We start from the raw sequence: 403,270 nt of genomic DNA, 5'->3' as shown, positions 1-403,270 counted from the left end.
CGAACAAGTAGACAAATCAGACGATGCTTCGCATTCTGAAAATGATAAAAATAGTTCTAAGAAAAAAGGTGCTGATGTAGCTGGAGGTGCCGCTGCTGCAACTGGTGCAGGTGCTTATGCTGCTGGCAAACACAACGATAATAAGAGTTCAGAAAATGACTTAAATGATAATGAACAAAATATCAACAAATCAGATAGCGAACAAGTAGACAAATCAGACGATGCTTCGCATTCTGAAAATGATAAAAATAGTTCTAAGAAAAAAGGTGCTGCTGTAGCTGGAGGTGCCGCTGCTGCAACTGGTGCAACTGGTGCAGGTGCTTATGCTGCTGGCAAACACAAAGACAACAAAGATAATCACAGCGAAAACGAAGCAGAAAATAAAGATAAAAATAAAAATGATAAAAATAGTTCTAAGAAAAAAGGTGCCGCTGTAGCTGGAGGCGCTGCTGCAACTGGTGCAGGTGCTGCCGCAGCGGCACATTCTAAAGCTGGCGGTGGAAATGGCAACGGCGGTAATGGTGGCAACGGTAAGAACGACGATGATAATGACGACGATAATAAGAAAAAGAAAAAAGGCGGTTTATTAGGTAAATTATTACCAATATTAGCTGCGATATTAATATTAGCTGCAATTGCTATTTTCGGTGGAATGGCTTTAACTGGCGATAACGATGATGACAAAAAAAGCGATGACAAAAAAGTAGCTGATAACAAAGATAGTAAGTCTGATTCTGAAAAAGATAAAGACGAAGATAAAAAATCAGAAGATGATAAAGCTAATAAAGATGACTCTTCTGCAAACTCAGAAGACAGCAATAGTGGTTCAGATTCTGCCACTTCTGATAGCGAAAATTCTGACCAAGCAAATAGTGACGCTAATTCTGATAGCGAAAATTCTGATCAAGCAGATAATGACGCTAATTCTGATCAAGCAACTAGCGATGCTAATTCTGATTCAGCTAGCAATGGTTCACAAGATACAACAAATAGTGCACAAAACAGTCAAGGTCAAAGCGACCAAAGCAGTCAAAGTGGTCAAGATCAACAAAATGACCAATCTAACGCTCAAAGTAATTCATCTTCAGATCAATCTCAAGCAACTAACAACCAAGATAGCGAACAAGCAAATAGTAACTCTGGCCAACAATCGCATGTAGTCAATGGCCAAAACCTATATAGAATTGCTATTCAATATTATGGTAGTGGTTCACCAGAAAACGTTGAAAAAATCAGACAAGCAAATAATCTACAAGGAAATGAAATCCATAATGGACAACGCCTTGTTATTCCACAATAGTTTATTACCTCATAAGTAAAAACTAATTAAACGACCAAACTCCTTAAATTAGTGAGTTTGGTCGTTTTTGTATTAGATTTTTAATATTAATAAAGCGTCAATCTATTTTGTGCAAAAATATTTGATTTCTATCATTTGGTTTTTCCTAAACTATTGGTATAATATATTGGTGGTATAAGGAGGACAAATAAACTATGAAAACAGTTGAAAGTATAATTATTGGTGGCGGTCCTTGTGGATTAAGTGCTGCTATTGAACAAAAGAAAAAAGGTATTGATACTTTAGTTATTGAAAAAGGAAATGTTGTAGATGCGATCTATAATTATCCAACGCATCAAACTTTCTTTTCATCAAGTGATAAATTAAGTATTGGGGATATTCCATTTATTGTTGAAGAAAGCAAACCACATAGAAATCAAGCTCTAGTATATTACAGAGCAGTGGTTAAGCATCATCAATTGCGCGTTAATGCTTTTGAAGAAGTCCTCACAGTGAAAAAAATTAATAACCGTTTTACGATTACAACAACTAAAGATGTCTATCAGTGTAGATTCCTTACTGTAGCAACTGGCTATTATGGTCATCACAATCATCTTGAAGTAGATGGAGCAGAGCTTCCAAAAGTAATGCATTATTTTAAAGAAGCACATCCTTATTTTGACCAAAACGTTGTAATTGTCGGAGGTAAAAACTCAGCTGTAGATGCAGCTCTAGAGTTAGAAAAAGCTGGGGCAAACGTAACAGTTATTTATCGTGGAGAAGATTATCCAAAAGCAATTAAACCATGGATTTTACCGAACTTTGAATCTCTAGTACGTCATGAAAAAATTAACATGGCATTTAATTCAAATGTTACTAAAATAACAGAAGATAGTGTATTTTATGAGCAAGGAAATCAAACAATTGAAATTTTTAATGATTATGTCTTCGCTATGATTGGTTATCATCCAGACTATGATTTTCTACAATCTATTGGTATAGATATCAACAGTAATGAATTTGGTACTGCGCCAGTTTATAACAAAGAAACTTATGAAACAAATGTCGAAAATTGCTATATTGCTGGTGTCATTGCGGCAGGTAATGATGCAAATACAATATTTATAGAAAACGGCAAATACCATGGCGGTATTATCACTCAAAGTATTTTATCTAAAAAACAAACACCACTAGAATCCTAAAATTAAAAACTAGAGGCTGGGACATGTATTTATGTCTCAGCCTCTAGTTTTTAATAATATTATACATGAATTTCTCATAATAAAAGCATTGGTTTTTATAAACATTTTCCCTTGATAAAATCTTTGTTCATAAATTCTATTATTTGTAATTTTCTTGTGAGTGGAGGTAATCTTTTTTGCTAACTTAGCTATATATTCATTTTATTTGAGTTTGCCTTTGTATAGGTTCAATCAATGAATGATGGTGAATGATACAACGTTATTTGAAAAATGGCAGTACTTTGAGCCGACTCCTACGAGAATAGTACTAACCAAATCATAAAATCTGCGGCTGTGACCACAAAAACGTAAACAAAAACAATTCCTTTCTAGTTTGAGAAGACATAAACATGTTTTTCTCTTTAATTATTAAAAATCATTATAACTGTGATTCGAAATATTTTTTTAACTGCTTAGCGTTTAATTGATTACTTAAACCAACTAAAAGTTTAAGTCTTGCTTTTGGTCCATTTAATCCGTTTGAAAAAATAACGCCTTTTTCAGCTAAGGTAGCACCGCCGCCTTCATAGGCATAAATTGGGCCAACAATACCATTAAAAGAACGTGAGACAAGTACAATAGGTATTACTTTGTCCAAACACTTATCTAGGCCTTCTAAACAAGTAGGTGGAAGATTGCCTTGGCCTAGGCCTTCGATAATGATCCCATCAACTTGATGTTCACTATAAAAGTTTAAAACATCATTATTCATACCCATATAAGCTTTCACTAAAGGAATGTTTAAATCATGGTCAATATTATTTAAAACTAAATGTTCGTATGGTTTATGGTGAAATTGAACATTGTTTTTTGTCACTACACCCAATGGACCATGATTGGGACTCTGAAATGTATTCGTATTGGAGGTATGTGTTTTAGTCACATTTCTTGCAGTATGAATTTCATCGTTAAATACAACCATAACACCCATATCTGCTGCATTATCACTTGAAGCTACTCTAATAGCTGAGATAAAATTATACAAACCATCTGAACCAATTTCATTTGAAGAACGCATAGCACCTGTAATTGTTATCGGTTTCGAAACATTTATAGTAAGATCTAATAAGTATGCTGTTTCTTCTAACGTATCTGTACCATGAGTAATAACAAAACCATCATAATTTTCATTTCTACTAGCATCTTCAATAATATGCTTTAATGTTTCTACATATTTTATATTCATATGTGGGGATGGAACGTTAAATGGTGTAATTTCTGTTACATCAGCATATTGTTCAATAATGTCTCGATGGTTGGATATTGGATTGTCTGAATTTGTTACTACTTTATTAGCTTCATCTTGTGACATGCTAATCGTCCCACCAGTATGTATGAGAAGAAGTTTTTTCATATGGGCATTCCTCCTATTTATAACTTACATATTTATGATAAAATATTATACATAAAACAACAAGGAAGGTTTACTAAAATGAAATTAATTAATATCGCACTTGATGGACCTGCTGCTGCAGGGAAAAGTACAATAGCTAAACGCGTTGCTGCACAACTATCTATGATTTATATAGATACTGGCGCAATGTATCGCGCTATAACTTATAAATATTTAAAACAAAATAAGACTGAAGATTTCACACAATTGATAAAATCATCTGAATTATCATTAACTTATGATGAAGAAAAAGGTCAGAGAGTCATTTTAGATAACCATGATGTTACTGACTTTTTAAGAGAAAATGATGTAACAAACAACGTTTCCTTTGTAGCATCTAAAGAAGCTGTGCGTACCTTTGCAGTTAAAAAGCAACAAGAATTAGCAGCTCAAAAGGGTATTGTTATGGATGGTAGAGACATTGGAACAGTTGTATTGCCAGATGCAGATTTAAAAGTTTATATGATTGCCTCTGTTGAAGAACGTGCAATGCGTAGACAAAAAGATAATGAACAAAGAGGCATCGACTCTAATGTTGAACAATTAAAACAAGAAATTGCCAATCGAGATAATTATGACATGATGCGTGATATTTCACCTTTGAAAAAAGCGGATGATGCAATTACAGTAGATACTACAGGTAAAAGTATTGAAAAAGTAACTGAAGAGATTTTATCATTAGTTACTCAAATTAAATAAAATAATAGCTCTTTTTATAAATACAGCGTATTATAATGCCATTTCTTTTTAAATTGTGTAAAAAGGTTATATAATAACTAACATAGGGTATATAAATAAGGTACATTTTTATATCAATTAGATCTGCATATATATTAATAAATGTAAATTTTAGGTAAAAATTTCAAAGCTTTAGTTAGCTAGAAAGCCTGATTTTACAACTTTTTAACAAATAGAATTTGAATTCCTATAATAAAGGGGAATTTCTTGACAATTCTGTCAGTTTATAAGATGTTATAATTATGTAGTGTAATAAGGAGGCAGACAAGATGACTGAAGAATTCAACGAATCAATGATCAAAGAGATTAAAGAAGGGGATACAGTTACTGGTGAGATTCAAGAAATTGATGAAAAACAGGTGATTGTAAACATTAACGGTGCTAAATTTAATGGTATCATCCCTATTAGTCAACTTTCTACGCATCATATAGACAATCCAGGTGATGCTGTCAAAGTTGGTGATGAAATTGGTGCATATGTTACAAAAGTAGAGTATGACGAAGAAAATGAGTCAGGTGCTTATATACTTTCTAAACGTCAACTTGAAACAGAAAAATCATATGAATTTTTACAAGAACAATTAGACAACAATAAAACTATTGAAGCTAAAGTCACTGAAGTAGTAAAAGGCGGTTTAGTAGTCGATGTTGGCCAAAGAGGGTTTGTTCCAGCTTCATTAATTTCAACAGACTTCATTGAAGATTTCTCTGATTTCGAAGGACAAGTTCTTAAACTAAAAGTGGAAGAATTGGATCCTGCTAATAATCGTGTCATTCTTAGTCGTAAAGCTGTAGAGGCATTAGAAAATGCAGAGAAAAAAGACGATTTATTAAGTTCACTTAATGAAGGCGATGTTATCGAAGGGAAAGTTGCACGCTTAACTAACTTTGGCGCTTTTGTAGATATTGGTGGCGTAGATGGACTTGTTCACGTTTCTGAATTATCTCATGAACACGTTAAATCTCCAGAAGACGTCGTATCCATTGGAGATACAGTTAATGTAAAAGTAAAATCAGTTGATAGAGATTCTGAGCGTATCTCATTATCAATTAAAGATACTTTACCAAGTCCATTTGAATCAATAAAAGGTGAGTTTAACGAAGGTGATGTCATCGAAGGAACAGTTGTTAGATTAACTAACTTCGGTGCCTTTGTTGAAATCAAACCGGGCGTTCAGGGTTTAGTACACATTTCTGAAATAAGACATACTCACATTGGTTCATCAAGCGAAGTATTAGAACCTGGGGAAGTAGTAAGTGTCAAAGTACTAGGTGTCGACGTAGAAAAAGAGCGCATTTCATTATCTATTAAAGCAACATTAGAAACGGAAAATGTCGTTGAAAGTGATAGCGCCACTACGAAATCATACTTGGAAAGTGGTTCTGACGATGATGACAATCCTACTTTAGGTGATGTTTTCGGAGATAAATTGAAAGACATCAAGTTTTAACGTATAAATTTAACACTAATTTTAAATCTTGTCCTAACTTCTTTTTAGGACAAGATTTATTTTTATGTAATCTTTAAAAACAATTTTTTTATACTAGCCTAAACCCAATAATATTAGTGCAGATTAAATATTTCTTTTGATTTGCTTACCCCTTATGATAGAATTATAGAGATTAAAAAAGAGAGGAAGTTAGTTATGACTAAACCTATAGTAGCAATTGTGGGCAGACCTAATGTAGGTAAATCTACAATTTTCAATAGAGTCGTAGGTGAGCGTGTATCTATCGTAGAAGATACACCCGGCGTGACTCGAGACAGAATTTATTCATCAGGCGAATGGTTAACACATGATTTTAACGTCATCGATACAGGTGGTATTGAAATTGGTGACGCACCATTCCAAACACAAATAAGAGCACAAGCAGAAATTGCAATAGATGAATCTGATGTCATTATTTTTATGGTCAACGTAAGAGAGGGTTTAACACAAAGCGATCAAATTGTTGCTCAAATGTTGTATAAATCAAAAAAAACTGTTGTTTTAGCAGTAAATAAAGTAGATAATCCAGAAATGAGAAATGAGATTTATGATTTCTATGCGCTTGGTTTTGGCGATCCTTATCCAATTTCTGGTTCACATGGTTTAGGTCTAGGTGATCTTTTAGATGAAGTTGTCAAACACTTTAAAGAAGAAGAACCTGATCCATACGATGATGACACAATTCGCTTATCAATTATTGGACGACCAAATGTTGGTAAATCTAGCTTAGTCAATGCAATATTAGGTGAAGAACGTGTTATCGTTTCTAACGTAGCAGGCACAACACGTGATGCGGTCGATACCGAATATACTTATGACGATCAAGACTATGTCCTAATCGATACAGCAGGTATGCGTAAAAAAGGAAAAGTATATGAAAACACAGAAAAATATTCTGTATTACGTGCCCTGAAAGCAATCGAGCGTTCAAACGTTATTTTAGTTGTTATTGATGCTGATCAAGGTATCATCGAACAAGATAAACGTGTGGCAGGATATGCTCATGAAGAAGGTAAAGCTATTGTAATCGTAGTAAATAAATGGGATACAGTTGATAAAGAAACTAATACTATGAAAAAATTTAAAGATGAAGTTCGTAAAGAATTCCAATTCTTAGATTATGCTGAAGTTGCATTTGTTTCTGCAAAAGAAAGTCAAAGACTTAGAACGTTATTCCCATATATTACACAAGCCAGCGAAAACCATAAAAAACGCGTGAAGAGTTCAACTTTAAATGAGGTAATCACTGACGCTCTTTCTATGAACCCAACTCCGACTGATAAAGGTCGCAGATTGAACGTATTCTATACTACGCAAGTAGCAATCGAACCACCAACCTTTATCGTATTTGTAAATGATGTAGAATTAATGCACTTTTCTTATAAACGTTATTTGGAAAATCAAATCAGAGCAGCATTCGGTTTTGAAGGTACACCTGTGCATATTATACCTAGAAAAAGAAATTAATTATCGGAGGAGATATTCATGTCTAAAGTAACAGTCTTTGGTACAGGAAGTTTCGGTACAGCTTTAGCAAATGTTTTAGCTGAAAATGGACACCAAGTATTGATGTGGGGTAAAAATGAACAAACAATCAATGAAATTAATGAACAACACATCAATAGTAAATATCTAAAAACAGCTAAGATCAATGATTCAATCAAAGCAACATTAGAGATTAAAACTGCTATAAATTTTTCTGAAGTCTTTTTAATGGCATTGCCTACAAAAGCTATGAGAGCAGTAGCAAGCAAAATTGATTCACTTTTATCAACTCCAAAAACATTTATACATGTAGCAAAAGGAATAGAAAATGATACTTATAAACGAGTTTCTGAAATGTTAGAGGATTCTATTTCAGCAGAACATAATGCAGGTATCGGTGTATTATCAGGACCAAGTCATGCAGAAGAAGTTGTCATCAAACAGCCAACAACAGTTGCTGCATCTTCCAAGTCATCTGAAGTAAGTAAATTAACACAGGACTTATTTATGAATGATTACTTACGTGTTTACACAAATGACGATCTTGTAGGGGTTGAATTAGGTGGTGCTTTAAAAAATATCATCGCTGTAGCAAGTGGTGTAATCTCAGGCATGGGCTTCGGCGACAATGCTAAAGCTGCACTCATGACTAGAGGTTTAGCTGAAATTAGTCGTTTAGGTGAAAAGCTAGGTGCTGACCCTATTACTTTCTTAGGTCTAGGTGGCATTGGTGACTTAATCGTTACATGCACATCTACGCATTCTAGAAACTATACTTTAGGATTTAAATTGGGCGAAGGAAAATCATTAGACACAGCATTAGATGAGATGGATATGGTTGTCGAAGGTGTATATACCACAAAATCAGTTTATCATTTAGCAAAAACGCAAAATGTTGACATGCCAATAACTAATGCACTTTATAGTGTTTTATTTGAAAATAGACCTGTAGATGAAAGTGTTAAAGATCTTATGGGACGTGGAAAAAAATCAGAATAAAGAAGCAGTATTACACTTTTTAACAAATATATAGCAATTTGTTGTTAAAATCCTATTATTTCAACGTTTTCTGCGCATAAATCATTGCAGTTGCAGTATTCGTTGTGTTAAAGTCATACCATAATGATATTAAGTATCATTATAAACCCTAGGGGAGGTGAATTCATAATGAACAAGACAGACTTAATCAATGCTGTTGCAGAACAAGCTGATTTAACTAAAAAAGAGGCTGGTTTAGCTGTAGATGCAGTATTCGAATCAATTCAATCATCACTTTCTAAAGGTGAAAAAGTACAATTAATTGGATTCGGTAACTTCGAAGTACGCGAACGTGCTGCTCGTAAAGGCCGTAACCCACAAACAGGTAAAGAAATTGATATCCCTGCAAGCAAAGTTCCAGCATTCAAAGCTGGTAAAGCATTAAAAGACGCAGTTAAATAATTCTTTACTAAAACTAAAGCCCTTTTAAAAGGGGCTTTTTCTTTTTTTATACACTTTTAATCTAAGAACATTAAACAATCTGCATTTATTTATACTTAATATGATATCATTCGATGTAATGATGATATAAATTAAATGTTGTAATTGTCACAATGCTTAATATAAATTTAATGATACATACATAAATCAAAAACAAACGCTTCATACACTAGAAATGTATTTATACAAATACATCATATATAAATATTTACCGCTTTAACTATCGTTTATTTTATTTTTCTCTATATAATGTTAATATGTATATGGATAATAACGTGAGGTGTGAACATGGAAACGACATTAAGCATATTAGAAAAACAAATTGTACATCGACTTAAAGGTATACATCATTATGAATCTATAGACATTGATGAAAACTTAGCTCAAATTCTTGATTCATATGATATTCCTGAAGAAGCTAGATTAGCTTGCCTCACAATAGATACTGCGATGCATCATTTAGACGAAGTTTCTACAACGTTATCGTCTAAAAAGTCTATTTTAATTGGTGACTTATTGAGCGCACATTTTTATACATTACTAGCAAAGTTAAACGCTCCAACTTATCAAAAAAAAATTAGTGCAGCAATCGTTGAAGTGAATGAAATGAAGTCGTCAATACATCACGATGCACTTACTAAAGAGCACATCAGTCAATATATATTAAAAGTTGAAAACCTATTTCCATGTATTACAATTCAACATTTTGCTCCTGATGCCAATCTTGAATCAATCAATGATAAATTATTAGCGAACATAACTAAAAAGCATCCTTCTTATTTAAGTAAATTTTCTAAAGATGAATTAATTACATTTTTAGATGAAATAAAGTCTGAAATACATTCAAAAAGAGGTAATTAACTATGGCAGATAATAAAGCAAAAAAAGAACAAGTACATGACGTTTTTCAAAATATTTCTGGAAAATACGATCGCCTAAATAATATTATTAGCTTTGAGCAACATAAGACATGGAGAAAACGTGTTATGAAAGAAATGAACGTTGAACCTGGTAGTAAAGCTTTAGATGTATGTTGTGGTACTGCTGATTGGTCTATCTCACTTAGTAAGGCTGTAGGACCAACAGGTGAAGTCATTGGTGTGGACTTTAGTGAAAACATGCTCGAAGTCGGCAAAGGTAAAACACAAGATATGAATAATATACAACTTGTACATGGTGATGCAATGAACCTACCATTTGAAGACAATGAATTTGATTATGTAACTATTGGGTTTGGTTTACGTAATGTACCTGACTATCTAGCTACACTCAAAGAATTACATAGAGTGCTTAAACCAGGTGGTATGGTTGTCTGTCTAGAAACTAGCCAACCTACAACACCAGTATTCAAACAAGGTTATAAACTTTATTTTAAATTTGTAATGCCTATTTTCGGTAAAGTTTTTGCAAAATCCAAAGATGAGTATGAATGGTTACAACAATCTACTTTTGACTTTCCAGATAAAGAAAAGCTAAAACGTCTGTTTGGTCAAGCAGGTTTCAGTAACATAAAAATACGTAGCTTTACAGGTGGCGTTGCAGCGATGCACCTTGGCTATAAATAAAAATGAATCAACCAAAGGTGATTAACGTGTCAAAGTTAAACATGAATAGTGAAATAAAGAAAATCGAAAAGCGATTAGAACAATCTCTTATAAGCAATGATAAAGTACTAGAAGATGCTTCGTATCATTTGTTTTCTTCAGGTGGCAAACGCGTTAGACCTGCCTTTGTAATTTTAAGCAGCCAGTTTGGTAAAGAAATGAATGAGGATGTTTATCGTGTAGCTGTTGCACTTGAATTAATTCATATGGCAACTTTAGTTCACGATGATGTCGTAGATAAGAGTGATAAACGCCGAGGAAGCTTAACTATAGCTAAAAAATGGGATCAAAATACTGCTATTCTTGTCGGTAACTTTTTACTCGCATCAGCGCTTGAACATATTTCAAATATTGAAGATAACCGTATTCATTCGGCGATTTCAAATGCAATCGTTGAAGTATGTATGGGTGAGCTATTTCAATTCCAAGATCAATTCAATGGTTATCAAACCATCACGAGTTATTTGCGTAGAATTAATCGTAAAACAGCATTACTGATACAATTATCTACTGAAGTAGGTGCGATTGCTTCTGGTGCCGATTTGAAAACAGTTCACAATTTAAAAATGATTGGCCATTATATTGGCATGAGTTTTCAAATTGTTGATGATATCCTCGATTTTACAAGTACAGAAAAAAAAATAGGGAAACCAGTTGGTAGTGACTTGATGAATGGTCATATCACTTTACCTGTATTATTAGAAATGAGAAAGCATCCAGAATTCAAAACGCAGATACAACAACTTACTCCGGACACAGATCAAGAGACGTTTGACTATTGTATTCAACGCATTCAATCATCTGATGTTATACAACAATCACAAGTAATCAGTGATAAATATTTAGATAAAGCGTTAAATCTACTTGATCAATTGGAAAGCGTAGCTGCTAAACCCTTGTTTAAGAAATTAATTAAAAAAGTTGGAAAAAGGAATTTATAAGTTACATGAAAAGCATTGAAAGCGCTTTAATAACCTGTTAAAATATTAATGTATCTCAAAACATAATATTTTATTGATATGTACTTATGTACATTATTACTGTACAATTGATACATAACAAACAGGGGGATTCACACATTATGGAAAGAACATTTCTAATGATTAAACCAGACGCGGTACAACGCAATTTGGTAGGAGAAATCATTTCTCGTATTGAACGTAAAGGGCTAAAACTTGTAGGCGGTAAATTTATGACTGTACCACAGCCACTTGCAGAAGAACATTATGCAGAACACACAGATAAACCATTCTATAACAAATTAATTGACTTCATTACTTCTGCACCAGTATTCGCTATAGTAGTTGAAGGTGAAGATGCAGTAAATGTTTCGCGTCATATTATTGGTAAAACTAATCCATCTGAAGCTACACCAGGCACAATTAGAGGAGACTTAGGTTTAACTGTAGGTAGAAACATTATTCATGGTTCAGACTCGGTAGAATCAGCTAAAAAAGAAATTAACCTTTGGTTTAAAGCTGAAGAATTAAGTGATTATACTGGATCACGTGAAGCGTGGTTATACGAATAATATCAACTTCAATAAATAATATGCTTTATGATGATGAATTTTTATAATATAAAAAGCTAACTGAAATTTAATTAATTCAGTTAGCTTTTTTATTTTACGTGCAACGTCTATTGAAATACTAAAGTGGTTTTGAATGAGGCTAAGGCATAAATACGTGTTTCATCCTCATCCTTTATTTGGCAGTAGCTGACTGAATTGAAAATCCTCATATATTAAACTTTTAAATAGACTACTATTTCATTTATGAAGAAAAGCAGTTCTTATGCAATAACTTCAGCGTTTGTATTTTACTTTCTATTTAACTTTGCTTGGGTGTGACAACGAAATCGCATTAGAAAAATTAGTTTTATAACTCACCCCTAAAATATAGAGTGTAAAATAGCCTTCTGATATCTAAAAAACTTTGTAGAGGCGATAGTACGAAATCAAATTTTAACTGTTGTTTACTTTTCCGTCTCAATTAATAGATAATATTGGAAAATGATAATGTTTCTATATAAAATCTAAAGTTCTTACTATAAAAAATATTCAAATGTTACACTTAAAACATGGAAGTTTTCATAAGATTCAATATTTGTAAATTTTTCTGTTAATTTGAACAATTGAATGTGATAAGATATAGAGAATATTATAATTTAAAGTACTAAAGGAACGGAGTGGGAAAAGTATGAGATATTTAACTTCTGGTGAATCACATGGACCACAGTTAACTGTAATTATTGAAGGTGTACCAGCCAATCTAGAAATCAATGTGGCAGATATTAATGAAGAAATGTTTAAACGACAAGGTGGATACGGCAGAGGTCGTCGCATGCAAATTGAAAAGGATGCAGTTGAAATTGTTTCAGGAGTGCGTAATGGATATACTTTAGGTAGTCCAATCACATTGATTGTTACAAATGATGACTTTACACATTGGAAGAAAATCATGGGTGCTGATCCTATTAGTGAAGAAGATCAAGACAATATGAAACGTGTAATTACCAAACCGCGTCCTGGCCACGCTGATTTAATTGGTGGTATGAAATATAATCATAGAGATTTAAGAAACGTATTAGAACGTTCTTCAGCAAGAGAAACAGCTGCACGTGTTGCAGTAGGTGCAGTTTCTAAAATTTTATTAAAACAATTAGATATTAATTTTTATAGTAGAGTTGTTGAAATTGGTGGCATCAAAGACGATATCGAATATGATCTTGAAACAATTAAAGCTAATATTGATAAAAATGATGTTCGCGTTGTAAATGATGAGATAGCTCAAGAAATTCGCGATAAAATTGACGCAGCTAAAAAAGCAGGTGATACAATCGGCGGTGTAGTGCAAACAATTGTTGAAGGCTTACCAGTAGGTATTGGTAGCTATGTGCATTACGATCGTAAACTTGATGGTAGAATTGCCCAAGGCGTTGTAAGTATTAATGCGTTTAAAGGTGTAAGCTTTGGTGAAGGTTTCAAAGCAGCTGAAAAACCAGGTAGTGAAATTCAAGATGAAATCTTGTATGATACTACGAATGGTTACTACAGAGGTTCAAATCACTTAGGTGGCTTTGAAGGTGGTATGTCTAATGGTATGCCTATCATCGTTAATGGTATAATGAAACCAATCCCAACACTTTACAAACCGCTAAACTCCGTGGATATTAATACAAAAGAATCATTTAAAGCTTCTATTGAGCGTTCTGACAGCTGTGCTGTCCCTGCAGCAAGTGTTGTAGTAGAGAATGTCGTAGCATTTGAAATTGCAAAAGCATTACTTGAAGAATTCCAAAGTAATCATATAGAACAATTAAAATCACAAATAGATGAACGTCGTTTATTAAATATAGAATACTAAGTAGCAATTTAAAATTTATGAAGTAACTAGGTGAGCATATGATATTAGAAACTACTTATACATCCAATAACTATCCAATTCTTGTAGAACATCATGCGTTAGATCAACTGCATCAATATATAAACGATTATAAAGATGTTGTGTTGGTTGTTGATGAAAAGGTAAATGATAATTGGAATGAAACGATAGATTTTATAACTTCTGAATATGGTGCACATAGACTTATCATTCCTTCTGGTGAAGCGACGAAATCGTTATCCTTTTATGAAGAAACGATAGAAGTTTTACTCAGTAAACAATTAACGCGTGATACTTGTTTAATCGCAGTAGGCGGAGGCGCTACTGGTGATTTCACAGGATTCCTTGCTGCAACCTTATTAAGAGGTGTTGATTTTATTCAAATACCAACGACAATCCTTGCACATGATTCAAGTGTAGGTGGCAAGGTAGGTATTAATTCTAAATATGGTAAAAATTTAATAGGTGCCTTCTATAGACCTAATGCTGTAATTTATGATTTGAATTTTTTAACTACTTTACCTTATGGAGAAATTTTAAGTGGTTATGCAGAAGTTTATAAACATGCTTTATTGAGTGACATGCAAGCTGTGCAAAATATAGAATCACAATACCCTGATCAGCCAGCACTCGCTTCGTTAAATGAAATTGAATATTATTTATTTAAAGGTATCGAAACGAAATTAAATATTATCGTCAAAGATGAAAAAGAATCCAATGTTCGTAAATTTTTAAATTTAGGTCACACATTTGGACATGCAGTTGAATATACCTTTAAAATTCCACATGGCCATGCAGTCATGATAGGCATTATTTATCAATTTATCGTTGCTAATAAAGTCTTAAGTAGAGATTTTGATATATCTCATTATATCAATTATTTAGCCTCATTAAATTATCCATTAGACATCGTTAATGAATTTGAGTTTGAAGCGTTATATCAGCTCATGTTAAAAGATAAGAAAAATAATCAACAAGGAGTTCAAATGGTATTATTGGATGGCATTGGCAATCCTGTAGTAAATCACATAGATAAGCCAACACTTCAACATGCATTCACAGATTTTCTAACATATTTTAAAAAGTAGGTGTTTTTTTGACAAACAGTAAAACAATTGACATTAACGGACCATTGATTGGGGAAATTGAAGTACCCGGAGATAAATCTATGACACATAGAGCCATTATGTTAGGTTCTCTTGCATCTGGTGCCTCCACAATATATAAACCGCTTCTTGGTGAAGATTGTTTGAATACAGTTGAGATTTTTCAACAATTAGGTGTTGAAATCACTGTTGGCAAAGATAAAATAGAAATCAATTCGCCTGGGTATAAACACTTCAAAACGCCCCATCAAGTACTGTATACAGGTAATTCTGGTACAACGACACGTTTGGTGGCTGGTCTGTTAAGTGGTTTAGGTATTGACACTGTCATATCGGGTGATGAATCTATTGGTAAAAGACCGATGGACAGAATTATGAAACCTTTATGCTTAATGAACGCTAATATAACAGGTGTAGATAATAATTACACACCGCTAATCATTAAATCTGCACAAATTAAGGGAATGTCTTATCAAATGGAAGTTGCGAGTGCGCAAGTGAAAAGCGCAATTTTATTCGCAAGTTTGTTTGCAGAAGAGGTGACAACTGTTAAAGAAATAGGTACAACACGCAATCATACAGAAACGATGTTCCAACATTTCCATATTCCTGTTACTACTGATGGGAAAATGATAGAAATGCCAAAACGAGGAATCGAACACATTCAACCCGTAGATTTTCATGTGCCAGGTGATATTTCTTCAGCAGCATATTTTATAGTGGCGGGCTTGATAACAAAAGGCAGTGATATTACAATTCACAATGTTGGCATAAACCCAACACGTTCAGGTATTATAGATATCGTGAAACAAATGGAAGGGAACATTACGCTATTCAATCATACAGATGGTCCTGAACCAACTGCTTCAATTCGCATACAATATTCCCCTGATATGAAGCCAATTCAAATTGATGGTGATTTAGTGCCAAGAGCAATTGACGAAATTCCAATTGTAGCATTATTATGTTCACAAGCTGAAGGTACAAGTATTGTAAAAGATGCAGAAGAATTGAAAGTTAAAGAAACAAATCGTATTGATACGACTGCGAATATGCTAAATTTATTAGGATTTATGTTACAACCAACAAACGATGGTATGATTATTCATCCTTCTACTTTGAAGCAAACAGCAACAGTCGATAGTTTTACTGATCATCGTATAGGTATGATGCTTGCAATTTCATCATTATTAACAGATGAATCGATAACTATTAATCAATTTGATGCTGTAAATGTTTCTTTCCCAGGTTTCTTAACGAAGTTAAAACAATTAGAAAAAGAGGGATAAAAGTATGGAAGATATCTATAAACTCATAGACGATATCAACTTACAAAAATTAGATAACTTAGACACTCGTGTGAATGAAGCATTAAGCTCTCCAAAGGACGATGCACTTTTTATACTTGGTGAAACGTTATATAATTACGGTTTAATGCCCCAAGGGCTTGAAGTATTCCGTACGTTATACCATAAATATCCTGATGAAAGTGAATTACTTATCTATTTCATCGAAGGTTTAATGTCTGAGAATCAAACTGATGAAGCTTTAGAATATTTAAGCCAAGTTGAATTATCAACGGAACGTTTAATGCTAGAAGCTGATTTATATCAACAATTAAATATGTTAGAAGTTGCGATAGATAAATTAGTTGCCGCCATAGATATAGAACCAAATGATCCAATAATTCACTATGCACTTGCTGAATTATTGTATTTTGACGGACAATACTTACGCGCAGTTTCTGAATATGAAACTGTGCTTGAAACAGGCGAATATGAAGTGAATGGCACAAATTTATTTTCTCGCTTAGCAGATTGTAGTTTACAAAGTGGAAACTACAGTGATGCGATTAAAATGTTCGATGAAATTAATGAAGAAGAAATGGTGTCTGAAGATTATTTTAAAAAGGCGATTGCTTATGAAAAAAATGAACTCTCTCAAGAAGCGATTAATTTAGTTCAAACTCTATTATCTAAAGACCCAGACTTCTTACAAGGCTATTTTTATCTGCAACAACTTTATGAAAATGAACATAACCATGCAGAAGCCATTGAAATTGGTAAAGAAGGCTTGAGATTAAGTCAATTTTATAAAGAGTTGATGGTATCAACAGGCAGTATAGCAATTGAGCATGGCGATGCTAATGAGGGTGTACAATTATTACTACAAGCCTTAGAAGTTGATAATGCATACCAAGAGCCACTTTTAATTCTAAGTGATTTATATAGACACGAAGAAGATTATGAGGCAGTTATAGCATTATTGAAATATGTTGATGAAGAAGATTTAGATCCTGTCTTTATGTGGCATTTAGCATTTGCATTAGGACAAGAGGAACGTGACAAAGAAGCGCAACATTTCTTTGAATTAGCGTATCCAACATTGCACACGCAATCTGCGTTTCTAAGTGACTATTATTTCTATCTAGTTGAAATCGGAGAAATTAAACAAGCAAAAACAATTCTAAATCAATTACTTGAATTAGATCCAAGCAACGAAACATGGCATGATGAAGCAGAAAGATTATTATCTTTCTAGTCAAGGAAGGTGAGTAAGATGAACAATACCCTACAACAAGTGAAAGCTAATTTCATTGAATATCTGCTTTTTCAATATCAATTTAAATCTAGGATTAGTGTGTGGGTATTAAACTTAGTTAAGTCATCACCTGAGTTACTTCAACAAATTCATTTTGTGGATGAACTCATTTTCGATCATCATATTTTGGAAATTGCTATGGAAGATACTGATCAACAAGGTATCATATTTACACTTAAAAACCAGCAGTTGATTAATAGTGATGAAATCTTTAATTATATAGCAAATGATGCTGTGTCTTTTGATATCAAACTGCATTTCAGTGAAGCACTATCTAGAGAGACTCGTTTAGATGAATTATTATTAATGCAATTGTTACATTCACCATACTATGCTATGTATATGCAAGACATCTATAGTATCCCACTATCCAAACAAAGTGAGTCCTCTATTATCACGCATTTACAAGATAATATTGATTTAAGTTTACAATTGCATGATAAAGCACTGTTTTATCAATTAACTCAAATCCTTAATACTTTTGAGTTAAGAAATGTAAATAAAACAATGAAGGATTGACCTTATGAATATAAAAGCGCTATGGCAGTTACTCATTTATAATAAAGGTGTACTTTACTTTCTGCTTATTTGTAATTTATTAGGCACGATATACGGTTATATATGGTATGGCAGTCAACTGAGTGTATCAAGTTGGCAGTTCATACCATTTGTACCAGATAGTCCAACCGCTTCATTATTTTTATGTATTGCAATAATCGGACTCATCATAGGTAAGAATTTACCAATTATAGAAGCTTTAGCTTTTGTATCGTTGATAAAATACGGAGTGTGGGCAGTTATTATGAATATTATTATGTTTATACAATATGACTCGGTTACAATCATTGGCTGTATGCTTATCTTATCTCACGGTATAATGGCTATAGAGGCATTTTTCTTTTACCCAAGATTTAAAATCACTATACTTGCTTTTACTATTGCTGTGATATGGGTCTTCCATAATGACATTATTGATTATGTATTTATGCAATATCCTTACTATGATTTTATTGCTAGCCATGTTGAAGGTATTGCTTATCTCTCGTTTTGGTTAAGTGTCATACCTTTAATGCTATATTTAAATTTAACTCGATTTAAAAAGGATAAAATATTTGACCATCATTAACGTTCACAGTAAAATGTTTATAAAGGAGTGAGGATTTTTGTCTTTTATCTATATGATTATATACTTTGTTATTCTAATGGTATTGCCTCTATGGGCTCAGCACAAAGTTAAGTCTAATTATGAAAAGTATTCACAAGTAAGATCCACAAGTGGTAAGACTGGTCAAGAAGTTGCTATAGAAATCCTTCATGCGAATGGCATTTATGATGTTGATGTCGTCGAAGGAAAAGGGTTCTTAACAGATCATTATGATCCTAAAAAGAAAGTGCTTGTGTTATCACCAGCTAACTTTAGTAGACCTTCAGTTGCTGGTACAGCTATCGCAGCTCACGAAGTTGGACATGCGATACAACATGCAGAAGGTTATTTCTTCTTAAGATTCAGAACATCTTTAGTACCACTAGCTAACGTAGGTAGTTCGATTGGTTACTTAGCAGTATTTGCAGGTATTATTTTAACTTCGCTACAAAGTACTTTAGGTTCTACAGCATTATGGATTGGTATTGCATTTATGTCTCTTGCAGTCTTATTCTCAATCGTTACGCTACCAGTTGAATTTAACGCAAGTAGTAGAGCGATGAAACAAATAAAAAGCTTAGACATCGTTAATGAAAAAGAACACCGTCATGCTAAAAAAGTACTTACAGCAGCAGCAATGACTTACGTTGCTTCAACTGCAGTTGCATTAGCAGAACTTGCAAGATTTATTCTTATTGCCAGATCAAGTGAATAATAATATAAACACCCTAACATTGTTATAATGCTAGGGTGTTTTTTGTTTAAAATGGCATTCTTATCATTTCAAATTTAAATCTCACATTAAAAACACTTCAAAGCCAAATATTAATTTACTCAATTTTAAAAAAGAAGAATGCACTATTTAATTACATGTAATAATGCAATAAACAAATTAAAACGATCACAGTCAAATAGTAAATAATATAACGATTAACTATTGCAGGAATAATGCATGAAGCCTAAAATTAGTCTATACTATATAAGAAACCGTTAGAATGTGAGGCGTATATGATGAAGAGTATGAAAAATATGCAAACTGAAGTGGATGACTATATTGGTCAATTTAAAACAGGGTATTTCTCTCCCTTAGCTAATCTTGCGCGACTAACTGAAGAGGTTGGTGAACTGGCAAGAGAAATAAATCACTACCACGGTGAAAAAAAGAAAAAAGAGACAGAAACAGAAAATACAATTAAAGCAGAACTAGGCGATAATTTATTTGTTTTATTATGTATTGCCAATTCTTTAGATATTGATATGACAGAAAGTTTTGATGAAACGATGAATAAATTTAATACACGTGATAAAGATCGTTTTGAACGAAAATAACTTAATTTAAAGTAGAAAGGGTGTCCCACCTTATGAAAATAGGCATTACTTGTTACCCATCTATGGGTGGTTCTGGAATCATCGCCACTGAATTAGGCATAAAACTTGCTGAACGTGGGCATGACATCCATTTTATTACATCTAATATACCTTTTAGAATACGAAAACCATTACCAAATATCACGTTTCACCAAGTTGAAGTCAATCAATATGCTGTTTTTCAATATGCTCCTTATGACATAACCTTAAGTACTAAAATTGCTGAGGTTATCAATGAGTATGATTTAGACTTGTTACATATGCACTATGCAGTACCTCATGCAGTTTGTGGTATTTTAGCAAAACACATGTCCAAAAAAGACATTAAAATTATGACTACATTGCATGGGACTGATATAACTGTACTAGGTTATGATCATTCTTTAAAAAATGCAATTAAGTTTGGTATAGAAGAAAGTGATATTGTAACGAGTGTAAGTCAATCACTCGCGAAACAAACTAATGATATCATTGAGACAGATAAAGAAATTGTTCCAATATATAATTTTGTTCGAGAAAATGAATTTCCAACAAAACCTGATGTACAAACTGAAGAAGATGAACGATTAAAAGCTTGTTATGGTATTAAACCAGAAGAAAAGGTTTTAATTCATGTTTCAAACTTCAGAAGTGTAAAACGTATCGACACTATTATCGATACATTTGCAAAAGTACATAAAGCTATGCCGTCAAAATTATTATTATTAGGCGATGGGCCAGAATTAATGGATATGAAACAAAAAGCACGTGATCTAAATATTGAAGATGAAGTTCTTTTTTTAGGAAAACAAAATTGGGTTAGTGAATTCTATCAAATTTCAGACTTAGTCTTACTACTAAGTGAAAAAGAAAGTTTTGGCCTAACATTACTTGAAGCAATGAAATCTGGAGTAGTGCCAATCGGGTCTACTGCTGGTGGGATTAAAGAAGTCATTAAACATGAAGATACCGGTTTCTTGGTTGATGTAGGTGATAGTACAAGCGCAAGCGAATACGCCTTGAAATTACTCACAGATGCAAAGCTTTATAAAACAATGCAAACACGAATGCTAGCAGATGTCTCAGAACGGTTTTCGTCTGACTTAATTGCAGATCAATATGAGTATTACTACAAAAAAATGTTAGAGGGTAACAATGACTAAAACATTATTCGAAGCGGCAAAGCCGATTTTAGAAACTTTACAAAAACATCACTACCAAGCATTTTATGTTGGTGGTGCAGTTAGAGATTACTTAATGCAAAAACCAATTCATGATATCGATATTACGACTAGTGCCACACCCGATGAAATTGAAGCGGTATTTGATAAGACCATTCCTATCGGTAGGGAGCATGGAACGATTAATGTCGTCTATAATGGGGATCAATATGAAGTGACAACCTTTCGTGCGGAAGGGGAATATGACGATCATCGTAGACCTAATGAAGTGTTTTTTGTAAGAGATTTATACGAAGACGTAAAACGTAGAGATTTTACAATGAATGCCATTGCTATGGATGTGAATTATCAAATTCATGATTACTTTGATGGTTTAAAAGATATAAAACAACGATTAATCAAGACAGTTGGAGAGCCAGCCGAACGATTTAACGAAGATGCGTTACGGATTATTAGAGGTTTGCGCTTTCAATCACAACTTGGCTTTACTTTAGAAGCAGCCACATTTAATGGTATGCATGCCCATATAGCAGATATTGCGCATTTATCTATTGAACGTATCGTAATTGAACTTAAAAAATTAACATTAGGTCAATATGTGACGCAAAGCTTCAATAATTTAAAGTATTTTAATGCATTTAATTATATACCATTTTTTAATCGTTTTGACTTATCAAAATTTATATTAGAAGATTCAATATCATTATCAATGTTAATTGTATTCTTAAAAGCACAACAACCAGATGTTGACACACAGCTGTCAGATTTGAAAATTAGCAACAATGAAAAGAAATACATCACTAGACTCGAACGTATGTTACAACAGATGCCAGAGGTCCAAAGCAAACAAAGTTTGAACTTATTTGTTTATGATTACGGAAAAGAAGATATACTACAAGTATTAAGTTATGAACGCATGCTCAATGACAACAATATTATGAAGGTATCTCCATTTATTTTTAACGCTGATTCCATCAATGAAGTTAGCCAGAAATTACTGATTTCATCAAGAAAAGAAATGGATATAAATGGCAATGATATATTACAAGCATTAAATAAACCGAGTGGCGCATGGCTTAAATCCATATTACGTCAAGTTGAATGTGCCATCATATCAGGTGAGGTCAAAAACTTTAAACCAGAACTATTAAAGTGGGTGAAAACACATGTCGAAGTATAGTAAAGATGTTGTTCAAATATTGTATCAACACCAATCTGATTATATATCGGGTCAATATATAGCAGAACAGTTAAGTATTTCTCGTACAGCCGTAAAAAAAGTAATAGATCAACTTAAATTAGAAGGATGTCTAATTGAATCAGTGAATCATAAAGGACATCGCCTAATCCAATTACCTGATAAATGGTATAGTGGGATTGTTCTACCTATGCTTAAAGCACAAAACGTATTTGATCATGTTGAAATATTGGAAAGCATTAATTCAACTCAACTACTGGCTAAACAAAAATTAGTAGGTAATACAAATACGTTTCTTATTTTAAGTGATGAACAAACACAAGGTAAAGGTCGATTCAATAGACCTTGGTCATCCTCCAAAGGAAAAGGCTTGTGGATGTCAATTGTTTTACGACCTGATGTACCTTTTGAAATGATAACAAAATTCAATTTATTTATGGCGTTGGGAATAAGAGATGCGATACAACAGTTCAGTGTCGATCCGGTTACCATTAAATGGCCAAATGACATTTATATAAATAAACAAAAGGTTTGTGGCTTTTTAACAGAAATGGTTGCGAATAGTGATGGTATTGAAGCAGTGATTTGTGGCATTGGTATTAACATGAATCACTTACAAGAAGATTTTAGTGATGAACTACAACAAAAAGCTACAAGTGTCCGCATTCATGCTGACGAAAAAATTAACCGCTACTACTTTTTAAAATCACTTGTAAGTAATATTGAATATCGATATAAACAATTTCTTATAGAACCATTTTTAACTATTCGAGAAGAATACATAGCAGCCTCGAATATTTGGAATAAAACATTAAGATTTACAGAGAACGGTAGACAATTCCACGGAGAAGCACTTGATATTGATGAAGATGGGTTTTTACTTGTTTTGGATGAAGAGAACAATCAACATCGTTTAATCAGTGCAGATATAGAATTTTAGCCTCGTTGAAAGGAGGAATGAGAATGACAAAACCGTGTTATGCCGTTATGGATTTAGAAACAACAGGAAACCAATTAGACTATGATGAAATCATTCAAATAGGTATTACTTTTGTTCGTGAAAATAAAATAATTGGCACGTACCATTCAATGATTAAAACAGATTTAGAAATTCCTCCTTTTATACAAGCATTAACATCAATAGAAGAAGCAATGTTAAATCAAGCACCATATTTCCATGAAATAGCTGAAGATATTTATAAACAAATAGATGGGTGTATCTTTGTGGCACACAACGTTGCTTTTGATTTGAATTTTATAAAAAAATCTTTTGAAAATTGTGATATTAAATATCGTCCAAAAAAAGTAATGGATACGTTAGAATTATTTAAAGTTGCTTTTCCAACAGATAAAAGTTACCAGTTAAGTGAACTAGCAGAAGCACATGGCATTGTTCTAAATAATGCACACCGCGCTGACGAAGATGCCGCTACAACAGCGCAACTTATGATAATCGCATTTGAGAAATTCGAAACGTTACCTTTAGATACTTTAAAACAACTATATTATTTAAGTAAAAATTTAAAATATGATTTACATGATATTTTATTTGAAATGGTACGTAATCATAAAGATAAACCACTAGAGGATATTTATGACCAATTCGAACAAATTATTTATAAAAAACAAAAAGATTTCAAGGCACCTACAGTAGATTTTGATGGTACTTTGAAAGATTTATATACCTTGATTACTAAGGAACTTAATTTGACGTATCGACCACAACAATTATATCTAGCTGAGATTATTTTAGAACAATTAATGAATAGTGAAAAGGCAATGATTGAAGCACCACTTGGAAGCGGCAAGTCATTTGCATACTTACTCGCATCGTTAATGTATAATATTGAAACTGGTAAACACGTAATGATTTCAACTAATACTAAATTATTACAGAACCAATTGTTGGAAAAAGATATACCTGCGCTTAAACAAGCTTTAGATTTCAAAATAAATGCTACTTTAATAAAAAGTAAGCGTGATTATATTTCATTAGGCTTAATCAGCCAAATTTTAAAAGAAGAAGCCAGTAATTATGAAGTCGGTATATTAAAAATGCAATTATTGATTTGGATTACCGAAACAGACACAGGTGATATTCAAGAACTAGATTTAAAAGGCGGACAAAAAATGTATTTCGAACAAAAACTAGAGACTTATGTGCCTGTTCGCAACGATATACATTACTTCAATTTCATTAAACGAAATGCTCAAAATATTCAAATTGGTATTACAAATCATGCACACTTAATACATGCTGCACATGATAATTCTATTTATCAATTATTTGATGATTGTATTATCGATGAAGCACATCGTTTGCCTGACTATGCTTTAAGCCAAGTAACTAATGAATTGAGTTATTTCGATATTAAATATCAACTCGGCTTAATTGGTAAGACAGAAAATGAAAAGTTGCTTAAATCTATCGATCATTTAGAACAACAAAGAATTCTTGAAAAATTAGATATACCGCCTATAGATGTTTTCGGGTTAAAAACAACAGTCAATGAGATACATGATCTAAATGAGCAGTTATTTACTACCATTTTTGATATCATTCAAAGTTCTGAAGTGCATGATGATGAAGTACACAAGCTCCATTTTGTCTATCATTTTGACGTTGCACCAATTTTGAACGATTTACATTCAATTATTCATAAACTCAATATGACATTAGAATTCTTCAATGGTATGAGTCATAAAACAATCAAGTCTGTGCGCAAACAAATACTTTACATTAATGATCGTTTTAAAGAAATAGAGCACAGTTTAAAAAATAATCACACTAGTTATTTATCAATTAAAAATATAAATCAAAAATCAACAATTCGACTGAATGTTAAAGATTATGATGTTAAAGAAATATTGACGTCACAAGTATTGGATAAATTTAAATCACTTACATTTATTTCAGGTACATTAACGTTTAACCATTCATTTGAAAACTTCAAACATTGGTTTAATAAAGACATCGTGTTTAACACGTATGAAATTGATTCGAAAGTGATGTCACCAAACCAAACTACCGTATTCATACCTAATGATGTGGCTTCATATAATTATAAAAGTATTGATGATTATGTGAGTTCTATCGTTAATTACGTAATTGAGTATATTAACATAGTAGAGTCTAAATGTTTAATACTATTTACAAGTTATAAAATGATGCATATGGTTCAAGAGTTATTAAATGAATTGCCGGAATTTGAAGACTATGTCGTTTTGACACAACAGCAAAATCAAAACTATAAAATTGTTCAACAATTTAATAGTTTTAATAAAGCAATTTTATTAGGTACAGGTACATTTTTTGAAGGCTTTGATTTTCAATCTAATGGCATTAAATGTGTAATGATTGCTAAGCTGCCTTTTATGAATCAAAACAATACAAAATATTGGCTAATGGAATCTGAGTTTACATCTACTTTTAAAGATTATGTATTACCTGATGCTGTAACGCGTTTTAGACAGGGGCTTGGTAGATTGATACGTAGCGAAAATGACAAAGGGATTATCGTATCCTTTGATGATCGCTTAATTCGCAGTAATTACAAACAATTTTTTGAACAATCTCTAGAGAGTTATCGTCAAAATAAAGGTGATATCAAACAATTTTCAACCATACTCAAAAAATTAAAAAAAGAAGACAAACGTAATCAATAAACCCAGCACGCGCAACTAGAACTTATACATTGATTTTGTTAAAATATATAAGGATAAAGAAAAGAAGACTACAATATTATTAGGAGACTGGCTATGAAGACAACGATTAAAGAAGCTAAACAATATCTTAACCAAGAAGTGACTATTGGCGCTTGGTTAACTAATAAACGTTCAAGTGGGAAAATAGCATTCCTACAATTAAGAGATGGGACAGGCTTTATGCAAGGTGTCGTAGCAAAAGCAGAAGTAACTGAGGAAATATTTAAATTAGCTAAAGAATTAACACAAGAATCATCCATTTATATTACTGGCATTATTTCTGAAGATAATCGTTCAGATATTGGTTACGAAATGCAAGTGAAATCAATAGAAATAATTTCAGAAGCTCATGATTACCCAATCACACCTAAAGACCATGGCACAGAATTTTTAATGGACCATCGTCATTTATGGTTACGTTCTAAAAAACAACATGCTGTTATGAAAATTAGAAATGAGATTATTCGTGCAACTTATGCATTCTTTAATGACAATGGTTTCACAAAAATTGACCCGCCTATTTTAACAGCAAGTGCACCTGAAGGCACAAGTGAGTTATTCCATACAAAATACTTTGATGAAGACGCATTCTTATCACAAAGTGGACAGCTTTATATGGAAGCTGCTGCAATGGCTCACGGTAGAGTATTCTCATTTGGCCCAACATTCCGTGCTGAAAAATCCAAAACACGTCGTCATTTAATTGAATTCTGGATGATTGAACCTGAAATGGCTTTTTGTGAACATGCGCAAAGTTTAGAAGTTCAAGAGCAATATGTGACACATGTAATTCAATCTGTATTAAATAACTGTAAACTTGAACTTAACATATTAGAACGTGATACATCTAAACTTGAAAAAGTAACTACTCCATTCCCACGTATCACATACGATGATGCTGTAGTATTCTTAAAAGAACAAGGTTTTGAAGATATAGAATGGGGCGAGGATTTCGGTTCTCCACATGAAACGGCTATCGCTAATCATTATGATTTACCAGTCTTTATCACTAACTATCCAACAAAAATCAAACCTTTCTATATGCAACCAAATCCAGAAAACGAAGATACTGTACTGTGTGCAGATTTAATTGCACCTGAAGGCTATGGCGAAATTATAGGCGGGTCTGAACGTATAAATGATCTTGACTTACTAGAACAACGTATTAACGAATATGGCTTAGACGCTGAGAGTTATAGTTATTATTTAGATTTACGTCGTTATGGCAGTGTACCTCATAGTGGTTTCGGTTTAGGTTTAGAAAGAACTGTAGCTTGGTTATCAGGCGTGGACCATGTTCGTGAAACTGCACCATTCCCACGTTTACTTAATCGATTATATCCATAATATTTTAAATAAGATTCACAATAAGCGTCCAGTCCACAAATAATGGCTGGACGTTTTTATAGCAATATCAAAGGTGGGAGGCGTTAATTTGGACAGAGAACAATTAAAAACAAGACCAGTTGTAATTCGAAAAGAACTACTTGATCATTACAATGAATTAGGTTTAAACGAAACAGAATTAGTTATTTTAATCAAATTATTACATGCATCTGAAACATCGAATAAACAACCTTCAATTGAATCTTTACAGCAAGGCTCTGCATTAGATTCAAGAGAAATCACTTCAATCATTCAAACTTTAATACAACATGATTTACTAGAGCTTAATGTCAATAAGGACGAAGAAGGCAAGTTTACTGAATATATGAACCTTAACCAGTTCTATGATAGATTAAGTGAAATTATGCAACAAATGAATGTAAAACAAGACGAACATGAATCTGAACTAGAATTCAATACACTATTTCAAAAAATTGAACAAGCGTTTGGCAGACCATTATCTCCATACGAGATAGAAACATTAAATCAATGGTTAGATATAGATAAACATGATTTAAGTGTCATTCAAGCTGCATTAAACGAAGCAGAGAGCCAAAATAAAATGAGCTTTAAGTATATTGACCGCATTTTACTGAATTGGAAAAAGAATAATGTGAAAACAATTGAAGATTCGAAGAAAATTAGCCGTCAATTTAACCAACCTAAAATGAAACATACAGTTAGTAATGTTCCTAAATTTGATTGGCTGAATGGGGAGAATCCAAATGGTAAGTAATAAAAAAGCACTTGAAATGGTTGATGTCATAGCTGAAATGTTTCCAAATGCTGAATGCGAACTTATCCATAACAACGCATTTGAACTTACAATTGCTGTACTTTTATCTGCACAAACAACTGATATTTCAGTAAATAAACTCACAAAACCTTTATTTGCAAAATATAAAACACCAGAAGATTATTTAAGTGTGGATATTTCAGAATTAGAAAATGATATACGTACTATTGGTTTATATAGAAATAAAGCCAAAAACATTCAAAAATTATGTCAATCACTTTTAGATAAATTTGATGGTAAGATTCCTCGAACACACGATGAGTTAGAAAGCCTAGCAGGTGTGGGTAGAAAAACAGCGAACGTTGTTATGAGTGTAGCTTTTGGAGAACCTTCATTAGCTGTAGATACACATGTAGAACGCATCTCAAAACGTTTGGGTATATGCCGATGGAAAGATAATGTACGTCAAGTAGAGGATAAATTGTGTAAAGTAGTTCCTAGAGAAAGATGGAACAAAACACATCATCAACTCATATTTTTCGGCCGCTATCATTGCTTAGCCCGTAAACCGAAATGTGATATTTGTCCATTATTCGAAGAATGCAGAGAAGGTCAAAAGCGTTATAAAGCAAGTTTGAAAGAGGCATGAACAAAATGATTACAAAAGAAGATTTTACAAACTTAGAACTGCAATTGGATCCATATGCGAAAGTAAAAAAACTAAAATCACCAGAAGCAAAACATTTGTTAGATCAATACTTTAATCTGATTCAACATTACTTTAAACAAATTAATAGTATTGAAATTATTGATTTTAAATACTTAAATGAATATGCTGTCGTTCCAATGAACTTCGAAGAAAGATATAATTATATGATTGCACGTAAATATCATTTTATGGGTTATAGTCAAATGAAAACACTAAAATCAGAACTTATTAAAATGAATGCATCCTATCAAATTCGTTTTAATAATAAACCTTAAACAATAAAAACAGCGTAAGCTCCCAAAATTAGGAGTCTTGTGCTGTTTTTTAATTCTTGATTGTATATGTTTGATGAATGAGTATATATAAATATACTTTAATAATAACGAAGACCCGACTTCCAATTAATATGGAAACCGGGTCTTTTAAAACTGCAATCTTGTTATTGTGTACTATTTGAAGTAGCTGTTCCACTACTATTTGCATTGGTAGTGTTTGTACCACTTGTATTATTGGTATTTGTACTACCAGTATTGCTACTGTTTGAGCTATTACTTTCTGAGTCACTATCTGAATCACTGTTACTGCCTTGACCTTTAGGATCATTATCAGTTGTATTGTCATCAGGTTTATCTTTAACTGATAAATTATCTTTACTATCTCCGCTAACAGAATCTGGTTTAGTGAAGTCTTTACCATCACGTGGTGAAACAGTAGACATTACATCTTCTAATAGGAATTGAGGATATTTTTGTTCATCACTTCCTATAAATGAGTTTGTTCCGCCTTGTTTAACTTCATTGAATCCCATCCATACAGACATACTGTATTTAGGTGTAAAACCATTAACCCAAACATCTTTAGCAGCATCATCAGGTAAATTATATTGTTGGTAAGTTTGTTGTCCATACGTACCTGTACCTGTTTTAGCGGCTATGTTCACTCCAGAGATGCCGTGTCCATATGCAGAGCCATATGCCTCAAATGTACCTTTAAGTACTTCAGCTAGCATGTAAGAAGTAGAATCCTTCATAGCTTTTTTACTTGTATGCTCATATTCAATAACTTCGCCATTTTGTTTTTCAACTTTTTCAATTGAATGCGCATTGTTGTACTCGCCACCATTTGCAATTACTGCAAATGCTGATGCTAATTGTGTAGGAGAGAACTCAGATGCAGAACCACCTAGTACTTCAGAAGGTCCAATATCTCCTTCATAATCTAATCCTACTTTTTTAGCGAATTTCTTCGGTGCATCTTTTCCAGCATTTTGCTTCGTTGATTCCCAAGCTTTTAAGGCAGGAATGTTGAAACTTTGACGTAACGCATCATAAAGTTTAACTGTTCCATGACTTTTCGTGTCATAGTTTCTGAATGTAACACCATCAACTTGGTATTCTTCTTCATCTTTCATAGCATGGTCGGTTGCCCAAGACATGTTTTCCATTGCTGGACCATAAGATAAGAATGGTTTTAATGACGATCCCGTAGGGTGTGCGTCTGTTGCTAAGTTTCTATCAACGAGGTCTTTATAATCTCTACCACCTGATATTGCAACAAGCCCGCCAGTTTCACTATCTACGATAGATGAACCAACTTGTTGATTCTCATTTTTGTAATAGCTACCATTATTAATACGTTCTTGCAATGTTTCTTGAACATTTTTTTCCATATTTGTATGAATCTTAATGCCACTATTTAATACGGAACCTAAATCTTTATCTTTGAACTCTTTATTGTTCATGAGCTCTGATTTTACAAAGTTAATATATGAATCATATTCTTTTTTAGAATCATCTTGGCTAACTTGTCGATCTTCAGGAGTTCGTTTAACGAGCGTATCTTGTATTTTAGTCTCTTGCGCTTTTTCTTTCTCTTCTTTAGAAATCCTGTCATGATATTCCATTAGATAAAGCACAGTGTTTTTACGCGATTCCGCTTCTTTAGGATTATCATAAGCATTATACGTGTTTGGTACTTGTGGTAAACCAGCAAGATATGCTTCCTCAGTTAAAGTTAAATCTTTCAAGTTTTTATCAAAGTAATATTTAGCTGCCGCCTTCACACCATAAACACCATCTGAATAATAAATCTTATTCAAGTACATTTCGAATATTTCATCTTTACTGTACTCTTGTTCTAATCTGTATGACAAGTATGCTTCCTGTGCCTTACGTGCAATAGATTTTTTATCTGTCAAGAATGATCGTTTAACAACTTGTTGTGTTAGAGTCGACGCACCTTGAGAACCAAATCCACCAGTAACATTTTTAGCAACAGCGCCGAACAAACGTTTATAGTCGAGTGCACCATGACTGTAGAAGCGATTATCTTCTGTAGCCAATACAGCATCCTTCATTGCTTTAGGCACTTCATCTAAGTCAGCATGTTCACGTCGTTGTCCATTATCAATTGTTTTCACCAATTCTCCATTTTTATCATAAATCTTAGCTGGGATTGGGTCTTGTAATTTTGCTTCAGTAAATGCTGGAGCTTTCCAAGCATAATAAGCAAATAACAAGATTCCTATTAACGCTAAGACAATGAAAGCAATGATAAGAAAGCCAATCACCTTGATTATCGTTCGTTTAATATTCCTATTCTCTTTTTGCTCGGACTTACCTTTCTTGTTAGAGTGGGAAGTCCTTTTTTTCTCCGTCATACGCGGTCCTCACTTTCATCTAATATCAACTTATCAACAGCTTTGAGGTAGTTCAATCGTGGTTGATACTGATAAGGAATATAGTAACCATTTTTTCTTACTTCTTCAACCGTTATCGACTTTTTAATGTTATTCGTATGTCTTTCCCAAAAATATTCAAACTTAGAATAGGGAAGAAGATATACTTCATCAAGCGTTTTAAAACGAATTAATAGAAATACAATACCATTCTGTTTGAAACAAGACGCCATATGTGAAACTTGGTGTTCATGCATATTAATCAATGGAAAAGAAGTTTTATTTTTCGTTTCTTTCGCTTCAAAGTCTAGGTAATGTCCATTATAAATACCATTATAATCAGTTGTAGACGGCGTTCGGAAATAAGCCTCATTAATAACAGCCTTACTTCTCATAGGATAATGAACATTTACGATTTGAACAGGCGTTGGTTTTTTATGTATAACCGCCATTTCATGGTTCAAATAGTACGTGTTCGACAGTTCGATATCATTTTCAAGAGACATACCTCTGCCACCATAGTCTATTTTACCCTTTTGACCCTTATGAGTTCGTCCGACTTGAGACTTATTTCTATTAAATGGTTTCCCATTAGGGTAATTCATTGTTTTTCACCACTTTAGTTTGGAAATCAAAAACTTTTTCTATTATACCCGACTTTGGCAAATTTTTCCAAACCTTGAAATATGAATCAATGTATTTACAAATACATCAAGTACATTTTAACGTGCTTTGCATAATTAAACAATATTTGGAACTAATTAAGCCGTTATTATAACATAAATGTAAGTCGACGCTTCAGAAATGACGCACATTATCTTTTATGGTAAATTTATTGTGTAGGAGGAAACTTCATGCAACAGTTAATTACGCAATTATTAGATGATGTACAGCTTATGCAAGATAAATATGAATCCGTAAAAGCATCTGGCGAAGATTATGATTTTTATTCTGTTGTCGTCCCATTTACTAACAATATTGATGAATTGCTCGCATCCTTTATTCAATATGAAACTCAAATACTTCATTTGCAATATATGAACAAACAAAAATTTGATTTATTAGTTTCTAATATCGAAGAATTATCTGTGGAGTGCCACTTCAAACGCTCAAGCAGAAAACTATTCACAGAAAAAATAAAGGCTGTTCAATATGATTTAAGCTATATTCAAAGAAGTGAGTCGTATCTATGATAAAAACAATTTATGTCACAGGTTATAAATCTTATGAACTTAATATTTTCAAAGATGATGCTCCAGAAGTTTCCTATTTAAAAAAATTTATAGCACATAAATTAAATCGATTGATTGAAGAAGGCTTAGAATGGGTATTAATACAAGGACAGATGGGTATAGAATTATGGACAGCAGAAGTAGTACTTGATTTGAAAGCAACATATCCAAATCTTAAATTAGGTATTATAACGCCGTTTTATGGTCACAGTGATAGATGGAACGAACAAAATCAAGCTAAATATCAAAATATCACACAAAAGGCTGATTTTGTAGATAGTGTATTTCATTCACCATATGAAGGACCTCATCAATTTAAACAGACGGATCAGTTCATGTTAGATCACACAGATCAAACATTATTAATATATGATGAGGAGCAAGAAGCAAGTCCAAAATTCTTCAAGCAAATGTTAGTTGATTTTATGGAAAAAACAAATTATACTTGTGACATTGTGACGTTCGATGAATTAACTGATTTCATCAATGATTTACAGTGGTCTCAAGAACAAAGTTTCGAATGAGGTGGGAAAAAATGGCAGATATTTCATTGAAATTATCAGCAAAGGATATTTATGAAAAAGATTTTGAAAAAACTATGACACGTGGTTATAGAAGGGAAGAAGTCGATGCCTTCTTAGACGACATCATAGCGGATTATCAAAAAATGTCAGACTTAGATAGTGAAGTTGTTAAGCTTTCCGAAGAAAACAATAAACTTAAAAAAGAACTTGAAGAACTTAGATTACGTGTAGCAACGTCAAGACCACAAGAAAACAAAAATTTCTCTTCCAATAGTAGTGCTGCAACTAAGAGTAATAGCAACAATAATAATGTTGATATTCTAAAAAGAATTTCTAATTTAGAAAAAGCAGTATTTGGAAAATAGCACGCTATTGAATGATTATAGCGTGTGCGAATCGTAGATATAGCTTCATCTACATAGAACCAAGTTTTGATTTCATTCAAAACTTGGTTTATTTTGTTTGTTTAGCCGTCTAAAGCATGGTATACTTTCAGAGATGGTGTTTTGGGTGATCGCTATAGCAATATAGAGGAAAGTCCATGCTCACACAATCTGAGATGATTGTAGTGTTCGTGCTTGATGAAAAAATAAGTCAAGGCATTAAATTGACGGCAATGAAATAACCTAAGTCTTTTAGATACGGTTAAAATAGTTTGAAAGTGCCACAGTGACGTAGCTTTTATAGAAATATAAAAGGTGGAACGCGGTAAACCCCTCGAGTGAGCAATCCAAATTAGGTAGGAGCACTTATTTAACGGAATTCAACGTATAAATAGGACATGCTTTTAAAAGCATGTAGACAGATGGTTACCACCAGCGTACGAGTGTATCTAGTACACGATGGCAGTACAACGGTACAAAACATGGCTTACAGAAATATCATCACTAGACCCAAGCTCTCCCATATAGGAGAGCTTTTTTAATTTCTAAAGTTATAGAAAATATTCATTAAACTCAGTAGCATTTATAACTTAGTACAATGTCATATCTATTTAAAAAAAATTTTGATAAAATATAAGTAAATCTTTATTTAAGAAGGAGCAAACTAATGTATCAATTATTAGCCGTATGTCCTATGGGATTAGAAGCAGTTGTGGCAAAAGAAGTTCAAGAATTAGGTTATGAAACAACTGTCGAAAATGGCAGAATATTTTTTGAAGGGGACGAATCTGCAATTGTTAAGTGTAATTTATGGTTACGCACAGCAGACAGAATTAAAATTGTAGTAGGTCAATTTAAAGCCACTACATTTGATGAGTTATTTGAAAAAACAAAGGCTTTACCCTGGGAGGCAATTGTTGAACAAGATGGTAACTTCCCAGTACAAGGCCGTAGTGTGAAATCAACGTTGTTTAGTGTTCCTGATTGCCAAGCAATTGTAAAAAAAGCAATTGTTGAACGTTTAAGACGTGCGTATCAAGAACGTGGTTGGTTAAATGAAACGGGTGCAAAATACCCAGTAGAAGTTTCAATATTAAAAGATAATGCACTTCTTACGATTGACACTTCTGGTTCAGGATTGAATAAACGTGGTTACCGTTTAGCTCAGGGTGAAGCGCCAATTAAAGAAACACTTGCAGCAAGTTTAATTCGATTAGCGAATTGGACAGGTGACACGCCGTTAATAGATCCATTCTGTGGTTCAGGCACAATAGCGATAGAAGCTTGCTTAATCGCGCAAAACATTGCTCCTGGATTTAATCGTGATTTTGTTTCTGAAAAATGGGACATGATGCCTGACAATTTATATGATGAAATGAGAGACGAAGCAGACCAACAAGCTAATTACGATAGAAAACTTGAAATTTATGCTTCGGATATCGATCCAGAAATGATAGATATTGCACGCAGAAACGCTGAAGAAGTTGGATTAGCTGATATTATTCAATTTAGCGTGAAAGATGTTAATACACTTACAATAGATGCAGACGAGCCAATCTCACTTATAGGCAACCCGCCATATGGTGAACGTATTGGTGATCGTAACGAAGTAGAAGTTATGTATCGCTATATAGGTGAACTAATGCAACAACATCCTCATTTATCTACTTACATTTTGACAAGTAGTACAGAATTTGAACATTTAGTTAACCAAAAGGCAACTAAGCGTAGAAAGTTATTTAATGGCTACATTGAATGTACGTATTATCAGTATTGGGGTAAAAGAAAACCTCAAAATTAAAATTTAATAGATTGAAAAAGTAGAAAGGGGTGTATCTTTTGAACACTGAATTTAAAAAAGGTATCGTATTCGCTTTCGGTGCTTATATATTATGGGGTGTTCTACCCATATATTGGGATTTAATTAGAGAATTAGGCGCATTTGAAATTTTAGCATATAGAATTGTACTTTCTATGATATTTATGCTATTTGTTGTAGTGTTCACTAAAAATACTGGACCCTTTAAACGAGATGTTCATCAACTCTTTACAAATCCAATCCAACTCATTGCTATTATTGCAGCTGGTTATGTAATTACAATTAACTGGGGCACATTCATATGGGCTGTAGCAAATGGTCATGTACTGCAAACTAGTTTAGGATATTATATTAATCCTCTTGTAAGTATAATACTCGCACTTATCTTCTTGAAAGAACGTTTTAATAAATTAGAGTGGATTGCAATTGCCTTAGCAGTTGTAGGTGTGCTCTATATGACATTGAAAATGGGCGTATTCCCAGGCATCTCATTATTATTAGCAAGTTCTTTTGGCTTATACGGATTAATTAAAAAACTAGTGCCGATAGATGCCATTAGTAGTATCACTATAGAATGTATCGCTACTGCTCCAGCAGGCTTTATATATCTATGGTATATATGGCAACAAGGGAGTTCTTCCCTAGGAGTCAATAGTTCATCATTTTGGCTATTATTCTCAGGAGCGATTACAGCGATTCCGCTAATCCTATTTTCAGCAGGCGCACGTAGAATTCCATTGTCATTAACCGGTTTCATACAATACGTCGCTCCAACATTGATGTTTATATTAGGGATATTCTTATTTAAAGAACCATTTAATGTTGACCAGTTAGTAACGTTCATATTTATATGGATTGGTATTATCGTCTATAGCATTTCACAGTACTTTAAAATTAAGAAAGATAAAAACCCTTTAATTCGTTAACAATTAAAGTTTATCATTAAAATTAAATCTCTAGATATTGAAAAGTGTATTAAGCTGATACTTAATAACTGTTTAACGTATCTAGGGATTTTTCAATTCAATACATTAATGATATATGTGCTATGGTCCATATTGCCAATACAGTTACGGTGGTTAAACATAAATACATTATAGTAATCGAATATGTTTTAAGTTTAATATGAGTATAAAGAGGTTAACTATAGTACTGTGAGTATAAACTGATTATATGTAACAATCGTATTTCAGACTTTGGAGATGAAAAGAGACGTAAAAAAGATTTTTTAGTATATAGCAACATGGTTGGAACGATAAAATGATATTGGAGTGATTGGATGACAAGAGTATTAATTCTAGGGGCAAATGGTGCAATTTCTAAAGCAGCTATTAATTCTTTTTTAGAAAACACATCCTATACCTTAAGATTATTTTTAAGAGATGCGAATAGATTACCTGACTTTGCATCAGATAGAATTCGTGTGCGAGAAGGTGACGCTACTGACTTTAATGATGTTAATAGTGCAATGGACGATGTAGATATCGTCATAGCTTCTTTATCAGGTGACCTTGATAAAGAAGCAACGACTATTGTAAAAGCAATGCAAACAAATGACGTGAAACGTTTAATCTTCGTAACTTCTTTAGGTATATATAATGAGGTGCCAGGAGATTTTGGGAAATGGGTTCAACAACAAATAGGTGATAGACTACCTGTATATAAAGAAGCAGCTGACATTATTGAAAATTCAGGGCTAGACTATACTATTTTCAGACCAGCATGGTTGACACATACAAACGAGATTGATTATGAAATTACTCAAAAAAGCGAGTCATTTAAAGGTACAGAAGTATCTAGAAAAAGTATAGCCGCTGTCATTGTTAAAATCGCTAAAGACCCAAGCCTTTATTTAAAAGAAAACATTGGTATCAATAAGCCAAATACAGATTATAGTAAACCTAAAGGAAGTTAATAATAAGTGAGTATATATAAATGCTGTAAGTAAAATAATAGACAGATTATCAATACAAAAGCATATATAGATTAGTTCATTATAAACTATCTTATACTGTTGTCATTCCAATTTTATTTGGAGTGACTTTTTTATTACGCTCGTTTTATATCTTAACAACATTTTTCAATAATCAGTTTAAGTCATCAGATTACACTATGTGCATAATATAATTTACATTTATACGTGACTAAAAGAAATTTAATTTCACTTACTACCTTTAGCCAAACAATAATTTATTATACAATAAGATTAATTACATACAAGTAATCAAAGGGGATACATATAATGTCTAATACTGAGCAACTCGATATTTTATATAAACTAAAAAAAGAAGTTGAAAAATCAAATAATGGACGACTTGTCCACATCATCAATCAAGTTATTAAAAAGGTATACTTAGAACAATACACTGCAACTTTTGTAGGTCACTTTTCAGCAGGTAAATCTACATTAATTAATTTACTCTTAGAAGAAAGTATTTTGCCAAGTTCACCTGTACCAACAACAAGTAATACAGCTATTGTTTCTGTGACAGATGAGCCAGGAATTATTGCAAACTTGAGTAATCAACAATATACATTATTAAATAATTACGATGAAGTTAAACAAATGAATCGTGAAAACATAGATGTAGAATCTGTTGAAATTAAATTTCCATCAGACAAATTTAAAAAAGGTTTCACGTTACAAGATACACCTGGTGTAGACTCTAATGTTGCAACACATCAATCAAGCACAGAGGAGTTTATGTATACGAGTAATGTACTTTTTTATACAGTAGATTATAACCACGTGCAGTCAGCTTTAAATTTCCAATTTATGAAACAATTAAATGCAGCAAGTGTTCCCGTGGTATTTGTAATTAATCAAATAGATAAACATAGCGAAGAAGAAATTACTTTCGAGACATTTAAAAATCGCGTAGAGAAATCAATCGATGAGTGGGAAATTGAATTAGATCAAATATTTTATGTTTCAAAATATGATCATGAATATAATCAAATTGACGCGCTTTCTAATTATTTGATTGAAAAAGATACCCATAGAGAATCTATCGAGGATTACGTGGAACGAATTGTTAAATTTATTACTGATGAACAATTATCTTATGTTCAATATGAAATTCAAGATATTTTAGAACAACTTGATATTTTCGAAGCGGATTTTGATCAAGCTTATCTCAATTTCCAACAAAATCAAGAGGTCAGTGAAGAAGCCAAGTTATTAAATAACCCTGAGGAATTACATGACTTTTTAAAGCAAAAACGTAAAGACATTTTAGATAATGCATATATCATGACGCATGATACTAGAGAAAAAATTAAAATTTATTTAGAAAGCCGTACGAAAGACTTTAAAGTCGGCGGTTTATTTAATAAAAAACAAAAAACATTCGAAGAACAGCAAAAGAGACTGGCAGCAGTTGTTGAACAACTCCAAGATAAAATTAATCAAGAAGTCAGACAACCATTAAGAGAAGATATGTCATTTTTAACACGATTTATAAATTCTTCAGAGGTAAATGATGACATTCTTAATCAGCATTATACAATACCCCCAGAACTCATAACTGATTTGTATCAAATGCAAATAACCATTAGTAATCAATATGTTTTAACATTCGCAGATGATTTGATGGCTTCACTCAAAAAATTCATTGCAAAAGAATCTGACCCATTATTTAAAAAAGCTATTAACCATTCACAAGCAAATGATATTGGTACAGAACAAGAAGACGATTATAATGATTATGGAAGATTTATGGAAATGCGTAATTTGAGAGAGTCTCTGGAAACACAAAACTATATGCATTACTACATACATATGGATGATTCCTTAGATAAATTAATAGATAGAACAGAAATCAAATACACAGCGCAAGACAATAATGATACTGTGAGAATAAGTAAAAGAAATACAGTTGCAACACATTACGATAATCAAGATAATACACAAACAATCAAAAATGCACTTGAATTAATTCAAGATATACCTTTATTCGAACAAACGAAACAAGACATTGAAGATACGTTAACTCGATTAGAAAATAAAGTTGTGAAAATAGGGGTCTTTGGCACATTTAGTGCAGGTAAGAGTAGTTTGATTAATGCACTATTAGGCGGTTCACACTTAGTCAGTTCACCTAATCCAACCACTGCAGCAATGACTGAATTAACTTATGGACATGAAAGTCAGATTACACTTAAATCATCTGAGCAACTTTTAGATGAGTTAAATCAAGTTTTCGAAATTGAAAATAAAACTTTTGATAGTATTGATACGTTTTTAAGTAAAAATACAGATAAAATCAAAGCAACTTTGGAAAAAAATAAATTAGCTTTTGTGAACGCAGTTGAAAAACATTACAGTATGTATAAACATATGTTAGAAAAAGGGCAAACACACACTATTTTGCAAGATGACATTAAAAAGTGGAGTGCAGAAGATGAGTATGCAACGTTTGTAAATACAGTACATTTTAAACTACCAATAGAATGGTTAAAAGATAAAATCATCGTTGATTCTTTAGGTTTACATTCTAACAATCAACGTCATACGAACGAAACCGAAAAAATATTGACATCTTCAGATTTAATCTTATATGTTAGTTATTTTAATCATTCGTTTACAAATAATGACAAACGCTTTATTGAACATATGAAAAAAATGAATCAGTTAAATGAAAATCAAGCTTTCAAAATGATTATAAATGCGACCGACTTAGCTGAAACTGACGAAGATTTAAATGCTGTGATAGAATATGTTGGTGATGCTTTAACTCAAGTCAACATGGATTCAGACATTTTTGCTGTTTCTAGTAGAGAGGCGCTTAAGTCTAGCGATAAAGGTATCGATAAACTACAGGAGAGTATTCAACATTTCACTCAAGTTGAATCTAAATATATACTTCAACAACAATTGTTAAAACAACTCGCACATATTTCTGAAGCATTTGAGCAAATGATTGAAGAAACAATGAACAATAAAGCTCAAATTGAACAACGTAAACAAAAACTAAAAAATTATGAACAGTCAACAGTGTTAAGTTATAATATATTGCAAACTGCAGAACAACGTGCTTCAAACGAAGTAGAGGACCAAATCTATCATTTAAATGAACGCTTGAAATTACAATTACAAGATGAAGTCAAATCTATTTATAATGGACAAATGACAAAAAACAGTAATTTCAACGAAGAAAAACGACTATCTACGAAAATTTATTTAGATCAAATTCATCAACGCCTTTACTTGGAGCAGTCCTTACTTGTTGAACGTGTCAAAAAATATTTCCACGAACAATTGCATAATGAAATTGCACCATTGAAACAAAAACTTGAACAATTGCACGTATTTATTGAACCAGAATTTGATAAAAATAATATTGAATTAGATGAACCTTATTTAAAAGTTGAGCTAAGTCTTATGATTGATGCATTACCTAAGGGACTTTCTAAAAAGAATATCCTACAATCTAAAACACAAGGTGAATTACAAGAACAAATCACACAAGAAACAATCAAATTGCTTGCTCCTTGTATTGCCGATCTTAGAAAAGCCCTCAATGAAATCGTCTTAGTTATGGACGAAAATGCTGAGACAAAATTCAAACAATTTGAAAGTGATATTCATCGTCAAATCAAAGAATTATTATCATTTGAAATCGATGATGCATTAATTCAACAATTGCAAGAAACGAACGCAAAATTAAAAGAGTTATTGTAAATAAGAAAGAGGTACACAAAATGTCTAATAAAATATTACTGATAGATGGCATGGCTTTATTATTCCGCCATTTTTATGCTACAAGTCTTCACAAACAATTTATGCGCAATTCTTCGGGTACTCCTACAAATGGTATACAAGGATTTGTGCGTCACGTGTTTAGTGCAATCAATGACATACAGCCAACACATGTAGCTGTATGTTGGGATATGGGGAAATCCACTTTCAGAAATGATATGTTTGACGGATATAAACAAAATAGACCAGCGCCACCTGAAGAACTTATTCCTCAATTTGATTATGTGAAAGAGGTCTCCAATCAATTTGGTTTTGTTAATATTGGCGTTCAGAACTATGAAGCTGATGATGTTATTGGAACGCTAGCACATCAATATTCTGACGAAAATCAAATTTATGTAGTAACTGGTGATAAAGATATACTACAATGTATCAATCCCAATGTAGAAATTTGGTTAACTAAAAAAGGATTCAGCATTTATAATCGCTATACACTTGATAGATTTCAAAGTGAATATGGTCTGAATCCTCTACAACTCATTGATGTAAAAGCATTTATGGGGGATAGTGCAGATGGTTATCCTGGCGTAAAAGGCATAGGAGAAAAAACGGCAATTAAACTTATTCAAAATTATGGTTCTGTAGACTCTGTCGTTGATGCAATAGATGAATTAACACCTGGCCAACAGAATAAAATAAATAATAATATGCAAAACTTAAAGGTTTCCAAGTCTTTAGCTAAAATTCATACTGAAGTACCTTTAGATACAACAACGTTATTACAAGATATGAAATTTGGTGCAGATATCACTAAGATATTAAATATCTGTAACGAACATGAGCTCTATGTTTCAGGAAAATACTTGTCTACGCATTTCAGTTAAACTTACAAATAAAAGTGGTTATTAGCAATCCATCTGGAAAGCTAGCAACCACTTTTTTATATTATTTGCCTTTTTTATATTGAGTAATTTTATATAGCGCATTTTTAGCATGGTGATTGGCTTCCTTATTTTGATTTCTAGGAATCCATCTTACAAAAAGTAAATCAAACTGTTGTTCTAATTTTAACATTTCACTGTAATAAGGTTTAAATTTATTATTTTTTACGCGTCCCTTATTCAAACTATCTTCTATTAATTTTGAGTCTGTATAAACTATCGCCGTCGTCACTTCGTGTTTCACAGCACTTTCTAAAGCAAACACCAACGAGGCCCATTCAGCACTATGATTATCCATTATACCCAAACTAGCATCATACTGAATCCGTTCATTATCTGTTACTATGACAACTGCACAAGCACTTTCACCTGGATTACCGGCAGTAGCCGCATCAAAATATATTTTAGCCATAAATTCACCTACATTATTTAAGTTAATCTAATCTTATCAAAACTATTTCTTTTATACTATATATACGCTAATCATATCAGTTGGAAATTCAATATATTTTTCGTATCCTATATATATTGAATTTATACTTAATTAGTCGGAATTGATCAAGAAAGGTCTGATACTTTGAAAAATATGTTTATTATACATGGTTACCAAGCACATACTGATAGTCATTGGTTTCAATGGTTAGCTGCTAAAATGAAATCTTCTGATTATGAAGTTGAAGTTATACATTTACCAGATTCAAATGATCCAGATATAAATCAATGGTATACAGCATTACACAATAGTATGGCAGATAAATTAAATCCCGAAACGATTATTGTCGCTCATAGCCTTGGGGTAGTATCTGTGCTTAATTATTTATCTCAGCTTTCTCAATGCCCACATATAAAAGGTCTATTTTTAATTTCGGGCTTTATTGAAACATTAGAGAATTTACCAGAATTAGATTGTTATATCAATCAAACTAATGTTCAGCTTAATCGCATTAATGTTCAACATATTATCACTATCGGTAGTAATCATGACCCTGTTGTTGATATTAGCGCAACAGATCGCTTGTCTAAAGCTTTAGGAACTCAAACAATTCATATTCCTCACCAAGGACATTTTCTAGCTAGCGACGGTTATGAAACATTTAAATTTTTAAGAGAGCAAATTACTATTGTTTTAAATCAAAAAAACTCTGAAATCGGTATATAACCAATTTCAGAGTTTTTTAGTAACCTTCATCTAATTTCTGTATTTTACCTTTTCGATACATAGATTTCGCCCAATAACCGAACGGCACGTTAAATATTGTAGAAATAATTTTTAACAAGTAAGTTGTTATAAAAATTTCAAATACTGCTTCATTTGGCATTGTGCCTAAAAACGCAATAGCTACGAATAATGCTGTATCTATAATATTACTGATTATCGTACTTCCATACGTCCTAATAATAAATGTTCTATCTGAACTGAATACCTTTTTAATCAATGAAAATAACAGTACATCTAAATGCTGTCCAATGATATATGCTATAACAGAACCTAATGCAATTCTAGGCACAAGATTAAATATTGTATCTAATGCACCTTGAGTAGTGTCCACGGAAGATGGGTTGAAGTGTAACGATAGTTGCATGACAATAATCATGACTAACGTTGAACTAAAACCTAACCAAACCGCACGCTTTGCAATTTTCCTACCATATATCTCATTCAAAATGTCAGTAGCTAAATATATCGATGCAAACATTACATTACCTAACGTTGCAGAAATAGTAAAAATATCTACTGTTTTTATTACTTGTATATTAGCGATAATTGTACCAATTGCAATCCATGCAATTAATCCTTGTTTTCCAAAAAGACGATACATTGCGACTAATAATAAAAATGTGATTAAAAACGTTAACACACCAAAAAATTCATTAAACAATTTAAATTCCTCCTAAATTTTGATGATGCGGGTGTTTAGAAACCGCATATTTAACAACTGAATTATCTTATCAGATAAATTAAAAATTGCAAGTATACTTTAAAAATTAATACACTTTATTTCTACATTAATCTTAATTGCAAATTTAATATTAAACAATCGTAGTTACAAATGATATAATACCTTCAAGCATCAAATCTTAATATAATTAAATACTTTTATTTACAGAAACACAGGAGAGTGAAGATTATTCTAACTTATTCTGAAAAAGAAGCAATTGATGCGATAGATCATTTAATGAGTACATACTGCAAAGATTGCTTGCTTAAAAACCATATCAGAAAGACTGAAGGAAAAACACAAGCACATCACTTTTGTATAAATGAGTGTTCAATTGGAAAACAAATCAAACAAATAGGAAATGAGTTACAATAATAAGGAGGATTTATAATGGAAATTTTAAATGTAGAAGCAACCCCAAATCCAAGTACAATGAAATTTGTATATAGCTTAGAAGGTGGTGACACAAAACCCAATACGTATACTAAAATAAAAGAGGGACAACCTCATTTTATTAATGCAGTATTAGAAGTAGAGGGCGTTAAATCTATATTCCAAGCTATGGATTTTATTTCAGTGGATAAAAAAGCTGATGTTGAGTGGGATGATGTATTGCCGAATATATTAGCCACGTTAGAAAGAATATAAATATAACAAGGAGGTTCCTTGATGAAAATTGTTCGCGTTGAACCTACACCAAGTCCAAATACAATGAAAATTGTATTGAGTGAGAAAAGAGAAGATAATAAATCAAATACGTATACTGCAGTTGCAGAGGGACAACCTCATTTTATTAATGCAGTATTAGAAGTAGAGGGCGTTAAGTCTATATTCTATGTTATGGACTTTTTAGCAGTAGATAAAAAGCCGAAATTTGATTGGGAAGATGTTTTACCTAACGTAACTGCAACGTTAAATGACGACCAAGAAGAAATAAGTGATCCTCTACCAGATGAACACTATGGAGAGGTTAAGGCTGAAATATTAAAATTTAAAGGGATTCCTTATCAAATTAAACTTACTACAACCTCTGAAGAAAAACGCAAACAATTACCAGAAATTTATATAGATAGCATGCTAGCAGCACAAAAAGATAATGATAATATCGTCTTTCTTCGTAAATGGGATGATTTAGGTGTGCGCTACGGTGATTTAGACGAGATTATGTCTGAAGTATTTGAAGAAACCACTGCTATTTATCCTGAAGAACGATTAAAAATACTTGTGCAAGAAGCATTAGCTACAGATATTGTTGTTCCAGAAAAACAATATCATCATGTTTCTCTGGAAACTTATCAAGCTACTGATAACTGGAAAGAACGATTAAGAATGTTAAAATCCTTTCCAACACCAACAGTTCAAGATTTTCCACTATTAGGGGAAGCAGTGAGTGATGAGCAAAAAATACCCTTGAGACGTGAAGCAATTGTGCTACTTGGAATGGTTGAAGATAAAGCTGTACTACCTTATCTGTTTAAAGGCTTAAATGACAAAAGTCCTGCAGTTAGACGTACATCAGGAGATTGTTTAAGCGATTTAGGTTTTAAACAAGCGTTGCCAGAAATGGAAAAAGCGTTAAACGACCCGCAAAAAATTGTAAGATGGAGAGCTGCAATGTTTATCTTTGACGAAGGTGGCCCTGAACAACTCGAATCATTAAGAGCACATGCAGATGATTCTGCATACGAAGTAAAACTGCAAATAGAAATGGCTATTTCTAGAATAGAAAATGGCGATGAAGCTTTAGGATCCGTTTGGAAACAAATTGCTAACAGAAACAAGTGATTTCAAGAAAAAATGAATTTTAGGAGTGTTATCAATGAATGCATATGAAGCTTATATGAATGAATTATCTACACAAATGCGTAGTGAATTAACAGAACATGATTTTGAAAGTTTAGAATCTGCTGAAGCAGTTTCTAATTATATGAATAATGTCGCAGAAGAAGACACAACTTTTGTAGTTATTAACTCTACATGTGGTTGCGCAGCTGGGTTAGCAAGACCTGCAGCAGTAACTGTAGTTGAACAAAATGATAAAAAACCTAGTAATAAAGTCACAGTTTTTGCAGGACAAGACAAGGATGCTACTGATGAGATGAGATCACTAATTCAGCAAGTACCATCAAGTCCATCATACGCTTTATTTCAAGGTCAAGAATTAAAACATTTTATTCCACGTGAACATATTGAAGGCAGAGATATTCAAGATATTTGTATGGATATCAAAGATGCTTTCGATGAATATTGCTAATTACTTAATTTAATATAATCTGTTATTTTATATTAAATGATAATAGTAATTGAAACTAGATAAGTGTTTCTCTAAACCAACTTAGTATATCTAAATTATTATTTAAGATGTGCTAAGTTGGTTTTTTTAAATTTATAAAGTATACATTTTAAACGTTTTCAACGAAATAATGTATACTCTATATAATGTGAATTATTTTTTACACAATTAATAGTAAACACTTTTAATCGTCAGTAATTTCCAATAAGATAAATATAAATAATAGAAAGGAGTGTGATTGTTATGCTCAATAATTTTGACCAATCATATCACAATCTATGCGAAGAAATTTTAGACATCGGTAAACAAAAAAATGATCGCACAAATACAGGCACAATTTCAAAATTCGGACATCAGTTAAGGTTTGATCTTTTGAAAGGATTTCCTTTATTAACAACTAAGAAAGTATCCTTTAAATTAATTGCAACAGAGTTACTTTGGTTTATTAAGGGTGATACGAACATTAAATATTTACTCCAATATAATAACAATATTTGGAATGAATGGGCGTTTGAGAATTATGTGAAATCAACAGATTTTAAAGGACCAGATATGACCAATTTTGGACATAGAGCTCAAACAGATGAATCTTTTAGTAAAATATATAAGGAAGAAATGCAAAAGTTCAAACAACAAATTTTAAATGATGATGCATTTGCCAAAAAATTTGGGGACTTAGGAAATGTGTATGGTAAACAATGGCGCGACTGGGAAGATAAAGATGGTAACCATTTTGATCAACTTAAAAATGTTATAGAACAAATCAAAAATAATCCCAATTCTCGACGTCATATTGTATCAGCTTGGAATCCAACTGAAATAGATACCATGGCATTGCCACCATGTCATACAATGTTTCAATTCTATGTACAAGAGGGTAAATTAAGCTGTCAGCTTTATCAAAGAAGTGCAGATATATTTCTAGGTGTGCCTTTTAATATTGCTAGTTATAGTTTGTTAACACATTTAATTGCTAAAGAATGCGAACTAGAGGTTGGAGAATTTGTGCATACATTTGGTGATGCACACATTTACGCTAATCATATTGACGCTATAGAAACACAATTATCACGTGATGGTTTTGAACCACCTCAATTAAAAATTAACAGTGATGCTTCTATTTTCGATATCAATTACGAGGATTTGGAAATTATAGGTTATGACTCTCATCCAGCAATAAAAGCACCGATAGCAGTGTAATCTACAAATGATAAAAATTGATTAAATCATATAAATTATTAAAAAATTCAAGTTAACAGCTTACTATATTAGCATTAAGGAGGAAAAATATGACACTATCAATACTTGTGGCGCATGATCAACAACGTGTTATCGGCGTAGATAACAACTTACCATGGCATTTACCAAATGACCTTAAGCACGTTAAAAAATTAAGTACTAACAATACCCTTGTTATGGGGCGTGCAACATTCGATTCTATAGGAAAACCACTTCCTAACAGACGAAACGTTGTATTAACTAGAAATAAATCTTTTCAACACGAGGGCGTTGATGTAATTCATTCCATGGAGGATATATTTGATTTACCTGGACATGTTTTCATATTTGGTGGCCAATCATTATTTGAAGAAATGATTGATAAAGTTGACGATATGTATATCACTGTAATTGAAGATAAATTTGATGGGGATACATTTTTCCCACCTTATACATTTGAAGATTGGGAAGTCGAATCATCAGTTAAAGGGGAATTAGATGAAAAAAATACAATTCCTCATACTTTTTTACATTTAATACGTAAGAAAAATTCATAGGAGGACATTATGATTAAAAAGAAAATCGTAACCGATTCAACTTCAGACTTATCAAATGACTATTTAGTTGAAAATAATATCCATGTTATACCACTTAACTTAACAATTGATGGAAAATCATATGTAGATCAAGTCGATATCACTTCTGAAGCATATATACAAAAAATTCAGGATGATGCAGATGTTAAAACAAGTCAACCAGCTATTGGCAAATTCATTGAGATGTATGATGAATTAGGCGCTGATGGTTCTGAAATCATTAGTATTCATATCACTTCTGGATTAAGTGGTACTTATCAAACTGCATTGCAGGCCAGTCAAATTACTGATAGCAATGTAACGGTTATAGACTCTAAATCAATTTCTTTTGGTTTAGGTTATCAAATTCAGCACGTTGTAGATTGGAATAATGAAGGTATTGCAACTGAAAAAATGGTTGAAAAATTGAATGAATTACAAAAAAACATTAAGCTTTATGTCGTTATAGGCCAACTTAATCAACTTATTAAGGGCGGCCGTATTAGTAAAACAAAAGGTTTAATTGGGAATATGATGAAAATTAAACCAGTTGGTACACTTGTTGATGGGAAACTTGAAATGTTACACAATTCACGTACGCAAAATGCAAGTGTTCAATTTTTAAAGAAAGAAATAAGTCACTTTATAGGTGATAAAAATATAAAATCTATTGGTATTGCTCATGCCAATGTCATCGAATTTGTAGATAAGGTTAAAAAACAATTTTCTGAAGAATTTAATTTCAATCATTTTGATACAAATGTAACAACACCTGTTATCTCAACACATACAGGTCAAGGCGCAATCGGATTAATTGTTTTGAAATCTTAATATAATTTTGCCCCATATACGTTGTTACTATTATTAAGAAAATTTACAGCCTTTATATTATTTATAAACAATTTGATAGCATATCTCTTAAAATAATGGTAACTTTATGACAAAATAGATATAGGAGGTATATTATGGCTTATGCGACATTAGCTGGTGGTTGTTTCTGGTGTTTAGTTAAACCTTTTACTGCTTATCCAGGCATCGAAAATGTTATTTCTGGTTATAGTGGTGGCCGTTTGGATAGTCCTACTTATGAAAGTGTAAGTACGAATCAAACTGGTCATGTAGAAGCCGTACAAATCACATATAACTCTGAAATCACTTCCTTCGAAAATATTTTAGATGTTTATTTCAAAACATTTGATCCAACTGATAATGGTGGCCAATTTTTTGATCGTGGTGAACATTACGAGCCAGTTATTTTTTATCACAATGAAGAACAAAAAAAAGCTGCAGAAGCAAAAATACAACAATTAAATGAACAGGCTATTTTTAATAATCCTGTAATTACACCCATTAAACCGTATAAAAACTTTTATCCTGCTGAATCTCAACACCAAGATTATTATAAGAAAAATCCATTGCATTATGAGCAATATCAACGCGGATCAGGACGTAAAGCATTTATAGAAAAACATTGGGGGAAACAAAATGATTAAAAAAAGCAAAGATAGTTTAAACGAAATGGAATACTTAGTTACTCAAGAAAATGGAACAGAACCTCCATTCCAAAATGAGTACTGGAACCATTATGAAAAAGGCATTTATGTCGATAAAATTTCAGGAAAACCTTTATTCACCTCAGAAGAAAAATTTGAATCAGATTGTGGTTGGCCTAGTTTTTCTAAAGCTCTGGATGATGAAGAAGTTGTTGAACTTGTAGATAAAACTTTTGGCATGGTGCGTACAGAAGTACGCTCAGATGATGCAAACAGTCATCTAGGTCATGTATTTAATGATGGACCGAAAGAAAGTGGCGGTTTAAGATATTGCATTAATTCCGCAGCAGTTCAATTTATTCCTTTCGAAAAGCTTGAAGAATTAGGCTATGAAGACTTAATATCACATTTTGAAAAATAAGGAGCGAACAAGATATGTTTAAAAAATTATTCGGCAAAGGTAAAGAAGTTAATAAGGATAGCGTTATTTATGCGCCAATTACAGGGGAATTTGTGAAAATTGAAGATATTCCAGATCCAGTTTTCGCACAAAAAATGATGGGCGAAGGTTTTGGTGTAAATCCAACAGAAGGCGAAGTCGTATCTCCAATCGATGGTAAAGTAGATAATGTATTTCCAACTAAACATGCTATCGGCTTAAAAGCTGACAATGGTTTAGAATTACTCGTCCATATCGGTTTAGACACAGTTCAATTGGATGGTAAGGGATTTGAAGTTTTAGTTGAAAGTGGAGATACAGTAAGCGTTGGAGATTCATTATTACGTTTCGACTTAGATTATATTAAAGAAAATGCGAAATCTGTAATATCACCAATCATTATCACAAATTCTGATAATACATCAGCGCTTAATGTTGCAGATGTAAACGCTATTACTAAAGGCGAAACAAAAATCGTTGATGTGACAATGAACTAATGAAAGATCATTCATTTTATCAATTTGTGCTAACAGTAAGAGGTCGTAAAAGTGAAAAAGGTGACTTAGCAGAAGAAATTTTTGATGATTTATCTTTTCCAAGACAAGAGAAAGATTTTCATATTATATCTGATTATATAGAGACACAAGGCAATTATCCCATTTCAATGGCTGTGTTCGATGATTTATATGAAGAATATACAGAATGGCTAAAATTTTGAATCACTTAATATTTGTGTATATAGATTCAAATATATTAAAATATTATAGTGTCACATAAGTAGCTGGGATTAATCGAATATGGTTCAATCCTAGCTTTTTTATTTTAGTTGAACTTTAATAGGAATTTTTACATATGTAGTAGGAAGTGATTAAATGTCAGATCATAAAGACTTTCATGAGGAAAATAATAACAACAATAATAACGATAATAATCACCAAAATAAATCTAAATTCTTAAATTTCAAACGTAGCCATTTTATTTTTTTAATAATAGCTACTGTGATTATCACAGCACTCATTGCAGTATTTGCAACAATTGGCGTTAGTAATTGGAAAAGCGGATTAAATAGTAATCAACGAACAGAAATGCAAAAGGTGCAAAAAGTTTATAAAACTTTAAATAATGAATATTATAAAGAAACAAATTCCGAAAAATTATCTGAAGCTGCTATTGATGGCATGGTAAAAGAGTTAGATGACCCATATTCTGACTATATGACTAAAAAAGAAACGAAATCTTTTAATGAAGATGTTTCTGGAGACTTTGTAGGCATCGGAGCAGAAATGCAAAAAAAAGGAAATAAAATTGAAATCACAAGTCCAATGAAAGGTTCACCAGCTGAAAAAGCAGGTATACAACCGAAAGACGTTGTGACTAAAGTTAATGGTAAATCTATCAAAGGGCAACCATTAGAAGCAATTGTAAATAAAGTGCGTGGTAAAAAAGGATCGAATGTAACTTTAACAATTAAAAGAGCTAATCAAGCGCACGATATTATAATTAAGCGTGATAAAATACATGTAAAAAGCGTTGAATATGAAAAACAAAACAACATAGGTGTCTTTACTATCAACAAATTCCAAGATAGTACTGCAGGAGAACTAAAATCTGCAATTATTAAAGCACATAAAGATGGCGTCCGTAAAATTGTTTTAGACTTACGTAATAACCCAGGTGGTCTATTAGATGAAGCGATTAAAATGGCTAATATTTTTATAGATAAAGGTGAAACTGTCGTACAACTTCAAAAAGGCGAGCACAAAGAAGCAATTAAAGCTTCTAATGACGCTTCAAAAGAAGCTAAGGACATGGAAGTATCAATTCTTGTTAATAAAGGATCTGCAAGTGCTTCTGAGGTATTTACAGGGGCTATGAAAGACTATGATAAGGCCAAGGTTTATGGTTCTAAAACTTTTGGTAAAGGAATCGTTCAAACAACAAATGAATTCGATGATGGTTCATTATTAAAATTCACCAATATGAAATGGCTAACACCAAATTCGCATTACATTCATGGTAAGGGAATTAAGCCGGATGTAAAAATTAGTGAACCAAAATATCAAACATTAAATGTTATACCTAATGATAAAACCTATGCGTTTGGTGATAGCGATAAAAATGTTAAAACAATGAAGATAGGATTATCTGCTTTAGGCTATAAAGTAAATAATAACTCTAATGAATTTGATAATGCTTTGCAATCTGCTATTGAATCATTCCAAAAAGAAAATACTTTAGAAGTAAATGGCACATTCGACAAAAAAACAAATGAAAAGTTCACCCAAGAGCTTGTCAATAAAGCAAATAAAGAGGACACTGTTTTACAAAAACTTCTTAAAAAATTAAATTAACTATAGAGAGGTACTATTTCTATGATTAGAATTGCCAATAAAAATGATTTATCAAGTATACTAAAAATTGTAAAAGAAGCTAAAGCAATCATGAAAAAAGATAATAATAATCAATGGGATGAACATTATCCTTTGGAACAGCATTTCAAAGAAGACATACAAAAAGGAACACTCTATGTACTAGAAGAAAATTCTATAATTTATGCTTTTATAGTTGTCGACCAACAACAATCAGAGTGGTATGATGAATTAGAATGGCCAATTGACAGAAGTGGTGCATATGTAATCCACAGACTTGCTGGATCAGCAGCATATAAAGGTGCTGCCACTCAGTTGTTTGACTTTGTCGTTAACCTTGCACTTGACCATAATATTCATGTTATGGTGACAGACACATATGCATTAAACAAACGTGCCCAAGGTCTGTTTAATAAATTTGGCTTTAATAAAGTAGGCGAGGCAGAAATTGATTATCCTCCTTTTAATAAAGGGAAACCATTTTTTGCCTATTATAAAAAATTAGAAGAATAGAGGTTATAATATGACGAAAATCGCATTTACTGGGGGAGGCACTGTTGGACATGTCTCAGTCAATTTAAGTTTAATACCCACTGCCTTGGAAGAAGGTTATGAAACCTTTTATATTGGTTCAAAAAAAGGTATTGAACGCGAGATGATTGAATCTCAATTATCTGAAATCAAATATCATTCGATTTCTAGTGGTAAATTAAGACGTTATATTTCTTGGGACAATTTAAAAGACGTCTTCAAAGTACTAAAAGGTATATTAGATGCAAGAAAAGTATTAAAGAAAGAGAAACCTGACTTATTATTTTCAAAAGGTGGTTTTGTATCTGTACCAGTAGTAATAGCTGCAAAATCTTTGAAAATTCCAACAATAATTCATGAATCAGATTTAACACCTGGCTTAGCTAATAAGATTTCACTCAAATTTTCTAAAAAAATCTACACTACTTTTGACGATACATTGCAGTATCTCCCTAAAGATAAAGCAGATTTCGTCGGTGCAACAGTACGTGAAGATCTGAAAACTGGAGATAAAAGCAGGGGTTATCAACTTACTAAATTCATTAAGGATAAAAAAGTTCTGCTCGTTATGGGCGGGAGTCTAGGCAGTAAAAAATTAAATGAAATCATACGACACAATTTAGACGCACTTAATGAAAACTATCAAGTTGTACATTTAACTGGTAAAGGATTGTTAGAAAAACAATATTCCAATAAAAAGGATTATATTCAATTTGAATTTGTGAAAGATGATTTAACAGACCTTTTAGCAATTACTGATACGGTTATTAGTCGTGCTGGCTCAAACGCGATTTATGAATTTTTAGCACTTAGAATTCCTATGTTATTAATTCCACTTGGTCGAGATCAGTCACGTGGTGATCAAATTGATAATGCTAAGAATTTTGAAGCTAAAGGTTTTGGTAAAACATTACCAGAAGATACGTTAACTGAAACACAATTAATCACACAGCTCAATGAAATTGAAGCGAATCGTGAATCGATAGTTAAACAAATGCAAACATATAAAGAAAGCTATACGCGTCAAGATTTATTCAATAAAATTATTAGTGACGCGCTAAACTAATGGGGGGGCATATGCAATGAGTCGATGGAAACGAATATCATTACTAATCATTTTCACTTTAATATTTGGCATCATTGCATTCTTTCATGAATCTAGATTAGGAAAATGGATTGATAATGAAGTATACGAATTTATCTATTCTTCTGAAAGTTTTATTACGACTACCTTCTTCTTAGGCGTAACTAAGATTGGTGAAGTATGGGCAATGGTCTGCTTATCACTATTATTAATAGCTTATTTAATGCTAAAACGATTAAATATTGAGGCTTTATTTTTTGCTATCGCAATGAGTTTATCAGGCACTTTAAATCCTTTGCTAAAAAACCTCTTTGATAGAGAACGCCCAACTTTACTAAGACTCATTGATATTTCTGGATTTAGTTTCCCAAGTGGTCATGCTATGGGCTCTGCCACATTATTTGGTAGTACAATGTATATCGCTAATCGAGTGCTACAAGGCAAATCCAGAGCATTTATGATAGGATTATCTGCATTATTTGTCATTTTAATATCATCTTCTCGTGTATACCTTGGTGTACACTATCCAACTGATATCATTGCTGGTGTTATTGGTGGAGCATTTTGTGTGGTATTACCAACGCTTATTTTAAGACATAAACTACAAGTTTAGTATTTACTGATAATTTATAAACAACAAGCCAGCTAGATATAAGTTGTGTTTAGCTGGCTAGGCTGTCGACAAAGTCATTGACTTTTCGGCAGTTTTTTATGTATGATTTTTGTAAATATTTTGCTTGAATTTTTAATCGCAACAAACAAGCCAAACATCATTATTAACGTTTGGCTCGTCCTCATTTTGAGCAACTAGATATATAACGTATCTTGTTGCCTTTTTGTGTCAAAATTTATTATAAAAACCGATTTTACAAAGTAAAACCGGTTTTTATATTCACGTTGTCTCGCAACGTTAGTCTTTTACGGGCATATAAAAGGGGATATTTCTGAAAATGATCAATCCAATAAGATCGAAATTCGTGTGGGGGGAATGTCTTATATTTGGAATTGATAATCATTTTCAATTACATTATACAACAATGAGAATTATTGTCAATTAGAATCAAGAAATTTTTATATATTCTTATATTTGTTAAAGTTTAATAACCTTCAAAATGTAACGCGACGGTATTTAGTATGATTTACTAGTTAAATAAATCTCGTGTATGAGCAACAATTATTATACAATTGTTAGTAATAACTTCCTACATTGTGTATTTTCATTTAAAATATAATTTGAGGTGCAACTTATGACAAAAATATTAATAGTAGAAGACGAACAAAATCTTGCTCGCTTTATAGAACTTGAACTTGAACACGAAAATTACTCTGTAGATATAGAATACGATGGACGTTTTGGTTTAGAAAAAGCACTGTCAAATAACTATGATCTTATACTTTTAGATTTGATGTTGCCAAATATCAATGGCTTAGAGATTTGCCGTCAAATTCGTCAAAAGCAAACAACGCCAATAATTATTATTACTGCTAAAAGTGATACCTATGATAAAGTCGCAGGTTTAGATTATGGTGCTGATGATTATATTGTTAAACCCTTTGATATAGAAGAATTATTAGCTAGAATACGTGCTATGCTACGTAGACAGCCACAAAAAAACATCATTGATATCAAGGGTATCATTATAGATAAAGACGCTTTTAAAGTCACTATAGAAGGCGAATCCTTAGATTTAACGAAAACAGAATATGACTTATTATATTTACTTGTTGTTAATAAAAATCATGTTTTGCAGAGAGAACAAATTATCACTGAAGTTTGGGGATATGATACTGAGGTCGAAACAAATGTTGTTGATGTTTATATTCGTTATTTAAGAAACAAACTCAAACCCTACGGTAAAGATAAATACATCGAAACAGTACGTGGCGTTGGCTATGTGGTTAGACAATGAAGCAAAGAAAATTAAAAACAAAATGGATGATGATAACAACAACAATAACGTTTTCAACGATATTTATTTTTAGTTTGATTATTATATTCTTCTTAAGCAATAGTTTACGTCACAATGAATTTGCTGAGGCAGAACGGAGTTCATCAGATATCGTAAACCTTTTTGAAACTAAACAAATTAAAGATATAACACCCTTAGATTTAAATGCTTCCTTAGGTAACTTTCAGAAAGTGATACTTTACAGTGACCACGGCAATAAATTAATGGAAACTTCAAATGATGATACGATAGGTTACACACCAAATTTTGCGACTAAAGATGCTAATGAAGCTTCAATTAAAAACCATCACAATACAGAATACCTGACTATAACACAACGTATCGATTCTCAAAGTTTCAAAGGGTATAGTGTCATCGTTCATTCATTAGAAGACTATAATACACTCGTAAACTCTCTATATTTTATTGCGCTTATTTTCGGTATCATTGCAACTTTTATCACTGCGATTATAAGTTACTTTTTCTCATCACAAATTACAAAACCATTGATATTAATGTCTAACAAAATGCAACAAATACGTAGGGATGGTTTCCAAGAACAAGTAGAGTTAACTACAAACTATGAAGAAACAGATAATTTAATCGTTACATTTAATGAAATGATGTTCCAATTAGAAGAATCTTTTAATCAACAAAGACAATTTGTGGAAGACGCTTCTCACGAATTACGTACACCATTGCAAATTATCCAAGGTCACTTAAATTTAATTCAACGTTGGGGAAAAAAAGATGCAGCAATACTCGAAGAATCATTAGACATTTCCTTAGAAGAAATGATGAGAATTACGAAATTAGTAGAAGAGCTCCTCTTACTCACTAAAGATAATAATAATAGTCGAGATGGAGAAATCGAAAATGTAGATATTAATCAGGAAATCACAGCTCGTATAAAATCTTTAAAACAATTACATCAGGACTATAAATTTGAATTTGAAGCTTATCCGAAACCACTTAATATTAAAATAAACCGTTACCAATTAGAGCAAATATTAATCATTTTCATAGATAATGCTATGAAATATGATCAGCATAACAAACATATTCATATTCAAACCAACCTTAGAAATAAACAAATTTCTATTGAGATAACAGACCATGGGGTTGGTATTCCAAAAGAAGACATTGAATTTATCTTTGACCGTTTCTATAGAGTCGATAAATCACGTTCTCGTAAATTAGGTGGAAATGGACTTGGCCTATCTATTGCTAAAAAAATAATTGAATTGAATCAAGGCACCATTCAAGTTGAAAGTGAGATAGGTGAATATACAACTTTTAAAATCACTTTTTAACATGTAAAATCTAGCATTTAAAAAGTTTGAATTCAGCAAAATATGCGTTACATTATTATATGTATTACAAAAGTAACAGAATCTATTTAATTTAGGTTCTGTTTTTTCATATAAGTAGGTTATTGGTACTTTAATTTGCGCCTGTTTAATGCTATTATTGATTTGTAAGCGTTTCAACTATTTTGTGGAGGGTGTAATATGAGCAACGAAAGACAGGTTTCCGAGGCTCCTGTAAATTTCGGGGCAAATCTTGGATATGTTTTAGATTTATATGACGTATATCTAAATGATCCGACTTCAGTCCCAGAAGATTTGCAAGTCCTATTTAGTACTATTAAAAACGGTGAAGCTAACATCGTAACAAATACTGAAGGTCAAAGTAATGTGACTAAAGGAGATAGCACAATCAAACGTGTTATGCGCTTAATAGATAATATCCGCCAATACGGGCATTTATTAGCAGATATTTATCCAGTCAATAGACCTGTAAGAGAAAATGTTCCAAAGTTAAACTTTGAAGATTTCAATTTAGACAAAGAAACACTTGAATCTATTTCTGCAGGTATTGTATCAGAGCATTTCAAAGATATATATGACAATGCTTATGAAGCTATTGTACGTATGGAAAAACGTTACAAAGGACCAATCGCCTTTGAGTACACGCATATCAACAACAATAGAGAACGTGTATGGTTAAAACGCAGAATTGAAACACCATACAAAGCAACTTTAAATGATAATAAAAAAATAGAACTTTTTAAAAATTTAGCCCATGTTGAAGGTTTTGAAAAATATTTACACAAAAACTTTGTAGGTGCAAAGCGCTTTTCAATTGAAGGTGTAGATACATTAGTCCCAATGTTACAGCAAACTTTAAAACTTGCGAGTGACGAGGGTATTCAAAACATTCAAATTGGTATGGCTCACCGTGGGAGATTAAACGTACTCACACATGTTTTAGAAAAGCCATATGAAATGATGATTTCTGAATTTATGCATACAGATCCAATGAAGTTTTTACCAGAAGATGGAAGCTTAAAATTAACTTCTGGTTGGTCTGGTGATGTTAAATACCACCTTGGTGGCGTGAAAACGACGCGTTCATACGGTAGTGAACAACGTATTTCATTAGCTAATAACCCAAGTCATTTAGAAATCGTAGCACCTGTTGTTTTAGGTAAAACACGTGCAACACAAGACAATACAGATAAACCTGGTGCTGTAACAACTGAATTTGAAAAATCTATGCCAATATTAATTCATGGTGATGCAGCTTATCCTGGTCAAGGCATCAACTTTGAAGCAATGAACTTAGGTAGCCTTGATGGTTATTCTACTGGCGGCACACTACACGTTATTACAAATAATCGTATTGGCTTTACAACAGAACCTGAAGAAGGTCGTTCTACAACATATTCTTCAGATGTTGCTAAAGGATATGATGTGCCAATTATGCATGTTAACGCAGACAATGTTGAAGCAACAATTGAAGCAATTGAAATTGCTATGGCTTTCAGAAAAGAATTCCATAAAGATGTCGTTATTGACTTAGTTGGTTACCGTCGATATGGTCATAATGAGATGGATGAACCATCAATCACAAACCCACTACAATATCATGAAATACGTAAACATGAATCTGTTGAACTTTTATACGGAAGACAACTCGTAGATGAAAATATTATTACAGAAGATCAAATGAATAATATTATGGATGAAGTACAAAAATCATTACGAGCATCTCATGACAAAATTGATAAAAATGATAAAATGGATAACCCAAATATGCAAAAACCAGATGATTTAGCAGAACCAATTCAAAGCGAAGATACAGAATTAAGCTTTGAACATCTAAAAGAAATTAATGACGCGATGCTTACGTATCCTTCAAATTTCAATGTATTGAAGAAACTTAATAAAGTATTAGACAAACGTAGAGAGCCATTTGAAAAAGAGGATGGATTAGTTGACTGGGCTCAAGCAGAACAATTAGCTTTTGCGACAATCACTCAAAATGGCAATCCAATACGCTTAACAGGACAAGATAGCGAACGTGGTACTTTCAGTCATCGTCACGCAGTATTACATGACCCAGAGACTGGTGAGAAGTATACACCATTACATCATGTACCTAATCAAAAAGCAACGTTTGAAGTACGTAATTCACCATTATCAGAAGCTGCAGTAGTTGGATTTGAATATGGTTATAACGTTCAAAATAAATCATGTATGACAATTTGGGAAGCGCAATATGGTGATTTTTCAAATATGTCTCAAATGATTTTTGATAACTTCTTATTTAGTTCAAGAGCTAAGTGGGGCGAACGTTCTGCTTTAACATTATTGTTACCTCATTCATTTGAAGGACAAGGACCAGAACATTCATCTGCACGTTTAGAAAGATTCTTGCAACTTGCAGGAGAAAATAATGCGACAATCGTTAATTTATCTAGTTCAAGTAACTATTTCCATTTATTACGCGCACAAGCTGCTACATTAGGCACAGAATCTATGAGACCTTTAGTAGTAATGTCGCCGAAAAGCTTATTACGTAATAAAACAGTAGCAGATCCTATTAGTAAATTTACTACGGGCAAATTTGAAGCGATTTTACCGGAAGAACATCAAAAAGATGCTGTAAGAAAAGTTATTTTAGCTTCAGGAAAAATGTTTATCGATTTAAAAGAATATTTGGCTAAAAATCCAAATGATTCTATATTAATTGTTGCAGTAGAAAGACTTTACCCATTCCCTGTAACTGAAATCGAAGCATTGTTAAATGAATTGCCGAATTTAGAAAACGTAGCTTGGGTACAAGAAGAACCGAAAAACCAAGGTGCATGGTCATTTGTTTATCCATGTCTAAAAGAATTAACTACAGATAGATACGATTTAAGTTATCATGGTCGTATACAACGTTCGGCACCAGCTGAAGGTGATGGTGAAATCCACAAACTCGTTCAAAATATGATACTCGAACAAAGTACAAAAATTAACTAGGGGGAAGTCAAGCATGCCAGAGGTAAAAGTTCCAGAATTAGCAGAATCCATAACAGAAGGTACCATTGCAGAATGGTTAAAACAAGTAGGCGATAACGTAGATAAAGGTGAAGCTATCGTTGAACTAGAAACAGATAAAGTAAACGTTGAAGTTGTCTCAGAAGAAGCAGGCGTTCTTCAAGAATTACTTGCAAACGAAGGCGATACAGTTGAAGTAGGTCAATCTATCGCTGTCGTTGGAGAAGGTAGCGGAAACAAATCTTCTGAAGCACCAGCTAAACAAGATGACGCTAAAAACGATTCATCATCAGAAAAAGCTCAACCACTAAAATCTGAAACGCAAAATGATAAATCAGAAGAAAAGAATCAGGATAACGGACAACGTGTTAATGCCACACCGTCAGCACGAAAATATGCTCGTGAAAAAGGTGTCGACTTATCTGAAGTAGCAGCACAATCGAATGATGTTGTAAGAAAAGAACACGTTGATCAAAGTCAAAATCAAAATCAAGTAACACCGGCCGCTAAAGAAGAAGCGAAAAAACCGGCACAACAAAATCCATCAAAACCAGTAGTTAGAGAAAAAATGTCTCGTCGTAAGAAAACAGCTGCTAAAAAATTATTAGAAGTTTCTAATAATACAGCTATGTTAACTACATTTAATGAAATCGATATGACGAACGTAATGAACTTACGTAAACGTAAAAAAGAACAATTCATTAAAGACCATGATGGTACTAAACTTGGATTCATGTCATTCTTCACAAAAGCAGCTGTTGCAGCACTGAAAAAATTCCCGGGTGTGAATGCTGAGATAGACGGCGACGATATGATTACTAAACAATTCTATGATATCGGCGTTGCAGTGTCTACTGATGATGGTTTACTTGTTCCTTTCGTAAGAGACTGTGACAAGAAAAACTTTGCTGAAATCGAAGAAGAAATTGGTAATTTAGCTAAAAAAGCACGTGATAAAAAACTCGGTCTAGACGATATGGTAAATGGTTCATTCACAATTACTAATGGCGGCATCTTTGGTTCAATGATGTCTACGCCAATCATCAATGGTAGCCAAGCTGCTATTTTAGGTATGCACTCAATCATTACACGTCCAATTGCTGTAGATACAGATACAATTGAAAACCGTCCAATGATGTACATTGCATTAAGCTATGATCACAGAATTATTGATGGTAAAGAAGCAGTAGGATTCTTAAAAATGATTAAAGATTTAATTGAAAATCCAGAAGATTTATTATTAGAATCATAATCCACAACACAAAATAGTTTATTAATCCCAATACAACGGCGTTTAACGTCGTTGTATTTTTATGTTTTTTAAAAATTGTAAAAAAGCATCTTATATTTAATAAAAATAAATGTAAGTATAAATTGTAGATTTTAGATAACTTAATACGCTTTTTTATATTTTAATTATTTAGCTAGCCTTGTGTGGGATGAGAATATGTAATAGGTACGTATAGTCTAATTTAATTCATAGATGGTCTCTGAAGATAAAGATAAATGATTGTGCATTAATAATGCACAATCATATTAAATCGAACTTGTGAATTATTTTCATTAGAGTAAAAATGGAACATATTAGCGTTAAATTTGATAGATTCGTCTTTATGGACCATATAGGTATCTCCATCCAATTTAAGCGTTAGTGTACCTTCATAAACCGTTATGTACTCTATAGACCCAGAACCATGAGGTGAATCTTTCATAAGCCCTTCAGGCTCAATAACAACCATATGACTCTCAAACTTTTTCTCAATATCAAACCTAAAAAATGGATATGCATTATATTTATTGTCTTCTGAAGTTAATGGCTTTAACTCATTTAAAGATATTTTTTTAATGTTTTCAATATTTTCTTGTGTAAGTTCTGAGAACGAAACTTTTAAACCGTTAGAAATTTTCCACAATATTGTAATCGATGGAATAGATTCTTTACGTTCAATTTGTCCAAGCATCGTTTTACTTACTTCAGTCAAAATGGATAAATGTTCCAGTGAATAACCATTTTGTTTTCTAAATAACTTAAGATTTTCGGCAATAATATCATTAATTTCTTTCATAGGTCATTCCACCTTTATTTTACAATCTAACGCAAGAATTATGTATTTCAAGACAATAAACGTTATAACGTCATTATACATGTTATAACGTTTATTGAAAGAGGGGAGGTAGTAGAGACGTTGTTATAAAAGATATAAACCCATTAACAGCAATGCTTACAACATCATTAATCAACTCGAACATACCACTTAATACAGTAGATTTCTTGTTTAAAATATACATTAGCCACGGTTTTCTATTTATTCAAATGACTACTGCTCATTATTTTGTTTCAATAACTATCTTATTATATTAAAATTTTGCTCATTCAAATCATTATTTTCAACACCTAAATATTGATTGAGTAAGAACTTGATTTTTGTATTTTCAAAATAATAAAGTGCATTTTTATCAAGTTAAGTACTTTTTTCATGATTGGTTTTTCCATTAAAGATCCCCATCAAGAAGACGCTTCTTATTTAGTGCGTCTTCTTGATGAGGATGCTCTATTATATAAACATTTTAATTTTGGGTATGTCGTTGGTAATAATCACGTGGACTACATCCGTAAGACATTTTGAATTTCCGATAAAAGTTAGAATAATCGCTAAAGCCACATAGATTGGCAACTTGTTGTGGACTTTCTCCATTTTTCAACATACGTTGCGCATTTTGCAATCGTTTTCGTAATAAATAACGATAAGGTGGGTAACCTACAAGTCGAGTAAAGAGCTGAGTAATTTTATAGCGACTTACATAGAATTTCTTTTCAAGATCTTCTAAAGAAATAGGATCTGCGTAATGTAACTCCATGTAATCTAATACTTGTCTTACTAACTCAGCTTCCGGATCATCTATTGCTGATACCTGTTCATTAGCAATAAATACTCTATTTAAAAGTATAAAAAATTGGGTGAGCAATGCTTCTTCTGCTAATTGCTTCCCAAACTTTTGACTGTTTTGTTCATTAATTAATCCCTGAAGTAAATAATAAAGTTCTCTTTTTTGTGATTCAGACAATTGCAGTAAATTTTTAAAGTTTGGTGCTTTTGTGTCAAAGCATGCACTTAAATCACATTTGTCTGTAGACAAAGATTCTAATAAATGTGCATCAAACCTTAATCCAATACGTTCGGCATGTCCATCCATTTGTTCATTTAATTGATGAAACTCATATGGTGTAATAAGCAATAAAGAACCTACATCTAGCTGATATTTTCTACCTTCAATGGTATATAGCATGTTGCCTGACAGTGAGAAGAATATTTCATAGTGGTCGTGATAATGTAATTCATTACCAACGTGACCATCACTTATCCTATGCCATGCTGCATACTCTCCATCAAAAGGTAACGAAATAGAATCAAATTTAAACTTAATATCCCCATTATCTTTCATTTAAATACCTCCCACTCAAAAAACAATCTTTTTCCCTTTATTTACAATGTTGTTAATTTTCACTCAATATATAATTAAATTATAACACTAAAGCAATATTAAATTGAAAGGATGATTTATATGACTGAACCACAAATTGGAGTTCAAATGATGATGCTTAAGGATAAGGTAGCTGAAGATGGGATATACAACGTTTTAAATAAAGTAAACGAACTTGGATATCATGCTGTTGAAGTATCTCAAATTGAAATGACAGAACAGAACATTGCTGAAATGCAACGTGCAATTAAAGATTTTGGTATGAATATCGCAGCAATGTCTTGTGGTGTTGAAGATATTTCTGAAGAACAAAAATATCCAGGTGATACATTACAAAATGATTTCGATAAAATTGTAGCAGATTGTAAAGCTGTCGATTGTACGATTCTACGTATTGGTATGCTTCCCATGAATTATATGGGCTCTAAAGAAAGTACACTTAAATTTGCTGAAATATGTGAGGACTATGCTAAACGTTTAAAAGAACATGGCATCGATCTTTACTATCATGCGCATAATTTAGAATTCGTTCGTTATAATGGAGAAATCATGTTAGATTTAATGCGTGATAACACTGAACATTTAGGATTTGAATTAGATATACATTGGATTTGGCGCGCTGGGATAGATCCAACTAAGTTCATACCAACATATGCAAATCGCATTCGTGCCATTCACTTAAAAGATTATCGCATTGGAGAAATTGACTGGGACCAATACCCTGGAGAAGGTGTTGAGAAGGTATATTATATGCTACATATGATTACACAATTTGCTGAGCTTGGTGAAGGGACTTTACCATTAAGAGAGATTATAGAAGCTGGCCTTGAAAGCGGCAGTGAATATTTCTTTGTTGAGCAAGATGAATTATACGGTGCCGACCCATATGATTGCTTAATCACAAGTCGTGACCACTTAATTGATTTAGGTTATAAAACATGGTTCTAATTTAATTGATAGTCTATTTACACCTTGATAGGTGCTTTTTTATAGTAAATATATGTAAGCGGTTGCAAATAATTAATTTATAAAACTTAAGTTATATTTATTAAAAATGGAGGTGTTTTTATAATGAAAAATATCGCAATATCAGGATTTTCTGATGAAATATCATCAGAATTAGATGCCCAGTTAAAAACTGTCAGTGAATTAGGTATGCGCTATATCTCATTGCGAGGCGTTGATGGTGAAAACATTAGTAAATATTCTGATGAAAGCATACAAGAAGATGTCTTACCAAGGTTAAAAAAGTGGAACATTGGTGTTTCATCCATTGGATCCCCAATAGGCAAAATTTATATAAATGATGATGTCGCTTTTGAAGCACAATTAGAAACATTAAAAACATTATGTCAAATATCAAATACTTTAGATTGTAAATACATTAGAATATTTAGTTTTTATATACCTAAAGAAGATGATTTTGATGATTATGAAAAAGAAGTCATTGCTAAATTAAAGCAATTTGCTGAAATTGCTGAACAATATAATGTGATTTTACTGCATGAAAATGAAAAAGATATCTTTGGGGATATTGCTCGGCGTTGCAATATTATTTTAAATGAAGTTGGTTCAGAACATTTTAAAGCAATCTTTGATTTTGCAAATTTTGTTCAGTGTGGCGAAGATCCACAAGTATGTTATGAATTATTGACTTCACATATAGAATATATTCACGTTAAGGATGCTATTTATGAAGATAGCGTCAATGTCTTGTGCGGCACAGGCGATGGTCAAATTGAATCGATACTTAAACAAGCAATTAATAGTGGCTACGAAGGATTTTTAACACTAGAACCTCATCTCGTTGTATTTGATTCGCTGAAAGATTTAGAACTTGAACATTCCACAGAAACAATCCAAAACACAGTAGCTAAAGACGGCGCTGAAGGATATAAAATGCAATATGAAGCTTTACTAAAAATACTATCTAATATTTAACAAGAGGAGAATGCATAATGGAAAAAGTTCGTTTAGGAATTATTGGTTTAGGTGCACAAGGTGGTACTTATGCAAGTTTTATTAATAGTGGAGAAGTAGATAAACTAGAAATCGGCGCAATATGTGACATTGATCCTAAGAAAAAAGCGTTAAGTGCTGAAAAATATCCAGATGTGCCTTTCTACGAAAACTATATTGATATGTTAGAAAGTGGCGATGTAGATGCAGTCGTTACTACAGTGCCTCATTACCTCCATACAGAAATAGGCAAAGAAGCATTGTCTAGAGATATTCATGCACTTTTGGAAAAGCCTGCAGATATCTATGCTGATAAAGTTAAAGAAATCAGTGATTTAGCAGCTTCTAAACCAGAATTAACGTTTGGTATTTTCTTTAATCAAAGAACCAACCCTTTATACCAAAAAGTTAAAGCATTAATTGACGATGGTGAAATTGGTAATATTCGTCGTACAAATTGGATTATCACTACTTGGTGGCGTCCTCAAGCATATTATGATCAAAGTTCTTGGAGAGCAACTTGGAATGGAGAAGGCGGTGGTGTTTTAGTAAACCAAGCGCCACACCAAATTGATTTACTCCAATGGTTATGTGGATTACCTAAAAAAGTATTTTCTAATGTTAAATATGGTTACCAAAGAGATTTAAACGTCGATGATGATGTAACAACTATATTAGATTACGGCAACGGTGCAACAGGTCTATTCATTACATGTACACATGACATTATTGGAACAGACCGCTTAGAAATCACTGGAGACAAAGGTAAAATATTAGTAGAAGATAGTAACAAAATCACACTGACTCGCTTAAAAGAATCTGAAACAGATATGAACCGCAATATGTCTTGGGAAGATGCTACCAAAATTTTCACCGGCAAGGGTTTTGACAATATCTATGATCAAGAAACGTTTGAATTTGAAAGTGTGTGGGGCCAACAGCACATCAGCGTATTAGAAAACTTTGCAGCTAATATTATCGATGAAACACCATTGATTGCTCCAGGCAGTGACGGTATTAATGGTGTTAACTTTGTAAATGCCATTTATCTTTCAAGTTGGTTAGGCACAGAAGTATCACTACCAGTAGATCCAACAGAATTTAAAAACGCATTACAAGAAAAAATTCAATTAGAACAATAAATTAACTTATAAAAGCATAAATAAACGGAGATGGTCATATGCTTAAAATTGGAATTGTTGGACTAGGTGATATCGCTCAAGTACATATTCAAGCGATTGAAGATAATCCAGATGCTCAATTAGTAGCAGTTTGTGATGAAAATGAATTATTTAAAAATAAAGTACCTCATACTCATTTTTATAAAGATTTAATTGAAATGTTAGATTCAGAAGCGCTAGATTGTGTTCATATTTGTTTACCACACTATTTACACCTATCAGCAACATCAACTTGTGTCGAAAAAGGCGTTCATGTGCTTCAAGAAAAACCGCTTGCAATTAATGCCAAAGAAGGTCTTGAATTAGTGAAGTTAGCGCGCAAATACCCAAAAACAAAAATTGGTATTTGTTTTCAAAATCGCTATAATGATACCTTTCAAACACTACAACAAATCGTTCAAAATCGTAAATATGGTGACGTGGTTGGTGTAAAAGGACTAGTAACTTGGTTTAGACCTGAAGCTTATTATACAGAAAAACCTTGGCGTGGTAAGATGGACACTGCTGGTAGTGGCGTGTTAATCAATCAAGCCATTCACACACTAGATTTAATGCAATTACTTTGTGGGAAAATCGCTTCTATTAAAGGCAATGTCTCACAACTATTAGCTTACGATATCGAAGTAGAGGACACCGCAGCAGCACATATAGCGTTTGAAAATAAAGCGAATGGCATGTTTTTCGCTACAAATGCTAGTATTAGTAATTCTAGTGTTGAGCTTCAAGTCATCTTTGAAAATGAAAAATTCACAATTAAAGATAATATCCTTACACGTGTAAATGAAGACGGTTATAAAATACAAGTTATAGAAGACGCTAAAGCACCTAAAACGAAATCTTATTATGGACCAAGTCATGGTAAACTGATTAATCAATTTTATGACTGCATTCATAACGATACGCAAAATTATATACATGCTCAAGATGCACTCGCATCCATAGCTATGATAGATGCAATTCAAATGTCTTCTGAATCAAATCATACCGTACAATTTACCAGTAATTAAATCTTCTCTTTCATAAAGACAAATTAAGTGCAAAGTACATAAATACAACATGTTATTTTGTAAATGTAAATTAGATATTGCACTGTAATTGACTCATATATACTCAGCTATGTGGAGCAGGACAAGAAATCAAATATTGATTTCTTATCCTGCTCCTTTTTTTATTCGAAAATTCTAATTTTGAAAGTGCATTTTTGCTTGCGATATTGTTTGAGTTCGTTGTATCTCGCTCATACTCACTGGACGTTAGCCTTTTAAAACATTTGTACAAGTACATATAAATACTAAAATAATTTATATGGTTTCTACTTTATTAGGGATGTTTATGACTTATACTCTTTTTTTTACAATTTTTTAAATAAATAAAATAATGTTATCAATCAATACAATATTCTATCCATTATTAATTCATGTTTTTAATAAACAATAAAATAAATAAAAGATTGTTAGTACAAAAGATTTAGACGTACGGAGACAAGTAGGCACTTTACTATCATTGAATTTTAAATAGAAAGCCCCAATCCATTAGAAAAACTAATAGATTGGGGCTTTCTAATAGAGAATGAGATAATTTTGTCCCAGACCCTTTTAAATTTTACTACGAAGTTATTATTCAAGTATAATGAATTAAAGTTCTTTTCAATTATGACTCTAATAATCTCGGTTAAATATACATACCTTGAAAATGTAAATTTATTAAGCTATATACACGAAAAGTTCAATAATAGCAATAATTAAAAACACTAAGAAAACTACTCCATAGATATTATTTTTCTTAACACTTTTAGCATCAGCATTTTTTTGCTTTGCTTTATTATTTATATTCGAAAAGAAAGTAATTCCAGAATACACTGCTATAAGCACAGTGATAGCAAATACAAGCCATACAGTTAACATTTTAAAACCTCCTTCTAATTCAATAAATTTATTTTCAAATTTGTCATGAAAAATAATAAATCACGATATATATATACATTTTAATACATTTTCTTAATTCGTCCAATGTATAATCGTTATAATTTTGTAAAACCATTATTCATCATACAAATAATACTTAAAGTAAGTTATAATTAGTTGAAAAGATATGAATAGAGGGGTTAATATAATGAATGGTCTTAGAAGTGTTACTACAGGGACAAATGATTTAGAAAAAACTAAAACTTTATTTAAAGATATACTCGGGCTCAATGTAACAAACAAAGAGCAAGCGCTACGTTTTGGAGATGCTGAACTTAATTCTGGCACACGTATACATTTTGTAGAAATACCTAACTATATTAACAATAATAATCATATAGATAACATCGGCTTGCGGGTGCCTAGTGATGAAGGTCTGGATGAGTATAAATCAGTATTAGATAATCACCACATTAACCATGGTGGTGTAACTGATTTAAATGGTCATAAATATTTTGATTTTAAAGACCCAAATAATCAATCTTTTAACATTTACTCAAATGAACATAATACTGGAGCGCCACTAGGTATGCCATCATTTGAAAATACTGTAAACCCATTACATCAAATACAGGGATTGGGGCCTGTCCTCTTGAAAGTTAATGAACTCATGTTAACGCAATCTATTTTAACTAAGGTTTTTGGGCTCATACATTTTGCCGAATATGCACCAACAGACGATGCCGATTATAAAGTACAAGTATTTCGTATAGGAGATGGCGGGCTAGGTGGCGAGCTGCATATCTATGCTGCAAAAGATGAAATAAAAATGCCTGAACATGGTATAGTTGAACAAATTGAATTGGCTACTGAATCAAAACCACATTTTCAAAATGCATTGCAACAACTTGAAGTTATTGGGATTCCCTATCAAACATTAGATCAAGATGGCGAACGTTCTTTAAGAATTAGTGAAAAAAGCGGCATCACATTTATATTAACTTTAGAAACAAAACAATAAAGAGAGGTTTTTACAATTATGTTACATGAAACTTGGAAAACAAACACACCTATTAAAAAAGTCGAAGTCGAACATGCAGAAGCGAAAAAATTCACAGTATCTGATATGCTAACAGTAGGTAAACAATATGACGTTATCAATGAAACTGAGGAGTATTATCAAATCGTCGATAACTCTGGTCTAGTTGGCGGATATTATAAAGACTATTTTAAAGAAGTATAAGATTTTAAATATATCGTATTGAACCATGAAAGTAATAAACAATTTCTCACAAACTATTGTGAGTTTATAAATTTTCTTATTAAAATAGGACTAGGGCAAAATATGATAATGTATTCTTGCCCCAGTCTATTTTTAATGATTTCTAATAATTATTAGACAAACATGTACATGTCAAAGGAGACATTAAAAAAATGACAAATGCACAATATATTAATAGAGATGAAACTGTCTTTAATGATGCCAAATCATTAATGAAATTAAATAAAAATATCCTATTAAAAGGGCCAACGGGTTCTGGGAAAACAAAACTCGCTGAAACGTTAAGTGAAACTTTAAATAGACCGATGCACCAAATTAACTGTTCAGTTGATTTAGATGCAGAAAGTTTATTAGGATTTAAAACAATACAAACAACTGACAACGGATCACAGGAAATTGTCTTTATAGATGGGCCTGTCATACAAGCTATGAAAGAAGGGAATATTCTTTATATCGATGAGATTAACATGGCGAAACCAGAAACGCTTCCCATACTGAATGGTGTATTAGACTATCGTAGAAAATTAACAAATCCATTTACCGGAGAAGTTGTCAGTGCAGCACCAGGTTTTAATGTCATTGCAGCTATAAACGTAGGATACATTGGTACATTACCTATGAATGAAGCACTAAAAAACCGTTTCGTTGTTATTGAAGTAGATTATATTGATGGTGATATTTTAAAAGATGTTATTAAAAATCAAAGCCAGTTAAAAAACGATGCTGTTATCCAAAGCATTATAAAGTTCAATGAAGATTTGAGAACAATGACAAAACAAGGTCAAATTTCTGAAGAAGCAGCCAGTATTCGAGCACTAATTGACTTGAGTGATTTAGCAACAATCATGCCAATAGAACGTGCGATACAGCGCACGATTATAGATAAATTAGAAGATGAACGTGAACAACAAGCAATTAAAAACGCAGTAGAATTAAACTTTTAGTGAGGGATAATCATGAGTGATCGTTTTATAAAATTTAATGACGAACAGCTTGATGCAAAGCAAGTCATGATGCTACAAGATTTAGCTCGTCTTTTACTGAAAAATGAACAAGCACACGTTAAAATCCAAAAATTCCCATATTATGATCCAATCCATCATACATTAATTACAAGCTCATTTTGGTCACATAGAAGTAAAGAAATAGAATCCACAGGATTAAAATCAGATGTATTACTTGCTACTTATGGTTATCATATGATGGATGAAAAGACTGTAAACGAAATCATTCATAATCGTGAGTTTCAACACCCTAAATTCTTCCAGCAACTTTTCAAATTATTAGAGGACAAACGTGTATTAAATACCATAGTACAATTACGTCCTTCGACAAAGCCTATAATTCAAATGCGTAATGAGGTCAGATTAAATTATACACAGACACAAATTAAAGTTTATAAAACCAAAACAACTTTTACAGACTTACTATTTTTATATTTAGAAGCATCTTTTTTAACAGAAAATTTTTATGATGTACCGCAAATCCATCCTCAAATTGATGATATTTTAAATCATATGTATCAATATTTGCCTGATTTCTTCTATAATGAAACGTCTGAAGATAATATGTATTTAGCAGAACGTATCATGTATCAAATTGACAATATTTTAAAAGAAGATATGTTGAACGAGTATTATCATATACCGAAAAAGGTTTATGAAGCAATACAAGAACTTAATTTTGAGGATTTAACGAGAACTGACTCAAGTAACTTAGATGGACAGTCTGAAGAACAAAATGATAAAGAAGTTGTAAGTGAAGATATGGAATCTAATAACCAAGATAGTGCGTCAGAAGGTGGCGCTTATTTAGAAATGGAATTACATGAAGGCGAGAATAGTGATGTCATGGGTGATAACGACACTGCACGCGAAGGGGATGCGAGCGATGATATGACTGATATGCAAACTAAGAAGGGTAAAGGATCTACTGATAATGTTGAAGATGACGAAGGGGGTTCTGTCGGTCACAATCAAGCATTTGCACTCAAAGGTATCAATCAAAATGTAGAGATTAAATGGAATATTCCAGACATCGAACCACAATATATCAATGATTATCATGACGTTGAATCTGAAGTTCAGTTTGAGACAAAAGATTTAATTCAAATCATAAAGAAAACAATTGATAGAGAATACCAGGATGAACGCCGTAATTTAACTAAAGGAAGACTTCAGAAGAATCTACTTAATTGGTTTATTGATGATCAATATAAGCTGTTTTATAAGAAACAAGATTTAAGCCAATCCTTTGATGCTACTTTTACATTGTTAGTTGATGCATCTGCAAGTATGCATGATAAGATGGAAGAAACCATCAAGGGTGTTGTACTATTCCATGAAACTTTAAAATCATTAAATGTTAAACATGAGATACTTGCATTTAATGAAGACGCGTTTGATGCTGATGAGGCTAATCAACCCAATATTATTGACGAAATTATTTCATACGATCGCTCAATTTTAGAAAAAGATGGGCCAAGAATTATGGCCCTAGAGCCTCAAGATGATAATAGAGATGGTGTAGCAATTAGAATAGGAAGTGAACGATTAATACGTCGTTCGCATAATCAGCGTTTTCTAATTGTATTTTCAGATGGTGAACCTTCGGCATATAATTATAGTCAAGATGGTATTTTAGACACTTATGAAGCCGTTGAAACTGCTAGGAAAATGGGGATTGAAGTATTTAATGTATTTTTAAGTCAAGACTCTATTACAGAAGATATCGAACAAACGATTCATAATATTTATGGTCAGTATGCAATTTTTGTAGAAGGTGTAGAAAATTTGCCTAGTCATTTGTCACCGTTATTGAAAAAACTTTTATTAAAATCATTTTAGCTAGACTAATTTTTATAAATAATCTATATATATTTAAATATTCTGAAATTTATATAGACGGCATCTAATTAAACGTGATAGAATAGATAATATTATTTTATGGATTAAAAGGAGAACGTCATATGAATAAAAATACATGGATTATAGGCTTCACATTGTTTGCAATGTTCTTTGGCGCTGGTAACCTTATTTTCCCACCGAATTTAGGTTTAGATAGCGGAGAATATTTCTGGCCATCCATTTTAGCATTTGTATTAACTGGAATTGGATTACCGTTGTTAGGCGTTGTTGTGGGTGCATTAGATAAACAAGGCTACATCGGGTCACTAAATAAAATATCACCTAAGTTTTCAGTAGTATTCTTAGTAATTATATACTTAACAATAGGTCCGTTATTTGCGATTCCACGTACAGCGTCAACATCATTTGAGATGACTGTTACACCGATTGCACAAACAAACAGTAGTTTAGCATTATTTATATTTACAGTTATTTATTTCTTAATTGTATTATATTTATGTATCAATCCTAGTAAAATGGTTGATCGTATCGGTTCATTGCTAACACCATTACTACTTATCACTATATTAGCGATGATTATTAAAGGATTTATAGATTTTGGTGGTAATGCACCAAGTCAATCTGCAGAAGCGTTTACTTCTGGATTTGTTGGATTTTCACAAGGGTTTACGAATGGTTACTTGACGATGGACGCAATTGCAGCAATTGCCTTTTCAATGATTGTAGTTAACGCTGTGAAAGCAACAGGCGTTACAAATGCGAATAAGATCTTTAAGCAAACATTGCTAGCTGGCTTAATCGCTGCAGTTGCCTTAATGTTTATCTATATTTCTCTAGGTTTTATCGGTAACCATATGGATGTATCACAAGAAAAAATTGCTAGTTTAACAGCAAAAGATCAAAACATAGGCACGTACTTATTAACTACAATGGCAGACGTAGGTTTTGGAACTTTTGGTAAATATTTATTAGGCATCATTGTTGCACTTGCGTGTTTAACTACTGCTTGTGGTTTAATCGTTTCAGTGTCAGAATATTTCCATAGAATTTTACCGAAAGTTTCTTATAAAGTGTATGTAATTGGATTTACATTAATCAGTTTTATATTAGCAAACCAAGGTCTAAATTCTGTGATTACAATGTCTGTACCGGTACTTAGTATTGTATACCCAGTAGCAATTACATCAGTATTACTGATATTGGTTGCACGTTTTGTACCAACTAAACCAATTGCACAACAAATTCCAGTTGCGATTGTTGCGATTGTTTCAGTATTAAGTGTAGTACATACACAAGGCTGGATAAAAATGAGCTTTATTGATAACTTACCTTTAAAAGGCTATTCATTAGAGTGGTTCCCAATTGCCATAGTAGCTACAATCATAGGTTATATTGTAGCTACTATGGTTAAAAACCAAAAACCTATCGTTTATGAAAAAGATTAAAAATTTATTTAAGTAGATTCTGCTCAATATTTAAACGCATCGTTTTTGTAATGATACAATCCCTTCAAAGTAGTCACTTTGAAGGGATTTTTATGTATAAAAATTTTGTTTTGCTGTTGAAAAATCTTTATTCAAATAAAAAACGTTTTTTTAAGATATAGCATTTTCCAAGTGCATTGTTAATATATAATAATTTAATCTTAAAAATCATAACTATTTTGCAAAGTCCAATTGATTACTAAGAAAAAGTGGGCTATAATCTTAACTTCAAGTGTTTCGTCAGTGACAATAGTAAGTCTCTTGTCACTATCATAAATAGACTTACATATTTTTCACTAAAGATAGTAAGTACGCGTTTTCATGTTCACAAAAACATCATTTGCTATAGTCTAAGGCTTTGTTTTCATACTTATAATCTTGAAATCTAAAACAATATTCAATGATATTCGTAAGCAATTCGATAAGTACTGAGAAAGCTAAACTATTTATTATAAAAGACTTAATATAGAGAAAAATAGAGAGAACTTTAAAAAGAGGAGTAGAATAACATTAAATTTTCTTATTGGAAAGATAAACTAGATTGGCCTGTGTTTCTTATTAGTGGTGGTGTACTCGTATTATTTGTAATTATGTCATCACTATTTACTACAGCAACTTCGGATTTCGTGCAAAAAGGCTTTGAACTTTCAATCACATATTTCGGTGCATTTTGGCAAGTTTTATTACTCGCAACATTTGCGGTAGGTGCTGTTTTAGCTTTTTCAAAGTATGGTCGTGTAAGGCTCGGAAATGCTTCTAAGCCTGAAATGAGTTACTTCAGATGGGCAGCAATTGTAATTACGTCAGGATTAGGCGCAGGTGCTATATTTTGGGCTGCTGCTGAACCTATGTATTATTTTATTGATGTGCCACCAACTATGGATTCAAGTATCAAAGATGGTAGTGCAGCTGCTATCCCCGCTGCAATGGCTCAAAGTTTCACATCATGGGGCTTCACAGCCTGGGCTGTTTATGGTGCTGTAAGTGGAATTATTATCATGTATGCACATTATAATAAAGGCATGAAAATGCGCCCAAGAACAATTTTATATCCAATATTTGGTGAAAAAATCGAACATACTAAGTCAGGCTCTTTGATAGATGTCTTTTGTATCTTAGGCGCTGTAGCTGGAACAATTGGAACAATTGGATTTTTCGGTTTTCAATTTAGTTACTGGTTACATAGTATTTTTGGTATTCCAGATAATATCATTACTCAAGTCTTATCTGTTGCGGGACTTATGGTCATTGTATCTATATCTGCGACTACAGGTATAGATAAAGGTATACAATTTCTTAGCAAACTAAATATATGGTTAGCAATCGCGCTTGCTGTTTTTATATTATTAATAGGCCCTGGTGGTTTTATTATTGATACTTTTATATCTTCTTATGGAACATATATCACTAATTTCTTAGAAATCAGTACCTTTAGAGGTGATAATCAATGGGCCGGTGCATGGATGCTTTTCTTTTTTGGTTGGTTTATAGGTTATGGTCCATTAATGGCTATGTTAGTTGCCCGTGTATCAAAAGGGCGAACGATTAGAGAAATTTTCATCCTAGTCTCAGTCGTATCAGCTGTGGTTTCTCATTTTTGGTTTTCTATTTTAGGTGGAAGTGGATTGTTTTATGAATCTAAAAATAATGGTTCAATTAGTGATCCTTTATCTGAAAATGGGTTACCTGCAGCAGTTATCTCAATTGCTACACAATTACCTTTAGGCAATGTATTAGTTATAGCTTTACTCATTTTGACGCTTATATTTGTAATAACAACTGCAGATACAATGTCATATTCAATTTCTATGTCAGTTACAGGCGAGGGAGATCCACCTAAAATCATCAGACTATTCTGGGTTGCCATTATGGGTATAATCTCAATTATTCTTATTAATATTGGCGAGGGTAGTATTAGTGCAATACAGTCCTTTATAATCGTAACAGCAGTACCTATATCGATCATCATGCTACCTGTCGTTTGGACAGCGCCGAAAATTGCGCATAAACTTGCTGTTGAACAAAATATAGTAACTACTCAATCCACAGACACAGCCGAAGATACAGAGAATTTAATTAAAAAATCAACAAATCAACATACAGAAGATACTAAACTTTAAATAGAGCGAATAGAACCAAACCTCTAATCTCAAAATCAAAATGGGAGTGAGACAGAAATCTAATTTTTCTAACAAAGTTTCGTCGTCCCACCCCGGCAAAGTTGACTGGAAAATTGAAAATAAGGCTGAGACATGTATTTATGTCTCAGCCTTATTTTTTAATTTATATAGAACAATGAGATGGGACAAGGATAAAAAATGATATTTTGATTTTCTATCTCGACTCCACATTCCTTATTTGTTCATAAAAAATTTATTTATTATCTTTCATATCTAGCAATTGGTTTTGTAATTCTGATTCAAGTTGATTTAATTCTGTTTCTGCTTGTTTACGTTTAGTACGGCCTTGTTCTTGGATTTGAAGTGTCTGTTCAATTGTTTCGATTATATCATTTTGTGTAGTCTTTAATGTCTCAATATCAACGACACCACGCTCATTTTCAGTAGCTGTTTCTAATGCATTTTGTTTTAATAATTCAGAGTTCTTTAATAGTAAATCATTCGTAGTATCTGTAACAGCCTTTTGAGCTGATACAGCATTACGTTGCCTCATCAACGTTAACGCAATAGACATTTGGTTTTTCCATAACGGAATACTCGTTAAAATTGAACTTTGAATTTTCTCAGCAAGTGCTTGGTTGACGTTTTGAATCATACGTATTTGAGGTGCTGTTTGAATTGCAATTTGTCTTGATAACTGCAAATCATAAATACGTTTGTCTAAACGATCTATAAATTGTTCCATATCAGATGCTGCTTGTACATCCATTTGATTACCAGTCGATTTTGCTTGTGTTCTTAGTTTTGGCACTTCAGTCTGTTGAAGAGCATGCTGTTTCTTTTTAGCTGCTTCAATATATAAAGACAATTCTTCAAAATAATCTTTATTCATATTGTATAATTCATCTAACATGTCTATATCTTTTTTTAAGTTATTTTTATGCTTATCTAACTCAATCGAAATACGATCAATCTGTGAACCTACAGATTGCATTTTAGAAAAGATTTCATTAATAGATGCTTTCGTACGTTTAAATATGCGTTTCAACTTAGATTGGTTTTCTGGATTAAGTTCTTCAGGATTAACTGACTTTAATTTGCTCATTAAACCATTCAGAGATTCACCCACAGGCCCCACGTCCGTGGTGTTAACTTCATTTAAAATACGGTGTGAGAACTGCGACATATTTGCTTGTGCTTGCGTACCATAATTCAGTAAACCATCATTATCCATTGGTTTTATTTGTTCGCTCAACTTTTCGATTTTTTGTTGTTCCTCTTGAGTATATTGCGTTTTATTATTGATTATTTCATTTTGATTAGCTGACTGCTCATCAATATATTTATCCAATGGATGTGAACTTAAAAAGTCTTGTTCTTTAGCCATTCAATTTCTCTCCATTCTTAATTCTATGTTATTTATGTCGTTTCTGTTCCATTTTGTTTAATTCCATCTCTATATCCAACTTGCTATAGTCTTCGTTATTAATTCTCTTCAAGTCAGCAACTAAAGTTCTTTTCACTTCGTCTAAAGTAATTCTTGTTTGTTCTAATTTTTGTTTTTCTTCTTTAGATTTTTTAGGTGACTTTGATAATCTTGTATATGCTTCAATTAAATTCAATGCATTATCAATATGTGAATAGAAAAAACCTTCTACTTTGAAAAATGAACCTGGTTGTTGTTTCACTGCAAAATAAATTGCACGAGAAATTCGGTATATTTCATTCACTTGTCTAAAATCTTTAATCGATCTCACATTTACAAATGTTTTCAAAATTCTTCTAATCTTATCTTGTGCATTGTTTAACTGACTATTTACAAAATGATAATCACGACGTGATAGACCAATTTCATTTAAATATTTTCTAGAAGTTAAACGTTGAGTAGGGAAGTAAATTACCAAAAACGTTACCGCAGAAATAAGAAAATCAAATATAACATAAATATCTAAAGCAAAAACACTAGTAAACCATGCGATAACTGCTACTGGGAAAGCTATGATTGTCCCAAAAATACGTGAAATAGTATATCTCAAACTTCATCTTCCTTTATATAGTTTTAAAATCCTTTAATGATTCATTAATATTTAATTCTTCTATAGTATAATCTTCAACATGCGAGGCAGGTGACGCACCGTCTATAACTGCATTTAAAAATGAAGTTAATGCTTTTTCGTTTCCTTGCGCATATATATCAACATAATTATCAATATTTTCAACTGAGCCCACAATATTATACTTTCTAGCTATCTTCTGTGTATAATATCGGAAACCTACACCTTGCACCATTCCAAATACTTTAACGTGTTTGCACTGCATATTATCACCTCTTAATAGTATTATACGAAATTTTAGACTACAAAACTAATATTTACGTTTGAGCAACGTATGTAAATAGGCCAAAAGTATGAGTCAGATAACTTGAATTTGTATATTTTCTAGTTAAAATATTACACATAGACAAATTGTGCGACTCTAATTAAAGTATATAACTAGTTCTATTCATATCTATTTATAAACGTGGGGGGAATTTTATTTAGAGTGAATGTATGAAGACCATACATAAGTATAATCAACTTGTTCGATTAAGCTTAAAATTTAGAACACGATGTTTAAATGTTTTGAAATTATTTTTGAGCTGACTATGAAAGGGTGAAATAAAATGTGGACAGTTGCAAAAATTAGAGCTGACTATGAAGGCTGGTGGTTATTTAGTGACTGGACTGATCATATCTTGGAACAACATAATTTTGAGACTTATAACGAGATGTTAAGCCATTATCAGTCAATCATTTTAAAATGTAAAAACGATTATGATAATTATTTAGTTGGTAAATATAATATTCATGCGTTTTATAATAATTGCGATTTAGGATTTTGTGAAGATTGCGATGAAGATTTACAAATATTCTATAGTTTTATTGTTTTAAATAATAATGAAATATATTATAAATTACCTATTGTTGAATAAACAGTTTATTCAGATTTGTATTGCAATTTTAATTAAATTGCTTTATACTATTAGTCAAGCAATAGTTTTATTCCATATTGCAAAGAATATTGTAATAACAGATTTAAACTGTGAAAATTGTATTTTTTGTAATATGCGAATAACGCATATTGAATGAATATTAGTCTTGGAGGTTTCACAGTTATGAAACAAGGTACAGTAAAATGGTTTAACGCCGAAAAAGGTTTTGGTTTTATCGAAGTTGATGGAGAAAACGACGTGTTCGTACACTTCTCAGCAATTAACCAAGAAGGATACAAATCATTAGAAGAAGGTCAATCAGTTGAATTTGAAGTAGTTGAAGGCGACCGCGGTCCTCAAGCTGCAAACGTTGCTAAACTATAATATAGATTTCTATATTGACTTTATGTAAAAAGAACCTTGTCAAAGGTTCTTTTTTTTATATAAAGCCCCTTACTTTTAAGATTGGGGGCTCTTAATGCATGCGACAAGCATGTAATCTTTTATTTCCATTGCTTGCTAAAATCGAGTCAGCCTTTCGTAATAAGTGCAATATACATCTATTCATTCAAAACAGGCATTTAAAGAGCTTTCAATCCTAATCATGACCAAATAATCCAGAACCTTATATTGTTTGTTTAACGTGCTTAAAACTCCATTTCAAAACAATATAAAAGGTTGTTAGTACTCCCGGTAGGGAGCGTCTAACAACCTTTTTCTTATATGTTCATTTATTTTGTATCATTAATGATTAATTGACGTAATGATTGACGTTTAATAACTTCTCTTGCCTTTCCATCTTTTAAGAAAAATACGGATGGTTTCTGCATTTGGTTATAATTTGATGCCATTGAATAATGATAAGCACCAGTTGATAAAACCGCTAAATAATCGCCACGTTTAACTGTACTAGGCAAATGTGCATCTTTGATAATAATATCTCCAGATTCACATAATTTACCTGCAAGCGTTACAGTTTCATCCTTCGGATCATTTCTATTGACCAGTAGCGCTTCATACTTGGCATCATATAGAGAGGTGCGAATATGATCACTCATGCCACCATCAATTGACACATACTTATTCACATTAGGAATGTTTTTGATTGTACCTACTTCATATAAAGTAATACCAGCTTCACCAACAATTGAACGTCCAGGTTCAATACCAATTTCTGGAATAGGGTAATCAGCTTCTTGTGCTATCGTTTTAATTGCATCAGTTATTTCTGCAATGCCATCTTCGATAGGGAAGCTCACATCACCTTCAACATACTTAATACTAAAGCCACCACCTAAATTAATCAATTCTATTTGAATATCATTTTCTTTCAGCCATTGAATAACTAATTTAGTAGTTTCAGTCATCGCTTCAGTACCTTCAATTTGCGAACCCACATGGAAGTGAACACCTTTAAGATTTAAGCGCTTAGCATCTTTAACTTTTTTGACGCCTTCAATCGCCAAACCGTGTTTGATAGACAAGCCAAATTTACTATCTTCTTGTCCAGTTTGGATGAATTCATGTGTATGTGCTTCAACTCCAGGATTTAACCTTAACACTACATTCACTTCTTCACTTGCATAACGATCAATAAGATCAATTTCTTCTAGAGAATCGATAACGATATAACCCACTTTACTTTCTAAGGCATATTGTATCTCACGTTTTGTCTTATTATTACCATGAAAATGTATGTGTTGTGCATCAAAACCGGCAGCTAATGCTGTGTATAATTCACCTTCAGATACCACATCTAATTCGAGTCCTTCTTCTTCTACTAATTTAACCATTTGTAAACAAGTAAATGCTTTAGAAGCATATGAAATATTATAGTTTAATCCGCTCTTTTGAAAAGCTTCATGAAAACGCCTCATTTGTGTTCTGATTTGCGTTTCATCATAAACAATCGTAGGGGTCCCAAAACTTTGTGCTATCGTTTTAAGACTTGTACCTCCAATTGTAAGCTCTCCTTTATCATTGTATTCTACTACCATAATTTATCTATACTCCTTTATTAGTGAGTCATGATTCATCGCGCTTAATTGTTCAGAATTCGCGCCGACACCCTTAAATGTGAACTCATCTACGCGTATATCGTTATTATATAGTATCACTTCATCTTGTGCACGAACATTGCTATCTACTTCTACAAACATATGACTCATCATTAACGCACGTATAGGGTAGCGTTTACCATTAATCAATGCTTCATGTTGTGCTCTTGATTTAAGTATACCATCGCCATAACCAACATCTACGACTGCTAATCTTGTCTCATCTTGTGTAGCTTCATAAGCAAAACTATACCCACAATAATCTCCTTGATTAACTTCACGTACTTGAATAACATTACCTTTAACAGTCAACGATTGTTTAATTTCTGTTTCGTCTACATCACTATATGGTCTTGAACCATACAATGCAATACCAACACGCGCGTGTGTGTGACCCGGAAAGATACCATCTTCTCGATAATAACTCGCACTATTTTGCGCATGAATTAAATCAAACTGATAGCCCTCAGTTAATAGTGTATCTACAACTTCTAACCATGCTTTTCGCTCAATTTCATAATCCAGCACATCAAATTCGTCTGCATATCCAAAGTGTGTCCATAAGCCAGTTATTATCATACGCTGTTCACTTTTATTTTGCGCATGATGTTTAAGCACTTCTCTCATTTCTGCAATTGATTTTAGTCCTGAACGATGTAATAAATTTTCATATTCTAAATGAACCTGAATATCATATAAATCTTCTACATGTTCATAATAGAAGGTTAGAGAAGGTAAAGTCATCTGAATATCATACGCACGTACTTTATCAAATTCATAAACTGCATTCATTAAAAATATCGTAGCGTCGGGTATAAGTTTACGAATTCGGATTGCTTCTCTCAAAGAAGTTGTACTAAAAGTTTGAATACCAGCTTTTTTGAATTGTTGAAGAGCAAATTCCAAACCGTAATGGTAAGCATTATTTTTAACTACTGCCATGAGTTGGTTGTCTTGCGCTACATTTACTGCATTTTCATAAAATTTCTCTGTGTCTACTGACCAAATTGCTGTCATTGTACACGCACCTCACTGTAAGATTTTAGAAGTTGTTCATAATAATCTGCAATACGTATGAGCATATGTTCATTAAAATTTAAATGCGCAGTGTGCAAGCCAGTTACATAACCCTTCGCTTCATCGCGTACACCCACAAATATAAAATAACTCGGCGCAAGTTGACTATAAAAACTAAAATCTTCACCAAATAAATAAGGTGTAAGTTTATTTATAATTTCAAAATCTGCATTTTCCAATCCATGTTCAACATGTTTACGTAGTAATGGATCATTGTAAGTAGGCGGGTAACCTTCTTCAAACTTCACTTCACATTCTACATTAAATAATAAGCTTACACTTTCAGCAATTTTAGCCATTTGTTGTTTTACGATTTCTAGGTCAAGCGTATCATATGTTCTGATTGTACCTTCGAGATAACCATGACTAGGGACGGTATTGATCGCTTCTCCGGCTTCAAAATGACCCATATGGACAATATTTCGTTTTAAACCATTCAAATGATATTGTTGAATTTGTCCTACTTGGCTTAAAACATGTTGTAACGCTTCTCCACAAGAATGTCCTTGTTCTTTATCAGCAACATGACTAGAAAGGCCATTTAAATAAAATCTATATTCAGTAGCACTTGCTGTTATTTCTTCATCTCGGATAACAACTTTCCCTTCATTTTCAAAGGGCATAACATGAATGCCAAATACTGCTTCAATATCATAATTTTTAAAGGCACCAGCACGAATTAATCGATTTGCGCCGCCACCTGTTTCTTCAGCAGGCTGAAAAATAAAAACGATATTTTGCGGTAACGTTCCTTGATCAGCCATTGATTTACATCGTTTAACAAACAACATTAGCGCAGTAGTATGTCCATCGTGTCCGCAAGCATGCATCACATTATCTGTTAAACTTTTGTAAGTTACATCATTTTCTTCAAAAATAGGTAATGCATCAATATCTGCACGATAAGCTATCGTGTGCTCACCATTCCCAGGTAGGTAAGCAACTAATCCTGTATCAAGAGGGCGTTCATAACTTATACCTAATTCATCTAAGAAAGTAGCAATATAGGTAGTAGTTTCATATTCATGTAGACTTAACTCTGGTTTTTGATGCAAATGACGTCTATGTGTTGTGACGAATTCTAATTCATTCATTTTAAATCAAATCCTTCTAGTTTTATTAATTAACTTCAGGCTTTATTCTAAAGTACTTCGTTTATATGTATAGAAAAAGCTCAAAAATCTAATATAAAAATGAGGAGGTAAGTCGGACTCATCAATGTATAATACATCTTGTCTCGGCTTAAACCTCCTACATTAATATTTATGAGTGTTCTTACTAAGAAGCATTATTATTATTATTATGGAACTTTAACTAACTTAGTAAAAGTGAAAATTGCATGGAATTAAGCTTTAGTCATTCAATTTTCTTAAAGCTGAAACGATTTCACGTTTTGAGTCTTCAACTTCACTTGTTTGTTTAATCACTTTAGCAGGTGTACCTGCAACAACTGTTCCAGCTGGCACATCTTGCGTTACGATTGCACCAGCAGCTACAATAGAACCTTTACCAACACGAACACCTTCAAGAATAACTGCATTCGCACCAATAAGCACATCATCTTCGATTACTACTGGTGAAGCACTAGGTGGTTCAATGACACCAGCTAATACCGAGCCTGCACCAACATGTACATTTTTACCAGTAGTTGCACGACCGCCAAGTGTTGCATTCATATCTACCATTGTACCTTCACCAACTACAGCGCCAATATTAATTGTGGCACCCATCATGATCACTGCACCATCTTCAATGATAGCTTGTTCACGAATGAAAGCACCTGGTTCAATACGTGCATTTGTGTTAGTTAAATCTTTTAATGGAACGGCCGAATTACGACGATCCATTTCAACTTCTATAGCTTCAATACTTGATTGATTTGTTTCATAAAATGTTTTCCATTCATCCGCTTCACAAAAAACAACTTTTGAATCAGCTGAACCAAACACTTTAAAACTATCAGGGAAGGTTACATTTTCAAAATCCCCATTAATATAAACCTTTAGGGGTGTAGATTTCTTTGCATCACTTATATATTTAATAATTTCTTCTGCCGTTAAATGTTGTACCATAATTTAATACGCTCCTTAGTTTTTATAGGTTATCAAATGTATAAAAGTCATTTGCTTTATTGATTAATTTTTCTGCTGCACCGATTGCACCATTTGCAAAAATATCTTTTGACTGTGCTCGATGCGTAACCTCTATTGTCTCATCAGTACCAGCAAATAGCACGTCATGTTCTCCTACAATCGTGCCACCACGAATGGAGTGAATACCGATTTCATCTTGTGTGCGTTTTTCAGTATTCTCATGTCTGTCATATACCGGAGTAGATTTTTCTCGCAAGTCATCAATTACATCATATAATTTTACTAATGTACCACTTGGTGCATCCACTTTTTTATTGTGATGCGCTTCCGTCAGCTCAATGTCGAAATCTTGTAATAGGGGTACTGCTGCTTCTAAAATCTTAGTTAAAGCATGTACACCATAACTCATATTCGCACTGAAAAAGACTGGCATTTGATCACTTAACGCTTGAAGTTTATTGATTATTTCTTCTTTTTCACCTGTCGTTGCAATCACTAATGGTAAATTGAAGTCTTCATCCAATAATGGTAATAACAATTCTGGGTTAGAGAAATCAATTGCAACATCTGCTTCTTTAGCATCTGCAATACGTTCGAAAGTAGGGTATGGGTATACTTTTGTAGCATCTCGTACAATAAGACCAATTATTTCATGTCCTTTTGCTTCAGCTAATCTTGCGACACGTTGGTTCATCGCGCCATAGCCTATTAATACTATCTTCATGCTTTGTCACCTGCTTTAAATTGTTCGTACGCTTTTTCTAACGTTTGGCGATCTTCATCTTCTAAAGGTACAAGTGGTAAACGCACCTCATAATTTCCAAAACCTTCTACCGCTGTTAGTGCCTTCACTGGAATAGGGTTCACATCCACTGCTAATGCATCTAACAATGTTTGAATCGGTTGGAATTGTTTTTCAATATCTTCTCCATTTTGTTTAGCATCGTATAACGCTTGAAAAGACTTTGGAATCACGTTAGCTACTACTGAGATAACGCCATGTCCACCTTTATTAAAATACTCAACTACATTGTCGTCATTGCCACTATAAAGTGTAAAGTCATTTAAGTTGATACGTGCTTTTATTTCTTCTAAATAATCAAAATCGTTGGTCGCATCTTTTAATGCAATAATATATTCATTCTTGCTTAGAGTTTCAACTGTATCTGGTTCTATAGTCATATTTGTACGAGAAGGCACATTGTATAACACAACTGGTAATTTAATTGCATCTGCTATTTTCGTAAAATGGGCAATTAAACCACGTTGATTCGTCTTATTGTAGTAGGGCGTAATCAGCATAATTGCATCTGCACCAATTTCTTTAGCACGAACTGAAGCTTGAATTGATTTTTGTGTATTATTCGTACCTGTGCCAGCAATTACAGGAATGCGTCCATCTACATAATTTACGACAGCTTCTAATATTTGATCTTTTTCGTCATCTGTTAATGTCGGATTCTCAGCTGTAGTACCATTTACAACAATCGATTTCACATCATTTTCAATTAAATATTTCAAATGTCTTCTAAGTGCATCATAATCTACTTCATTGTGTGTAAAAGGTGTTGTTAAAGCGACACCTACGCCTTCAAAAATATGTCCCATATTATTTTACTCCTTTCAAGCTCATAACTTGTTCAAGTATTTGCACTGCATTCAATGCCGCACCTTTCAATAAGTTGTCAGAAGTACACCATACGTGGAATGTATTATCTAATGTTTCATCACGGCGAATACGTCCTACAAAGATTTCATCTCTATCTGTAGAATTAATAGCCAATGGATATACATTATTTTGTGGATCATCTTCAAGTACCACACGGTCATCATTTTCAAATAATTCTTGAATTGCACTCACTGTAGCTTCTTTTTCTAACGTTACACTCATGTGAACACTGTGACTGTCTTGGACTGGCACACGTACACAAGTAGCTGTAACTTTCAATTCATCATCTTTTAAGATTTTACGTGTCTCGTCTATCATTTTTTGTTCTTCTTTTGTATACCCATTTTCAAGGAAAGTATCAATATGTGGTAATACGTTATTATAAATAGGGTGTGGGTATGCTTCAGGTGCTTTACCATTTGCTCCCTCTGCTAAATCTTGTTTACCTTTGACCCCAGAACCTGAAACTGCTTGGTATGTCGTATATGCAACACGCTTCAAACCAAATTGTTCTTGTAATGGTTTAAGTGGTACGACTGATTGTATTGTTGAGCAATTTGGATTTGCAATAATCTTTCTATCTAATGCAGGCTCATTAACTTCTGGAACGATTAAGTCAACGCCTTCAGTCATTCTCCATTGACTTGAATTATCAATGACAATTGCCCCCGCTTGTTCAAAAATAGGGGAGAAGTGTTCACTTGTGCTTCCACCAGCACTCATTAACACATAATCATATGATGCTTTAGCTGCTTCTTCTGTTAATTCTTTAACAGTATAGTTTTTACCTTGAAACTCAATATTTTTACCTGCTGAGCGAGCTGAAGAGAACAACACTAACTCATCAAATGCAATTCCTTTTCGATCTATTGTTTCCAACATTTTTCTTCCTACTAAACCTGTTGCGCCTGCCAATGCTAATTTTGTCATATACCATACACTCCATTTTATTATTTTAATAAACCTTAATTATATTCCGAAAATTCAGATATCAAAAGCTTGATAGAGGGTTCGAACAGCTCGTTCGCCATTCTCAGCATCTATCACACATGAAATGCTTATTTCTGATGTTGTAGTTTGATAAAATGAAATATCGTTTTCAATTAAAGTAATGAATGCTTTTGATGCTACACCAGAAATATCCCGCATACCAGAACCAATTAAAGAGATTTTAACGTATTCTTCATTAATCTTGAAATCTAATGCACTAAACTGTTCTTTTAAAGTTTCCAATATGGTTGAAATCTGAAAAGCATCTGTATCTTTAATAGTAAAGGACATTTGTAAACCTTCCAAGTTAATAATCTGAGAAATCATATCAACATTTACTGAACCTTCTTCCAATTGAGTGAAGAGCTCAGTAAGTAATCTATTATCTGGTAGAGGATAACTAATTGTAACGTGCATCATATGTGTATCTAACGCCACACCTGTGACTGCTTTTTTTTCTAATAATTCTGCTTGTGACATAATCCATGTTCCTTTCACATTTGATAAAGTTCTTCCTAAATAAAGCGGGATATTATAGTTGTTTGCTAATTCGACGCTTCTTGTTTCTAACACGCCTGCACCTAATGCACTCATCTCCATCATCTCTTCATAAGAAACGTATTCAAGTCGTTTTGCATCTTTATATAATCTTGGGTCTGTAGCATAGACACCATCGACATCGGTATAAATCTCACATGCCGTGTCATTGCTTGCTGCTAAAGCAACAGCAGTAGTATCAGAACCACCTCGACCTAACGTCGTCACTTCTAGTGATTCATTAACACCTTGGAAGCCAGCAACTACTAAAATATCATTTTCTGTAAACGCGATTTCGAACGTATCAGGATTAATTTCTGCTATTCTACTTTTTAAATGATGTCCAACCGTCTTAATACCAGCTTGATATCCGGTCATCGCTTTGGCATTCACCCCAATATCATTTAAAACCATAGATAAGTAAGAAACTGTCTGCTGTTCACCTGTTGTTAATAATAGTGCAAGTTCTTGATCTTTTGGGTTTGTAGTCAATGCAGAAACATTAGCCATAAGCTCATCTGTCGTCTTGCCCATGGCACTAACAACAACAATAAGCTGTTCACCTTGATCAACTCTCATTTTTAACATTTCCGCTATATTTTTTATTTTTGTAAAATCACTTACTGAAGAACCTCCAAATTTCAAAACACTTCTGTTCAATTCTATATCCTCCTCAATCAATAGGGGAGAATCACAGTATTAAAAAAAGAACAAGTTCGGAATGCGAACTTGTTCTATAATTTATATACAAGTGATGCACTCCATTATCTTACAATAATGACAGACTCTTAGCTCTTAACCATAAAGTCCAACGTGTTATAAGCTGCTATTATAACTATTTCGGCATCTCACCCTTTCAAAATTAGCTGCTAGCAGGCAGGTTCTTCTAATATTTACTAATGATTGATGCGCCTCATCAAAACCATATTTAATTTTTGTTTGTTTATGATTCATATTATACATATGCTTATATGTACTGTAAACCGCTTTTATGAAGTTTTTTAAATTTACTGAAAAATACAACATTTCATTTATACATTTTACGTTATAAGTGTAAAAATAAATAAAACTGTTTAATAACAATTAATTTTTAAAATTCTTCATATGTTGCAGGATCTTGACCTTTTAATCTACCATCTTTTTGAGATAAGTTATTTATCTTTTCTATGTCTTCAACGTCTAAGTTAAAATCAAAAACATTTAGATTCTGAATTTGTCTCGTGATAGAAGTGGATTTTGGAATTGGCACTACACCTAATTGAATGTGCCATCTTAATATAATTTGAGGTATTGTTTTATTATATTTTTCAGCAATTACAGCGATATTTTTATCTTTTATTACTTCAGATGCACGACCTAATGGACTCCATGCTTCTGTAATAATTCCATTTGTATTATTATACTCAACCATATCTTGTTGATTAAAGTAAGGATGTAATTCAATCTGATTCACAGTAGGTAAGACACCAGTTTCTTTTTCTAATTTTTCTATATGTTCTGGTAAGAAATTACAAACACCAATAGATTTAATAAGTCCCGCTTTTTGAGCATCAATCATCGCTTGCCAAGCTTCAACATATTTATTATTCTTTGGGTTTGGCCAATGAATTAAATATAAATCAATATACTCAACATTTAATCGATAAATTGATTCTTGGATAGCTGTTAATGCTGCATCATAGTCTTGATAACGACCTGGTAATTTCGAAGTTACAATGATTTGATCTCTAGAAACATGACTTCGTTCAATTGCTTTACCCACTGTACCTTCATTTTCATAGTTATAGGCTGTATCTAATATTCTGTATCCTTGATTTAATGCATTAACAATTGCATGTACACCTTGTGCACCATTTAATTTATATGTCCCGAAGCCGATTTGTGGTAAAAGTTGACCATCAATCATATTTAAATTTTCCATAAAAAAATTCCTCCGTTCATTTGAATTAATTATGATTATATAATTCAAAAATTCATTTTGAAAGTAATCAGCCTAAAAAGTGGGGGCTTCACCCTAAATCAGATGAATAAAGTGGGGGACATCCTTAACTTGTGGTCTTCGTGTTGTGCCTTATTAATTCGTCAGGGATCAGCTTCAAATTACTACAATTTTAAATAATAATAACTTGATTCAGCCAATCTAATATATAAATTCAGCTCATATAAAGATAAGCGCAAATAAAAAAGACACCTCTAATGCCTTTACAACATTGGGGTGTCTATATTTTAAAAGGAGCATCCTATAAATTAAGTAGGATACTCCTTTTAATTATTGCGTTATATTTAAATCAATAACACAAGTTTATTATTTTAATACACCAGTTTCTTCTAAATAAGCTCTATAAGTCGTTTCTTTAGAAAGACCACCAGTTGGATTTAAATCAATAACACGGTTTGCAATCGTATTGATGAATTCAAAATCATAAGATGTAAAGATAATAGAGCCTTTGAATGATTTCAAGCCATCATTGACTGCAGTAATACTTTCTAAGTCTAAATGGTTTGTAGGTTCATCTAGTAGTAACACATTAGAACTAGATAACATCATTTTACTTAGCATACAACGTACTTTCTCTCCACCAGATAAGACACTTGCTTTTTTCTTAACTTCTTCACCGCTAAATAACATACGTCCTAAGAAGCCTCGTAAAAATGTCTCTGTTTGTTCGTCCTCAGGTGCATATTGACGTAACCAGTCAACTAAGTTCGTATCTACACCTTCGAAGTAGAATGAGTTATCTTTAGGTAAGAAGCTTTGAGAAGTTGTTACTCCCCATCTTACTGTACCTTCATCTGGTTCGAGTTCACCAGCTAAGATTTTAAGTAATGTTGATTTAGCGAATTCACTATCACCAACTAATACAGCTTTATCATTAGGATCCATAGAGAATGAAATATTATCTAATATTTTTACGCCGTCGATTGTTTTAGAAACATTGTCGACATGTAATAAATCATTACCAATTTCACGTTCAGGTGTGAATTTCACAAAAGGATAACGACGAGAAGATGGTTGAATATCATCAATCTCGATTTTTTCTAATTGTTTCTTACGACTTGTTGCTTGTTTTGATTTAGAGGCGTTTGCAGAGAAACGTGCCACGAAATCTTGTAATTCTTTAACTTTTTCTTCTTTTTTCTTGTTTTGATCTTGAGCCATTTTCATAGCAAGTTGACTTGATTGGTACCAGAAATCATAGTTACCAACGAACAATTTAATTTTCCCGTAATCTAAGTCAGCAATATGCGTACAAACATTATTTAAAAAGTGTCTATCATGAGACACAACAATAAGTGTGTTTTCAAAATTAATCAAGAAATCTTCTAACCAGCTTATTGCAGGGATATCTAAACCGTTAGTAGGCTCATCTAGTAATAATACGTCAGGTTTACCAAAAAGACTTTGTGCTAATAGCACTTTAACTTTTTGATTATTTTCTAATTCTGACATTGTTTTATCTTGTAGATTTGCTTTGATACCTAGACCAGAAAGTAATGTACCCGCATCTGCTTCAGCATTCCAGCCATCCATTTCAGCAAATTCGCCCTCTAGTTCTGCAGCTCTAATACCATCTTCATCACTGAAGTCTGGTTTCATATAGATTTCATCTTTTTCTTTCATTACTTCATATAAACGTTCGTGTCCTTTAACAACAACATCAATTACACGTTCATCTTCAAATGCAAAGTGATCCTGTTTTAATACTGCTAAACGTTCGTCTTTCCCCATAGAAACATGACCAGTTTGAGCATCTAATTCACCCGATAAAATCTTTAAGAACGTTGATTTACCTGCGCCATTAGCTCCTATTAATCCATAACAATTGCCATCTGTAAATTTAATATTTACATCTTCAAATAGTTTACGATCACCAAATCGTAAACTTACATCAGTAACTTGTAACATGCATTTACTCCTTTTCGTTATCCTTTTCGTTAATCTACCGGACAAATTATAACACACTTATTAACTTGTTTCGACCATTCTCGATGTAGTGATGCTAGTTTCTTCATAGCATGTTATAATAAATAAGAATAAATCTGTATGTACGAAGGAGAAAAGTATGGCCCAAGATGAAAAAGATATTGTAGGTTCTATAGAATTTCTTAAAGTTGTTGGATTAGAAGGCTCAACATATAAGTTAAAAGGACCAAACGGAGAAGAAGTTAAACTCAATCAATCCGAAATTAAAGATGAAGACGAATTAAATATAGGGGAAGAATATAGTTTCTTTATTTACCCAAATAGATCAGGCGCATTATTTGCTACGCAAAATATGCCTGACGTAACAACTGATAAATATGATTTTGTAAAAGTATTAAAAGTTGATCGTGATGGTGCACATGTCGATGTAGGTTTACCAAGAGAAGTATTAATACCTTGGGAAGATTTACCAAAAGTTAAATCAGTATGGCCAGTACAAGGTGATGAATTATTCGTTACGTTACGTATTGATAGAGATAATAATATGTTCGCACGTTTAGCAACAGAAACAATAGTAGAACAAACGTATAAGTCTGTTTTCGACAATGAATTGAAAAATAAAATCATCGAAGCAAGACCATATCGTTTATTACGAATTGGCAGCTTCTTACTTTCAAAAGAGGGTTATAAAATTTTTGTTCACGAAACAGAACGTAAAGAGGAACCACGTCTCGGTGAAAATGTAAAAGTGCGTATCATTGGTCAAAACGATAAAGGTGAATTGAATGGTTCATTTTTACCACTTGCACACGAAAGACTTGATGATGATGGTCAAAAAATCTTTGATTTACTTGTAGAGTACGATGGGGAACTACCTTTCTCAGATAAATCGAGTCCAGAAGCTATCAAAGAAATTTTTAATATGAGCAAAGGTTCATTCAAAAGAGCAATTGGACACTTATATAAAAATAAAATTATCACGATAGACTCTGGTAAAATTGCTTTAACTAAAAAAGGTTGGGAAAGAATAGAAAAATAATTCCTTCTATTATAAAGTGATTTTTTTTAACTTGTTTAATAACAATAATGTACGCAATTTTATAGAATGAATTGGACTTCAAAATACAGTTCTCAACAAATCAATCCTGAAACCACTATTTTTATATAGTAGTTTCAGGATTTTTTCTTTTTTATATTACAATTCCATACTTGTTTGTAATATAAAATTTCAACAAAACCTTATAATATCAGTATTTACAAGTCATTTCTTTATTGATTCATAGTGTTTATAAACTTTGTAAATAGAAGCCATCTTAACTTAACAAAACATTTACATTATCTATATTTGTATTTAATAAATTGTGTGTAATATAGAAACTGTAAGAAATACATATAACTTTTAAGGGTTATTTATCTATTAGGAGGATGTTTCAATGAAAAAATGGCAAGTATTTGGAACTGCAGTAATTGGCTCTTCACTTTTATTAGGCGCTTGTGGCGGCGGAAATGCTGGTTCTGGTGGCGGCGAAGGCGAAGTTAAAGGCGATGGTTCATCAACAGTAGGTCCAATCATTGAAAAATTAAACGAAAAATTTGCTAAAGAAAATTCAGATGTTACAGTTTCATCTGGTACATCTGGTACAGGTGGCGGATTCGAAAAATTCATTTCGGGAAACACTGATTTTTCAAACGCATCTAGACCAATAAAAGATGAAGAGAAGAAAAAATTAGAAGATAAAGGCATTAAATATAATGAATTCGAAGTTGCAAAAGATGGCGTAACAATTGCAATTAATAAAGAAAATGACTTTGTAGACGAATTAACTAAAGATCAATTAAAAGATATTTATTCTGGCGAAGCAAAATCATGGAAAGATGTTAATTCTGAATGGCCAGATAAAGAAATCAAATCATTTTCTCCAGACCAATCACATGGTACGTATGATTTCTTCACAGAAGAAGTTATGGATGAGGGAGATATCAAAGCAGAGAAAAACGCTGATACAAACGTCATCGTTCAATCAGTTCAAAAAAATGAACAAGGTATTGGTTACTTCGGTTATAATTTCTTCGAAGAAAATAAAGATAAATTAAAAGCAGTTAAAATCAAAGATGATAGTGGCGAAGTTACTAAACCAACTAAGAAATCAATTCAAGATGGTTCATATGCTCTAAGTAGACCATTGTTCATTTATACAAACGAGAAAAAATTAAAAGAAAATGAAGGATTCCAAGATTTCATGAAATTTATCTTTAAAGACAAAGGTAAATCAGCTGAAGAAGCAGGATTTGTTGCTCTACCAGAAAAAGATTATAAAAAACAACTAGATGAATTAAAAGAGATCTCTGGTAAAGAAAGCAAAGACAAAGAAGATAAATAAAACATAGCTATAAATCTTAAAGGTCGGGATTCTGTATTAGAAAACAAAGTGGCAATGGGAATAACGTCCACTTTGTTTCTCTATTTCTAAATATCCCAATCTTTTTTTACAATTTCGGAGTCTATATGAAGGAAGGATATTAACATGGCGAATAAAAACCGCTCCGTAAGCGAAATGATTGAAAAAAACAACGCCAATAAGAATGGTGCAAGCGATAAAATCGTTCCTATTATTTTAGGTACGATAGCAATTTTTTCCATTTTAGCGACAATCGGTATTGTAGTTACATTATTAACAGAAACCATTACGTTCTTCACACGTATTCCTATTACTGAATTTCTCTTTTCGATGGAATGGAGACCATTCTCATCTGATCCTAAATTTGGAATTTGGCCGTTAATATTAGGTACATTGAAAATAACTGTAATTGCTACAATCGTAGCAGTACCATTAGGTCTGGGTGCAGCACTTTACTTAAGTGAATATGCTTCGCCACGTGCTAAAAGTATTATCAAACCGATATTAGAAATATTATCTGGTATTCCAACAATCGTATTCGGTTTCTTTGCTCTAACATTTGTTACACCGTTAATACGTCAAATTTTTCCAGAAATAGGTAGTTTCAACTCTATTAGTCCGGGTCTTGTAGTTGGTGTAATGATCATTCCATTAATATCAAGTATGAGTGAAGATGCAATGTCATCTGTACCAAACAAAATGCGCGAAGGTGCATTAGGTTTAGGTGCTACTAAATTCGAAGTAGCAACGAAAGTTATTTTACCAGCTGCGACATCAGGTATTATGGCATCAATTGTATTAGCAATTTCACGTGCAATTGGCGAAACTATGATTGTATCTCTTGCTGCAGGTAGTACACCGAGTGCATCAATTGATATAACAGGGTCTATCCAAACAATGACAGGTTATATCGTTCAAGTAGCAACAGGTGATGCAACATTTGGTACTGATACTTACTATAGTATTTATGCAGTAGGATTTACTTTATTCTTATTCACGTTAGTAATGAACTTAATTGCTCAATGGATTACGAAACGTTTCAGAGAGGAGTATTAATATGACTGAAACAAATAAACAAATACTTGTAGATCAACAAACAGTTGAAAAGAAACTCTCTGGAAGGTTAACGACAAATAAAATTAACAAGTGGGCTTTCTTCGGCTGTACAATGATTGGCCTACTCGTATTAGCTGCATTACTCATTGATACACTTATAAAAGGTGCTGGACACTTAACTCCATCATTTTTCACTAATTTTTCATCATCAACACCCTCTATGGCAGGGATTAAAGGTGCGTTTATCGGTACAGCATGGTTAATGGTTACTATTATCCCGATAACAATTACTTTAGGTGTTGGTACTGCAATTTATTTAGAAGAATATGCTAAAGAAAATGCACTTACAAACTTTATTAAGGTCAGTATCTCAAACTTAGCTGGCGTACCTTCAGTCGTATTCGGTTTACTCGGTCTTACAATTTTCGTAAGAGGTATGGGTATCGATTCAATTGCACTCGGCAACTCCATTTTAGCAGCCGCATTAACAATGTCATTACTTATCTTACCGGTAATCATTGTGGCTAGCCAAGAAGCAATCAGATCTGTACCTAGTTCTGTAAAAGAAGCTTCATACGGACTTGGTGCCAATAAATGGCAAACAATACGCCGTGTTGTATTACCAGCTGCAATTCCTGGTATTTTGACAGGTTTCATCTTAGCACTATCTCGTGCCTTAGGTGAGACAGCACCATTAATTTTAATCGGTATACCAACGATTTTATTACAGTTACCATCTACAATATTCGATCAATTCCAAGCGTTACCAATGTCAATTTATAGTTGGACAAAATTACCACAGGAAGAATTCCAAAACGTTGCATCGGCAGGAATTATCGTATTACTCGTTATATTATTATTAATGAATGCAGTAGCGATATTCTTAAGAAATAAATATAGTAAAAAATACTAAATTTAATACACGATAAACATCATTTAAATAAGGCTAGTAAATGGGAATGTGCTAGGATTTCAGTAAAATCTTAACATCTAGCCTAAAAAAGGAGTTTTAATTATGAATAAACAGATTGTAAATAATAACGATACATTAAAATCACATACCGACCGTAATAATTCACCAATAGCTACTATTGAGCCAAATCATACAGACAATAAAATTCCAGATAGCCAAAAGAAAATTGTCTATTCCACTAAAAATCTTGATTTATGGTATGGCGAAAATCATGCATTAAAAAACATCAACTTAGATATCTTAGAAAATAATGTAACAGCAATTATTGGACCATCAGGTTGTGGTAAATCAACATACATTAAAGCATTAAATCGTATGGTTGAACTTGTACCATCTGTTAAAACTGCTGGTAAAATTATGTACCGTGATAAAAACATTTTCGATAATAAATATTCAGTTGAAAAATTGAGAACAAATGTAGGAATGGTATTCCAACAACCCAATCCATTTCCTAAATCAATTTATGATAATATCACTTATGGTCCTAAAATCCACGGTATTAAAAACAAAAAAGTCTTAGATGAAATTGTTGAAAAATCTTTACGTGGTGCTGCAATTTGGGATGAATTAAAAGATGACTTAGACAAAAATGCTTATAGTTTGTCAGGTGGACAACAGCAACGTGTTTGTATTGCACGTACATTAGCTATTGAACCAGATGTTATATTAATGGATGAGCCAACGTCAGCTTTAGATCCAATATCAACATTAAAAATAGAAGAACTTGTTCAAGAGCTTAAAAAACAATATTCAATCATCATTGTTACTCATAATATGCAACAAGCTGCTCGTGTTTCTGATAAAACCTCTTTCTTCCTTAACGGCTATGTTAATGAATACGACGATACTGATAAGATCTTCTCTAATCCTGCAGATAAACAAACTGAAGATTATATCTCAGGTCGCTTCGGTTAATCTATGGCGACAATTAGACATAAATATGAAGGTCAATTAGACGGACTTATCAAAGATTTACGTCGACTTGGTCTTTATGTATATCGTAATATAGAATTTGGACTAACGTCGTTAAGTGAAGAAGATCGTAATTATGCCAGAAAAACAATAGCTAAAGATAAAGAAATCAATGAGCAAGAAACTGCCATTAATGAAAAAGTAATCCTGCTTATCACTAAGCAACAGCCAATTGCTACAGATTTACGTTTAATGATGGCTGCTTTAAAAATCGCTACTGATTTTGAACGTATAGGCGACAATGCAGCAAGTATAGCGAAAATCAGATTACGTGCAAAAATTATTGATGAATATGTACTAACGAGACTCAACACTATGGGTAAACTTGCGCTCTTAATGTTAAAAGACTTAGATGATGCAGTAAAAGACAATGATATTACCTTAATAAAAGAAATCATTGAGCGTGATAAAGATATTGATGATATTTATAAAAACATTGTTAACACAACTTATTTAATAGATAATGATCCTTTCGTTGCAGGTCAAGCACATTTAGCTGCAAGACATTTGGAACGTATTGGAGACCATATTTGCAACATAGCAGAGAACATTTATTTCTTTATTACAGGTGAACGCTATGAATCCTATAATAAATAAAAATATTGCACATAATAAAAGCACAATGGCTTTATAAAGCCATTGTGCTTTTTGTTTTAAATTTAATTATAGGTTATTTCTTTTCAATTTCATCAGTTAATGTTTCTAGTTCATCAACAAGTTGGCCAATATATCCAATTGTTGATTTTAGTGGTTGTTCAGTGCGGATATCAATACCTGCAATTTCGGCTAAATCTACTGGTGATTTACTACCTCCAGCTTTCAATGTATCTAACCAAGCATCAACAGCTGGTTGTCCTTCATTTTGAATACGTTGAGACATCACAGTACCAATCGTTAAGCCCGCTGAATACGTATATGAATATAAACCCATATAATAATGTGGTTGTCTCATCCAAGTTAGCTCTGTGCCTTCAGTAAGTTTCACGCTGTCTCCAAAGAATTGGCTATAGACATGAAGCATAATGTCATTAAGTACTGGTGCAGTTAATGATTCACCTTGATCGACTTTATTATAAACCTCACGTTGAAAAGCAGCTTCAAGTAAATGCGTAACCATATTATGATAATACGTTCTTGAAATGATAGAACCTGTCACCCAACGTTTAAATTTAGCATCATTACTATTTTCAAATAAGTAGTTCGCCATAAGCATTTCATTCATAGTAGAAGGTGCTTCTACAAAATACATCGAAGCTTCTGATTCTAAATAATTTTGATGTTCCTGTGCTAAAGTAAAGTGACCAGCATGACCTAATTCATGCGCTAAAACGAAGGTTTCAGTCATTTTACCAGTCCATGATATAAAGACATATGAGTGTGAAGTATATGGACTCGCACAATAGGCACCCGTTTCTTTACCTTTGTTTTGTGCAAAATCTATCCATCTATCTTTATAAGCAGCTTCAACCATTTTCAAATAATCTTCACCAAGTATATTTAAAGCACCATAAATATATTGCTTAGAATCTTCTATTGAAATTTCCGGCTCGTAATTTGGATCAATAGAAACTTTTAAATCTTCAAAATGCATCACATCTAAGCCATGGACACGTTTGACTAACTTCGCATATTTTTGCATGATAGGTGCTAAATCACTCATTATTACATCAATTTGTCTGTTAAACATGTCTCGAGTCACTTCTTGATCTTGTAGTAAATAATCAATAACAGAATCATATCCTCTTAAATCTGCTTCAATTTTCTCTTGTTGTACTTGCATATTATAAGTCGCTGCTGTCGTATGCTGATATTTACTTAAAGCATTACTAAAATGTTTGAAACTTATTCTTCTAAACGTTTCATTTGGATTATCTTCATATTCATTCTCAAAAGTAGCATAATCTAAAGAATATGTTTGATGATTATATTCGAATGATTCAAAATCAATATCCAACATTTTTGTAGTTCCATAAAGTTCAAAAGCGCTCTCAAAAGTAGGGGACAAGCTTGCTAATACTTTTTCAACTTCTGGAGATAATTGATGCGCCTTATTAGCTTTTAATTTCGTTAAAAAATGTGGATACTTCGATATTTTAATAAGTTGTTCTAGTGTTTGATCAGATAGCTTTAAAATTTCTGAAACTACAAATGAAAGTTCACTAGCGATTTTTCCATAAGATGTAGATAATTTTGCGCTTAATGTCTGTGCATGTTCATTAGCTGTATCAACGCTCAATCTTAACTCAGCATAATTTGCCATTCGATCTAATTGAATTAATAGTTCAGAATATGCATCCAGTGCATCTTCAACAATATCCACTTCATATAAGTGCTCTGTATATTGTTGATTAAATGCCTTGGCTTGTTCTAATGTATCATTCAACGTGTTATAAAATGCATCGTCAGAACTAAATAAGTCAGTTACGTCCCATGTTTCTTCAATTGGAACATTATTTCTAAATGGTAGTGTTTCAGCCATATAATCTACTCCTCTACATTTATATTGTATTCACAGTTAATTATACATGAATGACCCGCATAAATGATAACCGAAAGTTTATCTATGTTAAAAGTGGGGAACAATAGAGCAAATTAGATTGACACATATTTTATATTAATTTAATATAAAATTATACTGCTCAAGACCGAATGTGTATATATAGAAAATATAGTATAATATATATAATGTAAGTAAAGTATAAATATTAAATAAAAAGGAGAGGAATAAATGACGATTTTTGATATGCCTAATTTTTTATGGATTACTGTAGTTGCTGTCATATTAGTAACGCTATTTTGTAATCTTGTATTAAATAAATGGTTTACTGCACCAATCTTAACATTAGTAGTATTAGCAATAGCAGCATTTTTAATACCGAATTTCCAAGACATTACATATGAACCTTTATTAGGTTTTGCTGCGTTTATGACTATTTTAAGTTTAATCCTAAGCTTTATCATATGGTACATGACACGTAACTGGAGACGTAAACGCCGCGAAAAGAAAGCTAGAAAAGAAATACGCAAACGTGGTGGCATCGCAAAAGATGAATTAGAAGATTATAAACAAAATTAAAAAATAAACTGTAGCTATATCCTAAGTTACAGTTTATTTTTTAATTTTATACTTAAATTCAAGCTGATGTTTTTAATAACATCATTAAGTGATTTTAAGTAAATTTTTGAATATGATTTAACAAATCGTTATATGAAAATTTAAATCATAGCATTTATGAAGTTTAAGCCAATATAATAAAGTCGATAATTTGATATTATCAGTAAAGTAAAATATTAGAGTATTAAATCTATAAACATATCACTCAATACACACACAATGGACTATAAGAAATTACATCAAAGTAATTGAAAGAATGATTACATTAACAAACTTATATAACGTAATAGGTAGTGATTTAACAATTAGGGTATTTTATTTCAAGTATTAATAACTTCCTATAATATATATTATGTAAACTAAAAATGAATTTTAAAAGTTACATATCTTATATAGCATTTATTAACATATTTACTATGAATTAGTTATTTACTAATTTTAATCCTATTTTAGTTTTTACATACATAACATTATGCCACTTAACGTTTCTAGACCTCATACGCAGCTCAAAACATGTTTGAGCTATACGGAGTTTAGAATATTGTTTTACTTTATTAGTTATTGTATATATCAAATATAAACTCACAATTACACGTGTGCATATATGGATATAGACCAACAAACGCATATTTAAATGCTCAGAAATCGACTTCTCAGCACCATATTTTTAATGGTCTTAGACTTTTAAGATTAAATAATACCTAATGTTTTAATCTTGCTATTTTTTGACTCATCCTTCGTTACTATAGCAATCCTTAGAAAAAAGGTCTTTTATTAAAACTATACATTTATAGGGTTACATAACATAAATATAGGAACCTATTAAAAACGTGTTCTTTTCTGTCATTTGGGTATATAATATTTAGAGATTCATTTAGGAGTGAAATTTTATGCAAGAACGTTCCCGTATCAAATGGTCGAGTTTAGTGATTGGCGTCATTTTTCTAATTATTGGCGTGTTTATTTTAAGTTTTCCTGAAGAAAACTTATTCGCTATTACATGGCTCATAGGCCTACTATTTATTATTAACGGTTTTTTAGAAATTTTCGTTCGTCGTGTAATGAAAAAATCAAATAAGAATGCCTCAATCATGGTACTTATACTTGGGATGATTAATATTATTTTGGGGTTATTGATTTTATTTAATATCGTTACAAGTACGACATTTATTGTTTATTTATTTGCTGTTTGGTTTATTATAAATGCGTTGTTTAATATGTTTACGGTAACGCCACTTGAAAAATTAAATAAAGGTTTTCATATTGTATCCGTTATTTTAAATATTATTACAATTGTTTTCGGTATTATTTTACTGTTTAATCCACTTATGGCGGCAATTATAGTTGCTATCTTTATGAGTGCAGTGTTCTTTATTATTGGTATAACTTATATCTTTGGAGCATTATCTTAAAGATCCATAACTTGCAAATAATTCATTAAAAATAGGCCGTATTTTTGATGAATTATGCCAAAAAGGCACACTACAAGTCGACTTGTAGTGTGCCTTTTGCACTTTTATAACCATTATATATATTACTTTAAATATGTTATAAAAATAATTTTTACTATAAAATTATTATAGTGTAAGGTTCTTGCATTGCTAAAATCCTATGCTATACTAAAAAATGTGGAAAACAACAAGAATTAACATCTCAGACTTTCCCACATTTAGTTCATTGTTATATTGGAATTGCCATCCTAATATAACTAACTTCAGAACGAAAGAAAGCATACTGATTAGGGCTTCATAGCAGTATGCTTTCTTTTTTATGTTATTTTTTAACTTTTTTTCTAACGTTATTCAACGTATTAAATAACCAATATTTTGTTTTCTTAATTGGTTTATAAAAGTCGCCGATTAATTCTTCAATTTGCACATTAAATCCACGTTTAAAGCGATATACGCCGTAATCTTCACTATTTTCAGTGAAGTCGCCTGATAAACCATAGAAATTATAACGACCATAACCATTGTCAAAACAATAGTTCAACATGTACCAGTGCATCATATAAGGTCCCATATATTGATTGTATTTTTCTGATGAGCCACCAGAGAAGTAGTTCACCTCATATGCATTTGCAAAATAAACACCAGCAGCTAAATTTAATATAGCACCATCTGTTAATCTTAATTCACTTGCATGCATTAACTCTTTTTTATCGTGCTCTATTTGTTTATCCAGTTCTGTAATTTTCTTCAACTGCTTATCTGATTTATTTTCATTCTGCATGATTTGATCTCTACGTGTTTCTTTATCATTAATACTCTCTTGTGTATTTTCAATATATTCATTCAAGTCTATATATGCTAAAGGTATTAATGCTTTATCACCATAATTATCAATGAAATTATAGAAATATTCATTTGTTTTAGATACGAAGCCAGCACGTTTTTCAGTTTCTCGATAAAGATCTAAGAAAAGACCGAATTCATCCCTATTTAACAATCTAACTTTAATGCCAAAATTAATTGCTTTATTGATATTCCGTTTTCTTTGGCTATCAAATTGTTTTTTTAGAGAAGCTGGTGTTTGACCATCTAAGTTCAATACACCCATCCATCTTACTTGGCTAGATGTATCATATTTAGTCGTAAAGCCATGATGTGTATATCCATGAGATTTAAATAAATTAACTAATGCATCGTTCTTATCTGGTTCTGGCAATGGATTGATATCTTTATCGTATATTTTATAAATCCAGTACGGGTCCATTTTGACATATAGACAATTATGATGTTGAAGATAATTGTCTAATTCACGTAAATAGAAATCTACTAAACCTAAATCATTGTAATCCATAACTGGACCCCGATTAGAATAATAAACATAGCTCCCCATTGTAGGAATTTTAGAGAAAAGACTAGCAGCAATAACCTGATTGTCGTCATCTTTTAAGCCTAATAGTACAACTTGAAATCCATCTTCTTCTCTTGTCGCAATATTTTCTTTTACTTGAAAGTAATGGCTCTCTAATGCCGGGTTTTGTACAAAATTGTCATACTCTTTGACGGTTAACTCTGTAAATTTCATTCTAGCTTAGTTCCCTTCTATAATTTATATCTACTTCTTAATATCTTTTAATTTTTTTAATGTCGTATAAATTTTGTACATTGGCTTATTAATAGGTTTTACAAAATCCCCAACATATTCAACTACTTCAGCATTAAATCCTTTCTTGAATTTCACTACCCCTGCATCTTCCGCATCTTCTGTGAAATTACCGCTGATACCGTAGAAGTTATATCTATCAATATTGTGATCAATAGCGTAATTAATCATCGCCCACTGAATCGCATAGCTACCAGCAAAGTGTCTAAATTCATTTGAAGTGCCACCTGCATAGTAAACCACTTCATAAGGATTAATAATAAAGTAAGCTGCAGAAATTGGTAATTCATTACCATGTTCAGCCTGTAGCGATTGCGCTTCTTCAATTTTTTGTTGGTTTGCAATAAGCTGTTGCTCTAAATTATCTCTCTTATTATAAGCTTTTTTATTTTCAGGTCTTTTTTCTATATCTTTAATTGCCTTGTTAATATCTTTACTTAAGACTTCACGCTCTGATTGTAATTCTTCGATATATTCATCAAAGTCCATATAAGCTAATGGTACCAAGATACGATTCTTATAATATCTCATTCTATTATAATAAAAGCTATCTTCCCTATCATCAAATTCTTTTGATTCAGATGTATCTTCCATAAATGAACGGAAGATTGGCAATTCTTTTTCTTCTAAGAATCTTACTTTAACACCATTCTTTTGAACTTTTTTCGTATTACGTTTACGCAAACTGTCCATACCATTCAGTACATCTTTAGCTGTTTTATCTGCTAAATCTAATACGGAATGAAATCTGATCTGAAGAATTGGATCAAAACCAGTTAAAAATCCTTGGTGTTTGTACCCTAATTGTTTCATTTTGTCGAAAAACCAATCATGACCAGCATTTTCTAGCACTTCTCCATCATGGTTACGATATTGATAAGCTAAATAAGGATCCACTCTTAAATGTAAACCTTTATATTTTTTAACGTATTTAGTTAATTCATTAAAGAAGTAATGAACAAGTTCTTTATTTTCAAAATCTATAACAGGTCCTCTGTTTGTGTAAAAATACTTGAAAAACTTCATTACGGGTACTGCAGTAAGTAAACACGCTGCAATGACTTCATTTTCATTATTTTTAATACCAACTAAGTGTGTTTCTGTACTTTCTGCGATTTTCAATTCATAGTTTCCTACCATTTGTGTAAAGTGGCTATTTGGCATATTATCTGTAAATGTGCCGAACTCTTTAGCAGTTAAATTCGTAAATTTCATTTAGTATACTCCTATTTGTTTATAATTCTATTTTTATTCGAGTTTAATCTTCAATCTTAGTTATTATACAATATCCATTTATAAAACTAAATCAATAGCCTAAAAATTCATTATACATGAACTTTATGTATGACTTATTATATCACTACTTTTATTTTAACAAAGAATAAGCAATTAAACACTTTTGCCCATAATTATAACAACAAAAACTGGAAAACTTAATAAGTTTTCCAGTTTTCTTTATAATTAGAGACATGATGGTTAACCATCATGTCTCTATGATACGATTGTTCTAATTTAAAACGTCTCGTAATGTTTTACCTATTGCTACGCTTGATTGTGGATTTTGCCCAGTAATAAATTGATTATCTGTTTCCACGTGTTCAGTAAAGTTGTCCTGAGTTACAAATTTAACGCCCTGGTTTTCTAATTCTGTCTGAGTTAAGAAAGGTACTTTTTCCTCAAAACCCATAGCACGTTCTTCTTCATCTGTAAATGCAGTTAATGTCACGCCCTTCACAAGGAAGTTACCTTTCTTATCTTTAGCACCGACAAAAGCACTCGGTCCATGACATACAGATGCAATGATTTTATCATCTGCTTTAAAGTCAGCAAGTACTGAAGCTAACTTCTGATTATGTGCAAAATCAAATACAGTGCCATGGCCTCCTGGTAAATATACGGCGTCGTATTGACTCACATCTATATCTTCTATACTCGATGTTGATTTTGTTTGATCAACAAATGATTTATATTTATTAAGCTCACCATTCTGTGTTGAATTAGGATCTAATGGGACTTCGCCACCATTTATTGTAGCGATATCTACATTAATATTTGCTTCCGTTAATATATCATAAGGTTCACTTGCTTCTTCTAACCATAATCCTGTTGGTGTACCATCTTCAAATTGATTTACACTTGTTATGATAAATAAGACTTTTTTACTCAAATTATGTCACCTCTTTTTAAAAATAAGAGAATAGTTATATTAATTTCTTTGAAATTGCATGACTTTAAATTACATGCTGTTCACCTCAAAAATATATTCTCTTTTGTTAGCATACCCGTAATTACAAACTCTTACACACGCAATGCTTTATTCACTTTTTTTATCAAGTGCACTTCTAATAGAGTTAAAATAACTAACTGTGTCTGCTTTTGTATCTTGTCCTAATCGTTTAACAATTTCACTACCTATAACAACGCCATCTGAAGCTTCTATGATATCTGATACATGCTCTGGTGTACGAATACCAAATCCTGCAACCACGGGTACAGTAGAAATTGATTTTATATGCTTAATCCTATCTTTAAGTTCAGGATGGAACTTACCATTTTCTCCTGTTGTCCCATTCATTGTTACTGTATAAATAAATCCTTCTGCATCTTTAGCAATTTGATTACTACGTTCTTCAGACGTTGTCATAGCTATTAGAGGAATAATATTCACTTTTCTGTCAGGATGACGTTCTTTTAATTGTTGAACAAGTTCATGCGGCAAATCAGGAATGATTAAACCGTAGACGCCTGCTTTTTCACAAGCTTTAAAAAATGCATCTTCTCCATAAAAATTAATAATATTATAATAAGTCATTAATACATATTTACTTGATATTGAGTCACGATGTTCAGTAAGTTGATCTAAAATATACTGAATATTGACGCCCTCTTCTATGGCTTTGCTACCAGCGTCCATAATAACCGGTCCATCAGCCACTGGGTCTGAAAATGGTACACCTACTTCAACAATATCAGCACCTGCATCACTGACTGTCTTAAGATTTTCAATAAAAGATTTATTACCCATAATATATGGAATAAATAGTTTACGCATTAGAATCACCGCCTTCTTTCATATAATTTCTAATTGTTTCCATATCTTTATCGCCACGTCCTGAAACTGTAACAACAAGAATGTCATCTTTGCCCATCGCTGGTGCTAACGTTTCTACATAGCTTAATGCGTGCGCACTTTCTATAGCTGGAATAATACCTTCAGCTTTTGTAAATCTAACTAAAGCATCCATCGCTTGTTTATCACTTGCAGTAGCAAACTTCACTCTGCCTATATCGTGATAATAAGAATGTTCAGGTCCAACACCAGGATAATCTAAGCCTGCAGATATAGAATGTGCTTGTTGAATTTGACCATTTTCGTCTTGAATGAGATACATTTTAGTACCGTGTAATACGCCTTCTTTACCTTTATTAATCGCTAGTGCATGTCTATTTGTATCATAACCTTCACCTGCAGCTTCTACGCCATATAATTTCACATCATCTTGAATGAATGGATAGAATGTACCAATGGCATTAGATCCACCACCAACACAAGCTACAATTGCATCTGGTAAACGCCCTTCTTTTTCTTGAATTTGAGCTTTGATTTCTGTACCTATAATTTTTTGGAAATCTCTTACAATAGTTGGAAATGGATCTGGTCCTAAAGCTGAACCTAATAAATAATGCGTATCATCTACATGACTTACCCAGTATTGTAATGCTTTATTCACCGCATCTGATAATGTACCTTGTCCTTCAGTTACAGATTCAACTTTCGCACCTAACAATTCCATTCTAAATACGTTTAACGATTGTCTTTTAATATCTTCTTCACCCATAAATACTACGAGTTCCATATCAAATAATGCAGCAACCGTCGCACTCGCAACGCCATGTTGACCTGCGCCTGTTTCAGCAACAAGTTTATTTTTACCCATTCTTTTGGCTAATAGCGCTTGACCTAACGCGTTGTTTATTTTGTGTGCACCAGTGTGATTTAAATCTTCACGTTTTAAATAAATTTTTGCGCCACCAAGCGCTTCTGTATATGAGTTAGCATATGTCAATGGCGTTTCACGACCTACGTAATCTTTTAGGTAACCATCTAATTCTTCTTGAAATTTCGGGTCTGCTTTTGCTTCTTGATAAGCTTTTTTTAATTCTTGGATTGCTGGCATTAACGTTTCTGGTACGTATTGACCACCGTAAGTACCGAAGAAACCAAATTCATCTGCTTCTGTTTGTATGTCTTTATTCATAATTAATTTGCTCCTTTTACGAGTTTAATAATTGCTGTCATTTTTTCCATATCTTTTTCATTATTTGTTTCTATTCCACTAGCGATATCATAGCCTTGATGTGCTAAATCTAAAGATGCTACAGCTTGTATATTGTCATAGTTCATACCGCCTGCGATTAGATAGTTAACATTTTTAATCGTTTTTAAAATTTCCCAATCATATACAATACCTGTGCCACCATAAGACTTCGATGGTGTATCAATAATAAACATATCAACAGCATCTTTATAGTAATTAATGGCTGTCGTTAATGTTTGCTGATCTGTTGCGGGTAAGGCTTTGATAATTTTAATATTTGGATTAGTTTTCTTGATAAAATGTACTATTTCTAACGGTTCATTACCATGAAGCTGGATGGTTGAAATCTGCGTCTGCTCTATCAAATTGGTAATCGTATCATAATCTGGATCGACAACGATGACTACTTTTTCTTTTTCATCAGGTATAACTTCAGTCAATTGTTTAATGGTTGCAATATCCACATATCTTTTACTCTTTGGAAAATGAATAAATCCCATTGCATCAATATTTAAGTCCTTTGCTTTGTTTACATCGGCTAATGTGCAAAAGCCACAAAACTTTAACTTCATCGTTGTACCTTGTCTAACTTTAGACCTGGTAAAAATTGACTTAAGTCATCACATTTCATTAATGATTCACCGATTAATAAACCGTCTATACCCGAATTAACGATATTTTGAACATCTTGCTCATCTTTGATACCACTTTCTGAAATATAGTAATAACCCGTTTTTTTATCTTCTAAAATCTCATTTGTATGCAAAACATCTGTAATGAAACGTTTTAAGTCTCTATTATTCACACCAATAATTTTCGGGTCTAGTTTATATGCACGTGCCAATTCTTCTTTATCATGAACTTCTACAAGCACTTCTAAATTTTGAGAAATAGCGTATTTATATAGTTTTCTTAATTCTGTGTCTGTCAAAACGTTAACGATGAGTAATATAATCGAAGCGCCTGCTTTTTTAGCAACATCAATTTGAATAGGATCTACCACAAAATCTTTACATAATACTGGTAATGATGTTTCTGTTGTCAATACTTGTAAACGTTCGTAGCTACCACCAAAATAGTGCTCATCAGTTAATATAGAAACTGCATTCGCACCATGTGCTTCGTAATCTTTCACCTGTTGCGCTAAGTCTCTTGCTGGCAACCCATCAAGCGTCGGACTTTTAGATTTAATTTCAGCAATCACCCCAAGTTGATTTGAATCGTCTAATTGTGATTGGAATGTTTTTTTATACGAAATATCCACTGCTTCTAATGTTGATAATTTATCTTCATAATATCCTTGTTCTAGTAAACCTCTTTTATATGTTACAATCTCATCCAATATAGTCATACGTTTTGCCTCCCATTTTATTATATTGCTCTAAAGCTTTACCACTTTCTATTAGTTCTTGTGCTGTTTTCACACCATCTTCTATTGTTTCAGCTTTTTCTGCTACGTAAAGTGCGATGCCTGCATTCAAGATAACAACATCTCTCTTAGCACTACGATTTGTTCCATTTAATATATGCTTCGTAATTTCTAAGTTATCTTGTGGCGTGCCTCCAACTAGTGCTTCGTTTGACGCATAATCTAAGCCAACATCTGTTGCATTTAGCGTATATTGTTTAATTTCTTCATTTGCTGTTACTTCATAAATAATATTGTCACCAGATAATGTAGCTTCATCCATACCATTTGCACCATATACAACGATTGCTTTTTTGCGTCCTAAGTCTGCTAACGTTTGTGCAATTTTTTCTAATTTTGATGTTTCGTAAACGCCCATTACTTGATAATCCAATTTAAAAGGATTAATGATTGGGCCAGTAATATTAAATATTGTTGGGTTGCTGATAGCTTTTCTGATAGGTTGAATGTTTTTCATTATAGGATATGTTTCAGTAGCATTTAAAAAGACCAATCCATTGTTGTCTAATTGTTTGGGTGTTTCTTCAACAGTGCTTGTCTTAATATCCATTGCATTTAACAAATCCGTGCTCCCTGATGATGAAGTGACACTCTTATTACCATGCTTAATTACGGGTACACTTGCACTAGCAATAACAAAAGATACGGTTGTAGATATATTAAAACTATTTGATTTATCTCCACCTGTGCCACAAACACACATACCATTAGGATAGTATGGTTGTTCATAATACATAGAATGAATTAAGCTATTTGAAATGTAGGTTAACTCCTCTTGCGTTGTTTCTTTTTCAGAAAACTTTTCGAGTAACTCTATTTTTACGCTGTCATCTAAATTTTTAGAAATAAGTAATTCTATAAATTCATTCATTTGTGCTTGGTTGAGTGGTTTATATTGTTTTAATTGTGTTTGTAGCTCCATCTTCTGTTACCTCCTTCATTATGTTTAAAAAGTTATTAATGATTTGCTTACCATGTTCCGTAGCAAATGACTCTGGATGATATTGAATACCATAATGTAAAAATTGTGTATGTTCAAATGACTGTATACAATCTTCTGTTTGTGCCGTTATTGTCAATGTTTCAGGTAGTGTTTGAGGATTACTCATCAATGAATGATACCTCATAATTTCTGAATATTCTGGAATATCAGTATATAACAAAGTTTCTTTTGTGATACGCATTTGGTCTTTTTTACCATGTTTTATATAATCACATTGGATGACATCGCCACCATGATAACAAGTTAATGCTTGTGACCCTAGGCAAACGCCTAAAATTGGTTTATTTTTATAATGATCAATGATTTGCATTAAATCATCTGTATCTAATGGATGACCTGGACCAGGTGAAATAATTACACCATCAATATTCAGATTATATATAGATGGGTCATCCGGATATTTAATCATCACTTCTTCTTTCTGTGCAATCATATCTACTAAGTTATAAGTAAATGAATCATAATTATCAACTATAAGTATCATGGTGAAACCTCCAATAAGCTTTTAGCTTTTAATTTTGTCTCTTCAAGTTCCTTTTCTGGAATTGAATCATAAACCACACCACACCCTGCTTCTACATTAATGTGCGTATCATCAATCATCATTGTACGGATCGCTAATGCGAAATCTAAATCGTGATTACAATTAATATAGCCAATACCGCCACTGTAAACGCCACGTTTTTGTGGTTGTACTTCATAAATACGTTGAATTGCTCTCAGTTTTGGTGCACCTGATACAGTACCTGTGGGTAATAAACTTGCAATCACTGTCATCGGCGAATAATTATCATTAAGTTTTCCAGTAACTTCACTGACGATGTGCATCACATGTTCGTAACGTTCAATTGTCATTAATTTACCGATTATCGAAGTGCCTGTTTCACTTACACGATGAATATCATTTCTACCTAAATCAACGAGCATACTATGTTCACTTAATTCTTTTTCATCGTTTTTTAAACTTGCTTCATTTGCTTGGTCCTCTTCTTCAGTAACGCCTCGTTTTATCGTTCCGGCTATCGGATTAGTCACTACGGTTTGCCCTTTTACTTTCACAAAACTTTCCGGTGAACTACCAACGACAATCGGCTGATCCATATTCAAGTAATACATATATGGACTTGGATTTTGACGTTTTAAATTTTGGTAAAGTTGATAAGACATGGCTTGTAATTGTTGACCAAAATGATGTTCGTAACTATAAACGATAGATGGTACAACTTGGAACATATCTCCTTGTTGAATAAGTGACTTCATTTTACTAATTGTATTAATAAAATGTTCTGGTGCTATATTTGATTTGATCTCTTTTTCTGTAGCTGTATGTTCAAGCTCAGATGGATAAATAGTAATTTGTTTTAATTCTTCTACACGTTTAGCCACACGTGCTTTTAATTGTTCGTCATTTTCTTTTGAAAATAAGTTTGTTGCAATAACATATAAATGCTCTTTGTAATGATCAAATATATATGCATCTTCAACCATGTGAAACTTAGCATCATGTTGTGGATGATCTTCAAGATTGATTTGTTTTAGTACTGGGAATTCATGTCTTACTAAATCAAAACTACATGATCCTACAAAACCAGAAACAAAAGGTAATAATGCTAATGCTTCGTCTTCAATTTCTGCTTTATATTGATCAATTAAGTCTTTCATTTTTTTATAAGGTTGATCATGTTCTACTTTGTTTTCTTCTGGTGTACATACAGTCATTGTTTCATTATCCAACGTGATTGAACCATACGTATCGAAAATCACTATAGAATAACGTCCTTTTAATTTCGATTGTTCTGAACTCTCTAATACGATTTTATTTACTTTTAATCTTGCTAACGCTTCTGGTGTTACTTCTGCATTTAATCTTTGATATTGCACTTTCATTTTATTTTCCTCCTCATAAAAAAATCAGCATCCTTAAACATGTTAAGGACGCTGACGCGCGGTACCACCTAAATTAGTAGATATATGCTTGCTTTGATCTACTCTCTCATTGATTTATTCATTTGTTATCCAACAAAACCCAATTTCAGTATATGTAGGTGTTAGTTTCCATCAACCACTAACTTTCTGCTTGCTACCTTTACATCACTTACTTCATTTTGCTTTCTTATTTTTTGTATATAAAAACACCACACTAACGCATATCTGTAAGGACGCGTTACCGTGGTGCCACCTTAGTTAACAAATTATTTGTTCACTTTATATATTATAAATTTTAATTACATCTAAAAGCCCAATTCACATTATATGCAGTGCTAATTTCCATCAACCATTAGCTTTCTTCGTGCTACATGTCATATATGCTACGTTATCTTCCAAACGGCAACCTAAGTTGCGAAAAGTAATTACCTAGTATGCTACAAGGATATTTTCAATTTGTCAACATTTGAATTTATATTAATCACTATTTTACTTTAAGCGATGATTATTATTGAAATCATTTTGGTTATACTTTTTGAAGTTGATTATAAACACATAACCCCCAATTGCTAGCATTAAAATCGGCACAATAACAATGCCATATATCGTCAGACTGCCAAAAATGTTAGTGAAAAAACCTAAAGTAAAAATGATTAATAATATTAAAATCAAAAGGTTTAAGCCTAGTGTTTTTCTCATTAGATATCTCCCTTTCTTAAAAATAAAGATAACATTTAAGATTATTTTGGCAACAATAACCACACCAAAGAAACCCTCGCTACCACTAATAGCTAAGGGTTTGGTACATAAAATGCAGATATCTTTATTATTGCTATTATAACATTGTATATAATAGCATTACAAAATCAAGTAGATAAACTAGGTTTCAATATATTTATGATTGAATCGGTGCTAAACAATAAGCATGTAACAATGCTTGTGTTGCTTTTAATGAATCAATATGCGTACGTTCTAGTGCATGTGATGATTCGATACCTGCACCGAATAAGCCATGTTTTATATCTGCGCCTGCTTTTAATGCAGCTGAAGCGTCAGAACTATAATATGGATAAATATCAACTTTGTATGGAATTTTATTTGTATTACATAGATTTACGAGTTGTTCACGTAATCCCTTATGATATGGACCTGACGCATCTTTAGCACAGATAGAAACCGTATATTCATCTGAAGCTTGACCATCACCTAAAGCGCCCATATCGAACGCGATAAATTCAACAATATTTGATGAAATTGAAGCATTAGCACCATAGCCTATTTCTTCATTATTTGAAATATAAAATTGTATCGTATGTGGCAATTTGAGATTTTCTTTTTTAACTGTTTTTAAAAACTCTATGATCATTGCAACACTTGCTTTGTCATCTAAATGGCGTGATTTTATAAAACCAGAAGATGTGACTTGTGTTCTAGGATCAAAACTTATAAAATCTCCTACCTCGATACCTAATTGTTCTGTATCTTCTTTTATATTTACCTTTTCATCTAATCTTACTTCCATATGTTCTAGGTTTCTAGGCACATTATCATTATTACGATATACATGTACACTTGTTTCATGTAGACATATTGTACCTGTGTAAGTTTGTCCTGCAGAAGTTTCAATTTCGCAATATTCCCCTTCTATTGCGTTATAACTAAAGCCACCAATTAAATCTAATGCTAAGCGACCATCATCTTTAATTTCTTTCACCATTGCACCTAATGTATCCACATGGGCTGTAATACATTTATGGTCTTGATTATTCTCACCTTCTACAGTAATAATCAACGCACCTTTGTTAGTAATATGAGTCGCATAACCTAACTTTTCAACTTCATCTTCAACGTATTTAACTGCCTTTTCTGCATGCCCCGAAGGACTATTAATATTCGTTAATGCTTGAATTGTCGAAAAAATGGATTCTGTGATACTATCCCCTCCTTATATGTATATCTTTAGTTTAACTGTTATTTTCTAAAATTGGTAAAATTCCGAATAGAAATTTCTGTTTGATAGTAGGAAAATTAAATGGATAAATAAAACACGATATTCATGCCAAAGGTAACTAATCTCAATTTAGTTCATCCCTATTATCGCCATACCTTACATTCAAAGTATTATTCGTATTTATAGGGAGTGGAGAAAATAAGGTCTATGTTTGTTCAAATAATGGCTGCATATAAAAATTTATAAACTTGGTATGACTTTGTTGTACAGGATATGAAACTTTATTGCGATCAAGAGACACTAAAAAAATCATACTTTGTACATTAAAAACACAAATAACTTATATTTTTTATTACAGTTTAATAGCCTTTACTGAAGTCTACTTGATTTGATAACGTTTCATCTCTTTCTATATTCTCTAATGTGTTACAGAAGCATGAAATAGCATCATCTAAATCTGTTAATGCTGAAATATGTGGTGTTATCGTAACATCCCCCCTGTGCCATAACTCTGATGATTTTGGTAATGGTTCTGACTCAAAGACATCTAATACTGCATGTCTGACTTTTCCAGAATCTAGTGCATTTATAAGATGGTTTGTATCAACAACCTGTCCCCTACCAACATTTATAAAATAAGTGTGATTTAAATATCTAAAGATTTGTTCGTTAAATAGTTTTTTAGTTTGTTGTGTTAACGGTAAAGTACTAATAATATAATCCGATTGTTCAATTAATGTTTTCGATGATTCTAATGTATTTACTTGCTTAAAGTATTGTTTATTTTCGCCACTATTTGAAACACCATACACAGTTGTACCAAATGACGATAAAACTTTTGCTATTACTCTTCCAATTTCACCAGTACCGAATATCGATATCGTTTGATTTTTCAAGGCAGCTGGTATTTTGGGGATCCAGAGTCTATCTTTTTGTTGTGACTGAAGTAATATGTGATGTTGCAAGTCTTTTAATATATAACTCAAACAATATTCACTCATCTTTTCACCAAAGTCACTGACAGTTCTAGTTAACATTGTATTTGATTTTTCCCAACCACCTATTGCTAGAAAATTATTTACACCGGCATTAAATGCATGAACCCACCTTACCTTAGAAGGATGAAATGCTTTACTAGGAGCAAAGCCTACATAAGCATCTGCCCATTCCATATCCTCTTTTGAAATCATATCAATTGATTGAAAATGCAAATGATACTTTTCTAAATCCAGTAAATATTGCTGAAAAGCAGATTCATATTGACCAGCAATCAAAATGTTTTGTATATTCAATTTCATCACTCCTATATAATTTAAATCATTTTCACTTCGATTTTCTTCTTTCATATATAAAGCCTTATTGAATTATCTCATATCATTTCATCATACAAAGTATATCTCAATTCATTAAATTAGAGTTTGCTTTGTAAGTTAAATCTTTATTTTCAGAGTTTATGCATATTGCGAAATAACATTTGCTGCTTTACAATGTTACTATTCTGAAATTTTTGATAGAGGTGATTCGCATAATGAAACAAATACTTTTCGTTGGCTTAGGTCTTATTGGCGGAAGTCTAGCGAGTAATTTAAGATATTATCATGATGATATAGAAATCACAGCTTATGATGCAGATACCTCTCAATTAGATAAAGCTTTATCTATTGGTATTATTGATTTTCAATCGACAGATTATGAATCGAGCGTTGAAAGTGCAGATATCATCATTTACGCAACACCCGTACAACAAACGATAAAATACGTACAAGAGTTACCAAAATATCATATGAAAAAGAATGTGATTATTACAGATACTGGCAGTACAAAGTCAACCATCCAACAATATGAACAACATCTTTTATCTTACGATATCCATCTGGTTGGTGGGCACCCTATGGTAGGTAGTCATAAGTCAGGTGTGTTAAATGCTAAAAAACATTTATTTGAAAATGCATTTTATATACTCGTTCATGATGAATCAGCTAATGACGCGGCTTTTGAAGAAATTCAAAGTTTACTGAAAACTACAGATGCGAAGTTTATTTCTATAACTCCAAAAGAACATGATTTCGTGACAGGTGTTGTAAGTCATGTCCCACACATCATCGCTTCGAGCTTAGTGCATTTAAATGCCAAACATGCTGATGAATCTACGCTTATAAAAACACTTGCAGCTGGTGGCTTTAGAGATATCACAAGAATTGCGAGTGGTAGCCCTGTTATGTGGCGAGACATTACGATTGAAAATAAAAATACGATTTTAACCCTTTTAAATGACTGGAAAACTCAAATGGAAGATGTTATTTCTCTCATTGAGGATGATAGCCCTGATGGCTTATATGATTTTTATAACGATGCTAAAATATATCGTGATGAACTCCCCCTTAAATCACAAGGTGCGCTATCTATTGAGTATGATTTGTATGTGGACATTCCGGATAAATCGGGTATGATAAGCAAAGTTACAAATATCTTAAGTTTACATAATATTTCTATAAGCAACCTAAGAATTTTAGAAGTACGCGAAGATATTTATGGTGCATTACGTATTAGTTTTAAAAACCCAGAAGACCGCAAGAAAGGCGCTAAAGCATTAAGCGATTTCGATACTTATATAGCTTAGTAAATAACAGCCCATGACCTTCTTAATACTGTGCATGAATCATAAAAAGAATAAATAATTAGATTTAAGTCAATTATTATAAACTGAAATTTTATCTTGAAATGCTTAAGAGACTCCTCGTCGACGAGGAGTCTCTTTTAAATATGTGTGTTGATAAGCATGAATCATGTTAATCACTTTGCTCTAAAAACCTAACCTGATATGCACTTTCAGCAATAGGTAATTCTAGTTTTTCTGTTAATTTATATATTTTAAACACTCAATAATTCGCTTATAGTTATTTTCCAACGTTTGAGCACCTCTTCAGATTCATGTATTTCAACAGTTATACCTGAAGTAATATCTGCATATTTTGCTCTATCTTCTTTTATATTTTTGGCAAATGCTTCAAAACGTATTCTTGAGAATTTTTCATTAGATATAGTTGGTAATAATTTTGTATCAAGTTCAAAATAAAAAGCCTTTTTATTTTGAACAATTACTAAACTCGCCTTACCACTATCAGATAAACTATTTGCAGTTTGTGTGTTTGGCCATAAAGCAATTCTAATATGCTCACTGTCTGTAGCAACAACTTCACCAACACTTACCATTGCTGTATGAGGATATCCCTCATTAGTAATAGATTGCAGCATCATAGCAATATCCTTTTTTTTATCTAACTGTTTACCATCTAACAAACTTTTAATTTCTTCAGGTAGTTTCATTACGCACACTCCTTTCTGATTTATTTATTTGTTAAATCAGGAATTGGTGGAATTTGAGCTAAGTTATCAAATTCAGTTGGTTTTAATTTAAAACGAGGATCATATTTCTCAGGGTTTGTAATATTTTCACCTTCAGTGTTTCTCCATGAAAAAGTACATGTGTTACAAATATATACTTCCCAAGCGTTATCTTTAGGTGCTTTAGTCAATAATTCTACTTCTTTTGAATCACATCTAGGACAAATCATCTTAATCTTCCTTTCCATTTACTAGTTTACCTAATTTTTCAATCCATTCATCTGCTTTTTCTGGTGTACCAAGCAATTCAGTATCACGACCAATATCAGCGCCTACTGGTGTCGTAGCATCTATAACAAGTTTTGTATGCATACCTTCAGGCTCTGAAGATGGGTCTAACGGCATACCTGGCGCATATGGTATCTTAAACACATCTTTATCTGGTCTAACTCTTGTTGTTAAAGCCCACATAACTTGTTCAAGATTAAACGGATCTACAAATTCATCCACTATAATTGCTATTTTAGTATATGGCATACCATGTGGTGTAGAGAGTAAACGCATCGCTACAGCTTTGCCATAGCCACCAAGTCTAGATTTAGTAGAAACAATCGTACCAATACCATGTGTATACATTGCATTAACTGCTTCTACCTCAGGGAAATCTCTTTTTAATTGTTTATACAATGGTAAACTTGTGTTCAATGCAATCAAATAATCAATTTCTGTCCAAGGCATACCTAAGTATAGATTTTCAAATATTGGATTATTTCTATGTGTTATTTTTGTTATTTTTACTGTTGGTTGTTTTCTTGAACTTGAATAACTACCAGGAAATTCACCAAATGGCCCTTCTATTTCGCGTTTACGCGGCTCAATATAGCCTTCCAATACAATTTCACTTCGTGCAGGAATATCTAAATCTCCATATTCACTCTTGGTTAATTCTATTGGTTCACCTTTTAAAGCGCCTGCAAAGTCATATTCAGACTGTACATACTCTATAGGCGTACTAGCCATAAAACTGAGCACAGGGTCATTACCTAAACAGATTGCAATAGGTAGAGGTTCATTTTTTTCTTCTGCATGTTGTAAATGTACAGCGATATCATGGAAAGGTAGTGGTTGAATACCTACTTTATCTTTTCCTTTTACTTGGACACGATATGTTCCAGCATTTTGTTCTCCATAACTATCTGGTTTATTTGGATCTTTACTGACGATTAATGCTTTTGACAAATAATATCCAGCATCAAATTCATTTATTCTAAATAATGGTAATACATCAAATAAGTTAATTCCGTCTTCTTCAGAAATTATATTTTCTTTTATTGGTGCATTTTTTTTGTCTATCCATTCGGGTTTAATTGGATATTGATCCCACTTTTCTTTTAATGCAAAAAATTGGTCTTTTGTGGAAGTGTTTTTAGGTAAACCAAGCATTAATGCATGATTTTGCCAACTTCCATGCACATTTAGTACTAAGGGTGTGTGATATCCTTTAATATTTTCTACTAAAACTGCCGGACCATTTTCCATGTCAGGGGCTGTACGACCGATTGCACTTAAATCAGGTTCAGGCATAACTTCATCTTTCACTCTTATTAATTGTTTCTCTGACTCTAACAAGTCTAGAAAACCTCTTAAATCTTTGTAAGCCATTCGTCTCGCTTCCTTTCTTAATAACTAACATTTTTTTGTTCTTTCTTAGTAAATCCTGTCCAAACTTTTTCTTGTGGTAATTTATCTATTCCAAATTGTGAAATAAGACGATAAACAATATGATTCACCATATCGTTTAAATCTTTTGGATGATTATAGAAAGCAGGCATAGGAGGGAAAATCGTTACTCCCATTTGTGACAATTTGAGCATATTTTCTAAATGTATATTATTTAGAGGCGTTTCTCGGGTCATTAATACGAGTGGTTTTCTTTCTTTTAACATAACATCTGCAGCTCGAGCGATAAGATTATCCGCCAAACCCATACTTATAGAAGCTAATGATTTCATACTACATGGAGCTATAATCATGCCATCAACATTAAATGAACCACTTGAAATAGCTGCCCCTAAATTTTTAGGAGAATAATAATAATCTGCAAGTTCACGAACTTCGCTTATACTATAATTAGTTTCTTCTGTAATAGTAGTTATTGCCCACTGTGACATGACTAAGTGTGTTTCCACATCTTTTGTATCACGTAAAATTTCTAAAAGACGAACACCAAAAATAGCTCCTGTCGCCCCAGAAATACCGATAATTAATTTCATTACTTACCCCCTCCTCTCAACTATTAGTATAAAGATGATTGATATAATACAATAAATATATATTAAATATTATTTTAATACTTAGAAGGTATATAAGGAGAGGAATATATGGAGTTACGACATTTACGTTATTTCTTAGCGATTGCTGACGCTGGTAGTATCACAATGGCTGCTGAGTCATTACATATTGCTCAACCACCGTTAAGCAGACAACTTAAGGATTTAGAAAATGAGTTAGGGTTTAATTTATTTGAAAGGAACAAAAAGAAAAAGGTAAATCTTACTGCACAAGGAGAATTTTTCCGAGAAAAAACAAAGCATATTTTAAATACTATTAATGATGCAGTGATTGAAACACAGGAATTCAATGAGCAAGTGAACCTTAAACTTGCTATAGGTACAACAATTTATGGCTCACAGACAATGTTTAAACAAATTGAATTGTTTAAACAGAAAAATGATAATATGCGTTTTAATATATGGGAATCTGATAGCATTAGTTTAATTCAATTGTTAAAAGAAAGAAAAATAGATGTTGCCTATATCAATGAAGCATTGTCTGATAATGCCATTGTGACAAAAACGATTATTAATGATTATTGCGTTTGTATTCTACCTAATAATATCTTTGAACATATCGCAGTTACAGAAATTTCTATAAAAGAACTATCACAATTACCATTAATTTTATTAACTTCAAATACCTTTTCAGGACTATATGGTCAAATTATAAACACTTTTAATGAACAACAGTTAAACGTTAATATTTTATGTGACTGCCATGATTCCTCAATGCTAATTCAATTATTATCTAGAGGGTTTGGGGGGACGATTCTTCCAGCATCTTCAATAACTGAAGAAATCTACAGAGAATATACAATTTTACCCATAATAGATAATCCATGGACTTTTCAAACAAAACTTGCTTGGCGTAAAGAAGGATACACCCCAAAAATCGCTAATAATTTTATTGAAAATGCCTTAATTACTTAAAATACTAATACACTTATTTATTAGTGTTTTTTGACAAAAAATTTAATTTTGAAATCATGTTAAACTCATTTTATTATACGAAAGTGTATTGTTTTGTAACGTTCTGACGTCCGATGAAATAGTATGAGTGAGAGACTGCATAATCAATCATATCTCTTAGGCACATTATGCACTTTCAAAAGGTTACATTTTATGACCTGCCATGAGTCCAAGGCGGCCATGTTTTGTACCTGCATCAGTATAAGATACAGCTTTAGATACGATGCCTCGACCAAACTTCTGATGTAATGTATCAATGGTTTTTGCTAATTTTTCATTTCTTTTTCTTTCATATTCATCTATAAACAGGTTTAACTGTCTGTCTTTTTCATCTATAAATTTCGTTAATGAGACACTTACAGTTCGAAATAACATGGTATGATTACACAGTTCATCTGAGAAGTGTTCGACGACTTTATAAATTTGATCTTCCAAATTCGTCGGATCCTGTAAGGTGTATTGTTTATTAACGCTACCTTCATCACTATAGCCAAATGAAAAATGAATCGTTTTTGCTAATTGGTTTCTTGCCCTAACACGACCAGCAATGTCTTCAATCAACTCACGCATGACAACTTTAGCTTCTTCATAACGATAATCGCGCATCAGTATTTGGCTCTTACAAATCGATGGATTCATTACTTCATATTTATCTCTTACTCTACTTTGGTCTATGCCATTCGCATGTAAATGTAAATCTACGCCTACTATCCCTAAATCTTTCTTTAAATATTGGTAAGGATAATTGGCTAAATCGCCTATAGTAAAAATGCCTCGCTTATTTAATTTCGTTTCTGTTTTCCTACTAATTCCCCAAAACTCACTTAACGGTTGTATAGGCCAAAGCTTATTGGGTACATCTTGATAACGCCACTCGGCAACTAAACTAGAAGTATGCTTCGCTTCTACATCCATTGCAATTTTACTTAAAAGCATATTTGATCCAATACCAATAGAACAGTTAATCCCGGTTTCTTCTTCGATTTCACATTGCAACTTTTCACAAAATGAATGGATCGTAGTACTAAAACGGTGATAACTATCCGTAACATCCATAAAAAATTCATCGATACTATATTGATGTAGATCTTCCGGCACTACGTACCGTAAAGCAATTTTTGATATTGCTACGGATACTTCCAAATATTTTCTCATACTCGGATTAATAATATATATGTCACTTCTATGTGGTATTTCGAATAGTCTCGACCCAGTTTTAATACCTAGCGCTTTTAAAGGTCCTGTGGCAGCTAAAACAACTGATCCTTGTCTCTTCGTATCGGCAACAACAGCTAATTTCTCTTTCATTGGATCTAAGCCTTTTTGAATACAAGACACACTTGCAAAAAAACTTTTTTGGTCTATACACAATACATCTCTCTCTTCCACTAGATTATAATCATACATATCAAATAACCTCCCTCAATTAATTCTATTTTATACGAACATTAGTTCTATTTCAATAACAAAAAGAACAAAGGTTCTGTTATAATTATTTTTAGAATTTTTAGAATTTTCGTGATATAATAAGTTTACATCGTTCTAGGGGGAAATATATATGCCAATCGTTAATGTAAAATTATTAGAAGGTCGTTCAGACGATCAGCTTAAAGATTTAGTATCTGAGGTAACAAAAGCTGTAGAAAAAACTACAGGTGCTGATAAAGAAGCCATAAAAGTTGTTATCGAAGAAATGAAAGCATCACACTATGGTGTTGCTGGCGTTAGAAAATCCGATCAATAATACCATGCTATCTTTATACGTATAGAGAACGTAAACAAACATTAATAAATAACATTTGGTTTGTTTTTATATTTAACATCAACTTTTTAATAATGTTAATTTCCTATAATATTAGAAATATCTCAACTATTTAATTCATTTATGCTATTTCTTAAAACCAAGTCAGCACAAAAAACTGCCAACAAAACTTTTACTAACAAAACAAAAGGTAGACAATCATAAAATTGACTGTCTACCTTTTTATCATCACCACATATGGTAACTGACTTATATTATTCATTTAAAAACTTCTGAACTTCTTCTTTATTTTTCGCATTATCGATTTCTAATGCACTACCATCACCAAATGTTTGAATATCTTGGTAACTTCCCTCGACGGGCAACGTTAGAGAATCTACGTTTTTATCGCCTCGAATACCAAAGTTTAAGCCTGATTGCATAATTGCAGAATCTGGCATATTCGTATTCAAGTAACCTCTTAAAATACCGGCTACACGCGGCAATTTAGGAAGTGTATCGATACTTGCAAGTTCTCCTTTAAGTGCCTGCATCACTTGTTGTTGTCTACGAACACGACCAAAGTCGCCTTCAGCATCATGTCTAAATCTAGCATAACCTAAAAGTTCTTTACCATTTAATCGATGGCGGCCTTCATTCAGTGATACGCCAATATTTTTTGACATATCTTTTTCAACATCTATAGGTACACCGTTAGGTTCTAATTCATCAATCATTTTTTCAAAACCAGTAAAGTCTAAAATAGCATAATACTCAGGATCTACACCTAAGTTTTTCTTCAGCGTTTTTCTCATTAATTCTGGACCGCCTATAGAATATGCAGAGTTAATCTTATGCTGACCATTTCCAGGAATATCAGCATATATGTCACGCATGACAGACATCATTTTCAGCTTTTTGTGCACAAAATCATATTGAGCAATCATAATAGAGTCAGTTCTGGAAATACCGCCTTGCTCCTTATCTGCACCTAACACCATGACTGTAATCTTACCGTCATTTTTTTGAGTACCATTAAATTTATGCTGTTTCAGTGTTTTACCATGGTCTTTAGCATAGTCAATACCTGAATTATAACCATGGATCGCATAACCAATCACTATCGCCAATAGGATAATGATAATTAAAATAAAGAAGGGTAGCTTTCTAATCCGCTTCTTTTTCACTCTTCGTAAAGGGCCTTGTGTTGTTTCTTCGTTCGCATCTGATGTACTTCTTTTTTTGTACTTATTCATTATTATCAACCTTATATCTTCAAAATTGCACTTCTATGTACTATAATTAACATATATTAAAGTTATATAAAAAGAGTATAAAAATCAAGTAAAATCTTAATATATGGTACTAAGGTCTAATACAGAAAGGATGTTAAAACATGAATATAAACAAAGCATACTTCGCTGGAGGTTGCTTTTGGTGTATGGTCAAGCCTTTTGACACGTATGAAGGTATTGAACAAGTAACTTCTGGTTATATGGGAGGAACAGTTGATAACCCTTCATATGAACAAGTCAAAACTGGCAACACTGGGCATTATGAAACTGTCGAAATCGAATATGATGTCGCACTGTTTTCATATAATAAATTATTAGAAATTTTCTTTTCTGTAATAGATCCAACTGATGAAGGCGGACAATTCCAGGATAGAGGCTCACAGTATAAGACAGCTATTTTCTATTCTAATGACAATCAAAAAGAAGTAGCTGAAATGTATATTGAAAAATTAAAACACACGATTGATAGAGACAAGGCAATTGCAACTCAAATCTTGCCCGCTTCTACATTCTATAAAGCTGAAGCAGAACATCAGGATTTTTATAAAAAGAATCCAGAACGTTATGCTGAAGAACAAAATGATCGTCAAAATTATAAAGAATAACGAGTCAATCATAAAAGCCGGAGCATATCTTCTATGCATCCGGCTTTTTTATACTATATGAACGAGCTCACTTATTAATCCGCTATAGCGCTATAAGCTATTTTTTTACTACTACTCTTGTTTTTTCATTTCCAATGGAATCTTATTCTTCTTCTCTATTGCCTTGCCATTGTGTAAATCTATTACTGTTCTCAAACTTTCTTCACCCATTAAATCAGGTTGTTGTGCGACTGTAGCATATAACTTACCTCTGTCTACTGATTTAATTGCATCTTCATTACCATCGAAACCAATAACTTTAATATCTTTGCTACCAACCGCTTCTATTGCGCCTAATGCCATTTCATCATTTTGTGCAAATATCGCTTTAATATCTGGATGTGCTTGAATAATATTTTGAGTTACGTTCAATCCTTCTGTTCTATTAAATTTCGCACTTTGTTTGGATACGACGTCAAGTGAGCCATCTGCTACGTTATGAAACCCTTTACCACGTTCTCTTGTAGCACTTGCACCAGGTATACCTTCTAACTCTGCAACTTTAGTACCTTCACCAAATTTATCAACGATTAAGTTTGCAGCCATTTCCCCACCTTTAACGTTATCTGAAGCAATAAATGAAGCGACTTGCCCTTTAGCAACTTCTCTATCTAAAGTTACTACTGGTATATTCTGATCATTAGCTATTTGTATACTACCAGAAATTGCATCTGAGTCTGTAGGATTCACAATAAGATAATCTACATTTTGTTGCATTAAATCATCAATATCGTTTGCTTGTTTGGCTGCATCATCTTGCGCATCTGCAAACTTTACTTTAACACCTTGTTTTTTTGCCTCGTCTTCAATACCATCTTTAATTTTCACAAAAAATGGATTGTTTAATGTTGAGATACTGACACCGATAACAATATCAGATTTTTTCTTATCTGACTTACCGCCATCATCATTTTCCAAAGGAGACTCAAGTGAACATCCTGTTAAAAATAATAAAATTGCAATCGCACTGATTAATAGTTTTTTCATCTTGCTAACCCCCCACACTATTTATTCTTTCTATCAATTAATACAGCTATGATAATCACTACACCTTTAACAACTTGTTGATAGAATGATGAAACACCTAATAAGTTCAAACCATTGTTTAACACACCTATAATAAGTACACCTATTAAGGTGCCGAGTATACGTCCCTTACCACCCGTAAGTGATGTACCACCCAGTACAACTGCTGCGATCGCATCTAACTCATATGACATTCCTGCTGTTGGTTGTGCAGAGTTTAAACGTGATGTTAATATTGCTCCAGCCATTGCTGACATTAAGCCAGCCAAACTATAAATCATGATTTTTAATTTATTTACTTTAATACCTGAAATAAATGCTGCTTTCTCGTTACCGCCCATAGCATAAGTTTGTCTACCAAACACTGTTTTATGTAGTAAAATATATAAAATGATAAATGTAACAAACATTGTAACTGCTGGAACAGGTATGCCTAGAAAGTAACCACGTCCAAATAATTGGAAAGCATAGCTCCCATTTAAGTTTGTAATTGGGTTACCATCCGTAATCACCAATGTTAAACCCCTAAAGACGGTCATAGTAGCCAACGTTGCGATAAATGGTGCCATCTTACCTAAAGTGATTAACAAACCGTTAATCGCCCCTAGAACTGCACCAAAGATACAACCAAGTAATAAGGTAATCATTGAATCTACACCTGATACCATTAAAATAGCTATCATCGCACTTGATAACGCCAATGTAGAACCAACTGATAAATCAATCCCGCCCGTTAAAATAACAAATGTCATACCAAATGCAATAAGGCCATTAATCGATACTTGTCTAAGTAAATTAAATAAGTTAGATGGTTCTAAAAATGCGCTGTTTAATACACTAATGATAATAACTAACAATATTAACCCAATAAATGGAATTATTTTTTCTAAATATGAAAATGATAGTTTAGACTGTGTCATGTACTTCCCCTCCAGTAGCTAATGTCATAATACGTTCTTCTGTTAATAATGCTTTCTCTAACACGCCTGCAATATTCCCTTCATGCACAACCGCTACTCTGTCACTCATACCTATGATTTCAGGTAATTCTGATGAAATCATAATGATAGACATCCCACGTTCGGTCAATTCATTCATCAATTGATAAATCTCTCTTTTCGCACCTACATCAATACCACGTGTAGGCTCGTCTAAGATTAAGACATGTGGTGCGGTTGCTATCCATTTTGCAATAACAACTTTTTGTTGATTACCACCTGATAAATCAACACACACATCATTTTTCTTACCTTTAATATTCAATCGTTGAATCATTTGCTCTGCATATTGCTCCATAGAACCTCGTGTTAAAAATCCAGATTTCGAAAAACTTTTCAACGCAGGTAATGAAACATTCTCTAATATTGAATCTTGAAGCACCAAGCCTTCTTCTTTTCTATTCTCTGTGATAAATGCTAAGCCTTGTTTGATAGATTGATTAGGATTATTTATCTGTAGTTGTTTATCATTCAATTTTACTTGCATATGCCCCTTATCTAAACCAAACAATATACGCATAATTTCAGAACGTCCTGCACCCATCAATCCACTAAATCCTAAAATTTCACCTTTATGTAGATTAAAGTGAATATCATTCAATTTATGTTCAGTAGAACTGAGTTTTTTTATAGAAAGAACAACTTCCTCATCTTGAGTGTAATGTCTATCTGGGTATTGGTTATCTAAATCTCTACCAATCATTGCCTTAACAATTTTCTCATTTGTCGTATCTTTTGTTGCAGAAGTTAAGATAGAACGTCCGTCTCGCATTACCGTAATACGATCTGAAATACTGAAAATTTCTTCCATTCTATGAGAAATATATACAAATGATACACCTGCACTTTTCAATTTTCGAATTTGTTCAAATAAAATATCAATCTCGTTATTTGTTAATGCTGCAGTAGGCTCATCCATAATAATGACTTTTGAATCTTGCATTAAAGCTTTACTAATTTCTAACATTTGCTGCATGCCTACAGATAGTGCGCCTGCCTCTTTATTTAAGTCGATATTAATATTTAATTTTTTGAAAATAGATTTTGCCTGTTTTTTTATCGCCTTATTATCGACAATACCTAAAAACTTTGTTTCCTCTTTACCGAGAAATAAATTTTCTAACACCGTTAAATTAGGCCATATATTTAACTCTTGTTGTATGAACGACACACCATTAAGTTCCGCGTCTTTGGTATTTTTAAATTGAATAGTTTCACCGTTTGCTTCAATGAAACCACTATCCGACTTATATACACCAGTAAGTATTTTCATCAATGTACTTTTTCCAGCACCATTTTCTCCCATTAAGGCATGTATCTCACCATCACCGATTTCAAAATCCACACCTCTTAATACGTCATTTTGACCAAATGATTTATATATTTGTTCCATCTTCATCATTTTATTCACCCCTTAAAATAAAACACCGCTTGTTATTACAACATTAGCAAAAGGTTTAGCTTCACCCGTGCGAATGATGGCTTTAACTGTTTTACTTTGAACTTTAAATTGCTCATGTGATGTCATTTGGATTTCAATATTTTCAGCTGATAATGTCTGATACAATGCATTATTTTGCGTTATCATTTCTTCAGCTAATATCATTTGTTCAATTTCCATATGCGCTTTTATAAGATTAAATACTTCTATAAAAGAGGGCTTTCCAAATTCCAATGCAAGATCAATCTTTTTCACACCTTCTGGAACTGGAAGTCCACAATCTGCAATGATAATTTGATCAGTATGTCCTAAATCACTTAACAATTTTGAAATTCCGCTATTTAATATACCTGTCTTATACATTCAATCCCTCCTATTTTTTATGTAACCCGTTACACATTGTGCATTAAAATCTTGTACTTTCCCTCCGCTTCACTGTAATCGCTACTTGGTCAACATGATTCTCGTCTCTCTCATCATATAAATTAAGGAGTTTCGACACAGCAAGTTCACCTATACGATATGCCGATTGATCTATAGTTGTAATTTGAGGAAATGTCATTTTTGAAAATGGTATATCATCATAACCAACAAGCTGTATTTCTTTTGGCACTTTAAATCCATGTTGTTGAATCACACCCGATATTTTAATCGCAATCAAATCATTACTACATATAATGCTATCGATATGATTTTGACGTATTTGTTTAATGAATTGTACTTCGTCATCTATTTGATCTTCTTCACAACGACAAAATGCCACATTATATTGATTAAGTACTGCTTCTACGCCATTTACGCGTAATTGGAATGCAGCTACATTTAAATCAGAATGCACGATTAATACGTGCTGTGCTTGTCCTTCAATGATTACGTGTGCTTGGAGTTGACCGCCTTCAAAATGATTTGTAGAAATCCCTTTATTACCATCATTGGTACGATCAACAAATACAAAAGGAATACCATATGAATTGAGTGTATTTTCAATTAAATTTTCATTTAGTGCTGTGGAAATCATACCCGTACAATTGTGTGCTACAAATGTAGAAAGATAATTTTTCGCTTTATCAGTATCGTTATCGCTATTACCTATCAATACTTGGTAGCCGTGTGCCAAAGCGACATCTTCTACACCACGAGCAATAAGTGTAAAAAACGGATTACTAATATCTGGAAGCAATAATCCTATCATTTTAGATTTCCTTTTATATAACGTACGTGCCGCTTCATTCGGTTGATAATTCAGCTGAGTAATCGCACTTTCAATTTGTGTTCTTGTTCGGGCTTTTACGTAACCATTATTATTGATTGCTCTAGAGACAGTTGCTACAGAGCAACCTGCCAATTGAGCCACTTCTTTAATTGTTGCCAATAAAATCACCTCAATTAATGTAATCGCTTTCATATTACCACAACTTTTTTTAATTTAATAGAACAATCGTATGTTTTATTTATTAGATTAATTTTCTGTAGATATATTTGCAGTTTTAAAAATCTCTTTTCAAAAAATAAAAAGCGGTATTCTTTTAACTTTAAAATACCGCTCTAGCATATCAATATCTTTATCCAACGAGATGTAATGTCGCTCAACACTATGACTATTTATCTTTGTGCATCCCCTTTGCTACATTATGATAACCATGTCTTGTATCACGATTCATGAAATCTGTGCTAAATTGCTGCGCTAACACATCTATTTTAGGTGGATGGCCGTTACTTATTTCTTTGTTGAGATCATTAATTTGAGAAACTTTTTTGTCCCTTTAAAATTAGAATTAAGGGATTGGTATAAAAACGTGCCCGCAACGATTAATGCAATGACTAATAAGGCTAAAATAGTACCAATTATGATTTTCTTCATTTTAATACGCTCCAATATTTTTAATTTATTCTATATCTTACTACAAATGATAGACTCATTGAATCTATTTTTAATATCAAAATAATTATAATGCGCACTTATTTTTCATCGAGCGCTCCCCTTATAAAATAGTAATAATACAATTTAATTTCAAAAAGAAATTATGTAGATAAAATGTCATTTTTTATTTGAATAATCTTACTCCCTACCATTGAAAGCGTTTTCTAATGGTGATATATTATGATTATACCTTAACAAAGGGGTAACGAGAAATTCATATATAGTTAGAGTCAAATGATATTTAGAGCAGTTCTACCAGTTAGTTTATTTAAAGTAGTTAATAACTTCTCCAGATATTAACTATAGAAACCATTAAACACTTTTAAACTCCTTAAAAAAAGCAACCAGCACATAAAACTTGTGTTGGTTGCTTTTATATTTATTACTTCTTTATTTATGCTTTCTAATTACACGCATCACCTTTAACATACTAAGCCATAATGAATGATGTTTCCTATAAACTAAAAATCTCGGTTCCCAAATAGGATTGAATTTCTCTTTGTATCTTCTGAGACCTTGAAATCTATACAAATCATTAAAATGTTCAAACACTCTACCTGCGATTTTCTCTCCATAAAATGAGAACGGCACTTGCCCTACATTAGATAATGTAGCCATACCCATATTAAAATGTTCATAATTATGCGCTTTTGCCCATAACAACATATTCAAATATAAGCCATCCATTAAAGGTAACTCAATGCCTGGCTTCCAACGAATTAAATCTACAGAAATTGTTGCTTTGTAATACGTAGGCATTAAAGTACAAAATGCGATGATAGATTGATCTTTATCTTTAATGACCGCTATAGGCGCTTGCGATAAATAATTTTCATTAAAGCTACCTACAGAAAAATGCATTTCATTTTTTTCTGCTAGCCAATCATCGCTAATTTTTTTCAAATCCTCAAGTAATCTGGGTGAAAATGGTGGGTCTAACACTTCAAAAGTTAGATTAAGATCATCAAACTTATTTAATGTTGCACGTAAGCCACGCTTCTTTTTACCTGATGTAGTAAATGTAGTTAAATCTATAACCGCTTCTTCACCTAACTTAAAAAATTGATTGCCAAAATTATGATAAAGTGACATATATTTATCAGTTACTTGATAAAATATCACATCGTAACCTAAGTATTGTGCTTCGCGATAAAACATTTCTAATAATTCATGAAATGATTCTGGATTTCCTACTGGATCACCCAATACAATATACGCACTGTATTTATAACGATACATAATAAATGCATCTTCTTTTTCATTGATAAAACAATGCTTGTCTCCACTATACATTAAATGGCTTAAGTAATTACCACCATATTGCACTATGATTGCTTCGCACAATTCAATATTGTTACTTTTGTTCTTTACTCTATAACGATACTCAAACCACCAGACGATTGCGCCCACAATAATAGCAACGAGTAAAATCGTGAACCAAAAATGATACCTTAATATTGAACTGTCCATTTCCAAATGATAAATATCTAATGTATAAAATGTCCCATCTATAACAATATGATTGATATACAAAATAAGCGCACCAACAGCGACACTTAACCACAACCTAGTATATCTAAATGGTCTTTTAATCGTATTCGAGCGTCTATAAAATACCAAGAGTAGGACAAACATAGCTGCAAGCCAACTCAGTAGTAAAAAAGAAGCATAAGTATAAGCTGTAGCAATAAATATTAAACTAATCGAAATCATTGAAAATAAAATAGCCCGTTTAGAAAGATAATATACACCAATTATATTCAATAATAAAAGTAAACATGCAGATGTATGCACTGATACGATAATGTAATAAATATAATGATTCGGATCATATAAGCCATCATATATAATGGCCATATTATTTAAAAAACATATTAATCCTGTATACATCAGCAATATTGCAATTGAAAATGATGGCACTCTTACAATAATATCTTTTTGATACGATGCTAAAAGTGATGTCATATCTTTCACTGGTAACATAAGCTTTGAATCTTCCCAATAGCGTTTTGCAGTACTCCTGAACTCAAATGTAGAAAGCATCAACGCGATTAACACTGGAAATAAATAATATGCGAAACGATAAAGTAGTAATGATAAAACGATTTCTTCTTCCGGTACGTTTAGACTTTTCAAACCTAATAATACGACTAAATCAAAAGTGCCAAAACCGCCGGGGATAAAACTAATCAAACCTGATAGTGACGCTATAATAAATATGCCCATAAATATAGAGAATGGTATTTGTATGCCTACAATGACTAAAGCCATGTATAAGACGAATGACGCTATAATCCATTCAATACCAGAAACAACTGTGCAATAAAAGCCAAGTAATTTATGTGATTGTTGTACTGGTTTTACATAAGTTACTATAATAAATAGTGGTAAAAATAGCGCCACAATATACAATAACCAGTGAATCCATGGAAACGGACTAAATATATGCGCCACGTCAAATACGTGAATCACTACAAGGATAGACAGTAAACTTAATCCTGTTAACATAGATATTAAAACTATAGAGATTGTATGCACTAATGCCTTTTTATCATCGGATGCGTTCTTATACAATAGAAAACGTACACTTGCACCAATAAAACCTCCAAAGCCTAAGACAGCATTAAGCGAATTAACAATATAACCAATACGAATGGTTTTTAATAAAGAGAGCTTCAACTTTAAAGTTTTTACTAAGAGAACGTCATAGAGTGATAATACAATAATAGATAGACCACCGCTTAAAAATAATGCAACTAACCATACTCTATTAATTTGTCCAAATGATTTTACTGTTTCTTTAAGATTAATATGCGAAAGCTCTTTATAAAATGTGAAAATAACAAAAATAAATAACGTAACTGCAAATACTATTTTTAATATAAAAAATAATTTATTTCTTAATTCTTTAGTCATATCTTCACTTCTCTTTTCAATGTTTCTATAGTGTCATAAAAAATATAGCACAACAATAAAATATAATAAATAATTCTTTAATGACATCTACATAACATAATTGTTAGGTGGATATTCATTTAAATCCTTTATACGATATACAGTGAAGTTGTTATGAAATTCAGAGCATATAAAAACGACAAAGCTTCCGTTTTCATTAATATTTTACACCTTAATATTAATATTACTCATTTATTTTATCACATTTATTGTATTGTAGGATAAAATAATAAGGTTAAGTAAAGTTTAAATAGCTTCTCAATTTATTATTCTAGGAAGTTATGTATATCGACTGTTTAGATATTAATAGCCGTCGTCTCACATTATTGCGTCTGTGACTTTGTAAGAGACTTTATAACACAAACAATCAGAATGTGTTCAATTACCTACTTAAATATTTGAATCAACTGATATTATTGTACAAATTTTGTAAAGGGCTGACACCTAGGGGAATAGCATGAGTGAGATATTACAGGCTCGATCTATACCTCAGGCAAGCATACACTTTCAAAATTGGAAATTTTCTAATAAAAAAGGAGCGGGGATACGAAATCAAATTCTGATTTCGTATCCCCGCTCTACAAGGTTGGCTAGAAAAAGTAATACAAGAGCTTGAAACAAATTCATTTAGATATCAGACAGCTACTGTGCAATCCATTAGAAAAACTAATATGTTGGTATTTTTAAATTGAGAATAAGATATTTATACCTAGATTCTTATTTGTATCTATGCACTAACTAATTGTATTGAAGATACGCCTATATTAACGAACTTCTTCTTCTGATGAGGTTTGATACTCACCTGCATCTTGACCATAATATTTATTATATCTACGTTTATACATAGAATATAAGTGTGAAATGAGTACTTTTAAAATGGCGTAAGCAGGGATACCTAAAATAACGCCAACTACACCGAGTAAGTTACCCGCACTTAACAAGATAAAAATAATTGTTAGTGGATGTATTTTCAGTGTTTTACCCATTACATTCGGTGAAATAAGATGACCTTCGATAAATTGTACAGCTGTCCACACGAGAATTAATTTTAATAACATAATTGGAGAAGTAATTAACGCAATAATAATTGCTGGTGAAATCGCAATCGTAGGACCAATATATGGTACTACACTCGTTACAGCTGCAATTGACGCTAAGATTAAACTGTAATCTAATCCGATAATGCTATAACCAATAAATAATAAAATTCCAATACATAACGAGACAACAATTTGTCCTTGAATATAAGAACCTACTTGAACACCCATTTTATCTAATAAATCATGAAAATCTTTTCTGAATTTTGGTGGCATTAATTTTGTAGAGAAATCTTTAAAGCGATAGCCATCTTTTAACATAAAGAATAATATAAATGGTGTTGTAGCTATTACTACGCCGACATTCACTAATGCTTCAGCGAAGTTCTTGATTTTTGATCCAAAACCATTGAAATAATCAGAAACCATAGATGGCAATTTTTTGGCTAAAGTATCAAGTTGATCTTGAATCTGTGTGTAAAAATTAGATATCACAGAAAATTTAGTGAGACTATCAATAAATTGATTCACTTTATCGACATAATATGGGAAATTATTACCAAAACTTTTAAATTGGGAACCAATCACTGGGATAAGTAAATTAATTGCCAATGATATTACACCAACGATGAGTAAGAATAATATGATAACGCCCCAAACTCTCGATATATTATATCTTTCCATTAAATTGACTAATGGATTTAATAAGTAATACAGAATAATCGAAACAATGATTGGTGCTACAAGTGTATTAAATACAATAATAAATGGTTTGAAAATGTAAGAAACTTGATCAAATATAAAAATTGCAAAACCAACTAATATTAAAATCAACAAACCAAAAAGCAAATCTTTACCGCCTAGAAACTTCATGAAGCGGGTCTCTGGAAAACTCAGTTTTAATTTATCTTTTCCACTCTTTTTTTCTTGTCTGATATTATCTTCATTCGACATAAACTCACCATACCTTAATTTAATTCTTAAAATGATGCGAAACGTAGTACAAAACTACGAACATAAAAATGCATTGTCGCTTTATTTACTAATATTAACACATTCGTCATCTTCCAAACATATATTTTACCACATTATATATCGTAAGAATCTTTTTGAGAAATTATACACATAAATAATGATACAACAATACTTCCATTATTTTGTACTACTATCTCTTTAAAAAAGTAGTTGAACTGAAGATTAAATAAAAAAGAACAAACCAAACGTGATGATTTGCTTGGTTTGCCTAAATGATAGTAGATTCCACAATAATGTGAAAGTACTAAATTATTAATTTAAAGTGGGTTCATTTTCACGAACTGGTTCCTCAGCGATAACTGTATTTTTATTAGTCTTCTTTTTAGGAATCGGAACGATATAATTGCCATAAGGTAATTTTCCAATTAAGTATACCAATAATACAGATAGTGCAACTGCTGCAATAAAGACGCTCATGAATTTACTTTGTGGTGCTATGTTTTCTACGATTGGTAATCTTTTTACGAATTGTATGGCAACATAATGAACTAAGTATATTCCCATTGAATAGTTACCAATTACAGTCAACGTATTTAATACAACTTTATTTTTCTTAACATGCTCATACATGTAATTAAGAAAAACAATAAAGAAAGGAATATAAATAATATTCGAAATTGTGATTGAACTATTGAGATTATCTAAATCAATACTTATGAGTAAGTCTATAAATAATATCGCAATAATTATAGTAAGAAACGTTTTATACTTAAATATCAATTCTTTTATTTCATTATAAAATTTAGCATATACAATGCCTAGCATAAAGAATGAAATCCAATTCAAAACAAACAATTTATCATTAACAAAGCGTTCGATTCCTCCGCCCCCCAATGAAATTGGCTGAATTACGATCCAAACAACGTTGACAATGGTCGCTAAAATGAAAGCCAATATAATTGGCCAACCTTTTTTGAATTTATGTACAAATGGAAAAAGAAAATAAAATTGAATGACAGTCAAAATAAAGTATAAATGAAAATTAGCTTTACCATAAACGAAATAGTTAATTAAGTTACCATCTTCTTCAAGGTTATGTAAAAAATATTCCCTATATAATAAATAAAAAATCGTCCAAATTATATAAGGAATAAAGATTTTACTAAATCTAGATTTCATAAAGTAATTTAAACTAAATCCCCTGTTAATTACTGATATAGTCAATAAAAAAGCACTAATAACAGCAAATACAGGCGTGCCTAATCTTGCAATTTGATTGATATAACCTAAAGCGTCAGAAGTAAATTCGCCAGTTGAAGCTGAATAACTAATACTATTGACTGTATGAATTGCTACAACTAACATAGCAGCTACTGCTCTTATAATAGGAACTTCATCATAATACTTCACGCAACTGTAGCCTCCTTACTCATAATTAACCTGAAGATTAAGTCTATAATGTTCATCATAAGCTGTAAACCTTGTTTGCGTTGAAATAACCAATCTTAATACATTATTATATGTTATTTAATATTGGCTATATACTCTTTACATTTCAACCTTTTAAAAAGTAAAATTAATTTTTATTTAAATTAAATAACGTTTTTAAATATCATCTTTAATATTCAAAAATAGAGACTGAGACTTAAGCTTTTCAGATAACTAAAAAAATGATGGTTTCTACATAAATAAAGTAGAAACCATCATTTTAAGATGATAACATGACGCACCATTAAAGAGATTGAATGCTTAGAATTATGTTTTTGGAATGCTTTCAACAATTTGAATAACTGTATGAGCGAGAGACTACGGGCTCGAGCCATGCCCCAGGCAAGCATGCGCTCTCAAAATCAGAAGATTTTAAAAAAGAAATTTTTATTATTTTTGATTTTGTAATAAATTAAATTATATTTGATCTGACGTTTTATCAGCCATAAAATGATAAACATGTAATGTTAAATAAATGACCTCTGCCTCATATATAGTAACATTTAGTTCTTGTTGCAACATTCTCATTATTTTCATAGCGATATTAAAACACAAAGGGTATTGCGTTTTTAATAATTCTTCAAACGCACTTGTTTTTTGCAGTACTTCCCCTTTATTTAATCTTCTTATTAAAAATTGAATGTGCCTAATAAACCGTTGATATTGAACCGTTTCTTTATCTATTGTATGTTTCAAATCATGCTCTAAAATAAAAATACTTTTATTAATTAACTCATTTATAGTTTCCATCTCACGTATGGACACTGTTTCAGTATTAGAAGCAATATGTAATGCGATAAAACCAATTTCATCTTCTGGAAAGTTTACCTCTAAAACATGATTTAATCGTTCAATTACTTTTTCTGCTATTTCATATGCTTCACTATATAATTGCTTTGTTTCCACGACAAATGGATTATTAATTAATTGGTTTTGTTTCATACGCTTATATGCAAAAATAATATGATCTGTTAGCGAAACAACCAATTTTTGATTATCTATTTTCATTACCGAATTGGTAATAATATTTACTGCATCGATCACGGCTTGTATCAAGTTATCATCAGCTAATTCGACCAATGTTTTATAGTGGTCCTGTTGTGATTTTTGATCTAATATATATACTTTTTCAATAGATTGGCTTTCATGTAATGTCATTCCAATCTTTTTATTAAAACCAATGCCTTTTGCAATTAATACATATTCTTGCTTTTCATTAGTACAAATAATTACATTGTTATTTAAAACCTTTGTAATAAGGTAAGCACTCATGTCATTCATCCTTCTTATTATGTCAATAAGCATTATATAGTGAAAATTATAAAATTGAAAGTAGTAAAGCGCTTTTCTATTAATTTTATAGTATGATTCCATTAAAAAACTATGCATTTCCATTTTATAGAAAATACATAGTTACTCACTTTATATAATTATTTCTTTTTCATGCCCCAGCTTTCAATGCCAAACAAATTAATTTCTAATTCTTCCGGTTTAAAGATAGGTTTTTTACCTGCTTTACGTTGACGTTGGTAATCATTCATAACTGCAAATGCAATATTAGATAGTCCTATAATTGCGACTAAGTTGACGATTGCCATTAAGCCCATAAATACATCAGCCGTGCCCCAAACAGTTTCCGTTTTAATTACCGCACCTACAAATACGAGTACAACAACTAAACATCTAAAAATAAATAATAAGGCTTTATTTTTAGATAAAAATTCAATGTTTGATTGTCCATAGTAATAGTTCCCTACTACAGATGAAAACGCAAATAAGGTTATTGCTACTGTTAAGAAAATACCACCCGCATTACCTAAATGTTCATTAAGTGCAGATTGTGTTACTGCAACACCTTGCGCCGCATTTTCACCAAATTCTAATCCTGTATATAATAAAATCATAATCGCAGTTGCTGTACAAACAAGCATTGTATCAAAGAATACACCTAACGATTGAATTAAACCTTGTTTTACTGGGTGAGGAACGGCTGCTGTTGCAGCAGCATTAGGTGCTGAACCCATACCAGCTTCATTGGAGAACAAACCACGTTTAACCCCTTGTAAAATTGCTGCACCAACAGCACCACCAGTCGCCTGTTCAAATCCAAAAGCGCTCTTAACAATCATAGTAATCATTGGAATAATTTGGTCATAATTGATAAACAAAATAATAACTACAAGACCAATATATATGATTGCCATAAATGGTACGATAATTGATGATATTTTAGCAATACTGCGTACACCACCAAAAATGATAATGCCTGTTAGTACCGCTAAAATAATACCCGTTACAGTAGGGCTTACATTATATTGTGTTTTTAATGATTCAGCAATTGTATTAGATTGCACAGTATTAAAAACAAATGCAAATGTCACTGTAATTAATATGGCAAATAAAACACCTAACCATTTTTGATTTAAACCTTTTGTTATGTAATAAGCTGGTCCACCACGGAAACCACCATCTTCATCAGGCACTTTATATACCTGTGCTAAAGTTGCTTCTATAAAAGCACTCGCTGCACCAATCAATGCAATAACCCACATCCAAAAAACTGCACCTGGGCCACCGAGTACAATTGCGGTTGCAACACCTGCAATGTTACCAGTACCTACACGAGACCCAGCACTTATTGCAAATGCTTGGAAAGGCGAGATCCCTTTCTTACCATTATCTAATGTTTCAGGTTTTTCGCCAATGGCACGAAACATTTCTGGAATCCATCTTAATTGAACAAATTTAGAACTAATAGTAAAGTATAAACCTGCTGTTATTAGTAGCCCAATTAAATATTGCGACCAGATTAAATCATTCCCGACTTGAACAAAAGTTTTGAACCAATCTGGAATTAAACTATCAAAATTACTCAATTTAATCCCTCTCAATCTATATAATTTAAATTTCATAGAAAAATCAAGAGATTTATAGTTATTTCATGTACATATTAATAATCAAAATGCATATGTGGACATGAAAGTGAGCGAAGATTTAATAGTGCTTAGCTAAAAGCCTTGCACTATTATATTTTGCTCCACTATAAATCTCTTGGCTTTGTTTTTCTTTCACCTAAAAGGTATTTTATCACTATATAGTTGTATTTACTAACAGTTTTTTCAATTCATATTATTTAACAACTAAACTTTCCACTTCTCCAAAGTCGTTAATATCTACGATAAAACTACCATTTGTGTATTGTTCTGATAGATGAATGTCTTTAATATTTCCTGTTTCTTGTTGTTTATTTGAATAGATTGTATATTGCTTTTGTCCTGGCTGGACAACTTCGGCAGCTACAATACGATGAGGTGTTTTCTTAAGTTCTTTCAATAATGTAAGTCCACGTTGTGCACGTTTTGCTGTTTGTAATACTTTAAATCCTATACGTTTTAATGAACCTCTTTGCGTCGCCATTAAAATTGAATCCTTTTCAGATATCAATTGTGTAAGCACTGCATAATCTTCATCTTTTAAGTTAATAGATTTAACACCAGCTGCCCTTAAACCAGTATCAGAAAGTTCATCACTACTATATGTTAATGACATACCTTTATGTGTAAGTACTGTAATCAGTTGTGGATCCTCTATACGCATGACATTAATTATTTCATCATCAGTTTTTAATTTCATTGATACTAATGGTTTATTAAAGCGTGAAGTTTTGAACATAGAAACATTACTTTTCTTAATCATACCATTACGTGTTGCAAGAACATAAAATGCTTCAGGTTTAAAGTCACGTTCGCAAAAGACGTCTATGACATGTTCACCTTCATCTATAGGTACGATTTGTGATACGTGTTGACCCAAATCTTTCCATTTGATTTCTGATAGTTTATGCACTGGAATATACAAGTAACGTCCTTTATTAGTAAATACAAGTGCTGTATCTAAAGTATTAACTTCTTGATATTTCAGCAGCTCATCGCCTTCTTTAACACCAACTTCTTCGGCGCCACTTGCATTAAAACTACGTAAAGAAGTTCGTTTTATATAACCATGTTTTGTGACACTCATAATTACAGTTTCACTTGGTATCATAACTTCTTTATCAATTTTAATTTCCGTAATTTCCGCTTCAATTGAAGACAAACGTTTTTGTTTATAGCGATTTCTTATTTCAGTTAATTCTTCTTTAATAACATTTAATAAGGCATCATGATTATCTAGGATGTTTCTTAAAGCTTCGATAGTCTTTTTCAATTCATCCTGTTCATTTTGTAATTCAACAATATCTGTATTTGTAAGACGGTACAATTGCAACGTCACAATTGCTTCAGCCTGAACATCACTAAAATCATATTCAGCTACTAAGTTATTTTTAGCATCTTTTTTATTTTTAGAACTTCTAATGAGTTTTATGACCTCATCCAAAATAGAAAGTGCCTTCATTAAACCTTCAACAATATGCATTCTACTTTCAGCATGATTTAATTCATAACGCGTACGTTTTGTCACAACGTCAATTTGGTGATTGATATAGCTGTCAATAAATTGGCGTATGCCCATAAGTATAGGACGTCCATCACTAATCGCAACCATATTAAAGTTATATGCAACTTGTAAATCGGTATTCTTGTATAAGAAGTTCGCCACCGCTTCACTATTTACATCTTTCTTCAATTCAATTGCTATACGCAAACCAGTTCGGTCTGTTTCATCACGTACTTCAATAATACCGTCTACTTTTTTATCTGCGCGTAACTCATCCATTTTTTTAACTAGTGAACTTTTATTCACTTCATATGGTACTTCAGTAACGATAAGCTCTTTTCTACCATTTCGTAGTTCTTCTAATTCTACTTTAGAACGGACAATGATTTTACCTTTACCTGTTTCATAAGCTTTCTTAATACCATCAATACCTTGGATAATACCACCAGTAGGAAAATCTGGTCCTTTAATATATTTCATCAATTGACTCACTGTAATATCAGGGTTATCAATATATTTAAGTGTGGCTTGTATTACTTCTGCCAAGTTATGAGGTGGTATATCTGTTGCATAACCTGCAGATATACCGGTACTACCATTAATCAATAAATGAGGTAATCTTGCTGGTAAGACCATAGGTTCCATTGTTGTGTCATCATAGTTCGGCATAAATGGTACTGTTTCTTTATTAATATCTCTTAATAGTTCTTCTGAGATACGACTTAATTTAGCTTCCGTATAACGCATAGCTGCCGCTGGATCATTATCAATACTACCATTGTTACCTTGCATTTCGATTAATACATGGCGTAATTTCCATTCTTGACTCAGTCGAACCATTGCATCATATACAGAGGAGTCACCATGTGGATGATATTGTCCAATGACATCACCGACAGTTTTAGCACTTTTACGGAAATTTCTATCATACGTGTTTCCACTTGAATACATTGCATATAGAATACGTCTTTGAACAGGTTTGAGCCCATCACGAACGTCTGGCAATGCACGCTCTTGAATGATGTATTTACTGTATCTACCGAATCGATCGCCAATAACATCTTCTAGCGATAAATCTTGAATTATTTCACTCAATTTATTTCCTCCTCATCGGGGTTTTCCTGTTCTAAAATTTGAATTTCATTATTATCCAAAATACTTTGTTCTTGTTGTAAGCCAAATTCAACATTTTTTTCAATCCATTCACGTCGTGGTGCAACTTTATCACCCATTAATGTGGTCACACGTTTAGAAGAACGCAATTCATCTTCAATTTGTACTCTAATTAACGTTCGAGTTTCAGGATTCATTGTTGTTTCCCACAATTGATCGGCGTTCATTTCACCAAGACCTTTGTAACGTTGTAGCGTAAAACCTTTACCTAATTTATTTTGTAATTGCTCTAATTCTTCGTCAGTCCAAGCATACTCAATTTTTCTCGAAGCACCTTTACCTTTTTCTAATTTGTATAAAGGAGGTAGCGCAATGAATATTCTCCCAGCTTCTACTAAAGGTTTCATATACTTAAAGAAGAATGTTAATAACAATACTTGGATATGTGCACCATCGGTATCTGCATCTGTCATGATGATGATTCTATTATAATTGCTATCTTCAATTTTAAATTCGTTACCAACACCTGCACCAATTGTATGGATAATTGTGTTGATTTCTTCATTTTTGAATATATCATCAAGTTTAGCTTTCTCTGTGTTTATCACTTTACCTCTTAGTGGTAATATAGCTTGATACTTACGATCTCTTCCTAATTTAGCAGAACCACCTGCAGAGTCACCCTCTACTAAGTATATTTCTTTCTTCTCAGTATTTTTACTTTGTGCAGGTGTTAACTTCCCAGAGAGTAATGTATCTTTTCGTTTATTTTTTTTGCCTGAGCGTGCATCTTCTCTTGCTTTACGTGCTGCTTCTCTCGCTTGTTGGGCTTTTAGTGCTTTTTTTACTAGAGATTTAGATAATTGCCCTTTTTCTTCTAAATAATACGGTAATTTGTCAGACACAACAGAATCAACCGCACTTCTAGCTTCCGGAGTACCCAATTTAGACTTGGTTTGTCCTTCGAATTGAAGTAATTCTTCCGGAACACGTAATGATATAATTGCTGTAAGCCCTTCTCTTATATCGTTACCATCTAGATTTTTGTCTTTCTCTTTTAATTCGTTAATACGTCGCGCATAATCATTAAATACACGTGTCATAGCTGATTTAAAACCAACTTCATGCGTGCCTCCATCTTTAGTACGTACGTTATTAACAAAACTCAAGATACCTTCTGAGTATTGATCATTATATTGAAATGCTACTTCTACTTCAATTTTATTCGCTTCACCAGAAAAATTAGCGACTTCGTGTATCACTTCTTTGCCTTCATTAACATAACTCACAAATTCTTTAATGCCATCTTCATAGTGGTAGACATCTTCACGTTCTTTACCAGCTCTTAAATCTCTAAGCGTGATTTTTAGGCTTTTAAGTAAAAAAGCCGACTCTTGCAATCGTTCACTTAACATATCGTAATTAAATGATGTTGCTGTTTTGAAAATTTCAGGATCCGGTTTAAACGTTACTTTTGTACCTGTTCTTTTTGTTTTACCATGTTTTTCGAGTCCTGATGATGGTTTACCACCATTTTTAAAACTTTGGGTATATATCGTGCCATCTCTACAGATTTCAACCTCTAACCATTCACTCAGCGCATTGACAACTGATGCACCTACGCCGTGTAACCCACCTGAAGTCTTATATCCGCCTTGTCCAAACTTACCGCCTGCATGAAGTATCGTGAAAATGACCTGAACAGTAGGTTTTCCTGATGCGTGGATACCTGTTGGCATTCCACGTCCATTATCTTCTATTGTAATACTTTCATCTTTATTGATAGTTACTATGATTTCACTACCAAAACCGTTTAATACTTCATCGACGGAATTATCGACAACTTCATACACTAGATGATGTAATCCACGTTTATCGGTAGAACCAACATACATACCAGGTCTTTTTCTTACGGCCTCTAATCCCTCAAGAACCTGTATGGAATCATCCGAATAGTTATTTTGTTTATTCATTGCCAATCGTTTCGCCCTCCTACAAACATACGTTCGTTTTTAAAACTATACATTAGTTATTCTTATATAAATCCGGATAAATTGCAAGCACCAAATCATTTTTCGAAAAATAATTCATTCCTTTAGGAAAATTTTTATTCGTCTTATTATGCTCTTGTATGGTAAAATAATTTTAATGTCATTAAAGGATGTGGATTATATATAATGATTATAATCATGTTGATACTAAGTTACCTCATTGGTGCTTTTCCAAGTGGCTATGTAATAGGAAAATTATTTTATAAAAAAGATATTAGACAATTTGGTAGTGGCAACACTGGCGCGACAAATAGCTTTAGAGTATTAGGTAAGCCAGCAGGATTCCTAGTTACTTTTTCAGACATATTTAAAGGGTTCATTGTTGTCTTTTTACCACTATGGTTACCTGTCAGTGCAGAAGGTCCAATTAGTTCATTTTTCACAAATGGATTAATCGTTGGTGCTTTCGCAATTTTAGGTCATGTATATCCAGTTTACCTCGGATTCAAAGGTGGTAAAGCCGTTGCAACAAGTGCTGGCGTTATACTCGGTATGAATCCTATCTTATTAATTATATTAGTTGCTATTTTCTTTATAATATTGAAATTAACAAAATATGTTTCGCTTTCAAGTATTGTTGCGTCAATTTGTTGTCTTATTGGTGCTGTATTAATTCGAGACGTCATCTTGTTTATCGTTAGCGTCGGTGTGGTTGTATTACTAATCCTTAGACACCGTTCTAATATTGTAAGAATATTCAAAGGTGAAGAACCTAAAATAAAATGGATGTAACTATTACACAAGTCACTATGTAAATAATCAAGTAATTAAAATAAAAAGCTAGGGGACTTCATTGCCTCCAGCTTTTTATTTTAGCTTAAGCCCCCTAACATCCACGTACGAAGAATTAATTTCTCCGATTACTTTAAAACATCATTACTTCTATTATACTACTAATGTAGCGCTTTAACATAGATTTTCGCTATTTCATTTATGTCTAAATTGATTTTAAATAATCTTTTAATAATTTATGCTATAATGTCTTTAGTATTACTCAAAACGGGTAATGTATATAATACTAATTTTTAGATTAGTGACTAACTATCATAAGTTAAGCACTTGTGAACCGAAAGGAGACTTTTATTATGGAAATAGAACTTTCAAATAATGCAGTGTCTTGGTTTAAAGAGGAACTTGAATTACCTGAAGGTGATAAAGTGTTACAATTTTTCGTTCGTTATGGTGGAGAATTTCAGTTAAAACAAGGATTTAGCCCTGCCTTTAGCGTAGACAGAAAAAATGAAGTTGAAATTGGTTACGAAAACAATTACGAAGGTTTAGACGTTGTAATCGCGGAAAAAGATTTGTGGTATTTTAAAGATGATAATTTATTCATCGATATAAATGATGGCGTTGACGAAATTTCATATACTACTAAATAATATATAGTTAAATTATTTTGAGCTTAAGTTAATGTACAATCGTGTTGGTTATTATCTTCCTTCTATATAATATTGCTTATGCACTTGTATTTAAACTTTTAGTTTCAAATGATTTATCGTTAGTATCATTAAAGAAGGTTTCGAGATAAAAAAATTAAAGACAAAAAAGAAAAAGGATGATTTCTATTAAATACTTTAGAAATCATCCTTTTTCTTTTTTGTCTTGTCATGTATCATTCCATCAATACTTAATGAAAAGCATTGTTAAGTTAAATACGCTTCACAAGCTCTAATGTTTCGTCCGCTTTATTTCTTTGATCAATATCAAGATAAGCTGCGTGCCACTCTGGAAAATATTTATCTAGCCTAATAGGTTTAAAGTCCTCCTTTTTGATACAAGTTAAAGTTGTAGATCCTGTAGTCGCTAACTCGCCTGCTTCATTAAAAATCTCATAACAATATACATATCTCAATCTTGAGTATTTATCTACCCACGTCTTAATTGTTACCTTTTCAGGATAAGTGATGGATTTAATATATTTAATATCTATCTCCGTTACTGGTGAGATAATACCCGCATCTTCCATTTTTTTATAACTGAAGCCTAATTTAGAGATATAATCTGTACGTGCGACTTCGAACCAAGTAGGATAATTACCATGATAAATTACACCCATTTGGTCTGTCTCTTGGTAACGTGATTCTATTTTTGTCATACTGTAAATCATTCTACGTCCTCTTTTCAAATACACATAATCATTATTACACATTAAATATTAACATAAAAAAGGGAGCAGGACAGAAATCAACGTTTGATTTCATCTTCCCGCCCCACAAGGCTGATTAGATAAAGAAATATTAATACTTAAGCTCTTGCATAAGAACTTAAAACAAGTAAATTTAAATATCAGTCAGCGACTGTGTAATTTTTAAGTTATTATTTATTAGCTAATTTTTTTCTCAATACAAGTTTCAAAATACCACCATGACGGTAATAGTCCATTTCCACATTTGAATCAAAACGTGCAACTGCTTCAAATTCAATGACTTCACCATTTTCTTTTTTAGCTTGTACTTTAATTAAATCATGAGGTTTAACATTTTCATCAATATCAACTGAAATAACTTCAGTTCCATCGATGCCTAAACTTTCTGAAGACTCTCCGTCTTTAAATTGTAAAGGTAATACACCCATCATAACTAGGTTTGAACGGTGAATACGTTCGTAACTTTGGGCAATAACTGTTTTAACACCTAAAAGGTTTGTACCTTTAGCTGCCCAGTCACGTGAAGAGCCCATGCCGTAGTCATTCCCTGCTAATACTACTAAGCCAGTGCCATCTTCTTTATATTTCATTGCTGCATCGTATATTGGCATTTGTTCACCTGTTGGCCAATACGTTGTGAATCCGCCTTCTGTACCTGGAGCTAATTCATTTTTAATACGAATATTAGCAAAAGTACCACGAACCATAACTTCATGGTTACCACGACGTGAACCATATGAGTTAAATTGACGAATTGGAACATCGTGATCCAATAAGTATTTACCTGCTGGTGTATCTTTACCAATAGCACCTGCTGGCGAAATATGGTCAGTTGTTACTGAATCTCCAAATTTACCCATAACGCGTAAATTTTTAAGTGATTCAATTGTTCCTGGCTCTTTAGATAAGTCTTGGAAGAATGAAGGATTTTGAATGTAAGTAGATTCAGAATCGAAGTCATATAATGGTTTATCTGTAACATCGATTTCGTTCCACATTTCATTATTATTGTATACCGTTGCATATTCTTCTTTGAACAATTCAGGTGTAACAACATTATCTACAGTATCAGAAACTTCTTTAATTGTAGGCCAAATGTCTTTAAGATATACATCTTCGCCATCTTTGCCTTTACCTAGAGGTTCATTTTGTAAATCGATATTTACAGTGCCTGCTAAAGCATATGCAACAACTAATTGTGGTGAAGCTAAGTAGTTACCTTTAACTAAAGGATGGATACGCCCTTCAAAGTTACGGTTACCTGATAATACAGATGTAACTAATAAATCTTCTTCTGCTACAGCTTTTTCAATTTCTTCTAGTAATGGGCCTGAGTTACCAATACAAGTTGTACAACCATAACCTACAAGGTTGAATCCAAGTTTATCAAGATAATTGTTTAAACCTGAATCATTTAAATAACCTGTAACAACTTTTGAACCTGGCGCTAATGAAGTTTTAACATATTCTGGAACTTCTAATCCTTTTTCAACTGCTTTCTTAGCAACAAGTCCAGCACCTAGCATTACATATGGATTAGATGTATTAGTACATGATGTAATCGCAGCAATAGCTAAGTCACCAGTTTTCATTGTTGTACTTGAACCGTCTTTAAATTCAATATCAACAGTTTTATTAAACTCGCTCTCATCAAATCCGTGACCTTGGTTACCTGCTGGTGCAGTAACTGATTTTTGGAATTCAGATTTCATATCACTTAAGAAAATTAAATCTTGAGGACGTTTTGGTCCTGCTAATGAAGCTTCAACAGTTGATAAATTTAATTCAACAACTTTAGTATATTCTGGTTCATCTTCTTCTACTGTGAAGAACATGCTGTTTTCTTGTAAGTATTTTTTCACAAGTTGGATTTGATCCTCAGAACGACCTGTTAAGCGCATATATTTTAATGCTTCTTCGTCGACTGGGAAGAAACCACAAGTTGCGCCATATTCTGGAGCCATGTTTGCAATTGTTGCACGGTCGGCCAATGGTAGATGCTGTACACCTGGGCCAAAGAATTCAACGAACTTGCCAACCACGCCTTGTTTACGTAATTCTTGAGTCACACGTAAAGCTAAGTCTGTAGCTGTTGCACCTTGTGGTAATGCGTTAGATAATCTAACGCCAATCACTTCAGGAATTGGGAAGTAAGAAGGTTGACCAAGCATTCCGGCTTCAGCTTCGATACCACCTACGCCCCAACCTAATACACCAAGACCATTAATCATTGTCGTATGTGAGTCAGTACCAACTAATGTGTCAGGAAACGCTACAGTTTCACCGTCTACTTCACGAGCATGAACAACATTTGCTAAATACTCTAAGTTAACTTGGTGAACGATACCAGTTGCTGGTGGCACTGCACTATAGTTGTTAAATGCTTTAGTAGCCCAATTTAAAAATTGATAACGCTCGTAGTTTCTTTCAAATTCTAATTTCATATTACGTTCTAATGCATCTGGATTTGCATAGCTATCAACTTGAACTGAGTGGTCAATAACTAAATCTACAGGTACTTCTGGATTGATTTTATCCAAATCTCCGCCAACATCATTCATTGCTTTACGTAATGATGCTAAGTCTACAACAGCAGGAACCCCTGTGAAATCTTGTAGAATAACACGTGAAGGTTTAAATGGTACTTCGCCTTCTGCACCTTTGTTAAAGTCAGATAATGCTTTGATGTGTTCGTCAGTAATTACAAACCCATCTTCTTGTCTTAAAACTGACTCTAGTAATACTCTTATTGAATATGGTAATTTTGATAATTTCGTTAAACCTTGTTCTTCTAACGTGTTTAAATCATAAAACGTATACGATTTTCCGTTAAGCTCAAACGATTTTTTCGCTTGTTGTTTAATATTAGAAGCCATAAAAATCCCCCTTGAAATTTATATTGATTATATGCCGTTATCTGAATTGTATAATTAAATGCAACTTAAAACAACTACATAATACTAGAAAACTATATAATTTAGATTTGATTTTTCAATCAGTATATATAAGTATAACTTATCACAGGTTGATTGTGTAATAAGTTAATGTTATCAATTGAGAATCATTATCAGCTATTTCTTAATTACATTTTAATTCTTTTACATTCTATTACTTGCATTTATATTAAATGCTTTAACAAAAGCCACTCCTACTTAATATATAATCATTTTACATACAAAAAAACTGGGGACCCATTAGGATGCCCCAGTTAATTCACATTATTTTTCGGTTTTTTCAGAGTCTCTTAGTGGTTTACGTCTTTCAATAATGTCATCTTCATATTCATCTTCTTGATGTTGTACATAATCTTGCAATCTATGTTTATTAGGTGTCAGTGTTAAGCCTAAGAACTTACGCTCTTTGTTCGCATCTTTGTAGAATGAAATCATCATCATTATAACTACAAAAGAGAACGGCAAGGCACTTATAATGGCAGCACTCTGAATCGCGTTCAGTGCTTGTGCACCATCACCACCACCAGCAAATAATAATACAAAAGCAATTAATGACTGTGCAATACCCCAAGTGACTTTGATGTAATTCGAAGGATTTAACGAACCATATGTCGTTTGCATACCTAAAACGAATGTAGCTGAGTCAGCTGAAGTAATAAAGAATGATGCAATTAGTATTAATGCAATAATTGATAATATTAAACCTAAAGGTATTTCGTTAAACACAGCAAAGAGTTGTGTTTCTACGGTCATATCGAATATTTCAGGATTTTTCTTACCAGTTTCAATACCTAGTACACCAAATACACTGAACCAAACGAAACTTACTAACGCAGGTACTAAAAGTACGCCTGAAATAAATTCACGGATAGAACGGCCTTTAGATACACGTGCAATAAATATACCTACGAATGGACTCCAACTTAACCACCAACCCCAATAGTAAAGTGTCCAACTAGACATCCATTCCCTTTTTTGAGGGTTTAAAGCTGCTGTATCAAACGAATTAAATAGGAATGAATTCAATAGACTACCTGTTGAACTTGTCATCATATTTAAAATTAATACAGTTGGGCCAATAATAAGTACAGCTACCATCAATATTAAACCTAAACTGATATTTAGATTACTTAAATATTGGATACCTTTACTTAATCCAGACCAAGCACTCATGATAAATAATATAGTTACAATTAATATGATAATTGCTTGTACCCATATATTATTTGGAACACCGAATAAGTAATTCAAGCCACCATTAATTTGTAGTGCGCCCATACCAAGTGATACGGCAACACCAACAACAGTAGCAAATACTGCTAATACGTCGATTATAGTTCCGATAGGCCCTTCTACTTTATCACCTAAGATAGGTCGTAAAGTTCTAGAAATAAGGCCCGGTTCGCCTTTTCTAAACTGAGCATACGCAAGCGCTAATGCTACTACGCCATAAATTGCCCATGCATGGAAGCCCCAATGGAAGAATGTTGCGCGTAAACCTTCAGTATACGCTTCAGTTGTTTTTGGATCTGCAGTTGGTGGCGCAGCAAAGTTAGCCATCGGTTCAGCAGCACCATAAAACACAAGTCCAATTCCCATACCGGCACTAAATAACATCGCAAACCATGAAATTGTATTAAATTCAGGTTTATCATTCGGTTTACCAAGTTTCAGTTTACCGATTGGACTGAATATTAGGAAAACACAGAAGAAAACGATGAAAGTTGTAAGTATTAAATAATACCATCCGAGTTTGTCCGTTATCCATAGTTTAATTGTATTTGTTACAGTATCAAACTGTTCCGGCAAGAATGCACCAATGAGCACTACAATCGCTACGAGAATCGCACTATAGATAAAAACTGGAGATATCTTCTTACCACTAAGTTTATCGTTAGAAGAATTCATTAATAATAACTCCCTTTCTCATCTTATTTAATTTTTTAAATCCTAAATAGAAAAATTACAACAAATTCTATTTTTATCTTTCGCCACGTCTTAGAATAACAAACCCTAGTGTTAATATCAAATTTAGTTAAAAAAACTATTCTCTTTATTTAAAACTTATTGTATAATAAAATTTATATTTAATTAAGAGGTGTCATAAAATGTTAAAGGAATTTAAAGAATTTGCATTAAAGGGTAATGTTTTAGATTTAGCAGTAGCTGTAGTTATGGGTGCAGCTTTCAACAAGATTGTTACAGCACTAGTTGCATACATTATCATGCCTTTAATTGGATTGATTTTCGGAACTGTTGACTTTGCAAAAAGTTGGACGTTCATGGGCATCGAATATGGTATGTTCGTACAATCAATCATAGATTTCATTATCATCGCTTTTGCATTATTCATCTTTGTTAAAATTGCAAATACCTTAATGAAGCCTGAAGAAGATGAAATTGAAGAAAACACTGTATTATTAACAGAAATTCGTGATTTACTACGTGAAAAAAATCAATAAATATTTGATGTTCATTGCTTCTGACTATCAACTCAATCTATCGATTTTGTTGGTATTTTTTATGCATATTTTTAAGTATCTTCTTAAATTTGTGAGCTTAATTTCACTTATCATTATAAAATAATTTGTACATGCCTACCGCGCACTACCATTATTAAACATACAATAAGTCATTCATATTCATTGATTAACTTATATTGAGGCATACACAAATAAAAAATAATATATATCTGAATTAACAAATATTTTTCCTTCCTTTTCAATCAAGTATTAAATAATAAAATAAATGAAAATATTTGTTCAAGGTAAAACATCTATAAATAAACCAACCAAACGCTTTTATAGCAATTGGTTGGTTTATTTAATTATTGCCTTTTAAATTGTGTAGTACTTTGATATTGCTCTGTACTAACTTCAAGTATTAATGGAATTCTTTGCTTAAGTTCACTTACGTGAGAAATAATACCTACCATTCTTCCTGTAGATTTCAAACTCAATAATGTATCTAGTGCTGTTTCTAATGTTTCTTGATCTAATGTTCCGAAACCTTCATCTACAAACATTGAATCTAAAGCAATACCTCCAGACTCTTGTTGAACTACTTCACTAAGTCCTAATGCTAATGCTAATGATGCTTGGAAAGTCTCTCCACCAGATAATGATGAAATGTGTCGAGCTTGATTCGAATGCGAATCAAAGACGTCTATTTCAAGTCCACTGTATCCTTGTGATATTTGTTCTCTTCTTGTTAATTGATAGCGTTGCCCTGTCATTAATGCTAAGCGTTGATTGGCTTGAGCAAGAATTCGTTCTAAATAGTAAATTAATACATAGTTTTCTAATGTTAACTTTTGATCATTTTTACCTGACAAGATTTCGGCTAATTGAAATACTTCTTGCTGTGCTTTCAATTCCTTTTCTAATTTTTGTATAATTGTATTAATTTCATTGATTTTTTTCTGATTAAAATCAATCTTATATTCATGTTGGCTTAATGACGTAGCTATTTCTTCTAATACTTGTTGCTTTTGTTGATGCATTTCTTTTAAATGTTGGCTATCTTGAAGTTTTTTGTTTTTCGTTTCCTCACTGAGTTGGGAAATAACTAATTCCAATGATTGTTTCTCTTTATTATAAGTATTGACCTCTGCTTCAATTTTATCTTTATCTGCTACTTTAACTATCGTTTCTTTTACTTGCTCAAATTGAGTGAAACCAATTCTATCCATTTCTTCATCAATCTTCAAATCCATATTTTTCAATTCATTATTTAATTCTTTTAAGTTATATTCTAAAAATGATTTACTATTTTCTTCAATAGACAGTTGCTGATTACTATTTAGAATATTTTGTTCTAATTTATAAATAACATCATCATATTCTTTTATCTTTTCTAAATTACTTTCATAAACTTTCATAAACTTAGTAACATTATCAAATTCAGTGTTATGTTCGAAGTCATTTATAGTAATATCATTTTCTCTTAAAGTATGTTGCTTGTTTTTCATATCTAATTCAAGCGTGTGATAACTTTGTTCCTTTTTTTGTAATTTCTCTTTTAATTGATTAATCTCTTCATTTTCTTTTTCTAGATTCTCTTTCTCAGCATGTTTATGATCAATACGCTTTTCAAGTTCATGGTAATTCGTATTGTTAAGTTCCTCTTGAGAAAATTTTTCTATTTGTTCATTTAAATGGTTCAATTCACTTTCGATTTTTATCTTTTTTTCTTTCATGTCTCTATGTTGTTCTTCTATTGCAGTTAACTCTTGATGTCTTTCCATAAGTTCATCAAAGTCTAGGTGTTGCTCAATTGAATGTACTTCATTTCCGCAAACCGGGCATGTATCTCCTGAATTTAATACTGACTGAACTTTTGCAATAATATCCTTTTTATTGTTTAAATCTATATTCGATTTATCTATATTAGAATGTTTGTCATCTAATTGTTGAAGCTGCATATGAAATTCTTCTATATCTGCTAGTCTCTGTTTTTTTCTTTCCTGTAAACTTTCAAACTCATTTTTTTTGCGTTCATTCTGTTTTAATTCTTTAATCTCATTATTTAAATTGAAAATTTGTGAATTAAGCAATTCGACTTTTTTATAATCAGTCTTACGATGATTTAACTTCTCAGCGATATCATCCAGTAATTGCTTTTGTATTTTCATCTTTTCTTCAAGTGTTTTATAAGCGTTATTTATTGTTTCACGTTGATGGTAGGCATCTTGATATTTAGTTGCTTTATCATAAAACAACTTACATTTTTCTACATACTTTCTAAAACCTTCTAATGTATCTGAAGTCTGTAAATATTTTTTGAGTTGCTTTTTATTTTCATGTGCTTTATTTTTGAGGATATTAATCGCTTCTTCTTTTTCTTCGATATCTTTTATTGCCTTCCCCTTTTTTAAAGATAGCGTTTCTTTAGACTCTAACAAATTGGCTAACGGTCTTACTTCATAAATTTCATTTAATAGTTTTATTTTCTTTTGGATTTCGTCATCATCTAAAAGCAGCTGTTCATATTGCTGTTGTTTCTCTTTGAGTTGAGTTAATGCTTCTTCAAGTTTTAAATTAAGATTTAAATTATATTCTGCCAAGGTTACTTCATCTTTATATTTATTCTTTTTTTCCTTAATTTCTTGTTGTATTTTTCGAGCTTTTTCTTTAAATTCAGGCAATAACTCCATAATTCGATTTGTTTGTCTAGCATTAATTGTTTTATATTCAGTTAATGTTTCATCGTTAAATGTTTCAATATCATGCCAATTATTTTCTAATATATTGAATCTCTTTTCAATTTGTTCTCTAACTTCTTTTACGTCATTACTCAAGTGTTTCTGTATTTCTTCAAAACGCTGACTATTAAAAAGTGTCCTTAAAATTTCTTGCTTCTCTGAGCTTTTAGATAGTAAAAATCTTTTGAATTCTCCTTGAGGTAATATAAAAAGTTGTCTGAATTGCTCAGCGTTTACGCCTAATAAATCTCTGATAAATTGATTACCCGTATTTATTTTACTCTCTCTCAGATTATATTCATTGTCTTCGTATTGATATATGGCTAACTGGCCTAATGTTTTATTTTTATTACCTTCTTTAATAAATGCACCTTGTCGCACAATTTTAAAAATATGGTCTCTTAGCTTAAATTCAAATTCTACAATCATAGGAGTCTTACTATCTGCAAAGTGACTTCTTAAATCACTTTCTTTTCTATCTTTAGTAGACGCTTCACCAAAAAGTGCGTACACAATTGCGTCAAAAACCATTGTCTTACCTGATCCAGTTTTACCACTGATTAAAAAAAGCTGATTATCTTTTACGTTATTAAAATCTATTATTTCTTTTAAGAAAGGTCCGAAATTATTTAAATTTAATGTTAAGGGTCTCATTTATTCAGATTCTCCTTCGAGTAAATCATTTAATACTTTAGCTACTGTTCTACTTTGAGTTTGTGTTAGTTCTTCATCAGTAATATTTTTATAGAAATTATCAATAATTGTTTCATCATCTAATTTTTGAATTTCATAGTTATCTTGATGAATATGTGCGCTAAAATCAAAGGTTTGGTTTGTAAGTGCTAATGTATTAGGATAAATTTGTTTCAAATGTACCATTGGATCACTAACATGAGACATATGTTTTAGTTTGAAGTGTAGATAATTATCTTTATCTCTTACCTTTAATTTTTCTTGTATCGCATCTTCGTAATCGCCTTCTATAACTTCTAATTGTCTTAAAGGTACTATCGGTATAAACTTCTCTTTAATTGTATCTTCATTAATTTCAATCGTTCTATACCCTTTAGGTTGATTCACTTCAGAAAAAGAGTATTGAAGTATAGACCCACTGTAGCTTATAAAATCAGAATCTATACTAAAAGGATGATGTAAATGGCCCAGCATAACCCTATCAAACTGTTGAAACGAGTCAGCTTCTACAGATTCGACTGTACCTATAGATAAAGGTCTCTCTGATTCTGAACGAATCCCACCTTGTACAGTTAAATGACCAATTAGAATATTGGTTTTATTTTTATTTATATGATTACTCATATATTCAATAGATCTACTTAAAGCCTGTTGATAAGTTTCTATCGTATTATCTTTTAAAAAGTGTTGTGTTTCATTAATCGTTGCAAAAGGTAAAGTATAAAAATCTATATCTCCAATTGAAACAGGTACATTCATATCTTCAAGTTTTGTACGTATATATAAATTTGATTTTTCAAACCACCTGGAACCATAGTTCAATCGTTCTTTACTATCGTGGTTACCGCTTATCATAATGAGCGGAATGCCCATCTCTAAATTCAAAGTATCAATTGTACTTTCTAATAATTGAATAGCATCTTTATTTGGATAACTCGTATCATATAAATCACCTGCAACTACTATGACATCTGGTTGCTCATTTTCCATCGCCTCTATAAAACGATTTAAAATATATGCTTGATCATCTAATAGTGACTTACCATTTAAAATTCTGCCTAAATGCCAATCGGCCGTATGTATTACTTTCATTTTAACACCTCTAACAGAACATTTGTTCGTATTTGTATATTATAATATTTTTACTAATAAGACAAGTATAATAAAAATAAGAAGGGAACAGAAATATTTTTTCTAATAATAATTTGTAGCATAAGTCTAGAACGATAAAGATGACTATAAAAAGAATCCAAAAGCTTGAGCTCTTGTATAAGAACTACTTATCTTCTTAAGTGAAGAAGTGTTTTAAAATTTAATATAAACGTATTTTTACTTCTGTCTACTACTACCAATATAAAAATCGAGGCTGAGACATGTATTTATGCCCCAGCCTCTCTAAGCTATTGAATTAATGTACTTTTAAGCTTTTTATATTTATATAACATTGCTAAACGCCAAGGAACAATCATAGAAAAACCAAGCAAGAAAAACATGCCACCAATTTCTCCTGGGTCTATCTTATTGCTAATAAATATTTTAAGCAATGTACGTATTAACAGTAATGAAATAAGAATGATAGGAAAAGCTTTAGAGCGTCTCATATATATTTCACTGCCCTGAGTTTCAAATTTAGATGTCCATATTAAAATTGTAGAAAACGCTATACCTAAAATGATACATTCTACAATTTCAAGACCAGTTAATCTAAAATATGGAACAACATACATTAAAGCACCTGTTGCCATAAAAAATGGTGGTAATATAATTTTCTTTTCATTAACTGGAAAATTTTGCGCTTTCATTCGTATAAAGATAGCACCTAGTCCCATTATAAAAGCGAAAATTATAGAAATTACTAAATATAACACACTTACACCTTCTTTAAATTTCTATAAGATGATATTTACTTTCGATATTATATCACTTAACAAAATATTAATCAGTATTTTTAATTCGTTTTCAACTATTTTATCATTCTAACATTACATAGTACATTTTAGCATTTTCAAATAAAGTAAATAAAAACTATCAATAACTTTTACTTCTATAAATAATAAATTTCTTATACTAAATATGCTTAACAACTATGCGAATAATATAAATTACTACTATTGTCTCTTTTTATTATTTGGGAAAAGTGAAGTGCTATGACTAAAGCTTTGTGAGACTAAAAATCTACAATATACACCATAAAAAATGCCAACAAAGCCATTAAGACTTTGTCGACAATGTGAATGAACCTTGATAAAGGCTTATTCTACCATTTTTTCTCTATTGCACATGCGAATTAACACATGCTGATAATGCATCATTTAATGTATATCTAAGATAATTCATATCATGAATTTGCATTGCATTATGATATTTCTTAAAAGCTTCATCGTTCGGAAAGTTAATGTGCATATTAGCTAGTCGATCTAATACTTCTCTGTCTTCCATGTCATAAGCATCCTTCACTTATCGATACCTCCCTTATATATACACAATTATAACAAAAATAATGTCACAATCAAATATTTTCTGAATATTTGAAATATTAAACTCACATTTTAATTATTGAATACTCTAGAGTATGAGGCACAAATCCCTCGATAAAACGATCATTGATTTTGAAAAATATTTTATATATCTAGGGTTTTAATTGGTTTCATCTTATCGTTACTAAATAAAGGTCCAAACCAATTCACTTATTGGCTCGAACCCCGTATAGAACATTATTTTGTTTTTTTCATTTGATCCTGTTGATTTTTGTTCATCATCGTCATCATTTGATTTATTTTCTTTTGAGATGGTTTTTGACCCATTTGCATCATCATCATACGTAGCATCTCTTCGTTAATTGGTGGGTTCTTTTTAAGATAATCCATCATATATTTTCTTGCAAGGAAAAATCCACCGACTAGTCCTAGAATTAGTGCTAACACGATTAATAAAATTGCTAACCAAGTTGCCATTGTTTCACCCACTTTCCTATCCTAATGAATTTTACTAAAATTGGTACTCCTTTTCAAGAGCAACTCAATTAATATATTTTTCAACCTTATGTATTATATCAATTACAAAATCATTTTGTAAATATAAGCTATCCTTTATATCTAATAATAAAAATTGGTATGAGAACTTTCGCTCTCATACCAACAATTTAAATAATTAATTATATTAATTAGAATGTTTGTATTTGATTCAATACGTTTTCTTTAGTGAAACCATATTTTTCAATCACTAAATCGCCAGGCGCACTTGCACCAAATCCATCAATAGCGATGACTTTGCCTTGTGTGCCGACATATTTATGCCAACCAAGTGGTGAAGCCATTTCAATAGCTACACGTTTTGTAATTGATGATGGTAATACTGATTCTTTATACTCAGCAGATTGTTGATCGAATGCATTCCAGTTAGGCATTGATACAACACGAACGCCTTTACCTTGTGCTTCTAAATCTTTTGCTGCATCTACAGCAAGGTTAACTTCAGATCCTGTTGCTAATAATAAGAATTCTGCTTCTTTGTCAGATTCAAACACTACATAAGCACCTTTACGTACGCCCACTTCAACAGTTTCTTTTGGTAAGTCCATTGTTGTAAGGTTTTGACGCGTTAATACTAATGATGTTGGTGTACTTTCTGATTCTAGTGCTACTTCCCAAGCCACACGTGTTTCGTTACCTTCTGCAGGTCGAATCACATTCATATTAGGAATCGCACGTAAACCAGCTAATTGTTCGATTGGTTCATGTGTTGGACCATCTTCACCAACAGCAATTGAATCATGCGTAAAGATGAATGTTGAATTTAAGCCCATGATTGATGATAAACGAAGTGCTGGTTTTAAGTAATCACTGAATACGAAGAATGTTGCACCGTATGGATGTAATCCACCATGTGCAGCCATACCATTTACTGCAGCTCCCATTGCGAATTCACGCACACCAAACCAAATATTTTTGCCTTCTGGTGTATCTTTGTTAAAATCAGCCGCATCTTTTACATTTGATTTATTAGAACCAGCTAAGTCAGCTGACCCACCAAAGAATGAAGGTACTTTTTTACTTAATGCTTGTATTACTTCTCCTGAATCCGCACGTGAAGCACCGCTATGGCCAGCTTCGAAGTGTGGTAACTCATCTTTATAATTTACTGGTAATTTACCACTAATAGCTAGTTTGAATTCTTCAGCTAAATCTGAGTACTTACTACTATATTCTTCAACAAGTTTATTCCATGCTTCTTCTTTTTCATTAGCACGTTTTAGCATACTTTGTTGGAAAATTTCATATACTTCTTCAGGCACATTGAAACGTTTTTCAGGATCTAGTCCATAATTTTCAAAAGCTAATTTTCTTTCGTCTTCACCTAATGGCGCACCATGCACGCCATGAGAAGCTTGTTTATTTGGTGCACCATAACCAATAATTGTTTTAACTTCGATTATTGTAGGTACATCATTTGATTTCGCTTTTTCAATTGCTTTATCAATTGCTTCAATATCATTACCGTCTTCAACTAAAATATGTTTCCAACCGTATGCTTCGAAACGACCTTTAACGTCTTCAGAAAATGCTTTATTTAAATCACCATCTAAAGAAATATCATTAGAATCATATAAAACAATAAGTTTATCTAATTGACTATGACCTGCTAATGAAGCAGCTTCGTGTGAAACACCTTCCATTAAGTCACCATCAGAAGCAAGTACATAAGTATAATGATCTACAACTTGTGCATCATCTTTATTAAATTTACCAGCTAAGTGTTTTTCTGCCATTGCCATACCAACCGACATAGCGAAACCTTGTCCAAGTGGACCCGTAGTTACTTCAATTCCATCCGTATGTCTAAATTCAGGATGACCAGGCGTTTTAGAATCCCATTGTCTAAATTGTTTAAGTTCTTCTAATTCTAAACTACCTGAAACATGTAATAAACTGTATAATAACGCAGACCCATGACCCGCAGATAATACAAAGCGATCTCTATCAAAGAAATCTTTTGATTGGGGGTTAAAGTTTAAATGACGCGTCCATAAAGTATAGGCCATAGGAGCAGCGCCCATTGGTAATCCAGGGTGACCTGAGTTTGCTTTTTCAATAGCATCGATACTTAACGCTCTAATCGTATCTATCGCTAATTGATCTTTTTCTATATTCATCTAAAATGACTTCCTTTCTTCTAGCAAGATTCATTATCATTATACATTATTTTGCTTCTATTTAACAAAAAAATGATTTAGTTTTTATCTTCTTTATCTTTAGAATCTAATATTTTTTTCACTTTATTAGGTGTAACATCATTTCCTTCTGAATCAATAATCCTAGTACTTTCAATTTGTTGCTTGAATTTGCCTCTAAATTCATCTAAATAAGCTTTACGCAACTTAGATTGTTCTTTGGCTTCAATTTGAGTAAGTCCTTGTTCTTTTTTCTTCTTTGCTAATTCATTAATACGTTCTAAATCTACGCCACCCTTGTTAGCCATAGTAAACCTCCGTAATTTATAATCTAGGAAAAATATAACAAAAAAGTGAGCGAAACTAAATCGTTTCGCTCACTTTATCCCTGTTTACTATTAACATGCTTGCTTTTCCAAGTTACTTTTTATTTAAATGATTATTTAACCGCTGCAATAACCGGTTGATGTTCGTGTTCGCTATTCCCTTCAATTTCCACATTATATTGTTCGTTTTGAGCAGGTTTATTCGTCATTTGATGATCAGTCATTTCGTACGTCTGTTCTGATTCTGCATTATTATGTGCACTTAAAATAAATAATGCACTTAATAACATAGTAACAAATAATACTGTTACATATGCTTTTATTTGGTGTTTATATATTTTCAACATTAGTAATCACTCCTAGAACGTTTGTTTGTATTTATACCTTACCAGAACACTTGTTCCGAGTCAACAAGAAACGAACAAACGTTTGTAATATATGTATATGCATGCTATAATAAAAACAAATTAATCTAGGGAGTGCCTACTATGAGAGAGTTAACAAAGCGACAAAGTGAAATTTTTGAATATATAAAACAAACAGTTCATTTAAAAGGATATCCGCCAAGCGTAAGAGAAATTGGTGAAGCCGTAGGATTAGCATCAAGTTCTACAGTGCACGGTCATTTATCAAGATTAGAAGAAAAGGGTTATATAAGAAGAGATCCTACTAAACCTCGTGCAATTGAAATTGTATCAGATCAATTAGGTGATACTTTAAATATGGAAGAAACTATCCATGTTCCTGTAATTGGTAAAGTAACAGCTGGTATACCTATTACCGCTGTAGAAAACGTTGAGGAATATTTCCCATTACCTGAACATTTCACTTCAACTCATAATAGTGATATTTTCATTCTCAATGTCGTTGGAGACAGTATGATTGAAGCAGGTATTTTAGATGGTGATAAAGTAATCGTTAGAAGCCAGACAATCGCTGAAAACGGAGATATTATCGTTGCTATGACTGAAGAAAATGAAGCTACTGTTAAACGATTCTATAAAGAAAAGACACGTTATCGCTTACAACCTGAGAATAGTACAATGGAACCTATCTATTTAGAACATGTAACTGTATTAGGTAAAGTTGTAGGACTATTTAGAGAAATGTAATTATAAATTTAATCCTTTAAAAACACTCTCACAAAACAAAGACAAAAAATAAGAGATTGAGCAATGGGCTCAATCTCTTATTTTTTGTCTTTTTTATCTAAGACTTCTTTTACTTTTTCAAGTATATCTTCTGTTTTATCTTTTTTATTCGTTGTCATAACTTATTCATCCTCACAAATTATAAGATACCCTCTTATAACAATCAATAAACACTATCCACTGTAATTTTCAGTCCAATAAGGTTGTCTATCCTCATTAAAGTCTACACCTACACCTAATGTTTTGAATTCTTTTTTTAGTATGTTCTTTCTATGTCCTAATGAATTCATTAAACCTTGATGTGCATATATGCTACTTGTTTGACCATAAGCTAGATTTTCACCTGCAGCATTAAAATCATGACCGTCAGCTTCTAATCTGTCAAATGGTGAATCACCTGATAAATTATCATGATCAAAATAATCATGGTCTGCCATATCTATACTATGTTTTCTAGCGGTATCAGAAATGCTAGCCGAATAATTTAACGATGCTAAATCACGTTGGACTCTCTCAGCGTTTACTAAATCAAAGTTTTGTAATTCGTAACTTTGTGCCAACCCTTCTGATGGTGCAGCATATTGTTGCTGTAAGCGGTTTTCCATTTTTTCACTAACTTGTAAAAGTGCAGTTAAGTTATCATTCTCATGTTTGTCATAAAAAGCTGTTGTATAAATCTGATCATCATGGAAATTGTCGAATTCATCATCTTGCGCATCAAATTTTACATGACCTTTTTCTTTTTCAGTAATAGGTTCACCTAATCTATCTCTAACGACTTCTTTTGGTGTTCCATATTTAATTTTTGATTTTGATGAAATAACATTCTGATTACTATAAAGTGCGTTTACTTTATCATCAATGTAACTCACCATCACAAACGATCTATAATCACCAGAATAATAAGTATGCCAATTTGTGCCGTACTCATTAGAAGTCACACGTTGTGCGTCTCCTAACTTTTTGTCAACTTCATCCTTAGTCATATTCATTTGAATATTATTCACAGCAAATTCTTGTTCACTCGGCACTTTTAACGCATCATCAGAAGTAGATTGTTCTGATGCCCAACCATCCACTTTCGATTTAAACTGTTGTTGTAATGATGTCATAGGTGTTGTTTCTTTGATTGGAACGACTAATACTATTATTAACAAAACAACTATATATAATAAACTTTTCCTGATTTTATACACCCACTATAAAATTAGTCTCTATCACCATTAAAAATGGAGTTTCTAACGATTACATAATCCACTTTTCTTAATGAATTCAAATCCTTTCCACCTGAATAGGAAATTGAACTTTGTAAATCTTGTTGCATTTCTATTAAAGTATTAAGTAAAGAACCTTTGTGTTCAACAAACATTTTTTTACCTTCAACATTTTTATGTTCGCCCTTTTGGAATTCAGAAGCACTGCCAAAGTATTCTTTATACATTTTACCATCTAATTCAACAGTTTCTCCAGGAGATTCTTCATGAGCTGCAAATAATGAGCCCACCATTACCATTGATGCTCCAAAGCGAATTGATTTAGCGATATCTCCATGTGTTCTGATACCACCATCAGCGATGATTGGTTTTCGCGCTGCTTTACTACAATGGTTGAGTGCCGATAACTGCCAGCCACCAGTTCCAAAACCAGTTTTAATTTTAGTAATACAAACTCGACCAGGGCCTATACCCACTTTTGTAGCATCTGCCCCGGCATTTTCAAGTTCACGAACGCCTTCAGGTGTACCCACGTTACCAGCAATTACAAATGTCTCAGGAATATGTGCTTTTATATGTTTAATCATATTAATGACTGAATCTGAATGACCATGTGCAATATCAATTGTAATATAGTCAGGGATTATTTTTTCTGCTGCTAATTTTTCAACAAAACCGAATTCACGTTCTTTCACTCCTACAGAAATTGATGCAAACCAACCTTTATCTTGCATCTTTTTAGTAAACGGAATACGAGCTTCTTCGTCAAATCTATGCATAATATAAAAATAATTATTTTCTGCAAACCATTCTGCTAATTCTTCATTCATCACTGTTTGCATATTTGCTGGTACTACAGGCAATTTAAAGTTTATTGAACCAAATTTAACAGTTGTATCACATTCAGAGCGACTATCAACAATACATTTATTTGGGATCAGTTGGATATCTTCGTAATCAAAAATTTTCATAGTTTAACAAACTCCTAACATTTTTAATAAAACAATAATATAATAGTAAGATTTTCATGATTTTTTTAAAATTATAGACAGAAAATACATATTTTTACAGCATATCCCGAACAATAACTTTTGAATTTATCTTAACCAATTGATAATATACATTGTTTTACCACAAATGTAAACGAACTTGGGTCGTATTTACCAACTTGATTTTTTAACCCCAGGTATTTGTCCTTTATGTGCATATTCCCGAAAAGCAATTCTAGACATTGCAAATTTTCTATAAACTCCTCTAGGTCTTCCAGTAACCTTACAACGACGTGTCAGTCTTGTTGGTGAGGTATCTCTTGGTAATTTTCTTAAAGCTTCATAATCTCCTTTAGCTTTTAGTTCTTGACGTAATTCATAATACTGAGCGACTAAACGTTCTCTTTTTTGTTCTTTTGCTATTTTTGATTTTTTTGCCATTAATTTGCCTCTCCTTTTAAATCGTAATCATTTCGTTTTAAATCATACCATATCTTTTTAATTAATCAAATAGAAAGTTCTATACTAGAAATTTCATTACTTTTTTTGAATGACATAATTCGTTTCTTCATTAATGCATATTTATTTTAGAAAAGTAATTGAAATTGAGTGATTTATATGATAAAATTTTAAAGCGTAACCATTCCTATTAAGAAAGAGGTGTCTACTTTGCGCGTAAATATTACATTGGCTTGTACTGAGTCTGGCGAGCGTAACTATATTACTACTAAAAATAAACGTAATAATCCTGAGCGTATAGAACTTAAAAAGTTCTGCCCAAGATTAAACAAATATACGTTACATCGCGAAACAAAATAATATGATGTTAGACCTTATCTTTTGAATACGACATATTTAAAAGTAATACTGAACTTAAATCATTTGTTAAGGTGCCCTATAATGGAGCACCTTAGAACGTAGACAAACCAATTGCTATTAAAGCAATTGGTTTGTTTTTTTATGGGAGCTTTTATTGAGATTATCTTTTTTATTTCATTATCTAATTCTTCTTAATAATCGAGGAAATATTTTTTCGTTAATTCCGTTATATGTCCATTTTTATTTGTGTTTGCCTTTATTTAAGTTCAACCAATAAATAATAGTAATTCATTTTGAAGACTACAGGCAGAGGCTACGTTCTTGGAAAACCTACATAAAAACGCTCGAATTTTGTCGACCTTCTAAAGACTTTTCGCAATTGAGATACCTTTATTTTATTTTAAAATTTAAAATTTATTAGATCATCACACGTAAATAAGCCCTTTTGCTATGCACTTCATAACTTTTGAATCTTATATCTCATTAATAAGTGTTAATTAACATTTTACAACTTAATTGTCACTTTTAAATTTTTACGCAGTCTTCTAATCAACATTGAAACATCTTATAATAGTATAAGTATCTATTATTGGAGGAGAATTTTATGGAAAATCGCCACATGTCAGATGAGCAAAAAAGTCATATTATTGATTCAATAACGACAAAAACAAAAAGCAGAAGTATTTGTAATTGTGAACATCCAAAAATCGAAATTTTAAATGGTCATTATTTCGCACCCTTATTAACAGCTTCATTAGGAAATGATGCAACGCCATTAATTGCACTCATGTGCAATAATTGTGGTAAGCTCCATTTTTATTCACAAGACTTTTTAGGGATTAAAACGAGATAATATAAAAAAGGTAGCCTCCATTAAATTGGAAGCTACCTTTAATTATAAAATTCACCTTATAATCTAATATACGCTCAAAAATTAATACCCATCATATTCACTTAGTCTGCTACTTCTAAATCTACATCATTGATATTAATACCTAATGCATTTGCCACACCTTTACCATATTCACTATCAGCTTTGTAACAGTGACGGATATGACGGTGTTGAACTTCTAATGTAGTCCCTTGCATTTCATTTGCTGTATTTACAAATATACGCTCTTGTTGCTCTTTAGATTGTAATCTAAACAAGCGACCTGGTTGTTCGAAGTAATTGTCATCATCTTGTCTGTAATCGTATTCATATGCTTCGCCTTCAACTGGTAATCCAGGTTTTTTAAATTGTGGTTGGTCCTCGAAAGAACCATCACTATTTGGATAATAATGTGTGCCGCCACCTTGATTATTATCTAAAATTCTCATTTGACCATCTCTACTGAATGGACAAATATTTTCAACACCTACTCCTTTAGGTTGATTCACTGGAATTTGCCAATGATTCGCACCAAGTCTGTAACGTTGTGTATCACCATATGAGAATAAACGACCTTGTAACATTTTATCAGGTGAAAAATCTAGCCCTGGAACAATGTTTGTTGGAGCAAATGCAGCTTGTTCAACATCTTGGAAGTAGTTATCTGGATTGCGATTAAGCTCCCATTCACCAACTTCAATTAGTGGATAATCACCTTTATACCAGACTTTAGTTAAATCAAATGGATTATCTTTATGATTTCTTGCTTGTTCCTCAGTCATCACTTGGATATATAATTTCCATTTTGGATAATCTTTATTTTCAATTGCTTCGAACAAATCACGTTGGGATGATTCTCTATCGTTAGCAATCACATTTGCCGCTTCATCAGGTTGTAAATTTTCAATGCCTTGTTGTGTTCTGTGATGGAATTTCACCCACACACGTTCACCTTCATTATTGTACATTGAATAAGTATGAGAACCAAAACCATGCATATTTCTAAAACCTTTTGGAATACCACGATCTGACATCAAAATTGTTACTTGATGTAAAGCTTCAGGTAATGATGTCCAAAAATCCCAATTGTTTTGTGAACTACGCATATTTGTTCTTGGATCACGTTTAACTGCGTGATTAAGACTTGCAAATAATTTAGGATCTCTAAAGAAGAACACTGGTGTGTTATTACCTACTAAATCCCAATTACCTTCATCTGTATAAAATTTTAAAGCAAATCCACGAATATCACGTTCAGCATCTGCTGCCCCACGTTCCCCAGCTACTGTAGAAAAACGTGCAAACATTTCTGTTTGTTTTCCAACTTCTGAAAAAATACTTGCGGAAGTATACTTTGTAATATCATTTGTAACTGTGAACGTACCAAATGCACCAGAACCTTTCGCATGCATACGTCGTTCAGGAATAACTTCTCTATCAAAGTGAGCCATCTGTTCTAAAAAATACCAATCTTGCATTAATAGTGGTCCTCTTGGTCCTGCAGTCATACTATTTTCTCTGTCCGAGACTGGCGCTCCAAAAAGACTCGTCAATTTTTTATCATTACTCATAAAAATTCCCCCTCGATTTTCTAAATAATAATAATTATTATCTAGCACATATTTTAATGTAATATGACTTTAAAAGCAACAAAGTGTCACTGAAATTAGTGGAAATTTTCTAAATATTTAAATATTATATGATTTTCAAGTCACAAAAGGCATTGCTTGTATCACTTAAAAGCATTAAAATGAATTGTATATATAAAATTCAATAGATTATAGGAGATTTTTTATGGCACAAAATAATATGAATCGTGGTCTTAACTCTCGACATATTTCAATGATAGCAATTGGTGGGGCCATCGGTACCGGTCTATTTGTAGCAACTGGGAATGTTATATCACAAGCTGGTCCAGGTGGTGCAATATTGGCATACTTGATTATTGGCGTAATGCTGTATTTCTTAATGTCGTCTATCGGTGAATTAGCTACGTTTTATCCTGTTTCGGGATCATTCAGTTCCTACTCTACCCGTTTCGTGGATAGTTCATTAGGCTTTACGATGGGTTGGTTATATTGGGCAATATGGTTACTCGTAACGAGTGTTGATATCATTATATCTGCAAGCGTACTTTATTATTGGGATGTATTTCAATTCTTTTCACCAATAACGTGGAGTATTCTCTTTTTATGTTTACTCTTTTTACTGAACATTTTTTCAGTTAAAGCTTTTGGTGAAACAGAATTTTGGTTATCACTAATAAAGGTAATAACAATTGTTGTATTCATTGTAATTGGTGTATTAACTATTGTTGGTATCTTAGGTGGTAAAACATATGGCTTAAGCAATTTCGCAAGCGGAGAAGCACCGTTTGTCGGTGGATTTTCTGGCTTCTTAGGCGTACTACTGGTCGCAGGTTTTTCTGTTGGTGGTACCGAAGTTGTTGCTGTAACAGCTGGAGAATCATCCAATCCACATCGTTCAATGCCTAAAGCAATTAAACAAGTATTTTGGAGAATTTTATTATTCTATGTATTATCAATAGCTGTCATATCAGCAATTATTCCTTATACTGATCCCATGTTATTGAACAAAAGTGAATCAGTGGCACAAAGTCCATTTACAATTGTATTTGACCGTGTAGGTATTGCATTTGCAGCATCCGTAATTAACGCTGTAATATTAACTGCTTTATTATCTGCAGCAAACTCTGGTATTTATACAACAAGTCGTATGCTATTCTCAATGGCTGAAGATAAGCAAGCACCAAGATTCTTAGGTAAATTAAATAAAACTACAAAATTACCAATGCCTGCACTTTTCGTTACTTTTATCATTGTATTAGCTATAATCATTATCGCTCAATTTAAATCAGATATTATTTTCACATTACTTAATATCATTGGTTCTTTAGTCATTGTCATTTGGGGATCCAGTATTTTATCACAAATAAGATTACGTTCAGCAATTAAAAAACAAAATAAAAATCCTGATGATGTGCTTCCTTATAAAGCACCGTTTTATCCGTTAGGACCTATCATTGTAATTATTGCCTTACTATTCTTATTTGTCGGAAATTCACTTGGCGCTCTTATGTCTGGTGATTTTGGAGCATTATTCCGAAATATTTTCCCTATGGTTATTTTAGCTATTATTTACTTTGGACATAAGTATTTCAAAAAAACTAAAATTGTTAAACTTGAAGAATTGGATTTAAAGAGCCACGATTACAGTTAATGTCTTAGCATTGATTCATAGAAGCAATGATTTGTTTCTTGAGTCAATGCTTTTCTTTTATAATAAACAACGTTTATTTAATTCAACACAAATTCAAATCTATAAGGCAATGATATTTTCAGTTGAAGTGAAATATAGTATAATGAATAATAATAAACGTAACTTAGAGGTGGAAACTATGATTGGACAAACGAATTTATTTGACGATATTTTAGAAACTGAGGAACGCTTCGTTATTGTTGTGCAATCACTTGAAGATAGACATAACCGCTTAATTAAACGCACATTAAGGGAGTATAGTAGTTTAGACCATTCACAAATGGAAAGTCTTTTTAACCATCTTAAAGATTTATTTCTCGAAGAGGATTTCGAAGAGAATCAGTCCGCGTTTTCTATTACGGTCTACACAAATTTAGAGTATGCAGCCGATCAGGTATATGCACATGTTAAGAGGCATCGCGGTAAAAATGAATGGACACATACAGCAAAATAAATAAGCAAACGAACTTAAGACAATTGCTTAATTCATAAAACAAATCACCAATTCAATGGCTTATGCCGATGAATTGGTGATTTTTAAATACGACGAAAATAAACTAGACTTAAATTTAAGCCTATTTTTATTTTATTAATTTTTGCAAAGTATGTGGAATGCCATTATCATTATTACTTAAAGTAATTTCATCAACTACAGCTTTCACAGCTTCATTTGCATTGTCCATGGCTACTGCATATCCTGCAACTTCAAGCATTGATATATCGTTAGAACTATCACCAAATGCGAGAACTTGTGCTATATCTATATCCAAGTTCTCGCATAAAGCAATAATTGCATTTCCTTTTGATACATCTTTAGTCATGAATTCTAAAAAATAAGGTTTGCTAGTTGTAACATCTACAGCTTCATTGAAACTGCCATCTAATTCAGTGTTAATAGCTGAAACTTTAGAAACATAATCAACACCCATAATTTTAGGGACATCTGTTTGAATATACGCCTTTATATCATCTACATGTTTCATTGGTAAACCAGTAAGTTCTGATTCAATGTTCATATATTCGTGTTCACCTTCATATATGATATGACCATCTTGATAAGTTAAAACAAACAATTCATGTTTTCTACAAAAGTCTACAATTAAATCAAAATTTTCTTTCGTTATTGCACGGCTCACTTCAACAGCTTCATCACGAACATTGATTGTTTGACCACCATTGTAACTAATCACATAACTATTATGTTGATCTAACTCTAACAATTTCGCAGTGGGCAGCATACCTTCAGTTGGACGACCTGAAGCTAAAATAACTTTATACCCTTGTTTTTGTATCTCAATTAAATAAGATTCTGTTTCAGGGCTGACTTTATTTTCAGCATTCATCAACGTATCATCCATATCCATTACTATTACTTTATATTTACTCATCTTGCCTATCTCCTTTCAACATCCTCAGTCTATACTACAACAAATTACAGATGTTGGTACAATACTTTAGATTCTACACCAGATTCGTTGATTGTAACAAGTTCAGATCGGCAATTTTTAAATTCATGCTTCAATTCTCTTACTAACTCACCACTACGTTCGGGTGCAATTAAATTTAATACTGTAGGCCCTGCACCACTTATTACTGTAGCATAGGCTTGGTATTGTTTAGCAATCGTTTTAATCGATTGAAACTCAGGTATTAAATGCTGTCTATAAGGTTCGTGGAAGCCATCTTGCTCCATCATCTTGCCAGCGAGTTCATAATTGTGCTGTATGAGTGCACTAATCATTGTATTACTTATTGCACTGTTTTGAACCGCTTTTTTGTGTGAAAAAGTGTCAGGCAATGCATTTCTTGAGTCAGTTGTCTTCAATTCATATGATGGAATTGTGATAATGATATCTACTTTCGGTGTATCAATATAAGACACATCTGTAACCTTTGTATCTGGATTATAATACCCGAGTACTAAACCACCATATATCGTTGGTGCTACGTTATCTGGATGCCCTTCAAATTCTGTAGCAAGTTGAAGTAATTCATACTTAGACAGTTCTATGTCACCAAAATAATTAGCAATATAAAGCGCACCTACCAATGCAGAGGCTGAAGAGCCTAATCCCCTCGCCAATGGAATTTCACTTCTCATTTCTATATCTAAGTTGGGTAAAGTAACGTTATATTTACGCGCAACCTTTTGAGCAACTTGAAAGATATAGTGACTGTCATCTGTTGGTAATCCATCAACATTTGGCCCAATATGGTTAAATGTCCAAACATTTTTTTTACTTACTCTCACATCTAAATATAAAAATTTATTTAAAGCCATTCCTATAGAATCAAAACCGACACCTAAATTTGCAGTAGATGCCGGAATTTTTAAATATAACCTATCGCTCATGCTATAGTGCTCCTTTGATGTAGTCTAGAATACTCTTTCTATCATTTGGTAAAGGTTTAATAGGGTTATCTAATAAAGAAATTGCAGTGTCAGGGTCTTTTAAGCCATTACCTGTTAATACGGCTACTACGCTTTTACCTTTTGGCAATTTTCCAGCACGGTGGAGCTTAATTAACCCCGCGATTGAAGCATTACTTGCAGGTTCACTAAAGACACCTTCTTTTCGTGCCATAAGTTGATATGCTTCTAATATTTCTTCATCAGTCACACTGTCGACTAATCCATTAGATTCATTCAATGCATTGGTCGCTTTATCCCAACTTGCAGGATTCCCTATTCTAATTGCTGTTGCAACTGTATCAGGATCTTTCACTACTTTGTTTTGTACAATCGGCGAAGCACCTTCAGCTTGGAAGCCATACATGTTAGGTAACTGCGTATCATGTTTGTCGTGATATTCTTTAAAACCTTTCCAATAAGCTGAAATGTTTCCAGCATTACCTACTGGTATAGATAGAATATCAGGCGCAACACCGTCTAATTGTTGAATTACTTCAAAGGCACCTGTTTTTTGACCTTCAATACGGTATGGATTCACTGAATTCACAAGTGCAATTTCACCATTTTTAGCAACTTCTTGAACAATTTCTAAAGCTTCATCGAAATTGCCTTCTATTGAAACAATCTCAGCGCCATACATAACAGCTTGAGATAATTTGCCTAAAGCAATTTTTCCTTCAGGTATTACAACGATTGCTTTTAAACCAGCACGTGCTGCGTATGCTGCAGCTGATGCTGATGTATTACCTGTAGAGGCACAAATTACTATTTTTTTGCCTTCTTCTTTTGCTTTAGCCATAGCCATAACCATGCCTCTATCTTTAAATGAACCTGTTGGGTTTGCACCTTCATACTTCACATGTAATTCAATACCAAGCATTTCAGATATGTTTTCACAGTATATTAAAGGCGTATGTCCTTCGTTTAATGTTAACTGTGGTGTCGCTTCATTTACTGGTAAATATGTTTTGAATTCTTCCACTAATCCTTGCCATCTTTTCATAAATATTAAACCCCTTCTACTGGATAAATTTTCTTAACAATATAACCTGACTCTGTAATAGAGGTCTCTGGTGCTTCATCAATACCAACGATGACTAAACCTACAGTATGCGCATCACGCTCTGATACTGATAATGATTTATGGAAAGGTAATTTACTTTTAATTTGAGTTTCAACTTTGCTTATTTCTTCACCATCTGTTTGAACTACTAAATAATAACTTTCTTTATCTTCAAGAGAAATAGTATCCTCATTATCCATCATTTCTTTTGTTTCTGCAGTCTTCAATTCAAAGTGTGGTGGTAATGTATGCAAATTCGTTTCGAAATTTAATGTGACATTTAATAAGTCACTTACTACAGCACTACCTGTAGCTAAACTACCTGCACCTTTACCATAGAACATTGTTTCACCAACAGCATCACCGATAACATAAATTGCATTAAATTCATCTTCAACTGAAGCTAATTGATGTGATTTATTAATTAGCGTTGGCGCTACAGAAGCTTGTACTTGGCTATTTTCATATGTACCTTTACCAATTAATTTGATTTTATAGCCTAATTCATCTGCTACTTTAATATCTGAAAGTTCCACGTCACTAATACCATGTCTATCTACATCAGCTAAATTGATGACCTGATTAAATGATAAATAAGACGTAATAACTACTTTTCTCGCTGCATCGATGCCTTCCACATCGTCAGTAGGATCTGCTTCAGCAAAACCTAATCTTTGCGCTTCGTCTAAAGCGTCTTTAAATGACGTTTCTTCTTGTGTCATTTTACTTAAAATAAAGTTTGATGTTCCATTTAAAATACCCATGAATTTACTGATATTATTCGCGTTCAAGCCATTATTTATCGCGTTGACGATTGGTATACCGCCTGCAACACTAGCTTCATATTTTAAAGCTACATCATTTTTTTGAGCTAATTCTTCTAATACATTCAAGTGAACTGCCAATAAATCCTTATTTGCTGTAATAACATGTTTTTTCTCACTTAAAGCACGTTTCAACCAATCTACTGTTGGTTCAATACCACCCATTACTTCTACGACGATATCAATTGAATCATCACTTAATATTTCATCAATATCTTCTGTCAAGTGATACTTTGAAACATTTATAGGTCTTGAACGACTCTTGTCGCGTACTAAGATATGTCTAATATTAATATCTTTGTTCATTGTTTCTTTAATTTGTTCTCTATTCTCTTCAATAATTTTTACTACACCTGAACCTACAGTACCTAAACCGAGCAGGGCTACATTTAATTCCTTCATAAATTCATTCCTCCGATTGTTCTTCTAAAAAATACAATTGTACAGTTGAAAAATACTTGAATATGGTATAGTATAAATTCATTCATTATTTTTGTAAAGCTTGAAAATCTAAATCGTATATCTATCCTATCACTCTCGTGATAAAAACTAAACAAAATTTTCTGATTTTTTAGAAAGGTTGTATGTCACTATGAAAGTTTCAAAATTTGGAGGAAGTTCTGTTTCTAATGCAGAACAAATAAAAAAAGTATTAAACATTGTCAATTCGGATGAGGATAGAAAAATTACTGTTGTTTCTGCACCAGGTAAACGACATAAAGAAGATGTGAAAACAACTGATTTATTAATTCGTCTATACGAAAAAGTAATTGCTCGTTTAGATTATATTTCTAAAAAAGAAGAAATCATTCAGCGTTATGCCGATATTATTCATGAATTACATATGAGTGATACATTACTATCTACGATTGATCAAACACTAGAGTCTTTCATTGCTACATTAAAAGACAAACCTTCGCGTTTGTTAGATGCTTTATTATCTTGTGGGGAAAACTTTAATGCTCAATTAATTGCTGAGTATAATAACAGCCAAGGTATCCCTACCCGTTATATTTCGCCTGGAAATGCTGGCATAACTGTTACAGATTTACCTCAAAATGCCCAAATCTTAGATCAATCTTATGAGGCGTTATATAAATTAAGAGAATATGATGAAAAATTGATTATTCCAGGTTTCTTTGGTATTTCAAGACAAAATTACATTGTTACATTCCCTCGTGGTGGTTCTGATATTACTGGAGCAATTATCGCTAGAGGCGTTAGAGCCGATATATATGAAAACTTCACAGATGTGTCTGGTATTTTCAGAGCCAATCCTTCTATAGTTAAAGATCCTGAAGTGATTGATGAGATTACTTATAGAGAAATGCGTGAACTTTCATACGCCGGCTTTGGTGTCTTCCATGATGAAGCACTGCAGCCATTGCATAAAGATAGAATTCCTGTCGTTATTAAAAATACGAATAGGCCTAATGATATAGGGACATATATTCGTCACGATAGAGAAATCAACTCTAATAATGTTATCAGTGGTATTAGTTGTGATAAAGATTTCACAGTACTGAACATCAAAAAATATTTAATGAATAGACAAGTTGGTTTTACACGTAAAATATTAGGTGTGCTTGAAGATTATGAGATTTCATTCGATCACATGCCTTCAGGTATAGACAGTATCAGTATCATTATGCGTTCAAAAGAAATTCAACATCGAGAAGAGCAAGTCTTGAACGATATTCGAGATCGTTGTGATGTTGATGAGTTGAGTGTAGAGCACGATTTAGCCGTACTCATGATTGTTGGGGAAGGTATGCATAGAATTGTCGGAACAGCTAATACAATAACACATGCACTTGCTGAGGCTAATATAAATTTAAAAATGATGAACCAAGGTGCTTCAGAAATATCTATCATGTTCGGGATAGATGTAACAGATGCAGAAAAAGCCGTCAAATCAACATATGAATACTGTTATAATGGTCAATGTTTAAAAATCTAACACGCTACATTCATAAATATTAAATAATAAGAAATCCTTCAAATCAAATGGCTCTTAAGTTAAAAGATTGACATTCTGAGTTGAAGGATTTTATATTGCTTTCTTTTCTGAAATTAATGCTTGGTTAATACGTTCATCTCCAACAACTAAGCGTAAGATAACGAATTGATAATAACTTAATGAATCAATGACGCTTCTATAATTAGGAATTTGATGATAATCGATAGGATCCAACAATTCATACATCAAGACGATTTCTGGTTTAACATAATCTACGTCCCATTTGATTGAATGAAAATAAATATGTTTCTCAGGCATCCTGATATTATGATTCCATCTAAACATCCATTCTTCATCTTCTACATCATAAACAATAATCGTCATGATGATATCTTCATTATCGAAGATATTGGCATGTGTCACTTTAGGAAAATCAATTTTCGTGAAATCTGACGTTGAGGATGTGCCATCATATAGCACAGATTTAAATGTTTTAGGTATGTATTTTAAAACTTCCCCCAAAAATTTTCTTTCAACACTTATGTCTACTTTTCCATCTAAATTAAATTCATCATGCAAAAATAATTGTTTAGCAACTTCACCATTATATTTAAATAAGCTAGCTGCATTTTCATTTAGCGTCTCTACAATTTGTTTAATATTATTATTTTTAGTATCTGGCAAATGAGCACCTCCTATTAAAAGTAAGCGTTTCCAATAATATTCATTATATAATTTGTAGAAGCGTTTTTCAATGTATAAAACATGAAAATGTGAAATAAAACACATTTAATTTTAAAAGTCACCTATATGTATAAAATCATGTGCTAATCCGATATTTAAAAATTCAGGTCTATTAATAACGAAAAACTGATTAGCACTTTGTTTTAGTGCAATTTGAATTTCAGCTACTTCAGGTATAGTCTGATACAATGAATTACTTGCCATATAAGGCATAGTAGCAAAATAGCGACTAATATGATATTTCGAAAACGTTTGAGCAACATCTGTACCTACTATAATATGATATTCACTACTAACCACACCATTTGATAATATAATATTAAAATTTGTGTGTTTAGCTACATATTTAATAATATCCGTAGAATAACTAATCACTGAGATTTTAATTTCATTATAAAATAATTGATCAATTATTTTATAAGCGGTAGGATGATTATCAAATGCAATAATTTCATTTTCATTGATTTTCTCAGTGATTTGTTCAAGATAACTTTTAATAGCACTCAAATTGTCGACCTCCATCTACATTATTAATATTGCGCATAATTTATTATATCTATTTATAGTCATAAGTAAAACTATAAATCATTGTTCAAACGCTCGCTTTGTTATCTTTTATTATAGAATTACTCATAAAAATCAGTACAATTGTTATTAATAACGATTTAATTGTATTTTTTATAACAATTTAATAAATACAATTTGTACTACTCTAAAGAAAGGCGTAAAATAAACATTGTTAAAAATTAAATTAAGATTAGGATGATACACATGTTTTTAATTTCTATTTTACTCATAATAATTGTTCTATTAATTATTATTGTATATATAAATCATCACCTTATGAAACATAAGCTTGATACTGAAATATATTCTAAGAATCAATTAGTTAATAAAATTAGTATGATTACTAGTGAAAACACACACTTAAAAAATCAGATGTTAAATATTGATGCAAATAACGATACATATCATCATGGATTAAGAAAAGCTAAACAAGATTTAAATGAAATTTTATCACAATACAAAACAGATGCTAAGATTAAGTTTTATGACATAATTGCTACGAGTAATATTGCAGTAAAACATTCGTTATTTGAATATGCAAGAACATTTGATTATATTGTCATAACTGATAAAGGACTCTTCAATATTAATGTTAAAAATTGGAAACAAAAAACGTTCTACCATTTTAACGTTGACCCCAATTTAGAAACTTTATCTAATAATGATGACACAGTAAATCAAACTGTTGGTCGCTACATTGCAAATCAATACCATTCACAATTTCAAACAACGCGAAAAACAAATTATACGTTTATAGAACGTATCAAAAATAATTCAGTGGTTTTTGAGTTTTATAATTATGATCCATATGAACAATCTTCTCAAAATGCCAAAGTATTAGAAGATAAAATAAATGAACACCTAAAACGTCAGATCAAGAGTATAGGACTTGTTTATTTTACAGATGGTAGCGTGAATATCATAGATGGACCTACAATTAGAGGAGATTACGCAGAAACCGTCTCTTCAAAATCATCTTTAAAAGAAGTCATTGGTGAAACACTAGCATCTTCAAACGAATCATTAACTGAAGAACAATATAATAAATTAGTAAATCATATGCATTAATCGAATTACTAACAATTATAATTTCAAAATCGATATTAATAGACTAGCAACAAATAATAAAAGGTAGCTTCCTAAAATTGGAAGCTACCTTTTATTTTGTTCACTAACTCATATGATTCCTTTTGGCATTTACGTTCATACTATGCACAGATATGTTTGATTGATTACTTTAACTCCAAATATTTTCATTGTTATTTTTTGCTTGTTGTTCAGCTTTTTCAAATACGTTTCTGTATTTACCATTAGGTGCATAATACTTTTCTCTAGCTAAACCGTTTTTTACTAATTGCTCATTAAACATTGTATTCTTATCTAACCATAAATAAGCTAACGTTCTTCCATATTGGTCTTCTTGTTCTTCATCATACTCCAAAAAAACATCTTTATTTGTCAATTGTGCTTTAGAATAATCAGAAGCTTCTTTACCATACGGTTGAACTGGCGTATCAGGTTTAACTGTTTCTGGTGTGTCAATTCCAATAAGTCTAACCTTCAATTTTTTGTTATTTTTATCTTTGGCAACTAAAGTATCACCATCTACAACACGTTCAATGTGCACTTGCTCAGTTTCTTTAGGGCCTGCCTCTGACTTTGATGCATTGTTTTGAAAAGGCCCTGTTTCATTTATAAATTGAAACGCAAGTACACCTAACACAATCATACTAACAACTAATATTATCATTTTTTTAGTCGATTTCACACTTGCACCTACTTCTTTTGAATTGTCCAAATTATCATATAGAAAATCCATTATGTCGTCAAGTCAGTGTAGTCCACCATATTTTATAATTTAATTCAAATGACAAAACCCTAGTATAATATTCAACGTAATTATAATGCTGAATAGTAATATTTTATTTTATATCACTGATAAACTCATGCTATAATACATTAGATAGGAGTGAACAAATTGAGTATATTTAAAGAGAATATGATTACAATCATCGCAGTGATCATTGCAGTGATTGTAGGGCTCACATTACAATATCAATTCCAATTACCATTAATGGTATCAGCAGTCGTAGCGATTTGTTTAGGTGTCCTTATTGGATTCATTGTTTTTGTTATCCAAGCAGTTATAACGAAATCTAAAAAGAAATAACTTTTACTGCCGCATATCATTGCAGGCAGTTTTTTTATGTATTATTTAAATACGTATTAATAATAAGATGAAAAAAATGAAATAGTTTATTTTAGTTTACATAACTATATTATTGTCTTGTTAATATAGTTTAAATTGTTATCATTACTTTATACGTGGCTTTCTCAAAAATGAAAAAGTCGAGTATAAAGTTTTATAACTTCATACTCGACTTTCTTATTTCAAACATTTTTTATGAATGTCAGTATAGCATTAAACTCTTCTTCATTCGATGAGTATGTGCGTTCTTCAACTTCTCGCACTGTAGCATTGAGTAGCTGATATCCTGCCACTTCATCATCTTCTAAAAATGCATTAATGCTACTCTCTAATTCTTTTAACGATGCTGCGCTCAATGTACTGAGTTTAATCTTGTTCATCTACCCATCCCCTTATCAAGATAAATAATATTAATTAGTTACATTTTACTACGTATGCGTCATACATACAATTAATAATACAATAGCCTCAAATATTAATGTGTATGACTATGCTCTTTGTTGACTCTTATAATCATTTTATCTTAAAATTAAATTTCGTGAACGCGATATTTGGTTAAAATAGTCGTATCATTACAATTATATTATTTCAATAAACAGCCCCAAATAGCTCGATTTTGAGTTGTTTGGGGCTGTTTATTGAAATAATATAGTGTTTATCCCTTTTGCCTAGAACCTAGTATTCTTTAAGGTATTGTTCTCTTTCTCATTCAGAAACTTGTGTTCTATAGAAGAAAGTGGAGTTTTATATGACTTTCTGAGACTTAAAGCCCTTGTGATAACTGCCTTTTACCATATACTGTTTTGCTGGCTTTTAAATTCTTGCACCCACTTTTGCACCCAAAATCAGAAGTAGTCATAAAGTGGGTGCAGAGCATAACCCACCTATTTATTAGGTGGGCTTGTTTTTTATATAGTCATTTTAATTCTTTTGGATTTAGTGCCAATCGCTACATCAATAATTGTTTCGTTATCTAGATTATTAGGATTATGTACATCTAAGTACGCTTCACCATCACCTGTAATCAGATACGCTTTTGTTTCAATGAAACCATCAGAAGTTTCATTATATATAGATGCTAATAATTCTTCTTTAGAATTACCATATACATGTTCTGCTTTAATCGGTATTCTTACATATTCACCGACATTTTCTGATTCATTTGTATTGGGCTTAGCAAATTCCAAGAAGTTTTTCACAGTAGAGTTTAAATCTATAGAAATTAATTCTGAGGCATTTTTATAAATTAAGTATGTATTACCATTTATAATTGCTGTTCGATTAAAATCATACTCACACGCTATCGCTCTTTGTGAATAATAATCTAAATACGAAAATCTAGTTGCCAGATCATATGGTTGATGCAAATCAATATCGTCTTGAATGAAATCATCTAATTTTAACCCAAAAGTTAGTTTACCAGTAACTTCATAACCAGCTAATATTGTAATGTTAGTTATTACAATTATTAAAGCTTTAAGAAAAAGAAAGGTTAGAGGATCTTTAATAATCACTATAATTTTATTCGTAATAGGATTTATATGCATTATAGGTATTGGAATAATTACTCCTAGTGATAGTGAGACCAATGAATCAAATAAAGCAAGTCATTCTGAAAAAAAAGAAAATCAGTCAAAAGAGAAAGTAGTGAAAGAAGAACCAAAGAGTGAAAATAATGAACAACAAAAAGATAAAAAGGATACTTCTGATTCTAAAAAAGACAATAATACAAAGCAAGAAAACAAAGATGTAGAGAAGAAAAAACAGCATAAAGAAAAAGAGAAAAATTCTGATTCTAAAAAAGACAATAGTACAAAACAAGAAAACAAAGACGTAGAGAAGAAAGAAAGGGAAACTAACAAACCTAAACCTGGTACAACTGACAGAATTCCTGTTGAATTAATTTCTACAGTTGATGGCGATACTTCTAAATTTATTTATGATGGAAAAATTCAATCATTCAGATTTTTACTTATCGATACACCGGAAACTAAACATCCAAGACTTGGAAAACAACCTTTTGGTCAAGAAGCATCTGATAGAACCGCAGAATTATTAAATAATGCTAATAAAATAGAAGTAGAATTTGATGTTGGTCAAAAGCAAGATAAATATAGAAGAAATCTGGCTTATATTTATGTAGATGGAGAAATGTTGAATAATATATTAGTGAGAGAAGGTTTGGCAAAAGTAGCTTATGTCTATCCTCCTAATACTAGATATTTATCAGAACTAGAAAATTCCCAAGAAGTAGCAAAATCCGAAAAAATAGGCATCTGGAGTTTAGATTCAGCATTTGAAAAAGAACGAAAAGAAGAAAGTAATACTCAAAATAAAGTTGATAATAAAGCACAAGATAATACATCTATAAATGATAATAGTAATTCCTCTGTAGAGAACGACTCTACTATTAACAAACCTAGTTCAACTGATCAAAATAGTGAATCTTTCCCTAACTGTACTGCATTACGTGAAGTCTATCCAAATGGAGTGCCGCAAGGACATGCTGCATATGAGTCAAAACATGATAGAGATAAAGATAGTTATGCATGTGAAGTTAATTAATATTTCTCTGTTAACAAAAAGTTATTAAACAGAAAAAACTAAGGATTAGCTAACATATCAACAATAACTACAATTCGTAAAAATATGAAATAATTTTACTATAAAGTATAACTATAATGAAAAATAAATTTATACTTTTATAGTCTTATATATCTTTCCCTATTTCAACACTTGCAAATGAAGATATTGACTCAATAGGAATTTTAGACGAGAACATCAATCAAGTTGAACTGGATAACTTACCCGATTACGTTCCAGCAAACTCTTCACAACAATATGAAGAGCACAATGGCTTAATTAGATTTATGATTAAAAATGGTATAAAACATGTCACTGTTAAAAACAAACATTTACTTAAAAAGAATCGTATAAGAGAAAAATAACATTAAAGAATTGGAAGTCTTTCAGAGTCTCTATTAGAAGAAGTCAAAACAAATTTTACAACCATTTTTGATTGTAAAATTTGTTATTAAGGGGTGTTATCGTGAAACCAAAAGAAAAAGATAAAGAATTATTACTTGAAAAATTCCCTGATTTTGAAGCGATTATTGAAACTGATGCTACTACAAAGTTAGATAATATTTATTATTCAGGCTCAGTTTTTGTTTCAATAATTGATTATGCATTTGTTTGTGCTAAAAGTAACTTGGTATATAAAATCCCTTGGATAGAAATAAATTCATTTAATATGAAAGCTGGTATTTTTGCTAATAAAATTTTCTTGAAATATGGAGGTGATCGGGAACTAATATTTTCTTTTACTTCAAGCGATCCTGTTTATTCAATAAATGTATTATCAAAAACAAAAGGTCAAAATATTCAATCACCTTCTAATAATAACGATAAACATATAAACGAAATTGAAATGTTAAAAAACAAATTAAAATTAAAAGAACAATATATACAACAGTTAGAGAAAGAAAAAATAGAGCTTATAACTAAAACTTCTTTAACAAACTCAAACAATAGAGAAGCAGATAAAATTATTGAATTCACATCAAATGAAACAGTTAGTAGCAAACCACTTAATTTAAATTATACAAAAGCCAAGAAATTATCACCAAGTTTTGTAGTTCTAGATTTTGAAACCACAGGTTTAAAATATCACGAAAATGAAATTATCCAATATGGTCTCGTCGAATATCAAGATGGAAAAGTAATAGAGGAACATTCACAATATTTCAAACCAAATAAACCTGTTGGAAAAACAGTTATGCGTATAACAGGTATAACGAATGAATTTTTAGAAGATAAACCAAAGCTATCCGAAGAATATATGAAAGAACTAAAAGAATTATTAGAAGGAAAAACAATTGTAGCACATAACGCTCCTTTTGATTTGAAATTCCTTTTGAAAAATCTTCATAAATTCAATGTAGAGCATAAAAAATTCAGAGTGTTCGATACTTTAACTTTTGCAAGAAGACTGATAGATGAAACCCCAAATCACAAATTAGAAACGCTAAAAAAACACTTTAATTTAGATGATGGATTGTCTCACAATGCATTAAATGATTGTAAAGCCACTGGTAACTTAGCTTTACTTTTAATAGATAGGATGAATAGTACTATGGACGTTTAACGATGTTTTATATTAAATAAAATTAAGGGGAGATATTGAATGAAGAAGTTATTATTTTTATTACTAACAAGTTTTTTAGTGTTAGCATCATGTGGGAATAGCGAAGAAAAGTCGGAAGATAAGAAAGAAACAAAATCGACTGATAAGGAAAGTAAGAAAAATGATAAGAAGTCTGATGAAGATAAAGAGAAAGAAAAAGATAAATCAGATGATAAGTCTAATGAAGAAGTAGCAAACGAGGAACCACAATCACAAGAACAGCAAAGTACAGAACAATCTGTACAATCACAAGAGCAAGTGAACACTCAAGAACAACAACCTGTTCAATCACAAGAACAAGCACCTGTAGTTGAAGAACAAGACGGTTTCACCAGTGGACCCACTGAAGAAAATCCTGCCAATCTAAATCCTAACGAAGAACAAAACACTAATATGAATGGTGAACACGTCGTTTCTCCAGGTTGGACACAAGATGAACAAAGTGCAGCATATGAAGAATACAAAAAAGGAAAACAAGCACAAGCAGCAGCTGGGCCAAGTGCAGTACCTGGCGCAGGATTAATGGATTTAGATGAATAATTCCACGGGCATTTAACAATGCCCTATATATTTTTATCTTTTTTACCAAATAACAGTTCTAAAAGGAGTGATAGAATGGCACAAATTGAAAAAAGAGGTTCTAAATGGAGATGTAGAGTTTTTTATCATAACGAAAAAGGAGATAGAAAATCCATCTCTAAAAGTGGTTTTAGAACTAAGAGTGAAGCTAAACGTGCAGCTGTTGAATTAGAGAATTCTCTGAATACAGGTATGCAAGTACAAAAATATTATTTATTAGATGACTGGATGGAGTATTATTTAAAAACTTGGCGCAACGATAAACTTAGTCAAAGCACAATTGAAATAGAAAAATTTTCTAAAATGAGAGTGATAAAATTTTATGGGAACATCCCTATAAAATCAATAACATCATCATTACACCAAGAGTTTATAAATGACTTAATAGAAAAAGGATACAGTAAGTCAACGATTAAAAAATCTCATTCGTTTCTAAACCGAGCTTTGCAACAAGCTGTTTATGACCGCATTCTACATTTTAATCCATGTGATAACGTAGAATTGAAACATAGAGATTTAAAAAATCCAGACAAAGCACAATATATACCTAAAGAAAAAATAAAACCATTTTTAGCAGCGGTAAAAAAACGTGATGTCTATCAGTATTATATGTTTAGATTTATGGTAGAAACAGGCGTACGTGTGGGTGAAGCTAACGCTTTATTTTGGACTGATTATGACAAGAAAAATAAAACTATATCAATTACTAAGTCTTATGATCAAAAAAACGACAGATGGAACCCTACTAAGAATAAAGAAGATAGAACAATATATATAACAGATGAATTGGCAAAAGAGCTAACTAAATTGAAATATCTACAAAATGCTAACAGAATAGTCAATGAAGATATTTACAATGACTCACATGATTTTATATTTTGTAATTCATTTGGTGACCCTATTCCTCGAAGTACAACTCACAATACTATGAAACATGTAACAGAAAGTATATTAGGTTTAGAAAAAGGTTTAAGCATTCACAAATTAAGACATACTCACGCGACGTTGTTATTAGAAAGTGATGTACCTATGAAAGTAATTCAAGAAAGATTAGGTCATAAAACAATGAGCGTGACTGAACAAATATATAGTCATGTAACAGAAAATATGAACCATAAAGCAAAAGAAGATTTTGAAAAGTTCATTCAAGAAAAAGAAATATTTTAAAACTTGCACCTAAAATGCACCCAAAACACTTCCTAAAATTAAATGAGTGCAAAAAAACAACCCGAAATCATTCATTTAGAATGACCCGAGTTGTTGATATTACTGATATTATCCCTTTTGCCTAGCACCTAGTATTCTTTAAGGTATTGTTCTCTTTCCCATTCAGAAACTTGTGTTCTATAATAATCCCACTCGATTGATTTAGAGTTAATGAATTGATTATAAATATGATTACCTAAAGCGTCTTTAATCGGCGCGTTATCCTTCATTGCTTTAACAGCAGTATATAAAGTTGAAGGTAAATCTTCAATACCAACAGCTTCACGTTCTTCGCGATTCATTTCATAAATATTTTGGTTAACTGGTTCTGGAACTTCTAATTTATTTTTAATACCATCTAAACCAGCTTCTAAAAGTGCTGCTAATGCTAAATATGGATTGGCAGCTGGATCTACTGAACGTACTTCAACACGTGTAGATAACCCACGAGAAGTTGGTACACGGATTAATGGTGAACGGTTTTTACCACTCCAAGCGATATAACATGGTGCTTCGTAACCTGGCACTAAACGTTTGTATGAGTTAACTAAAGGATTACATACAGCTGTGAAGCCACGTGCGTTTTTCAAAGTACCTGCTATGAAATGATAAGCATCTTTTGTCATTTCCATATCGCCGTCTGGATCATAGAATGCATTCTCTTTGCCCTTGAATAGTGACATGTTAAAGTGCATTCCACTACCGTTAACACCAAATAAAGGTTTCGGCATGAACGTCGCATGTAGATTATGTTGACGTGCAATTGTTTTTACAACAAGTTTAAACGTTTGGATGTTATCACAAGCTGTAATAGCATCTGCATATTTAAAGTCGATTTCATGTTGACCTGGAGCAACTTCATGGTGACTCGCTTCAATATCAAAGCCCATGTCCTCAAGTTCTAATACGATATCACGACGGCAATTTTCTCCTAAATCAGTTGGTGCAAGGTCAAAGTATCCACCATTATCATTTAACTCTAATGTTGGTTCACCTTTTTCATCTAATTTAAATAAGAAAAATTCTGGCTCAGGCCCTAAATTCAAATCAGAGTAACCTAATTCTCTCATATTTTCCAAGACACGTTTTAAGTTTGAACGTGGATCACCTTCAAATGGTGTATGGTCTGTTTTATAAACATCACAGATGAGTCGTGCAACTTTTCCTTGTCCTGCTGTCCATGGGAAGATAACCCATGTATCTAAATCTGGGTATAAATACATATCTGACTCTTCAATTCGAACAAAACCTTCAATTGAAGAACCATCAAACATCATTTCATTATCTAATACTTTTTCTAGTTGGCTAACTGGTACTTCTACGTTTTTAATTACACCTAAAATATCAGTGAACTGTAAGCGTAAATATCTTACATTTTCTTCTTTAGCAAACTTATGAATGTCTTCTTTAGTAAATGTACGTTTTGGCATTGTAAATGTCCCCCGTTAATATTATTTGATAAAACGTGATAAATCACCACGATTTATCGGTATCGCATCTCGCTGTGATTTCTGGGTAGCTTCAACTATCATTTGTTTTCTTGTTTCTTGTTCATCATCAGAAAGATGACTTTGCTCTTCATTAAGAATTTGCTTAATACCCTTGATATTAAATCCTTTTTCAATCAGTCTTTTAATTTCTAAAAGTTGTTCCAAATCATTTAATGAAAAGAGCCTCTTATTGCCTTCTGAACGTTGTGGTTTAATCAGTTCATGTGTTTCATAGTAGCGAATTTGCCTTGCGGTTAATTCACTCAATTTAGTTACAACACTGATAGAGAATACAGGCATATTGCGTCTTAATGTATCGTTTGACTCCAATTCCCTCACCTCTATTTTTGAACTTGTTCTAAATTTAGCATAACTTTTCAATAATTTCAAAAATATGTTAGGTTTCCTTACATAACCTTTGAACCGTTGGCACCACTAACGTTCGCCTTATCAACACTTATAAATCAAATTAGTTTTTAGAAAATTCCTTTAATTTGTTCAAAAAAATCCATATATTTTATCTGAATTCACATAATTAGCAAGTATATTACTCTAAATTGTATGTTTGATAAAATGTATGGATTTCAACTTCATTTTATATCAATTGCTGTGATTTAAGATTTGCTGCAGCTCTTGTTACTGCCAATTTCACATGCTCGTATGTTAAGCCGCCTTGTACATAAGCTTCATAAGGGGGTCGAATTGGACCATCAGCTGATAATTCAATAGACGAGCCTTGGATAAATGTACCAGCAGCCATAATAACATCATCTTCGTAGCCTGGCATTGAAGCAGGTTCCGGCTTAAAGTGCGCATTAATCGGTGAAGCTTGTTGAATACTTTGGCAGAATTGAATCATTTGCTCTTTTGTATCAAATTCAACTGTTTGTATAAGATCCGTTCTCGGAACATTGTATTTTGGTTTTGTACGCATATTCATTTTTTCTAATAGTAGACTCGTAAACAATGCGCCTTTTAAACTTTGACTAACAACATGGGGTGCTAAGAAAAAACCTTGGTACATTTCTTGTAATGAGTTAAGGGATGCACCCGCTTCTTTACCAATACCAGGTGCAGTTAAACGGTACCCACATCTAGCAACCAAGGATTCTTTGCCGGCAATATAACCACCAATTTTAGCTAAGCCACCACCTGGATTTTTAATTAATGATCCAGCAATTAAATCTGCACCACATTCTATCGGTTCATGCGTTTCAACGAATTCGCCATAACAATTATCTACAAAAATAATCACGTCAGGATGTTGCGTTTTTATCGCTTGAATTGCGCTCTCAATTACTTCTAAATTAATAGATGGTCGTTGGTCATATCCTTTAGAACGTTGAATTGCAATAACTTTGGTTTGTGGTTTGATTTGATTCATTACTTCTTCTATATCTATCTCATCATCTTTTAAATCAACTTTATTATAACTCACACCATATTCTTTCAAACTTTCAATACCGTTCCCATTTATGCCAATAACCTCTAATAAAGTATCATAAGGATTTCCTGTTATATATAACAGTTCATCACCATATTTTAATGTGCTCTGTAAAGCAATCGTTATCGCATGAGTACCTGAAATGATTTGTGGTCTGACAATAGCATCTTCCGCTTTAAAAACATGTGCATAAATTTCTTCCAAATGGTCTCTACCAAAATCATCATAACCATAACCTGTAGTGCCTTGTAAATCATTTTCAGTTGCTCTAACTGCATGAAATGCATCTAATACTTTTTCCTGATTAACATATGCTGTTGCTTCAATATTTCTAAAATATGGCGCTAACGTTTCTTCTGTATCAGCAATCAGCTGTTTCATATCTTCCATTAATCATTACTTCCTTCTATTCTTTTTTATATCCTTTAATTTCATAAGTCGCATCATCTTCATTAAATATTAATTCTGACACGAGTGTGTGTTGTTTGAGAAAGTATAATCTATCCGCATTCGCACTTGGTACAGTTTCTTCATAATACGTAAGTGTTTTTTTCACTTGATCAAATAGCAATTGTTTTACTTTGTCTATATCTGCTTCATCTCGACTAGAAACAAATACCGAGGGCTTATTCGTTGTTGGAGTTGCACCTTCATGCAAATCTTTTTTATTAAATATAATAGCTTGCGGGATTTGTGCCATATCTAAATCAGCAACAATTCCATTCACCGTATCATATTGTGCTCTATACTCAGGATGACTACTATCAACTACATGTAATAATAAATCCGCATTTTTTGCTTCTTCAAGGGTTGATTTAAAAGCTGCAATTAATGTTGTTGGCAACTTTTGAATAAAACCAACTGTATCTGAAATAATTAAGTTAAACCCATCATTTATCTGTATTTGTCGTGTTTTAGGATCAAGTGTTGCGAATAATAAATTCTTTTCATATGTCGTTTCATTGGCAAGCACGTTAAACCAAGATGATTTGCCCGCGTTAGTATAACCTATAAGTGCAACCTGGAAAACATGATTCTGTTCACGTTTATTACGATAACGCTCCCGATGTTCAACCACTGTTTCTAATTGGTGTTTAATTTCATTCATTCTCGTTCTAATATGACGGCGGTCCATTTCTAGCTTTGTTTCACCAGGTCCTCTTGTACCAATACCGCCACCTAAACGTGACAAACTGCGTCCATGTCCTTGCAATCTAGGCATTAAATAATCAAGTTGTGCTAATTCAACTTGTAATTTACCGTCTTTACTACTTGCTCTTAATGCAAAAATTTCTAATATTAATTGCGTTCTATCGATAATTTTCACATTTAAATTTTCATTTAGCGTTTTTGATTGTGCTGTCGTTAATTCATCATTAGCAACAACAACATCGATATTATGATATTCAACATACGCTTGAATATCTTCTAGTCTCCCTTTACCAACATAATATTTTTTATCAAAACGTGTTCTGTTTTGAGTGAAATGTTCTTGAACATCAAGTTGACACGTTTCTGACAATGATGCTAATTCTTCCATTGTCGACTCAAAATCAAATTCGTCATCATTTTGAGCATGTACTCCAACTAAAATAGCTGTTTCTAATTCTTTTTTTGTATTATGTGTTTGTTGTTGGGTCATAACATGCACCTCTTTTCTTAGCTATTCTATCATAGTGTATATAGAAAGACTATAGAGCCAATTTATGTTAGATTTGTTGTAAGAGGTGAATTAAAATGACTATATATGACATAGAAGTTCAGAAACCAAATGGAGAATCGTATAAATTAGATGCTTACCGAGGACAACTTATATTAATTGTTAACACGGCTAGCGAATGTGGTTTTACACCGCAGTTCGAAGGACTTCAAAGTTTATATGATAAATATAAAGATCAAGATTTTATAGTATTAGGTTTCCCTTGTAATCAATTTGGAGGTCAAGAACCCGGCACTGGTGAAGAAGCTACACAAAACTGTAAAATTAATTACGGTGTTACTTTCCCAATGCATGAAAAAATTGATGTCAAAGGTGAAAATCAACACCCACTATTTGAATTTTTAACTAAAGAACAGAATGGTGTCTTCAATGAAAAAATCAAATGGAACTTCACTAAATTCCTAGTAGATAAAGATGGTAAAGTTGTAAAACGCTTTTCTCCACAGAAAAAACCTAACCAAATCAAGTCAGAAATTGAAGCATTATTATAATTTTAAGATTCTATGATTTTCGAAACAATATTACACATTACACAATTTATAAATAAATCTAGTTTAGCCTAGGAACGTAGACAAACCAATGCCTTTAAAGGCATTGGTTTGTCTTTTTATATCTCAATTTTGAAATATAAAATGTGATATTTCAGACCAATTCTCTCCTGTTCACAGGTTACATAGTTATTTTCCTTATATTTCATAATAAATAAAAATTAAAGTGTATGTACCGAAACTTTTCCCTCTATACCATGTCTATTTCAAATTATGATGCACTTTCGCACCTTAAAATCTTCTTTCAATTTATCTATCATTGATTTGGGCCAAATCTTGCGGGAAGCACTAGCTGAAAACTTTAGGCTAAGTCGTTGACCGAGGAAGCGTGCATAAAAAAACCAACAAAATGGGAGACTTTGTTGGTTTTTTGAAACAACACTAGATTAATTGATATCTAGTGTTGTTTATTTCGTTTTTAACTTTTAATTACATATTTTCTGATTATGATGTTTGAGGTGCATCATCAATTGTAAACGTACTGATTGCATGTTTATAAATAAAATGCTGTTTACCTTGAGATAATAAGCACACTACATACTTATCATAATCCTCAATAATACCTTTCATTTGAAAACCATTCATTAAAAACACAATCACTTTTGTTTGATCAGTCTTAAATTGTCCTAGGAATTTATCTTGGATGTTTTCTGTTGTCTTCATGTTCTATACTCCTTTTCTTTATTTGGACTGAAACTTCATCTAACATCGATGAAAGTGACATTTTCTCTTTATCTAACCATACTACGTCTAGCTTATTTTTGAACCAAGTCATCTGTCGCTTTGCATAGTTTCGAGAATGTTGCTTTAATTTATCTATTGCATCATTTTTATTTGTATCGCACTTCACTACAGGCAACATTTCTTTATAACCTATAGCTTGCATACTTTGACATGATTCATATCCCGCATCTACGAGTCGTTTCACTTCATCAAGCAAACCACGTTCCAACATTATATCTACGCGTTTATTTATCTTTTGATATAATATGTCACGCGATATTTCTATCCCTAATAATAATGTATCATAATTTTCAGTATATTGTTGAACTTTCTTACGAGAACTTAAAAGTTTTTTTGTTTTTAAATAATATTGTATTGCTCTGCGCACTCTTTTTCTATTATTAGGATGAATGTCTTCTGCTGATTCGCCATCAAAGGATGTTAAATATTGATGTAATGCTTCATTTGATAGTTGATCTAATTCCGCTAATTTTTTATCTACTGCTTCACTTTCTTCTTCTGTGATTGTTTCATCTTCAAAAGCATAATCGTGAATCAGAGACTGAATATATAAGCCAGTACCTCCAGCAATTATAGGCACACATCCTCTATCAGTAATCTCAGTTATTAATTTCTGAGCTCTATTTTTAAAATCATAAGCAGAAAATGCTTCATTTGGTTCTAATATATCTATCATATGATGTGGCACACCTGACATTTCATCTGGCGTAATCTTTGCTGTCCCTATATCCATATGTTTGTATACTTGCATTGAATCGCCACTGATAATTTCACCATTAAATTTTTTCGCTAATTCAATGCTGAATTCTGTCTTTCCTACAGCAGTCGGTCCTACAAGTACGATTAAAAAAGGCTTATCGTTATGCACGTGTATATCAACTCTCTTTATTTATTTGCTATTTCTATTCATCTTTTTCAAAATTTGCTTTTCAATCCATTCATACATGTTATTCCATGTAATAGCAAAATCCTTCTCTAATAAAATTTCATGTCGTTTATTTTTATATAAATGAACTGTTACATGATTCACGCCACAGCGTTTATATAATTTCCCTAGTTTTCTAATGCCTTTACCTTTGCCACCTAACGGATCATCTTTGCCTGATATGAGCAGTACAGGAATTTCTGGATTCATTTTTTTGATATTTTTCACACGACTTGTCGTTACTGCGTGTTTTATTATTTGGTATATGAGTTGATTAGAAACCAAAAAACCTGTATTCGGATCTTTTATAAATTTAGCCACTTCACGTGTATCGCTAGATAACCAATCACTTGAAGTTTTTTGATTTTTAATGTCTTTATTGAATGATTTATACATTAATCGATTCATCCACTTCAATCGACGTCGTTTTCCTAATACTAAAGTAATAATTTTCATTAATAAAGCAATGAATATACCTAAATATTTTGGGTGTTGCACTGTACCACTAAGAATTAAACCTTGAGCTGCATCAGGATATTTTTGAACAAATGTACGTGCTATAATAGAACCCATAGAATGACCAATCATAATGTATGGGATGTTCGTGTAGTGTGTACACATAGTCTGAGCAATTTCATATGTATCATCCGCAACTTGCGATATATCAGCTATATGTCCACGTTCTTTTTCATTTATTTCTTTACCATGACCTCTATGGTTATGTCGTAATACATCATATCCTTGTTGATTAAACGATTCAACAAGTTCATCATATCTTCCCATATGTTCTGCCATGCCATGAAGCAAATGCACGACACCTATTGTTTCATGTTTGGCTTTATCTAATTTCACTTCTAACATTCTGCCATCTTCAACAGTAATCTTAAATTTCTTTTGACTCATGTGATAGCCCCCCAACTCATGCATCATTTCAATCTTCTTATACTATACAATATACCCTCAAAATTCAATGTTATCAAATAGAATGAAAAACGTTAACCTCTAGACAACGATATATTAAAAACAAATGCAACAATCATTAGAAACCTAATATAATTCTGTTTTAAAAATGTTATACTCAAAATCAAGTATTGAGTTAATTATGCCGGTCATAAAATATAAAACAGAGAACAATTCATCGAGGGGGACATCTAATGGATATAACAATTTTTATTTTGATATTATTATCTATATTCTTAGGTGCTTTAGTACGTACATACTTTGGCTTTGGAGAAGCTTTAATTAGCATGCCTTTATTAGCTTTAATAGGTTTAGATATAAAAACAGCTATATCTTTGGTTGGTGTCGCTGGTCTAACTGTAGCTTTACTTAATATATTCACTGAAATGAGACATATTAAATATAAAACTTTGGCAGTCATGATGTCAGGTAGTTTAATAGGTATACCCGTGGGCATATGGATACTACATCATTTTGATACCGGAAAAATCCAATTACTGTTAGCTATTTTTCTAATCATTTATGGTATTTATGCTTTTATCAAGACCATTTTTCTATCCCACCACTCTAAAATCGAACTTACATCTTCTATATGGGAAAGTTTGGCAGGACTTATTTCTGGTGTGCTAGGCAGCGTTTATAACTCTCATGGTGTACCAATCGTTATTTTTGGAACGCTAAGTCAATGGCATATTAAAGACTTTAAAAGTACTATTCAAGCTCATTTTCTATTAACAGCTATTTTTGTTGTAATAGGTCAATTGTTAGGTGGTATATGGACGAGTCAAACCATTCAATTATTCTTAGCTACTTTACCTATATTGCTTCTTGCTGTTTTATTTGGTAAGTATTTATCGAAAAAGACTCACCATAAACATTTTGAAAAATGGATTTATATTTTTATAGTTATATTAGGTATATTAATGCTTTCAACACAGTAATTTACCATTAAAACATTAATACAATATTATCGACAGCATGCATTTATATACTTTATTTAGATTTAATTGAAATCTTTGAACTTCATTTAATCAAAAAATAAAATTTATATTGGTGGTATTTTTATGAAATCTAGGATATCAGTAGTTACTTTGGGTGTAGACGATTTGCATAGCGCAGTGCATTTTTATAAAAATGGGCTAGGATTTGCAACAGAAGGTATCGTAGGAGAACAATTCGAAAATGGTACAGTTGCATTTTTTAAACTAACTTCGGTTTTAACACTCGCAGTATTCGAACGTAAAAAATATAGCATATGATACTCAATTGAAACAAAGTGCTACTAGCCCAACGGAATTCACTTTGGGACATAATGTAGAAAGTAAAGAAGAAGTAGACCAAGTTATTGAACAAGCAAGAAAAGCTGGAGCACAAATTACAGTAGAACCTCATGATACTTTTTTGGGGGGCTATTCAGGTTACTTTCAAGATCCAGACAGTCATTTGTGGGAAGTTGTTAAGAGGTTAGAAGCGGTTGGTTTATTATGCTTAATAATTATATTTCTAAAAAGTTAATGGATGAAATTAATAAAATAGTCAGTAATTTTATTAATAAAAATTATGAAGTTGAAAAATGGAATCATGAATATGAGGCTTTTAATTTTAAATTAGCTCATCATACTTTTAAAAGTAGGTTAGCTAAGAAAACGCCTAAAAAAACTGGTTATTTCGTTGCTATTTGGCAAAAAATGAATTAGGTAAAAATATTCCTTTTAATTGGGAGGATTCTAAAGATAACTTGGTTATTAATGTTATAGATGGTGCTTATAAAGGACAATTTATTTTCCCAAAACAAATTTTGTTAGAACATGGTGTAATAACATCAGCCAAATACAAAGGAAAAATGGCAATGCGCGTTTATCCAAATTGGGAATCAAATTTAAACAAGAATGCATTAAAAACACAAAAATGGCAAACTCCCTATTTTTTAGATTTATCTACCATCTTCAATGAAAAAGATATTTGTACATATTATGTGATAAAATAACTTAAAGGTATATTTGAGATAGATAAATGAAAACTGGCGACAAAGTTCTAAGAACCTTGTCGCCAGTTTTCATATTTATAAATATTTACGCTTTAACTGATGGTTGGTTATTACCAGTTTGTGCTTCTTTAATCGCAGTTTCTAATTCATTTGTGTATAATTCTTTTTGAATATTTGTATAACCTAATAATTCAGCCATTACATCGATTACTTGTTCTTTATAATTTAATACATCATCAATTTTGAAATATAATTTACCTGTACGACGGATAAAGAAATCAGTTGGACGGTGAACCATTTCATTTTGAATTGAATAAATTAATTCTGTGTAGATATCTAACGGTAAACCAGTTTCTTGATATTGCGCAGTTTGTGCAATTTTGAATAATTCTTCAGCGTTTGAGCCATATTTAGATACAAAGTGACGTGCAGTCGCTTCGTCTATTTGATAAGCTTTTGCTTCTTCAATTTTTTGTTCAATATATTTATCAAAGTTTTTACTGCCGCCTACATCTCCGCCAGAGATTGTTAAGTGTTTTGTTGCCGCTTTATCAAAAGTAAGTTTATATTCTGATTTTAGGCGTTTTGCTAATAAATCAACAATTTCTACTGCCATGTGACGGTAACCAGTTAATTTACCACCTGCAATTGTTAATAATCCAGATTTACCTTCCCAAACTTCATCTTTACGAGAAATTTCTGAAGGATCTTTACCTTCTTCTAGAATAAGTGGTCTTACACCTGCCCATGATGATTCGATATCTTCATCAGATACGTTAACGTCAGGGAACATATAGTTAATTGCTTCAATTAAATAATCTCTATCTTCTTGGTTAACTAATGGTGATGTCTTAACATTGTCATAAAAAGTATCAGTTGTACCAACATATGCTTTACCTTCACGTGGAATAGCAAAAATCATACGACCATCGTTTTCTGTATCAAAGTATACAGCTTGACCTAGTGGGAATTTAGATTGATCAATGACAACATGAACACCTTTTGTTAAGCGTAATTTTTTATTGTTACGTGCATAGTCACCACTACGTACTTCGTCTACCCATGGTCCACTTGCATTGATAACTTTTTTAGCTTTAATTGGGTATGTTTCATTACTAATTTGGTCTTCTACTTGAATACCATTAACTGTTTCATTTGAATCATATGTGAAATGCACAGATTTTGTATGGTTAATCACAGTAGCGCCTTTTTCTTCAGCACGTTTCATTACCTCGATAGTTAATCGTGCATCATCTGTACGGTATTCAACATATGAACCGCCAGCTTTAAGACCAGATTTTTTAACAAGTGGTTCTTTTGCAAGTGTTTCTTTTGCATTTAACATTGTTTTACGTTCAGCTTTTTTAACACCTGCTAATCTATCATAAACGCCTAAACCTAACGATGTAGTAAATTTACCCATAGATCCACCTTTATGCAATGGTAATAACATACGTTCTGGTGTTGTTACATGTGGACCATTTTCATAAACAATCGCACGTTCGCGACCAGTTTCTGCTACAACGCCTACTTGTAATTGTTTTAAATAACGTAATCCACCATGTACTAATTTAGTAGAGCGTGAACTTGTACCTTGTGCAAAGTCTTGCATTTCTACTAAAGCAACTTTCATACCTCTGTTACTGGCATCTAAAGCAATCCCAGCTCCGGTAATTCCGCCACCGATAATCACAACGTCATAAGCGTCATTTTTCAATTCTTTCTTAACTTGTTCTCTTTTTAAAGTTGATAAACTCATAAATCTAGCGCCTCCTAAAGTATTAAAAAAAGAGAGATTCATCCCATACATATATAATTGTACGAATTGAATCTCTCATTTCTCATCTCGATATTATTAACTTACCCGTATTGTAGCATAGATAACACTTTTAAGTCTAATTTTTTTACTCATCGTCTAATTTAAAGACTTGAGTTGCTTCTACAGCTTTCTTCCAGCCTTTATAATGTTTTTCTCTTACTTTTTCTTCCATGTCTGGATTAAATTGTTTTTCTAATTTCCAACGATTAGCAATTTCATCTTTGCTATCCCAGAAACCAACTGCGAGTCCAGCTAAGTATGCTGCACCTAACGCTGTTGTTTCATTAATTTCTGGACGCTCAACGCCAACGTTTAAGAGGTCAGCTTGGAATTGCATAATGAAATTATTCTTAACTGCACCACCATCGACGCGTAAATTATTCACAGTGATTCCAGAATCTTTTTCCATCGCTTCTAATACATCACGCGTTTGGTAACATAATGATTCTAAAGTTGCTCGGATGAAATGTTCTTTTTCAGTACCACGTGTCAGTCCAAAAATAGCGCCACGGGCTTCTGCATCCCAGTATGGTGTACCAAGGCCAACAAATGCTGGAACGACATATACACCTTCAGTTGATTCAACACGTTCTGCATAATTTTCTGATTGAGGTGCTGAGTTGATCATTCTTAATCCATCTCTTAACCATTGAATTGCAGAACCTGAAACAAAGATAGAACCTTCAAGTGCATAATTAACTTTACCATCTAGACCATAAGCAATAGTTGTTAATAAACCACTCTTAGAAGCAACAGCTTCTTCTCCTGTATTCATTAACATAAATCCACCCGTACCATAAGTGTTTTTCACATCACCACGGTCGAAACATGCTTGGCCAAATAGTGCTGCTTGTTGGTCACCAGCGATACCAGAAATCGGCACTTCTTTACCAAAGAAATGATAGTCAACTGTATTAGCATAAACCTCACTAGACTGTTTTACTTCAGGAAGCATCGAATTCGGAATTTCTAAAATATCTAATAATTCTTGATCCCATTCTAAATCATGAATATTGTAGATTAATGTACGACTTGCGTTGGTATAATCTGTAATATGTGCTTGCCCACCTGATAATTTCCATACTAACCATGAATCAATTGTTCCAAATAGTAAGTCACCATTATCAGCTTTTTCTCTTGCGCCTTCAACATTATCAAGTATCCATTTTACTTTTGTACCTGCAAAATAAGGGTCTAATAAAAGACCTGTTTTTTCACGGAATTTATTTTCTAAACCTTGTTCTTTTAAGTTTTGACAAATACTTTGTGTTTGACGTGATTGCCAAACAACTGCGTGATAGACTGGGCGTGATGTATGTTTGTCCCAAACTACGGTTGTTTCACGTTGGTTTGTAATACCAATACTAGCGATTTGATCTGCACCAACATTTTCTTCGTTAAGTACTTCAGCAATAACTGCTAATACAGACGTCCAAATTTCATTTGCATCATGTTCTACCCAACCAGATTTAGGAAAATATTGTTTGAATTCACGTTGTGCTACGCCTTGGATTTTCCCATCTTGATCAAAAAGAATCGCTCTTGAACTCGTTGTACCTTGGTCAATTGACAAAATATATTTTTCCATATTGATAATCTCCCTTTTAGTATACTTGTTGAATAAATAATGCGTGTTTCCCGGCAACCTATCTGTATACATTCCTTTTTAATAATTCAACAAACATATTCATATTATTTATTTTTTTATAATATAAGACCTGTTTATATTTTAACGTATAAACAGGACAGTTAAAACTTATTTAATAAATTGTTTCGATACCTTTTGCACTTTTTGCTTTATTTAAAGCGATTCCAAGCGCAATTGTTACAATTAACAACACGATTGATACAACAGACATCATATCAAACGCACCTTTGTAGAATAATCTATAAATAACCGCACCCATCATACCACCAGTAATAGGCCCCAATACTGGAACAATTGCATAACTCCAATTTGATTTACCTTTTCCAGCAATTGGTAAAATGGCATGTGCAATACGTGGTCCTAAATCACGAGCAGGATTAATGGCATAACCAGTTGGACCACCTAAACTTAAACCAATCGCAACGATTAAACTACCAACAATTAATGGATTTAAACCATCAGCTATTTTATTCATTCCAATGAATAATAAGCCCATTGTTAAAATAGCAGTACCGATAATTTCACTTAAAAAATTGGCAAAGTAATTTTTTATTGCTGGTGCTGTAGAGAACACAGCTAATTTTGAATCTTTATCTTCAGTTGCTTTCCATTGTGCTAAATACATTAACCAAACTAAAGTACCACCAATGATACCACCCAGTATTTGGCAAATAATGTATCCAGGTACCATACTCCAGCTTAATGCACCATCCATTGCGAACGCTAATGTTACGGCCGGATTTAAATGTGCGCCAGATATTTCACCTGTAGCATAAACGCCCATAGTTACGGCAAGCCCCCAGCCTGTAGCAATTACAATCCAATCTGCCCCGTTACCATTAGTTCTTTTTAAATTAACGTTGGCAACAACGCCACCCCCAAATAATACTAATATTGCTGTTCCCAATAATTCAGCAAAATATACACTCATAGAGACTCCTCCTAAAAAAGACAAAAAGATTCCTACAATTATGTCCAGTGTTAATCCACTGGTTTAATGACTGTAGAAATCTCCCATCTCTGTTCTAATTATTAACTTGTATTTATCTTACACCTCTATTGAAAGCGTTGTCAATCTTTTTTGTAAAAAATTGACACAATTTAAAAATCAATAACAGCGCTTTCTTTAATTTCGAATCGCTTAGTATAACAATTGATTTTTGCTGATAAGTCGTAAGGTACACTGTGCTTGGGCTCATTATGTCCAAATGATAAATTATATAAAATTGAAATGTTTGGATTTTCACTTTTTCTAACAATTTTTAATATCTCATTTTCATACGCTTCATAATAAATTTTATTAAATGGTTTGCCAAAAACAATGCCTTCTACTTTATCTAACACCCTTATTTGTAATAATAGAATCTTCTCCCGCTAACTAGAAGATAAAGATACAATTGCAACAGTGTCCCCCTCTTAATAATTCTCTCGGTTTTATTATTAAATGTCCCCCTAGTTTTTTAAATTACATAGATTGTTACTTAATAATTAAAAAATGGTAAAAAAAGAATTAGCTATAAGCTTTAGAAAAGATCATACATTAATAAAATGATTTAATCTGTTTCTAAAATAGCTAATTCTATTAAGACAATTACATTATGGTCAAAATCATTCAATCTTTATTTTTGAATAGAACGACTGTTAATTTAAGTGATTTAGTTTTATTACCATAAATCCCGATCACTTGTAGTGATATATTTCGCTCCATTTTTTACCGCAACTTCAACTTCCTCCACATCATTAATCAAACCACCAGCAATCACAGATGTATTCGTCTCTTCATTAATGATTTTTATTGCCTTTGTTGCTACACCTGGCAACACTTCAACAAAGTCAGGCTCAACACGTTTAATAAGATCGATGCTTCTAGTTAATGCATGACTATCTAGAATAAACACACGGAAAACGGTAGTCGTATTCAACGCTTTTGCTTTGTTTATAACCTTCGTTTTTGTCGAAACAATGCCTTTCGGATGATAGTTCTGAATGATAAATTCACAAGCAAATTCATCATGACTCATACCTCTAATTAAATCGATATGCATATACACTTCTATATTATTCTTTTTCATCAATTCCATAATACTTTTGATATGACCTATATGCGTATCTAATAATACACATTCTTTATAATCTGTCTGTATCAGTTTTTCTAAATCTTTCATTGAGCGAATAGCCGGTAAAATATATGGCTTCATCCACTAACCTCCTATATAATACGCTTAAATAAGCGTTCTAATTCATAATTTGAAAAATTAATGATTATCGGTCTGCCATGTGGACATGTAAATGGATCTTCTGTTTCTCTCAATTGATTCACTAAATCTGCCATTTCATTATTTTTTAAATAGTGATTTGCTTTAATTGATTTCTTACAACTCATCATAATAGCAGCTTCTTCTCGTATTTTTTTCACATTCACTTTTTTATGTTCTAAGACATACTCAATCATATCTTTAATAATTTCTTCTGCTTCAGCAGCAGGAAACCAAACTGGATAACTATCAACAATATAATCATTACCACCAAACGGTTCTAAGTGCACGCCTACTTTATCTAATTCTTCTACATGCTGATTGATAATCATCAACTCGTCTTTGGAGAAATGAAAAGTTAAAGGAATTAATAAATTTTGTATTTCATTAGAGACGTCACCTATTTTTTCTCTAAAATATTCGTATTTAATTCGTTCCTGTGCGGCATGTTGATCAATCATAAACATGCCGTTCTCATTTTGTGCGATAATATATGTCCCATGAACTTGACCCACGACTTCCATATATGGCACACGCTGTGAAGGGGTGCTACTGATACTTCCTTTAATATCAGGTGTTTCAGCTACATCATCAGAAAGTGTTGATGTATCAGCGATATCTTGTTCTTCCATATCAGTCAAAATATCGCGTTGTGTCTTAGCATAATCATAAGTCGATTCTTGCACTGAATAAGAATCATCTGAAGATGTATCCGGAATTGAGTTTGTATTATCTAAAGATTGATTTGTTTCATTGGGCTGATTATCATCAAGATCAAAGTTCAAATTCGATGAAGATGTAGCATCTTTTTGCTGTTTGCGTTTCTCAAAATCAATTTTCTGTTGTTCAAATTTATCCAACACTTTATTTTTCTGCGTCAATTTATTCATATCATTTTGTGGTATTAAAATGCGATCTTTAAAAGCTTCTCGTATTTTTTCTATAATCAATGCAAACAACTGATCTTCTTTAGATAAACGTACCTCTAATTTAGTTGGATGGACGTTGACGTCGACAAGTATCGGGTCCATTTCAATATTTATATAACAAATCGGAAATCTGCCAATCATTAACAGTGTATGATAACCTTCTAAAATTGCTTTATTTATTAAAAAGTTTTTGATATATCTACCATTAATAAAAATAGAAATATAATGTCTATTACTTCGTGAATGTTCTGGTTTAGCGACATAGCCTTCTAAATGATAGTCGCTCGTTTCACCAGAGATGTGTACTAAATCTTTAGCCACTTTCATTCCATATATTTCTGACATCACTTCATTTGTGCGTCCTGAACCATTTGTCTTTAGAATCCTTCTGCCATCCGAAATAAGCGAAATACGAATATCTGGATGACTCATTGCCATACGATTTACGATATCTGTAATTTTACCTAATTCAGTATATAAACTTTTAATATATTTTAAGCGCGCTGGTGTATTATAGAATAATGATTCTACTAATATATCTGTACCTTGTTTCGCTTTTGCAGGTTTTTGGTTAAGAATTTCACCATTTTCCACGTAAATTTCTTGACCTTCTTCATTATCTGTACATGTTTTCAAAGTCACTTTGGAAACCGAAGAGATACTTGCTAATGCTTCCCCACGGAACCCCAGTGTACGAATGTGAAACAAGTCATCATCCGCATCTAGTTTACTTGTTGCATGACGATGAAAGACGAGACCTAAATCTTCTATATGAATACCCGTACCATTGTCAACGACGCGTATGGATGCTACACCAGATTGTTCAACTTCGATATTGATTTCAGTCGCTTGGGCGTCAATGGCATTTTCTAATAACTCTTTGACTACTGAGCCTGGACGTTCGACAACTTCCCCAGCAGCAATCTTATTCGCTAATGATGTTTGCAGCTCTTTAATTTTACCCATTTGACTTCACCTCTATTTCAATTGTTTTTGTAATTCACTTAATTTAATTAATGCTTCTATCGGCGTCATGTTAGATAAATTCAACGTCTTAATTTCATTTTCTATTTCAGATTGCTCGACCGGCGCATCAAATAGTTCAAATGCTGTTTGTTCAAATTGATTATTATTATCGTTCTGTTTTGCATATTCAGATTGCACAGGATATGTTCCAGTTGCTTCTTCTACACTTGAGTATTGCTCATTTTGAGCACTTGGATCTACTTCAAGTTTATTAACTACGACTTGATTACCTTGTTTATCGGTCTGTTCAAACGCATCTAATATTACTTGCGCACGTGAGATTACTTCATCGGGTAAATGTGCTAATTTAGCTACTTGAATACCATAACTATCATCTACTGCACCATCTTTAACCTTATGCAAGAAGATAAGTTCACCTTTATATTCGTTTGCTGCTACATGCACATTTTTCAAACAAGATAAAGATTGGTCTAAAGTTGTTAATTCATGATAATGCGTAGAAAATAGTGTCTTAGCATGAGACGTATTTGCAACGTATTCTATCATCGACTGTGCAAGTGCTAATCCATCGTATGTCGATGTACCTCTTCCAATTTCATCAAAAATAATCAAACTATTCTCTGTCGCATGTGCGAGTGCTTTCTGTGCTTCTAACATTTCAACCATAAACGTACTTTTACCTGATACAAGATCATCCGCGGCGCCTATTCTTGTAAATATCTGGTCAAAAACTGGGAGTGTTGCTGATTCACACGGTACATATGCTCCCATTTGAGCCATAATACTAATTATTGCTACTTGACGCATATATGTGGATTTACCAGACATATTAGGGCCAGTTATTAAATATACAAATGTATCTTGATCTAATTCACAATCATTTGGCACATAATCATTATGGTCCATCACGCGTTCGACGACTGGATGTCGTGAATTTGTTAATTGTAGTGTTTTATCCTCACTAAAAGTTGGACGTGCATAGTTATATTTTTGGGCAATTTCTGCAAAACTTTGTAAACAATCAAGTTCTGATATAACTTTTGCTTGTTTTTGTAAACGTTCTGTATAGGTCTTAATTTTTTCTCTTAGTTGAACAAACAATTGATATTCTAATTCGATTGCTTTATCTTCGGCACCGAGAATAATGTCTTCTTTTTCTTTTAATTCATCTGTGATAAAGCGTTCTGCATTAGATAATGTTTGCTTACGATGATAACCAAATGCTGTAGGATCGAAACCTTGTAAGTTTGCTCTAGTAATTTCAATAAAGTAACCAAACACTTTATTAAAACTAATCTTTAATGATTTAATGCCTGTACGTTGGCGTTCTATAGACTGTAATTCAGCTAGCCATGACTTTCCATTTTTAGATGCTTCTAAATACTCGTCTAACTCACTATTAAAACCAGCTTTAAAAAGGCCGCCCTCTTTTACAGAGATTGGTGGCTCCTCTTTTAAACTTTCTTCTAGTAAGCCAAGTAATTCATCTAAAGGCTCTAGAGCTTTAAATTGTGCAGTCATCTGCTCATCAAAATCATTAAGTAGATTTTTAATATTTGGGATTTCTGAAATAGAATGTTTCAACTGAATTAAATCGCGTGCATTTACGTTACCGTAACTTACACGGCCTACTAAGCGTTCAATATCATAAACTTGATTTAAATAATTTCTTAATGTATCTCTTTCGATAAAATGATTAATAAACTGTTCTACTGTATCTAAGCGAGATTCTATATGTGCTTTATGGATAAGTGGTCTATCAACCCACTGTTTTAATCGTCTGGCCCCCATTGGCGTCTTAGTCTCATCCATTAACCAGAGCAATGTTCCTTTTTTAGTTTTTAATCGAATACTTTCTGTTAATTCTAAATTTCGTTTAGCGTAAAAATCCATTTTCATAAAATCTATCGCTTCATATTTAACAACCGCTTCAATATGGGATAAATCTCTTTTTTGCGTGTGATATATATAATCTAACAACAATTGTGTCGCATTAAACAAGTTGCGTTCGGTCATAGTATTCACACTATATTGTGCATCTGAAATTTCGGATAATACCGTTATGGTTTCAGTTGTTAAACTGATTTGTCGTTTTAAATCATCATCGATGTTTTCGTTTACGACGATTTCGTTAGGATTAATAGTTGTAATTTCATTCATTAACGTGGCTTCATCTTCGAAATGTGTAACTTTCAATTCTCCAGTAGAGACATCACAATAACTTAATGCATAAGCAACGTTATCTTTGACAAAGCTTAATATATAGTTGTTTTGTTTTTCATCAACGCCACCTTTATCCATTACCGTTCCAGGTGTAACGATTCTAACAACTTCACGACGAACCATACCTTTAGTCTGTCTTGGGTCTTCCATTTGCTCACATATAGCTACTTTGTATCCATTGCTAATTAATGTTTCGATGTAGCCATCTGCCGCATGATAAGGTACACCACACATTGGTATTGGGTTCGTTTTTTTTGCATCCCTTTTCGTCAAAGTGATTTCTAATACTCTTGACGCCTCTTTTGCATCATTGAAAAACATTTCATAAAAATCGCCCAATCTAAAAAATAATAGACAATCTTGATATTGTGATTTTATTTTTAAATACTGTTGCATCATGGGAGTTTGGTTAGTCATTTTGATATTTCACAATCCTTCTATTAGTTTCTTACTTTTTAAACATTAAATTCATTGATTATTGTATATTTGAATATATATGTGTAATCATATAGTACACATTTTAAAACTATGCACTGAGCGTGTTTTCGAATTCATATTCGTACCGAAAACCTCTTTAATGCTATCCATTTTCATTTAATTTTCTTTACCTTCATTAGTTAATTTAACTCTTAAATTTTAACATAACTTTAGATATTACGCCTATTTATTCAATCATAGCGATAAAGCTTAATTATTATCAAACACTTTTATATGTGTTCTTATAAAAATCCTGGTTTTACGTATTTAAACTATATAGATACCTATACGTTATATGTATTTGCAGGTAATAAGGTGTTATCTAACTCTGTGGTATCAATGTGACTGTAGAGAGCAAGTGTTCTTTATGCTAGATATCATTGTTAACATTGCAACCACAGTAATTGTAATTCTCCTATTACGTGTTTTGCATATTGGTTACCTGAACGTGATAACAAATAGTAAACATTAGCTACACCAACAAAAACTCCCCACACTACTGGCATAGTGTGGGGGGGGGGTTATGTATACTATAAATCCTTATTAATCCTATTTTGTCAAAATAAAATTAGAATAAGCTAAGATGTTCTTATCATTCAATCACTTAATGATTAGTTATTTGAGTCTTAATCTCGTACCGACAACCTGACATAGCTTATAAGAAACGTTTTAATATGCCTTTTCTTTTCAATATCATTAATAATATATAACTGATGATAGCACCAATAATACTAGAAACGATAAATGCTAACATTAATGGTTTAATAGCAAAGTTTGAAAAGCCAAGTATCCAGGCTAATGGAATACAAATTATACTACCAATAATACCTGTCCCAATCACTTCACCTACCGCAGCCATAAAGATATGTTTACGGTAATGGTAAAAACCACTTGCGAGTAGTACACCTACCATACTTCCAGGAAAGGCGAAGAAGCTACCAGTACCAAAAATCATGCGTAATACAGAAGATATAAATGCTTGAGCTAGACCAAACCAAGGACCGACAAACACGGCACATAGTACATTAATTAAATGTTGAATAGGTGCTGCTTTAATAGGCCCTAACGGAATGACAATGATACTACTCAACACTACGTTGATAGCGATTAATATTGCGGTTAAAGTTAACCTTTTCGTCTTAATTGTCTTCATTCGGTTCATTCCTTTCCTGAAAGTACATTACATGCTAATCCTCATTTTGTTCATGTTGATTTAAACGATCAGACATTGTACTTATCATCATTTGTAATAAATCGTTGGCTTCAGTTTGTGATTCTCTGAACTCTTCCACTATAGGTAATACATTAATATCTTGCTCAATACCTTGTATTTTACCTTCAGATTGTTTTAACGCTTCTGTTTTACCATAATTTTGTAAGTTTACGGATTGTTTTTGTGTTTTCTTCAAATCTTTCATGCGTTGTTCAATATTTTTATTATAATGAATTTGTTGTTCTACAGTGTGATAGTCTTTAACTGTATCTAATGATTGAATTCGTTCACTAATGCGATTTGCTTCAGCTAATATATCATCTTTTTCATACATTATTGAGTCACCACTGCTTTTTCACTCGCACGTAAGAACGTACTGTTTAATGAAAATTGTTTCGCTTCGTCCACTTGTACATCTACAAGTCTACCTATCATTTCTTTAGGTGCTTTGAAGTTAACAAGTTTATTTTTTGAAGTATAGCCCGCTAACACAGTTTCATCCTTCTTACTGGCACCTTCACACAATACTTGGATTACTTTGCCTTCATATTGCTTCATAGCTTGTTCTGAATAATAAGCTACTTTTTTATTTAATTGTTGTAATCTATCTTTCTTAACATTTAAAGGCACATTATCTTTCATCTTCGCTGCTGGCGTACCATCTCTTTGTGAATAAATATAAGTATATGCATGTTCAAATTCAACTTCATCATACAATGTTAAAGTTTCTTCAAATTGTACTTTAGTTTCATTTGGATAACCAACAATAATATCCGTAGTCAATGCAACATTAGGTATCTTCGTTTTAATTCTATCTACTAAATCTAAATAGCTTTCACGTGTATATTTACGCCCCATAATTTTTAATACTGCGTTGTTGCCTGATTGAACTGGTAAATGTACGTGAGGTACAATATTGCCTCCGTTCGCAATAACTTCAATCATACGATCCGTAAAGTCCCAAGGGTGACTTGTAGTAAATCTCACTCTTGGTATATCAATTTGTGTAATATCTTCTAATAAGTCACCCAAACCATATTCCAAGCCTTCTATATCTTTACCATATGCGTTAACATTTTGACCCAACAACGTAATTTCTTGATAACCTTGACGCGCTAAATCTCTCACTTCAGCAATGATATCATCTGGACGTCTACTACGTTCTTTACCTCTTGTAAAAGGCACAATGCAATAAGTACAGAATTTGTCACAACCGTACATAATATTTACCCAAGCTTTAATATTACCTTTTCTTACTTTAGGCAAGTTTTCAATTACGTCTCCTTCTTTTGACCATACTTCTACAACCATCGCTTTTGATAAATAAGCTTCTTCTAAAATTTCTGGTAAACGATGAATATTATGCGTTCCGAAAATGATATCAACGTTCTGGTATGATTTAAGAATTTTGTTAACTACTGATTCTTCCTGTGACATACAACCACATACACCGATAACTGTTTCTGGTTTTTCTCGTTTTAAGTGTTTTAAATTACCAATCTCACTAAACACTTTACTCTCCGCATTTTCACGTATTGCACATGTGTTAATTAAAATCACATCAGCATGATTGATATCTTCTGTTGCTGTATAACCTAAAGCGCCTAAAATACCAGCCATGACTTCTGTATCATGAGCGTTCATTTGGCAACCATATGTTTTAATTAAGAAGGTCTTCCCTTGACCCATATTACGATGTTTTTCATCTATTTGAAAATCACGGTTATAGTTCACTTCTTCTTTACCGCGTTTACGTGCTTCTTTTAAACTTGGTGGCTGATACACATGCTCAAAATACTTGCTATAATCTTTAGTCTTTTTGTCTCGTTCGGCTAAAATATCTATAGAAGTACTTTTTCTTTGTTCTTCATTCACTCTACAAAATCCTTTCTATATCATATAAACTAAGAACAAGTGTTTTAAAAATATATTTTATATTTTGGTATTTCAACCTAGTCGTTCAAAGTTCTATAACTTTATCCATAATCATTACTTCATTATATTAAATTTAAGCCCAAAGTGCAAAAAGTCTTGCCAAATAAACAAAAACGATTCAACATCTTGATATGTTGAATCGTAAAATCATTTATTATCTATTTTTAAATTTCGTCGTATTTTCCAGTAAGTGTCTCAATTGTAATACCTTCAGGGACATGATAAAACTTAACCTGACTAATCGTACTCGGTATTTCTAATTCAACCATACGCTCATTTAATTTTTGAATCAAGATCAAGCATTCATTCATCTCACCTTGTACTGTCGTTTCTAATGGCCCTACTCTATAAGTCAAACCAGAATCTTCAATTATTTTTATAGCTTCATCAACATAAGGTATAACATCTTCACCATCAGCAGTTTTTGGAATGATTTGGACACTCATTAACGTATCATGCATATTTCTTCAGCCCCTTATATATTTTACTTATCTTTTAGTTTATCAAATAAGATGTTCAAGGCATAGATATAAAGCGTTAATCATTTATATCATAAAATTTATTTTTAAAAATCTTCATTGATTTGCGTCATCATTATCATTTTAGCAACCATACCACCATTAGCTGCTGCATCTATAATTTGACCCGCAAATTTATCTTTTGTTTCTCCTGCAATATAAAAATGCTTAATCGAAGTTTCACCAAATACATTAACCTCAATTTTTTCATTTTCATCACGCTTTAAACTCAAATTTTCCAAGAAATCAAAATGAGTATCCCATTGCATTTGGCTAAATGCCCCTCCAACTTCAACTTTATCACCGTTTGCCAATGTAACTCGAGTCAATTGACCATCTTTGCCACTTAAATTAGCAATGGATTCGGTATATATATCAATTTTTTTAGCTTTAAGCCAAGCTTTGTCTTCGGATGTAACAATTTCACCATTTGTAAAAACAATAAGATCTTTTGAAAAGTTGCTTAATAATTTCACCATACGTGTCATCATCTTATCTAAATAAATGACAGCCAACTTACGATGACGCATTTCATAGCCATCACACCATGGACAATAAAATATAGATTGTCCATAAAAATCATTGAAACCATGTATGTCTGGTCCTCGTTCTCTTAAACCTGTTGCGAGTAACACTTGTCTTGCTTTAAATGATTGTCCTTGAGTAGAAACTTCAAATCCTTCATCATTTTGCTTAATATCTGTAACACGTTCTGCTAAAAATGATACATCTTTGTATTTAGCAATATCTTGTTTTGCTTTTTGTTTGAATTGAATTGGTGAAATACCATCTTGCGTTAAATAACCATGTGACTCTGATGTCACTTTGTTTCTCGGTTTATCCTCGTCGATAACCAATGTATGCATTATACCTCTTCCAAAATTTAATGCTGCACTTAAGCCAGCAGGACCGCCACCAATAACTATGATTTCATAATCCATTTATTCTGTTCCTTTACGACTTTTAAAGACTCTTAATATCTATAATTAATCGAATAATATAAGAACTTAGCCTTAAGCCAAGTCCTTTAATTTTTTTTGTTCTAAATTATTTATTAAACTACGTTCTGCTTCATCCATTATTTGTTTAATAGAACAACCTTCACCATGGCTAAAACTATCTTCTAGCAAGCTTTTTTTGCCATCTATAGTTACAATGATTTCATAAATTGAAACATCTTGCCATCCCTTTTTTAATTGATAGCCGCCTTTGGCACCACTATTTGCTGAAATGATTCTAGCTTTTACAAGGCGTGTTAAAATTTTAGATAAATAAGTGGTAGAAACCTTCAATGCGGCTGCTAAGTCTTGTACTGGTATTCTTTTTGAATCACCATTACTTTTAATCATAAATAATAAAGCGTGTAATGCATAATCTGTTGCCTTAGAACATTTCATTTGTTTATCAACTTCCTATTATAGATATACCGTATCTATAATATCTTATTATATTTTGTTTTGCAAATATTATTTCTGTTGTTATTTAAAATGAGTTTATAAATGATTATATTTTTGATAATGATTTACAGCGTCAATGATTGCTTGCGTAAAATTGCTCATTAACAGAGACCAATTATCACGATTTTCCCTATCATAAAGATTATATTTTTTGTTAATAAAGAATTTTTTTCTTAGATATGTAGTTAATTCTAGCTGAACGCCAGCTTTGTGTTGGCAACAATTAACAAAATTATCATCATGACGTCCAGAAATATGGGCTGGTGCATCTTTAACAATGACATTAATGTCAGATAAATACTGTTTAATATATTTTATTAGTGCTTGATCCTTTCCTCCGATATATACTTCTGGTTTATCACCCATGCAACCGTGAACAGAAATCGCATGCCAATTATCGTTGAGCATTTGTAAAAGTTTAGGTTCATCGAAACGTCTTGATGTCACATGTAGTTCATGATTTTTATTATGACGTACACCTTTAAAAGTATAAAAATCATAGTTACCGCCTTCACTTATAGATTGAGCAAGTTCAGTTGTTCCACGTTCAATCGCCCCACCATGGACTGCCGTTATAATCATTGGCTGACCTGTTCGCCGCGTATGAATTTCCCAATCTTTACTTTCACTTGTATGTAACAAAAGTTCAGTCATTGAATTAAATTGGTCTACCATCGTATTCCCTCCAAAGTATAAAGTACTGTTTAGCTTCTATAATACTATAAATCAGCATAATTTATTCCTTCATTTACTAAAAAAGCTGATACTATACGATGTTGAATGTGTCTCAACCTATCTCCGTATGTAATCAGCTTATATGCTATTATTTAATTATTTTTACTATATTAATATTATCTATACTTCAAATTTAAACAAATTGTTTTGTTAATTCATTGAACTGCGTTTCATCAATATGAATATCTCTTTTAGCTAATGGCGTATCTTCCATTTCTTCAATTTGAGATTCATATGATGGTGTCTCAGTATCTTGATAAACAATACCTTTAATCAGAGAATCATATTCTAACACTTTTTGTGTTGCATTACTTTTATCTGTAATATCAAAATCTTCTATATCATCAATACTTGTAAGATTTTCTTTAAACCAATCATAAGTATTCACTTTATTATATGTTACACATGGTGAAAAGACATTCACAAATGAAAAACCGTCATGGTTAATGGCATCTTCAAGCATTTTTGTAAGTCCTTTTATATCACTTGAGAAGCCTTGTGCTACAAATGTTGCTCCAGAAGATAATGCAAGCTCTAATGGTTTAACATTTTGCTCGATATTTCCTTTTGGTGTTGATTTTGTAACAAAACCTGGTGCTGATGAAGGCGATGTTTGTCCTTTAGTCAGTCCATAAATCTGGTTATCCATTACAATATATGTCATATTCATATTTCTACGCAATGCATGAACTGTATGGCCCATACCTATTGCATAACCGTCACCATCTCCGCCGGAAGCAATAACAGTCAAGTCCTTATTTGCCATTTTCACACCCTGTGCTAATGGTAATGAACGACCATGTATGCCATGTACACCATAAGAATTCACATAGCCAGATAAACGACCAGAACAGCCGATACCAGTAATGATTGCTACCTCTTCAGGTTCCAAACCAATATTGGCTGCTGCTTTTTGAATCGCTGCTTGTACTGAAAAATCTCCACAACCTGGGCACCAATTGGGCTTAACATTATTTCTAAAATCTTTAAACGTTGCCATTTATACCAACTCCTTTAAATCTTTGGCAATCTCAAGTCCTTTTATTTCAATTTCATGTGGCAAGAATGGCGTTCCATCGTATTTTGTTTGGTTCACTAATTTATCACCTAACGTGACATTCATTTTCAAGATACTTGCAAGTTGTCCTTGGTAATTGTGTTCTACTACGACAACTTTCGATGCTTTATCAATGGATTTTTGAAGTGTTTCTTTAGGGAAAGGATGCAATTGTCTAATTTGTAAATGATTTACTTTTAATCCTTGTGCTTCTAGTCTATCTTTACCTTCTTGAATTGCACCTTTAGTCGAAATGAAACCTAAATATAAAATATCTGCTTCATCATGTTGTTCATCTGCTTCTACTGGATCATTAATCAATAAATGCTCCGTTTTACGCATACGTTTATCCATTTGTTGTTGTCTATTATCAGCCGCTTCACTCGTCTTACCTTCTTCATTATGCTCGACACCTGTTACATGGTGTATGCCACCTTTAACACCTGGAATAGGTCTAGGTGATACGCCACTCTCAGTCAATGCATAACGTTTGAAATAAGCTTTGTCGTCTTCTTCTCGTTCTATATCAGATTGGATTGTTTCGCCACGGTTAATTTCGATTTTGTTATAATCTAATTTTTCTACAGTTTGTTTGCCTAATGACAATTGTAAATCACTTAAAATAATTACTGGACATTGATACATTTCTGCTAAATTAAATGCTTCAATCGTAAGATAAAATGCATCAGCTGCATCTGTAGGTGCAACTACGATTTTAGGGATATCCCCATGTGTACCGTAAATCATCTGCATTAAATCAGATTGTTCTTGTTTGGTAGGCAAGCCTGTAGAAGGCCCACCACGTTGGGTATTAATCACTACAAATGGTGTTTCTGTCATACCAGATAGACCAATCGCTTCCATCATTAATGAAAGTCCAGGTCCAGCACTGGCAGTAAAAGCGCGTACACCAGCATAGTTTGATCCAATGGCCATGTTTGCAGCAGCAATTTCATCTTCAGTTTGCACAACTGTGCCACCTACTTTTGGTAGATTATCGATCATATACTCCATAATTTCTGAAGCAGGCGTTATAGGATATGCCGCCATAAATCTTGATCCAGCTGATAAAGCGCCTAAGCCGATTGCATCATTACCAATCATATATAGATGTGGTGTTCCATCTGTTTCTTCTAAGACAAAATCACCTTCAACAGTATTAAGCTGCTCCATCATTAAACGATAACCTTCATTTAATGCTTCTATATTCATTTCGACAACTTTCTCGCCTTTTCTAGTAAACATATTAGTAATAAGCGTTTCAAAAGCTGAAATATCTAATTTCATCACTGCACATGTCGCACCAATAGCAACCATATTTTTCATTAAGGCAGTGCCTAATTCTTTTGCTGTTGCCGTAAATGGTAAATCTATTAGTTGCGCACGACAGCCTTCAGGTTTTTCTGGTTTTGCTTTGCTGTCTGCAATGATAATACTATCTGTTCTCATTTCATGATGGTTAACTTCTATTGTTTCTTGATCAAAGGCGATTAATATATCTAAATCATCACTTATCGCGTGTACAGGTGATGTTGATACTCTTATTTTATTATTCGTATGTCCGCCCATTATTCTACTTGAAAAATGTCGATATCCATATAAATAGTATCCTTTACGGTTCATCGCAGTAGCAAAGATTTCCCCTGTTGATTCAATGCCTTCACCTTGCTGCCCGCCAACTTTCCATGATACTTGTGATTTCATACCATCTTGCCTCCTAATGGTTATAATAATTCATAATCAATCATATCAAAATAAACCACCCTATTACTATGTAAAGAGTGGTTTATTTTAAAATTCATACTAACGGACGATAATTAAAATGGATGATCATCGTTGATGAGTACGCGTTCAATATGCGTTGCTTTGCCATCTTTATTAATATCTATGATAACACCAGATAAGACACTACGCCCTTCATCTGGCACTACATGTCTTTGTGGTAGGCTAGTAATAAAGCGTGTGATAACTTCTCCTCTATTGATTCCAAGTATACCATCATAAAATCCAGTCATACCTACATCCGTAATATAGCCTGTACCACCTGGCAATATTCTTTCATCAGAAGTTTGAATATGTGTATGTGTACCTACAACAGCACTCACTCTATTATTTAAATACCAGCCCATTGCATTTTTTTCAGAAGTTGTTTCCGCATGAAAATCTACAAATATATAATCTGTCTCTTTTTGTGCTTCAGCAATTAATTCATCTGCTTTTTTGAATGGATCATCTATATCTTGCATAAATGCACGACCTTGTAAGTTAATAATTGCCAATTTCAGGTCATTGATTTGAATAATGCGCATACCTACACCTGGTGCTTCATTTGGAAAATTGGCTGGTCTAACCATGCGCTTAGCATTTTCTATAAAATCATAAATTTGACGTTGTCCGTAAGTATGGTTCCCCATAGTCATGAAATCTACGCCTTCTCTTAATAATTCTTTATATATCTTTTCAGTTAATCCTTTACCATGTGCGGCATTTTCCGCATTTACAATTGTAACTGTAGGACGATGCGTTTGTTTAAGCTTAGGCAAGTACGTGTTAATTGCTTCTCTACCTACTTTACCTACGATATCTCCAATAAATAATATTCTCATTTAATTGTTCATCCTCTCTTAATGCTAGTTTAATGTAAATGATTTACGTTGAAAAGACTCTTTAGTAAATATTTTTTTAATTTTTTAGTTTTATATTTTATAATGGGGGTATAATTCATTATAGTAATTATTTTAATCCAAAATATAGGAGTTGGAAGTAATACATGTCAATTAATATCGATCCACAACATTTTGCTGATTTAGTTGTTACAGCAAACCCATCAAAAAGTGAAGATGCAGAAGATATAGCAAAAGATAGTCTAGAGCTATATATCAATGCTTACCGTTTAGCAGAAAGATATGCAAATATCGCTACAAACTGCTATGACACAGCTGAAATTATCAAAGAAATTAAAGTTGCAGATTTAGAATTAAACTAAACAATCAAAATATAAATTGCTTAGTATAGTGAATTTTTACTTCAGTGTACTAAGTAAGGAGTCTTTTAACTTTATAGTTAAAGGCTCTTTTTTGTTGTTTAAAGACAGTATAATATCACTTTGTTCAATAAACGTCATAAAAACAATACATGATACGAATCATAAAAAAGCCAAACAAAAGCAGGATTGACTTCAAGTTATAACGTTGCATGGATAAGACGATTTAAGCACCAGCACAAATCAGTAGCTTACTAGTAAGGAGCTGTACTACCAGTAGCAAGCGAACTATAACAATGCTAAATTTTATCATCGACAGAATTTTACATTCAATCAAAAAACTGCCAACAAGTCTTATGACTTTGTTGGCAGTCTATAGTTAGTCATTGAATGACTAATATTTATTTTGCATATTCAATTGCTCTAGTCTCACGAACAACTGTCACTTTTATATGACCAGGATATTGAAGTTCGTCTTCAATTTGGCTTTTTATATCTCTTGCTAAGCGATGTGATTTTAAGTCGTCGATAGTATCTGGTGATACAATAACTCGAATTTCTCTACCTGCTTGAATTGCAAACGCTTTTTCGACACCATCATAATTTTCAGATAGTGTTTCTAATCTTTCCAATCTTCTAATATAATTTTCTAATGTCTCTTTACGAGCACCTGGTCTCGCAGCTGATAATGCATCTGCTGCTGCTACCAATATAGAAATAATAGAAGTTGGTTCAACGTCACCATGGTGGGAATGAATTGCATTAATAACTGTTTCATTTTCAGTATATTTTTTTGCTAATTCTACACCTATTTCAACATGGCTACCTTCAACTTCATGATCAATTGCTTTACCAACATCATGAAGTAGACCAGCACGTTTAGCTAATGTAACATCTTCACCTAATTCAGCCGCTAGCATACCACTTAAGTGTGCAACTTCGATAGAATGTTTCAATACATTTTGTCCATAGCTTGTACGATATTGTAAACGACCTAAGATTTTAACTAAATCTGGATGCATATTATGTACATTTATTTCAAATGTAGCTTGTTCCCCTGCATCTCGAATAATATCGTCTACTTCTTTACGAGCTTTGTCTACCATATCTTCTATTCGTCCAGGATGGATACGTCCATCCGAAACAAGATTTACTAATGCAGTTCTTGCAATTTCACGTCTAATTGGGTCAAAACCAGAGAGGATAACCGCTTCTGGCGTATCATCTATAATTAAATCAATACCCGTCAATGTTTCTAACGTGCGGATATTTCTTCCTTCTCTACCAATGATTCGACCTTTCATTTCGTCGTTTGGTAAATTAACAACTGATACTGTAGATTCAGAAGTATGTTCTGCTGCTAATCTTTGAACAGTAGTTGCTAACAATTCTTTTGCATTTTTATCGACTGCTTCTTTTGCTTCTTTCTCTTTTTCCTTAACAAGTATTGCAATATCTTGTGACAATTCATCTTCAACTCTTTGAAGTTGCTCTTGTGCAGCTTCTTCTTGAGAGAGACCAGAGATGCGTTCTAATTCTTGTTCATGCTTATTTATTAATGTTTGAACACTACTCTCTTTTGCATCTACTTGTTGTTGTCGTTCTTCAAGTTTAGACTCTTTTTGCTCTAAAATCTCATCTTTTTTATCTAATAGATCAGATTTTCGCTCTAAGTTTTCTTCTTTTTGAAGAAGTCGAGCTTCTTGCTTTTGAAGATCACCACGTCTTTCACGAAGTTCATTTTCACTTTGTTCTTTTAAGATTTGATTTTCTTCTTTAGCTTCTAGAAGCTTTTCTTTCTTAGTATTCTCTGCTTCTTTATTACCTTGATCAATAATATCTTCTGCAGTTTGTCTTGCTTGTAATTGCTTTTGATGCAATAGATTACGGGCTACAATATACCCTACAACAACTCCGAGAATAATACCTAGCAAAATGAGTAGGAGGCCTAATAAACTCACACAAACACCCCCTTTTTATCTAGGATTTTGCTCTGTATATCAAATTCAATATGATTATATGAAGTTATATAAGAATCATACAATGTAATTGTACGGTTTTAAACTAAGAAGTGTCAAGGTTTCCTACATATTAATTCAATATTTGAGACCCCTCTTTTACACTATTTCCACTATAACTGTTATTGTTACTTATGTTATAAAGCTTATATAGCAAAATATTCGTTCTATGATATTTTAAAATCCTTATATTTATATAAAAAAATAAGCGCATATTTTTTATATACGCTTATTTTATAGTAAATCTTCAAATAATTTTAGATAACACTATTCATCTTCAAGAAGCGTAGTTTGTTTTTCATCTTCTTCTTCTTTAACATCACCATCAACAATGCCTAGTGCTTCACGCAATCTACGATTAATATCTTCTTTGATTTCAGGGTTTTCTTTTAGATATAATTTAACATTTTCTTTACCTTGTCCCATACGATCTCCATTGTATGAATACCAAGCACCTGATTTATCTACAATTTCATTTTCAACACCTAAGTCAATAAGTTCTCCTTCTTTAGAGATACCTTTACCATACATCATATCCACTTCTGCAACTCTGAATGGCGGTGCTACTTTATTTTTCACAACTTTAATTTTCGTTCTATTACCAACAATTTCTTGGCCTTGTTTTAATTGTTCAGCACGACGTACTTCTAAACGTATAGAACTATAGAATTTTAATGCACGTCCACCCGGTGTTACTTCAGGGTTACCGAACATCACGCCTACTTTTTCACGAATTTGGTTAATAAATACTGCTGTTGTTTTTGATTTAGAAATAGCACCTGAAAGTTTACGCAATGCTTGTGACATTAAACGTGCTTGTAAACCAACATGTGTATCACCCATTTCACCTTCAATTTCAGCTTTTGGAGTTAATGCAGCAACAGAGTCAATAACTACGATGTCAACAGCACCACTTCTTACGAATGCTTCAGCAATTTCCAGTCCTTGTTCCCCATGGTCAGGTTGAGATAAATATAGATTTTGAATATCTACACCTAAAGCTTCTGCATAGACAGGATCTAACGCATGTTCCGCATCAATAAACGCCGCAATGCCACCATTTTTTTGTACTTCTGCAATAGCATGTAATGCTACTGTAGTTTTACCAGAACTTTCTGGTCCATATATTTCTATAATTCTTCCTTTAGGGTAGCCACCTACACCTAACGCATTATCCAAAGTAACTGAACCACTTGAAACGCTAGAAACTCTTTGGGCTTTATTGTCACCCAATTTCATAACTGCGCCTTTACCAAATGATTTTTCCATATTTTTAATTACTGTATCTAAAGCTTTCTGACGATCGTTATCCAATGCTGGACCTCCTAATTGAGATTAATCTCTGTAAAATATCTTAAACCTACTATACCTTGATTTAAATAATTGCGCAAGCGTTTTGCGAATATTTGTTCGCTTATATAGACGAAATCTCCAACAAAAACAGAACACACGTGCTACGTTTTTAAGTTTTTGTAGCCTTTAAATGCTTATTTAAACCAATTTAGTAATCGTATTAGTACATAATTTTGGGTTCTGCTTTTTATTGAATTTCTTCTTTGCGTCATTTTAAAGGACTGAATTTCAAGTCGCTCATTTTCTAAAATGCCTAAATAAATTGCATCATTATGATACATTACTGAAATACCTACTTCTGTTTGATACAAATCTTTAACGATATTGGCAGAAACAGAAAGTTGAGTTTCAATTGTATCATGTTCATCTATAAATTGCGTATGATGTGGTAACATCCCTTGAAGCAATTGTGATGTATTAAAATTCTTCAGTCTAGAATATAATTCTCCATCTGTAACAGCATCATATATTGCAAATGATTGATCAATTTCATCCATCAGAGATTGTTCCAGTAATATATCATCAGAACCATAATAATATTCGCCGATACGTGATAAAATCTCTAATTTAATAGGAGCGATAAGTTGCTCACATTCTCGTTGCGTATCTCCATTTGCCGTCAATCTAATATTAACTTCATGCGTGCCAGCTAATGGCGCAATGGTAGGATTTGTTTGTTCATCTATTAAATCCATTAATACTGTTTCTACTTTAGATTCGCCGATGCCTGCAAAACGCAATAATTCTGAGAATATAGTGCTTTCACCATTTAAGAAGAATGGCAAAAGTTCATTTTTAGCCATAGGTTGCATTTCTCTTGGTGGGCCTGGTAACAATACAATACGTCTTTCATCTTGATCTATTAACATACCTGGCGCCATGCCAACTTTATTTTCTAATACATGTGAACCTTCTATGACTAACGCTTGTTGGCGGTTATTTGGAGTCATTTCAATATTCTGTTCTTCGAAGAATTGTTCAATGTAATTCAATGCATGTTCATCAATGACTAATTCTCTACCTAATACCTTAGCGACCGTATGTTTCGTTAAGTCATCTTTAGTTGGGCCTAAGCCACCAGTCAGTATAACAGTGTCATAATGATTAAATGATGCTTTTATCACTCTTTCTAATCGTTCTGGATTATCACCGATCACAGTATGTTCTACCACACTGTGACCTACACCATTCAGCAATTTTGATAAATATTGACCATTGGTATTTGCTATTTGCCCTAACAATAATTCTGAGCCTACTGCAATAATAGATATCTTCACAACTTCTCCTCCTCAACATCAAGTTACATGATTTACTTTAGTTTATACTTTTTGCGCACTTAAAAGCGAGCGTTAAATTTTTTCTGCGATAAACTTAATTATAAATCTTAATTCCTTAAAAAACTAAGGATTAGATTTTTATATCTTTAAAAAAACTTCGTAAATCTTAATAAACTAATTGTTATACTATTTTATGAAATGAAATAAAAACAGCCCAAATTTTATCGCTTTGGACTGTTTTACTATATGATATTACATGATTTTATTGGTAAGTATGGACGTTAACACAGTTAACGTTTAATTATTTTGCTTTAAATACATCTCTACCTTTATAGAAGTATTCAATTCCAGATAATATTGTGAAGAATACACCTATGTATAACAGAACTTGTCCTAGTTCAAAACCAATCCAAGTCGCTAAAGGGTCACCTAGGAGAATCCAAACAATTGCAACCATCGTAACAGCAGTTTTAATCTTACCTAATTGCCCAGCGGCACTTACAAAACCTTGCTCAATTTGTAATAAACGTAATCCTGTTACAGCGAACTCACGTGCAATGATAATAATCGCAACGATTGAATTTGTTAAATCAATTTGCACAAGTGCGATTAAAGCACTTGAAACGAGTAATTTATCAGCTAATGGGTCCAAGAATTTCCCCATATTTGTTACAAGTTCCCATTTTCTTGCTAAATAGCCATCAACAAAATCACTTAATGACGCGATAATAAAAATAATACCACTAATTAATAATTCAATTCTAATTTCATTACCACCGATAAATGAAACGTTACCAAATCCAAAATCTACCAATGCAAATAGAAGAAATATTGGAATTAGTATAACTCTAAAAACAGTTATCCAATTCGGTATATTCATAAGAAGTCCTCTTTTCTTTTTTTATAACTTAACCATTGCTTTATACACTAATCGATTATAATACTAAAACAGCTAATATCCATAATAGCGCTGAAATGATAACCACAACGCTTACTATAACAGCTACTTGTAACGGTTCTTTATTCTTACTGCGATATGTTGGCTTATTTTCTTTAGAAAAAACTTCAATCGTCTCTTGCATGCTTTCATCATTATTAGGAATTTCGTCTCTATGTGCTTTGATTAACTGTACAGAATCAATATTAACAGCTTTTGCATATTTTTTAATAAAACCTTCTGCATAATCAACATGATTCAAAGATTCAAAATCATTATTTTCTATCAAAGTCAAAGTTTGACGTTTTATCTGTGTGCGTGTTTCTAATTCATTTAAAGTCATACCCAAACGTTCTCGGCGTCCCTTTAAAGTTTGACCAACTGTGTTCACGATGTCAGTCCTCCTTGATAACTATTCATATTTTTATTCAAAGAAACCAAATCCGCCACCAAAGTCATCGTTACCAAAGTCTAAGTTGTTTTTACTTTTAACAGTTTGTTTCTTCATTTCTTCATAATGAATTTCTTGATTTTTATTTTCTCTTAATTCAATAATATAATCGAAATCGCTCATCTCATAATCACTTGTTTCAACAAATAAGTCAGGATGCTCTACTACCTTAATTGAAGGCAAACTCATAACTTCTTTTACTAATTCTTGGTGTTTTACATTAGATTCTCTTGCAGTTACTGCACCATCAATTATATAAACATGATTAGAATCGTACTCACCTTTAATTAATGAGCTACGCACAGTTTGTTTGATTAATGTAGAACTGATGAATAACCAGCGCTTATGTGCACAGACACTGCCAGCAACAATAGATTCTGTCTTTCCGACCCTAGGCATACCTCTAATTCCTATTAATTTATGACCTTCTTCTTTAAATAATTCTGCCATAAAATCAACGAGCAAACCTAAGTCTTCTCTTTCAAATCGAAATGTCTTTTTATCATCAGCATCTTGCTCTATGTACCTGCCATGTCTTACTGCCAACCGATCACGAAGTTCAGGTTTACGTAATTTAGTAATGGAGATATCATCAATTTCAGTGACAATATTTTCAAATCTACTCACTTTTTCTAAATTATCAGACTTAATGAGTAAGCCTCTACGACCTTCGTCAACACCATTAATCGTTACAATATTGATACCCATCATACCTAACAGACTAGAAACATCGCCTAATAAACCTGATCTGTTCAAAGTTATCTCATATTCTAAATACCATTCTTTTTTAGTAGCTACTGTCATGAAATAAACACCCCTTAGTTTAAAAACAACGGTTATTTTATAATAGACTGGTGCTCAAGTAACGTCTATTAATATCACTTTTTTAATCATGTGATTTATTGTACTGTTATTATATCATTGAATGTTTCATAGTTGGTTTATTTTTTACACAATATTAAAATTTATAAATACCATGCTCCATTCACTTTTTGTACCGTTCCAGTGATACTTTTTGCTAATGGATGACATAAATAACTACACGTATGTGCAACTTCTTCAGGTGCAATCAATCTTTGTTGTGGTAAATCCCTTGTTATTTCACTAAGTTCATCTACCGTCCAGACTTGAGTCATGTTGCCACTTACAAAACCAGGTGCAATAGCGTTGACTGTGACATTTGTCATAGCTAACTCTTGGCTAAGCGCCTTAACAAAACTAATTTGAGCGCCTTTCATAGCTGAATAAACTGTCTCCATGCTTGCGCCAGTTTCGCCCCAAATCGATGAGATAACGATGATTCTACCATTTGTACTTTGTCTTAATTGATCTGCAAAATATCTACTTATTCTTATAAATTGACGCACATGTATTTGATAACTCGAATCGATCATTTCGTCTGTCATATCCTGTAATTGCCCATATAAAGCTGAACCACTAGCATAAATTAAACAATCTAAATTACTTATAAAACCAAAAGTTTTATCCAATTCATTACACTGAGTTAAATCACATTTTACAAATTGTACTGACTTTTGTTCATAGCGGTTTTTTAGAGTTTCTATATTTGATTTATTATAGTGTACGATAACTTCATATCCATTCGTTAACAGGCGATCAACAATTGCAGAACCTATTGCACCAGATCCGCCCATGACCAAAGCTTTCATTTTATTTCATCTCCAAACGACTATCTACAACTTGGGTTAAATTTAAACATGTGTTTGCTGTTTCATTTACGCTGTCTAAAGTGATACTCTCAACAATGTCTAATAAGTCGAATAAGCTTACGCCTTCAAAATAAAGTTTTGTGTATTGATTAGCAATATACTCTGGTGAATTTAAACCTGAGATAAATTCTCCAATAAATTGTTTTTTCAATAAATTAAAGGCCGCTTCATCGCTTAATTTGCCTTGTGTGTTTTCTAATTCCTCTAACAATAGTGTTTTCAATTTATCAGGATATTGCGTTGCACTCGTGATAACTGAAAAGCTATAGGTTGGTTCTAAAACAAATTGATAACCAAATGTTTCATCTATTAAATCTTGATTAAGCAACGTTTGATAAAAATCTGTCTCTTCACCAAACACCATTTCATAAAATAGTGTCATCTCTAAATCTCGTTTAACATAGGCTTCGTTAGGTTCATTTTTTAAAGTTTCATTTTTAAAACCAAGCATCAATCTTGGTGATTGAAGTTTCATGGATTCTGTTACATTGGACTCATTAACTTCGTTTTTTTCATCTAAAGCATCTCTGACAATTTGGGGTTGATTTACTTTGTCTCTTTTATTTTCGTGGTCAGCAATAATTTTATAAATGTGCTCTGCATCTACATCACCTACAACAAATAACACCATGTTCGATGGATGATAGAATGTTTCATAACATAGATACAAATCATCTTTAGTTATTTCATAAATACTTTCAACACTACCTGCGATATCCACACGTATCGGATGTGTTTCGTACATGGCCTTTAATGTATTGAACATTAATTTATAACCAGGTTGTTCTTGATACATTTTAATTTCTTCTTCAATGATTCCTTTTTCTTTATCAACTGTCTCTTTAGTAAAATAAGGCGTTTCTACCATCGTTAATAAACGCTTGATATTGCGGTCTACATTACCAGTAGCACTAAAAAGATAACTTGTTCGATCAAAGCTTGTAAATGCGTTAACTTGAGCGTTGTCTTCCGCAAAAGCAGTAAATAAGTCTTCTTCCTCATTTTCAAATAATTTATGTTCTAAAAAGTGTGCTACGCCATCTGGGACTGTGACATATGTATCGCTACCATGTGGTTTAAATTTATTATCTAAGGAACCAAATTGTGTTGTATATGTTACGAAAGTTTTTTGAAATCCGTTTTTCGGAATAACAAATAATTTGAGTCCATTATTTAACTCCGCTTCATAAACTTTTTCGTCTATTTGTTTATAATACTTTTCATTCATCAGTCATTACCTCCTTTCGTCAAAATGTAAATCGTATCTAATATTGTTTCTTGTGCTAATTGCTGAATATCTGCTCTAGATACATTTTGTATACCTTCAATAAAACTTGTTTCTGACATATCCTCATCAAGTAATATATTATTATTTAATATTTCAATAATACTTTTTGGCCTATCATGAGATTCTTGACGTTGTGAAATAATTACTTTTTTAGCTAGCTCTAATTTATCGTCATCAAATTTACCTTGTTGAAATTTTTCAAATTCAGCTATTATTGTATCTTTAGCTATTTCATATTTGTCAGCTGAAACACCACTAAGAACAAACATGAAACCATTTTTAGCATCCATTTGAGAGTGTATCGAATAAGCTAAGCTTTGCTTCTCTCGTACTTCATTAAATAACACGGACGATGGATCGCCGCCAAACATAACATTTAACACGACCATAGCAAAGTATTGTAAATCTCCATATCGTGCTGGGAATTTATACCCCATATTTAATTTAGCTTGATCCACTACATCTGTTTCAATAATTTCTTGTGGTAAATTATGTGACTTTGGCATTGGCACTGCATTTGATATTTCAAATTGAAATGGGTTGAGGTCAAAATATGATTGAATTTGTGATTTTACCGCTTGCTCATCTACGTTACCTACTACATAGACCGCGCAGTAGTCGTCTTTTAGCATAGATTGATATGTATGATATAAATTTTTTGGTGTTATACCCGATATGTATTCAACTTGCCCTGACGCTATATGGCGATAAGGTTGGTCTCCAAACATATGTTTCAGTAAGTTTAAAAATGCAATTTGTGATTTATTATCAACAATAGCATCTAATTTTTTTGTTAATAACGATTTTTCTTGTGCAACAAAAGTTTCATCAAATTCGTCATCGTTAATTAACGGGTTCCAAATCATTTCTTTTAGCAGATCTAAACCTTTTTCAAATAATGGTGTTTGGTCTTTTAAATAACGTTCATTTACGATTTCTAAAGATATTGTAATTACATGCTTGTCTTTGAATTTTGAAATGAAACTGTTGACGTATGCACCATATAATTGTGATAAGTGTTGGTTAAATGCTTTATCCGTTGGCCATTGCTTTGTCGCACGTACGAGAATTTTGCTCAATAGTGAACGTGCTGTCATTGTTTCACTGTCTAATGGCGCCATAAATTTCAATGTGATTGTGGTTGTTTTAAATTTTGTTGTTGGCATTACTTTTATATGCAAGTCATTTTGCTGTTTATCTATCTTCAAATTGTCATGCCTCGCTTTCATAATTTTGTTTTTATATTCTATTTCTAACCGTTTTAAATTTTACTAAACTACTTTTGAAATAATTAAAAGAATAAAGTATTGGTTGATCATCGTTATCATAATGTATTAATTTCAAAAGCATGAGCCCTTCATGCGGTGATGCGTCTAGCACGTCCGAGATATGAGGTTCATAACTAATTGCCTCAATTTCTGTATTTGCATAGGCAACTTTTTTATTAGCATAAACTTCAATCGCATTTAATAAAGATTCATCACTATTTTGATACTGTGCACACGTTAAATCATCAGCGGGCACTTTATCTAAGCAATATACTACTGGTTGTCGATCTGCCAATCTGACACGCTCTATAATGGTCACAGAAGCTTTATCAGGAATGTTTAATCTTAATGCATCCAATGAAGTAGCTGGTTTTTCATCTAAGCTTATAAATTCTGTTCTAGCGTTAAAGCCTTGTTGTTCTATCATTTGACTAATACTTACAAGTTCACCTAAAGGATAGAAGAATGGGTGCAGTGATTTAACACTCGCACCTTCCCCTAAATTATTAGATAATACTTGCTCTGTAATCAATTCATCCACAGCATCATAAACGTCATCTGTTTTAACATTTAGTGTTCTAGCCACTGCTAAATTACTTGGCAATGGCTCTCCAGGACTCAATTTATCTTCTTTAATTTGTTGAATCATCCACTCTTTAACTTTATATACAGAAGTAAGTTCCATATTTACACCTCATCACTATCTAAATCCACAAGTATCTGTCTAGGTTTACTACCTTTTTGTGGTCCAATAACTTGATTCCGTTCTAAATCATCCATCAATCTTGAAGCTCGATTATAACCAATTCTAAACTGCCTTTGTAGCAAGGATGTACTTGCTTTTTGTTGTTCAATTATAAATATATATGCTTCATCATAAAGTGAATCTTCACTTTTCATTTCTGATTTTTCAACTGGTGCGTCTGGTTCCATTTCTTTAACATAATTCGCTTTTTGTTGTTCAACAACATAATTAACAATATCTTGTACCTCTTGATCACTTAAAAATGCACCTTGCACACGTGTTCTTGTAGAACCACCATTTGCAACGTATAACATATCACCTTTACCTAATAGCTTATCTGCACCACCACTATCTATGATCGTTCTAGAGTCAATTTGTGAACTCACAGCGAAAGCGATTCTTGACGGAATGTTATTTTTGATTATACCAGTTATAACATCTACAGATGGGCGTTGTGTTGCAATAATTAAATGAATACCTGCTGCACGTGCCATTTGAGTAATACGTTGAATTGCATTTTCCACATCTTTACCTGCAACCATCATTAAATCTGCTAATTCATCAACAATTACCACAATATATGGCAACTCAGATTTTTTCTCTTCTAGTTCCATATTTTGTCGTCTAATTGCTTCGTTATAGCCCTCAATATTTCTAGTTGAAGAATGTTGGAATAAATCATAACGTCTTTCCATTTCAGCAACTACTTTTTCTAGTGCTTGTGATGCTTTATGCGGATTTGTCACAACAGGTATAAGCAAATGAGGTATACCGTTATATACATTCAACTCTACCATTTTTGGATCAATTAACATAAGTTTTACTTCATGTGGCTTAGCATTAAGTAAAATACTTGTAATAATGCCATTGATACAAACTGACTTACCACTACCGGTAGAACCTGCTACAAGTAAATGAGGCATTTTATTTAATTCAACTGTAATTGGATCACCTGAAATGTCTCTACCTAATCCAACTTCTAATTTGTTTTTTGCAGGAAACTTCTCATCTAATACTTCTTTTAATGAAACGAGTGATACTTTATCATTCGGCACTTCTATACCGACAGCTGAACGACCAGGTATAGGCGCTTCTATACGGATATCTTTCGCAGCAAGTGCTAAAGCAATATCATTATGTAAATTAACGATTTTACTTACTTTCACACCTTGCGCAGGTTGTATTTCATATTGCGTCACTGCTGGACCAATTTTTATTTGAGTCACTCTAGCATTAACACCAAAGTTTTTGAGGGTTGTTTCTAGTAACTGTCCTTTTTTTTGTACTTCTGCTTTAGATGTAGCTTTTTGCTTAGCAGGTTGATTGAGTAAGGAAAGCGGTGGTATTGTATATGCTTCGTTTTCTACCTCACCTGCTTCAGATATGGAATTTGCACCATCTTCATCTGACGGTTGCTCAGAGTCATCTATCAACTGATCTAATGAAACTTGTTCCTCTTTAGAACTTTGTTGTGATGGCATTATCCCATTTGTGCCTTCTTGATCTAACATACGCTGACTGCGTTTATATTTTTTATTTTGCGTAGATTGAGCGCTGTCATCATCGTTATCACCATGCCCAAATATAGGTATGGATTGTTGTTGTTCTGTAGTTGAACTTGAAACTTCAGGTAAATCACTTACATCTTTAACTTCATTATTCGATTCATCTTGAGTGGTAGCTTGCTGAGCTTGCAATTCAGCTTTTTTCTCTGCTTTCACACGCACTTTAGCATCTCTTTTAATTTTGTTTTGTTTTCTTTTTTCTTTTAATTTTACTGAAGCATCTTGACCTTTAATTTTCATCTTTTCAAATATGATCTTCGACACATCACGATGACTTTGTTTTAAAAGTAAAATTGCGCTTGAAGCAATCAATAAAATTGTCACAATAATAATACCAACAATAGAAATTAAAGGCGTGAATAAAGTTAATAAGTAATACCCTATTAATCCTCCACCAAAACTAGGAAAGTTTGTCTGTACATAAGCTTTATAGACAAATGATAATACCGGTTCTCTTTGCGCTTGTGCATTATTAGTAAAGTAAAAAAAGATTTGTGTCACTAACAATAGTGCAAATTGTAATATAAAAGCACCTACTGTACGTCTTGTCTTCGGTAAAGCTTTATAATAAGTAATAAATATTGTACCTATCAATAGTAATATATAGGTTAAGTAACGGCTATTACCGAATAAATAATTTAAGAAACTATCTATCATTGTTCCAATAATACCAAGTTGAAACGTGCCTAGTACAATTAATACAAAGACGATAATAGCAAAAACATATCTCATAGGACTGTCGCTTTGTTTTTTCTTTTTATTTGTTGTTTTCTTTCTTGTATTTGATGGCTTCTTATTTGTATTTGTTGGTTTTCTCTTAGTTGTAGTTCTCTTTTTTGTTTGTGCCACGTTCCACACCTACTTTTCTAACTCTGATTTCAATTTTAATTTAGTCATATCCCCATTGATTGTTATGTGAATCACTTTTATTCATCGTAAAAAATATGTATCCAGTTTTTTATATAAGTATGATTATATAAAAAAGTTTATTTGTATTCTATAATAACATAAAAGAGGTAAGACAATGTGCGCTTTGAATGGATTTAAAGTTTGCTTGCATGTCATATTTAAGATATAACAATCAACTGCAATCTACTTTTAAATATGTTTACCTAAGCGTTTGTCTTAACCTCTTTGTTTAGTTTGGAAATTATTAAATTTCGGAAATAACTGGAATAATCATTGGACGACGTTTCGTGTTTTCAAATAATAATTTGCTAATTTGATCACGCATACTTTGTTTGATTTCAGACCATTCAATGCGTTTCTCTTGTAGTCCTAGTTCAACGATTTCACGTACTTTCTCTTCAGCTTCATTTAATAAAGCTTCACTTTCTCTAACATAAACGAAACCTCTAGATTGAATTTCTGGTCCAGCTGCAATTCGTCTGTTTTTCGGATCAAGTGTTACGACCGCAATAAAGATACCATCTTCTGCTAATAAATGACGATCTCTCAGAACGATGTTTCCTACGTCTCCAACACCAATACCATCGATAAGTACATTACCAAAATTCACTTTTTCATTTAAAATCATTTCGTCACCATCATAGTTAACGACATCTCCTTTTTCCACAAGGAAGATTTTCTCAGGTTGTACGCCTGATTCATTCGCTAATTTTGCATGAGCAATTTGCATTTTAAATTCACCATTTACAGGTATAAAGTATTCTGGTTTCATAATGTTGATCATCATTTTCAATTCTTCCATACAACCATGACTTGAAGTGTGTATTTTTTTACTACTAGGTAAGATTTCTGCACCAGCACGCGCCAATTCATTTAGCGTGTTACCGACGATGACTTCCATACTTGCAGAAGCAGTAATTGCTAGGAATACAGAATCCCCTTGTTCAATATTCATTATTTTATGTTTCTTTTGAGCCATTTGACTTAATGCTTCTACTGGTTCACCTTGCATACCAGTTGCAATAATAATAACTTCGTTTTTAGGATGGTTTTCAACTTCATTAATTGGAATTAATAAGTCTTTAGAAATATCGAAATAACCCATCTTTCTAGCGATATTAAATGAACTTTCTAATGAACGGCCTAGGAAAGAAACTTTTCTATTCAACCTCTGTGCCAAATTCAATACTTGCTGAATGCGTATAAAGTTCGATGCGTAACAAGAAACAATTAATCTGCCTTTAACTTTAGTAAACGCATCATACATATGTGATTCAATTACATTTTCTGGTGTATTATAACCTGGCTTTTCTGCCTCAGTGGAATCACTGATGAGCGCAAACACACCTGCTTCACCTATTTCAGTCATTTTTTTCAAGTCTGGTGCGTAATGACCTTGTAGACTTTGATCAAATTTAAATTCACCAGTATAAACGATGGCACCATACGATGTATGAATACATACACCTAAACTGTCTGGAATACTATGCGTTGTATTGAAAAATGTGATATTTACCCCTTTAAAACGCATAACTGATTCATTATTCACTGTATAATATCTTACTTTTTTATTAACATTGCGTGCTTTCATATTTTCTTTAATTAACGCAATTGTTAGTTTAGAACCGTACACAGGTGCATCTACTTGTTCTAATACATATGTGACAGCCCCAATAGCGTGCTCGTGACCATGCGTTAAAAATATACCTTTTAATTTTTCTTTATTGTCAATGACATATTGAATGTCAGGAATTACAATGTCCACACCTAGCATTTCATCTTCTGGGAACATCAGTCCAGCATCTAACATGAACATTTCATCGTCTACTTCAACGACATACATATTTTTCGCAATTTCTCCAACTCCGCCAAGTGGAATTATACGAATATTTTTATTTTTTTTCTTAATTAAACTCAAAATGTTACCTCCTATTTAAATTCCCGTCCATATATAAACTCATAGTATATTATAAGTTAAAATAGACTTTATGTACACTATTAAAGTAATTACTATAAATAGTTCGGGATTGATATCAATAAATAAACAATTGCTTATGAATCGTCGATATTTTCTATGTTTTGTTTTATGTCTTCACATTCACATTTTACAACATATAGAAACTATAACTTCACCAAAAATTAAAATTTAGTCTTATACACTTATATATTCAATTATTCACGATATAATTCTGCTAATATTTTCACTTGAATTAAATAAAAAAAGAAACCAGTATACTCTGATATGAAAGCAGTTTAAAAATAGAACAGGAAACATTCTATCGTAACGCGATTCATATCATTTACTAGTTTCTAATAAATTCGATTTTTTATTTTATATTAATTTGATGAAAGTACTTTATGAGACGCATTCACGCGACCTTGTTTATCAATTTCTGTTACTTTTATTTTAAATGTATCTCCAATTTTCAATACATCTTCTACTTTATCAATACGTTCATTTGCAATTTGTGATATATGAACTAAAGCATCTTTACCAGGGAATAATTCAACAAATGCACCATATTTTTCAATACGTTTTACTTTGCCTTCATATACTTGGCCAACTTCAGCTTCACGTGTAATGTCTTCTATGATACTACGCGCTTCCGCGATTGCATCTTTATCAACAGCGCCTATAAAGATTGTACCATCTTGTTCAATATCAAGTTTCACACCTGTTTGATCAATGATTTCATTGATTTTCTTACCACCAGGTCCAATAACATCTCTAATTTTTTCAGGTTTGATTGTCATCGTAACAACTTTAGGTGCAAACGCGCTTAACTCACCACGTGTTGTATCAATTGTTTGTAGCATATGATCTAAAATAGCTAAACGACCTTCTCGTGCTTGATCTAAAGCTTCTCTAATAATCTCTTTTGTTAGACCATCAATTTTAATATCCATTTGTATTGCAGTGATACCTTCAGGCGTACCCGCTACTTTAAAGTCCATGTCACCTAAAGCATCTTCCATACCTTGAATATCCGTTAAAATAGTATAACTATCATCACGTGTTACTAACCCCATAGCAATGCCGGCTACTGGAGCCTTAATAGGAACACCTGCATCCATTAAGGCTAACGTAGAACCACAAATTGACGCTTGTGAAGAAGAACCATTTGATTCTAATACTTCACTCACAATTCTTACAGTATAAGGAAAATCTTTAGTATCTGGAATAACATGACTTAATGCACGTTCACCTAAAGCACCGTGACCAATTTCACGACGTCCTGGAGAACGAACTGGACCTGTTTCACCAACTGAATAGTTAGGGAAATTGTAATGATGCATGAAGCGTTTTTGTTGTTCTTCACCAAGACCATCTAGAATTTGATATTCGCTCATTGAACCTAATGTTAACACAGATAGTGCTTGTGTTTGACCTCGCGTAAACAAGCCAGAACCATGTACTCTTGGTAATACGCCAACTTCTGATTCTAGTGGACGAATTTCATCTGATTTACGACCATCAGGTCTGATTTTTTCTTCAGCAATTAATCTTCTTACTTCTTCTTTAACTAAACTATTTAAAATGCCATGAACATCTTTAATTAGTGCAGCATTGTTAACATCTTCTTCATCCATAAATCCTGCAACGACTTTTTCTTTTAATGTGTCAAGATTGATATCACGTTGTTGTTTATCAAATGTTAATACAGCTTCTTTCAAACCATTGGCTTCAGTAAGCTGTTTCACTTTTTCTGAAAGCGCTTCGTCTTGTTCAACAGGTGTGAATGGTTTTTTCACTGGTTGGATGTGATCAACGATTTCTTGTTGGAAATTAACTAAACGTTGTATTTCATTATGACCAAAGAAGATTCCCTCAAGCATTTCACTTTCAGTAATTTCACTTGCGCCTGCTTCAACCATGTTTACAGCATCTTTGTGTCCAGCAACTTCTAAATCAAGACGCGACACTTCTTTCTGTGCAACAGTTGGGTTAATCACGTATTCGCCATCAACATAGCCTACGTTCACACCAGCAATAGGCCCTTGGAATGGAATGTCCGAGACACTAAGTGCCATAGATGAACCTATCATTGCTGCCATTTCTGGAGAACAATCAGGATCAGCACTTAATACGGTATTCATGATTTGTACATCATACTTATATCCTTTAGGGAAAAGTGGACGAATTGGTCTGTCTATTAAGCGCGCAGTTAATGTTGCTTCGTCGCTTGGACGCCCCTCACGTTTTTTAAATCCACCAGGAATTTTACCTGCTGCATACATTTTTTCTTCATAATTTACCATTAATGGGAAAAAGTCAACATCGCGTGGTTCTTTTGAAGCTACTGCAGTAGATAATACTACTGTATCGCCATAACGAACTAGCACGGCACCATTAGCTTGTTTAGCAAGTTGCCCTGTTTCAATCGTTAATGATCTATTTGCCCATTCAGTTTTAAAAACTTTTTTCTCTTGAGACATTACGAATCTCCTCTCATATATCTATTAGTTACATCATATCATTTCTCAGAAAAATTTTATATTAGTATATTACTTTTTAAATAATATGCTTTCTAGATTATAAAAAAGGGAAAGGACCCTGAAGGTTCTTTCCCTATCAATATCCACCTTAAAATTAACGACGGATACCTAATGATTTAATTAATTCACGGTAACGTTGTACATCTTTGTCACGTAAATAGTTAAGTAAATGTCTACGACGACCTACCATTTTTAATAGTCCACGACGTGAATGGTGGTCTTTCGTGTGTTGACGTAAATGTTCGTTTAATGTAGTGATTTCTTCAGTTAACACAGCGATTTGTACTTCTGGAGATCCAGTATCCGCTTCGTGTGTACGATATTCTTTAATTAGTTCATTTTTACGTTCTTGTGAAATTGCCATAGTCAATTTCCTCCTTTTAATTTTATGCGCCTCTAACCGAGCGAACCGTTGGAGAATCGGACTGCCAAGATAAAGGTGCCTTAAATGTGTAAAACACATTCGACTTAAATATTATATGATATTTCGTCTCCAAAATCAACCGATAGTAAGTATTTCGCTTTTTCTTTATCTTTATTCATTTGTTCTACTAAAGGATCTATTCCATCAAATTTAATTTCTGGTCTTAAATAATGATGCCAAAATACAGTGACACGCTCGCCATAAATATTTTCATTAAAATCAAATAAATTCACTTCTATAACTACTTGAGCTTTAGAAGGATCATGAAATGTTGGTTTTACACCAACATTAGCCACACCTCGATATACCTTTTTATTCGGTCCAATTTCCATACTTACCGCATAAACACCATTTTTAGGCAACACATAATCACCACTAGGTTGAACATTTGCTGTTGGAAATCCAATTGTTCTTCCACGTTTTTCACCTTGCACGACTGTCCCTTTAATACGATAGAGATAATCTAATTCTTCATTAGCCTTTTGCAAGTCCCCTGTTTTAAGCGATTTTCTAATTTCAGTTGTCGAAATTTTTTCGGATTCTATTTCTTGTTTACTTACAACTGTCGTATTAAATTCAGTCATTTCATTTAATATCATCATATTACCTTTACCAAATTTACCAAATGTAAAATCAAAACCAGCCACTACTTCTTTAACATTATTTTTTATAATATAATCTTCTATGAAAGTTTCAGCGGGAACATTTGCAAATTTAGAAGAAAAGTTAATAACAATACAATAATCTATGCCATAAGACTCTAATATTTCAACTTTATCTTGTATTGGTGTTAAATAATCGGTGCGTTTACGTTCAGGATTTAAAACTACTGAAGGATGAGGATCAAATGTCATCACAGCTTTTTTTAAATTGGATGATTTTGCTTTTTGCTCTAAAATATCAAATACTTTCGCGTGCCCCTTATGCATGCCATCAAAAAAACCAAAAGCCATGGCAACGTCTTCTGTTATATATTGATCTTCTTGAATTGGATGAGCTACTTCTATCACTTTCATGCGTATTTCTCCTTTAATTAAATACCTTCTTAGGCTTAATTTCATCATTTTTTTCGGGATGTGGTGCATAAATTGCTAAGACTTTATTGTCTGTAACATCTACCAATACCACTATCGTATCTATTGTTGCTGTAAATTCACTTTTATAGAATTTTTGACCATTTAAAATTTTGCTTTTTACGATTGCATCTGAAATCAAAATTTGTTTTAAACCTTTTAACCCATATTCTATAGGAAATAACTTTTCTTGTAACGCGTCATGCTCATGTAATTCTGCAACGTCATTTAGTGTAAGACTTTCATCTATATTAAATCCACCACTTTGAATTCTAGTTAATTTTGACATATGTGCTGGATGTCCTAAAGCTTTACCAATATCTGTCGCTAATGTTCTGATGTATGTCCCTTTGCCACATTCAACTAAAATTTCAAAATGACAACTCTCATCTTCAAAGCGAAGCTCAGATGTACGTTTAATATGCATAATATTAATTTGTCGCTCTGGTCTTTCTACTTCTTCGTTATTCCTCGCATATTCATATAATTTTTTACCCTTCACTTTTACTGATGAGTACATCGGTGGTATTTGAGTAATCGTTCCTTCAAATTGATTCAATATTTGATCAATGTCCTGAATTGTAATTTCATCTTGATGAATAAGTGTTTGCTCAAGGATTTCACCGGTTTGATCTTCAGTAGTTGTACTACTTCCAAGTGTAACAGTCGCTTTATAGGATTTTCCCATATCCATAATATAATCACTAACTTTAGTTGCACCACCAATACATATAGGTAAAACGCCTGATACTTCTGGGTCTAAAGTACCAGTATGTCCAACTTTTTTCGTTTTTAAAATTTTCCTCAATTTAAATACTACATCGTGGCTTGTTAAACCACGTTCTTTATATATAGGCAAAATACCGTTATACATCTTTACGCCACCTTTAATACTCATTTTTTACATTACTCTCATATTAACATGACTCAGCTTGCTTTGTGTTATGTAAAAAAGCTGAAACATAAAATCTAAAGAGATTTTGTTCCAGCTTGGTATAATAATTAATCTTTTTTGTGCAAATCTTGAATCATTCTTTCGATTTTATTTCCGTAATCAATTGATCCATCATATTCAAAATTCAATTCAGGAATAATTCGTAGTCTCATTCTTGAACCTAGTTCAGATTTAATAAAACCTTTTGCCTTTTCTAACCCTTTAAAAGTATCTTCTTTTTGTTTCTCATTACCTAATACTGTTAAATAGATCGTTGCAATTGATAAATCATTTGTTAATTGCACATCTGTAATCGTTAAAAATCCGATTCTTGGGTCTTTGACTTTGTTATTAGCGATATCCATAATTTCTTGCTTCATCTGTTCGCCAACACGTTCAGCTCTCATATTCATTATATTCACCTCACACTATTTATTTGTCCGGGAAATGTTTCCTTACTTAAAGATTATATGACAGTTCATTTCATAACGTCAAACAAATTTATTATTTCAGTTGTTTATATTTTCAAAAGCTTTGTTCGAGTCCTGTACACTTTATATTGTACATTATTAACAAAAAATAAACATATTATGACACTTGGGCATTATTTTAATTCCTAACTGTTATAATATGAAATATTTTTTCATTAATAGTCAATAAAATCTATTTTAAATTTCTCAAGTGTTTAATATTATGCCCAACTGTTATTTTAAGTAGGCTTTCTGACATACAAATACCTTGGCTATATCTATAAATTATTTTTATAAAGTTTTACACATTATATAAATTTAATGTTATACTATAAGACAACTTAATAATTAAGTTTATTTATTTTAGGAGTTGTGAATGATTGGAAAAGCCAGAAAGACTTTTATATATTTATACCCGCTTTTAGAAACTCAATAAAGAAGAACTCGCCCAGCGACTTAACGTCAATGTTCGTTCAATCCAACGAGATTTTAGTGATATTAACAATTTTTTATATGAAGATAATGAATGGCGTGGTCTTGATGGTAAAATAATATATGATACTAACTTTGAAAAACATTGTTTAAGCATCGACAGATATAAATTTAAAAATAATAGATTACTTAACTTGCTATTTAGAATGAAAAATTTCACACCGATAATACATGAAGATACTTGTAATCTCATTAGAGGGCTGAATGCAAACTCTAATCTTGCTGAAAAAATACTGTCTAACAAACTCTTAAGCCAGTTCAAAGTGACACGTGAGATGAGTAAAACCACGTTGATTTTTAGAATACAACTGGCAATTGAAAATAATAACTTTGTTGCAATACATATAAGTCACAATTTAACTATAAAAGTAATACCTATATATACTAGATATTTTTCTAACAAATACTGGTTTACTTATTTGTATCAAGGAAAAGTACACATACTAAATTTGGCTTCAATTATAAATATTGACCAACTTGATGAAGTGTTTGATAAAGCTATTTTTTCAGATATTCAATCGGTAAAGATACTCATTAAAAATCCTATTTGGTCAGAAGTTCAAAGACAATTCATTATAATAGACACAACCGAAAGTGATTATGGAACTATCGCAAATATTATTATTTCAAAAAAAGAAAGTATACAAATTGCATATGACTATCCACGATATATTACAATAATAGAACCGCAGCATTATGTAGATGAGTTCAAAGCACATATCCAGACTTTGTTTAAAAACTATTATATTTAAAATTGGCCTATACTCGACTTAGACATCTTCTAAGTTGAGTATAGGCATTTTTATAATTAATCTTTCAGTGTTGATGTGCTACAATTTTTTGCATTGCGCTAATTTTTCTATAAAAATCTGAATTACCTTTTTCTCGTTTTTCTTTTTGTTCTTTATTCCAATTGTAATATTCTATTTTACTCAGTTCTTGTTTTTTTCTCAAACGTATTTTGTGTTCTTGGTAACTTAACACATTGCATAAAGTAACATGGCGATTTTGTTTTGAAGCGAGTATGAATAAATGGTCAATTAAGTTGTCACACAATGAACTATGAGCAAAGTTCTTCAAAACCGAAATATATAATTCTTCCTCACTAACTATATATATCCGAGTTTTATTATCGTTTAAAAGTTTCAACAACAAATCAAAACTCATTCGTTGAGAAGGTAATCCATGTTTAAATGTTAAAAAATCTTTTGGTATTCCTGCAGTATGCCCCGATTGATAAGGGAAAAAATTAAGTACCATAACTCTGTTTGGGTCAATATTAAAACGTTTTAAAGTCGAAGCAGCGTTATATAAATATTTCATAAACCATCTATGTTTATCTATATAGGGTAAGAACAGTTTCTCTCCATTAAATGTTAATCTACCTTGTATATCCAATAATATTCTTTGACGATAACCTATCACTACAGATTCCGGTATATCAGGTTCGTACATTTTAAAGTCATTTTCGGGCTGCTTTTTTAATATAACAATATCAGCTAAATCAGGGTTGCCAAAATAGGGTCTAGCTATAGCAGGGTTTATTTCTGCGTTTTCAAATAAAATTCTTTGTCTATTTTTATCAATAATTACTTTTCCATTTGCAAAATCTATCATTTTTTTAAATCTTGGTATTTCAGAAAAGTTATTCCCAAAATGCGCTTTAAAATATGCTAAATCCTGTGGATGTAAAAATGCTGTCGTATCATCATTTTTTATAATTTGTTCTAACGTATTTTGATCATAAATAGAGTTATATTGCTTCAAATATTCTTGCCAAAATTCATTGATTTCCCTTAAATATTCACTCATCATTTATAACCTCCTATTTAATTTAATTGTAATTAAGTACATAGACAACGAGTGTCAGTAAAATAGTTATCCCAAAATCCCACTATAATATTTTAACTTATTCGCAACCAAATAAATATATGATTTATAAAAACATATGCTACCCTTTTATAATATTCAATTTACTTTTTTAAATTATTGTGAAAATTGTTTTGTTAAAGTATTTTTAAAGTAAGCTCCATCATTACGAGGGTTTAATATTTCTATTTCTAATTGAAGTTGTAAATTTAAGTCATGCTATATTTTAATCCATAAACTAAATCGCTAGTTTTTTATGTAATAATATCATTATACTTATATGTTTTACTTTTGGATAGCACTTTAATATTAATAATTACATTAAAAAATTCAACTATACTTCCAATATAAAATTATAAACTGAATTAATTATCTATCTTATATACAAATCTAAACTCAATAAAAAAAGCCTCCAAATTATTGGAGGCTTTTTTTATTAAATTGGATTAATCTTCAATTACTTATCTCTTTATTTCAACCATTTCGAAAGCTTCAATAATGTCGCCTTCTTTTAGGTCATTGTATTTCTCAACTGTGATACCACACTCGTAGCCTTTAGCAACTTCCTTAGCATCATCTTTAAAACGTTTTAGTGTGTCTAATTCACCCTCGAATTGCACAATATTGTCTCTAATGACACGAACGCCAGCATTACGCGTGATTTTACCATCAATAACGTAACTACCTGCGATTGTACCAACTTTAGAAACTTTGAATGTTTGACGAACTTCTGCTTGTCCAATTATTTGTTCTTCGAATTCTGGATCTAACATGCCTTTCATCGCGAATTCAATTTCTTCTATAACACTATAAATAACACGATGTAGACGCATATCTACGCCTTCAGTTTCAGCAGCACGTTTTGCACCTGTATCAGGACGAACGTTAAAACCAATAATAATACCATTTGAAGCGTTAGCTAGTGTAACGTCAGATTCGTTGATTGCACCCACAGCTGTGTGAATAATACGTACATTAACGCCTTCAACGTCTATCTTCATTAGAGATGCAGCAAGTGCCTCTACTGAACCTTGCACATCACCTTTAATAATGACATTTAAATCTTTCATTTCACCTTGTTTCATTTGTTCAAACAAGTTATCTAATGAAACACTCTTACTTTCATGACGTTGTTGAATTACGTTCGCTTCATGGCGAGATTCGCCAATACGTCTTGCTTGTTTTTCATCTTTGAAAACAACAAATCGGTCGCCTGCTTTTGGCACATCATGAATACCAGTAATTTCAACTGGTGTAGATGGTCCTGCAGTTTTAATACGTTGGCCTAAGTCATTGACCATCGCACGAATTCTACCATACGTATTTCCAACTACTAAAGAGTCACCAACGTTAAGTGTACCGTTTTGTACTAATAATGAGGCTGAAGGTCCACGTGATTTATCTAATTCAGCTTCGATTACTGTACCGACAGCTTTTTTACTTGGATTAGCTTTTAATTCTTGTACTTCAGAAGTAAGTACAATCATTTCTATTAAATCATCAATGCCATCACCACTTAATGCTGAAAGTGGAACAAAGATTGTATCGCCACCCCAATCTTCAGGTACTAGACCATATTCAGTGAGTTCTTGCATTACACGGTCTGGATTGGATGTTGGTTTATCAATTTTGTTAACAGCAACAATTGTAGGTACATTAGCTTCTTTAGCATGGTTGATTGCTTCAATTGTTTGAGGCATAACACCATCATCTGCTGCTACAACTAAAATAGTTATATCCGTTACTTGTGCACCACGTGCACGCATTGTCGTAAATGCTGCGTGACCTGGAGTATCTAAGAAGGTAATTTTTTTACCGTCATTTTCAATTTGGTAAGCACCAATATGTTGTGTAATACCACCAGCTTCTCCAGCTGTTACTTTTGTATGACGAATAGAATCTAGTAACGTTGTTTTACCATGGTCAACGTGTCCCATGATTGTAACAACTGCTGGACGTTCAACAGCTTCTTCATCTTCAATTTCATCATCGAAATAAATTGATAAATCTTCTTCATCAATAACAATTTCTTTTTCAGCTTCAACACCGTAATCATCAACGATTAACTCTAGTGTTTCTTCATCTAGTGATTGATTAATATTAGCCATAATACCAAGTAAGAATAATTTTTTAACAATACCTGAAGACTCTACGTTTAATTTCTCAGCAAGTTCACCTACTGTGATACCTTCTTGATAAGTGATTTTTTCTGGAATTTCTTTAGGTTCTTCTTGTTTTATTTGTTTTGATTTTTTATTATTCTTTTTGTTATTCGGTTTATTATTGTTTGCTTTATTATTTTGGTTACCTTTATTATTCGGTTTATTATTGTTTGTTTTATTATTTGATGATTGTTGTTTGTTTTGAGCAGCTTTTTGTTGTTTTTTCTCTGCTTCTTTTGCTTTTTCAGGTTTGTAAATTTTATCTAATGCGTGAATTTGATTATCTTCTAACGTTTGCATATGACTTGTTACCTCAACGTCCATCTTCTGCAATTCGTCGATAATATCTCTACTCTTTAATTTTAAATCTTTAGCGTATTCGTAAATTCTTTGTTTACTCATATAGTCACTCCTTACGATATTCATCAATCATTGACAATAACTTTTTAGCAAAGCCTTGATCAGTGATTCCAATGTTTACACGTTCTGCTTTACCTAAAGCTTGTCCTAATTCAGCTCTCGTTCCAAATATGCGTAATGATATATGGTAACTTTCACATTTGTTCTGCATCACTTTCATTGTGTTGTCAGAAGCATCTGTTGCAATGATTACGAGCTTTAATTTATTATTCTTCAAATCATTTATAATGACTGATTCCCCTGTTTTAACTTTTCCTGCGCGCATTGCTAAACCTAAAAAATTCACTATTTTTTCTTTTGTCATTTAGGTATCTCTTCACGATAAATAAGACGTATAATCTCTTTATAAACAGGTTCTAACGTTTCAGCATTAGATTTGAAATATCTTTCTAATGTTTCATTTTGTTGTGCTTCTTCTACTAATTTAACATTTTTAGATACATAAGCGCCACGGCCTTGTTGTTTGCCACTTGCATCAGCAAAAATTTGTCCGTCTTTATTAATTACAACTCTAATCATGTCATTCTTAGGATACATTTCATTTGAAAGTATACATTTACGCATTGGAATTTTTTTCTTTTTCATAAAGTTTTCACCCCAAGTTATTTTTCAGCGTCTTCTTCTTGAGTTACTGTTTCAGAAACTTCATTGACTGTTTCTTCCAAATCAACATCTTCTTCGTCAACAACATCATAAAGTTGATCTTCTGTGTCTTCAACATCTGCCGGATAGACACCTGCTTCTCTAGCATCTGTTTCTGATTTAATATCAATTTTCCAACCAGTTAATTTAGCAGCTAAGCGAGCATTTTGTCCGCGTTTACCTATAGCTAATGATAATTGATAATCAGGCACTACAACTACAGTTGATTGATTATCTTTATCAACAATAACTTGTAATACTTGTGATGGACTTAAAGCATTTTTCACAAATACTTTAGGATCTTCATCCCATTGTACAATATCAATTTTCTCGCCGCCAAGTTCTTCAACAACAGCTTCAACGCGACTACCTTTAGAACCTACACAAGCACCTACTGCATCGATGTCATGATTGTCTGAGTGCACACTGATTTTTGAGCGATCGCCAGCTTCGCGAGCTACAGATTTAACTACCACTGTCCCATCAAAGATTTCTGGTACTTCTTGTTCAAACAAACGCTTTAATAAACCTGGATGGCTTCTTGAAACGTAAATTTGTGGCCCTTTTGTAGTTTGTTCAACTTTGTTCACATACACTCTTATTCTTTCGTTTGGAATGTAGCTTTCATTTGGGCTTCTTTCTGCTTCAGACAATACAGCTTCAGTACGCCCTAAATTCACATATACATAACGATGATCTACTCTGTCAATAAGACCAGTTACAATATCATCTTCTTTGTCGATAAATTCATTGTATAGTATTTCACGTTCAGCATCACGTAAACGTTGCATAACAGCTTGTTTAGCTGCTTGCGCTCCTACACGTCCAAAATCACTTGGTGTCACGTCTTCTTCGTAGATATCACCAATTTCATAGGCAGGGTTTTTTACTAGGGCCGTGCTTAAGTCGATTTCTTCTCTATTATCAAATGTTTCTTCAACCACTTCTTTACGTGCGATAACATTGAATGTACCTTCATCCATGTTTAATTCAACACGAACGTTTCTTGCGCTTTCATAGTTCTTTTTATAAGCAGTGATTAATGCCGCTTCTATAGCATCAATTAATACTTCTCTAGGAATTTTCTTTTCTTTTTCTAAGTACTCAGTAGCTAATAATAATTCATTACTTGACACGATTTATCATCCTCCTCGTCACGTTATATCATTACTGCATGACGTGCTTTAGCGATTTTACTTCTTGGAATTTCAACTTGTTTTGTTCTTGACTTATCTTTGACTTGCATTACTATTGTTTCATCATCAACAGATTGCAATATACCTAACCATTCTTTTGCCCCTTCAATTGGAGCATATAAAGAAACAAATACGGGTTTAGTCACAGCGTTGTGATAATCTTTTTCTTTTTTAATTGGTCTTTCAGCACCAGGTGAGGCAACATCTAAATAATACATCTGCTCGATAGGATCTTCTGAGTCCATTACTTCACTGATTTTTTCAGAAGCAAGCGCACAATCATTTAAATCTACGCCACCTTCTTTATCGATAGATACTCTTAAAAAATGATCGTTTCCTTCTTTTGTAAACTCAACTTCTACTAATTCAAAATTTAAGTCGTCAAGGACAGGTTGAATTATTGCTTCAACTTGCTCAGTTATTTTACTCATGCTGACCTCCTGTTTTGGCAAATAGAAAAGAGTGGGTATTATGCCCACTCTTTCTGCCTGAGTCTAATTTTTTAAGCACTGTTATTATATCATATGTTTATTTGGTAGACAAATAAACATATTTGTAAAAAGCCTATAATGACAAGTTAATTCATACTTTCGGTTTTTTATTAAGTCTTTTCGTTCATTACATATCGAATATTGATAATTGCGCTTTATCAGGTAAATTAGGCAAAGAGCCTAATTCATCTAAGTATTCTATTACTTTTTGCGATAAACCAGCTTTTTTATTTAAATCTTCTTTAGATAAAAATGGCCCTTCTTCTCGAGCTTCTACAATTCTTTGTGCAACGTTTTCACCCAAACCTGGAACAGATATAAATGGTGGAATCAATGTATCGCCTTCAATAATAAACTCAAATGATTTACTTTTTTCTAAACTGATTGGCTGCATACGGAAACCACGTTGTGCCATTTCATTCATTATTTCGAGCACTGTTAATGTATCTTTTTCTTTTTTAGCTAAATCCATATAACGTGAATACATATCATTTACAGTATTACGGATACCTTCTTTATCTTTAATCATAGTAATCAAATCAAAATCAGATGCACGCACTGTGAAATAACTTGCATAATAATATAGTGGATAATGTACTTTAAAGTAAGCAATTCTTACCGCCATTAACACATAAGCTGCGGCATGGGCCTTAGGGAACATGTATTTTATTTTTCTACATGAATCTAAATACCAATCAGGTACTTCATTGTCTACCATTGCCTCGACCATATCATCAGTCAACCCTTTACCTTTACGCACAAATTCCATTGTCTTAAAGGCAAGTGACGGCTCTAAACCGTTATACATTAAATAAACCATAATATCATCACGACAACAAATTACGCTCGCCAAATCACATTTACCTGAACGGATTAAATCTTGAGCGTTTCCTAACCATACATCTGTGCCATGTGATAACCCTGATATTCTAACAAGTTCTGAAAATGTTGTTGGTTTTGTATCTTCTAACATTTGTCTAACAAAGCCAGTACCAAATTCTGGTACACCAAACGTGCCAGTTTTACATAAAATTTCCTCTTGCGTAACACCTAAAGGTTCAGGCGAACTAAAGATACCCATCGTTTCTTTATCGTCTACTGGAATTGTTTTAGGATCTATTCCTGATAAGTCTTGTAACATACGAATCATTGTTGGATCATCGTGTCCAAGTATATCTAACTTCAGAACGTTATCATGTATGGAGTGGAAATCAAAATGCGTTGTCATCCAAGATGAAGACTGATCATCCGCTGGGAACTGTACGGGTGTAAAATCATATATATCCATATAATCAGGTACAACAATAATACCGCCTGGATGTTGTCCAGATGTACGTTTAACACCTGTACAACCTTTAACAAGTCTGTCTACTTCTGCGCCACGTTTATGGATACCTTGGTCATTTAAATAACCCTTCACATAACCAAAAGCTGTTTTCTCTGCGACTGTACCAATTGTTCCAGCACGGAAGACTTTATCATCACCAAATAATTCTTTTGTGTAATTATGTGCATTCGGTTGATATTCTCCACTAAAGTTCAAGTCAATATCTGGTACTTTATCGCCTTTAAAGCCTAAGAAAGTTTCGAAAGGAATATCTTGACCTTCTTTAATAAGGTCACTGCCACAAGTTCCACATTTTTTATCTGGTAAATCAAAACCAGAGCCAACGGAGCCATCATCAAAGAATTCACTCGTTTTACATTTTGGACAAATGTAATGTGGTGGTAATGGATTAACTTCTGTAATTTCTGTCATAGTTGCTACAAAACTTGAACCTACAGAACCACGTGAACCAACGAGATACCCATCATTTAAAGATTTTTTAACAAGTCGTTGTGAAATGAGGTATATAACAGAGAAACCATTACCTATAATACTTTCTAATTCTTTTTCAAGACGATCAATTACAATTTGCGGTAAATCTTCACCATAGAGGGCTTTTGCATTAGAATAGCTCATTTCTCGAATTTCTTCATTTGCGCCTTCCATTCTTGGTGTATATAGCTCATCTTTAATTGGAACAACACGCTCTATATGATCTGCTAGCGCATTCGTATTTTTAATGACAAGTTCATGAGCTTTTTCTTCACCCAAGAAGTGCAATTCATCTAACATTTCGTCTGTAGTTCTAAAATGTGCCTTTGGCAATGTAGAACGGTTTAATGGATTGCCAGGTTGTGCAGCAATCAATATTTTACGTGCAATCGAATCGTGTTCATTCAAATAGTGTGCATTGCCTGTAGCTATAACTGGAATATCATTAACTTCTCCTGCACGAATCAAACGATTATATATTTCATGTAATGTTTGATTATCACGTATGAGTTCTCTATCAATTAATCCTTGATATAAAGCAGGCGGTTGAATTTCAATGAAATCATAGTATTGAGCAATACGTTCAACTTGAGATTGGTCTTTTTGCATTACTGCAGTAAATACTTCTCCTTCGTCACATGCAGAACCCACGAGAATACCTTCACGATATTCATCTAATAGTGAACGTGGAATTCTAGGTGTTCGATAATAATATTGGACTAAGGACGCACTTACAATCTTGAATAAATTTTTAAGACCTTTCTGATTTTGAACAATCAGCGTGACATGGTTCGGACGTGCACGTTTATAAGCATCTTCGTTTGATAACGATGTATTAATATCTTGGTGATTATAAACACCGAGTTCTTCTAATTGTTTAAGCATTTTAATAAACATATAAGCCGTTGCTTCCGTATCGTAGATTGCTCTATGGTGCTGCGTTAACTCTACACCGTATTTTTTGGCTAAGAAGTTCAATCCATGTTTGCCGTATTCAGTATTGATTGTTCTTGATAATTCAAGTGTATCTATTACAGCGTTTGTAGACGCGCCAATACCGACATGTTCATATCCAGTATCAATAAATCCCATATCAAAGGATGCGTTATGTGCCACAAAAATAGCGTCTCCTACCCACGCTTTAAACTCAGTAAGTACTTCTTCAATTTCTGGTGCATCAACTAACATATCATCCGTAATATGTGTCAAATTAATAATAACATCGGATAAACGTTCGTGTGGATTACTAAAAAGTTCAAACTTATCAATGATTTCTCCGTCTTTAACTTTCACTGCAGCAAGCTCGATAATTTTATCGTACTGATTGGATAAGCCGGTCGTCTCAACGTCAAATACAACGTATGTTGCGGTTTTCAAATCACGATCCATAGGTTTGTATGCAATAGGTACACCATCGTCGACTAACATGCCTTCCATTCCATAAATCATTTTAATCCCATTTTTTTCAGCTGCCGCATGGGCGTCTGGAAAGGCCTGAACACCATTATGGTCAGTCACTGCAATTGCTTTATGACCCCATTTTGCTGCTTGATCGACGTATGCTGAAATATTAGGTATCCCATCCATTTGACTCATTGCCGTATGCAAATGGAATTCCACTCTTTTTTCTTCAGATTTATCTTGCTTAGTAGCTTTTTTAATTTCTTCAATATCTGACATCATCATCACTAAATCACGAACAAACGAATCTTCTTCTATGCGTCCTTGTGCGCGAATCCATTTACCGACGCTCAATGCTTTAAAGTTATCTAAATCATCTTTATTTTTACGAGTGAACATTTTTAATACAAGCGAATCTGTATAGTCAGTTACCTTCAACTCTACAATGTGTCGTCCACTCTTCAACTCTTTTAAGTTAATATCAAAAATAACACCTTCAACTGCTACTTTAAATTCTTCTTCAATAATAGAATCTATCGGTTTAATATTGTCGATTTGGATTGGTTTACCAATTTGACACTTAGTTACTGAGCTTTCATTATTATCTTGTTGTTTTGCCTTCTCAGCTTTCATTTTTTCTAATTTTTCAGTAGCTTCACGTGCACTCTTTTCATCTTCTTCTTGAATATGTGCTTCTAATGATGCTAAGTCACCTTCGTTGCCGATACTATCCGTTTCAAAGACTATTTTACTAATATCGAACCCACACTGTTGAAAAGCTTTAACTAAGCTACCATTACACGCTTTATCAAAATGATCTCTTTCAATATCATTTTGACAAGTTACTTTTAGCACATCTCCCGACATAATTAAGCGTTTTTGCTTTAATTGTCCTTTCACTTTGGGTGAAAGTTGTGTTTGATCGATACAATGACTAAAATACTTTATCGCATATTCATCTTGGTTTGATTTATTATTTATTGTAATATTACATTCTACATTTGCAATTGATTTAAACTCTTCTGTTATTGCACCTGTAAAAAGCAAATAATCTTCTGTTGATAGAAAGTGTGGTAATGTGATTTGAAACACCCATGTACGATCTGTTGTCTTAACATCCACACGCGTTAGTTCACTTTGCTCCAAAATTTCTTGTTCCAAATGATTTGTTATTTTAATTTGGTCAGCTAGGATTTTAAATTTTTCCTGATTTGTCATTGCCATGACGATAACCACCTTACTATTAATTACACTGCTTTACTTGTATATGATTACTTACATTAAATAACGGTGTATATATTATTATTCCATTCTCTATATTATAACGGGTATGTGTGAAATTCTAATAGTTAAACTTAATAACTTAAATTCATATTTTTGTGAATAACAAATGGGAGCGGAACAGAAACCAAACTTTAAAATTTGATTTCGTATTTCCGCCCCCCTCTTTAAAAGCTTGAGACAGACACATTTAAAAATTAGAAAACTATTGTGCATTCTCTAATTTACACTCACTAATTTGGAATGCCGTATTTATGTGCCAGCCTTATGATTTTATATAAGTAACACTTACCAATTCACTTTATATATTATAACAAATTGTTACGGTCTTCACTTTTTAATTATATATTTGTATATAATTCATTTACATAATTGATTAAATTATCAATATGCACGTCTTCACTGTCACCAGTATCGCGACGTTTAACTTCTACAATACCTTCTGCAGCATTTTTACCTACAACAATACGTATTGGTACCCCGATTAAATCAGCATCATTAAATTTCACACCAGCACGTTCTTTACGATCATCATAAAGCACATCATAATTTTCTTTTAATTGTGTATATAATTGATCCGCTAATTCACGTTGATCATCTTTTTTAGGATTGATTGTAATTAAGTGTAATTCAAATGGTGTGACTGATTTCGGCCAAATAATACCATTTTCGTCGTTATTTTGTTCAACGATTGCACTTAATGTTCTTGAAATACCAATGCCATAGCATCCCATTAACAATGGTTGTGCTCTACCTTGGTCATTTAAGAACGTAGCGTTCATTGATTCAGAATATTTTGTTCCAAGTTTAAAGACTTGGCCTACTTCAATACCTTCTGCAAAGTGTGCTTTGTCTGAGCTATCTGCTAATAATTCACCTTCTAAAATAAATCTAAAATCTCCATAGGCTTCTACTTCAAAGTCACGACCGACATTTGCGTTTAACAGATGATACCCATCTTCATTCGCACCAACGATGATATTATTCAGATCTTGAATGAAATTATCTGCATAAATTTTAATATCTTTATCAAAAACTGGACCGAGCGAACCTGGTTTTGCACCTAAAATATTAATAATTTCATCTTCAGTTGCTAAACTCACATTGTCGGTACCAAAATAAGCTTTTAATTTAATATCGTTAATTTCGTGATGACCACGAACTAATACTAATATAAATTCACCATCGACATTAAATATCATAGACTTAGTAATTTCGTCTAATGGTTTATTTAAAAATGTCGCAAGATCTTGTGCTGTATGCACATTTGGCGTTTCAATTTTTATTAACGGTTGTATATCTTCATGTTTTTTATTGGGATGGTAAACCACTTCAGCTTTTTCTATATTTGCAGCGTAATCACTTTGCTCACTGTACACAATCGTGTCTTCACCGATTTCACTTAACGCCATAAACTCATGTGTATGACTACCACCAATTGCACCTGAATCGGCAACAACAGGTCTTGCGTTAATGCCTACACGATTAAAGATACGACCATATGCATGGTACATATCTTCATATGATTCATTTAGTGATACTTCATCAGCATGGAAAGAATAAGCATCTTTCATTATAAATTCTCTACCGCGTAACAGACCAAAACGCGGACGCTTTTCATCTCTAAATTTAGATTGTATTTGGAAAAGTGTCATTGGCAGTTGTTTATATGATTTCAATTCATCCCGAACAATTGAAGTCACAACTTCTTCGTGTGTTGGTCCAAGCGCAAATTGACGCCCATTACGGTCTTGTAAACGCATAAGTTCTGGACCATATGCATTCCAACGTCCCGATTCTTCCCATAATTCTGATGGTTGTAATGCTGGCATTAATATTTCAACGGCATCAATACGCTCCATCTCTTCACGAACAATGGCTTCAATATTATTTAATACTCTCGCAGCTATTGGTAAGTAACTGTAAATTCCGCTTGTACTTTGTTTGATTAAGCCTGCTTTTAATAATAGTCGATGGCTTAATGCCTCGGCACCAGCTGGCACTTCTTTCATAGTTGGTATAAATACTTTTGATTGTTTCATTTAAATACTTCTCTCCCTCTTATAAGAAATAACGCTGGATATCGTTCCAAGTCACTAATACCATAACGATTAATACAAATACGGCACCAATGGCGATAATTGTAGTTTCTGCTTTTTTATTTACTGGTTTTCTAAAGATTGCTTCATAAATTACAAATAAAATTCGTCCACCATCTAACGCTGGTACTGGTAGTAAATTCATTAATCCTAAGTTAACACTTAGCAAAGCAGTCCATGAAATCAAGTTAATTATACCAGTTTTAACGACAGAGTCGACAGTATGATATATACCTACTGGACCATTCAACATATCAAATGAGAATTCTCCAGTGAAAATGCTCGCAATCATACTTACAATTGCAGTGAAAATAATTTTACCTGCACTAAGTGTTTGTTCCACACCCGCTGCAATTGGTTTAAAAATAGTGTGCTCAGTCGTCGCACTATAACCTAATAAATATTTTGTTTCTGAATGTGTTTTCGTTACTTTTTGTTCTATTTTTTTAGGTTTAATGTTAAAAGTCTGTTTGTTTCCATCACGTTCGACGACTAATTTTGTCTTGTTGTCTTTAATATCTTTTACTGCTTTATCGATATCATCTTTACTATCAATATTATGGTTTCCCACTTTAACAATCGTATCTCCAGATTTAAGTCCTGCTTGTTCAGCAGGTGAATCTTTAACAACTTCATCCACTGAATTTGTTGCTGTACCTTGATAATATGCTAGACCAATAAATAATACCAATGTAAGTAAAAAATTAAACAATGGCCCTGCGAATAAAGTTAAGAATTTTTGGTAAGGTTTTTTATAAGTAAATTGACGATCTCTAGGTGCAATTTGAATTAAGCTACCGTTCTCTACAAAGTATGATGTCTTAGCAATTGGATAGCGTTGTCTTTCTTGATTATATGATGTTACACCTTCAACAAATAAGCCATCTTTAAAATCACATTGTTTTACTTCTATTGCTTCAATTTGTTGAAATTTGTGTTGATCATCTAAAATGATGTGGGTAATTTCATCTTTATCATTTAATTTTATTTTTACATGCATACCTGGTTGAACTGGTGGTTCTTCTAAACCATCTCCAGCCATGCGTACATAACCTCCAACAGGTAATAATCGAATCGTATATAGCGTTTCATTTTTTCTGAAATTAAATATTTTAGGTCCCATACCAATTGCAAATTCCGGACACATAATGCCTGCGCGTTTTGCAAAAAACATATGCCCGTACTCATGAACTGTGACAAGCACACCAAAAACGATTATAAATGAAATAATTGTTACTAGAAAACTCACTTTGCTACACCTCATATTTTCGAAATAAATTGTTTGCTTATACTTCATATCTTAATTCATATGATTCATTTTCTTTTGACTACTTGCTTACTTTAGATTATAAAAGTATAACACAACTATGCTGAGTGACACACGTAACTTTAATACGACTTCAGTTCCCTCACTTACATTATACTTATCATTTTGCAGTCGCACTTACACAAAGTATTTTTGCTTGTGAAAAGGAGTTAAGAAATAAAATAACTGCATTGAAGCACTCAGTTATTTTATTTCATTAACTCCTTATTTTTGTTTATATAATTGTATAGTATCACTTTGAATCTATAATTAAGCTTGTATTAACAAGATGTTTAATAGTGGCAATACAAACATAAAACTGTCAAAGCGATCTAAAATACCACCATGGCCAGGTAAAATACGACCTGAGTCTTTCACACCAAAATGACGTTTGAAACCTGACTCAACAAGATCACCAAGTTGTCCAAATATACTTAAGATGATTGTAACAATTAATAATATCCACATTGCAATATTAAAGTCTACAAACACAATCATAACAAGTGGAATAATTAAACTACAAATCAATCCGCCAACAAAACCTTCTATTGTTTTATTAGGACTTATCACAGGCCATAATTTATGTTTGCCCATTAAGCGACCAAAAATATATGCACCTGTATCTGTTGACCATACGATTAGAAATGCAAATAGTATGTAGTGTAAGCCTTCAGATCTTGTTTCATAAAGATACATAAACCCAATACCAACATACGCAATCGTCATTAAACAAAATGCAGCATCCATAAAACTAAATCTATTTTTAGAAAGCACTGTATAACTTAATAAAATAAAACTCATTGCTATTAATGACTTTAATTGTAAATCATTAACCCAGTTACCAGCACCTTGAGGTAACATAATAATTAAAATTCCTAGTGCACTTATGATACCTGGTACCGATAAAAACTTAATCATATTCATATTAAGCAATTCTTTTAATGCTATGAACGCTAATAAATACGAAAACAGCATTAATATAACTCCGCCCTTCAGTAAGACCGGGAGGAAAATGATAAGTCCTATGATTGCCGTCAAAGTTCTAACTTTCATACTATTCTCCTAACTACTTATAATCCCCCAAAACGCCTTTGACGAGATTGATAAATTTTAATACAGTTTATTAATTCTTCTTTATCAAAATCTGGCCATAATTTTTCATTGAATAAAAATTCACTGTAAGATACTTGCCAGATTAGGAAATTACTAATACGTTGCTCTCCTGATGTTCTAATCAAAAGATCTGGGTCAGGGTAGCAATGAGTCATTAAATGATCATTAATCATTTCTTCAGTGACTGCTTCACTTGTTAAACCTTCAGCAGTCAATTTGTCGTAAATTGATTTCACACTGTGGACTATTTCGGCTCGTCCGCCATAATTTATAGCAAAGACCAATTTTAAGCCCGTATTATTCTTTGTTTCTTCTTTTGCTTTATCTATCGCTTTAAGTGTAGATGTTGGTAAATGCTCAATAAAACCAATCGTCTCTACTTTAACATTATTTTCTATCAACTCTGGTAGAAATGTTCTTAAAAAGTTAACTGGCAAGTTCATGATGTAATTCACTTCATTTTTAGGCCTTGCCCAATTTTCTGTAGAGAAAGTATACAATGTTAAATATTTAATTCCTATATCACTAGCTGCTTTAGTGATTTTTTTAACAGTTTGCATACCTTGGTAGTGACCTTTTATCCTAGGCAATCTTCTTTGTTTTGCCCAACGACCATTACCATCCATAATTATAGCAACATGTTCGGGTATATTATGTACTTCCAAATCTATATCGGATTGCTTATACTGATTTTCTTTCTTCTTTTTTAACTTTTTAAACATGGTATTTCCTCCGAGCTTGATCATCTCTGTTTATTATAATTAGATTCTAGATGCAATTATCTATCATTTTATCATAATAGATAGGTGCATTGAATAAACAAATAAAAAAACTGTACCAAAGTCTGATTTGATACAGTTCAGATAAATATATGATATACCTCTTCTTCAAGCTCTAACTACAAGTAATTATATACCTTAATGAGTGAATAGAAGTATAATCATCATTACCATGTTTATACTGACATTATATCTTTTTCTTTTTCTTCTAATAATTTATCAATTTCTTTAATTGAGTTGTCAGTTAGTTTTTGTACATCATCTGCTTGTGATTTTAAATCATCTTCAGTGATATCGCCATTTTTTTCTTGCTTTTTAAGTACATCATTTGAATCTCGACGAACATTTCTAACTGCTACTTTCGCATCTTCGCCAATTTTTTTAACTTCTTTTACAAGCTCTTTACGGCGCTCTTCAGTTAATGCTGGGATAACAATACGTATAACTTCTCCATCACTTGAAGGGTTCACGCCTAAGTTAGCAGCGTTGATTGCTTTTTCAATATTGCCGACAGACGATTTATCATATGGTGCAATCACTAATAAACGTGCTTCTGGCACATTGATACTAGCAAGTTGTTGAACTGGTGTTGGTGCACCATAGTAATCAACATTTACGCCATTCAATAAATTGGAATTGGCTCTTCCGGCACTGATATTAGCTAATTCTCTTGAAAGATTGTCAACAGATTTTTGCATTTTTGATTTCGTATCATTTATAACGTCGCTCATTCTCATACACCTCTAATTATTTTGTTATTATTGTTCCTATTTTTTCACCCATTACCGCACGTTTAATATTACCTTCTTCAGTAATTGAGAACACATTCAACGGAATGTTGTTATCCATACAGAATGAAGATGCTGTTGAATCCATTACTTGTAAACCATCTTGCAACATTTGAATATGAGTAAGATGTTCATACTTAATAGCATTAGGGTCTACCTTTGGATCGGCAGAGTAAACGCCATCAACATTATTTTTACCCATTAAGATAACATCGGCTTCAACTTCAGCCGCACGTAAGGCTGCTGTAGTATCAGTTGAGAAGTATGGATTACCAATTCCCGCTGCAAAAATAACTACACGTTTTTTCTCTAAGTGTCTAATTGCACGGCGACGAATGTATGGTTCTGCAACTTGTTTCATTTCAATTGAAGTTAAAACGCGTGTGTCACATTCTAATTGTTCAAGGCTATCTTGTAACGCTAAAGCATTCATTACCGTAGCTAACATACCCATGTAATCAGCAGTACCACGGTCCATGCCTAAGTCACTACCCGTTTTACCTCTCCAAATATTACCTCCGCCAACGATAACTGCAATTTCACAGTCCATCTTCGCAACTTCGGCTACTTGTTCAGCCACGCTTTTAATCGTAATTGGATTAATTCCAAATCCATCATTACCTGCTAGTGCTTCGCCACTTAATTTTAAAACAACACGATCGTATTTAGAAGTTTGAGCCATTGTCTTATCCTCTCTATTGTAAAAATATGTAATTGATACAAGTAAAGAAGACACAATAGGTCTTCCAATACAAAAGTAAATCTTTCATACGGAGCACAAAGGTGTCTTCTTTCTTGTTTTAACTATGAAAAATTATTTCATTTGCCCTTTTACTTCGTCAGCAAAGTTTTCTTCACGTTTTTCCATGCCTTCGCCTACTTCATAACGTAAGAAGTCAACAAGTTTTCCACCTTTTGATTTCAAGAAAGCTTCAACTGTTTGATCAGGATCTTTTACAAAGTTTTGGTCAACTGCACAAATTTCTTGTAAATATTTACGTAAACGTCCTTCAACCATTTTTTCTACAATTTTCTCTGGTTTACCTTCGTTTAGTGCTTGTTGTTTTAGAACTTCTCTTTCGTGATTAATTTCATCTTCGCTTACTTGTTCAGATGAAACATATTTAGGATTGATTGCAGCAATGTGCATAGCTACGTCTTTAGCAGCTTGGCCATCAGTTGAACCTTCAACTACAGTTAACACACCGATACGTCCGCCCATGTGTAAATAAGAACCAAAAGCATCATTATCTGATTTTGTTCTAATAGCGAAACGACGGATACTTAATTTTTCTCCGATAGTTGAGATAGATTCTTTAACACGTTGGTCTACTGATTTACCATCAGCTAATGTAGTTTCTAATAATGCTTCTACTGTTTCAACTTTTGTGTCTAATACTTGAATAGCAATTTCTTTCACTAATTCTTGGAAACCTTCGTTACGAGCTACGAAGTCAGTTTCTGCATTAATTTCTACAATTGCTGCTTCATTGCCTTTTTCTTCAACATGAACGAGACCTTCTGCCGCAATACGGTCAGATTTTTTAGCAGCTTTTGCGATACCTTTTTCACGTAGGTAGTCAACAGCTTTGTCGATGTCACCATCAGTTTCTGTTAACGCTTTTTTACAGTCCATCATACCTGCACCAGTTTTTTCACGTAATTCTTTTACAAGTTTAGCTGAAATTGCCATTTCATATTCCTCCATTATTTAATGAATTTTAATATATTTATTTTTAAAAAAGGGTGATAAGCTTGAATATCTTATCACCCATTTTACATTATTCTTAGTTTGATTCAACAGAAGTGTTTTCTTCAGTTGTTCCTGCTTCAGTAGCTTCTTTTGATTCTTTTAAATCAATATTTTGTTCTGCTGCTACTTCTTCATTAGATACACCTTGTTGACCTTCTAAGATTGCATCTGCCATTTTACCAGTTAATAATTTAACGGCACGAATAGCATCGTCGTTTGCTGGGATAACGTAATCAATTTCATCTGGATCACAGTTAGTATCCACAATACCAACGATAGGGATGTGTAATTTGCGTGCTTCAGCAATTGCGTTGCGCTCTTTACGAGGATCAACTACAAATAATGCTTGAGGCATTGATTTCATATCACGAATTCCGCCTAAGAATTTGATTAAACGGTCGTATTCTTTTTTAAGTTCTACAACTTCTTTTTTAGGTAATACTTCGAATAAGCCATCTTCTTCCATTTTTTCAATCTCAGAGATGCGTTTGATACGTTTAGAAATTGTTTTATAGTTAGTTAAGATTCCGCCTAACCATCTTTGGTTTACATAGAATTGACCAGCACGTTCTGCTTCAGCTTTAACTGAATCTTGTGCTTGTTTTTTCGTACCAACGAATAAAACCTTTCCGCCATCTTCTGATACTTGTTTAATGAAGTTATAAGCTTCTTCTACTTTTTTCACTGTTTTTTGTAAATCGATAATGTAAATACCGTTTCTTTCAGTGAAAATGTATCTTTTCATTTTTGGGTTCCAACGACGTGTTTGGTGACCAAAGTGAACGCCTGCTTCTAGTAATTGTTTCATTGAAATTACTGCCATAATTAAAATCCTCCTATTGGTTTATTACCTCCACAAAAAGCTCATATAAACACGATAACTAAATACCGCACCCTTTATACTTGCACTTTTTGTGTGCGTATTGGCTTCATAGCCGTGAATAAATATATCATATTTGTATTTATAAAGCAATACTTTCATACTACTATTCCACACATTAAAAGAACATCTAAAAGTCTTATGATTTAGACGCTCTTTTTAATGCTATATTTTAAAATTAATTTGCGTATTTATTATTTAATTCTTTCTAACTCATCTAAGAATTTTTCTTTTTTCACTTTAATAAATGTACCCTTCATTCCTAAAGAACGTGATTCAATAACACCAGCACTTTCAAGTTTACGCAGAGCATTGACAATAACTGAACGTGTGATACCTACTCTATCTGCAACTTTTGATGCAATAAGTAATCCTTCTTTACCACCTAATTCTTCAAAGATATGCTCGATTGCTTCACTTTCAGAATATGATAAAGAATTAATTGCCATGCTAATAGAAGCTTTATCTCTTGCTTCTTGTTCAACTTCACTATGTTTTTCACGTAAAATTTCCATACCAATGACTGTAGCAGCATATTCGCCAAGTACTAAATCATTCTCAGAGAAATCTTCTTGAACACGTCCAAGTACCAAAGTACCTAATCTTTCACCGCCACCTAAAATTGGAAAAATTGTAGTTCGACTAATTTTGAATAATTCTTTGTTTTCTGGTGGGAACACAGATAATACGTTCTCAATATCAATGTTAGATTGTGTCTCTCTAACATCCATTAATTTATCTGTATATTCTTTAGGTATGTGTCTATTTTCAAGCATTTGTATAATGCGATCATTTTTCAACAATTCGTTTAAACTTGATCCTAAAATTTTTCCTTTTCTAGAAACAATAAATACATTTGTTACTGTTACACTACTTATTGTTTGTGCTACATCCTTAAAATCAACGGCAATACCTTTGTGCTTTTGCAAAAGTGTATTTAATTCTCTAGTTTTCGATAATAAGCTCATATTCCTTCTCCTTTTTATTTATATTATAAAATAAATGCACTTAAATCTTTATTTGTTGAAATTGATTTCAACTTATCATCAACATATTGTGGCGTAATGTCTACAACCGCATTGGGCATACTTGGTGCTTCAAATGATAAATCTTCTAGCATTTTTTCAAGTATAGTATGCAAACGACGTGCGCCAATGTTATCAGTATCTTGGTTTACCTGGAACGCAATTTCTGCTAGACGTTTAATCGCGTCATCGGTAAAGTTGACTATCACTTCTTCTGTTTGAAGTAGCGCTTCATATTGTTTGATAAGTGATAATTTCGGTTCAGTCAAGATTCGCACAAAATCTTCTACTGAAAGATTTTTTAATTCAACTCGAATTGGGAAACGACCTTGCAACTCAGGAATTAAATCACTTGGTTTAGCCACGTGGAATGCTCCAGCACCAATAAATAGCATATGTTCAGTGTTAACAGTACCATATTTCGTTTGTACCATGCTACCTTCAAGTATTGGTAAAATATCTCTCTGAACGCCTTGTCGAGACACATCTTGACCTGAATTTTGATTGTTTGTTGCAACTTTATCGATTTCATCAATAAATATAATCCCCATTTGTTCAGCAAGTTCAATTGCTTGTTGATTTGCTGATTCTTGATCAATCAGTTCGTCGGCAAATTGATCCGTTAATATTTTACGTGCTGTTTGTACAGGTACTTCTCTTTCTACTTTTTTCTTAGGCATGAGTTGTTTCATCATATCTTGCATTTGTTCATTTTGATTTGTGCCTAACATCCCCATAGCGCCTGGGTCTTGTTCTACTTTTAATCTTACTTTTTCTTCTTCTAGTACGCCATTCAATAATTGTTGTTTAATTTCGGAACGCTTTGTCTTGATTTCATCTGTAGGCGTTTCCTCTTCTTCATCGTTGCTCTGACCAAAGTTTGGCATCGAACCACCAAACAATGATTCTAAGGGATTATTCCCATTGTTATTCGTATTATTCGCTTTTTGCTTCATACTAGGTACTAAAAGTTTTACTAATTTTTCATTTGCTTTTTGCTTTGCTTCTTCTTCAACTAAAGCTTTCTTTTGTTCTTTAACTAGTCTAATAGCTACATCAACTAAATCTCTTACCATGCTCTCAACATCTCGACCTACATAACCTACTTCTGTAAATTTAGTAGCTTCTACCTTTATAAAAGGTGCACCTACAACTTTAGCCATTCTTCTTGCTATTTCCGTCTTACCTACACCTGTGGGTCCGATCATCAAAATGTTTTTTGGTGCAATCTCTTGTTTAGCTTCTTCAGCTAAAAGACTTCGTCTATATCTATTTCTTAGTGCTATTGCTACTTTGCGCTTTGCATCATCTTGCCCAACAATGTATTCATTCAATTTTGAAACGATATCTTTTGGTGTTAATTTAATGCCAGTCGTTTCCATAAAATAAATTACCTCCGTAATTTTGATTTCAATTACTCTAAAAAGTATTTGTAAATTTATTTATTATTACTATATCCTAAATTTTTACAATTATACATTTTTATTTTCATTGTACTTTTTTAGTTTTATCTTTTATAATTTTTCAACTACGATTTGATCATTTGTAAACACACAAATATCAGATGCAACTTTTAAACTTTCATAAGCCATTTCTTCTGCAGTTAAGTTTGTGGCATGACGTTTCAATGCTCTTCCAGCACTCAAAGCGTAATTACCACCTGAACCAATTGCTATTAAAGCATCATCTGGTGCGATTACTTCTCCTGTACCACTTACTACTAGTATTGAATCCTCATCCATAACGATTAACATTGCTTCTAGTTGACGCAGTTGTTTGTCACCTCTCCATTCTTGAGCTAATTCAACTGCGGCTCTTTCTAAATTACCACCAAATTGTTGTAATTTAGTTTCGAATTTTTCGAATAATGTAAATGCATCTGCTACGCTTCCTGCAAATCCTGCTAAAACTTTATCGTTGTATAAGCGTCTAACCTTTCGTGCTGTTTGTTTCATAATTACTTGTTCACCAAGCGTTACTTGGCCATCACCTGCCATTGCTGAATGACCGTTATGTTGCACTGCAAAAATCGTTGTCGCATGAATAGATGTACTCATAATCTAATTCTCCTTTTTTGCACGAGGATGTGCGTTTAAATATACTTTTTTTAATTGCTCATTTGTAACATGCGTGTATCGGCCTGTAGTTGATAAGTTCACATGACCTAACAATGATTGAACAGTACGTAAATCAGCCCCTTGATTAAGCATATGTGTTGCAAATGTATGTCTTAATTTATGTGGATGAATATCCGTGACGCCAGCTGTACGTTTTACAACATCGTTTAACACATAACGAACGCCACGCTCTGTGATAGGCGCACCGTTCATATTTACTAATAAATAATTATGATCACTTTTGCTTTTAGGTTTAAATAATTCTAAGTATCGTTCTATACTTTGTTTGCAAAATTCCCCAAATGGAATAAAGCGTTCTTTACCACCTTTACCTAACACTTTTACACCAGGTGAATTCATATCTAAATCATGCGCTCTTATATGGACTAACTCCGAAACCCTTATGCCTGTTGCATAGAGAAGTTCCAAAATCACTCTATCTCTCAAACCTTTTTTTGGGTCTTTTTCAACAGTTTCAAATAAAGCTTCCATTTCTTCTTCATAAAAAAAGTGTGGTAAATATTGTTCTTTCTTGGGATGCACTAATTGAATAAATGGATTTATAACTTTTTCATCTTGCGTCATCCAATATTCATAAAAACTTCTCAGCGTAGAAATTTTACGAGAAACTGAGGTTCTTTTCAAGTTTTTCGAATATAAATAACTTAGATAGTTTCTTGCATCTTTGTATTCGAATGCAGATAGCTCTAAATATTCTTGATTTAAAAATACATTAAACTGTTCTAAATCATCGTGGTATGACTTTAAAGTATGCTCTGAAAACTGTCGTTCAACTTTTAACATAAACAAATATGCCTGCTGGATTTCTTCCAATAAAAACCCCTCCATCAATATGAATTGTAGCATATTGATGGAGGGGACTGCGAAAAATAACTATTAAATTGAGTCAAACTTACAAAAATTTTAGGAAATGGTTATATTAACGAATATTTTATAATGTTTGCTTATAATTATCTAAATATGATAATGCGCGGTCTGCAAGTTTTTCATAACGTATTTTTTTATCCTTAACACGCTTTTCTATAGTTGGCAGTAAACCAAAATTCGCATTCATTGGCTGGAAATTTTTCTCGTTTTTAGCATGAGAAATATAATATGCCATACTTCCAATCATTGTTTCTCTTGGAAATATTACGCCACCTTTACCTTTAATTTTATGCGCTACGTTGATGCCTGCAACTAAGCCACTTGCTGCACTTTCAACATAACCTTCAACGCCAGTCATTTGGCCAGCAAAATGAACTTCTTCTCTACCTATCAACTCATACTTATCTGTCAACACATCTGGCGAATTAATAAATGTGTTTCGATGCATCACACCATATCTTACGATTTCTACATTTTCTAAACCAGGGATTAAACGAATAACGCTTTTTTGTGCACCCCATTTTAAATGTGTTTGAAAACCTACAAGATTATACAATGTACCAGCGGCATCATCTTGCCTCAATTGTACAACTGCATATGGGCGTTCACCTGTCTTTGGATCTTCTAGTCCGACTGGCTTCATAGGACCAAACAATAAAGTCTTGCGTCCCCGTTCTGCCATAACTTCAAAAGGCATACATCCTTCAAAGTATTTTTCTTTCTCAAATTCATTAACTGGTGCTACTTCTGCTTCCATCAATGCATCATAAAATGTATTAAATTCTTCTTCCGTCATAGGGCAGTTTAGATACGCTGCCTCACCTTTATCATAACGAGATTTCAAATATACTTTATTCATGTCTATACTTTCTTTTTCAATTATTGGAGCTGCGGCATCATAAAAATACAATTGATCTTCACCTGTAGCTTCTACAATTTCAGCAGCCAATTTTTCTGTAGTTAATGGACCAGTAGCAATGATTGTATAACCTTCAGGTATGCTATTGATTTCTTCATTTAACACTGTTACATTGGGATGTTTTTTTAAAGTTTTTGTAACGTAACTAGCAAAATCATGTCGATCTACGGCTAATGCACCGCCAGCAGGCACTCTTGCTTTGTCTGCTGCACTAATAATAAGTGAATCAAGTCGTCTCATCTCTTCCTTGAGAACACCAACTGCATTTGTTAATGCATTGCCACGTAATGAGTTTGAGCAAACTAACTCAGCAAATTGATCAGTATGATGTGCTGGTGTTTGCTTCACTGGTCTCATCTCTATTAAATTAACTTTAATTCCTCTTTGAGCTAATTGATATGCTGCTTCCGAGCCAGCTAGACCAGCCCCTATAACATTGACAGTTTGAGTCATTTAACTTCCTCCAATACATTAAAAATAGCAACTACGACGTCATATCATAATTATATGCATCTACATTATAAATATGTGTCGTTAGTTGCTTATAGAATTATTAATATATTCGTAATGTTCATATGCATTACCCAATAATTAACAAATGATATGGTTGCTTATTTTTGTAGTTCTTCTTTATAATCACAGCTCGAGCAAATAACCTGACTTTTACGTCCTTGTTTTTTCTCAACTAGATATTGTTCACATTTAGGACAATCACGTCCTATTGGTTTGTCCCATGTAACAAAGTCACACTCAGGATATTTTGAACAGCCGAAGAAAATACGGTTCTTTTTAGATTTGCGTTCAACGACATCGCCCTCTTTACATTTAGGACAAGTCACGCCAATCTTTTTGATAATAGCTTTCGTGTTACGACAGTCTGGGAAGTTAGAACATGCCATGAATTTACCATAGCGTCCCATTTTAATTACCATTGGAGATCCGCATAGTTCGCAATCTTCTCCAGCTGGTTCATCTTTAATTTCAATTTTTTCCATTTCTTCTTCTGCACGTTCAACATCTTGACTAAAGCTACTGTAAAAATCACGGATTACTTTTTTCCATGGAATTTCGCCTTCAGCTACTTTATCCAATAACGTTTCCATGTTTACAGTAAAGTCGACATCAATGATTTCAGGAAAATAATCCTTCACTTGCTCATGAACGATTTCACCTAGTTCAGTAGGCACAAAACGCTTACTTTCATTTTTTACATAATTTCTTTTTTGTATCGTATCTATTGTCGGCGCATACGTAGATGGTCGACCAATTTTCAATTCTTCCATTGTTTTTACTAAACGCGCTTCAGTATAACGCGGTGGTGGTTGCGTGTAATGTTGAGAAGGTTCAATGTCAGTTGCTGTAACCATTTCACCTTCTTCAATATTAGGTAGTTTATTTTCTTTACCGCCTCCTTCGTCGTCTTTAGTTTCAATGTATAGTGTCATGAACCCTTTAAACTTAATCGTTTGTCCATTCGCACGGAATTTCAAATCATTTTGTGTTAAATCCATAGCTACGGTATCTAATATCGCAGGTGCCATTTGACTTGCGACAAAACGTTCCCAGATTAATTTATATAATCTGTGTTGATCACGCGTTAAATAATTCTTCATTTCATTTGGTGTACGCAATGTTCCAGATGGTCTGATTGCTTCATGGGCATCTTGATCACCTTGTTGTCCTTTAGCTTTACGATTTGACGTATAGTTATTACCATATGTTTCTTCAATATAACTTTTCGCTTCAGTTTTAGCTTGATCAGATACTCTTGTTGAATCTGTACGCATATATGTGATTAAACCGACTGTACCTTGTCGTTTCAAATCAATACCTTCGTACAATTGTTGCGCTAGCATCATTGTTTTTCGTGCTTTGAAGTTCAATTTTCGTGCAGCTTCTTGTTGCAATGTTGATGTTGTAAATGGATTAGCTGGATAACGCGTTTTTTCTTTTTTGGTAACTTTTGTTACTTCAAACTGATCTCCATCTAATTGTGTTGTAATTTTTTCTACATCATCTTTACTTGTTAACTTAAATGGCTTGTTTTTTAAATGAAGGAATTTGGCATTGAATTTGGATTTCTTATATCTAAATTCGCCTTCAATTTTCCAATATTCTTCTGGTTTAAAGTCTCTGATTTCATTTTCGCGATCAATAACTAATCTAAGTGCAACAGATTGGACACGTCCAGCTGATAAACCTTTTTTAACTTTTTTCCACAATACTGGCGAAATATTATAACCAACTAAACGGTCTAATATACGTCTCGCTTGCTGAGCGTCAACAAGATTCATCTCTATGCCTCTAGGATGTTTAAAGCTATCTTTCACGGCATCTTTTGTTATTTCATTAAATACTACTCTATTTTCTACTGATTCTTCTAAATTTAATATGTTCGCCAAATGCCAAGCAATTGCCTCACCTTCACGGTCAGGGTCACTCGCTAAGAATATTTTTTTTGCTTTCTTAGCATGTTTTTTAAGTTCTTTAACAACTGGACCTTTGCCGCGTATCGTAATATATTTTGGTTCAAAATCATTTTCATCATCTACGCCCATTTGGCTACGTGGCAAATCTCTAACATGCCCCATAGATGCGATAACTTTATATTTTTTACCTAAATATTTTTCAATGGTTTTAGCTTTTGCAGGCGATTCAACTATGACTAAATTTTCTGCCAAAGTAGTTACCCCCTTGCATTTCTAATTACAAAGATAAATGATAAACGGTCTATTTTGTTTTTGTCAATGTTTTTAATTTTAAGTTACCTGGATTTCTAATAATATTGACTAAAAAAGAAAACAAATGTCATCGTAATTTCATAATTATAAAATGCCTTTTCTTACATTAATAAGTTCCCATTTAATTCAATTAAATTTCAATTATAATCTATTAATATATCACTTGCTTTCAAAATAATTTTTGCTCCTTCTTGAGCACTTAATAAATTTCCTTCAGTCATCGGATTAAAGATAGAACCTGGTAGTATGTACACTTCTCTATTTTGTTCTAAGGCAAAATTCGTTGTAATACATGTACCACTATTTGCTTTAGATTCTGTAATCAATATACCTTTGGACAATCCACTTATTATTCTATTACGCTCAGGAAAATGATGCTTTTTCGGTCTTTGAAAAGGAAGATATTCACTTACTACAAGTCCTTCGATTTCTAATTGTTTTCTAATTTCAAACGTTTCTTTTGGATAATGTTGTAAATGACCAAAACCTAGTACTGCAATTGCAGACATGTGCATTGATAAAGCATGCTCATGTGCCATTTTATCTGCGCCTTTAGCTAAGCCTGAGACTATGATTAAATTTTCTTTTTTAAATGAAGGAAAAAGAAAGTTCAATGCTTTTTGACTATATTCTGTCGCATGCCTTGAACCTATAATAGCAAGAGTTTGAAGAGATTGCATTAAAGATAACTTTCCTCTATAGAAAAGGATGAGTGGTGGTTCATAGATTTCTCGAAGTAATATGGGATATGAAGACTGTTCTATTGAAATGTAATCTAAATTCCATTGTCGCAACATTGTTAATATATTTTTAACTTCTATATTAAGATATTGTTCATAAATTTCTGTTTTTCTCTTTATTTTTAATGTACTTAAAAATTGTTTGAGTAGATGATTTTGTTCAACTTGATTATAGTCTAAAAAATTAGAATTATACCTTAATAATTGATGTATTTGTCGTGTAGTTAAGCCTGAAAAACGTAATTTTAAATATTGGTGTTCTCTCATTATGATTCTCCTTTTCATCTCAATTATAATGGATAAAACCAGCTTATTAGATTACAAAACCACATCATTTTCTAATGAAAAGTAACAAGATTTTAAAGAGTAATTCTGTATTTTAAATTCACTTCAAACTAGAAATTCCTGACACTTTAATGAATAAAATAAAGAATATGTACGTATTACTTCTAATTATGATTAGCCAAGTAATAAAAATTTCCAATCGTTTTTCTTCTATTATAAATGTAGTTATTTAAAGTTTCATAAAACAGTGGTTATTCACCTTGAAATATATCTTCTGTAAATTGAATCCTTCAAATTTATAAAACTTATAAGGATTTTTATGCAACAAAAAACGGTTGATAAGAAAAGAACATCTATCCCTATCAACCGCGAGTATCATATAATCTATAATGTTTAAATACTTAAAATAGCACAAACTCCGACATATTTTCGGAATTTGTGCTGGGTCTGTAAAATACAATTATTGTTTGACAGTTAATAATTGTTCGTAGATGCCTGCATCTTTAGCTGCATCAATTAATGTTGTACCAATTCCTGATGGTGTATCTGCAGTTTTAACACCACAATTGTTAAGTGTTTTAACTTTTTCTTCTGCAGTACCTTTACCACCTGAAATAATCGCACCGGCATGGCCCATACGTTTACCTGGAGGGGCTGTTTGGCCACCAATGAAACCTATCACAGGTTTAGTCATGTTCGCTTTAATCCACTCAGCAGCTTCTTCTTCTGCTGTTCCACCGATTTCACCAATCATAACGACTGCTTTTGTTTCATCATCTTCATTAAATGCTTTTAACACATCAATAAAGTTCGTACCATTGACTGGATCGCCACCGATACCTACTGCTGTTGTTTGGCCAATACCTTCTTCAGTTAATTGGTGTACAGCTTCGTAAGTTAAAGTACCTGAACGGGATACTACGCCTACATGGCCTTTTTTATGGATATAACCTGGCATAATACCAATTTTACATTCATCTGCAGTAATAACACCTGGACAGTTTGGTCCTATAACACGTGTTTCTTTACCTTCTGAGTAACGTTTAACTTTAACCATATCAACTACTGGAATATGTTCTGTAATACAGATAGCTAAATCTAATTCTGCATCTATACACTCTAAAATTGCATCTGCTGCGAATGGCGCAGGTACATAGATTACAGATACTGTAGCACCTGTTTCTTTTTGTGCTTCTTCAACTGTGTTGAATACTGGTACACCTTCTACTACTTGTCCGCCTTTACCTGGTGTTACCCCAGCAACAATTTGTGTACCATATTCAAGCATCTGTTTTGTATGGAAAAGGGCAGTTGACCCTGTGATACCTTGTACAATTACTTTTGTATTTTTATCAATAAATACGCTCATCTTAGTGCTCCCATCCTTTCCTACGCTTCTTTAACAAGTTTTACGATTTTTTGTGCGCCTTCTGCCATAGTTGCAGCTGATTCAATTGCTAAGCCAGAATCTTTAAGAATTTCTTTACCTTTTTCAACATTTGTACCTTCTAAACGTACAACAAGCGGTAAAGTAAGCTCTACTTCTTTAACTGCAGCAACGATACCTTCAGCAATAATGTCACATTTCATAATTCCACCAAAGATATTAACAAAAATACCTTTTACGTTGTCATCACCTAAAATGATTTTAAATGCTTCAGTAACTTTTTCTTTAGTTGCACCGCCCCCTACATCTAGGAAGTTCGCCGGATTGCCGCCAAAGTGGTTAATTGTATCCATAGTTGCCATTGCTAAACCAGCACCATTTACCATGCAACCGATGTCTCCATCTAATGCAATATATGATAAATCGTACTTAGAAGCTTCGATTTCTTTTGGATCTTCTTCTTCCAAATCGCGTAATTCTAGAATATCTTTATGTCTAAATAACGCATTATCATCAAAGTTAACTTTTGCATCTAATGCTAAAACATTACCATCATTAGTTGTTACTAACGGGTTGATTTCTACAATAGAACAATCTTTTTCGATGAAAACATTATAAAGTGAAACTAAAAATTTAGCTGCTTTATTAATTGATTCTTTTGGAATATTAATATTAAAAGCGATTCTTCTAGCTTGATATGGTGCTAAACCAACAATAGGATCAATAGTTTCTTTGAATATTTTTTCAGGTGATTCAGCAGCAACTTCTTCAATTTCAGTTCCGCCTTCTTCTGATGCCATCAAAGTAACACTATCAGTCGCACGATCAATTACAAATCCAACATAATATTCTTTTTGAATATCGCAGCCCTCTTCTATGTAAAGGCGTTTAATTTCTTTACCTTCAGGACCAGTTTGATGTGTTACAAGCGTCTTACCTAATAATTCTTTAGCGTAAGTTTCAACTTCAGATAGTGATTTAGCGATTTTAACTCCACCAGCTTTACCTCTACCCCCAGCGTGAATCTGTGCTTTTACCACATATACTTTTGAATTTAATTCTTTTGCTTTTTCTACCGCTTCGTCAGCAGTGAACGCTACGCGTCCTTCTGGGACAGCAACACCCATTGTACGAAATAATGCTTTACCTTGATACTCGTGGATATTCATTCTCCATCCTCCTGTTTCTTAGGTTAAGTTCATAACTAATTATATGAAATGTAAGCGCTGTTGTAAACTCATTTAGCCCAGTTATTTAAATCTTTTGTTTTTCACCATTAATTTGAAAGTGATTTAATTGGTTCAAAAGTTTTTCTGTGTTCATTTATAATACCGTGTCGATTTATACCATCTAAGTGTTGTTGAGTACCATATCCAACATTTTTTTCGAATCCATAACCTGGATATTTATCCGCTAGTTCACGCATATATCTATCCCTATGTTCTTTTGCTAACACACTTGCTGCTGCTATAGAAACACTTTTGGCATCTCCTTTAACTATTGATGTTTGAGGAATATCTATATCCAGTGTCATCGCATCTATCAGTAAATGTGTAGGCTTAACAGATAAAGTCTCAACTGCTCTTTTCATTGCCAATTTAGTTGCTTCATAAATATTAATTTGGTCTATTTCTTCAACTGTCGCCACACCATATGCATATGCGTATACTTCTGATAATAATTGTTTTTCTAAAAAATTCCTTTTCTTTGCAGAGAGTTGCTTTGAGTCATTTAAACCTGTGAAATGGTGGTCCTTATTTAAAATAACTGCACAAGTAACAACAGGGCCAGCTAACGGTCCTCTTCCCACTTCATCTATGCCACAAATTAACGCTTTGTCATCATCATCTAGTATTTCATTTTCATAATGAGACATCACTTTATAATTTTCTAGTAATGTTTGAACTTTTTCCAATTGTTTTCTTCTAGAAACAATCGCATTTTGTACACCCTTACGCGTATCGTCATTGACAGAATGCTTTTTTAAAGTTTCTATAGAATGAATATCTTGCAACAATAATTTAATTTCTTGAATAGTTTGTTTCATAAATATATTTACACGTCCATTTCATTAGCTATATCAAAAGTGTAAGTGCCTATTCTGGCATTTCTCACTTCATGTATAACTAAATCAATAACCGCTTCATAATCGACTTCATTACCACGTCTTAATAATCCACGACGACGTCCTATAGCATCAAACCACTCTAGGTTCTCTGCGTCGATTGGTACATCTACTTTGTAATGTTCTTTTAAACCTTCATAGTCATGTGCTTTCATAAATTCTAAACCATAAATTGCTACTTCATCTAAATGCACGATACTATCTTTGATAGCACCAGTGATACTTAATTTCTTACCAACTAATTGATCTTCAAATTTAGGCCATAAGATACCTGGCGTATCTAACAATTGTAATGATTTCCCTACTTTAATCCATTGTTGTTGTTTCGTTATACCTGGTGTATTACCCGTTTTAGTGACAGATTTATTTGCTAATTTATTAATTAATGTTGATTTTCCAACGTTAGGGATACCAACGATCATTGCTCTAATCGCACGTGGTTTTAATCCTTTTTGCTTTTCTTTCTCGAATTTTTCTTTTGTTGCTTTTATTGCGGCTTGCTCTACGAGTTTTAAACCTTTGCCGTGTTTTGCATCAATTGCAACAGGATAAAAGCCTTTCCCTTTAAAATAATTTTCCCATTTTACCAGCTCTTTTAAATTTGCCATATCTTTTTTATTTAAAATGACCACACGTGGTTTTTGTTGTATTACTTCATCAATCATTGGATTTCTTGAACTATATGGGATACGTGCATCTACAAGTTCAAACACTACATCTACTTTTTTTAACTCTTCGGATACTTCTCTTTTTGCTTTAGCCATATGGCCTGGATACCATTGAATTACCATATACATCACCTTTCTCTATTTACGCTCTATTTAATTAAAAGTTTTTAATTATATACTTGTGCTTTAATTTCATTTTCTATTCTTTGACTTTAAAATCATAACACGTCACCTATAACGATATAAATAAAATAATGTCATTATTATCTTATTACTTTAATTTTACAACATTATTTAGTAATATACTTCAAATTATTTTAGACACCACGTTTAAACCTCCTAAAAACGACTGAAATTTGGTTGTCTTTTATTTAACCTCTCTAACTTTTAAAACGCTTAAGACTTAATGAATTATATTTTTTTAAATAAATAATAGTTATTTTTATCTAAATTCTTAAAATATCGTTACAATGGAATTATATTTATTACATATACAGGAGTCATTTATGAAGCGTAAATTTTTGTACACATGTTTATTCTTATTACTAGCTGTTATTGGACACAGTTATGTTATTTATAGATTTATCCATGATGGCGTTTTATTTACAGGGCCTAATGATGGTATGGAACAAATGGTGCCAATTCAAATGTATTTATTTGATAATTGGAGTCACGGCAATTGGTTTTACGCTTCTGACTTTGGTTTGGGCGGAGACTTTTTCACTGACTTAAGTTATTACTTTTCGACAAATATTATATTTATTTTGAACGTCATTATTATTGTCTTACTTAAAACAGTCTTACCAATGGATACCTCTGATGTGATGTTTTGGATGACAAACGCCTTAGTCGTTTCTATAATTAAATCTGCTATAGCAATGATAGCAACATTTATTTATGTCCATTATATTTCACATAATCGCAAAGTGGCCGTATTAGCAGCATTTATTTTTGTGATGTCACCACTTTATTTTAGGTTCACAGTCTATTGGCCATTTTTTAGTGATGTTTTTATATGGTTACCATTACTGCTATGGTCAATCGAACGTTTCTTAAAAAGTGGTAAACCAGGTTTCTTTATTATTATCGTAACAATTTCATTAATTAATAATTTTTATTTTGCCTATTATCAATTAGTAACAGGCCTTTTGTATTTTATGGCTAGAACGATTTTCAAACATAAAAATGATCTCGTACCTAGATTCAACGCATTTATGACATTATGTATTTCAGCATTATTTGCATTAGGTTGCAGTTTGTTTTTCTTTTTCCCAGCAATACAAAGTTACTTTAATAATAGACGCATCCCTTTTGATGGAGATGTAGACTTATTTGAACCTTTTAACCAAAACACAAATATATTTTACGACAATTATTTAATCGTCATACTTTTCTTAACGCTCCAAGCATTGCTATCATTCAAATTATATAAACATTTTTATTTCAAATTATTTGCTATTTTTACGTGGATTTCAATTTGTGCTAGTTTTCTACCTTTTGTGGATCAGTTATTTAATGGCTTTTCAGCGCCACAAAAACGCTGGCACTACCTCATCACTTTTAATTCGGCTGTTTTAATAGGTTTTTATGTAAAATATTTTCGAACTTTATCTTTAAAAACTTACATATTATCCTCTATAGTCGCTTTAGGTTTTGTCTTTGCAAGTGCTTGGCAATATGACAAGTTTGTTTCATGGTTATGGTATATGCCTATAGTCAGTTTGATTGGTATACTCATACTGTTCGTTAAAGAACCTAAAATAAGAACGAAATTAACACGTTTCTTTATATTGTCCATTATGATTCTTTCCGTTTTAGTGTCTATTGTATTTATACGCAACCAAATTTATTTTGATGACCATGTTCAACGCGCAAATAGTTATTATGTTAATGCAAGTCTCTTTGACACACCGCTTCAGCAGCAGTTAGTTTCTGATATGAAAAAAGAAAAATCTGAAGATGAGCGGATTGATTGGCGTGTTAATGAGCAAGATAATACACCGATGTATCAGCACTTTAAAGGAATGAGTCTTTATTCAAGTATTTTTGACCACAATATACTGAATTATTATTATGATGATTTGAAAATCAACATGAAAGAAGAATCTGTAAGTAGATATCAATCAACGAATAGCAGGCAAAACATTAATAGTTTATTATCTGTACGTTATTTAATGTTAAAAGCTTACCAAAATAACGTGCCTGCATATTTCAAAAAAGTTAAAAAAGATGGACAATACCAAATCTATGAAAACTCTTTAAACCTTCCGTCTGTGCGTGTCACAGATCAAGTCTTTGATGCACAAAAACTTAAAGAACCTATAGATAGAGAACATGCAATGATCGATGGAATAATTTTAAATAACGTGGGTAAAACATACACAGATAAAGCTGAAAATTTATTAAATCAAACCGAAATTAACTATCAAAATATGAATCGCAAATCAGATAAAAAAATATATATTCCTAACAATAATCAACTAGGACAAGTACAGATCCATGTTCCAGAGAACATGAGAGCACAATACAAAGATTTTTACATGACGCTAAAAGTTAAACGAGGCAAGCCTGACAGCAATTTTTCTGTAAATATAAACGGTTATTCGAACAATCGTTTATACAACAATTCTACTTATCGTACTGGCGTTGACACACAACTTTATAGAACACAGCCAGATCAAAATGGTAATATAAGTATTGCACTTAGCCCTAGTGGTAATTATGAATTTGAATTACAAAGTTTACACGGGGAAGATTATAAAAAACTTGAAACTGCACATAGCAATCAGAACAATGTAGGTCATTATCAAGATATCAAAAATGGCGTTAAAGTAACATTAAGTCGCCATAAGAAAGGCATTGCCTCAATTAATATTCCTTATAGAAAAGGTATGACTGCATATGTGGATGATAAAAAAGTAAAACCTTTAAAAGTAAATTATATGATGACTGGTGTGCCTGTAAATAAAGAAAGTAGTAAAATTATAATTAAATATAGACCACAATATTGGTATACTATGATCACTATTTCAGTCTTAAGTATCATCTTGAGTGTGATTTGGTGCATTCATAAAAATAAAAAAGCACAGCGCAATTCAAATTAATATTTAAAAGGAGTTTGTCAGAGATGAGGTATGATTATGTTTAGTAAACTTTGGGCCCACAAAGTTACAAGATTTATTTGTATCGTTGCGCTAGGTATAGGCGTAGCTTTACTAACATTCACACCATATATTTTTCGTTGTTTGACTGAAGGTATCGTTTTTAGCGGAGATGGTGATGGCTATAGGCAAATGATGCCATTTCAAATGTATTTGTATGATCATTTTAGCCAATTCACTAGTTTTTATGATCATTCATTTGGGTTAGGTGGCGATTATGTAAAAGATTTATCTTATTATTATGCTACTTCTCCATTTACTTTGATTAATTTTATTTTTGTCTGGCTATCAGAAGTGTTATTTAATAGTAATCCAAGTAACATCACGTATTGGGCAAGTAACCAATTGATTGTTGCTTTTGTTAAAGGTGTAGTGACGTTCGTATTAGCCTTTTACTATTTTAGATATATAAAATTTAAAAGCCATGCTGCTTTTCTGGCATCTATGTTATATGGCGCCTCTACAGTAGTCATTTATTTTAATTTCACCTGGTCATATTACGGAGATTTACTTATTTTTCTTCCACTCTCTTTATTGGCTATTGAACGATTTTATAGGGAAAAGAAAATAGGTTTATTTATTTTTGCTGTAGCTCTAACTTTATTTTCAAATTTCTATTTTAGTTATTATGAATCACTTGTACTGTTTGCATATTACCTTTATAGATTAGTATTTCCACATCCGAGTGATATCGTAACTCGAAAACAAAAATTATGGATTATCCCTGTAGCGATAGTATTAAGCACACTAGTCAGTATTTGGGGATTCTATACCGGAGTCACTTCATTTTTCAACAATGATCGAGTTAGTAATCCACATTTTAATATCGATATGTTTACAGATTTTGCACGACAAAAACACTTTTTTAGTAATGGATTTTATATCACTGTTTCGATTATCGCTATAGTAGCATTGCTATCATTTAAGTTATATAGACATTATTATTATAGATTTTTTGCAATTATGACTTGGATTATGTTGGTCGGTTCATTGACACCCTATTTTGATAGTATGTTTAATGGCTTTTCGACACCCGAACGCAGATGGGTTTACATATTTGCTTTCGCCACTGCAGGATTAATTGCATTATTCATTCAACACATTTCAGATTTAAAACTCAAATCCTATATTTTATCCTGTGTACCCACCTTGCTCATCATGTCAGTCATGACAATTATAGTTGAAAAAGAAAAAATGACTTGGATGCTCGCTTGTCTTATTATTATAATCTTTATTGGAATACTTTTATTTAAAAGGTCACTACTAAAAAAACGTTGGACATTAGTAGTATTATTAGTGTTATTTATTGTGCAACAAAGTATGATTCTTTCTAATCATCACTTTAATAATGTGAAAAACTATGAATCTACAAAATCAGCTATGCATGCGTCAAAATACAAAAGTTCTGCCTTATCTAAGAAAATAGCTGAGATCAATCAACAGCATAACGAAGATCCACTGAGTAGAATTGATTATATGGCGCAATATGGTCTTAATTCACCAATGATTTACCATTTTAATGGTATTGCTTTATATTCAAGTATTTTTGATGGTGACATATTAAAATATTATGATCAAACATTACAAATTAATATGCATACTGATAAAAATAGTACCTATCGATTATTATCAAATAGAGCGAATTTAATGGCATTATGGAACGTTAACGATCGCATACGTCGACCAAATGATTTGAATATGTCTTTTGGTTTTGAGCCTAAAGATACGATTCATCATTCAAAAAAAGAATCATTTATTCATTCAACGAACGAAATTAAATACCCAAGTGCTCATATAACCAACAAGGTTTATGATTCAAAATACCTTAAATCACCGCTTGATAAAGAACAAGCAATGTTGCAAGGTGTCGTGCTTAATGATAAAGATGCCAAACCTAATAGCTACTTTAAAACTAATGATAATTTATTAGACAAAACCTCTACCTCTTTAAATGATGCGTATAGAGATAAAGATGGAAAACTCATTGTTACAAAAGACAAAGGTGGCATCACATATACCTTGCCACCCTCCATTGCAAATAAATACAAAGATATGTATATAGAAATGGATGTTGAACTATTAAGTCCTGACAAGCAACATGACGTCGGCGTAAACGAATACAATCAAGGTCGTAATGAATTGACTTATAAATATCGCCGGTTTGTCACACCTGTTACAATGCGTGTAAAAGCAGATGAAAAACTACGCGTTAAATTGTCACAAGGCAAATATCGTTTTAATATTAAAGGCATTTACGGTGAAAACTATAAGACTCTAAATAAAGCATCTAAACAATTAGATAGCGTACAAGTTACTGAACATCGTTCTGGTTACACAATAAAAAAAGACAAAAATGATGAAGGTTATCTTGTCTTACCAATGGCATATCGTGACGGTATGAAGGCATATGCCAATGATAAAACACTCCCTGTGAAACAAGGCAATGGCATTATGACCATAATTCCAGTTGAAAAAGGACAAGAAAAAATCGAACTCAAATATACGCCGCCACATACAATCTTCTTAGTCGTTTTAAGTATTATAGGTATTATATTGAGTCTTGCATTCACAAAATGGATTAAACCAAGTAACTAAAAGAAATATTAAAATAATGTGTAAGTTATATTTGCATACAATAAAAAACCAAACAGATTTATGTTTGACTTTAATCATCAAGCAGCTTAAGTTTGCTAGAAACATCGACTAAAATTGCGTTTCTAGCAAAAAAGCATAAAGTATCTTACATTATATATATGTATCAAAAAAAGCGACTCCCATTGGGAATCGCTTTTTTTGTCTAATTTGCTGATTAACGAATTTCTTTAATTCTAGCAGCTTTACCACGTAATTCACGTAGGTAGTATAATTTAGCACGACGTACTTTACCACGACGTTTAACTTCAATATTTTCGATTTTTGGAGTGTGTAATGGGAATGTACGTTCCACACCAACACCTGAAGATATTTTACGTACTGTGAAAGTTTCTGAAACTCCTCCACCACGGCGTTTAATAACTACACCTTCGAATAATTGGATACGTTCGCGAGTACCTTCGACAATACGTACGTGAACTTTTAAAGTGTCACCTGGACGGAATGAAGGTATATCTGTGCGTAATTGCGATTGCGTTACTGCTTCGATTAATTTGTGATTACTCATTATTTTTCTCTCCTTCAACCTATGTTCTTGCCTGGACAAAATATAGCAGCGGACCATAGTGATTTTCGTGTGTCGCACACTTAAGATATGTTAGCATATTACTAATCTTTTTTCAATTGCTTTTTATATCTTTCTATAATTTCTTGGTCTTTTTTAGTCAATGGATAATGTTCTAATAAATCAGGACGCTTTTCCCACGTTCTTAAAATTTTCTGTTCATGACGCCAGTTATCAATGTGGGCATGATTACCTGATAATAAAACGTCCGGCACATTCAAATCCTTGTACATACGAGGTCGAGTATATTGCGGAAACTCTAGTAAACCATCTTGAAACGAATCATCCATGTGAGATTGTTGATTACCTAAAACACCAGGTAAAAGTCTAACTACCGCATCTGTCATTACCATCGCTGGTAGCTCGCCACCAGTCAATACGTAGTCCCCCATTGAAATTTCATCAGTGACTAAATGTTCACGGATTCTTTCATCATATCCTTCATAATGTCCACAAATAAATACTAAGTGCTCCGCCTGACTGAGTTCATTAGCTATTTTTTGAGTAAATGGGCGTCCTTGAGGACACATTAAGATGACCCTTGTGTCTTCTGTTTGCTCAATACTATCCATAGCATTGAATATAGGTTCCGGCTTTAAAACCATCCCCTGGCCACCTCCAAATGGGTAGTCATCCACTTGGTTATGTTTATTTTCAGCGAAGTGTCTAAAATCCACTGTATTTACTTGTAACAAATCTTTCTCTTGAGCGCGTTTTAAAATAGATTGGTTTAACACGCCTTCAAACATACTAGGAAATAATGTTAAATAGTCGATTCTCATTAATCTAATAATCCTTCCATAGGCGTGATTTGAATGCGTCTACCTTCTACATCAATCTCTTTGACCACGTCGGCGATATAAGGAATGAGGTATTCTTTGTCGCCTTTGACTACCCATACATCGTTTGCACCTGTTTCAAATATCTCAATCACACGACCAATTGGAGTGTCTTCATTAAAAACGGTACAGCCAATGATATCCGAATAATAAAATTCATGTTCTCCAAGTTCTATTTCTTCATGATCACGTTCTTGTAAAAGTGTTTCACCTTTTAAATACTCGATATCATTAATGTTATTGATGCCTTCAAACGTAAGCATATGCAAGCCTTTATGCATACGGTATGAAGCAATTTTAAATTTGAGTGGCGCTTTATCTTTACGTGCTATTTCAACTATTTCTCCTGGTTGAAAACGTTTATCTGTAAAATCAGAATTAGATTTTATTTTCACTTCACCTTTAATGCCATGTGTATTTACAATTTTCCCAACTTCAACTTTCATATATGTGCCTCCGATAAATGTATCTTATAAGTGTTGTGTATTTTTATGTATGATTTAATTATTATAACATGTATAAATTAACATAGTAATACATTACTCACTAGAAAATTTTCTTATTTTCAACTATTTTAAAGCACTGATTATAATATTTTCCATTAAAAAAAAGAGCACCTAAACGGTACTCTTACAAATAATATATTTGTTTAATAAGTCTAAAACTTATTTTTGGTCGTCGAATTTTTTCAAAATACCTTCTCTTGATAAGATATTATGAACTGTATCAGTCGGTTTAGCACCGTCTTTTAACCATTTAAGTGCTAATTCTTCGTCGATTTTAACTTCTGGTGCATTTACATTGTTAGGGTTGTAAGTACCGATTTGTTCGATATTACGACCGTCACGTGGCGCACGAGCATCTGCAACTACGATACGATAGAATGGATTTCTTTTTGAGCCTAAACGTGTTAAACGAATTTTAACTGCCATTTATATTCTCTCCTTTTAATTTCATAAGTATTTATTTTCTACAAGAAATAATGATACCAGTTCTTCTGATGTTTGTAAAGAGGTTATCCTTTACCAATTTTAAAAAAACATTTTTTCTCCTCAATTATCTTGTGAACTACGCGCTTTTGTCTATTTTCCCTTTTCACGCCCTTGATAAAACTTTGATATTCCTTGAATTATTTTAAGTCTCTTGACATCTATATTTAAAAGCTATACATTGAGACTAAATTAAACAAACGCATACACTAGGGGTGTTATGAACTGAGATGAGTACAACTCAAACCCTTTGAACCTGATCTAGCTGAAACTAGCGGAGGAAAGTGTGAAAGATTTTATATCATATATTCAAGGGGCAATCTTGCCTTTTTGCAATATCACTATTCTATCATTTCTAATACACAACTTTCTATAGTGAGGGTTGTGTATTTTTTTAATTTTAATTTTTAAAATTTTAGGAGTGAAAGTTATGAATAAAACTATTTTAGTAACTGGTAGTAGTAGAGGTTTAGGTGCAACGATTGCAAAAACATTATCGCAACAAGGGTATAATATTATAATCAATTATTACAAAAATAAATCGTTAGCAGAAAATCTTGTTTCTGACATCGGATTAGACTCTGCAATTGCCATTCAAGCTGATGTCACAAATAGAAATGATATTGAACGCTTAATTGAACAGGCTATCCAATATTTCGGTAAAATTGATGTTGTAGTTAACAATGCATTAGTAGGTTTTAAATTTGATCCTACACAGCAAAAAGCATTTAAAGATTTAACATGGGCTGATTACCAACGACAAATAGATGGTACATTAAAGGCTGCCTTCAATGTAACACAAAGTGTTATGCCTCAATTTTTAGAAAGACAGCAAGGTAATATTATTTCTATTGGTACAAATTTATATCAAAATCCCGTTGTACCTTATCATGAATATACAACTGCAAAAGCTGGGTTAATTGGTTTTACACGTAATATTGCTGCCGAGCTTGGTCAATTTGGTATTAGAGCCAATGTCGTGTCAGGAGGCTTGTTAAAAACGACTGACGCAAGTGCTACAACGACGACTGAAGTATTTGATATGATTGCACAAACAACACCTCTTAAGCGTGTGACGTCACCACAAGACATTGCAAACATGGTTGCATACTTAGCATCTGAACAAGCTAACGGTATAACAGGTCAAAATTTCACTGTTGATGGCGGCTTAACGATGAATTAAAAAATTATAAATTGGAGGTGTTTTCTATGTCTGATAAAAATCAAAAACAACTTAATATTGGCGTTTTATTATATGCTTGTGGTCACCACCAAGCTGCTTGGTTGATGCCTAACTCTAGTGTGACACGTATCGGTGAAATTACTTATTATCAGGAATTAGCGCAACTTGCTGAAAAAGGACTATTCGACGCAGTATTTTTCGCTGACAATCAATCTTTTCCTGCAAAATCTTCGACTGATATGCCAGCATTTTGGTTCGATCCAATTGTCAGTTTATCTGCTATTGCTCATGTGACAACACACATTGGACTTGTTGCAACAATTTCAAGTACGTTCTCAAACCCTTTTACTGCATCTAGACAATTACTCAGTCTAGATCATCTATCACATGGACGTATAGGTTGGAATCTTGTCACCTCTATGACAGATTTAGAAGCCTTAAATCACAGTATGGAAACGCTCCCTAATCATAATGAGCGCTACGAAATTGCTGCTGAATTTGCAAAAGTTATGAATCAGTTATTCACATCTTGGGATAGCAAACATTTTCTACATGATCGAAAGACGAAAAGAATTATTAATGATGATGATATTAATGCTATTAATCATCATGGCAAACATTTCAAAATTAAAGGACCATCAACAACACCAAGTAGTCCACAAGGTCGTCCAGTAGCTATGCAAGCTGGCGCATCTTCACAAGGTATTGCTTTGGCAACTCAATATGCAGATGCAGTGTATTCAGTATCCTGGAACTTTAAACAAGCACATGCTTTTCGAGAAAAAATTGATCAGCAATTACAATTATCACAAAACAGTAATAGATATATCAAAATTTTCCCAGGTCTAGTTACATATGTCGCTGAAACTTATGAAAAAGCTTATGCTAAGAAAGAGACATTAGACAAAGCCTTACCAGTGGAAACTGCACTAAAACAATTAAGTGTCTTCATTCAACAAGATTGTCATAACTGGGAGTTAGATGAACCCGTGCCTCTTCTGCCTCCTGTAGAAGATTTTACAGGACCAGTTGGCCGTTACGAAACAATATTGGAAATCATTCGTGACACTCATCCAACTGTACGAGAACTACTTGGTTACTTAAACGCTGGTGGTGGCCATTTCACATTGATTGGCACTCCTGAAGATATCGTAGATCAAATGGAGCACTGGCTACTAAGTGGTGTAGCCGATGGTTTTAATTTGATGCCTCCTGTCTTTCCAGATAGTTTAGAGGATTTCGTAGAATTTATTGTGCCAGAATTACAAAAAAGAAATTTATACAGAACAACTTATGACGGTCATACTTTCCGTGATCATTTAGGATTAGAAAAATTTTAATCATTTTACAAATAATATAGTTAACGCAAAAAACCAGAACAACGATTTGGCTACAAGTCGTTGTTCTGGTTTTATTATTTATAGTTATGCAAATTTCATGATTTTAAAATGGTAAGTTCATACCGTTCATCATATTTTCCATTTGTTTGCGTTTACCTTTTTTGCCTTTGCCGCCACCGGAAAATTGTTTCATCATTTTTTTCATATCAGTGAATTGTTTCATTAATCTATTGATTTCTTGCACTGAACGTCCTGAGCCTTTAGCAATACGTTTTTTACGAGAAACATTTAAAGTTTCTGGCTTGTTACGCTCAATAGGTGTCATTGATTGAATGATGGCTTTAATGTGATCAATTTGTTTATCATCCATATTCATGTTTTCAATGCCTTTCATTTTGTTCATGCCAGGAATCATTTTCATAATGTCATCAAGAGGCCCTAAACTTTTAACTTGGTCTAATTGTTCTAGGAAATCCTCCAATGTAAATGAGGATGTACGCATTTTCTTTTCTAAGTCTTTTGCTTTATCTTCATCCACATCTGTTTGCGCTTTTTCAATTAAACTCAATACATCACCCATACCTAATATACGAGATGCCATGCGTTCAGGATGGAATGCTTCTAGCCCATCTAATTTCTCGCTCATACCTACAAATTTAATCGGCTTTTGAGTAACTGATCTGATTGAAAGTGCAGCACCACCACGTGTATCACCATCTAATTTTGTTAATGTTACGCCAGATACTTCTAACTGAGAATCAAACGATTCTGCAACATTCACAGCATCTTGACCAGTCATTGCATCGACAACTAACATAATTTCGTCCGGTTTCGTGATTTCTTTTACATCGCTTAATTCTTGCATTAATGCTTCATCTACGTGTAAACGACCAGCAGTATCAATAATAACAAAGTCTAAATGCTCTTCTTTTGCATGTGTGATTGCATTTTCAACGATTTGTTGAGGTTTAACTTGATCGCCTTCACTATATACTGGAACGTCGATTTGTTTACCTACTGTTTGCAATTGATCAATTGCCGCAGGACGATAAATATCTGCTGCTACTAATAATGGTTTTTTATTATATTTTTTACGCATTAATAATGCTAATTTACCAGCAGTTGTAGTCTTACCAGCACCTTGTAAACCCACCATCATCACTACAGTTGGCGGCTTATTAGCCATTTTAATTGTTGCATTTTCCCCTCCCATAAGTTGGGTAAGTTCTTCTTGTACAATTTTGATGACTTGTTGTCCAGGTGTTAATGACTTCATAACATCTGAACCTAAAGCTCTATCTGATACAGTTTTGACAAATTCCTTTACCACTTTAAAGTTAACATCGGCTTCTAATAATGCTAGTCTTACTTCGCGCATCATCAATTTAATATCTGCTTCAGTAACTTTACCTTTGCCTCGAATTTTTTGCATCGTTCCTTGCAGACGATCGGATAATCCTTCAAATGCCATATCAAATACCCTCCTTTATATACTTTTATTCTAAATCTTCAAGTGCTTGAATGTATTGTTTTATTTTTTCTGGATCATTTATATGCTGTTTTATATGTTTATATAATTTTTGTCTTTGCTCAAAATTTCGGTATAAACCTAATTTTTCTTCATAATCTTCCACTAAATCGCCAGTTCTTCTTATATTATCATACACTGCTTGGCGACTCACATCAAATGTATCAGCAATCTCACTTAAAGAATAATCTTGTAAATAAAATAATTCTAAATAATTTCTTTGTTTATGTGTTAATAATGATTGGTAAAAGTCAAATAGATAATTCATACGTATTGTTTTAATTAAATCATTTTGACTCATCTGTATTACCTTCAATTTCTGCTTCATTCTGATTTAACTCAGGTGCTTCTTCTACGTTTTGCTCAATCATATCAGCGAATAATCCATATACGTAGCTTTCAGGATTGAATGGTTGTAGATCATCTAATTTTTCACCTAAACCTACGTATTTAACTGGAATATGAAGTTCATTACGAATTGCTAATACGATACCACCTTTAGCAGTACCATCTAATTTTGTTAAAACAATACCTGTAACGTTTGTAACCTCTTTAAATGATTTAGCTTGTGACAACGCATTTTGACCTGTTGTTGCATCAAGACAAAGTAAAACTTCGTGAGGTGCTTCTGGTACAGCACGTCCAATAACTCGTTTAACTTTTTCTAATTCATTCATTAAATTAGATTTATTTTGTAAACGACCAGCGGTATCACATATTAAAATATCTACGTTTTTACTTTTAGCTGCATTAATCGCATCATACATCACGGCAGCTGGGTCAGAACCTTCTCTTTGGCTCAACACTTCAACACCAACGCGTTCGCCCCATACTTTAAGTTGTTCAATCGCACCGGCTCTAAATGTATCACCAGCAGCAAGCATTACTTTTTTGCCTTCAGCTTGGTAACGATGCGCTAATTTACCAATTGTTGTTGTCTTACCAACACCGTTCACTCCGACCATAAGGATTACATTTAATCCATCATTTTCTATATTCATCACTTCTGAGTTATCATCATCTTGGTGATAGATTTCAACAATTTTCTCAACGATAACTTCACGTAAATCCTCTGTTTCAGTAATATTACGACGTTGTGCTTCTTCACGTAACTCTTCTACAAGTTGCATCACAGTATTAAATCCAACATCTGCAGTAATTAACATTTCTTCTAGCGCTTCGAAGAACTCTTCATCTACTTTACGATAACGTGCGATTAAATTATTAAGTTGTGCTTGGAAATTCTCACGCGATTTTTCTAAACCAGCTCTAAATTTGGCACCGAGTTGTTGCGCTTCTATATCTTCAAAATCTTCAATAGAGATTAATCCATCATCATCAAAGTCAGCTTCTTTTAACTTTTTAACTTTTTTCGCTGGTTTATCTTGATTTTCGGTTTCTGTATCTTGTGATACTTCACCTTGTTGTTCTGAGTCTTCAAGTTGTTGCTTTTGTTCTTCTGAAGGTGCTGAAAATTTATCTTTTAATCGTTTGAAAAAGCTCATGTTTGTTCCTCCTTAATCACTTCATCAATCGTATTTAAATTAACACTTACTAATTTGGAAACTCCAGATTCTTGCATTGTTACACCATATAAGCGATCTGAGAATTCCATTGTACCTTTACGGTGTGTAATCACAATAAATTGAGTTTGATCTGATAGATTTTTTAAATATTTTGCATAACGTATCACGTTTGCTTCATCTAGTGCCGCTTCAACCTCATCTAAGATAACAAATGGCGCTGAGCGAACTTTTAAAATCGCAAATAGTAATGCTATGGCACTCAAGGCACGTTCTCCACCACTAAGTAGCGACAAATGTTGTAACTTCTTACCAGGTGGTTGAACAATAATATCTACCCCTGCAGATAGATAGTCATCATCTGTTAATCGGAGTTCTGCTTGTCCTCCACCAAACAATGATTTAAACACATCTGAAAAATGTCCTTGAACGGCATGGAATGTTTCTTTAAAACGGTCTTTCACTTCTTGATCCATTTCTTCAATAAGTTGTTCTAAAGTTGTTTTCGCTGCTCTTAAATCAGCACGTTGTTCATCTAAAAATGTAAAACGCGTATTAATTTCTTCAAATTGTTCAATCGCATTTAAATTAACTGATCCTAATTCTTCAATAGACATTTTAGTTAATTTTACTTTTTTACGTAAAACGTCTATATCTTCATCTAAATCATATAATTCACTCGCACGTTCATAAGTTAAATGATAATCTTCGCTCAAATGGTCAATCGCATAATTAATTAATACATCTAAGCGGGACTGCTCGGATTTGATATCTTGATAGCGATTTTCTATAGAAAGAATATCTTGATTTGCTTCTTGAAGTTTTTGATCTGTTATTTCAATTGTATCATTCAATTCTATTCTACGCGATTTAACGTCCTCTATGTTTTGAGATAGTTTTACTTTCTCGACTTTACTTTGTTCCATGTTATATTGAATCGTTTCAAATGCTTTTTCGCCTGTTATTTCATCTGAATTAAAGAGTTTAATTTGTGCTTCTAATTTTTGATGTTGCACAGTAACATCATTAAGTTGTTTTGTAATTTTTGATTCAGTTTGTTTCTGAGTATTTAGACGTTCTTTTACCACTGCCAAATCAGATTGCTTTTGATGTAATTGTTGCTGAATTTGTGTTGTACTTTCTTTACCTTCTTTAGAAAGTTTTGTATAAAGATTGATGTCATCTTCTAATTTTTGTAGTTGTGTTTTGATTTTAGATAATCTTTGTTTTTTATCATCAAGCGTTTGTTTACTTGTTTCGCTTTGGTAACCATCATTTTTTTCAAATTCAAATTCTTCGTGTTCGTCTTTTAAATGCGCTTCGCTTTTACGTAATCTGTCTAATTCTAATTCATAATTATGAGCACTTTGTTTAATAGCATTATAATGTTGACTTGTTTCAAAATATTTTTCGCTCAGTTGATCTGACTCATTTTTAATATTTTGAAATTGTTTTTCAAATGCTACTGTTTGCTGTTGATAATCTTCAAGTTGGGCTCGCATCGTTGACAGTTCATCTTTTTGAGCTAAAATACTTTTAGATTTACGGTCTCCGCCACCTGTCATTGAACCACCAGGATTAACAATATCGCCTTCTAAAGTCACAATACGAGTACGATAACGAATTTTACGTGCTAATTCATTAGCATTTTTCAATTCATCTACGATTATTGTATTTCCAAGTAAATTTTGAACCACATTTTGATAATCTGATTCTACTTCAATAGCTTGTGCAGCAATATTAATAAAACCCTCACTATTTTGTGCAGTTTTCATAATTTCATTACCAATTTGGCGTGGTTGAATCACATTAAGCGGTAAAAATGTCGCTCTACCCAAACCATTTTGTTTTAAATATTGAATTGCCTGTCTACCATCTTTTTCTGAATCAACAATCACATGTTGTAGTGACGCACCAAGTGCAGTTTCAATTGCTTTAGTTAGGTCAGATGGCACTTGGATTACTTCAGCAACAGCGCCGCGAATACCTGAAAGTTTATTGTTTTTAGCCTTTAAGATATGTTTTACACCATTAAAGAAATAACTATATTCTTCTTGCTGTGTAGCTAAACTATCAATACGTGATTTCAGTTTATCGTTAAATCGATACGCTTGATGTAATTTTTCTTCGTAATCAGATTGTTGCTGTTTAAGCTGTGCTAATTTCTTTTCATAATTATTCAGCTGTTGCTCAGCATTTTTTAATTCTTTTTGAGCTGTCGCGGTTTGTTTTTCAGCTTCATTGATGTCACTTTGAATTTTCTTCAATTGTTCAAAAGCTTCAAGTAATCTAGTATCTAAACGCGATTGCTTCGTTTCATTTTCCTGAATGGTATGTTCTAAAAATCGAATGTCATTATTTACATCAGATTGTTCAGACATAAGTTGATAATATTCATCTTTGATTGTTTCTAATTTTTCGTCATGTTGTTCATCATTGACATAGAATTGTGATTCAAAGTATTGAATTTTTTCATTTAACTCTTTTTGTTGAGTTTTCAACTTTTCTATTTGACTTTGTGCATCTATTTTTTCTTTTCTTAAAGTTTCTGTCTGTATTTTAAGGCTTTCTTGTTCTTCTTCAAAACGTGCGTTTGTTTGTGATTGGTTTTTCTTACGTTCTTCTAACACGTTAAGTTGTCCTGCATACTTCTCAACTTCTTCTGTTGCTTTGACAAGTTGGAAGTTTAATGTTTCGATACGCGCGTCAAGTTGTTGTCTTTCTGATTTATATTTATTTAATGCTTGTGTATGTTGTACTTTTTCTGCATCTTTTGTGGCTTGATGACTTTTTAAATTATTTAAATTATCATCAAGTTCATAAATGTTTTTACTATATTGTCCAATATCATGCACAGTTACAAGAACATCACTTCTTTCCATTTCTTTGGAAAGGTGTTTATATTCTTTAGCAATAGCTGCTTCTTCCCTTAGTGGTTCAACCCGACCTTCCAAATCATATAGAATATCTTGTATTCTTGAAAGGTTATCTTCTGTTTGATCGAGTTTTTGTACAGAAGCGGCTTTGCGTTTTTTATATTTTAAAACTCCTGCAGATTCTTCTAATATCTGTCTTCTATCCACTGGTTTAGCATTTAGTATTTCATCTACGCGTCCTTGTGAAATAATACTAAACGCTTCTTTTCCTAAACCTGAGTCTAGAAACAAATCAATAATATCTTTTAACCTTGCACGGTCGTTATTTAGATAATACTCGCTTTCACCACTTCGATATAATCGGCGTGTTACAACGACTTCTGTTGCGTCTAATTGTAACTTGCCCGAGCTATTATCTAATTTTAATTTAACTTCTGCATAATTTTGAGCTTTTCGATGCTCTGCACCTGAAAAAATGATATCTTCCATTTTAGCACCACGTAGTGACTTAGCAGATTGTTCACCTAACACCCATTTTATTGCATCTGTTATGTTACTTTTCCCACTACCATTAGGTCCTACAATTGCTGTTACACCTTCATCAAATTGTACATTTGTGTGTTCCGCAAACGATTTAAAACCAAAGGCATCTATAGATTTCAAATATACCATGCTATTCTCCTTTAAAGTGTTCCTTGCTGTTTTACAGTTTAGAAATATGCATTAACCTGGAGGTTAATATATTTCTAAATTAACTACATTGCTATTGCGAAGGTTTTAACAATATATGATTCACTTCGTATCACATTACTTTATAACAAAGTTATTGAGCATTATTTTTCATTGATTTATATGCACTTTCTGCTGCTTTTTGTTCAGATTCTTTTTTAGTCTTTCCTTTACCTTCTGCTACTGCAGCATCTTCTAATATCACTTCAGAAGTAAATAGACGGTGATGGGCTGGGCCTTCTTCATTGATTAAACGATAAGTAACATCACCTTTATTTTGTCTATGTACAAATTCTTGGAATTGGGTTTTAAAGTCAACAACGCCATCAAGTTCTTCATCTTCGACATATGGAAAAATGATTTGTTCAGCAAATTTCCATACAGATTCTAAGCCTTGGTCTAGATATAATGCACCTACAAATGCTTCAAATGCATCTGATACAAGTGAAGGACGGGTTCTGCCACCTGTTTTCTCTTCACCTTTACCTAACAAGATAAGCTCATTGATATGAATTTTTTTCGCAAATATTACAAGTGAAGGCTCACAAACAATTGTTGCACGCATTTTTGTTAAATTACCCTCAGGCAATTCTGGATATTTATCAAATAAATAACGTGAAACCGTCAATTCTAATACCGCATCTCCTAAAAATTCTAATCGTTCATTATGCTCTAAACGATTCATATTAAAATCATTTATAAAACTCGAATGCGAAAATGCTTGCTGATATAATTCTATTTGCTTAAAATTCAAGTCTAATTCTTGCATCTTCTGCGCAAACTTTTTTTCAAATGCTTTAACCATTTCTATTTTTTTATAATTGGTCAATCTATTTCCTCCTCAAATATAATGCTAAAGTACTGATATCCTTATATTTTACGTGAAAATACAATAAAACTAAAGAAAAAACTGTCTACCGTATTCACCAAGTACATATTTAACAAAATTCGATATAACACTTTTATCTTATAATATAAAATTTGTTTAAAACCATAAAAAATCTGAGCCGTCATCTTAACGACTCAGATTTTTGTTTATTATTTTTCAATACTATTGATAAAGTTTACTGCGTCACCAACAGTGTTGATTTTTTCAGCTTCTTCATCAGGAATTTCAGTACCAAATTCGTCTTCTAATTCCATAACTAATTCAGCAATATCAAGTGAGTCAGCGCCTAAATCATCTTTGAAAGATGCCTCTTTAGTTACTTTTTCAGCGTCAACACCTAAACGGTCAACGATAATATCTTTTACTTTGTCGAAGTTTTCCACGTCGATTCACCTCCTTTAAAAAATCTAATTACAGACTCATATATTTTCCCACTTTATCAATTGAAATACAAGTAGTATTTCAATTGATTATACTAGATACACATTATATTAATGAAATCTATACAATTTTGTGGAGTAATGAAGTTGTGACACAATCATTCCAAATCTATACTTTATAGCTTATCATAACCTTCTATATGAAATCAGAAGTTTTATAAAAAAATTGTCATCTTGTGTATCACTTACTTACATGTACATACCACCATTGACATGTATTGTTTGACCAGTAATATATTTCGCTTTGTCCGAAGCTAAAAATGCTACAGTATGAGAAATATCTTGATCCTTACCAAATTTAGCTAATGGGATTTGTTCTAACATTTTTGCTTTAAGTTCATCACTTAAAGCATCAGTCATATCAGAAACAATAAAACCTGGTGCAACAGCGTTTACTGTGATGTTTCTTGAAGCTAATTCACGTGCTGCTGATTTAGTCAAACCAATTACACCAGCTTTAGTTGCAACATAGTTTGCTTGGCCTGGGTTGCCCATAGCACCAACAACACTTGATAAATTAATGATTGCGCCACTCTTTTGTCTTAACATTTGTGGTGTTACTTTTTGGATACAGTTGAAAACACCTTTTAAGTTAGTATCAATTACGTCATCCCATTCTTGCTCTTTCATGCGCATAAGCAAGTTATCACGTGTGATACCTGCGTTGTTAACAAGAACATCAACAGATCCAAATTCACTAACAACTGTTTTTATCATTGCTTTTACTTCATCACCATTTGCAACATTTGCTTGAATGGCAAAGCTTTCAACGCCTATCGCTTTAATTTCTTCTACAACAGCATCCGCTTTTTCTTTATTTCCCGAAAAATTTACAGCAACGTTGTATCCTTCTTCTGCCAATTGTATTGCTATGCTACGGCCAATGCCTCTCGAAGCACCCGTTACTAATGCACTTTTAGTCATTTTCATTCCACGCTTTCATATCTTCTAATGTTTGAATTGAAGTTATTTTTACATCTCTATTTATCTTTTTAATTAAACCTGAAAGTACTTTACCAGGACCAATTTCAATAAAATGATCTACACCTTGATCAATTAACCACTGTGTTGAATCAATGAATTGTACTGGTGAATATAATTGTTTAATCATATTATCCTTAATTACATTTGCATCAGTTTCACCTTTTGCATGCACATTTTGAACCACAGGAAATTGTGCATCATTCCAGTCAAATTGTTCAATATACTCAGCAAAATCGTCTTTGATTACCTGCATCATAGATGAATGAAACGGTCCAGACACAGCAAGTGGTAGAACGCGTTTTGCGCCTAATGATTTGCCTTCTGCCACTAATTTATCTATTAATGTTTTATGCCCAGAGACAACGATTTGACCAGGTGAATTAACATTTGCTGGTTCAATAATTTCTTCATCTGTTGAAAGTTTTTGACATATTGCATTAACGTCATAAAAATTCAAACCTAACACCGCTGCCATACTTCCAACCCCGTCAGGAAAAGCGGCTGCCATCAATTGTCCACGTTTACGAACAATTTGAACTGCATCGTCAAATTTCAACACACCACTCGCCACAAGACTCACATATTCACCTAAACTATGGCCCATAGTATAATCAGCATTTAAATTATTGAGCGCTTGTAATAAAGCTGAGCTATGTGTTAGCAAAGCAGGCTGTGTATTTTCTGTTTGACCTAATTTATTTTCTTCATCTGAAAACATTGTTTCTAAAATATCAAAATCCATTTGTGCTTGCGCTTGATTAAGTATCGTTGTTGCAGCGTCATTTTGATTAAATAAATCATTTGCCATCCCGACTTTTTGTGATCCTTGGCCTGGGAAGATAATCGCAGTTTTACTCATTTACTTTACCCACCGTTTCTCTCATAGTTTCCACAATATTTTGTTCTCCAGCTATCTTAGCTTGACGGATTGCTGAATAAAAAGCTTTTGCACTAGAACTACCATGTGCTTTAACTACAATGCCATTCAATCCTAGTAATACTGAGCCACCATATTCTGCATAATCCATTTTTGACAGCATCCCATTTAGATCTTTACGCAATACAAGTGCGGCAATTTTGTTCTTAATACTACTTAGTAGCGTTGTTTTAAGCATTTTACCCATTGCTTTTGCAACACCTTCTAAATTTTTAAGAATCATATTACCAGTATAGCCGTCTGTAACCACAACATCAGCTACGTCGTCCATTAATTCTTTTGCTTCTACATTTCCTGTAAAATTGAAGATATCTTGTTCGTCCATCAAACTAAATGCTTTTTTAGTTAATGTGTTTCCTTTAGCTGCCTCTGTACCAATATTCAATAAACCTACTGAAGGCTGTTCAACACCCCTGATTTTTTGGGCGTAAACATTACCTAATTGTGCAAATTGTAATAAGTGTTCCGGTTTAGCATCTGCATTGGCACCTACGTCCATAAACACAAATCCTTTTCCAGAAATCGTTGGCAAAGTGAGGACAAGTGCTGGACGTTCAACACCTTTAATACGTCCTACTATAAACAAACCAGCAGACATCAATGCACCTGTATTACCCGCAGATACACATCCATCTGCTTCACCAGCATTAACTGCTTCAGCCATACGAGCCATAGAGCTATCTTTTTTACGTTTAATCGCTCTAACTGGTTCATCGTCCATCGTAATTTCTTCTGTACAATGCCGTACTTCTACACGACCATGTTTGAGTGAGCATTTAGTTTGATCACCAAATAAAATTATTTCTAAATCATTAAAATCATTCACAGCTTTTTCAACAGCTTCTAAAACGATTTCAGGTGCATCGTCTCCACCCATCATATCAATCGCTATTTTAACCATCTTGTTCATCCTCACTTGTATAATACATTTTAAATGTGCCTCTAAATACCAAAGTATCTTTCACATACGAATTTACTTTTATCATATAGTATTTACTTGTAATTTCAATCGCTTGTGCATCAGCACGTACTGTATCATTTAATTTCACTGTTTTTAAAAATGCTACATTACTTTCCTGAGTTAATACAACAGGTTTATGTATAAGTGCTACACATAGAGAATTCGCTTGTGCAAAAAGTACATGCCCTCTGGCAATTTTATTTCTAGTAAATACAGAATCTTCATCAATATCTATAATTGAAGTTGCGAGTTGATCAGGCTGAACATTTATTACATCGCCTATGATTTCACTACCATCAATGGATCGAATATTTTCATAATTTTTTCTTGCTACGGATTTGATTCGTTTTCTTAGTTCTGGAATATTTAAGTATGTACGATCTAATCTAATGGTTTGAATACTCACTGAAAAAAGTATGCTCAAATCTAGATCTGTAATAAAGGGGTTTTTTTCTATTTCTTTTTTAATTGCTTCGCGTCGCTCTTGTTTTTTTAATTTCATCTTATTCTAACCACCTAAACCACCTAATTTTTAGCACCAAGTCTTAAACATTCCTAACACATCATAACACTTTCTATTTCATAAGCTCAACAAAAAACATACTTGCCTAGATGTTTTTCACATCAGATAACCAATTCAAGAAATTTTAAACCATTCAAACCGTTTCCATCGGGTTTGGTTTTAAAAATCAATACAAACGCTAATAATTTCGTATAAATATTTATTAATATATTGAATTAAATAAAATAAAAATGTATAATTTAAGATGTTTTAAAGATACATTATATTTATTTTTAAAAATTATCCCATTAATTTGGACACTTTATTTAGGAGGATTTAATGAAAAAAATATTATCAACTACATTACTATCATGTTCATTATTAGTCATCACTACAAGCTATGCTAATGCACAAGAAAGTAATAGTATTAAACCTGAAAGTCTAGAATCATCAAATATCTCTGCGATTAATAATGATTCAGATGTAGAACAATTTTTACAAAATAATGCACAATCTCTTGTTAATCAATCATCCAAGACTAAGCAAGAAACTATAAATAAAGAAGCTTTCAAGCAATATAATGTAATAGATAAGCAGCAAGATAAAACTGGTGTCACGCATTACGTATTAAAACTTAAAGTAAACGACATTACAGCAGATAGCACTACGATTAAAGTACATGTCAATAAAAACGGTAAAGTAACATTAATTAATGGTAATGTAGATAAACCATACGTAAAGGTAGAGAATGAGGTTAAATTATCTTCTGCTAACGCTGAAAGCAAAGCTTTTGAAGCTATAGGTAAAGCAAAGTCTGATGTAAAAAATATAAAAAGCTATCCTGTAGTCAGTAAAAACAAGATTGATATAAATAGTGATAAACAAAGACTTGTTTATGATGTTGAACTTAATTATATTTCACCTAAAGCAGCACATTGGAAAATCCAAGTTGACGCTACTACCGGTGAAGTATTAAAAAAACAAAACGTTATTAAAAATGCAACAACTGAAGGTAAAGGTACAGGCGTTAATGGTGACGAAAAACAACCTTTAGGCGTTACAAAAGCAAATGATACATATTCATTACTCGATACTGATCAAGATGCAGTCATAGAAACTAAAACTGCAAATGAGACAACAAATGCTTCTTCACCTATTACAAATGACAGCACTAATTTCAATAAAAAAGAGCAACGTGCTGGTGTAGATGCCCATTATTACGCAAAAGAAGTTTATAACTACTTCCTCAATAAGCATGATAGAAACAGTTATGATAATAAGGGCGGTGACATTGATTCGGTCGTTCATTATGACAAAAACTTTAATAACGCCGCCTGGACCGGTCAATATATGATTTATGGGGACGGGGACGGCAAGACATTTAAAGCATTGTCAGGTGCGAATGATATTGTTGCACATGAGCTCACACATGCAGTAACAGAACGCACTGCAGGTTTAGAGTATAGTTATCAATCAGGTGCATTAAACGAATCTTTCTCTGACGTTTTTGGTTATTTTGTTGATCCAGACGATTGGTTAATGGGTGAAGATGTATATACGCCGAATAAAGATGGCGATGCACTAAGAAGTTTAAAAAATCCAGAACAGTATAACCAACCTGCACATATGAATCAATATGTGCAAGGCAGCCAAGATAGCGGTGGTGTTCATACCAATAGTGGCATTCCTAACAAAGCTGCCTATCTAACAATTAATGCAATTGGCCAAGAAAAAGCTGAAAAAATTTATTATTTAGCACTCACACAATATTTAACACCAAATGCTCAATTTTCTGATGCAAAAGCATCATTGAAAGAAGCTTCTAACTACCTTTATGGTACGAATAGCGAAACATCTAAAGCAATTGAAAAAGCTTGGACTGACGTTGGCGTTAATTAAATAATCAACAAACATTACACATTCTCGTTTTAGAGTGCCAACAAAGTCATAAACTTTGTTGGCATTTTTTTGTGCAGGTTTTCCGTGGTCATAAAACTCCTCCTGTAGTTTTCGTCTAGTGTTCCCCATATGGAGTCATCCCAAACTACTGAAATTTTAAAATAAAAAATTATTCATCAATATTTATTATTGGAACACATTTATAAGTAATGAGTAATGTAAATAATTAATAAACATTAACCCAAACATAAAAAAACAAACCAAGTGCTTTAATAGCACTTGGTTTGTTTTTTTATGCTTTCTTTATTAATCAAAACTCATATATAATAAGTTTTCTTCGACAAATGTTCTCAACATTTGATATTGTGCCTCAAAAAAGACACCGGATTGAATTAATTCAGCCGCTTCATCTCTCGCCACTTCTAGCATTTTATAATCTTCAACGACATTTGCTACTAAGAAATCAGGCAAACCACTTTGTTTCACACCAAAGAAATCACCAGGTCCTCGCATCTCCAAATCACGTTCGCTTAATTCAAAACCATCTGTTGTTTGGGTCATAATATTCATTCGCTCAATACCTGTTTCTGTTTTCGGTGATGCAATAAGTACACAATAACTTTGTTGTTCACTTCTACCTACACGTCCTCTTAGCTGGTGTAATGTAGATAAACCAAAGCGATCAGCATCATAAATCATCATGAACGTTGCATTAGGGACGTTAACACCTACTTCTACAACAGTTGTAGATACTAAAACATCTATTTCATGATTACTAAATTGCTGCATTACCCTATCTTTTTCTTCTGAATGCAACTTACCATGTAGCAATCCTACTTTTTCAGTACCATAATATATTTGTAGCGATTCATATAACTCAACGACGTTCTGTACATCTTCTAAATGCTCAGAACTTTCAATTAGAGGACAAATTACATATGCCTGCCTACCTTTTTTTAATTCTGAGGTCATTTGACTGAGCACACTTTCATAGGATTCATGCTTAGACCATGAAGTAATAATCGGCTTTCTACCTTTTGGTAATTGTTTAATAGATGACACATCCATTTCACCAAAAACTGATATAGCTAATGTTCGTGGAATAGGCGTAGCTGTCATGAAAAGGACGTTAGTCATCGCACCCTTTTCTCTCAACAATTGACGTTGATTCACACCAAAACGATGTTGTTCATCTGTAATCACTAGACCTACATTATTAAATACAACGTCATCTTGTATTAAGGCATGGGTGCCGATAATACAATCAATTTCATTGTTTTGTAATTGTTCTAACAACAGCTTTCTTTTTTTACCTTTCACTGAACCTGTAAGTAACGCAACATTCATTCTGTCATCAAATATTTCGACTAAACTTTCTGCATGTTGTTCCGCTAATATTTCAGTAGGGACCATCAACGCTGATTGAAACCCCGCGGTTTTTAGTGCATACATACAGATTGCTGCCACGACAGTTTTACCTGAACCCACGTCCCCTTGTAAGAGACGATGCATCCTTAATGGTGCTTTCAAGTCTCTGAATATTTCATTAACACTATGTTTTTGCGCGTCAGTTAGTTCAAATGGAAGACTGTCAATGAAATATTTCACTAAATTGATATCATAATCTACTTCAATCGCTTCATCTGAAGTTTTTTCTAAGCGGTTTAACCATTGCATTCGTAATTCAAACATAAATAATTCTGTGAAAGCATATGTTCTACGTGCTTTAATCAAAGATGCTTTGTCTGTGGCAAAATGCAACGCTTTAATCGTATCCTCTAATGACTCTAATTTATATTTTTGTCTCAATTCATCAGAGAGCCATTCATGTATCGTGACTTCTCCCAACGATTGTCGAATCATATCCCTCAATGGTTTTTGTTTAATGCCTTCTTTAACTCGATAAACAGGCTCAAACTGTGAATTTTGAGTCTCTTGTTGATTGAAAAACATTCTACTGCCATTTATTTCTTGCTTACTTCTATTCCATTTACCTTTTACCGTAACTGTACCATGCAATTCAATTTTCTTTTTTAAATACGGTTGATTGAAAAAAGTGCATTTTACAGCAATATTATTGACCATGATATGTACGGTTAACTTAGATTTATTACGACCAAAAAAAGCGACAGCAGGTGTCGAATATACTTCTCCTACCACTGTCACTGTTGCTTGATCTTCGGCCGTATTCAAGTCAATTACTGTATTATCTTCGTAACGAGTTGGTAAATATAAAATTAAATCCTCTACAGTATGGATATTTAATTCATTTAATACGGATAACCTTTTCGGGCCCAATCCTTTTATCTGAGATAAAGGAAAGGGACTATCTATTAAATTGACTTTTGACATTTTTAATCACCAAATATTTCTTGTTTTAGACGCTGACCTGTAGGTGTACCAGCTAAACCTCCACGACCAGTTTCACGCAATGCTGATGGCATCGTTTGGCCAATCTTGTACATTGCTTCTATCACTTCATCTGTAGGAATTCTTGAAGTTACACCTGCTAAAGCCATATCAGCAGAGACGATTGCGTTTGATGCACCTGCAGCATTTCTCTTCACACAAGGCACTTCAACCAAGCCAGCTACTGGGTCACATACTAAACCTAGCATATTTTTCAAACAAATTGCAAAAGCTTCAGCCGATTGTTGTGGCGTTCCGCCAGCAAGTTCAACGGTTGCACCTGCTGCCATGGCTGCAGCAGAACCTACCTCTGCCTGACAACCGCCTGCTGCACCTGAAATTGATGCATTGTTTGCAACTACAAAACCAAATGCCCCAGAGGTAAGCAAGAAGTTCAACATATCTTTTCTTGTAGGTTCAAGGCGCGGTTTGAGTCCAAATAATACGCCTGGTACGACACCCGCAGATCCAGCAGTAGGTGTTGCACAAATTTTCCCCATTGCTGCGTTGACTTCGTTTGTCGCAACTGCTTTACTCACTGCATCTAATAAAGTTGGTCCAGCTAATGATTTACCTGTCTTCAAATAATTTTTGATTAACACAGCATCTCCACCGGTTAATCCAGTAGTTGAAGTGACGCCTTCTAAACCTTCATCAAGTGCATTTTCCATCGTTTGTAAATTTTTATCCATACCGGCATAAATATCAGCTTCGGACAAGCCAGTTACTTCCATTTCTTGCTCTAGCATGATTTCATGAATTTTTTTATTTTCTGTTTCACATTTTTCTACTAGTTCTTTCACACTTTTAAACATGCATTACCCTCCATTAGGCGTCGCCCATGAGTGAAACTGTCACTACACCTTCGACGTTTTTAATTTTATCTATAATTTCATCTGTTACAGATTCATCTAACTCACAAGTCATTAATGCTTGGTCGCCCTTTTCTTTTCTAGAAACTTGCATACTGCCAACATTGATACTAGAATCGCCTAAAATATTTGCTATACGACCAATCGTGCCAAAAGTATCTTTGTGAAAAACAAGCAGAGCTGGATAATTACCACTTATCGCAATATTAAATCCATTAATAGCAACTACCTCAATTTTACCGCCACCTATAGAAACGCCTTCAACAGAAATTTCTTTATCAGCATCTCTCATATTAATAATGGCAGTGTTAGGATGTGATCTTTCTTCAGCCATTTCTATAAAATTCACTTTCATTCCCATTTGCTCAGCTGTTTCTAAACTTGTTTGTATACGATCATCATCTGTATCATAACCTAGCAAACCACCAACAAGCGCTACATCTGTACCATGCCCTTTGTATGTTTCCATAAAAGAACCGTATAGATAGATATCAACTTGTTTTGGCAATTGATTAAATAAATCCTTTGCTACTAATCCAATTCTCACTGCACCAGCAGTATGAGATGAAGATGGTCCCACCATTGTAGGTCCTATAATATCGAAAACTGTTTTATATTTCATAATTATACCCCACTCTTATTTTTAATACTTCTAATGTAATGCGCTTACATTTATATGCATGCAATTTATTATAACAATTAAACTAGACATTATAAACCAATACTGGTTGCATTGTCCTTATTTAAAAGAATAATATTGTTGTAGAAGGTTTAATTTAATAAAAAGATTTCCTTTTAATTTAATTATACATACAATCAAATAATTTCTGTCACAAGATTTATAATAAATAGACTAACTCTATATTTTTTAGTTTATGTTCTTTTTTCATATAAGACACCTGCCATGATGCGAATAATCCACAACGAGTCGAATACTATATCTAAGGCCGTGCCCTAGTCAAGCGCGTATGAAATATAAAGTTAAGCTATAGTTCTACAAACAGAAAACGGGCACAAAAAAATGTCAACAAAGCTTTTAGACCTTGTCGACAATTTAAAATAGCTTCCTAAAAAGGAGGCTCTCCTTATATACAAGCGTTCAATAAAATAAATTTATTCTACAGAAAATAGATATTGATATACGGGTTGTTGGCCATCATGTTGATCTAATTCAATTTCTGGATAAGATGTTTCAAGCCAAGTTTCAATATCCGAAGTCAATGATGCATTTGCATCTTCACCGACAATCATCGTAATGATTTCACTATCATCTTGAATCATTTCAGACAATAAACCTTTAACAGTTTCAAATTGATTTCCGTTACTCGTAACGATTTTGTCTTCAACTAACCCCATAAACGCATCTTTTTTAATTTCAACGCCATCAATTTTTGTATCTCTTACAGCATATGTCACTGAACCTGACTTCACTGCTTCCAGTGACTCAACCATACGCGTTTTGTTAGCTTCAAGAGCGTCTGATTCATCATAATTAAAGAGTGCAGCAATGCCTTGTGGTATTGATTTAGTTGGGATAACTACAGCTTCAGCACCTACGATGTCTGCAGCCTGTTCGCTAGCCATCATAATATTTTTATTATTAGGTAAAATAATTGCGCGTTTACATTGTGACTGATCAATTACTTTAACGATATCTTCAGTTGATGGATTCATTGTTTGACCACCACTAATCATATGTGTTGCACCCATCGATTTGAACAATTCAGATATACCATCTCCCATTGAAATAGCAATAACTGCCGTTTCAACTGTTTCAGGTATTTGGGTATCATCTTGACTTACTTGTTCTTTTTTTACACCTTCTCGGTGTTGTTCACGCATGTTTTCTACTTTTAATTTAATAAGTTCTCCGTACTGTTGACCATAATTAAACACATCACCTGGTTTTTCACTATGTACATGCACTTTAACAATTTCATCATCGTTTATGACTAATAATGAGTCACCATATGTACTCATGTCTTCTCTAAACGTTTGTTCATCAAACACTTTTTTATTTTTACCGAAGCGCACCATCATTTCTGTACAGTAACCGTAAACGATATCTTCAGTATTAATTACACCATGAAAATCATGTTCCTCATTAACTAAAGCATCTTTATCTAATTTAGCTGTTTCAGCACTTACCGTTTCACCTTTTAGCGCTTTAAGGAAGCCAGCATAAACGACAACCAAACCTTTACCGCCACTATCTACTACACCCACTTCTTTTAATACGGGTAATAAATTAGGCGTATTTTCTAGTGAGATTTCTGCTTCTTCTAAAATATATGTCATCAATTCGATACAATCTTCAGTTTCTTCTACTTTGCGCATAGCAGCATCTGCAGCATCTCTAGCTACAGTTAATATCGTACCTTCTACAGGCTTCATAATTGCTTTATATGCAGTTTCTACACCAGCTTTGAAACTTTCTGCTAGTTGTTGAGCACTAATTTCATCATACTCTTCTAAATTTTTACTAAAACCTCTAAATAGTTGTGATAAGATGACCCCAGAGTTCCCTCTAGCACCCATTAACAAACCTTTTGAATACGTTTTCCCTAGTTCACCGATATGCTGCGACAAATTTTCTTCTACTGCTTCTCTTCCAGATGTCATTGTTAAATTCATATTTGTTCCTGTATCTCCATCTGGTACCGGATACACATTTAATGAATCAACCAAGTCTGCATGATTTGATAAATTTTGTGCCCCTTGTATAATCATTTCGGCAAATAATTTACCATTTATTTTGCTAACCATTCCGTATTGTCCTCCTAATTCTTAGTGCCGTTATTAACTCGAACACCTTGTATAAATATATTTATTGAATTTACTTTTATTTTTAATGTTTGTTCTAATGTGTATTTTATTGTCGACTGTAAATTGCTCGCTACTTCAGAAATTTTAGTACCATAACTTACAATGATATACATATCAACATCTATAACGCCATTGCCTTCTCTTACAACAATACCTTTAGAATAATTTTCATGCCCTAATATTTCAGCAATTCCATCTCTTACTTGTTGTCTAGAAGCCATTCCTACAATCCCATAACATTCTACTGCTTTGCTACCCACAACTGAAGCTATTACTTCGTTTGAAATGTCTATACTACCATAATCATTTGTGATTTCTAATGTCATTTAAATTGAGCCTCCTAGTTTATGGTTCTTTAATTAACTATAAAATTAACAAATAATATAATTTATCTAATTAAGCAAATTTCTATATTTATCCACAGTTTATAATTATACCATAATTTAATTTTAACAAAAGTAGAATATATATAAACAGAAAATTTCATTCTTCTTATTTACATCTAATTTTATTTGTGGTACATTATTCAAGTATGTAGTAGATGCGTGTATTTATATTTATTAAAGGAGGTACTTTCATGGGCAAACAATGTTTCGTAACAGGTCGTAAAGCTTCAACTGGAAACAATCGTTCTCACGCTTTAAATTCTTCTAAAAGAAGATGGAATGCTAACCTTCAAAAAGTTAGAATTCTTGTAGACGGAAAACCAAAAAGAGTTTGGGTTTCTGCACGTGCTTTAAAATCTGGTAAAGTAACTAGAGTTTAATAAATATAATGCACGAAAAAGACCAGTCCTTATGTGGAGGATTGGTCTTTTTTATGCGCTCATTTAATTTAAATCATAAACATGAGCGTTATAATTTTATTAGATTTTAATCTTTACTTCTCACCATTAATACATTGCCTTCTGTAATATTCACATTACCTTCTGTTTGACTGAGTTCGTTGGAAATCGTTAACGTAGATCCCAATTTAAGTTGTTCCTTTTCAAGATTATATTTAAAATTGTTTAACGAGATAATCGTAGGATAATTAACTGGAATAAATGAGATATAACGATAATTGTCATTTTTCTGAATCGTATATGCCCCTGTTTTTAAAAATTGAATTTCATTATTCACATCTATAAGTTTAATGACAATATTTTGCTCTGTATATTCTGGTTTTTCTAAAATTTGTAATGCACCCATAAAATGATCTAATCGACCACCTGTAGCACCATAAACGCAAATCTCTTTATAACCACTGGTCACTGCTTGATCAATACCTAAAGCGAGGTCTGTATCATTTTTTTCTGATTTAAATGGATTAATGTCAATTCTTTTTTCAACAAATGTTTTTTCCTCACTTGTAATTGAGTCAAAATCACCTACAGCGAATCGAGGTATTATCCCTGATTCTATCAAAAGTAACGCACCTCGATCAATCCCAATCCAGTGCGTATCTGTTTTTGTCTTTAATAAATCTTCAGGCAAATTTCTATTGCCACACAATAAATTCACTTTCATTAGCTTCAGCCTTTCAATGTCTTAGTTACTACTTTGTAATCATCATGTTTGAAAAAATATGATCCTGCAACTAACATTGTAGCACCATGATTTATAACAGTTTCAACAGTATCGTTGTTAATACCACCATCTACTTCGATTTCAAAGTCTAAATTCAATTCATCTTTGAATTTAGATAATTGATCTAATTTACTAATAGTATCACTAATAAATGATTGACCACCAAAACCAGGATTCACTGTCATCACTAATACAAAATCCACCATTTTTATCACTGGTATGATTGCATCGACTGGTGTTCCAGGATTAATTACAACACCAGCTTTTACATTCTTACTCTTTATTTGTTCTATCACTCTATGAATATGTGGTGTTGCTTCTACATGCACTGAGATCATATCAGCACCGTAGTCGGCAAATAATTCGACATATTTTTCTGGTTCTTCAATCATTAAATGAACATCAATTGGCAATTGAGTACCTTTACGTACTGCTTCAAGTATTGGTAAACCAATCGAAATATTTGGCACGAATTGGCCATCCATAACATCAAAGTGTACACCGTCTACACCTGCTTCTTCTAAAGCTGTTAATTCTTCTTGTAATTTTAAAAAATCAGTTGATAATAATGATGGATAAAGTTTTGCCATTTAATATCTTTCCTTTCTATTTGCAATTTCATTAAAGAGTTGTAAGTAATGGTCATATCTAAATTGTGCAATGTTTCCACTTTCCAACTCAGTTTTTACGTTACATTTTGGTTCATTAATATGATTACAATCTCTAAATTTACACTGTTCTCCGTATTCATTGATTTCCATAAAATAATTTTTTAGTTCGTCTTTTTGGATATGTGTAAAATCTAACGCACTAAACCCAGGTGTGTCTGCAATATAACCATGGCTTCGTTCAAAAAGTTCTACATGTGTTGTAGTATGACGGCCGCGATTAAGGGCTTTTGAAATATGTTGTGTTTCAATATTCAATTCTGGAAAATATTTATTTAATAGTGTTGATTTTCCGACACCTGATTGGCCACTTAATACAGCAAGCCCTTCTCCCCAAGCATCAAAAACAGGTTCAATATCATCATCGATACTAATGAATTGTATTTTATAGCCCATATTTTCATACACATTTAACAATTGTATAACTTTTTGTTGCGTTTCTACGGAGGCTAAATCTCTTTTAGTTATGAGAATACGCGGGCGCATATGATAAGAATGCGCAATGACTAAAAATCTATCTAGTAATTGCGTTGAAAAATCAGGTTCTACTGCACTCATTACTAGTATAAGATGATCCACGTTGCTAACAAGTGGCCTTTTCAATTCATTTTTTCTATCATGAACGTATTGAATATACCCTTCTGTTATATTCTCAACTTCGAAATCAACTACATCACCAACGATTGGTGAAAATTTATTTTTTCTGAATAAACCGCGTGGTTTCGTATCGTACATTTCACCTTCTACATCTACACGATAAACACCACTTAATGATTTTATAATGCGTCCTGTCTTCACTTAGACACCTCTCTTAAAAAACTATTATCTTATATATTATAGCAAAGCCTTTTTAATTTAAATATGATTTAAGACTATTTTATATAAAAATTAGCATAAACCATATTACTACTCTCATAAAAATAATAAAACTTATAAAATAAAACACCATTTCAACAGACTTTATATCAGTTGAAATGGTGTTTACTTATATTTATTTGACTCAAAAGGTAAATTAGCAACACTAAACGCCCTTCGTTCGTTAAGTGCGAGTTCGGGTCGCAAGCTTCTGCTTGCATAAGCAACACTAAACGCCCTTCGTTCGTTAAGTGCGAGTTCGGGTCGCAAGCTTCTGCTTGCATAAGCAACACTAAACGCCCTTCGTTCGTTAAGTGCGAGTTCGGGTCGCAAGCTTCTGCTTGCATAAGCAACACTAAACGCCCTTCGTTCGTTAAGTGCGAGTTCGGGTCGCAAGCTTCTGCTTGCATAAGCAACACTAAACGCCCTTCGTTCGTTAAGTGTTGCTAAAAATCATAGGGGATATCTTTATCAGCGATGACCTTATCGTCAACGCGAATGGTATATCCTGCCGTCTCACCTTTTTGAATGGTCATTGGGATTTTCACTGCTTTATTTCCTTTTATCTTGTACGTCTGTGAAGGTGAATCGCCTTCGTCATCTTTATCTCTTACATAAATTTTGACTTCTTGGCTCTCATCATCATCACCCGTATACTGTACTTGATATGTCTCAGTATACGTCTTATCTAGTTCGTCATCTTTAGACTTATCTTCATCTTTTTTATCAGAATCTTCTTTTTCTTTGTCCTTGTCTTCATCTTTTTCTTCAGGTGCTCCTTTAGAAACTGTAAATCCAATAGTTGAACCTTCATCAACTTCTTCACCTTTAGGTGATTGGCTGATAACGTGATCTTTTTTAACTTTGTCGTCGTCTTTCTCTTCATTAACCACAACTTTAAAGCCTTTAGTTTCTAATTCTGATTTAGCTGTTTTAAAAGATTTGTTTTCATAATCTTCAACATAAACTTGTTTTGTACCTAACGATTCAGTTAATTCGATATTACTATCATTCACTTCTACTTTATCGCCAGGTGATACGCTTTGTCCTTCGATTAATCCTTTAGCTACATTTTGGTTCGTATACGCTTGTTTTACTTTAGCATCTTTAATGCCTAAGTCTTTCAACTTATCCATCGCTTCTGATTTAGGGATACCATAAAGACTAGGCATTTCTGCTAATTTAGGTCCTTTAGATAAAACAATATCCACCTTACTCTTCTGCTCTAAACGCTCACCTTTTTTAGGTGTTGTTTTAATGATTTTATTTTCAGAGTATTTATCACTATACTCACGAGAAATATCACCAAGTTCTAATTTTTTATCTTTTAATATCGTTTCTGCTTCTTTTTCAGTTTTACCAGATAAGTCTGGTGTCTCTAAATACTTGCTCCCGAACATTCCCATAGCCATAAAACCAAATAAGCTAAATAATAATAAAATGATTACAATAGCGTAGAAAAACTTCTTTTTCTTTGAACGTTGCTTTGTTGGCACTGCATATATATGTTCTTCACTAGATTGGAATTGTTGTTGATTCACGATAGGGATTTGCATTGTTTCTTTAATATTTTTATGTTGATTTTCTGATTGTATTTGATTAGCAATTTCTTCTTTATTTATAGGCACTGTTTTAGTATTAGCATCATCCGAAAGATATTTTACTTCATGCTCTCTACTTTTTGACAATGCACTATCAAGATCTTCTTGCATATCTTTAACATTTTCATAACGTTCAGATCTATTTTTTTCAGTTGCTTTTAGCACAACATTACTTATAGCTTGTGGCACATCTGAACGATGCTCAGTAACATTGGGCATCGGGTCTTGTATATGCTTGATTGCAATACTTACTGCAGTTTCCCCTGAAAATGGGGGCTTCCCAACAAGCATTTCATACAATACTACACCGATGGAATAGATATCAGTTCCATTATCTGTAGACTCTCCTCGTGCTTGTTCTGGAGATAAATACTGAACTGTACCTAACACATGATTCGTTTCGGTCATTGTTGTTTCACTTAACGCTTTAGCAATACCAAAATCTAATATTTTTAAAGTTTTATCCTTTTCCACCAAAATATTTTGAGGTTTTATATCACGGTGGATGATTTTAGTATCATGCGCATGCTTGATACCATCAATAATTTGTCTCGTAAAATCCAACACAGTTTCAATATCTAATAGTCGATTTTCTTGAATGTATTCTGATAATGTTGGACCCTTTATGTATTCCATCACTAAAAAGAAATTTTCTTCATTTTCTGTTACATCAAATACACTAACAATATTGTCGTGTGAAAGTTGGGTTAAGTTATGTACTTCACGCTCAAAACGTTTAATTGTTTCTTCTTTTTCACCTGATGGAATTCTAATCTCTTTAATTGCAACTTGTCGGTTGAGTATCGAGTCTTCAGCAAGATAGACAGTACTCATACCACCGCCACCAAGCTTTTTAATCACTTTATAGCGCTCATTTATTAATTTGCCTATCATACTTTATCACCTTCAATCTCAGCCAAAATTAAACTCACATTATCATTAGTATCTTGTGATAATGCAAGTTCTATTAAATTTTGTCCATGTGTTTCTATTTCATTATCTTGAATTAATACTTCTTGAATCATATGATTACGAACAAAATCAGTTAAACCATCTGAATTCAACATTAAAAAGTCATAAAAATTTGTTTTTTTAACAAAAATATCTGGCGTAACTAATTTATCCGTACCCATCACTTTTGTAATAATATTGCGTTGTGGATGCGTAAACGCTTCTTCAGCACTAATTTGGCCTATCATCATAAGATGATTCACGAATGAGTGATCGTTGGTAATTTGTTCAATATCTCTACTATTCACTAAATATGCACGTGAATCTCCAATATTTGCAACAACTACATAATTATCAAATACTAATGCACAAACACAAGTCGTACCCATACCTTGATATTTTGGATTTTCAACTGACAATTGATATAATTCACGGTTAATCGCTTTTAGAGTTGTTCTCAACCAATCTTCAGCTTGATCTGCCTCGATGAGATTTTCTTCTTCAAATCGATTTTGCAGTTCATTGGTTACAAATTGGCTTGCGACTTCACCTGCAAGATGTCCGCCCATACCATCACAGAGTACTAATAACTGTTGCTCTGTTTGATTGTAAAATACGCCACCTGCATCTTCATTTTTATCACGAAATTGACCCGTGTCAGTAAAAAATTGTGCTTTTAGCATGTCTCTACCTCGTTTCTACTTTTCGTTCCTTCGCTCTTAATTGACCACACGCAGCATCTATATCTGCACCTTGTTCACGTCTAATTGTTGCATTTATACCTAATCGTTTTAATTCTTTTTCAAATTTAAATATATCTTCTTTAGGTGTTTTAACGTAATTTCGTTCTGGTACGTGATTAACAGGAATTAAATTGACATGACAATTTAAGTTTTGAATTAAATGAGCTAATTCTCTAGCATGTTCAAGTTGATCATTAACGCCACCAAACAAGCCATACTCAAAAGTAATACGTCTATTTGTTTTTTCTTGATAATAATTAATAGCTTCCATTAATTTTTCAACGTTGTATGCTCTGTTAATAGGCATTAATCGAGAACGTATTTCATCATTTGCACCGTGTAAACTCACAGCAAAATTAATTTGAATATCTTCATCCGCAAAATCATATATACGTGGAATAATACCTGAAGTTGATACCGTAATGTGACGGGCACCAATATTTAACCCATTATCGTTATTGACAATTTTCAAGAAATCCATCATTTCATCATAGTTCTCAAACGGTTCACCAATACCCATGATAACAATTTGTGATACGCGTTCTTCTGATTCATCTAGTGCTTTTTGAACAGTAAGTACTTGTGATACTATTTCACCCGCTTCTAGATTACGCTTCAATCCACCTAATGTAGATGCACAGAACGTACAACCAATACGGCACCCTACTTGTGTTGTAACACATACTGAATTCCCATATTCATGTCTCATAAGAACTGTTTCAATTGTATAGCCATCTTGTAGCTCAAATAAGAATTTGATTGTACCGTCTCGGCTCTCTTGTTTAACAACCGTCGTCATTGTTGTCATTGTAAAGCTATCTTTTAAATTTTCTCTAAGTTCCTTAGATAAATTTAACATTTCGTCGATGCTATCTACGCGTTTTTCATAAAGCCACTCAAAAATTTGTTTCGCTCTGAATTTTTGCTGACCATTTTGTATCAACCAATCTTGCATCTCGTCATATCTAATTGAATAAATGGACTGCTTTTCAAAATTGGGAAGAAACTTATTCTTTTTCTTCTTTTCTTCAGTAATCATAATTTAATTTTCCTTTCTTCTAATCCTAGTAATGAAAAAGCCATCAGAGTTGAAATCTTGAGGTAGTACTTGCATTGTTTTCACTTTTTCTCCAGTAATCGGGTGTTCAAATGTGTCAAATTCAAAATCTTTATTATCTTTTAAAAATGTATATACTACATTTTCATTTTCTAACTGTTCGATTGTACATGTAGAGTAGACTAATGTGCCACCAGGTTTCAAATTGTCTTTCACATTATTTAAAATTTCCAATTGAATTTCAACTAATGATTGAATCGATTGTTGCGATTGTTCATATTTAATTTCAGGTTTATGTCTTAGTACGCCTAAGCCACTACATGGTGCATCAACTAAAATCTTATCATACACTTTACCATATTTTTCAGTCGCGTCGTGTTCAAAAGCAGAAATGTTAGACAATCGTAATTTTTTAATATTGAAATCTATCAAATCTATCTTATGTTCATAGATATCAGTTGCATCAATATGTCCTGTACCATTTAATACTTCTGCAATATGGCATGCTTTCCCACCTGGCGCACTACATGCATCTAATACTTCATCACCATCAGTTAATCCCATTAATTCAGCAACGAACATAGAACTTTTATCTTGGATAGAAACTAAACCATCTTTGAACATACGTGATTCAATAATTGGTTTGCCACTGACATGCAAACAAGTATCAATTTCGCTATCTTGTTCCACGATATAATCATCTTCAACTAATCTTCTAATTGCATCTTCAATTGAAATTCTTGTTAAATTCACACGTACAGTTGTCGCTACTTTTGTTAAAAATGATTCCGCGATTACTTCAGTTTTTTCAATACCAAAGTGTGTTGACCAATGATCTACTAACCATTTTGGCAAACTGTATTCGATTGCGATTCTCTTTTTATCATCAGTGATTTCAGTGAAGTCTGGTAAGTCACTGCGCATAATATTACGTAATATACCATTTACTACGTTACCGTTATGTGGTCCACCCTTACGTTTAGCAATTTCTACTGCTTCGTTAATAATCGCATGTTCAGGAATCTTATCTAAATAAACATATTGATAAATACTCATCCATAGTAATTGTCTTACCCAACCTTTGAGCTTCGTTTGAACGAAAGGTTTTAAAAGGTAATCCAGCGAAAATTTTCTTTTTAATGTGCCGTATACGAGTTCAGTAAATAAGCCCTTATCTGCACGATTTAATTCATTATTAGATAAAACTTCATTAATGATGATATTGCTATAAGCCTTGTCATTAATGATATCTTGTAAAGTTTCAAACGCTAACTGTCGTACATTCGTGTCTATTGTCATAATAATACCTTCCCAACGAGTGAAGTTTGCACTCCACTTAAGTAATTTGCAGCAAGCATTCGTTTTTTACCTGCAACTTGTATATCTGTTAAAGCAATAGCATCTTTGGAACCAGTCGCGACGATGATTGCTTTTTTAGTTGTTTCTATAATCGTACCTGGTTCTCCAGTTTTATCTTTTTCAATTCTAGATGTATATATTTTTAAATTTTCATCATCCATCACTGTATAAGCAACAGGCCATGGTGACAGACCGCGAATATGGTTATATATCTGTTCTGCTGAAAGTGTCCAATCAATTTTTTCGTCTTCACGATTAATATTAGAGGCAAATGTCGCTTCACTTTCATTTTGAGCAATACTGTCATTGGTTCCATTTAATATAGTTGGCAATGTTTCTTTCAGTAAGTTTGCACCTAAAAAGCTCAATTTTTCGTGCATCGTACCTACATTATCTTGCTGTTCTATCTCGATAGCGCGTTGAGATATGATATCACCAGCATCTAATTTTTTAACCATATACATGATAGATATACCTGTTTGCTTTTCACCATCAATAATTGCTTGATGAATTGGAGCACCACCTCTATATTTAGGTAACAATGAGGCGTGGACATTAATCGCACCCAGTTTAGGTGATGCTAATAATGATTCTGGTAATATTTGTCCAAAAGCTGCTGTGACGATTAGATCTGCATTTAAATCAATAAGTACTTTTAAGTCTTCTGATTGTGCTAATTTTTCTGGCTGGTAAACCGCAATGTCATGCGCTACTGCCACTTTTTTTACAGGTGGTGGTGTAAGCGTACGTTTTCTACCAACCGGCCTATCAGGTTGCGTTACAACTGCGATCACATCATGTTCAGCAATTAACATTTCTAAAACTTTAGTTGAAAAATCAGGTGTTCCCATAAATATTAGTTTACTCATTGTCAAAATACGCCTCCATTTCAGCTTCGTTCAAAAATTGACTTACGCGCTCAGTAAATAACTTACCTTCAAAATGGTCAATCATATGTAATATCATACGTGCAATATCATCATATGCTGTCATTTCAACCTCATTACCATTTTTATCATTACTTTTAACAATAATCATTTTACTTCTTGCCACTTCACCATAAACGTTAGGTATACTAATAGACCCCTCTAAATCTGTAACTTTCTCATTAGATTCGCTTATTAATTGAGGATTAATCAGTTGTAACAAGCCATCTACTTCCATATCTATAATCGCCACTTTTTGCGCTATACCAATTTGTGGTGCACATATAGCGGATGCACCAACGTCATACATTGTATCTTCTAAATCGAGTAACAACTCCGCTAATTGAGCGTCAAATAAAGTAACATCAGGTATTGATCTTTTTAGAATTGGGTGTTGACTCGTAACAAGCTGTTTAATTGTCATCCTATTTCTCCTCACAAAAATTCATCATATCATTATAACTTATTTTGACCAAAAATGCATCATGCAATATGCAACAGCTCATTTAAATAGCCCTACTAGCTGTTTATAATCCAATTCCAAAATATATTTCATGCGTTTTAAATGATACACATCGCTTAACAATTTCAAACAGAAAAAAGGAAATATTTTATCAATTCACAATAAAATACTTCCTTTGTTTTACATATAATTCAATTATATAAATGTTTTTATCTATTTTTAGTCCATAGACAATCTAGTAAGCTGTATACCAAACTCATCAAAATTATAAGGATTCAGCCACTTTTCAAATTTATCTTTATATTCACACCACTCACTATCTATCATAGATAGCCAACATGTATCTCTACTTCTATTTTTATAAATCGTATGATTTCTAAAAACGCCTTCATATTTAAATCCAAGTCGTTTGGCTGCCTTAATAGAAGATTCATTCAAAGCATCACATTTCCACTCATATCTTCTATAACTTAATGTTTCAAATACATAATTTGCCAATAAATATTGGATTTCAGTCGCAATACGTGAGTGTTTTAAAACATTTGAATAATGAATATGACCCACTTCGATAGATGCATTTTTTTGATTTATTCTTAACAATGACAAAATACCAACCGCTTCATCTGTTTCGTTGTCAATAATTGAAAGGAAATAGGGATCCTCCGATTCAATTTTATTATTTATGTAGATTTTAAATTGATTAAAATCTTGAGTTTGTTCATCAGGTAGATACGTCCAATTCGGCGCATCTTCTTCCACACTAAAACGCTTGAATAAATCATCGATATGTTGTATTGACAATTTTTCCAAGCGACTATATTGTCCTTTCAATGACTTTACTTCAGGAAGATTAGGCATTTCGAAATCATTTATTGTATCACCAATTGGTTGATTGTATTCATTGTATATCATTGCCACATTGCCCCTTTATTCACTCGTACTATACTAAGATTTATAGGCCCACTATACACTAAAATTTAAAATTTTATCTACTTATTTTAAATATTAATGTATAGCGTTAAAATCAATGTTTAACAAGTGCAATAATACTCATGCTTTATAGTTAATATACTCATTTGGATGACTTTTAAAGTATGTTTGGTTCACATTAAATCTTCAGAGGTTGTATTAAAAAATTCGGCCAATATTTGTGCATCTTCATTTTTTAATTTCGTTTGCTTATTTTCTATGCATTCAATTAATTCAGGACTTAATTTCGTATTATATAAAGATGCAATCCGATTTGATAATTCAACTATACTTAATCCTGTAGCTTCTCTCTTATTCATTAAACTCATAGACAAATCCCCTTAGTCATTATATTTACATGATGCAAAAATGCGCATCACTGTATTTTATTGCTGATATTAAAATTTCAAATCTTTATTTTAGATAAGTTTGATATCAATTTATATTGGGCTCGTTACTATTCAATATAACTGTATAACGAATTAATTGCAAATTTTAAATTTGATATGTTTTTTATAAATTACATTTGCATACATAACAATTGTTATAGACATTTAAAATTTTAAAAATAAAAAAATAAAAAGACCTTTATAATAAATGATAGTTCACTATATACTTTTAATAACATTGTTAATTTAACTTAAAGATTTAATTACATTCACTCTATGTTATTGATTTTAGTTATTCTTTTATAATATGGTTACCATATACTTTTACAAAGGATGAATAAGTTTGGATAAAGAAAACTGGTTTATAGCTATTCTAGTAATACTTATGTTTTTAGCGTATTTATTCCCCTTCATAGATGCTATTTATAATCATTAGCAATATTAATGATTTGTTTTTTCCTCACAAAAACTCCTCTAATCTAGTATTTTATTGATGAAAATCGACGAATTCCACTATATAACAGTAAAATAATAGTAAAAAAGACAAACAGTTAACTAAGACTTAAAAATGTCTCAAGTTAAACTATTTGTCCTTTTACTGCCGTTATTTAATGCTACAAACCTCTGTAACCTTTGTATCAACTATAGTTAAGCTATTTAACCAAGCTGCTCACATCATCATTTGAGGATTAATATCAATTTTTAACGATAGCTTATCTTTTAAATATTGGTCGTGATAATAATCATCTAAATACTTAAGCGCTTCGTGTAGCGCTGGTTCACTTTTATATTTAATTAAAATTTGGAAGCGATATTCATTATTTATTCTTGATAATGCTGCTGGAGATGGTCCTAGTACTAATGCTTTATCTGATAAATGCTGTAATAAAATTTTATGAATATGTTTCGATGCTTCCATTACTTTCTTCATATCTTTGTGTGTGATAGTGAAATTCATTAAAAAGAAGTAAGGAGGATACTTCCCTATTTTCCTATAATTCATTTCTTTGTTAAAGAAGGCTGGATAATCATTTTCTTGAACATCTTTAATCGCATAATGTTCTGGATTATAAGTTTGAATGATTACTTGTCCTTCTTTTTCGTGACGTCCTGCACGACCAGATACTTGCGTTAATAATTGGTAAGTACGTTCGCTTGCTCTAAAGTCAGGAAGATTTAGCATTGTATCTGCATTGAGTACACCTACTAGTGTGATATTAGGAAAGTCTAATCCTTTCGCAATCATTTGAGTACCTAATAAAATATCTCCTTTACCTGACCCAAAATCATTCAATAATTTTTCATGAGCACCTTTACGAGTTGTAGTATCAACATCCATACGTATAATGCGTGCTTCTTGGAACACTTCTTGTAATAATTCCTCAACCCTTTGAGTACCTGTACCAACTTGTCTAATATGTTCACTTTCACAATTAGGACATTTGTTCGGTGGTGTTTCTTGGTGACCACAATAATGACACTTCAATTGGTCCGAAGACTTATGATAAGTCAATGAGATATCACAATTGGGACATTGTGGTACATGGCCACAATCTCTACATAACATAAATGATGCATAGCCTCGACGATTTAAAAACAATACAATCTGTTCTTGTTTATCTAATCGATTTTGAATTGCTTCACGTAATTGTTCAGAAAACATAGACCGGTTACCTGCACTTAATTCAGCTCTCATATCAACAATTTCAATTTCTGGTAACGCCCGTTGATTGACTCTGTTAGGTAAAGATAACAGTTCATAAACACCCTTATCTGCGCGCGCGTATGTTTCTAAACTCGGTGTGGCACTCCCTAATACTAATGGGCACTGATGGTATTGACTGCGCCACTGAGCAATATCACGCGCATGGTATCTAGGATAATCCTCTTGTTTATAAGACGATTCATGTTCTTCATCAATAATAATCATGCCTAAATTTTTAAATGGTGCAAACACACTTGACCGTGCACCAACACTTACTCGAGCTTTACCATCTCTGATTTTTTGCCATTCATCATAACGTTCACCTTTCGACAAACCTGAATGGAGCACGGCAACTTCGTCACCAAATCGTTGCTTAAACCTTAAAACCATTTGTGGCGTTAATGCAATTTCAGGCACTAACATCATAGCTTGTCTATCTAAATGCAACACTTCTTCAATTGTTTGCAAATACACTTCAGTCTTGCCTGAACCAGTCACACCATGGAGTAAAAAGGTTCTCTGTTTATGTGCCTCAATATTTTTGAGTATTGCTTCAAATGCTTGCTGTTGATCAACTGTGAGTTGTTGCTTTTCGTCTTGTTCAAATACGCGTGTTTCAAAAGGATCCCGTTCAACGATAGCATCGTATTTTTCCACAAAGCCTTTGCGCATAAGTGTATCAATACTCGATTTTGAAAAGTTCATTTCTTCTAATTGTTTCAGTAATACAATGTGGTGACGTTCATCAATTAAATAAGCATATAAATCATATTGTTTTTGAGACTTTTCTAAAGAACCAAGTACAGCATCATATTCAAAACCTTCTATCACTCTCACAGCTCGTTGTTTCTTTTTGCTGAGACTTTGAGAAAGCAATGTCACTTCCCTAATATCACCTTGCTTTAATAAAGGGGAGATGATAGATAAATCATCATTATATTGAGCTTCTTTATACGCGTAATGCCCTTCGCTGTCAAAATGTTGACGTAACTGTTCCGGAATCGCTTCAGCATTTTTAATTGAAAAAACTTTTGTATATTTAGCTTTAATTGCACTTGGTAACATCACTTCCAACATAGAAATGCGCTTCGTCACAAAGTAATTATTATACCAATCCGTTAACTTAATGAGTTCCTCAGTTAGTTCTGGTTTAATATCTTGAATTTCTTTTATCTCTTTTAACTTAGTTATGTCTATATTTGCGTCAGGTTGTTCAGTTATTTCCATAATATAGCCTTGAATTGTTCTTGGTCCAAAAGGCACAATGACACGCATACCAACTTGTATCATGGATTGTAATCTTTTAGGAATAATATAATCGAACGTAAAGTCCACACTTTTAGAAGGTATATCAACAATTACTTTTGCTATCATTTTATTTCCACCTTGTTTCTAAACTATCTAAGATATGCTCCGCTAATATGACTTTTTTATGTTTTCCTAAAATAATAGGATCCCCATCTTCAAAATACATCGTATAGTCATTGTCGTCTGAACTAAATCCTATTGAACGATCTCCTACGTTATTAGCAATAATCACATCTGCCTTTTTATGTTGCAGTTTTTTCTGAGCATATATTTCAATATTTTGTGTTTCTGCAGCAAAACCTACTAAGAATTGCTTCGTTTTGTGTTCACCTAAATATTTCAATATATCTGGCGTACGTTTAAAAGTCACAGATAATGTACCCTCTTGTTTTTTTAGTTTGTGCTCTAACATTTCAGCAGGTGCATAATCTGATACTGCTGCAGCCTTAAATACGATATCTTGTTCATCATAGCGGGTTTTAACTGCTTCAAACATTTCCTCAGCACTTTGGATTTGGATAACATTCACATTTTCTGGAGGTGTTAGGCGTGTAGGTCCAGATATGAGTGTGACGTTAGCTCCACGCTTAGTTAGTGATTCTGCCAATGCATAACCAATTTTTCCTGATGATCGGTTAGATAAATAACGTACTGGATCTAACTCTTCAACAGTAGGTCCAGCAGTGATTAACGCATTCATACCTTCAAATCGGCTGTCTATCGAATAAGATGCTTGATCATTGTCTTTGAAAAACTGGTTTAATCTTTCAACGATTTGCAATGGTTCTTCCATGCGACCTTTTGCTACATAGCCACATGCTAAAAAACCCTCGCCAGGTTCAAGAAAATAATAACCATCTGAACTCAGCGTAGCGAGATTGTGTTGTGTTCGTTTATTTTCATACATATGCACATTCATCGCTGGCGCAATAAATTTAGCTGTCTCAGTAGCGAGCAATGTCGACGTCACCATATCATCAGCAATGCCATTTGCAAGTTTGGCGATTATATTTGCTGTTGCCGGTGCCACTACGATTGCATCCGCCCAATCACCTAATGCAACATGTTGAATTTCTTCCGGATTTTGTTCTAAAAAAGTACTTGTATAAACTGGATTTCTACCAATTGCTTGAAAAGCTAATGGGGTCACAAACTCTTGTGCATGATCTGTCAGCATGACTCTAACGTCATAGTCTGCTTGCGTTAATTTACTTGTTAAATCAATTGCTTTATACGCAGCAATTCCACCTGTAACAGCAAGTAATATTCGTTTCATTGCAAATCTCCTCCAAATAATTTAAATATGACCTCTTAATGGGCTATAATTTTATGTTTATAAATAAAACAAAGGTTAATTTGTTATTGTATGCTTTAAATAGATGATTAATCACCATTATACACAAAATTTTAAATTAAATAAAAAAAGGGAGCAGGATAGAAATCAAAATTTGATTTCTATCCTGCTCCCGCAAGTATCACTAAAAAAGAATACAAGAGCTGAAGCGCTTGTATAGGCACTGCTTATCTTCATAAATGAAGAAGTAATACTTTAAAAGCTTAAAACAAGTACAACTTAGATATCAAACAGCTACGCTTCCACCTAACAATTGAGTCTGAGACATGTGTTTATGTCCCAGACTCGTTTGAAAAGCTTTTAACTCGCACCGTGCTAGTTGCTATTTATATGTTTCAAGATTAACTTTTAATTACTTAGATGGTATTTTGTAAAGTCCGTCAGGATAAACATCTCCGCCAGCGATTTCTTCTAGCGCTTTACCTACAGGTTTTTTTGCATCATATTTGCTTAACAATGCAGATTCTGGATTTTCATCTATTTCGCGAGCACGTTTTGCAGCAGTAGTTGCAATTAAATATTTTGAATTAACTTTTGCTGTTAATTCATTTAATGGTGGGTATAACATTATTTTTTTGCCTCCAATATCATTTTTCTATATTTCGCTTCAATACGTTCTCTCTTCAAATGCTCAGCTTCTACAATAGATTGAATACGTTGTTTAGCTAACTCTACTTCATCATTAACTACAACATAGTCATACAAGTTCATCATTTCTACTTCTTTACGCGCTTCATTCACACGACTTTGAATTTTTTCATCAGATTCCGTACCACGACCGACTAATCGTTCACGTAAATGATCTAAACTTGGCGGTGCAAGAAAAACAAATAATGCATCTGGAAATTTCTTACGCACTTGTTTCGCACCTTCTACTTCAATTTCTAAAAAAACATCATGGCCTTGCTCCATCGTATCTTTAACATATTGAACAGGCGTCCCATAGTAATTTCCTACGTATTCAGCATATTCTATAAATTCATCTTGTTTAATTAATTCTTCAAATTCTGATTTTGCTTTGAAAAAATAATCAACACCATCTACTTCACCTTCACGCTTACCACGTGTGGTCATTGAAATAGAATATTTATAAGATGTGGTTGGATCATCAAATATTTTTTTTCTAACTGTCCCTTTTCCTACACCAGAAGGTCCAGATAGTACAATCAATAAACCTTTCTCATTATCCATGACTTACTACCTCTCTAAGCTAATCTTCTATTATTAACATATGATACCATAAGGAACATTCAATTGTATAGCGTCCCACAACACAAACTTTGCTCATGACCTAATCTTTACGCCATGTTACAATATGTTGAATGACTAAAAATAAGGTGGCTGATAGTAATGGCATATGATGGTTTATTCACTAAAAAAATGGTGGAATCTCTACAATTTCTTGTAGGTGGTAGAATCCACAAAATAAATCAACCAGAAAACGACACACTTCTTGTCGTTGTGCGTCAAAATCGTAAAAATCATCAGCTTCTACTTTCTATTCATCCAAGTTTTACTAGAATGCATTTAACTAATAAAAAATATGATAATCCATTTAATCCTCCTATGTTTGCACGTGTGTTCCGTAAACATATTGAAGGTGGCTTTATAAAAGCAGTAAGACAAATTGGTAATGATAGACGCGTAGAAATAGATGTGAAGAGTAAAGATGAAATTGGCGATACAATACATCGTACAATTATATTAGAAATTATGGGTAAACACAGTAATTTAATATTAGTCAACGAAGCGCGTAAGATTATTGAAGGCTTTAAGCATTTAACACCAAATACAAATCAATATCGTACTGTAATGCCCGGTTTTCAATATGAAGCACCACCTGCGCAAAACAAAATTAGCCCATATGATATATCTGGAGAAACTGTATTAAAATATATAGATTTTAATAGTGGGAAAATAGCACGACAATTACTAGATCATATAGAAGGTTTTAGTCCATTGATCACTAATGAAATTGTTAGCAGAAAGCAATTCATGACTGCTCAAACTTTGCCTGAAGCATTTGACACAGTAATTGAAGAAACTAAGGATGAGCCTATACCTGTTTTTCATAAAAATCATGAAACAGGTAAAGAAGATTTTTACTTTATGAAATTAAATCAATTTTATGATGATGTTGTAGAATACGATTCACTGCATGATTTACTTGATCGCTATTATGATGCACGTGGTGAAAGAGAACGCGTCAAACAACGTGCTAATGATTTAGTTAAATTTGTACAACAACAACTTCATAAATATCAAAATAAATTAAGTAAATTGATTGATGAGCAAGAAGGTACAAAAGAAAAAGAATTACAGCAACTATATGGTGAGTTAATAACAGCCAATATTTATCAAATTAAGCAAGGTGATAAAGAAATTACAACGCTTAATTATTATACTGGTGAAGAAATTACAATTCCTCTTAACCCAACCAAATCCCCTGCTGTCAACGCGCAGAATTATTATAAAAAATATAACAAGTTAAAAACAAGAGCACACGAGTTACTTCGTCAAATTGAATTAACTCAAGAAAATATTGCTTATTTTGAAAGTATTGAACAACAGCTCGCACACATCTCTGTTGATGAGATTGACGATATCCGCGATGAGCTTGCAGAACAGGGCTTTATGAAACAACGCAAACAAAATAAGAAAAAACAAAAACACTCCATTCAATTACAAGAATATATTTCAACTGATGGCGATACGATTCTTGTCGGTAAAAACAATAAACAAAATGATTATTTAACTAATAAAAAAGCAGCAAAAAACCATCTTTGGTTCCACACGAAAGATATACCAGGCTCACATGTCGTGATATTTAGTGATGCACCAAGTGAAGACACGATTAAAGAAGCGGCCATGTTATCTGGTTATTTCTCCAAAGCTGGTAATTCTGGACAAATTCCAGTAGATTATACAGAAATCAAGCATGTACACAAACCTTCAGGTGCCAAACCAGGTTTTGTAACATATGATAATCAAAAAACGCTTTTTGCTACACCAGATTATGACCACATTCAAAAAATGAAAGTGAAATAATTTTTTGAATGTGCGTTATGTTTATCAAAACACATAATAAAAAGCTAGGATAACGTCGTTAGAATTTTTTCAAAAACGATTATATCCTAGCTTTTTTATTCTATAATTTAAATTTATTCTGGCAACGCTAGTTGAAAATTAACACCAAATTTATCTTGTATCCAAGAAAACTCTCTAAATGGTGGCATTTGAGTTTTAGGCATTAAAATGGCTCCCCCACTTTTCAGATTACTGAATAAGCGTTCCATTTCTAACACACTGTCTACAGTGACATATAATGATACGGCTGGGTTCATTTCTATATCAACGCCATTCATATTATCAATTGCCATAAACACTTGATCTTTCAACCTAAAAATAGCGTGTTGTACAGCCCCTGTTGGTTCATTGTCACTTTCACTATATCTTACCAATGCCAATATTTCAGCATCTTCAAACGTATTCACATATAAATTAATTGCTTCTTCTGCATCTCCGTTGAACATTAGAAATGTAGTTATTTTTGGTATAGCCATTATGCAACCTCCTTAATTCTTCTTAATAATAGAATAAATGATAAATTGTAAAAAATCGAATATACAACGTTATTATAAGTTGTAAAATATTCACAAAGTCCCATTTACTAACGTTCAAAGTACTGGCTTATGTTAAATTAATAAATCCACTACCTAGCACGTCACGTACATCATGTATAACTAAGAAAGCTTTGTCATCCTCTTCATTCACTAATTTTTTGACTCGCGTGACTTGGGATTGTGGTACTACAACGTACAGCATACTTGTTTCTTTTTTACCGAAACCACCCTTACCTTTAAGCAACGTTGAGCCTCTACCTGTAAAACTGTTAATTCTATCACTAATATTTTCATTTTTATCTGAAATAATCGTAACAGCTTTTTTAGGATTAAAGCCTTCAATTATAAATGAAGTTGCACGTTCAGTAATGAAAATCATAATAATTGTAAATAACACGTTTTCTAACGGTAATACAAACAAGAAAGATAGCACAACTAAACCATCTAATAAAAATATGCCTTGTGACGTTTTTATATCAAAGTACTTATTCAGCATTTTAGCTACAACTGAAGTTCCTCCAATGACACCACCTGCTGCAATAACTAAGCCTATGCCAAGTCCTACAAACACACCTCCAAAAGCAGCGTTGATTACAAAGTTATCTATACCTGTACTGAAATTTTCAGTTAAATTTAAAAATAAAGAAATTGCCGTATTCGCAATAAAGGTATATACAGCAGTTCTTGTACTTAAAAATTTCCAACCTACAATAATAACAATTGTATTAATAATTAAAGAAGTTAGAGCTGGCGACCAACCAAAAGCATATTTAAGCGCTAAAGATATACCAACTGTTCCTCCATCCCCAAGATTAGATTCTAGAATAAAGCAATTTACTGCAATTGCACTGACAAATGCGCCAATCAAACACAAAATGATATTTTTAGTATGATCACGGAATAATTGTTTCATCATTTTCATTTAAGCACCCCCTTACATTTTTCAAAAATCGGACCCCTTTGGCAAACAATTACGCGTGGTATTTACAATTTTCAGTCAACTAATATCAATATAACTATAGAGGCTAAGACATATATTTATATCTCAGCCTCATAAAAATATATTATTGTAATTCTAAGTTATACATCGTATTATAAATGCAAATGTACCACAATAATAGTGGTCACACCTCTTTGTATTTCTTGTAACGCTTTAAACGCATTACATTCAATAAATGTATAACAATCATTCCTTTTTTCTAGTTGAATGACAATATCGTCTTTAATGCTTTTACTTTTTAATATTTACAGTTAGAATAAATATAAATCCAATTGGAGGTATTTCATGTCTTTTTATATTATTCCATTACTTATTGCAGCACTAGTATTATTGGTGGGCTATATTATTATTAAAATTATGATTCGCTAATAATGACTATACTACACAATTACACATTTTAGTTTTAAAACGGTCAGCACATACAATAAGTATTATAAATTATGAAATATATTAATAAACTTTGTTGCTAAAAAAGACCTTAATTCAACGAATTTCAACAAGAATTTTGCTATATCAGAATGATTTAATATAAAGAGGAAGATCAAAATGGCATTCATTTTAATCTTCCTCTTTATTATACTTTTAAATACGTCTATACATATTACATTTTATGAATTACTTAATAAGTCCTTTTTGTTTAATACTTGACTTTGATTTCTTATATATATTTGCTTCTGATGTGTTAGATAGCCATTCGTTTTTATCGTCTGAATGAGATGGATGTCTATAATCTTCTTCTTTTTTTAAAAAATCATTTAAATGTGCAAAGTGATTATATGCTTTTTTTGGGTCATCTGTCATAATATCCCCTCCAACTCACATTTTAAGACAAGTTGTCTCGCCATTCAACTAATGTACCAATATCATTTTCAGAAATTTCTCCATTTTCTTTAGCTACCTCAATTAATTCATTATAATTACTTAAAGTAAAGAAAGGTATTTGGGCTTCTTTGAATTGTTCATCCGCTTTTTTCAGACCGTACGTAAATATAGCTACTACGCCTAAAACTTCAGCTCCTGCTTCTTTTAATGCCTCCACAGCAGTTATAGAAGATCCACCTGTTGAAATTAAGTCCTCAATGACAATCACTTTTTTACCTTTACTTATCGCACCTTCAATTTGGTTTTGTTTACCATGACTCTTACTCTTAGAACGCACATAATTCATCGGTAAATCTAGCACTTCAGAAACATAGGCAGCATGTGGAATACCAGCTGTTGCAGTGCCTGAAACGATTTCGACATCCGCAAAATTATTTTTAATTAACGTACTTAAACCATCTCTTATATTTCGTCGTACAGAAGGATGACCTAATGTCACACGGTTATCGCAATAAATAGGTGATTTAATACCTGAACTCCATGTAAATGGGTCGTTTGGTGAAAGTGAAACTGCTTTAATATCTAATAGTGATTTTGCTATTGCTTTAGCCATTTTAACTTAACCAACTTTCTTTAATTTTATGATAACTTGCGACCGGATTATCACTTTTCGTAATTGGTCGTCCTACTACAATATGTGTCGAGCCTAATTGTTTCGCATCTTCCGGTGTAGTAATCCTTTTTTGATCATCTGAATGCGCATTTTCTGGTCTAATTCCAGGTGTCACTTTCAAGAAATTTTTGCCGAGTTCACGTGTAAGTAATGCCGCTTCAAGCGGTGAACATACGACACCATCTAAACCAGACATTTGGGCTAGATGCGCATAATTAAGCACTGCATCTTCTATGGAACTTTGAATATTTTGTTCATTTCTTAACATAGATTCTGTAGTTGAAGTAAGTTGCGTAACTGCTATAATTTTAACATCTTGGTTATGTTTTCTTAGGCCTTCTAATGCGCGTGTCATCATTTCAGTTCCACCAGCAGCATGTACGTTTACTAAATCAACGTTTAATTTACTTAATCCTTCCATTGCTTTACCCACAGTATTAGGTATATCATGTAATTTTAAATCCAAAAAAATATCGTGTCCGCGTGTTTTAATAGATTCTATAAATTGTGGTCCAGTTTGATAAAAAAGTTCCATTCCTACCTTTACAAAAAGTGGCTCATCAAATTGATTTAAGAATACATCCACCGCTTCTGCTGAATCAAAATCTAGTGCGATAATTGGTAAATTATTCATAATATGTTCTACACCTCGTATTTTAAAAACTTCTACTATATGAACTAAGATAAAATAATGTTACGCAATCGCACTTTTATTTTATCTTAGTTAGTATCAAACTTAACTATTACATATTTTTCATTGTAAATGTCATGCTTTCAATCACTGACGTTAGTGCATCAGCAGTATCTAAAGAAGTGAGACAAGGTACGCCATTTTCAACTGATGTACGTCTGATTTGGAAACCATCACGTTCGAATTCCTTACCTTTTGTCATTGTATTCACTACAATTTGTACTTCACTTTGTTGAATACGTGTTAATAAATCATCTTCTTTGCCAATTTTACCGACAATTTCTGTTGGTATATGATGCTCTGCTAATTTATTCGCAGTACCTTCAGTTGCTAAAATTTTATAGCCTACTTCATTTAAACGATGTGCGATACTGACTACTTCTTCTTTATCTTTATCACTCACTGTCATCAATACGGTACCATGATCTTTTACTTCCATACCGCTAGCTGTTAATCCTTTGAATAGGGCTTTTTCCATCGTTGTATCTTTACCCATAACTTCTCCTGTTGATTTCATTTCAGGTCCGAGCGTAATATCAACATTTTTCAACTTATTAAAGCTGAACACTGGCGCTTTGACAAAAACACCTTCAGTGTATGGCTGAATGCCTGCTTTATAGCCTATGTCTACAATTTTTTCACCCATAATCGCACGCATTGCTAGTTGAGCCATTTGGATGTTCGTAATTTTACTTAAAAATGGTACTGTACGACTCGAACGTGGGTTCACCTCTAAGACGAACACACCATCATGAGCGATAACAAATTGGATATTAATTAATCCTATAATATTTAATCCTTTAGCTAGTCTAATCGTATAGTCTTCTAACGTATCCATTTCTTGTTGAGTTAATGTTTGTGGTGGATAGACTGCTATAGAGTCGCCTGAATGAACACCAGCTCTTTCGATATGCTCCATAATACCAGGGATTATAACAGTTTCCCCATCAGATATCGCATCTACTTCAATTTCTTTACCTGTCAAATAACTATCTACTAGTACTGGATGATCTGGGCTCGCTTTAACTGCTTGATTCATGTAATCTTCTAATTCTGCATCACTATTCACGATTTCCATCGCACGTCCACCTAATACATAGGAAGGTCTTACTACAACTGGATAACCAATATTCCTCGCATTTTCTAATGCTTCTTTAGGAGACGTCGCTGTTTTACCTTTAGGTTGAGGTACATCAATCGTGTGTAATAATGCTTCAAATTCTTTACGGTCTTCAGCACGATTTAGATTTTCTAAAGATGTTCCTAATATTTGAACGTCATGTTTAGCAAGTTTATCTGCTAAGTTGATTGCTGTTTGGCCACCAAATTGTACGACCACACCCTTAGGCTGCTCTAGATCAATAATATTCATAACGTCTTCTTCTGTTAAGGGCTCAAAGTATAACTTATCAGAAATTGAAAAGTCTGTAGATACAGTTTCTGGATTGTTATTAATGATAATTGCTTCATAACCTGCACGTTGTATTGCCCAAACTGCATGCACTGTTGCATAATCAAATTCTACGCCTTGTCCTATACGAATTGGTCCTGAACCAAGTACAAGAATTTTTTCTTTGTCTGTAACAATAGATTCGTTTTCATATTCATAAGTACCATAATAATATGGCGTTGCTGATTCAAATTCTGCAGCACAAGTGTCTACCATTTTATAAACTGGCGTTATACCATTTTTTATTCTTAAATCATGAACTTCTTCTTCGGTCATATCAAAACGGTGTGCAATGACACGATCACTAAAGCCATAATCTTTGGCAAATTTAAGATATTCGATATCACCTTTATTGTCCTTCAAATCATGCTCAATGTTGATGATATGTTGGAATTTATTTAAAAAGAAGTAATCAATTTGTGTCATATCATGAATTTCTTCTAATGTTGTTCCGCGACGGATCGCTTCACCTATAAAGAACAAACGTTCATCATCTTGGTCATTGATACGTGCTTTAATATAATCTAAATCATATGAATCTCCGTTAGGTAAACCAAGGTGATGTACACCATATTCCAATGAACGAATTGCTTTAAGTAATGATTCTTCGTAAGTTCTACCAATTGCCATTACTTCACCAGTTGCTTTCATTTGTGTACCTAAAACACGTTCACCTTTTTCAAATTTATCAAATGGGAAACGTGGAATTTTTGAGATAACATAATCTAAAGTTGGTTCAAATGCAGCGTAAGATGTTTCTGTAATTGGGTTTAACATTTCATCTAAAGTTAAACCAACAGCAATTTTCGCTGCTAGTTTAGCAATTGGATAACCTGTTGCTTTAGAGGCTAATGCTGATGAACGAGACACACGTGGATTCACTTCAATAATATAATAATCCATAGAGTGTGGATCTAAAGCTAATTGCACGTTACAGCCGCCTTCTATACCTAAAGCACGGATTACTTTTAATGATACGTCACGTAGCATTTGATATTCAATGTCTGACAATGTTTGGCTCGGCGCCACAACAATCGAATCGCCTGTATGTATACCGACTGGGTCAATATTTTCCATATTACATACAACGATAGCGTTATCGTTTTTGTCACGCATTACTTCATATTCAATTTCCTTGAAACCAGCAATTGATTTTTCAATTAAACATTGCGTTGCTGGACTATAATGTAAACCATTCGCTACAATTTCTTTAAACTCATCATCATTATGACAAATGCCACCGCCAGTACCTCCCATTGTAAATGCTGGTCTTACTATAAGTGGATAGCCAACTTTTTCTTTAAACGTAAACGCTTGTTCTACATTGTTTACAATATCACTTTCAGGCACAGGTACCCCGAGTTCATTCATTAATGATCTGAATAATTCTCTATCTTCTGCTTGTTGGATTGATTCTAATTTAGTACCTAAAAGTTGTACATTGTTTGCTTCAAGTTCCCCACTATCATGTAGTTGAATGGCCATGTTCAATCCTGTTTGTCCACCTAATGTAGGTAATAATGCGTCTGGTTGTTCTTTACGAATAATGCGCGCTATAAAATCATGTGTTAAAGGTTCAATATATACTTTATCTGCAATTTCTTTGTCAGTCATAATTGTTGCTGGATTCGAGTTTACTAAAATTACACGGTAGCCCTCTTCTTTTAATGCTAGACAAGCTTGTGTCCCTGCATAATCAAATTCTGCGGCTTGACCAATAATAATTGGTCCGGATCCTATAACTAAAATCGTTTCTATATCTGTACGTTTAGGCATTTGACATACGCTCCTTCGCTTTATGGTCATTCATCATATCAATAAACTCATCAAATAAGTAATTTGAATCCGATGGCCCTGGGCATGCTTCAGGATGATATTGAACTGAAAATGCTGGCAATGACTTATGTTTTAAACCTTCTATCGTTCCATCATTGATTGCGACATGTGTAATTTCTAAGTCACTATCGACTAATGAGTCTTTATCGATTGCATAACCATGATTTTGACTTGTTATTGCAATTTTTTCTGTTTTAAGATCTTTCACAGGATGATTGGCACCTCTATGACCGAACTTCATTTTGAATGATGTTGCACCTTGAGATAAGGCGAAAAGCTGATGTCCTAAACATATACCAAAGAACGGAATGCGTCCTAGTATATCTTTAATCATTTCAATTGCAATTTTCATTTCTTCAGGGTCTCCTGGTCCGTTAGAAAGCATGACACCATCTGGAGTCATTCTCATAATCGCTTCAGCTGAAGTATCATAAGGTACGACGGTTACATTACAACCACGCGTATTCAATTCTCTAACGATATTTTGCTTTTTGCCAAAATCAACCAATACTACACTCAAATCATAGCCAGTTGAAACGTAAGGTGTTTTCGTTGATACTTGTGTCACTTCATTTTTTGGCAATTCAGTCGTTTTCAACTGTTCTACTAATGATTCAATTTCAGCTTTATTATCAGTAAAAGTTGCTTTTAACACGCCGAAATTTCTGATTTTTCTGGTAATACTACGCGTATCAACACCTGAAATACCAGGAATATCATATTCTACTAATACGTCATGTAATGTCTTTTGTTTTCTGAAATTACTTGGATGATTACTTGCTTCTTTAACAACTACACCATTTAGCGTAGGTACAAGCGATTCAAAGTCATCTCGGTTTATACCATAATTTCCGATAAGTGGATATGTAAACGTAATAATTTGACCCGTGTATGAGGGGTCCGATATTGTTTCTTGATAACCCGTCATTGCAGTATTAAAAACAATTTCTCCTACTGTTAATTGATCAGAACCAAGGGGATAGCCTTCGTAATATGAACCGTCTTCTAAAACTAGATAGCGTTTCTTCAACATTATTTTTCCTCCTTAAATTTAACTTGACCTTCAACCATTGTTAATACTGGCGTACCATATACTTTGTAACCGATAAACGGCGTATTACTTCCTTTAGATGCAAAATTCTCTGCTTTTATTTCACTTTCTTCATCTAGGTTAATAATTGTTAAATCTGCTAATCCACCTTCTTCTAATGTACCATAAGGTAACTCGAAAGTCTGAGCGGGTTTAATCGTTAAATAATCTACTAACTGTTGTAACGACCAGTCACCATTTTTTACAAAATGCGTATACAATAATGGGAAAGCTGTTTCGCTTCCAACAATACCAAATGGTGCTTGTGTCATAGATTGTGCTTTTTCTTCTGCAGCATGTGGCGCATGGTCTGTTGCAATACAGTCTATCGTACCATCTAATAAGCCTTCAATCAGGGCTTCTCTATCTTCTTTGCTTCTTAATGGAGGATTCATTTTATAAATCGCATCATCACCTGGAACATCATCTTCAGTTAATAATAAATGATGCGGTGTAACTTCTGCCGTCACATGTATCCCTGCTTTTTTAGCATCGCGAATTGCTCTGACACTTTCTTTCGTAGATACATGACATACATGATAATGTGCTCCAGCCGCTTCTGCTAATAGCACATCACGTGCAATTTGTACTGCTTCACAAATATTTGGAATACCAGGAATACCTAATGCTTCACTGCGTTGCCCTTCATGCATAACGCCACCATAAATTAAACTGTTATCTTCACAATGTGCTACGACTGCTTTATTCAATTTTGCTGCTGCTTGCATGGCCTCATACATCATATTAGCTTGTTGAACACCTACGCCATCATCTGTAAACGCAAACGTACCGTTGTTAGAAAGTGTTTCAAAATCGACATGTTCTTTACCAGCTTGTCTCACTGTAATAGCCGCGTAAGGTAATACTCTTACTTCAGCATTATCTTCTATTAATTGATTTAAATGATTTAGATTTTCTTTTGAATCAGGTACAGGACGCGTATTTGGCATTGGACAGACGGTTGTAAAACCACCTCTTGCTGCTGCTTTCGTCCCCGTTGCTATTGTTTCTTTATGTTCCCCACCTGGTTCACGTAAGTGCACATGTACATCTACTAAGCCAGGAGAAACAAACTGTCCTTTAACATCAATAACTTCAGTATTTGTATCTACCTCAAGTTGAGCGCCTATTTGTTTAATATGTTGTCCTTCAACTAAGATAGACACCGTTTCAAATTCACCATTTTTTAAGATTTTAGCATTCGTTAATAATTTCATTTGTTTCTGCCCCTTTCGATTGTAAAATATAATCTATAACAGCCATGCGTAAGTACATGCCATTTTCCATTTGTTTGAAAATACGTGATTTTGATGCTTCAACAAGTGAATGTTCTATTTCCACACCTCTATTTACTGGTGCTGGATGCATCACGATTGCTTGTGATTTCAGTCTATTATATCTCGCTTGCGTTAAACCGTATTGATTATGATAGTTGCTTACTTCAAATTGTGTTGTATCCCCATCACTATGTCTTTCATGTTGTACTCTTAATAACATTACTATATCTACTTCATCTATAACAGTATCAATATCTTTATACGGCGCATCTAAGGAAGCATCTTTCCAAGCATCTGGGCTAGAAAACATTACGTTTGCACCAAGTGCTGTTAAACTTTGAAAATTACTTCGAGCGACCCGAGAGTTTTTAATATCACCACAAATCAAGATATTTAAGTCTTCAAAAGTTTGATATTCTTCATAGATTGTCATGATGTCTAATAAACTTTGTGTCGGGTGTTGGCCACTGCCATCTCCTGCATTAATAATTGGTATGTTAAGCGATTTTAATTCGTCATAATAAGTGGTTTGTGAATGCCTTATTACCAGAACATCTGCACCTACTTGTTCTAAAGTTTTACATGTGTCATATAATGTTTCCCCTTTTTGAACAGAAGATGTATTTGTTTCAAAATCAATTAATTTCAGTCCTAATTTTTGTTCTGCTACCAAGAAACTACTCTTCGTACGTGTCGAGTTTTCAAAAAATAAATTTGCTACAAATTTATCTTCATAGCGTTGTGGTTGTAGTTCAGCATTTTTTATTGCACTCGCACGTTTAACTAATTCATATATTTCATTTGTAGTTAGATGTTCCATTGATAATAAATTATCCAATTTTTCCAACCCCCTCATAATAATCAATGCTTATTTATTCGCTGGTGCTGCCTTCGGTAAGATAAGATTGAGTATAATGCCTGCTAGTGCAGCTAATGCCATGCCTTCTATTTGCATATTGATGCCGACGCCATTTAAGTTAAAAACGAGATTACCAATACCAATTACAAGGATGACTGATGCAATAACAAGGTTGCGGTTACTCGCAAAATCAACTTCACTTTCGACTAGCATTCTTAGACCACTTGCTGCGATAATACCGAAAAGTAGTATAGATACACCACCCATTACCGGTGTAGGTATAGATGAGACGAGCGCTGTGAATTTGCCAACAAACCCTAATATAATGGCAATAACTGCTGCTCCTCCAATGACATAAACACTATAAATTTTTGTGATGGCTAAAACGCCAATATTTTCACCATAGGTTGTGCTCGGAGGACCGCCAATCAAACTTGCAAACATGGTAGAAACACCATCACCAATAATCGAACGATCTAAACCTGGGTCTTTAAAAAAGTTACGTCCTACAATTTTGTTAATGACCATTTGGTGCCCTATGTGCTCACTTACAGTCACAAAGACAATAGGTATCAAGACAATGATCAATCCCGTGTGAATGGATGGCGTATAGTCTTTAAATGGCAAATACACGTCTGGAAATTGTAACCATTTCGCCTTAGCTATTGGAGCAAAATTGACGAGTCCCATAAATGCTGAAAGGATGTAACCTGTGACGATACCAATTAATACCGGTATCAAGGATAAGAAACCTTTGAAGTAACCCTGAACTACGATTGTTACAATCAACGTGGTCATTGCTACTGCTAAATAACTTAGATTATAGCCTTGCATCTCTGAAGAATTCTCAAACATTGCCATATTCACTGCAGTAGGAGCTAAACTTAATCCTATAACCATAATGACTGGTCCTACAACAACCGGTGGCAACAAATTCATCAGCCAAGCTGTCCCAGTTAATTTAATTGCTAACCCAATGAGTACATACATTACGCCACTCATGAATAATGCCATCAACATGTCACCTAAGCTATGTGAATTAAGACCAGTAATTATGGGTGTAATAAATGCGAAACTCGACCCTAAGTAAGCTGGTATCTTCGCTTTGGTAATTAGTATGTATAATAATGTTCCTACACCAGAAGCTAATAACGCTGAAGATATAGGTAATCCTGTTAAAAATGGTACGAGTACAGTTGAGCCAAACATCGCAAATAAATGTTGTGTACTTAGGAATGCCCATTGTCCTAATTTAGGTCTATCTTGTACATCTAATACTGGCTTAACTGTCCGTTCAAACATTGTTTCATTTTCCATGTATTGTGCTTCCTCTCATAAAAAATCTCTTTACATTAAATTCATGTAAAGAGACTAAAAAGTATATATCTTGATTATTGCTAAGTTGAATTACAGCCATTTACATTTAATGACTATAGATAACTCGCAATAAAAAAAGTATATGTGAAGAGGAATGTTATCAACATCGTGCGTTTAATAACTATAAATGAATTGCTTACGTATCTAATGCTTAGACCGTAGCTGAAAATTTAAATCCTCTTCCCTTTTCCAGTCTCTCGTACTGAATTAAAAGATGCTATTCAATTACTACTGCATTTCTATCATCGATTTCTTCAAGAAAGACTACCACAGCTTCTTCCCTTGCTGTTGGTATGTTTTTACCAACAAAGTCTGCACGTATCGGTAATTCTCGATGCCCTCGATCAATTAGTGTAGCTAAGCCTATTTTCTTAGGTCTAGCATATTGTAACACTGCGTCTAAGGAAGCCCTGACCGTTCGCCCTGTATATAAAACATCATCAATGATAATTACTACTTGATTTGTAATATTAACATCAATTTCATATGCTCTTTCTTCAGATTCGTTTATTGTCTGTTCTAAATCATCTCTAAATTGGGTGATATCAATTGTTCCAGTTGGCACAAGCTTTTCTTCTATGCGCTCAATTTTTTGTTGAATACGTCGTGCTAAAAATGCACCTCGCGTTTTAATACCTAGCAATATTAAATTATCAGTACCTTTATTATATTCTAGAATTTCATGTGCAATACGTGTCACTGTTCTTTGAATCGCTGCTTCATCCATAATAACTCGTTCTGACATTTTAGGCACCTTCCTTAATTTGATAAATATTCATTTAATATAAAGAAAACCTCATGTCTTTATTAAGACATGAGGTTTAGTTATAAGGAATCATAAACAAACAAGAGATTTATCTTCACTTAACTTAGATGCTTTCTCTTCACAGGGATTTAACCGCTATGTTTCCCATTGCGCCGATATATTACAGCTACAATAGCGTTCATTTGTCTTCACAAACATACAATATGTTTATGTACCTTATATTAAATACATGTCTTCGAAGCCTCTCTGGACTTTCATTTAAAGACGTATGGCGCTCTATTAAACTGTCACTATACTACCATGAATATAATTCACTTGCAAGCGTTCAAATAAAATTAAAGGTAATCATTAGAAGCTATTTCACTTCATTCATACGATACTTTGACTTGTTTATAACTAGACATTAAAAAACTACTAGATTCTAAAATAGAATTCTAGTAGCTCGTTCTTATATATTAAATTTAAATCATCAAATCTTTTTGTTTCAAGTTCACTTTTATTATTTAGTGTCACTTTTACGAATACCTGCTAATAATTGTTCAAAGTCCTCAGGTAGTGGAGTAGATTTTTCAATATATTCTTGTGTCACTGGATGTTCAAAACCAATGATACCTGCATGTAGCGCTTGTCCACCAATATTCAAGGTTTTCTTCTGTCCATATTTTGGATCACCTACAAGTGGGAAACCAATATATTTCATATGCACACGTATTTGGTGTGTTCTCCCTGTTTCTAATTCACATTCTACTAAAGTATAATTATTAAAATGTTCTAATACATTAAAATGTGTAACGGCCTCTTTACCATCATCAACAACAGCCATTGATTGACGATCATTTTTATTTCTACCAATTGGTGCCTCTATTGTGCCGTAATCATGTGGTATGTTGCCATGAACAAGTGCTACATATTTACGTGTCACAGTTTTCTTAACTAATTGATCCACTAAACTACGATGTGCAATATCATTTTTGGCTACCATTAATAGACCAGATGTATCTTTATCAATACGATGTACAATACCTGGACGTACTTCGCCATTAATACCAGATAAATTTTTCATTTGATACATTAAACCATTTACAAGTGTCCCTGTTGAATGGCCAGCTGAAGGATGAACCACAATACCTTTAGGTTTATAGACGATTGCTACATCATCATCTTCATAATATATATCTAAATTTAAATTTTCTGGATTGATATCTGCTTCTACGACCTCTTTTTCAGTTACTACAATATGGTCGTTTAACTTCGTCTTATAATTTGGCTTAATTAGCTTATCATTTACTTTTACAAGTGATAATTTAATCCAATCTTGGATCTGTGTACGTGACCAATCTGAATTGAATTCAGGTAATACTTTGTCGATACGCTGGCCTGCGTCATCTTTATTTTCTATTTTATACTCATGTATAGTCATGCAAAATCTCTCCTATTCTTCGTTCTTCATATCTGTTAACAAAGCGATAATAATTAACAAAACGCCTATCGTCAAACTAGAGTCAGCTACATTAAATATTGGAAAATTATAACCAAATATATTTGTGTCAATAAAGTCAACAACTTCACCATGTAACACGCGATCAATAAAGTTACCTAGAGCACCTGCAAATAATAAACTAATAGCGATTTGCATTAACAAACTGTGTTTTGCTTCTTTAATATAAAATACAATGAGCACTACCAGTATAATAACTGTAATTAAATAGAAAAAGCCCATCTTCCCACTCATAATACCCCAAGCTGCACCATCATTTCTGTGAGAAGTTATATTTAAAAAGTTGGGAATGACTTCAAACGTTTCTCCAACCTTCATTGAACTAGCAACAATAAATTTTGTGATTTGATCTAATATTAATATAACGATTGGTATGAATAAAGAAATACCAATATAGTACGGACGTTTCATGTCTGTACCTCCTATTCTAATCTCAGTCGCTTTTACAACATCTTTCATTATATCCTAATCAAACTTATAAAAAAAGTTACAGTTTGAATATCTGATAAAAAAGTTACATTATTAATACTAAAACGCTAATAATATTCATATATACGATAAGCCAATAAAAAAATCACCTACATATAACAATTAAAAGACGCACTATGTAGCCAATCTTTAATTGTTATTGTAGATGAAGTATTTTATGTTGAAGTAATGACAGTATGAAATAGAAACGCCTGCACCTATCCGAATATGTTAACACTAGCTGAAGATACAGACTGTGACTTAGACAAACAAGTGTAGATAAAGCTGTGCTCGAGGAGAACATGCACAAATACTGGCAGTAAATTCTCTATACATGCTTATTACGTTTTGGTTTAAACACTATTATTTTTCTTAGGATGGATATATTTGTAATCTTTAACTTCGTATTTCGTTATAGTTCGATTTGATATTTCAAAAGGCTTGTTATAATTCATTTCACTAACTTCTAATGAACCATTGTCATTTCGTTGTTCAATATAAGCTACATGACCATACTCACCTTCAGTAGTCTGTAAAATACTGCCTACCTTAGGTGATTGATTTACTTTATAGTCACTTTTTTGTGAATAAGATGCCCAATACTTTGCGTCGTTCCAATTCTTTCCTATTTTCATATCATCTTCTCTTACTTTTTCAAAAACGTAGTGCGTGCATTGTCCCTTAGTATACGTATTATATTTCATTGGATCTAATGACCAAAAATGATTCGTTGGCTCAGTCATATCTTGGTTATCTAAACCTTCATATACAGCAGAAACAATAATGATAGTACTGATCGCAAACATCGTACTAAGTCTTTTTTTCATTTAATCACACGACCTTATTATAATTAAATCGAAATTGTATACCGTCTGGGCCTGTTAATAATTTGTGAGCAGTTTCGGGGTAATGAAAGTCAATAATTGCTAAACCATATGTTCTATTATTTTCAATGCGTTTAATACTTGATAGCCAATTATTAACCACTAAATGTTGGTGATAACCATTAGAGGATAAGTAAAATGCACCATCTGTCTCTAATGATGATGTTTCAAGTCCGAAATAATTATTATAGTACTGCTTTACTTTGCTTAAATCAATCGATTTTAAATTCAAATATCCAATTACACTTTCATCTGGAATACCTTGCCATTTTTCATTTGAAGTATACGTTAATAGATTAGGCACGTTAATCGGTTGAGTTTCAAGTACTACTTTTTCATCTTCAAATAACCAGTCTTCAATTGGATTATCAACATAAAATTCTAAACCATTACCTTCAGGGTCTTCTAAATATAATGATGTTGTCACATCATGTTCTCCACCGTGTACTGGAATACCAGACTCACTTATTTGTACAAGCAAATCTGCAAGATCTGTCTTTGCGGGTAACCTAATCGCCAAGTGAAATAATCCTGCTTCTGAACGTAATGGCTCTCTTCCCTGTATAATTTGATTAAATGTCATAAAATGATTTAAATTACCAATCTCATATTGGATTGTTGAATAAGATTCATTTACCACATTCATACCTATGATGTCTTCATAAAATTGTTTCATTTCGTCTTTATCTCTAACATTTAATGTAATGCCATTTACAAAATGCGCGCTTTCACTATGGAACATGTATAACACCTTTCTAAAACTCTAATAAATTCAGTATACTTGAAATTCATTTTTATACATTAAAAAAGCTCATTCAATACTTTTATTTTCATCTATTTCTTCATAATCATTTAGCACTTCAAACATGAAAAAGGCTATGTGCTTTGCGTAATGCAAAACATATAGCCCAATTTAATCATTTCTTATTTAATTTTAATTGATGGTTCTATGTTTTATACGAGTGTCTTTACAACTTCTTGACAACGCGGACATAAATCATCAAGTTCGCCAACTGAACCTAGTTCTTCACTATAATTCCAACAACGTTGACATTTTTCACCATGCGCGTGTTCAATACGGATATCACCATATTGATAAGCCACTCCGTTTTCAACTGATTCCACAACTTCTGCTTGAGAAGTGATGAATAACTGCTGTAAATCAGAGAATTGTTGTAAAAATGATGTTGCATCAAAGTTCTCATTACTGCCAATTATAACTTTAGCTTCTAACGATTTACCAATTACTTTTTCACCACGTGCTGCTTCTAATGCGCGGTTAACGTCATCACGTAAATCCATAAATGTATTCCATCTATCTAAAAATTCACGGTCAACTTCAGTGCGTTCTGGCATACGAGTTAAGTGAATACTTTCTTCTTCAACATGAGGAATATGAGACCAAACTTCTTCAGCAGTATGCACTAAGATTGGTGCTAATAGTTTCGTCATATCCACTACAATTTGGTATAACACTGTTTGCATACTACGACGTTTATGAGAATCACGTTCTTCAATATATAAAATATCTTTACCATAATCTAAATAGAAATTACTTAGTTCTACGTTAATAAAGTTTTGAACTTCTTGATAGATGTCTAAGTAGTCATAGTTATCATAATGATCTAAAGTATTTGCTGTAAATTCACGTAGTCTATTTAATAGATATTTATCTACTTCTAATAAATCTGCTTCAGCTAATGCATCGGTAGCAGGGTTATAATCACTCACGTTACCTAACATAAATCTTAAGGTATTTCTGATTTTACGATATACATCAGAAGTTTGTTTTAAGATTTCATCTGAGATACGAACGTCAGCTAAGTAATCAACACTACTTACCCAAAGTCGTGCAATATCTGCACCTTTTTGTTTAACAATTTGATCTGGCACAATCACATTACCTAATGATTTACTCATTTTTTTACCTGATCCGTCCATAACAAAGCCGTGAGATAAAAGCATTTTATAAGGTGATTTACCTCTTGTTGCAACAGAAGTTGTGATTGATGAGTTAAACCAACCACGGTATTGGTCACTACCTTCAATGTATAAATCAGCTGGATAAGATAGTTCCGGACGTCCTTCTAAAACGCCTCTGTGAGAAGAACCAGAATCAAACCAAACGTCCATAATATCTGTTTCTTTAGTAAATTCACCGTTTGGACTACTTGGATGTGTAAATCCTTCTGGTAATAAATCTTTTGCATCACGTTCAAACCAAACATTAGAACCAAATGCTTCAAATAAATCTGCAACATGATTAACAGTTTCGTTTGTCATGATGATGTCACCATTTTCAGCATAAAATACTGGTAGTGGTACACCCCAAACACGTTGACGTGAAATAACCCATTCACCACGGTCACGAATCATATTGAAGATACGTGTTTTACCCCAATCTACTTTAAAATCAGTTTCTTCGATTGCATCTAAGATATCTTGACGTACTTTATCAATAGAAGCAAACCATTGTGGTGTTGCTCTGAAGATAACAGGCTTTTTCGTACGCCAATCATGAGGATAACTATGTGTGATAAATTCTAAATTTAATAAAGCGTCTTTTTCTTTTAAAACATCCGTAATTGCTTTATTAGCTTTGTCATAGAACATACCTTCAAATTGACCAGCTTCTTCTGTAAAGACACCTTTGTCATCAACTGGGCTAATTACAGGTAGTTTGTACTTCTGACCAACGACATAGTCATCTTCACCATGACCAGGTGCTGTATGAACACAACCTGTACCAGCATCAGTAGTAACATGTAAGCCATTGATAACCAATGAAACTCGCTCAACAAATGGATGTTGTGTTTCTACATACTCTAATTCACTACCTTTAAATTCTTTTTCTAATTCAAGCGTATTTTCATCCCAGTCTAATGCTTCAACAACATCACTCGCTAAGTCTTTACCGATAATGTATTTTTTACCGTTCACATTATATTGGCCATAAGTTAAATCAGGATGTACTGTAATCGCTACGTTAGAAGGTAATGTCCATGGTGTTGTTGTCCAAATGATGAATTTTGCATCTGAATCTACAATGCCTTTACCATCTTTAACATCAAACGCTACATAGATAGAAGCCGAACGTTTATCTTGATATTCAATTTCTGCTTCCGCAAGTGAAGATTCACTTGATGGTGACCAATATACAGGTTTTTTACCTTTGTAAATTAATCCTTTGTCTGCCATTTCGCCAAATAAACGAATTTGAGCTGCTTCATATTCTGGTTTTAACGTGATATATGGATTATCAAAATCACCCTTAACGCCTAAACGTTTAAAATCTTTTTTCTGATTTTCAATTTGTTCTAAAGCAAATGCTTCACATTTTTTTCTGAATTCGGCAATAGACAATTCTTTACGCTTAACACCTTTTTTAGTTAATGCTTGTTCAATAGGTAAACCATGCGTATCCCAACCTGGGACGTAAGGTGCATAAAAACCACGCATTGATTTATATCTAATCATCATGTCTTTTAAGATTTTATTCAATGCATGTCCCATATGCAAATTACCATTAGCGTATGGTGGACCATCATGTAAAATGTATGATGGATTTCCTTCATTTTTATCTAATACTTTTTGATAAATATTTTGTGCTTCCCATTCTTCTTGAATCTTAGGTTCTTTATTTGGTAATCCCCCGCGCATTGGGAAATCTGTTTTTGGCATTAATAACGTTTCTTTATAATCCATTTTATACACTCCTTGTTCCTATTTTCATACTAAATTCAATTCATTCGTACAACAAAAAGAACCCTAAGTTCAACTAATAGGGACGATTAACACCGCGTTACCACCCTGATTAACTCAACTTAGAGTTCTCTCATTGTTCATATACTTTTTTTAAAATAACAGTGATATAAGCATCTTACATATGAAAGGCTCTCACTGTCCCTAACTCGCTTTGATATGCAAAGAGATGCTTACGCGTCTGTTATTTACATGAATCACTATTTTTTATCTGTTTCAGTATTTGTAGCCTGAACGTTTGCTTCTGCAGTATTATCTGCTTCTGCTTTCGCTTTCATCGCTTTTTCTTCTTCAGTCAGATCATTTTCATGTAAATGATTAATATTTTCTTGAGTTACTTGTTCAGAATCAAGATCATAATTTAATAAATAATCCCAATCTTCATTTTTTAGTAAATCAAGTTGAGCCTCAACTAACATACGGAAACGTGATCTGAATATTTTTGATTGGCGTTTCATGTCTTCAGTTTGGAATGAAAGACGACGCGCTTTTTCAACTGCATCATTAACAATTTTATTAGCTTCACTTTGTGCTTTAGATACTGTTGCTTCAGCATCTTTAGTTGCAGCTAATTTTGTTTCTTCCCCAGCTTGTTTCGCATGTATTAAAGCATCACTTACAGATTGATGAACATCTTTATATGACTGGATGTTTGTATCTTTATCTTCAATGACTTTCTCTAATTGTTTTTTGTCTTCTTTTAAACGTTCAATTTCATTACTGAGTTGTTCTAAATAACTTTCAACCTCAGTTGGTTCAAAACCAGTTTTTACGCGTGTAAAGTCTTTGTTTTTTATTTCATTTGGTGTAAAAGGCATGCGTTATCCTCCTTCTATAATACACTATTTTAGCACTTCTTTAAATATCTGAAATAGTGCTTTATGTCTATATTTCTATTTTTCATAATCATTTGTATGCATTTTCATTGTTTGAAATCTAATTTAATTTGTTTAAACATTATATAAGTATAACATCATTTGAATAAAGTTTTATAAGAAATTCTTACTTTATCTTTTTTTGTTTTCCCACCAATATCAGTAATCATTGCTCTACCATAGCCCTGGATTGACAATAAGTCACCACTATCAAGTTGAAAACCTGTAGTGTCAATCATTGTATGATTCACCTTGATACGCTTTTTATCAATTAATTGTTTAGCAATTGTACGCGATTTGCGAATCATTTCTTTTAAGATAACATCTAAACGCAAACCACTCACAGTAGTTTCATATGTTTGCCAATGCTCTTTTGATTGTATCATATCTTTTATAGGAATAGAATTAAGTTTAACTGTAGCACCCTTAATTCTATTTAGCTCTAACATAATATAAGATTCCAATTGCTTTGTCAAAGTAAATTGTATGGAATGATCTACAATAATATCACCTAATTGCTCTCTTTCAATCCCTAAAGACATAATTGTTCCTAATATATGTTGATGTTGTAGTGTTACAAATTTTTGAGGATAATCTATTTCAATCAACACAATTTCAAATAGCTGGTCTTCTGGCACAAAATAATCAGGTGCAACAATAGCTCTTTTGCGTTCTGCGTAGGGCCCACCAAAGAATGTAACATCTAAATCATCATAACTACCGACTATAACATTCATAATATATTGTCCACGTGGATCTAGAAATGGTGTTAGTATAGGCGCATACTGCTCATTCGCACGATTACACTTATCCATAAGTTGATCTATTAAATCATGTTCTTCTTTTCTAAAATGCTGGTAAATATCGATACTAATCACTCCACATACAAGAGAAAGCACCCCGCGTCATAAAACGTTAGGTGCTTCTCATTTATTTTATACATTAGTTATAATTAAACTTAAATTCTATTTGGCTTAAATTTATTTAAGCTAAATTACTCAAAATTAGATTGAAAATACTTGCTAAACCTTGTCGGAATAAGACAAGTACAATTATTGCAACAATTGATGATATATCTATCATACCAATTGGAGGAATAATTTTACGGAACTGTTCTAAAAATGGTTCATAGATTTTAGCTAAAAATTGCCCGAATTTATTTTCTCGTGCATTAGGTATCCATGACATAAAGAAATAAACAATCATTCCGTAATAATAAATTTGAACCAAGAATAAAATAAAACTAAATATATTTCCTAATAAACCTATATCCATTTATTATTACCTCTATTCACCTTGGTATTCCATATTTTCTATGTGATCTGTAATATTACCAGCTACTTCAATATTATCTGGAGTACATAAGAATATATCTGATCCTACACGTTGAATGTCTCCACCGATTGCATAAACAGTACCGCTTAAAAAGTCGATAATACGCTTAGCAGAAACTTTATCAATACGTTGTAAATTAACTAAAGTTGCGCGACGATTTTTGAGTTCGTCTGCAATATCTTGAGTATCTGAAAAAACACGTGGTTCAAATAAACACATTTTAGAACTTTCTTCTGTAAAACCGAATTGATCTTGTTCTTGATTATTCATATTCACAACGTTCCTTGCATTATTTTTTGATGAAGTGTTATTCATTTGATATTTCCTTTCACCTGAGGATTGCTGTAATCTTGATGACTGTTTTTTGGGAACGGATTGTATAGATCTTTGTTGCTCTGTATTTTCATTATTTTTATATTCATTGAAATTCGTTTGAGACTGCGCTTGTTGCTTGTTTTGTTGTTTACCTTGTTCTTCTTCTGGCGCTTCTAATTCGTCCTCTTCTTCTTCAACCACGAAAAATCCACTAAATAAATCTTTTAAAGCCACGGGGCTCACTCCTCTTTTCCTACAAGTTTAGTCCCAATTCTCACAAATGACGCACCTTCTTCAGCAGCTAAATGGAAATCATTACTCATTCCCATCGATAACTCAGTACATGGTGCATAATTTAAATTGAGCGCTTTAATCTCATCTCTTTTATTCTTTAATGATTGAAATAAGCTTTTTATATATGACTCATCATCAGTTAATGGAGCCATAGTCATAAGACCAACTACTTCTAAATTTTCATATTGTTCCAATGTTTCAATAAAAGCATTCACATCTTTCAACGCAACACCTTGTTTAGATTCTTCACCTGAAACATTTACTTGAACAAAACACTTTATTTTGTGTTCCGCCCTTTTGTTAATTTCTGTTGCTAATTTAAGGCGATCTAACGCATGAAAGTAATCAATTTCATTGATTACTTCTTTTACCTTCCTTGTCTGTAATGAACCAATAAAGTGCATCACTATGTCGTCAGGTAAAGCTTCTTTTTTAAGTTGAAATCCTTCTAAACGATTCTCACCAAAATGTCTAATTCCCGCATTATAAGCATCATTAGCTCGGTCTATTGTAACATACTTTGTCACTGCAATCACGTTTGGCTGTGTTGAAATATTACCTTTTTCGCAGTGGATTTTTAATTGCTTTTCAATTTGTTCTAAATTCTGTTGTACGTTCAAATCTCTACACCTCTTCATCATTGACCGATAAATGCTAACATGCGGCCAGTATTCCCTTTCTCAACTCTATATGAGAAAAATAAGGATAAATCTTCAGATGTCGCATAGTTAGTAATATAAATATTGTCTTTAGGAACACCTGCATTTTCAAGTAATAAAGCATTGGCGCGTTTTAAATCAATGCCATATCTGTCATTGTCTCTTGTCTCAATGTATTCATTTATATCTATCGGCAATAATTCAAATTTTGATTTTATATTATCATTTATTTCATAAGTTGTAGAAGTCGCAGGTCCAATTACGATATTCAAATCATTTAAATTAAAATCAATATGGCGGATGACTTCGCTCACAATCTGACCGACAGTCCCCCTCCAACCAGCATGTGCTAAACCGATATAATGATGTTTTTCGCTATAAAAATATATAGGTACACAGTCCGCATAACACATTGTAAGCAAAATATCAGATTCATACGTATATAATGCATCTACACCATACAAAGCATCCGTTAAAATATCAATATTCGTACCTTTGTCTTTGGCTGTCACCCCTACAACTTTATTTTCATGCGTTTGTATAGGAAATACCCACTGATTTCTTGGGTATTGAATTACAGCTGCAAGATCCTCTTGGTGTTGTGTAACGTGCTGTGGATTATCATTAATATATCTAGCCATATTAAAAGCTGATTTAGGATAGGGACTCAAACCTTCTTCTCTTGTTGTTATACCCAATTTCACATTATTTAAATGACTATCCTCATATTTCAATATATGATTATCTTTAATAAATTTATCATGCATACTATGACCCTCCATTAATTAAAACTGCAATTTCTCGCTATGACTTCATACAGGAGACCCGCGACAATAATTTATTCTAGAATCTTAGACAAATATATAATTAAGTTATATTCATAGATAGCAATAAAATTCAAAAAAGTCATCAGATCTTTGGACCTGATGACATCATTGTATTTATTATTGACTACTTTAAGCTTTAAGCCTTATGTAAACAAGGCGAGCTAGTTCGAAAATTAACGTCTAGTTCTTCTTGAACGTCTTTCTTCTCTATTTCTGATAAAGCTTGGAATGTCATCTTCATTTGTAGTATGACTTCTGCCTTCACTAGCACTTTCTGATGGTTGAGAAGTATTTGCTGTATTTGCTGCATTTGATGCAAATGAATCTTCTTTTGTACTGTTACTACTTGTTGCACTTGTACCAAAACCAGTATTCGAAGCTTTACGTGCCTGTGATGAAGGTTTATCTTCAAATCCAGTAGCGATAACTGTAACTACAATTTCATCTTGTAATTCTGGATTAATTACAGTACCGAAAATCATATTTACATCTTCGTCTGCTGCATCTTGTACGATGTCAGCTGATTCTTGTGCTTCGAAAAGTGATAATGACTCTCCACCAGTAATATTCATAAGTACACCCTGTGCACCAACGATTGAAGTTTCTAATAATGGTGACGAAATCGCCTTTTTAGCTGCTTCTACTGCTCGGTTTTCGCCAGAAGAAACACCAATACCCATTAATGCTGAACCTTGGTTAGACATGATTGTTTTCACATCTGCAAAGTCAAGGTTTACTTCACCAGATACTGCGATTAAGTCAGATATACCTTGAACACCTTGACGTAACACGTTGTCGGCTTCTTTAAATGCTTCCATCATTGGTGTTGATTTATCAACGATATCCAATAATCTGTCATTAGGAATAACAATTAATGTATCTACAGCTGCTTTCATTGCTTCCACGCCAGCTGCTGCTTGAGTTTGACGCTTACGACCTTCAAAACCAAACGGACGTGTAACAACGCCTACTGTTAATGCTCCCATTTCTTTAGCTATTTTTGCTACGACTGGTGCTGCACCAGTACCAGTACCGCCACCCATACCAGCAGTTACGAATACCATATCTGCACCTTGGATAGCATCTTCGATTTGTTCACGAGACTCTTCTGCAGCTTTTTTACCAATATCTGGGTTCGCTCCAGCACCTAGACCACGTGTTAATTTTTCACCAATTTGGATTTTAGCTTCAGCTTTAGACAGGTTTAAAGCTTGACCATCCGTATTAATTGAAATAAATTCAACATTATTCATACCATGGTCAATCATACGGTTTACAGCGTTGTTACCGCCGCCCCCTACACCGATGACTTTCAACGTCGCTAAATGATTAAATCCTTGTTCAAATTCTAACATTTATATTTCCTCCTAGTTTTAATGGCCAATCAATCGAATAGAGATTTCATAAGTTTTTTGAATTTACCTTCTTCTTTGTCTTGAGGTTTACGTTCTTCATCTTGGTTGACGTCTACTTTTTCGTCGTATTCCTCAGGTGCTTCTGGTTCTTCCATTTCAGAAGCTGACGTTAGTGGCTCTTCTTGTTTATTTGATTTTTTCTTGAACCAATCAAATCCGCTTGATTTTGTGCTATGTTCTCTTTCATCAGATTCGATGACTTCTTCTTCGAATTCTTCACTGTTATGATTACTAATTGTAACATAATCTAGCAATTCGTCGAAAGTAATGCTACTAGAAATTGTTGAAATCGCTGAAGAAAATTCAGGTTTTCTAATACCCATTTGTGATGGTGTATGAATCCTTACTTTTTCACTTACCATATCTTGCAGTAATTCTTTAACACCTAATAGGTTTGCTGAACCACCAGTAACAACAAAACCGCCGTTAATTTTAGTAAGTCCGAGCTCTTGTAATATATCAAATACATTAAAAAAGATATCTTCAACACGTGCTTCAATAATATCTGCTAAATCTTTTTGAGTAAACTGAGCTTCTTCTTCACTATCCACTTGATCTACACTAAATACATCATGATCAGAAGCAGATTCAAAGAAAGCGTGACCATATTGATGTTTAATTTTTTCTGCTGTTTCATAGGATGTGTTTAAGTCTTGCGAAATATCTTCTGTGATATCTCGACCAGCCATCTCTATTGCTTCAGCATCAACAAGCTCACCGCGTTCATAAAATGCAAGTTGTGTAATATCTTCACCGATATCGATGATACATGTACCTAACTCTTTTTCAGTAGCTGATAGCACTGAACCGTAGTTATACGCATCTGAATATACATCTAATACATCTACGCCACATGATTCTACACATTTAATCATATTGATTAAAATTGATTTTTGAATTGCAATAACACCAGCTTCTACTTTCAAACCATGTCTAGCAATTAATTCTTTTGGATCTGAAACTTCATTTTCTCCATCAACAATAAATTTAATTGGGAATGCATTTATAATTTCAGTTTCTGGGACATCATTTTTTTCGCGAATACCTTCAAGCACACTTTCAATATGTGTACCATTCAATTCTGTATCTTCATAAAATTCTATTTCATTTGCTTCATCAAATACTTCAGTTCCAACTATTGGAAGTTTTAAAAATACTTCTTTAATATCTACACCTGAAGCAATAGAGGCTTTTTTGATTGTATCTTTTATCGCTTGTTTAGCGATATCAAAATCATCAATAAGACCATTTTTAATCCCACTTGTGTAGGTCTGTCCTGTACCTATCACATTTATACCATTGTGAAATTTTTCGCCCACTATCGTTTTAACGCTTGATGAACCAATATCTATACTTACATAATAATGCTCTTCCATAGATAGGCACCTCCTGACAATAACTTATTCAAGTTCACACTATTAACAGTTTACAATACGTTTTGATGCTTGTGAACTATAAACACGTGTATTTGTCGAAATTTTTTAATTATTCTTGTCTGATTCTTTATTTATTTTGTTTAATGCACTTTGCAACTCGTCTTTAGCAGCATCTGTTTCTGTAGTTTGTTCATCTACATTTTTATCACTTGCTGATTTTGTTTCATTACCACCACTATAAGGAATAAATGATGCGCCTACTGATAAATCTATATATCCTGACTTTTTCAAGTCGCCTGATTCATCACGTTCTAAGGATTGTGACATTTGCGGATAATATTTCATTTTATTAGCAATCGTATTAAGGTTACCAAGAATTTGAATATCATCAGATGTGAATAATTTAATTTGATTTTGTAAATTTTCTTGAGGATCATATTTAATTTCTGCAATCATACCTCTCACATTTGCCGGCATTTTTGCAAGTTCATTAATAATTTTTTCTTTCTCTTCTTTTTTAAATCCTTCTAATATAGGTCCATCATCCGTTGCATTACCATCATAGTTTTTCAATTCTGTACCATTTTCTAAAATAGGCACATAATTATCTTTCTTTTTCGTCATTCCAATAATTTGATTTTCAGTGACTTCAACCGTTAATTTGTTAGGCATTTGTTTCGTGATTTTTGCGCTTTTTATCAACTTGTTGTCTTTTAATTTATTCGTCGCTTTTGAAGTGCTATATGTGTACATTCTGGAGGTATCTTTAACATTAATCGCTTTATGAATTGCACTTTTGGAAACATTATCATTGCCTTTTATTTCCACACTACTTATCTTACTTAAAGGCGTGAACATATATATAACAATCAAAATGATAATAAATAACAACACACCAAAGACTGAATATCGAATTTGCTTTTGTCTTTTTCGACGTCTTGCTCGTTTTTCTTTTAAGTATTCAGAATCAAATTCACTTACTTTATTAGTCATTCATTTTCACGCCCTTTAAAAAGAAGGTAAATGCGCTTGGAAACTTTTTATAAATTTATTTCCACGCTCTTCAAAAGTATTGTATTGATCCCAACTTGCACAGGCTGGAGATAAAAGTACAACGTCATTTGGTTCTATAGCGTCTTGTATTTTATCGACTGCATCTTGAACATCAGTCGCCGTTATTACATATTTGCCCTGACTTTCACCTAGCTTCACAAATTTACTTTGCGTTTCTCCAAACGCGACCATTACCTTAACATTTTTCATATAAGGAATAAGTTCATCAAAATCGTTACCGCGATCTAAACCACCGCATAACCAAATAATTGATTGATCAAATGAATTTAATGCAAATTGTGTTGCAAGTGTATTGGTTGCTTTTGAATCATTGTAATATTTATTCGTTTTGTTCGAACCCACATATTGTAATCTATGTTCGATACCAGAGAATGTTGTGAGACTATCAATGACTGCTCTTACTGATATACCAGCTAAAAGTGCAGCTAAAGTCGCTGCAAGTATATTTTCTAAATTATGTTCCCCTGGTAATACTAAATCATCTTTATGAATGATTCTAAATCCTTTGAACTCAATAAAGTCATCTTTCACATAAATACCATCAACTTCTTGTTGTGTAGAAAAATAATAGGTTTTGGCACTTAATGACTCCGACTCAATTAAATGACGTTGGTGATAATTACAAATTAAATAATCGTCATCTGTTTGATTTTTATAAATTTCTTTTTTAGCATTTTGATAGTTCTCTAATGATTCATGGTAATCAAGATGTGCCGAATATATATTTGTAATAATAGCAATATGCGGTTTGTATCGATCTATACCAAGTAGCTGAAATGAAGATAGTTCCGTAACTAAATAATCACTTGCTGTGACCTCTTGAGCTACTTTAGAAGCAACATATCCAATATTACCTGACACTTTACCTGTTACTCTGCTTTTTTGAAACATATCGCCGATTAATGACGTTACTGTAGTTTTACCATTTGTACCAGTGACACCAATAATAGGTGCTTCTGATATCAAATAACTCAATTCAACTTCTGTTAAGATTTTCAATCCCTTCTCTACTGCTACTTCAAGCAAAGGTACAGTATAAGGTATTCCCGGATTTTTAACTATAATTGGATTACTATCAAGTAAAGACAGCGGATGTTTTCCACCAATGACTTTAATCCCTATATTTTCTAAATCTTTGGCATGTGAATCTTGACTTAAATCTTTGCCATCATTAACTATGACATTTGCACCTAACTTATTTAACAATTTAGCTGCTTCATAACCACTTTTCGCTAATCCAATTACTAATACATTTTCATTCTCTAATTCTGTATATTTCAGCAATTTAATTCACTCCAATCCATAGGCCAATCAGTCCTGTAATCAAGCCCACTGTCCAAAATACCGTAACAACTTTCTTCTCATTCCAACCAACTAATTCGAAGTGATGATGTAATGGTGACATTTTGAAAATTCGTTTACCTGTTAATTTAAAAGATGTAACCTGAATAATTACTGATAAAGTTTCTGCAACAAACACGAAACCAATAAAAACTAGTGACAATTCTTGATTTAGCATAATTGAAATTGTGGCAAATATACCACCTAACGCCAAGCTGCCTGTATCTCCCATAAACACTTTAGCTGGGTTTAAATTGAATGGTAAGAACCCAACTAATGCAAAAATCATAATAATACAGAATAGGCCTATAGATGTAGCACCTTGGAAGTAAGCCATAATTGCATACATAACAAATCCAATTATAGATAAACCAGTTGCTAGTCCATCTAACCCATCTGTTAAATTCACTGCGTTAGAGAAACCTACTTGCCAAAACACAATAAATATTACATATGCAATGGATAGTGGTATTTCTGTATTCGTAAATGGAATATGTATTCCTGTAGAAAAATCAGTTAAATTAAACGCTTGGCTCAAGATGAAGAAGATGACTGCTATCGCAATCTGTGCTAAGAACTTTTGTTTACTTGTTAATCCTTCATTGTTCTTTTTCACAACAATGATGTAATCATCTATGAAACCGATTAAGCCAAACCCTATTGTTACAAATAATAGTAAGATAATTGGGTTAGGATTTTCCATAAAAATAATTGCAAGTATCGAAGTTATAATGATACTAATCAGGAAAGTGAGTCCACCCATTGTAGGTGTGCCTGTTTTCTTCATATGGCTTTGTGGGCCCTCTTCCCTAATACTTTGCCCAAACTTCATTCTTTTTAATGTTGGTATCAATACTGGGACTAATATAAAAGTGATTAAAAGTGCAATAATTGCAAGTAAATAAACCATATTATGCTCCTTTATATATTTAATTGGATTATTTCTTAGTGCTAAGTGACTACAGTATGTATAGAGGTAAGTAGCTTTATCAGTTATTTCATTAACGTCATACGCTACTAAATACTGACAAGCTACTGTTTGTGAACACCTCATAATCATGAAACAAATATTCTAAAATAATTTAAAATTAAAATCAGATGTTGTGCTAAATAAATTTATTCTTTATCTTTATTGACTTTAGATTTTGATTCGTCATCAGCTGTTTCTCCATTAATTTCTTCTGAAGACAACGTTACTTCTATCTTATCTTTTTCACTTATCTTTTGACCTTCTGTTATAGATTGCTCAGTAACAAATCCGCTACCTTTGGTAGTTACTTTTGTATTCGTAAGCTTTTCAAATGCAATGACTTCTTCTTTAGTCCAGCCGGACATATTTGGCATCGTAACATCGCCATCCGTCAATATTAGCACTCTACTATTAGGCAACACTTCTTTATCTGCAGTAACAGATTGTTTTGTGATTTTCTCACCGTCACCTATAACGATAGGTTCTAGAGATTTACTATTCACTTTATCTTGTGCTTTTTGCGTTTCTTGACCTTCAACATCAGGCACTTTGCTGTATTTCACATCTGATTTGTCTTTCGAATTTTTATCACCGACATTCAGATATTTCAACGTATTCTCCATAATTGGTTTAAAGGCCTTACTTACACCACTTTCATATGCTTCTTGATCATTTTTCTGAGCTAAGCTCATACCAGCATAAACGACAACTTCTGGGTCATCTTTTGGTGCATCACCGATAAAGCTTACGAAATAAGGATTTTCACCATCTGCGTATCCACCATTATCTGGATCTGCTACTTGTGCTGTTCCGGTTTTACCTTCTATATCATAACCATCAATTCTATAGTTTTTAGCATGGCTCTTTTCGCTGTTAACAACCTTATCCATTTCAGTACGTACTTTTTTAGCAGTATCTTTTTTGATTGGTTTACCCGCGATTTCTTTTTTACCTTTGAAGAAAGTATCATTACTTACAGGGTTAGATACATTTTCTATAAACCATGGTTTCAACATATTACCTTCATTATAAAACGCTGATTGTGCTTGTAACATTTGTACTGGTGTTACAGTCGTTGACTGACCAAATGCAGACGTTTTTTGTTGTGCCTCATTATCCCATGCGATGCCACCAGTAGCTTCACCATCAAACATGCCATTCGTTGATTCACCGAATCCAAATTTACCATACCATTCTTTCATCTTATCTGAACCAACTAAATCTTGTAAATGCATCATTAAGGTGTTTGAAGAATACGTGAACCCAAGTGACATTGGTATTTCGCCCCAACCTACTTTGTTCCAGTCGGAAATTTTTGAGCCCATGACTTCTCTAGGCTCTGCTGTATATTTTTTATCTGGCTCAAATTTCCCTTCTTCGATTGCTGCTGCTAAACCAAAGTTTTTAAATGTGGAGCCTGGTTCATACGTATTTTGATACAAATCATTCGCCCATTTTTTACCAAAATCCTCACCAGTTTCCGGGTTGAAAGTAGGTCGCTGACTGGACGCCAGTATTTCACCTGTATCTGCATCCATAACTACAGCAAATAAATCTTTCGGTTTATAATGCTCAACCATTCCATCTAGTGCCTCTTCAACAAAGACTTGAATATTGGAATCTAAAGTTAAATGAACATCATCACCGCGTTGTGGTGCTTTCTCTTTTTTTGTATTCGGCGCAATGTAGCCCCAAATATCATGAATATAAGATAACGCACCTTTTTGCCCTGATAAATAACTATCAAATATCTTTTCAACACCCATAGCACCACTTAATTCACCAGTATCAGGGTTTTTTTGTGCTATTCCAATAAGGTGTGATGCAAAATTACCATTAGGGTAGAAACGTTCAGTTTCTGGGTATAGCGTGACGCCAGGTAGATTCATTTTCTCTATCTTTTCTTTTTCTTGATAAGTTAAATCAGAACCCTTTTGTCCAAATTCAACTTGAAATGCTTTCTTGTTATCCAGTCTTTTCTCAATATCTTCCTCAGACATATCTACCACTGTCGCTAATTTCTTTGCAGTTTCTTTTTTATTTGTAACATGTTTCGGCTTTTTGCTACCTTCACTCGCTTTTTCATCAACAATAGCAACGACTTTATATCTTTCTACGTCTTCTGCTAATACTTTTCCATTACGATCATATATTTTACCTCGTTCAGGTTGCTCTTGGTTTTGGACTAAGTATTTTTCGTTTGCTTTCATTATTAAATCTTCGCCAGAAGAGTGTCCCGTCAACATAATATATGAATATCTTAAAACCAACGTAAAAAAGAGCAGTCCAAATCCGAGAACGAGTAGGACTGCCCCTATTTTACTTTGTTTAATTAGAAAGTTCGGTTTTTTAAATCTAATTTTTCGTTTCGCCATTATTACGCACTACCTTTACATTGTCGTTCTTAAGGCTCATTCCTTCGTCTTTTGCCTTATCGTAAATGCGTTCATATGAAGAGTTCTTTTTAATTTCAGATTCTATTGCGCTGTTTTCACTTGATTGTTGTTCGATTTTAGTATCTAAATCTGCAATTTTCCCTCGAGTATCATACGCATCCATTTTTAAAGATAGCATATAAATACTTATTAAAGCAATTACTGTTATAAGTCCTATGTATAACATTTTCTCAAACTTTGTAAGTTGAACTACTACTTTGCGTTTTACGGTTTTGGTTTTAGGTTGCGTTTCAGGTTGTTTCCTCGGCTGTGATTCGGGAATCTGTTGTTCTGATCCATTATAAGGTTGATAAATCTTCTCTACTGCCACTCATCATTCACTCCTTATTTTAATATTTCTGCAACACGTAACTTCGCACTACGCGCACGGTTATTTGTATCTAGATCTTCTTCAGCAGCGGTAATGGGTTTACGGTTAACACGTTTCAATTTAGGCGTGTACGCTTCAGGTATGACTGGCAATCCCCTTGGAACATCTGGACCTTTTTCATATTCTTGAAACATTTGTTTGCATAATCTATCTTCCAACGAATGGAAAGTTATGACTGAAATTCTACCATCAATTTTTACTGCACCTATCGCTTGTTCTAGTGAATCTTCGAATGAAGATAATTCATCGTTCACCGCAATTCTAATTGCCTGGAAAATCCTTTTTGCAGGATGACCACCTTTTCTTCTAGCTTTTGCAGGTATACCTTCTTTTATTACATCAACGAGTTCTAAAGTAGTTTCGATTGGCTTTTGTTCTCTGTTCTGTTCTATACGGCGTGCAATTTGTTTTGAAAACTTTTCTTCGCCATATCTATGGAAAATTCTGACTAATTTTTCAAATTGCCAATCATTTACAACTTCATAAGCTGATAACGATTGTGTTTGATCCATTCGCATGTCTAATTTGGCATCATTATGATAACTGAACCCACGTTCAGGTACATCCAATTGTGGACTGGATACACCTAAGTCGTAGTAGATGCCATCTACTTTTTCAATATTCAAATCATTTAAAATTTCAGTTAATTCTCTAAAGTTGTTATGGACAAAAGTCACTTTATGTAAATGCTCTTTCAAAACTTCTTTAGCATTTTCAAGCGCTGTTGTGTCTTGATCGATTGCTATAAGCCTACCTTCGTCACCCAATTGATTTAATAAATAGAGGGCATGCCCTGCGCCACCTAATGTACAGTCGACATAGACACCATCTTTTTTAATATTTAAATAATCAATGGTTTCTTTAAGCATAACACTGACATGATGAAACAAATTTAACTCCTCCTATTAAAAATCAAAATCAATCAGGTCTTCAGCGATATCTTCGAAACTATCTTCAGATTCTTCATAAAAACTGTTCCAAGTTCCTCTATCCCAAATTTCAATACGGTTTGAGACACCTATTACTGTACATTCCTTGCTTAGGTTAGCGTATTGTCGCAAATTTTGCGGAATGTTAATACGCCCTTGTTTATCCAATTCTACTTCTATGGCTCCCGAGAAGAACATACGCATAAATTTACGTGCGTCCTTTTTAGTCATTGGTAATGTTTTCATCTTCTCTTCGATAATTTGCCATTCTTCCAAAGTATAGCCAAACAAACATTTGTCTAGGCCTCGAGTGATTATAAAACGTTCATTTAAGTCATAGCGAAACTTGGAAGGTACTATCATGCGTCCTTTTGTATCCAACTGATGCTCGTATTCCCCCATGAACATTTATAATCACCTCACCTTCTTATATATATAATTTACCACATCTCACCACTATCCTCCACTAATTATACAATTTCTACCATATTTTCTTATTCAACGTAAAAAACACCCAATTCATCACAAAGATGAATCGAGTGTGTCCCTACTGGCTCTAGGGTTTTATTATAATATGATCAAAAGTGTAAGAAAGTGGTGGATATGTGGAGGGATTGAACACATTCATCCCAAAATCATTCATGATTTGTAAGGGGTTCCATATCCGTTCTTGTAACCCTTCCATTGGATGAAGTGTACCACTTAATATTTTGAAATGTTTCATGCTAATTTCGTTTTCTCGCTCAATATTTAATAAATACCTATTTATCAAATAATCGTATTGCTTTTGATGAATTGAATTATTTTTTTCTAATAACAATGTATTATCATTGTTGCCTTTCACTTCTGATTTTAAAGATTGATATAGTGTTTCTTGTTGTGCTTTCATTGATTCAATTTGATCAATGAAAGCTTGAGATGCATGTGCTCTAATAAATTTTTGCTTAGCATCTTCAATTCCATTTTCGATAATTAAATTTTTATCCAGTTGATATTGTGCTAATAATTTTTCAATTCTGTGATTAATATAAGTAATTCGTAAGCGTGGCAAGACGATTGGCATTGAGACATCCAACGTTCTAAACACATCACTTAATTCGGTCCAGTACTTTATTTCACTTGGCCCACCAATAAAAGCAACAGTATTAAATAACCATTCTTCCATTACAGGTCTTGTTACCACATTATTTGAAAATCTTTCCGGTTCTGAATCTACTATATCTAAAACCTCTTGCAGTGTCATCGTTTTATCTGATTTATTCAAGTAGAATTGTCCTTCTTTGAATGTCAGTAATTGTCTCATATTGTCTTCATGTAAAAACAAATGGACATTTGTATCTGTTTGAATCATTTGCTCTAAACCACTTGCTGTTGTTTGTGTTTGTGTTTTTCTAAAAGCAGCATCAACATCAAGATGATTTTCTACAATTTTTCTGATAAACGGTTGCTCTAATCGACGTAGCTCAGAATCATTGGCATCTAACAATAATAAACCATATGTTTTAAACACTTCATGTAGCAATGCTTTAAACATATCAGACCAACTATCGTGTGCATCAATAATATTACGACACATTTCAATTAAAGGACGCGAATGTTCAGTTTCATTCAGTTGTTGGAAGAAATGATTTAAAGTTTCCTTTAACTGCGCTTTATCAGGATTATAATGTGATACGCTCGATTCTGGTGGCTCCATTGTATGATATTTGATTTTATGTAACTTAGCGTCTTGATTATTATACGCATAAGTATGATTTACTTCGTCAAAATCATGGTCTTCCCCTGCAATCCAAAACACAGGCACGATGTGTTTATTATAATCTTTAGATAGTTTTTGACTTAGCGTAATAATAGAGAAAATTTTATGAAATGTATACAAAGGTCCACCAAATAGACCTGCTTGTTGTCCACCAACAATTACTTTTGCGCCATCACTTAATAATTTAATATTACTTTCTTGCTCTTCAGTCAAAGATAAATCGCTCATATAGTTTTCAATCACTTTTGCTAATGCAGTTTCTCTTCCATTATTTTCACTTAGAAGTCTTTGTTTATAGTTATTCTTATCCATTGCATCTAAATGATAGAAATGGGCTAGTGTTGAGTCACTTTGTTTAATTTTTGAAATAAATTGATCTTTTTCGTTAAGTTTCGTAGTCATACAATCCATTCGTAATTCTCCTTATGTTACTCTATTCCTAATCAGTATAAAGTCTATATGCTATATTGACAATTTAACGGCTTAAAATAACCTGTATTTTTTATTTCTTCAATTCAATGTACATATTATAATAAACGATTTTTGAAAAATTTAAAAAAAGTGTGTTTATGTATTTGAAATAAGTATCATATACAGTCTGCTTTAACAGTAAGTTTCGTTTCGTCATTTTTGTGAAATATCATTAGAAATAAGGTATAATGAAATAAAATAGTACAAAGGGGGAAGACGCTATGAGTAACGTGAAACGTCTTGATATAAATTATAAAACAGACGAATTATTCGAAGATTTTAGAAATTTTGGCAACACAGATTTGTATATGGTTGATGAACTTCGTGGCGAAATGATAGACGCGAGTTCAAATTCACCTTTTTATGGTATTCAAATCGGAGATAGGTTAGGCGCAAGAATGGCATTATATCGTAAAGGTGATGTTGAAGAAATCTACTTCCCTGATTTCGACGATTACAACGTATTGTGGAAATTAGAAGTATTAAACGACTTTCAGAATCGTGGTTACGGTAAAGAATTATTGGATTTTGCAAAAAAACAAGGGCTTCCTATTAAAGTAATTGCTCGTAATCAATCTAAAGCATTCTTTATTAAACACGGATTTAAAGATGTAAATGCAGTAAACAAAGATGGACATGATGTTCTAGTTTGGACACCATAAAATAGGAATATGAAAGATAAATATTTATTTTAATCTCAGCTGTTTTGTTTTCATTAACTGTCTGATACTAAATATTTTTATTTTCAGCTCTTATAATCCTCTTTTAGTCAGCCTTGAATGGGCAGGAAATCAAATTTGCTTTCCTGCCCATTTTTCATTTCATATAAATTAATAATTCATTGAGTGATGTAATTGTATAATCTGGTTTTATATCAGTTTCATTCATTTTATTTCTAGGATTGAACCAACACGTGTCAATTTGGGCATTTTTGCCTCCTAAAATATCTGATGTCATAGAATCTCCGATAATTATGGCATTATCTCGTTTATCTTCACCAATTTCTTTAAATACATAATCAAAAAATTCAGGCATCGGTTTTTGATAACCTGTTTGTTCTGAGACAAAAACGCCTTTAAATAGTTGACCAAACTTTGCCTTCTCAATACGTCGCGTTTGTGTTTCTAGTACACCATTTGTCACAATATACAAATCATGATTTTGTTTTAAATGCTTTAAAGTTTCAACTGTGTGCGGAAAGAATTTTATTGGTGCTTTAGCTAATTCATCTCTAAATATATGGTCCGCTTCTTTACCATCCACAATCATTTCATGTAAATCAAAATATACTTCAAATCGCTTGCTTAGTACCTCTTCTTTCGTTAACTTATTAATTTGAAAAGCTTCCCAATGCGCTTGATTCACTTTCATAAAAGTTTTTAAATCCTCATGATTAGCGATCATTTTATATCTTCCTGCCATTTTAAAAAATGCATGTGATTCCGCATCGTGAAAATCTACGATTGTATCATCAAAATCTATGAGTAGACTTTTAGATTTCATTTTTATTTCCCCCTCTTTTATATATGATATTTTGGCATCTTTATTTGTTAATCATATCAAGTTAGCTAAATTCTGTAACTTGGGTATGTAACCTCTTAAATATAATGGTTATTATAATTGGATACACTTATTGCTTTTATTCACACAATAACAGTATACACATTTTAACCACATAAAAAAAAGGCCAAGGTTATCATCCTGACCACTTCAGTCTATTTTAATAATTAGAATCCAAACAATTGCCCTAATAGCCCTACACCGCTTGATATGATATCGATAATACTTGTCCCTAATTTAACTCCGTCTCCTGCAATTCCTGCTTGTACTGTTTCTTTTATTGCATTAAATAAATCTGACATATTGATTATCTCCTTTAAAGTATTATTTTTTGAAATGTACTTAGATTAAAATCCTAATGCTTGAGAAATTAATGCTGCTCCATTAGAAATGATGTCTAAAACACCACTTCCAATTTTTATGCCATCTCCTGCAATACCAGCTTGCACTGTATTTTTAATTGCTTCAAATAAACCTTCCATTATAGACACTCCTTATAAAATAAGATTTTTCTGACTGAAAATTATGTTTAAAGCGATATTTATTAAAAATTTTTTGTACATCGCTTGTTATATATAATATAAGATACTACTTGATTATGTTGTTCGATATTCCTTACTTTATTATAAAATTGCTGTATCTGTTATTAAATTGCTGGTTTAAAACAGTTATGAATCCTTAGTTGTATTCCACACAATTAAATAGCATTTCACAATATCAATTAGTTAATAATTAAATGCTATAAAAGTATTAATTTTATCAAAAGTTTTAAAGATTAAAGCATAAACAAATTTTTTTGTAGTATGCTTATGTAAATAAATTCAACAGACTATCTTAATAGATTGGGGGGACATTATGAAAGCAGTGCTTAAAATTAATAACCATCTGAGCCTTAGAGATGCTCAAGCAAGTGACATTGAAGATTATCTCGCAGTCCCATTTAACGAAGCGCTTTTGAGAATGTATGGCTCTGATATGAATGTAGAAACAGCAAAGCAAAAGTCTGGTGCTAAATTACTAATTTCGAACATTATCGAAAACCCATATGAATGGGTTATTGACTTTGACGATTTATTTATAGGACAAGCTCGTTTAATTTTAGACAAAACAAATAATAAAGCTAAGTTTGCAATAGGTATATTTAACCCAAACTTTTGGAATGAAGGAATTGGTACACAAGTCACATATCAAATTTTGGAATATGCCTTTAATAACTTAGGACTCCATAAAGTTTATTTAAGAGTCCTTGCATATAATCATAGAGCCATAAAATCTTACAAAAATGCTGGTTTTATAATTGAAGGTAGTGATCGTGAAGGTTCATATATAAATGGAAATTATGAAACTGATTTATATATGAGTATCTTACAAGACGAATTTGAAAGTAATTTCATCGATAAAGGTGGACACTAAAAAGGAGACTCCAAAATTGGAATCTCCTTAAAATATATATAAAGTCACCGTTCCTTTTTAATTTAAACTTCTTTAACAAAATTTCGATTTGCGGTTATAAACGTCCCATGCATTGTTTTAAGCCGTGGCGTTCCCTTTGAAGAAGCTACTACTTTTTGAATAGCTACTTTTTCATTTTCCTTAAGCTCTTTCATAGCTTCACCGCTAAAATCCCTATTTTGATATTCCTTACAATCTTTTGTAATAATCACTGTTTTAGGTTTCTCATAAATATATCTATTAGCATTATTGGTATCAATACGATAAATAAATTTTTGATTGGCTGTTAACACAAATCCATCCACTGTGATAAGTCTTGGCGTGTTCTTTTTAGTGTAGTCAATGTTTTTAATTTCTATTATCTCACCTATTTCAACATCCGCATCTGCGCGCTCTTCAAACTCAACATCTCTATATAAATTGACCTTTTTCGCTATACCAATCGTTATTGGATTATAAGAGAAATATTTATTAGGTTCCTCTGTCTTTCCAGCATTTTTATCATTCATAATAAATTCAGATTTGAAATTTTGTCTATTAAGTTTAAGCGTCTGTGTTGCATTAGGTAAATTCATATTAATTGTATACTTCTTATATTTATCGTAAATCAAATTAATATTAAAATCAAAATCGCACTTACTTAAATCCTTAGTTTTTAAGTATAAGCGATTATCAACTTCAGAGAATTCAACTTCGATTGCATTGAGTTCATAATTAATTTCAGTAAGTAACACTTGATTAATTGTAGTTTCTGGATTTTTATAAACCCTTATAACTTCTCTTAATTCATCATCAATAAGATGCGTGCCTTCATAAACAGCAAATAGTTCTTCTTTCATTGGTAAATAATCTTTTACAGTTTCTGGCATTAAAAAGTGAATTTGATTATTTTTCACATATCTATCTGCTTTGCCACCTCTTAATAGCATTCCGATAAAATCAAAAAGTTTTTCATATTCTTTATTTATAAGCATTTGATAAATGTTTTTATATTTATCTCCAATGATATAATCTTCAACATTTTTATCATGCTCATTTAAAATGTCTATCATTTGTTGAAATGAATTATAGAATACTTCTTTATTTTCACTTTTTATAAACCTGCTATTATTAAATAATCTAGAAATGAAATCAACTTCTACAAGTCGACTTAATGATTGAAATTCTGCAGGCTTAGGTATACCCAATTTCAACACTTCTTGTAGTACCAATAAATTAAAATGTGTTTTTTCTATAATATTTGTTTCACCTATAAGTGATTGATTATATGAATATCTATTTACATGGTAAACAGGCGTTGAATTCATAGAAGCTGTTTTACATTTTGAAATTGCATGGATAAAGAACAATTTATCTTCACCAAATTTCATATGCTTGAATTCTATTTTATTAGCAACAATGATATCTCTTTTAATAATTTTCCCTGGTGGTCCTACTGCTCTAAAAATTTTATTAATTTTATATGGTACTAAATCATTTGCAACTTTATATGATGTAAATCTCCCTAATTTGCTAATTGCTTTATCTGTATGCTTAATACTGTGTCCAAACGCAACATCTGCTTTATTTTCTTCAGCTTGGTTTAACAGCGCTGGCAAACCAGTTGAATCTAGCCAATCATCTGCATCAAGAAATGTTATGTATTTCCCATTCGCATTTTTAATACCCACGTTTCTCGGTTCAGCAGGGCTACCCGTGTTTTCTTCTAATTTAATAAGTTTTAAAAAACTATATTTATTTTTATATCCTTCAATTATTTTTAATGAGTTATCGCTAGAACAATCATCTATAAATAGCGCTTCAATTTTATCTTCATCAATATTTAATGACCCAATTGATTCTATGCATTCATTAAGAAATAATTCTTTGTTATACACTGGTACAATGATCGACAGCAATTTTTCCAATTTCTAATTCCCCTTTTAGACGATTTTTTATTCATCATATAATATAAATGATTACTAAAGTATTTTTCAAAATAAACAATCCTTACTTATTTCTATAATTCATTAAACTCTTAAATATGTATAAAAAATTTGTCATGTATTTATTAATATTTTAAAACTACTACCTAAAAATAACATATAATGGTAATACACAACACTTTAATATCTATAAAATGATTTTCTCTTAATTTACATCGCCTCATTTTATTTCAAGGAACTATAAAAAAATTTTTTTCATTATTTTTTTAATTGTATTGCATCATCTATTTATTCAATATACCATACACATACTGTTTTACATTCATTAGTTAAACCTATAATAAATAGCTGATTAATAGGGCGACTCAAAAAAATTTGCTTATAATTTTTATATTGTGTTATTTTATAGAGAGAAAAAGGGCATACACATATGTGCATCGCCGAAGTAAGCCTGTTAGATAGACGGTGGCTTTCATAGAAAATTCATAAAATGACCTTCTATTACTCGTCAAAGTTAGAGGAGGTTATTTTTTATAGTCATTTTTTACTCACTAATACTAAACCAATGACAATGAAAACTTTCATCAGTATTTCATAATCAGTCATGCTACTCCTTTCTTGGAGTAAAACCATACTTCATAGTCATCATCCCATTTATAATGAGATTACCCCACCAACTATCCAACTTGGTTGCCCTTACTTTACTATAATTTTTAGTCTTCTGACTATTACTTTTGCTGACCCTTTTTACGTGTAGTGATTAAAATAGTTCAAACTGATAAATATAGCATTCACATCATTTTTGTGATCGATTTGTGATCAAAAATAATCTACCTATTCATTTAGGTTGGTATTTTATTTAATCATCATATTCAAGAAAAAAGAAAATCATTTTAGCCTTTTCAAATATCTATATCAAAACATGCATTCAGCTATGAAAAATATACAAGTAATTTTAAAATTACCAAGAAACAATACCTTCATTGTTGGTAAAAGTTATATTCTTATTTTCCTTATCATTTTCTACTAACTCAATAACTCTTCTTATACCTTCATCAACTGGTTTTGCACCCATTTTTTTAGCCGTTTCTGGTTCTAAGCCTCCAAATTCCGTGGCAACCATACCAGGGTCAACTAAATCTACAGTGATATCACTTTCTTCTTTTTCTAATTCTTTTGCTAATTGGATAGAATACATATTTAAAGCTGCTTTTGATGATTGATAACCAGCGACACTTGCACCATATACAATTGAATTTTTATCTAAAGCTGAATTAAGAGATCCCATCATACTGGACATGTTAATGATTTTTGCTCTTTTAGAATTTTTTAATAAAGGCAACATTGCTGAAGTTACATTCATAACACCAAAAACATTAACATCAAACTCTTTCTTTACTTTAGCGACATCAAGTTTAGATGGACTAGATGACTCTAAAGCTATACCAGCATTATTAATTAAAATATCTAAAGAACTTATTTCTAGAACTGCATTCTGTACAGAATTAACATCAGTAACATCTAATTGAACTGTAGTCGCAGAAAAGCCTTTAGACACTATTTCTTCCACTAGAGATTGACCATCTTGTATATTTCTTGCGCCCAAGATAACATGATAACCTTGTTTGGCTAATACTTTTGAGATTTCTTTTCCCATTCCTCTAGTAGCTCCAGTTACGAGTATATTCTTTTGGTTAGTCATAATAAAAATCTCCTCATCATATCAAATTGTAAACGTTTATCATTTACCCTGCTTAATATAAATATAAACCTTTTCTTTATTTCAATTTATTGATGATAACCTTTGAAGTTCAGCTATTCATTTAGGTGTTTTTTGCATATTCGTATAATATTTCGATGGTATTTAATTCCCCCTTTTTTTATCCAACTTATTGACATTAAATATGACACGATTTAACGTGGTCTATTATGTTAACACTATTGATATTCGTCTGCGGCATCTTGATTAATAATCATATAAGCAACTCATGAACCCACAAGAACTCAGGTTCTTATATTCATGATTACATTTGTAATTTGAAACATTTGTTCTTATAAAAATGTAATGTATGTCTAGTAAAGTGCTTCAGGAGGAAACAGTTATGGAGTTAGATAAAGTTGTAGAAGAAAGTATGAAAATTCGTAAATAGTATCATAATTTAGAAGAAAAATATCATGGAAGAAAATGGAACATTCAAGAAGATGCATTGGCTATGTTAACAGATATGGGATTAACTAGCAGGCTAGTAATGGATGAAGTTAAAAAAGATGAAACCAATAATTTGGAATATAAAATTGGTGAAGTTGTGTGGTGGTTGGTTGTTGTATCAGATAAAAGTGAAATAGATTTTAGTAAAGCTGTTGAGGATTTTATCAATTAAAAACAAGTTGATTTTAATATTGAGTGACTTTTATATACTGATAAATATAACATTATAAAAAAAGAACCCCGTCACAACGGAGTTCTTTTTTTGAATAATATGTAATTTATTCTCTTAGTGTCCTGGGAGGGATAAATCTAACTTTAGGACAAAGCCTAAAAACGCATAACTAAAGCATTTCAACTTATTTACTTTCGGAATAAATAGAAAGAAACTGAACCATTTTGACACGTATTTGACACTTATCTACCTATTTATTTAGGTGGGTTGTTTGTTAATACAATTTTTCATATAATTAGTATCATGACAAGAAGAAAAATTGGGGGGACATCAATTTGAATAATTTAGGAACTTTATATTTTTTAACAGGAAAAATGGGTGCAGGAAAAACAACAAAATCAAAACAATTAAAAAAAGAAAAAAACGCAGTTTTATTATCCGAAGATGAATGGCTTGAAAGTCTGTACCCAAATAAAATTAAGACATTTGAAGATTATCAAATTTTTTCAAAACAAATAAAACCATTAATAAAAAAACATATACAAAATATATTAAATGTAGGAACAAATGTTGTTATGGATTTTCCAGGAAACACTAAGAATCAAAGACAATGGTTGTTAAATATAGCAAATGAAATCAATGCAAATCATAGACTTATATATCTAAACGTTAATAATCAAAAGTGCCTAGAACAAATAAAACAAAGACAAAAAGAAGAACCTGAAAGAAAAAATTTTGATACAGAAGCTACTTTTAATTATGTAACTAATTTCTTCGAAGAACCTGAAAAATCAGAAGGGATAAAAATATTAGAAATACAAAACAACAATTATTAATAAAGTAAGATTGCTTTATATCAATTTCTTTATTAACGTCGCCCATCTATTAATTTAGATGGGCTTTCTTATGTTCTTAGGTACGTTCTATACATAATGAAATTATCAAAACACTCACACTTAAATTATCAGATTATTTTTGTTATGATAGTAATAATTCTAACGAAGGAAGGTGTAATTCATGAATAGATATGCTATTGCTTACGATTTAAATAATGACGAGAAAAACTATAATGAATTAAGTAAGTTCCTTAATTTATTAACAGAACCTATTCGCGTGCAAAAATCCCTTTGGATAGTAAAAAGCGAACTTGATAAGCTAGAATTCACTCAGAAAATTGAATCTATACTAGATGAGGATGAGTATTATCTTATTTTCAATTTAGATGAATCGCCGAATGGTAATGTAGATAAAAACGTATCACCTAAGATAAGTGAGTTCTTTAAGCCAGGGGGCTAAATTTTCTTTTTCTTCAATTTCCAAGCCATCATATTATTTTGGTGGCTTTCTTTACGCACGCAATCAACCACACACCTTACTTATCACTTCTCGATGCAACACAATGCATTTCTCAGCATAAAAAACCCCACTAATTAAAGTAGGGGTAAAGGGAAGGTTGTAATCTTCCAAAAACTTTTTCCCTTTTATAATTACTTTAAACATTTCATTTCTATTCATTATTTGAATTTTAAAACACCCACCTACTCATTTAGGTGGGTGTAAATAATTCATTAATCTTGCTCATTAGTTAGTATTTTGCCATTTTTTGCATCAACGCTAATTTCATGTTTAGTCTTTCCTTTTTTCAAGTCCATATCATATACAAGTTTACCGTTATCTTCTGATAGCGACCATTCTTTGATATCGCCATCAAATTCTTTTTGACCTTTTTTGATTGCATCTTTATAATCAATGGCGTCTTTATATTTAAATTCTTCTTTTTTATCTATTGAATCTTCTTTTTCAGTCTCTTTATTTAACACTTTTTTATTTTTATCAGATACTATCACTTCAGATTCTTCTCCTGATTTTTGTTGTTCAATTTTATAAGCCCATTCGCCGTTACTCTTTTCATAAGAAATACCTTTTAGGTTTTGTCCGCTATATACATCTTGCGCTTTTTTTACAGCGTCTTTAGGACTTGTTTTGATTTTATCTAATGCAATAACTTGTTTATCTGCATCTTTATTACTTGAGCTCTCAGATTTAGTATCACTATCTGAAGATCCATTTCCACATGCAGTTAATAATACTGCAGACATTGTTAAAGTTGCTAAGCTTTTTATCTTCATCAACATTACCTCCTAGAATCATTACAGTTCTTTTACCACAAAACTACTTAACAAAACAAAATATTATTTCAATTTATCTCCCCAATGTCCTTTAAATTTACCTTACTTAAACCAGTTTCTTCATATAAATAGAGTAATTGCTCATGTACATCTACTTTGTGTATGTAACCTTCAATTATTTGTATAAAACCTTTTACAAAATACCTAACTTCTATCACTGGATCGTTGTACATTTTAAATATCAATGTATCATTTAAAATATTTAATTGGTCATCGCTTAGTTCAGGCTTTTCTATTATATTTTGGTCTTGCACATATTCTTTCAAACGCTCATGCTGTTCAGGCATTGTGGAAAAGGCGTTCCACTTAACAATTCCTCTACCTTCGGGTATACGTGGATTTAAAAATTCGCGTGGTATATTACGATAATCGGATTCATATTCATATTCATATTCATCTGGAGCGTCTGGGTTAACCACCATTTTTTCACCTCATAAATATAATGGAACACTTGTTCGTATTAAGCAATAAAAAAGACGCCACTTGGACAAAATGGCGTCAATATAAAGATATTTAGAAAGCGTTAGTTCATACACTCCGTTATTAATTCAAAAAGGCGCCGAGTCGCCCAATGGATATAAAACTAATAATTTAAAAAAGATTGAAATATGAAAGGCTATTTAACATATTATCAGAATATTCTATATATTACAAGTAATAATAAAAAACAACCACGTAAAATGTGATTGTTTTATTATGACAAATACATAATAACAAAAGTGTCTATAAGCGTAATTTTCATAATACAATAAAAAAGACACCTCGTAAGAGATGTCTTAGCTAAGAAAGTGTCCGATATTTTGGCTGAAAATATCTATATCCACACTAACATATTATTTACACTTAATACTACTCTAATACTTTTCGTTTTTAATCCATCCTTTCTTATCAGTAAATTTAGAAATTAAAAAAACGCCACTCAATTAAGAGTGACGAACATATTTTTACACATCGAGGGAAATCCATGTGCCTACTTTTTATTCCCTTATTTGGTTAAATTAAACAAAAACCATTATTACAAGAAGGACATGAAGTAATTATAAAAATATTTTAGAGTAAAGTATATCTTGTTTTTTTATTTCGTTTAAATTTTTTTGTTTATATAAAAAAAATAAACCCGCCATGTTGGCGGGTTTTAATCATAAATTATTATAGGAGGGCATTTGAAAAAGATTCATTCTAAATACCACTATTAAAGAGCAGTTTAGTAATAACACTATCTAAACAAAATAAATATTAGATAGTGACTAAATGATAACAATTCTCTATTAAAAATGCAATAAAAAAAATAGGGCAAGCACATGACGGTGCCTACCCTACATATACTTAAACGTAGCGACAATATGTCTAACAACAATTGTAATTATACATTACCACTTTATTATAGTTACTAAACAAAAAATTACCCCCTCTTGGAGTGGTTGTAAAATAATAAATTGGAGTTAATGACATTCGCGATATCTATTGGAACAATAATATAAAAACGCCACTCATGAAGAGTAACGTTAAAACCTGTTAGATGCTACCGAAGTGACATCTTTTTATTGAAAATACTAAATTGATTAAAATTCATTAGCAAAGAGATAGTTATTATATCATCAGAATATTCCGCTTATTCCAACAAGATATTATTTATATGGAACGACAATTAATACATCTTTTTTTTGAATTACTTTATAATCCTTGTTTAACGATTTTGAATGGTATTTATTTACGTTCTCAGAAATATTTTTTGTTTTTTGTGCATCATTTTGCATAAATTTTTTGGGTGATTGTTCTTTATTAGATTTATCTATAATTTTTTTGATATTACCCTCAGAGTCAATTATATACTTCGTTCTATTCTCCGAGTCATAAAACGAACCATTTACTTTTTCGCTTGTTATAGTTAATTCACCGTATAAAGTGTTTACTTGAGCTTCTTTGCTAGTCTGCTTTTCAGTGTTAGTACTTTCATTTTTATTGCTTTTTTCGTTTCCAGAAGCACCACAAGCTACTATTATAAAACTTATTGCTAATAATATTGATATACCCAAGAATTTTTTCATCATTATCTATTTCCTTTCTTTTTAAAAAAGACACCTCACAAAGAGATGCCTTTCTAAAATAGTGTATCAAAATATTTGCAACCCCTTGCAAATGTCTTCCTTTAACTTAACATATTGTTGTTACCAACGCTACATGATTTAACTAAATGTGCCCCATGCTTTGCCAACTCTATTACCTTTGCCATCTGATTTACCTATTGGCATGTACACTGTAGCACCACTGTATACGTCCCAACTAATCCAGATGTATCCTTCATAATCTTGTATTTCACTATAATTAACTGTTTGACCGTATTCTAAACCACCAGCAATTGGATTGTGTAAACTAGGTCCAGTATATCTTGTAACAATACCTTCTGAAACTTTACACGTGAATGAAGCAGATTTTTTCTTCCATAAAATTCCCCAACTATTCTTTTTCCATCCATTACCAACTGATGAACCATGTTCATTAGCGGGTTTAGATTGTTCTTTTTCTGTTGGAATAGTAGATTTATCTGGCACATCATCACTTGCAGGTGCACCAGCTTTTAATGATGGATCGTTGTAATATTTTTTAATCTCTTGAATGAAGTAATCTTTCAATTGATTTCTAACACTTTGAGGTGCTATACCTTGTCGTACTGGGTCAAATCCAGTATGAAGTGCCATACTTCTATGTGGACAAGCTGTTGGTACAAATTGATTATGGAGCATTACCGTTTCTCTGTTAACTGGTAATCCATAGTACAACATATCAGCTGCAGCCTTTTTAAACGTTGCTTGTTCGTTTGCCATGAAGTCTTTATTACTAGCGTTCATTGACTCGTTAACTTCATAACCTAAATAGCTATTATTACCGTTAGCATCAGCCACATGCCAAGCTACACTATACGTATCAATCGCACGCCATACTGTATTTCTATCGATATAATAGTGAGCAATACCTGCTTCATATCTTGATACCGATGCGTTACTTAGGCTCTTATAGTCTTGTTTAGCAGATGCATTACCTGCCGTGTTATGGATTACAACACCTTTCACACTACCGCTACGTTTAGACATCTTATAATTAATAGTGTGATTAATCGTTTGGATCTTAGTTGATTTAGAAACCGCACCTTTTTCATCATCTTCATATGGTGGTCTAATTACACCCAAGAAATCACCATACTCATGGTCTTCAACAAATGCTGCTGGACTTCCTTTAGTTAAATTAGCGTTATAAAAGTTTTGATCTATACTATTAAAGTATGTTCCGTTGGCTTCTGTAACTATACCTGTATGTCCGTATTTCCCACCAAACACAAAGATGTCTCCAGGTTGTGGTATTTGATTTTTACCTTTGATAACTTGAAATCCTTTAGGCCATTTATAGTTAATAAAGTCTTTTGCGTGCCCTTGTGGGTGAACATTCCAATACTTTTTAGTAAACTCAATAATAAATGTTGCACATTGCGCACCATAAGGTTGATCATCAGTAAGTCTATTTCCTATATTTTTAACTGCCCATTTAACTCCATCTTGTTTCTTCATATATAAAACATCTCCTTATTTCATAATAAAAAAGCCGTTACTTCCGTAACGATTCCTCATCTTTTGTACTATTTTCATTTATAAAATCATTTTTTAAGTTATCTGTTGTATCGTTTTTCGTTGATTTAATTACATTTAATTTTTCCGATATTTCTTTAGGTATGAGAACTCCCATTTCAGCACAATTTTCTACAATACTTAATCCTTCATTAGCCATGTAAAAGAATATAGTCAATACAACAAGTCCACCGTTTAATCCAAGTACTTGATCAATTATATTTGCTAGAATAACAATGAAGAATATAAATATTTTCCTAGAAAAACCGAATAAAGCTTTTCTGCTCCATAAATTTTTATTTTTAATTGCTTTACCAATCCCAGTACCTATATCTAATGCCATTAATATCATTAAAAAATATAATAATTTTAAATCTCCAGCATAAATAAAGGTATGAAATGCTTCTGTCTCTGTAAACTTCACTGTAACTTCCTCCATTTTCTCCACCTACTTTCTATAAAATAAAACCACAAGCCTAAACTTGTGGTTGTTCTGGGTAATCTTCTCCAGTGATTTCTTTATACTGTTCTTTAGTCAATGCGTCTAGCTCAACATACGTTTGAATGTCCTCGTTTGTGTAACAGTTAATGTCATAAAAATATTTGATAGAATCGAATCCTGGATACATATTAATTTTCCCCTTTCAATTTGGCAATCTCAAGCATTGTTTGTGCTTGTAGTTCTTCAATTTCTTTTAGTCGCTGTTCTTTCTTAGTTAACTCTGTTAATGTTTCTGCTTGTTCCTTTTGAGTTTTAACTAATTGATTAGCTGTCTTGGTTACTTGCATTTGAGCTTGTGCTAACATTATTTCATTCACCTTTGGAATATGAGGTTCCTTTTCAGGTCTATGAGATTCCCATTCTTCTTTTGTAGCGCCTATCCATTCATTACCATCAAAGTAATATGGAGAGTAAATACCTTCAGGCGGAGCCACATCTGTCCATTCGTCTTGAGGATAGTCATATTCACCCTCTTCATTCATGTAAGCTAAATAAGGTGTACCGTTATATAAAAACACTTGTTTAAACATCTTTTTAACCTCCTTAATCTATCCAACTAATCTCACCGTAAATGTATTTACTAGTGCTTGCTTCCCATTCTGTTTCGTTACCTATATACAATCTAACTGAACCGTCATTCTCAACAAGAATACTTGTACCATTGTGAGCTAATGGAGCTCTTATAAAACCAACTTGAGGATTCTTAGCAAAGTTAGCAGGTAATTGGGCAATGTACTGATTATGAACAACCGTGTCTGCATTCACTCTTAAAAATTTCTGTGTCAATGTTCCAATAGTTACAGTTCTATAAGCACATCCAAAACCGTTACGAGAACCGCCGTAACCATAAGCTGGATTAGTTCTACCACCGTTTGTAATAGTGAATGGAATCCAACCTGTATCATTCTGTGCGTTTGTAAGTTCTTCCCAATCACTTTCTACTCCATCAGTGTGAATAGTTTTTGAAAACTTTTTATTTCTACTACTAATATTTAATAAGAATTGTTTTCTACTATTAGTTGATGCTGTTACATCAAGTTGCATGATATAGCTATTAAATCCTGCTGGTAATCCGTTAGATTCTGAAACATCACTTGCAACTAACTCATAAAGACCAGGGTCAAAACTATTAATGTTTTTATCAATCATATTTTCTTTACTAATATATATTCTTGTTCCATCATCATTGGACCATTTGTATTTTTGCCATTCTAAAGCCGTTAGGTCTTCTGTAAGCTTTTCAGGAGTAAGGAAACCGTTATCCTCTACTGTTTGATTAAACTCTGCAACTTTAGTATCTACATGTTCAGTAGCTTCTGTAACTTTAGCTGTAATACTGTTAATAGAAGTGTCTGCTGTATCCTGTACACTTGATTTAGCATTATTTGATAGAGTAGTAATATCTCCTATTGTGCTATTCTTAGTAGTGTCTAAATCAGCTTTAGCTTGAGTGATATAGGTTTGAACATCTGACTTTTTATCATCGACAAGTTTTGTAATTGTTTCTATACCTTGTTGTAATACTGACTTCATTTCAGCAACATAATCTGCACCATTTGCAATAGCTTCTTCAATATCTTTCACTTTTTGTTCAATACGCATTTTCAATTGGTCAAACATACGAATATATTCAATCTTAGTAAATGATGAAATTTTGTTTATTAATGCACCTGCTACTTCGAATGTAAATTCTCTAAACACTGCCACTTCGTTGTATCCAGGATTCCCACTTACATTGTTCACGCCAATATAAACTTGACCTTTAACCTTTGTAGATGTAGAAGCTTGTAGAAACTCTTTATCTAAAGTGATCGTTACGATTCCATTATTAGGGTCTTCTATATCTAACTCAATTACATCTGAGGTACTTCCATTAGCTGATTCAAAGTAAGCATAGGCTGTGAGATTATTATTGTGAATTAATAGTGGCCCTTTAGTATTACTTAATTGAAATCTTAGTATTGCTGTGTTTTCATCTAAATTATAAAAACCAACCCCTAAATCAGAGATTGGTTTTAAATAAGGTTCAGATTTTAAATTGAATAAGGCTTTTTTATCTATACCATTAGCCATTTATTTTCCCCCTATTTTACTAATACGACTGCTACACCGTATCCTTTTTCAATATCGTAAGGTGTTGTAATATCCAACACTCTGTAGTAACCGTTATTATTATCTTTTGTGCCAATACCTTTATTAGGTTTGATATAGTCATTAGCTGATACAGTAGGATCTACTCTAGTGAAGACTTGTCCCATTAAACCTACCACGTTCCACTCCGGTCTATCTGCACGTGAAAGATACTGTTCATCTTTCTCAGTGTAATCAGGGTTAGGAATAGGAACTTCTACCTCTTCTGAGTACCATTCCCCCTCATCATCTTGCCACTCTTTAACTTCTACTCTAGTTTGAGTTACACCAAACTCATCTTTTAAGAATTTATCTTTATGATGGAACATTGCATCCCCTAGAATTATTCCGGCTGTACCTGAGATAACTCCTATTGGTTTATCATTTGAGTTAGCTTTACGGATGAATCTACCATCTAAAGTAACGATAGTTCCATTAAGCATTGCTTGACCTGACTGTGATTCAAAATACTCAGCATAGTCACCAAAATCATGTCCGGCTGTAATCGTACCTTTGGCTTTAACTGTTCCACTTGTTCCTTTAACTTGGAATCTAGTATTCTCATACTTAGCTCCACCAGTGCCATAACCCATAGCAAACATGTAGTTATCTTCAGTTTTAACACCACGAGAGTTAACAATAGTTTGTGAGTAATTTCCTTGAGAAGTTTTAGATTCCAATGAGTTCATTACACCACTACGTGAACCGTATGCTTCTGACTTCATACCAGCACCAAGTAACCAAGAACGGTCACTGTAAGCAAATGATTCACCAGTAGAAGCGAGAACAACAGAACGTTTTGATATAGCTCCGGAACCTGTTGAACCGGCTACTAATCCTCCACGTAAAGCAGTAGGAACGTCTTTGTAAATCTTTTTCATAATAACTGCACCGTTTGTATAACCTTCATGTTGAACACCCATGATAGTTGTAGTTGAGTTATACATTTCAATAGCATTTCCTGTACCGTTACCAATTAAGTTAGCTCCGATTATCTTAGTATCATAAACTCCTGCACCACCAGCAATGCCGATATTATTAGAAGACTTGTGAATATTAATATTACTAAATGTAACTTTCTTAGGTCTGTTATCTCCACCATATATCTTAATATCAGCAGATGCATTCTTAAATCCACGAACATTAATATTGTGTAGTTGAACGTTTTCAGCCCTATATTGAACAGCTATAGCTGGTTGTCCTGAAGTAAATGTTCCATCTCCAATCGCAGTGAAGTTATTAACTGATACGTTTTCATAAGCACAAATAACCATTGCTCTAGGTGTCCAAGTTGGATATACTCCATTTTCCCAAGGATATAATGAAACAATGTTATTAAACATTACATCTTTAGCTGTTTTAGATTTAGGGTCTGTAGCTTTGTGATGGCCGATATGTCTTACAACATATGAACGATTATCTTTATAAGAAACATGACCATCTACTACAACCATTGCTGCTGCATTAGCTTCAGCATGTGCTTTTATTTCGACACCGCATTGGTTATTGTACGTATTGTTATTACCTAAGAATACGTGTTGTGAACCATCGTCTACCTCTATACCATTACTATTCCCGTGATAGTTTTTAGGGTCATGACATACGTTGTTAGTAATGTTAAGATACCTTGATGCGTGAGTTGTAATTCCATCATCACCGTGTCCAACTGACTCACAGTTATCAATATGGATATACTTACTTTCTAATTCTTCATTAACTCGTACACCGTCGCCTTCATAGAAATAAACATCACTTGCGTGTGTTATATCAAAACCATGAAGTAAAGCATCTATAGATTTAATATTATAAGCGTAACCATATTTAACCCCTGCAAATCTCAAGTTAGATGAAAGGGAACCGCCACTAGGAGCTGGATGATTGTACTGAACTCCACCACTCACATATTTCTCATCAAACCTAGCTTTGTTACCATGTATAGTAAAGTCTTTAGTAGCAATATTATGAGCATGCCCGTCCATTTCCTTATTAGATATTGTTACTGTTTTTCTAGGAGAGTCATCAGATAGTTCAATAGTTGTAATATCTATACCTTCACCTGATAGCACTGTATTACTTGGTAACTTAATACCATCTTTAATTTTGTAAGTTCCTGCTGTCATATGAACATGCACATTACCTGAACCTAACGCATCTTTAAATGCTTCATCAGAAAGCTGTGCACCTGTTGGATCTGCACCGTAATCATTAACGTTCACAATACGCTCGATTTTCTTGTTGAGGTAATTATAATTATCATCAATCTTCTTGTTTATATTTTCAAAATCATATTTTAATCGTTGTGACAATAGATTTTGATTGGTACCATCTAAAGCTGTTCTACTATCTTTAACTTCTTCTACTCCATCACCATTATGACCTACAAGTAATGTTTCAATGCGTCCATCTTGATATTGTAATTCATCGTGAACGTTTGAGAGTTTATAATCAATTTGTTTAGCTTTGTGTGCATGTTTCTCTTCAGTCTTGTGATGTTCAAAGTTCTTCTTATTTGCTTTATGTTCATCTAATAAATTTTTAAAGTTCTCAACTGTTTTATATCTATAATCTTGCCCTAATTCAATAGGAAAGTCTGTATATAGTCTCATCTATAAATTGCTCCTTTTCATTATTCTAGCCAAGTAAACTCTTGATACACCCAGTTAGTCAGTTTTTGATCTTCAGGATGAACAAAAGCCATTACGCTCCCATCTTTCAAACACTCAATAGTTAATGGGTGTCTATAGCCTTGACCTCTAGCCATGAATGACTGGTTATTTGTAACAAATCCAGTTGGTAGTTGAGCTATTTGCATACTCTTCTCAGTGATATTAGAGACGTTCAATCTAATAGAACGTACAACAAACATACGCGGTGTTAAGCTATTACCTGCTCTAACCTCTCTAATACCGCATTTAAATCCAGTTCCTACAGCCTTATTTTTCATAGTTGTTGGTACATCTATATCAATCCAACCTGTATCTCCGACCATATCCCCGATCGTTGCATCATGTAATTTCAATGCTTTGTCTTGTTCTGAAACTAACGTTTCTAACTTTGCTACCTTACCGGCTATCCCTGTTAAATCTTCATCTTCCAATGGGTTTTTCCATATGATAGCGTCCTCATGTGTTACTGGGAAATAATCTTCCCCGTCATTATCTTTTAAATATCTATGCGGTACACTAGCCATCTGTTAACGTCACCCCCACAATATCCGAATAGTTTTCTGGCATAGTAAAAGACGACCCACTATTTAGTGAACCGCCTTTGATTAGATTATTTACTTGTTTCATTCTTCTAGCTGTTTGTTGCTGTATCTGAATAAAGTCTGCTTTAGCGTTACTAAATTCTACTTCTACTGGTTGGTTTAAATACGGGTGTGACCTAGTGATTTTAACTACTTTCAAATTCGTATTGAATCCTAGTGGCTCATGAATGAATCTCATTGAATTATTATCTTTAATATCCCAGTTACCCAAGTAATTTGTACTTACTTCTACAGTGGGTTCATCTTGTAATTGTGATTTAATACTTTCTAACAACTCAGCCTTATCTAATGCATTATCATCAAACACTGTAGGAGCTTCTGCAAATCCAAAAGCATCAAAGTTAGGACTCTTGTACTCAGCATATGTGTAATATATATCACTGCCTTTAAGAACTGCTGTTAAATTCAATACAGTAGCCTTCTCAGTGCCTACATACATGTAAGGTTTAGATTTCTTATAATCTACTCCCGATTTGGCAGATTTGAAACGAACTTTAAAAGTATGAGTACCTTTCTTTAAACCTTTAGCTATGATTATCTTTTCACTTGTAGCTGTCTTACTATAGCATTCGTATGTTCCTACTAAATCGTCATCTAGGAATACTTCTACTATCCCACCTTTAGACATTTTCTTAAGTGTCCATTCAAGTGTTTCATTACCCCATTTACAGTTAATCTCTTTGCTGTAGCTAGCTCCAATTGATTCAGTTCTCCAAGTCCCATCTTTAATAAATGTTCCTGAATAACTAAAATCTTTTGGTTTAATAGGGTTGTAATTCTTAGTAGACTTTTTATCTTTCTTCTTACCATATCCTTGTATATAAGTTTTTAGATCAGTAGTAGTAATAGTTGCTTGTACTTCACTATTATTTAATTTGTATATAATTGGCTCCTGTGACAGTTCGTAGAAATTTGCTTCGTCATAAATAGTGATTCTCTTATTATCAGCATAATAAATATAGTTAAACAGTTCTGCACCTTCTGTGAGATATTCGAGACCATTCTTATTACCCATCTCATCAATGGCTACACGTTGAGTAAACTTACCTTTTATCTGATATGAGAAATCTAATTTATTACCTTTGAAACCGAAATCTAAATATTGCTCAAGTGTCAAAGTTGGTTTATTTTCTTCATTTGAACCCGTCTTATCTTCATTATTCAATTCTTCATCTTCACTATCCTTTTGAATATAATGATTCTGAAATTCCATAAAAATGTGTTTTGCTACTACATCCACACTAACAACCACACCGTCATAATTTATATCAGTAGACTTAATCACATAGTTTTGACCTTCATAAATAACTATCATTTCGTTTACTATCGAATTAAACACATCTGCATTCTTATTTGTTTTATAAGCAGTGAAAGATATTGACCTTTCATCATTCTTAGAATATTCATATTTGAAAGAACCATAGTTAAAATCTGTAATGATTTCTGCTAATGTTCCTTTTCTATTTGTTAAAATTAATTGATACAATACTTTCACCTACCTATATACAAAATTAAATATAAATTCTACCGTTGTACTTCCTAAATTCTTACCTGTTATTTCTATATCGTTAAAACCTTTATCTAGGTTAATCCAACCCCAATTAGTATCTACGCCCACTCGTTTATTGTTTATCAATGGATATACTCCGTCTAATATAAGTTGGCTATTTTTCTTGATAGCTTTCTTATACTCGAATTCAGTTTCAGTTGTATGATTAATTAATTTGAATCCATGAGGTGCCTCTGTATTAACCTTAATTTTCATTTCATAACCTAATATAGGATTAATAGCATCATCTGAACCGTTATAGATTCTGAAACTTGAAGCTGTGTGTTTGTATTTGATATTGCTATTCGCCATGTGACCATTCTCAAATTGCCACTTGTCAGCTTTATCCAAACTAAACTCACCAGTGTTTAATAGTGATTCTGAATAACCTTTATAAACCACAAAAGATATTTCAAATTCTCCATACCTTGTACCAACATCTGTGATTGCATTTTCATCACAATAAACAGCGTATTTTTTCCCTGGCATATCAGAGTGAACTACAAAATAAGGGTCCCTCCTAAACAAGAGAGACCTCAATTTTTGTTTTAATAGATTATAATCCTTAGTATCTTGACCAGTATAGAATAAACGGATAATTAAGTTATAAGCACCGAAACTTGCAGGACCCAAAAGTCCTACACCATCTCTACCACTCATTTCTTGTGAATTAACCACTACTTCCACACCATCTTCATCAAAATCCAACATTTTTAACTTGGGTATGTCGGTTAACACTTTTTCAAAAGAGTCATTATAAATTTTTACTGTTTTCTCCAAAGTCGCTACCTCCATTTATTACATACCAAAATTCATTGCTCTCATTCTTGATTTCTTACCTAGTCCTTGTGAAACATCGTCGGTGTTGAATCCTTTAGGTTGTTCTTCAATGTGTTTATTACTTCTTGCAATTTCCATTAAAGCATCTAGTTGTTTCTGTTGGTTCGCAATCATTCGTAGTAATAAGTTTGTATTGTCGCCACCTGTGTTATTACCACTAGTAGATGGTGTTGGTACTTGATTAGGTCTTTTATTCTTCTTATCCTTAATTTTACTTTGCGCATAAGTGATAAGTTTCATTGCGTCACTTGCACGTGCTGGATCAAGTGGAACTACAACTTCACTGTGTCCATCTTCTGCAAGGTTGTACATACCATTAGAGTTAATGATCCCACCTGTGGCATAACCATGGCCTTTACCGATAGCGTTCAACATACCTTTAGCACCATAACGACCTTTAGCGTATTTAATGCCCGCCAATAAATTATCAAGACCATTCATGATATTACCATGACCTTTATGTTTATTAGCGTTGAACGTGCCGGGTTTAACTTGTACCAAACCTTGCGCACGCCCATCAGCTAAACCGTCAGTACCACCCATAGCTTTTGCGTTGCCACCAGACTCTGTTTGTATCTGTTTCAACCATGCGTTAACATACGATGCTGAGGTTGGAAGACCATTCATTTGTAAAGCTTTTTTAACTTGTGGTTTCCATTTACCAGCACCTTTACCTCCGCCGTCGTTTTTCTTCAACCAATCAAGTGGGTCAATAGGTGTACCGTTTTTCTGTACTTCAAAGTGTAAATGTGGTCCCGATGAACGACCCGAGTTACCAGACACACCAAGTTCATCACCTGGTTTAACTTGTTTACTTCCGCTGAAAGCATGTTTACTCATATGACCGTAAATGACTTTATGAGCACCGCTGACAATATCAACCATGTTACCAAACCCACCGTTCCAACCACTTCGAGCTGTTGCTTTACCAGATAGAACAGAATACAATTTATCGTAAATATAGTTAATATCTACACCCATATGCGGACCAGCAAACGGGTAACCCGGCGCTCGACCGTCTGGGCTGTACGGGAAGTTAATGCCTTTAGATAGGTCAATGTAACTACCGTCACCATCGCCCTCTAATTCAGTGAACCATCCAGACACTAAATCCTTAAGTCCTTTTTTTAAACCATCATAAGCCCATGATATTGTACCGCCCATCGCTTCCCCGCCTACACCAGAGAAGTCAATACCGAAATGATTCATCACCTTACCAATGAGTTTACCGGGATTTGTAGCATAATCCATTACGTCGCCAATAGCTTTACCAAAAGTATCTTTCGCTTTCTTAGCTTGGTCTTTTGTCCAATCCCATGCACCTTTTGAACCGTCGGCTATTGCTGTAGCTGGATTCCAACTACAGCCACCACCTTTATTATTTGCTGGTACATCACCGTACACTTCGTCATGTTTTTTATGTTTTTTACCGTTTTTCAACAAGTCCATACCTGTTATACCAGTACCAGTTGAAAGATGTGGACGTAAAGCTTTAGATTGCATACCATTGTGAACTGCGTCACCACGTTTAAGCCTTACAACTTTGTTGCGTCCTTTAACCTGTTGTAAGTCACCATTTCTACGTTGTATAATTTCCTTGTGACCACCAGGACCACGTGCGTTACCTAAACCTTTATCATTAACCACTGCTCTAGTTGATTTTGTCAGTTGTCCTTGTGAGTTAGTTTGTACTCCCAGACTTGCTGCGGTACCAGTTGATAATGGTTTGATTTTATTCTTGATAAGTTTTTTCTTCATAATCTTATTTGATAGTGAGTTGATTCCATCTATCATAGCGTTCAGTCCAGAAATAGCACCGTTCGCCACACCTTTACCAAGATCTGTAGCAACTTTCTTGAATCCATCTTTAGCATTTTTAATAAACCCTTTTAACTTATCTAGCCATTCAACGCCTTTGTTATACATGGCTTTGAAACCATTAACGACTCCACCTTTGGCTCCAGTGGCTAAATCGACAACTGATTTTTTTAGACCCTTCCACTTATCTATTACTACGTTTTTCAATTTCTGCGTAATATCTGTAGCTGATTTTTTCAAACCATCGAAACGATCTTTTACACCGTTCCATAAAGATTTAGCTACATTGACTACTGTATCTTTCAGTATTCTCCACAATTTCACAACTGCATTTTTCAATGCTCTTGTAATGTTTTGTAAATTTTTACTCATTCCTGAGAAGTTACCACGTAAAAGATTTGATAAAGCTTTTGCAATATTTACTAATACAGTTCTCATTGTTGAGAAAATTACAGTTGTGGCTTTTTTAAGTCCTGAGAAAATAGCCTTAACTGCACCGGACATCCCTCTGAATTTTGAAGTCACCCATTTGTTAACAAATCCAACTGGGTTAGTTATTGCCAATTTTATGTTTGACCACACGGCTTTAGTAAATTTCCAAATACCAGTAAAAATCGAACGTGTAAAACTACCAATCCAACCAAATACTTTTTTCACTACGTCCCATATCGAACCTAGTACGGATGTGAAAGTACCTTTTACTGAACCAAGTGAACCTGTTACAACTTTCTTGATTAAGTTTAATCCTAGTTTGAATACACCAAAGATTTTACCAACGAACCAAAGTTGTACTAAATTCCAAATGAATTGTAATGCGCCAAAGAATATGTTTTTTACACCTGACCACATTAATTTGAAGTTACCTGTAAACAGTCCTGAGAATACCTGTATTATACCCATGATAACTTTTAGTCCACCATTTACTACACCCTTGATAGCCTCCCAAGTTGAGACGAAAATATATTTGATAATCGCCCAGCCAACTTTAAATATAGCTTGTATGCCCGGCATAATAAATTTAATAAAGGATAAGATTCCTCCAAATACAGATTTGAATAATGAACCTATTCCTGAAAGTATTGGTCGTATTATAGACCAAACAATCATGAATCCGGATTTAATGTTATTCAATGCCTGCATGAATTGTGGACCATTCTCAGCCCAAAATTGACCGAAAGTTTTAGCTAGTTGTCTACCGAATTTTGCGATTGCATTACCAATAGGTGTAAGCACCGTCATGATACCCGACCACAATATTTTAAATCCAGCTACAACACCATTGATTGCACCGTTCACAATATTTCTGAACGTTTCAGATTTCTTATAAGCTATGACAAAGGCTGCACCAAGTGCGACAATAGCTGCGACAATCCAACCAACTGGACCAGTAGCAACTAACAGCGCTGCACCCAACTTAGGAAACAGTGTCGTAATACCAGCGATGATTCCACCAGCTGATTTACTTGCGACCGCTACTTTTCCGATGATTCCAAGGAATTTGCCAAATGGACCAAACACACCTGCAATCATAAATCCTAACTTACTGAATATTTTTAGTAACGGTCCTACTACAACGAGTGTTAGAGCTGACCATTTAATTATTCCACCCAATACTTTCTGTGTAGAACCATTTAAACTATTCCACCAATCAACAACACCACTAATACCATTAGCAATAACTGTAAAAGCATTTGCTAATTTAACACCAGTTTGTGTTGCCCATTTCTGAGCACCGTCTGATTGTAATAACTTTTCAAACTCATGTAACGAACCTTTAGCCTGTTCAAACACACCACTTAATAGACTTTCACCAATCATACCTACATAAGCTTTAGTATTCTGAACCATACCTTGCCAAGATTTAGAGTAAGCACCAGCCATACCTCCAGCGAAATCATCCATTACTGTGGTAAAGTCTTTCGCGCTCACTTCTCCGGCTGTGACCATTTCTCTAAACGCATCATAAGATACACCTAAGTGTTTAGCCAATGCGTTACTGAAACCGGGCATGCCTTCTTCAACCATGTTTAACTCTTGGGTCATTAACTTACCTTGACCTTGCACACGGTTAAATATCATTGCCATTTCTGATACAGGTCTGTTACTACCAACTGCTGCATCACCAACAAGTTTGATATATTTCTCTAACTCTTTACCTTCACTTACACCTGCTGCCAAAGCACCTGCTGCAACGTCGGTACCTTCTGCCATTGTGGTCATACCACCTTTAATAGCATTGGTTACCTGTCCAGTGATTGAACCTACTTCTTTAGTTGAATAACCCAATCCTTCAAGTTTCGCTTTAGCTGTATCCAAACCTACAAGTCTATCGAAACCAAGTTTTGCAGTTATACCACCCATAGCAGCACCAGCTATTAATGCGGGTTTGGTAATTTTACTTGTAAGAGTCGAGCCGATTTCAGCCATTTGGGTCGATACGCCTCTTATCTTCGTACTCATACCTTCAAAGCCTTTACCCATCTTAGCCCAACCTGTATTGTCTACTTTTTGAGCTGTTTTAAATTCATTCATCTCATTTGTAGTGTTAACAATTTGACGACCTAAGAAGTGCATTTCTCTTTCTTGGTCAGATATACTTTTCTGTAAACCTAAAGCCTGACTACTCGAATAACCTTGAGCTTTTCCAACTTCATGATATTGCCTTGTTAGTTCTTTTAAATTTTGTCTTGATGCTTTATGGGCTAAAGTTAAATCTTTAACGTTCTTTTCATATGAAGCAACGCTTTTCTCACCATATTGTAACTTCTTTGATGAAGTAGATACTTCACTTTTCAAGGCTCTAAACGATTTGTTTATCTCACCAACTGTACGCTTGATACCCATATCTTTCATGGATAATTCTATTCGCATACTTCTTATATCTTCTGCCATTTCCTCACCTACCTTTCAAATGTATTTTCGTTAGATAGAGAATGCAGTAATCATCGATTCACATTTGTAATTAATAGGTACATTCAGAAACGCAAGTAACATACTTGATTCGTAATTCAACTCACTATCCTTTTTCATCTTGTCACCCCTTTATCAAGTGAACGCGTCTAACATTGACTCTTTGTGTTCTTTCTTCTTAGCCTCTCCGTTCAATTCATCGAATACAAAATAAAAAGGCATATCCAAAACATTGTTAATGTTCTGACCGCCTTCTTTCACCATGTCTTGTATCGTTGCTTTAAGATTGTTTTTATAATCTCCCCAACTGTTGACAGTGGTTTGTTTTATTTCTTTATCAGTCACTTCATCATCGACACCCCGACCGCTTGCAACGAATGTCACCTGTTCATATAGGTTTGTTATCGCTTTGTATAGTGGTAGTCCATCGATTAGCTGTGACTTGGTAAACTGTTCATCATAAATTCTCACAACAAGGTCAAGCAACTGGTGTAAATCTTTTAAATTAGGGCTATTGTTTGAAGATGAAAGGAAATCTACACATTCATATACGAGGGATAACTTTAAAGAAGGGCGCGTGTTGAATGTGTCCCACTTCAAAGGTTCACCCGATGAATCAAATTGCGTAACAAATTCTATACTGTTACTTTTCATCGTCAATCACTCGCCTTATTATTTTTTAGGAAGTTCACCAGTAGAGATAAACTCGATATTTTCTCTAATAACTCTAACCGCATCTGGAGCATGTAATCCGTCCATTAATTGGTCAGGTGTGAATTGGTTGTTGTAAAGGTCGCAAATAACTTGCATCATTTCGTCCATTGCTTCCATTTCTGATTTATCTTCTAATTTTTCTAACTGTTTTGTAGCTTTCATTAATTTACTGAAAGGAACAAAAGTTGGTGATTTAAATTCTTGTGTTACTAATTCCCCGTTGTCTTTAACTTCTTGGATTAATTCAATACTCATTTGTTTAGTTTTAGTTGTCATAGATAATTACCTCTTTTGTTTTATTTTTTGTTATAAGAAAAGAGATATCCACATTTTGGATACCTCGTTCATGATTACTTTGCCCCTATTCTGCAACAATTGATGCTGAATCAATATCAGCATTAACCACTACGTTTTGGGGAACCTTAGGGTGTAACTGGTTTAGCGTCAGGATGTGCTACACCAAATACTTTTTGATAGATAGCGTCGCGCATCTTAGTTTCGCCTTTTTCGTCACGTCCAAGAATCATTGCTTGCTTACCTTCAACACCTTTGATGTCTGTAGGCATGAATTCACCAGTAGAAGCATCTTGTGAGAACTCAACGCCGTCTTCTTTAGTTTGTCCAGAAACTTCAGGGAATGTGAATAATCCTTTTGGTAAACCAACATATTCAACTGCGCCTGATTCCATAGTTTTTTCAAAGATAACTGAAACGTATGGTGGTGTATTATCTCCAACATAAACAAGTCCATCGTCTGTTTTAGTTAAACCGAATAAAGCGACACGATCTTCTAATGGTAAATGATGGAATGTAGACTCAAGTTCAATCGTTCCGTTTGATACTGCCATTTCTGCTACAGAGTTATCACCGTAAGCTTTTTCGATTGATTGTTCTTTAGACACTGATACTTCTTGTAAATATTCAATACGTTCTACTTTCTGTGCTTCTTCACCATGTACTTGGTAGTGAAAACCTGTTAATCCTGTAAATGAGTTATATTTTTTAGCCATTATAAATACCCCTTGTTAATATATTTTTTGCCTCTGTATTGTTTAGAGGTTTGATACAATTTGAAATCTGGGTAGTATTCAGGTTTGAATGAATTGAATTCTCCAAAACCGAATTGCTCCCACATGATTTTTGAAACACATAAAATAAGCTCCCTACTGAGTAAGGAGCCATTGACTTGATTATTTTGTTGTTTAACGAACACATCTATTTGTAGTAAATACTCGTAAGTTAAAGGATTGTCATCTGCAAAATCTGACATCACCGGACTAAACACTTCATCAATAACAATTACGTTTTGAGAAATGTCGTTAGCGTTAGGGTGAATAAGAAATTCAATATCACCATTTCGGAAATGTTTAGAAATGACAGGGTCATCTAATAGAGCATTGTGAATCTCGATGAACAAATCTGTCATCTCTTATTCATCTCCCTTTTGATGATGTCAAAATACTGGTCATTGTAATAACGTAATACAGTGTTAACTGTTCCAGCTCCCCTAGGTTTGTAGAAAGAACCATTTTTAAGATAATGCCCTTGTTCATTAATGTAAGCTAAAGATTTATGATCTCCTCGCCAATAAATATTACCAATCATTTCAGAACCAACTTTATTGGGATTCCTTAAATCAGTACCGACAGCAAGTTCACCAGTATCTTTAACACGATTTAAATTAGTTGCGATTTTGTTCCTTATAAAGTTCCCACCAGCTTGTATAGCTTTCTTTTCTGCCTTGTTCATACTTGGTCGACTGTATAGTCTGCGAATATCATCTTCGATTGCTTCAAGACCTTCTATTTTTACGCCCATATTTTAGAACCTACTATTTTAATAGTATTTTCATCTTTAGGAGCAACGTTTTTAATGTTAAATTCAGTGTCTTGATACATACCTGTCTGTATGATAAAGGTTTGGTTAACTTTAGGAACGAACTCTGGAAAAGTATTACGAACAACTAACGTCACATTGACGCTGGAGTTTTCTAAACTACTTAGTTCAATATCTTTACTTGATGGTTCGTAAATTTCTCCCCATGATTTAAAAACTACTTCTTTTCCACCCATACCAGGATAAGGACTATCAGTACCACTAGAGTAAAACGTTACAAAGTCTTGCATTGCATCAACTCTCATACGGATAACCCCCCCTTAATTTCTGTATGGTACCAAGCACACCATCTGGACACGTTTTATAATCAATGTCCGAATATGCGTATCGGCTTTGGAAGTAATGAGATGTGAGTAAGAAAACCCCACGTTCAAAAATCTTATTATCGATAAAATATTCTTCATTTCGTGTTAAATCATCAGGATAAACAGAGTCTTTAATTTCTGACTCTGCCCATTCCTTATACATTTCAATTAGTGAATCTTCCATTGAATGTGTGATGTGCATATGAAGCTTAAGGGTTTCCAAATCCATAATGAATCACCCTTTCTTATTCTGCCGATACATCCGCTGAATCTTCATTAGCGTTAACTTCAACGTTTTCAGGTTCTGTAGGTGCACTTTCTTTAGTAGTGAAAGCAGGAACATCAACTTTTGCTGATTCTCCTGATTCGTTACTAAACGCCACTTTATAAGTACCTGCTGGATATTCAGTTCCAACTTCTAAACCTTCAACTGTTACTGACGCTGTACCATCCACTGAACGTTCTGCTTGTCCTACAACGGTTTGTCCTTGATAAACTTTTAATACATCTGCCATCGTATTGCCTCCTAATTAACTGTTATTCTTGCTGATTTGATATTTGCCTTAACATTAATGTTATTAGGCTTCGCTGGGAGTATCTTCTTTCGGAAACTCACCCGTAACAAAGAAACCAGCTTTTTCGTTAGCTGATACAACATCGAAACGTTGTGAAATCGCTAATAATTGACCATAAATTTCGTTATCAATCCAACGAACGGCAGCTTGCGCACGATCTGCAAAGAATATAGCTTCTTTTAAATCACCGACAAACGCTTTAGCTTCTCCAGCAAGTCCAAGTGCAGTATCAGAAACAACGTAAACTGGACGACCAAAAACAGTCTTACCGGATGGAGAAGTGACATCTTGTTGTAAAATATATTGACCATTTTTATCTTTTAATAAATCTAATTCGTTATAAAAAGTAGATGAAACAACTAAACTAATATTATAAGCTGGGTCGAAATCTACGTTTAAAATAGTTTTAAGCGAATCAGTACCTGTTACAGTCTTAGGCGAATATTTTTTCATAACGTTAGCGATTGCTTGGTTAGTTGTGTTCAAACCAATACGAGCGTTATTTTGTGCTACTAAATTTGCTAACTCAGGCGTACTGTCTTGTAATGATTCTTCTGAAATCGCAATTTGGCCACGATATGTTTGAACTTTATAGTCAACATCTAAGAATTTAGGCGCTGCAAGTTCAGGGTTTTTCGCAAGTTCTTCCACAGTGTGCATAACTTCTGTAGCTGATTCTAAAATTGGGTATGAACCTTGGGCAGTTGGTACTTTCACAATATTTACAAATTGTTTTAAGTCGATAACTGTTTCAGGTAAAGTAACTGGTTGTGTTGAAATATCTTTAGGGATAATAATATCCATATTTACAGATGTAACATCTTCACGTACTTCACCTTTAGAACGTAAATATTGCATAAAGCCTCTTACTTCTTTACTTTCAGTTTCTTGATTAACTGACGGTTTAATCACATTGTTCATATCTCTCGTTTCTCCTTCGTGTGTTTGTGAGTTGAATTCCGGCTCGCCTTTAGCATCCGGCTCTTTTGGTTCTTCTTTATCTTTCTTTTCAAGATCGAGTTCTTCCTCGATTTTTGAAATACGTTCGTCTAATTTCTTAATTTCTTCTAACGCATCCTTAACCTCTTCCGGTTTTTCATCCGCAATAGCTTTTTCAGCAGCGTCTACTTGTTCCGCTCGTAATGAACGTAACTCTTTGATATCTTCAGCCATTTATATTGCCTCCCACTTGATTTTTCGCATAAAAAATAGACCTACTTTAATTTGAGTAGATCTAATTGTGCTTTTAATAATTCAGTTCGATTTCTTTGCTCTGTTTCACGTTTACGAATTTCTTCTTGCTCTTGTTCCTTGACCACTTCAATACTTCTTAAAGCTGGTGCAACATCCGTGTCTTGATATGCGGGGAAAGTCACCACTGACACGTCAAAAAGACTTTTTATCTTATTTAATGTTCGTTTGAACAGGCCATCATCTCTCTTTTCGATTGTGTCCCCGTCTTCATCAAGAATGAAACCAAAACTACATTGATTGATGTTTCCAAGTCTAATGTTCTCGTATAAATCACGACTATATGATGTATCAGGTAACTGACATCGGAAATATAACCCTTCATCATCTATATTTAAACTTAATGTTTCAGAAGCCGTACGTCCTAACACCTTACTAGAATCATGGTCAATCAAGCATCTTACATCAGTTAAATCTGTGTCTTTCAAAGCTTGTGGGCTTATAGTCTCAACAAACCCACCTAAATCATTAGATAAAGTGTTGAATCGTAAGGCATAACCCTCCACAATCATCTTTTCATTATCAACTGCTTTAATCGTTTCTGTAGAACGTAATTCTAAGTTATTCAATATTCTCACTACCCTTCAAAGTGGGCTGACCCTCTGTATCCGGATTGGGCGCTTGGTTATTTGTTGATGTTTTTCTCAACTGATAATCATCAGCAATATCTGCACTGATATGGTTAAGGTCAAAGCGTGGTACAGCACCCACGCCGTTATCAAACGGCTCTCTGCCGATGTCCGAACGGTACTCATCTGGTGTTATAGCACCTTTTTCAAGTTGAGTATTAAGCGTTTCAACAAATTTATCCCAATCAATCTTACGGTAAGAACTAGAATCAAATTTAAACTCTTTAACGTATTGATCTTTATCACCTACAAGTTTAAAATCCAACTCTGCTTCCCAAGTTTTCATATAGCCACCTAAACAGTTGGTTAAATAATCATTGTTCACATCTTTTAATGACGTATTCGAAAGTTCCATACCGAATTTAGATAAAGGTATTTGAAAAGCTTTTGCAATAGCCTTTGTAGGGGTTTGGTTCTTGCTGATAACGTCTAACAACGAGCTGTCAATTTCTAATTGCTTGTATTCCAGTGTTGAATCGAGCACAAGCACCTTACCAGTGTTGTTTTCTCCTGCGTTAGCCTTTGTAAACTCGTCCCTTAACTTGTTTCTAGCTTTTTGGTTCAATTTACCGTCTTTGACTTTCAACAACCCTGAATTCTGACCACCATTTGCAAAGAATTTAGTAAAGAAACTCTTTGTAAATCTTTGTGTGTTCATATCCTCTTCAATAGCATCCAATACCTTCAACGCATTGATACCATCTAAGGTGAACGGTTTAACATCAATCATATCTTTATAATCTACATCCATGGTTCCTTTGTTATTATTCACTTCATAGTAGAATTTACCTTTAGCGTTCTCTTTCAAAGTAACTTGGCTTGTAGAAATGTGATATAACTCTGCAACTTGCGACCCTTTACGTTCAATTTTGATATATCCATGTCCCGTTAGTAATGCGTTCATCATAACGATATACTTCAACATGTAACCGTTCATAAAGGGGTTCGGTGTTTTGTTAAGTAAGAACTCCAACCTGTCCTTATCCTTATAAACACCATTTTCCTTAATCTTGATATCAAGTTTTGCAATATCTCGACTAAGTAGTGTTACAGCAGTCCATAAATCGCTATTTCTAAGTGCTTTGTACGCATCGTAACCCATTAAGTTTAATGGTATTGAGTGCGATGGGAAGGCGCTGAATATAGCTTCACCAGACTGTGTAGACACGTTTGTATTTCGTGTTTCATAAAAGATTCCCATTAGTTTTATACACCCCCTTTACAGATAAGTCGTTTATTCTGGTGGTTGTTGGGATTTCTCACCAACAAGTATCAGTGCAATGAGTACAAGGGTTATTCCTGAAACAATAAACCCTGTAACGTTTCCCCACTGTATATAACAAGCAACGTTAATGAGTGTTAAACCAATTAAAAAAAGCAACGGTATCAAGTTATTGATAATCGCTGCTCCTATGAGTTTAAATTTGTTTAAAGTGTTCAATTGTTTACCTCCTAAAATCCGAAATCATCGGACATGATATAATCTTGTAAATCTGATTCAAATTCATAATTAATAGCTTGACTGTATCCTGTAACAAGACTCACAAGCGCATCAATTTTCTGTCTGTTGATTTTCTTATCTAATATCATCATGTTATTGTTATCTGTTTTAGTTATTGCGTTTCCAATTGCTAGATTCAAGTTAGGATTGTTATTATGAACAACCCGTTTCTCAAAAACATCTAGTCTAAACTGTTTCAGTACTGGACCAAGTGATTTATAATCTTGTTTGACTTCTATCAAAGGATGTCCAGTTTCTTTTTCCATCTTGGTCACAAAATAGCTCGATTCCCACGGATCATAACAAATAGCTTTAACGTTTAACTCGTTATCGTCAATAAAATCAATTAACCAGTTTACAACTTGTTCAGGGTCAATGATTCCTGACTCAGCATGTGTCAAACTAGCTTTATCAGTACGGACTAACTTCTCGTAATCTATTTTATCCCTCTTAGACTTCTCTTGTATCGAGTTCTTGAAGCCTACAAACACATGTGCATCAACAAAATACTTCTTATCCTCTAATGGATAGATGAATGTCAAGGCAGTTAAATCTTCACTTCGTGATAGGTCGACGCCTATGTAAACATCTTTACCTTTGATATCCAATTCGTCCTCCATGTAACCTACTTGCCAATCGTGCATCTGAATATACGTATCTTTACTTGATTGTCTCCACAAGTTCATGTTCTTAACCAAGATACTGTTCAAATCGCTCTTATCAATACCTTCTTGTACATCATCATTTATATTCTCTCGCAATACTTCTGCAATACTATTAACTTCCAGTAAAGGATTTGATTTTATCCATGTTGATGGGTCGTGTATCTCGTCCTCACTGTCTTGTTCAGCACAATATACAAAATAGTTATCATTCTTAACTTCTCTGTTCAGTAAACGTGTTACATATTGATATTCTTCATACATAGGTACGTTCAAATCTTCACCAGCTGTTGAAATAATGATAAGCAAAGGAGATTTCAATAACACTTGTCCTCTACTAATCGATTGCAACATATCGTTAGATTTAGCAATATGATACTCGTCAATAATACCTAACGAATACTGTTCACCCTCTTGACTACCCGCATCCGAAGATGTAGCTCGAATCTCAGAACCATCAATAAGATTATTTATGATTTTCCTACTGTCTGTAATCTTTGTATTCTTCTTAGTGTACTGTGACCTAGAATTAACCGCTTCAAGTTGTGACTTAACCATCTTATAAGCAATAGATGCTTGGTCTCTGTTGTTTGCAGTCAATCCAATAAGTCGTTCAGCTCTTGGTTCATCACCGTACAACAAATCGTACAATGCTAGACCAGCTATTGTTAAAGTCTTACCATTCTTACGAGCCATTGAGACATAAGCTTTAGTATATCGTCGATTATCTTCCGAATCTCGCCAACCCATTAAGGAACCGACAATAAATGTTTGATATCCTGCCAGTGTCAATAACTTTCTACTTTTTGGATCAGGTAACTCACCAAAGAAATCAATAACGTTATTAGCTCTCTCATAATTGAAATGATAATTCAATGAAGGGCTATTCAAATCGTCTAAATGCCTTTGACAACTCTGTATATTCTTTCGACTAGCTAAAATTTCACCACTGACTACTGCTTTAGCATATTCTGTTGTATAATCTCTTTCGTAATCTATCATTTTGCAAATCTAGCCATTGGGTCGGCATCTTCCTTCTTGGTTTCAGTGGGTGTGAAGATTTTAAGACGTGAGTCAATGGTTAGCCCAAGCTTTGGTGCAATAGAATTGATGATGTTGAACGAATCCACCTTAACTCGATGCCACGGATTGACTTTAGAACCTCTTTCAGTGAAAGTTACCATTTCACCACTAGCAAGTTCTACAGTTGCCCGTTGATAATCTGAATAAGCTTGACAATACGCTGAAACGAGCGCCAAGTCTAAACTAGCTATCGGTAATTCTTGTAACAGAGGGATAATCCTGTTATATTCGATTTTAGCAGTGCCATCTAACCAATCAGGAGGCTTATTTTCCAAAGGCTCTAAATCTCTGATGGATTTTTCCGCTTCTTTCTTACTTTCTTGTTGTTCTACGGTAAGGTTTCCCTTATTCTCTGACAGCAATTTCAAGTTTCTTCCCATGGTTTAACCTCCTTTTCATTAGATTTAATTCAAATAGTACGCAATTTTACTTTTATTACTAGAATCCGACTCGCGGAAGGGTATCGGGTCGGGATTGTGAATGTCAGAAACATTTGGGGTCAATGGTGACGCCCCTTCATAAAATTGATAATTATTTTTATAAAATCATTATATAAATTCAAAAAATTAAATACTCAAAATATATCCCGGCACATTTCAAAGGCGAACATTAAACACCGGTGTCAATATAAATTCGTCTTTAATTATATTTTTATTTTTTCTCTTTCAATCTTCTTTCTTTCTCTCGAATAGTCTTAACGTTATGGCAAGCATGACACAGTGGTTCAAGATTACTCTTATCCAACCTCTTATCCCAATCGTCTTTTATCTCAACAATATGGTCGACCACATCAGCTTTGGTGTACAACCCTTTGCATAAGCAGTTGCAGCATAACCAATCATGTGCAAGCATCACACTATGTCTTGTATCCTTCCATGATTTACAGTTATAGAATCGAATGAATGTTTGATCTCTTTCATATCTAAATGAATCATAATTCTTTTTATATTCATTCTTTAATTCTTTATGTTCATCACAATAACTTTCATTGAATGAAATTAATTTATTACAATTAATCTTATTACATTTCTTTAATGGAATTGTTCTCACATCTTTCAACAAACATAATCATTTGATTAATCAATCAATTGAATAATCTTTCATCATGTTTACAATTACTTTGTTATCAAAGATAGAACAAACATAGAATAATATTAGCGAAATAATAATACATAATGTTCTATCAATGATTATACAAAGTCTTATGACCTCACACATTGTTATAGCTTTCTATGTGTTGCCTTACCTATCTCCTAAACGAGTCAAGACCTGTTGTGCTATCAACGTGTAAGGCATTGGGTCACAGGTATCAAGGTTGTAACCATAAGGCTCAAAGCCCTGACCTATAACCGTACACCTATTCACCGACCACCTAACAAGGCATGTGTCTAATGTGTCCTATTCAAAGGCACCTATATAATGTGTCCTTATATCGTGGCGTATGAATACGTACATATAAAAAGACACACCCAATCACAAGGTGTGCCTCATATAATATAGTCATTATTAGTGCGGTAGTTGTTTAACCTCGTTACCACATCGAGCATAATATAGTATTGCTTATTTATAGTGTGAGTTTTACCTCATGGGTCAATTATATAAAATAAATTAAGTATTTCATAATAGTGCGCAAACTCTGCAATCTCTGCATTTTCTGCATATTTACTGCTGTACTTCCATGTATACTTTAACTATCTGTTTGATTCGGTTATATATGTTTCGTTCACTTATATCTAATAACCTTTCAATCGTACTAACTTTTTCACCTCTCTTTAATAACTGGAGCAAATGATAGTTCTTAGAATTACTTATTTTATGTTCATGCTCATCCACAAATGAGGTTTCGGTTGCTAGTTTCTTAATCTGCTTGTTATTCTTATCGTTCCTCATAACCCTAACTAAAACTTTATCACCCGTACCACCCTGTGCTTTTGGCATTGCTGATTCGATGCCATATTGAGCAGTAGATGTACTGTCATATTCATACACTTGGTCTTCAATTAAATTAGTTCTCCAATAATACCCTGTAATTAATTCTCTTACTTCTGATTCACTGTACATCTAATACCTCCAGTTATTTAATTCGTTTATTCCATGCATCTTTGATTTGTCTTATTTCTTCATCCGTTAATTCTCTATGCGGTATTTGTTTCTCAAATAGCACATGTGTTAAGTAAGCTACCTCATATTCCAACGCATCTATTTTCGTATCTTTAACTGCATTGTATATAAGTGAAACAGCTGCGATGGCACCGAGTATAATGCTTATGATTAACCAGAACATCATTCACTCACCTCATAATCCATCGGGTACTGATCCACTGCGTCGTTTGCTTGTACACGTGTAATAGTTTGATATGTTACTTTTTTACTTAATTCATATAGCACTATGATTAATAGTGTTTTAAGTATTCTCACCTGTCACTCTCCATCCTCTTAATAGCCTCTTCTTTACTCTCTGCATCCACCACAATAAAAGTTTCATTCTCTCTAGCCTTAGTTACGTGCGTGAATGGATAACCTGTTGAGTCAGTTACTTTTGTAATTAGGTATTGCATGGTGTCACTCCTTATTAAGTAGTTCTTTAACTTTATCTAGTATGTCTTTGTCCTTACAAGTCTGATTCTTTGATGAATGTTCCATTGATAGTCTTTCCTTTTCTTCCTTTGATTTCATCATACGCTTACTGTAAACACTCCTCGCTTGTCATACCATGTTTGTTGCGCCAATATAATTAATGTGACGACTGTATCGCCTATACCATCTTTTAGATCGTCCATCTTGTTACGTGATAATGCTGCTCCAACTTCTCCAGCTTCCTCATAAAATTTCAATGCTTGTCTATCTGGATTACCTCTGTGTAAGTTTTTATCTATACTCCATTGTTCTACTGCTTTAATTAGTTCGTTCATTTACTCGTCCTCCAAGTCATTAATTTTAAATTTCACTTCATTTTTTGTATTTCTGTCTCTATTTTTTTTCAACATGTTGTACTGTGTAGCATATTATTATAAGTCAACCTCTATAAATTGGTGATTGACACATTACTATTGCTTTACTACACTGTTCAAATCAACTTTTTTAGAGAAAGGTGTATCTGACAATGGAAAAAGAACCTAGTAATTTTTTACTTACGATTATTACTATAATCATGTTTTTAGTTTACTTATCGCCAATTTTATCGGCTGTTTTCTTTAGTTAATCTTCTATAGGTTTCAAAATTTCTTCTATTCATTTATCCCCTTTAATCTCCAACTCATCCAATTTACGTCTAAAGGCTTTATACGTGCTGCTTTCCGGTTTGCATCCAATGTGTTGTGAGATTTCGGAGAGGAAGTTGTCTTTATTCTTATTTTCTTCACATAATTCAATGTTTCTATCTGTTATCATGTTGTGTCTTCTTTTAAATCTTTCGTTATCATCTATCAAATATTTGTTGACATCTTCCAACCTCTCAATCTTCTTTCGTTGCCAGTCGATAACGTCTATAAGGCGGTTACGTTCTGCAAGCATCTTGTCGTATTGTTTGGATAATGCTTCATAACATTTAACTGTGTTTAGCATTCCTTAACCCCTCCATTAACTTACGATTACTTTTAATATGTTCACGTGGCACTGCTACTATTATGTGCCGCTCTTTTATAGCTATTAAGAATCCGGAAACTCTATATTTTTTTAACATCCTTGCCACTTCCACAGTGTTCATACCACGTGTGTTTAATTTATATTTAACTTTCATAGTATCGGATAGGATCATATCGCTAACTCTTTCTCTATTTCTGCAATACTTACTTTTTCAGCAACCATTCTATGACTATCTGGATATTTCAAAGCATGGTCTCTACTTTGTTTGCATGATAGATAAGTTATCGTATCTTCTTTCACGCCTAACATGTCTGCACATTCCTTACGTGTACCATGACAAACAACTTCATCACCTTTATATATCACGTATTCGAATTTAGCTAGTCGCCCCATCGTATCTACTTCCTATCGCTATATCATAAGTATCATCAATAACTTTCGTGTACTCTCCCATTTCAACAACTGCTTGCGGTTCACCATCGTTGTATATCAATTCTTTAATCAATCCATATTCTGATAAGGTTTTACCTGGTTTAATAAACCAAACTGTATAGCCGATGTCTAAATCTCTAATTTTCATCTACTTAACCACCTTTACGAATATGTCATTCTCTGATAAATGTTCGAACCACTTACTACTACGCTTAGCGTCCTCTATCATCTGCAGGCGTTCCTGTTCCTTACGTTGCCTAGCTTCTTCTCGCTCTGCCTTACGTTCAGAACGCTCTCTATCTTCTCTATTCAATCGCTCTACGCCTTGGCTTTGGTCAGACTTTCTAATGTAGTCTTTTAACTGTCGTCTACCTTTCTTAGCATGACGCTTAATTGATTTGTAATTGATACCTAGTTGTCTTGCTTCTTTGTAATCTTCCACATCAACGAATACATCTTCATTACCATCTACCATCACGAAGCATAGGTTACCTTTGTCATCTTTTGTTCTACTTAAATTGATGTTCATTAGTCGTCCTCCTTAAATAAAGAAATGATGTTGTAATACAAGCCAATAACTTCGCCCACTAATCTAATAGCCATACCTGTTAAAATAATTTTTTCGTATAATTTCATTCTCTCGTCCCCCTAGAATCCTCTATCTATAATTGTTGGTTCTTCAAATCTAATCACTTTAGCGTCAGTGTATTCATCTTCCTTAGTCGGCATTTCATTGTAGACACGTTCCTCTATATCACAATCTTCATCATTAGCATTAGCCGGAAAAGCAAATGACTTTTCGTATGTCACGTTGTATCTAATCTTGATCATTTCTTCATTCATCGGAATCACCTTCTATATCTAAATGCATGATTATCTTTGGTTCCTCTGCATACTTCTTGAAACTTGTAATCTCTACTATTTGATTATCGTCATTCCATAAATGACCATTAGCAGAATCTAATACTGTTTTGATTAAGTTGTCTATATCTGGTTTAGTACGTTTATACTGTCCAACCATCGCTACATGTTTCTTCTTACTCCATGACTTCAGCAAGGGGAAATGAAACTCTATTGTTAGCTTGATTGGTTTATCTATCATCAACATTGGCATTTGCCACTGTAAGTCTTTTTTATGGTCTGTATACTTCTTAGGCATGTAAGTCTGTACACACTTGCCAGCGTTCCTAAATCGTGGTCTAGGTGATGACATAGGCGCATCAACTTTCAATTCAATTGTTTCCATGTCTTCACTCCTGTATGAAATCAAATATGCTTGTTTGATCTACTATAGTTAAATTGAAATGTTTTTTATTTTTTCTAATCTATTATCTGTAACGATGAATTCATCTAATCCGTATCGTTTATATAATCCGAATAACCTATTTCTTTTATTATTAAGTGGTATAACAGAACCAACCACTTTACCTGTACTATCTTTCAAATCATATTCAGTGCTTAATCCCAATTACCTTACCTCCACAATAGCCACTCGTCTTTGGCGTTCATTCAACTTTTGGATAAATAGGTTGTACAATGTGTTATCGTCTCCTTGCGACGCTTCTATAAGTTTCTGAGCATATATATCGGAACACTCAAGTTTTTGTTTAATAATATTCTTAGTTATCAAAATTTGATACCTCTCATTCGATAATCAGCACCGTTCATTTTGATTAATGTTGTGTTAGACATCATTCGGCTAAATATACGTTGTGCGTCTTTATTCTTGCTTAGTTCCTGTGCATTTAAATTAGTAGTGTATATGTTATGTTTGCCAACTCTTGATTCAATTAGTTCAAACATCTTACCTGTAGCAAATTCATTCATGTTAATTCCGAAATCATCGAACGCCATTAAATCTACTTCGCTAATAATTCTGTTTAAGTCTTGTTCGGTTAGATTAGTATTTTTGTTATAAGTTCCTTTGATAGTTGATATTAATTGTGGAATGTTCATGTAAAGGACTGAATATCCTTTTTCTCTAATACCTTTTACAACTGACATAGATAGGTGTGACTTACCTGTACCAAATGAACCTTGCAACAATAACGACTGTTTGTTATCAAGTGTGAAGTTCTCTACATATCTTTCACATAATGCTTTAGCTCTTGTTAATTCTTCATTAGTAGCTTTATAGTTATCAAAGGTACATTGTGATAGATCATCATTGACAATTGATTTCTTGAATATACTATTCGCTTTAGCTGATTTGTTACGCTTATCAAACTCTGCTTTCTGTTGTTTAGCTAGAGCAATCATTTCGCAGTCACAACCATCTTTAACTATTTGGCCATTATCAAATTCATAGTAATCATAAGTACGTCCACACTTTTCACATTTCAAGTCATTCTCTTGTTTAACTATATTGTTTTTAAATCCTACTTTACTTGCGATATTCTCAAAGGGATTCATTTACTCACGCCCTAAAATAGATTTGCATAAGGGTTATCATCTGATTCCTTATTGCTTACTTGTTGGTTAAGGTAGCCTTCAAACTTATTGCCGAATAGTGTTTCTGGCCTTAAGAACTTCTCCATGTCTGTTCCTTTCCATTCAGCTACTTTGTTATCAATCACCTTCTTGAAATCATCTTCAGTAAATCCTTCATTACATCTAGCCTTAATAACAGTTTGTGTTTTGTTAGTTGTAGGTTTGTAATGCTTACCAGTTTTATTATTTAGATATTCAATTACTGATTGATATGGATGCATAGTCGATTTGCTCGACAATGTATTTCTCTTTTCTAGTTCTAATTCTTCTTCTAGTTCTAGTTCTATATCTGTTGCGTGACCGTCACGTGACTTCACGTGACTATCGGGTAATGTCTTTTGTTTTTCTCTTTGTTTTTGTTTACGCAACCTATTTTGTTCTCTTATTTTATCTAGACCTTCAATATTTTGGTGTTTCTCCCAGTTAGATATTTTGATTACGCCTTGAACAATTTCTGTCATACCTAGCGTTTCAAATGTTTGTAATGCTAATCTGATTGAATTAAGTGGTCTGTTAAATTCATTTGCTAACATTTCTTCGTTGTAAGGTAAGTTTTCCGATAGCATGATGTAACCTTGTTCGTTATACTTACCAGCTAAAGTTAGCAACTTAACCCAAATAGTTATGATCGTATCTCTTTCGGGTAATGCCTCGATATATTTGATTTTGCTATCATCAAACATACCGACTTTCAACTTGATCCATGATACTTCACCCATTTAAATCACTCCTTAAAACGGTAATTCTGATTCAATATCTTTTGAACCGTTAGCAAAGGGATTATCCTGTTTGCCTTGATTACCAGATGATTTAGTATCTAAAAATTCAATTCTGTTAGCATTGAAAACTACACGTTCGCGATTGTTGCCTTCTTTATCAGTAAAAGTATTTTGTCTAGCTGAACCTTCAACTAGTATTTTCGAACCTTTTCCGCAGTATTCAGTTAATAAGTCTGCCGTTCTATTCCACGCTTCAATATGAAAGAAGCTTGTATCGTCACGTTTAAAGGGATTATCCACCGCTAACGAGAAGTGAGTAACTTTGTTTTGTCCTACTTCTTTAATTTCTAAATCTTTCGTAATACGTCCTGTATATATGATTGAGTTTGTCATTATTTATCATCCTTTTTGTTGTAATATTTGATTCCGTTATCTAATCTGACAAGTGCTTCTTCAGCATCCTGTGTTGAAATTTTGTCTGGTATGTTCATCTTCTTTTTTAGTTGTGATTCGCTTATCTTCATCAGTGGTGCAAGTTGTTTTACTTTGTCGTTCACTTGTTTTATTTCATCTTCAGATGCAGATACAAATGGCTGTTCTGGCATATCCTCACCGTTATAGATGTAGAGACCTAAACCGTGTAGTGCTGCAGCTTTAACAAAACAACGCTTATGTGCTTTATTGATATCAAATGTAGTTGCTTGCCCTTTGGCTAGTGACTTGTTTTTAAAATCTAATACTGGCAACCACTCTGATTCAGTTACACCCTTTACTGTTATAGATACTTGGACAAAATAACCTTCTGGTGTCGTTAAATATGGTACAAATATTTGTTCGTTCGAAATATCTGAGTGTGGAAATTCGTGTATCTTAATTTGATAATCAGGGTCTATTTTCTTCAACTGTTCATGTGCATGTGTCCACGCTAAATAATTAAAGTTGTTCTTTTTCTCTACATGATCACTTACATTTATTGCGTTTAACTGGTGGAATAATGTTTGTTCAGTCATTGTCTACCTCCCGTAATTCTTCAATACTGAATGTATTGTAAAAAGTGGTTGTTACTGTTGTTTCTTTATCTATTAGGTGGTCCTGCCAATCGACATTTATCTCTTCAAGACCAGTCAAACGTCGAGCATTTCTCCTTTGGATGTTATAAGTAGCATCTTCTGGATGATTTGGCTTATTCGTTATATAGCGCTGTTTACCTTCTTTTTCTTTAATAAGGTAAGCGACAGTTTCATTCTTATGTCCTTTCGCCATTTGACGAAACACCTCTATTCCGTGTATATTTAAGTTGTGTATTTTACTAATCATTCCTGACTGTTACTTGCTGGTACAAGTTTCAGTCTTTTTTTCTATCTTTAAATAGTTAATCCAACTGTCCCAAGCCATGTAGCTTAAGCAAACGGCTACCCAGTAGATTAGAAACAAGTGGATAAAGTCTTTAGTGAATATCAAAGCTATGAAGAATACTACTACTGCTGTTGATAATGCTAGTAAACCTCTCATTGTTTAACACCTCTTATAAATTTGTTTCTTTAATAAAAATCTTTTGTTCTATAAAATCAATAGCTGGTCTTACTTTGATGTAACGTTTGTTTCCTTTTCCAAATCGATACATACATGCTTCTTGAAACTCTTTATTCGGGAAAACTTTCTCCTCTAGATCATCTTTCGAAACCCCACTTACTTTTACGAATTCTTTTGCGTCTGCAAATCCGATATATTCCATTTAAATCTGCTCCTTTCTGGTATAATTTATTTATCTGTGTGCAAAGGGGGTGTTTAATGTGCAAAATTCTGCTATTAATGCTGCGATAAAAGCTCGTAAAGATTTAATGGAACAGATAGAATATATAAGCTCTATTCCTAATGAAACTATTCGTTCAATAGCTCAGACTGCATCACTTACAACAAATCTAAATTCTTCGATAAAATCATCTTTGTTGAAAGCTGGTCATGTAAATGTCATTAATTTGAACACTAATGAATTAATTGCTTTAACCAGAAATTCATCATCTAATTTAGGTATTTCTCAGATAACGAATTCTTTGAATTTTCAAAGGAATTTATTTTCTGAAGAAGCAATAAAATCTTTCAAGGAAATTTATAGGTTTAATGATGATATAGTGTCTCAAGCGCAACAAACCATTAGAGACCTTTATGTCAATCCAACTGCTGTTTCTACTTTGATTGAAGCCATCAATTCGACCTATCAAATAAATGAAAATAATACTTATAATAGATACGATGAATTTATCTGTGCTTTCAAAAATGATTATCCACATCCTTTCAAAACAGTAATAAAGTGGTCGAGCAGTACTATTGCAAGTGCTGATATAGGAAACTTTGCAATAAACTATATAAACAATAATGATTTATATGTTCAAAATTCATTGATATTTGCCATAGTGTGCTTAATTAGTTTTCTATCGACTTATTATCCTTACTCTAAAAAGTAAATGATTAGCATAGTTCAACTTTAGAACCATCTTTTTCATCAATAATTGTTCTAATGCCGTGACTACTAGTTTTTAAATGATATGAATCTAAATCTCTAATATGAAGTTTAGTTTTCCCAACACCCTTAATCTCTTCCGCCAAGTTGACAATTAGGAGTGTTATTTTTAATGCTTGTTTTAAGTTCATTCCGTTTCCTCCTATTGTTCGATTATTGGTAATACATCATTTTCTTTTAATAAGTTGTAAATGAATAATCGCCCCTTTTGCGTCCACTTAGTATTCATTCGCACCGATGTACTTCCATCTTTATGTTCAATTTCAGTAGTAGATGAATGTGTATAACCTTTGTCATGCAAGTTTGAGTAAAGTAACCACTGACCAGATTGTTTGTACTGTACTTTTAAATCGTGAAGTAATTTGTTTAGTCCTTGTGCAGACATTCCATAATCTTTTGCGATTTGACCCACTGTTACCAAACTTTTGTTTTGTAAAATTGAATCAAGATATGATGCTTTAGGTTCGTATTCGGCGATTTTCTGTTTACTCATGTTGTTTTCAAGTTGTAGATTTTCATTTTCTTCAACTTTTACTAGTAATTCAGTTAAAGCTTCTTTATACGATCTCGGCAATTTATTCTGAATTTGTTGTTCCATTCCATTGAATTTATTGATGTAAGCCATTTTGAAATTGTTATGACCTTGGATGTTGAACATGTATAAAGTGAAACCATCTTTAGTTAGAAGGTATTCTTTATAACTTCTTCTTTGTCCGTCCACTTTGTAATTGCTTAGTATAATTAGAGAACCGACATTTTGGTTTTCTGAAATAATATCTTCTAAACTTTCTATTACATGACCATGTCTCTTACCTAATTCTTCTGCTACAGTTCTACTCGAAACTACTGGTCCTAATTCTGTATTGCTTTCGATTTTGATTGTTTGTAAATCTTGCATTTGTCCCTCACTTTTTATCTCTATTTGAGATATTGTCATTTATAAAAAAGAGCCTCAATCGTCACGCTAAACGTTTTGGCTAATATCTCCATCTCATAATCATTAAATGGATACTCACCTGATTCTTTCTTTTCATATTGTCTCCGTTGTAAACCAATTAAGTTTGCAACATACTCTGTCGTAAAATCCTCACCTCTTCTAGCTTTTCTCAATTTTCCTTTCGGTCTCAAATACTTTTCTTTTAGTAGTTTCTTTTTCTCTACTGCTGTCATCGAATAACACCTCTCTTTTGAAGCTAAATATAATTTATCACATATTGAGATACTAAACAAGCGAAAAATATAACATTTTGTGATAAAAATTATTGTTTCATTATTATAGATGTGTTATATTTATCTCAAGGAGTGATACTTAATGAGTAGAAATATACTAGGTCAAAAGATTAAATCTATAAGAAAACAGAAAAAAATGACGCAAAAACAACTTAGTGAATTAACAGGTTATAGTCAAAATAGTATTTCAAATCACGAAAATGGAAATAGAAAAATCGATGAGTTAGATATTCAAATTTATTGCGATGCTTTAGGTGTCACACCCAGTGAATTATTTGATACAGAAAACAAAACGTTAGAAACTTTACCAGTGAAGAAAATCCCGGTTGTCTCTCAAATATCTGCCGGACTTCCTATATATAGTGAAGAAAATTTAATTGATTACATATACTTTTCTAAAGAAAAATTGAGCGATGATAAGGAAGAATTTGGTTTAAAAGTGTCTGGTGATAGTATGAATAAGATTTTTGATGAAGGAGATGTAGTTGTTATAGAAAAAGATTCTATTGTCGAAAATGGTCAACTGGGTGTGGTTATGATAAACGGATATAATGGAACAGTTAAAAGAATCCGATATAACAATGATCAAATCATTCTAATACCAGAATCTAATAATTCTAACCACTACCCTCAAGTTTATAACAAAAACGATGAAGTGAAAATTGTAGGTAGAGTCATAGCGAGTGTAAAAACATTTTAATGCTAGCGTCCTTAGTGGTGCTTTTATATAAATCTTATTATTAAGGAGCGAAAACTATGATGATAAATGATGAAGAATTTGGTTATGTACACATTAATACTGGTGGTAAAAAACTTTCAGATGAAGAGGTAGAAGAAGCAAAAGAATTTTTAAGAAGTAAAAAAATTGAAAGAATAATAAAAAAATCAGATGAGAGTCACCGTAGAGTTATGGAGTCTAAAATTACTGATAGAACAAAGATGTAATGTAGTTTGAGCCGCTACAAGTGTTCAAATATAAAAGTGTAGAATAAAAGAAATGTGTGGGAAATCAATTAGTAAGGAGAGATTCCATGAAAATATTAAGAAAAATATATGAAGATGAAAAGCCAAAATATCACGTAAAAACTGATTTAGGCTTAATTATAAAAGTAACTGTTTCTGACGAAATGACTGAATATGAAATTAACGAACTTATTAATATAGTAGCTCAAAATATGGATAATAAACTGAAGAATAATATAGAATAGCTTTTATAAATATGGTGCGCTTATGTAAATAATCACCATTAAAATATCTGATTAGAAAGTAAATAAATGAAGGCAGGAATTTTATTAATAAGATTGATGTTAGGTTTGACTTTTGTTGTACATGGAAGTCAAAAAGTATTCGGAGGATTTGTAGAACTAATGCAGATGATGCAAGGTTTAGGACTACCTACATTCTTTGGTGTACTTTTAGGTCTTTTTGAATTTATTGGTGGTATATTAATGATTCTAGGTGTTTTATCTAATTATATTGCTGTAGGATTTATTGCCATTATGTTAGGTGCGCTATTTACAGTACATTTATCACAAGGATATATAGCATCAGAATTTGTAATTACACTATTAATAATGAATATAGCGATTATATTGTCATATAGTTGGAAAAAATTAATCCAATTTTATTAAACATATGGGCAGTCTATACTGCCCTATATATTTTTATAGGTTGTTTTTAATAATATATAAACACAAACATTAAGGAGAATATATGATGAGAAGAAATGAAATGAAATATTTGAAAGAACATTTTTCAGGGTCAGATGAATTTATTGAAGTATCTATGCAAAATGGAAAAGAAACTGTATTAATTACTGAAGATAAGGCATGTAAAATCGTTAATTTATTCATAAAAAAAGATAAAACAAAACAAAAATACATTGAAACGCACGAAATCATTGATGAATTTATATTAATTCCTAATGAGAAAATTGTAAAAGATGATTTTGCCTTATCTAGCAAATATAATTCGAACGGAAAAATTATTGATATTGCTAGCAAAGAAAGCAAAAATAAATTCGAGGAAATTTTAGAAAAACATGGAAATATTATTGAAAATACAAACAGAAATTTCTTTAATAAAATTATTGGGTTTAGAACTAAAAATATTGAAAGATAGTTGAAGAAGACGATTAAGAAAAATTAAAAGTCGGGTTAGATATGGCTGACGATGGTGTGACCTATGCATAAACATTATTAAATAAACCATAAGGGCATTTAACTATGCCCTATATATTTTTATTTTTGAGGAGGAAATACAATGAAAGTAATTAACTATAAAGTTAAATTTCGAAATATTGAATATAAAGTAAGAACGGACAAAGGTTACGTTTTCACTTATACCTTACCTAAAAATACAATTGCATTACAAGCTAGAAGAAAGCTTAAAAAAATCGCTGCAGATATTGATAACCAAAAAGACAAATAAAGCACCTCCGTAGAGATGCTTTAAAAGGAGTCTTTAACATAGTTGAACTATATTCGAAGCTGTTATTGAATACCCCATCACATATAAAATAAACATTGACATTTAACTATGCCCTATATATTTTTATCTTTTTTAGGAGGAATGAATAAAATGGCAACATTTACAGTAATAAAACGAAAAAATAAATCGTCAACTTCATGGCAATATGATGTAAAAGATACTAGTTTCAAGTCTGGTAAAAAGCGTAAGTCTGGATTTAAGACTAAGGCAGAGGCTACTTATGCCGCACAACAACTAATTAGAGTTTTAGAAGATGGGTATAATATAGAAGATAATAAAAGGTTCGAAGAATATTATAGAGATTGGTTGATAGCGAACGGAAAAAATAAACTTGGCGAGAAACAGCAATATTGGTATGATCATGCTCTTAATTTATTTTTAACTCACTTTGGCGAAGATATATTAATTAAAAATATTACAAGGAATGAGTATCAAAAATTCATTTCTAATTATTCAAATGGCAGAACATCAGAAACAGTTAGAAAAGTACATTTATATATTTCTAGTTGTATTAAAGATGCTATATATGATGGCTATTTAAAGAAGGACCCGACTTATAAAGTGAATTATAAAGGTACTAAATTACCTAAAAAAGAAAGTGTGAAATTTCTTACAATATTAGAGTACGAGCAGTTAAGAAAATACTTCAAACGAAAAGATGATAAAAGCACGCTTGTGTTATATATCCTTTTAATAACTGGTGCAAGGTTTTCAGAAGTGAATAGAATGACTTATAAAGACTTATATTATAAACCTGGTTTAATTCATTTGCCTGGTACTAAAACAGAAAACGCAGATAGAGAAATTGAAATATCAGATACTGATTTAAGTTACATTAAAAAAGCGATATCGAAACACCCACAGAAAATTAACGGTGAATTATTTGGCTTATCTCAAGCTGCTATATCTAAAGTGTTTAAAAAAGCAAAAACCGAATTTAATATTAAAGATGAAATAACACCTTATTCATTAAGACATACACATGCTAGTTATCTTATTAGTAAAGGCATATCAATTGAATATATTAGCAAAAGATTAGGACACGCAAGCATAGCCATTACACTAGATGTTTATACACATTTACTTGATGAACATAAAAAAGAGCAAGGTCAACGTGTCAGAGAATTATTCTCTTGACACATATTTGACACTCACTCTCTTGAAACGTTGTCATATCAACGGGTTATAGTGTCCTGGGAGGGAT

The 403,270-nt window shown here is 32.8% G+C and carries 384 protein-coding genes, 1 other RNA gene, 4 pseudogenes and 2 riboswitches; of the genes and pseudogenes, 121 read left to right on the top strand and 268 right to left on the bottom strand.

The window, feature by feature from the left end; genetic code table 11:
• Both ACA31_RS04855 and ypdA read left to right on the top strand, forming a co-directional pair.
• The coding region (locus tag ACA31_RS04855; RefSeq protein WP_057512241.1) for a LysM peptidoglycan-binding domain-containing protein at positions 1–1,300 on the top strand (1,300 nt) is incomplete at its 5' end.
• A gap of 194 nt (positions 1,301–1,494) precedes the next feature.
• Positions 1,495–2,481 carry a bacillithiol disulfide reductase YpdA gene (ypdA, locus tag ACA31_RS04850; RefSeq protein WP_057512240.1) on the top strand — a complete coding sequence of 329 codons (987 nt, stop codon included), beginning with the start codon at positions 1,495–1,497 and terminating at the stop codon, positions 2,479–2,481.
• 418 nt (positions 2,482–2,899) lie between these two features.
• Here ypdA and ACA31_RS04845 read toward each other — a convergent pair whose 3' ends face one another.
• Complete coding sequence (locus ACA31_RS04845) at positions 2,900–3,874, bottom strand: asparaginase (protein WP_057512239.1); 975 nt, start codon at positions 3,872–3,874, stop codon at positions 2,900–2,902.
• A 78-nt stretch (positions 3,875–3,952) separates the two neighbouring features.
• Between ACA31_RS04845 and cmk the strand changes: the two genes are divergently transcribed.
• From cmk to ACA31_RS04720, 25 genes are all read left to right on the top strand, one after another.
• The gene (gene cmk / locus ACA31_RS04840; RefSeq protein ID WP_057512542.1) at positions 3,953–4,612 is read left to right on the top strand and encodes a (d)CMP kinase; all 660 of its coding nucleotides are present in this window, start codon (positions 3,953–3,955) and stop codon (positions 4,610–4,612) included.
• A 308-nt stretch (positions 4,613–4,920) separates the two neighbouring features.
• Positions 4,921–6,102 (top strand): 30S ribosomal protein S1, encoded by a 1,182-nt coding sequence (gene rpsA / locus ACA31_RS04835; protein ID WP_057512238.1) that lies wholly within the window; start codon positions 4,921–4,923, stop codon positions 6,100–6,102.
• 195 nt (positions 6,103–6,297) lie between these two features.
• Entirely contained in the window at positions 6,298–7,608 is a 1,311-nt protein-coding gene (der, locus tag ACA31_RS04830; protein WP_057512237.1) for a ribosome biogenesis GTPase Der, read from the top strand.
• Positions 7,609–7,626: 18 nt separating this feature from the next.
• Positions 7,627–8,625, top strand: a complete 999-nt coding sequence (locus ACA31_RS04825) for an NAD(P)H-dependent glycerol-3-phosphate dehydrogenase (protein ID WP_057512236.1) — start codon at positions 7,627–7,629, stop codon at positions 8,623–8,625.
• A gap of 168 nt (positions 8,626–8,793) precedes the next feature.
• Positions 8,794–9,066: an HU family DNA-binding protein gene (locus tag ACA31_RS04820; protein ID WP_002483248.1), complete on the top strand. Its 273-nt coding sequence runs from the start codon at positions 8,794–8,796 to the stop codon at positions 9,064–9,066.
• A gap of 327 nt (positions 9,067–9,393) precedes the next feature.
• Positions 9,394–9,966, top strand: coding sequence for a hypothetical protein (locus tag ACA31_RS04815; protein WP_057512235.1), 573 nt, complete (start codon positions 9,394–9,396; stop codon positions 9,964–9,966).
• Positions 9,967–9,968: 2 nt separating this feature from the next.
• Positions 9,969–10,670 (top strand): demethylmenaquinone methyltransferase, encoded by a 702-nt coding sequence (locus ACA31_RS04810; RefSeq protein ID WP_057512234.1) that lies wholly within the window; start codon positions 9,969–9,971, stop codon positions 10,668–10,670.
• A 26-nt stretch (positions 10,671–10,696) separates the two neighbouring features.
• Positions 10,697–11,650, top strand: coding sequence for a polyprenyl synthetase family protein (locus ACA31_RS04805; RefSeq protein WP_172793157.1), 954 nt, complete (start codon positions 10,697–10,699; stop codon positions 11,648–11,650).
• A gap of 140 nt (positions 11,651–11,790) precedes the next feature.
• Positions 11,791–12,240 carry a nucleoside-diphosphate kinase gene (gene ndk / locus ACA31_RS04800; RefSeq protein ID WP_057512232.1) on the top strand — a complete coding sequence of 150 codons (450 nt, stop codon included), beginning with the start codon at positions 11,791–11,793 and terminating at the stop codon, positions 12,238–12,240.
• A gap of 667 nt (positions 12,241–12,907) precedes the next feature.
• Complete coding sequence (gene aroC, locus ACA31_RS04795; protein WP_057512231.1) at positions 12,908–14,074, top strand: chorismate synthase; 1,167 nt, start codon at positions 12,908–12,910, stop codon at positions 14,072–14,074.
• A gap of 38 nt (positions 14,075–14,112) precedes the next feature.
• Positions 14,113–15,180: a 3-dehydroquinate synthase gene (aroB, locus tag ACA31_RS04790; protein ID WP_057512230.1), complete on the top strand. Its 1,068-nt coding sequence runs from the start codon at positions 14,113–14,115 to the stop codon at positions 15,178–15,180.
• 8 nt (positions 15,181–15,188) lie between these two features.
• Positions 15,189–16,487: a 3-phosphoshikimate 1-carboxyvinyltransferase gene (gene aroA / locus ACA31_RS04785; RefSeq protein WP_057512229.1), complete on the top strand. Its 1,299-nt coding sequence runs from the start codon at positions 15,189–15,191 to the stop codon at positions 16,485–16,487.
• A 4-nt stretch (positions 16,488–16,491) separates the two neighbouring features.
• The gene (locus ACA31_RS04780) at positions 16,492–17,739 is read left to right on the top strand and encodes a tetratricopeptide repeat protein (protein ID WP_057512228.1); all 1,248 of its coding nucleotides are present in this window, start codon (positions 16,492–16,494) and stop codon (positions 17,737–17,739) included.
• A gap of 18 nt (positions 17,740–17,757) precedes the next feature.
• Positions 17,758–18,318, top strand: a complete 561-nt coding sequence (locus ACA31_RS04775; protein ID WP_057512227.1) for a YpiB family protein — start codon at positions 17,758–17,760, stop codon at positions 18,316–18,318.
• Positions 18,319–18,322: 4 nt separating this feature from the next.
• The gene (locus ACA31_RS04770; protein ID WP_057512226.1) at positions 18,323–18,925 is read left to right on the top strand and encodes a DUF1405 domain-containing protein; all 603 of its coding nucleotides are present in this window, start codon (positions 18,323–18,325) and stop codon (positions 18,923–18,925) included.
• A 37-nt stretch (positions 18,926–18,962) separates the two neighbouring features.
• On the top strand, positions 18,963–19,658 hold the full coding sequence (locus tag ACA31_RS04765; protein WP_057512225.1) for a zinc metallopeptidase: 696 nt from the start codon (positions 18,963–18,965) through the stop codon (positions 19,656–19,658).
• Between the two features lie 296 nt (positions 19,659–19,954).
• Complete coding sequence (locus ACA31_RS04760; protein ID WP_057512224.1) at positions 19,955–20,272, top strand: nucleotide pyrophosphohydrolase; 318 nt, start codon at positions 19,955–19,957, stop codon at positions 20,270–20,272.
• Positions 20,273–20,304: 32 nt separating this feature from the next.
• Complete coding sequence (bshA, locus tag ACA31_RS04755) at positions 20,305–21,453, top strand: N-acetyl-alpha-D-glucosaminyl L-malate synthase BshA (RefSeq protein ID WP_057512223.1); 1,149 nt, start codon at positions 20,305–20,307, stop codon at positions 21,451–21,453.
• Positions 21,446–22,651 carry a CCA tRNA nucleotidyltransferase gene (locus tag ACA31_RS04750; RefSeq protein WP_057512222.1) on the top strand — a complete coding sequence of 402 codons (1,206 nt, stop codon included), beginning with the start codon at positions 21,446–21,448 and terminating at the stop codon, positions 22,649–22,651. The genes bshA and ACA31_RS04750 overlap by 8 nt, the downstream gene beginning before the upstream one ends.
• Positions 22,638–23,609: a biotin--[acetyl-CoA-carboxylase] ligase gene (locus ACA31_RS04745; protein WP_057512221.1), complete on the top strand. Its 972-nt coding sequence runs from the start codon at positions 22,638–22,640 to the stop codon at positions 23,607–23,609. The genes ACA31_RS04750 and ACA31_RS04745 overlap by 14 nt, the downstream gene beginning before the upstream one ends.
• Before the next feature lie 23 nt (positions 23,610–23,632).
• On the top strand, positions 23,633–26,335 hold the full coding sequence (locus ACA31_RS04740) for a helicase C-terminal domain-containing protein (RefSeq protein WP_057512220.1): 2,703 nt from the start codon (positions 23,633–23,635) through the stop codon (positions 26,333–26,335).
• A 93-nt stretch (positions 26,336–26,428) separates the two neighbouring features.
• Positions 26,429–27,721 carry an asparagine--tRNA ligase gene (gene asnS, locus ACA31_RS04735; protein WP_057512219.1) on the top strand — a complete coding sequence of 431 codons (1,293 nt, stop codon included), beginning with the start codon at positions 26,429–26,431 and terminating at the stop codon, positions 27,719–27,721.
• Positions 27,722–27,809: 88 nt separating this feature from the next.
• Positions 27,810–28,496: a DnaD domain-containing protein gene (locus ACA31_RS04730; RefSeq protein WP_057512218.1), complete on the top strand. Its 687-nt coding sequence runs from the start codon at positions 27,810–27,812 to the stop codon at positions 28,494–28,496.
• On the top strand, positions 28,486–29,145 hold the full coding sequence (gene nth / locus ACA31_RS04725) for an endonuclease III (RefSeq protein WP_057512217.1): 660 nt from the start codon (positions 28,486–28,488) through the stop codon (positions 29,143–29,145). Before ACA31_RS04730 ends, nth begins: the two co-directional genes overlap by 11 nt.
• A gap of 5 nt (positions 29,146–29,150) precedes the next feature.
• Positions 29,151–29,480, top strand: a complete 330-nt coding sequence (locus ACA31_RS04720) for a YpoC family protein (RefSeq protein WP_057512216.1) — start codon at positions 29,151–29,153, stop codon at positions 29,478–29,480.
• Positions 29,481–29,644: 164 nt separating this feature from the next.
• On the opposite strand, the gene ACA31_RS04715 is transcribed toward ACA31_RS04720, so the two are convergent.
• Together ACA31_RS04715 and recU are read right to left on the bottom strand one after the other, a co-directional pair.
• The gene (locus ACA31_RS04715) at positions 29,645–31,864 is read right to left on the bottom strand and encodes a transglycosylase domain-containing protein (protein ID WP_057512215.1); all 2,220 of its coding nucleotides are present in this window, start codon (positions 31,862–31,864) and stop codon (positions 29,645–29,647) included.
• Entirely contained in the window at positions 31,861–32,487 is a 627-nt protein-coding gene (recU, locus tag ACA31_RS04710; protein ID WP_057512214.1) for a Holliday junction resolvase RecU, read from the bottom strand. Before recU ends, ACA31_RS04715 begins: the two co-directional genes overlap by 4 nt.
• Positions 32,488–32,736: 249 nt before the next feature.
• On the opposite strand from recU, the gene ACA31_RS04705 reads away from it, so the two are divergent.
• The 9 genes from ACA31_RS04705 (at position 32,737) to ACA31_RS04670 (ending at position 42,425) form a co-directional block, all read left to right on the top strand.
• On the top strand, positions 32,737–33,075 hold the full coding sequence (locus tag ACA31_RS04705; RefSeq protein WP_057512213.1) for a DUF1798 family protein: 339 nt from the start codon (positions 32,737–32,739) through the stop codon (positions 33,073–33,075).
• Positions 33,072–33,638, top strand: a complete 567-nt coding sequence (locus ACA31_RS04700) for a DUF1273 domain-containing protein (protein WP_057512212.1) — start codon at positions 33,072–33,074, stop codon at positions 33,636–33,638. The genes ACA31_RS04705 and ACA31_RS04700 overlap by 4 nt, the downstream gene beginning before the upstream one ends.
• Before the next feature lie 11 nt (positions 33,639–33,649).
• Entirely contained in the window at positions 33,650–34,003 is a 354-nt protein-coding gene (gene gpsB / locus ACA31_RS04695) for a cell division regulator GpsB (RefSeq protein ID WP_057512211.1), read from the top strand.
• A gap of 137 nt (positions 34,004–34,140) precedes the next feature.
• Positions 34,141–34,516, top strand: an RNA gene (rnpB, locus tag ACA31_RS13080) — RNase P RNA component class B.
• Positions 34,517–34,688: 172 nt separating this feature from the next.
• Positions 34,689–35,822, top strand: coding sequence for a THUMP domain-containing class I SAM-dependent RNA methyltransferase (locus ACA31_RS04690; RefSeq protein ID WP_057512210.1), 1,134 nt, complete (start codon positions 34,689–34,691; stop codon positions 35,820–35,822).
• 38 nt (positions 35,823–35,860) lie between these two features.
• Positions 35,861–36,766: an EamA family transporter RarD gene (gene rarD / locus ACA31_RS04685; RefSeq protein WP_057512209.1), complete on the top strand. Its 906-nt coding sequence runs from the start codon at positions 35,861–35,863 to the stop codon at positions 36,764–36,766.
• A 353-nt stretch (positions 36,767–37,119) separates the two neighbouring features.
• A complete protein-coding gene (locus tag ACA31_RS04680; protein ID WP_057512208.1) occupies positions 37,120–37,755 on the top strand; it encodes an SDR family oxidoreductase in 636 nt (211 codons plus the stop codon).
• Positions 37,756–38,082: 327 nt separating this feature from the next.
• The gene (locus ACA31_RS04675) at positions 38,083–41,523 is read left to right on the top strand and encodes a dynamin family protein (protein ID WP_057512207.1); all 3,441 of its coding nucleotides are present in this window, start codon (positions 38,083–38,085) and stop codon (positions 41,521–41,523) included.
• A 20-nt stretch (positions 41,524–41,543) separates the two neighbouring features.
• The gene (locus ACA31_RS04670) at positions 41,544–42,425 is read left to right on the top strand and encodes a 5'-3' exonuclease (RefSeq protein WP_057512206.1); all 882 of its coding nucleotides are present in this window, start codon (positions 41,544–41,546) and stop codon (positions 42,423–42,425) included.
• 61 nt (positions 42,426–42,486) lie between these two features.
• On the opposite strand, the gene ACA31_RS04665 is transcribed toward ACA31_RS04670, so the two are convergent.
• Positions 42,487–42,894, bottom strand: a complete 408-nt coding sequence (locus tag ACA31_RS04665; RefSeq protein ID WP_057512205.1) for a ribonuclease HI family protein — start codon at positions 42,892–42,894, stop codon at positions 42,487–42,489.
• 165 nt (positions 42,895–43,059) lie between these two features.
• Between ACA31_RS04665 and ACA31_RS04660 the strand changes: the two genes are divergently transcribed.
• Positions 43,060–43,641, top strand: coding sequence for an RBBP9/YdeN family alpha/beta hydrolase (locus tag ACA31_RS04660; RefSeq protein WP_057512204.1), 582 nt, complete (start codon positions 43,060–43,062; stop codon positions 43,639–43,641).
• A gap of 16 nt (positions 43,642–43,657) precedes the next feature.
• Here the strand turns inward: ACA31_RS04660 and ACA31_RS04655 are convergent, their stop codons facing one another.
• A complete protein-coding gene (locus tag ACA31_RS04655; RefSeq protein WP_057512203.1) occupies positions 43,658–44,362 on the bottom strand; it encodes a queuosine precursor transporter in 705 nt (234 codons plus the stop codon).
• A gap of 240 nt (positions 44,363–44,602) precedes the next feature.
• Here ACA31_RS04655 and ACA31_RS04650 point away from each other — a divergent pair, with 240 nt between their 5' ends.
• From ACA31_RS04650 to sucB, 19 genes are all read left to right on the top strand, one after another.
• Entirely contained in the window at positions 44,603–44,797 is a 195-nt protein-coding gene (locus ACA31_RS04650) for a zinc-finger domain-containing protein (protein ID WP_057512202.1), read from the top strand.
• Positions 44,798–44,812: 15 nt separating this feature from the next.
• Entirely contained in the window at positions 44,813–45,070 is a 258-nt protein-coding gene (locus tag ACA31_RS04645) for a NifU N-terminal domain-containing protein (RefSeq protein ID WP_057512201.1), read from the top strand.
• Positions 45,071–45,091: 21 nt separating this feature from the next.
• Complete coding sequence (locus tag ACA31_RS04640) at positions 45,092–46,207, top strand: conserved virulence factor C family protein (RefSeq protein WP_057512200.1); 1,116 nt, start codon at positions 45,092–45,094, stop codon at positions 46,205–46,207.
• A gap of 34 nt (positions 46,208–46,241) precedes the next feature.
• Entirely contained in the window at positions 46,242–46,676 is a 435-nt protein-coding gene (gene brxA, locus ACA31_RS04635) for a bacilliredoxin BrxA (RefSeq protein ID WP_057512199.1), read from the top strand.
• Between the two features lie 282 nt (positions 46,677–46,958).
• Entirely contained in the window at positions 46,959–47,915 is a 957-nt protein-coding gene (locus tag ACA31_RS04630) for a thymidylate synthase (RefSeq protein WP_057512198.1), read from the top strand.
• A gap of 89 nt (positions 47,916–48,004) precedes the next feature.
• A complete protein-coding gene (locus tag ACA31_RS04625; protein ID WP_057512197.1) occupies positions 48,005–48,490 on the top strand; it encodes a dihydrofolate reductase in 486 nt (161 codons plus the stop codon).
• 9 nt (positions 48,491–48,499) lie between these two features.
• Positions 48,500–49,339 carry a DegV family protein gene (locus ACA31_RS04620; protein ID WP_057512196.1) on the top strand — a complete coding sequence of 280 codons (840 nt, stop codon included), beginning with the start codon at positions 48,500–48,502 and terminating at the stop codon, positions 49,337–49,339.
• A 134-nt stretch (positions 49,340–49,473) separates the two neighbouring features.
• Positions 49,474–50,001 carry a peptide-methionine (S)-S-oxide reductase MsrA gene (gene msrA, locus ACA31_RS04615; protein WP_057512195.1) on the top strand — a complete coding sequence of 176 codons (528 nt, stop codon included), beginning with the start codon at positions 49,474–49,476 and terminating at the stop codon, positions 49,999–50,001.
• Positions 49,994–50,422 (top strand): peptide-methionine (R)-S-oxide reductase MsrB, encoded by a 429-nt coding sequence (gene msrB / locus ACA31_RS04610; protein ID WP_046465336.1) that lies wholly within the window; start codon positions 49,994–49,996, stop codon positions 50,420–50,422. Before msrA (ACA31_RS04615) ends, msrB begins: the two co-directional genes overlap by 8 nt.
• A gap of 14 nt (positions 50,423–50,436) precedes the next feature.
• Positions 50,437–50,937, top strand: a complete 501-nt coding sequence (locus tag ACA31_RS04605; protein ID WP_057512194.1) for a PTS sugar transporter subunit IIA — start codon at positions 50,437–50,439, stop codon at positions 50,935–50,937.
• Positions 50,937–51,158 (top strand): YozE family protein, encoded by a 222-nt coding sequence (locus ACA31_RS04600; RefSeq protein ID WP_057512193.1) that lies wholly within the window; start codon positions 50,937–50,939, stop codon positions 51,156–51,158. The genes ACA31_RS04605 and ACA31_RS04600 overlap by 1 nt, the downstream gene beginning before the upstream one ends.
• Before the next feature lie 154 nt (positions 51,159–51,312).
• Entirely contained in the window at positions 51,313–52,791 is a 1,479-nt protein-coding gene (locus ACA31_RS04595; RefSeq protein ID WP_057512192.1) for a S41 family peptidase, read from the top strand.
• A 21-nt stretch (positions 52,792–52,812) separates the two neighbouring features.
• Complete coding sequence (locus ACA31_RS04590; RefSeq protein ID WP_057512191.1) at positions 52,813–53,322, top strand: GNAT family N-acetyltransferase; 510 nt, start codon at positions 52,813–52,815, stop codon at positions 53,320–53,322.
• Positions 53,323–53,332: 10 nt separating this feature from the next.
• The gene (locus tag ACA31_RS04585; protein WP_057512190.1) at positions 53,333–54,406 is read left to right on the top strand and encodes an undecaprenyldiphospho-muramoylpentapeptide beta-N-acetylglucosaminyltransferase; all 1,074 of its coding nucleotides are present in this window, start codon (positions 53,333–53,335) and stop codon (positions 54,404–54,406) included.
• Between the two features lie 16 nt (positions 54,407–54,422).
• Entirely contained in the window at positions 54,423–55,037 is a 615-nt protein-coding gene (locus tag ACA31_RS04580) for a phosphatase PAP2 family protein (RefSeq protein ID WP_057512189.1), read from the top strand.
• Positions 55,038–55,671: 634 nt separating this feature from the next.
• On the top strand, positions 55,672–56,334 hold the full coding sequence (locus ACA31_RS04575; RefSeq protein ID WP_057512188.1) for a response regulator transcription factor: 663 nt from the start codon (positions 55,672–55,674) through the stop codon (positions 56,332–56,334).
• Positions 56,331–57,686 (top strand): HAMP domain-containing sensor histidine kinase, encoded by a 1,356-nt coding sequence (locus ACA31_RS04570; protein ID WP_057512187.1) that lies wholly within the window; start codon positions 56,331–56,333, stop codon positions 57,684–57,686. Before ACA31_RS04575 ends, ACA31_RS04570 begins: the two co-directional genes overlap by 4 nt.
• A gap of 198 nt (positions 57,687–57,884) precedes the next feature.
• The gene (locus ACA31_RS04565) at positions 57,885–60,686 is read left to right on the top strand and encodes a 2-oxoglutarate dehydrogenase E1 component (RefSeq protein ID WP_057512186.1); all 2,802 of its coding nucleotides are present in this window, start codon (positions 57,885–57,887) and stop codon (positions 60,684–60,686) included.
• Between the two features lie 13 nt (positions 60,687–60,699).
• A complete protein-coding gene (gene sucB, locus ACA31_RS04560) occupies positions 60,700–61,956 on the top strand; it encodes a dihydrolipoyllysine-residue succinyltransferase (RefSeq protein WP_057512185.1) in 1,257 nt (418 codons plus the stop codon).
• Positions 61,957–62,221: 265 nt separating this feature from the next.
• Here the strand turns inward: sucB and ACA31_RS04555 are convergent, their stop codons facing one another.
• The gene (locus ACA31_RS04555; protein WP_057512184.1) at positions 62,222–62,770 is read right to left on the bottom strand and encodes a helix-turn-helix domain-containing protein; all 549 of its coding nucleotides are present in this window, start codon (positions 62,768–62,770) and stop codon (positions 62,222–62,224) included.
• Between the two features lie 502 nt (positions 62,771–63,272).
• A complete protein-coding gene (locus ACA31_RS04550) occupies positions 63,273–64,148 on the bottom strand; it encodes an AraC family transcriptional regulator (RefSeq protein WP_057512183.1) in 876 nt (291 codons plus the stop codon).
• A 120-nt stretch (positions 64,149–64,268) separates the two neighbouring features.
• Here ACA31_RS04550 and ACA31_RS04545 point away from each other — a divergent pair, with 120 nt between their 5' ends.
• The 4 genes from ACA31_RS04545 to ACA31_RS04530 all read left to right on the top strand — a co-directional run bounded on the left by ACA31_RS04545 (position 64,269) and on the right by ACA31_RS04530 (position 68,334).
• Complete coding sequence (locus ACA31_RS04545) at positions 64,269–65,135, top strand: sugar phosphate isomerase/epimerase family protein (RefSeq protein WP_057512182.1); 867 nt, start codon at positions 64,269–64,271, stop codon at positions 65,133–65,135.
• 123 nt (positions 65,136–65,258) lie between these two features.
• Complete coding sequence (locus ACA31_RS04540) at positions 65,259–66,128, top strand: sugar phosphate isomerase/epimerase family protein (protein ID WP_057512181.1); 870 nt, start codon at positions 65,259–65,261, stop codon at positions 66,126–66,128.
• 17 nt (positions 66,129–66,145) lie between these two features.
• The gene (locus ACA31_RS04535; RefSeq protein WP_057512180.1) at positions 66,146–67,288 is read left to right on the top strand and encodes a Gfo/Idh/MocA family protein; all 1,143 of its coding nucleotides are present in this window, start codon (positions 66,146–66,148) and stop codon (positions 67,286–67,288) included.
• 38 nt (positions 67,289–67,326) lie between these two features.
• Entirely contained in the window at positions 67,327–68,334 is a 1,008-nt protein-coding gene (locus ACA31_RS04530; protein ID WP_057512179.1) for a Gfo/Idh/MocA family protein, read from the top strand.
• Between the two features lie 696 nt (positions 68,335–69,030).
• On the opposite strand, the gene ACA31_RS04525 is transcribed toward ACA31_RS04530, so the two are convergent.
• On the bottom strand, positions 69,031–69,231 hold the full coding sequence (locus ACA31_RS04525; protein ID WP_057512178.1) for a hypothetical protein: 201 nt from the start codon (positions 69,229–69,231) through the stop codon (positions 69,031–69,033).
• Between the two features lie 208 nt (positions 69,232–69,439).
• On the opposite strand from ACA31_RS04525, the gene ACA31_RS04520 reads away from it, so the two are divergent.
• From ACA31_RS04520 to ACA31_RS04495, 6 genes are all read left to right on the top strand, one after another.
• Positions 69,440–70,252 carry a VOC family protein gene (locus tag ACA31_RS04520; RefSeq protein ID WP_057512177.1) on the top strand — a complete coding sequence of 271 codons (813 nt, stop codon included), beginning with the start codon at positions 69,440–69,442 and terminating at the stop codon, positions 70,250–70,252.
• Positions 70,253–70,270: 18 nt separating this feature from the next.
• The gene (locus tag ACA31_RS04515) at positions 70,271–70,474 is read left to right on the top strand and encodes a DUF6501 family protein (RefSeq protein WP_057512176.1); all 204 of its coding nucleotides are present in this window, start codon (positions 70,271–70,273) and stop codon (positions 70,472–70,474) included.
• Between the two features lie 191 nt (positions 70,475–70,665).
• Positions 70,666–71,457 carry an ATP-binding protein gene (locus ACA31_RS04510; RefSeq protein WP_057512175.1) on the top strand — a complete coding sequence of 264 codons (792 nt, stop codon included), beginning with the start codon at positions 70,666–70,668 and terminating at the stop codon, positions 71,455–71,457.
• Positions 71,458–71,469: 12 nt separating this feature from the next.
• Positions 71,470–73,359, top strand: a complete 1,890-nt coding sequence (locus tag ACA31_RS04505) for a vWA domain-containing protein (RefSeq protein WP_057512174.1) — start codon at positions 71,470–71,472, stop codon at positions 73,357–73,359.
• A 122-nt stretch (positions 73,360–73,481) separates the two neighbouring features.
• Positions 73,482–74,825 (top strand): branched-chain amino acid-like transporter carrier protein BrnQ3, encoded by a 1,344-nt coding sequence (gene brnQ3 / locus ACA31_RS04500; protein WP_057512173.1) that lies wholly within the window; start codon positions 73,482–73,484, stop codon positions 74,823–74,825.
• Positions 74,826–75,454: 629 nt separating this feature from the next.
• On the top strand, positions 75,455–76,984 hold the full coding sequence (locus ACA31_RS04495) for a BCCT family transporter (RefSeq protein ID WP_253721371.1): 1,530 nt from the start codon (positions 75,455–75,457) through the stop codon (positions 76,982–76,984).
• A 253-nt stretch (positions 76,985–77,237) separates the two neighbouring features.
• Here ACA31_RS04495 and ACA31_RS04490 read toward each other — a convergent pair whose 3' ends face one another.
• Genes ACA31_RS04490 through ACA31_RS04480 form a run of 3 tightly spaced genes read right to left on the bottom strand, consistent with a single transcriptional unit; the run spans position 77,238 to position 79,303 of the window.
• Positions 77,238–78,371 (bottom strand): toxic anion resistance protein, encoded by a 1,134-nt coding sequence (locus tag ACA31_RS04490; protein WP_057512171.1) that lies wholly within the window; start codon positions 78,369–78,371, stop codon positions 77,238–77,240.
• 28 nt (positions 78,372–78,399) lie between these two features.
• The gene (locus tag ACA31_RS04485; protein WP_057512170.1) at positions 78,400–79,020 is read right to left on the bottom strand and encodes a 5-bromo-4-chloroindolyl phosphate hydrolysis family protein; all 621 of its coding nucleotides are present in this window, start codon (positions 79,018–79,020) and stop codon (positions 78,400–78,402) included.
• Between the two features lie 13 nt (positions 79,021–79,033).
• Positions 79,034–79,303 carry an acylphosphatase gene (locus ACA31_RS04480; protein ID WP_057512169.1) on the bottom strand — a complete coding sequence of 90 codons (270 nt, stop codon included), beginning with the start codon at positions 79,301–79,303 and terminating at the stop codon, positions 79,034–79,036.
• Between the two features lie 343 nt (positions 79,304–79,646).
• Here ACA31_RS04480 and msaA point away from each other — a divergent pair, with 343 nt between their 5' ends.
• On the top strand, positions 79,647–79,955 hold the full coding sequence (msaA, locus tag ACA31_RS04475) for a regulatory protein MsaA (protein WP_057512168.1): 309 nt from the start codon (positions 79,647–79,649) through the stop codon (positions 79,953–79,955).
• A gap of 183 nt (positions 79,956–80,138) precedes the next feature.
• Complete coding sequence (locus tag ACA31_RS04470) at positions 80,139–80,339, top strand: cold-shock protein (protein ID WP_057512167.1); 201 nt, start codon at positions 80,139–80,141, stop codon at positions 80,337–80,339.
• 347 nt (positions 80,340–80,686) lie between these two features.
• Here ACA31_RS04470 and lysA read toward each other — a convergent pair whose 3' ends face one another.
• The 10 genes from lysA to ACA31_RS04420 all read right to left on the bottom strand — a co-directional run bounded on the left by lysA (position 80,687) and on the right by ACA31_RS04420 (position 92,285).
• Entirely contained in the window at positions 80,687–81,952 is a 1,266-nt protein-coding gene (gene lysA, locus ACA31_RS04465) for a diaminopimelate decarboxylase (protein ID WP_057512166.1), read from the bottom strand.
• 3 nt (positions 81,953–81,955) lie between these two features.
• On the bottom strand, positions 81,956–83,029 hold the full coding sequence (locus ACA31_RS04460; RefSeq protein WP_057512165.1) for an alanine racemase: 1,074 nt from the start codon (positions 83,027–83,029) through the stop codon (positions 81,956–81,958).
• Entirely contained in the window at positions 83,026–84,183 is a 1,158-nt protein-coding gene (locus ACA31_RS04455) for an amidohydrolase (RefSeq protein ID WP_057512164.1), read from the bottom strand. Before ACA31_RS04455 ends, ACA31_RS04460 begins: the two co-directional genes overlap by 4 nt.
• Positions 84,184–84,441: 258 nt before the next feature.
• Positions 84,442–85,161, bottom strand: a complete 720-nt coding sequence (gene dapD, locus ACA31_RS04450; protein WP_057512163.1) for a 2,3,4,5-tetrahydropyridine-2,6-dicarboxylate N-acetyltransferase — start codon at positions 85,159–85,161, stop codon at positions 84,442–84,444.
• A gap of 22 nt (positions 85,162–85,183) precedes the next feature.
• Positions 85,184–85,906 (bottom strand): 4-hydroxy-tetrahydrodipicolinate reductase, encoded by a 723-nt coding sequence (dapB, locus tag ACA31_RS04445; RefSeq protein ID WP_057512162.1) that lies wholly within the window; start codon positions 85,904–85,906, stop codon positions 85,184–85,186.
• Positions 85,903–86,790, bottom strand: coding sequence for a 4-hydroxy-tetrahydrodipicolinate synthase (gene dapA / locus ACA31_RS04440; protein WP_057512161.1), 888 nt, complete (start codon positions 86,788–86,790; stop codon positions 85,903–85,905). The genes dapB and dapA overlap by 4 nt, the downstream gene beginning before the upstream one ends.
• A gap of 1 nt (position 86,791) precedes the next feature.
• Entirely contained in the window at positions 86,792–87,781 is a 990-nt protein-coding gene (locus ACA31_RS04435) for an aspartate-semialdehyde dehydrogenase (RefSeq protein ID WP_057512160.1), read from the bottom strand.
• A gap of 54 nt (positions 87,782–87,835) precedes the next feature.
• On the bottom strand, positions 87,836–89,038 hold the full coding sequence (locus ACA31_RS04430) for an aspartate kinase (protein ID WP_057512159.1): 1,203 nt from the start codon (positions 89,036–89,038) through the stop codon (positions 87,836–87,838).
• A gap of 86 nt (positions 89,039–89,124) precedes the next feature.
• Positions 89,125–89,303: riboswitch (Lysine riboswitch) on the bottom strand.
• A 165-nt stretch (positions 89,304–89,468) separates the two neighbouring features.
• Complete coding sequence (locus tag ACA31_RS04425; protein ID WP_057512158.1) at positions 89,469–90,299, bottom strand: aldo/keto reductase; 831 nt, start codon at positions 90,297–90,299, stop codon at positions 89,469–89,471.
• 384 nt (positions 90,300–90,683) lie between these two features.
• Complete coding sequence (locus ACA31_RS04420) at positions 90,684–92,285, bottom strand: ABC-F family ATP-binding cassette domain-containing protein (protein ID WP_057512157.1); 1,602 nt, start codon at positions 92,283–92,285, stop codon at positions 90,684–90,686.
• 157 nt (positions 92,286–92,442) lie between these two features.
• Between ACA31_RS04420 and ACA31_RS04415 the strand changes: the two genes are divergently transcribed.
• The 6 genes from ACA31_RS04415 to phoU all read left to right on the top strand — a co-directional run bounded on the left by ACA31_RS04415 (position 92,443) and on the right by phoU (position 98,300).
• Positions 92,443–93,342: a CvfB family protein gene (locus tag ACA31_RS04415; protein ID WP_057512156.1), complete on the top strand. Its 900-nt coding sequence runs from the start codon at positions 92,443–92,445 to the stop codon at positions 93,340–93,342.
• Between the two features lie 394 nt (positions 93,343–93,736).
• Complete coding sequence (locus ACA31_RS04410; protein WP_057512155.1) at positions 93,737–94,684, top strand: PstS family phosphate ABC transporter substrate-binding protein; 948 nt, start codon at positions 93,737–93,739, stop codon at positions 94,682–94,684.
• A gap of 144 nt (positions 94,685–94,828) precedes the next feature.
• On the top strand, positions 94,829–95,758 hold the full coding sequence (pstC, locus tag ACA31_RS04405) for a phosphate ABC transporter permease subunit PstC (RefSeq protein ID WP_057512154.1): 930 nt from the start codon (positions 94,829–94,831) through the stop codon (positions 95,756–95,758).
• Between the two features lies 1 nt (position 95,759).
• Complete coding sequence (gene pstA, locus ACA31_RS04400; protein ID WP_057512153.1) at positions 95,760–96,671, top strand: phosphate ABC transporter permease PstA; 912 nt, start codon at positions 95,760–95,762, stop codon at positions 96,669–96,671.
• A gap of 99 nt (positions 96,672–96,770) precedes the next feature.
• Positions 96,771–97,646, top strand: a complete 876-nt coding sequence (gene pstB / locus ACA31_RS04395) for a phosphate ABC transporter ATP-binding protein PstB (RefSeq protein WP_253721370.1) — start codon at positions 96,771–96,773, stop codon at positions 97,644–97,646.
• Positions 97,647–97,649: 3 nt separating this feature from the next.
• Positions 97,650–98,300, top strand: a complete 651-nt coding sequence (gene phoU, locus ACA31_RS04390; RefSeq protein WP_057512151.1) for a phosphate signaling complex protein PhoU — start codon at positions 97,650–97,652, stop codon at positions 98,298–98,300.
• Positions 98,301–98,373: 73 nt separating this feature from the next.
• Here the strand turns inward: phoU and pepF are convergent, their stop codons facing one another.
• The gene (gene pepF / locus ACA31_RS04385) at positions 98,374–100,182 is read right to left on the bottom strand and encodes an oligoendopeptidase F (protein ID WP_057512150.1); all 1,809 of its coding nucleotides are present in this window, start codon (positions 100,180–100,182) and stop codon (positions 98,374–98,376) included.
• Between the two features lie 249 nt (positions 100,183–100,431).
• Between pepF and ACA31_RS04380 the strand changes: the two genes are divergently transcribed.
• Complete coding sequence (locus ACA31_RS04380) at positions 100,432–100,779, top strand: hypothetical protein (protein ID WP_057512149.1); 348 nt, start codon at positions 100,432–100,434, stop codon at positions 100,777–100,779.
• Positions 100,780–101,708: 929 nt separating this feature from the next.
• Positions 101,709–102,230: an HdeD family acid-resistance protein gene (locus ACA31_RS04375; protein WP_057512148.1), complete on the top strand. Its 522-nt coding sequence runs from the start codon at positions 101,709–101,711 to the stop codon at positions 102,228–102,230.
• A gap of 361 nt (positions 102,231–102,591) precedes the next feature.
• Here ACA31_RS04375 and ACA31_RS04370 read toward each other — a convergent pair whose 3' ends face one another.
• The 13 genes from ACA31_RS04370 to ACA31_RS04310 all read right to left on the bottom strand — a co-directional run bounded on the left by ACA31_RS04370 (position 102,592) and on the right by ACA31_RS04310 (position 115,855).
• Positions 102,592–103,851: an aminoacyltransferase gene (locus ACA31_RS04370; protein WP_057512147.1), complete on the bottom strand. Its 1,260-nt coding sequence runs from the start codon at positions 103,849–103,851 to the stop codon at positions 102,592–102,594.
• A gap of 30 nt (positions 103,852–103,881) precedes the next feature.
• Positions 103,882–105,144, bottom strand: coding sequence for an aminoacyltransferase (locus tag ACA31_RS04365; protein WP_057512146.1), 1,263 nt, complete (start codon positions 105,142–105,144; stop codon positions 103,882–103,884).
• Positions 105,145–105,436: 292 nt separating this feature from the next.
• Positions 105,437–106,096 (bottom strand): type 1 glutamine amidotransferase domain-containing protein, encoded by a 660-nt coding sequence (locus ACA31_RS04360; RefSeq protein WP_057512145.1) that lies wholly within the window; start codon positions 106,094–106,096, stop codon positions 105,437–105,439.
• A gap of 147 nt (positions 106,097–106,243) precedes the next feature.
• Positions 106,244–106,981 (bottom strand): tryptophan synthase subunit alpha, encoded by a 738-nt coding sequence (gene trpA / locus ACA31_RS04355; RefSeq protein ID WP_057512144.1) that lies wholly within the window; start codon positions 106,979–106,981, stop codon positions 106,244–106,246.
• Entirely contained in the window at positions 106,974–108,188 is a 1,215-nt protein-coding gene (gene trpB / locus ACA31_RS04350) for a tryptophan synthase subunit beta (RefSeq protein WP_057512143.1), read from the bottom strand. The genes trpA and trpB overlap by 8 nt, the downstream gene beginning before the upstream one ends.
• A gap of 2 nt (positions 108,189–108,190) precedes the next feature.
• Positions 108,191–108,820: a phosphoribosylanthranilate isomerase gene (locus ACA31_RS04345; protein ID WP_057512142.1), complete on the bottom strand. Its 630-nt coding sequence runs from the start codon at positions 108,818–108,820 to the stop codon at positions 108,191–108,193.
• The gene (gene trpC, locus ACA31_RS04340) at positions 108,817–109,599 is read right to left on the bottom strand and encodes an indole-3-glycerol phosphate synthase TrpC (RefSeq protein ID WP_057512141.1); all 783 of its coding nucleotides are present in this window, start codon (positions 109,597–109,599) and stop codon (positions 108,817–108,819) included. Before trpC ends, ACA31_RS04345 begins: the two co-directional genes overlap by 4 nt.
• Complete coding sequence (gene trpD, locus ACA31_RS04335) at positions 109,583–110,599, bottom strand: anthranilate phosphoribosyltransferase (protein ID WP_057512140.1); 1,017 nt, start codon at positions 110,597–110,599, stop codon at positions 109,583–109,585. Before trpD ends, trpC begins: the two co-directional genes overlap by 17 nt.
• On the bottom strand, positions 110,568–111,164 hold the full coding sequence (locus ACA31_RS04330; protein WP_057512139.1) for an anthranilate synthase component II: 597 nt from the start codon (positions 111,162–111,164) through the stop codon (positions 110,568–110,570). The genes trpD and ACA31_RS04330 overlap by 32 nt, the downstream gene beginning before the upstream one ends.
• A complete protein-coding gene (locus ACA31_RS04325) occupies positions 111,161–112,567 on the bottom strand; it encodes an anthranilate synthase component I (protein ID WP_057512138.1) in 1,407 nt (468 codons plus the stop codon). Before ACA31_RS04325 ends, ACA31_RS04330 begins: the two co-directional genes overlap by 4 nt.
• Positions 112,568–113,095: 528 nt before the next feature.
• Positions 113,096–113,305: a hypothetical protein gene (locus ACA31_RS04320; RefSeq protein ID WP_057512137.1), complete on the bottom strand. Its 210-nt coding sequence runs from the start codon at positions 113,303–113,305 to the stop codon at positions 113,096–113,098.
• A gap of 196 nt (positions 113,306–113,501) precedes the next feature.
• Complete coding sequence (locus tag ACA31_RS04315; RefSeq protein WP_057512136.1) at positions 113,502–114,539, bottom strand: M42 family metallopeptidase; 1,038 nt, start codon at positions 114,537–114,539, stop codon at positions 113,502–113,504.
• A gap of 377 nt (positions 114,540–114,916) precedes the next feature.
• Positions 114,917–115,855: a D-2-hydroxyacid dehydrogenase gene (locus tag ACA31_RS04310; protein WP_253721369.1), complete on the bottom strand. Its 939-nt coding sequence runs from the start codon at positions 115,853–115,855 to the stop codon at positions 114,917–114,919.
• Positions 115,856–116,085: 230 nt separating this feature from the next.
• Here ACA31_RS04310 and ACA31_RS04305 point away from each other — a divergent pair, with 230 nt between their 5' ends.
• Positions 116,086–117,177 (top strand): prephenate dehydrogenase, encoded by a 1,092-nt coding sequence (locus tag ACA31_RS04305; protein ID WP_057512135.1) that lies wholly within the window; start codon positions 116,086–116,088, stop codon positions 117,175–117,177.
• 251 nt (positions 117,178–117,428) lie between these two features.
• On the opposite strand, the gene ACA31_RS04300 is transcribed toward ACA31_RS04305, so the two are convergent.
• Genes ACA31_RS04300 through ACA31_RS04285 form a run of 4 tightly spaced genes read right to left on the bottom strand, consistent with a single transcriptional unit; the run spans position 117,429 to position 120,175 of the window.
• A complete protein-coding gene (locus ACA31_RS04300; RefSeq protein ID WP_057512134.1) occupies positions 117,429–117,884 on the bottom strand; it encodes a hypothetical protein in 456 nt (151 codons plus the stop codon).
• Positions 117,885–117,904: 20 nt separating this feature from the next.
• Positions 117,905–118,150, bottom strand: coding sequence for a non-oxidative hydroxyarylic acid decarboxylases subunit D (locus ACA31_RS04295; protein WP_253721362.1), 246 nt, complete (start codon positions 118,148–118,150; stop codon positions 117,905–117,907).
• A complete protein-coding gene (locus ACA31_RS04290) occupies positions 118,134–119,564 on the bottom strand; it encodes a non-oxidative hydroxyarylic acid decarboxylases subunit C (protein ID WP_057512132.1) in 1,431 nt (476 codons plus the stop codon). The genes ACA31_RS04295 and ACA31_RS04290 overlap by 17 nt, the downstream gene beginning before the upstream one ends.
• Positions 119,565–119,581: 17 nt before the next feature.
• A complete protein-coding gene (locus ACA31_RS04285; RefSeq protein ID WP_057512131.1) occupies positions 119,582–120,175 on the bottom strand; it encodes a UbiX family flavin prenyltransferase in 594 nt (197 codons plus the stop codon).
• A 108-nt stretch (positions 120,176–120,283) separates the two neighbouring features.
• On the opposite strand from ACA31_RS04285, the gene ACA31_RS04280 reads away from it, so the two are divergent.
• A complete protein-coding gene (locus ACA31_RS04280) occupies positions 120,284–121,168 on the top strand; it encodes a LysR family transcriptional regulator (RefSeq protein WP_057512130.1) in 885 nt (294 codons plus the stop codon).
• Positions 121,169–121,351: 183 nt separating this feature from the next.
• On the opposite strand, the gene ACA31_RS04275 is transcribed toward ACA31_RS04280, so the two are convergent.
• Entirely contained in the window at positions 121,352–122,614 is a 1,263-nt protein-coding gene (locus ACA31_RS04275) for a Y-family DNA polymerase (RefSeq protein WP_057512129.1), read from the bottom strand.
• Between the two features lie 151 nt (positions 122,615–122,765).
• Between ACA31_RS04275 and ACA31_RS04270 the strand changes: the two genes are divergently transcribed.
• On the top strand, positions 122,766–122,951 hold the full coding sequence (locus ACA31_RS04270) for a 2-hydroxymuconate tautomerase (RefSeq protein WP_057512128.1): 186 nt from the start codon (positions 122,766–122,768) through the stop codon (positions 122,949–122,951).
• A gap of 272 nt (positions 122,952–123,223) precedes the next feature.
• On the opposite strand, the gene ACA31_RS04265 is transcribed toward ACA31_RS04270, so the two are convergent.
• Positions 123,224–124,204, bottom strand: coding sequence for an LCP family protein (locus ACA31_RS04265; protein WP_057512127.1), 981 nt, complete (start codon positions 124,202–124,204; stop codon positions 123,224–123,226).
• Between the two features lie 140 nt (positions 124,205–124,344).
• Between ACA31_RS04265 and msrA (ACA31_RS04260) the strand changes: the two genes are divergently transcribed.
• Positions 124,345–124,848: a peptide-methionine (S)-S-oxide reductase MsrA gene (gene msrA, locus ACA31_RS04260; protein ID WP_057512126.1), complete on the top strand. Its 504-nt coding sequence runs from the start codon at positions 124,345–124,347 to the stop codon at positions 124,846–124,848.
• A 111-nt stretch (positions 124,849–124,959) separates the two neighbouring features.
• On the opposite strand, the gene ACA31_RS04255 is transcribed toward msrA (ACA31_RS04260), so the two are convergent.
• The 13 genes from ACA31_RS04255 to parE form a co-directional block, all read right to left on the bottom strand.
• The gene (locus tag ACA31_RS04255; RefSeq protein WP_057512125.1) at positions 124,960–125,874 is read right to left on the bottom strand and encodes a D-ribose ABC transporter substrate-binding protein; all 915 of its coding nucleotides are present in this window, start codon (positions 125,872–125,874) and stop codon (positions 124,960–124,962) included.
• A 17-nt stretch (positions 125,875–125,891) separates the two neighbouring features.
• Positions 125,892–126,833, bottom strand: coding sequence for an ABC transporter permease (locus tag ACA31_RS04250; protein ID WP_057512124.1), 942 nt, complete (start codon positions 126,831–126,833; stop codon positions 125,892–125,894).
• Complete coding sequence (locus ACA31_RS04245; RefSeq protein ID WP_057512123.1) at positions 126,820–128,313, bottom strand: sugar ABC transporter ATP-binding protein; 1,494 nt, start codon at positions 128,311–128,313, stop codon at positions 126,820–126,822. Before ACA31_RS04245 ends, ACA31_RS04250 begins: the two co-directional genes overlap by 14 nt.
• A 12-nt stretch (positions 128,314–128,325) precedes the next feature.
• Positions 128,326–128,715 (bottom strand): D-ribose pyranase, encoded by a 390-nt coding sequence (rbsD, locus tag ACA31_RS04240; protein WP_057512122.1) that lies wholly within the window; start codon positions 128,713–128,715, stop codon positions 128,326–128,328.
• A 43-nt stretch (positions 128,716–128,758) separates the two neighbouring features.
• Positions 128,759–129,757, bottom strand: coding sequence for a LacI family DNA-binding transcriptional regulator (locus ACA31_RS04235; RefSeq protein ID WP_057512121.1), 999 nt, complete (start codon positions 129,755–129,757; stop codon positions 128,759–128,761).
• A 312-nt stretch (positions 129,758–130,069) separates the two neighbouring features.
• Positions 130,070–130,213, bottom strand: coding sequence for a hypothetical protein (locus ACA31_RS13455; RefSeq protein WP_253721361.1), 144 nt, complete (start codon positions 130,211–130,213; stop codon positions 130,070–130,072).
• Between the two features lie 450 nt (positions 130,214–130,663).
• A complete protein-coding gene (gene mprF, locus ACA31_RS04225; protein ID WP_057512120.1) occupies positions 130,664–133,189 on the bottom strand; it encodes a bifunctional lysylphosphatidylglycerol flippase/synthetase MprF in 2,526 nt (841 codons plus the stop codon).
• An 803-nt stretch (positions 133,190–133,992) separates the two neighbouring features.
• Positions 133,993–135,219 carry an AI-2E family transporter gene (locus ACA31_RS04220; RefSeq protein ID WP_057512119.1) on the bottom strand — a complete coding sequence of 409 codons (1,227 nt, stop codon included), beginning with the start codon at positions 135,217–135,219 and terminating at the stop codon, positions 133,993–133,995.
• A 333-nt stretch (positions 135,220–135,552) separates the two neighbouring features.
• The gene (locus tag ACA31_RS04215; RefSeq protein WP_057512118.1) at positions 135,553–136,650 is read right to left on the bottom strand and encodes an acyltransferase family protein; all 1,098 of its coding nucleotides are present in this window, start codon (positions 136,648–136,650) and stop codon (positions 135,553–135,555) included.
• 495 nt (positions 136,651–137,145) lie between these two features.
• Positions 137,146–138,000, bottom strand: a complete 855-nt coding sequence (gene glcT, locus ACA31_RS04210; RefSeq protein WP_057512117.1) for a glucose PTS transporter transcription antiterminator GlcT — start codon at positions 137,998–138,000, stop codon at positions 137,146–137,148.
• A gap of 158 nt (positions 138,001–138,158) precedes the next feature.
• The gene (locus ACA31_RS04205) at positions 138,159–139,604 is read right to left on the bottom strand and encodes an alanine/glycine:cation symporter family protein (RefSeq protein WP_057512116.1); all 1,446 of its coding nucleotides are present in this window, start codon (positions 139,602–139,604) and stop codon (positions 138,159–138,161) included.
• A 253-nt stretch (positions 139,605–139,857) separates the two neighbouring features.
• Positions 139,858–142,260, bottom strand: coding sequence for a DNA topoisomerase IV subunit A (gene parC, locus ACA31_RS04200; protein WP_057512115.1), 2,403 nt, complete (start codon positions 142,258–142,260; stop codon positions 139,858–139,860).
• Entirely contained in the window at positions 142,257–144,251 is a 1,995-nt protein-coding gene (gene parE / locus ACA31_RS04195) for a DNA topoisomerase IV subunit B (RefSeq protein ID WP_156393428.1), read from the bottom strand. The genes parC and parE overlap by 4 nt, the downstream gene beginning before the upstream one ends.
• Before the next feature lie 201 nt (positions 144,252–144,452).
• Here parE and plsY point away from each other — a divergent pair, with 201 nt between their 5' ends.
• Complete coding sequence (gene plsY, locus ACA31_RS04190; RefSeq protein ID WP_057512113.1) at positions 144,453–145,061, top strand: glycerol-3-phosphate 1-O-acyltransferase PlsY; 609 nt, start codon at positions 144,453–144,455, stop codon at positions 145,059–145,061.
• 353 nt (positions 145,062–145,414) lie between these two features.
• Positions 145,415–145,711, top strand: coding sequence for a HesB/YadR/YfhF family protein (locus ACA31_RS04185; RefSeq protein WP_057512112.1), 297 nt, complete (start codon positions 145,415–145,417; stop codon positions 145,709–145,711).
• A gap of 269 nt (positions 145,712–145,980) precedes the next feature.
• Here ACA31_RS04185 and menI read toward each other — a convergent pair whose 3' ends face one another.
• The 3 genes from menI to ACA31_RS04170 all read right to left on the bottom strand — a co-directional run bounded on the left by menI (position 145,981) and on the right by ACA31_RS04170 (position 151,340).
• Positions 145,981–146,439, bottom strand: coding sequence for a 1,4-dihydroxy-2-naphthoyl-CoA hydrolase MenI (gene menI / locus ACA31_RS04180; RefSeq protein WP_057512111.1), 459 nt, complete (start codon positions 146,437–146,439; stop codon positions 145,981–145,983).
• 209 nt (positions 146,440–146,648) lie between these two features.
• A complete protein-coding gene (gene acnA / locus ACA31_RS04175; protein WP_057512110.1) occupies positions 146,649–149,354 on the bottom strand; it encodes an aconitate hydratase AcnA in 2,706 nt (901 codons plus the stop codon).
• Positions 149,355–149,696: 342 nt separating this feature from the next.
• The gene (locus ACA31_RS04170; RefSeq protein WP_057512109.1) at positions 149,697–151,340 is read right to left on the bottom strand and encodes a glycine betaine uptake BCCT transporter; all 1,644 of its coding nucleotides are present in this window, start codon (positions 151,338–151,340) and stop codon (positions 149,697–149,699) included.
• 200 nt (positions 151,341–151,540) lie between these two features.
• On the opposite strand from ACA31_RS04170, the gene mscL reads away from it, so the two are divergent.
• Positions 151,541–151,894 carry a large conductance mechanosensitive channel protein MscL gene (mscL, locus tag ACA31_RS04165; protein ID WP_057512108.1) on the top strand — a complete coding sequence of 118 codons (354 nt, stop codon included), beginning with the start codon at positions 151,541–151,543 and terminating at the stop codon, positions 151,892–151,894.
• A gap of 365 nt (positions 151,895–152,259) precedes the next feature.
• Here mscL and sbcC read toward each other — a convergent pair whose 3' ends face one another.
• The 8 genes from sbcC to sosA all read right to left on the bottom strand — a co-directional run bounded on the left by sbcC (position 152,260) and on the right by sosA (position 161,171).
• A complete protein-coding gene (sbcC, locus tag ACA31_RS04160; RefSeq protein ID WP_057512107.1) occupies positions 152,260–155,289 on the bottom strand; it encodes an exonuclease subunit SbcC in 3,030 nt (1,009 codons plus the stop codon).
• On the bottom strand, positions 155,290–156,420 hold the full coding sequence (gene sbcD, locus ACA31_RS04155; protein ID WP_057512106.1) for an exonuclease subunit SbcD: 1,131 nt from the start codon (positions 156,418–156,420) through the stop codon (positions 155,290–155,292).
• A gap of 308 nt (positions 156,421–156,728) precedes the next feature.
• On the bottom strand, positions 156,729–157,196 hold the full coding sequence (locus ACA31_RS04150) for a CcdC family protein (protein ID WP_057512105.1): 468 nt from the start codon (positions 157,194–157,196) through the stop codon (positions 156,729–156,731).
• 403 nt (positions 157,197–157,599) lie between these two features.
• A complete protein-coding gene (locus ACA31_RS04145; protein WP_057512104.1) occupies positions 157,600–157,785 on the bottom strand; it encodes a hypothetical protein in 186 nt (61 codons plus the stop codon).
• Between the two features lie 257 nt (positions 157,786–158,042).
• A complete protein-coding gene (locus tag ACA31_RS04140) occupies positions 158,043–158,282 on the bottom strand; it encodes a YneF family protein (protein ID WP_021338794.1) in 240 nt (79 codons plus the stop codon).
• A gap of 209 nt (positions 158,283–158,491) precedes the next feature.
• Complete coding sequence (gene tkt / locus ACA31_RS04135) at positions 158,492–160,480, bottom strand: transketolase (RefSeq protein WP_057512103.1); 1,989 nt, start codon at positions 160,478–160,480, stop codon at positions 158,492–158,494.
• 77 nt (positions 160,481–160,557) lie between these two features.
• A complete protein-coding gene (locus tag ACA31_RS04130; RefSeq protein ID WP_057512102.1) occupies positions 160,558–160,806 on the bottom strand; it encodes a DUF896 domain-containing protein in 249 nt (82 codons plus the stop codon).
• Positions 160,807–160,937: 131 nt separating this feature from the next.
• Complete coding sequence (sosA, locus tag ACA31_RS04125) at positions 160,938–161,171, bottom strand: DNA damage-induced cell division inhibitor SosA (RefSeq protein WP_057512101.1); 234 nt, start codon at positions 161,169–161,171, stop codon at positions 160,938–160,940.
• 141 nt (positions 161,172–161,312) lie between these two features.
• Between sosA and lexA the strand changes: the two genes are divergently transcribed.
• Positions 161,313–161,936 carry a transcriptional repressor LexA gene (gene lexA, locus ACA31_RS04120; RefSeq protein ID WP_057512100.1) on the top strand — a complete coding sequence of 208 codons (624 nt, stop codon included), beginning with the start codon at positions 161,313–161,315 and terminating at the stop codon, positions 161,934–161,936.
• Between the two features lie 212 nt (positions 161,937–162,148).
• On the opposite strand, the gene ACA31_RS04115 is transcribed toward lexA, so the two are convergent.
• From ACA31_RS04115 to rpsN, 3 genes are all read right to left on the bottom strand, one after another.
• Positions 162,149–163,171: a CAP-associated domain-containing protein gene (locus ACA31_RS04115; RefSeq protein ID WP_057512099.1), complete on the bottom strand. Its 1,023-nt coding sequence runs from the start codon at positions 163,169–163,171 to the stop codon at positions 162,149–162,151.
• An 11-nt stretch (positions 163,172–163,182) separates the two neighbouring features.
• On the bottom strand, positions 163,183–164,160 hold the full coding sequence (gene guaC, locus ACA31_RS04110; RefSeq protein ID WP_057512098.1) for a GMP reductase: 978 nt from the start codon (positions 164,158–164,160) through the stop codon (positions 163,183–163,185).
• A 189-nt stretch (positions 164,161–164,349) separates the two neighbouring features.
• Positions 164,350–164,619, bottom strand: a complete 270-nt coding sequence (gene rpsN, locus ACA31_RS04105; RefSeq protein WP_057512097.1) for a 30S ribosomal protein S14 — start codon at positions 164,617–164,619, stop codon at positions 164,350–164,352.
• 228 nt (positions 164,620–164,847) lie between these two features.
• Here rpsN and rpmG point away from each other — a divergent pair, with 228 nt between their 5' ends.
• Together rpmG and ACA31_RS04095 are read left to right on the top strand one after the other, a co-directional pair.
• On the top strand, positions 164,848–164,997 hold the full coding sequence (gene rpmG / locus ACA31_RS04100) for a 50S ribosomal protein L33 (protein WP_002507773.1): 150 nt from the start codon (positions 164,848–164,850) through the stop codon (positions 164,995–164,997).
• Positions 164,998–165,601: 604 nt separating this feature from the next.
• The gene (locus ACA31_RS04095; protein ID WP_057512096.1) at positions 165,602–165,850 is read left to right on the top strand and encodes a hypothetical protein; all 249 of its coding nucleotides are present in this window, start codon (positions 165,602–165,604) and stop codon (positions 165,848–165,850) included.
• 101 nt (positions 165,851–165,951) lie between these two features.
• Here the strand turns inward: ACA31_RS04095 and ACA31_RS04090 are convergent, their stop codons facing one another.
• On the bottom strand, positions 165,952–167,439 hold the full coding sequence (locus ACA31_RS04090; RefSeq protein ID WP_057512095.1) for a catalase: 1,488 nt from the start codon (positions 167,437–167,439) through the stop codon (positions 165,952–165,954).
• Between the two features lie 223 nt (positions 167,440–167,662).
• Here ACA31_RS04090 and ACA31_RS04085 point away from each other — a divergent pair, with 223 nt between their 5' ends.
• Both ACA31_RS04085 and ACA31_RS04080 read left to right on the top strand, forming a co-directional pair.
• Positions 167,663–169,108, top strand: a complete 1,446-nt coding sequence (locus tag ACA31_RS04085; RefSeq protein ID WP_057512094.1) for an amino acid permease — start codon at positions 167,663–167,665, stop codon at positions 169,106–169,108.
• 178 nt (positions 169,109–169,286) lie between these two features.
• Positions 169,287–169,601 (top strand): hypothetical protein, encoded by a 315-nt coding sequence (locus ACA31_RS04080; RefSeq protein WP_057512540.1) that lies wholly within the window; start codon positions 169,287–169,289, stop codon positions 169,599–169,601.
• Between the two features lie 127 nt (positions 169,602–169,728).
• Here ACA31_RS04080 and ACA31_RS04075 read toward each other — a convergent pair whose 3' ends face one another.
• From ACA31_RS04075 to ACA31_RS04060, 4 genes are read right to left on the bottom strand one after another with little or no spacing between them, the layout of a single operon-like run.
• Positions 169,729–170,535: a Cof-type HAD-IIB family hydrolase gene (locus ACA31_RS04075; RefSeq protein WP_057512093.1), complete on the bottom strand. Its 807-nt coding sequence runs from the start codon at positions 170,533–170,535 to the stop codon at positions 169,729–169,731.
• A gap of 44 nt (positions 170,536–170,579) precedes the next feature.
• Positions 170,580–171,500, bottom strand: coding sequence for a homoserine kinase (gene thrB, locus ACA31_RS04070; protein ID WP_057512092.1), 921 nt, complete (start codon positions 171,498–171,500; stop codon positions 170,580–170,582).
• Between the two features lies 1 nt (position 171,501).
• Entirely contained in the window at positions 171,502–172,563 is a 1,062-nt protein-coding gene (thrC, locus tag ACA31_RS04065; protein WP_057512091.1) for a threonine synthase, read from the bottom strand.
• Between the two features lie 5 nt (positions 172,564–172,568).
• Positions 172,569–173,849 (bottom strand): homoserine dehydrogenase, encoded by a 1,281-nt coding sequence (locus tag ACA31_RS04060; RefSeq protein WP_057512090.1) that lies wholly within the window; start codon positions 173,847–173,849, stop codon positions 172,569–172,571.
• Positions 173,850–174,039: 190 nt separating this feature from the next.
• Between ACA31_RS04060 and ACA31_RS04055 the strand changes: the two genes are divergently transcribed.
• Entirely contained in the window at positions 174,040–175,407 is a 1,368-nt protein-coding gene (locus ACA31_RS04055; protein ID WP_057512089.1) for an aspartate kinase, read from the top strand.
• A 90-nt stretch (positions 175,408–175,497) separates the two neighbouring features.
• On the opposite strand, the gene ACA31_RS04050 is transcribed toward ACA31_RS04055, so the two are convergent.
• Entirely contained in the window at positions 175,498–176,091 is a 594-nt protein-coding gene (locus ACA31_RS04050) for a hypothetical protein (protein ID WP_057512088.1), read from the bottom strand.
• Positions 176,092–176,202: 111 nt separating this feature from the next.
• Positions 176,203–176,658, bottom strand: a complete 456-nt coding sequence (locus ACA31_RS04045) for a hypothetical protein (protein WP_057512087.1) — start codon at positions 176,656–176,658, stop codon at positions 176,203–176,205.
• 264 nt (positions 176,659–176,922) lie between these two features.
• Between ACA31_RS04045 and ACA31_RS04040 the strand changes: the two genes are divergently transcribed.
• Positions 176,923–177,786 carry a hypothetical protein gene (locus tag ACA31_RS04040; protein ID WP_057512086.1) on the top strand — a complete coding sequence of 288 codons (864 nt, stop codon included), beginning with the start codon at positions 176,923–176,925 and terminating at the stop codon, positions 177,784–177,786.
• Positions 177,787–177,955: 169 nt separating this feature from the next.
• On the opposite strand, the gene nucI is transcribed toward ACA31_RS04040, so the two are convergent.
• A complete protein-coding gene (gene nucI, locus ACA31_RS04035) occupies positions 177,956–178,486 on the bottom strand; it encodes a thermonuclease NucI (RefSeq protein WP_057512539.1) in 531 nt (176 codons plus the stop codon).
• 210 nt (positions 178,487–178,696) lie between these two features.
• Here nucI and ACA31_RS04030 point away from each other — a divergent pair, with 210 nt between their 5' ends.
• On the top strand, positions 178,697–178,888 hold the full coding sequence (locus ACA31_RS04030) for a hypothetical protein (RefSeq protein WP_057512085.1): 192 nt from the start codon (positions 178,697–178,699) through the stop codon (positions 178,886–178,888).
• 221 nt (positions 178,889–179,109) lie between these two features.
• On the opposite strand, the gene ACA31_RS04025 is transcribed toward ACA31_RS04030, so the two are convergent.
• A complete protein-coding gene (locus ACA31_RS04025; RefSeq protein ID WP_057512084.1) occupies positions 179,110–179,307 on the bottom strand; it encodes a hypothetical protein in 198 nt (65 codons plus the stop codon).
• Between the two features lie 528 nt (positions 179,308–179,835).
• Positions 179,836–180,294 (bottom strand): hypothetical protein, encoded by a 459-nt coding sequence (locus ACA31_RS04020; RefSeq protein WP_253721360.1) that lies wholly within the window; start codon positions 180,292–180,294, stop codon positions 179,836–179,838.
• Positions 180,295–180,376: 82 nt separating this feature from the next.
• On the opposite strand from ACA31_RS04020, the gene ACA31_RS04015 reads away from it, so the two are divergent.
• From ACA31_RS04015 to ACA31_RS04000, 4 genes are all read left to right on the top strand, one after another.
• Positions 180,377–181,492 (top strand): thermonuclease family protein, encoded by a 1,116-nt coding sequence (locus tag ACA31_RS04015; protein WP_082587048.1) that lies wholly within the window; start codon positions 180,377–180,379, stop codon positions 181,490–181,492.
• Positions 181,493–181,976: 484 nt separating this feature from the next.
• Entirely contained in the window at positions 181,977–183,074 is a 1,098-nt protein-coding gene (locus ACA31_RS04010) for a 3'-5' exonuclease (protein WP_057512082.1), read from the top strand.
• Between the two features lie 39 nt (positions 183,075–183,113).
• Complete coding sequence (locus ACA31_RS13450; protein ID WP_253721359.1) at positions 183,114–183,653, top strand: hypothetical protein; 540 nt, start codon at positions 183,114–183,116, stop codon at positions 183,651–183,653.
• A gap of 75 nt (positions 183,654–183,728) precedes the next feature.
• On the top strand, positions 183,729–184,859 hold the full coding sequence (locus ACA31_RS04000; RefSeq protein ID WP_057512081.1) for a tyrosine-type recombinase/integrase: 1,131 nt from the start codon (positions 183,729–183,731) through the stop codon (positions 184,857–184,859).
• 128 nt (positions 184,860–184,987) lie between these two features.
• On the opposite strand, the gene glnA is transcribed toward ACA31_RS04000, so the two are convergent.
• The 4 genes from glnA to hflX form a co-directional block, all read right to left on the bottom strand.
• On the bottom strand, positions 184,988–186,328 hold the full coding sequence (gene glnA, locus ACA31_RS03995) for a type I glutamate--ammonia ligase (protein ID WP_057512080.1): 1,341 nt from the start codon (positions 186,326–186,328) through the stop codon (positions 184,988–184,990).
• A 21-nt stretch (positions 186,329–186,349) separates the two neighbouring features.
• On the bottom strand, positions 186,350–186,718 hold the full coding sequence (locus ACA31_RS03990; protein WP_082587047.1) for a MerR family transcriptional regulator: 369 nt from the start codon (positions 186,716–186,718) through the stop codon (positions 186,350–186,352).
• Between the two features lie 265 nt (positions 186,719–186,983).
• Positions 186,984–188,222: a methionine gamma-lyase family protein gene (locus ACA31_RS03985; protein WP_057512079.1), complete on the bottom strand. Its 1,239-nt coding sequence runs from the start codon at positions 188,220–188,222 to the stop codon at positions 186,984–186,986.
• A gap of 16 nt (positions 188,223–188,238) precedes the next feature.
• Complete coding sequence (hflX, locus tag ACA31_RS03980) at positions 188,239–189,474, bottom strand: GTPase HflX (RefSeq protein ID WP_057512078.1); 1,236 nt, start codon at positions 189,472–189,474, stop codon at positions 188,239–188,241.
• Between the two features lie 95 nt (positions 189,475–189,569).
• Between hflX and ACA31_RS03975 the strand changes: the two genes are divergently transcribed.
• Positions 189,570–190,043, top strand: a complete 474-nt coding sequence (locus ACA31_RS03975) for a glutathione peroxidase (protein WP_057512077.1) — start codon at positions 189,570–189,572, stop codon at positions 190,041–190,043.
• A 501-nt stretch (positions 190,044–190,544) separates the two neighbouring features.
• On the opposite strand, the gene hfq is transcribed toward ACA31_RS03975, so the two are convergent.
• From hfq to ACA31_RS03960, 3 genes are read right to left on the bottom strand one after another with little or no spacing between them, the layout of a single operon-like run.
• Positions 190,545–190,763, bottom strand: a complete 219-nt coding sequence (gene hfq / locus ACA31_RS03970) for an RNA chaperone Hfq (RefSeq protein WP_057512076.1) — start codon at positions 190,761–190,763, stop codon at positions 190,545–190,547.
• The gene (gene miaA / locus ACA31_RS03965) at positions 190,735–191,712 is read right to left on the bottom strand and encodes a tRNA (adenosine(37)-N6)-dimethylallyltransferase MiaA (RefSeq protein ID WP_057512075.1); all 978 of its coding nucleotides are present in this window, start codon (positions 191,710–191,712) and stop codon (positions 190,735–190,737) included. The genes hfq and miaA overlap by 29 nt, the downstream gene beginning before the upstream one ends.
• 21 nt (positions 191,713–191,733) lie before the next feature.
• Positions 191,734–192,672 (bottom strand): alpha/beta hydrolase, encoded by a 939-nt coding sequence (locus ACA31_RS03960; protein ID WP_057512074.1) that lies wholly within the window; start codon positions 192,670–192,672, stop codon positions 191,734–191,736.
• A 251-nt stretch (positions 192,673–192,923) separates the two neighbouring features.
• Here ACA31_RS03960 and ACA31_RS03955 point away from each other — a divergent pair, with 251 nt between their 5' ends.
• The 3 genes and pseudogenes from ACA31_RS03955 to ACA31_RS03945 all read left to right on the top strand — a co-directional run bounded on the left by ACA31_RS03955 (position 192,924) and on the right by ACA31_RS03945 (position 194,716).
• On the top strand, positions 192,924–193,670 hold the full coding sequence (locus tag ACA31_RS03955; protein WP_057512073.1) for a sulfite exporter TauE/SafE family protein: 747 nt from the start codon (positions 192,924–192,926) through the stop codon (positions 193,668–193,670).
• A gap of 123 nt (positions 193,671–193,793) precedes the next feature.
• Positions 193,794–194,244 (top strand): annotated as a pseudogene (locus ACA31_RS03950) (VOC family protein).
• Positions 194,214–194,716, top strand: a pseudogene (locus ACA31_RS03945) (MepB family protein). The pseudogenes ACA31_RS03950 and ACA31_RS03945 overlap by 31 nt, the downstream one beginning before the upstream one ends.
• Before the next feature lie 85 nt (positions 194,717–194,801).
• Here ACA31_RS03945 and ACA31_RS03940 read toward each other — a convergent pair.
• The 18 genes from ACA31_RS03940 to ACA31_RS03860 all read right to left on the bottom strand — a co-directional run bounded on the left by ACA31_RS03940 (position 194,802) and on the right by ACA31_RS03860 (position 214,575).
• On the bottom strand, positions 194,802–196,475 hold the full coding sequence (locus tag ACA31_RS03940; RefSeq protein WP_057512072.1) for a glycerol-3-phosphate dehydrogenase/oxidase: 1,674 nt from the start codon (positions 196,473–196,475) through the stop codon (positions 194,802–194,804).
• A gap of 145 nt (positions 196,476–196,620) precedes the next feature.
• Positions 196,621–198,123, bottom strand: a complete 1,503-nt coding sequence (gene glpK / locus ACA31_RS03935; RefSeq protein WP_057512071.1) for a glycerol kinase GlpK — start codon at positions 198,121–198,123, stop codon at positions 196,621–196,623.
• Between the two features lie 172 nt (positions 198,124–198,295).
• Positions 198,296–199,114, bottom strand: coding sequence for an MIP/aquaporin family protein (locus ACA31_RS03930; protein ID WP_057512070.1), 819 nt, complete (start codon positions 199,112–199,114; stop codon positions 198,296–198,298).
• 170 nt (positions 199,115–199,284) lie between these two features.
• On the bottom strand, positions 199,285–199,533 hold the full coding sequence (locus ACA31_RS03925) for a hypothetical protein (protein ID WP_301335881.1): 249 nt from the start codon (positions 199,531–199,533) through the stop codon (positions 199,285–199,287).
• A gap of 314 nt (positions 199,534–199,847) precedes the next feature.
• Positions 199,848–200,381 carry a glycerol-3-phosphate responsive antiterminator gene (locus ACA31_RS03920; protein WP_057512068.1) on the bottom strand — a complete coding sequence of 178 codons (534 nt, stop codon included), beginning with the start codon at positions 200,379–200,381 and terminating at the stop codon, positions 199,848–199,850.
• 11 nt (positions 200,382–200,392) lie between these two features.
• Positions 200,393–202,333, bottom strand: coding sequence for a DNA mismatch repair endonuclease MutL (mutL, locus tag ACA31_RS03915; protein ID WP_057512067.1), 1,941 nt, complete (start codon positions 202,331–202,333; stop codon positions 200,393–200,395).
• A gap of 12 nt (positions 202,334–202,345) precedes the next feature.
• Positions 202,346–204,973: a DNA mismatch repair protein MutS gene (gene mutS / locus ACA31_RS03910; RefSeq protein ID WP_441296193.1), complete on the bottom strand. Its 2,628-nt coding sequence runs from the start codon at positions 204,971–204,973 to the stop codon at positions 202,346–202,348.
• A 464-nt stretch (positions 204,974–205,437) separates the two neighbouring features.
• A complete protein-coding gene (locus ACA31_RS13555; protein WP_301335869.1) occupies positions 205,438–205,560 on the bottom strand; it encodes a hypothetical protein in 123 nt (40 codons plus the stop codon).
• Positions 205,561–205,709: 149 nt separating this feature from the next.
• Positions 205,710–206,207, bottom strand: coding sequence for an energy coupling factor transporter S component ThiW (thiW, locus tag ACA31_RS03905; RefSeq protein ID WP_057512065.1), 498 nt, complete (start codon positions 206,205–206,207; stop codon positions 205,710–205,712).
• 34 nt (positions 206,208–206,241) lie between these two features.
• On the bottom strand, positions 206,242–206,601 hold the full coding sequence (locus ACA31_RS03900; protein ID WP_057512064.1) for a RicAFT regulatory complex protein RicA family protein: 360 nt from the start codon (positions 206,599–206,601) through the stop codon (positions 206,242–206,244).
• Positions 206,601–208,142: a tRNA (N6-isopentenyl adenosine(37)-C2)-methylthiotransferase MiaB gene (miaB, locus tag ACA31_RS03895; protein WP_057512063.1), complete on the bottom strand. Its 1,542-nt coding sequence runs from the start codon at positions 208,140–208,142 to the stop codon at positions 206,601–206,603. Before miaB ends, ACA31_RS03900 begins: the two co-directional genes overlap by 1 nt.
• 224 nt (positions 208,143–208,366) lie before the next feature.
• Positions 208,367–208,663 (bottom strand): thiamine-binding protein, encoded by a 297-nt coding sequence (locus ACA31_RS03890; RefSeq protein ID WP_057512062.1) that lies wholly within the window; start codon positions 208,661–208,663, stop codon positions 208,367–208,369.
• A gap of 104 nt (positions 208,664–208,767) precedes the next feature.
• Positions 208,768–209,661 (bottom strand): NAD(P)/FAD-dependent oxidoreductase, encoded by an 894-nt coding sequence (locus ACA31_RS03885; RefSeq protein WP_057512061.1) that lies wholly within the window; start codon positions 209,659–209,661, stop codon positions 208,768–208,770.
• A gap of 72 nt (positions 209,662–209,733) precedes the next feature.
• Positions 209,734–210,117 carry an RrF2 family transcriptional regulator gene (locus ACA31_RS03880; RefSeq protein WP_057512060.1) on the bottom strand — a complete coding sequence of 128 codons (384 nt, stop codon included), beginning with the start codon at positions 210,115–210,117 and terminating at the stop codon, positions 209,734–209,736.
• A 96-nt stretch (positions 210,118–210,213) separates the two neighbouring features.
• Complete coding sequence (locus tag ACA31_RS03875; protein ID WP_057512059.1) at positions 210,214–210,852, bottom strand: poly-gamma-glutamate hydrolase family protein; 639 nt, start codon at positions 210,850–210,852, stop codon at positions 210,214–210,216.
• 193 nt (positions 210,853–211,045) lie between these two features.
• On the bottom strand, positions 211,046–211,912 hold the full coding sequence (locus tag ACA31_RS03870; RefSeq protein ID WP_057512058.1) for a 2-oxoacid:ferredoxin oxidoreductase subunit beta: 867 nt from the start codon (positions 211,910–211,912) through the stop codon (positions 211,046–211,048).
• Entirely contained in the window at positions 211,913–213,673 is a 1,761-nt protein-coding gene (locus tag ACA31_RS03865; protein ID WP_057512057.1) for a 2-oxoacid:acceptor oxidoreductase subunit alpha, read from the bottom strand. It abuts the gene before it with no gap.
• 113 nt (positions 213,674–213,786) lie between these two features.
• Positions 213,787–214,575, bottom strand: a complete 789-nt coding sequence (locus ACA31_RS03860; RefSeq protein ID WP_057512056.1) for a TIGR00282 family metallophosphoesterase — start codon at positions 214,573–214,575, stop codon at positions 213,787–213,789.
• Positions 214,576–214,739: 164 nt separating this feature from the next.
• On the opposite strand from ACA31_RS03860, the gene ACA31_RS03855 reads away from it, so the two are divergent.
• Positions 214,740–214,955, top strand: coding sequence for a hypothetical protein (locus tag ACA31_RS03855; RefSeq protein WP_057512055.1), 216 nt, complete (start codon positions 214,740–214,742; stop codon positions 214,953–214,955).
• 398 nt (positions 214,956–215,353) lie between these two features.
• On the opposite strand, the gene rny is transcribed toward ACA31_RS03855, so the two are convergent.
• From rny to rbfA, 17 genes are all read right to left on the bottom strand, one after another.
• On the bottom strand, positions 215,354–216,913 hold the full coding sequence (rny, locus tag ACA31_RS03850; RefSeq protein ID WP_057512054.1) for a ribonuclease Y: 1,560 nt from the start codon (positions 216,911–216,913) through the stop codon (positions 215,354–215,356).
• 324 nt (positions 216,914–217,237) lie between these two features.
• Complete coding sequence (gene recA, locus ACA31_RS03845; RefSeq protein ID WP_057512053.1) at positions 217,238–218,284, bottom strand: recombinase RecA; 1,047 nt, start codon at positions 218,282–218,284, stop codon at positions 217,238–217,240.
• Positions 218,285–218,457: 173 nt separating this feature from the next.
• Positions 218,458–219,600 carry a CinA family nicotinamide mononucleotide deamidase-related protein gene (locus tag ACA31_RS03840; RefSeq protein WP_057512052.1) on the bottom strand — a complete coding sequence of 381 codons (1,143 nt, stop codon included), beginning with the start codon at positions 219,598–219,600 and terminating at the stop codon, positions 218,458–218,460.
• A 301-nt stretch (positions 219,601–219,901) separates the two neighbouring features.
• On the bottom strand, positions 219,902–220,480 hold the full coding sequence (gene pgsA, locus ACA31_RS03835) for a CDP-diacylglycerol--glycerol-3-phosphate 3-phosphatidyltransferase (protein WP_057512051.1): 579 nt from the start codon (positions 220,478–220,480) through the stop codon (positions 219,902–219,904).
• A 55-nt stretch (positions 220,481–220,535) separates the two neighbouring features.
• The gene (locus tag ACA31_RS03830; protein WP_057512050.1) at positions 220,536–220,928 is read right to left on the bottom strand and encodes a helix-turn-helix domain-containing protein; all 393 of its coding nucleotides are present in this window, start codon (positions 220,926–220,928) and stop codon (positions 220,536–220,538) included.
• A 33-nt stretch (positions 220,929–220,961) separates the two neighbouring features.
• On the bottom strand, positions 220,962–221,792 hold the full coding sequence (locus tag ACA31_RS03825; protein WP_057512049.1) for a YmfK family protein: 831 nt from the start codon (positions 221,790–221,792) through the stop codon (positions 220,962–220,964).
• A 161-nt stretch (positions 221,793–221,953) separates the two neighbouring features.
• Positions 221,954–222,658, bottom strand: a complete 705-nt coding sequence (gene ymfI / locus ACA31_RS03820; RefSeq protein WP_057512048.1) for an elongation factor P 5-aminopentanone reductase — start codon at positions 222,656–222,658, stop codon at positions 221,954–221,956.
• Between the two features lies 1 nt (position 222,659).
• The gene (gene yfmH, locus ACA31_RS03815; RefSeq protein WP_057512047.1) at positions 222,660–223,946 is read right to left on the bottom strand and encodes an EF-P 5-aminopentanol modification-associated protein YfmH; all 1,287 of its coding nucleotides are present in this window, start codon (positions 223,944–223,946) and stop codon (positions 222,660–222,662) included.
• Entirely contained in the window at positions 223,946–225,235 is a 1,290-nt protein-coding gene (yfmF, locus tag ACA31_RS03810) for an EF-P 5-aminopentanol modification-associated protein YfmF (RefSeq protein ID WP_057512046.1), read from the bottom strand. Before yfmF ends, yfmH begins: the two co-directional genes overlap by 1 nt.
• 10 nt (positions 225,236–225,245) lie before the next feature.
• Entirely contained in the window at positions 225,246–225,959 is a 714-nt protein-coding gene (locus tag ACA31_RS03805; protein WP_057512045.1) for a GntR family transcriptional regulator, read from the bottom strand.
• A gap of 2 nt (positions 225,960–225,961) precedes the next feature.
• A complete protein-coding gene (locus tag ACA31_RS03800) occupies positions 225,962–228,433 on the bottom strand; it encodes a DNA translocase FtsK (RefSeq protein WP_057512044.1) in 2,472 nt (823 codons plus the stop codon).
• Positions 228,434–228,737: 304 nt separating this feature from the next.
• Positions 228,738–230,411, bottom strand: coding sequence for a ribonuclease J2 (gene rnjB / locus ACA31_RS03795; protein ID WP_057512043.1), 1,674 nt, complete (start codon positions 230,409–230,411; stop codon positions 228,738–228,740).
• 419 nt (positions 230,412–230,830) lie between these two features.
• Positions 230,831–232,930, bottom strand: coding sequence for a polyribonucleotide nucleotidyltransferase (pnp, locus tag ACA31_RS03790; protein WP_057512042.1), 2,100 nt, complete (start codon positions 232,928–232,930; stop codon positions 230,831–230,833).
• A gap of 154 nt (positions 232,931–233,084) precedes the next feature.
• Positions 233,085–233,354, bottom strand: a complete 270-nt coding sequence (gene rpsO, locus ACA31_RS03785) for a 30S ribosomal protein S15 (RefSeq protein ID WP_021338745.1) — start codon at positions 233,352–233,354, stop codon at positions 233,085–233,087.
• A gap of 104 nt (positions 233,355–233,458) precedes the next feature.
• On the bottom strand, positions 233,459–234,430 hold the full coding sequence (gene ribF / locus ACA31_RS03780) for a riboflavin biosynthesis protein RibF (protein WP_057512041.1): 972 nt from the start codon (positions 234,428–234,430) through the stop codon (positions 233,459–233,461).
• 13 nt (positions 234,431–234,443) lie between these two features.
• Complete coding sequence (gene truB, locus ACA31_RS03775) at positions 234,444–235,361, bottom strand: tRNA pseudouridine(55) synthase TruB (protein WP_057512040.1); 918 nt, start codon at positions 235,359–235,361, stop codon at positions 234,444–234,446.
• Between the two features lie 128 nt (positions 235,362–235,489).
• Entirely contained in the window at positions 235,490–235,837 is a 348-nt protein-coding gene (rbfA, locus tag ACA31_RS03770) for a 30S ribosome-binding factor RbfA (RefSeq protein WP_172793155.1), read from the bottom strand.
• A gap of 692 nt (positions 235,838–236,529) precedes the next feature.
• Here rbfA and ACA31_RS03765 point away from each other — a divergent pair.
• Positions 236,530–237,135: a hypothetical protein gene (locus ACA31_RS03765; protein WP_253721358.1), complete on the top strand. Its 606-nt coding sequence runs from the start codon at positions 236,530–236,532 to the stop codon at positions 237,133–237,135.
• Positions 237,136–237,199: 64 nt separating this feature from the next.
• Here ACA31_RS03765 and ACA31_RS03760 read toward each other — a convergent pair whose 3' ends face one another.
• From ACA31_RS03760 to ylqF, 26 genes are all read right to left on the bottom strand, one after another.
• Positions 237,200–238,195: a hypothetical protein gene (locus ACA31_RS03760; protein ID WP_253721357.1), complete on the bottom strand. Its 996-nt coding sequence runs from the start codon at positions 238,193–238,195 to the stop codon at positions 237,200–237,202.
• Positions 238,196–238,713: 518 nt separating this feature from the next.
• A complete protein-coding gene (gene infB / locus ACA31_RS03755; RefSeq protein ID WP_057512037.1) occupies positions 238,714–240,816 on the bottom strand; it encodes a translation initiation factor IF-2 in 2,103 nt (700 codons plus the stop codon).
• A gap of 4 nt (positions 240,817–240,820) precedes the next feature.
• Positions 240,821–241,138: a L7Ae/L30e/S12e/Gadd45 family ribosomal protein gene (locus ACA31_RS03750; protein ID WP_002507846.1), complete on the bottom strand. Its 318-nt coding sequence runs from the start codon at positions 241,136–241,138 to the stop codon at positions 240,821–240,823.
• Positions 241,135–241,419 (bottom strand): RNase P modulator RnpM, encoded by a 285-nt coding sequence (gene rnpM, locus ACA31_RS03745; protein ID WP_057512036.1) that lies wholly within the window; start codon positions 241,417–241,419, stop codon positions 241,135–241,137. The genes ACA31_RS03750 and rnpM overlap by 4 nt, the downstream gene beginning before the upstream one ends.
• A 17-nt stretch (positions 241,420–241,436) precedes the next feature.
• Positions 241,437–242,612 (bottom strand): transcription termination factor NusA, encoded by a 1,176-nt coding sequence (gene nusA, locus ACA31_RS03740; protein ID WP_057512035.1) that lies wholly within the window; start codon positions 242,610–242,612, stop codon positions 241,437–241,439.
• A gap of 23 nt (positions 242,613–242,635) precedes the next feature.
• A complete protein-coding gene (rimP, locus tag ACA31_RS03735) occupies positions 242,636–243,103 on the bottom strand; it encodes a ribosome maturation factor RimP (RefSeq protein WP_057512034.1) in 468 nt (155 codons plus the stop codon).
• Between the two features lie 187 nt (positions 243,104–243,290).
• Entirely contained in the window at positions 243,291–247,607 is a 4,317-nt protein-coding gene (locus tag ACA31_RS03730) for a PolC-type DNA polymerase III (protein WP_057512033.1), read from the bottom strand.
• A gap of 398 nt (positions 247,608–248,005) precedes the next feature.
• On the bottom strand, positions 248,006–249,706 hold the full coding sequence (locus tag ACA31_RS03725; RefSeq protein ID WP_057512032.1) for a proline--tRNA ligase: 1,701 nt from the start codon (positions 249,704–249,706) through the stop codon (positions 248,006–248,008).
• Between the two features lie 19 nt (positions 249,707–249,725).
• A complete protein-coding gene (rseP, locus tag ACA31_RS03720) occupies positions 249,726–251,012 on the bottom strand; it encodes an RIP metalloprotease RseP (protein WP_057512031.1) in 1,287 nt (428 codons plus the stop codon).
• A 327-nt stretch (positions 251,013–251,339) separates the two neighbouring features.
• Positions 251,340–252,122 (bottom strand): phosphatidate cytidylyltransferase, encoded by a 783-nt coding sequence (locus ACA31_RS03715; RefSeq protein WP_057512030.1) that lies wholly within the window; start codon positions 252,120–252,122, stop codon positions 251,340–251,342.
• Positions 252,123–252,139: 17 nt separating this feature from the next.
• Positions 252,140–252,904, bottom strand: a complete 765-nt coding sequence (locus tag ACA31_RS03710) for an isoprenyl transferase (RefSeq protein ID WP_057512029.1) — start codon at positions 252,902–252,904, stop codon at positions 252,140–252,142.
• Positions 252,905–253,137: 233 nt separating this feature from the next.
• Complete coding sequence (gene frr / locus ACA31_RS03705; RefSeq protein ID WP_057512028.1) at positions 253,138–253,692, bottom strand: ribosome recycling factor; 555 nt, start codon at positions 253,690–253,692, stop codon at positions 253,138–253,140.
• A gap of 16 nt (positions 253,693–253,708) precedes the next feature.
• Positions 253,709–254,431 (bottom strand): UMP kinase, encoded by a 723-nt coding sequence (gene pyrH / locus ACA31_RS03700; protein WP_021338738.1) that lies wholly within the window; start codon positions 254,429–254,431, stop codon positions 253,709–253,711.
• A gap of 132 nt (positions 254,432–254,563) precedes the next feature.
• Positions 254,564–255,442: a translation elongation factor Ts gene (gene tsf / locus ACA31_RS03695; RefSeq protein WP_057512027.1), complete on the bottom strand. Its 879-nt coding sequence runs from the start codon at positions 255,440–255,442 to the stop codon at positions 254,564–254,566.
• A 94-nt stretch (positions 255,443–255,536) separates the two neighbouring features.
• Positions 255,537–256,325 (bottom strand): 30S ribosomal protein S2, encoded by a 789-nt coding sequence (gene rpsB / locus ACA31_RS03690; protein WP_002507858.1) that lies wholly within the window; start codon positions 256,323–256,325, stop codon positions 255,537–255,539.
• Positions 256,326–256,576: 251 nt separating this feature from the next.
• Positions 256,577–257,350: a GTP-sensing pleiotropic transcriptional regulator CodY gene (gene codY, locus ACA31_RS03685; RefSeq protein ID WP_057512026.1), complete on the bottom strand. Its 774-nt coding sequence runs from the start codon at positions 257,348–257,350 to the stop codon at positions 256,577–256,579.
• Between the two features lie 23 nt (positions 257,351–257,373).
• Complete coding sequence (gene hslU / locus ACA31_RS03680) at positions 257,374–258,789, bottom strand: ATP-dependent protease ATPase subunit HslU (protein ID WP_057512025.1); 1,416 nt, start codon at positions 258,787–258,789, stop codon at positions 257,374–257,376.
• 132 nt (positions 258,790–258,921) lie between these two features.
• Positions 258,922–259,464 carry an ATP-dependent protease subunit HslV gene (hslV, locus tag ACA31_RS03675; RefSeq protein WP_002507861.1) on the bottom strand — a complete coding sequence of 181 codons (543 nt, stop codon included), beginning with the start codon at positions 259,462–259,464 and terminating at the stop codon, positions 258,922–258,924.
• A 3-nt stretch (positions 259,465–259,467) separates the two neighbouring features.
• Positions 259,468–260,358 carry a tyrosine recombinase XerC gene (xerC, locus tag ACA31_RS03670; RefSeq protein WP_057512024.1) on the bottom strand — a complete coding sequence of 297 codons (891 nt, stop codon included), beginning with the start codon at positions 260,356–260,358 and terminating at the stop codon, positions 259,468–259,470.
• A gap of 118 nt (positions 260,359–260,476) precedes the next feature.
• Positions 260,477–261,784, bottom strand: a complete 1,308-nt coding sequence (trmFO, locus tag ACA31_RS03665; protein WP_057512023.1) for an FADH(2)-oxidizing methylenetetrahydrofolate--tRNA-(uracil(54)-C(5))-methyltransferase TrmFO — start codon at positions 261,782–261,784, stop codon at positions 260,477–260,479.
• A 158-nt stretch (positions 261,785–261,942) separates the two neighbouring features.
• Positions 261,943–264,012 carry a type I DNA topoisomerase gene (gene topA / locus ACA31_RS03660; RefSeq protein WP_057512022.1) on the bottom strand — a complete coding sequence of 690 codons (2,070 nt, stop codon included), beginning with the start codon at positions 264,010–264,012 and terminating at the stop codon, positions 261,943–261,945.
• 197 nt (positions 264,013–264,209) lie between these two features.
• Entirely contained in the window at positions 264,210–265,079 is an 870-nt protein-coding gene (gene dprA, locus ACA31_RS03655; RefSeq protein WP_057512021.1) for a DNA-processing protein DprA, read from the bottom strand.
• 478 nt (positions 265,080–265,557) lie between these two features.
• The gene (sucD, locus tag ACA31_RS03650; RefSeq protein WP_057512020.1) at positions 265,558–266,466 is read right to left on the bottom strand and encodes a succinate--CoA ligase subunit alpha; all 909 of its coding nucleotides are present in this window, start codon (positions 266,464–266,466) and stop codon (positions 265,558–265,560) included.
• Between the two features lie 20 nt (positions 266,467–266,486).
• Positions 266,487–267,653, bottom strand: a complete 1,167-nt coding sequence (sucC, locus tag ACA31_RS03645; protein WP_057512019.1) for an ADP-forming succinate--CoA ligase subunit beta — start codon at positions 267,651–267,653, stop codon at positions 266,487–266,489.
• 107 nt (positions 267,654–267,760) lie between these two features.
• Positions 267,761–268,531 carry a ribonuclease HII gene (locus ACA31_RS03640; RefSeq protein ID WP_057512018.1) on the bottom strand — a complete coding sequence of 257 codons (771 nt, stop codon included), beginning with the start codon at positions 268,529–268,531 and terminating at the stop codon, positions 267,761–267,763.
• A gap of 8 nt (positions 268,532–268,539) precedes the next feature.
• Entirely contained in the window at positions 268,540–269,400 is an 861-nt protein-coding gene (gene ylqF, locus ACA31_RS03635; protein WP_057512017.1) for a ribosome biogenesis GTPase YlqF, read from the bottom strand.
• A 383-nt stretch (positions 269,401–269,783) separates the two neighbouring features.
• On the opposite strand from ylqF, the gene ACA31_RS03630 reads away from it, so the two are divergent.
• A complete protein-coding gene (locus ACA31_RS03630) occupies positions 269,784–272,381 on the top strand; it encodes a YfhO family protein (protein ID WP_057512016.1) in 2,598 nt (865 codons plus the stop codon).
• A 36-nt stretch (positions 272,382–272,417) separates the two neighbouring features.
• On the top strand, positions 272,418–275,033 hold the full coding sequence (locus ACA31_RS03625; RefSeq protein WP_057512015.1) for a YfhO family protein: 2,616 nt from the start codon (positions 272,418–272,420) through the stop codon (positions 275,031–275,033).
• Positions 275,034–275,247: 214 nt separating this feature from the next.
• On the opposite strand, the gene rplS is transcribed toward ACA31_RS03625, so the two are convergent.
• From rplS to rpsP, 4 genes are all read right to left on the bottom strand, one after another.
• Positions 275,248–275,598, bottom strand: coding sequence for a 50S ribosomal protein L19 (rplS, locus tag ACA31_RS03620; RefSeq protein ID WP_057512014.1), 351 nt, complete (start codon positions 275,596–275,598; stop codon positions 275,248–275,250).
• Positions 275,599–275,699: 101 nt separating this feature from the next.
• A complete protein-coding gene (gene trmD, locus ACA31_RS03615; RefSeq protein ID WP_057512013.1) occupies positions 275,700–276,437 on the bottom strand; it encodes a tRNA (guanosine(37)-N1)-methyltransferase TrmD in 738 nt (245 codons plus the stop codon).
• A complete protein-coding gene (rimM, locus tag ACA31_RS03610) occupies positions 276,437–276,940 on the bottom strand; it encodes a ribosome maturation factor RimM (protein WP_057512012.1) in 504 nt (167 codons plus the stop codon). The genes trmD and rimM overlap by 1 nt, the downstream gene beginning before the upstream one ends.
• A 219-nt stretch (positions 276,941–277,159) precedes the next feature.
• Positions 277,160–277,426: a 30S ribosomal protein S16 gene (gene rpsP / locus ACA31_RS03605; RefSeq protein ID WP_057512011.1), complete on the bottom strand. Its 267-nt coding sequence runs from the start codon at positions 277,424–277,426 to the stop codon at positions 277,160–277,162.
• Between the two features lie 258 nt (positions 277,427–277,684).
• Positions 277,685–277,783: riboswitch (TPP riboswitch) on the top strand.
• A 130-nt stretch (positions 277,784–277,913) separates the two neighbouring features.
• Here rpsP and ACA31_RS03600 point away from each other — a divergent pair.
• Together ACA31_RS03600 and ACA31_RS03595 are read left to right on the top strand one after the other, a co-directional pair.
• Positions 277,914–278,666 carry a 3-oxoacyl-ACP reductase gene (locus ACA31_RS03600; protein WP_057512010.1) on the top strand — a complete coding sequence of 251 codons (753 nt, stop codon included), beginning with the start codon at positions 277,914–277,916 and terminating at the stop codon, positions 278,664–278,666.
• A gap of 26 nt (positions 278,667–278,692) precedes the next feature.
• A complete protein-coding gene (locus ACA31_RS03595; protein ID WP_057512009.1) occupies positions 278,693–280,006 on the top strand; it encodes an LLM class flavin-dependent oxidoreductase in 1,314 nt (437 codons plus the stop codon).
• 103 nt (positions 280,007–280,109) lie between these two features.
• Here ACA31_RS03595 and ffh read toward each other — a convergent pair whose 3' ends face one another.
• From ffh to fapR, 10 genes are all read right to left on the bottom strand, one after another.
• Positions 280,110–281,477, bottom strand: coding sequence for a signal recognition particle protein (gene ffh, locus ACA31_RS03590; protein ID WP_057512008.1), 1,368 nt, complete (start codon positions 281,475–281,477; stop codon positions 280,110–280,112).
• A gap of 25 nt (positions 281,478–281,502) precedes the next feature.
• Entirely contained in the window at positions 281,503–281,835 is a 333-nt protein-coding gene (locus ACA31_RS03585; RefSeq protein ID WP_057512007.1) for a putative DNA-binding protein, read from the bottom strand.
• A complete protein-coding gene (gene ftsY, locus ACA31_RS03580) occupies positions 281,822–283,039 on the bottom strand; it encodes a signal recognition particle-docking protein FtsY (protein ID WP_057512006.1) in 1,218 nt (405 codons plus the stop codon). Before ftsY ends, ACA31_RS03585 begins: the two co-directional genes overlap by 14 nt.
• A complete protein-coding gene (gene smc, locus ACA31_RS03575) occupies positions 283,036–286,605 on the bottom strand; it encodes a chromosome segregation protein SMC (RefSeq protein WP_057512005.1) in 3,570 nt (1,189 codons plus the stop codon). Before smc ends, ftsY begins: the two co-directional genes overlap by 4 nt.
• 151 nt (positions 286,606–286,756) lie before the next feature.
• Positions 286,757–287,467, bottom strand: coding sequence for a ribonuclease III (gene rnc / locus ACA31_RS03570; RefSeq protein WP_441296192.1), 711 nt, complete (start codon positions 287,465–287,467; stop codon positions 286,757–286,759).
• A gap of 233 nt (positions 287,468–287,700) precedes the next feature.
• Positions 287,701–287,934, bottom strand: coding sequence for an acyl carrier protein (locus ACA31_RS03565; RefSeq protein ID WP_002507883.1), 234 nt, complete (start codon positions 287,932–287,934; stop codon positions 287,701–287,703).
• A 246-nt stretch (positions 287,935–288,180) separates the two neighbouring features.
• Positions 288,181–288,915: a 3-oxoacyl-[acyl-carrier-protein] reductase gene (gene fabG / locus ACA31_RS03560; protein ID WP_057512003.1), complete on the bottom strand. Its 735-nt coding sequence runs from the start codon at positions 288,913–288,915 to the stop codon at positions 288,181–288,183.
• Positions 288,908–289,834, bottom strand: coding sequence for an ACP S-malonyltransferase (fabD, locus tag ACA31_RS03555; protein ID WP_057512002.1), 927 nt, complete (start codon positions 289,832–289,834; stop codon positions 288,908–288,910). Before fabD ends, fabG begins: the two co-directional genes overlap by 8 nt.
• Positions 289,827–290,813 carry a phosphate acyltransferase PlsX gene (plsX, locus tag ACA31_RS03550; protein ID WP_057512001.1) on the bottom strand — a complete coding sequence of 329 codons (987 nt, stop codon included), beginning with the start codon at positions 290,811–290,813 and terminating at the stop codon, positions 289,827–289,829. Before plsX ends, fabD begins: the two co-directional genes overlap by 8 nt.
• Complete coding sequence (gene fapR / locus ACA31_RS03545) at positions 290,806–291,375, bottom strand: transcription factor FapR (RefSeq protein ID WP_057512000.1); 570 nt, start codon at positions 291,373–291,375, stop codon at positions 290,806–290,808. The genes plsX and fapR overlap by 8 nt, the downstream gene beginning before the upstream one ends.
• A gap of 339 nt (positions 291,376–291,714) precedes the next feature.
• Between fapR and ACA31_RS03540 the strand changes: the two genes are divergently transcribed.
• Positions 291,715–293,274 (top strand): M4 family metallopeptidase, encoded by a 1,560-nt coding sequence (locus ACA31_RS03540; protein ID WP_057511999.1) that lies wholly within the window; start codon positions 291,715–291,717, stop codon positions 293,272–293,274.
• 306 nt (positions 293,275–293,580) lie between these two features.
• On the opposite strand, the gene recG is transcribed toward ACA31_RS03540, so the two are convergent.
• The 5 genes from recG to ACA31_RS03515 all read right to left on the bottom strand — a co-directional run bounded on the left by recG (position 293,581) and on the right by ACA31_RS03515 (position 299,707).
• Entirely contained in the window at positions 293,581–295,626 is a 2,046-nt protein-coding gene (gene recG / locus ACA31_RS03535) for an ATP-dependent DNA helicase RecG (protein ID WP_057511998.1), read from the bottom strand.
• Between the two features lie 2 nt (positions 295,627–295,628).
• Positions 295,629–296,498 (bottom strand): L-serine ammonia-lyase, iron-sulfur-dependent, subunit alpha, encoded by an 870-nt coding sequence (gene sdaAA / locus ACA31_RS03530; protein ID WP_057511997.1) that lies wholly within the window; start codon positions 296,496–296,498, stop codon positions 295,629–295,631.
• Between the two features lie 13 nt (positions 296,499–296,511).
• The gene (sdaAB, locus tag ACA31_RS03525; protein ID WP_057511996.1) at positions 296,512–297,177 is read right to left on the bottom strand and encodes an L-serine ammonia-lyase, iron-sulfur-dependent subunit beta; all 666 of its coding nucleotides are present in this window, start codon (positions 297,175–297,177) and stop codon (positions 296,512–296,514) included.
• Between the two features lie 491 nt (positions 297,178–297,668).
• Positions 297,669–299,321 (bottom strand): fatty acid kinase catalytic subunit FakA, encoded by a 1,653-nt coding sequence (gene fakA / locus ACA31_RS03520; protein ID WP_057511995.1) that lies wholly within the window; start codon positions 299,319–299,321, stop codon positions 297,669–297,671.
• Positions 299,322–299,335: 14 nt separating this feature from the next.
• Positions 299,336–299,707, bottom strand: coding sequence for an Asp23/Gls24 family envelope stress response protein (locus tag ACA31_RS03515; protein WP_057511994.1), 372 nt, complete (start codon positions 299,705–299,707; stop codon positions 299,336–299,338).
• Positions 299,708–299,958: 251 nt separating this feature from the next.
• On the opposite strand from ACA31_RS03515, the gene rpmB reads away from it, so the two are divergent.
• A complete protein-coding gene (gene rpmB / locus ACA31_RS03510) occupies positions 299,959–300,147 on the top strand; it encodes a 50S ribosomal protein L28 (protein ID WP_002507894.1) in 189 nt (62 codons plus the stop codon).
• Positions 300,148–300,253: 106 nt separating this feature from the next.
• Here the strand turns inward: rpmB and ACA31_RS03505 are convergent, their stop codons facing one another.
• From ACA31_RS03505 to gmk, 15 genes are all read right to left on the bottom strand, one after another.
• Entirely contained in the window at positions 300,254–300,889 is a 636-nt protein-coding gene (locus ACA31_RS03505) for a thiamine diphosphokinase (RefSeq protein WP_057511993.1), read from the bottom strand.
• A gap of 5 nt (positions 300,890–300,894) precedes the next feature.
• Positions 300,895–301,539 carry a ribulose-phosphate 3-epimerase gene (gene rpe / locus ACA31_RS03500; RefSeq protein WP_057511992.1) on the bottom strand — a complete coding sequence of 215 codons (645 nt, stop codon included), beginning with the start codon at positions 301,537–301,539 and terminating at the stop codon, positions 300,895–300,897.
• Positions 301,540–302,415: a ribosome small subunit-dependent GTPase A gene (gene rsgA / locus ACA31_RS03495; RefSeq protein WP_057511991.1), complete on the bottom strand. Its 876-nt coding sequence runs from the start codon at positions 302,413–302,415 to the stop codon at positions 301,540–301,542.
• 503 nt (positions 302,416–302,918) lie between these two features.
• Positions 302,919–304,967, bottom strand: coding sequence for a Stk1 family PASTA domain-containing Ser/Thr kinase (gene pknB, locus ACA31_RS03485; protein ID WP_057511989.1), 2,049 nt, complete (start codon positions 304,965–304,967; stop codon positions 302,919–302,921).
• The gene (locus ACA31_RS03480; protein WP_057511988.1) at positions 304,964–305,707 is read right to left on the bottom strand and encodes a Stp1/IreP family PP2C-type Ser/Thr phosphatase; all 744 of its coding nucleotides are present in this window, start codon (positions 305,705–305,707) and stop codon (positions 304,964–304,966) included. The genes pknB and ACA31_RS03480 overlap by 4 nt, the downstream gene beginning before the upstream one ends.
• A gap of 4 nt (positions 305,708–305,711) precedes the next feature.
• Entirely contained in the window at positions 305,712–306,806 is a 1,095-nt protein-coding gene (gene rlmN, locus ACA31_RS03475; protein WP_057511987.1) for a 23S rRNA (adenine(2503)-C(2))-methyltransferase RlmN, read from the bottom strand.
• A gap of 3 nt (positions 306,807–306,809) precedes the next feature.
• Positions 306,810–308,117 carry a 16S rRNA (cytosine(967)-C(5))-methyltransferase RsmB gene (gene rsmB / locus ACA31_RS03470; protein WP_253721368.1) on the bottom strand — a complete coding sequence of 436 codons (1,308 nt, stop codon included), beginning with the start codon at positions 308,115–308,117 and terminating at the stop codon, positions 306,810–306,812.
• A 2-nt stretch (positions 308,118–308,119) separates the two neighbouring features.
• On the bottom strand, positions 308,120–309,052 hold the full coding sequence (gene fmt / locus ACA31_RS03465; protein WP_057511985.1) for a methionyl-tRNA formyltransferase: 933 nt from the start codon (positions 309,050–309,052) through the stop codon (positions 308,120–308,122).
• Positions 309,045–309,533 carry a peptide deformylase gene (locus ACA31_RS03460; RefSeq protein ID WP_057511984.1) on the bottom strand — a complete coding sequence of 163 codons (489 nt, stop codon included), beginning with the start codon at positions 309,531–309,533 and terminating at the stop codon, positions 309,045–309,047. The genes fmt and ACA31_RS03460 overlap by 8 nt, the downstream gene beginning before the upstream one ends.
• A gap of 258 nt (positions 309,534–309,791) precedes the next feature.
• Positions 309,792–310,484: a GNAT family N-acetyltransferase gene (locus tag ACA31_RS03455; RefSeq protein ID WP_057511983.1), complete on the bottom strand. Its 693-nt coding sequence runs from the start codon at positions 310,482–310,484 to the stop codon at positions 309,792–309,794.
• A gap of 191 nt (positions 310,485–310,675) precedes the next feature.
• On the bottom strand, positions 310,676–310,870 hold the full coding sequence (locus tag ACA31_RS03450) for a hypothetical protein (protein ID WP_057511982.1): 195 nt from the start codon (positions 310,868–310,870) through the stop codon (positions 310,676–310,678).
• 730 nt (positions 310,871–311,600) lie between these two features.
• Positions 311,601–314,009: a primosomal protein N' gene (priA, locus tag ACA31_RS03445; protein WP_057511981.1), complete on the bottom strand. Its 2,409-nt coding sequence runs from the start codon at positions 314,007–314,009 to the stop codon at positions 311,601–311,603.
• A 1-nt stretch (position 314,010) separates the two neighbouring features.
• Positions 314,011–315,219: a bifunctional phosphopantothenoylcysteine decarboxylase/phosphopantothenate--cysteine ligase CoaBC gene (coaBC, locus tag ACA31_RS03440; protein ID WP_057511980.1), complete on the bottom strand. Its 1,209-nt coding sequence runs from the start codon at positions 315,217–315,219 to the stop codon at positions 314,011–314,013.
• A gap of 430 nt (positions 315,220–315,649) precedes the next feature.
• On the bottom strand, positions 315,650–315,865 hold the full coding sequence (gene rpoZ / locus ACA31_RS03435) for a DNA-directed RNA polymerase subunit omega (protein ID WP_002507908.1): 216 nt from the start codon (positions 315,863–315,865) through the stop codon (positions 315,650–315,652).
• Positions 315,865–316,488 (bottom strand): guanylate kinase, encoded by a 624-nt coding sequence (gene gmk, locus ACA31_RS03430; protein ID WP_057511979.1) that lies wholly within the window; start codon positions 316,486–316,488, stop codon positions 315,865–315,867. Before gmk ends, rpoZ begins: the two co-directional genes overlap by 1 nt.
• A gap of 159 nt (positions 316,489–316,647) precedes the next feature.
• Here gmk and ACA31_RS03425 point away from each other — a divergent pair, with 159 nt between their 5' ends.
• Positions 316,648–318,345 (top strand): Rqc2 family fibronectin-binding protein, encoded by a 1,698-nt coding sequence (locus ACA31_RS03425; RefSeq protein ID WP_057511978.1) that lies wholly within the window; start codon positions 316,648–316,650, stop codon positions 318,343–318,345.
• Between the two features lie 113 nt (positions 318,346–318,458).
• Here the strand turns inward: ACA31_RS03425 and ACA31_RS03420 are convergent, their stop codons facing one another.
• From ACA31_RS03420 to bshC, 32 genes are all read right to left on the bottom strand, one after another.
• Entirely contained in the window at positions 318,459–318,860 is a 402-nt protein-coding gene (locus tag ACA31_RS03420) for a VOC family protein (protein WP_057511977.1), read from the bottom strand.
• A gap of 127 nt (positions 318,861–318,987) precedes the next feature.
• Positions 318,988–319,842 (bottom strand): YitT family protein, encoded by an 855-nt coding sequence (locus ACA31_RS03415; protein ID WP_057511976.1) that lies wholly within the window; start codon positions 319,840–319,842, stop codon positions 318,988–318,990.
• 693 nt (positions 319,843–320,535) lie between these two features.
• Positions 320,536–320,721 (bottom strand): hypothetical protein, encoded by a 186-nt coding sequence (locus tag ACA31_RS03410; protein ID WP_057511975.1) that lies wholly within the window; start codon positions 320,719–320,721, stop codon positions 320,536–320,538.
• A gap of 22 nt (positions 320,722–320,743) precedes the next feature.
• A complete protein-coding gene (gene pyrE, locus ACA31_RS03405) occupies positions 320,744–321,355 on the bottom strand; it encodes an orotate phosphoribosyltransferase (protein ID WP_057511974.1) in 612 nt (203 codons plus the stop codon).
• A gap of 1 nt (position 321,356) precedes the next feature.
• Entirely contained in the window at positions 321,357–322,049 is a 693-nt protein-coding gene (gene pyrF / locus ACA31_RS03400) for an orotidine-5'-phosphate decarboxylase (protein WP_057511973.1), read from the bottom strand.
• Positions 322,050–322,158: 109 nt separating this feature from the next.
• Complete coding sequence (gene carB, locus ACA31_RS03395; protein WP_057511972.1) at positions 322,159–325,332, bottom strand: carbamoyl-phosphate synthase large subunit; 3,174 nt, start codon at positions 325,330–325,332, stop codon at positions 322,159–322,161.
• Entirely contained in the window at positions 325,325–326,425 is a 1,101-nt protein-coding gene (locus ACA31_RS03390) for a carbamoyl phosphate synthase small subunit (protein ID WP_057511971.1), read from the bottom strand. Before ACA31_RS03390 ends, carB begins: the two co-directional genes overlap by 8 nt.
• Complete coding sequence (locus tag ACA31_RS03385; RefSeq protein ID WP_057511970.1) at positions 326,425–327,699, bottom strand: dihydroorotase; 1,275 nt, start codon at positions 327,697–327,699, stop codon at positions 326,425–326,427. The genes ACA31_RS03390 and ACA31_RS03385 overlap by 1 nt, the downstream gene beginning before the upstream one ends.
• The gene (locus ACA31_RS03380) at positions 327,677–328,597 is read right to left on the bottom strand and encodes an aspartate carbamoyltransferase catalytic subunit (protein ID WP_057511969.1); all 921 of its coding nucleotides are present in this window, start codon (positions 328,595–328,597) and stop codon (positions 327,677–327,679) included. The genes ACA31_RS03385 and ACA31_RS03380 overlap by 23 nt, the downstream gene beginning before the upstream one ends.
• A 30-nt stretch (positions 328,598–328,627) precedes the next feature.
• Positions 328,628–329,935: a uracil-xanthine permease family protein gene (locus ACA31_RS03375; RefSeq protein ID WP_057511968.1), complete on the bottom strand. Its 1,308-nt coding sequence runs from the start codon at positions 329,933–329,935 to the stop codon at positions 328,628–328,630.
• 277 nt (positions 329,936–330,212) lie between these two features.
• On the bottom strand, positions 330,213–330,740 hold the full coding sequence (gene pyrR, locus ACA31_RS03370) for a bifunctional pyr operon transcriptional regulator/uracil phosphoribosyltransferase PyrR (protein ID WP_057511967.1): 528 nt from the start codon (positions 330,738–330,740) through the stop codon (positions 330,213–330,215).
• A 520-nt stretch (positions 330,741–331,260) separates the two neighbouring features.
• A complete protein-coding gene (locus ACA31_RS03365) occupies positions 331,261–332,181 on the bottom strand; it encodes an RluA family pseudouridine synthase (RefSeq protein WP_057511966.1) in 921 nt (306 codons plus the stop codon).
• Positions 332,182–332,193: 12 nt separating this feature from the next.
• Positions 332,194–332,670, bottom strand: coding sequence for a signal peptidase II (lspA, locus tag ACA31_RS03360; protein ID WP_057511965.1), 477 nt, complete (start codon positions 332,668–332,670; stop codon positions 332,194–332,196).
• Positions 332,671–333,080: 410 nt separating this feature from the next.
• Entirely contained in the window at positions 333,081–333,554 is a 474-nt protein-coding gene (locus tag ACA31_RS03355) for a CHAP domain-containing protein (protein WP_057511964.1), read from the bottom strand.
• Positions 333,555–333,558: 4 nt separating this feature from the next.
• A complete protein-coding gene (locus tag ACA31_RS03350; RefSeq protein ID WP_057511963.1) occupies positions 333,559–334,353 on the bottom strand; it encodes a VOC family protein in 795 nt (264 codons plus the stop codon).
• Positions 334,354–334,565: 212 nt separating this feature from the next.
• Complete coding sequence (ileS, locus tag ACA31_RS03345; RefSeq protein WP_057511962.1) at positions 334,566–337,316, bottom strand: isoleucine--tRNA ligase; 2,751 nt, start codon at positions 337,314–337,316, stop codon at positions 334,566–334,568.
• 257 nt (positions 337,317–337,573) lie between these two features.
• Complete coding sequence (locus ACA31_RS03340) at positions 337,574–338,191, bottom strand: DivIVA domain-containing protein (RefSeq protein ID WP_057511961.1); 618 nt, start codon at positions 338,189–338,191, stop codon at positions 337,574–337,576.
• A 155-nt stretch (positions 338,192–338,346) separates the two neighbouring features.
• Positions 338,347–339,126, bottom strand: coding sequence for a YlmH family RNA-binding protein (locus tag ACA31_RS03335; protein ID WP_057511960.1), 780 nt, complete (start codon positions 339,124–339,126; stop codon positions 338,347–338,349).
• Between the two features lie 106 nt (positions 339,127–339,232).
• The gene (locus ACA31_RS03330; RefSeq protein WP_057511959.1) at positions 339,233–339,523 is read right to left on the bottom strand and encodes a YggT family protein; all 291 of its coding nucleotides are present in this window, start codon (positions 339,521–339,523) and stop codon (positions 339,233–339,235) included.
• Positions 339,524–339,535: 12 nt separating this feature from the next.
• Positions 339,536–340,132 carry a cell division protein SepF gene (locus tag ACA31_RS03325; protein ID WP_057511958.1) on the bottom strand — a complete coding sequence of 199 codons (597 nt, stop codon included), beginning with the start codon at positions 340,130–340,132 and terminating at the stop codon, positions 339,536–339,538.
• A 5-nt stretch (positions 340,133–340,137) separates the two neighbouring features.
• On the bottom strand, positions 340,138–340,812 hold the full coding sequence (locus tag ACA31_RS03320) for a YggS family pyridoxal phosphate-dependent enzyme (protein WP_057511957.1): 675 nt from the start codon (positions 340,810–340,812) through the stop codon (positions 340,138–340,140).
• Between the two features lie 17 nt (positions 340,813–340,829).
• Complete coding sequence (gene pgeF, locus ACA31_RS03315; RefSeq protein WP_057511956.1) at positions 340,830–341,618, bottom strand: peptidoglycan editing factor PgeF; 789 nt, start codon at positions 341,616–341,618, stop codon at positions 340,830–340,832.
• 233 nt (positions 341,619–341,851) lie between these two features.
• Positions 341,852–343,033: a cell division protein FtsZ gene (gene ftsZ, locus ACA31_RS03310; RefSeq protein ID WP_057511955.1), complete on the bottom strand. Its 1,182-nt coding sequence runs from the start codon at positions 343,031–343,033 to the stop codon at positions 341,852–341,854.
• 29 nt (positions 343,034–343,062) lie between these two features.
• Positions 343,063–344,469 (bottom strand): cell division protein FtsA, encoded by a 1,407-nt coding sequence (ftsA, locus tag ACA31_RS03305; RefSeq protein WP_057511954.1) that lies wholly within the window; start codon positions 344,467–344,469, stop codon positions 343,063–343,065.
• Positions 344,470–344,574: 105 nt separating this feature from the next.
• Complete coding sequence (locus tag ACA31_RS03300) at positions 344,575–345,462, bottom strand: cell division protein FtsQ/DivIB (RefSeq protein ID WP_057511953.1); 888 nt, start codon at positions 345,460–345,462, stop codon at positions 344,575–344,577.
• Between the two features lie 15 nt (positions 345,463–345,477).
• Positions 345,478–346,827, bottom strand: a complete 1,350-nt coding sequence (gene murD / locus ACA31_RS03295; protein WP_057511952.1) for a UDP-N-acetylmuramoyl-L-alanine--D-glutamate ligase — start codon at positions 346,825–346,827, stop codon at positions 345,478–345,480.
• A gap of 1 nt (position 346,828) precedes the next feature.
• A complete protein-coding gene (mraY, locus tag ACA31_RS03290; protein ID WP_057511951.1) occupies positions 346,829–347,794 on the bottom strand; it encodes a phospho-N-acetylmuramoyl-pentapeptide-transferase in 966 nt (321 codons plus the stop codon).
• Positions 347,795–348,000: 206 nt separating this feature from the next.
• Positions 348,001–350,229: a penicillin-binding protein gene (locus tag ACA31_RS03285; RefSeq protein ID WP_057511950.1), complete on the bottom strand. Its 2,229-nt coding sequence runs from the start codon at positions 350,227–350,229 to the stop codon at positions 348,001–348,003.
• Positions 350,210–350,620, bottom strand: a complete 411-nt coding sequence (ftsL, locus tag ACA31_RS03280; protein WP_057511949.1) for a cell division protein FtsL — start codon at positions 350,618–350,620, stop codon at positions 350,210–350,212. Before ftsL ends, ACA31_RS03285 begins: the two co-directional genes overlap by 20 nt.
• A 14-nt stretch (positions 350,621–350,634) precedes the next feature.
• Complete coding sequence (gene rsmH, locus ACA31_RS03275) at positions 350,635–351,570, bottom strand: 16S rRNA (cytosine(1402)-N(4))-methyltransferase RsmH (protein WP_057511948.1); 936 nt, start codon at positions 351,568–351,570, stop codon at positions 350,635–350,637.
• Positions 351,571–351,585: 15 nt separating this feature from the next.
• Positions 351,586–352,017 (bottom strand): division/cell wall cluster transcriptional repressor MraZ, encoded by a 432-nt coding sequence (gene mraZ, locus ACA31_RS03270; protein WP_057511947.1) that lies wholly within the window; start codon positions 352,015–352,017, stop codon positions 351,586–351,588.
• A 148-nt stretch (positions 352,018–352,165) separates the two neighbouring features.
• On the bottom strand, positions 352,166–353,779 hold the full coding sequence (gene bshC / locus ACA31_RS03265) for a bacillithiol biosynthesis cysteine-adding enzyme BshC (RefSeq protein WP_057511946.1): 1,614 nt from the start codon (positions 353,777–353,779) through the stop codon (positions 352,166–352,168).
• A gap of 281 nt (positions 353,780–354,060) precedes the next feature.
• Here bshC and ACA31_RS03260 point away from each other — a divergent pair, with 281 nt between their 5' ends.
• A complete protein-coding gene (locus ACA31_RS03260; protein WP_057511945.1) occupies positions 354,061–354,501 on the top strand; it encodes an N-acetyltransferase in 441 nt (146 codons plus the stop codon).
• A 154-nt stretch (positions 354,502–354,655) separates the two neighbouring features.
• Here the strand turns inward: ACA31_RS03260 and ACA31_RS03255 are convergent, their stop codons facing one another.
• The 3 genes from ACA31_RS03255 to ACA31_RS03245 form a co-directional block, all read right to left on the bottom strand.
• Positions 354,656–355,342: a YjjG family noncanonical pyrimidine nucleotidase gene (locus ACA31_RS03255; protein WP_057511944.1), complete on the bottom strand. Its 687-nt coding sequence runs from the start codon at positions 355,340–355,342 to the stop codon at positions 354,656–354,658.
• 224 nt (positions 355,343–355,566) lie between these two features.
• Positions 355,567–355,701 carry a beta-class phenol-soluble modulin gene (locus tag ACA31_RS03250; RefSeq protein WP_057511943.1) on the bottom strand — a complete coding sequence of 45 codons (135 nt, stop codon included), beginning with the start codon at positions 355,699–355,701 and terminating at the stop codon, positions 355,567–355,569.
• Between the two features lie 45 nt (positions 355,702–355,746).
• The gene (locus ACA31_RS03245; protein ID WP_002507947.1) at positions 355,747–355,881 is read right to left on the bottom strand and encodes a beta-class phenol-soluble modulin; all 135 of its coding nucleotides are present in this window, start codon (positions 355,879–355,881) and stop codon (positions 355,747–355,749) included.
• Positions 355,882–356,254: 373 nt separating this feature from the next.
• On the opposite strand from ACA31_RS03245, the gene ACA31_RS03240 reads away from it, so the two are divergent.
• Complete coding sequence (locus tag ACA31_RS03240) at positions 356,255–356,812, top strand: GNAT family N-acetyltransferase (protein WP_057511942.1); 558 nt, start codon at positions 356,255–356,257, stop codon at positions 356,810–356,812.
• Positions 356,813–356,874: 62 nt separating this feature from the next.
• Here the strand turns inward: ACA31_RS03240 and ACA31_RS03235 are convergent, their stop codons facing one another.
• Together ACA31_RS03235 and ACA31_RS03230 are read right to left on the bottom strand one after the other, a co-directional pair.
• Positions 356,875–358,758, bottom strand: a complete 1,884-nt coding sequence (locus ACA31_RS03235) for a glycosyltransferase family 2 protein (protein ID WP_057511941.1) — start codon at positions 358,756–358,758, stop codon at positions 356,875–356,877.
• Positions 358,759–359,737: 979 nt separating this feature from the next.
• The gene (locus ACA31_RS03230; RefSeq protein ID WP_057511940.1) at positions 359,738–360,478 is read right to left on the bottom strand and encodes an SDR family NAD(P)-dependent oxidoreductase; all 741 of its coding nucleotides are present in this window, start codon (positions 360,476–360,478) and stop codon (positions 359,738–359,740) included.
• 505 nt (positions 360,479–360,983) lie between these two features.
• On the opposite strand from ACA31_RS03230, the gene ACA31_RS13420 reads away from it, so the two are divergent.
• The 3 genes from ACA31_RS13420 (at position 360,984) to ACA31_RS03220 (ending at position 362,453) form a co-directional block, all read left to right on the top strand.
• Positions 360,984–361,157, top strand: coding sequence for a hypothetical protein (locus ACA31_RS13420; RefSeq protein ID WP_216634269.1), 174 nt, complete (start codon positions 360,984–360,986; stop codon positions 361,155–361,157).
• 335 nt (positions 361,158–361,492) lie between these two features.
• Positions 361,493–361,993 (top strand): AAA family ATPase, encoded by a 501-nt coding sequence (locus ACA31_RS03225; protein ID WP_082587046.1) that lies wholly within the window; start codon positions 361,493–361,495, stop codon positions 361,991–361,993.
• A gap of 181 nt (positions 361,994–362,174) precedes the next feature.
• Positions 362,175–362,453 carry a hypothetical protein gene (locus ACA31_RS03220; RefSeq protein ID WP_057511939.1) on the top strand — a complete coding sequence of 93 codons (279 nt, stop codon included), beginning with the start codon at positions 362,175–362,177 and terminating at the stop codon, positions 362,451–362,453.
• Positions 362,454–362,725: 272 nt separating this feature from the next.
• Here the strand turns inward: ACA31_RS03220 and ACA31_RS03215 are convergent, their stop codons facing one another.
• From ACA31_RS03215 to ACA31_RS03000, 48 genes and pseudogenes are all read right to left on the bottom strand, one after another.
• On the bottom strand, positions 362,726–363,286 hold the full coding sequence (locus ACA31_RS03215) for a PepSY domain-containing protein (protein ID WP_057511938.1): 561 nt from the start codon (positions 363,284–363,286) through the stop codon (positions 362,726–362,728).
• 68 nt (positions 363,287–363,354) lie between these two features.
• On the bottom strand, positions 363,355–363,768 hold the full coding sequence (locus tag ACA31_RS03210) for a YolD-like family protein (protein ID WP_057511937.1): 414 nt from the start codon (positions 363,766–363,768) through the stop codon (positions 363,355–363,357).
• 1,206 nt (positions 363,769–364,974) lie between these two features.
• Complete coding sequence (locus ACA31_RS03205) at positions 364,975–365,397, bottom strand: hypothetical protein (protein ID WP_057511936.1); 423 nt, start codon at positions 365,395–365,397, stop codon at positions 364,975–364,977.
• A gap of 135 nt (positions 365,398–365,532) precedes the next feature.
• The gene (locus tag ACA31_RS03200) at positions 365,533–366,909 is read right to left on the bottom strand and encodes an SH3 domain-containing protein (protein WP_057511935.1); all 1,377 of its coding nucleotides are present in this window, start codon (positions 366,907–366,909) and stop codon (positions 365,533–365,535) included.
• Positions 366,910–366,946: 37 nt separating this feature from the next.
• Positions 366,947–367,405 carry a phage holin family protein gene (locus ACA31_RS03195; RefSeq protein ID WP_057511934.1) on the bottom strand — a complete coding sequence of 153 codons (459 nt, stop codon included), beginning with the start codon at positions 367,403–367,405 and terminating at the stop codon, positions 366,947–366,949.
• 37 nt (positions 367,406–367,442) lie between these two features.
• Positions 367,443–367,595 carry an XkdX family protein gene (locus ACA31_RS13070; RefSeq protein ID WP_082587045.1) on the bottom strand — a complete coding sequence of 51 codons (153 nt, stop codon included), beginning with the start codon at positions 367,593–367,595 and terminating at the stop codon, positions 367,443–367,445.
• A gap of 1 nt (position 367,596) precedes the next feature.
• A complete protein-coding gene (locus ACA31_RS03190; RefSeq protein WP_057511933.1) occupies positions 367,597–367,998 on the bottom strand; it encodes a hypothetical protein in 402 nt (133 codons plus the stop codon).
• 13 nt (positions 367,999–368,011) lie between these two features.
• Positions 368,012–369,541, bottom strand: coding sequence for a BppU family phage baseplate upper protein (locus tag ACA31_RS03185; RefSeq protein WP_057511932.1), 1,530 nt, complete (start codon positions 369,539–369,541; stop codon positions 368,012–368,014).
• 11 nt (positions 369,542–369,552) lie between these two features.
• On the bottom strand, positions 369,553–372,204 hold the full coding sequence (locus ACA31_RS03180) for a peptidase G2 autoproteolytic cleavage domain-containing protein (protein ID WP_057511931.1): 2,652 nt from the start codon (positions 372,202–372,204) through the stop codon (positions 369,553–369,555).
• Between the two features lie 20 nt (positions 372,205–372,224).
• Entirely contained in the window at positions 372,225–372,788 is a 564-nt protein-coding gene (locus tag ACA31_RS03175) for a hypothetical protein (protein WP_057511930.1), read from the bottom strand.
• On the bottom strand, positions 372,781–374,352 hold the full coding sequence (locus ACA31_RS03170) for a prophage endopeptidase tail family protein (protein ID WP_156393418.1): 1,572 nt from the start codon (positions 374,350–374,352) through the stop codon (positions 372,781–372,783). Before ACA31_RS03170 ends, ACA31_RS03175 begins: the two co-directional genes overlap by 8 nt.
• Before the next feature lie 9 nt (positions 374,353–374,361).
• A complete protein-coding gene (locus tag ACA31_RS03165; protein ID WP_253721356.1) occupies positions 374,362–375,195 on the bottom strand; it encodes a phage tail domain-containing protein in 834 nt (277 codons plus the stop codon).
• An 18-nt stretch (positions 375,196–375,213) separates the two neighbouring features.
• Positions 375,214–379,965: a peptidoglycan DD-metalloendopeptidase family protein gene (locus tag ACA31_RS03160; RefSeq protein ID WP_057511927.1), complete on the bottom strand. Its 4,752-nt coding sequence runs from the start codon at positions 379,963–379,965 to the stop codon at positions 375,214–375,216.
• A 153-nt stretch (positions 379,966–380,118) separates the two neighbouring features.
• A complete protein-coding gene (gpGT, locus tag ACA31_RS13625) occupies positions 380,119–380,247 on the bottom strand; it encodes a phage tail assembly chaperone GT (RefSeq protein WP_394802728.1) in 129 nt (42 codons plus the stop codon).
• 81 nt (positions 380,248–380,328) lie between these two features.
• Positions 380,329–380,637 (bottom strand): annotated as a pseudogene (gene gpG / locus ACA31_RS13620) (phage tail assembly chaperone G); the annotation flags it as partial.
• 18 nt (positions 380,638–380,655) lie between these two features.
• Complete coding sequence (gpG, locus tag ACA31_RS03150; RefSeq protein WP_057511925.1) at positions 380,656–380,973, bottom strand: phage tail assembly chaperone G; 318 nt, start codon at positions 380,971–380,973, stop codon at positions 380,656–380,658.
• 146 nt (positions 380,974–381,119) lie between these two features.
• A complete protein-coding gene (locus tag ACA31_RS03145; protein WP_156393416.1) occupies positions 381,120–381,710 on the bottom strand; it encodes a major tail protein in 591 nt (196 codons plus the stop codon).
• Positions 381,707–382,123 (bottom strand): hypothetical protein, encoded by a 417-nt coding sequence (locus ACA31_RS03140; protein WP_057511923.1) that lies wholly within the window; start codon positions 382,121–382,123, stop codon positions 381,707–381,709. The genes ACA31_RS03145 and ACA31_RS03140 overlap by 4 nt, the downstream gene beginning before the upstream one ends.
• On the bottom strand, positions 382,120–382,515 hold the full coding sequence (locus ACA31_RS03135; protein ID WP_057511922.1) for a hypothetical protein: 396 nt from the start codon (positions 382,513–382,515) through the stop codon (positions 382,120–382,122). Before ACA31_RS03135 ends, ACA31_RS03140 begins: the two co-directional genes overlap by 4 nt.
• A complete protein-coding gene (locus tag ACA31_RS03130; protein WP_057511921.1) occupies positions 382,506–382,838 on the bottom strand; it encodes a hypothetical protein in 333 nt (110 codons plus the stop codon). The genes ACA31_RS03135 and ACA31_RS03130 overlap by 10 nt, the downstream gene beginning before the upstream one ends.
• Positions 382,828–383,127, bottom strand: a complete 300-nt coding sequence (locus ACA31_RS03125) for a head-tail connector protein (RefSeq protein WP_057511920.1) — start codon at positions 383,125–383,127, stop codon at positions 382,828–382,830. The genes ACA31_RS03130 and ACA31_RS03125 overlap by 11 nt, the downstream gene beginning before the upstream one ends.
• 16 nt (positions 383,128–383,143) lie before the next feature.
• The gene (locus ACA31_RS03120; protein WP_057511919.1) at positions 383,144–383,413 is read right to left on the bottom strand and encodes a hypothetical protein; all 270 of its coding nucleotides are present in this window, start codon (positions 383,411–383,413) and stop codon (positions 383,144–383,146) included.
• A gap of 63 nt (positions 383,414–383,476) precedes the next feature.
• Positions 383,477–384,646, bottom strand: coding sequence for a phage major capsid protein (locus tag ACA31_RS03115; protein ID WP_057511918.1), 1,170 nt, complete (start codon positions 384,644–384,646; stop codon positions 383,477–383,479).
• Positions 384,647–384,687: 41 nt separating this feature from the next.
• Entirely contained in the window at positions 384,688–385,296 is a 609-nt protein-coding gene (locus ACA31_RS03110) for an HK97 family phage prohead protease (protein WP_431197632.1), read from the bottom strand.
• Positions 385,286–386,455: a phage portal protein gene (locus ACA31_RS03105; protein WP_253721366.1), complete on the bottom strand. Its 1,170-nt coding sequence runs from the start codon at positions 386,453–386,455 to the stop codon at positions 385,286–385,288. The genes ACA31_RS03110 and ACA31_RS03105 overlap by 11 nt, the downstream gene beginning before the upstream one ends.
• Before the next feature lie 132 nt (positions 386,456–386,587).
• Complete coding sequence (locus ACA31_RS03100; RefSeq protein ID WP_057511915.1) at positions 386,588–386,794, bottom strand: hypothetical protein; 207 nt, start codon at positions 386,792–386,794, stop codon at positions 386,588–386,590.
• An 11-nt stretch (positions 386,795–386,805) separates the two neighbouring features.
• Complete coding sequence (locus ACA31_RS03095; protein WP_057511914.1) at positions 386,806–388,518, bottom strand: terminase large subunit; 1,713 nt, start codon at positions 388,516–388,518, stop codon at positions 386,806–386,808.
• Positions 388,515–388,979, bottom strand: a complete 465-nt coding sequence (locus ACA31_RS03090; protein WP_057511913.1) for a phage terminase small subunit P27 family — start codon at positions 388,977–388,979, stop codon at positions 388,515–388,517. The genes ACA31_RS03095 and ACA31_RS03090 overlap by 4 nt, the downstream gene beginning before the upstream one ends.
• A gap of 271 nt (positions 388,980–389,250) precedes the next feature.
• On the bottom strand, positions 389,251–389,649 hold the full coding sequence (locus tag ACA31_RS03085; protein ID WP_253721365.1) for an HNH endonuclease: 399 nt from the start codon (positions 389,647–389,649) through the stop codon (positions 389,251–389,253).
• 612 nt (positions 389,650–390,261) lie between these two features.
• A complete protein-coding gene (locus ACA31_RS03080) occupies positions 390,262–390,660 on the bottom strand; it encodes a hypothetical protein (RefSeq protein ID WP_057511911.1) in 399 nt (132 codons plus the stop codon).
• 13 nt (positions 390,661–390,673) lie between these two features.
• A complete protein-coding gene (locus tag ACA31_RS03075) occupies positions 390,674–390,883 on the bottom strand; it encodes a hypothetical protein (RefSeq protein WP_172793150.1) in 210 nt (69 codons plus the stop codon).
• Positions 390,883–391,017, bottom strand: coding sequence for a transcriptional activator RinB (rinB, locus tag ACA31_RS13240; protein ID WP_156393414.1), 135 nt, complete (start codon positions 391,015–391,017; stop codon positions 390,883–390,885). Before rinB ends, ACA31_RS03075 begins: the two co-directional genes overlap by 1 nt.
• Complete coding sequence (locus ACA31_RS13065) at positions 391,014–391,157, bottom strand: DUF1381 domain-containing protein (RefSeq protein WP_082587044.1); 144 nt, start codon at positions 391,155–391,157, stop codon at positions 391,014–391,016. Before ACA31_RS13065 ends, rinB begins: the two co-directional genes overlap by 4 nt.
• 53 nt (positions 391,158–391,210) lie before the next feature.
• Positions 391,211–391,511 (bottom strand): annotated as a pseudogene (locus ACA31_RS03070) (MazG-like family protein).
• Positions 391,512–391,830: 319 nt separating this feature from the next.
• Positions 391,831–392,163, bottom strand: a complete 333-nt coding sequence (locus tag ACA31_RS03065) for a hypothetical protein (protein ID WP_057511909.1) — start codon at positions 392,161–392,163, stop codon at positions 391,831–391,833.
• Positions 392,164–392,352: 189 nt separating this feature from the next.
• Complete coding sequence (locus tag ACA31_RS03055; protein ID WP_057511907.1) at positions 392,353–392,577, bottom strand: hypothetical protein; 225 nt, start codon at positions 392,575–392,577, stop codon at positions 392,353–392,355.
• A complete protein-coding gene (locus ACA31_RS03050; protein ID WP_057511906.1) occupies positions 392,561–392,764 on the bottom strand; it encodes a hypothetical protein in 204 nt (67 codons plus the stop codon). The genes ACA31_RS03055 and ACA31_RS03050 overlap by 17 nt, the downstream gene beginning before the upstream one ends.
• Positions 392,765–393,145: a hypothetical protein gene (locus ACA31_RS03045; protein ID WP_057511905.1), complete on the bottom strand. Its 381-nt coding sequence runs from the start codon at positions 393,143–393,145 to the stop codon at positions 392,765–392,767.
• Between the two features lie 119 nt (positions 393,146–393,264).
• The gene (locus ACA31_RS03040; protein ID WP_057511904.1) at positions 393,265–393,459 is read right to left on the bottom strand and encodes a hypothetical protein; all 195 of its coding nucleotides are present in this window, start codon (positions 393,457–393,459) and stop codon (positions 393,265–393,267) included.
• Positions 393,452–393,862, bottom strand: coding sequence for a RusA family crossover junction endodeoxyribonuclease (locus tag ACA31_RS03035; protein ID WP_057511903.1), 411 nt, complete (start codon positions 393,860–393,862; stop codon positions 393,452–393,454). The genes ACA31_RS03040 and ACA31_RS03035 overlap by 8 nt, the downstream gene beginning before the upstream one ends.
• 48 nt (positions 393,863–393,910) lie before the next feature.
• Positions 393,911–394,084, bottom strand: a complete 174-nt coding sequence (locus ACA31_RS13235; RefSeq protein ID WP_156393410.1) for a hypothetical protein — start codon at positions 394,082–394,084, stop codon at positions 393,911–393,913.
• Complete coding sequence (locus ACA31_RS13445) at positions 394,085–394,246, bottom strand: hypothetical protein (protein WP_253721355.1); 162 nt, start codon at positions 394,244–394,246, stop codon at positions 394,085–394,087. It abuts the gene before it with no gap.
• The gene (locus ACA31_RS03030) at positions 394,243–395,028 is read right to left on the bottom strand and encodes an ATP-binding protein (RefSeq protein WP_057511902.1); all 786 of its coding nucleotides are present in this window, start codon (positions 395,026–395,028) and stop codon (positions 394,243–394,245) included. The genes ACA31_RS13445 and ACA31_RS03030 overlap by 4 nt, the downstream gene beginning before the upstream one ends.
• Positions 395,029–395,039: 11 nt before the next feature.
• Entirely contained in the window at positions 395,040–395,825 is a 786-nt protein-coding gene (locus ACA31_RS03025) for a phage replisome organizer N-terminal domain-containing protein (protein ID WP_057511901.1), read from the bottom strand.
• 12 nt (positions 395,826–395,837) lie between these two features.
• On the bottom strand, positions 395,838–396,218 hold the full coding sequence (locus ACA31_RS03020; protein WP_057511900.1) for a single-stranded DNA-binding protein: 381 nt from the start codon (positions 396,216–396,218) through the stop codon (positions 395,838–395,840).
• Positions 396,218–396,835, bottom strand: a complete 618-nt coding sequence (locus ACA31_RS03015; protein WP_057511899.1) for a Sak single strand annealing protein — start codon at positions 396,833–396,835, stop codon at positions 396,218–396,220. Before ACA31_RS03015 ends, ACA31_RS03020 begins: the two co-directional genes overlap by 1 nt.
• Complete coding sequence (locus tag ACA31_RS03010) at positions 396,828–397,088, bottom strand: DUF2483 family protein (protein WP_057511898.1); 261 nt, start codon at positions 397,086–397,088, stop codon at positions 396,828–396,830. The genes ACA31_RS03015 and ACA31_RS03010 overlap by 8 nt, the downstream gene beginning before the upstream one ends.
• A gap of 262 nt (positions 397,089–397,350) precedes the next feature.
• The gene (locus ACA31_RS03000; protein WP_057511896.1) at positions 397,351–397,560 is read right to left on the bottom strand and encodes a hypothetical protein; all 210 of its coding nucleotides are present in this window, start codon (positions 397,558–397,560) and stop codon (positions 397,351–397,353) included.
• A 58-nt stretch (positions 397,561–397,618) separates the two neighbouring features.
• Here ACA31_RS03000 and ACA31_RS13230 point away from each other — a divergent pair, with 58 nt between their 5' ends.
• Entirely contained in the window at positions 397,619–398,290 is a 672-nt protein-coding gene (locus ACA31_RS13230) for a hypothetical protein (protein ID WP_057511895.1), read from the top strand.
• A gap of 4 nt (positions 398,291–398,294) precedes the next feature.
• On the opposite strand, the gene ACA31_RS02990 is transcribed toward ACA31_RS13230, so the two are convergent.
• From ACA31_RS02990 to ACA31_RS02980, 3 genes are read right to left on the bottom strand one after another with little or no spacing between them, the layout of a single operon-like run.
• Complete coding sequence (locus ACA31_RS02990; RefSeq protein WP_057511894.1) at positions 398,295–398,477, bottom strand: hypothetical protein; 183 nt, start codon at positions 398,475–398,477, stop codon at positions 398,295–398,297.
• Between the two features lie 11 nt (positions 398,478–398,488).
• On the bottom strand, positions 398,489–399,244 hold the full coding sequence (locus ACA31_RS02985; protein WP_057512536.1) for a phage antirepressor KilAC domain-containing protein: 756 nt from the start codon (positions 399,242–399,244) through the stop codon (positions 398,489–398,491).
• A 35-nt stretch (positions 399,245–399,279) separates the two neighbouring features.
• Positions 399,280–399,516 (bottom strand): helix-turn-helix transcriptional regulator, encoded by a 237-nt coding sequence (locus ACA31_RS02980; protein WP_057511893.1) that lies wholly within the window; start codon positions 399,514–399,516, stop codon positions 399,280–399,282.
• 142 nt (positions 399,517–399,658) lie between these two features.
• Between ACA31_RS02980 and ACA31_RS02975 the strand changes: the two genes are divergently transcribed.
• From ACA31_RS02975 to ACA31_RS02955, 7 genes are all read left to right on the top strand, one after another.
• A complete protein-coding gene (locus tag ACA31_RS02975; protein WP_057511892.1) occupies positions 399,659–400,276 on the top strand; it encodes a LexA family protein in 618 nt (205 codons plus the stop codon).
• 59 nt (positions 400,277–400,335) lie between these two features.
• Positions 400,336–400,521, top strand: coding sequence for a hypothetical protein (locus ACA31_RS02970; RefSeq protein ID WP_057512535.1), 186 nt, complete (start codon positions 400,336–400,338; stop codon positions 400,519–400,521).
• A gap of 86 nt (positions 400,522–400,607) precedes the next feature.
• Positions 400,608–400,784: a hypothetical protein gene (locus ACA31_RS13340; protein WP_172793149.1), complete on the top strand. Its 177-nt coding sequence runs from the start codon at positions 400,608–400,610 to the stop codon at positions 400,782–400,784.
• Between the two features lie 66 nt (positions 400,785–400,850).
• On the top strand, positions 400,851–401,207 hold the full coding sequence (locus ACA31_RS02965; RefSeq protein ID WP_057511891.1) for a DoxX family protein: 357 nt from the start codon (positions 400,851–400,853) through the stop codon (positions 401,205–401,207).
• A gap of 85 nt (positions 401,208–401,292) precedes the next feature.
• Positions 401,293–401,697, top strand: coding sequence for a hypothetical protein (locus tag ACA31_RS02960; RefSeq protein ID WP_057511890.1), 405 nt, complete (start codon positions 401,293–401,295; stop codon positions 401,695–401,697).
• Positions 401,698–401,838: 141 nt separating this feature from the next.
• Positions 401,839–402,006: a hypothetical protein gene (locus tag ACA31_RS13225; RefSeq protein WP_156393406.1), complete on the top strand. Its 168-nt coding sequence runs from the start codon at positions 401,839–401,841 to the stop codon at positions 402,004–402,006.
• A gap of 150 nt (positions 402,007–402,156) precedes the next feature.
• A complete protein-coding gene (locus ACA31_RS02955) occupies positions 402,157–403,203 on the top strand; it encodes a tyrosine-type recombinase/integrase (protein WP_057511889.1) in 1,047 nt (348 codons plus the stop codon).
• Positions 403,204–403,270 lie beyond the last annotated feature (67 nt).

Source organism: Staphylococcus sp. NAM3COL9 (assembly GCF_001431205.1).
Lineage (GTDB): Bacteria > Bacillota > Bacilli > Staphylococcales > Staphylococcaceae > Staphylococcus.
Note: the sequence above shows the minus strand (reverse complement) of the source record. Positions and strands in the feature narration are given on the sequence as shown.

What these genes read in the sequence shown, in the direction of transcription:
- ypdA (WP_057512240.1), top strand. Translation starts at nt 1,495, where the DNA reads ATGAAAACAGTTGAAAGTATAATTATTGGTGGCGGTCCTTGTGGATTA.
- ACA31_RS04845 (WP_057512239.1), bottom strand. Translation starts at nt 3,874, where the DNA reads ATGAAAAAACTTCTTCTCATACATACTGGTGGGACGATTAGCATGTCA.
- cmk (WP_057512542.1), top strand. Translation starts at nt 3,953, where the DNA reads ATGAAATTAATTAATATCGCACTTGATGGACCTGCTGCTGCAGGGAAA.
- rpsA (WP_057512238.1), top strand. Translation starts at nt 4,921, where the DNA reads ATGACTGAAGAATTCAACGAATCAATGATCAAAGAGATTAAAGAAGGG.
- der (WP_057512237.1), top strand. Translation starts at nt 6,298, where the DNA reads ATGACTAAACCTATAGTAGCAATTGTGGGCAGACCTAATGTAGGTAAA.
- ACA31_RS04825 (WP_057512236.1), top strand. Translation starts at nt 7,627, where the DNA reads ATGTCTAAAGTAACAGTCTTTGGTACAGGAAGTTTCGGTACAGCTTTA.
- ACA31_RS04820 (WP_002483248.1), top strand. Translation starts at nt 8,794, where the DNA reads ATGAACAAGACAGACTTAATCAATGCTGTTGCAGAACAAGCTGATTTA.
- ACA31_RS04815 (WP_057512235.1), top strand. Translation starts at nt 9,394, where the DNA reads ATGGAAACGACATTAAGCATATTAGAAAAACAAATTGTACATCGACTT.
- ACA31_RS04810 (WP_057512234.1), top strand. Translation starts at nt 9,969, where the DNA reads ATGGCAGATAATAAAGCAAAAAAAGAACAAGTACATGACGTTTTTCAA.
- ndk (WP_057512232.1), top strand. Translation starts at nt 11,791, where the DNA reads ATGGAAAGAACATTTCTAATGATTAAACCAGACGCGGTACAACGCAAT.
- aroC (WP_057512231.1), top strand. Translation starts at nt 12,908, where the DNA reads ATGAGATATTTAACTTCTGGTGAATCACATGGACCACAGTTAACTGTA.
- aroB (WP_057512230.1), top strand. Translation starts at nt 14,113, where the DNA reads ATGATATTAGAAACTACTTATACATCCAATAACTATCCAATTCTTGTA.
- ACA31_RS04780 (WP_057512228.1), top strand. Translation starts at nt 16,492, where the DNA reads ATGGAAGATATCTATAAACTCATAGACGATATCAACTTACAAAAATTA.
- ACA31_RS04775 (WP_057512227.1), top strand. Translation starts at nt 17,758, where the DNA reads ATGAACAATACCCTACAACAAGTGAAAGCTAATTTCATTGAATATCTG.
- ACA31_RS04770 (WP_057512226.1), top strand. Translation starts at nt 18,323, where the DNA reads ATGAATATAAAAGCGCTATGGCAGTTACTCATTTATAATAAAGGTGTA.
- ACA31_RS04760 (WP_057512224.1), top strand. Translation starts at nt 19,955, where the DNA reads ATGAAGAGTATGAAAAATATGCAAACTGAAGTGGATGACTATATTGGT.
- bshA (WP_057512223.1), top strand. Translation starts at nt 20,305, where the DNA reads ATGAAAATAGGCATTACTTGTTACCCATCTATGGGTGGTTCTGGAATC.
- ACA31_RS04750 (WP_057512222.1), top strand. Translation starts at nt 21,446, where the DNA reads ATGACTAAAACATTATTCGAAGCGGCAAAGCCGATTTTAGAAACTTTA.
- ACA31_RS04745 (WP_057512221.1), top strand. Translation starts at nt 22,638, where the DNA reads ATGTCGAAGTATAGTAAAGATGTTGTTCAAATATTGTATCAACACCAA.
- ACA31_RS04740 (WP_057512220.1), top strand. Translation starts at nt 23,633, where the DNA reads ATGACAAAACCGTGTTATGCCGTTATGGATTTAGAAACAACAGGAAAC.
- asnS (WP_057512219.1), top strand. Translation starts at nt 26,429, where the DNA reads ATGAAGACAACGATTAAAGAAGCTAAACAATATCTTAACCAAGAAGTG.
- nth (WP_057512217.1), top strand. Translation starts at nt 28,486, where the DNA reads ATGGTAAGTAATAAAAAAGCACTTGAAATGGTTGATGTCATAGCTGAA.
- ACA31_RS04720 (WP_057512216.1), top strand. Translation starts at nt 29,151, where the DNA reads ATGATTACAAAAGAAGATTTTACAAACTTAGAACTGCAATTGGATCCA.
- ACA31_RS04715 (WP_057512215.1), bottom strand. Translation starts at nt 31,864, where the DNA reads ATGACGGAGAAAAAAAGGACTTCCCACTCTAACAAGAAAGGTAAGTCC.
- recU (WP_057512214.1), bottom strand. Translation starts at nt 32,487, where the DNA reads ATGAATTACCCTAATGGGAAACCATTTAATAGAAATAAGTCTCAAGTC.
- ACA31_RS04705 (WP_057512213.1), top strand. Translation starts at nt 32,737, where the DNA reads ATGCAACAGTTAATTACGCAATTATTAGATGATGTACAGCTTATGCAA.
- ACA31_RS04700 (WP_057512212.1), top strand. Translation starts at nt 33,072, where the DNA reads ATGATAAAAACAATTTATGTCACAGGTTATAAATCTTATGAACTTAAT.
- gpsB (WP_057512211.1), top strand. Translation starts at nt 33,650, where the DNA reads ATGGCAGATATTTCATTGAAATTATCAGCAAAGGATATTTATGAAAAA.
- ACA31_RS04690 (WP_057512210.1), top strand. Translation starts at nt 34,689, where the DNA reads ATGTATCAATTATTAGCCGTATGTCCTATGGGATTAGAAGCAGTTGTG.
- ACA31_RS04680 (WP_057512208.1), top strand. Translation starts at nt 37,120, where the DNA reads ATGACAAGAGTATTAATTCTAGGGGCAAATGGTGCAATTTCTAAAGCA.
- ACA31_RS04675 (WP_057512207.1), top strand. Translation starts at nt 38,083, where the DNA reads ATGTCTAATACTGAGCAACTCGATATTTTATATAAACTAAAAAAAGAA.
- ACA31_RS04670 (WP_057512206.1), top strand. Translation starts at nt 41,544, where the DNA reads ATGTCTAATAAAATATTACTGATAGATGGCATGGCTTTATTATTCCGC.
- ACA31_RS04665 (WP_057512205.1), bottom strand. Translation starts at nt 42,894, where the DNA reads ATGGCTAAAATATATTTTGATGCGGCTACTGCCGGTAATCCAGGTGAA.
- ACA31_RS04645 (WP_057512201.1), top strand. Translation starts at nt 44,813, where the DNA reads ATGGAAATTTTAAATGTAGAAGCAACCCCAAATCCAAGTACAATGAAA.
- ACA31_RS04640 (WP_057512200.1), top strand. Translation starts at nt 45,092, where the DNA reads ATGAAAATTGTTCGCGTTGAACCTACACCAAGTCCAAATACAATGAAA.
- brxA (WP_057512199.1), top strand. Translation starts at nt 46,242, where the DNA reads ATGAATGCATATGAAGCTTATATGAATGAATTATCTACACAAATGCGT.
- ACA31_RS04630 (WP_057512198.1), top strand. Translation starts at nt 46,959, where the DNA reads ATGCTCAATAATTTTGACCAATCATATCACAATCTATGCGAAGAAATT.
- ACA31_RS04625 (WP_057512197.1), top strand. Translation starts at nt 48,005, where the DNA reads ATGACACTATCAATACTTGTGGCGCATGATCAACAACGTGTTATCGGC.
- ACA31_RS04620 (WP_057512196.1), top strand. Translation starts at nt 48,500, where the DNA reads ATGATTAAAAAGAAAATCGTAACCGATTCAACTTCAGACTTATCAAAT.
- msrA (WP_057512195.1), top strand. Translation starts at nt 49,474, where the DNA reads ATGGCTTATGCGACATTAGCTGGTGGTTGTTTCTGGTGTTTAGTTAAA.
- msrB (WP_046465336.1), top strand. Translation starts at nt 49,994, where the DNA reads ATGATTAAAAAAAGCAAAGATAGTTTAAACGAAATGGAATACTTAGTT.
- ACA31_RS04605 (WP_057512194.1), top strand. Translation starts at nt 50,437, where the DNA reads ATGTTTAAAAAATTATTCGGCAAAGGTAAAGAAGTTAATAAGGATAGC.
- ACA31_RS04600 (WP_057512193.1), top strand. Translation starts at nt 50,937, where the DNA reads ATGAAAGATCATTCATTTTATCAATTTGTGCTAACAGTAAGAGGTCGT.
- ACA31_RS04595 (WP_057512192.1), top strand. Translation starts at nt 51,313, where the DNA reads ATGTCAGATCATAAAGACTTTCATGAGGAAAATAATAACAACAATAAT.
- ACA31_RS04590 (WP_057512191.1), top strand. Translation starts at nt 52,813, where the DNA reads ATGATTAGAATTGCCAATAAAAATGATTTATCAAGTATACTAAAAATT.
- ACA31_RS04585 (WP_057512190.1), top strand. Translation starts at nt 53,333, where the DNA reads ATGACGAAAATCGCATTTACTGGGGGAGGCACTGTTGGACATGTCTCA.
- ACA31_RS04580 (WP_057512189.1), top strand. Translation starts at nt 54,423, where the DNA reads ATGAGTCGATGGAAACGAATATCATTACTAATCATTTTCACTTTAATA.
- ACA31_RS04575 (WP_057512188.1), top strand. Translation starts at nt 55,672, where the DNA reads ATGACAAAAATATTAATAGTAGAAGACGAACAAAATCTTGCTCGCTTT.
- ACA31_RS04570 (WP_057512187.1), top strand. Translation starts at nt 56,331, where the DNA reads ATGAAGCAAAGAAAATTAAAAACAAAATGGATGATGATAACAACAACA.
- ACA31_RS04565 (WP_057512186.1), top strand. Translation starts at nt 57,885, where the DNA reads ATGAGCAACGAAAGACAGGTTTCCGAGGCTCCTGTAAATTTCGGGGCA.
- sucB (WP_057512185.1), top strand. Translation starts at nt 60,700, where the DNA reads ATGCCAGAGGTAAAAGTTCCAGAATTAGCAGAATCCATAACAGAAGGT.
- ACA31_RS04555 (WP_057512184.1), bottom strand. Translation starts at nt 62,770, where the DNA reads ATGAAAGAAATTAATGATATTATTGCCGAAAATCTTAAGTTATTTAGA.
- ACA31_RS04550 (WP_057512183.1), bottom strand. Translation starts at nt 64,148, where the DNA reads ATGAAAGATAATGGGGATATTAAGTTTAAATTTGATTCTATTTCGTTA.
- ACA31_RS04545 (WP_057512182.1), top strand. Translation starts at nt 64,269, where the DNA reads ATGACTGAACCACAAATTGGAGTTCAAATGATGATGCTTAAGGATAAG.
- ACA31_RS04540 (WP_057512181.1), top strand. Translation starts at nt 65,259, where the DNA reads ATGAAAAATATCGCAATATCAGGATTTTCTGATGAAATATCATCAGAA.
- ACA31_RS04535 (WP_057512180.1), top strand. Translation starts at nt 66,146, where the DNA reads ATGGAAAAAGTTCGTTTAGGAATTATTGGTTTAGGTGCACAAGGTGGT.
- ACA31_RS04530 (WP_057512179.1), top strand. Translation starts at nt 67,327, where the DNA reads ATGCTTAAAATTGGAATTGTTGGACTAGGTGATATCGCTCAAGTACAT.
- ACA31_RS04525 (WP_057512178.1), bottom strand. Translation starts at nt 69,231, where the DNA reads ATGTTAACTGTATGGCTTGTATTTGCTATCACTGTGCTTATAGCAGTG.
- ACA31_RS04520 (WP_057512177.1), top strand. Translation starts at nt 69,440, where the DNA reads ATGAATGGTCTTAGAAGTGTTACTACAGGGACAAATGATTTAGAAAAA.
- ACA31_RS04515 (WP_057512176.1), top strand. Translation starts at nt 70,271, where the DNA reads ATGTTACATGAAACTTGGAAAACAAACACACCTATTAAAAAAGTCGAA.
- ACA31_RS04510 (WP_057512175.1), top strand. Translation starts at nt 70,666, where the DNA reads ATGACAAATGCACAATATATTAATAGAGATGAAACTGTCTTTAATGAT.
- ACA31_RS04505 (WP_057512174.1), top strand. Translation starts at nt 71,470, where the DNA reads ATGAGTGATCGTTTTATAAAATTTAATGACGAACAGCTTGATGCAAAG.
- brnQ3 (WP_057512173.1), top strand. Translation starts at nt 73,482, where the DNA reads ATGAATAAAAATACATGGATTATAGGCTTCACATTGTTTGCAATGTTC.
- ACA31_RS04495 (WP_253721371.1), top strand. Translation starts at nt 75,455, where the DNA reads ATGTCATCACTATTTACTACAGCAACTTCGGATTTCGTGCAAAAAGGC.
- ACA31_RS04490 (WP_057512171.1), bottom strand. Translation starts at nt 78,371, where the DNA reads ATGGCTAAAGAACAAGACTTTTTAAGTTCACATCCATTGGATAAATAT.
- ACA31_RS04480 (WP_057512169.1), bottom strand. Translation starts at nt 79,303, where the DNA reads ATGCAGTGCAAACACGTTAAAGTATTTGGAATGGTGCAAGGTGTAGGT.
- msaA (WP_057512168.1), top strand. Translation starts at nt 79,647, where the DNA reads ATGTGGACAGTTGCAAAAATTAGAGCTGACTATGAAGGCTGGTGGTTA.
- ACA31_RS04470 (WP_057512167.1), top strand. Translation starts at nt 80,139, where the DNA reads ATGAAACAAGGTACAGTAAAATGGTTTAACGCCGAAAAAGGTTTTGGT.
- lysA (WP_057512166.1), bottom strand. Translation starts at nt 81,952, where the DNA reads ATGGTAGTAGAATACAATGATAAAGGAGAGCTTACAATTGGAGGTACA.
- ACA31_RS04460 (WP_057512165.1), bottom strand. Translation starts at nt 83,029, where the DNA reads ATGACAGCAATTTGGTCAGTAGACACAGAGAAATTTTATGAAAATGCA.
- ACA31_RS04455 (WP_057512164.1), bottom strand. Translation starts at nt 84,183, where the DNA reads ATGAATGAATTAGAATTCGTCACAACACATAGACGTCATTTGCATCAA.
- dapD (WP_057512163.1), bottom strand. Translation starts at nt 85,161, where the DNA reads ATGGTACAACATTTAACGGCAGAAGAAATTATTAAATATATAAGTGAT.
- dapB (WP_057512162.1), bottom strand. Translation starts at nt 85,906, where the DNA reads ATGAAGATAGTATTAATAGGCTATGGCGCGATGAACCAACGTGTCGCA.
- dapA (WP_057512161.1), bottom strand. Translation starts at nt 86,790, where the DNA reads ATGGGACATATTTTTGAAGGCGTAGGTGTCGCTTTAACAACACCTTTT.
- ACA31_RS04435 (WP_057512160.1), bottom strand. Translation starts at nt 87,781, where the DNA reads ATGACAAAATTAGCATTGGCAGGCGCAACAGGTTTAGTAGGAAGAAAA.
- ACA31_RS04425 (WP_057512158.1), bottom strand. Translation starts at nt 90,299, where the DNA reads ATGGAAAATTTAAATATGATTGATGGTCAACTTTTACCACAAATCGGC.
- ACA31_RS04420 (WP_057512157.1), bottom strand. Translation starts at nt 92,285, where the DNA reads ATGTTACAAGTTACTGATGTAAGTTTACGATTTGGTGATCGTAAACTA.
- ACA31_RS04415 (WP_057512156.1), top strand. Translation starts at nt 92,443, where the DNA reads ATGGCCCAAGATGAAAAAGATATTGTAGGTTCTATAGAATTTCTTAAA.
- ACA31_RS04410 (WP_057512155.1), top strand. Translation starts at nt 93,737, where the DNA reads ATGAAAAAATGGCAAGTATTTGGAACTGCAGTAATTGGCTCTTCACTT.
- pstC (WP_057512154.1), top strand. Translation starts at nt 94,829, where the DNA reads ATGGCGAATAAAAACCGCTCCGTAAGCGAAATGATTGAAAAAAACAAC.
- pstA (WP_057512153.1), top strand. Translation starts at nt 95,760, where the DNA reads ATGACTGAAACAAATAAACAAATACTTGTAGATCAACAAACAGTTGAA.
- phoU (WP_057512151.1), top strand. Translation starts at nt 97,650, where the DNA reads ATGGCGACAATTAGACATAAATATGAAGGTCAATTAGACGGACTTATC.
- pepF (WP_057512150.1), bottom strand. Translation starts at nt 100,182, where the DNA reads ATGGCTGAAACACTACCATTTAGAAATAATGTTCCAATTGAAGAAACA.
- ACA31_RS04380 (WP_057512149.1), top strand. Translation starts at nt 100,432, where the DNA reads ATGACGATTTTTGATATGCCTAATTTTTTATGGATTACTGTAGTTGCT.
- ACA31_RS04375 (WP_057512148.1), top strand. Translation starts at nt 101,709, where the DNA reads ATGCAAGAACGTTCCCGTATCAAATGGTCGAGTTTAGTGATTGGCGTC.
- ACA31_RS04370 (WP_057512147.1), bottom strand. Translation starts at nt 103,851, where the DNA reads ATGAAATTTACAGAGTTAACCGTCAAAGAGTATGACAATTTTGTACAA.
- ACA31_RS04365 (WP_057512146.1), bottom strand. Translation starts at nt 105,144, where the DNA reads ATGAAATTTACGAATTTAACTGCTAAAGAGTTCGGCACATTTACAGAT.
- trpA (WP_057512144.1), bottom strand. Translation starts at nt 106,981, where the DNA reads ATGCGTAAACTATTTATTCCATATATTATGGGTAATAAATCTTTTATT.
- trpB (WP_057512143.1), bottom strand. Translation starts at nt 108,188, where the DNA reads ATGAATAAAGACATACAAACAGAAGCAGATGAATTTGGTTTCTTCGGT.
- ACA31_RS04345 (WP_057512142.1), bottom strand. Translation starts at nt 108,820, where the DNA reads ATGAAGTTAAAGTTTTGTGGCTTTTGCACATTAGCCGATGTAAACAAA.
- trpC (WP_057512141.1), bottom strand. Translation starts at nt 109,599, where the DNA reads ATGACTATATTGGATGAGATTGTAACATATAAAAGAGGTTTACTAGAA.
- trpD (WP_057512140.1), bottom strand. Translation starts at nt 110,599, where the DNA reads ATGGAGCTACAAACACAATTAAAACAATATAAACCACTCAACCAAGCA.
- ACA31_RS04330 (WP_057512139.1), bottom strand. Translation starts at nt 111,164, where the DNA reads ATGATACTTATAGTTGATAATTATGATTCATTTACTTATAACTTAGTA.
- ACA31_RS04325 (WP_057512138.1), bottom strand. Translation starts at nt 112,567, where the DNA reads ATGAAAGTGCAATATCAAAGATTAAATGCAGAAGTAACACCAGAAGCG.
- ACA31_RS04320 (WP_057512137.1), bottom strand. Translation starts at nt 113,305, where the DNA reads ATGAGAAAAACACTAGGCTTAAACCTTTTGATTTTAATATTATTAATC.
- ACA31_RS04310 (WP_253721369.1), bottom strand. Translation starts at nt 115,855, where the DNA reads ATGAAATTGAATATACAAAACATTTTGATTGCTGGTCAATATGAATCT.
- ACA31_RS04305 (WP_057512135.1), top strand. Translation starts at nt 116,086, where the DNA reads ATGAAACAAATACTTTTCGTTGGCTTAGGTCTTATTGGCGGAAGTCTA.
- ACA31_RS04300 (WP_057512134.1), bottom strand. Translation starts at nt 117,884, where the DNA reads ATGAAACTACCTGAAGAAATTAAAAGTTTGTTAGATGGTAAACAGTTA.
- ACA31_RS04295 (WP_253721362.1), bottom strand. Translation starts at nt 118,150, where the DNA reads ATGGAAAGGAAGATTAAGATGATTTGTCCTAGATGTGATTCAAAAGAA.
- ACA31_RS04290 (WP_057512132.1), bottom strand. Translation starts at nt 119,564, where the DNA reads ATGGCTTACAAAGATTTAAGAGGTTTTCTAGACTTGTTAGAGTCAGAG.
- ACA31_RS04285 (WP_057512131.1), bottom strand. Translation starts at nt 120,175, where the DNA reads ATGAAATTAATTATCGGTATTTCTGGGGCGACAGGAGCTATTTTTGGT.
- ACA31_RS04280 (WP_057512130.1), top strand. Translation starts at nt 120,284, where the DNA reads ATGGAGTTACGACATTTACGTTATTTCTTAGCGATTGCTGACGCTGGT.
- ACA31_RS04275 (WP_057512129.1), bottom strand. Translation starts at nt 122,614, where the DNA reads ATGTATGATTATAATCTAGTGGAAGAGAGAGATGTATTGTGTATAGAC.
- ACA31_RS04270 (WP_057512128.1), top strand. Translation starts at nt 122,766, where the DNA reads ATGCCAATCGTTAATGTAAAATTATTAGAAGGTCGTTCAGACGATCAG.
- ACA31_RS04265 (WP_057512127.1), bottom strand. Translation starts at nt 124,204, where the DNA reads ATGAATAAGTACAAAAAAAGAAGTACATCAGATGCGAACGAAGAAACA.
- msrA (WP_057512126.1), top strand. Translation starts at nt 124,345, where the DNA reads ATGAATATAAACAAAGCATACTTCGCTGGAGGTTGCTTTTGGTGTATG.
- ACA31_RS04255 (WP_057512125.1), bottom strand. Translation starts at nt 125,874, where the DNA reads ATGAAAAAACTATTAATCAGTGCGATTGCAATTTTATTATTTTTAACA.
- ACA31_RS04250 (WP_057512124.1), bottom strand. Translation starts at nt 126,833, where the DNA reads ATGACACAGTCTAAACTATCATTTTCATATTTAGAAAAAATAATTCCA.
- ACA31_RS04245 (WP_057512123.1), bottom strand. Translation starts at nt 128,313, where the DNA reads ATGATGAAGATGGAACAAATATATAAATCATTTGGTCAAAATGACGTA.
- rbsD (WP_057512122.1), bottom strand. Translation starts at nt 128,715, where the DNA reads ATGTATAAGACAGGTATATTAAATAGCGGAATTTCAAAATTGTTAAGT.
- ACA31_RS04235 (WP_057512121.1), bottom strand. Translation starts at nt 129,757, where the DNA reads ATGAAAGCGATTACATTAATTGAGGTGATTTTATTGGCAACAATTAAA.
- ACA31_RS13455 (WP_253721361.1), bottom strand. Translation starts at nt 130,213, where the DNA reads ATGAAGAAAATCATAATTGGTACTATTTTAGCCTTATTAGTCATTGCA.
- mprF (WP_057512120.1), bottom strand. Translation starts at nt 133,189, where the DNA reads ATGACTAAAGAATTAAGAAATAAATTATTTTTTATATTAAAAATAGTA.
- ACA31_RS04220 (WP_057512119.1), bottom strand. Translation starts at nt 135,219, where the DNA reads ATGTCGAATGAAGATAATATCAGACAAGAAAAAAAGAGTGGAAAAGAT.
- glcT (WP_057512117.1), bottom strand. Translation starts at nt 138,000, where the DNA reads ATGAGTGCTTACCTTATTACAAAGGTTTTAAATAACAATGTAATTATT.
- parE (WP_156393428.1), bottom strand. Translation starts at nt 144,251, where the DNA reads ATGAATAAACAAAATAACTATTCGGATGATTCCATACAGGTTCTTGAG.
- ACA31_RS04185 (WP_057512112.1), top strand. Translation starts at nt 145,415, where the DNA reads ATGGAAATAGAACTTTCAAATAATGCAGTGTCTTGGTTTAAAGAGGAA.
- menI (WP_057512111.1), bottom strand. Translation starts at nt 146,439, where the DNA reads ATGATTTACAGTATGACAAAAATAGAATCACGTTACCAAGAGACAGAC.
- acnA (WP_057512110.1), bottom strand. Translation starts at nt 149,354, where the DNA reads ATGGCTTCTAATATTAAACAACAAGCGAAAAAATCGTTTGAGCTTAAC.
- ACA31_RS04170 (WP_057512109.1), bottom strand. Translation starts at nt 151,340, where the DNA reads ATGAATTCTTCTAACGATAAACTTAGTGGTAAGAAGATATCTCCAGTT.
- mscL (WP_057512108.1), top strand. Translation starts at nt 151,541, where the DNA reads ATGTTAAAGGAATTTAAAGAATTTGCATTAAAGGGTAATGTTTTAGAT.
- sbcC (WP_057512107.1), bottom strand. Translation starts at nt 155,289, where the DNA reads ATGAGACCCTTAACATTAAATTTAAATAATTTCGGACCTTTCTTAAAA.
- sbcD (WP_057512106.1), bottom strand. Translation starts at nt 156,420, where the DNA reads ATGAAAGTAATACATACGGCCGATTGGCATTTAGGCAGAATTTTAAAT.
- ACA31_RS04140 (WP_021338794.1), bottom strand. Translation starts at nt 158,282, where the DNA reads ATGGCAACTTGGTTAGCAATTTTATTAATCGTGTTAGCACTAATTCTA.
- tkt (WP_057512103.1), bottom strand. Translation starts at nt 160,480, where the DNA reads ATGAATATAGAAAAAGATCAATTAGCGATAGATACGATTAGAGCGTTA.
- ACA31_RS04130 (WP_057512102.1), bottom strand. Translation starts at nt 160,806, where the DNA reads ATGGCTAACAAGGGTGGCGTAGATTTAGAACGTATTAATGAATTAGCA.
- sosA (WP_057512101.1), bottom strand. Translation starts at nt 161,171, where the DNA reads ATGTTGAAAATATATAAACACCAAATAAAAGCATATGTAACAGTATTA.
- lexA (WP_057512100.1), top strand. Translation starts at nt 161,313, where the DNA reads ATGAGAGAGTTAACAAAGCGACAAAGTGAAATTTTTGAATATATAAAA.
- guaC (WP_057512098.1), bottom strand. Translation starts at nt 164,160, where the DNA reads ATGAAAATTTTTGATTACGAAGATATCCAACTGATCCCAAATAAATGT.
- rpsN (WP_057512097.1), bottom strand. Translation starts at nt 164,619, where the DNA reads ATGGCAAAAAAATCAAAAATAGCAAAAGAACAAAAAAGAGAACGTTTA.
- ACA31_RS04095 (WP_057512096.1), top strand. Translation starts at nt 165,602, where the DNA reads ATGGAAAATCGCCACATGTCAGATGAGCAAAAAAGTCATATTATTGAT.
- ACA31_RS04090 (WP_057512095.1), bottom strand. Translation starts at nt 167,439, where the DNA reads ATGAGTAATGATAAAAAATTGACGAGTCTTTTTGGAGCGCCAGTCTCG.
- ACA31_RS04085 (WP_057512094.1), top strand. Translation starts at nt 167,663, where the DNA reads ATGGCACAAAATAATATGAATCGTGGTCTTAACTCTCGACATATTTCA.
- ACA31_RS04080 (WP_057512540.1), top strand. Translation starts at nt 169,287, where the DNA reads ATGATTGGACAAACGAATTTATTTGACGATATTTTAGAAACTGAGGAA.
- ACA31_RS04075 (WP_057512093.1), bottom strand. Translation starts at nt 170,535, where the DNA reads ATGAGTAAATATAAAGTAATAGTAATGGATATGGATGATACGTTGATG.
- thrB (WP_057512092.1), bottom strand. Translation starts at nt 171,500, where the DNA reads ATGAGCGATAGGTTATATTTAAAAATTCCGGCATCTACTGCAAATTTA.
- thrC (WP_057512091.1), bottom strand. Translation starts at nt 172,563, where the DNA reads ATGAAAAGATGGCAAGGATTAGTGGAAGAATTCAAAACATATTTACCA.
- ACA31_RS04060 (WP_057512090.1), bottom strand. Translation starts at nt 173,849, where the DNA reads ATGAAGGAATTAAATGTAGCCCTGCTCGGTTTAGGTACTGTAGGTTCA.
- ACA31_RS04055 (WP_057512089.1), top strand. Translation starts at nt 174,040, where the DNA reads ATGAAAGTTTCAAAATTTGGAGGAAGTTCTGTTTCTAATGCAGAACAA.
- ACA31_RS04040 (WP_057512086.1), top strand. Translation starts at nt 176,923, where the DNA reads ATGTTTTTAATTTCTATTTTACTCATAATAATTGTTCTATTAATTATT.
- ACA31_RS04025 (WP_057512084.1), bottom strand. Translation starts at nt 179,307, where the DNA reads ATGAACAAGATTAAACTCAGTACATTGAGCGCAGCATCGTTAAAAGAA.
- ACA31_RS04015 (WP_082587048.1), top strand. Translation starts at nt 180,377, where the DNA reads ATGTTAGTTATTACAATTATTAAAGCTTTAAGAAAAAGAAAGGTTAGA.
- ACA31_RS13450 (WP_253721359.1), top strand. Translation starts at nt 183,114, where the DNA reads ATGAAGAAGTTATTATTTTTATTACTAACAAGTTTTTTAGTGTTAGCA.
- ACA31_RS04000 (WP_057512081.1), top strand. Translation starts at nt 183,729, where the DNA reads ATGGCACAAATTGAAAAAAGAGGTTCTAAATGGAGATGTAGAGTTTTT.
- glnA (WP_057512080.1), bottom strand. Translation starts at nt 186,328, where the DNA reads ATGCCAAAACGTACATTTACTAAAGAAGACATTCATAAGTTTGCTAAA.
- ACA31_RS03985 (WP_057512079.1), bottom strand. Translation starts at nt 188,222, where the DNA reads ATGGAAGATATGAAACAGCTGATTGCTGATACAGAAGAAACGTTAGCG.
- hflX (WP_057512078.1), bottom strand. Translation starts at nt 189,474, where the DNA reads ATGACCCAACAACAAACACATAATACAAAAAAAGAATTAGAAACAGCT.
- ACA31_RS03975 (WP_057512077.1), top strand. Translation starts at nt 189,570, where the DNA reads ATGACTATATATGACATAGAAGTTCAGAAACCAAATGGAGAATCGTAT.
- hfq (WP_057512076.1), bottom strand. Translation starts at nt 190,763, where the DNA reads ATGAAGACAACAGAAAACATCCAAGATAAATTCCTAGGACAATTTAAG.
- ACA31_RS03960 (WP_057512074.1), bottom strand. Translation starts at nt 192,672, where the DNA reads ATGAGTCAAAAGAAATTTAAGATTACTGTTGAAGATGGCAGAATGTTA.
- ACA31_RS03955 (WP_057512073.1), top strand. Translation starts at nt 192,924, where the DNA reads ATGGATATAACAATTTTTATTTTGATATTATTATCTATATTCTTAGGT.
- ACA31_RS03940 (WP_057512072.1), bottom strand. Translation starts at nt 196,475, where the DNA reads ATGAGTTTATCAACTTTAAAAAGAGAACAAGTTAAGAAAGAATTGAAA.
- glpK (WP_057512071.1), bottom strand. Translation starts at nt 198,123, where the DNA reads ATGGAAAAATATATTTTGTCAATTGACCAAGGTACAACGAGTTCAAGA.
- ACA31_RS03930 (WP_057512070.1), bottom strand. Translation starts at nt 199,114, where the DNA reads ATGAGTGTATATTTTGCTGAATTATTGGGAACAGCAATATTAGTATTA.
- ACA31_RS03920 (WP_057512068.1), bottom strand. Translation starts at nt 200,381, where the DNA reads ATGAAGCCATATATTTTACCGGCTATTCGCTCAATGAAAGATTTAGAA.
- mutL (WP_057512067.1), bottom strand. Translation starts at nt 202,333, where the DNA reads ATGGGTAAAATTAAAGAGCTGCAAACATCATTAGCGAATAAGATTGCT.
- mutS (WP_441296193.1), bottom strand. Translation starts at nt 204,973, where the DNA reads ATGCAACAGTATTTAAAAATAAAATCACAATATCAAGATTGTCTATTA.
- ACA31_RS13555 (WP_301335869.1), bottom strand. Translation starts at nt 205,560, where the DNA reads ATGCCAGTAGTGTGGGGAGTTTTTGTTGGTGTAGCTAATGTTTACTAT.
- thiW (WP_057512065.1), bottom strand. Translation starts at nt 206,207, where the DNA reads ATGAAGACAATTAAGACGAAAAGGTTAACTTTAACCGCAATATTAATC.
- ACA31_RS03900 (WP_057512064.1), bottom strand. Translation starts at nt 206,601, where the DNA reads ATGTATGAAAAAGATGATATATTAGCTGAAGCAAATCGCATTAGTGAA.
- ACA31_RS03890 (WP_057512062.1), bottom strand. Translation starts at nt 208,663, where the DNA reads ATGCATGATACGTTAATGAGTGTCCAAATCATTCCAAAAACTGCTGAT.
- ACA31_RS03885 (WP_057512061.1), bottom strand. Translation starts at nt 209,661, where the DNA reads ATGGATTATGAAATCATAGTTATTGGTGGCGGTCCTGCTGGCTTAAGT.
- ACA31_RS03880 (WP_057512060.1), bottom strand. Translation starts at nt 210,117, where the DNA reads ATGAAATGTTCTAAGGCAACAGATTATGCATTACACGCTTTATTATTT.
- ACA31_RS03875 (WP_057512059.1), bottom strand. Translation starts at nt 210,852, where the DNA reads ATGGTAGACCAATTTAATTCAATGACTGAACTTTTGTTACATACAAGT.
- ACA31_RS03870 (WP_057512058.1), bottom strand. Translation starts at nt 211,912, where the DNA reads ATGGCAACGTTTAAAGATTTTAGAAATAATGTTAAGCCCAATTGGTGC.
- ACA31_RS03865 (WP_057512057.1), bottom strand. Translation starts at nt 213,673, where the DNA reads ATGAAATCACAAGTATCATGGAAAGTTGGCGGGCAGCAAGGTGAAGGC.
- ACA31_RS03860 (WP_057512056.1), bottom strand. Translation starts at nt 214,575, where the DNA reads ATGAGAATATTATTTATTGGAGATATCGTAGGTAAAGTAGGTAGAGAA.
- ACA31_RS03855 (WP_057512055.1), top strand. Translation starts at nt 214,740, where the DNA reads ATGTCAATTAATATCGATCCACAACATTTTGCTGATTTAGTTGTTACA.
- pgsA (WP_057512051.1), bottom strand. Translation starts at nt 220,480, where the DNA reads ATGAATATACCGAATTGGATAACTGTTTTTAGAGTTATACTAATTCCA.
- ACA31_RS03825 (WP_057512049.1), bottom strand. Translation starts at nt 221,792, where the DNA reads ATGACAGTAGCTACTAAAAAAGAATGGTATTTAGAATATGAGATAACT.
- ymfI (WP_057512048.1), bottom strand. Translation starts at nt 222,658, where the DNA reads ATGAAAGCTTTGGTCATGGGCGGATCTGGTGCAATAGGTTCTGCAATT.
- yfmH (WP_057512047.1), bottom strand. Translation starts at nt 223,946, where the DNA reads ATGAATGAAAAGTATTATAAACAAATAGACGAAAAAGTTTATGAAGCG.
- yfmF (WP_057512046.1), bottom strand. Translation starts at nt 225,235, where the DNA reads ATGAAAGCGAGGCATGACAATTTGAAGATAGATAAACAGCAAAATGAC.
- ACA31_RS03805 (WP_057512045.1), bottom strand. Translation starts at nt 225,959, where the DNA reads ATGGAACTTACTTCTGTATATAAAGTTAAAGAGTGGATGATTCAACAA.
- pnp (WP_057512042.1), bottom strand. Translation starts at nt 232,930, where the DNA reads ATGTCTCAAGAGAAAAAAGTTTTTAAAACTGAATGGGCAAATAGATCA.
- rpsO (WP_021338745.1), bottom strand. Translation starts at nt 233,354, where the DNA reads ATGGCAATTTCACAAGAACGTAAAAATGAACTAATTAAAGAATATCGT.
- ribF (WP_057512041.1), bottom strand. Translation starts at nt 234,430, where the DNA reads ATGAAAGTGATAGAAGTAGCTCATCCAATTCAAGAAGATCAATATATA.
- truB (WP_057512040.1), bottom strand. Translation starts at nt 235,361, where the DNA reads ATGTATAACGGTATTTTGCCTATATATAAAGAACGTGGTTTAACAAGC.
- ACA31_RS03765 (WP_253721358.1), top strand. Translation starts at nt 236,530, where the DNA reads ATGAAAAATTTCACACCGATAATACATGAAGATACTTGTAATCTCATT.
- ACA31_RS03760 (WP_253721357.1), bottom strand. Translation starts at nt 238,195, where the DNA reads ATGAGTGAATATTTAAGGGAAATCAATGAATTTTGGCAAGAATATTTG.
- infB (WP_057512037.1), bottom strand. Translation starts at nt 240,816, where the DNA reads ATGAGTAAACAAAGAATTTACGAATACGCTAAAGATTTAAAATTAAAG.
- ACA31_RS03750 (WP_002507846.1), bottom strand. Translation starts at nt 241,138, where the DNA reads ATGACAAAAGAAAAAATAGTGAATTTTTTAGGTTTAGCAATGCGCGCA.
- rnpM (WP_057512036.1), bottom strand. Translation starts at nt 241,419, where the DNA reads ATGAAAAAGAAAAAAATTCCAATGCGTAAATGTATACTTTCAAATGAA.
- rimP (WP_057512034.1), bottom strand. Translation starts at nt 243,103, where the DNA reads ATGAGTAAAATAACTGAGCAAGTTGAAGCAATAATTCAACCTGTCCTT.
- ACA31_RS03730 (WP_057512033.1), bottom strand. Translation starts at nt 247,607, where the DNA reads ATGGCAATGACAAATCAGGAAAAATTTAAAATCCTAGCTGACCAAATT.
- ACA31_RS03725 (WP_057512032.1), bottom strand. Translation starts at nt 249,706, where the DNA reads ATGAAACAATCAAAAGTATTTATACCAACTATGAAAGAAGTGCCAGCT.
- ACA31_RS03715 (WP_057512030.1), bottom strand. Translation starts at nt 252,122, where the DNA reads ATGAAAGTTAGAACTTTGACGGCAATCATAGGACTTATCATTTTCCTC.
- ACA31_RS03710 (WP_057512029.1), bottom strand. Translation starts at nt 252,904, where the DNA reads ATGTTTAAAAAGTTAAAAAAGAAGAAAGAAAATCAGTATAAGCAATCC.
- frr (WP_057512028.1), bottom strand. Translation starts at nt 253,692, where the DNA reads ATGAGCGACGTTATAAATGATACGAAATCAAAAATGCAAAAATCTGTT.
- pyrH (WP_021338738.1), bottom strand. Translation starts at nt 254,431, where the DNA reads ATGGCTCAAACTTCTAAATACGATCGTGTTGTTTTAAAATTAAGTGGC.
- tsf (WP_057512027.1), bottom strand. Translation starts at nt 255,442, where the DNA reads ATGGCAATTTCAGCTAAACTTGTAAAAGAATTACGTGAAAAAACTGGT.
- rpsB (WP_002507858.1), bottom strand. Translation starts at nt 256,325, where the DNA reads ATGGCAGTAATTTCAATGAAACAATTACTAGAAGCAGGCGTTCACTTT.
- codY (WP_057512026.1), bottom strand. Translation starts at nt 257,350, where the DNA reads ATGAGCTTATTATCGAAAACTAGAGAATTAAATACACTTTTGCAAAAG.
- hslU (WP_057512025.1), bottom strand. Translation starts at nt 258,789, where the DNA reads ATGGAAACGACTGGCATTAAATTAACACCAAAAGATATCGTTTCAAAA.
- hslV (WP_002507861.1), bottom strand. Translation starts at nt 259,464, where the DNA reads ATGAGTACATCTATTCATGCGACAACGATTTTTGCAGTGCAACATAAC.
- trmFO (WP_057512023.1), bottom strand. Translation starts at nt 261,784, where the DNA reads ATGACTCAAACTGTCAATGTTATAGGGGCTGGTCTAGCTGGCTCGGAA.
- dprA (WP_057512021.1), bottom strand. Translation starts at nt 265,079, where the DNA reads ATGAGAGAACACCAATATTTAAAATTACGTTTTTCAGGCTTAACTACA.
- sucD (WP_057512020.1), bottom strand. Translation starts at nt 266,466, where the DNA reads ATGAGCGTATTTATTGATAAAAATACAAAAGTAATTGTACAAGGTATC.
- sucC (WP_057512019.1), bottom strand. Translation starts at nt 267,653, where the DNA reads ATGAATATCCACGAGTATCAAGGTAAAGCATTATTTCGTACAATGGGT.
- ACA31_RS03640 (WP_057512018.1), bottom strand. Translation starts at nt 268,531, where the DNA reads ATGAAACAAACTATTCAAGAAATTAAATTATTGTTGCAAGATATTCAT.
- ylqF (WP_057512017.1), bottom strand. Translation starts at nt 269,400, where the DNA reads ATGGTAATTCAATGGTATCCAGGCCATATGGCTAAAGCAAAAAGAGAA.
- ACA31_RS03630 (WP_057512016.1), top strand. Translation starts at nt 269,784, where the DNA reads ATGAAGCGTAAATTTTTGTACACATGTTTATTCTTATTACTAGCTGTT.
- ACA31_RS03625 (WP_057512015.1), top strand. Translation starts at nt 272,418, where the DNA reads ATGTTTAGTAAACTTTGGGCCCACAAAGTTACAAGATTTATTTGTATC.
- rplS (WP_057512014.1), bottom strand. Translation starts at nt 275,598, where the DNA reads ATGAGTAATCACAAATTAATCGAAGCAGTAACGCAATCGCAATTACGC.
- trmD (WP_057512013.1), bottom strand. Translation starts at nt 276,437, where the DNA reads ATGAGAATCGACTATTTAACATTATTTCCTAGTATGTTTGAAGGCGTG.
- rimM (WP_057512012.1), bottom strand. Translation starts at nt 276,940, where the DNA reads ATGAAAGTTGAAGTTGGGAAAATTGTAAATACACATGGCATTAAAGGT.
- rpsP (WP_057512011.1), bottom strand. Translation starts at nt 277,426, where the DNA reads ATGGCAGTTAAAATTCGTTTAACACGTTTAGGCTCAAAAAGAAATCCA.
- ACA31_RS03600 (WP_057512010.1), top strand. Translation starts at nt 277,914, where the DNA reads ATGAATAAAACTATTTTAGTAACTGGTAGTAGTAGAGGTTTAGGTGCA.
- ACA31_RS03595 (WP_057512009.1), top strand. Translation starts at nt 278,693, where the DNA reads ATGTCTGATAAAAATCAAAAACAACTTAATATTGGCGTTTTATTATAT.
- ffh (WP_057512008.1), bottom strand. Translation starts at nt 281,477, where the DNA reads ATGGCATTTGAAGGATTATCCGATCGTCTGCAAGGAACGATGCAAAAA.
- ACA31_RS03585 (WP_057512007.1), bottom strand. Translation starts at nt 281,835, where the DNA reads ATGAGTCAAAATGATTTAATTAAAACAATACGTATGAATTATCTATTT.
- ftsY (WP_057512006.1), bottom strand. Translation starts at nt 283,039, where the DNA reads ATGAGCTTTTTCAAACGATTAAAAGATAAATTTTCAGCACCTTCAGAA.
- smc (WP_057512005.1), bottom strand. Translation starts at nt 286,605, where the DNA reads ATGGTATATTTGAAATCTATAGATGCCTTTGGTTTTAAATCGTTTGCG.
- rnc (WP_441296192.1), bottom strand. Translation starts at nt 287,467, where the DNA reads ATGGTTAAAGCATTTGAAAAAAAGTTTGCGCAGAAGATGCAAGAATTA.
- fabG (WP_057512003.1), bottom strand. Translation starts at nt 288,915, where the DNA reads ATGACTAAAAGTGCATTAGTAACGGGTGCTTCGAGAGGCATTGGCCGT.
- fabD (WP_057512002.1), bottom strand. Translation starts at nt 289,834, where the DNA reads ATGAGTAAAACTGCGATTATCTTCCCAGGCCAAGGATCACAAAAAGTC.
- plsX (WP_057512001.1), bottom strand. Translation starts at nt 290,813, where the DNA reads ATGGTTAAAATAGCGATTGATATGATGGGTGGAGACGATGCACCTGAA.
- fapR (WP_057512000.1), bottom strand. Translation starts at nt 291,375, where the DNA reads ATGAAATTAAAAAAACAAGAGCGACGCGAAGCAATTAAAAAAGAAATA.
- ACA31_RS03540 (WP_057511999.1), top strand. Translation starts at nt 291,715, where the DNA reads ATGAAAAAAATATTATCAACTACATTACTATCATGTTCATTATTAGTC.
- recG (WP_057511998.1), bottom strand. Translation starts at nt 295,626, where the DNA reads ATGTCAAAAGTCAATTTAATAGATAGTCCCTTTCCTTTATCTCAGATA.
- sdaAA (WP_057511997.1), bottom strand. Translation starts at nt 296,498, where the DNA reads ATGTTTAAAAGTGTGAAAGAACTAGTAGAAAAATGTGAAACAGAAAAT.
- sdaAB (WP_057511996.1), bottom strand. Translation starts at nt 297,177, where the DNA reads ATGAAATATAAAACAGTTTTCGATATTATAGGACCTACAATGGTGGGA.
- fakA (WP_057511995.1), bottom strand. Translation starts at nt 299,321, where the DNA reads ATGGTTAGCAAAATAAATGGTAAATTATTTGCCGAAATGATTATACAA.
- ACA31_RS03515 (WP_057511994.1), bottom strand. Translation starts at nt 299,707, where the DNA reads ATGACATTAGAAATCACAAATGATTATGGTAGTATAGACATTTCAAAC.
- rpmB (WP_002507894.1), top strand. Translation starts at nt 299,959, where the DNA reads ATGGGCAAACAATGTTTCGTAACAGGTCGTAAAGCTTCAACTGGAAAC.
- ACA31_RS03505 (WP_057511993.1), bottom strand. Translation starts at nt 300,889, where the DNA reads ATGAAAGTGAATTTATTGTGTGGCAATAGAAATTTGCCTGAAGATTTA.
- rpe (WP_057511992.1), bottom strand. Translation starts at nt 301,539, where the DNA reads ATGGCAAAACTTTATCCATCATTATTATCAACTGATTTTTTAAAATTA.
- pknB (WP_057511989.1), bottom strand. Translation starts at nt 304,967, where the DNA reads ATGATAGGCAAATTAATAAATGAGCGCTATAAAGTGATTAAAAAGCTT.
- ACA31_RS03480 (WP_057511988.1), bottom strand. Translation starts at nt 305,707, where the DNA reads ATGCTAAAAGCACAATTTTTTACTGACACGGGTCAATTTCGTGATAAA.
- rlmN (WP_057511987.1), bottom strand. Translation starts at nt 306,806, where the DNA reads ATGATTACTGAAGAAAAGAAGAAAAAGAATAAGTTTCTTCCCAATTTT.
- fmt (WP_057511985.1), bottom strand. Translation starts at nt 309,052, where the DNA reads ATGAGTAAACTAATATTTATGGGAACACCTGATTTTTCAACTAAAGTT.
- ACA31_RS03460 (WP_057511984.1), bottom strand. Translation starts at nt 309,533, where the DNA reads ATGACAATTAAACAGCTTGTTACGAGTCAACACCCAATTCTAAAAAGA.
- ACA31_RS03455 (WP_057511983.1), bottom strand. Translation starts at nt 310,484, where the DNA reads ATGATATACAATGAATACAATCAACCAATTGGTGATACAATAAATGAT.
- ACA31_RS03450 (WP_057511982.1), bottom strand. Translation starts at nt 310,870, where the DNA reads ATGAGTTTAATGAATAAGAGAGAAGCTACAGGATTAAGTATAGTTGAA.
- priA (WP_057511981.1), bottom strand. Translation starts at nt 314,009, where the DNA reads ATGATAGCAAAAGTAATTGTTGATATACCTTCTAAAAGTGTGGACTTT.
- coaBC (WP_057511980.1), bottom strand. Translation starts at nt 315,219, where the DNA reads ATGAAACGAATATTACTTGCTGTTACAGGTGGAATTGCTGCGTATAAA.
- rpoZ (WP_002507908.1), bottom strand. Translation starts at nt 315,865, where the DNA reads ATGTTATACCCACCATTAAATGAATTAACAGCAAAAGTTAATTCAAAA.
- gmk (WP_057511979.1), bottom strand. Translation starts at nt 316,488, where the DNA reads ATGGATAATGAGAAAGGTTTATTGATTGTACTATCTGGACCTTCTGGT.
- ACA31_RS03425 (WP_057511978.1), top strand. Translation starts at nt 316,648, where the DNA reads ATGGCATATGATGGTTTATTCACTAAAAAAATGGTGGAATCTCTACAA.
- ACA31_RS03420 (WP_057511977.1), bottom strand. Translation starts at nt 318,860, where the DNA reads ATGGCTATACCAAAAATAACTACATTTCTAATGTTCAACGGAGATGCA.
- ACA31_RS03415 (WP_057511976.1), bottom strand. Translation starts at nt 319,842, where the DNA reads ATGAAAATGATGAAACAATTATTCCGTGATCATACTAAAAATATCATT.
- ACA31_RS03410 (WP_057511975.1), bottom strand. Translation starts at nt 320,721, where the DNA reads ATGACAGATGACCCAAAAAAAGCATATAATCACTTTGCACATTTAAAT.
- pyrE (WP_057511974.1), bottom strand. Translation starts at nt 321,355, where the DNA reads ATGGCTAAAGCAATAGCAAAATCACTATTAGATATTAAAGCAGTTTCA.
- pyrF (WP_057511973.1), bottom strand. Translation starts at nt 322,049, where the DNA reads ATGAATAATTTACCAATTATCGCACTAGATTTTGATTCAGCAGAAGCG.
- carB (WP_057511972.1), bottom strand. Translation starts at nt 325,332, where the DNA reads ATGCCTAAACGTACAGATATAGAAACGATTTTAGTTATAGGATCCGGA.
- ACA31_RS03390 (WP_057511971.1), bottom strand. Translation starts at nt 326,425, where the DNA reads ATGTTGAAGAAACGCTATCTAGTTTTAGAAGACGGTTCATATTACGAA.
- ACA31_RS03385 (WP_057511970.1), bottom strand. Translation starts at nt 327,699, where the DNA reads ATGAAATTATTAACGAATGCTAAAATCTTAAAAAATGGTGAATTTGAA.
- ACA31_RS03375 (WP_057511968.1), bottom strand. Translation starts at nt 329,935, where the DNA reads ATGGAAAATGAAACAATGTTTGAACGGACAGTTAAGCCAGTATTAGAT.
- pyrR (WP_057511967.1), bottom strand. Translation starts at nt 330,740, where the DNA reads ATGTCAGAACGAGTTATTATGGATGAAGCAGCGATTCAAAGAACAGTG.
- ACA31_RS03365 (WP_057511966.1), bottom strand. Translation starts at nt 332,181, where the DNA reads ATGACTATACATGAGTATAAAATAGAAAATAAAGATGACGCAGGCCAG.
- lspA (WP_057511965.1), bottom strand. Translation starts at nt 332,670, where the DNA reads ATGAAACGTCCGTACTATATTGGTATTTCTTTATTCATACCAATCGTT.
- ACA31_RS03355 (WP_057511964.1), bottom strand. Translation starts at nt 333,554, where the DNA reads ATGAAAAAAAGACTTAGTACGATGTTTGCGATCAGTACTATCATTATT.
- ACA31_RS03350 (WP_057511963.1), bottom strand. Translation starts at nt 334,353, where the DNA reads ATGTTCCATAGTGAAAGCGCGCATTTTGTAAATGGCATTACATTAAAT.
- ileS (WP_057511962.1), bottom strand. Translation starts at nt 337,316, where the DNA reads ATGGATTATAAAGAAACGTTATTAATGCCAAAAACAGATTTCCCAATG.
- ACA31_RS03340 (WP_057511961.1), bottom strand. Translation starts at nt 338,191, where the DNA reads ATGCCTTTTACACCAAATGAAATAAAAAACAAAGACTTTACACGCGTA.
- ACA31_RS03330 (WP_057511959.1), bottom strand. Translation starts at nt 339,523, where the DNA reads ATGGATATAGGTTTATTAGGAAATATATTTAGTTTTATTTTATTCTTG.
- pgeF (WP_057511956.1), bottom strand. Translation starts at nt 341,618, where the DNA reads ATGCATGATAAATTTATTAAAGATAATCATATATTGAAATATGAGGAT.
- ftsZ (WP_057511955.1), bottom strand. Translation starts at nt 343,033, where the DNA reads ATGTTAGAATTTGAACAAGGATTTAATCATTTAGCGACGTTGAAAGTC.
- ftsA (WP_057511954.1), bottom strand. Translation starts at nt 344,469, where the DNA reads ATGGAAGAGCATTATTATGTAAGTATAGATATTGGTTCATCAAGCGTT.
- ACA31_RS03300 (WP_057511953.1), bottom strand. Translation starts at nt 345,462, where the DNA reads ATGACTAATAAAGTAAGTGAATTTGATTCTGAATACTTAAAAGAAAAA.
- mraY (WP_057511951.1), bottom strand. Translation starts at nt 347,794, where the DNA reads ATGGTTTATTTACTTGCAATTATTGCACTTTTAATCACTTTTATATTA.
- ACA31_RS03285 (WP_057511950.1), bottom strand. Translation starts at nt 350,229, where the DNA reads ATGGCGAAACGAAAAATTAGATTTAAAAAACCGAACTTTCTAATTAAA.
- mraZ (WP_057511947.1), bottom strand. Translation starts at nt 352,017, where the DNA reads ATGTTCATGGGGGAATACGAGCATCAGTTGGATACAAAAGGACGCATG.
- bshC (WP_057511946.1), bottom strand. Translation starts at nt 353,779, where the DNA reads ATGGATTGTATGACTACGAAACTTAACGAAAAAGATCAATTTATTTCA.
- ACA31_RS03260 (WP_057511945.1), top strand. Translation starts at nt 354,061, where the DNA reads ATGAGTAACGTGAAACGTCTTGATATAAATTATAAAACAGACGAATTA.
- ACA31_RS03255 (WP_057511944.1), bottom strand. Translation starts at nt 355,342, where the DNA reads ATGAAATCTAAAAGTCTACTCATAGATTTTGATGATACAATCGTAGAT.
- ACA31_RS03250 (WP_057511943.1), bottom strand. Translation starts at nt 355,701, where the DNA reads ATGTCAGATTTATTTAATGCAATAAAAGAAACAGTACAAGCAGGAATT.
- ACA31_RS03245 (WP_002507947.1), bottom strand. Translation starts at nt 355,881, where the DNA reads ATGGAAGGTTTATTTGAAGCAATTAAAAATACAGTGCAAGCTGGTATT.
- ACA31_RS03240 (WP_057511942.1), top strand. Translation starts at nt 356,255, where the DNA reads ATGAAAGCAGTGCTTAAAATTAATAACCATCTGAGCCTTAGAGATGCT.
- ACA31_RS03230 (WP_057511940.1), bottom strand. Translation starts at nt 360,478, where the DNA reads ATGACTAACCAAAAGAATATACTCGTAACTGGAGCTACTAGAGGAATG.
- ACA31_RS03220 (WP_057511939.1), top strand. Translation starts at nt 362,175, where the DNA reads ATGAATAGATATGCTATTGCTTACGATTTAAATAATGACGAGAAAAAC.
- ACA31_RS03215 (WP_057511938.1), bottom strand. Translation starts at nt 363,286, where the DNA reads ATGAAGATAAAAAGCTTAGCAACTTTAACAATGTCTGCAGTATTATTA.
- ACA31_RS03210 (WP_057511937.1), bottom strand. Translation starts at nt 363,768, where the DNA reads ATGGTGGTTAACCCAGACGCTCCAGATGAATATGAATATGAATATGAA.
- ACA31_RS03205 (WP_057511936.1), bottom strand. Translation starts at nt 365,397, where the DNA reads ATGATGAAAAAATTCTTGGGTATATCAATATTATTAGCAATAAGTTTT.
- ACA31_RS03200 (WP_057511935.1), bottom strand. Translation starts at nt 366,909, where the DNA reads ATGAAGAAACAAGATGGAGTTAAATGGGCAGTTAAAAATATAGGAAAT.
- ACA31_RS03195 (WP_057511934.1), bottom strand. Translation starts at nt 367,405, where the DNA reads ATGGAGGAAGTTACAGTGAAGTTTACAGAGACAGAAGCATTTCATACC.
- ACA31_RS13070 (WP_082587045.1), bottom strand. Translation starts at nt 367,595, where the DNA reads ATGTATCCAGGATTCGATTCTATCAAATATTTTTATGACATTAACTGT.
- ACA31_RS03190 (WP_057511933.1), bottom strand. Translation starts at nt 367,998, where the DNA reads ATGTTTAAACAAGTGTTTTTATATAACGGTACACCTTATTTAGCTTAC.
- ACA31_RS03185 (WP_057511932.1), bottom strand. Translation starts at nt 369,541, where the DNA reads ATGGCTAATGGTATAGATAAAAAAGCCTTATTCAATTTAAAATCTGAA.
- ACA31_RS03180 (WP_057511931.1), bottom strand. Translation starts at nt 372,204, where the DNA reads ATGAGACTATATACAGACTTTCCTATTGAATTAGGGCAAGATTATAGA.
- ACA31_RS03175 (WP_057511930.1), bottom strand. Translation starts at nt 372,788, where the DNA reads ATGGCTAGTGTACCGCATAGATATTTAAAAGATAATGACGGGGAAGAT.
- ACA31_RS03160 (WP_057511927.1), bottom strand. Translation starts at nt 379,965, where the DNA reads ATGGCAGAAGATATAAGAAGTATGCGAATAGAATTATCCATGAAAGAT.
- gpGT (WP_394802728.1), bottom strand. Translation starts at nt 380,247, where the DNA reads ATGGTGAAAGAAGGCGGTCAGAACATTAACAATGTTTTGGATATGCCT.
- gpG (WP_057511925.1), bottom strand. Translation starts at nt 380,973, where the DNA reads ATGACAACTAAAACTAAACAAATGAGTATTGAATTAATCCAAGAAGTT.
- ACA31_RS03140 (WP_057511923.1), bottom strand. Translation starts at nt 382,123, where the DNA reads ATGACAGATTTGTTCATCGAGATTCACAATGCTCTATTAGATGACCCT.
- ACA31_RS03135 (WP_057511922.1), bottom strand. Translation starts at nt 382,515, where the DNA reads ATGGGCGTAAAAATAGAAGGTCTTGAAGCAATCGAAGATGATATTCGC.
- ACA31_RS03130 (WP_057511921.1), bottom strand. Translation starts at nt 382,838, where the DNA reads ATGAGAGTTGATGCAATGCAAGACTTTGTAACGTTTTACTCTAGTGGT.
- ACA31_RS03125 (WP_057511920.1), bottom strand. Translation starts at nt 383,127, where the DNA reads ATGGATTTGGAAACCCTTAAGCTTCATATGCACATCACACATTCAATG.
- ACA31_RS03120 (WP_057511919.1), bottom strand. Translation starts at nt 383,413, where the DNA reads ATGGCAGATGTATTAAAAGTTTATCAAGGACAAACCGTTGTAGGACAA.
- ACA31_RS03115 (WP_057511918.1), bottom strand. Translation starts at nt 384,646, where the DNA reads ATGGCTGAAGATATCAAAGAGTTACGTTCATTACGAGCGGAACAAGTA.
- ACA31_RS03105 (WP_253721366.1), bottom strand. Translation starts at nt 386,455, where the DNA reads ATGGGTTACGATGCGTACAAAGCACTTAGAAATAGCGATTTATGGACT.
- ACA31_RS03095 (WP_057511914.1), bottom strand. Translation starts at nt 388,518, where the DNA reads ATGATAGATTACGAAAGAGATTATACAACAGAATATGCTAAAGCAGTA.
- ACA31_RS03090 (WP_057511913.1), bottom strand. Translation starts at nt 388,979, where the DNA reads ATGGGAAGAAACTTGAAATTGCTGTCAGAGAATAAGGGAAACCTTACC.
- ACA31_RS03080 (WP_057511911.1), bottom strand. Translation starts at nt 390,660, where the DNA reads ATGTACAGTGAATCAGAAGTAAGAGAATTAATTACAGGGTATTATTGG.
- ACA31_RS03075 (WP_172793150.1), bottom strand. Translation starts at nt 390,883, where the DNA reads ATGTTCTGGTTAATCATAAGCATTATACTCGGTGCCATCGCAGCTGTT.
- ACA31_RS13065 (WP_082587044.1), bottom strand. Translation starts at nt 391,157, where the DNA reads ATGCAATACCTAATTACAAAAGTAACTGACTCAACAGGTTATCCATTC.
- ACA31_RS03065 (WP_057511909.1), bottom strand. Translation starts at nt 392,163, where the DNA reads ATGCTAAACACAGTTAAATGTTATGAAGCATTATCCAAACAATACGAC.
- ACA31_RS03055 (WP_057511907.1), bottom strand. Translation starts at nt 392,577, where the DNA reads ATGGGGCGACTAGCTAAATTCGAATACGTGATATATAAAGGTGATGAA.
- ACA31_RS03050 (WP_057511906.1), bottom strand. Translation starts at nt 392,764, where the DNA reads ATGAAAATTAGAGATTTAGACATCGGCTATACAGTTTGGTTTATTAAA.
- ACA31_RS03045 (WP_057511905.1), bottom strand. Translation starts at nt 393,145, where the DNA reads ATGAACATCAATTTAAGTAGAACAAAAGATGACAAAGGTAACCTATGC.
- ACA31_RS03040 (WP_057511904.1), bottom strand. Translation starts at nt 393,459, where the DNA reads ATGAATGAAGAAATGATCAAGATTAGATACAACGTGACATACGAAAAG.
- ACA31_RS03035 (WP_057511903.1), bottom strand. Translation starts at nt 393,862, where the DNA reads ATGGAAACAATTGAATTGAAAGTTGATGCGCCTATGTCATCACCTAGA.
- ACA31_RS03030 (WP_057511902.1), bottom strand. Translation starts at nt 395,028, where the DNA reads ATGAATCCCTTTGAGAATATCGCAAGTAAAGTAGGATTTAAAAACAAT.
- ACA31_RS03025 (WP_057511901.1), bottom strand. Translation starts at nt 395,825, where the DNA reads ATGGGTGAAGTATCATGGATCAAGTTGAAAGTCGGTATGTTTGATGAT.
- ACA31_RS03020 (WP_057511900.1), bottom strand. Translation starts at nt 396,218, where the DNA reads ATGACAAACTCAATCATATATACAGGACGTATTACGAAAGATTTAGAA.
- ACA31_RS03015 (WP_057511899.1), bottom strand. Translation starts at nt 396,835, where the DNA reads ATGACTGAACAAACATTATTCCACCAGTTAAACGCAATAAATGTAAGT.
- ACA31_RS03010 (WP_057511898.1), bottom strand. Translation starts at nt 397,088, where the DNA reads ATGGCGAAAGGACATAAGAATGAAACTGTCGCTTACCTTATTAAAGAA.
- ACA31_RS03000 (WP_057511896.1), bottom strand. Translation starts at nt 397,560, where the DNA reads ATGGAATATATCGGATTTGCAGACGCAAAAGAATTCGTAAAAGTAAGT.
- ACA31_RS02990 (WP_057511894.1), bottom strand. Translation starts at nt 398,477, where the DNA reads ATGAACTTAAAACAAGCATTAAAAATAACACTCCTAATTGTCAACTTG.
- ACA31_RS02985 (WP_057512536.1), bottom strand. Translation starts at nt 399,244, where the DNA reads ATGCAAGATTTACAAACAATCAAAATCGAAAGCAATACAGAATTAGGA.
- ACA31_RS02980 (WP_057511893.1), bottom strand. Translation starts at nt 399,516, where the DNA reads ATGACAGCAGTAGAGAAAAAGAAACTACTAAAAGAAAAGTATTTGAGA.
- ACA31_RS02975 (WP_057511892.1), top strand. Translation starts at nt 399,659, where the DNA reads ATGAGTAGAAATATACTAGGTCAAAAGATTAAATCTATAAGAAAACAG.
- ACA31_RS02970 (WP_057512535.1), top strand. Translation starts at nt 400,336, where the DNA reads ATGATAAATGATGAAGAATTTGGTTATGTACACATTAATACTGGTGGT.
- ACA31_RS13340 (WP_172793149.1), top strand. Translation starts at nt 400,608, where the DNA reads ATGAAAATATTAAGAAAAATATATGAAGATGAAAAGCCAAAATATCAC.
- ACA31_RS02965 (WP_057511891.1), top strand. Translation starts at nt 400,851, where the DNA reads ATGAAGGCAGGAATTTTATTAATAAGATTGATGTTAGGTTTGACTTTT.
- ACA31_RS02960 (WP_057511890.1), top strand. Translation starts at nt 401,293, where the DNA reads ATGAGAAGAAATGAAATGAAATATTTGAAAGAACATTTTTCAGGGTCA.
- ACA31_RS13225 (WP_156393406.1), top strand. Translation starts at nt 401,839, where the DNA reads ATGAAAGTAATTAACTATAAAGTTAAATTTCGAAATATTGAATATAAA.
- ACA31_RS02955 (WP_057511889.1), top strand. Translation starts at nt 402,157, where the DNA reads ATGGCAACATTTACAGTAATAAAACGAAAAAATAAATCGTCAACTTCA.